At 57.5% G+C, this 453509-nt stretch carries 446 protein-coding genes, 3 tRNA genes, 4 pseudogenes and 2 riboswitches (2 of these 455 only partly in view); of the genes and pseudogenes, 210 read left to right on the top strand and 243 right to left on the bottom strand.

Annotation, left to right across the window (positions count from 1 at the left end; translation table 11 throughout):
- A protein-coding gene (locus ACR0B7_RS01910) for a LysM peptidoglycan-binding domain-containing protein (protein ID WP_170481111.1) crosses the window boundary here: on the bottom strand, positions 1-1063 show its 5' portion. It extends 284 nt beyond the left edge of the window; only the first 1063 of its 1347 coding nucleotides appear in the window; its start codon is at positions 1061-1063; its stop codon lies off the left edge, out of view.
- Between the two features lie 126 nt (positions 1064-1189).
- On the opposite strand from ACR0B7_RS01910, the gene ACR0B7_RS01915 reads away from it, so the two are divergent.
- Positions 1190-1753: a TIGR00730 family Rossman fold protein gene (locus ACR0B7_RS01915; protein WP_170481108.1), complete on the top strand. Its 564-nt coding sequence runs from the start codon at positions 1190-1192 to the stop codon at positions 1751-1753.
- Positions 1754-1788: 35 nt separating this feature from the next.
- Here the strand turns inward: ACR0B7_RS01915 and ACR0B7_RS01920 are convergent, their stop codons facing one another.
- From ACR0B7_RS01920 to ACR0B7_RS01930, 3 genes are all read right to left on the bottom strand, one after another.
- Positions 1789-2241 carry a host attachment family protein gene (locus tag ACR0B7_RS01920; protein ID WP_170382596.1) on the bottom strand — a complete coding sequence of 151 codons (453 nt, stop codon included), beginning with the start codon at positions 2239-2241 and terminating at the stop codon, positions 1789-1791.
- Positions 2242-2454: 213 nt separating this feature from the next.
- Positions 2455-3336 (bottom strand): metallophosphoesterase, encoded by an 882-nt coding sequence (locus tag ACR0B7_RS01925; RefSeq protein WP_170481105.1) that lies wholly within the window; start codon positions 3334-3336, stop codon positions 2455-2457.
- 4 nt (positions 3337-3340) lie between these two features.
- The gene (locus ACR0B7_RS01930) at positions 3341-3940 is read right to left on the bottom strand and encodes a superoxide dismutase (RefSeq protein ID WP_170481102.1); all 600 of its coding nucleotides are present in this window, start codon (positions 3938-3940) and stop codon (positions 3341-3343) included.
- A 99-nt stretch (positions 3941-4039) separates the two neighbouring features.
- Between ACR0B7_RS01930 and ACR0B7_RS01935 the strand changes: the two genes are divergently transcribed.
- Entirely contained in the window at positions 4040-4807 is a 768-nt protein-coding gene (locus ACR0B7_RS01935) for an FkbM family methyltransferase (RefSeq protein ID WP_170481099.1), read from the top strand.
- A 112-nt stretch (positions 4808-4919) separates the two neighbouring features.
- Here the strand turns inward: ACR0B7_RS01935 and ACR0B7_RS01940 are convergent, their stop codons facing one another.
- The 4 genes from ACR0B7_RS01940 to ACR0B7_RS01955 all read right to left on the bottom strand — a co-directional run bounded on the left by ACR0B7_RS01940 (position 4920) and on the right by ACR0B7_RS01955 (position 10186).
- Positions 4920-5486: a sarcosine oxidase subunit gamma family protein gene (locus ACR0B7_RS01940; RefSeq protein WP_170481096.1), complete on the bottom strand. Its 567-nt coding sequence runs from the start codon at positions 5484-5486 to the stop codon at positions 4920-4922.
- Positions 5479-8493: a sarcosine oxidase subunit alpha family protein gene (locus ACR0B7_RS01945; protein ID WP_480680808.1), complete on the bottom strand. Its 3015-nt coding sequence runs from the start codon at positions 8491-8493 to the stop codon at positions 5479-5481. The genes ACR0B7_RS01940 and ACR0B7_RS01945 overlap by 8 nt, the downstream gene beginning before the upstream one ends.
- 43 nt (positions 8494-8536) lie before the next feature.
- The gene (locus ACR0B7_RS01950) at positions 8537-8866 is read right to left on the bottom strand and encodes a sarcosine oxidase subunit delta (RefSeq protein WP_170481088.1); all 330 of its coding nucleotides are present in this window, start codon (positions 8864-8866) and stop codon (positions 8537-8539) included.
- Positions 8867-8941: 75 nt separating this feature from the next.
- Positions 8942-10186 (bottom strand): sarcosine oxidase subunit beta family protein, encoded by a 1245-nt coding sequence (locus tag ACR0B7_RS01955; RefSeq protein WP_170415405.1) that lies wholly within the window; start codon positions 10184-10186, stop codon positions 8942-8944.
- A gap of 196 nt (positions 10187-10382) precedes the next feature.
- Here ACR0B7_RS01955 and ccmI point away from each other — a divergent pair, with 196 nt between their 5' ends.
- From ccmI to ACR0B7_RS01970, 3 genes are read left to right on the top strand one after another with little or no spacing between them, the layout of a single operon-like run.
- Entirely contained in the window at positions 10383-11612 is a 1230-nt protein-coding gene (ccmI, locus tag ACR0B7_RS01960) for a c-type cytochrome biogenesis protein CcmI (protein ID WP_170481085.1), read from the top strand.
- Positions 11609-12073 (top strand): Holliday junction resolvase RuvX, encoded by a 465-nt coding sequence (gene ruvX, locus ACR0B7_RS01965; RefSeq protein ID WP_170382577.1) that lies wholly within the window; start codon positions 11609-11611, stop codon positions 12071-12073. Before ccmI ends, ruvX begins: the two co-directional genes overlap by 4 nt.
- Positions 12074-12088: 15 nt before the next feature.
- Positions 12089-12322: a DUF1289 domain-containing protein gene (locus ACR0B7_RS01970; RefSeq protein ID WP_170481082.1), complete on the top strand. Its 234-nt coding sequence runs from the start codon at positions 12089-12091 to the stop codon at positions 12320-12322.
- 199 nt (positions 12323-12521) lie between these two features.
- Here ACR0B7_RS01970 and ACR0B7_RS01975 read toward each other — a convergent pair whose 3' ends face one another.
- From ACR0B7_RS01975 to ACR0B7_RS01995, 5 genes are all read right to left on the bottom strand, one after another.
- Positions 12522-13250, bottom strand: a complete 729-nt coding sequence (locus ACR0B7_RS01975) for a SpoIIAA family protein (RefSeq protein ID WP_170576637.1) — start codon at positions 13248-13250, stop codon at positions 12522-12524.
- A 34-nt stretch (positions 13251-13284) separates the two neighbouring features.
- Positions 13285-14067, bottom strand: coding sequence for a hypothetical protein (locus ACR0B7_RS01980; RefSeq protein ID WP_170569687.1), 783 nt, complete (start codon positions 14065-14067; stop codon positions 13285-13287).
- On the bottom strand, positions 14064-14888 hold the full coding sequence (locus ACR0B7_RS01985; RefSeq protein ID WP_170481074.1) for a sulfite exporter TauE/SafE family protein: 825 nt from the start codon (positions 14886-14888) through the stop codon (positions 14064-14066). The genes ACR0B7_RS01980 and ACR0B7_RS01985 overlap by 4 nt, the downstream gene beginning before the upstream one ends.
- Positions 14889-14919: 31 nt before the next feature.
- Positions 14920-15954 (bottom strand): tRNA dihydrouridine(20/20a) synthase DusA, encoded by a 1035-nt coding sequence (gene dusA, locus ACR0B7_RS01990; RefSeq protein ID WP_170569690.1) that lies wholly within the window; start codon positions 15952-15954, stop codon positions 14920-14922.
- Positions 15955-16113: 159 nt separating this feature from the next.
- A complete protein-coding gene (locus ACR0B7_RS01995; protein ID WP_170481008.1) occupies positions 16114-16716 on the bottom strand; it encodes a TetR/AcrR family transcriptional regulator in 603 nt (200 codons plus the stop codon).
- 141 nt (positions 16717-16857) lie between these two features.
- Between ACR0B7_RS01995 and ACR0B7_RS02000 the strand changes: the two genes are divergently transcribed.
- The 7 genes from ACR0B7_RS02000 (at position 16858) to ACR0B7_RS02030 (ending at position 25672) form a co-directional block, all read left to right on the top strand.
- Positions 16858-17322, top strand: coding sequence for a (2Fe-2S)-binding protein (locus ACR0B7_RS02000; protein ID WP_170382563.1), 465 nt, complete (start codon positions 16858-16860; stop codon positions 17320-17322).
- Positions 17323-17325: 3 nt separating this feature from the next.
- Complete coding sequence (locus tag ACR0B7_RS02005; protein WP_170576638.1) at positions 17326-19512, top strand: xanthine dehydrogenase family protein molybdopterin-binding subunit; 2187 nt, start codon at positions 17326-17328, stop codon at positions 19510-19512.
- Between the two features lie 109 nt (positions 19513-19621).
- Entirely contained in the window at positions 19622-20941 is a 1320-nt protein-coding gene (locus tag ACR0B7_RS02010; protein WP_170481001.1) for a glutamine synthetase family protein, read from the top strand.
- Positions 20942-21000: 59 nt separating this feature from the next.
- The gene (locus ACR0B7_RS02015; RefSeq protein WP_170415421.1) at positions 21001-21681 is read left to right on the top strand and encodes a type 1 glutamine amidotransferase; all 681 of its coding nucleotides are present in this window, start codon (positions 21001-21003) and stop codon (positions 21679-21681) included.
- Complete coding sequence (locus tag ACR0B7_RS02020; protein WP_170382555.1) at positions 21681-23039, top strand: glutamine synthetase family protein; 1359 nt, start codon at positions 21681-21683, stop codon at positions 23037-23039. Before ACR0B7_RS02015 ends, ACR0B7_RS02020 begins: the two co-directional genes overlap by 1 nt.
- A 9-nt stretch (positions 23040-23048) precedes the next feature.
- Positions 23049-24353, top strand: coding sequence for an NAD(P)/FAD-dependent oxidoreductase (locus ACR0B7_RS02025; RefSeq protein ID WP_480680813.1), 1305 nt, complete (start codon positions 23049-23051; stop codon positions 24351-24353).
- Positions 24354-24457: 104 nt separating this feature from the next.
- Entirely contained in the window at positions 24458-25672 is a 1215-nt protein-coding gene (locus ACR0B7_RS02030; protein ID WP_170576639.1) for an aminotransferase class I/II-fold pyridoxal phosphate-dependent enzyme, read from the top strand.
- Positions 25673-25735: 63 nt separating this feature from the next.
- Here ACR0B7_RS02030 and phaR read toward each other — a convergent pair whose 3' ends face one another.
- The 3 genes from phaR to ACR0B7_RS02045 form a co-directional block, all read right to left on the bottom strand.
- Positions 25736-26290, bottom strand: a complete 555-nt coding sequence (phaR, locus tag ACR0B7_RS02035; protein ID WP_170569696.1) for a polyhydroxyalkanoate synthesis repressor PhaR — start codon at positions 26288-26290, stop codon at positions 25736-25738.
- A gap of 136 nt (positions 26291-26426) precedes the next feature.
- Positions 26427-26873: a phasin family protein gene (locus tag ACR0B7_RS02040; RefSeq protein ID WP_170382547.1), complete on the bottom strand. Its 447-nt coding sequence runs from the start codon at positions 26871-26873 to the stop codon at positions 26427-26429.
- 130 nt (positions 26874-27003) lie between these two features.
- Positions 27004-28806 carry a class I poly(R)-hydroxyalkanoic acid synthase gene (locus ACR0B7_RS02045; protein WP_170480986.1) on the bottom strand — a complete coding sequence of 601 codons (1803 nt, stop codon included), beginning with the start codon at positions 28804-28806 and terminating at the stop codon, positions 27004-27006.
- A 110-nt stretch (positions 28807-28916) separates the two neighbouring features.
- Here ACR0B7_RS02045 and phaZ point away from each other — a divergent pair, with 110 nt between their 5' ends.
- On the top strand, positions 28917-30188 hold the full coding sequence (gene phaZ / locus ACR0B7_RS02050) for a polyhydroxyalkanoate depolymerase (RefSeq protein WP_170383271.1): 1272 nt from the start codon (positions 28917-28919) through the stop codon (positions 30186-30188).
- A gap of 4 nt (positions 30189-30192) precedes the next feature.
- Entirely contained in the window at positions 30193-30777 is a 585-nt protein-coding gene (locus ACR0B7_RS02055) for a DUF6151 family protein (RefSeq protein ID WP_170480983.1), read from the top strand.
- Here ACR0B7_RS02055 and ACR0B7_RS02060 read toward each other — a convergent pair.
- The 4 genes from ACR0B7_RS02060 to ACR0B7_RS02075 form a co-directional block, all read right to left on the bottom strand.
- On the bottom strand, positions 30768-31484 hold the full coding sequence (locus ACR0B7_RS02060; RefSeq protein ID WP_170480980.1) for an alpha/beta fold hydrolase: 717 nt from the start codon (positions 31482-31484) through the stop codon (positions 30768-30770). The genes ACR0B7_RS02055 and ACR0B7_RS02060 overlap by 10 nt on opposite strands.
- An 81-nt stretch (positions 31485-31565) precedes the next feature.
- The gene (locus tag ACR0B7_RS02065) at positions 31566-32180 is read right to left on the bottom strand and encodes a hypothetical protein (protein ID WP_170569755.1); all 615 of its coding nucleotides are present in this window, start codon (positions 32178-32180) and stop codon (positions 31566-31568) included.
- Positions 32181-32213: 33 nt separating this feature from the next.
- Positions 32214-33194, bottom strand: coding sequence for an alpha/beta fold hydrolase (locus tag ACR0B7_RS02070; RefSeq protein WP_170576640.1), 981 nt, complete (start codon positions 33192-33194; stop codon positions 32214-32216).
- A complete protein-coding gene (locus ACR0B7_RS02075) occupies positions 33194-33943 on the bottom strand; it encodes an alpha/beta fold hydrolase (RefSeq protein ID WP_170576641.1) in 750 nt (249 codons plus the stop codon). The genes ACR0B7_RS02070 and ACR0B7_RS02075 overlap by 1 nt, the downstream gene beginning before the upstream one ends.
- Positions 33944-34381: 438 nt before the next feature.
- Between ACR0B7_RS02075 and ACR0B7_RS02080 the strand changes: the two genes are divergently transcribed.
- Both ACR0B7_RS02080 and ACR0B7_RS02085 read left to right on the top strand, forming a co-directional pair.
- Entirely contained in the window at positions 34382-35356 is a 975-nt protein-coding gene (locus tag ACR0B7_RS02080) for a tyrosine-type recombinase/integrase (RefSeq protein ID WP_170569702.1), read from the top strand.
- Positions 35357-36225: 869 nt separating this feature from the next.
- Entirely contained in the window at positions 36226-37017 is a 792-nt protein-coding gene (locus tag ACR0B7_RS02085; RefSeq protein ID WP_367647667.1) for an inositol monophosphatase family protein, read from the top strand.
- A gap of 6 nt (positions 37018-37023) precedes the next feature.
- Here the strand turns inward: ACR0B7_RS02085 and ACR0B7_RS02090 are convergent, their stop codons facing one another.
- The 9 genes from ACR0B7_RS02090 to ACR0B7_RS02130 form a co-directional block, all read right to left on the bottom strand.
- Entirely contained in the window at positions 37024-37590 is a 567-nt protein-coding gene (locus ACR0B7_RS02090) for a histidine phosphatase family protein (protein WP_117870096.1), read from the bottom strand.
- Positions 37591-37592: 2 nt separating this feature from the next.
- Positions 37593-38666, bottom strand: coding sequence for an ABC transporter ATP-binding protein (locus ACR0B7_RS02095; RefSeq protein WP_170385076.1), 1074 nt, complete (start codon positions 38664-38666; stop codon positions 37593-37595).
- The gene (locus ACR0B7_RS02100; protein ID WP_480680818.1) at positions 38663-40843 is read right to left on the bottom strand and encodes an ABC transporter permease; all 2181 of its coding nucleotides are present in this window, start codon (positions 40841-40843) and stop codon (positions 38663-38665) included. The genes ACR0B7_RS02095 and ACR0B7_RS02100 overlap by 4 nt, the downstream gene beginning before the upstream one ends.
- Positions 40844-40879: 36 nt before the next feature.
- Positions 40880-41905 carry an ABC transporter substrate-binding protein gene (locus tag ACR0B7_RS02105; RefSeq protein ID WP_117872863.1) on the bottom strand — a complete coding sequence of 342 codons (1026 nt, stop codon included), beginning with the start codon at positions 41903-41905 and terminating at the stop codon, positions 40880-40882.
- Positions 41906-42553: 648 nt separating this feature from the next.
- Positions 42554-43240, bottom strand: coding sequence for a branched-chain amino acid ABC transporter ATP-binding protein (locus ACR0B7_RS02110; protein ID WP_170480966.1), 687 nt, complete (start codon positions 43238-43240; stop codon positions 42554-42556).
- Positions 43237-43986 (bottom strand): ABC transporter ATP-binding protein, encoded by a 750-nt coding sequence (locus tag ACR0B7_RS02115; protein WP_170389848.1) that lies wholly within the window; start codon positions 43984-43986, stop codon positions 43237-43239. Before ACR0B7_RS02115 ends, ACR0B7_RS02110 begins: the two co-directional genes overlap by 4 nt.
- On the bottom strand, positions 43983-44960 hold the full coding sequence (locus ACR0B7_RS02120) for a branched-chain amino acid ABC transporter permease (RefSeq protein WP_170389850.1): 978 nt from the start codon (positions 44958-44960) through the stop codon (positions 43983-43985). The genes ACR0B7_RS02115 and ACR0B7_RS02120 overlap by 4 nt, the downstream gene beginning before the upstream one ends.
- Complete coding sequence (locus tag ACR0B7_RS02125) at positions 44957-45877, bottom strand: branched-chain amino acid ABC transporter permease (RefSeq protein ID WP_170389852.1); 921 nt, start codon at positions 45875-45877, stop codon at positions 44957-44959. Before ACR0B7_RS02125 ends, ACR0B7_RS02120 begins: the two co-directional genes overlap by 4 nt.
- 50 nt (positions 45878-45927) lie before the next feature.
- Entirely contained in the window at positions 45928-47061 is a 1134-nt protein-coding gene (locus tag ACR0B7_RS02130; RefSeq protein WP_170389854.1) for an ABC transporter substrate-binding protein, read from the bottom strand.
- Between the two features lie 645 nt (positions 47062-47706).
- Here ACR0B7_RS02130 and ACR0B7_RS02135 point away from each other — a divergent pair.
- Positions 47707-49293, top strand: a complete 1587-nt coding sequence (locus ACR0B7_RS02135; protein WP_480680821.1) for an alpha/beta hydrolase — start codon at positions 47707-47709, stop codon at positions 49291-49293.
- A gap of 222 nt (positions 49294-49515) precedes the next feature.
- On the opposite strand, the gene ACR0B7_RS02140 is transcribed toward ACR0B7_RS02135, so the two are convergent.
- Complete coding sequence (locus tag ACR0B7_RS02140) at positions 49516-50226, bottom strand: aspartate/glutamate racemase family protein (protein ID WP_170480963.1); 711 nt, start codon at positions 50224-50226, stop codon at positions 49516-49518.
- Entirely contained in the window at positions 50223-50927 is a 705-nt protein-coding gene (locus ACR0B7_RS02145; protein ID WP_170480959.1) for a GntR family transcriptional regulator, read from the bottom strand. Before ACR0B7_RS02145 ends, ACR0B7_RS02140 begins: the two co-directional genes overlap by 4 nt.
- A gap of 112 nt (positions 50928-51039) precedes the next feature.
- Between ACR0B7_RS02145 and ACR0B7_RS02150 the strand changes: the two genes are divergently transcribed.
- Entirely contained in the window at positions 51040-52734 is a 1695-nt protein-coding gene (locus ACR0B7_RS02150) for a thiamine pyrophosphate-binding protein (RefSeq protein ID WP_170480955.1), read from the top strand.
- Here ACR0B7_RS02150 and ACR0B7_RS02155 read toward each other — a convergent pair.
- Positions 52695-53615 carry a LysR family transcriptional regulator gene (locus ACR0B7_RS02155; protein WP_170480952.1) on the bottom strand — a complete coding sequence of 307 codons (921 nt, stop codon included), beginning with the start codon at positions 53613-53615 and terminating at the stop codon, positions 52695-52697. The two genes, ACR0B7_RS02150 and ACR0B7_RS02155, sit on opposite strands and share 40 nt — an antisense overlap.
- Positions 53616-53712: 97 nt before the next feature.
- Between ACR0B7_RS02155 and ACR0B7_RS02160 the strand changes: the two genes are divergently transcribed.
- The 6 genes from ACR0B7_RS02160 (at position 53713) to ACR0B7_RS02185 (ending at position 59981) form a co-directional block, all read left to right on the top strand.
- A complete protein-coding gene (locus tag ACR0B7_RS02160) occupies positions 53713-54846 on the top strand; it encodes an enolase C-terminal domain-like protein (protein WP_170480950.1) in 1134 nt (377 codons plus the stop codon).
- On the top strand, positions 54843-56093 hold the full coding sequence (locus ACR0B7_RS02165) for an NAD(P)/FAD-dependent oxidoreductase (RefSeq protein WP_170576642.1): 1251 nt from the start codon (positions 54843-54845) through the stop codon (positions 56091-56093). Before ACR0B7_RS02160 ends, ACR0B7_RS02165 begins: the two co-directional genes overlap by 4 nt.
- Before the next feature lie 52 nt (positions 56094-56145).
- Positions 56146-57123, top strand: a complete 978-nt coding sequence (locus ACR0B7_RS02170; protein ID WP_170389871.1) for a TRAP transporter substrate-binding protein — start codon at positions 56146-56148, stop codon at positions 57121-57123.
- A 69-nt stretch (positions 57124-57192) separates the two neighbouring features.
- A complete protein-coding gene (locus ACR0B7_RS02175) occupies positions 57193-57726 on the top strand; it encodes a TRAP transporter small permease (RefSeq protein ID WP_170389872.1) in 534 nt (177 codons plus the stop codon).
- 4 nt (positions 57727-57730) lie between these two features.
- Positions 57731-59044, top strand: a complete 1314-nt coding sequence (locus tag ACR0B7_RS02180) for a TRAP transporter large permease subunit (RefSeq protein WP_170389874.1) — start codon at positions 57731-57733, stop codon at positions 59042-59044.
- A gap of 100 nt (positions 59045-59144) precedes the next feature.
- A complete protein-coding gene (locus ACR0B7_RS02185) occupies positions 59145-59981 on the top strand; it encodes a hypothetical protein (RefSeq protein WP_480680825.1) in 837 nt (278 codons plus the stop codon).
- Between the two features lie 124 nt (positions 59982-60105).
- On the opposite strand, the gene ACR0B7_RS02190 is transcribed toward ACR0B7_RS02185, so the two are convergent.
- The 4 genes from ACR0B7_RS02190 to ACR0B7_RS02205 all read right to left on the bottom strand — a co-directional run bounded on the left by ACR0B7_RS02190 (position 60106) and on the right by ACR0B7_RS02205 (position 64499).
- Positions 60106-61815, bottom strand: a complete 1710-nt coding sequence (locus tag ACR0B7_RS02190) for an adenylate/guanylate cyclase domain-containing protein (protein WP_170414926.1) — start codon at positions 61813-61815, stop codon at positions 60106-60108.
- Between the two features lie 498 nt (positions 61816-62313).
- The gene (locus ACR0B7_RS02195; protein WP_170389882.1) at positions 62314-62778 is read right to left on the bottom strand and encodes a CoA-binding protein; all 465 of its coding nucleotides are present in this window, start codon (positions 62776-62778) and stop codon (positions 62314-62316) included.
- A 3-nt stretch (positions 62779-62781) separates the two neighbouring features.
- A complete protein-coding gene (locus tag ACR0B7_RS02200) occupies positions 62782-63147 on the bottom strand; it encodes a 2Fe-2S iron-sulfur cluster-binding protein (RefSeq protein WP_170412916.1) in 366 nt (121 codons plus the stop codon).
- On the bottom strand, positions 63144-64499 hold the full coding sequence (locus ACR0B7_RS02205) for a selenium-binding family protein (RefSeq protein WP_170412919.1): 1356 nt from the start codon (positions 64497-64499) through the stop codon (positions 63144-63146). Before ACR0B7_RS02205 ends, ACR0B7_RS02200 begins: the two co-directional genes overlap by 4 nt.
- Positions 64500-64569: 70 nt before the next feature.
- Here ACR0B7_RS02205 and ACR0B7_RS02210 point away from each other — a divergent pair, with 70 nt between their 5' ends.
- The 9 genes from ACR0B7_RS02210 to ACR0B7_RS02250 all read left to right on the top strand — a co-directional run bounded on the left by ACR0B7_RS02210 (position 64570) and on the right by ACR0B7_RS02250 (position 71918).
- On the top strand, positions 64570-65331 hold the full coding sequence (locus tag ACR0B7_RS02210; RefSeq protein ID WP_170389915.1) for an IclR family transcriptional regulator: 762 nt from the start codon (positions 64570-64572) through the stop codon (positions 65329-65331).
- A 96-nt stretch (positions 65332-65427) separates the two neighbouring features.
- Positions 65428-65781 carry a putative quinol monooxygenase gene (locus ACR0B7_RS02215; RefSeq protein WP_010437910.1) on the top strand — a complete coding sequence of 118 codons (354 nt, stop codon included), beginning with the start codon at positions 65428-65430 and terminating at the stop codon, positions 65779-65781.
- Positions 65782-66123: 342 nt separating this feature from the next.
- Entirely contained in the window at positions 66124-66519 is a 396-nt protein-coding gene (locus ACR0B7_RS02220; protein WP_170480938.1) for a hypothetical protein, read from the top strand.
- 212 nt (positions 66520-66731) lie between these two features.
- On the top strand, positions 66732-67070 hold the full coding sequence (locus ACR0B7_RS02225; protein ID WP_170576643.1) for a hypothetical protein: 339 nt from the start codon (positions 66732-66734) through the stop codon (positions 67068-67070).
- 164 nt (positions 67071-67234) lie between these two features.
- Complete coding sequence (gene thrS / locus ACR0B7_RS02230) at positions 67235-69193, top strand: threonine--tRNA ligase (RefSeq protein ID WP_170480932.1); 1959 nt, start codon at positions 67235-67237, stop codon at positions 69191-69193.
- 221 nt (positions 69194-69414) lie between these two features.
- The gene (locus ACR0B7_RS02235) at positions 69415-69717 is read left to right on the top strand and encodes a BufA1 family periplasmic bufferin-type metallophore (protein WP_170382535.1); all 303 of its coding nucleotides are present in this window, start codon (positions 69415-69417) and stop codon (positions 69715-69717) included.
- Between the two features lie 70 nt (positions 69718-69787).
- Entirely contained in the window at positions 69788-70645 is an 858-nt protein-coding gene (gene bufB, locus ACR0B7_RS02240) for an MNIO family bufferin maturase (RefSeq protein ID WP_170480930.1), read from the top strand.
- Positions 70642-71403, top strand: coding sequence for an HvfC/BufC N-terminal domain-containing protein (locus tag ACR0B7_RS02245; protein WP_170480928.1), 762 nt, complete (start codon positions 70642-70644; stop codon positions 71401-71403). Before bufB ends, ACR0B7_RS02245 begins: the two co-directional genes overlap by 4 nt.
- Positions 71400-71918, top strand: a complete 519-nt coding sequence (locus ACR0B7_RS02250) for a DoxX family membrane protein (RefSeq protein WP_170480926.1) — start codon at positions 71400-71402, stop codon at positions 71916-71918. Before ACR0B7_RS02245 ends, ACR0B7_RS02250 begins: the two co-directional genes overlap by 4 nt.
- Before the next feature lies 1 nt (position 71919).
- Here the strand turns inward: ACR0B7_RS02250 and ACR0B7_RS02255 are convergent, their stop codons facing one another.
- Complete coding sequence (locus tag ACR0B7_RS02255) at positions 71920-72288, bottom strand: hypothetical protein (RefSeq protein WP_170382527.1); 369 nt, start codon at positions 72286-72288, stop codon at positions 71920-71922.
- Positions 72289-72329: 41 nt separating this feature from the next.
- Positions 72330-72647, bottom strand: a complete 318-nt coding sequence (locus ACR0B7_RS02260; RefSeq protein ID WP_170480924.1) for an ArsC/Spx/MgsR family protein — start codon at positions 72645-72647, stop codon at positions 72330-72332.
- Between the two features lie 215 nt (positions 72648-72862).
- On the opposite strand from ACR0B7_RS02260, the gene ACR0B7_RS02265 reads away from it, so the two are divergent.
- Positions 72863-73069 (top strand): cold-shock protein, encoded by a 207-nt coding sequence (locus ACR0B7_RS02265; protein WP_170382500.1) that lies wholly within the window; start codon positions 72863-72865, stop codon positions 73067-73069.
- 80 nt (positions 73070-73149) lie between these two features.
- On the opposite strand, the gene ACR0B7_RS02270 is transcribed toward ACR0B7_RS02265, so the two are convergent.
- Positions 73150-73458, bottom strand: a complete 309-nt coding sequence (locus tag ACR0B7_RS02270; protein ID WP_170480922.1) for a hypothetical protein — start codon at positions 73456-73458, stop codon at positions 73150-73152.
- A 61-nt stretch (positions 73459-73519) separates the two neighbouring features.
- A complete protein-coding gene (gene thyX, locus ACR0B7_RS02275) occupies positions 73520-74431 on the bottom strand; it encodes an FAD-dependent thymidylate synthase (RefSeq protein WP_170382496.1) in 912 nt (303 codons plus the stop codon).
- 175 nt (positions 74432-74606) lie between these two features.
- On the opposite strand from thyX, the gene ACR0B7_RS02280 reads away from it, so the two are divergent.
- The 3 genes from ACR0B7_RS02280 to ACR0B7_RS02290 are packed head-to-tail and all read left to right on the top strand — an operon-like array spanning position 74607 to position 76455.
- On the top strand, positions 74607-75035 hold the full coding sequence (locus ACR0B7_RS02280; protein ID WP_170382494.1) for a VOC family protein: 429 nt from the start codon (positions 74607-74609) through the stop codon (positions 75033-75035).
- On the top strand, positions 75032-75736 hold the full coding sequence (locus ACR0B7_RS02285) for a DUF1194 domain-containing protein (RefSeq protein ID WP_480680831.1): 705 nt from the start codon (positions 75032-75034) through the stop codon (positions 75734-75736). The genes ACR0B7_RS02280 and ACR0B7_RS02285 overlap by 4 nt, the downstream gene beginning before the upstream one ends.
- Positions 75733-76455 (top strand): DUF1194 domain-containing protein, encoded by a 723-nt coding sequence (locus tag ACR0B7_RS02290; protein ID WP_170480920.1) that lies wholly within the window; start codon positions 75733-75735, stop codon positions 76453-76455. The genes ACR0B7_RS02285 and ACR0B7_RS02290 overlap by 4 nt, the downstream gene beginning before the upstream one ends.
- Here the strand turns inward: ACR0B7_RS02290 and ACR0B7_RS02295 are convergent, their stop codons facing one another.
- From ACR0B7_RS02295 to ACR0B7_RS02305, 3 genes are all read right to left on the bottom strand, one after another.
- Complete coding sequence (locus ACR0B7_RS02295; RefSeq protein WP_170480918.1) at positions 76456-76953, bottom strand: winged helix DNA-binding protein; 498 nt, start codon at positions 76951-76953, stop codon at positions 76456-76458.
- Between the two features lie 77 nt (positions 76954-77030).
- The gene (locus ACR0B7_RS02300) at positions 77031-77288 is read right to left on the bottom strand and encodes a succinate dehydrogenase assembly factor 2 (protein ID WP_170480916.1); all 258 of its coding nucleotides are present in this window, start codon (positions 77286-77288) and stop codon (positions 77031-77033) included.
- A complete protein-coding gene (locus ACR0B7_RS02305) occupies positions 77285-77677 on the bottom strand; it encodes a helix-turn-helix domain-containing protein (protein WP_170415450.1) in 393 nt (130 codons plus the stop codon). The genes ACR0B7_RS02300 and ACR0B7_RS02305 overlap by 4 nt, the downstream gene beginning before the upstream one ends.
- A 91-nt stretch (positions 77678-77768) precedes the next feature.
- On the opposite strand from ACR0B7_RS02305, the gene ACR0B7_RS02310 reads away from it, so the two are divergent.
- A complete protein-coding gene (locus ACR0B7_RS02310) occupies positions 77769-78971 on the top strand; it encodes a pyridoxal phosphate-dependent aminotransferase (RefSeq protein ID WP_170480913.1) in 1203 nt (400 codons plus the stop codon).
- 11 nt (positions 78972-78982) lie between these two features.
- Positions 78983-79384: a hypothetical protein gene (locus ACR0B7_RS02315; protein ID WP_170480910.1), complete on the top strand. Its 402-nt coding sequence runs from the start codon at positions 78983-78985 to the stop codon at positions 79382-79384.
- Here ACR0B7_RS02315 and ACR0B7_RS02320 read toward each other — a convergent pair whose 3' ends face one another.
- Positions 79385-80758 (bottom strand): MATE family efflux transporter, encoded by a 1374-nt coding sequence (locus ACR0B7_RS02320; RefSeq protein WP_170576644.1) that lies wholly within the window; start codon positions 80756-80758, stop codon positions 79385-79387.
- 105 nt (positions 80759-80863) lie between these two features.
- Complete coding sequence (ppk2, locus tag ACR0B7_RS02325; RefSeq protein ID WP_170480903.1) at positions 80864-81787, bottom strand: polyphosphate kinase 2; 924 nt, start codon at positions 81785-81787, stop codon at positions 80864-80866.
- Between the two features lie 125 nt (positions 81788-81912).
- Between ppk2 and ACR0B7_RS02330 the strand changes: the two genes are divergently transcribed.
- A complete protein-coding gene (locus tag ACR0B7_RS02330; RefSeq protein ID WP_170482032.1) occupies positions 81913-82788 on the top strand; it encodes an alpha/beta fold hydrolase in 876 nt (291 codons plus the stop codon).
- A gap of 4 nt (positions 82789-82792) precedes the next feature.
- Here the strand turns inward: ACR0B7_RS02330 and ACR0B7_RS02335 are convergent, their stop codons facing one another.
- A complete protein-coding gene (locus ACR0B7_RS02335) occupies positions 82793-83401 on the bottom strand; it encodes a peroxidase-related enzyme (protein WP_170382475.1) in 609 nt (202 codons plus the stop codon).
- Positions 83402-83583: 182 nt separating this feature from the next.
- Here ACR0B7_RS02335 and ACR0B7_RS02340 point away from each other — a divergent pair, with 182 nt between their 5' ends.
- From ACR0B7_RS02340 to ACR0B7_RS02355, 4 genes are all read left to right on the top strand, one after another.
- Positions 83584-84423, top strand: coding sequence for a class I SAM-dependent methyltransferase (locus tag ACR0B7_RS02340; RefSeq protein WP_170480900.1), 840 nt, complete (start codon positions 83584-83586; stop codon positions 84421-84423).
- A gap of 138 nt (positions 84424-84561) precedes the next feature.
- Positions 84562-86520, top strand: coding sequence for a DNA topoisomerase IV subunit B (parE, locus tag ACR0B7_RS02345; protein WP_170382471.1), 1959 nt, complete (start codon positions 84562-84564; stop codon positions 86518-86520).
- Positions 86521-86529: 9 nt separating this feature from the next.
- On the top strand, positions 86530-87357 hold the full coding sequence (locus tag ACR0B7_RS02350; RefSeq protein ID WP_170480897.1) for a hypothetical protein: 828 nt from the start codon (positions 86530-86532) through the stop codon (positions 87355-87357).
- 194 nt (positions 87358-87551) lie between these two features.
- Positions 87552-87737: a sugar transferase gene (locus ACR0B7_RS02355; protein WP_480680836.1), complete on the top strand. Its 186-nt coding sequence runs from the start codon at positions 87552-87554 to the stop codon at positions 87735-87737.
- Positions 87738-87867: 130 nt separating this feature from the next.
- Here the strand turns inward: ACR0B7_RS02355 and ACR0B7_RS02360 are convergent, their stop codons facing one another.
- Together ACR0B7_RS02360 and ACR0B7_RS02365 are read right to left on the bottom strand one after the other, a co-directional pair.
- The gene (locus ACR0B7_RS02360; protein ID WP_170480894.1) at positions 87868-88140 is read right to left on the bottom strand and encodes a glycosyltransferase; all 273 of its coding nucleotides are present in this window, start codon (positions 88138-88140) and stop codon (positions 87868-87870) included.
- Between the two features lie 194 nt (positions 88141-88334).
- Positions 88335-88871: pseudogene (locus ACR0B7_RS02365) on the bottom strand (sugar phosphate nucleotidyltransferase); the annotation flags it as partial.
- A 461-nt stretch (positions 88872-89332) separates the two neighbouring features.
- On the opposite strand from ACR0B7_RS02365, the pseudogene ACR0B7_RS02370 reads away from it, so the two are divergent.
- Positions 89333-89965, top strand: a pseudogene (locus tag ACR0B7_RS02370) (DDE-type integrase/transposase/recombinase); the annotation flags it as partial.
- 493 nt (positions 89966-90458) lie between these two features.
- Positions 90459-90740 carry a hypothetical protein gene (locus tag ACR0B7_RS02375; protein ID WP_170486402.1) on the top strand — a complete coding sequence of 94 codons (282 nt, stop codon included), beginning with the start codon at positions 90459-90461 and terminating at the stop codon, positions 90738-90740.
- Here ACR0B7_RS02375 and ACR0B7_RS02380 read toward each other — a convergent pair.
- The 8 genes from ACR0B7_RS02380 to ACR0B7_RS02415 form a co-directional block, all read right to left on the bottom strand.
- Entirely contained in the window at positions 90730-91509 is a 780-nt protein-coding gene (locus ACR0B7_RS02380; protein ID WP_170486401.1) for an alpha/beta fold hydrolase, read from the bottom strand. The two genes, ACR0B7_RS02375 and ACR0B7_RS02380, sit on opposite strands and share 11 nt — an antisense overlap.
- A 58-nt stretch (positions 91510-91567) precedes the next feature.
- The gene (locus ACR0B7_RS02385; RefSeq protein ID WP_170486400.1) at positions 91568-92713 is read right to left on the bottom strand and encodes an iron-containing alcohol dehydrogenase; all 1146 of its coding nucleotides are present in this window, start codon (positions 92711-92713) and stop codon (positions 91568-91570) included.
- Entirely contained in the window at positions 92710-94092 is a 1383-nt protein-coding gene (locus tag ACR0B7_RS02390) for an aldehyde dehydrogenase family protein (RefSeq protein ID WP_170486399.1), read from the bottom strand. Before ACR0B7_RS02390 ends, ACR0B7_RS02385 begins: the two co-directional genes overlap by 4 nt.
- Positions 94093-94188: 96 nt before the next feature.
- Positions 94189-95538 carry a glutamine synthetase family protein gene (locus ACR0B7_RS02395; protein ID WP_170486398.1) on the bottom strand — a complete coding sequence of 450 codons (1350 nt, stop codon included), beginning with the start codon at positions 95536-95538 and terminating at the stop codon, positions 94189-94191.
- A gap of 54 nt (positions 95539-95592) precedes the next feature.
- Positions 95593-96627, bottom strand: coding sequence for a TRAP transporter substrate-binding protein (locus ACR0B7_RS02400; protein WP_170382457.1), 1035 nt, complete (start codon positions 96625-96627; stop codon positions 95593-95595).
- Positions 96628-96678: 51 nt separating this feature from the next.
- The gene (locus ACR0B7_RS02405; RefSeq protein WP_170382455.1) at positions 96679-97998 is read right to left on the bottom strand and encodes a TRAP transporter large permease subunit; all 1320 of its coding nucleotides are present in this window, start codon (positions 97996-97998) and stop codon (positions 96679-96681) included.
- On the bottom strand, positions 97995-98567 hold the full coding sequence (locus tag ACR0B7_RS02410) for a TRAP transporter small permease subunit (protein WP_170486397.1): 573 nt from the start codon (positions 98565-98567) through the stop codon (positions 97995-97997). Before ACR0B7_RS02410 ends, ACR0B7_RS02405 begins: the two co-directional genes overlap by 4 nt.
- A gap of 8 nt (positions 98568-98575) precedes the next feature.
- Positions 98576-99352, bottom strand: a complete 777-nt coding sequence (locus tag ACR0B7_RS02415; protein ID WP_170486396.1) for an N-formylglutamate amidohydrolase — start codon at positions 99350-99352, stop codon at positions 98576-98578.
- A gap of 140 nt (positions 99353-99492) precedes the next feature.
- Between ACR0B7_RS02415 and ACR0B7_RS02420 the strand changes: the two genes are divergently transcribed.
- Positions 99493-100356, top strand: a complete 864-nt coding sequence (locus ACR0B7_RS02420) for a MurR/RpiR family transcriptional regulator (RefSeq protein WP_480680840.1) — start codon at positions 99493-99495, stop codon at positions 100354-100356.
- Positions 100357-101194: 838 nt separating this feature from the next.
- Here the strand turns inward: ACR0B7_RS02420 and ACR0B7_RS02425 are convergent.
- Positions 101195-101869, bottom strand: a complete 675-nt coding sequence (locus ACR0B7_RS02425) for a TIGR04283 family arsenosugar biosynthesis glycosyltransferase (protein ID WP_170486395.1) — start codon at positions 101867-101869, stop codon at positions 101195-101197.
- 72 nt (positions 101870-101941) lie between these two features.
- Here ACR0B7_RS02425 and ygfZ point away from each other — a divergent pair, with 72 nt between their 5' ends.
- Positions 101942-102679: a CAF17-like 4Fe-4S cluster assembly/insertion protein YgfZ gene (ygfZ, locus tag ACR0B7_RS02430; protein ID WP_170486394.1), complete on the top strand. Its 738-nt coding sequence runs from the start codon at positions 101942-101944 to the stop codon at positions 102677-102679.
- A 104-nt stretch (positions 102680-102783) separates the two neighbouring features.
- Positions 102784-103728 (top strand): ABC transporter transmembrane domain-containing protein, encoded by a 945-nt coding sequence (locus ACR0B7_RS02435; protein ID WP_170486393.1) that lies wholly within the window; start codon positions 102784-102786, stop codon positions 103726-103728.
- Positions 103729-103784: 56 nt separating this feature from the next.
- Here ACR0B7_RS02435 and efp read toward each other — a convergent pair whose 3' ends face one another.
- On the bottom strand, positions 103785-104348 hold the full coding sequence (gene efp, locus ACR0B7_RS02440; protein WP_170325421.1) for an elongation factor P: 564 nt from the start codon (positions 104346-104348) through the stop codon (positions 103785-103787).
- Between the two features lie 218 nt (positions 104349-104566).
- Here efp and ACR0B7_RS02445 point away from each other — a divergent pair, with 218 nt between their 5' ends.
- Together ACR0B7_RS02445 and ACR0B7_RS02450 are read left to right on the top strand one after the other, a co-directional pair.
- Entirely contained in the window at positions 104567-104887 is a 321-nt protein-coding gene (locus ACR0B7_RS02445; protein ID WP_037310273.1) for a DUF6280 family protein, read from the top strand.
- 182 nt (positions 104888-105069) lie between these two features.
- Entirely contained in the window at positions 105070-106527 is a 1458-nt protein-coding gene (locus ACR0B7_RS02450; protein ID WP_170486392.1) for a cobyric acid synthase, read from the top strand.
- A 3-nt stretch (positions 106528-106530) separates the two neighbouring features.
- Here ACR0B7_RS02450 and ACR0B7_RS02455 read toward each other — a convergent pair whose 3' ends face one another.
- The 3 genes from ACR0B7_RS02455 to ACR0B7_RS02465 all read right to left on the bottom strand — a co-directional run bounded on the left by ACR0B7_RS02455 (position 106531) and on the right by ACR0B7_RS02465 (position 109501).
- The gene (locus ACR0B7_RS02455; protein WP_170486391.1) at positions 106531-107259 is read right to left on the bottom strand and encodes a hypothetical protein; all 729 of its coding nucleotides are present in this window, start codon (positions 107257-107259) and stop codon (positions 106531-106533) included.
- A gap of 74 nt (positions 107260-107333) precedes the next feature.
- Positions 107334-108752 carry a TolC family outer membrane protein gene (locus ACR0B7_RS02460; RefSeq protein WP_170382435.1) on the bottom strand — a complete coding sequence of 473 codons (1419 nt, stop codon included), beginning with the start codon at positions 108750-108752 and terminating at the stop codon, positions 107334-107336.
- A gap of 95 nt (positions 108753-108847) precedes the next feature.
- Positions 108848-109501, bottom strand: coding sequence for a protein-L-isoaspartate O-methyltransferase family protein (locus tag ACR0B7_RS02465; RefSeq protein WP_170486390.1), 654 nt, complete (start codon positions 109499-109501; stop codon positions 108848-108850).
- 227 nt (positions 109502-109728) lie between these two features.
- On the opposite strand from ACR0B7_RS02465, the gene ACR0B7_RS02470 reads away from it, so the two are divergent.
- The 3 genes and pseudogenes from ACR0B7_RS02470 (at position 109729) to ACR0B7_RS02480 (ending at position 111530) form a co-directional block, all read left to right on the top strand.
- Positions 109729-109802: transfer RNA gene (locus tag ACR0B7_RS02470), tRNA-Cys, on the top strand.
- Between the two features lie 259 nt (positions 109803-110061).
- Positions 110062-110507, top strand: a pseudogene (locus ACR0B7_RS02475) (transposase); the annotation flags it as partial.
- A gap of 114 nt (positions 110508-110621) precedes the next feature.
- Positions 110622-111530 carry an amino acid ABC transporter substrate-binding protein gene (locus ACR0B7_RS02480; protein ID WP_170486372.1) on the top strand — a complete coding sequence of 303 codons (909 nt, stop codon included), beginning with the start codon at positions 110622-110624 and terminating at the stop codon, positions 111528-111530.
- Positions 111531-112128: 598 nt separating this feature from the next.
- On the opposite strand, the gene ACR0B7_RS02485 is transcribed toward ACR0B7_RS02480, so the two are convergent.
- The 7 genes from ACR0B7_RS02485 to ACR0B7_RS02515 form a co-directional block, all read right to left on the bottom strand.
- Entirely contained in the window at positions 112129-113001 is an 873-nt protein-coding gene (locus ACR0B7_RS02485; RefSeq protein ID WP_170486371.1) for an NAD(P)-dependent oxidoreductase, read from the bottom strand.
- A 14-nt stretch (positions 113002-113015) separates the two neighbouring features.
- Positions 113016-113978 (bottom strand): 2-hydroxyacid dehydrogenase, encoded by a 963-nt coding sequence (locus tag ACR0B7_RS02490; protein WP_170486370.1) that lies wholly within the window; start codon positions 113976-113978, stop codon positions 113016-113018.
- A 4-nt stretch (positions 113979-113982) separates the two neighbouring features.
- The gene (locus tag ACR0B7_RS02495; protein ID WP_170486369.1) at positions 113983-114177 is read right to left on the bottom strand and encodes a hypothetical protein; all 195 of its coding nucleotides are present in this window, start codon (positions 114175-114177) and stop codon (positions 113983-113985) included.
- Between the two features lie 5 nt (positions 114178-114182).
- Positions 114183-115538, bottom strand: a complete 1356-nt coding sequence (locus ACR0B7_RS02500; protein ID WP_170486368.1) for an amidase — start codon at positions 115536-115538, stop codon at positions 114183-114185.
- Entirely contained in the window at positions 115535-116899 is a 1365-nt protein-coding gene (locus ACR0B7_RS02505) for a TRAP transporter large permease (protein WP_170486367.1), read from the bottom strand. The genes ACR0B7_RS02500 and ACR0B7_RS02505 overlap by 4 nt, the downstream gene beginning before the upstream one ends.
- Positions 116892-117500, bottom strand: a complete 609-nt coding sequence (locus ACR0B7_RS02510; protein ID WP_170486366.1) for a TRAP transporter small permease subunit — start codon at positions 117498-117500, stop codon at positions 116892-116894. The genes ACR0B7_RS02505 and ACR0B7_RS02510 overlap by 8 nt, the downstream gene beginning before the upstream one ends.
- Before the next feature lie 81 nt (positions 117501-117581).
- Positions 117582-118676, bottom strand: a complete 1095-nt coding sequence (locus ACR0B7_RS02515; protein WP_170486365.1) for a TRAP transporter substrate-binding protein — start codon at positions 118674-118676, stop codon at positions 117582-117584.
- Between the two features lie 231 nt (positions 118677-118907).
- Here ACR0B7_RS02515 and ACR0B7_RS02520 point away from each other — a divergent pair, with 231 nt between their 5' ends.
- On the top strand, positions 118908-119741 hold the full coding sequence (locus ACR0B7_RS02520; RefSeq protein ID WP_170486364.1) for an IclR family transcriptional regulator: 834 nt from the start codon (positions 118908-118910) through the stop codon (positions 119739-119741).
- A gap of 118 nt (positions 119742-119859) precedes the next feature.
- Here ACR0B7_RS02520 and ACR0B7_RS02525 read toward each other — a convergent pair whose 3' ends face one another.
- Both ACR0B7_RS02525 and ACR0B7_RS02530 read right to left on the bottom strand, forming a co-directional pair.
- Complete coding sequence (locus ACR0B7_RS02525) at positions 119860-120660, bottom strand: glutathione S-transferase family protein (RefSeq protein WP_170571392.1); 801 nt, start codon at positions 120658-120660, stop codon at positions 119860-119862.
- A gap of 4 nt (positions 120661-120664) precedes the next feature.
- Positions 120665-121108, bottom strand: coding sequence for a cupin domain-containing protein (locus ACR0B7_RS02530; protein ID WP_170566140.1), 444 nt, complete (start codon positions 121106-121108; stop codon positions 120665-120667).
- 43 nt (positions 121109-121151) lie between these two features.
- Between ACR0B7_RS02530 and ACR0B7_RS02535 the strand changes: the two genes are divergently transcribed.
- The 5 genes from ACR0B7_RS02535 (at position 121152) to ACR0B7_RS02555 (ending at position 125236) form a co-directional block, all read left to right on the top strand.
- Positions 121152-122153, top strand: coding sequence for a LysR family transcriptional regulator (locus ACR0B7_RS02535; RefSeq protein ID WP_480680847.1), 1002 nt, complete (start codon positions 121152-121154; stop codon positions 122151-122153).
- Between the two features lie 198 nt (positions 122154-122351).
- Positions 122352-122978, top strand: coding sequence for an amino acid synthesis family protein (locus ACR0B7_RS02540; RefSeq protein ID WP_480680848.1), 627 nt, complete (start codon positions 122352-122354; stop codon positions 122976-122978).
- A 98-nt stretch (positions 122979-123076) separates the two neighbouring features.
- Positions 123077-123313, top strand: coding sequence for an ester cyclase (locus tag ACR0B7_RS02545; protein WP_480680850.1), 237 nt, complete (start codon positions 123077-123079; stop codon positions 123311-123313).
- A 35-nt stretch (positions 123314-123348) separates the two neighbouring features.
- Positions 123349-123576: a hypothetical protein gene (locus ACR0B7_RS02550; RefSeq protein WP_170486360.1), complete on the top strand. Its 228-nt coding sequence runs from the start codon at positions 123349-123351 to the stop codon at positions 123574-123576.
- A 43-nt stretch (positions 123577-123619) separates the two neighbouring features.
- Positions 123620-125236: an MFS transporter gene (locus ACR0B7_RS02555; protein ID WP_170486359.1), complete on the top strand. Its 1617-nt coding sequence runs from the start codon at positions 123620-123622 to the stop codon at positions 125234-125236.
- Here ACR0B7_RS02555 and ACR0B7_RS02560 read toward each other — a convergent pair whose 3' ends face one another.
- Both ACR0B7_RS02560 and ACR0B7_RS02565 read right to left on the bottom strand, forming a co-directional pair.
- On the bottom strand, positions 125237-126805 hold the full coding sequence (locus tag ACR0B7_RS02560; RefSeq protein WP_170486358.1) for a S1 family peptidase: 1569 nt from the start codon (positions 126803-126805) through the stop codon (positions 125237-125239).
- Between the two features lie 243 nt (positions 126806-127048).
- Entirely contained in the window at positions 127049-127633 is a 585-nt protein-coding gene (locus tag ACR0B7_RS02565; protein WP_170576664.1) for an Hsp20/alpha crystallin family protein, read from the bottom strand.
- Between the two features lie 197 nt (positions 127634-127830).
- Here ACR0B7_RS02565 and ACR0B7_RS02570 point away from each other — a divergent pair, with 197 nt between their 5' ends.
- Both ACR0B7_RS02570 and ACR0B7_RS02575 read left to right on the top strand, forming a co-directional pair.
- Positions 127831-129135 (top strand): ferredoxin reductase family protein, encoded by a 1305-nt coding sequence (locus ACR0B7_RS02570; RefSeq protein ID WP_170486356.1) that lies wholly within the window; start codon positions 127831-127833, stop codon positions 129133-129135.
- A gap of 336 nt (positions 129136-129471) precedes the next feature.
- A complete protein-coding gene (locus tag ACR0B7_RS02575) occupies positions 129472-130035 on the top strand; it encodes a flavodoxin domain-containing protein (RefSeq protein WP_170486355.1) in 564 nt (187 codons plus the stop codon).
- A 76-nt stretch (positions 130036-130111) separates the two neighbouring features.
- Here ACR0B7_RS02575 and ACR0B7_RS02580 read toward each other — a convergent pair whose 3' ends face one another.
- The 17 genes and pseudogenes from ACR0B7_RS02580 to ACR0B7_RS02660 all read right to left on the bottom strand — a co-directional run bounded on the left by ACR0B7_RS02580 (position 130112) and on the right by ACR0B7_RS02660 (position 147614).
- Positions 130112-130957, bottom strand: coding sequence for a universal stress protein (locus tag ACR0B7_RS02580; RefSeq protein WP_170576665.1), 846 nt, complete (start codon positions 130955-130957; stop codon positions 130112-130114).
- Between the two features lie 88 nt (positions 130958-131045).
- The gene (locus ACR0B7_RS02585) at positions 131046-131423 is read right to left on the bottom strand and encodes a nuclear transport factor 2 family protein (protein WP_170576666.1); all 378 of its coding nucleotides are present in this window, start codon (positions 131421-131423) and stop codon (positions 131046-131048) included.
- Positions 131424-131554: 131 nt separating this feature from the next.
- A pseudogene (locus ACR0B7_RS02590) lies at positions 131555-131732 on the bottom strand (IS6 family transposase); the annotation flags it as partial.
- A gap of 264 nt (positions 131733-131996) precedes the next feature.
- The gene (locus ACR0B7_RS02595) at positions 131997-133667 is read right to left on the bottom strand and encodes an amidohydrolase (RefSeq protein ID WP_170418123.1); all 1671 of its coding nucleotides are present in this window, start codon (positions 133665-133667) and stop codon (positions 131997-131999) included.
- Positions 133668-133696: 29 nt separating this feature from the next.
- A complete protein-coding gene (locus ACR0B7_RS02600; protein WP_170576667.1) occupies positions 133697-134917 on the bottom strand; it encodes a serine hydrolase domain-containing protein in 1221 nt (406 codons plus the stop codon).
- A 110-nt stretch (positions 134918-135027) separates the two neighbouring features.
- Positions 135028-136059, bottom strand: coding sequence for an extracellular solute-binding protein (locus tag ACR0B7_RS02605; protein WP_170486351.1), 1032 nt, complete (start codon positions 136057-136059; stop codon positions 135028-135030).
- Between the two features lie 50 nt (positions 136060-136109).
- On the bottom strand, positions 136110-136940 hold the full coding sequence (locus ACR0B7_RS02610; RefSeq protein WP_170486350.1) for an ABC transporter permease: 831 nt from the start codon (positions 136938-136940) through the stop codon (positions 136110-136112).
- The gene (locus tag ACR0B7_RS02615) at positions 136933-137889 is read right to left on the bottom strand and encodes an ABC transporter permease (RefSeq protein WP_170486349.1); all 957 of its coding nucleotides are present in this window, start codon (positions 137887-137889) and stop codon (positions 136933-136935) included. The genes ACR0B7_RS02610 and ACR0B7_RS02615 overlap by 8 nt, the downstream gene beginning before the upstream one ends.
- Entirely contained in the window at positions 137889-138950 is a 1062-nt protein-coding gene (locus tag ACR0B7_RS02620; RefSeq protein WP_170559361.1) for an ABC transporter ATP-binding protein, read from the bottom strand. The genes ACR0B7_RS02615 and ACR0B7_RS02620 overlap by 1 nt, the downstream gene beginning before the upstream one ends.
- 114 nt (positions 138951-139064) lie before the next feature.
- Positions 139065-139841, bottom strand: a complete 777-nt coding sequence (locus tag ACR0B7_RS02625; RefSeq protein ID WP_162896833.1) for a helix-turn-helix transcriptional regulator — start codon at positions 139839-139841, stop codon at positions 139065-139067.
- A gap of 638 nt (positions 139842-140479) precedes the next feature.
- Positions 140480-141874 (bottom strand): FGGY-family carbohydrate kinase, encoded by a 1395-nt coding sequence (locus tag ACR0B7_RS02630; protein ID WP_170576668.1) that lies wholly within the window; start codon positions 141872-141874, stop codon positions 140480-140482.
- The gene (gene rhaM / locus ACR0B7_RS02635) at positions 141871-142185 is read right to left on the bottom strand and encodes an L-rhamnose mutarotase (RefSeq protein WP_170576669.1); all 315 of its coding nucleotides are present in this window, start codon (positions 142183-142185) and stop codon (positions 141871-141873) included. The genes ACR0B7_RS02630 and rhaM overlap by 4 nt, the downstream gene beginning before the upstream one ends.
- Position 142186: 1 nt before the next feature.
- The gene (locus tag ACR0B7_RS02640) at positions 142187-143170 is read right to left on the bottom strand and encodes an ABC transporter permease (RefSeq protein WP_170486346.1); all 984 of its coding nucleotides are present in this window, start codon (positions 143168-143170) and stop codon (positions 142187-142189) included.
- Positions 143167-144147, bottom strand: coding sequence for an ABC transporter permease (locus tag ACR0B7_RS02645; protein ID WP_170486345.1), 981 nt, complete (start codon positions 144145-144147; stop codon positions 143167-143169). Before ACR0B7_RS02645 ends, ACR0B7_RS02640 begins: the two co-directional genes overlap by 4 nt.
- Positions 144144-145685 carry a sugar ABC transporter ATP-binding protein gene (locus ACR0B7_RS02650; protein WP_170570262.1) on the bottom strand — a complete coding sequence of 514 codons (1542 nt, stop codon included), beginning with the start codon at positions 145683-145685 and terminating at the stop codon, positions 144144-144146. Before ACR0B7_RS02650 ends, ACR0B7_RS02645 begins: the two co-directional genes overlap by 4 nt.
- 77 nt (positions 145686-145762) lie before the next feature.
- Positions 145763-146761, bottom strand: a complete 999-nt coding sequence (rhaS, locus tag ACR0B7_RS02655; protein ID WP_170486343.1) for a rhamnose ABC transporter substrate-binding protein — start codon at positions 146759-146761, stop codon at positions 145763-145765.
- 49 nt (positions 146762-146810) lie between these two features.
- Positions 146811-147614 (bottom strand): DeoR/GlpR family DNA-binding transcription regulator, encoded by an 804-nt coding sequence (locus tag ACR0B7_RS02660; protein WP_170486342.1) that lies wholly within the window; start codon positions 147612-147614, stop codon positions 146811-146813.
- A 146-nt stretch (positions 147615-147760) separates the two neighbouring features.
- Between ACR0B7_RS02660 and ACR0B7_RS02665 the strand changes: the two genes are divergently transcribed.
- From ACR0B7_RS02665 to ACR0B7_RS02680, 4 genes are all read left to right on the top strand, one after another.
- On the top strand, positions 147761-149902 hold the full coding sequence (locus ACR0B7_RS02665) for a bifunctional rhamnulose-1-phosphate aldolase/short-chain dehydrogenase (RefSeq protein ID WP_170576670.1): 2142 nt from the start codon (positions 147761-147763) through the stop codon (positions 149900-149902).
- Between the two features lie 11 nt (positions 149903-149913).
- Positions 149914-151143: an L-rhamnose isomerase gene (locus tag ACR0B7_RS02670; RefSeq protein ID WP_170486340.1), complete on the top strand. Its 1230-nt coding sequence runs from the start codon at positions 149914-149916 to the stop codon at positions 151141-151143.
- A 508-nt stretch (positions 151144-151651) separates the two neighbouring features.
- Positions 151652-152362, top strand: coding sequence for a M48 family metalloprotease (locus ACR0B7_RS02675; protein WP_170486339.1), 711 nt, complete (start codon positions 151652-151654; stop codon positions 152360-152362).
- A gap of 613 nt (positions 152363-152975) precedes the next feature.
- Positions 152976-153902 (top strand): sulfotransferase domain-containing protein, encoded by a 927-nt coding sequence (locus ACR0B7_RS02680; protein WP_170576671.1) that lies wholly within the window; start codon positions 152976-152978, stop codon positions 153900-153902.
- 139 nt (positions 153903-154041) lie between these two features.
- Here ACR0B7_RS02680 and ACR0B7_RS02685 read toward each other — a convergent pair whose 3' ends face one another.
- Complete coding sequence (locus ACR0B7_RS02685; protein WP_170484836.1) at positions 154042-154401, bottom strand: hypothetical protein; 360 nt, start codon at positions 154399-154401, stop codon at positions 154042-154044.
- Positions 154402-154624: 223 nt separating this feature from the next.
- Between ACR0B7_RS02685 and ACR0B7_RS02690 the strand changes: the two genes are divergently transcribed.
- Positions 154625-155704 (top strand): DUF2652 domain-containing protein, encoded by a 1080-nt coding sequence (locus ACR0B7_RS02690; RefSeq protein WP_170484834.1) that lies wholly within the window; start codon positions 154625-154627, stop codon positions 155702-155704.
- A gap of 214 nt (positions 155705-155918) precedes the next feature.
- Here ACR0B7_RS02690 and ACR0B7_RS02695 read toward each other — a convergent pair whose 3' ends face one another.
- Positions 155919-156281, bottom strand: a complete 363-nt coding sequence (locus tag ACR0B7_RS02695) for a nuclear transport factor 2 family protein (protein ID WP_170576672.1) — start codon at positions 156279-156281, stop codon at positions 155919-155921.
- Between the two features lie 507 nt (positions 156282-156788).
- Here ACR0B7_RS02695 and ACR0B7_RS02700 point away from each other — a divergent pair.
- Positions 156789-158348 (top strand): acetolactate synthase large subunit, encoded by a 1560-nt coding sequence (locus ACR0B7_RS02700; protein ID WP_170484831.1) that lies wholly within the window; start codon positions 156789-156791, stop codon positions 158346-158348.
- Positions 158349-158574: 226 nt separating this feature from the next.
- On the opposite strand, the gene ACR0B7_RS02705 is transcribed toward ACR0B7_RS02700, so the two are convergent.
- Genes ACR0B7_RS02705 through ACR0B7_RS02725 form a run of 5 tightly spaced genes read right to left on the bottom strand, consistent with a single transcriptional unit; the run spans position 158575 to position 162070 of the window.
- Positions 158575-159153, bottom strand: a complete 579-nt coding sequence (locus ACR0B7_RS02705) for a peroxidase-related enzyme (RefSeq protein WP_170417339.1) — start codon at positions 159151-159153, stop codon at positions 158575-158577.
- Positions 159150-160199, bottom strand: coding sequence for an aromatic ring-hydroxylating oxygenase subunit alpha (locus tag ACR0B7_RS02710; protein WP_170484830.1), 1050 nt, complete (start codon positions 160197-160199; stop codon positions 159150-159152). Before ACR0B7_RS02710 ends, ACR0B7_RS02705 begins: the two co-directional genes overlap by 4 nt.
- Positions 160196-160546, bottom strand: a complete 351-nt coding sequence (locus ACR0B7_RS02715) for a carboxymuconolactone decarboxylase family protein (RefSeq protein ID WP_170484829.1) — start codon at positions 160544-160546, stop codon at positions 160196-160198. The genes ACR0B7_RS02710 and ACR0B7_RS02715 overlap by 4 nt, the downstream gene beginning before the upstream one ends.
- 13 nt (positions 160547-160559) lie before the next feature.
- On the bottom strand, positions 160560-161321 hold the full coding sequence (locus tag ACR0B7_RS02720) for an amino acid ABC transporter permease (RefSeq protein ID WP_170484828.1): 762 nt from the start codon (positions 161319-161321) through the stop codon (positions 160560-160562).
- 8 nt (positions 161322-161329) lie between these two features.
- Positions 161330-162070, bottom strand: coding sequence for an amino acid ABC transporter ATP-binding protein (locus ACR0B7_RS02725; protein ID WP_170484827.1), 741 nt, complete (start codon positions 162068-162070; stop codon positions 161330-161332).
- 121 nt (positions 162071-162191) lie between these two features.
- Here ACR0B7_RS02725 and ACR0B7_RS02730 point away from each other — a divergent pair, with 121 nt between their 5' ends.
- Positions 162192-162962 carry a transporter substrate-binding domain-containing protein gene (locus ACR0B7_RS02730; RefSeq protein WP_170484826.1) on the top strand — a complete coding sequence of 257 codons (771 nt, stop codon included), beginning with the start codon at positions 162192-162194 and terminating at the stop codon, positions 162960-162962.
- A gap of 60 nt (positions 162963-163022) precedes the next feature.
- Entirely contained in the window at positions 163023-163772 is a 750-nt protein-coding gene (locus tag ACR0B7_RS02735) for a creatininase family protein (protein ID WP_170484825.1), read from the top strand.
- On the opposite strand, the gene ACR0B7_RS02740 is transcribed toward ACR0B7_RS02735, so the two are convergent.
- The 3 genes from ACR0B7_RS02740 to ACR0B7_RS02750 all read right to left on the bottom strand — a co-directional run bounded on the left by ACR0B7_RS02740 (position 163769) and on the right by ACR0B7_RS02750 (position 166257).
- On the bottom strand, positions 163769-164866 hold the full coding sequence (locus tag ACR0B7_RS02740) for a hypothetical protein (protein WP_170484824.1): 1098 nt from the start codon (positions 164864-164866) through the stop codon (positions 163769-163771). The genes ACR0B7_RS02735 and ACR0B7_RS02740 overlap by 4 nt on opposite strands.
- A gap of 363 nt (positions 164867-165229) precedes the next feature.
- Positions 165230-165871, bottom strand: coding sequence for a hypothetical protein (locus ACR0B7_RS02745; protein WP_170484821.1), 642 nt, complete (start codon positions 165869-165871; stop codon positions 165230-165232).
- Between the two features lie 194 nt (positions 165872-166065).
- A complete protein-coding gene (locus tag ACR0B7_RS02750) occupies positions 166066-166257 on the bottom strand; it encodes a helix-turn-helix domain-containing protein (RefSeq protein WP_170484820.1) in 192 nt (63 codons plus the stop codon).
- 693 nt (positions 166258-166950) lie between these two features.
- Here ACR0B7_RS02750 and ACR0B7_RS02755 point away from each other — a divergent pair.
- Positions 166951-168093: a site-specific integrase gene (locus ACR0B7_RS02755; RefSeq protein ID WP_170484819.1), complete on the top strand. Its 1143-nt coding sequence runs from the start codon at positions 166951-166953 to the stop codon at positions 168091-168093.
- Between the two features lie 259 nt (positions 168094-168352).
- Here ACR0B7_RS02755 and ACR0B7_RS02760 read toward each other — a convergent pair whose 3' ends face one another.
- A complete protein-coding gene (locus ACR0B7_RS02760) occupies positions 168353-169309 on the bottom strand; it encodes an NAD(P)-dependent oxidoreductase (RefSeq protein ID WP_170484818.1) in 957 nt (318 codons plus the stop codon).
- Between the two features lie 100 nt (positions 169310-169409).
- Between ACR0B7_RS02760 and ACR0B7_RS02765 the strand changes: the two genes are divergently transcribed.
- From ACR0B7_RS02765 to cobJ, 8 genes are all read left to right on the top strand, one after another.
- Positions 169410-170294: a LysR substrate-binding domain-containing protein gene (locus ACR0B7_RS02765; protein WP_170484817.1), complete on the top strand. Its 885-nt coding sequence runs from the start codon at positions 169410-169412 to the stop codon at positions 170292-170294.
- A 72-nt stretch (positions 170295-170366) separates the two neighbouring features.
- Positions 170367-170573: riboswitch (cobalamin riboswitch) on the top strand.
- Between the two features lie 94 nt (positions 170574-170667).
- Positions 170668-171048: a DUF1636 domain-containing protein gene (locus tag ACR0B7_RS02770; RefSeq protein ID WP_170382407.1), complete on the top strand. Its 381-nt coding sequence runs from the start codon at positions 170668-170670 to the stop codon at positions 171046-171048.
- A complete protein-coding gene (cobW, locus tag ACR0B7_RS02775; protein WP_170484816.1) occupies positions 171045-172100 on the top strand; it encodes a cobalamin biosynthesis protein CobW in 1056 nt (351 codons plus the stop codon). The genes ACR0B7_RS02770 and cobW overlap by 4 nt, the downstream gene beginning before the upstream one ends.
- Positions 172101-172114: 14 nt before the next feature.
- The gene (gene cobN, locus ACR0B7_RS02780) at positions 172115-175408 is read left to right on the top strand and encodes a cobaltochelatase subunit CobN (protein ID WP_170484815.1); all 3294 of its coding nucleotides are present in this window, start codon (positions 172115-172117) and stop codon (positions 175406-175408) included.
- The gene (gene cobG / locus ACR0B7_RS02785; RefSeq protein ID WP_170484813.1) at positions 175405-176526 is read left to right on the top strand and encodes a precorrin-3B synthase; all 1122 of its coding nucleotides are present in this window, start codon (positions 175405-175407) and stop codon (positions 176524-176526) included. The genes cobN and cobG overlap by 4 nt, the downstream gene beginning before the upstream one ends.
- Entirely contained in the window at positions 176526-177155 is a 630-nt protein-coding gene (locus ACR0B7_RS02790; RefSeq protein WP_170484811.1) for a precorrin-8X methylmutase, read from the top strand. Before cobG ends, ACR0B7_RS02790 begins: the two co-directional genes overlap by 1 nt.
- Positions 177152-177880, top strand: coding sequence for a precorrin-2 C(20)-methyltransferase (locus ACR0B7_RS02795; RefSeq protein ID WP_170484809.1), 729 nt, complete (start codon positions 177152-177154; stop codon positions 177878-177880). The genes ACR0B7_RS02790 and ACR0B7_RS02795 overlap by 4 nt, the downstream gene beginning before the upstream one ends.
- A complete protein-coding gene (gene cobJ, locus ACR0B7_RS02800; protein WP_170484807.1) occupies positions 177877-178653 on the top strand; it encodes a precorrin-3B C(17)-methyltransferase in 777 nt (258 codons plus the stop codon). Before ACR0B7_RS02795 ends, cobJ begins: the two co-directional genes overlap by 4 nt.
- Here cobJ and ACR0B7_RS02805 read toward each other — a convergent pair.
- Positions 178644-179375, bottom strand: a complete 732-nt coding sequence (locus ACR0B7_RS02805) for a cobalt-precorrin-6A reductase (protein ID WP_170484805.1) — start codon at positions 179373-179375, stop codon at positions 178644-178646. The two genes, cobJ and ACR0B7_RS02805, sit on opposite strands and share 10 nt — an antisense overlap.
- Between ACR0B7_RS02805 and cbiE the strand changes: the two genes are divergently transcribed.
- The 9 genes from cbiE (at position 179374) to ACR0B7_RS02850 (ending at position 186220) form a co-directional block, all read left to right on the top strand.
- Entirely contained in the window at positions 179374-180573 is a 1200-nt protein-coding gene (gene cbiE / locus ACR0B7_RS02810) for a precorrin-6y C5,15-methyltransferase (decarboxylating) subunit CbiE (protein WP_170484803.1), read from the top strand. The genes ACR0B7_RS02805 and cbiE overlap by 2 nt on opposite strands.
- The gene (locus ACR0B7_RS02815) at positions 180570-180938 is read left to right on the top strand and encodes a cobalamin biosynthesis protein (protein ID WP_170484801.1); all 369 of its coding nucleotides are present in this window, start codon (positions 180570-180572) and stop codon (positions 180936-180938) included. Before cbiE ends, ACR0B7_RS02815 begins: the two co-directional genes overlap by 4 nt.
- Positions 180935-181729 (top strand): precorrin-4 C(11)-methyltransferase, encoded by a 795-nt coding sequence (cobM, locus tag ACR0B7_RS02820; RefSeq protein WP_170484799.1) that lies wholly within the window; start codon positions 180935-180937, stop codon positions 181727-181729. The genes ACR0B7_RS02815 and cobM overlap by 4 nt, the downstream gene beginning before the upstream one ends.
- Positions 181722-183038 carry a cobyrinic acid a,c-diamide synthase CobB gene (locus ACR0B7_RS02825; protein WP_170484796.1) on the top strand — a complete coding sequence of 439 codons (1317 nt, stop codon included), beginning with the start codon at positions 181722-181724 and terminating at the stop codon, positions 183036-183038. The genes cobM and ACR0B7_RS02825 overlap by 8 nt, the downstream gene beginning before the upstream one ends.
- Positions 183035-183763, top strand: coding sequence for a uroporphyrinogen-III C-methyltransferase (gene cobA, locus ACR0B7_RS02830; RefSeq protein WP_170484794.1), 729 nt, complete (start codon positions 183035-183037; stop codon positions 183761-183763). The genes ACR0B7_RS02825 and cobA overlap by 4 nt, the downstream gene beginning before the upstream one ends.
- On the top strand, positions 183756-184499 hold the full coding sequence (cobF, locus tag ACR0B7_RS02835) for a precorrin-6A synthase (deacetylating) (RefSeq protein ID WP_170484792.1): 744 nt from the start codon (positions 183756-183758) through the stop codon (positions 184497-184499). The genes cobA and cobF overlap by 8 nt, the downstream gene beginning before the upstream one ends.
- Before the next feature lie 43 nt (positions 184500-184542).
- Positions 184543-184749: riboswitch (cobalamin riboswitch) on the top strand.
- Between the two features lie 36 nt (positions 184750-184785).
- Entirely contained in the window at positions 184786-184956 is a 171-nt protein-coding gene (locus ACR0B7_RS02840; protein WP_170382380.1) for a CbtB domain-containing protein, read from the top strand.
- Positions 184957-184960: 4 nt separating this feature from the next.
- Positions 184961-185659, top strand: coding sequence for a CbtA family protein (locus tag ACR0B7_RS02845; RefSeq protein ID WP_170484790.1), 699 nt, complete (start codon positions 184961-184963; stop codon positions 185657-185659).
- Between the two features lie 66 nt (positions 185660-185725).
- Positions 185726-186220, top strand: coding sequence for a hypothetical protein (locus ACR0B7_RS02850; protein ID WP_170484788.1), 495 nt, complete (start codon positions 185726-185728; stop codon positions 186218-186220).
- Here the strand turns inward: ACR0B7_RS02850 and ACR0B7_RS02855 are convergent.
- The gene (locus ACR0B7_RS02855; protein WP_170484786.1) at positions 186217-186561 is read right to left on the bottom strand and encodes a DUF1636 family protein; all 345 of its coding nucleotides are present in this window, start codon (positions 186559-186561) and stop codon (positions 186217-186219) included. The genes ACR0B7_RS02850 and ACR0B7_RS02855 overlap by 4 nt on opposite strands.
- Before the next feature lie 141 nt (positions 186562-186702).
- Between ACR0B7_RS02855 and ACR0B7_RS02860 the strand changes: the two genes are divergently transcribed.
- The 7 genes from ACR0B7_RS02860 (at position 186703) to mdoH (ending at position 196191) form a co-directional block, all read left to right on the top strand.
- Positions 186703-187161, top strand: a complete 459-nt coding sequence (locus ACR0B7_RS02860; protein ID WP_170484784.1) for a DUF302 domain-containing protein — start codon at positions 186703-186705, stop codon at positions 187159-187161.
- Between the two features lie 78 nt (positions 187162-187239).
- Positions 187240-188859, top strand: coding sequence for a thiamine pyrophosphate-binding protein (locus tag ACR0B7_RS02865; RefSeq protein ID WP_170576673.1), 1620 nt, complete (start codon positions 187240-187242; stop codon positions 188857-188859).
- A complete protein-coding gene (locus tag ACR0B7_RS02870) occupies positions 188846-190030 on the top strand; it encodes a CaiB/BaiF CoA transferase family protein (RefSeq protein WP_170484780.1) in 1185 nt (394 codons plus the stop codon). The genes ACR0B7_RS02865 and ACR0B7_RS02870 overlap by 14 nt, the downstream gene beginning before the upstream one ends.
- Before the next feature lie 182 nt (positions 190031-190212).
- Positions 190213-191583 (top strand): tetratricopeptide repeat protein, encoded by a 1371-nt coding sequence (locus tag ACR0B7_RS02875; protein WP_170484778.1) that lies wholly within the window; start codon positions 190213-190215, stop codon positions 191581-191583.
- Positions 191584-191612: 29 nt separating this feature from the next.
- The gene (locus ACR0B7_RS02880) at positions 191613-192830 is read left to right on the top strand and encodes an OpgC domain-containing protein (RefSeq protein WP_170576674.1); all 1218 of its coding nucleotides are present in this window, start codon (positions 191613-191615) and stop codon (positions 192828-192830) included.
- Positions 192827-194326: a glucan biosynthesis protein G gene (locus ACR0B7_RS02885; protein WP_170484774.1), complete on the top strand. Its 1500-nt coding sequence runs from the start codon at positions 192827-192829 to the stop codon at positions 194324-194326. The genes ACR0B7_RS02880 and ACR0B7_RS02885 overlap by 4 nt, the downstream gene beginning before the upstream one ends.
- The gene (gene mdoH, locus ACR0B7_RS02890; protein ID WP_170484772.1) at positions 194323-196191 is read left to right on the top strand and encodes a glucans biosynthesis glucosyltransferase MdoH; all 1869 of its coding nucleotides are present in this window, start codon (positions 194323-194325) and stop codon (positions 196189-196191) included. The genes ACR0B7_RS02885 and mdoH overlap by 4 nt, the downstream gene beginning before the upstream one ends.
- A 10-nt stretch (positions 196192-196201) precedes the next feature.
- Here mdoH and ACR0B7_RS02895 read toward each other — a convergent pair whose 3' ends face one another.
- A complete protein-coding gene (locus ACR0B7_RS02895) occupies positions 196202-197017 on the bottom strand; it encodes a PHB depolymerase family esterase (protein ID WP_170484770.1) in 816 nt (271 codons plus the stop codon).
- Entirely contained in the window at positions 197014-197475 is a 462-nt protein-coding gene (locus ACR0B7_RS02900; protein ID WP_170570312.1) for a rhodanese-like domain-containing protein, read from the bottom strand. Before ACR0B7_RS02900 ends, ACR0B7_RS02895 begins: the two co-directional genes overlap by 4 nt.
- Before the next feature lie 235 nt (positions 197476-197710).
- Here ACR0B7_RS02900 and ACR0B7_RS02905 point away from each other — a divergent pair, with 235 nt between their 5' ends.
- From ACR0B7_RS02905 to selD, 7 genes are read left to right on the top strand one after another with little or no spacing between them, the layout of a single operon-like run.
- Positions 197711-200581 carry a monovalent cation/H+ antiporter subunit A gene (locus tag ACR0B7_RS02905; protein ID WP_170576675.1) on the top strand — a complete coding sequence of 957 codons (2871 nt, stop codon included), beginning with the start codon at positions 197711-197713 and terminating at the stop codon, positions 200579-200581.
- Positions 200581-200940 (top strand): Na+/H+ antiporter subunit C, encoded by a 360-nt coding sequence (locus ACR0B7_RS02910; RefSeq protein ID WP_170382364.1) that lies wholly within the window; start codon positions 200581-200583, stop codon positions 200938-200940. Before ACR0B7_RS02905 ends, ACR0B7_RS02910 begins: the two co-directional genes overlap by 1 nt.
- Positions 200937-202481 carry a monovalent cation/H+ antiporter subunit D gene (locus ACR0B7_RS02915; protein WP_170484766.1) on the top strand — a complete coding sequence of 515 codons (1545 nt, stop codon included), beginning with the start codon at positions 200937-200939 and terminating at the stop codon, positions 202479-202481. The genes ACR0B7_RS02910 and ACR0B7_RS02915 overlap by 4 nt, the downstream gene beginning before the upstream one ends.
- Complete coding sequence (locus tag ACR0B7_RS02920; RefSeq protein ID WP_170383255.1) at positions 202481-202978, top strand: Na+/H+ antiporter subunit E; 498 nt, start codon at positions 202481-202483, stop codon at positions 202976-202978. The genes ACR0B7_RS02915 and ACR0B7_RS02920 overlap by 1 nt, the downstream gene beginning before the upstream one ends.
- Positions 202975-203244, top strand: a complete 270-nt coding sequence (locus tag ACR0B7_RS02925) for a K+/H+ antiporter subunit F (protein WP_170382360.1) — start codon at positions 202975-202977, stop codon at positions 203242-203244. The genes ACR0B7_RS02920 and ACR0B7_RS02925 overlap by 4 nt, the downstream gene beginning before the upstream one ends.
- A gap of 7 nt (positions 203245-203251) precedes the next feature.
- On the top strand, positions 203252-203638 hold the full coding sequence (locus ACR0B7_RS02930; protein ID WP_170382358.1) for a Na+/H+ antiporter subunit G: 387 nt from the start codon (positions 203252-203254) through the stop codon (positions 203636-203638).
- Positions 203639-203642: 4 nt separating this feature from the next.
- Positions 203643-205817, top strand: coding sequence for a selenide, water dikinase SelD (gene selD / locus ACR0B7_RS02935; protein WP_170484764.1), 2175 nt, complete (start codon positions 203643-203645; stop codon positions 205815-205817).
- On the opposite strand, the gene mnmH is transcribed toward selD, so the two are convergent.
- Entirely contained in the window at positions 205793-206845 is a 1053-nt protein-coding gene (gene mnmH, locus ACR0B7_RS02940) for a tRNA 2-selenouridine(34) synthase MnmH (protein WP_170484762.1), read from the bottom strand. The two genes, selD and mnmH, sit on opposite strands and share 25 nt — an antisense overlap.
- Positions 206846-206889: 44 nt before the next feature.
- Complete coding sequence (locus ACR0B7_RS02945) at positions 206890-207555, bottom strand: SOS response-associated peptidase (RefSeq protein WP_170484760.1); 666 nt, start codon at positions 207553-207555, stop codon at positions 206890-206892.
- Positions 207556-207609: 54 nt separating this feature from the next.
- On the opposite strand from ACR0B7_RS02945, the gene ACR0B7_RS02950 reads away from it, so the two are divergent.
- Positions 207610-209262 carry a tetratricopeptide repeat-containing sulfotransferase family protein gene (locus tag ACR0B7_RS02950; RefSeq protein WP_170484758.1) on the top strand — a complete coding sequence of 551 codons (1653 nt, stop codon included), beginning with the start codon at positions 207610-207612 and terminating at the stop codon, positions 209260-209262.
- Between the two features lie 64 nt (positions 209263-209326).
- On the opposite strand, the gene ACR0B7_RS02955 is transcribed toward ACR0B7_RS02950, so the two are convergent.
- Positions 209327-210904 carry a bifunctional metallophosphatase/5'-nucleotidase gene (locus ACR0B7_RS02955; protein WP_170382348.1) on the bottom strand — a complete coding sequence of 526 codons (1578 nt, stop codon included), beginning with the start codon at positions 210902-210904 and terminating at the stop codon, positions 209327-209329.
- Between the two features lie 108 nt (positions 210905-211012).
- Here ACR0B7_RS02955 and ACR0B7_RS02960 point away from each other — a divergent pair, with 108 nt between their 5' ends.
- Genes ACR0B7_RS02960 through arsC form a run of 4 tightly spaced genes read left to right on the top strand, consistent with a single transcriptional unit; the run spans position 211013 to position 213172 of the window.
- Entirely contained in the window at positions 211013-211351 is a 339-nt protein-coding gene (locus tag ACR0B7_RS02960; protein ID WP_170576676.1) for a DUF952 domain-containing protein, read from the top strand.
- On the top strand, positions 211348-211779 hold the full coding sequence (locus ACR0B7_RS02965; protein WP_170484754.1) for a DUF1330 domain-containing protein: 432 nt from the start codon (positions 211348-211350) through the stop codon (positions 211777-211779). The genes ACR0B7_RS02960 and ACR0B7_RS02965 overlap by 4 nt, the downstream gene beginning before the upstream one ends.
- Positions 211776-212834, top strand: a complete 1059-nt coding sequence (locus ACR0B7_RS02970) for a quinone-dependent dihydroorotate dehydrogenase (RefSeq protein ID WP_170576677.1) — start codon at positions 211776-211778, stop codon at positions 212832-212834. The genes ACR0B7_RS02965 and ACR0B7_RS02970 overlap by 4 nt, the downstream gene beginning before the upstream one ends.
- Positions 212831-213172 (top strand): arsenate reductase (glutaredoxin), encoded by a 342-nt coding sequence (gene arsC / locus ACR0B7_RS02975; protein ID WP_170484750.1) that lies wholly within the window; start codon positions 212831-212833, stop codon positions 213170-213172. The genes ACR0B7_RS02970 and arsC overlap by 4 nt, the downstream gene beginning before the upstream one ends.
- Here the strand turns inward: arsC and ACR0B7_RS02980 are convergent.
- The 3 genes from ACR0B7_RS02980 to ACR0B7_RS02990 are packed head-to-tail and all read right to left on the bottom strand — an operon-like array spanning position 213169 to position 215428.
- Positions 213169-214485, bottom strand: coding sequence for an MATE family efflux transporter (locus tag ACR0B7_RS02980; protein ID WP_170576678.1), 1317 nt, complete (start codon positions 214483-214485; stop codon positions 213169-213171). The genes arsC and ACR0B7_RS02980 overlap by 4 nt on opposite strands.
- 8 nt (positions 214486-214493) lie before the next feature.
- The gene (locus ACR0B7_RS02985) at positions 214494-215009 is read right to left on the bottom strand and encodes a PaaI family thioesterase (RefSeq protein ID WP_170484746.1); all 516 of its coding nucleotides are present in this window, start codon (positions 215007-215009) and stop codon (positions 214494-214496) included.
- On the bottom strand, positions 215009-215428 hold the full coding sequence (locus ACR0B7_RS02990) for a PaaI family thioesterase (protein ID WP_170382336.1): 420 nt from the start codon (positions 215426-215428) through the stop codon (positions 215009-215011). Before ACR0B7_RS02990 ends, ACR0B7_RS02985 begins: the two co-directional genes overlap by 1 nt.
- A gap of 113 nt (positions 215429-215541) precedes the next feature.
- Between ACR0B7_RS02990 and ACR0B7_RS02995 the strand changes: the two genes are divergently transcribed.
- The 8 genes from ACR0B7_RS02995 to ACR0B7_RS03030 all read left to right on the top strand — a co-directional run bounded on the left by ACR0B7_RS02995 (position 215542) and on the right by ACR0B7_RS03030 (position 223418).
- Complete coding sequence (locus ACR0B7_RS02995) at positions 215542-215910, top strand: MerR family transcriptional regulator (protein ID WP_170576679.1); 369 nt, start codon at positions 215542-215544, stop codon at positions 215908-215910.
- 313 nt (positions 215911-216223) lie between these two features.
- Positions 216224-216625: a MerR family transcriptional regulator gene (locus ACR0B7_RS03000; protein WP_170576680.1), complete on the top strand. Its 402-nt coding sequence runs from the start codon at positions 216224-216226 to the stop codon at positions 216623-216625.
- Between the two features lie 47 nt (positions 216626-216672).
- Entirely contained in the window at positions 216673-218454 is a 1782-nt protein-coding gene (locus ACR0B7_RS03005; RefSeq protein WP_170484742.1) for an acyl-CoA dehydrogenase C-terminal domain-containing protein, read from the top strand.
- 54 nt (positions 218455-218508) lie between these two features.
- Positions 218509-218721, top strand: coding sequence for a hypothetical protein (locus tag ACR0B7_RS03010; protein ID WP_170382328.1), 213 nt, complete (start codon positions 218509-218511; stop codon positions 218719-218721).
- A 151-nt stretch (positions 218722-218872) separates the two neighbouring features.
- Positions 218873-219511 (top strand): glutathione S-transferase family protein, encoded by a 639-nt coding sequence (locus tag ACR0B7_RS03015; protein WP_170576681.1) that lies wholly within the window; start codon positions 218873-218875, stop codon positions 219509-219511.
- A 12-nt stretch (positions 219512-219523) separates the two neighbouring features.
- The gene (locus ACR0B7_RS03020) at positions 219524-220735 is read left to right on the top strand and encodes an acetyl-CoA C-acetyltransferase (RefSeq protein WP_170484735.1); all 1212 of its coding nucleotides are present in this window, start codon (positions 219524-219526) and stop codon (positions 220733-220735) included.
- Positions 220735-221220, top strand: a complete 486-nt coding sequence (locus ACR0B7_RS03025; protein WP_170484733.1) for a cupin domain-containing protein — start codon at positions 220735-220737, stop codon at positions 221218-221220. The genes ACR0B7_RS03020 and ACR0B7_RS03025 overlap by 1 nt, the downstream gene beginning before the upstream one ends.
- A complete protein-coding gene (locus ACR0B7_RS03030) occupies positions 221217-223418 on the top strand; it encodes a 3-hydroxyacyl-CoA dehydrogenase NAD-binding domain-containing protein (RefSeq protein WP_170484730.1) in 2202 nt (733 codons plus the stop codon). The genes ACR0B7_RS03025 and ACR0B7_RS03030 overlap by 4 nt, the downstream gene beginning before the upstream one ends.
- Before the next feature lie 117 nt (positions 223419-223535).
- Here ACR0B7_RS03030 and ACR0B7_RS03035 read toward each other — a convergent pair whose 3' ends face one another.
- Both ACR0B7_RS03035 and ACR0B7_RS03040 read right to left on the bottom strand, forming a co-directional pair.
- A complete protein-coding gene (locus tag ACR0B7_RS03035; RefSeq protein ID WP_170484728.1) occupies positions 223536-224192 on the bottom strand; it encodes a sulfotransferase family 2 domain-containing protein in 657 nt (218 codons plus the stop codon).
- Positions 224189-225124, bottom strand: coding sequence for a DMT family transporter (locus tag ACR0B7_RS03040; RefSeq protein ID WP_170484726.1), 936 nt, complete (start codon positions 225122-225124; stop codon positions 224189-224191). The genes ACR0B7_RS03035 and ACR0B7_RS03040 overlap by 4 nt, the downstream gene beginning before the upstream one ends.
- Before the next feature lie 151 nt (positions 225125-225275).
- Between ACR0B7_RS03040 and ACR0B7_RS03045 the strand changes: the two genes are divergently transcribed.
- A complete protein-coding gene (locus ACR0B7_RS03045; protein ID WP_170484724.1) occupies positions 225276-226289 on the top strand; it encodes a hypothetical protein in 1014 nt (337 codons plus the stop codon).
- A 5-nt stretch (positions 226290-226294) separates the two neighbouring features.
- Here the strand turns inward: ACR0B7_RS03045 and upp are convergent, their stop codons facing one another.
- From upp to ACR0B7_RS03080, 7 genes are all read right to left on the bottom strand, one after another.
- Positions 226295-226927 carry a uracil phosphoribosyltransferase gene (gene upp / locus ACR0B7_RS03050; protein ID WP_170382313.1) on the bottom strand — a complete coding sequence of 211 codons (633 nt, stop codon included), beginning with the start codon at positions 226925-226927 and terminating at the stop codon, positions 226295-226297.
- A complete protein-coding gene (locus tag ACR0B7_RS03055) occupies positions 226924-227910 on the bottom strand; it encodes an adenosine deaminase (RefSeq protein WP_170484722.1) in 987 nt (328 codons plus the stop codon). Before ACR0B7_RS03055 ends, upp begins: the two co-directional genes overlap by 4 nt.
- Positions 227907-229118 (bottom strand): phosphopentomutase, encoded by a 1212-nt coding sequence (locus tag ACR0B7_RS03060; protein ID WP_170484720.1) that lies wholly within the window; start codon positions 229116-229118, stop codon positions 227907-227909. Before ACR0B7_RS03060 ends, ACR0B7_RS03055 begins: the two co-directional genes overlap by 4 nt.
- Entirely contained in the window at positions 229115-230422 is a 1308-nt protein-coding gene (locus ACR0B7_RS03065; protein ID WP_170484718.1) for a thymidine phosphorylase, read from the bottom strand. Before ACR0B7_RS03065 ends, ACR0B7_RS03060 begins: the two co-directional genes overlap by 4 nt.
- A gap of 4 nt (positions 230423-230426) precedes the next feature.
- Positions 230427-230819 carry a cytidine deaminase gene (locus tag ACR0B7_RS03070; RefSeq protein WP_170382307.1) on the bottom strand — a complete coding sequence of 131 codons (393 nt, stop codon included), beginning with the start codon at positions 230817-230819 and terminating at the stop codon, positions 230427-230429.
- Positions 230820-230921: 102 nt separating this feature from the next.
- Positions 230922-232019: a cupin domain-containing protein gene (locus ACR0B7_RS03075; RefSeq protein WP_480680876.1), complete on the bottom strand. Its 1098-nt coding sequence runs from the start codon at positions 232017-232019 to the stop codon at positions 230922-230924.
- Positions 231988-232686 carry a hypothetical protein gene (locus ACR0B7_RS03080; protein WP_170570225.1) on the bottom strand — a complete coding sequence of 233 codons (699 nt, stop codon included), beginning with the start codon at positions 232684-232686 and terminating at the stop codon, positions 231988-231990. The genes ACR0B7_RS03075 and ACR0B7_RS03080 overlap by 32 nt, the downstream gene beginning before the upstream one ends.
- A 187-nt stretch (positions 232687-232873) precedes the next feature.
- On the opposite strand from ACR0B7_RS03080, the gene ACR0B7_RS03085 reads away from it, so the two are divergent.
- The 3 genes from ACR0B7_RS03085 to ACR0B7_RS03095 all read left to right on the top strand — a co-directional run bounded on the left by ACR0B7_RS03085 (position 232874) and on the right by ACR0B7_RS03095 (position 238827).
- The gene (locus ACR0B7_RS03085; RefSeq protein ID WP_170484712.1) at positions 232874-235147 is read left to right on the top strand and encodes an NADP-dependent malic enzyme; all 2274 of its coding nucleotides are present in this window, start codon (positions 232874-232876) and stop codon (positions 235145-235147) included.
- Positions 235148-235402: 255 nt separating this feature from the next.
- On the top strand, positions 235403-237292 hold the full coding sequence (gene prpE / locus ACR0B7_RS03090; RefSeq protein WP_170417671.1) for a propionate-CoA ligase PrpE: 1890 nt from the start codon (positions 235403-235405) through the stop codon (positions 237290-237292).
- Between the two features lie 95 nt (positions 237293-237387).
- Positions 237388-238827, top strand: coding sequence for an amidase family protein (locus ACR0B7_RS03095; RefSeq protein WP_170570223.1), 1440 nt, complete (start codon positions 237388-237390; stop codon positions 238825-238827).
- Between the two features lie 259 nt (positions 238828-239086).
- On the opposite strand, the gene ACR0B7_RS03100 is transcribed toward ACR0B7_RS03095, so the two are convergent.
- Entirely contained in the window at positions 239087-239848 is a 762-nt protein-coding gene (locus ACR0B7_RS03100) for an NAD kinase (protein ID WP_170382295.1), read from the bottom strand.
- 167 nt (positions 239849-240015) lie between these two features.
- On the opposite strand from ACR0B7_RS03100, the gene glyA reads away from it, so the two are divergent.
- Positions 240016-241311 carry a serine hydroxymethyltransferase gene (gene glyA / locus ACR0B7_RS03105; RefSeq protein ID WP_170484708.1) on the top strand — a complete coding sequence of 432 codons (1296 nt, stop codon included), beginning with the start codon at positions 240016-240018 and terminating at the stop codon, positions 241309-241311.
- Positions 241312-241363: 52 nt separating this feature from the next.
- On the opposite strand, the gene ACR0B7_RS03110 is transcribed toward glyA, so the two are convergent.
- Positions 241364-241738, bottom strand: a complete 375-nt coding sequence (locus ACR0B7_RS03110; RefSeq protein WP_170484706.1) for a hypothetical protein — start codon at positions 241736-241738, stop codon at positions 241364-241366.
- Positions 241739-241787: 49 nt separating this feature from the next.
- Between ACR0B7_RS03110 and ACR0B7_RS03115 the strand changes: the two genes are divergently transcribed.
- Positions 241788-242588 carry an alpha/beta fold hydrolase gene (locus ACR0B7_RS03115; RefSeq protein ID WP_480680983.1) on the top strand — a complete coding sequence of 267 codons (801 nt, stop codon included), beginning with the start codon at positions 241788-241790 and terminating at the stop codon, positions 242586-242588.
- 27 nt (positions 242589-242615) lie between these two features.
- On the opposite strand, the gene ACR0B7_RS03120 is transcribed toward ACR0B7_RS03115, so the two are convergent.
- From ACR0B7_RS03120 to ACR0B7_RS03140, 5 genes are all read right to left on the bottom strand, one after another.
- Positions 242616-242993, bottom strand: a complete 378-nt coding sequence (locus ACR0B7_RS03120; RefSeq protein ID WP_480680880.1) for a rhodanese-like domain-containing protein — start codon at positions 242991-242993, stop codon at positions 242616-242618.
- 80 nt (positions 242994-243073) lie between these two features.
- Entirely contained in the window at positions 243074-244426 is a 1353-nt protein-coding gene (locus ACR0B7_RS03125; protein ID WP_170484702.1) for an HlyD family type I secretion periplasmic adaptor subunit, read from the bottom strand.
- Entirely contained in the window at positions 244423-246660 is a 2238-nt protein-coding gene (locus ACR0B7_RS03130) for a type I secretion system permease/ATPase (protein ID WP_170484700.1), read from the bottom strand. The genes ACR0B7_RS03125 and ACR0B7_RS03130 overlap by 4 nt, the downstream gene beginning before the upstream one ends.
- A 37-nt stretch (positions 246661-246697) precedes the next feature.
- Complete coding sequence (locus tag ACR0B7_RS03135) at positions 246698-248635, bottom strand: type I secretion protein (RefSeq protein ID WP_170484699.1); 1938 nt, start codon at positions 248633-248635, stop codon at positions 246698-246700.
- A 141-nt stretch (positions 248636-248776) separates the two neighbouring features.
- Positions 248777-251173: an MSCRAMM family protein gene (locus ACR0B7_RS03140; protein WP_170484697.1), complete on the bottom strand. Its 2397-nt coding sequence runs from the start codon at positions 251171-251173 to the stop codon at positions 248777-248779.
- A gap of 601 nt (positions 251174-251774) precedes the next feature.
- On the opposite strand from ACR0B7_RS03140, the gene ACR0B7_RS03145 reads away from it, so the two are divergent.
- Both ACR0B7_RS03145 and ACR0B7_RS03150 read left to right on the top strand, forming a co-directional pair.
- On the top strand, positions 251775-252527 hold the full coding sequence (locus ACR0B7_RS03145) for a response regulator transcription factor (protein ID WP_170484695.1): 753 nt from the start codon (positions 251775-251777) through the stop codon (positions 252525-252527).
- Positions 252520-253017 (top strand): hypothetical protein, encoded by a 498-nt coding sequence (locus tag ACR0B7_RS03150; RefSeq protein ID WP_170484693.1) that lies wholly within the window; start codon positions 252520-252522, stop codon positions 253015-253017. Before ACR0B7_RS03145 ends, ACR0B7_RS03150 begins: the two co-directional genes overlap by 8 nt.
- A 31-nt stretch (positions 253018-253048) precedes the next feature.
- On the opposite strand, the gene ACR0B7_RS03155 is transcribed toward ACR0B7_RS03150, so the two are convergent.
- The 4 genes from ACR0B7_RS03155 to ACR0B7_RS03170 form a co-directional block, all read right to left on the bottom strand.
- Complete coding sequence (locus ACR0B7_RS03155; RefSeq protein WP_170484690.1) at positions 253049-253222, bottom strand: hypothetical protein; 174 nt, start codon at positions 253220-253222, stop codon at positions 253049-253051.
- A 445-nt stretch (positions 253223-253667) separates the two neighbouring features.
- On the bottom strand, positions 253668-253970 hold the full coding sequence (locus tag ACR0B7_RS03160; RefSeq protein WP_480680884.1) for a hypothetical protein: 303 nt from the start codon (positions 253968-253970) through the stop codon (positions 253668-253670).
- 322 nt (positions 253971-254292) lie between these two features.
- A tRNA-Leu gene (locus ACR0B7_RS03165) sits at positions 254293-254377 on the bottom strand.
- Positions 254378-254568: 191 nt separating this feature from the next.
- A complete protein-coding gene (locus ACR0B7_RS03170; protein ID WP_480680886.1) occupies positions 254569-256509 on the bottom strand; it encodes a DUF3604 domain-containing protein in 1941 nt (646 codons plus the stop codon).
- Positions 256510-256817: 308 nt separating this feature from the next.
- On the opposite strand from ACR0B7_RS03170, the gene ACR0B7_RS03175 reads away from it, so the two are divergent.
- Complete coding sequence (locus ACR0B7_RS03175; RefSeq protein ID WP_170484688.1) at positions 256818-257087, top strand: HlyU family transcriptional regulator; 270 nt, start codon at positions 256818-256820, stop codon at positions 257085-257087.
- A 267-nt stretch (positions 257088-257354) separates the two neighbouring features.
- Here ACR0B7_RS03175 and ACR0B7_RS03180 read toward each other — a convergent pair whose 3' ends face one another.
- The 3 genes from ACR0B7_RS03180 to ACR0B7_RS03190 form a co-directional block, all read right to left on the bottom strand.
- Positions 257355-257528: a hypothetical protein gene (locus ACR0B7_RS03180; RefSeq protein ID WP_170570220.1), complete on the bottom strand. Its 174-nt coding sequence runs from the start codon at positions 257526-257528 to the stop codon at positions 257355-257357.
- Positions 257529-258085: 557 nt separating this feature from the next.
- Positions 258086-258988 carry a tyrosine-type recombinase/integrase gene (locus tag ACR0B7_RS03185; protein WP_170484683.1) on the bottom strand — a complete coding sequence of 301 codons (903 nt, stop codon included), beginning with the start codon at positions 258986-258988 and terminating at the stop codon, positions 258086-258088.
- A gap of 124 nt (positions 258989-259112) precedes the next feature.
- Entirely contained in the window at positions 259113-260126 is a 1014-nt protein-coding gene (locus ACR0B7_RS03190) for a hypothetical protein (RefSeq protein WP_170484681.1), read from the bottom strand.
- Between the two features lie 757 nt (positions 260127-260883).
- Between ACR0B7_RS03190 and ACR0B7_RS03195 the strand changes: the two genes are divergently transcribed.
- The 3 genes from ACR0B7_RS03195 to ACR0B7_RS03205 all read left to right on the top strand — a co-directional run bounded on the left by ACR0B7_RS03195 (position 260884) and on the right by ACR0B7_RS03205 (position 262515).
- On the top strand, positions 260884-261306 hold the full coding sequence (locus tag ACR0B7_RS03195; protein ID WP_480680888.1) for a thermonuclease family protein: 423 nt from the start codon (positions 260884-260886) through the stop codon (positions 261304-261306).
- 13 nt (positions 261307-261319) lie between these two features.
- Positions 261320-261697 (top strand): hypothetical protein, encoded by a 378-nt coding sequence (locus ACR0B7_RS03200; RefSeq protein ID WP_170484680.1) that lies wholly within the window; start codon positions 261320-261322, stop codon positions 261695-261697.
- 662 nt (positions 261698-262359) lie between these two features.
- Positions 262360-262515 (top strand): hypothetical protein, encoded by a 156-nt coding sequence (locus ACR0B7_RS03205; RefSeq protein WP_170484679.1) that lies wholly within the window; start codon positions 262360-262362, stop codon positions 262513-262515.
- Positions 262516-262593: 78 nt separating this feature from the next.
- Here ACR0B7_RS03205 and ACR0B7_RS03210 read toward each other — a convergent pair whose 3' ends face one another.
- Positions 262594-262779, bottom strand: a complete 186-nt coding sequence (locus ACR0B7_RS03210) for a hypothetical protein (RefSeq protein WP_170484678.1) — start codon at positions 262777-262779, stop codon at positions 262594-262596.
- A 387-nt stretch (positions 262780-263166) separates the two neighbouring features.
- Between ACR0B7_RS03210 and ACR0B7_RS03215 the strand changes: the two genes are divergently transcribed.
- The 5 genes from ACR0B7_RS03215 (at position 263167) to ACR0B7_RS03235 (ending at position 267791) form a co-directional block, all read left to right on the top strand.
- Positions 263167-264384 (top strand): tyrosine-type recombinase/integrase, encoded by a 1218-nt coding sequence (locus tag ACR0B7_RS03215; RefSeq protein ID WP_480680891.1) that lies wholly within the window; start codon positions 263167-263169, stop codon positions 264382-264384.
- A 10-nt stretch (positions 264385-264394) separates the two neighbouring features.
- Positions 264395-264694 carry a helix-turn-helix transcriptional regulator gene (locus ACR0B7_RS03220; protein ID WP_480680893.1) on the top strand — a complete coding sequence of 100 codons (300 nt, stop codon included), beginning with the start codon at positions 264395-264397 and terminating at the stop codon, positions 264692-264694.
- Between the two features lie 49 nt (positions 264695-264743).
- Positions 264744-265199, top strand: coding sequence for a hypothetical protein (locus ACR0B7_RS03225; protein WP_480680895.1), 456 nt, complete (start codon positions 264744-264746; stop codon positions 265197-265199).
- A 537-nt stretch (positions 265200-265736) separates the two neighbouring features.
- Positions 265737-266393: a recombinase family protein gene (locus ACR0B7_RS03230; protein WP_480680897.1), complete on the top strand. Its 657-nt coding sequence runs from the start codon at positions 265737-265739 to the stop codon at positions 266391-266393.
- Positions 266394-266441: 48 nt separating this feature from the next.
- Positions 266442-267791 carry a hypothetical protein gene (locus ACR0B7_RS03235; protein WP_480680899.1) on the top strand — a complete coding sequence of 450 codons (1350 nt, stop codon included), beginning with the start codon at positions 266442-266444 and terminating at the stop codon, positions 267789-267791.
- A gap of 90 nt (positions 267792-267881) precedes the next feature.
- Here the strand turns inward: ACR0B7_RS03235 and ACR0B7_RS03240 are convergent, their stop codons facing one another.
- The 4 genes from ACR0B7_RS03240 to ACR0B7_RS03255 form a co-directional block, all read right to left on the bottom strand.
- Positions 267882-268316, bottom strand: a complete 435-nt coding sequence (locus ACR0B7_RS03240; protein WP_480680901.1) for a very short patch repair endonuclease — start codon at positions 268314-268316, stop codon at positions 267882-267884.
- Position 268317: 1 nt separating this feature from the next.
- Positions 268318-269703: a DNA cytosine methyltransferase gene (locus ACR0B7_RS03245; protein ID WP_480680902.1), complete on the bottom strand. Its 1386-nt coding sequence runs from the start codon at positions 269701-269703 to the stop codon at positions 268318-268320.
- Positions 269704-269765: 62 nt separating this feature from the next.
- The gene (locus ACR0B7_RS03250; RefSeq protein ID WP_480680904.1) at positions 269766-270626 is read right to left on the bottom strand and encodes a hypothetical protein; all 861 of its coding nucleotides are present in this window, start codon (positions 270624-270626) and stop codon (positions 269766-269768) included.
- A 303-nt stretch (positions 270627-270929) separates the two neighbouring features.
- Positions 270930-271005: transfer RNA gene (locus ACR0B7_RS03255), tRNA-Thr, on the bottom strand.
- Positions 271006-271189: 184 nt separating this feature from the next.
- Between ACR0B7_RS03255 and ACR0B7_RS03260 the strand changes: the two genes are divergently transcribed.
- On the top strand, positions 271190-272065 hold the full coding sequence (locus ACR0B7_RS03260; protein ID WP_170576682.1) for a hypothetical protein: 876 nt from the start codon (positions 271190-271192) through the stop codon (positions 272063-272065).
- 151 nt (positions 272066-272216) lie between these two features.
- On the opposite strand, the gene ACR0B7_RS03265 is transcribed toward ACR0B7_RS03260, so the two are convergent.
- Positions 272217-272486, bottom strand: a complete 270-nt coding sequence (locus ACR0B7_RS03265; protein ID WP_170576683.1) for a DUF2312 domain-containing protein — start codon at positions 272484-272486, stop codon at positions 272217-272219.
- A 161-nt stretch (positions 272487-272647) separates the two neighbouring features.
- Here ACR0B7_RS03265 and ACR0B7_RS03270 point away from each other — a divergent pair, with 161 nt between their 5' ends.
- Complete coding sequence (locus ACR0B7_RS03270) at positions 272648-272866, top strand: hypothetical protein (RefSeq protein WP_170386591.1); 219 nt, start codon at positions 272648-272650, stop codon at positions 272864-272866.
- A gap of 9 nt (positions 272867-272875) precedes the next feature.
- Here the strand turns inward: ACR0B7_RS03270 and ACR0B7_RS03275 are convergent, their stop codons facing one another.
- Positions 272876-273091 carry a hypothetical protein gene (locus tag ACR0B7_RS03275; protein ID WP_170386586.1) on the bottom strand — a complete coding sequence of 72 codons (216 nt, stop codon included), beginning with the start codon at positions 273089-273091 and terminating at the stop codon, positions 272876-272878.
- Between the two features lie 246 nt (positions 273092-273337).
- Between ACR0B7_RS03275 and ACR0B7_RS03280 the strand changes: the two genes are divergently transcribed.
- From ACR0B7_RS03280 to ACR0B7_RS03295, 4 genes are read left to right on the top strand one after another with little or no spacing between them, the layout of a single operon-like run.
- Positions 273338-274201: an MBL fold metallo-hydrolase gene (locus ACR0B7_RS03280; RefSeq protein WP_170414527.1), complete on the top strand. Its 864-nt coding sequence runs from the start codon at positions 273338-273340 to the stop codon at positions 274199-274201.
- 31 nt (positions 274202-274232) lie between these two features.
- Entirely contained in the window at positions 274233-274655 is a 423-nt protein-coding gene (locus ACR0B7_RS03285) for a YeeE/YedE thiosulfate transporter family protein (RefSeq protein WP_170484675.1), read from the top strand.
- Positions 274655-275086 carry a DUF6691 family protein gene (locus ACR0B7_RS03290; protein WP_170484674.1) on the top strand — a complete coding sequence of 144 codons (432 nt, stop codon included), beginning with the start codon at positions 274655-274657 and terminating at the stop codon, positions 275084-275086. The genes ACR0B7_RS03285 and ACR0B7_RS03290 overlap by 1 nt, the downstream gene beginning before the upstream one ends.
- Positions 275087-275095: 9 nt before the next feature.
- The gene (locus ACR0B7_RS03295; protein WP_170386572.1) at positions 275096-275527 is read left to right on the top strand and encodes a TIGR01244 family sulfur transferase; all 432 of its coding nucleotides are present in this window, start codon (positions 275096-275098) and stop codon (positions 275525-275527) included.
- Positions 275528-275537: 10 nt separating this feature from the next.
- On the opposite strand, the gene ACR0B7_RS03300 is transcribed toward ACR0B7_RS03295, so the two are convergent.
- The 5 genes from ACR0B7_RS03300 to ACR0B7_RS03320 form a co-directional block, all read right to left on the bottom strand.
- On the bottom strand, positions 275538-276611 hold the full coding sequence (locus ACR0B7_RS03300; protein WP_170484672.1) for a FliM/FliN family flagellar motor C-terminal domain-containing protein: 1074 nt from the start codon (positions 276609-276611) through the stop codon (positions 275538-275540).
- Between the two features lie 77 nt (positions 276612-276688).
- On the bottom strand, positions 276689-279367 hold the full coding sequence (locus ACR0B7_RS03305) for a sensor histidine kinase (RefSeq protein WP_170484670.1): 2679 nt from the start codon (positions 279365-279367) through the stop codon (positions 276689-276691).
- The gene (locus ACR0B7_RS03310) at positions 279355-279666 is read right to left on the bottom strand and encodes a hypothetical protein (RefSeq protein WP_170484667.1); all 312 of its coding nucleotides are present in this window, start codon (positions 279664-279666) and stop codon (positions 279355-279357) included. The genes ACR0B7_RS03305 and ACR0B7_RS03310 overlap by 13 nt, the downstream gene beginning before the upstream one ends.
- Positions 279663-280043: a response regulator gene (locus ACR0B7_RS03315; RefSeq protein ID WP_170386560.1), complete on the bottom strand. Its 381-nt coding sequence runs from the start codon at positions 280041-280043 to the stop codon at positions 279663-279665. The genes ACR0B7_RS03310 and ACR0B7_RS03315 overlap by 4 nt, the downstream gene beginning before the upstream one ends.
- A 78-nt stretch (positions 280044-280121) precedes the next feature.
- Entirely contained in the window at positions 280122-281417 is a 1296-nt protein-coding gene (locus ACR0B7_RS03320; protein ID WP_170484665.1) for a helix-turn-helix transcriptional regulator, read from the bottom strand.
- 216 nt (positions 281418-281633) lie between these two features.
- Here ACR0B7_RS03320 and ACR0B7_RS03325 point away from each other — a divergent pair, with 216 nt between their 5' ends.
- The 4 genes from ACR0B7_RS03325 to aat all read left to right on the top strand — a co-directional run bounded on the left by ACR0B7_RS03325 (position 281634) and on the right by aat (position 284863).
- Positions 281634-282170, top strand: coding sequence for a LuxR C-terminal-related transcriptional regulator (locus tag ACR0B7_RS03325; RefSeq protein ID WP_170484663.1), 537 nt, complete (start codon positions 281634-281636; stop codon positions 282168-282170).
- A gap of 152 nt (positions 282171-282322) precedes the next feature.
- Positions 282323-282823: an acetyl-CoA carboxylase biotin carboxyl carrier protein gene (gene accB, locus ACR0B7_RS03330; RefSeq protein ID WP_170484661.1), complete on the top strand. Its 501-nt coding sequence runs from the start codon at positions 282323-282325 to the stop codon at positions 282821-282823.
- A 9-nt stretch (positions 282824-282832) separates the two neighbouring features.
- Positions 282833-284182: an acetyl-CoA carboxylase biotin carboxylase subunit gene (gene accC, locus ACR0B7_RS03335; protein ID WP_170386548.1), complete on the top strand. Its 1350-nt coding sequence runs from the start codon at positions 282833-282835 to the stop codon at positions 284180-284182.
- A 48-nt stretch (positions 284183-284230) separates the two neighbouring features.
- The gene (gene aat, locus ACR0B7_RS03340) at positions 284231-284863 is read left to right on the top strand and encodes a leucyl/phenylalanyl-tRNA--protein transferase (protein WP_170484659.1); all 633 of its coding nucleotides are present in this window, start codon (positions 284231-284233) and stop codon (positions 284861-284863) included.
- Here the strand turns inward: aat and ACR0B7_RS03345 are convergent.
- The 6 genes from ACR0B7_RS03345 to ACR0B7_RS03370 form a co-directional block, all read right to left on the bottom strand.
- Positions 284818-285186 carry a DUF2155 domain-containing protein gene (locus tag ACR0B7_RS03345; RefSeq protein WP_170386542.1) on the bottom strand — a complete coding sequence of 123 codons (369 nt, stop codon included), beginning with the start codon at positions 285184-285186 and terminating at the stop codon, positions 284818-284820. The genes aat and ACR0B7_RS03345 overlap by 46 nt on opposite strands.
- Positions 285183-285635, bottom strand: coding sequence for an outer membrane lipid asymmetry maintenance protein MlaD (mlaD, locus tag ACR0B7_RS03350; protein WP_170484657.1), 453 nt, complete (start codon positions 285633-285635; stop codon positions 285183-285185). The genes ACR0B7_RS03345 and mlaD overlap by 4 nt, the downstream gene beginning before the upstream one ends.
- Before the next feature lie 12 nt (positions 285636-285647).
- Positions 285648-286031, bottom strand: coding sequence for an NADH:ubiquinone oxidoreductase subunit NDUFA12 (locus ACR0B7_RS03355; protein WP_170484655.1), 384 nt, complete (start codon positions 286029-286031; stop codon positions 285648-285650).
- Between the two features lie 79 nt (positions 286032-286110).
- Complete coding sequence (locus ACR0B7_RS03360; protein WP_170414487.1) at positions 286111-286473, bottom strand: RidA family protein; 363 nt, start codon at positions 286471-286473, stop codon at positions 286111-286113.
- A gap of 61 nt (positions 286474-286534) precedes the next feature.
- On the bottom strand, positions 286535-287800 hold the full coding sequence (gene clpX, locus ACR0B7_RS03365) for an ATP-dependent Clp protease ATP-binding subunit ClpX (RefSeq protein ID WP_170386531.1): 1266 nt from the start codon (positions 287798-287800) through the stop codon (positions 286535-286537).
- A gap of 134 nt (positions 287801-287934) precedes the next feature.
- Positions 287935-288567 (bottom strand): ATP-dependent Clp protease proteolytic subunit, encoded by a 633-nt coding sequence (locus ACR0B7_RS03370; RefSeq protein WP_039970058.1) that lies wholly within the window; start codon positions 288565-288567, stop codon positions 287935-287937.
- Between the two features lie 345 nt (positions 288568-288912).
- On the opposite strand from ACR0B7_RS03370, the gene ACR0B7_RS03375 reads away from it, so the two are divergent.
- Positions 288913-289254 carry a metalloregulator ArsR/SmtB family transcription factor gene (locus tag ACR0B7_RS03375; protein ID WP_170386528.1) on the top strand — a complete coding sequence of 114 codons (342 nt, stop codon included), beginning with the start codon at positions 288913-288915 and terminating at the stop codon, positions 289252-289254.
- Between the two features lie 22 nt (positions 289255-289276).
- Here the strand turns inward: ACR0B7_RS03375 and ACR0B7_RS03380 are convergent, their stop codons facing one another.
- The gene (locus tag ACR0B7_RS03380) at positions 289277-290332 is read right to left on the bottom strand and encodes a metal ABC transporter solute-binding protein, Zn/Mn family (RefSeq protein WP_170484653.1); all 1056 of its coding nucleotides are present in this window, start codon (positions 290330-290332) and stop codon (positions 289277-289279) included.
- A 92-nt stretch (positions 290333-290424) separates the two neighbouring features.
- Here ACR0B7_RS03380 and ACR0B7_RS03385 point away from each other — a divergent pair, with 92 nt between their 5' ends.
- The 4 genes from ACR0B7_RS03385 (at position 290425) to ACR0B7_RS03400 (ending at position 292656) form a co-directional block, all read left to right on the top strand.
- On the top strand, positions 290425-290904 hold the full coding sequence (locus tag ACR0B7_RS03385; RefSeq protein ID WP_170386521.1) for a transcriptional repressor: 480 nt from the start codon (positions 290425-290427) through the stop codon (positions 290902-290904).
- A gap of 26 nt (positions 290905-290930) precedes the next feature.
- Positions 290931-291650, top strand: coding sequence for a metal ABC transporter ATP-binding protein (locus ACR0B7_RS03390; RefSeq protein WP_480680985.1), 720 nt, complete (start codon positions 290931-290933; stop codon positions 291648-291650).
- Positions 291650-292444, top strand: coding sequence for a metal ABC transporter permease (locus ACR0B7_RS03395; protein ID WP_170414471.1), 795 nt, complete (start codon positions 291650-291652; stop codon positions 292442-292444). Before ACR0B7_RS03390 ends, ACR0B7_RS03395 begins: the two co-directional genes overlap by 1 nt.
- Positions 292445-292518: 74 nt before the next feature.
- The gene (locus tag ACR0B7_RS03400; protein ID WP_170386514.1) at positions 292519-292656 is read left to right on the top strand and encodes an entericidin A/B family lipoprotein; all 138 of its coding nucleotides are present in this window, start codon (positions 292519-292521) and stop codon (positions 292654-292656) included.
- A 1028-nt stretch (positions 292657-293684) separates the two neighbouring features.
- On the opposite strand, the gene ACR0B7_RS03405 is transcribed toward ACR0B7_RS03400, so the two are convergent.
- From ACR0B7_RS03405 to ACR0B7_RS03415, 3 genes are all read right to left on the bottom strand, one after another.
- Positions 293685-294134, bottom strand: a complete 450-nt coding sequence (locus tag ACR0B7_RS03405; protein WP_170414468.1) for a hypothetical protein — start codon at positions 294132-294134, stop codon at positions 293685-293687.
- A 184-nt stretch (positions 294135-294318) separates the two neighbouring features.
- Positions 294319-294804: a hypothetical protein gene (locus ACR0B7_RS03410; RefSeq protein WP_170484647.1), complete on the bottom strand. Its 486-nt coding sequence runs from the start codon at positions 294802-294804 to the stop codon at positions 294319-294321.
- A 117-nt stretch (positions 294805-294921) separates the two neighbouring features.
- Positions 294922-295101, bottom strand: coding sequence for a CTP synthetase (locus ACR0B7_RS03415; RefSeq protein ID WP_170484645.1), 180 nt, complete (start codon positions 295099-295101; stop codon positions 294922-294924).
- A gap of 687 nt (positions 295102-295788) precedes the next feature.
- On the opposite strand from ACR0B7_RS03415, the gene ACR0B7_RS03420 reads away from it, so the two are divergent.
- Positions 295789-296328: a GNAT family N-acetyltransferase gene (locus ACR0B7_RS03420; protein ID WP_170484643.1), complete on the top strand. Its 540-nt coding sequence runs from the start codon at positions 295789-295791 to the stop codon at positions 296326-296328.
- A gap of 77 nt (positions 296329-296405) precedes the next feature.
- Here ACR0B7_RS03420 and lepA read toward each other — a convergent pair whose 3' ends face one another.
- Entirely contained in the window at positions 296406-298205 is a 1800-nt protein-coding gene (lepA, locus tag ACR0B7_RS03425; RefSeq protein WP_170386500.1) for a translation elongation factor 4, read from the bottom strand.
- Positions 298206-298460: 255 nt separating this feature from the next.
- Between lepA and ACR0B7_RS03430 the strand changes: the two genes are divergently transcribed.
- Together ACR0B7_RS03430 and ACR0B7_RS03435 are read left to right on the top strand one after the other, a co-directional pair.
- Complete coding sequence (locus ACR0B7_RS03430; protein WP_170484641.1) at positions 298461-298772, top strand: hypothetical protein; 312 nt, start codon at positions 298461-298463, stop codon at positions 298770-298772.
- A gap of 66 nt (positions 298773-298838) precedes the next feature.
- A complete protein-coding gene (locus ACR0B7_RS03435) occupies positions 298839-299780 on the top strand; it encodes a LysR family transcriptional regulator (RefSeq protein WP_170484639.1) in 942 nt (313 codons plus the stop codon).
- On the opposite strand, the gene ACR0B7_RS03440 is transcribed toward ACR0B7_RS03435, so the two are convergent.
- Entirely contained in the window at positions 299777-300220 is a 444-nt protein-coding gene (locus ACR0B7_RS03440; RefSeq protein ID WP_170484637.1) for a low molecular weight protein-tyrosine-phosphatase, read from the bottom strand. The two genes, ACR0B7_RS03435 and ACR0B7_RS03440, sit on opposite strands and share 4 nt — an antisense overlap.
- Positions 300221-300248: 28 nt before the next feature.
- On the opposite strand from ACR0B7_RS03440, the gene ACR0B7_RS03445 reads away from it, so the two are divergent.
- Both ACR0B7_RS03445 and ACR0B7_RS03450 read left to right on the top strand, forming a co-directional pair.
- Positions 300249-300944, top strand: a complete 696-nt coding sequence (locus tag ACR0B7_RS03445; RefSeq protein WP_170484869.1) for an NAD-dependent deacylase — start codon at positions 300249-300251, stop codon at positions 300942-300944.
- 64 nt (positions 300945-301008) lie between these two features.
- Entirely contained in the window at positions 301009-301617 is a 609-nt protein-coding gene (locus tag ACR0B7_RS03450) for a DUF308 domain-containing protein (RefSeq protein WP_170484635.1), read from the top strand.
- An 81-nt stretch (positions 301618-301698) separates the two neighbouring features.
- Here the strand turns inward: ACR0B7_RS03450 and ACR0B7_RS03455 are convergent, their stop codons facing one another.
- The 4 genes from ACR0B7_RS03455 to meaB all read right to left on the bottom strand — a co-directional run bounded on the left by ACR0B7_RS03455 (position 301699) and on the right by meaB (position 304394).
- The gene (locus ACR0B7_RS03455) at positions 301699-302166 is read right to left on the bottom strand and encodes a copper chaperone PCu(A)C (protein ID WP_170484633.1); all 468 of its coding nucleotides are present in this window, start codon (positions 302164-302166) and stop codon (positions 301699-301701) included.
- A gap of 44 nt (positions 302167-302210) precedes the next feature.
- The gene (locus ACR0B7_RS03460) at positions 302211-302606 is read right to left on the bottom strand and encodes a hypothetical protein (protein WP_480680914.1); all 396 of its coding nucleotides are present in this window, start codon (positions 302604-302606) and stop codon (positions 302211-302213) included.
- Positions 302607-302971: 365 nt separating this feature from the next.
- Entirely contained in the window at positions 302972-303259 is a 288-nt protein-coding gene (gene rpmB / locus ACR0B7_RS03465) for a 50S ribosomal protein L28 (RefSeq protein ID WP_039532366.1), read from the bottom strand.
- Positions 303260-303422: 163 nt separating this feature from the next.
- Positions 303423-304394, bottom strand: a complete 972-nt coding sequence (gene meaB / locus ACR0B7_RS03470) for a methylmalonyl Co-A mutase-associated GTPase MeaB (protein WP_170576685.1) — start codon at positions 304392-304394, stop codon at positions 303423-303425.
- A 228-nt stretch (positions 304395-304622) separates the two neighbouring features.
- On the opposite strand from meaB, the gene hrpB reads away from it, so the two are divergent.
- The 3 genes from hrpB (at position 304623) to ACR0B7_RS03485 (ending at position 309248) form a co-directional block, all read left to right on the top strand.
- Positions 304623-307055 (top strand): ATP-dependent helicase HrpB, encoded by a 2433-nt coding sequence (gene hrpB / locus ACR0B7_RS03475; RefSeq protein ID WP_170576686.1) that lies wholly within the window; start codon positions 304623-304625, stop codon positions 307053-307055.
- A gap of 163 nt (positions 307056-307218) precedes the next feature.
- Positions 307219-307677: an NUDIX hydrolase gene (locus ACR0B7_RS03480; protein ID WP_170484627.1), complete on the top strand. Its 459-nt coding sequence runs from the start codon at positions 307219-307221 to the stop codon at positions 307675-307677.
- A gap of 92 nt (positions 307678-307769) precedes the next feature.
- Entirely contained in the window at positions 307770-309248 is a 1479-nt protein-coding gene (locus ACR0B7_RS03485; RefSeq protein WP_170576687.1) for an inorganic phosphate transporter, read from the top strand.
- A gap of 4 nt (positions 309249-309252) precedes the next feature.
- Here the strand turns inward: ACR0B7_RS03485 and ACR0B7_RS03490 are convergent, their stop codons facing one another.
- From ACR0B7_RS03490 to ACR0B7_RS03500, 3 genes are all read right to left on the bottom strand, one after another.
- Positions 309253-310227: a 2-dehydropantoate 2-reductase gene (locus ACR0B7_RS03490; protein WP_170484625.1), complete on the bottom strand. Its 975-nt coding sequence runs from the start codon at positions 310225-310227 to the stop codon at positions 309253-309255.
- A gap of 65 nt (positions 310228-310292) precedes the next feature.
- Positions 310293-311255, bottom strand: coding sequence for a pirin family protein (locus ACR0B7_RS03495; protein ID WP_170570102.1), 963 nt, complete (start codon positions 311253-311255; stop codon positions 310293-310295).
- Between the two features lie 118 nt (positions 311256-311373).
- Positions 311374-312216 (bottom strand): phytanoyl-CoA dioxygenase family protein, encoded by an 843-nt coding sequence (locus ACR0B7_RS03500; protein WP_170570099.1) that lies wholly within the window; start codon positions 312214-312216, stop codon positions 311374-311376.
- A gap of 181 nt (positions 312217-312397) precedes the next feature.
- On the opposite strand from ACR0B7_RS03500, the gene ACR0B7_RS03505 reads away from it, so the two are divergent.
- Positions 312398-312877, top strand: a complete 480-nt coding sequence (locus ACR0B7_RS03505) for a peptidase associated/transthyretin-like domain-containing protein (protein ID WP_170484619.1) — start codon at positions 312398-312400, stop codon at positions 312875-312877.
- A gap of 5 nt (positions 312878-312882) precedes the next feature.
- The gene (locus ACR0B7_RS03510) at positions 312883-313482 is read left to right on the top strand and encodes a ferric reductase-like transmembrane domain-containing protein (protein ID WP_480680918.1); all 600 of its coding nucleotides are present in this window, start codon (positions 312883-312885) and stop codon (positions 313480-313482) included.
- Here ACR0B7_RS03510 and argF read toward each other — a convergent pair.
- Together argF and ACR0B7_RS03520 are read right to left on the bottom strand one after the other, a co-directional pair.
- On the bottom strand, positions 313479-314405 hold the full coding sequence (gene argF / locus ACR0B7_RS03515; RefSeq protein ID WP_170484616.1) for an ornithine carbamoyltransferase: 927 nt from the start codon (positions 314403-314405) through the stop codon (positions 313479-313481). The genes ACR0B7_RS03510 and argF overlap by 4 nt on opposite strands.
- A gap of 29 nt (positions 314406-314434) precedes the next feature.
- Positions 314435-315622, bottom strand: coding sequence for an aspartate aminotransferase family protein (locus ACR0B7_RS03520; protein WP_170570096.1), 1188 nt, complete (start codon positions 315620-315622; stop codon positions 314435-314437).
- Between the two features lie 293 nt (positions 315623-315915).
- Between ACR0B7_RS03520 and ACR0B7_RS03525 the strand changes: the two genes are divergently transcribed.
- On the top strand, positions 315916-316839 hold the full coding sequence (locus tag ACR0B7_RS03525) for a DMT family transporter (RefSeq protein ID WP_170484612.1): 924 nt from the start codon (positions 315916-315918) through the stop codon (positions 316837-316839).
- Between the two features lie 70 nt (positions 316840-316909).
- Complete coding sequence (locus ACR0B7_RS03530; RefSeq protein ID WP_170386449.1) at positions 316910-317485, top strand: GcrA family cell cycle regulator; 576 nt, start codon at positions 316910-316912, stop codon at positions 317483-317485.
- Positions 317486-317917: 432 nt separating this feature from the next.
- Here the strand turns inward: ACR0B7_RS03530 and ACR0B7_RS03535 are convergent, their stop codons facing one another.
- Together ACR0B7_RS03535 and ACR0B7_RS03540 are read right to left on the bottom strand one after the other, a co-directional pair.
- The gene (locus ACR0B7_RS03535) at positions 317918-318994 is read right to left on the bottom strand and encodes a T6SS phospholipase effector Tle1-like catalytic domain-containing protein (protein WP_170484610.1); all 1077 of its coding nucleotides are present in this window, start codon (positions 318992-318994) and stop codon (positions 317918-317920) included.
- Complete coding sequence (locus ACR0B7_RS03540) at positions 318972-321263, bottom strand: xanthine dehydrogenase family protein molybdopterin-binding subunit (protein ID WP_170576688.1); 2292 nt, start codon at positions 321261-321263, stop codon at positions 318972-318974. The genes ACR0B7_RS03535 and ACR0B7_RS03540 overlap by 23 nt, the downstream gene beginning before the upstream one ends.
- A gap of 140 nt (positions 321264-321403) precedes the next feature.
- On the opposite strand from ACR0B7_RS03540, the gene ACR0B7_RS03545 reads away from it, so the two are divergent.
- From ACR0B7_RS03545 to ACR0B7_RS03555, 3 genes are all read left to right on the top strand, one after another.
- Complete coding sequence (locus ACR0B7_RS03545) at positions 321404-324559, top strand: valine--tRNA ligase (RefSeq protein ID WP_170484863.1); 3156 nt, start codon at positions 321404-321406, stop codon at positions 324557-324559.
- A 123-nt stretch (positions 324560-324682) separates the two neighbouring features.
- Positions 324683-325846, top strand: coding sequence for a benzoate/H(+) symporter BenE family transporter (locus ACR0B7_RS03550; protein WP_170484607.1), 1164 nt, complete (start codon positions 324683-324685; stop codon positions 325844-325846).
- 32 nt (positions 325847-325878) lie between these two features.
- Entirely contained in the window at positions 325879-326211 is a 333-nt protein-coding gene (locus ACR0B7_RS03555) for a DnaJ family domain-containing protein (RefSeq protein WP_170484605.1), read from the top strand.
- Here the strand turns inward: ACR0B7_RS03555 and ACR0B7_RS03560 are convergent, their stop codons facing one another.
- Positions 326212-326994: a crotonase/enoyl-CoA hydratase family protein gene (locus tag ACR0B7_RS03560; RefSeq protein WP_170484603.1), complete on the bottom strand. Its 783-nt coding sequence runs from the start codon at positions 326992-326994 to the stop codon at positions 326212-326214.
- A 58-nt stretch (positions 326995-327052) separates the two neighbouring features.
- The gene (locus ACR0B7_RS03565; RefSeq protein WP_170570093.1) at positions 327053-328129 is read right to left on the bottom strand and encodes an SMP-30/gluconolactonase/LRE family protein; all 1077 of its coding nucleotides are present in this window, start codon (positions 328127-328129) and stop codon (positions 327053-327055) included.
- A 93-nt stretch (positions 328130-328222) separates the two neighbouring features.
- Between ACR0B7_RS03565 and ACR0B7_RS03570 the strand changes: the two genes are divergently transcribed.
- Complete coding sequence (locus ACR0B7_RS03570) at positions 328223-329332, top strand: pyridoxal phosphate-dependent aminotransferase (protein ID WP_170484599.1); 1110 nt, start codon at positions 328223-328225, stop codon at positions 329330-329332.
- Between the two features lie 115 nt (positions 329333-329447).
- On the opposite strand, the gene ACR0B7_RS03575 is transcribed toward ACR0B7_RS03570, so the two are convergent.
- The 6 genes from ACR0B7_RS03575 to ACR0B7_RS03600 all read right to left on the bottom strand — a co-directional run bounded on the left by ACR0B7_RS03575 (position 329448) and on the right by ACR0B7_RS03600 (position 338243).
- A complete protein-coding gene (locus ACR0B7_RS03575; protein WP_170484597.1) occupies positions 329448-330638 on the bottom strand; it encodes an aminotransferase class V-fold PLP-dependent enzyme in 1191 nt (396 codons plus the stop codon).
- 50 nt (positions 330639-330688) lie between these two features.
- A complete protein-coding gene (locus tag ACR0B7_RS03580; protein ID WP_170484595.1) occupies positions 330689-331321 on the bottom strand; it encodes a bifunctional 4-hydroxy-2-oxoglutarate aldolase/2-dehydro-3-deoxy-phosphogluconate aldolase in 633 nt (210 codons plus the stop codon).
- 3 nt (positions 331322-331324) lie between these two features.
- Positions 331325-333130: a phosphogluconate dehydratase gene (gene edd / locus ACR0B7_RS03585; RefSeq protein ID WP_480680923.1), complete on the bottom strand. Its 1806-nt coding sequence runs from the start codon at positions 333128-333130 to the stop codon at positions 331325-331327.
- 2 nt (positions 333131-333132) lie between these two features.
- Complete coding sequence (gene zwf / locus ACR0B7_RS03590; RefSeq protein WP_170484593.1) at positions 333133-334578, bottom strand: glucose-6-phosphate dehydrogenase; 1446 nt, start codon at positions 334576-334578, stop codon at positions 333133-333135.
- Positions 334579-334715: 137 nt separating this feature from the next.
- On the bottom strand, positions 334716-336959 hold the full coding sequence (gene ptsP, locus ACR0B7_RS03595) for a phosphoenolpyruvate--protein phosphotransferase (RefSeq protein WP_170570087.1): 2244 nt from the start codon (positions 336957-336959) through the stop codon (positions 334716-334718).
- Between the two features lie 45 nt (positions 336960-337004).
- Positions 337005-338243, bottom strand: a complete 1239-nt coding sequence (locus ACR0B7_RS03600) for an aspartate kinase (RefSeq protein WP_170386410.1) — start codon at positions 338241-338243, stop codon at positions 337005-337007.
- Between the two features lie 165 nt (positions 338244-338408).
- Here ACR0B7_RS03600 and ACR0B7_RS03605 point away from each other — a divergent pair, with 165 nt between their 5' ends.
- Positions 338409-338762 carry a hypothetical protein gene (locus ACR0B7_RS03605; RefSeq protein WP_170414376.1) on the top strand — a complete coding sequence of 118 codons (354 nt, stop codon included), beginning with the start codon at positions 338409-338411 and terminating at the stop codon, positions 338760-338762.
- On the opposite strand, the gene ACR0B7_RS03610 is transcribed toward ACR0B7_RS03605, so the two are convergent.
- The 4 genes from ACR0B7_RS03610 to ACR0B7_RS03625 form a co-directional block, all read right to left on the bottom strand.
- On the bottom strand, positions 338759-339397 hold the full coding sequence (locus ACR0B7_RS03610) for an SDR family NAD(P)-dependent oxidoreductase (protein WP_170484589.1): 639 nt from the start codon (positions 339395-339397) through the stop codon (positions 338759-338761). The two genes, ACR0B7_RS03605 and ACR0B7_RS03610, sit on opposite strands and share 4 nt — an antisense overlap.
- A gap of 2 nt (positions 339398-339399) precedes the next feature.
- On the bottom strand, positions 339400-339855 hold the full coding sequence (locus ACR0B7_RS03615) for a DUF1178 family protein (protein WP_170576690.1): 456 nt from the start codon (positions 339853-339855) through the stop codon (positions 339400-339402).
- A 266-nt stretch (positions 339856-340121) separates the two neighbouring features.
- Positions 340122-340865: an EcsC family protein gene (locus ACR0B7_RS03620; protein WP_170484585.1), complete on the bottom strand. Its 744-nt coding sequence runs from the start codon at positions 340863-340865 to the stop codon at positions 340122-340124.
- A gap of 53 nt (positions 340866-340918) precedes the next feature.
- Complete coding sequence (locus ACR0B7_RS03625; protein ID WP_170570081.1) at positions 340919-341413, bottom strand: GNAT family N-acetyltransferase; 495 nt, start codon at positions 341411-341413, stop codon at positions 340919-340921.
- A 72-nt stretch (positions 341414-341485) separates the two neighbouring features.
- Between ACR0B7_RS03625 and ACR0B7_RS03630 the strand changes: the two genes are divergently transcribed.
- Positions 341486-342091, top strand: a complete 606-nt coding sequence (locus ACR0B7_RS03630; protein ID WP_170484581.1) for a flavin reductase family protein — start codon at positions 341486-341488, stop codon at positions 342089-342091.
- 131 nt (positions 342092-342222) lie between these two features.
- On the opposite strand, the gene ACR0B7_RS03635 is transcribed toward ACR0B7_RS03630, so the two are convergent.
- Complete coding sequence (locus tag ACR0B7_RS03635) at positions 342223-343857, bottom strand: SulP family inorganic anion transporter (protein ID WP_170576691.1); 1635 nt, start codon at positions 343855-343857, stop codon at positions 342223-342225.
- Between the two features lie 280 nt (positions 343858-344137).
- Between ACR0B7_RS03635 and ACR0B7_RS03640 the strand changes: the two genes are divergently transcribed.
- Entirely contained in the window at positions 344138-345010 is an 873-nt protein-coding gene (locus tag ACR0B7_RS03640; protein ID WP_170386391.1) for an S-methyl-5'-thioadenosine phosphorylase, read from the top strand.
- Between the two features lie 139 nt (positions 345011-345149).
- Entirely contained in the window at positions 345150-345779 is a 630-nt protein-coding gene (locus ACR0B7_RS03645) for a LysE family translocator (protein ID WP_170484577.1), read from the top strand.
- Positions 345780-345783: 4 nt separating this feature from the next.
- On the opposite strand, the gene ACR0B7_RS03650 is transcribed toward ACR0B7_RS03645, so the two are convergent.
- Entirely contained in the window at positions 345784-345957 is a 174-nt protein-coding gene (locus ACR0B7_RS03650; RefSeq protein WP_170386384.1) for a hypothetical protein, read from the bottom strand.
- 321 nt (positions 345958-346278) lie between these two features.
- Between ACR0B7_RS03650 and ACR0B7_RS03655 the strand changes: the two genes are divergently transcribed.
- Positions 346279-346818, top strand: a complete 540-nt coding sequence (locus ACR0B7_RS03655) for an adenine phosphoribosyltransferase (protein WP_170386381.1) — start codon at positions 346279-346281, stop codon at positions 346816-346818.
- Between the two features lie 170 nt (positions 346819-346988).
- Positions 346989-347468: a fasciclin domain-containing protein gene (locus ACR0B7_RS03660; protein WP_170386378.1), complete on the top strand. Its 480-nt coding sequence runs from the start codon at positions 346989-346991 to the stop codon at positions 347466-347468.
- 38 nt (positions 347469-347506) lie between these two features.
- Here the strand turns inward: ACR0B7_RS03660 and ACR0B7_RS03665 are convergent, their stop codons facing one another.
- The 11 genes from ACR0B7_RS03665 to coxB form a co-directional block, all read right to left on the bottom strand.
- Positions 347507-348922 (bottom strand): FAD-binding oxidoreductase, encoded by a 1416-nt coding sequence (locus tag ACR0B7_RS03665; RefSeq protein ID WP_170576692.1) that lies wholly within the window; start codon positions 348920-348922, stop codon positions 347507-347509.
- A 38-nt stretch (positions 348923-348960) separates the two neighbouring features.
- Entirely contained in the window at positions 348961-349779 is an 819-nt protein-coding gene (locus ACR0B7_RS03670; protein WP_170576704.1) for an MBL fold metallo-hydrolase, read from the bottom strand.
- A 101-nt stretch (positions 349780-349880) separates the two neighbouring features.
- Complete coding sequence (locus tag ACR0B7_RS03675) at positions 349881-350465, bottom strand: GNAT family N-acetyltransferase (RefSeq protein WP_170484573.1); 585 nt, start codon at positions 350463-350465, stop codon at positions 349881-349883.
- On the bottom strand, positions 350465-351727 hold the full coding sequence (locus tag ACR0B7_RS03680) for a M16 family metallopeptidase (protein ID WP_170386368.1): 1263 nt from the start codon (positions 351725-351727) through the stop codon (positions 350465-350467). Before ACR0B7_RS03680 ends, ACR0B7_RS03675 begins: the two co-directional genes overlap by 1 nt.
- Positions 351724-353112, bottom strand: a complete 1389-nt coding sequence (thrC, locus tag ACR0B7_RS03685) for a threonine synthase (RefSeq protein WP_170484571.1) — start codon at positions 353110-353112, stop codon at positions 351724-351726. The genes ACR0B7_RS03680 and thrC overlap by 4 nt, the downstream gene beginning before the upstream one ends.
- Positions 353109-353786 carry an SURF1 family protein gene (locus ACR0B7_RS03690; protein ID WP_170484569.1) on the bottom strand — a complete coding sequence of 226 codons (678 nt, stop codon included), beginning with the start codon at positions 353784-353786 and terminating at the stop codon, positions 353109-353111. The genes thrC and ACR0B7_RS03690 overlap by 4 nt, the downstream gene beginning before the upstream one ends.
- A gap of 156 nt (positions 353787-353942) precedes the next feature.
- Positions 353943-354758, bottom strand: a complete 816-nt coding sequence (locus ACR0B7_RS03695) for a cytochrome c oxidase subunit 3 (RefSeq protein ID WP_170484566.1) — start codon at positions 354756-354758, stop codon at positions 353943-353945.
- 22 nt (positions 354759-354780) lie between these two features.
- On the bottom strand, positions 354781-355356 hold the full coding sequence (locus ACR0B7_RS03700) for a cytochrome c oxidase assembly protein (protein ID WP_170386356.1): 576 nt from the start codon (positions 355354-355356) through the stop codon (positions 354781-354783).
- Positions 355356-355517 (bottom strand): hypothetical protein, encoded by a 162-nt coding sequence (locus ACR0B7_RS03705; protein ID WP_162896804.1) that lies wholly within the window; start codon positions 355515-355517, stop codon positions 355356-355358. Before ACR0B7_RS03705 ends, ACR0B7_RS03700 begins: the two co-directional genes overlap by 1 nt.
- Positions 355514-356470, bottom strand: a complete 957-nt coding sequence (cyoE, locus tag ACR0B7_RS03710; protein ID WP_170484564.1) for a heme o synthase — start codon at positions 356468-356470, stop codon at positions 355514-355516. Before cyoE ends, ACR0B7_RS03705 begins: the two co-directional genes overlap by 4 nt.
- A 73-nt stretch (positions 356471-356543) precedes the next feature.
- A complete protein-coding gene (coxB, locus tag ACR0B7_RS03715) occupies positions 356544-357455 on the bottom strand; it encodes a cytochrome c oxidase subunit II (protein WP_170386350.1) in 912 nt (303 codons plus the stop codon).
- A 175-nt stretch (positions 357456-357630) separates the two neighbouring features.
- Between coxB and tldD the strand changes: the two genes are divergently transcribed.
- The 5 genes from tldD to ACR0B7_RS03740 all read left to right on the top strand — a co-directional run bounded on the left by tldD (position 357631) and on the right by ACR0B7_RS03740 (position 364639).
- Positions 357631-359052: a metalloprotease TldD gene (gene tldD / locus ACR0B7_RS03720; protein ID WP_170484562.1), complete on the top strand. Its 1422-nt coding sequence runs from the start codon at positions 357631-357633 to the stop codon at positions 359050-359052.
- A gap of 229 nt (positions 359053-359281) precedes the next feature.
- Positions 359282-360415 (top strand): DNA-processing protein DprA, encoded by a 1134-nt coding sequence (gene dprA / locus ACR0B7_RS03725; RefSeq protein WP_170576693.1) that lies wholly within the window; start codon positions 359282-359284, stop codon positions 360413-360415.
- A gap of 161 nt (positions 360416-360576) precedes the next feature.
- Positions 360577-363216 (top strand): type I DNA topoisomerase, encoded by a 2640-nt coding sequence (gene topA / locus ACR0B7_RS03730; RefSeq protein WP_170484558.1) that lies wholly within the window; start codon positions 360577-360579, stop codon positions 363214-363216.
- A 92-nt stretch (positions 363217-363308) separates the two neighbouring features.
- Positions 363309-364013, top strand: a complete 705-nt coding sequence (locus ACR0B7_RS03735; protein WP_170386337.1) for a CoA transferase subunit A — start codon at positions 363309-363311, stop codon at positions 364011-364013.
- Positions 364013-364639: a CoA transferase subunit B gene (locus tag ACR0B7_RS03740; protein ID WP_170484556.1), complete on the top strand. Its 627-nt coding sequence runs from the start codon at positions 364013-364015 to the stop codon at positions 364637-364639. The genes ACR0B7_RS03735 and ACR0B7_RS03740 overlap by 1 nt, the downstream gene beginning before the upstream one ends.
- Before the next feature lie 40 nt (positions 364640-364679).
- Here ACR0B7_RS03740 and ACR0B7_RS03745 read toward each other — a convergent pair whose 3' ends face one another.
- Entirely contained in the window at positions 364680-365540 is an 861-nt protein-coding gene (locus ACR0B7_RS03745; protein WP_170386331.1) for a lytic transglycosylase domain-containing protein, read from the bottom strand.
- A gap of 354 nt (positions 365541-365894) precedes the next feature.
- Here ACR0B7_RS03745 and ACR0B7_RS03750 point away from each other — a divergent pair, with 354 nt between their 5' ends.
- The 15 genes from ACR0B7_RS03750 to pdeM all read left to right on the top strand — a co-directional run bounded on the left by ACR0B7_RS03750 (position 365895) and on the right by pdeM (position 381147).
- Positions 365895-366101 carry a hypothetical protein gene (locus ACR0B7_RS03750; protein WP_170484554.1) on the top strand — a complete coding sequence of 69 codons (207 nt, stop codon included), beginning with the start codon at positions 365895-365897 and terminating at the stop codon, positions 366099-366101.
- Between the two features lie 80 nt (positions 366102-366181).
- The gene (locus ACR0B7_RS03755; protein ID WP_170484552.1) at positions 366182-366391 is read left to right on the top strand and encodes a hypothetical protein; all 210 of its coding nucleotides are present in this window, start codon (positions 366182-366184) and stop codon (positions 366389-366391) included.
- 156 nt (positions 366392-366547) lie between these two features.
- The gene (gene cpaB, locus ACR0B7_RS03760; protein ID WP_170484550.1) at positions 366548-367423 is read left to right on the top strand and encodes a Flp pilus assembly protein CpaB; all 876 of its coding nucleotides are present in this window, start codon (positions 366548-366550) and stop codon (positions 367421-367423) included.
- Between the two features lie 191 nt (positions 367424-367614).
- Positions 367615-369021: a type II and III secretion system protein family protein gene (locus tag ACR0B7_RS03765; protein WP_170484548.1), complete on the top strand. Its 1407-nt coding sequence runs from the start codon at positions 367615-367617 to the stop codon at positions 369019-369021.
- Positions 369022-369038: 17 nt separating this feature from the next.
- Complete coding sequence (locus ACR0B7_RS03770; RefSeq protein WP_170484546.1) at positions 369039-369662, top strand: OmpA family protein; 624 nt, start codon at positions 369039-369041, stop codon at positions 369660-369662.
- A gap of 197 nt (positions 369663-369859) precedes the next feature.
- A complete protein-coding gene (locus ACR0B7_RS03775; protein ID WP_170484544.1) occupies positions 369860-371095 on the top strand; it encodes an AAA family ATPase in 1236 nt (411 codons plus the stop codon).
- 25 nt (positions 371096-371120) lie between these two features.
- A complete protein-coding gene (locus ACR0B7_RS03780) occupies positions 371121-372566 on the top strand; it encodes a TadA family conjugal transfer-associated ATPase (RefSeq protein WP_170484542.1) in 1446 nt (481 codons plus the stop codon).
- A gap of 12 nt (positions 372567-372578) precedes the next feature.
- The gene (locus tag ACR0B7_RS03785) at positions 372579-373547 is read left to right on the top strand and encodes a type II secretion system F family protein (protein ID WP_170484540.1); all 969 of its coding nucleotides are present in this window, start codon (positions 372579-372581) and stop codon (positions 373545-373547) included.
- Between the two features lie 10 nt (positions 373548-373557).
- Positions 373558-374550 carry a type II secretion system F family protein gene (locus tag ACR0B7_RS03790; protein ID WP_170484538.1) on the top strand — a complete coding sequence of 331 codons (993 nt, stop codon included), beginning with the start codon at positions 373558-373560 and terminating at the stop codon, positions 374548-374550.
- Positions 374551-374554: 4 nt separating this feature from the next.
- Positions 374555-375136, top strand: a complete 582-nt coding sequence (locus tag ACR0B7_RS03795) for a tetratricopeptide repeat protein (RefSeq protein WP_480680932.1) — start codon at positions 374555-374557, stop codon at positions 375134-375136.
- A gap of 28 nt (positions 375137-375164) precedes the next feature.
- The gene (locus tag ACR0B7_RS03800) at positions 375165-376016 is read left to right on the top strand and encodes a tetratricopeptide repeat protein (RefSeq protein WP_170484536.1); all 852 of its coding nucleotides are present in this window, start codon (positions 375165-375167) and stop codon (positions 376014-376016) included.
- Between the two features lie 3 nt (positions 376017-376019).
- Complete coding sequence (locus ACR0B7_RS03805) at positions 376020-376565, top strand: prepilin peptidase (RefSeq protein WP_170484534.1); 546 nt, start codon at positions 376020-376022, stop codon at positions 376563-376565.
- Positions 376566-376683: 118 nt separating this feature from the next.
- Positions 376684-377991: an ATPase gene (locus ACR0B7_RS03810; protein ID WP_170484532.1), complete on the top strand. Its 1308-nt coding sequence runs from the start codon at positions 376684-376686 to the stop codon at positions 377989-377991.
- Positions 377992-378031: 40 nt separating this feature from the next.
- The gene (locus ACR0B7_RS03815) at positions 378032-380443 is read left to right on the top strand and encodes a ligase-associated DNA damage response DEXH box helicase (RefSeq protein ID WP_170484529.1); all 2412 of its coding nucleotides are present in this window, start codon (positions 378032-378034) and stop codon (positions 380441-380443) included.
- A 41-nt stretch (positions 380444-380484) separates the two neighbouring features.
- The gene (pdeM, locus tag ACR0B7_RS03820; RefSeq protein WP_170570060.1) at positions 380485-381147 is read left to right on the top strand and encodes a ligase-associated DNA damage response endonuclease PdeM; all 663 of its coding nucleotides are present in this window, start codon (positions 380485-380487) and stop codon (positions 381145-381147) included.
- 246 nt (positions 381148-381393) lie between these two features.
- Here the strand turns inward: pdeM and folD are convergent, their stop codons facing one another.
- The 17 genes from folD to ruvC all read right to left on the bottom strand — a co-directional run bounded on the left by folD (position 381394) and on the right by ruvC (position 396842).
- Complete coding sequence (gene folD / locus ACR0B7_RS03825) at positions 381394-382284, bottom strand: bifunctional methylenetetrahydrofolate dehydrogenase/methenyltetrahydrofolate cyclohydrolase FolD (protein ID WP_170386284.1); 891 nt, start codon at positions 382282-382284, stop codon at positions 381394-381396.
- A gap of 47 nt (positions 382285-382331) precedes the next feature.
- Positions 382332-382637, bottom strand: a complete 306-nt coding sequence (locus ACR0B7_RS03830; protein ID WP_170386281.1) for a chorismate mutase — start codon at positions 382635-382637, stop codon at positions 382332-382334.
- A gap of 58 nt (positions 382638-382695) precedes the next feature.
- Positions 382696-384372 carry a formate--tetrahydrofolate ligase gene (locus tag ACR0B7_RS03835; RefSeq protein WP_170386278.1) on the bottom strand — a complete coding sequence of 559 codons (1677 nt, stop codon included), beginning with the start codon at positions 384370-384372 and terminating at the stop codon, positions 382696-382698.
- Between the two features lie 165 nt (positions 384373-384537).
- Entirely contained in the window at positions 384538-385113 is a 576-nt protein-coding gene (locus ACR0B7_RS03840) for an MOSC domain-containing protein (protein WP_170484525.1), read from the bottom strand.
- 97 nt (positions 385114-385210) lie between these two features.
- Positions 385211-387127, bottom strand: a complete 1917-nt coding sequence (gene ftsH, locus ACR0B7_RS03845; protein WP_170576695.1) for an ATP-dependent zinc metalloprotease FtsH — start codon at positions 387125-387127, stop codon at positions 385211-385213.
- Between the two features lie 76 nt (positions 387128-387203).
- Complete coding sequence (gene tilS, locus ACR0B7_RS03850) at positions 387204-388457, bottom strand: tRNA lysidine(34) synthetase TilS (RefSeq protein ID WP_170484521.1); 1254 nt, start codon at positions 388455-388457, stop codon at positions 387204-387206.
- Positions 388454-389281 (bottom strand): tol-pal system protein YbgF, encoded by an 828-nt coding sequence (gene ybgF / locus ACR0B7_RS03855; RefSeq protein ID WP_170484518.1) that lies wholly within the window; start codon positions 389279-389281, stop codon positions 388454-388456. The genes tilS and ybgF overlap by 4 nt, the downstream gene beginning before the upstream one ends.
- Before the next feature lie 4 nt (positions 389282-389285).
- The gene (gene pal, locus ACR0B7_RS03860; protein WP_170386262.1) at positions 389286-389795 is read right to left on the bottom strand and encodes a peptidoglycan-associated lipoprotein Pal; all 510 of its coding nucleotides are present in this window, start codon (positions 389793-389795) and stop codon (positions 389286-389288) included.
- Between the two features lie 88 nt (positions 389796-389883).
- Positions 389884-391203 carry a Tol-Pal system beta propeller repeat protein TolB gene (gene tolB, locus ACR0B7_RS03865; protein ID WP_170570036.1) on the bottom strand — a complete coding sequence of 440 codons (1320 nt, stop codon included), beginning with the start codon at positions 391201-391203 and terminating at the stop codon, positions 389884-389886.
- On the bottom strand, positions 391200-392294 hold the full coding sequence (locus ACR0B7_RS03870; RefSeq protein ID WP_170484514.1) for an energy transducer TonB: 1095 nt from the start codon (positions 392292-392294) through the stop codon (positions 391200-391202). Before ACR0B7_RS03870 ends, tolB begins: the two co-directional genes overlap by 4 nt.
- Before the next feature lie 9 nt (positions 392295-392303).
- Complete coding sequence (gene tolR / locus ACR0B7_RS03875) at positions 392304-392780, bottom strand: protein TolR (protein WP_152457226.1); 477 nt, start codon at positions 392778-392780, stop codon at positions 392304-392306.
- A gap of 1 nt (position 392781) precedes the next feature.
- Positions 392782-393477, bottom strand: a complete 696-nt coding sequence (gene tolQ / locus ACR0B7_RS03880; protein WP_170484512.1) for a protein TolQ — start codon at positions 393475-393477, stop codon at positions 392782-392784.
- Positions 393478-393587: 110 nt separating this feature from the next.
- Complete coding sequence (gene ybgC / locus ACR0B7_RS03885) at positions 393588-393971, bottom strand: tol-pal system-associated acyl-CoA thioesterase (protein ID WP_170386250.1); 384 nt, start codon at positions 393969-393971, stop codon at positions 393588-393590.
- A complete protein-coding gene (locus ACR0B7_RS03890; RefSeq protein ID WP_170386247.1) occupies positions 393968-394591 on the bottom strand; it encodes a hypothetical protein in 624 nt (207 codons plus the stop codon). Before ACR0B7_RS03890 ends, ybgC begins: the two co-directional genes overlap by 4 nt.
- 61 nt (positions 394592-394652) lie before the next feature.
- Positions 394653-395672: a Holliday junction branch migration DNA helicase RuvB gene (gene ruvB / locus ACR0B7_RS03895; protein ID WP_170484510.1), complete on the bottom strand. Its 1020-nt coding sequence runs from the start codon at positions 395670-395672 to the stop codon at positions 394653-394655.
- A gap of 4 nt (positions 395673-395676) precedes the next feature.
- Positions 395677-396348 carry a Holliday junction branch migration protein RuvA gene (gene ruvA, locus ACR0B7_RS03900; RefSeq protein ID WP_170484508.1) on the bottom strand — a complete coding sequence of 224 codons (672 nt, stop codon included), beginning with the start codon at positions 396346-396348 and terminating at the stop codon, positions 395677-395679.
- A complete protein-coding gene (ruvC, locus tag ACR0B7_RS03905) occupies positions 396345-396842 on the bottom strand; it encodes a crossover junction endodeoxyribonuclease RuvC (protein ID WP_170386237.1) in 498 nt (165 codons plus the stop codon). The genes ruvA and ruvC overlap by 4 nt, the downstream gene beginning before the upstream one ends.
- 334 nt (positions 396843-397176) lie before the next feature.
- Between ruvC and ACR0B7_RS03910 the strand changes: the two genes are divergently transcribed.
- Positions 397177-397389: a DUF1127 domain-containing protein gene (locus ACR0B7_RS03910; RefSeq protein WP_170570030.1), complete on the top strand. Its 213-nt coding sequence runs from the start codon at positions 397177-397179 to the stop codon at positions 397387-397389.
- A gap of 109 nt (positions 397390-397498) precedes the next feature.
- On the opposite strand, the gene ACR0B7_RS03915 is transcribed toward ACR0B7_RS03910, so the two are convergent.
- The 4 genes from ACR0B7_RS03915 to ACR0B7_RS03930 form a co-directional block, all read right to left on the bottom strand.
- Entirely contained in the window at positions 397499-397843 is a 345-nt protein-coding gene (locus ACR0B7_RS03915) for a hypothetical protein (RefSeq protein WP_170484504.1), read from the bottom strand.
- 97 nt (positions 397844-397940) lie between these two features.
- Positions 397941-398819 carry a 50S ribosomal protein L11 methyltransferase gene (locus ACR0B7_RS03920; RefSeq protein WP_170484502.1) on the bottom strand — a complete coding sequence of 293 codons (879 nt, stop codon included), beginning with the start codon at positions 398817-398819 and terminating at the stop codon, positions 397941-397943.
- A 64-nt stretch (positions 398820-398883) separates the two neighbouring features.
- Positions 398884-400116 (bottom strand): MFS transporter, encoded by a 1233-nt coding sequence (locus ACR0B7_RS03925; protein WP_170386223.1) that lies wholly within the window; start codon positions 400114-400116, stop codon positions 398884-398886.
- Positions 400117-400196: 80 nt separating this feature from the next.
- Entirely contained in the window at positions 400197-402392 is a 2196-nt protein-coding gene (locus ACR0B7_RS03930) for a primosomal protein N' (RefSeq protein ID WP_170570028.1), read from the bottom strand.
- Positions 402393-402484: 92 nt separating this feature from the next.
- Between ACR0B7_RS03930 and fsa the strand changes: the two genes are divergently transcribed.
- The 4 genes from fsa (at position 402485) to ACR0B7_RS03950 (ending at position 405739) form a co-directional block, all read left to right on the top strand.
- Complete coding sequence (gene fsa, locus ACR0B7_RS03935) at positions 402485-403138, top strand: fructose-6-phosphate aldolase (RefSeq protein WP_170484499.1); 654 nt, start codon at positions 402485-402487, stop codon at positions 403136-403138.
- Between the two features lie 194 nt (positions 403139-403332).
- A complete protein-coding gene (locus ACR0B7_RS03940; protein ID WP_170386213.1) occupies positions 403333-404040 on the top strand; it encodes a DUF484 family protein in 708 nt (235 codons plus the stop codon).
- Complete coding sequence (locus ACR0B7_RS03945; RefSeq protein WP_170576696.1) at positions 404037-404957, top strand: tyrosine recombinase XerC; 921 nt, start codon at positions 404037-404039, stop codon at positions 404955-404957. Before ACR0B7_RS03940 ends, ACR0B7_RS03945 begins: the two co-directional genes overlap by 4 nt.
- Positions 404958-405025: 68 nt before the next feature.
- Entirely contained in the window at positions 405026-405739 is a 714-nt protein-coding gene (locus ACR0B7_RS03950; protein WP_170484497.1) for a CDP-alcohol phosphatidyltransferase family protein, read from the top strand.
- Here the strand turns inward: ACR0B7_RS03950 and ACR0B7_RS03955 are convergent.
- The 7 genes from ACR0B7_RS03955 to ACR0B7_RS03985 all read right to left on the bottom strand — a co-directional run bounded on the left by ACR0B7_RS03955 (position 405724) and on the right by ACR0B7_RS03985 (position 413592).
- Positions 405724-406191: a hypothetical protein gene (locus tag ACR0B7_RS03955; RefSeq protein ID WP_170570020.1), complete on the bottom strand. Its 468-nt coding sequence runs from the start codon at positions 406189-406191 to the stop codon at positions 405724-405726. The two genes, ACR0B7_RS03950 and ACR0B7_RS03955, sit on opposite strands and share 16 nt — an antisense overlap.
- A gap of 76 nt (positions 406192-406267) precedes the next feature.
- Positions 406268-406723 carry a methylated-DNA--[protein]-cysteine S-methyltransferase gene (locus tag ACR0B7_RS03960; protein WP_170484495.1) on the bottom strand — a complete coding sequence of 152 codons (456 nt, stop codon included), beginning with the start codon at positions 406721-406723 and terminating at the stop codon, positions 406268-406270.
- A 117-nt stretch (positions 406724-406840) separates the two neighbouring features.
- Positions 406841-409744, bottom strand: coding sequence for an isoleucine--tRNA ligase (ileS, locus tag ACR0B7_RS03965; RefSeq protein ID WP_170484494.1), 2904 nt, complete (start codon positions 409742-409744; stop codon positions 406841-406843).
- Positions 409745-409980: 236 nt separating this feature from the next.
- The gene (locus ACR0B7_RS03970) at positions 409981-410691 is read right to left on the bottom strand and encodes a VIT1/CCC1 transporter family protein (protein WP_170386195.1); all 711 of its coding nucleotides are present in this window, start codon (positions 410689-410691) and stop codon (positions 409981-409983) included.
- A gap of 54 nt (positions 410692-410745) precedes the next feature.
- On the bottom strand, positions 410746-411735 hold the full coding sequence (locus ACR0B7_RS03975) for a YcjF family protein (protein ID WP_170484493.1): 990 nt from the start codon (positions 411733-411735) through the stop codon (positions 410746-410748).
- A complete protein-coding gene (locus tag ACR0B7_RS03980; protein ID WP_170484491.1) occupies positions 411728-412183 on the bottom strand; it encodes a GNAT family N-acetyltransferase in 456 nt (151 codons plus the stop codon). Before ACR0B7_RS03980 ends, ACR0B7_RS03975 begins: the two co-directional genes overlap by 8 nt.
- Positions 412180-413592: a YcjX family GTP-binding protein gene (locus ACR0B7_RS03985; protein ID WP_170484489.1), complete on the bottom strand. Its 1413-nt coding sequence runs from the start codon at positions 413590-413592 to the stop codon at positions 412180-412182. Before ACR0B7_RS03985 ends, ACR0B7_RS03980 begins: the two co-directional genes overlap by 4 nt.
- A 107-nt stretch (positions 413593-413699) precedes the next feature.
- Here ACR0B7_RS03985 and truA point away from each other — a divergent pair, with 107 nt between their 5' ends.
- Entirely contained in the window at positions 413700-414476 is a 777-nt protein-coding gene (gene truA / locus ACR0B7_RS03990) for a tRNA pseudouridine(38-40) synthase TruA (RefSeq protein ID WP_170484487.1), read from the top strand.
- Here the strand turns inward: truA and ACR0B7_RS03995 are convergent.
- From ACR0B7_RS03995 to ACR0B7_RS04010, 4 genes are all read right to left on the bottom strand, one after another.
- On the bottom strand, positions 414469-415413 hold the full coding sequence (locus tag ACR0B7_RS03995; RefSeq protein ID WP_170570017.1) for a HoxN/HupN/NixA family nickel/cobalt transporter: 945 nt from the start codon (positions 415411-415413) through the stop codon (positions 414469-414471). The genes truA and ACR0B7_RS03995 overlap by 8 nt on opposite strands.
- The gene (locus tag ACR0B7_RS04000; protein ID WP_170576697.1) at positions 415398-416045 is read right to left on the bottom strand and encodes a DUF1007 family protein; all 648 of its coding nucleotides are present in this window, start codon (positions 416043-416045) and stop codon (positions 415398-415400) included. The genes ACR0B7_RS03995 and ACR0B7_RS04000 overlap by 16 nt, the downstream gene beginning before the upstream one ends.
- Positions 416046-416117: 72 nt before the next feature.
- A complete protein-coding gene (locus ACR0B7_RS04005) occupies positions 416118-416924 on the bottom strand; it encodes a thioesterase family protein (protein WP_170484480.1) in 807 nt (268 codons plus the stop codon).
- Positions 416925-416932: 8 nt separating this feature from the next.
- The gene (locus ACR0B7_RS04010) at positions 416933-418168 is read right to left on the bottom strand and encodes an acyl-CoA dehydrogenase family protein (RefSeq protein WP_170484478.1); all 1236 of its coding nucleotides are present in this window, start codon (positions 418166-418168) and stop codon (positions 416933-416935) included.
- A gap of 127 nt (positions 418169-418295) precedes the next feature.
- Here ACR0B7_RS04010 and ACR0B7_RS04015 point away from each other — a divergent pair, with 127 nt between their 5' ends.
- Positions 418296-419231 carry a 2-hydroxyacid dehydrogenase gene (locus tag ACR0B7_RS04015; protein WP_170484476.1) on the top strand — a complete coding sequence of 312 codons (936 nt, stop codon included), beginning with the start codon at positions 418296-418298 and terminating at the stop codon, positions 419229-419231.
- A 7-nt stretch (positions 419232-419238) separates the two neighbouring features.
- Here ACR0B7_RS04015 and ACR0B7_RS04020 read toward each other — a convergent pair whose 3' ends face one another.
- Positions 419239-419520 (bottom strand): hypothetical protein, encoded by a 282-nt coding sequence (locus ACR0B7_RS04020; protein ID WP_480680945.1) that lies wholly within the window; start codon positions 419518-419520, stop codon positions 419239-419241.
- 248 nt (positions 419521-419768) lie between these two features.
- Between ACR0B7_RS04020 and ACR0B7_RS04025 the strand changes: the two genes are divergently transcribed.
- The 3 genes from ACR0B7_RS04025 to ACR0B7_RS04035 all read left to right on the top strand — a co-directional run bounded on the left by ACR0B7_RS04025 (position 419769) and on the right by ACR0B7_RS04035 (position 422056).
- Complete coding sequence (locus ACR0B7_RS04025) at positions 419769-420602, top strand: bifunctional allantoicase/(S)-ureidoglycine aminohydrolase (RefSeq protein ID WP_170484472.1); 834 nt, start codon at positions 419769-419771, stop codon at positions 420600-420602.
- Positions 420603-420691: 89 nt separating this feature from the next.
- Positions 420692-421015 (top strand): hypothetical protein, encoded by a 324-nt coding sequence (locus ACR0B7_RS04030; RefSeq protein ID WP_170484470.1) that lies wholly within the window; start codon positions 420692-420694, stop codon positions 421013-421015.
- A 54-nt stretch (positions 421016-421069) separates the two neighbouring features.
- Positions 421070-422056, top strand: a complete 987-nt coding sequence (locus ACR0B7_RS04035) for a glyceraldehyde 3-phosphate dehydrogenase NAD-binding domain-containing protein (RefSeq protein ID WP_170484468.1) — start codon at positions 421070-421072, stop codon at positions 422054-422056.
- Positions 422057-422092: 36 nt separating this feature from the next.
- On the opposite strand, the gene ACR0B7_RS04040 is transcribed toward ACR0B7_RS04035, so the two are convergent.
- From ACR0B7_RS04040 to puuE, 3 genes are all read right to left on the bottom strand, one after another.
- The gene (locus ACR0B7_RS04040) at positions 422093-423520 is read right to left on the bottom strand and encodes a nucleobase:cation symporter-2 family protein (protein WP_170484466.1); all 1428 of its coding nucleotides are present in this window, start codon (positions 423518-423520) and stop codon (positions 422093-422095) included.
- 62 nt (positions 423521-423582) lie between these two features.
- Positions 423583-424065, bottom strand: coding sequence for an ureidoglycolate lyase (locus ACR0B7_RS04045; RefSeq protein WP_170576698.1), 483 nt, complete (start codon positions 424063-424065; stop codon positions 423583-423585).
- The gene (gene puuE, locus ACR0B7_RS04050) at positions 424062-425480 is read right to left on the bottom strand and encodes an allantoinase PuuE (RefSeq protein WP_170484462.1); all 1419 of its coding nucleotides are present in this window, start codon (positions 425478-425480) and stop codon (positions 424062-424064) included. Before puuE ends, ACR0B7_RS04045 begins: the two co-directional genes overlap by 4 nt.
- 209 nt (positions 425481-425689) lie before the next feature.
- Here puuE and uraH point away from each other — a divergent pair, with 209 nt between their 5' ends.
- Positions 425690-426046, top strand: a complete 357-nt coding sequence (gene uraH / locus ACR0B7_RS04055) for a hydroxyisourate hydrolase (RefSeq protein ID WP_170484460.1) — start codon at positions 425690-425692, stop codon at positions 426044-426046.
- 4 nt (positions 426047-426050) lie between these two features.
- Here uraH and ACR0B7_RS04060 read toward each other — a convergent pair whose 3' ends face one another.
- The gene (locus ACR0B7_RS04060; RefSeq protein WP_170414214.1) at positions 426051-426965 is read right to left on the bottom strand and encodes a LysR family transcriptional regulator; all 915 of its coding nucleotides are present in this window, start codon (positions 426963-426965) and stop codon (positions 426051-426053) included.
- A gap of 96 nt (positions 426966-427061) precedes the next feature.
- Between ACR0B7_RS04060 and ACR0B7_RS04065 the strand changes: the two genes are divergently transcribed.
- The 3 genes from ACR0B7_RS04065 to ACR0B7_RS04075 all read left to right on the top strand — a co-directional run bounded on the left by ACR0B7_RS04065 (position 427062) and on the right by ACR0B7_RS04075 (position 434326).
- Complete coding sequence (locus ACR0B7_RS04065; protein WP_170484457.1) at positions 427062-428285, top strand: urate hydroxylase PuuD; 1224 nt, start codon at positions 427062-427064, stop codon at positions 428283-428285.
- A gap of 159 nt (positions 428286-428444) precedes the next feature.
- Positions 428445-430250, top strand: coding sequence for a BamA/TamA family outer membrane protein (locus ACR0B7_RS04070; protein ID WP_170484455.1), 1806 nt, complete (start codon positions 428445-428447; stop codon positions 430248-430250).
- A complete protein-coding gene (locus ACR0B7_RS04075; protein ID WP_480680950.1) occupies positions 430247-434326 on the top strand; it encodes a translocation/assembly module TamB domain-containing protein in 4080 nt (1359 codons plus the stop codon). Before ACR0B7_RS04070 ends, ACR0B7_RS04075 begins: the two co-directional genes overlap by 4 nt.
- Here the strand turns inward: ACR0B7_RS04075 and ACR0B7_RS04080 are convergent.
- The 7 genes from ACR0B7_RS04080 to ychF all read right to left on the bottom strand — a co-directional run bounded on the left by ACR0B7_RS04080 (position 434323) and on the right by ychF (position 442937).
- A complete protein-coding gene (locus ACR0B7_RS04080; protein WP_170484453.1) occupies positions 434323-434835 on the bottom strand; it encodes a thioesterase family protein in 513 nt (170 codons plus the stop codon). The two genes, ACR0B7_RS04075 and ACR0B7_RS04080, sit on opposite strands and share 4 nt — an antisense overlap.
- Entirely contained in the window at positions 434828-435616 is a 789-nt protein-coding gene (locus tag ACR0B7_RS04085) for a cyclase family protein (protein ID WP_170484451.1), read from the bottom strand. Before ACR0B7_RS04085 ends, ACR0B7_RS04080 begins: the two co-directional genes overlap by 8 nt.
- A 95-nt stretch (positions 435617-435711) precedes the next feature.
- Entirely contained in the window at positions 435712-438495 is a 2784-nt protein-coding gene (gene fdhF / locus ACR0B7_RS04090; protein ID WP_170484449.1) for a formate dehydrogenase subunit alpha, read from the bottom strand.
- 14 nt (positions 438496-438509) lie between these two features.
- On the bottom strand, positions 438510-440213 hold the full coding sequence (locus ACR0B7_RS04095) for an NAD(P)H-dependent oxidoreductase subunit E (protein WP_170484447.1): 1704 nt from the start codon (positions 440211-440213) through the stop codon (positions 438510-438512).
- 85 nt (positions 440214-440298) lie between these two features.
- Positions 440299-441180, bottom strand: a complete 882-nt coding sequence (locus ACR0B7_RS04100) for a LysR family transcriptional regulator (RefSeq protein ID WP_170484445.1) — start codon at positions 441178-441180, stop codon at positions 440299-440301.
- 158 nt (positions 441181-441338) lie between these two features.
- A complete protein-coding gene (locus ACR0B7_RS04105; RefSeq protein WP_170484443.1) occupies positions 441339-441773 on the bottom strand; it encodes an ester cyclase in 435 nt (144 codons plus the stop codon).
- 66 nt (positions 441774-441839) lie between these two features.
- Complete coding sequence (gene ychF, locus ACR0B7_RS04110; RefSeq protein ID WP_170484441.1) at positions 441840-442937, bottom strand: redox-regulated ATPase YchF; 1098 nt, start codon at positions 442935-442937, stop codon at positions 441840-441842.
- Positions 442938-443132: 195 nt separating this feature from the next.
- On the opposite strand from ychF, the gene ACR0B7_RS04115 reads away from it, so the two are divergent.
- The 7 genes from ACR0B7_RS04115 to ACR0B7_RS04145 all read left to right on the top strand — a co-directional run bounded on the left by ACR0B7_RS04115 (position 443133) and on the right by ACR0B7_RS04145 (position 449172).
- The gene (locus ACR0B7_RS04115; RefSeq protein ID WP_170484438.1) at positions 443133-443618 is read left to right on the top strand and encodes an acyloxyacyl hydrolase; all 486 of its coding nucleotides are present in this window, start codon (positions 443133-443135) and stop codon (positions 443616-443618) included.
- Positions 443619-443696: 78 nt separating this feature from the next.
- Complete coding sequence (gene trpA / locus ACR0B7_RS04120; protein WP_170484436.1) at positions 443697-444488, top strand: tryptophan synthase subunit alpha; 792 nt, start codon at positions 443697-443699, stop codon at positions 444486-444488.
- 159 nt (positions 444489-444647) lie between these two features.
- On the top strand, positions 444648-445814 hold the full coding sequence (locus ACR0B7_RS04125; RefSeq protein WP_170414178.1) for an alpha-hydroxy acid oxidase: 1167 nt from the start codon (positions 444648-444650) through the stop codon (positions 445812-445814).
- Between the two features lie 248 nt (positions 445815-446062).
- Entirely contained in the window at positions 446063-446722 is a 660-nt protein-coding gene (locus ACR0B7_RS04130; RefSeq protein WP_170484434.1) for a 50S ribosomal protein L25/general stress protein Ctc, read from the top strand.
- Positions 446723-446861: 139 nt separating this feature from the next.
- The gene (gene pth / locus ACR0B7_RS04135) at positions 446862-447542 is read left to right on the top strand and encodes an aminoacyl-tRNA hydrolase (RefSeq protein WP_170484432.1); all 681 of its coding nucleotides are present in this window, start codon (positions 446862-446864) and stop codon (positions 447540-447542) included.
- Positions 447543-447624: 82 nt separating this feature from the next.
- Positions 447625-448788 carry a serine hydrolase domain-containing protein gene (locus tag ACR0B7_RS04140; protein WP_170484430.1) on the top strand — a complete coding sequence of 388 codons (1164 nt, stop codon included), beginning with the start codon at positions 447625-447627 and terminating at the stop codon, positions 448786-448788.
- Positions 448789-448797: 9 nt separating this feature from the next.
- Positions 448798-449172: a DUF2237 domain-containing protein gene (locus ACR0B7_RS04145; RefSeq protein ID WP_170389616.1), complete on the top strand. Its 375-nt coding sequence runs from the start codon at positions 448798-448800 to the stop codon at positions 449170-449172.
- 102 nt (positions 449173-449274) lie between these two features.
- Here ACR0B7_RS04145 and trpB read toward each other — a convergent pair whose 3' ends face one another.
- From trpB to rpsA, 5 genes are all read right to left on the bottom strand, one after another.
- Positions 449275-450522, bottom strand: coding sequence for a tryptophan synthase subunit beta (gene trpB, locus ACR0B7_RS04150; protein ID WP_170484427.1), 1248 nt, complete (start codon positions 450520-450522; stop codon positions 449275-449277).
- Between the two features lie 89 nt (positions 450523-450611).
- Positions 450612-451253 carry a phosphoribosylanthranilate isomerase gene (locus tag ACR0B7_RS04155; protein WP_170484425.1) on the bottom strand — a complete coding sequence of 214 codons (642 nt, stop codon included), beginning with the start codon at positions 451251-451253 and terminating at the stop codon, positions 450612-450614.
- A gap of 6 nt (positions 451254-451259) precedes the next feature.
- Positions 451260-451610, bottom strand: a complete 351-nt coding sequence (locus ACR0B7_RS04160) for a LapA family protein (RefSeq protein ID WP_170414577.1) — start codon at positions 451608-451610, stop codon at positions 451260-451262.
- A gap of 6 nt (positions 451611-451616) precedes the next feature.
- Entirely contained in the window at positions 451617-451901 is a 285-nt protein-coding gene (ihfB, locus tag ACR0B7_RS04165) for an integration host factor subunit beta (protein ID WP_037310872.1), read from the bottom strand.
- 270 nt (positions 451902-452171) lie between these two features.
- Positions 452172-453509, bottom strand: the 3' portion of a protein-coding gene (rpsA, locus tag ACR0B7_RS04170) for a 30S ribosomal protein S1 (RefSeq protein ID WP_170377709.1). The gene runs 339 nt beyond the window's last position; 1338 of the gene's 1677 nt are visible here — the last part of the coding sequence; its start codon lies beyond the right edge, outside the window — the gene reads right to left on this strand; it ends in the stop codon at positions 452172-452174.

A 453509-nucleotide genomic window follows, 5' to 3' on the forward strand; every position in this document is an offset into this window, starting at 1 on the left:
CGTCCAAGCGCAGCGTATAGACGCCGGGGTCCACGCCCTGAAGTTCGCTGCGCCATTTGCCATCATCCGCTGGCGGCAAATCCGCGACGAGGCGATTGTTGAGGTACACACGCACGACCGAACCGCCCGGCACCCGCCCGGTCAACTCAACGTGACCCTCATCCGAATACCCGATCGTATCCAGCGCAACCTGATCCCCGGCCGCGCCCTGTGTTGCACCTTGAACAAGTTCCACGCCGTCGTCGCCGGACCGGAGGATCGCAACCTGTTGGCCCTGAGCATTTTCGTCAGTGCCCGCTGTTTCGGCCTCGGCGGTCTGTTCCGCCTGTCCTTCGTTGGGCTGCGTATTTGCATCCGTGGTTTCCGTGGACGTACCGTTATCCGCTTGGGATGACTCCGACTGGGCAAGATCCGATTGCAGGTCCTCAGTTTCAGAGGTCTCGGCGGGCTGAGTTTCCACCTGCGGTTCAGGCAAGGCGGCAATAAGATAATCATCCGAGCGTACTGCGGCGCTCGCCCCATCCGCTTCTAGAGCTAGACCACGCGCGGCATTGGAAAACGGAATGGTCACAAATTCTGCAAACTGGCCGCTTGCGTCCACGGTAAAGCTGTGCACCTGCTCACCGTCCAGTAGAACGCGGACCTCGGCACCCGGCTCGGCATTGCCAGAGAGGACTGCGTTTCCGTCTGGCTCTACGAAAATCTGGTCCAGGGAAGGAGGTGCTGCTTCGACGTCTACCTCTGCTGTCTCGGTCGCATCGGTTGTCTCAGTCGCGTCGGCTGCCTCGGTCTGAGGCTCCGTCTCGGAACCTTGCGGCTGGTCGTCAGTGGGCACCTGCGTGGCTGACTCGGATGGTGAAACTTCAGCACTGCTTGCGGTTTCGCTTTCAGCGCTGCCTTCCGTTGGCTGAACCGCAACATCAGAGGTAGGTGCTGCCTCTTCTTGCTCGGGACCAAAAATGCCGGATGTGTACGCGCCCACTGCCCCGACCAGAACCAGAATTCCGGTGATCACCAGCCAAGTGTTCTTGCCCGAGCTTTCGTTTTCCGAATTCGCGTCCATAATTCCCCTTTCACTCCGCCGCGTAAATGGTTTTACAGCAACGCATTCTGCCTGACGGTTGAGCCAATCTATCAATCCCGCTATCAGGGGTCAAAACCCCATATACAACCCCGGAGAAGCCCTCTTATGTCCCAGAAATCCGTCTGTGTGTATTGCGGGTCACGAAATGGCGTAAATTCTGCCTATTCCGATGCCGCCCGCACGTTTGGACAGCTTCTTGCGAACGAAGGCTGGAGGTTGGTCTACGGAGCAGGCGATGTCGGCCTGATGGGAGAGGTCGCGCGCGCTGCGCAATCTGCCGGAGGCGACACGTTTGGCGTCATTCCAGTTCACCTACTAAAGCGTGAGGTAGGCAAAACCGACCTGACGCGTTTCGTGATCACTGAAACGATGCACGAACGCAAAAAGGTGATGATCATGAACGCTGATGCCGTTGTCGTTCTGCCGGGCGGTCCGGGGTCGCTGGATGAGCTGTTCGAGGCGCTGACATGGCGGCAACTGGGCCTGCATGACAAGCCGATTCTGGTCATGAATGTGGACGGATACTGGGATGCGCTGCACGAACTGCTGCAGCAGGTCATCGGTCAGGGTTTCGCGGATTCCTCGCTGGCCGATTTCATAACATGGGTTGATAGCCCGAATACGGCGATGTCTGCCTTGCGCCAAATGCTCTCTGCGTCCAGCGCGTAAACGGGCAGCCTAGCTGCCCGCTTTAGCAGACGCCCTTAAACTGCTGGCTTCAAACGGTTTACCAATACCTGCTCAACCTTGTGCAGCGGGTGATTGGTCAGGGTCTTGTCGACTTCGGCCACAACCTTGTTCAGAACTTCGCTGTGAAGGCGTCGGCGCAGCAGCCCCAGAACATGAGGGCTGGCTACAAGGACCAGACGCTTGTAGGCACCTTTAAGCCCCTTGCGATTCAATAGGTTCGCCACATCCTGCACGAACAAGGACTTGGCGTGGGTTTTCCATTTGGCTTCCTCAACGGCCGATTTCTGGTTTGGTCCGGTGTCAGGGCGACGCCCCGCACGATCAGTGGGACGGGCCGTAGGAGTGTCGTTTTCCTCGACCGAAACAACGACCAGATTGGGGTCGTCGGCATCCGTGATATTCTCCATGAACAGTGCCTTTTCCCCGTCGGCAATGACAACCCAAGTTCCCTGTGAAAGTGCGACCATCGTGATCTCCTGTTTTGGTTCCTGTGACCATCCCTCACTCATCAGGCATAGCTAACCACTGACGCGCCCAAAGTTTTTCGGCGCGCTGCCCAGCTGTTTTTGACTAGATTGGCGGTTCTCTCCCCCCGCTCACCTTACGTAAGCACTGTTGCCCGCCTTACAATCCCACACGCGGTCAAAAGCGGATCAGGGCGGCAGGATTCCACCCATCGGTCAGGCAGACAGGTCTATGACCGTGATTTCAGGGGTTACGCCGAACCGGACAGGCAGGATTGAACACCCGATCCCGCCCGACACGACCAGATCGCGACCGTTTTCACGTACATGCCCATAGGCAAAGCGATTGCCGAACCTCGACGGCACCAAAGGCGACCACCCGAACAGTCGCACTTGTCCGCCGTGCGTATGGCCTGACAAGGTCAATGCAACCCGATCCGGCATGTCAGGAAAGATGTCGGGCTCGTGCGCCATCATCACGATTGGATCATCATCGGTGACTTGCGCCAACGTTGCAGGCAAATCGTCCAGGCCGCGATACCGGCCAGGCCCGGTGACAATCGCCAACTGGTCCTCTACCCCGCCCAGCCAACAGCCCGCGGCCTCAAGCTTGAGAGCCTCATTGGACAAGACGCGAATGCCAACTTGCTGCAAAGCGTCGGCGTATAGGTTCGGCCCACCGCCCCGGCGCTGCGCAGACAGGTCATCCCACCAATCGTGGTTACCCAGCACGGCATAAACACCATGCTTCGCCTGAAGGTTGGCAAGTACCCGCGCCGTATCTGAAATGGCGACGGGCTGAGACACCATTCGATGCCCTGCCGCATAGTCCCCCAGCAGCAGGATCAAATCGGGGGACAGCGCGTTCGTGCGTCGAACAACCTGCTCTATTCGTTTCAACCCAACGTAGGGTTCTCCGGCATGCAGGTCCGCAAGAACTGCGATCCTCAAAGGCCGACCCGTCCAGTCGCCGCGCCTGATGCGCCAGCGTTTCACCCGCAGCCGCAGCGCCGGTTCAACGAAAAACCCGTAGGCGGCAACAAAAAGGCCCGCTAGCGTCACCGCCAGCAGGCCCTTGATAAACCCTCGTCGGTTCAACCGATCACATCCGCGACGCGACGTTTTCCCAGTTCACCAGATTTTCGAGGAAGTTCGACAGGTAAGCCGGACGCTTGTTGCGGAAATCGATGTAGTAGGAATGCTCCCACACGTCGCAACCCAGCAGCGCGGTCTGACCAAAGCACAGCGGGTTCACGCCGTTTTCGGTCTTGGTCACCGCCAACGAGCCGTCGGCATTCTTGACAAGCCATGCCCAGCCCGAGCCGAACTGTCCGGCACCAGCGGCGCTGAACTGCGACTTGAACTCATCTACCGAACCAAAGCTCTCGACCAGAGCCTTCTCCAGCTCACCGGGCATAGCATTGTCGCCGGGGCCCATCATCTCCCAGAACTGGTTGTGGTTCCACAGCTGGCTGATGTTGTTGAAGATGCCGTTTTGGGCAACAGCGTTCGCGTCATAAGTGCCAACGATGATCTCTTCCAGCGTCTTGCCGTCCCACTCGGTACCAGCGATCAGCTTGTTGCCGTTGTCGACATAGGCTTTGTGGTGCAGGTCGTGGTGATATTCCAGCGTTTCCGCGGACATACCCTTGGCTGCCAGCGCGTCATGTGCATAAGGAAGATCAGGAAGTTCAAAAGCCATCTCGGCCCCCTGTTAAATATAAGTTGCGGTTCCCAAGGTTAAATGCTTTGGCAAGTGCCGCAGGTCAAGGGCAGAGATCACAAAACCCGGAGGTCCGCGATGCTGACACAGGCGCGCAAGATGTTTTACCGCGCCCGCGGCTACTATGCAGGCAACCTGAACGGGGAATCCTTTCGCCTTGACCCATACCATTCCAAGTTCTGGCGCAAAGCTTCCGCAGGCAAATGGGAAACAGAAACCTTTGCAGTGCTGGACAAGTACCTGTCGCCGGAAAAAGATTACCTTGATATCGGCGCGTGGATCGGCCCCACTGTCCTCTACGCTGCGCGCCGCGCCCGCCATGTATGGTGTTTTGAACCGGACCCGGTGGCCTATCGCCACCTGGTCTGGAACCTCGAACTGAACGACATCCAAAATGTCTCGGCCTTCTCGATCGCCCTGTCGGACGGATTCGGCGTGACGCGCATGGCATCGGCCCATGGTGAGGCCGGGGACTCCACCTCTTCCCTGTTGCGCGACGGCAACCACGGGACAGACGCCCTGACGGTTGGCTGGAACCAGTTCGCTGAAACCGTCAACCTGTCGAACGTGTCGCTGGTGAAAATGGACATTGAGGGCGCCGAATTTTCGGTTCTTCCCTCATTGACGCCCTGGTTGCAAACCGCGCGACCAGCCATGCTTCTCTCGACCCACGCGCCGTACCTGGAGACACAAGACCAAGCGTCCGCCATGCAAAAGCTAGCCGAGGCTTTGGCATTTTATGACCACTGCCAGGACCCGCTTACAGGAGAATCCGGCCACTCCGTTCTCACCCAAGAACGCGCCATAACCCAATTCCCCACATTTCTGTTCAACTCGAACGCCTAAGTGCACACGCAGCCGATCCGCACTTCATCTGGCTCAAAATATCCTGGGGGTGAGGCCGCAGGCCGAGGGGGCAAAGCCCCCTCACCCACTTTTCCTCTGGCAACTTGTCGCCTTAGTAAACACCGACCTCGCTGCCAGGTTGCGCAGCGATTTTCAACAGCTTGAACACATAGTCTGCTGCTGACCGGAAACAGACGACGCGGAAGCTATCCGCATCGTCCATCCAGAATGCCCCCGCCACCTGCGCCAGACGCGAACGGCGGATCTGGCCCGGCTGGAACGCCTCGGCCGACAGTTCGACCGGGGCCAGTTTGCCCAGCACTTCGCGTGCACTTGCGCCCGAGATGCTGAACACCGCCCGTGCGTCAGAGACATTCACCGCCAGCGAATGGGTGTCGCCCAACGCTTCGGTCATCGCGGCCAGTCTGGTGTTCACCTCGGCATAGGGCACCAGAACCAGCAATTCGTCCGACGACATCCAGCAGACGCCAGTGTCCCCGTTGACGAACGCCTCGCGCTGACCGGGCACTTTCTGCCCGGTGGCGTCCTTGACGGCCTTGGCCAGCACCTTGTCGGACAGATCGCCGCGCAGGGTGATCATTCCCTGCAGGCCACATTCCTCGACCTTTGCGATGCCCTCATAGCTGGCGTGGTTCAGTGCGCTGATGGGTTCAGACATTCTGCTTCTCCCCGTCCTTGTCGAAGAAGATCGGATCAACGATCTTGGCTTTGTAGGTTTTGCCGTCGGTGCCCGGGAACTCGACTATCTCGCCCATCCGGTCGGGGCCGTGCTTGATCAGCCCCATGGCGATGCCTTTACCCAGATTGGCCGAGTAATAAGTCGAGGTTACGCGCCCGATCATGTTGCGCTGACCGTTGGCGTTGACGCCCTCGCCCACCGCATAGGCACCGTCGGGAATGACAGAACCATCCACAGTCTCGAGACCCACCAGTTTCCAGCGGTCCGGGTCTGCCATATGCGTGCGCGTGTGAGCGCGCTTGCCCAGGTAATCCTCTTTCTTTTTCGACAGCGCCCAGTGCAGCCCCAGATCCTGCGGGATCACGGTGCCGTCGGTCTCGTCGCCGATCATGATAAAGCCCTTCTCGGCCCGCAGGATATGCAGACATTCGGTGCCATAGGGCATCACGCCGAACTCTTTGCCTGCCTCCATCAGCGCGTCCCAGAACCCCTGACCCTGAGATGCGGGAACCGCGATCTCATAGGACAGCTCACCCGAGAACGAGATGCGGTAAGCGCGGCAATCGAAATCGCCAATCTTGCCGTCACGCCATTCCATGAAGGGCAGCGCCTCTTTGGACAGGTCCATGCCGCCCAGCTTCTCCAGCACCTTACGGGCGTTCGGGCCGACCACGGCGACCTGCGCGTATTGCTCGGTCACGTTAGCGATGTAGACTTTCCAGTCCCACCATTCGGTCTGCAGCCATTCTTCCATGTGAGCATGGATACGCTCGGCCCCGCCGGTGGTGGTGTGGCACAGCCACGTGTCCTCGTCGATCCGGGCCACAACACCGTCGTCGATCAGAAAGCCGTTTTCCGAGCACATCAGACCATAGCGGCATTTGCCGATCTTCAGCGTGGACATCATGTTGGTGTACAGCATGTCCAGGAATTTGCCCGCGTCTGGGCCTTTGACGATCAGCTTACCCAGCGTCGAGGCGTCCAGCAGACCGAGGTTTTCGCGGGTGTTCTTCACCTCACGGTTCACCGCGTCATGCACGGATTCACCGGGACGGACATAGGCATAGGTCCGGCGCCAATGGCCCACCGGCTCCCAATCGGCACCGTTCTTATTGTGCCAGTCGTGCATCGGAGTTTGACGGATGGGCTGGAACACCTCACCCCGCGCTTCGCCACCGATCGACGCCAGCGAGATGGGCGTATAGGGCGGGCGGAAGGTGGTGGTGCCAACCTTCGGAATTTCTGAATCCAGCGCGTCAGCAAGGATCGCCAACCCGTTGATGTTGCTCAGCTTACCTTGATCCGTTGCCATGCCCAGCGTGGTGTACCGCTTGGTATGCTCAACACTTTCATAGCCTTCTCGCGCGGCCAGTTGCACGTCGGATACTTTGACGTCGTTCTGGAAATCCAACCACGATTTCATGCGCAACTGGACATCGGCATTGGCAGGCATCAACCATACGGCAGCCATCGGCGCTTCGGCTGTGGTTTCACCAACCGGTGCTTTCGTCCGCTTTGGCTTACACCCGACTGCCTTGGCCGCTGCTTTGCCCGCCGCATCCGCGTCGGTCAGCACATCACCCAGCGCCAGCGGCCCGTTCGACGACCCTGCCGCCAGAACGAACCCTTCGCCATCGGCCCCCAGCGGAGGCCGCGACGGATCGGGGCGGAAATGCGCGTTGGCGTCATCCCAGATCAGCTTGCCGCCGCAATGCGACCACATATGCACGACCGGAGACCAGCCGCCCGACATGGCGACCGCATCGCATTCCACTTCTTCCCGCGCGCCGCCGATGCCGTCCTGATTGCACAGCGCAACTTTCTTGACGCGCTTGCCGCCTTTGACCTTGGCAATCGCCTTGCCGGGGTCAACGCGAATACCCAGTTGGCGGGCTTCCTCGGCCAGAGGTCCGGCGCTCGGGCGGGCGTCTACAACGCGCAAAACGTCCACACCGGCCTTCTTTAGAACAATGGCAGTGCGATAGGCGTCGTCGTTGTTGGTGGCGACGATCACACGCTCGCCCGGCGTCACGCCCCAGTTGACCACGTAGTCGCGCATGGCCGAGGCCAGCATGACACCCGGTACGTCGTTGCCTGCAAATGACAGCGGACGCTCGATCGCGCCGGTGGCGGTCACGACTTGTTTCGCGCGGATGCGCCACAGGCGGTGACGTGGACCTTGAGTGCCCGGTTTGTGGTCGGTCAGACGCTCGTAGCCCAGGACGTAGCCGTGGTCATAGACCCCCGCCCCCATGCAACGCGTGCGCATGGTGACATTGTCCATTGTTTCCAACTCAGAAACCAATTGTTCCACGAACTTATCCACAGGCGCATCATCAATGGTCCCGCCATCGACCGGCGCGCGACCACCCCAATGGGCGGTCTGCTCGATCAGCATGACCTTGGCACCGGATTGGGCGGCCACTTTCGCAGCTTGCAGACCCGCCACACCGCCACCGATCACCAGAACATCGGTGAAGGCATAGAAGTGTTCATAAGTGTCTGCATCACGGCTGTCCTTGTCAGGCGCTTTACCCAGACCGGCGGACTGACGGATGATCGGCTCGTAGACGTGTTTCCAGAACGGTTTCGGATGGATGAACGTTTTGTAGTAGAACCCGGCCGGCAAGAAACGCGACAGGTAAGTGTTCACTGCACCGATGTCGAACTCGAGATTCGGCCAGTGGTTCTGCGAGGTCGAGGTCAGGCCGTTGAACAGCTCGGTCGTGGTGGCGCGCTGGTTCGGCTCAAACCGGTTGCCCTGCCCCAGACCGACCAGAGCGTTCGGCTCTTCCGCGCCGCTGGCGACAACGCCGCGCGGACGGTGGTACTTGAACGACCGGCCCATCATCATCTGATCATTGGCCAGCAGAGCCGAGGCAAGCGTGTCGCCCTCGTACCCCTGCATCGAGGTGCCGTTGAAGGTGAATGTGACCTGTTTCGACCGGTCAATCAGCCGGCCTTGATTTGCGAGACGGGTGCTCATGTTGCGGACCTTTCGCAGGCGGAATTACGGGTGGCTGGGCGGATCATTCGTACTCTCTCCAAGTCCAGCCGGGGCGCTTGGCGGTGATCGCTTCGCGGATTTCTTTGGGCGGTTCGGTGGTTTGGGCCGAATAGGTGCCAAAAACCTCAAGCGTGCTTGTGCAGCGCGCGGCGTGGAACCACTTGCCGCAGCCATTCACATGACGCCAGCGTTCAAAGTGAACACCTTTGGGGTTTTCACGCATGAACAGATAGTCGTGGAAATCATCATCGGACGAGCCGGGGCCGAACCGCTTCAGATGCGCTTCGCCACCAGCGGCCAGTTCGGTTTCTTCGGCGTCGACGCCGCAATAGGGGCAATTCAGGATCAGCATGTGGTCATCCTTCTTTCGGTCGGTTGGCACGGGACCAACCAAATGTCTTTAATGAGGCACCCTCGGGCTTGGCCCTTAGTGCGCAACCCCGGCGGCGACACTTTCGTCGATGAACCGGCCCTCTTTGAAGCGGTCCAACGTGAAAGCCTCGGTCAGTGGCGAATGACCCGTGGCCATAAGCTGCGCCATACCCCAGCCCGAACCCGGAATGGCCTTGAAGCCTCCGGTTCCCCAGCCGCAGTTGATGAAGCAGTTGCCCAGAGGGGTCTTCGACAAGATGGGCGAACGGTCGCCGGTCATGTCCACGATGCCACCCCATTGGCGCAGCATCTTGAGACGCGAGATCATCGGGAAGGTCTCGACCAATGCGCGGACGGTTTCCTCGATATGGTGGAACGAGCCGCGCTGAGTGAAGTTGTTGAACCCGTCGGTCCCCCCGCCGATCACCATCTCACCCTTGTCGGATTGCGACATGTAGCCGTGGACGGTGTTGGCCATGACAACGACGTCCATGCAGGGCTTGATCGGCTCGGACACCAGCGCCTGCAACGCAATAGCCTCAAGCGGCAAACGGAAGCCTGCCATTTCCGCCAACTGCCCCGAATGACCCGCGACCACAATTCCCAGCTTGTCACAGTCGATCGCGCCTTTGGTCGTATCGATGCCAACGACGCGGCCGTTTTCAGAGCGGACGCCTTTGACCTCGCATTGCTGGATGATGTCCATGCCCATGGCCGAACACGCGCGGGCATAGCCCCATGCCACGGCGTCGTGGCGGGCAGTGCCTCCGCGCTCCTGCCACAATGCACCCAGAACCGGATAGCGCGGACCGTCTATGTTTATGATCGGCACCAGTTGCTTGACGCGCTCGGGACCGATCCATTCTGTCTGAACCCCCTGCAGGGCGTTGGCGTGCGCCGTGCGCTGATAACCGCGAATTTCGTGCTGAGTCTGAGCCAACATCATCACACCGCGCGGGCTGAACATGATGTTGTAGTTCAGATCCTGGCTGAGATCCTCATAAAGCCCGCGCGACTTTTCGTAGATCGCCGCCGACGGGTCCTGCAGATAGTTCGACCGGATGATGGTCGTGTTCCGGCCGGTGTTACCACCGCCCAGCCAGCCCTTTTCGATCACGGCGACATTCTGGATGCCGTAGTTCTTGCCCAGATAGTAAGCCGTGGCCAAACCATGACCCCCGGCACCGACAATAATGACGTCGTATTTCTTCTTGGGCTCGGGCGAACGCCATGCGCGCTCCCATCCGGTGTGATAGCGCAACGCTTCGCGCGCCACAGCAAAGGCTGAATAGTGTTTCATAGGCGAATCCATCCGGTTCGGTGATTGGACGAAGATATGCCGCGTAACGATTACATTCCCCTGCCACGCAACGCCGTAATATCGCACTATTGCGACATAGCCCCCATTATTGCGACATGAAGCACCCTCGCGGCCTTTTGTCCCTTTTTTCTGGCGGTCCGCAGGTCTAAGTCAGGGCAGTCATCTTGGAGATACCATGACTTTCTGGGCCCTCATCATACTGACCGCGCTGCTGGTCACAGTGTTTCTAGGTTATTCCATGACCCGGGGGCAAAAAACACGTGAACCTGCGGCGGCTTACGACCTGCGTGTTTACCGCGAACAACTGGCTGGCGTTGACCGTGATTTATCCCGTGGCGTGATAGCCGAAGCCGACGCCGAGCGTGTGCGTACCGAAATCTCGCGCCGCATTCTGGCGGCAGACGCGCAGATGCAGGCCAATGCAACTCAAGATGGCCCACCACGCTGGGCCACGATCACGGCTGTCGTTGCGGTGGCCGGAGTTCTGATCGGCGGCGGCGCGTGGATGTACCACCAGATGGGCGCGGCCGGTCTGCCGGATCAGCCCTTGTCGCTGCGGATTGCGATGGCCGAAACCCTGCGCGCCGAACGCCCCAGCCAGACCGAAGTCGAGGCGGAACTGACGCCTGCACAAAAACCGCAACTGGACGAGAGTTACGCCACCTTGCTGCAGCAATTGCGCGACACCGTCGCAGAGCGGCCTGATGACCTGCAAGGGCATACTTTGCTGGCGCAACACGAGGCCAACGCAGGCAATTTTTCGGCCGCTTACAAGGCGCAACAGCGCGTTATTGAACTGTCAGGAAATAATGCTCCTGCGGATGCCTACTCCCACCTTGCCGAAATGATGATTTTGGCGGCAAACGGCTATGTCTCGCCCGAGGCTGAAGACGCGTTGAGGCAAGCTCTGACACGCGACCCCCGGCATGGTCCGGCACAGTACTACCTTGGGCAGATGATGGTTCAGTTGGGACGACCGGACATCGGCTATCGGATATGGGTGGATACATTGCGCGAGGCACCGGCAGGAGCGCCCTGGGCTGACGCCATCCGTGCGCAACTGGATGATCTGGCATTCCGGGCAGGTGTGTTCAACGCGCCGGAAATCCCCTCTGCCGCGACAAGTTCCGGCCCCAGTCAAGAAGACATCGACGCCGCAGCCGACCTAACCCCTGAAGACCGACAAGAGATGATCCTTGGAATGATCAATCAGCTATCGGACCGACTGGCCACCGAGGGGGGCTCGCCCGCAGAATGGGCACAGTTGATCACGGCCCTTGGCGTGGTCGGAGACAGCGAACGCGCGGCGGGCATCTACGAGGAATCGAAATCTGTCTTCGCGGGGAACGCCTCTGCCCTACAAACGCTTGCAGCGGCAGCGCGTCAGGCCGGAGTTGCGCAATGATTCACGACGCGTTTGAAGATTTTGCCGCATCCCTTCCGCCAATGACCGCGCTTATGGGGCTCGATCTCGGGGAAAAGACCATAGGCGTCGCGGTGTCTGACCGAATGCGCGGTGTTGCCAGCCCTCTGGAAACCGTGCGACGAAAGAAATTCACCCTGGATTCAGCGCGGCTTTTGGAACTCATCGCAGACCGCGAGATCGGGGGGCTACTGCTGGGTCTGCCCAAGAACATGGACGGCACAGAAGGACCGCGCTGCCAATCCACCCGTGCATTTGCGCGAAACATGGCACGCCTGACGGATATTCCCATCGGTTTCTGGGATGAGCGGCTCAGCACTGTTGCGGCAGAAAAAGCACTGTTAGAGGCGGATACGACACGAAAACGTCGCGGACAGGTTATCGACCACGTTGCGGCAGGTTATATTTTGCAAGGTGCGCTGGACAGGCTGCGCTTTCTTTAGGATCGGAATACGCCAATGACGAATATGGTTTGGAAACGGAACGAGGTCGAAAGCCCTTGCGTCCAAATCTGCGTCGTCCACCCGACCGAGCGTATCTGCACCGGATGTTATCGCACCATCGACGAAATCTCGCGCTGGTCCAGAATGGACAGCACTGAGCGCGCCGAGATCATGGACGCTCTGCCGGCGCGCAAGCCTCAGCTTGCAAAGCGCCGTGGTGGGCGCACGGCTCGTCTGAACAAGTCCTGATCTCGCCGGATTTCCCTTGCTGAGCCTACGCCGCTGCAGGTTGGCCTGAACTTCGAGGGGGTCAGTTCAAAGACAAGTGATGCGTGCGCGGCAGCCCACGGCGGTGCGCTTCAGCACCGGTGTTTTTCCCGACGCCTCGATCAAGCAAAGCCCAGACACGACTGTTTTTACTTTACGCCCACCTACAGGTGAAATTCGGTCACCCGACAGCCAGCCAAGACTTGGCGTTCTCGTATTCCTCTGACGGGAAAAACTGCGTTCTCGCCCCTAAGACGTGACTGGCGACCCGTTGCGCAAGATGCTGCCAAGCCTTGTCGCCAACAATGGCGGCCCTGTCCAACATTCCAACATGTCCACTTGCCAGCCGAAAATGAGCAGCCAGCGCCGTCAGCCCTTGCCATCCATCAAATTCCCGAAGGTCGATCAGCAGGCGAAAACCTTCTTTGGTGGCCAGTAGCCCATCCAAATTGACCTCGGCATTTTTGTATTCGTCCGGGTCCAGCTTGCCCAGCAAGCTGATCTGGACACATGGGCCGCCCAAATCGGTCACATGTATAGACCCAAGCGATTCACGCATCCAGCGGCGGGCAGCTTCAATTTCGGAAAGTTCAAAGACCTGCACGGGACAGGGCATGATCGGAGCCGCAAACCGAGCGCTGGTCTGGACCCAGCCCTGATCGGCCACGACTGCGATCCTGTCAAACCCACGCCAATGGCTTAATCCCAGCTTTGTGTCAGACCAAGCGGCCCCGATATCGTAACCCGTGAATTCCGGCTGCACGACTGCCATCAGGCGGACTGTGTCATGCTCGGCCAGTGCCGCCTCGATAGCTGGAATAAGTGTGTCGTTGTAATCGCTGCTGGTGACTTCGCCCGACAATTCAACTTCGATCAAGGCACCGTCTGAATTCGTATGGATCGTCATCATCGAAAAACCTCCTAACCTGAACAATGTCGGGAGGTTACGGAGATTCTATCCACTCGGCTACTCCCCCGGTGAATTCAGGGCGAAAATAGGCAATCATCCGTCCATCCGGTCCAGCCGAGGCGCTGTCTGGCCATGGTGCCACGCCGTGCAGACAGTGACGGTGCAACAGATAAGCCTCACCCGGCTTGGCGGGCAGCTCGATGCGGCGGCAAGTCTCGAACACGTCTCGGCGGGCGGCCTGATAGATATCGGTGATATCAACTTCGTGCATCGTTTCTTTTGGCGCATCTTGCAGGGCTTTGGCAAAGGCCGGACCCAGAATTTTATGACTGCCCTCCCACAAGACCATGGGCGACGCGTTATCGCTGACCTCGGTCAGAGGAATGCCAAGAATCCACGCATGCGGCTCATCCACACGGCGTCGGCGATCCGGTCCTGTTGGACGCAACCCATCCACATGGGCTGCATCGCGGTTTAACCTGTACCGACCAGCCGCCTCGCTTTCGCCCCGCCGTGGACGCGGGTAGCCGGGATAAATGACCGAGACCTGCCCTTTGTGCAGTGGCAGGTCGCCGTAGTGCTCGCGGATGAAACTCATGGCCGCCCCGGACAGATCCCCGGACTGACCGACCCTGCCCCGTTCGTCATTGTCCAACGCATCCACACCGATGAACCACGTGCCTTCGCAATCCAACCACTCGGCATGGGTCGGGTCCGAAATCGAAGCGCGCGCGGCGGGAAGGGCATGTTTCACCCAACCCGCAAGGGCCGGATCAAAGGGGAATTTCACCCAACCCGATTGCCAAAAATCGCTCACAACCCCAGCGCTTTGCGCAACATATTCAGGGCGACAAGCGTCAGGAACAGCGCGAAGACACGTTTCAGAGGTTTCGGGTCCATCGCGTGCGCCAGTTTCACCCCCCAGGGGGCTGTGATCATCGTCATGGCGACAACGATTGCGAAGGCCACAAGATTGACCGCACCGATCGTCAACGGGGGCCGATGCTCGGGCGCGATATCGAGAAACAAGAAACCAAGAACAGACGGAACCGCAATGATCACACCAAACCCGGCTGCGGTTGCCACGGCACGGTGAATGGGCGTGTTGAACAGGCTCATCAGCGGAACGCCGAAACTGCCCCCGCCGATCCCCATCAACACAGACAGAAACCCGACGCTGGGCGACAGAATGGCCCGGCGGATACCTTTGGGCATGGCATCGCCCAACCGCCACTCAGATTTGCCAAGGCCCAGATAGGCCCCGATGACCATCCCCAGAACACCGAACAAAGCCTGAAGCGCTTCGGTCCGCAGCGCTGACGCCACCATCACGCCAATGACAGCACCCACGGCGATCCCCGGCCCCCAGCCACGCAGGATATCCCAGTCGACAGCACCTTTCTTGTTATGCGCCAGAACAGACCGGATCGAGGTCACGATGATCGTCGCCAGCGAGGTCGCCAGACACAACTGCATCAATTGCGGCCCACCATACCCGAGCGTTTGAAACGCATAGAAAAAGGCTGGAACCAGAACGATGCCGCCCCCCACGCCAAGCAATCCGGCCAGCACTCCGGCCAGCGCCCCGATCACAAGCAAAAGGCCCAACATCTGGGCCAGCAACATCGTCTCGGGCATTCTTCCCCCATACCGGCTTAATCGCCGTATCCTAGCTCACCACCGCCTCGGCCAGAGGCGCAACACGTTCGAGCGCCTGCAACATAACCTCGGGACCAGCCCCGTCATGCACCGCGCCTTCGGACAAGGTCCGCCGCCAGGCCCGCGCACCGGGGCGGCCCGCAAACAGACCCAGCATATGGCGCGTGATTTGGTGCAAACGGCCGCCCTCGGCAAGGTGCCGTTCAACATAGGGCACCATTTTTTGAACGACATCAACCGGGTCCGCAGCTTGCCCGGACCCAAAGATAAGATGATCAGCCCCGGCCAGAATGTCAGTGGGCTGGTGATACGCCGCCCGCCCGATCATGACCCCGTCCAACCCAGCATCCAGATGGGCCTGCGCCTGCTCCAACGAAGATATGCCGCCATTGATCGAGATGTGAAGCGCGCCAAATTCCGCCTTCATGCGGTGGACGAGATCATAGTCCAGCGGTGGAATATCCCTGTTTTCCTTGGGGCTAAGCCCTTGCAACCATGCCTTGCGCGCGTGGATTGTCACGCGATTGCACCCTGCATCACGTATGGCGTTCAGAAACTGAGGCAGAACCTCTTCCGGGTTTTGCTCGTCCACCCCGATACGGCATTTGACAGTGACTTCGACGTCGACCGCTTCTTGCATCGCGGCTACACAGTCCGCAACACGAACCGGGTCTTTCATCAGCACGGCACCGAACGTGCCCGATTGCACCCGATCCGAAGGGCAACCGCAATTCAGGTTGATTTCATCATACCCGGCCTCAGCGCCCAAACGCGCAGCCTGCGCCAACTCCTGCGGATCAGACCCACCGAGTTGCAGCGCAACCGGATGCTCTTGCGGGTTGTAATCCAGCAAATGCAACGCCCCACCGCGCACCAATGCCGGGGCGGTTACCATCTCGGTATACAGAAGGGTCTGCGCGCTAAGCATCCGATGCAGGTAACGGCAATGCCGATCGGTCCAGTCCATCATCGGCGCAACGGACAGGCGTGCAGCACGCCAAATTTCAGCGCGCGATGGCTTATTGATCTCAGGTGTGTCCGACATCTTTCCCGACTTTCTCCATGAACTTTAAGGAGACGATCCGTTTCCAAGGGTGCGGTCTACCACTCTTTTAGGATCAAGCGCCACATGGAATGGCAACAGCCCGGAAAATGCAACGATCGCGAGCTGTCGGCGGGTCCACCGTTTGAGACATCGAAACAGTCAAATACCGTAGCGGCTGAGGATCATGTCAACGCTGCTGTTGATGGTGGCTTCCATCTCGTTTTTGTTCAGAACATCACCAGAGAAAATGATTGGCCAAAACGCCTTGGCTTTGATGAGGCCGATGAACTCCTGCCCGGCGGCCTGAGGGTCTTCGATCCGCAATTGCCCATCGTCTGCGGCGTCTTTCAACATGGCAGCAAAGATCGCGGTCTTGTCCAGCTTACCCTGTGCCGCTGCCGCCAAATCCGGGTTGCGCAAGGTTTCGCTGATCACCATCCGCGACATGGCCATAACTTCGGGCAACATCAGGATGCGCCCTTCGGCCCAAGCCAGTTCAGTTAATTGCTCTCGGATATCGCGGCCTTTCTCATAGCGGATATCCTGCACCTCGGCGAACCTGCTCGACAGCTCTATCACTATGGAACGAAACAGGTTTTCCTTGCTTTCAAAGTACTTGTACAACGTGCGCTTAGAGACTTCGGCGCGCAGTGAAATACGATCCATGCTGGCCGCCGCGAATCCCTTGTCCTGGAACTCGGCAACCGCTGCTTCGATGATCTGAGCATGTTTCGCCGCATTCGGCGCACTGATGTCGTTCATATTTAATAGCTATAGTCCCATTGACAGATCGAGGTCAAACTCTAGGTAAACTCATGGGTTTACAGATTTGGAATTGTCACCTACGGTAAACCCGCCAGTTTACCGATTCAGGTAACCAGCCCAACATGGAGTATCCCCCTCATGTCACTGACCTTGAAATTGAACGGCCAAACCCACACGGTTGACGCCGAACCCGGCACGCCCCTGCTGTGGGTGATCCGGGATGAATTGAAGCTGACCGGAACCAAATTTGGCTGCGGCGTTGCATCCTGTGGCGCTTGCACTGTGCATTTGAATGGCGAACCCGTGCGCTCGTGCCAGACTTATATCGAAGACGTCGAGGACGCCGAGATCACCACGATTGAGGCCGTGGGCGACGACAAGATCGGCGCGGCCGTCCAGCAGGCTTGGGTCGAACTGGACGTCGTTCAGTGCGGCTATTGCCAGTCGGGTCAGGTGATGTCGGCTGTCGGTTTGCTGTCCGAGAACCCCAAACCCTCGGTCGAGGAAATCGACGACTATATGTCCGGCAACGCCTGCCGCTGCGCCACCTATCAACGCATTCGCGCCGGTATCCAGCGCGCGTCCGATATTCTGGAGGCTTGATCCATGACCATCAACACCTCTCGCCGTGGATTTTTGAAGGGTACCGCTGCTGCCGGTGCCGTGCTGCTGATCGGCGCGCGCCCTGATGGAGCGCTTGCTGCGGCCTCAACCGAGACGTCTCAGTTCAACCCGTTCGTCAAGATTGACGCAGATGGCACCGTGACTGCCATCGTCAAGCACTTTGAAAAGGGTCAGGGTCCGGCTACCGGCCTTCCGACGTTGATCGCCGAGGAAATCGGTCTGACCATGGACCAGATCGAATACGAGTTCGCACCTTCTGATCCGAACGTCTATAACAACCTGCTTTTCGGTCCGTTCCAGGGTACAGGCGGATCGACCGCGATGGCGAATTCCTGGCTGCAATACCGCCAGGCCGGTGCCGCCGCGCGCGAGATGCTGATCAACGCCGCCGCCCAAAGCTGGGGCGTGGACGCATCGGGCATTACAATCGAGGAGGGTATCGTCAAAGCTGGCGACAAGTCCGCCCCGATTGCGGAATTCGTGGCCGCGGCGTCGCAACTCGAAGCGCCAGCCGAGCCGCGTTTGAAAGACCCGTCCGAATTCCGTCTGATCGGCAACGAAGCCGTGCGCCGCAAGGACTCGGCCATCAAGGGTAACGGTCAGGCGATGTTTGCGATGGATGTGCATCTGCCCAACCAGATGGTCGCCATGATCAAGCGCCCCGAATCCAAGGGTGGCATTGCCAAGGGCTTTGACGACAGCGCGTCGAAAGAGGTCAAAGGCTATATCAGCGCCGCCGTTCTGCCCAATCAGGCAGGCGTTGCGGTGTATGCCGAAAACACCTGGGCCGCGATTCAGGCGCGTGACGCGCTTGAGGTCGACTGGGACATGTCTGGCGCGGAAACCCGCGACTCGGATCAGATCAGGTCCGAGATCATGGCCGCGCTGGACACCGAGCCAACGTATAACGTGAACAAAGCGGATGTTGCGGCGGTTTCGGCCGCCATCGACGGGGCGGATAAAGTGGTCGAAAAGACCTTCTACTTCCCGCTGCTGGCTCATGCGCCGATGGAGCCTTTGAACTGCACCATCGAACAGACTGCCGAGGGCGATATCGTTCTGCATGACGGCGCGCAGATGCCGACCGGCCCGCATATGGCCTACCAGCAAATCTTCCAACTGCCGCCTGAGAAGATCCACATCAAGACCATGCTGGCCGGAGGCTCGTTCGGCCGCCGCGCCACACCTGATGCGGATTATCAGGTCGAAGCCGCGCTTGCCTTTGTGGTCACCGATCGCTCGCGCCCGGTTAAACTGGTCTGGACGCGCGAGGACGACATCCGCAGTGGATATTACCGCCCCGCCTTTGGGCACAAGGTTCGGGTAGGTTTGGATGCCGGGGGCAATATCGTCGGCTGGCAACATCGTATCGCCGGACAGCCGGTAACCAAGGGCACCCCTTTTGAGGCTGTCACGGTGCATGACGGGGTCGATCACACCTCGGTCGAAGGTGTCTTGGGTACGCCCTACGCGATACCTGGCATGGCCGTCGGTCTGACCGATACACCCAAGGCGACCACGGTTCTGTGGTGGCGCTCGGTCGGGCATACCCACACCGCCTATGCGATGGAGACCATGATGGACTTGGCGGCCGAGGCCGCTGGTCGTGACCCGGTCGAGTTCCGTCTGGCCCATCTGTCCGACAGCACGAACCCGGATCAGCAGCGCAAGGCCGCTGTTTTGAAACTGGCGGCTGACAAAGCTGGCTGGGGCAATGTCCCGGAAGGTCGTTCGCAAGGGATCGCGGTGCACAAATCCTTTGGCTCTTATGCGGCTGAGGTCGTCGAAATCTCGGGCGACGCGGAAAGTGGTATCAAGATCGAAAAGATCACTTGCGCCGTGGATTGCGGTATTGCCGTCAATCCCGACGTCGTGCGCGCCCAGATGGAGGGCGGCATCGGTTATGGCATTGGCCACGTGATGCGCGATCAGATCACGCTGACCAGTGGTGCGGTGGATCAGTTCAACTTCCCCGACTACGAACCGCTGCGCATCGGCGACATCGCCGCTATCGACGTGCACATCGTGCCATCTGCCGAAGCGCCGACAGGTGTGGGGGAACCCGGAACACCACCGTCAGCCCCCGCTTTGGCGAATGCCATCCATGCGATGACGGGCACCCTTGTGGCCGCGCACCCGATGGCTGAGAACGGCGTCAACTTCGTTTGAGGCCAAGCCCCGCGCCTTCTCCTCTCGGCGCGGGGTAATTTGATCAAATTTCGTGACAAGACGCCTCGCGTCGACTAAACCTCGGGGAACCAGAGTGATGGAGACCCCGATGGACCTGAGCGCCCTGCACAGTTTTCGCGTTGCAGCCTGTGACCTTAACGGTCAGTTGCGGGGTAAACGCGTGCCACCCTCTTATGCCGACAAGCTGGACAAAGGATCGGTTCGGATGCCGTTTTCTGCGCTGAACGTGGACCTGTGGGGCGCGGATATTGACGGCAGCCCGCTGGTCTTTGAATCCGGTGATGCCGATGGCGTGCTGCTGCCGACCGAGCGCGGCCCCGTCCCGATGCCGTGGCTGGATGTGGACACCGCACTGGTGCCCATGTGTCTTTATGATGACCACGGCACCCCCTTTGCCGGAGACCCGCGTCACGCGCTGGCCGCTGTGCTGGACCGCTATGCCCAGCGCGGCTGGTCCGTGATCGCGGCAACGGAACTGGAGTTCACTCTGCTGGACTCGTCTGGCGCGCAACCGCAGCCGCCGCTGAACCCCATTACCGGACGCAGGCTGGTGGATGAGGCGGTGCTTTCCATGGCCGAGATGGACGCGTTTGATGCCTTTTTCACCGACCTCTACGATGGTTGCGCTGCGATGGGTATCCCCGCCCAGACCGCCATTTCCGAAAGCGGCATTGGCCAGTTCGAGATCAACCTGAACCATCAGGACGCTATGCGCTGCGCCGATGATACGTGCCTTTTCAAAGCCTTGACGCGCGGTCTGGCCCGCAAACACGGCTTTACCGCCACGTTCATGGCCAAGCCCTATGCGGAAGACGCAGGCAATGGGATGCATGTGCATTTCTCGGTTGTGGACGGTCAGGGTCGGAACATCTTTGACAATAGCGGCCCCGAGGGGACAGACACGCTGCGCCACGCTATCGCCGGGTGTCTGGCGGCGATGCCCGGTAGCACCCTGATCTTTGCGCCGCACGGCAATTCCTTCACTCGGCTTGTGCCCGGTGCCCACGCGCCCACGGGCGCAAGCTGGGCCTATGAAAACCGCACAGCCGCTCTGCGCATTCCCGGCGGCGCCCCCGCAGCGCGCCGGATCGAACACCGCGTGGCCGGTGGGGACATCAACCCCTATCTGATGCTGGCCGCCGTATTGGGCGCTGCAATGAACGGGATCGAAGACGCAACCGAGCCGCCCGCCCCGATCACCGGCAATGCCTATGACATCGACGGCCTTCCACAACTGGCCGCAGATTGGGCATCCGCCATTTCCGCGTTCGAGACCGACCCCTGCGTCGCGCGTATCTTTCCAGCCGCGCTGATACAGAACATGGCCATGACAAAGCGGCAGGAGATCCTCCGTTTTGCCGAACGCCAGCCAGATACGCATTGGCTAAGCTACGTCGAGGCCGTCTGACCCCCCTTGCCCACTCTGATGTGGTGGGCTAGAATAAATTTGATCAAATTTGGTGACCTATGAAAATCGGTATCCTTGTAACCGGCCACCCTCCGGACGAGTTGCACGACGAATTCGGCGAATATGACGGAATGTTCCGCGACCTGCTGGGCGGCAACGGGTTTGAATTCGAGACGTTCAATGTCGTCGACAACCAGTTCCCCGACAGCACCGGTGCCGCAGATGGCTGGGTCATCACCGGCTCGCGCCACGGTGCGTATGAGGATCATGCCTGGATACCGCCGCTTGAAGACTTGATCCGCGCGATCCGGGACAAGGGCCAGCCGCTGATCGGTGTCTGCTTCGGGCACCAGATCATTGCTCAGGCGTTGGGCGGCAAGGTTGAAAAGTTCAAAGGCGGCTGGGCCGTGGGCCGCACGGATTACGATCTGGATGGCCAGACGGTGACGCTGAACGCGTGGCATCAAGATCAGGTGGTTTCCCTGCCAGACGGCGCGCGCGTGACCGGCACCAACGACTTCTGCCAGAACGCCATGGTTGCTTATGGTGATACAATCTGGACCGTGCAGGCTCATCCTGAGTACGGAGATGGGTTTATCAAGGGCTTGATGGACACACGTGGCAAAGGTCTTGTACCCGATGAATTGATGCAGGCGGCCACCAACCGCCTGCCCGCCAATGACGACAACCCGAAGATCGGTCGGCTTATGGCGGAGTTTTTGAAGAAAGAGAGGGCCTGATGGCCGACTGGAAAGATCAACTGCCGCAGGCAGCACAGACCTATATCGAAGGTCAGCGTTTGGACGAAGTCGAATGCATCATCTCGGACCTGCCCGGAATTGCGCGGGGCAAGGCGGTGCCTGCCTCGAAATTCGCCAAGCAATCCTATTTCCACCTGCCGGACAGCATTTTCTATCAGACGATCACTGGCGACTGGGGCGAAGCTGCTGGTGACGATGGGTTTATCGAACGCGACATGATCCTAAAGCCCGACATGTCTACCGCATCAGCGGCCCCCTGGACCGGCGACTGGACATTGCAGGTTATTCACGACGCATATGATCGCGACGAGAATCCGATCCCCTTCAGCCCGCGCAACGTGCTGAAGCGCGTCGTGAAGCTGTATCACGACAAGGGCTGGAACCCGATTGTCGCGCCCGAGATGGAGTTCTTTCTGGTCGCCCCCAACGTCGATCCCGCTCAGGGGATCAAGCCCATGATGGGACGGTCGGGTCGACCGGCAGCGGCACGTCAGGCGTATTCGATGACGGCGGTGGACGAATTCGGCCCGGTAATCGACGACATTTATGATTTTGCCGAGCATCAGGGATTTGAAATCGACGGCATCACACAGGAAGGCGGCGCTGGCCAGCTAGAAATCAACCTCCGTCACGGCGATCCCGTCAAGCTGGCTGACGAAGTGTTTTATTTCAAACGACTGATCCGCGAGGCCGCGCTTCGTCACAATTGCTTTGCCACCTTCATGGCCAAACCGATTGTCGATGAGCCCGGATCGGCCATGCATATTCACCACTCGATCACCGACATTGAGACTGGCCAGAACATCTTCTCGGGTCCTCAGGGGGGTGAGACGGATGCGTTTTATAACTTCATTGCCGGGCTGCAAAACCACCTGCCCTCGGGGTTGGCGGTGATGGCGCCCTACGTGAATTCCTACCGCCGCTACGTGAAGGATCACGCCGCTCCGATCAATCTGGAATGGGCGCGCGACAACCGCACCACGGGCATTCGCGTGCCGCTATCCGGGCCAGAGGCGCGCCGGGTCGAAAACCGTATCGCCGGGATGGACTGCAACCCCTATCTGGGCATCGCGCTGTCGCTGGCCTGCGGTTATCTGGGCCTCACCCAGCAAGAACGCCCGCGCCGTCAGTTCTATGGCGACGCCTATGAAGGCGATGGCGACATCCCGCAAGTCATGGGCAACGCGCTTGATCTGTTCGACGAGGCGACCGAGTTGCACGACGTTCTCGGCCCCGAATTCGCCCGTGTTTATGGCATCGTCAAACGCGCCGAATATGAAGAGTTCCTGCAGGTCATCTCGCCGTGGGAACGGGAACATCTGCTGCTGAATGTTTGAGGCATGGCGATGAACCTGCTCTATTCCAACGACCGCAAGGCCGAGTATCCGGCCAGTTGGTACGCGGCCACGGCCAACCCGATCGACCGCTTTCCGGTGCTGTCGGGTGACGAGAAAGCCGATGTCTGCGTGGTCGGTGCTGGCTATACAGGTTTGTCCGCCGCGCTACATCTGGCCGAAGCCGGGTTCAGCGTGGTGCTGCTTGAGGCGCATCGCGCAGGCTTTGGCGCGTCAGGTCGCAATGGCGGTCAGTTGGGCAGCGCACAGCGGATGGATCAGGAAGACCTCGAACGGTTGGTGGGTGATGATGACGCCGCCAAGCTGTGGGATCTGGCCGAGGACGCAAAGGCTCTGGTCAAATCGTTGATCGCAAAGCACCAGATCGATTGCGATTTGAAACCGGGCATTGCCGCTCTGGGCCTGTCCAACGGTGAACAGAAAGAACTGCACGATCACGCCGCGCATTTGTCCGATCGCTATGGCTATGACCAGTTGGAGCTGTTGGACGAAGGCGCGGGCCACGGGTTGTGCCCCTCGCCCACCTATCGTGGTGGCTACTTGGATATGGGTGCAGCGCATCTGCATCCGCTGAACTATGCGCTGGGGCTGGCGCAGGCAGCGGCCAAGGCAGGCGTGCGGATATATGAGGGCACCGAGGTAACGCGGGTCGAGGAAACCGCCCCCGCCACTATCCACACCGCGCAAGGCAAAGTCACCGCCGATCACGTCATTCTGGCCTGCAACGGATACCTCGGTAGCCTGAACAGCAAGGTCGCCGCGCGGGTCATGCCTATCAACAATTTCATCGCCGCGACCGAGCCTTTGGGCACCGATGCCGCTCGTGTTCTGACCCGCGACGTAGCGGTGGCCGACACTAAATTCGTGGTGAACTATTTCCGCCTTAGCGCCGACAACCGGCTGCTGTTCGGCGGCGGTGAAAGCTATGGCTATCGCTTCCCAACCGACATCGCCGCCAAGGTCCGCAAACCGATGACCGAGATTTTCCCGCACCTTCGTGACGTGAAGATTGACTATGCCTGGGGCGGTACGCTGGCGATCACCATGCGGCGGATGCCCTATCTGACGCAGGTTGCACCTAATATCCTGTCCGCCTCGGGCTATTCCGGTCATGGGGTCGGCACCGCGACCCATGCGGGACAACTGATGGCACTGGCCATTCAGGGACAGGCCGAAGGGTTCGACACGATGGCCCGTGTCCCCGCCCTGCCCTTTCCCGGAGGCACCGCCCTGCGCAGCCCCCTACTGGTGCTGGCAATGACATGGTTTGCGCTGCGGGACCGGCTCGGCCTTTGATTTACGACAGATTGGTGAAATTTCGCCGTTAGGGTGAATGAAGGCTTGGATTGCGCCCTCATCAGCTTTATATTTCCCAAAGATAGAATTCGGGAAAACCAAATATGACGCTTCCTCCAAACGTCCATGACGCCGAACCCATCCCCGCAGCCGCCCGTGACGCCATCGACGCCTTGATGCAGTCGGGCGACCTGTTTCGCTATACCGCACCGCAAGACGCGCCGGTTGCGTTGCTTGAGGCTGAATTTGCCGAGTTGCTTGGAACCAAGTACGCGCTGGCGGTTTCGTCCTGCTCGGCCGCGTTGTTCCTGTCCCTCAAAGCCTTGGGTCTGCCGCGCGACGCACGTGTCCTGATCCCCGGCTTTACTTTTGCCGCCGTCCCGTCCTCGGTCGTTCACGCAGATTGCATTCCTGTGCTGTGCGAAGTTGCTGAGAATTACCGCATCGACATGGCGGACTTTGCCACCAAACTTGACGATGTTCAGGCCGTGATCATCAGCCATATGCGCGGACACACGTCTGACATGGACGCGATCATGGCGCTGTGCGATGCGCGCGACATTCCCGTAATTGAAGACGCAGCCCATTCTCTGGGCACCACCTGGAACGGGCGCAATATTGGCACGATCGGCAAGGTCGGTTGTTTCTCGTTCCAGTCCTACAAGATGATCAACGCTGGCGAAGGTGGCATCCTGATCACTGATGACGCCGATCTGGTGGCGCAGGCCGTGATCATGTCGGGCGCTTATGAGCACAACTGGAAAAAGCACAAAGGCCCGCACGGAGACAACTCGCCCGAGCTGGAGCAAGCCTTTGCCCGCTGGCAGAACAAGTTGCCGCTGTATAATCTGCGGATGAGCAACCTCAGCGCGGCCGTAATCCGCCCGCAAATTCCGGAATTGGCGCGTCGTGTGCGCGACGGTCTGTCTAATCACGACTATGTCGCGGATCGCCTGAACACGTCGCCGAATATCGACGTGCCCGCCCCACTGTCGTCCGAGCGTCGCGCCCCGGACTCGATCCAGTTCAACTTGGTCGGCCTCAGCGATGATGATATCCGCGCTTTTGCGGCCGCGTCCGAAGCGCGCGGAGTCAAAGTGCAGGTTTTCGGTCTGAGCAAAGACAATGCCCGCGCCTTTTGGAACTGGCAATTCCTGCCCGAGCAGGTCGAATTGCCGCAAACCCGCGCGATGTTGATGAAGGCTTGCGACGTGCGCCTGCCCGTTCGTCTAACCCGCGAAGAGCTGGACGTAATCGCCGATATTCTACTGGCATCCGTCGGTGAGGTCACCGCGCCGGCGATGGCTTTCGGCACCTGATCAACGCCCCATCACATAAAAAGGCCCGCCAATGGCGGGCTTTTTTCGTTCTGACGGGCTGGATCAATTTAGCTTGGACAGTTTCTGCTGCAATTCGGCAAGCTGCTTCTTGATGTCGTCCAGATCCTCCTTCGGCTCTGACTTACCCTCACCCTCTTTGTCCGGGCCAGACCAACCGCCGGACAAGCCACCGGTCATCGCCTTGAGAAACGCCTGTTGCTGCGCCTGCATCGCCTCGAACCCCGGCATCTGAGACATCGGGTTCATGGCGCTCATGTTTTCCATCATTTTTGACTGGCTTTCGCGCAGCATCTCGAACGAGCTTTGCAGGAACTGAGGCATCATCCCACCGCCCGGCAGCATGTAGCTGCGTACAAGATCATTCAGCACATTCACCGGCAGCACATTCTCGCCCCGGCTTTCATGTTCGGCAATGATTTGAAGCAGGTACTGCCGTGTCAGATCGTCCCCGGTTTTCAGGTCGATGATCTGAACTTCGCGGCCATCACGAATAAACGCTGCGATATCCTCGAGCGTGACGTAATCGCTGGTCTCGGTGTTATACAGCCGACGACTGGCATAACGTTTGATCAGCAACGGTTTTTCTTGGTCTGCCACCGTTTTCCCTCCCCAAGGATGATGCGTTGCAGCAGAGGTTATGCGACTGCAGCACAAAAAGAAAGGGCAGGTCTTTCGACCTGCCCTGCGCGATTGCACCGGTTGGGAGGAATGGGTGCGCCTCGCGGCATTCTCTTTACTTCGCAGCAGTTGCTTTCTTGGCAGCAGCTGTCACGTCGTTGGTGGCTTTTTTGACAGCAGCAGTTGCGTCTTCTGCAGCTTCTTTGCCAGCAGCCATCAGCAGCTCGACGGTTTCGGTCTGAACTTTCTTGGCGATTTCAGCGAAGGCCGCGAGATTTTCAGCAGCAACTTCAGCCGATGCGCTTGCGAAATCGGTCGCAGCTTTGGCGTAGTCAGCAGGTTCTGCTTTTGCTTTCGACATCTCGGTCAGTTTGGCCAGAGTGTCTTTGGTCCATTTGTTCGAGATCTCAGCCGACTTTTCAGCGGCTTCCAGTGCAACACCCGACAGCTTTTCGTTCAGGCTTGCGGTCGACTTGAAGGCACCTTCCAGAGCGGTGGTGTCAACAGGGAACGCGCCCATCATGTCTTTCAGGGTCGCGGTAAAGTCTTGAGTCTTTGCCATTTTCCTAATCCTTTTGCCGAACCGGGCCCACCCCGGCTTTCATCAGCTTGAGGACAATATGGTTGCTGCACCGCAGCATTGCAAGTTTTTTCTTGCTGCAGTGCAGAAAATCTCAAGAAATCACGGAAAATCAACTCGTTGACTTGACCAACACATACGTTCCAGGCGCAGGCGCCAGAGGTGGATGTTCCGAATCGCCGGGTTCTCGGGCTGGTACTTGTTTGCCAGAGCGTTTTTTCAGCCAGGCCTCCCACAGGGGCCACCAGGATCCTTGGTGATAGTCGGCCTCTTTCAACCAAGTTTCAGCGTCTGCTTTCATATCCGGGTTCGTGTAGTGACCATATTTCTTTTTGCTGGGCGGGTTCACGATCCCAGCGATATGGCCGGATTCCGAGACCACAAATGTCTTGGACCGAGACCCCATCTGCTGCACTCCGCGATAGCAGTCTTTCCAAGCGGCGATGTGGTCGGTCTCGCATGTGATGGCCATCACGGGGACATCAACGTCGCGCACATGTAGAGTGTTTCCCAGCAGCTCGAAGCCTTGGTTGACGAAGTCATTACTTTGGCACAAGCCCCGAAGGTATTCGACCGCCATGCGACCGGGCAGATTTGCGCCATCCCCGTTCCAGAACAGCAAATCAAAGGCGGGCGGTGTCTCGCCCATCATGTAGCTACGGATCGCAGGCCCATAGATCAGGTCATTCGACCTGAGGAACGACATCGTCCGTCCGATCACCCAAGCCTTGAGCACGCCGTCCTTTGCGACCTGCTCCTCGATCCCGTCCACAAAATCGTTCTGAAGGAACGGTGTGAATTCTCCTTGATCGCCAAAATCGGTCAGAGCAGTGAAAAGCGTTGCAGACTTGACCGACTTGTCGCCGCGCTGTTTCAGCAGCGACAGAGTCAGGCTGAGCGTGGTGCCGGCGATACAATACCCGACCGCATTGACCTGTTTGACCTTGCAGATCGACTTGACCTGTTCGATCGCCGTCAGGAATCCTTCTTCGACGTAGTCGGCCATGCCAATGTCCGCGTGCGATGCATCCGCATTCACCCAACTGACAACAAACAAGGTGTAGCCCTGTTCAGTCACCCATTTGATCAGGCTGTTCTGGGCCTTGAGATCGAGGATATAGAACTTGTTGATCCAAGGCGGGAACAGGATAATCGGCGTTTCGTGAACTGTCTCGGTCGCCGGCTTGTACTGAATCAACTCCATTAACCGGTTTCGATACACGACCTCACCCGGCGTCGTTGCAATATTGCCGCCGACTTCAAAGGCGGTTTCATCAGCCAGTTTTACAACCATCTCGCCGTCATTGGCTTCGAGATCCGCCACCAGGTTCTCAAGCCCCTGGATCAGCGACTGCCCTTCCGTCTCAACAGCTTTTTCCAGCGCATCGGGGTTGGTCGCGAGGAAATTTGTCGGAGACATCATGTCCACGATCTGTTGCGAGAAGAACCGCAGGCGGCGCTTGTCCGTGCCGTCCAAGTCCTCAACCGAAGCGACAGCCTGCGCGATAGCGTCCGCGTTTGTTTGGTACTGTTGACGGATAAAGCGGAAATAGGGGTTGCTTTCCCACATGGGGTTGGAAAAACGCTTGTCTCTTGGGCGGGTTTCGTCATCTTCGACCTCGCCCTTGGTAAGCGCTTGCTGCGCCTCGGCAAAGTTCATGACGGATTTGCCCCAGTATTCGATCTGGTGCTCAAGCAGCTTGGCGGGATTCTGCCACGCTTCGGTCAGATACGCCGTTGCTGCTTTTGCAAAAAGATCTTGATTCGGGCCGTCCAGCGCGGGGTTGTGCGCCTTTTTTCCGGCCATAACTTCGACCAGCCGCTTTGAGAGCGCTTCGACTTTATTCATATTTTCTTTAAGTCGTTCAAGGTGTTCTTCGGTCAGCTCTCGACTCTGGTCTTCACTTGTTGTCATTTTAACAATTCCCCCCTAACCTCGCTGCTATGCAGAATAACGTCGCAAATGCGTTGGGGCAAAGCGACGAATGGTCCGAACTTTCGGCTGACACTCAGGAGGCCCATTTTATGCGCTACATGCTGACCTACGACTTGATGGAAACCATGCGCAACACCAACCAGTGGATGGGCGCGACGGCCAGTGCGATGGCGTCCTACCCGTTGTTTTCGATGGTTCCCAACCCGGCGTTCAGCATGATGGCAGCCTGGGGCGAAGTGACCGAGCGCACCTTTCAGCGCATGATCGCCAAACCCGACTGGGGCATCCGCACCTATACCTGCGAAGATGGCAAAGACCACATTGTCGATATCGTCCCGGTGATGGAGCGGCCATTCGGCGACCTGATCCATGTGCGCGTGAACGGGCGCGAAGAACAACCGCGCAAAGTGCTGCTGGTCGCCCCGATGTCGGGACACTACGCGACCTTGTTGCGGTCCACAGTCAAAAGTCTGCTGGTCAACTGCGAGGTGTACGTTACCGACTGGCATAATGCGCGTGATATTCCCGTGTCCGAAGGCAAGTTCGATGTAGAAGACTATACTCTCTATCTTGTCGATTTCATGAAAGAATTGGGTCCGGACACGCATGTTGTTGCAGTTTGCCAACCTGCGCCTCTAACTTTGGCAGCCACCGCTTACCTGGCTGAAATTGAGCCTAAGGCACAACCCAGCACGCTGACGCTGATCGGCGGCCCCGTGGACCCGGACGCGACCCCGACCGACGTGACCGATTTTGGCCGCCGCGTCACGATGGGCCAGTTGGAAGAAACCATGATCCAGCGCGTCGGTTTCAAGTACAAGGGCGTGGGCCGCATGGTGTATCCAGGCCTGCTGCAACTGGCGTCCTTCATGTCAATGAACGCAGATCGCCACTCCAAGGCTTTCTCCGACCAAATTCAACGTGTTATGCGGGGTGAAGCGTCGGATCACGACGCCCATAACCGGTTCTATGATGAATATCTGGCCGTTATGGACATGACCGCCGAGTTTTACCTGTCGACGGTTGAGCGTGTCTTTAAAAACCGCGAAATCGCTCGCAACGAGTTTGTCGTCGCGGGCCACAAAGTGGATATCGGCAAGATCACCGATGTCGCGGTAAAGACAGTTGAAGGCGCCAATGACGACATCTCGGCCCCGGGTCAATGCATTGCGGCACTGAACCTGTGCACCGGCCTGCCGGAGTCCAAAAAGGCCAGCCACGTCGAACCCGGAGCCGGGCATTACGGCATCTTCGCGGGTCGTAGCTGGCGCGACAATATTCGTCCGCTGGTTATCGATTTCATGAACGCGAATACACGCAAACCACGTCGGCGCGCCGCCAACAAAAACAAGGTCGCCTGATGCAATGAACGGGGCTAAGGCGAAGGAATTTGCCTTCTTCTGCAGTTGCGGAGCGATTCAAGGCCGGATCACAGCGGCCGGTGCCAAATCAGCGACTCACGCGGTCTGTTTCTGCCGCGATTGCCGAGCCGCACACTTGTATTTCGGTCAACCCGACCCAGCCCCCGGCCCCATCGAAGTGCTGCTCATGCCGCCCGATGATATCAGGATCGACAAAGGGGCCGAGCATCTGGCGCTCATGCAGTTAAGCCCCAAGGGTATGCTGCGCTGCTACGCGAAATGTTGCAATGCGCCTCTGGCAACAATATCGCCCAAACCAAAGCTCCCTTTCGCGGCGTTCTTCGTTGATCGGATCGCCGACACACGCGGGCTGGCACCTATCACAATCCGAGGGTTTGTCCCTCGGCCGGGCGGCAAACAAACGCACGAAAAGGTCTGGCCTGCTGCCATCAGCTTGATTTTTCAGGTTTCTAAGTCACGCCTGACAGGGAGCTGGAGGAACACTCCGTTCTTCGACCCCGAAAGTGGCGCACCCGTATCAACGCCAGTGGTTCTCACCAAAACGGAACGAGCCGCACTTTATAGATAAGGCAACCGGGCCGGAATACTCAGCCAGGATTCGAGCGCTTCGTTCACAGCCGCAGGTGCTTCTAGTGTCGGCAGGTGGCCAGCTTCGTCTATGACTTTAAGCTCGGCGTTGGGGATCATTTCAGCCATGAAGGTATGTTTTCGCACAGGCGTTAGCTGATCATGCGCCCCGCACAAGACCAAAGTTGGCACTGCTATGTGCCTCAAAGCTCCTTGCTGATCCGGTCGACGCTGCAAAACCCGCATCTGGCGTTCAAACAAATCTGGTCCCAAATCCATTGCCATAGCCAAGACTTCATTCAGAACAGGAACGCGGCCCGGTCCAGGGGCCAGTGTTTCTGAACCGATTAGCCTGCTCATCACATCCTCAAGGCGGCCCGATTTCGCACCAACGATCAGCTCCTCTCGGTCCGCGGCAATCTGAGGGGTGTCAGCTTGGGCATCTGTCGACATCAGGCACAGACGCGATACACGCTGCGGCGCACGACGAATGATCTCAAGCGCGACCACTCCTCCCATGCTAAGCCCGCCCAGCGCAAACCGATGCGGCAACTGATCCAGCAAACCCGAAGCGATTTCTTCTATACGGTCACCCGCTGATACCGGGGCGACTGTCACTGCGCGGCGGTTCGACAAATACAATATTTGCGCCCCGAACAACCGTGCATCGCACATGAACCCGGGTAACAATACCAACGGTTCGACCACGCTGGGCCTCCTTGAGTTCGTCCACCTCGGCGTTTCTTCCCCGCAGGATGAGCGGTTTTTCTGATGCCGGCAAGAAAAAGTTCAGGGGTAGTTCAAGCCCCTGAAGCGCGGAAAATCCGCGTACCGCGCCTTCCGAGCCTCAAGGCATTCGGCAGGCTCGGCCCCGGCGCGCACTAAACAACCACGTGGGGAAATATAGCTGTCGATACGGCGATGGGGGATCGGTCGCCAGACCAGATTGAAGGCGCAGAGCTTGGGAAAAAACCAAATCTCGGAATAGTCCAGATGATCGTGCATCCACCACGCCAGATCGCGCCAGTCGCGCCCTTCTTGATAACGGTCCGCGAACCATGGAATCACGATCGAAGCGCCGGCGATCCGGTCATCCCCCTCCGCACGGTCCCAGATATGGCACTCAAGCGGATTGTCGTTGCGGGCGCAATTCAGACGGTTTTCATTTCCAAACCGGTTCAACGAAGGTGAGCGGTATCCGGACCGAACCCCAATCCGGCCAAAGGTTTCTTCCAGCGGGTCCAAAAGGGTCTCGCACAGCGCGCGCCCGGTTTGGATTGCCAAATCGGGATTCTCGGGAATGTTCTGTTTTTCGTGAAAATTCCCGATTTCCGAATATAGAAAATCACGCATGAAAAAATGCCGGGACAGGCGCACTCGGCCAAGCGTTTCAAGGCTCCACATGCTTCCCGGTCTACGCATATCCCTATCCTTGCGCTACTTGATCCCCAAAGTTTCAAGCCAAGCCAAAATGCCCTCAACGGTCGCTTCGGTTTGCCCCGGCGACATCAAACGACCCGCCACAACATGCGAAGAAGGGTCGTCGTCTGGCCCCATGGTCACCAGTTCTACGACGGCTGGCGCGCCCCAGACCTCGGCAACCTTGTGCGTCCGGTCCGGCCGAACCACCTGATCGTCGTCTGAAAACCAGAACAGCGCTGGCACCTTCGCGCCAGAAAAATCAAGCGCAAACACCGCGTCCACCAATACTGTCATCGGCACGACCGCTTCCCAAGGGTATATCGCCGACCAATACCTGTTCTTCTCTGGGTCCGGCCCAGAAACGTCGCGGTTCTCTCCCATCAGAACGGGCAGCCAGTCCCGCGCCCAAGGTAACCCGGGTATCCAGGCACCGGGCGTGTTCACACCGAAATTGGGTGAGATAAAGACGATGCCTGCCAGATCCCGGCTCAGGTCATCGTCCATCGCAGCCGCAGCCGCCGGCGTCCCTCCAGTCGACGTTGAAATCACAACGACCTGATCACCAACCGCACGCGCCGCAGCCAGTCCCTCGGCCACGTCCTGCATCCACCCCGAGGCTGTACCTTCGGCCATGGCCTCGCCGCGGCGCCCGTGCCCTTGCAAGCGCGTATAGACCAGATTGGCCCCTAGCGCGTCCGCAACCCTATCGGGGACCGGGCGAATTTCCTCGGACGTGGCAGAAAACCCGTGAAGATAGAGGATGGAAACCGGCGTTCTACGCTCCTTGAAACCGTCCTGCCAGATCACACGCTTCTCGACGCCGGGGACGATATCGTCAAAGGCTGACTCGACGCTTTCAAAATAGACCTGCACACCCTCCCCGAACTTTCGGGGCTCGAACCGAGGGTGAAGGTCCACGTCTTCGCGCGGACCAAACCAGTAAATCAGCGCCCCAACCGCAACAAGAGCCAGACACAGGCGACCAATCAGTCGCATTATGACACGTTCATAACATCTAGAACGGCTTGCTCGATCAAACCAAGGCAAGGACCGTCCGAAAACCGATGATCGGCGTCTTTGACAAGCAGCAGACTCATGTCGGGTCCGGACGCATGTTCAAGCAGCCTGACCGCAGTAGCTGTCGAAACAGCGGTGTCCTCGGTGCCCTGCAAAAAGCGCACCGGAAACGGCAGCTCCAACGGGTCACGCAGGACAAGCCGGGTACGGCCATCTTCTACCATCCGTTTTGTAATGATGTATGGCTCCATATAATCCGACGGCAGTTCTACATGCCCGACTTCCTCCAGTGCCCGCTTCTGAGCGTCCGTGAACGAGGCCCAATATCCGTCTTCGGTAAAGTCCGGCGCCGCCGCGATTGTGACCATCCCCGCAATCCGCTCCGGCATCGCCTTGGCCAGCAACAGGGCCTGCCACCCGCCCATCGAAGACCCCACGACAATCAACGGCCCCTCAATTAACTCGGAAACCGCGGCCACCGTATCCTCATGCCAATCACCAATGCACCCATCTTCAAAAGCGCCGTCGCTTTCACCGTGACCCGAATAATCGAACCGCAAAAACGCCTGCCCGCGCGCCTGCGCCCAAGCCTCAAGATGCACCGCCTTGGTGCCCTCCATATCCGACTTGAGGCCGCCCAGAAATACTAGGGTCGGCCCGGTGCCCTCGCTTTTGTGATACGCCAACCGCCGCCCCTGCGCGGTGTCCAGAAAATCCGTCGCTGCCATAAAACCCTCTCTGCTTTCCCTGCATCATGCACGTCCCGCCCCCAACCGCAATTCCCCGATCCGCCCTTCATCTGGCTAAAAATATCCCGGGGAGCGCGAGGGGCAGCGCCCCTCGCTCCAGCACTTGACACAATCCCCCCCACCTGCCAAAGCAGCCAAACGCAAATAACCCGCAACCGGGCGTTCTCATACCCTGCGCCAGCGAACCCCCTGCAAATTCATGGAAAAATACCTGAAAAACAGGCGTTTGCTTGTATCACCAAACCGTTTCACTGCCCCTGTCAGACCCACTCAACCCGCGTGGATATCATGCCACAACAGTGACGCATCAGTGACGAAGGACTGGTAACGGTGCGATGGCGTTGCTAAATCCAAGGTGTCGGGGGGTGCGCCAACACCCGCCCGACTGACACGACCGAACTGCATAAGGACACGGCCATGACAAAGAACACATCTGACTTTCTGACCTCAGTTGCAAGTCTCGTGGATCAGGACGACCGCGACCCCCGCGAGGTTGTTGCTGACCTGATGCAGGCTGCACTCGACACGGGCATCCGCAAGGAACTGCGCGCCAGTGTTGCGTTTGCCCTCGAACAGGCGAACGGAACCGCTGCCAAGGAATTGACTGATCTGGCCTGCCGCCGCCTGAAACCCGGTCGGCGTCTCTCGGACCCGCAATATGCGGGCCTTACGCTTGTAGCCACCACACGGAGCAAGCGTTGGATTTACCGCACCCAGAAAGGCAAGCGGCAGCGACAAATCACCCTCGGGCACTACCCCGCCATGAGCCTTGCCGAGGCACGAGAGGCGTGGGCGCAGCCCGTCACCAAGGTCGCCGACAAGCGGTCTGAAACGACGCTGGACGAACTGACCGAGGCTTACATCACAGCCATGCAGACGCGCGGCACAAAGTCGTGGCGGCGGTCGGAGAACATCCTCACCAAGAACGTTCTGCCCAACCATGGCGGCATGCGCCTCGGCGCGCTGGACGTGGAGACCCTGAACGCGACGTTTACCCACCTGATAGATGACAAGCCCGGTGCGGCGCACAACATCCGCATGGCGATGGCAAGCATGTTCAAGTGGGCCAGCGAGAAGAAAATGATGCCCGCAGGCGTACCGGTCCCGCAGTTGGATAAGACCCCGAAATCACAGATCAAGAACTACCGCCCGTCCATGTCCGAACTGCGCACGATGGTCCGGGGCCTTGACGAACTGCAAGACATCGACCGGGACATTATGCGCCTGCAACTGCTGACGGGCACCCGCATCAGCGAGGCGCTGGGCGCTGAGTGGTCGGAGATTGACCTTGTACATGGACGCTGGAACATTCCCGCCCAGCGCATGAAAGCCAAGAAAGAACATCTGGTCATGCTCTCGGCGCAGGCGGTCGAGTTGCTGCGCAACCAATGAGAATACGCGCGACGTGGCCTGCGTCACCCAACCCGCGAAACCCGAAACCAATGGCGATCGAGATACACAATGAGATCGACTTGGTACCAGCATGCGGTGAGGCTTCGTCGATCGAAAGGTAGGCTTCTGGGTGGGTTTTGTCAGGCTAGGCAAAATCCCGAATATACCCCCCCACCCCGATAAAAACACGGGGGCGAGTGGAGCTTGGCACCCTCACAGTCTGTCACCCCTCAGAAAAATTTTTTTCGATTTTTTTTTGAATAAACAACCTCAGACAGCGGCAGGCTGATCGCTCTCGCGCCTCCAAGAGCTGCCATTCATTTGAAATTCACTAGATTGACGTGTCGGCAAAGAAGCCACAACCGCACAATAATCCAAAATGAGGTCCAACTGACGCCAAATCCCTGTGATGACTTCACGATGCAGAGGTCAACTCTGCAACCTCCCTGTTGGACTGGCCGGCGCGTTTGAGCCGGTCTTTTTCTTCTCAGTCACGTGCCCTCAAAGTCGACGTATTTCTTAAGGTCACTTTGGGCTCGGAGCGGTCGTTCGCTACGCAGCGCATCAACAACTGCTGTGCGGACAAAGCAGTCGCTACATTTATGGTCGATCAAGGGTTTTATGGGCTTAAGTTGTACCGTCGGAAATTAATCGGCTTTGGGCTACAACGCGTTCAAAGCGGGCCTTCACGTAAGAGACATCAATTGCATAGGTCCGCTGTCCACCATTAGTTTGGGGCTTCATTTCGTTGTCGTAATATGTATCTGAAGAAATCGACGAAACGGGTTTTAATCTTGCTTGGTGGTGCTGACCCCCGGCACCGCCTATTGTTCATAATCAGAAACAGAATTTAACGGCAGGAGGATCGAGTGCAAAGCATCTCTGATCGAAGTTTGTTCGCCACCAAAGTGGCTGAAGAAGCAGGCGCGTTGGCTATAAAATATTTTGGCAATAGAGACACTCTGGTGGTGGATGCAAAGGGTGCTCAGGATTGGGTCAGCGAAGCCGACCGAAATGTCGAGACGTATGTTCGCGAAAAAATAACCGAGGCCTATCCCGATGATGGAATCTTCGGAGAGGAGCACGCTGCGAAATCAGGGTCCAGCGGGTTTGACTGGGTGATCGACCCAATCGACGGCACCACGAACTTCGTAAACGGCATTCCGGCGTGGACGATCGTCCTGGCGGTTGTTTCAGAGGGACAAACACAAATCGGTGTCATTCACGAGCCGAACGTGGCTGAGACCTATGCCGCCATGCGGGGGGCGGGAGCAACGCTCAACGGGCAGCCAATGCAGGTCGCATCAGGCGTCGATATGGCAAGCGGGACCGTCTCGGTCGGATATTCGAACCGCATCGAAGCGGCAAAGGTGATCCCAATCATTTCAGCCATCATCGAACGCGGGGCCATGTATCATCGCAATGCAAGCGGCGCGCTGTCGCTTGCCTATGTCGCGGCAGGCCGGTTGTTGGGGTACGTCGAAGAGCATATGAACGCGTGGGACTGTCTTGCCGGTCAGCTGTTGATCGCAGAGGCCGGTGGTGTCGTCGAAGAACAGGACGCCAATGAAATGATCCGCGATGGTGGCCGCGTCATTGCCGGTACGCCAAAGATCTTTGATGATCTCAAAGCAATTTGCGAGAAGGCATGGCACGACTGATTTGCGTCAGGCGATAGCCCGCCAGCCGAGGCTACAGCACAGCGTGTCCAAATCAGCGCTCCAGAAATGCCCCTGCCCAGGCTGGTCGTGCTGGCGATCAATCCGCACTCCTGAGAGATGACACCAGAGCAGCGTCCCAACCGCGCCGTGGGTTACGATGGCAAGATCACCACCATCGTGCGCGTCCATGATTGACGTGACTGCCCCGACAATCCGGGCCTGAGCATCTGTCGCGGTTTCCCAGCCGCGAAAGCTCACGTCGGGTGCAGCGAAGAATGCATCGGCGGCGGCTTCGAACTGGTGCGGTGGCAGGAAACCGGTGGCACTGCGGTCATTTTCGCCCAGCGCCGGGTTTACCTTCACCTCAAGGCCGTGCGGTTTGGCCAGGATCGCAGCTGTCTGTTCTGCCTTGCGTTCGGTGCTGGACCAGATGGCGCTGACCGAGGCCATGATCGGCGTATTTGCAAATGCTTCGGCCCGGGTGCGGCCCACCTCACTCAGTTCCCATTTGGTGATTGCGATCTCTGGGTTCACGACCACTTCCGGGTGCGAAATGATAACGAGTTTCGGCAATGTCAGCCCTTCGGCAGCAAAACCGGTCCCCGGTCTGCAAAGGCCATTTTGACGTCAGCGCCCGGTTGCAACGGGTCATCCACGTCGTCCTGCACGGCAAACACCTGTCCGAATGCGCCGGTCAGCGTGTATTCCATGCGCACGCCGACATAGGTAGCCTTGGAGACTTTTGCTGGGATGCCGGTTTCGTATCCGATCAGGATGCGGGACGGACGCACCGCCAGCGTTGCCGGACCTACAGGCAAATCGCGAGAAGGCAAACGGTGGCGGTGTCCTTCGATGTCGATTGTCGCTTGATCGCCATCGACTTCGACGATTTTGCACTCGATCAGGTTCGCTTCACCGATGAAGTCAGCCACGAAGCGGTCGATTGGTGCGTCATAGAGTTGCCGTGGTGTGCCGATCTGGGCAATGGCGGCGTTACGCATGACGACGATCTCGTCCGACACGGCAAGCGCTTCCTCCTGATCGTGGGTTACATAGACAACTGTCAGTCCGAGGTCCCGCTGAATGGAGCGAATGTCTTCGCGCACCTGTCGGCGCAGTTTGGCATCGAGGTTCGACAGGGGTTCGTCAAAGAGCAGCACCTGCGGTTCCAGCACCAGCGCGCGGGCGACTGCGACACGTTGTTGCTGGCCTCCTGACAGTTCGCTAGGCAAACGGTTGTCGAAGCCCTTGAGGCCCACCAGTTCCAACCCTTTGAGCGCGCGCGATCTGGCCTCGCTCTTATCAAAGCCGGAGAATGTCAAACCATACATCACGTTTTCTAGCACGCTCATATGTGGGAACAGGGCGTAAGACTGAAACACCATAGACACATCGCGATCGGTCGCGGGCAGCTTGGTCACGTCGCGATCGCCTATCACGATCCGGCCCGAGCTGGCCATCTCCAGACCGGCAATCATGCGCAGCGTCGTTGTTTTGCCGCAGCCCGATGGCCCCAGCAGCGTCACCAGTTTACCTGCTTCCACATGCAGGTCGATGTTGTCGACGGCCACGACATCTTTGCCAAATACTTTTGACACTCCTTCGAACCGAACCGGCGCGGCTTTACTAGCAATGTTGGTATCAGTCATGTCGTTCTTTCCGCTCCGATCTGGGTGCGCCGTCCGATCTGCACGCGGCCCACGAGGAATTGCAAAAGCCCTACAGATGCCAGCATCACGAAGATCAGCGTGGTGGAATAGGCGATGGCAAGGCCGTAGTCATTGTTCTCGACGCGCCCGATGATGTAGCTGGTCGCCATGTCGTATTCGGCCGATACCAGAAAAATGACTGCCGAGATCGCGGTCATCGCGCGGACAAAACTGTAGACGAGTGCCGCTAGGATGGCGGGCTTAAGCAGGGGCAGGATCACGCGTCGGAACGTCTGCCACGAGTTTGCACCCAGCGTCAGCGAGGATTCATCAAGCGACCTGTCCAGTTGCGACATGGATGCAATGCCCGCACGCACGCCGACGGGCATGTTGCGGAAAATGAAGCTGATCACGAGGATCACACCAGTGCCTGTGATTTCGATCGGGGGAACGTTGAAAGCCAAGATGTAGCTGACCCCGATGACGGTACCGGGAATGGCGAAGGACAGCATCGTTCCGAATTCGAAGGCGTTCTTTCCGGCGAAATTTTGGCGCGTGAGCAAGTAGGCGGTCACCAGTCCTACAGCTGCCGTCAGCGGAGCCGCTATGGCCGCAATGCTGATGGTGGTCCAGAAACTGTCCCATGCGGCACCCGTCCAGCGGATGCCTTCCTCTTCAAAGCGCACTGAGAAGGCGGTGACATAGTGTTTGAAGGTGAGCGTGTTGTTGACGCCCCAAAGCTCAACGACGCTGCCGTAAATGATCATGCCGTACACAACCGCTGTAAACAGTGCCCAGATGGTCGCGATGGCCAGCACGGGTATCGCCAGCCCATGGGGCATCAGCGGATGCACGCCAGCGTCCCCCTTGCCGGAAACGGTGGTGTAGCTTTTCTTACCGAGCCAGGCGCGCTGCGCGTAAAAGGCAGACAGCGTGAAGAAGAGCAGTACCATGGCCAGCACGGCAGCCCGACCCTGATCATATTGCGCGCCGACGATGGCAAAGAAAATCTCGGTCGACAGAACGTCAAAATTACCGCCTAGAACAAGCGGGTTGCCGAAGTCGGCCATGCTTTCGATGAAGCCGAGCAGAAAGGCATTCGCCAGACCGGGTCTCATCAGGGGCAGCGACACCGTTCGGAAGGTTTGCCACCTATTGGCGCGCAGCGTTTGGGCGGCTTCCTCCATCGACGGCGACACGCCTTCGACAACACCAATCAACACCAGAAATGCGATGGGGGTGAAGGCCAGCGTCTGGGCGATCAGGACACCCGGCATTCCATAGAGCCACCGCGACGGTTGCACGCCAAAAAGATCAGCGAAAAAGACTGTGACCGACCCGGATAAACCGAAGAGTAGGATCAAGGCCAGCCCGATTACGAAGGGGGGCGTGATGATTGGCAAAACCGTCAGCGCGCGCATCCCACGCTTGAACCGAAACCCTGACCTGGTGACCAAAAGTGCAAAACAAAGTCCCAGAACCGTGGTGATCAGGCCGACGAGAATGGCCAAAAAGAGGGAGTTCCACGCGGCGCCGCATTTAGCACCCCAAAAACACCCCAATCCCCAGAGACGGTCATCAAAAAATTTTGAGGCAAAAACAGATACCGAATAGGCGCCGTTTTCGGTCACAAAGGCCGAAAACAGCATGTTGGCAATTGGAAAGAACACGAAGGCAGTGACGATTGTAATGACGCCGCCGATGGCGCTGACGACAAACACATCGCCGTTGACTGCACCGCGCGCCGCTATGCCCTGCGTGAGCAGGAACAGGAAGGCCGACGCACAGAGCATCGCTCCATACCCCATGCCGAACTGTCGGATTTTCGGCTCACCAAAGAGGGCCTTGAGCCAGTCGAAGTTGAAGCCGCGAATGCCAATCCCGAAGCCTTGCGCAATCAGCCAGCCAAAGCCCAGTGCACCGGCAAGAATCAGGATCTTAGCGTAGATCGGATCAGATTTAGGTTTCCCCAGCACCAGAATTGGCAATGCCAGCGGGATCAGCAAGGGTGCAAGCCAGAGCTTTTCACCCCGCCCGATCAGAAATAGAGCGGGCGCAAAATCTTCGTCAAACGGATAGCCGTTAAAGAGCCATTCAAATGACCAAAGGCCATCCTCAACCATGTACCATGGCAGCAGGACGTAGCCGGCCCAACCGACAATGATCCAGAAGATCAATACCGGGTGGGTCCTGGTTTTCGCTTTCTCAGTCACTTACTGCGGCAGCACCGAAACGTCTTCGTCCCACTTTTGCAGCAGACGCTTACGCTCATCAGAGGAGCCGTACTTTTTGAAGTCGTAGTCGATCAGCTTGATCTGGCTCATATCCGGGGCGCTTTCAGATGTTTGCGCACCCTTGTTGGACGGGACCTGGAAGGCATTGACTTCAAGTGCGAGGTTCTGGGCTTCGGCACTCAGCGCCCAGTCGTAGAACTTTTTGGCTTCTTCTTCGTTGCGAGCGCCTTCAATGATCGACATCGAACCGATCTCGTAACCAGTGCCTTCGCACGGGGCGACAACCTTTACAGGGAAGCCTGACACCGCCTGCTTGACGGCGTCATGCATGAAGACAATGCCGATCGTGTTCTCGCCACGACCCGCAGCCTTGATGGGCGCCGAACCGGATTTGGTGTACTGATTTATGTTGGCGTGAAGGCCTTTCATGAACTCAAAGCCCTCGTCCTCGCCAAAGATCTGCACCATCGACGCCAGCGTCGTGTAGGCAGTTCCGGACGAATTCGGGTTCGCCATCTGAACGTGCCCTTTATATTCCGGCTTGAGCAGGTCCTTCCAGCAGGCGGGTTCAGGCAGGTTGTTGGCCGCCAGGAGGTCAGAGTTGTAGCCATAGCCCAACGCACCCGAATAGATACCGATGGTCTTGTTGCCAGCACTTTCGGCCTGTGAAATTGCCCAGTCATGCAACTGGTCACGCATGGGCGAGACATATTCCATAGTTAAACCTTCTTCGGCCGCTTGAAGGTGCGGGTCACCCGTGCCGCCCCACCAGACATCTCCTTTTGGGTTTGAACTTTCCGCACGTATTTGCGCAAAGGTCTCGCCAGAGGATTTGCGAGTCATGTTCACGTCAATGCCGGTGGCGTCCTCGAAGCTGCGCGCCATCAGCTGGCACCAGTCTTCCTGCGCCGAACAGTAGAATGTCAGCTTGTCGGCTTGCGCAGCACCCATGGAAGCGGCGAATGCGATCAGTGAGCCAGCAAGTGTGTTTGTCAATTTTTTCAAAGTCTTTCCTCCCATAACTGTCCAGCTTCCAGCTTTGAGCCGGGAACTGTCACGTCACCTGTGAGGGCGGCCACGCTTAATTGTGGCATCTTATGATTTCACCGGTCTCGGTACGGCTTTTCCTCTTTGTGACTATGTAAGTCTGACCACTCTAGCACTTGTTTCGCAAGGATTTTTGCAGAGTGACAAAATCAGTGCGATCCAAACGGAGCACCTTTGAAAGCACTATTCAAAGGAAGATCGCAAGCTTATCCATAGCCTTCGAATGCGCGGAGCTTGATACTTACGCCAATTGGCGAATTGTGTTCTGGGCAATCAGATTGTCTAACGTTAATACAGATTTTGCAGCGAATGTTGAAAGCTAGCTTCCGATTTTGACCACACTTGTGATGTGTGGGTTCACGCAGTGAGTGCGTTCTCATCGCCCTGCATGACCGAGGAAACTTACCTTGGGAACGTCAACAATGGGCTCGAAGTGGACATTCGCCGCGCCAGGCATGAATGACTGCTCTGCGGACAAAGCAGCCATCTCATCCCGACGAAAGCAATGCGGTTCGCTTATTGACAACTATTCTGATTTCGCGTCGAACCATCAAAAACGACTTGGTGGCCGAGTGGTAGCTGTCAAGGCTTGGGCATTTGTACCAACTAAACCCCGAGATGCCGCTGGCTGACTTCACTGTCCAGATCACCCATTGCGCCTGACCAGACAGATCTGCCTCGCTCAAGGATTGTCGCTCGATCACAGACCGCTCGCAATTCGCTAAGCGATTTGTCGATTACCAGAATTGAAAGACCAGTTTCACGTTTCAGTTGCTCCACGGTCACCCAGATTTCTCGCCTGATATTTGGCGCAAGCCCTTCCGTAGCCTCATCCAATATGAGCAAGCGTGGATTGGTAACTAACGCGCGCCCGATGACCAACATTTGCTGCTCCCCGCCTGACAATGAGCCCGCAAGCTGATCGGCGCGTTCGCTGAGACGCGGGAAAAGCGCAACGACCTTGTCTATATCCCAATGGCCAGGCCGGGACACAGCTACGAGGTTCTCACGCACCGTCAGATCGCGAAATGCGCGGCGGCCTTCGGGGACAAGGCCGATGCCCAACCTTGCCACCTGGTGGCTCGACAGTCTGCGAATGTCGGTGCCGGCAAAAACCATCGAGCCCTTGCTTCCGATCATTCTGCAAATAGCGCGAACGGTGGTTGTCTTGCCCATGCCATTGCGCCCCATAAGGGCGACGACTTGGCCCGCTTCGATTGTCAGATCAACGCCAAAGAGGGCTTGGCTTTTGCCATAGCTTGCGACTAGGTCCGAGATGTAAAGAAGGCTCATAGGTTCTCTCCCAGATAGGCGCGCTGAACTATTGGATTTTCACGAATATCTTCGACTGATCCGGTGGCAATCACACGCCCGTAATCAAGAACTGTTATTCGGTCAGCCAATTTGAAGACGACATCCATGTCGTGTTCCACAAGCAGGATCGGGGCCTGATTTCGCAAGTCGCTCAGCAGGTCCGTGAGTAGCTGCGTGCCTTCCGCGCTTAAACCGGCCATTGGCTCATCCAAAATGAACACCTTTGGTTCAATGGTCAGCGCAACTGCGACTTCCAGTTGGCGGCGCTGACCATGGCTGAGTTCGTTTACTCGCTTATCTACAAAGTCGATCAGGTCCACGCGACGCAATGCATTCTCTGCGTGATCTCGCAAGTTTTTGTTGCCAAGAACGGGTTGGAAGAATTGCCAGGGTCGTCCTTTAGCCCCAAGCGCGCCCAGCATGGCATTCTGCAAGACGGTGTCCTCTGACGCAAGAGCGGAAATCTGGAACGTGCGTCCGAGCCCTAGCCTTGCCCGGGTTTTCGTGGTCTCGTCGGTGATATCCTCGCCCAGAAGGCGAACCGAACCTGCGTCAGACTTCAGGCCGCCGCAGATCTGAGCGATGAGCGTTGATTTACCTGCCCCGTTTGGGCCGATCACGGCGTGAACTTCGCGAGGCCTAAGGTCCAATGTCACGTCCTCGTTTGCAATCAGGGCGCCAAAGCGTCGAGTGAGACCTTCAACTTGCAACACGGGCCGCATCATCGGTCAGACCTTCCCGTGATGACGCCGTAAAGGCCGCCGCGGGCGAAAAGGACGACCACCAACAAAAGCAAACCAAGAAAGAATAGGAAATATTCGCTAATGCCTCCAAGCGCATTCTCGAGTACGACGAACAGAGTCGCGCCTGCGACAGGCCCGAACGTCCGGCCCAGTCCTCCGAGGATTATGAAAACGATCAGTTCACCTGACATCTGCCAGCTGAACATCGTCGGACTGACGAAGCGATTAAGATCGGCAAAAAGCGCCCCCGCCAGCCCACAGATCATGCCGGAAATCACCAATGCGATCAGTCTCAGCCGAAACGGATCAAGCCCAACCGCCTCCACACGCTCGGGACTTTGCCGCGCCGCGTTTAACGCAAGTCCAAAGGGCGATTTTACGAGCCGCACGTTTAGCCAAAGGACTAAGCTTAGAATAGCAAAACAGATCCCGAAGAACTGTATGGGATCAAGCGTGTTCATCCCCGGGAACGAATTTCGAATGTAGATGGAAAGGCCGTCTTCTCCGCCATAAGCGGGCCAGCTGATTGCAAAGAAAAAAAACATCTGCCCGAAAGCCAGCGTGATCATGATGAAATATACGCCGGAAGTTCGAAGCGACAGAAGCCCGATTACAAAGGCGGCAACACCTGAAAACAGTATTGCCACCAACCAAATCACAGGCATGAGCTTGGTTCCAGAAATCGTGAACGGCCATTCCATCAATGGCGAATACGTCTGCGCGTGAAACGCCAGAATACCCATCGCATAGCCGCCAATCCCAAAGAAGACCGCGTGCCCGAGGCTCACAAGCCCTCCCAGCCCAAGCGCGACATTGAGACCAACCGCAGCCAGAGCGAAGATGACCGCGCGGGTAGCCAATGTAATTGTGAAAGGTTCATCCGAGAACCAAGCCCAAAGCGGTACACAAAGAAGAAGGCTCATGAGAATGGCGTTTAGTGCTTTTTCCGGGATCATGCGCGCGCCCCGAACAGCCCGGTGGGTCTCCAGATCAGCACGCCGGCCATAAGAACGTAAATTGACATCGAAGCCAATGCCGACCCAGTCGACGTCGCAACATCCGGCGCCACAAATAGTTTAAACAGTTCCGGCAGGAAGATGCCGCCCAGGGTATCGGTCAATCCAACCAGCAAACTGCCGATAAGCGCGCCCCGAATAGAGCCGATGCCCCCGATCACTATGACGACGAAAGCAAGGATCAGGATCGGCTCACCCATTCCGATTTGGACCGATTGGATGGCACCTACAAGTGCTCCCGCTAAACCGGCGAGCGCTGCTCCGAGCGCGAAGACAAACGTGTACAAGCTACCAATATCAACACCGAGTGCTGCAATCATTTCGCGGTCGTTTTCTCCGGCACGAATTTGAATGCCAATGCGGGTCCGTGAGATGAATAGCCACAACCCAACCGCCACCAAAAGCCCTACAAGGATGAGTACAAGGCGATATAGCGGATACTGAATCCCGCCCGGCAATGAAACGGGACCGGACAGATAGCTCGGAATTTCGAGAAACAGCGGGAATGAACCGAAGAGCCATCGCGTACCCTCGGAGAAAATCAGTATCAGCGCAAAAGTCGCAAGCACTTGCTCGAGATGATCGCGGGCATAGAGCCGACGAATGACTGCCAATTCGACGATGACCCCGGCCATAGCTGCGGCAGCAATGGCAGCCGCAACAGCCGCCAAGAAAGACCCCATCGCCGCAGCGGCCGCCGCAGCCGCAAAAGCGCCGACCATGTAGAGTGATCCGTGCGCAAGATTTATTAGGCCCATCACGCCGAAGATCAGCGTCAGGCCAGCTGCCATGAGAAAGAGCATGAAACCGAACTGTATTCCGTTCAGAATCTGCTCGGCGATAAGGATTAAAGTCACGGTTCGAGCGAAAACGGGCCGCCGCTCCGGAGTTGGGGGCGGCCCTTCGATTACATTTTACAGTCTGCCGCGTAGGCGTCCGAGTGGTTTTCCAACGCCACACCAATGATCCGGTTGGTGAATACATCTCCTTCCTGAATCACTTCGCGCGCATAGATAGTCTGAATTGGATGGTGGTTTGGACCAAACGCAAAGTCGCCACGTGTGCTGTCGAAGTCGGCCGCACGCAATGCATCTCTGAACGCGTCTTGATCCGAGACGTCAGCCGATCCTAGCGCCGAAACGATCAACTGTGCCGTGTCAAAGCCCTGGCTTGCGTAGAGAGACGGAAGCCGCCCGTACTCGGCCAAAAAGCTTTCAACGAACGCGGCATTTGTTGGGTTGTCGATATCCTTGTTCCATTGGCTAGTATTCACAACCCCAAGTGCTGCAGGCCCGACGGCTTGAAGGATGCCTTGATCGAACGAAAATGCCGGACCCACCACGGGCAGATCAACGCCGCTGTCCGCGTATTGCTTAAGAAACGAAATCCCCATTCCACCCGGAAGGAAGAAAAAGACACTGTCTGCGCCGGACGCACGGATTTGAGCAATCTCGGCCGCATAGTCCGTTTGACCAAGCTCGGTATAAATCTCACCGGCAAGATCGCCTTGGAAGAACCGCTTGTATCCAGTCAAAGCGTCCTTGCCCGCCGGATAGTTCGGGGCGAGAATGAAGCTATTGCTATGCCCTGCTGTGTTGGCATAGGCACCGGCTGCTTCGTGCAGGTTGTCGTTCTGCCAGGCGACGTTGAAATAATTTTCGTGACAGCCCTGACCGGCCAGCGCCGATGGTCCGGCGTTCGGCGACAAATAGAACTTACCTTGGGCCGTTGCCGCTGGAACAACCGCCATTGCGAGGTTCGACCAGATTATACCCGTCAGGATATCCACCTTCTCGGATTGGATCATCTTGTCAGCAAGCTGTACGGCGATGTCGGGTTTTCGCTGATCATCTTCGACGACGACTTCGATGTCATCCCGCCCGGATTGCTTGATACCCAGCATGAAACCGTCGCGCACATCGATCCCCAAGCCGGCTCCGCCACCAGACAGAGTAGTAATCATACCGACCTTGGTCTCAGCGAACACCCCTGTGGCCAGCAACCCGATGGATGCGGCAATGGCAATCGATTTATACGTCATAAGTTCCCCCATGTTGTTTTCTACTAACACCGGCTGCACTTGCCGGCCGTGTTTGAAGTTGCTGCAGCGAGGACCGCTTTCGCAAACAGCCTTTATTGAGATGCTTTCCTGTTCAGAAAGGCAATGTCCAGTGCAAGCTTTGAATCTCTTACGCTTAAATTGGTTATCAGTACGTAGATCCGCAGATTTTGGGGCTTTATTGCGAGGCGGCAGCTAAATTGGAGCCTATGATCCCTGATCGTAAGTTGCTGTTTACTAAATTTCCGCGTCGCCACACGGAGGCAACTTTTACAGTCAAATAGTATCCTGCCAGCTTGATACAGACGTTCCTTGAACGCCACAAAATGTCTGCATTGCGGACAAAACGGTGATTGCCTCATGAGTAGGTAATGACCGCGGTTAGCCCAAAGCAGACATGTCCGTTTCACGCATTGTGTGCCTCCTCAGGGAGAGGGACCGCAAAGGCTCCGGTGCTTTCGATACCCCGGAAATTGCACAAAAAACATGGCCCATCGCGCTGCGTTTCACTAAGCTGGCTGAGTTTTCCTAGTTCGTGGAGGAACGATTGTGCGGTGGATAAGACCACTGATTGCCGGAGTATCCCTCCCGTGCCTACTTTTGGGTCTTCTGTTTTTTGCGGCCTCGTTGACCCCCTCCCTCATTCCACGCGAGCCGATGGTTCAGGGATTATTAGGCGGGATCTTGGTGGCGCTTGGCTATCTTCTGGGGCGTATGCTCGAGCTGATTTGGCAGGCCGCTGATCTGCCGCGCATGCGCGGACGTCTAGCGCTTGCCGGCAACATTGTCTTTGCGGCTCTTGTTGCCGGATTTTCAATATGGACGCTGACCTTCAGCTTTGAATGGCAGAATGAGCTACGCGCAAAAATGGGGATGGAGCTTGCAGATGCAAAGCACCTGGCGCAGATCCTGTTGGCAGGGACCGGAACCTTTACGCTTTTTTTTCTGATCGGCGGGCTCGTGGCGGCTCTGTTCCGATGGGTCAGGGACCGCTTCTATCGCTTCATGCCGCCGCGCCGAGCCAATGTTCTGGGCTTCGTGACGGTCGCCCTGCTGCTCCTCGTCGTCACCCGCGACGGCATTTTCGACCGGGTAGTCACGGGCCTCGATGAAAGCTTCGAGGCTGCTCAGATGCTTTTTGATATCGCGCCTGACCTGCCCGAAAGCCCGGATCAGGCCGGTTCCGAAGCGTCTCTGATTGACTGGGCGGCGATGGGTCAACCCGGCCGAGATTTCGTATTGGATGGCCCGGACGCCGAAGCGATTTCCGCTTTCACAGGCAAACCCGCGCTGGACCCTATACGGGTCTATGTCGGCCGGGCAAACGGCGAATCACCGCAAGAGCGAGCCGAACTGGCACTTGCCGAGCTAAAACGGCTGAGGGCTTTTGATCGGGAAGTTCTGATCGTTACTAGCCCCACAGGAACCGGTTGGATGGACCCGGGTTCTCACGATCCGGTGGAATATATGCACAATGGCGACATCGCGACGGTTAGCGCCCAGTATTCCTACCTACAATCGCCTCTGGCACTGGTTCTAGAAACCCGGACCGGCCTCGATCAAGCGACCGCGCTTCTCGACGTGGTGCACTCCTATTGGCGGACGCTGCCAAGAGATCGCCGCCCAAGATTTTACGTGCACGGTCTGAGCCTTGGTGCCTGGTCGTCGATGTACGCCACAAACCTCTTCCGCCTTGCCGACGACCCGATCGATGGGGCTTTTTGGGCAGGTCCGCCGTTTCCGTCACGGTTCTGGCAGCAAGCGCAGAACGCGCGCGAACCTAGCAGTCCATGGGTGCTCCCTATCATTGGGAACGGATCGTTCGTTCGATTTGCTTCGCACTTCTCGGATGCCTCTCAAGCCATCGCGGATTGGGGGGAAATGCGGATCGTATTCCTGCAGTATTCCAGCGATCCGATCGTCTTCTACGATCCGAGTTCGCTTTGGCGGGCACCGCCCTGGATGAACGAACCTCCGGCTGAAGATGTTTCAAAGCATCTCGTATTCATCCCGGTAGTCACGCAGTTTCAGTTGGCCCTCGACATGGCGTTATCGTTTGGCACGCCACCAGGACATGGCCACGCCTATTTTGCGCAGGATTACATCTCACCCTGGGTCGAGGTCACGGCCCCTGCGGACTGGACTGCTACTGACACCAAACGGCTGAAAACGCATTGCGATATTGGGTACCAGCTTGGATGCCGGAACCGGTGAACCAGTGTTGACGTTCCTTAATATGTCTTGCGAACTCGGCATAGGCCGTCGCTAGAAGCTAAACGATTAATCCGCATTCGTGAGAAGCGGCGCGCAAGGCAAGCCGTGAAGATCAATGATGATCCGGGCGCCGCTGTCTAGCAGACCTTCGGCATCACCAGCCAGGATGGCTTATCCAGCGGGTTAAACTGAAATTAACTCATACCTCATCGAAGTTTGTGCTTAGTAAGTCGGTGGGACTAGACCGGCTTGAAACCATTTTATGAACGAGACGATCGAGAACACGGGCAACCCGGTGGCCTGCTGAATATCAGAAGCATAGGGGCACATATTCGTGCATTCCAGCACGATCGCACCCAAACCTGGGTTATCTGAAACCAAGGCTCGCGCGGCCTGCACATTGTCTTCACGCGCTTTCTGAACATCCAGCCTTAACTCGTTTCCAAGGATCGCGCGGGTAAACTCATGCCCGCCTTCGGTTGTTCCAATCGGAGTATCCAACGGCACGTTGGCCGACAGCAGATGGTCTTTGGTCAGGGTGGAGGCTGAAATGGTCAATACCCCGGCGCGCTTGCCCTCAGGCAGAATGCGATTCACCATCTCGACCTGCATCAGAGACGACGTAGCCACCGGGATAGGGACGGCTTGGGCCAATTCCTTCTGGAACAGGGACAGGAAACCACAATTGGTCGTTATTCCGTCAACACCATCCCGAACCAGTTCCTGGGCCGCGTCGATGAACACCTCCAGCATCCCCTCAGCGCGGTGCCGAACCACCCGATCCGGCGAGGCATCACGGACAATGCGGTAGTGAACCGGGAATGGCCAGGTCAGCGCATTTCCCATATCACCGGGGATTCTCGGGAATTGGGCATCCAGCATCAGAATACCGACGGATGCGCCGTAGATGGATTTCCCGCCCCCCGCGATCATCCCTCGACCTCCTCGATTATGCGAGCCGAGATATCTTCGGACCCATCCATGTAAATGCTGGAAATCCCATGACGCACAGCGTCCTGCACCTGATCCATTCGCCTGGCGATGTGCGCACCCAGAACATGCGCTGCCTCATTGGGATCACGATCCAACAAGGCCTGCATAACCCGCTTGTGTTCATCTTTTGAGCGGTGCACCCTGTCCAAGCTCATTGAAATCCAACGGATATAGCGGATCCGCTCGTTGATCCGCGTGAGGGTTTGCAACAGCTCCATGTTGCCCGACAGATTTGCAATCCCAAGGTGAAACGCCTCGTCTCGGCTGACGGCTTCCTCGACGGTGAGGCCTCTGATGTCGATGCCCGTTGAAAAAAGCTGATCCATCAGCAGATGCAGGTCCTCATCCGACGCTTTAGCGCAGGCCGCACGAACAGCAGCAGTTTCGATAATCTGGCGCAGTTCGAACAGGTCAAACACGCTTTGCACATCCAAGGGGCGGCAGAAGAAACCTTGCCCGGGACGGAAATCAAACAGGCGTTCAGCCACCAGACGGTTCAATGCCTCTCGCAAAGGGGTCCGACTGACGCCAAGATCCTTGGACAGGGCAACTTCGTTCAGACGATCCCCGGGCCGCAGGCGGAACGAGACCGCCATCGCCTTGACCTGTTCATAGATGTCGTCGACCCGTGGACCCGCCATTAACCTTGTCCTTCCTCTTGTTCGCCACAGGTGACACATGCTGGGCTTGAAATCAATATACAAAACTGTATACAGATCTGCGTGCAGATTTTAATCAAAGGACACGCTGATCATGACAGGGACGAATTATCTGACCGGGGCAGAGGCAATGGTCCGTTTGCTCGAGGCTCACGGCGTGAAGCACATGTTTGGTCTGTGCGGCGATACCACCTTGCCGTTCTATGACGCTCTGGCGCGCATGGATCACGGCATTCAGCACATACTGACCCGGGATGAACGGCACGCCGCCTACATGGCGGATGGCTATGCCCGCGTGACAGGAAAGCCTGGTGTCTGCGAGGGCCCCTCAGGCGGTGGCGCAACTTACATCCTGCCGGGCGTTGTTGAAGCCAATGAAAGTTCCGTTCCAATACTGGCGATCACCTCGGACGTCGCGACAACCAGCCGGGGCAAGTACCCGTTAACCGAGTTGGATCAACCCGCCCTTTTCAAACCTTTGGCCAAGTGGAATACCTCGTTGGATGATGCCGCGCGGCTTCCGGCCATGGTGCGGGCAGCCTTCCGGGCGATGACAACGGGAACGCCAGGCGCCACCCATCTGGCTTTGCCCTTCGATACGCAGAAAGCACAGGTCGACGAGGCCGAGATCTGGGCAGATGACCGACATCGCAGCTATCCTGCCGAGCGCGCCGCCCCGGACATGGATGCAATCGAAGCGGCGGCGGAAGTCTTGTCACGAGCCAAATCCGCTGTCGCTGTCTGTGGCGGCGGCCCTGTTCTTTCAGGCGCAACCGACGCGCTGCGACAGGTCGCCCGTCTACTGGACATGCCGGTTGCCACAACCGTATCCGGCCAGGGCGCCATCGCTGAAACTGACCCGCTGGCATTGGGCGTTGTCGGGTCGAACGGTGGTGTCCCCGCGACACGCGTCGTAGTCGATCAGGCAGATGTTGTCCTGTTCATCGGATGCCGCGCCGGTTCAGTTACAACCGAACGGTGGAGTAGCCCTGGGCGCGATGCCAAAATCATTCACATCGACAGCGATCCCATGGTGATTGGCGCAAACTACCAGACCGAAGTGGCGATCTGCGCAGATGCCCGTCTCGCGCTGGAGGCTCTGGCCCGCGCATTGCAGGATCGGCAGGATCTGAACATACAAGGTGGGGCGGACAAGGCCCGCGCCGCGTGGGATGCCAAACGGGCAGCATTTGCGCCCTTGGCCGCGAGCCGGGAATTGCCAATCCGGCCCGAAGCGGTCATGGCGGCGTTGATGGACATTCTGGATGACGATGCAATAGTTGTGGCTGATCCCGGCACCCCGTGCCCTTATTTCAGCGCGCATTACCGGTGGCGGACATCGGGACGGCAATTCATCACCAACCGAGCGCATGGCGCTCTGGGCTATTCTTTGGGTGCAGCGATGGGTGCACATGTCGGGCGACCTTCGGTCAAGACCCTGGCCGTTATGGGCGATGGCTCGTTCGGCTTCACATGTGGCGAGTTTGAAACGATGGTGCGGCACAAAATGCCCATCACATCGATTGTCTTCTCAAACTCGGTCTTCGGCTGGATCAAAGCGGGTCAGGATGCGGGCTTTGGTCAAAGATTCTACAACGTTGACTTTAACCGCACAGATCATGCAGCAGTGGCGTCAGCCTTTGGCGTTAAATCATGGACGGTCAAAGACCCCGAAGACCTTTCAAACGTCTTGAAGCAGGCCATCGTACATGACGGTCCCACGCTGGTCGATATCCATTCGCAACAACTTCACGATGCTGCCGCGCCGGTATCCGAGTGGGTTGCGTAAGAGGCGATTGACGGGATCAATTGGTCCAGAAATGCCTGAGCGATCCTGGACAAGGGGCGACCCTTGGCCGTGATGATTGCAAGCTCCAGTATGACCGCCGGTTTGAAGGGGCGGGTTTGGTATCCGCTCTCTTCATCGAAAGTAACGGTAAAGGGGTCGATCATCGCGACCCCCATGCCTTGCTTTACGAAACTAAGCAGGTTTTCAGATAAGTGTGTGTGAATCTGTGTGCGCCATGTACGCCCGGCACGCTGAAAGATGTCTCGGGTTTTTCGGTGCGTCTGATGTTCCGGCCCCATAACGACAAAAGGCTCATTCTCCAATGCTTCCGCTGTCAGAACGTCATACTCCGCCAACGGGCTGTCTTGGGGAAAGGTCGCAAGCGTTTCAAATTCAAACACCTGATAATTCAGCGTGTCATGAAGAATTGGCATCTCGACAATACCGATCTCAAACAGGCCAGACGTCACCCACTCCTGAATCTTCGACGAATATTGCGACTGAAAGCTGACGGACAGGTTCGGGCGGTTCTCGGCAAACCGCGCGATCTCTCGAGGCATGAACCCAAAAGACAACATGTGTGGCGCAGCAACCTGTAATTGACCGGGATGCTTGTTCTGCAGATCTGTCACCGCTTGGGCAACGTGATCCAAGCCGCGCACAACAGTGTCGACTTCGCGGTACAACAGCTCGGCTTCGGGTGTGGGCAACAGTCGCCCCTTATTGCGTTCGAACAGGGGCAAACGCGCCTCACGTTCCAGCTGCGCCAAGAGGTTACTGATCCCTGGCTGCGAGATCCCAAGAACCGATGCTGCCCCTGTCACGGTTCCGGTCTCCATGATGGCATGAAAGGCTTGAAGCTGGCGAAAGCGTAGCGACATCGGCTAGCACATCACTTTTTTTATGATCTCTCGAATATATTGTATTTGAAATGATAGCTCGGTCAAGGCAGGCTTCTGCTCATCCACAGGGGGCGGAATGAGCGATCTGTCACAGAAAATCACTGGCTATGACTTATGGCACCTCAAGCTACCAGTCACGTCCCGGCGAGATCACGGCATTGGATCTGTAGAAGGCGCCTGTGAGGTTGTCATATTGCGACTGACCTCCGAAGATGGCGCGCACGGATTTGGCGAAGCGTCACCGTGGTCGGTGTTCACCGGCACGCCAGAGGCGACGTTTGCAGCATTGGATCGGTATCTGCGTCCGGTTGTTTTGGGTGCAAAGGTCGGAGACAGATCCGCGATCATGGCGCGCGCCGCTTATGCTGTGGCGCATTGCACCGAAGCCAAAGCTGCACTGGAGACCGCGCTGCTGGATCTTGCGGGTCGTATCAGCAACGTTCCGGTCTGGTCTTTGTTGGGCGGGAAGTGCCGTGATGCGATACCTCTCAGTTGCTCCATCGCCAACCCGGACTTCGCGCAGGATATCGACCTGTTAGCACGGTTGCACGACGATGGTGTCCGGATTGTTAAACTCAAGACCGGGTTCAAAGATCACGCCTTTGACATCATGCGGCTGGAATACCTGGCTCAGAACTGCCCGGAGTTTTCGGTGCGCGTGGACTATAACCAAGGACTGAACATTGAAGACGCCCCGGCACAGGTGCGCGACGTGGCAAGGTTTGCTCCAGATTTTATCGAACAGCCCGTGCGCGCCCATCACTTCGGCATGATGGCCAAGTTGAGGCAAATGACTGATGTGCCGTTGCTGGCAGACGAGAGCGTGTTTGGCCCAGAAGATATGGAGCGCGCGGCACGCGATGGGATTTGCGACGGTGTTTCCATCAAAATCATGAAATCCGGCAGCCTGACTCGGGGTCAGACCGTTGCACGCATTGCTGCTGCACACGGCCTTACGGCCTATGGCGGCGATATGTTCGAGGCTGGTCTGGCCCATCTGGCAGGCACGCACATGATTGCCGCGACACCGGAAATCACTCTGGGCTGCGAGTTCTATCAGGCATCGTATTTCCTTAAAGAAGATATTCTGGAAGAACCGTTCAAGGTCAGGAATGGACAGGTCTGCGTTCCCGATGGCTCTGGACTAGGCGGCAAGCCCGACTTGGGAAAACTGGACAACTACGCAGTGTCAAAGACGGTGGCAGCGTGAGTGAGAAGAAAACCATAGCCATCATCGGATCCGGAATCGTCGGCGTGTCCGCGGCGCTCTGGCTACAGCGCGATGGTCATGACGTCACTCTGATCGACAGGGCCGGACCGGGCGAAGGAACGTCACATGGCAATGGCGGCGTGTTGGCGTCCTGTTCTATCATTCCAGTTACGGTTCCAGGGTTGCTCGGCAAAGCGCCCAAGATGCTTCTAAGTCCCGCCCAGCCATTGTTCTTGAAATGGGGATACTTGCCAAAATTGCTGCCTTGGCTCAGGCAGTACTTGAGCCACGCTAATGCTGCGGATGTTGAACGGATCGCTGCGGCCTTGACGCCCATCGTCGGCGACAGCCTGAACGATCACAAAGCGTTGGCCGCGGGGACCGTCGCTGAAAAATGGATCGTTCCCAGCGACTATCTTTTCCTTTATCAGAACCGCGCCCATTTCGAAAGCGATGCCTTTGGTTGGAGCATTCGGCGCAAGCATGGCTTTGCGTGGGACGAATTGGAAGGCAAGGCGTTCCACAACTACGACCCTGTGTTTAGTCCGGATATCGGATTTGCGGCCAAGCTGTCAGATCATGGCCATATCACCGATCCTGGACGATATGTGAAAGACCTGGCTGCCCACATTGAGGCCCAAGGAGGTCGGATCATTCGTGCAAATGTCGAGAATGTCACGCGCGAAAATGGCAGCGTCACAGGCGTGCGCGTGGGCGGTGAAACCATAAAATGCGACACGGCTATTGTAACGGCTGGAGTCTGGTCGGGGCCTCTGGCGAAGCGATTGGGTGTTTCTATTTCTCTTGAAAGCGAACGTGGCTATCATCTTGAATTGGTGGAACCTTCTGCCATGCCCCGCAGCCCGGTCATGGTGGCATCAGGCAAGTTTGTTGCCACGCCTATGGATGGGCGCATACGCTTAGCAGGTATTGTAGAGTTCGGAGGTTTGGATGCACCGCCCTCACGCGCCCCGTTTGAATTGATGCGCAAAAATGCCCAGGCGGCTTTCCCGGGCATAACATGGAAGGAGGAAGTGGAATGGATGGGGCACAGGCCCGCCCCGGCTGACTCTATCCCGATCATCGGCAGCGTGCCGGGTATCCAAGGGGCCTACATGGGCTTTGGGCACCACCACATTGGCCTGACAGGCGGGCCGAAAACCGGGCATCTTCTGGCGCAGATGATCGCGGGCAGGACCCCGAACACGGATGTGAGCGTCTACGCGCCGTCACGTTACACGACATAAGAACAGGTCGATGAAAAACATCGGCGTTGAGAAACTCAATAGGGAGAAAACGATGAAAAAACTGACAAACCTTCTGGCAGCGACTGCTCTGACTGTAGCTGCGACCGCGCCGGCTATGGCCGAAAAATGGGACATGCCGATGGCCTATTCGGCCTCGAACTTCCACTCGGCCACAGGTGCGGAGTTTGCAAAATGCGTGACCACCGGTACAGGTGGTGAGATCGAGATTGTCACGCACCCGTCCGGCTCGCTTTTCAAAGGTGCCGACATCAAACGTGCGATCCAGACCGGGCAAGCCCCGATTGGTGAGCGTCTTTTGTCTGGCCACCAGAACGAAAATGCGTTGTTCGGGTTTGACTCGATCCCCTTCCTCGCGACCTCGTTCGACGACAGCACCAAGCTTTGGGAGGCCGCGAAGCCATCTATCGAAAAAGTATTGGCCGAACAGAACCTGACATTGCTGTATGCTGTGCCATGGCCGCCGCAGGGGCTGTATTTCAAAAACGAAGTGAACTCCGTCGCCGACATGAAAGGAATCAAGTTCCGTTCTTATAACAACGCGACTTCGCGACTGGCCGAGCTTACAGGAATGTTGCCTGTGACAATCGAAGCGGCGGAAATCAGTCAAGCCTTTGCGACGGGTGTGGCGGATTCGATGGTGTCATCGGGATCGACCGGATATGACCGCAAGGTCTGGGAAAGCTTAAACTTTTTCTATGAAGTTGATGCCTGGTTGCCGCGCAACTACGTGATGGTGAACTCGGAAGTCTGGTCAGGTGTGTCGGATGCCAACAAGAATGTCATCAAGGCCTGCGCTGAACTGGCAGAATACGCAGGTAACTGGCGCGCCAAGGAATACACCGGATTCACCCTGCAGGGTTTGCGGGATGGCGGTATGACCGTTGGCCCGGCTTCTGAACAGATGACGAATGAGCTGAAAGAGATCGGCGTGACCATGACCAATGAATGGCTGGAAGCTGCCGGTGATGAAGGTAAAGCCATCGTCGACGCGTTCAACGCATCTCAGTGACCTTTCGATTTGGGCGGCGATTCATCAGGCCGCCCTTTTCGCATCCAATCAAAATACAGCGGGGACAGCATGGCGGTATTGCGAGGGTTTCGGTCCGTACTGGACTTTATATATCTGGCGGCAGGGGTACTTGCGGCTCTCAGCCTCATTGCGATCCTGCTATTGATCGTTGTTCAGATGCTGGCCCGCTGGACCGGTGAAGTGTTTCCCGGAGCGCCCGATTATGCAGGCTACGCCATGGCCGCAGCGTCTTTCCTGGCCTTTGCCAATGCGCTGAACCGGGGCAGCCATATTCGGGTTTCAATCCTTCTGAACGCAGTGCCGGACGGTATCCGGCGTATTCTGGAGATATGGTGTTTCGCGATAGGCACCGCTGTCATGTGGTATTTTTGCTGGTACGCCTACCGCTTTGTCTACTGGAGCTGGAAATTCAACGATGTCAGCCAGGGACAGGACAAAACCGCCCTTTGGATCCCGCAATCGGCAATGTTGATCGGCGCCGTCATCCTCGCCATCGCGCTGACCGACCACCTGGTCCACGTTCTTTTCAAGGGCGACCACCGCATTGTCCGCGATCTGGCCGACCAAAGCCACGGAGAGTAAGCCCATGGAAAACCTCTCTGTCATCATCCTTTTTCTGTTTGTTCTCTTTACCTTGCTGGGCACTGGCGTCTGGGTCGGGTTGGCCCTGATGGGTGTTGCCTGGGTCGGGATGGAGCTTTTCACAAGCCGTCCCGTTGGGGACGTTATGATCACCACTATTTGGTCGGCGTCGTCGTCGTGGACGCTGACCGCACTGCCCATGTTCATCTGGATGGGCGAAATCCTGTACCGAACGCGATTATCCGAAGACATGTTCAAGGGCCTGTCCCCGTGGATGGCCCCTTTGCCCGGTGGATTGGTACACACTAATATCGTTGGATGTACGGTTTTTGCAGCCGTCTCGGGCTCATCAGCAGCCACGCTGACAACGGTTGGCAAGATGTCGATTCCTGAACTGCGCAAGCGCAATTATCCCGAGCGGATGATCATCGGGACATTGACCGGGGCCGCCACACTTGGGCTGATGATCCCCCCCTCGCTGACCCTGATCGTGTACGGGGTGACAATCAATGAATCCATCACCAAGCTTTTCTTCGCAGGGATCCTTCCGGGCCTGGTTTTGGCGGCGATGTTCATGGGCTATGTGGCGATCTATTCAAAGCTCGGCAAGGATTGGAGCCCTAATTCCGAAAGCAAATTGAGCTTTTCCGAGAAAATCAGAAACTCGCGCTTTCTGTTGCCCGTAATATTGCTGATCATGGTCGTCATCGGGTCAATGTATCTGGGATACGCCACCGCAACCGAGGCCGCCGCCTTTGGGGTCATCGGCGGACTGTTGTTGGCGGCGGGTCAGGGATCGCTGACCTGGAAGACCTTTACTGAAAGCCTGATGGGCGCCACGCGCACCAGCGCGATGATTGCCCTCATCCTGGCGGGTGCGGCCTTCCTTTCGTTGTCGATGGGCTTTACCGGCCTGCCGCGTGGTCTGGCCGATCTGATCGCCGGTTGGGAGTTGACCCGGTTCGAACTGCTCATGGTGCTGCTAGTCTTCTACATCATTCTGGGCTGTTTTCTGGACGGTATTTCTTCGGTCGTGCTGACCATGGCCGTGGTCGAGCCCATGATCCGCGACGCGGGGATCGACCTGATCTGGTTCGGTATCTTCATCGTGGTCGTTGTTGAAATGGCGCAGATCACGCCACCGATCGGATTCAACCTGTTCGTCATGCAGGGCATGACCAACCACGAGATGAGCTATATCGCGCGGGCGGCCATTCCGATGTTCCTGATCATGGTTCTGATGGTCTTTATCCTGATCTGGTTCCCCGACCTTGCAACTTGGTTGCCCGAGAATTTGCGGCAAAGCCCGGGCGGATAGAGCTGTTTTGAACCCGCTCCACCTGGCGGCGCGCCATGGCCCTTATGTTTTGATCTGTGGGTTGGCGGCAGGTCTTCTGTTGCCAGCTCTCGCGGAACCGATGCGTGATTTGCTTCCTCCTTTGGTGGTGTTTTTACTGTTCGTGACCGTGCTGAGGGTGGACCCCAAGGCCATTCTGGGATCACTGAGTGACCTACACAAAGTCGCGCTAACGGTTGTCGGATTTCAGCTGGTTACGCCTATGATCATTTTTGCACTCGGATACGTGTGCGGATGGATCGGGACACCCGTGCTTTTATCCCTGCTGATCATGGCGGCGGCGCCGTCCATCTCGGGTAGTCCAAATATGTGCCTGATGATGGGCCACGCGCCAGAACATGCGATGCGATTGATGGTTGTGGGCACGGCTCTGTTACCTTTGACCGCCCTACCCATATTCCTCCTCATGCCGCAGTTGGGGGACATACAATCTGTTTTTTGGGCAGGTCTGCGACTGTTGCTCACGATCATATGCGCAACTGGCGCAGCCATATTCGTAAGACGCACGGTGTTGCGCAAGCCTTCACAGTTCATGCTGTTGAATCTTGAGGGGATGGGAACACTCACACTGGCTGTGTTTGTCATTGGTCTGATGCCGTCGGTCAGCGCAACGGCGCTGGAGGACCCGGCTTTGGCCGCATTCTGGATCGCCTTTGCCTGTCTGGCCAATTTCGGCGCGCAGATCGTCATGTTTCGCTTCACACAGGGCTGGCTACCTGCGGCGCGGGCTACTACGGTGTCATTGATTGCTGGTAACCGCAACATCGCGATCTTTTTTGTAGCTCTGCCTATAGAGGTCACGGCCCCGATAATGGCCTTCATCGGGGCCTATCAAATTCCGATGTACCTGACCCCGATGATTTTGCGCCGCCTCTACCAACAGGACGGGCCATCATGACCTTTGACTATGGATGGCCTGATCTGACTGGTCCGACTTGATTGTTAGTGCATGACCGGCCTCGGGTCCATCTGGACGATGGTTTCAGGAGCCGGTGGCCGATAGCCTGCTTGATTTTGTTTTCTCAGATTGGAAGGCCTGCTCTTAGCCATCCATCCCTCCATTGCTCCGAGCATTCGGGAACTCTGAAAATGGGGAGTCTCGTTTGTTCTTTAATGTCTAGATCCGGACGAAGCTCCTTCAGTTCAGATACCGCAGCCCTCGCTGACTCTAGGTCTCCGTTTTGAGCCAAGGATGCGATGAGCATGAGATGCGTAATCACGAATTTCGCCCTAATGGCCAAGGCGTTTCGATTGGCCTCAACGGCTTCAGCATAGCGGCCAAGTTGGAAAAATGCGGAGGCCTGCCCAACATAGGCTGCGTGCCGCATCGGATCTTTCGGACTGAGATTGATTGAGTGTGTCGCGTGTTCCAGGGCTTCTTCGGGTCTGTCGAGAAAACTCAGATTGATGCTAGCGAGCATGTGAACGGTCGCAGCGTTTGGATTTTCGGCCAATGCTTGTTTGAAAACTGCGCGAGCTCGCGGCAAGTCTTGTGCAAGCATAGAGATCGAGTGTGCGGCGTAGGCCAACGCAATTCCATCTGCGCGATCACTCAACAATACACGTTCTGCTGCAGCAACAGCTGCCTTCGGCCCTTCGTCAATCGGTTTCAGTCCCTGCACCATTCTTTGGATATGCAACCACGCAAGTAATCCAGCTGCCGACGAATAATCAGGATCGCGCTCCAACGCCAGACGCGTAAGGCGAATGGCCTCACGGTTGTCTTCGTCCGTCAGCAGGTGAAAATGTGACTGGGCCCGAAGATAAAGTTCATAAGCGTCGAGATTTTCTGTCGGTTTCGCCCGAGCGCGAACTGTCTCGGCATGGCGAACGGACGGTTCGATCGCCGTAACAACTTCCTGCGTGACCTGATCTTGAAGGTCAAAAACATCGTCCAGCATCCCATCGAAACGATCGGCCCAAAGATGACTGCCATTCTCTGCATCAATTAGCTGTCCTGTTATCCGAAGACGCTGGCCTGCGCGCCTTACCGAACCCTCAAGCACATACCTCACGCCGAGCGCCTGCCCAACTTCGCGAATGTCGGTGCTCTTACCTTTAAAAGTAAAAGATGAGTTTCGCGCTACGACCATCAACCAACGAAAACGAGACAACTCTGTTATGATGTCCTCGGTAATTCCATCAGCGAAAAACTCTTGTTCCGGGTCGCCTGACATATTGTCAAACGGCAGCACGGCAATACCGGGTTTCTCAGATTTGACAGTTGCACTTGTAGCCGTCGAACCGACAGGCCACTGCCACACGCCAACTGGGCGTGCAATGTTCTTCAACTCAGTCTTCCGACCGCCAGAGAACGAGGCGGCGGCTTTCCGGTCTAGGCTGTTGTGTGCTGCGTCTGAAAGCAATATCTGCCCCGGTTCCGCTAATGCCTCGAGACGGGCAGCTATGTTGATACCGTCACCGAATATGTCATCGCCTTCCGAAACTACTTCCCCTGTATGTATGCCGATGCGGACTTGAATCTCCTGTGGTCGGTCAGCCGTCTGAACAGCAATCGCGCATTCTGTCGCAGCCGATGCGGAGCGAAACTCAGCAATCCAGCCGTCACCCATGCTTTTGATCAATCGCCCTTCATGAATAGCCAAAGCGGGCATTAGATGATCCTCACGGAAAGCCTTAAGCGCTTTGAGTGTTCCGTCACTATCCTGATCCATCAACGCCGAGTATCCAGCGACATCAGCCGCCAGCACAGCCGCAAGCCTCTTTTCCATGTTTCTCTCCCCGCTTGTTGGAAGCTAGCCTGCAGAGAGAGCACTGTCAGCCCGGTATTTAGAGCAAAGTGGTCCCATCAAGAAAGCGCGATCGCTTTGGGCTCTCAACAGACACGTGAGCCCGTGCAGCATGTGTGATCACAAGGCGCCCTGCCCTTCGAGGACGACCAAAAGCGGCCGTTTGACCTTGACCTCTGTCGCCGCGGTGCGGCCCGTCAAAGGAGATACTCGTTGCATGAGTGAGGCTGGAAGAGGGACGGAGGTCCGAAGAGCGCACAAAGCTGCCGTTCGCCGCTGCGCGGCGCTGGGACGTAGCCTGAATATCCGGTTCGCGGACAAGGTGGCCGTTGGTTCTATATATAAAACGGCCATTCTTGGGTTTAGAGTACGCGGATTTCGTAAAGCGGGCAGGATTATGTGTCTTCTCTTCCGTAAGCACAATATCTCAATTGGCACCCTTATTGGATGCTGAGGAGGCCGCTACCAATCGAATTTCCATCATATCTTTAGGTCCAGGCGCGGCTTCCAAAAAGGGCGGAAGAGTTCAATCTTGGGGCATCGGTTCATCACGACTTTAAGGCCCGCCGCTTCGGCGAGTTGCGCAGCTTTGTCGTCGTACACACCGATTTGACCCCAAAGAACTTTTGCCCCGATTGCGATAGCCTTCTCGGCAAAGGCATACAACTCTTCCTTTGGACGAAAAACGTCTACCATATCAACACGTTTGTCGATCTCTTCCAGCGAGTGGTAGACCTTGAGCCCTCTAATTTCCGAAACATTCGGGTTAGGATTCACCGGTAGAATATCATAGCCGATTTCACTCAGCTGTCGCAGAACGCCATAGCTGAATTTCGTTTTGTCCGCGCTAGCCCCCACCATTGCAATGGTTTTAACCGACTGCAGGATGTCGGCGAGGTATTTGGGGTCGTAATCGTAGATGCGGTCGATATCTGCTTCGGGCATCGGTTAACCTTCCTTCGGCGTCGCAATGTCAGCCTTGAGTTCGTGGGGTTTTAGAGGGTCGAGAAACGGATTGCGGTACAGATTGTCATGGCTCTCGACCCCGATCTCAAGCGTGATGTCGGATGTCGGACGTGCCACGCAAAGGATCACATAGCCGTTCGCGATTTGCCGATTATTCAGCGCAACCTGTCGGCGTTGATCGATCGCACCACTCTGTAGTTTTGCCGCGCAGGTAATGCAGCCGCCATACTTGCACCCAAAAGGCAAGTCGACGCCCTGTTCTCTCAGCGTTTCCAGAAGTGGACGCCGCGCATCCACACAGTATTGCGCGCCATCTCTGTTCGCGATCGTCACGGTATACACAGTCATAGCCAGATGTCGCTTGTGCAATCACCGCCCGGATACCGGCTCTCGTGACAGCGCGATGGCCCATTCGGTTCTTTGCCAAAGTCCACAATGAAATCCTCGTTGATCTTCATGCCACCGTTTTCAGGGTCGCAATCGATCATCACCATAACCCCGCCCTTTTCGCGGATCTCGGGATAGAACTGGTTATCCCAAGTCGAGAACAGCGAAGTCGTGACATAAAGCCTTCGTCCGTCGAGAGAGAGCTGGAACATTTGCGGACCACCCGCGACCTCAACCCCATTAACTATCGGAGCTCTACCCAAAAGACCTCCCATAAACACTTGGCCGGTTAGCTTGGGATTATGCGGGTCGGTGATGTCATACTGGCGCATATCTCCATGCAGCCAATTGTTCAGGTACAAGTATTTGTCGTCCATCGAGATCAGGATCGCCGACATTACCCCCGGCAACGGGATCGGCCATTCGGGGTGCATCTCGTTTTCCACGTCGATGATCTTTTCCCACTGCCACTTTTTAGCATCGTCTTGCCACCAATGGATCACATTGGTCGAAAGAGCTGCGCCACAGAACCCATGCGTGCTGTCGGGGTCATGGTGGAACTTGACTTCCAGTGGCAACAGCCCGTCTTCACCCAAATAGAAACTTTCGACCGGTTCGCGCTTTTCGAAATTCCAAAAATGCAGCTCCCGCCCATATTTTAGATGGCCCACTTCTTCCAGATCGAAGCCCGGCATGAAGGTATTGGGCGCAGCCCATTCGGAACTGACCATCACGTTGTGGCGTGGTTGGTACCAGAAGTCATAGCCGAATTTGATATCGCCCATCGAGGTTTCCCAGCGACCGACGATGTTGAACTCTTTGTCGAGATGCAGATAGCCTCCAGGAGCCTCACCCTTGGCATTTCCAAGGAAGGAAATGATAATTTCCGAGCCCAAACAATGCACCGTATGCGGGCCCGATAAATCTGCCTTGGCCTTGATTTCGGCCCCGTCGATGACCTTATGCAACCGCGGCGCACGCGGGTCAGTGGCTGTATCAACGATGTGAAGGTTGTTAGAGCGTACGCCCGGCAGGATCAGGTATTTGCGGGACATCGAGCCGTCGTCGTGACAGGACGAACAGGCGTTCCACCCCATGTGGTGAAGCTCGTCCCCAATCCCCGGCATTTCCAGCCTATGGATTACCTGAGAATAGGTCGGGCTGTCAGGGTCGACATCCACTGTAGCAAGGTAATCAGGTTTCTGGATCCCTGTCCCGGTGTAGATGGCGATCGTGTAGAGTAGCTTTTCTCGGGGGGCTTTGATGGCTTCTTGCGGACTCTTGAAGCCCGGTCCACAGCATTGTCCATCCATCGTATGCTCCTCCCTTGATTCCCCAAATTGTATCGTATATCGAAAAATCAATTATCATAAAGTGAGAAGAATGCATCTCGAACGATTAGCGCTGGTTTTGGAAATCGTGGGTCAAAAAGGACGTGCGTCCGTAGCGGATATATGTGCTCAGTCCGATATACCTAAACCGACGGCCTACAGGCTGGTTCAAGACCTTGTTTCGTCCGGCCTCCTTGAATCACCAACCCGCGGAGAGTTCGCGATTGGGAATAGGCTAAAGCGTATCACGTTGAGCGATCACTCTGATCCCGCTCTTTTGCAAGTGATTGCTCCTGTCCTATCTGGCGCCGCGAATGACTATGGCGCTGCATTTTTCTTGTCTCGGCTACGGGGCCATTGGGTCGAGATTATTCATGTGGAGACACCGCAGACGGGCGTGTCTTTTCTTCATCCAGGTATGGGCAAACGACCAATGCACGCGTGCTCTTGCGCCAAGGCAATCGCCGCCGTTTCGCCTGAACTGCTGTCTCAAGACCGATTGGATGGGCAGCTTAAGCAGTACACAGATCGCACGATTACAGACCCCAAGGATCTGGCCGCGGAACTCGATGTCATTCGAGCCAAAGGGTATGCCGAATGTGTTGAAGAGCTCGAGCGCGGAATCAGTTCTGTCGCTACAACGCTGACCAAGACAGGTGTTGGTGCAACGCTTTCAATCGGCGCTACGGCGTCTCTTCGGGTGTTTACACCTTCCGAGCGAGAAAAGATTGGCCATACACTTACCACAATGTCACACGAACTTGCTCGCGCGCTAGGATGGGGTGAAGCAGATGAAGAAAGGATATCCGCTTAGGTTCATGGGTATCGCAGTGCTTTAGGTTTATACCATCCAGCAGGACAGGTGTGTTTTGCGACCTTCGCCGCTTTCAGGTCAATGAGGGAGACAAATATGGACGATGCGATGTTTGGTGGGTTCTTCGTGATCAACGTAAAACCTGAGTATCGGCAGCCCTTTTTGGACGCCAGCATCTTCCAAGCGCAAAATGTTGTCAGTGAAGAACCCGAAGTTTTCCAGTTTCATATTATGGTGGATGAAACAAACCCAAATCGTTTCTATTTCTACGAAGTGTTCCGGAACGAAGCCGCAGTCCAGGATCATTGGGAATCTGAAACTTTCAATAACTGGTTAAACACTGTCCGAAAGATGCTGGATGGAGAGATCGAACTTGTTGCTAGGATGCGCTCGCTTTTTCCGACGCCAAAAGGTTTCGAGGCGCAAAAAGCAAGCCTGCTACTATGGTAAAATTGACCGACGTTTGAAACTACCACCGGTACGAGAAAATTATGAGATTTGGTGCTTGTCCGCTTTGGGCTCAACGTGGTCATCCGACCGTTTTTGTCGGATGACGGCTAAACGCCGCGAAGCGGTCTTTCGGCAGCAGACAGTCGAACTTTCTGCATTTAGTGGTCGCTCAGCACGATAGCAGACGCTGACCGAAAATCCGCTGTGACCTTAGTTCGGGCATGACCACCGACCAGCCCCGCAGCAAAATGCACAAGTATTCGCAAATCAAGCCGAATTGTGATTATATGTTAGACACTTAGTTCTTTATGCCTTCACTTTCTGAGAACAGAGGAGTCCACTGTGCCAACACCTCTCTTCAAGCCCGGTCATTCTGGCAATCCCGGCGGGCGACCCAAGCTGGACCCCGAGACAAGAAAGTTGATCCAGTCGAACGGCGAGATCGCTGTGAAACGCATGAACGATCTGTTGTCGATGGACGAACTCTTCAATCGCCGAGATGATAATGGTGAATTTGTATCAGGAAAACTTTCGGGCAAAGAACAAATTGCCTTGCTGGCCCTAGCTCAGGACCGAGCATTCGGACGCGCTGATGGCGTTAGCATCACGCACACCCACAGCGGAACTGTCGGCATGAGCGTCAATCCAACACAGCGGCTCAAAGACATAAGCGACCGCCTTCCAGAGAGATTGGCTCAACAGAAGGTGATTGAGGCAAAACTGGATGACGACGAGTAGTCTCCAACCTTCATGTAGCGGCTGCCAGGCGAAGAGGTTTGGGTTTGTGCCTACAGGCCATGCGCCCGCGCACGCAAGCCGCCTCGAGTTGACGACCCTATATTGTATTTGATATCGAAGGCGCCCTTTTCCCAAAAATTAGGAGGACCTGCATATGTGGGTAGCATTCTCGACGCCCGAGGGTTCGGGCTTTTTCTTTGCCGTTGCAAAGGATGAGGACGGCAAGACCAGCGGGGCCGAACATCGGTTCTCGCGTCTGTCCGCGGTTCCGCCGCGCTCAGGACGCCGAACTTCTGCGCGATTATGGTATGGACGGCGAGGTGATCGAAACACCGAGCGGCGACTATCGTTTCCGGGCGTTCATTCCACGCAACCACCTCGTGACCGTGCTGATGAACTTGGGCGAACGAATGGCCTACCCCAATTTCAAGGACAGCATTCCCGAGGATGACATAGCACGCTGTAAACGCCTGTCACCAGGCATGGGCAGTGTTCGGCGACTTACAGGTGGGCGGGCCATACGGTGCGGGACAGTGATTGCACTGCCCTGACAATCGCTATATGAGGCGCCTCGTGGCTTTATTGTCGCCAAAAGCCACAAAACAGTGACGAGTGACGCCGAAACGTCCAAAAAAACTACTGTTTTCAAAACCTTAAATGGCGATACCCGCAACCGGGCGTTCAGTGGGCGCCAAACCGACGAGGAGAGCCAACCATGGCCCTGGATTCAAAATCCGTCTCTCTCACCTTTCCCGATGGCAATGCACGCAGCTATGACGCTGGCGTCACACCCGCGCAGGTGGCAGCCGATATTTCAACTTCGCTGGCGAAAAAAGCGATCTCGGCCACGGTAAACGGCCAGCACTGGGACCTTCAGTGGCCCATCGAAGACGACGCGCAAATCGCCATCCACACCATGAAGGATGAAGCGCAGGCCAATGAGCTGATCCGCCACGATCTGGCCCATGTCATGGCCCGCGCCGTGCAGGAAATCTGGCCCGCCACCAAAGTCACCATCGGCCCCGTGATCGACAACGGCTGGTATTACGACTTTGACCGCGAGGAACCCTTCACGCCCGAAGATCTCGGCCTCATCGAGAAAAAGATGAAAGAGATCATCAACAAGCGCGACCCCGTCACCACCGAGGTCTGGGACCGTGACCGCGCGATCGAGTTCTACAAGGCCAATAATGAGCCCTACAAGGTCGAACTGATCGAAGCCATTCCGGGGGATGAGCCGCTGCGCATGTATTGGCACGGCCACTGGCAGGACTTGTGCCGTGGTCCACACCTGCAGCACACCGGCCAACTGCCCGGCGACGCGTTCAAACTGATGTCCATCGCCGGTGCCTATTGGCGCGGCGACAGCGACCGCGCCATGCTTCAGCGTATCTATGGTGTGGCCTTCACCGGCAAGGAAAAGCTGAAAGCGCACCTGCACATGCTGGAAGAAGCCGCCAAGCGCGACCACCGCAAGCTGGGCCGCGAGATGGACCTGTTCCACATGCAGGAAGAAGCTCCGGGGCAGATCTTCTGGCACCCCAACGGCTGGACTATCTACACGACGCTTCAGGACTATATGCGCCGCGCTCAGCATCGCGGGGGGTATGTCGAAGTCAACACGCCGCAGGTCGTTGACCGTAAGCTGTGGGAGCGTTCGGGTCACTGGGACAAGTATCAGGAAAACATGTTCATCGTCGAAGTTGATGAGGAACATGCCCGTGAAAAGGCGGTCAATGCGCTAAAACCGATGAACTGCCCCTGCCACGTCGAGATTTTCAAGCAGGGCCTGAAATCCTATCGCGACCTGCCTCTGCGTATGGCCGAGTTCGGCTCGTGCGCGCGATACGAACCGTCGGGTGCCCTGCACGGGATCATGCGTGTGCGCGGGTTTGCCCAAGACGACGCACATATCTTCTCAACCGAGGATCAGATCGGTGACGAATGTGCGCGTTTCATCGGGTTTCTGACGGATGTCTACAAAGACCTCGGGTTTGAAAGCTTCAAGGTGAAGTTCTCGGACCGGCCCGAACAGCGTTCCGGCTCGGATGAGGTGTGGGACAAGGCAGAAGAGGCCCTGCTCACCGCGACCCGCGCAGCAGGTGTCGAGCCTGAGCTGAATCCCGGCGAAGGCGCGTTCTATGGGCCTAAGCTGGAATTCGTGCTGACCGATGCAATCGGGCGCGACTGGCAATGCGGAACCTTCCAGGTGGACTTCGTCCTGCCCGAGCGGTTGGACGCCACATATATCGGGGCCGACGGCGCGAAACACCGCCCCGTCATGCTGCACCGCGCCTGCCTTGGCTCGTTTGAACGCTTCATCGGCATCCTGATCGAAGAACACGCCGGTAAGCTTCCGTTCTGGCTGGCTCCGCGTCAGGTCGTTGTTGCGTCGATTACATCCGAAGCTGATGAGTATGTCCTGGAGGTTGTCGAAACCCTCAAGGCGGCTGGCGTTCGGGCCGAAGCCGATATTCGCAACGAAAAGATCAACTACAAGGTCCGCGAACATTCGGTCGGCAAAGTGCCCGTCATTCTGGCCGTTGGTCACCGCGAAGTTGACGAGCGCACGGTCAGCGTCCGTCGTCTTGGTGAAAAACAAACGCAGGTACAGTCACTTGAAACTGTAACAAATGAACTGTCCAAAGCTGCGACACCACCAGATCTGCTGTAACAAAACACGGCAAATCGACTGAAATCCGGCCCTCTCATCAGGGCCGGATTGAAACAATTTACATTTTCGATTTCAAAAACAATATGTTAACCTGCAAGGACGCATGACGATCTTTGACGGGGTTGTGAGACACGGGCTCGTGAATTCAACTAGGGCACCCAAGCCATTACCTTTGTCATTGTCAAAAGCAGACATACGCAGTCATCAAAAGGATTACCGAGATGTCGAACACCGCAAAATCCCTTGTAATCGCAAGCGCCGTTGCAGCCGCTGTATCGGGCATGGCCACCACAGCAAGCGCGCAGGCAAAAGAAAAGTGCTATGGCATTTCCAAAGCTGGCGAGAACGATTGCGCCGCAGGCCCGGGCACCACATGCGCCGGAACCTCGACCGTTGACTATCAGGGCAACGCCTGGACGTTGGTTGACGCCGGAAAATGCACCGAGATCGAACTGCCCAAGGCGGCTGACGGCTCGGATCGCAAGGGTTCGCTGAAACCGCTAGAGCGTGACCTGCCCGCATAAGCCTGAGCCAAGATGAATTCGAGGGGCGGGCCAAAACGCCCGCCTCTTTTTCGTGACCGGGGGAATTCACATGCTGGACAACGCAATCCGATCCAACAGGCTGCCTGCCGCGCCCGGCGTCGGCTACAAGCCCCAGCACTTTTCCCAGATTCTGGAAGATGCAAGCCCCGTCGCTTGGCTTGAGATTCACGCCGAAAATTACATGGGCGACGGTGGTCGCCCCCTTGCGCAGCTTCGCCACCTTTCGGAAAAATTCCCCATTTCAGTTCATGGTGTCGGTCTGTCGATCGGCGGCGAAGGGGCGTTGGACCCCGACCATCTCGCCCGCTTGAAGCATCTCGTCGGATGGCTCAACCCCGCAAGTTTTTCCGAGCATTTGGCGTGGTCTACTCATGACAGCCATTTTCTGAACGACCTTCTGCCCCTGCCATATACCGACGCGACATTGACCCGCGTGTGCGAACATATCGATCAGGTGCAGCATGTTGTCGGGCGCCAGATGTTGCTGGAAAACCCGTCAAGTTATCTGGCTTTCGAGGAAAGCACCTGGTCCGAGCCTGAATTTCTACGCGAAATTGCCCGCCGCACCGGGTGCGGTCTGTTGCTGGACGTGAACAACGTTTTCATCTCAGCGACCAATCTGGATTTTTCTCCGCAAGGTTATATCGACGCCTACCCTCTGGACAAAGTTGGAGAGGTTCACCTTGGCGGACATGATGAGGACGAGGATGATTTTGGCCATCCTCTGCTGATCGACAGCCACGGGCGCGAAGTTGTCGATCCGGTGTGGGCATTGCTCGACTACGTGCTAGAGCGATCCGGCCACAAACCCGTTTTGATCGAATGGGACACAGACGTACCTGACTGGCCCGTTCTCCGGGCCGAGGCAGTGCGGGCACAAGCGGCATTGGACCGCATACCGGCATGAGCGTCTCGCAGTCAGCATTTCGCGCGGCCCTTCTGGATCCGTCCGCGCCGGTCCCTGACGGGCTGATAGACGCGGCAGAACGCGCGGCGGGTCGCCGGTTCAGCGTCTATCGCAACAATGTCGCCGTTTCACTGACCGAAGCCATGCATCAGGCGTTTCCGGTGATCACCAGCCTGCTGGGACCTCAGAACATGGACGGTTTGTCGGGGCTGTTCCTGCGCAAGCACCCTCCTTCGACCCCGATGATGATGTTCTACGGCGAGGCGTTTCCTCAGTTCCTAGCCGAAATGGAGCAGTTGTCTCATCTTGGCTACCTTGCGGATGTCGCCCGGTTAGAGTTGGCGCTGCGCAGCTCATACCACGCGGCCGACAGCAATGCAGTCGACGCCGAGGCGCTGTCTGTTTCGCCTGAAGAAGTCATGCGGGCGAAACTGGACTTTGCGCCGTCGATGAAAGTTATTCGATCCGAATGGCCGATTTTCTCGATCTGGCGCTTTAACACGCAAGACAACGCCCCGAAACCTCAGGCCGTTGGCGAAGACGTTTTGGTCACACGGCCGGAATTCGATCCCGCACCACATTTATTACCCGTCGGCGGCGCGGATTGGATTGCAGATATGATGGCCGGTTTGACGATTGGTCAGGCGTTTGAAAACACCTCTGCAACCACCCCCGAGTTTGACCTCGGGACCACTCTGGCGCTGCTGCTGCAAGGTGGCGCTGTTACTTCCGTGACTATCGAAAGGCTGGCACAATGACTGCCCTGATCTCTTTTCACAACAACGTTCTGGGACGGCTGGACAGTTCAGCCAACTGGCTGACCCCGACGCTTGCCCGGTTGGTTTTTGTTGCTGTCTTGTTTGTCTACTACTGGAATTCGGCGACCCTGAAAATCGACGGGTCGATCTTTACGCCATCCGCCGGAGCCTTCGGCCAGATATTCCCCAAGGCGGCTGAAGCCGTGCTGTATGACGTCACCCAGATGACCTTTTTCCAGCGCATTGTGATCTTCCTGGGAACGGTTGCCGAGTTTGTTCTGCCCGTTCTGCTGCTGATAGGTCTGCTGACGCGGGTCGCCGCACTTGCCATGATCGGGTTTGTGTGGGTTCAAACCATTGTCGATGTGACAGGCCACGGCGTGAAACTGGGCGGATTGTTCGACAATGCCGTTACCCTTCTGGATCAGCGCGTCATGTGGACGTTTCTGTTTCTGGTGATCGTCATCAACGGCGCGGGTCCGATCTCGCTGGATCGTCTCCTGCGCCTGAAGTGATTTAGAAATGCGCCTTGGGCTCGTCCGGTTTACCCGCGGCCAGCCCAAGGAGGCCCGCAACTGCGGCAAACGCCACCGGGAACATGGTGAACGCATTGAACCCGAAGGCATAGTACATCCCAGCCGCTGAAATCAGCAGCAAAACCCCACCGAACAAGGCCCGCGCATGCGCCATGGCCCCGCCCGCGATCGCCAACAGGGGCGCAATAATGGACATGGCTTGGATAAGTTGAGCGTTGTCTACCTGCTCTGCCAGCCCCTCGACTTCGCCGAACCGGTCTATCAGTTCAACATACCCATAGCCGAAAAAGCCGACAATCATACCGATCAGCCCGGCAATCACACCCAAAATCATCGCTGCATTACGCATCTTTTGTCCTCATTCTTGCGTCAAAGCAGATAGGTACGCATTCAGGATACGCCAAGCCCCGACCTCGTTTCCGGCGTCCAGCCTAGAAAAAGCGCGCCCTCACTCTCGATCAGGGGGCGTTTCATAAGGGTCGGATGATCCTGTAACAGCTCTAACACGGGCCGCGCACGCTGTTCTTGGTCCAGACCACGCCAGGTTGTAGAGCGTGTATTGAGCAAAGCCTCGCCGAACTGATCCAGTGCCTTTTTTAGCACTGGCTCGGGCACACCCTCGGCGCGAACGTCAGAAAAATCGGCAGAAGGAAGCGATTTCAACGCCTTACGGCACGTATCGCACGTCTTTAGGCCAAATAGGCGCATTTACTGGCAACTCCTGTAATTGTGCTAATTTTTAGCATTTTTGCCTGCTTCTATCGGTATTTCTTGATTTTTTACTTCACCGTGCAATGTTGAAAAAGACGAAATGCGCAATTCGGGCCGTGGCGTGTGGGCGATACGGTGATGATTTGCGGTCGCGTCAATCACTACCCCCACCGATTTGTGGGACAACGTGTAAGTAGAAGGAGACACGGGAAATGCCAACTGGCACCGTGAAATGGTTTAATACCACTAAAGGCTACGGGTTTATTGCCCCTGATGAAGGTGGCAAGGACGTATTTGTTCATATCTCGGCCGTAGAACGGTCCGGTCTGACCGGGCTCGCTGACAATCAGAAAATCTCGTACGAGCTGCAAGACGGACGTGATGGCCGCCAAATGGCTGCTGATTTGAAGCCGCTTTGATTTCCCCGGTTATTGCGGGAACTAAAAAACAGGCCAACGGCTAATTTCCGGCCGTTGACCGCCCCTTAAGGTGTGTCACCTTACCCTCGGGCCGGTTTCTCGTCGGCACGAGAGTGCCAGTTTTGGCCCATTGCCACGATGCAGGACGTTCCGGTTGAATACGTGACAACCATCGTCCAATCGCCGGAATTGCTGGTCCAGACCTCCATCAACTGCTCTGGCCCGCGCAAGCCCGTCGCCTCGCGCGTTGCCCCGAATTGACCGGTCAACTTGTCGTACATTCTTTGCGTCGGCTCACAGATCACCTCAGCGATTGGTGATTTGGACTGAGCCGGAGTCGCCAGCAGAAACGCAACGCACGCATATCGAAAGCCGTTGGAAAACGTCATGACCCAAGTGTAGCAGGGTCAAGACAAAATGTATAGACAAACGATATGCCTTAACGGGGTATCACCCTTTCCGAATAACGCCTTCAAACTCGCGCCATTCCCGCGCAGTCATGCCTGAGTTTTCCTGCGTCACAGCCTCGCCCGACAGCATTCTGCGCAGGCAGTCAACCATCTGTGCGGACAGGTTTACAGCACCCAGACGGTAGTCTTCAAACGCACGATAGGCAAATGGCACCCAGTCGGCGACGATCTTGCACATGGTGTCGGCATATACACGGATTTCATACTGCGCATGCGGATCAGCACGCAGACGCAGAAAGTGGAACAGGTTGTGAAGATCAACCTTCCAGTACCATTGCGTGTAAATATTTGCAGGCAAGTTCATTCGCGCCAACTCGCGCGCCAACCCTTGCTGACCGTCTTGGTTGATCATCGCCTCGTAGTTGTCATAACAGCGCGCGCTATCCGCCTTTAGAATCTCCAGCACGCGCGCGGCCTCTTCACCCTGAAGCGCGTCACCCCTGCCCTGGTTGTTCACCTCAGATTGCGCGGCCACGTGGTCCGGTGCCGGGATATAGAACTCTCGGTCGAGGATCGAGTAACGCGCCGAGTATTCGTTCACGTTTGCCGTGCGATGACGGATCCACTGTCGCGCTACGAATACCGGCAATTTGACGTGCAGCTTGATCTCGCACATCTCAAACGGGGTCGAATGCCAATGGCGCATAAGATAGCGGATCAAACCCTCGTCGTTTTGAACCGACTTGGTACCCTTGCCATAAGATACGCGAGCGGCCTGACAGATTGCCGCGTCGTCTCCCATATAGTCGATCACGCGCACGAAACCGTGATCCAGCACCTGATGCGCCGTGTATAGATGATCCTCCATTCCGGCTGCCACAACGCGGCGTGTTGGATGCGATTGCGCCCGTTGCGCTTCGATCTCGGCCAGTTGGTCGGTGGACAGCGGCATGAATTTTCCTTTCCAGCAATGAGTCGCAGACAACTATATCTCGACAATCCGATGACCGGAACCGCGATATGTGCGCCTTGGCCCGCAAACTTAAAAATGTGCTCGCGCGACCTCTCGACACTCTTGGTCTGCGCGCTAAGCTGCTGACTATCACCGAAATAGAAAGGAAGCCGCAATGGGGCTTACATACCTCCACACCATGGTGCGTGTTAAAGACCTGGAAAAATCCATGGCATTCTATGAGTTGCTGGGGCTGAAGGAAACACGGCGCTACGACAGCGAGGCCGGACGTTTTTCCCTGATATTCATGGCTCCTCCCGGGCAGGAGGACCGACCGATTGAACTGACACACAACTGGGATGGTGATGATGAACTGCCCAGCGACAGCCGCCACTTTGGGCACCTCGCCTATGGCGTCGACAATATCTACGAGGTGTGTCAGCACCTGCAGGACAACGGAGTCGTCATCAACCGACCTCCGCGCGACGGAAGAATGGCGTTCATACGCTCGCCCGATAATATTTCGGTCGAGCTGCTTCAGAACGGCGAGGCTCTGGAACCTGCGGAACCTTGGGCCAGTATGGACAGCACTGGCCACTGGTGATCCGCTGGCTGACAACACTGGGCCTGGCCATCATGGCCAGCCCCCTGCGGGCCGAGACGTGTCGCCTCGCCCTGGCATTGGCAATGGACATTTCCACTTCGGTTGACGCCAACGAGGACGCGTTGCAGCGCCAAGGCTTGGCCGCAGCATTGATCGCGCCAGAGGTGACCCAAGCGTTCTTCTCATCACCAATGCCCGTCGCTTTGGCCGTCTACGAATGGAGCGGGCGCAGCACGCAGCATGTCATTCTCGATTGGACAATGATCCGCACACGCGCCGATCTGTTGTCTGCCGCGACGACGGTGCAACGGTCGGTGCGAACAGACAGCGGTTCTGCCACCGCGATGGGCTATGCGCTGGCGTTCGGGGCGACATTGATGCAGCAAGCTCCGGCTTGTCTGTTTCAAACGATTGACCTGTCAGGCGACGGCTCGAACAACGACGGGTACGGGCCGGACTCGGCATACAGGCATTTTCCGTTTGAAAATATCGTGGTCAACGGACTGGTCATCAATGCCGCGGACTTCGAGGGCGAGCTGTTCCTCATCCCGTTTTTCGAGAACAACGTCCTGCACGGACCGGGCGCGTTTCTTGAAGTCGCCCAAGGCTTTGAGGACTTTGAACGTGCAATGCGCCGGAAACTGGAGCGCGAGTTGGCTGGATTGCAAATCGGGGCGCTGCAAGGTGGAGGCCATGAATGATACGATTGCTGGCGGCCATTCTCATGCTGCTGGGCAATTCAGCCGCAGCCGAGTGCAGGCAGGCATTGGCGTTGGGGCTGGACGTATCCGGGTCGGTGGACAGCGGGGAATACCGGTTGCAGCTCGGAGGGTTGGCGGCTGCGTTGCAACGACCCGAAGTCAAGCAACTGATCCTGTCTGAAATATCAGCGCCAGTGCGCCTGGCGATATTTGAATGGAGCGAATCTCATCACCAACGCATCCTATTGCAGTGGACCGAGGTTCGCTCCGAACAGGATCTGCAACGGATCGGTTCCCTTTTGAACAACGTGAAACGCAGCAATGCGCCGCAAGGCACGGCGCTTGGCTCGGCAATGCAGTTTGGTGCCGAACTTCTGACCGAGCAGACCGAATGCTGGAAACGAACACTGGACCTATCCGGAGACGGAAAGCAAAACCTCGGCCCTCACCCCCGCGAGGTCAAGGGCGCGCTGGCCAATTCCGGCATTACGATCAACGGGTTGGTGATCGGGGTCGATGACCAGAGCCCTTCCGACAAGCGGTTCGTGCAAGTCGGCGAATTGTCTGCCTACTACACCGCCTGGGTAATTCTTGGCCCCGGCGCATTTGTCGAAGTCGCTTTGGGATTTGAAGACTACGAGGATGCCATGACCCGAAAGCTGATCCGCGAGCTTGAAGGACTGACCTTGTCAGAGGCCGTCGGCATCAAGCTGCCCTGATCAATAGATATAACGGATTTGGTCGGTCCAATAGCGTTCGACCCGACGCAACGAGCCGGTAATATCCTCGATTCCCTGAAATTCCAGAACGCCGCGCGATTGCAGACCTTGCGCGTGGCGCGAGAACAGTTCGGACACAATATCGCGGATTTCGCGCCCCTGCGGGGTCAGCCGCACCCGGACAGAGCGGCGGTCGATCTCACACCTTTGGTGGTGCATATACCCCATATCCACAAGTTTCTTCAGGTTATAGCTGACATTGCTGCCTTGGTAATATCCACGGCTTTTCAACTCACCAGCGGTGACTTCGTGATCCCCGATGTTGAACAACAACAATGCCTGAACCGCATTGATCTCAAGCACACCGACGCGTTCAAACTCATCCTTGATGACATCCAAAAGCAGTCGGTGCAGCCGTTCTACCAAGGCGAGCGCCTCAAGGTAGCTGGTCATGAAACCCTTGGCCCCGGCCGCAGAGACCTGCATTTCGATACTCATCCGATCCTCCGATTCAATCGCGCTGTTTCACGCAGCATGAATCGAAAAACCGAAAAATCAGTTAAGCTGCTTTTCCGTCATTTTTGAAAGGTTTGCGCGATATCGGATACCAGATCGGAAAATTGTGGGGGTGGGGCGACCTGCCCCGTGACCCATTGATACAGGTCCTGATCATTTTCGTGCAGCAGCGCGTCATATGTATCAAGGCCAGAGGAATCCATGTCCGCCAGATTTCGGTCTGCATAGGCGGCAAGGATCAAGTCCATCTCCTTGATCCCGCGCCGCATGGAGCGCATCTTTAACCGCTTGATCCTGACATCTCGCGTTTCGGTCACTTGCCTTGCTCCAACATCAAACGGACACGTTTTTCCAGCCGTGCAGCGCGCTCGGCGCTGGCACGCATCTCACCTCGGATCGAGCGCAGCTCGGCCACAACCTCGGCGAGCTCCGGTGCGCCTTCGTCGGGATCAACGGGGGCATCCATCCCCTCGCCTTCGCCAGTCAACAGCCACATGATCGAGACATTGACCATCCCGGCTATCATCGAAAGGCGGTTGGCCCTGGGTTCGGACAGGTCATTTTCCCAACCGGTGATCGTGGCCTTTTTCACCCCCAACCGGCGGGCCATTTGGGACTGGGTCATCCCAGCCGCCTCACGAGCGCCTGCCAGACGATCCCCGAATGTCGCGGCGTCCGGCCCGTACCAGTCGTTTTCGTCAGTCATCGGGTTCTCCAATTCCACAATTCATATCGCTTGATCGTCATTCGGGCGCACCCTATGACAGTCAGGTTGAACATACAAACCGAGGCCCCCCATGAGTTTCCTGTCTGCGACACTGTCACGCGTAAAACCATCACCTACTATCGCGATGACGGCCAAGGCAGCCGAACTCAAGGCGGCAGGGCGTGATGTAATTGGCCTGAGCGCGGGCGAGCCGGACTTCGACACCCCTCAGAACATCAAGGACGCGGCGGTTGCGGCCATCGCTGCAGGCAAGACCAAATACACAGCGCCCGACGGTATCCCCGAGCTGAAACAGGCCGCCTGCGCCAAGATGAAGCGCGACCACGGGCTGGACTACACGCCTGCTCAGATTTCCGTGGGCACTGGCGGCAAGCAGACGCTCTATAACGCGCTGATGGCCACGATGAACGAGGGTGATGAGGTGGTCATCCCCGCCCCCTATTGGGTCAGCTACCCCGATATGGTGTTGCTGGCGGGTGGTACTCCGGTGGTCGTGGAAACGACGCTTGAGAACAGCTTCAAGCTGACCGCAGAACAGCTTGAAGCCGCGATCACACCCAAGACCAAGTGGTTCATCTTCAACTCTCCGTCCAATCCGACCGGCGCTGGGTATAGCCGCGCCGAGTTGAAGGCGCTGACCGATGTGCTGATGCGTCACCCGCATGTGTGGATCATGTCGGACGATATGTATGAACACCTCGCCTATGACGGGTTCGAGTTCTGCACCCCGGCAGAGGTTGAACCGGGCCTGTACGAACGCACATTGACCTGCAATGGCGTGTCAAAAGCCTATGCCATGACCGGCTGGCGGATCGGTTATGCAGCCGGGCCAGTGGAATTGATCGCGGCAATGCGCAAGATTCAGTCTCAATCGACATCGAACCCCTGCTCGGTCAGCCAATGGGCGGCGGTCGAGGCGCTGAACGGCACTCAGGCGTTTCTGGCCCCGAACAATGTGACGTTCAAACGCCGCCGTGATTTGGTGGTGCGGATGCTGAATGAGATTGACGGCATCACCTGCCCAACGCCCGAGGGTGCATTCTATGTCTACCCATCCATCGCGGGGCTTATCGGCAAGACGTCACCCGCAGGTACCGTGATCGAAAACGACGAGGCGTTTGCAACAGCCCTTCTGCAAGAGGCGGATGTCGCCGTCGTGTTCGGCGCAGCCTTTGGTCTGTCGCCAAATTTCCGCGTCAGCTATGCGACCTCGGACGAGGCGCTAACCGAAGCCTGCACGCGCATTCAACGCTTTTGCGCGTCCCTGACCTGATCGGAGGTTCCATGACTGCCGAGCTTCCTGAATACTATTTCCGTGTGCGCGAGAATGGTGCTGCGGTTTTCAGAATTGACACTGAAAACCGACAGCGCCGGATCGAGATGGATCAGATTGCCGTCATCAACATCCGCAACGGTGAGGTCAAACCGCAAGGCCAACGGACGCTGTCCGAGGCTGATCGGGCTGAAATCGCCCGGTGGATGGACGCGCGCAAAGAGCTGTTGGCCCGCCGGGATATTGACGACATTCACCGTGCGGTCGATTACCTGAACCTGACCACGCAATGGGCGCAATCAAAGGCAACCGACGAACAGCTTGAAGACGTCACCGATCGGTTGCTGTTGGCGATGCACGACCTACGGTCGGTATTGGTGCGCAAAAAGGCGGATCGCTTGGATAAAGGCTGATCAGGCCGAATTGCTGGCAACCATCGGAACCTCGCGAACGGACCTAAGCCAGAACCGGGCCATCAGAAGAACGGCTGCGCAGGCCAGCCCCAACACGAGGCCGAGCCAAACGCCGATGCCGTCCATCCCACGGACAAAGCCAAAGTAATAAGACGCCGGAATCCCGATGACCCAATAGCTGAGCCCGGCCATCACCATCGGTATCTTGGCGTCCTGAAGCCCTCGCAACAGGCCCAGCGCGATAACCTGCGCTCCGTCCACCAGTTGGAACAGGGCCGCCATCGCCAGAAGCCCAGTTCCGATCAGCAGGATTTGCGAGCGCTGCGGGTCATCGGGCTCCATGAACAGCGAAATCAACGGCTCGGCGCAGGTCACGAACAGGATCACCGTCAGGATCGACATCACCAAGGACATCCCCGTCACCGCAATCGCACCCTTTTCAAGATGCGCCCGATCTTTGCGTCCCAATGCGTTGCCCGCGCGGATCGTGGCCGCATTGGACAGCCCCAGATGCACCATGAACGTGGCTGATGCGAGGTTCAGCGCGATCCCATGGGCCGCCAGCGGCACTTGCCCCAGCCAACCCATCATGATCGCGGACATTGCAAACAGGCTGACCTCGGCCAAGGTCGTCAGACCGATGGGCACGCCCAACCGCAGGACGCTGAAAAAGAACTCCCAATCCGGGCGCCAGAAGCGTTGAAACAGGCTGGGTTCGGGCAACACGCGCACGGCATAGATCACAACGAACACCAATGACACGATCTGCGTCACGATCGAGGCGACAGCCGCACCGATAACGCCAAGCTCTGGCGCGCCCCAGTTGCCGAAGATCAGCGCATAGTTGGTGAACCCGTTGACGACAGCGGCCGTGACGGTGATCCACAACACGATCTGAGTGCGCTCGAGCGCCGCCAGATAAGACTTCAGCACCATCACGATAAGCGCCGGGAACAGCCCCCAGCCCGCAACCCGTAGGTATTCAGACGCGGTCTTGGCCACCTCCGGTTCCTGATCCAAGGCAATCAGGATCGGGTAGGACCACCACAGAAGCGGCATCATCAACGCCGCATAAATCAACGACAGCCACAGCCCCATACGGGTCGAGCGGCGAATACTCGTTTTGTCCTCCTCTGCCGCAGCCGTGGCGACCATCGGCATAACCGCCCAGCCGAATCCAGCGCCAAACAGGAACAGCACAAAGTAATAGCTGCTGGCCAGCGTGACTGCGGCCAGCGCCTCGACCCCATACCAGCCCAGCATGATTGTATCGGTCAGACCGATAGCAAACTGCGCCAGATGCCCGCCGATCAACGGCAGGCCCAGCACTGCAATGGCCCGGAAGTGGCCACGATATGTCATCACCTTGTTCATTGCCCAAGCCTTATGCCCGGCCAGAGGCCGGGACAAGACTAGAACAGCGATATTTCACAATGAGACATCATTTCCGGGGCCGGACTTAAGCCCCGGACGCGCCCCCTACCGTGCGTCAGGGTGCAGCGAGTTGCCCAGAATATGCTCGGACCTGTGAATCACATGATGGGCCTGTCCGACGATCAGCGGATCGGGCTCACCCACAATGTCATGGTCCTTGTCCGGGTAATCCACCGTCGACAGGAAATGACGCATGCAATTCAGCCTCGCGCGTTTTTTGTCGTTTGACTTAACGATGGTCCACGGCGCATCGGCGGTGTCGGTGTAGAAAAACATCGCCTCTTTCGCCTCGGTATAGTCATCCCATTTGTCGAGACTGGCCTTATCGATAGGAGACAGCTTCCACTGCTTCAGCGGATCAGTCTCACGGCTTTTAAAACGGCGCTGCTGTTCGGATTGCGTGACCGAAAACCAGTACTTGTAGAGCTGAATGCCGGAACGAACCAACATACGCTCCAGTTCCGGCGTTTGGCGCATGAATTCAAGGTATTCGTTCGGCGAGCAGAAACCCATGACCCGCTCAACACCCGCGCGGTTGTACCAAGAGCGGTCGTAGAACACCATTTCCCCAACCGTTGGCAGTTCCTGAACATAGCGCTGGTAATACCACTGGCCTTTTTCTTCCCAGGTGGGCTTGTTCAACGCCACGACGCGGGCTTGCCGAGGGTTCAGGTGCTCCATGAACCGTTTGATCGTGCCGCCCTTACCCGCTGCGTCGCGGCCTTCAAACAGCAGGACAAAGCGCTGGCCTGTCTCCTGCGCCCATAGCTGGACTTTCAGCAGCTCTGCCTGCAACTGTGCCTTTTGCTCCTCATACGTCTTGCGCGCGAGTTTGCGGTCGTAGGGATATTTGCCGGTCTCAAAGGCGTGGCGTATCTTGTCCGGTGCGGGCTGGCATTCGGCCTCGCTGGAAGCTGGCACAACTTTGATGTGGGAATTTTCTTGTTCGATCTGAGCCGCTGTTTCCATTCAGTCTCTCCTTGCTACACTGTCCAAAGAGACGCCTAGCAGACGATCGAAAAATGCGCTTTGATTGGTGTCAAACCGCAGCACCTTTTGCTGTAATTCCGCTTAACCAACAAAGGGTTCCAATGATGGAAACCAGATACACGAACATAAACGACCAGCGCTTTTTTCTACGATGCTGGGGCAACCCCGAGCATCCCGCGATGCTGATGCTGCACGGGTTCCCCGAATACGGCGGCGCGTGGTGTGATCTGGCCCCGCATCTGGCCGAGCACTTCTATTGCATCGCCCCTGATCAACGGGGTTACGGCCAGAGTTGGAGCCCGGAAGGAACCGGAAAATATGCTCTGTCGCAACTTGTGTCCGACATGGCCGCACTTGTTGAAAGCCTTGGCGGGCCGGCCATTGTTCTGGGTCACGACTGGGGCGCGTCGGTGGCTTATGGGCTGGCCATGTTTCGCCCGGAACTGGTTGAAAGGTTGATTATCGCCAACGGTGTCCACCCGGTCCCGTTTCAGCGTGCTTTGGCAAAAGGCGGTGCGCAATCTGAAGCGTCGCAATATATCAACGACTTGCGTGCACCGGATGCGGCACAGCGTTTCGCTGCGGACAATTTCGCGCTGCTTGAGCGCTTTTTCCGCCACGGCATGGGCCTGAACTGGCTGTCGGATGAGCGGATGCAGGATTACCGTAATGAATGGGCGCGCCCTGGCAGGTTAGAGGCAATGTTGAACTGGTATCGGGCGTCCCCCCTGGTCGTGGCCGAACCGGGAGTACCCCGCACCGATCTGCCGCCGTTGCCATTGGATCGGCTGATGGTCCGATGCCCGCACCTGTTGCTATGGGGACCCGAGGACAAAGCTCTGCTGCCCGAGGCCACCTCTGGGCTGGAAGACTTTGCCCCTGATCTGACGCGGATCGATATTCCCGGCACTGATCACTGGCTGCACCACCAACGCCCCGAAGAAATAGCGCAGGCCATTCTGGACTGGATGCAGAACTAACGCATCACCGATGCCCCCAATCCGCAGGGTCGTCCGAGTTGTTGGGCGACAGTCCAAGAATATCTCCGTCCGTGGAACAACCGAGGCCCAAAACCGTTCTGTTGGCGTATGAGAAATAAGCACAGACCTGATTGATCTCGAGTATCTCACCATCATCCCAACCTGCGCGGCGCAGACTCTCGATATCAGCTTCGATCATTTCCGAGGGCGCTTCGGTCAGTTTGCGCGCATAGGTCATCGCCGCAATCTGAGCTGCATCCAGTGGGGCGGTCGCCGGTGTACCGGCCTCAATCGCGGCGCGGATCGCGTTGCCGCGATCAACATCGCCCAGCAAACGCTGCAAACCGCTGAAATGATGCTCGACACAATAGGCGCAGCGGTTCAGGGAACTGACCCACACACCGAGGACCTCAAGAAACCACTTGGGAATCGAATTGGCCGAATGGTGCAGGACGTTCTTGTACAGAGCCATGTGGCCTTCCATCGAATGGGGCCGCAAGGAATGTACCATCATGATGTTGTCGACGTTGTTTCCGGGTCCGGTGACCCGATCATAGAGTTTCTTTAACCTACCCGTCGCCTGCTCGAACGGAATGACCTTTATCCAGCTCATGTTGCCCCGCGCAAATTCTGTTTGTTTCAGGTTCACCGTAGAGGCGTTCCCTGCAATCTGCGAGGTGAAATACGAACCTTTCAGGCCCGTCTTCGCTTGCCATCCCTTACTGCAATCGTCCCCTCTATGCCGATACGCCACTCCAGAGTAAGGTTGCTGAACCCAACGGAGGACCAGAGCCGATGGACGACACAGAGAAAAGAGTCGCGCAGTGGTACGCAGACCACCCGATTTCTGCGCCGCATATCCTCACGAAACTCAAAAGCGCCGGAGGAACGCTGGACGACGTCGAACCGCAAGACCTCTATCCCTATGATCAGGACCACTACGACGGCTTGAAAGCCAACGCGCGGCTGGCGGACAATACCCAAATGCGATCCGGAGACCGGGTTCTGGATATTTGCGCTGGGTTGTGCGGCCCCGCGCGCTGGTACGCGAATGAGCGCGGCGTTGACGTAACCGGCGTGGATATCAGTCCAAACCGGGTAGACGGCGCCAAACAGTTGAACGCCCTTGTCGGTCTTGCAAATCAGGTCCACCCCGTTCTGGCAAGTGCGATGGACATCCCTTTTGAAGACGGGAGGTTTGACGCAGCAGTCAGCCAGGAATCGTTTCTTCACGTTCCCGACAAATCCAAAACTTTGCACGAAGCCTTTCGCGTTCTGCGCCCTGGTGCCCGTTTCTCCTTTACCGACTGGGTGATGCACACGCCGATGCCGCAAGAGGAGTTTGAAGAATACCGGCGGCGTTTTGCCTGCCAATCACTGCTAAGCATTCCGGAATACGAAGAGCTACTTAAGGACGCCGGTTTTGTCATAGTGTCTGCCAAAGACGTGACCGAGGCTTGGGGTGATATTCTGGCCAGGCGGCTGAGAATGTATCAAGACCTTGATGTCGAGGCAGAACGTGCAGGCAATCCCTCGAAAGGGGATGACTTTCTGATAATGTACGCAAAATTCGTGAGCGATGTTCAACAGCACCGGATCGGCGGAGTATGCCTGACCGCTGAAAAGCCGCGCTAGACTTGTTCAAAAAGGCGGCTCGATTGGTCCAAGCAGCGTATCTTTCCTGAGTTCGTCGCCACAACACCTCGCGGCCCTCTTCCCCCGGACCACATCACCTGCCATAATGGGCAAAACCCAAAAACAAGAGCAGCACCGATGCCCGACGATCTGTTGACGCCCAGCGCAACCGCCACCTATGACGCCTCATCGATTGAGGTGCTTGAAGGTCTGGAACCCGTTCGCAAACGCCCCGGCATGTATATCGGCGGCACCGATGAGCGCGCGCTGCATCACATGGTGGCGGAAATCCTCGACAACTCGATGGACGAGGCGGTGGCCGGTCACGCCAACCGGATCGAGGTCGAGCTGCACGCAGATTACGCCCTGACCGTGCGCGACAATGGGCGCGGGATTCCGATCGACCCCCACCCCAAATTCCCGGACAAATCCGCGCTGGAAGTCATCCTGTGTACCCTGCACGCGGGCGGTAAATTCTCGGGCAAGGCGTATCAGACCTCGGGCGGTCTGCACGGCGTTGGTGCTTCGGTGGTCAACGCGCTGTCGGATTCGATGGTCGTGCAGGTGGCGCGGGACAAGACACTTTTTGAACAACGCTTCTCGCGCGGCATCCCGTTGGGGCCGGTGGAAAAGGTCGGCGCGGCCCCCAATCGGCGCGGCACCACCGTGACCTTCCACGCGGACGCCGACATCTTTGGCCATCACAAGTTCAAACCGGCGCGTCTGTTTAAATCCATCAGGTCCAAAGCCTACCTGTTCTCGGGCGTCGAAATCCGCTGGAAATCCGCCATCGACGACGGCGAGACCCCGACCGAGGCGACGTTCCACTTCCCCGGCGGCTTGTCCGACTATCTGAAGGAAACGATGAACGGCTCATCCACCTATGCCGAGCAGCCCTTTGCAGGCACAGTGGACTTCACCGAGAAATTCGGCACCCCCGGCAAGGTCGAATGGGCGATCAACTGGACGCCCTCGCGCGACGGGTTCATCCAATCCTACTGTAACACCGTCCCCACCCCCGAAGGCGGCACCCACGTGGCGGGGTTCTGGGCCGCGATCCTCAAGGGGATCAAGGCGTATGGAGAACTGATCAACAACAAGAAAGCCGCGCAAATCACCCGCGATGACCTGATCACCGGCGGCTGTGCCCTGGTGTCGTGTTTCATCCGTGAGCCTGAGTTCGTCGGCCAGACCAAAGACCGCCTTGCCACGGTCGAGGCGCAGCGACTGGTCGAGAATTCGGTCCGCGACCATTTCGACAACTGGCTGGCCGCGGACACGAAATCCGCCGGCGCGATACTGGACTTCCTCGTATTGCGGGCCGAAGAACGCCTGCGCCGACGGGCCGAGAAGGAAACTCAGCGCAAGTCCGCCACTAAGAAACTTCGTCTTCCCGGCAAGCTGGTGGACTGTTCCAGTTCAACTCGCGACGGCACGGAACTGTTCATCGTCGAGGGCGACTCGGCGGGCGGCTCCGCAAAAATGGGGCGCGATCGCAAAACGCAGGCTCTTTTGCCCCTGCGCGGTAAGATCCTGAACGTGCTGGGCGCGGCCAGTTCCAAGCTGGGCACGAACGCCGAAATCAACGACCTGACGCAGGCACTGGGTGTGGGGCTTGGCACCAAGTTCAACGTGGACGACCTGCGCTATGACAAGATCATCATCATGACCGACGCGGATGTGGACGGGGCGCATATCGCCTCGCTGCTGATGACGTTCTTCTTTACTCAGATGCGGCCCATGATCGACGCGGGCCACCTGTACCTCGCCTGCCCGCCTCTGTACCGCCTGACCCAAGGCGCCAAGCGCGTCTACTGTCTGGACGAGGCCGAGCGGGACGAATGGCTTGAGAAAGGTCTTGGCGGCAAGGGCAAGATCGACGTCTCGCGCTTTAAGGGTCTGGGCGAGATGGACGCCAAGGACCTGAAAGAGACCACGATGGACCCGGCATCCCGCAAACTGATCCGCGTCACGATCGACGAGGACGAACCCGGCGAAACCGGCGATCTGGTCGAGCGTCTGATGGGGAAGAAGCCCGAACTGCGGTTCCAATACATTCAGGAAAACGCGCGGTTTGTGGAGGAGTTGGATGTTTGAGGGGAAGCGATGTTCTCTTCGCTAATTGTCCGTCTTTTTGGAGAAAAAAGGACAGTCGGCTGGTATCAATTTTTTTCCCGAAAGTCTCGAATGCACTTAGGTGCGTATAACTCCGCTAGGCTAGCACAAAACTTAAACAAACTGCGTCGTGTTCCTAGAATTGCGGTAGATACTCAACTCCTTCAACTCGCAAATTTTGAGAGGCCCACATGGTACACTGAGGAGTGGAAACTTGGTCCAGAAACTCATACACACAGTTTTCTCGGGCCATATATACCTGAATTTAGCCAAGATCTTATTCTTCAAGTTCCTTTCCTGTATTCCATCTTAGAGTTGGCGCGAAACGATCAAATCGAATTGGTTGTTTTGCCGACCGTAGCGGCTGAAAAGAAAAAAGCTCCCAACAAGTTCAATAGCGGCATGCTTTGTCGGCCTCTAGATCATGATGTAAAATACACTACTGTCGATTTTGGATGCAGTCGGTTGACCCATTCTCGAGGCTCAAGTTGGCCGATAGGTCCGGTCGTTGACAGGGACCGTGACGAATGTCGATTTGAATTGGGAAAGTACAACAGAATCTATCGCCATATTTCGGGAAAGTCCCAAAGAGGTGATGTATGGCATTTCACATTTTGCGATGCATACGGTTTGGACGTGTTCTTGACCGCAGACGAAAAGTTTTTAAAACCCTATCGGCAAATTCAGAAAAAACTACACGAGGACGGCGTTAGAGCGCGTGCGCTAAACCCTCGAGAGTTGTGCGGCGAATGCAATCTCTGGCCTACTAATCCCGCAGCACCCGACTACAAAACCTTTTTTCACGAAGATCAGCGTTAGGCCGGGCTTCAGCCCGGCACACCGCAAACCCCTCGCCTAACCCGTTGATCTCGTTCACACTTACTCTCAAACCGTCATTCAAGAACGACTTTTGAGGTTCTCGAGCGTCCAAGACCCAATAAGACCAATGGATTTTGAACGGGAGGACTAGCCTGGATAAGCTGCCGCAGATCTGGAATGTACTGAAGTGCGAGATGAGCTTTGTCGGCCCGCGCCCCATCAACACCAGGGAATTAGCCAAATACGGAAACAGCGTGTCTGCGTATCTGGTTCGGAAGCCCGGCATCACCGGTTTGCGGCAAATCTCAGTGCGCATCGACAGCAGTTATAACCAGCGGGTGACGCTGGATGTGGCCTATCTTTCCAACTGCAAGACCTGAAGATCATCCTCAAGACGGGCTCGGTAGTTCTCGGCAAAATTGGCCGTTGACTGGCACCGTTCAGTCAGCTTTGCGAATCCCTTTTCTCTTCACCCACTGGCGTGTATCGGGAGGCACGGGAATTGATGCACTAGCGGCCATGCGCCCGAATCTCTGCTTTTAAGCGCCGCAAAGCACCAAGATCAGAGAATCCAGGCTGACGCATCATCTCGCAGGAGCTTGTCGTTAGCCCTTTAATACCCTGTAAATCAGCTATTTCCTGTTCAAACGACGCTTCCGCCCGGTTTGGCGCATAGATGATATGGACGCGGTGATTGCGCCTCACGATCTGACGCGCGAGGTCGAGTATGTGCCGCCCAGTGCCTCCCCCAGAGGTCTCTGTGACTAAAAGAATGTCGTGCATACCGCCCTCTAATTTTCGGCCCGCGTGGCAGTCTCAGCGCCGTGGGATTGCGCTCAAATATCCGCCCGAAGCAAAGCAGGGACAGCAGATCAATCGCTTTAACAAGGAGCACCTCTATAGATGAAATTAAATTTCCTACAAGCGCCTCTCCGGGCTCTTTGCCAGCCGGAGAAGACAGGTAGAATAAGCTGTCGCAGCTTCACCTCATCGTTCACGGCCACCTTTGCGGTGCCTTTAACCACGATCCAATGCTCGGAGTGGCGGGCATGACTTTGCAGCGAAAGCGCTGCTCCGGGATGGACGAGCACCCGCTTGACCTGGACGCGGTCGCCCACCGCCAAGCTTTCGAACCAGCCCCAGGGGCGGTGGTCCTTGGGAAACTGGGTGGCCTGGGCGGAGCCCTTTGCCTTCAGCACTGCGACGGCCTTCTTCACGTCCTGGGAACGTGACTTATCGGCGACCAGAATGGCCTTTTCCATCACCGCATAGTCGATGGAAGTATCCTCTGCCTGTACCGGAGCCATCAATGTTGGCGCGTATGTCTTGAAGACAGAGAGGATATCGATTGCCCGGAACAGGAAGATGCCTGCATTCCTTTTGAAGTGTCCGGACAAACGCCGCGCCGATGCCTGAAACAAGGAATCTTCATCCACTAGCGGCACAAACTGCGTCGAATAGCTTTTGCGTGACAATGGCCACAGACGGGCACCGGAACCTCCGCAAAGGAGCATTGGCGTAATCAACATGGAGAAATACCCGATCAAAAGCTTGGTCGTAGTCAGGTCTTAATGAACGGGCAACTCACTGACAAGCCTGAGGGTGATTTAGTTGGCGAGATTTCACCTTCTGGTTTATCGGCCTGCTGCAAAATCTAGCGGCTAATAGGAAACGTGCTGAAGTTGCGTGCAGATGGAGGCACTAGGGTGAAAAGTAAGGTTCCAGCCTAGTTATCCACGGGCTGAGCTCCGTTGAGGGTGTTAGATTTGTGTTACGGGCTCCAATGAATTCCCTAATCAGCTGAAATAGAAAGAAAAATATTCAATTTGTGTGATAGTACGTCAGATGGTGTCTGGGCATTACCAAATTGATCGAGGTGTCGTTCTCGGATGTGTGACGTCAGCACCCACCGGACAGAATTAGGAGTTTGAGCAACGGAGAAATTCTGGTTCATCGAAGCCACTATGGAGCGAAGATGAAATCCGGAACATCGAAGGACGCCGCTAACAAGCATGTCCGAGGTATTAGGCGCAAGACGCGCAAGCATTGCTCTGCTGAAGAGAAGACCAGGGTCGTTTTGGCGGGGCTGCGTGGTGAAGAGAGTATCGTTGCGCTTTGCCACCGTGAGGGGATCGCCGAGAGCTTGTATTACTCGTGGTCGAAGGAGTTCCTTGAAGCAGGGAAGAACCGCCTGGCAGGTGATACCGCGCGCCAGGCGAAATCACCTGAAGTTAAAGAGCTGTGGTCGGAATATGCCGCCTTGAAGAAGGTTGTCGACTTTGCACTGGAGCACGAAGAGCTGGCGATCAAATACACCGATGAGAAGCTCCACTTCGCCTCGAAATCCTTAGTATATCGCATTCTCAGCGCCGAGAATCTGATCACCGCCCCGGTCACGTGGTAGTTCCGGGCGGCTGACGAGCTCCAGGACAAGACAACCCGGCCGAACGAGCTATGGCAGACCGACTTCACTTATCTCAAGGTTGTCGGTTGGGGCTAGTTCTATTTGTCCACGATCCTCGACGACTTCAGCCGCTGCATCATCGCCTGGAAGCTTTGCACAACGATGAAAGCTCAGGATGTGACCGATACGCTAGACTTGGCCCTGAACTAGGTTCAAAAGAAGATTTCGAGAGATACCCCAAATGCGAGTTGAACAAACAGAGGTCAAGTTTAAGACTGGTTCGCGCTTATGACGCTGGTTTCTTGATTTGGCAGCCTGCAGAAAACCTCCCCAGTTTACACTACACTCAAGTTCCAGCCTCAATTCGTCTAGAAAATAGTAAAAATCGATTCAAAGGGTTGGTTTGCGCTTCGTCTAACCTCTGCTTGCTAGCCGAAAATAGCATAGCTTAAGTACTGCTAAATTAGAGAGCACTCGCCCGCTCATGGGGGCAGAGTCGAGCGCGTGTATGATATCTTGTATCATGCATTGGGTTGATAGGGCAGAATACCCCCACAGCCCGCCAAACCGCAAACCCCTTGCCTAACCCGTTGATCTCGTTCACACTTACCCTCAAACCGTCATTCAAGAACGACTTTTGAGGTTCTCGAGCGTCCAAGACCCAATAAGACCAATGGATTTTGAACGGGAGGACGACATGAAAACACTAACCCTCGGGCTGGCGCTGGCATTGCTGGCCAGCCAAGCAACCGCACAGCAGACGCTCAGCACCGCATCGCCAATTCCGGATGGGGCCGAGACCCGGTTCTGCTATTACGGCGGCATGGCTTATTCGATGGACGCGTTCGTGGTGATTTTCGGCGACAACACCGTGACCGACACGATCAGCACGCGCGAGGAGCACCTGCTGCGCTGCGTCAAGAACGACGATGGCTCGCTCAGTTGGAAACCCCAGAGCAGCTTCCAGATCAGCCGGTGACACCCGGCATCTGATCCAGCCAGTCTGCGATCTGTCCGGCCGGGCCTTCCCAGCCGGGCTCCATGAACAGAAAATGCGCGTGGTTTTCCACGGGCAGAAAGGTCGCGCGGTCTCCGTACAGATTGGCCAGCGCGCGGCAGGTGTTGGGGTTCACGGCCCGGTCCTCGGTGCCCGAGACGATAAGCACGGGGCAGTCAACCTTGTCCCTGTCCACCTTCATCGCGTGGTGGTCGTCGAACATCCAAAAGAACATCTCGAACATCACCCGCCCGCTTTCGGGGCCGAGCTGGTCGAACACCGCGTGCTGCTGCGCCTCGGGCATCTTGTTGAGCGCAAAGGGGGCCATCAGATCAAAATCGACGCGCATGGGCTGTTTCCAGAACGCCCCACCCTCCATCAACGCGCGCGGCACGGCGCGTTCGTCGTCGGTTTCGGGCAACGTCCCCCAGGCCGCATTCGGGTTGATCAGGACTATCGCGCTGGCCAACCCCCTAGACGCCACCTGCTGCGCCACCACCCCTGCGATGGCGTGGCCCAGCAGCACCGGCTTGCTGTCCAGTCCCTGCACAAACGCGGCAATGTCATCGGCGTAATCCATGACGCTGGTGTCGGTCAGGCCCGGATCGGGCTCGGCCTTGGGGTCTCCGCCATGATAGCGCAGCGCGGGGGTGTGCACCGTCCAGCCGCGCACGCGGAAGAAGCCCGCGTAATCTTCCATACACCACGGCCCGGCAAATGCCCCGTGGATCAAAACAATCTCTTTGGTCATGAAAATCTCCCTCACCTGCGCGAAGTATGCGAGGTGAGGGAGCGGGTCTGCAAGCCTGTTACAGCGCGGCGTTGAACAGAGCGGTCAGGTTGTCCTCGGTCAGCTCGATCGGGTTGCCGCCGCAGGATGGATCGATGATCGCGCCTTTGACCAGCTCGGGGACCCGTGCCTCGGACACACCAAGTTCGGACAAGGTGCGGGGAATGCCCAGCATGTCGTTGAAGGATTGAACAAAGGACCGGAAACCGTCAAAGCCGCCGTCGATGCCCAGATAAGCCCCAGCCTGCTGGAACCGGTCGGCGATGGCGGGCGCGTTGAAGTCCAGTACAGCAGGCATACAGACTGCGTTGGTGGTGCCGTGATGGGTGTTGTAGACCGCGCCAATCGGGTGGCTCATCGCGTGGATCGCGCCGAGGCCTTTCTGGAACGCCGTTGCGCCCATCGCCGCCGCACTCATCATCTGGGCGCGGGCCTCGATATCGGTGCCGTCAGCATATGCGCGTGGCAGATAGTCTTTGACCAGCCGCATCCCCTCCAGCGCGATGCCTTGGGACATGGGGTGGTAATGCGGGCTGGAAAACGCCTCGACACAATGGGCAAACGCATCCAGACCAGTGCCGGCGGTGATGAATTGGGGCATCCCGACAGTCAGTTCCGGGTCGCAGATCACCACCGTGGGCAGAACTTTGGGGTGAAAGATGATCTTCTTGGCATGGGTTTCCGAATTGGTGATGACGCTGGCCCGCCCCACCTCGGACCCCGTCCCGGCGGTAGTCGGCACAGCAATAATCGGAGCGATGGCGTCGGCGTCGGCGCGGGTCCACCAGTCGCCGATATCCTCGAAATCCCACACGGGGCGCGTCTGGCCACACATGAAGGCAACCATCTTGCCCAGATCCAGCCCCGAGCCGCCGCCAAACGCGATCACCCCGTCATGGCCGCCCGCATTGTAGGCGGCCACTCCAGCCTCGAGGTTCTTTTCATTGGGGTTCGGGTCAACCTCGCTGAACAGGCCACGGCCCAGTCCTGCGGCCTCCATGATATCCAGCGTAGCCGTGGTGATCGGCAGATCGGCCAGCCCCTTGTCTGTCACCAACAGCGGACGCTTCATCCCAGCGGCTAAGCAAGCCTCGGGCAGTTCCTTGATCCGGCCAGGGCCGAACTTGATCGCGGTCGGGTAGGACCAGTTTCCAACAAGGCTCATGATGTCACCTTTTTCAGATGGTAGGATTTGGGACGCGTGAGGTTGTGATAACCGATGACCGACAATCCGCCCCCGCGCCCGGTATTTTTGCAGCCGGTCCAGCACAGGCCCGGGTCCAGATAGTCGGCCCTGTTCATGAACACGGTGCCGGTTTCGATCTGGTCCCCCACCCGCGCCGCACGATCCACATCGCGGGTCCAGAGGCTGGTGGTCAGGCCAAATTCGCTGTCATTCATCAGCGCGATGGCTTCCGCGTCCGAGGACACTTTCATGATGCCCACCACCGGGCCAAAGCTCTCATCCCGCATCACGCGCATATCATGGGTGACATTGGTCAGGATTTGCGGGGTCAGATAGGCCCCACCATCATCCTCGGGGAATGTCTCGATATGGGCAACAGCCCCCGCCGCGACCGCTTCGGCAATCTGCGCGCGCACCTCATCGGCAAAGCGCACATTCGCCATCGGACCAATCGTCGTCTCTGCATCCAGCGGATTGCCCAACTTATAGCCCTTCACCACCTCAACCGCCTTGGCAACGAACGCGTCATAGAGGCTCTCATGCACATAAATCCGCTCGATCCCACAGCAGCACTGGCCCGAGTTGAACATGGCCCCGTCGATCAGCGTATCAACCGCCGCATCCAGATCGGCGTCGTCCATCACATAGCCCGGATCCTTGCCACCCAACTCGGTGCCAACGCCGGTAAAGGTGCCTGCCGCCGCGCGTTCCATTGCTTGCCCACCACCGACCGAGCCAGTGAAGTTCACGAAATCAAACGCATTACCCGCGATCAGCTCATTGGTCACGTCATGGCTGAGGAACACATTCTGGAATACATCCTGCGGCACACCGGCCGAATGAAACGCCTGCGCCATCCGCTCACCCACCAGCAAGGTTTGCGTGGCGTGTTTCAACACCACCGTATTGCCCGCAATCAGCGCAGGGGCCACCGTGTTGATCGCGGTCATGTAAGGGTAGTTCCACGGCGCCACCACAAACACGACCCCATGCGGGATGCGCTTGATATAGCGTTTAAAGGTCTCATCCTCACCCACAGCGATATCGGCCAAAGACGCCTCGGCAATCTCAGCCATGTGGCTGGCGCGCTCGTTAAACCCACCAAACTCACCGCCATAGCGCACGGGACGCCCCATCATATGCGCAAGCTCCGGCACGATCTCATCGTTCATCGCGCCCACAGCGGCCACGCCCGCCATCACAAGGCGGGTCCGCTCCTGTAACGGCCGCGCCGCCCACGCCACCTGCGCCGCCCGCGCCCGCGCAGCAGCCTCAAATGCCGCCTCCGCCGACAGCACCTCACGCTCTGCATAGACCGATCCATCAATCGGTGAGACACATTTCAACATCTGCCCCATAGTCACTCCATTTCCGAAAGAAACAGGGTCCCCTGCTTCATCTGGCCCAAAATATCCCGGGGAGCGCGAGGGGCTGGCCCCTCGCTCTGACCCGCCTCAAGCCCGCTCAAACCCGCGGGCAATTTCCCAATCGGTCACCACACGCTCGAACTCTTCGATCTCGACCTCTGCCGCACGCGCATAGTGATCGACCACCTCATCCCCCATAGCCGCGCGCAACATGGCCGACCCGTGCAACGCATCCCGCGCCGCACGCAAATTGCCGGGGATCATCCCCGTTTCGCCCTGGTACACATCACCCTTTGTCGGAGGCTGCAGCTCCAGCCCTTCCTCAATCCCGGCAATCCCGGCGGCCAGCATCCCGGCCATCGCCAGATAGGGGTTCATGTCCGAGCCCGGAATACGGCACTCAACCCGCACCGCCTTGGTGCCATCTCCGCACAGACGGAAGCCCGCCGTGCGATTGTCTACCGACCAGATGATCCGCGTCGGCGCAAAGGTTCCCTTCATAAACCGCTTGTAGCTGTTGATGTAAGGGGCCATGAAATAGGTGTAGTCGGCCGCATATTTCAGCAGTCCGGCCATGTAGCTTTTCATCAAACCCGACATGCCCAGCGCATCCGATTTATCAAAAAACGCCGGTTGCCCATCCGCCCACAATGACTGGTGCACGTGGGACGAACTGCCCACCTTCTCATGATGCCATTTCGGAAGAAACGTCGCCGCGTGCCCGTGCTGCCAGGCGATTTCTTTCACCGCATTCTTGGCGATCGAGTGATATTCGGCCGTGTCCATCGCAGGCGCGTATTTGATGTTCAGCTCCTCCTGCCCGGTCTCGGCCTCGCCCTTCGAGTTCTCAACCGGAATCCCCGCATTCCACAGATGGTTGCGGATCGGGCGCATCACATGTTCTTCCTTGGTGGTCTGCAGGATGTGATAGTCTTCGTTATAGCCCGAGATCGGCTCAAGATCGCGGAAGCCTTCCTTGCGGATCTCGTCAAAGCTCTTTTCAAACAGAAAGAACTCCAGCTCAGTGGCGCACATGGCGTCATAGCCCATCGCCTTCAGCCGGTTCACCTGCTTTTTCAGAATGGACCGAGGCGCGTGGGGCACTTCCTCATGCGTATGGTGATCCAACACGTCACACATCACCATGGCGGTCCCCTCCAGCCACGGTACTGGGCGCAGAGTGCTGAGGTCGGGTTTCATGACATAGTCGCCATAGCCCCTCTCCCAACTGGTGGCGGCGTAGCCATCCGGCGTGCCCATCTCAAGATCCGTGGCCAGCAGATAGTTGCAGCAATGGGTTTCTTCCCACGCACCTGCCACAAAGTGACCGGCGTGGAACCGTTTGCCCATCAAGCGCCCCTGCATGTCGACCATGCAGACCAGCACGGTATCGATGTTTCCGGCAGAAACCTGCGCCTTCAGATCGTCGAGTTTCATATCAGCCTCATTCCCCGTTGGTCAGGGCAGGCGCTGCCGCCTGCCCTTTTGATTTTAGCCGTAGCGATAAGGCCGTCCGGCCTTGAGCATGTCGGCATTGTACTGCTTGAAGATTTCGACAACCTTCGCCTTGGTCTCGGATTCGGCTGCGATCTCATCCCAGAAGGCAACCGCCGCTTCTTCAACCGTCGCCCATTCTGCATCCGGGATCGAGGTCAGCTGCATCTTGTCACCATTGACGCGCAGGCTGGCTTCACCACCCCAATACCACCACTGACGATAGTAATGCGACTGATCACAGCAGACGCGGAACAGAGTCTGCAGGTCTTCAGGCAGTTCGTTCCAGCGGTCCATATTGGCAAAGAACGATCCAGCCCATGCGCCCGAGATGTTGTTGGTCAGGAAATAGTTGGTCACATCCGCCCAACCGACAGTGTAGTCCTCGGTGATGCCCGACCATGCGATGCCGTCCAGCTCACCGGTCTGCACCGCGACCTCGATGTCTTCCCAGGGCAGAGTAACCGGCACGACACCAAACTGGCTGAGGAAGCGGCCCGCTGTCGGGAAGGTGAAGACGCGCTTGCCCTGCAAGTCGGCCAAGCTGTTGATCGGGTCTTTGGTGGCAAAGTGGCACGGATCCCAAGCACCAGCGCTGATGTGCTTAACGCCGACCTTGGAATATTCCTCGTCCCAAATCTCGTTCAGGCCGTACTGGTTGAACAGCACCGGCACGTCCAGGGAATAGCGAGACGCAAACGGGAAATAGCCACCGAAAACGGTGACTTCGGTGGGCGACGCCATCGAGTCATCGTCGGACTGCACCGCATCAATCGTGCCCTTCTGCATGGCGCGGAACAGCTCTCCGGTCGGGACAAGCTGATCGGCGTAGAACAGCTCGATCTGCATCCGGTCACCGGCGATCTTGTTGAACATCTCGATCGCGGGGTCGATCACGTGGGCCGCCAGCGCAGGTCCGGCATAGGTCTGCATCCGCCAAGTGATCGTGCTTTGCGCCAGCGCGGGCGCGGCCAAAGGCGCAGCGGCAACACCGACCCCGGCGGTTTTCAGAAACTTACGTCTTGTTGTCATGTCATTTCCTCTCTGTTGCAGGTTCTCGTGCCGCTTCAACGGGCATTCTTGTTAATTTCCATAGACATATCCGGGCAGCCACAGGGCGATTTCCGGGAAAATCATGATGATCGTCAGCGCCAGCACCATCACCGCGACAAACGGAAAGATCGAGCTGTAGATGTCGCGCAACGTGATCTCGGGCGGGGCCATGGCGCGCATCAGAAACAGGTTATAGCCGAAAGGCGGCGTCATATAAGCGATCTGGGTGGTGATCGTATACAGCACCCCGTACCAGATCAGATCAAAGCCCAACGCACCCACCAGCGGCACGTACAGCGGGGCCACGATGACCAGCATCGCCGTGTCGTCCAGAAACGTGCCCATGACGATAAAGCTGAGCTGCATCAGGATCAGGATCATCCACGGCGACAAGCCCAGTTGATCGGTGAACAGGTTGTCGATGGCTTTCACCGCGCCCAACCCATCGAACACCGCGCCAAAGCCAAGGGCGGCCAGAATGATCCACATGAACATGCACGAGATTGCCAGCGTCTGCTTGGTGCAATCCTCGAAAATCTTCCACGTCATGCGACGTTTGACGACTGAAACGACCAAAGCCGTCAGCGCTCCGATGGCCGAGCTTTCAACCAGCGAAGTCCAGCCATTCACAAACGGCACCATCATCGCCGCAAAGATGATCAGCGGCAGTGCGCCCGCGCCCAAAAGCCGAATTTTCTCAGCCCGTGGCACCTCGTGCGCGTCTTCCATCGCGGGGCCAAGCTCGGGCTGAATGCGGCAGCGGATCCAGATATAGAGGATGAACAGGCTTGCCATCAGCAGGCCCGGAACGATCCCCGCCAGCCACAACTGCCCCACCGGTTGCCGCGCGATCATCGCATAGAGCACCAGCACCACAGAGGGCGGCACGAGGATGCCCAGACTGGACCCGGCCTGAATGACGCCCGTCACCATCGTCTTGTCATAGCCTCGCCGCAGAAGCTCCGGCAGCGCAATGGTCGCGCCAATGGCCATCCCCGCCACGCTGAGCCCGTTCATGGCCGAGACCAGAACCATCAGGCCAATCGTCCCAATCGCCAGCCCGCCATTCACCGGCCCCATCCAGACATGGAACATACGATAAAGGTCATCCGCCAGACGACTTTCCGAAAGCACATAGCCCATGAAGATGAACATCGGCAGGGTCAGCAGCGGATACCATTTCATCAGCTTCATCGCGGCCGAAAACGTGATGTCCTGCCCGCCCGTTCCCCACAGGGCCAGCGCAGCGACAGTAGCGACCGCGCCGATCGCACCAAAGACGCGCTGACCTGTGAACAGCATCAGCATCATCGACGCGAACATGAAAATGGCGATGTATTCCTGGCTCATGCCCGACGAACCCCGATTTCCCGCCCGTTGATCCGGGCTATGTCTTTGAAAAATTCCGATATCGCCTGTAGCAGCATCAGGAAGAAGCCGAACACCATGATCGCCTTGACGGGCCAGATGTAAGGTCGCCACGCGGTGGACGAGCGTTCAAGCCGCCCGATCTCTTCACTGCCGGTCAGAAGGCCAGTGAAGTATGAGATCGGCGCGTCGCCCCAATAGCCCAAACTATAGGCCGTTGATCCCAGCCCACCGTAAAACAGCACGCCCAGATACAAGATCAGCAACAGCACGGTGAAGGCGTCGAACCACGCTTTCTTTTTGTGGCTCCAGTTGTGATAGAACAGGTCCATCCGCACGTTCGACCCCAGTTGGATCGAGTATGGCCCACCCATGATGTAGTAGGTGACCATTGCGAACTGCGCCATTTCCAATGTCCACAGAGACGGCAGGAAAAAGGTTTTCGAGATCGAGGACCAGAGCAGAATGCCCATCATCACGAAAAGGCCCCACATCATGACCCGCCCGATCCGGTAGTTGATCGCATCGACAACGCGGACATATGAGCTCATGACCCGGATCACATCGCCACCTTCTTTTTGATGCCCGACAAGACACCTGCAATCCACGGCACCAGAGTGTCAGCCACAGCCGATTGCTGTTCAGGCGTTTCAATCAGGTCGTTGCGGATTTCGATCATCACGTTCAACAACCCGCGCGGCAAAGCCTGCGCGTCGAGAGTATGCGCAACTCCATCGGCGGCCGAGTAAGGCTCGTTCAGGCGGGTGACATAGGGGTTCTGGGCTGGCTGTTGAGCCATCATTGCGGCGGCAAACCGGTCATCCTCTCCGTGCAGAATGCCCAGTTCGACCTTGCGTTTTTCGCCAAGATAAACGGGTGTGAAACTGTGAACCGTGACCATCACCTCCAGCGAATCTCGGTATTGGTCCAACACATCCGACAGTGTTTTACGGAAAGGCTCGTAGACACACTCAATGCGCGCAGTACGCTCTTTTGGCGTCAGGTCCACATTGGCCGGAATGTCCCAGTCTTCACTGCGCACCGGCATGGCCCCGGCTGCCTCGGGCGGGCGGTTGCAGTCGTAAACCAGACGCGAAACGCCACCATAGACCAAGGGGGCCGACATGCGCGCAGCCATCAGTTTAGCCACGGCCAATGCGCCGGGATCCCACGCGATATGGCTTTGCAACGCGTCTTGCCCCAATCCCATATCGCCAAGACATGCTGGGATTCGATTGGACGCGTGCTCGCAGACCAGCACCACCGAAGGCGTGTCGCCTGCCAAATCCGTGTGAACGACTGTTCCGAAGTCCAATTTACCGCCCTGCGATTCCATGTGTGATCGTTGCGGAAAAATTTCCACACTCAGCAAACACCTGTCAATAATTTTCCTGTATAATTTTTCCCACGCTTGATCTTGATGAAAAATTATTCACATTATACCCCTAGCACATGCAGGAGGAACTTTTAGTGCGGGTGACAGACAGGCTGCTGGCGCATCGGGACAAGATGACCCCATCGGAACGGCAACTGGTCAGTGTTCTGCTGGACGACTACCCCATGGCCGGGCTTGGCAGTATCACCGAATTGGCCAGCACAGCTTCGGTTTCGACCACGACAGTTGCGCGGATGCTGCAGAAAACCGGGTTCGACGGCTATCCACAGTTTCAAGCCGCCCTGCGCGGCGAGGTGAAAGAGATGATTTCGGGGCCCGTCGCCAAGCGCGACGTCTGGCAGAATGACCTGCCCGAAGAACACATCCTGAATCGCTATTCTCAGCAATCCCTCGCCAACCAGAAGCGCACGATAGACGAAGTTGACCCCGAGGAATTCGATAGCTTTTGCAACTTGTTATCGGACCCGGACCGGCGAATTTTCATCACCGGGGGGCGCATCACGGGCACGTTGGCGCAGTACCTTTATCTGCACTTGCAAATGATCCGACCCGACGTCCGGCTGCTGCCGGTCGCGGCCTCTTGGACGCATGATCTGCTGGATGTACGCAAGAATGACGTTCTGGTTGCGCTGGACGTGCGCAGGTATGAGAACTCGACCATGCTGATCGGACAGTTGTGTCAGGAACGCGAGGCCGAGATCGTGCTGTTTACCGACCAGTGGCGCTCGCCCATTCACCGGTTCGCCAGACACACTTTTGCGGCCCGGATCGCGGTGCCCTCTGCCTGGGACTCGATGGCTTCGATCCTTGCGCTGATGGAATGCGCCATCGCTGAGGTGCAGGAACGGCTCTGGGACTCGGTCAAGGAACGCACCGACGAATTGGAGCAAGCCTTTGACCGCACCAAGCTGTTTCGGAAGTTCGGCCAAAGCTCTGGCTCGTGACGTCTGGTCCGACAAAGAGAACAACAGCCCGTGAGGAGTGTTGCCACGTCGTGAACGCACCGTCACTTTGTATGCATGACGTTTATTGCCGACAATCAACTGCCCCTGTTGATCCTGTTCTTTCTGATTGGATCGGTTGGAACCGGATTTCTGTTCCGTAAACCGGCAGGTCACCGCGCGTGGAAACTGGCTGATCTCGTTTGGGTCGTGCTTGGCGGGATCGGTGCCTTGGTCGCGGTTCTTGCGGGTTTGTACACGTCCGACAGTTCACGACTGGACCGGCAGATTGACGTGGCTTATGCCGCAACGCTGGCGTTTGACCGGGATGCCGCTCGGTTCCGGCTGCGCTTTTGCGACCCGGCCTATGACAAGGATATCGGGGTTCTATGCGAAAAGGTCGAGTTCCTGTCCGCGTCCACGGCCAGCAACGCAGAACTTCCTCTGTTCATCGCCGTTACCAACGAAGTTGCGCCGCTACAGGGTCTTCACTTCTTGTTTGGGCAAAGCGCACGGGACGAGCAGGACGACATACGTGCAATGGCCTCCAAGGTTGAATCCTTCGACATAGATCAGTTTCTGGTCTTCACATCGCTGGACGACAAAACTCAGGCCGCTATCGACAATATGCGCCGCAAAGTTCCGGCAATCGCCGGGGACTATGTTATTCTCGCCCAAAGCTATGACGATCTTGTTGCGCAAGTCGGAAAGCTAAAGGACGAATGGGAATACCTTCAGGCCAACGCGCATATTCTGGTTTTGCAGATCATCGCATTATGTCTGGTAAGCTTTGCTGCCCCGTTTCGGCTGGGTAAATCCATTGTCGAGCTGCGCACGACCTTCATCGCCGATACGACCGCGCCAGCCTCTCAGGGTCGGCCCCGAAAAAGTACCGAGTCAGAGTCCACAGGTTCCGCACACCCCGACGCATCCAACCCGACCTCTGATAGCGATCCGCGCTCGTGAATGCGTAGACAGGCAAGACTGTGACGCCTCTCAGACGCAAGGTAAGGGCCACGTCCTCCATCAAGGATTGGTCCGGGTAGCCGCCTGCTGCTGCATAAGCTCGTCTTGGGACCAAAAGCCCCTGATCGCCATACGGCAGTCGAAACAGACGACTGCGCATATTGGCCCAGCCCGCCACCCATGCAGGCGCAAACCCGGCAGCGCGGAAGGCCAATCGAAAGGTCGCCGGGTCGCCCGTGCGCAGATGATCGCCAACGGCTTTGCTCCAGCCTTCTTGCAAAACGGTATCCGCGTGCAGAACCAGTAGCCATTCGCCTGCCGCCATCTCGCACCCCCGCTGCAACTGCCCCCCGCGCGACGCAGCCCCGGTCACGATCTCGGCCCCGGCTTCGTCAGCGATTTCAAGGGTTTTGTCGGCCGAGCCGCCGTCTGAAACGATCAATTCCCGGATTAGACCGGCGTGCAACCCCTCCATCAGTGCCTGCAGCGCTTCAGGCAGAGTGTCCGCCGCGTTCAGCGTGGGAATGACGATGCTGATCGGCGCTGGCATGATTGAAACCCTCTGGTCTTGGCGGCGTGAACTCCTATATCACGAGGCCAAAGGAAAAGACGAGGACGTAACATGCCCAATCGCCGCATCCTGCGCTTTGGCGGCGCCGACACTGACAGTTTCCTGCAAGGGCTGGTGACAAATGACATAGCCGGGCTTGAGGCTGGGATCGTCTATGCCGCTTTGCTGACGCCGCAGGGCAAATATCTGGCGGATTTCTTTCTTGTGCGTGACGGTGACTCTGTGTTGCTGGACGTGGCCGAAGAACTGGCGGACGGGCTTACCAAGCGGTTGGGAATGTACAAGCTGAGGGCCGACGTCACGATTGAGGATAGCGGTCTGAACCTTCAACGCGGCACAGGTCCGGCCCCGCAAGGTGCCCTGCCCGACCCCCGTCATCCTGATATGGGCTGGAGAGCGTATTCCGCCGACCCCGAAGGCGACGACGGAACGGATTGGGACGCAATCCGCGTGCGGCACTGTATTCCCGAAACCGCGATCGAATTGACTCCCGACAGCTATATCCTTGAATCCGGCTTCGAGGCGTTAAACGGCGTCGACTTTAAAAAAGGCTGCTATGTCGGGCAGGAAGTCACCGCGCGGATGAAGCACAAGACCGAGTTGCGCAAGGGTCTGCGCAGAGTTCGAGTCGACGGCACTGCACCGGTCGGCGCGGAAATTCTGGCCGACGGGAAACCGGCAGGCACCCTGTTTACGCAGTCCAACGGAAAGGCGATCGCCTATCTGCGGCTGGACCGGGCCAAAGGCAATCTGCAAGCCCAAGGTGCCACGGTCACTCTGGACCCCTAGTTGTTGCCAATCCAGCACGTCCGCCGGATCAGTTGCCTTACCACGGTTTGATCAGCTTCAAGGCGCTGTCACACTGACTGCGGGCCTAAGAACCGGATGTGCATATGTTTCAACTGTATAGAGCGATCTGGCGTGCCAGTGCCGGACGCCAGATTATCCTCATTGTCCTATCCATTGCGATCGCAGGGCTGGCCGCTGTGCCGTTGGAATTTCAGCGCGACATCATCAACCATCTGACCGAAGACAACGTCGATACAGAACGCCTGATCTATCTTGGCAGCGGCATGATGTCCGTGATCCTTCTCAGCCTGGTGCTGAAGTGGGTGCTGGGCTATCGCGCCGGAACCCTGGGTGAGGACATGATCCGCATGATCCGCCAAAGACTGCTGTTGCGGTCCTCTGATCTGGGCGAAAATGGCGAAACTGTACGCAAGGGCACCATGACGACCGCCATTTCAGCCGAGGCCGAAGAGCTTGGCAAGTTCGCGGGCGGTGCGTTTTCGGATCCCGTGGTGCAAATCGGCACCCTGATCAGCGTGATCGGCTATATTTCATCAACGCAACCGGGCTTGGGGCTGATTGCCTTTTCGATGATCGTGCCGCAGATCGTCATCGTGTTGATATCACAGCGCAAAGTGAATGTTTTTGTGGCCGAGCGCGTCCGCATCCTGCGCAGCGCAACAGACAGGCTCACGACCGACGACATTGACGCGGTGGCCCGTGACGTCGAAGCGCAGTTCGATGAAATCTATAACACGCGTCGCCGGATGTTCATCTGGAAGCTGTCGGCCAAATTCCTGCTTAGCGTCATCAACGGTGCCGGCACCGTAGGTATTCTGATGCTGGGCGGGTACCTTGTTTTGCAGGGCAAGACTGATGTCGGCACGGTGGTTGCCGCGACCAGCGGGCTGGGCCGCATACAGGGGCCAACGGCCTTTCTGATTGCCTTCTACAGACAAGTCAGCGCCAACCGCATCAAGTATGAGTTGATGCTAGAACTGTTCGGCCCCAATCCCGAGAAATACCGGTATATAAAGGATCGCAAATAAAAAGACCGCACAGCGAATGCCGTTGCGGTCTTTATTACGTCCGGGCGCGCGGTCAGTTACGCGCGTTCGGAATATTCCATGGTTTCGGTGTTGACCACGATCATCTCGTCCTGGCCGATGAACGGCGGAACCATGACCTTGACACCATTGTCCAGAATGGCCGGCTTGAACGAATTCGCCGCGGTTTGGCCTTTGACGACCGGCTCTGTCTCGACGATTTTGCAGGTCACTTTCTGGGGCAGAGTCGCATTCAGCGCCTCGGATTCATAGAATTCGACCACAATTGTCATGCCGTCCTGCAGAAACGGGCGGCGTTCGCCCAGCAGTTCTGCGGGCAATTCGATCTGTTCGTAAGTCTCAGAGTCCATGAACACCAGCATGCCGTCGGATTCGTACAGGAACTGCTGATCTTTCTGCTCAAGACGCACGCGCTCAACTTTATCCGCCGAGCGGAACCGTTCGTTCAGCTTCGAGCCGTTGCGCAGATTTCGCAGCTCGACCTGGGCAAAAGCTCCGCCTTTACCGGGCTTTACGTGATCGACTTTTACGGCAGCCCACAGCCCGTCATTATGCTCAAGCACGTTGCCGGGGCGAATTTCGTTCCCATTTATCTTGGGCATAACATAAATCCTTCACAAAAGGTTGATGCGTCAGTTGTGGTCCCTATATCTGGCGTGGCTGCACCTGGCAAGACAACGAAACCTTGTGCTGCAGCTGCAGCAAGCCATGCGAATGACGCAACGCAACTATGCATATTAGGTGTATCCGAATCGCACTTAATCGGTCATAAGGACCGTCACGCCGAAAATGCAAGAGCAAGAACAACAAGGAAGACGAGATGAGAGATTTCGTTGACGGCACAGCCTTTAACAATGAGCAAGGCAACCGTGCTCGTAAACTATTCGCGGCCGTTGTGTTGGCTGCACTTGATGATGCCATCGCCGACGACAAAAAGTACGGCAATGGCCCCGAACAGATCGCTCGTTGGGCACGCTCACGCGATGGCCGCGAGGTATTGTCGTGCGCGGGCATTGACCCCAATGAACGCGTTGTCAGCGGACTGATGGAGTTCGTCGGACGCGGGGTACGCACCTCGGTCGCGCTGTCGCGCGAAGAGAGTGAGCGCCGCAACGCTGCGCAGCAGGCCGAAGCAGCCTGATCCAGACCTCTGTTCCAATGAAAAAGCGCGCTTCTGAAACAGTAGCGCGCTTTTCATTTGGCTGATCGTCTAGTGCGAACAGGCCGCGTCTTGGATCAAAAGATGCGCTTGACCGTTCTTCCGGGGCTTTTCCTCTGGTCACAAATCGGGTCATGTGCCCGACAGGTTGAAGGAGACTCGGCATGGTTCGCGCCATTATGATTCAGGGCACCGGCAGCAATGTCGGCAAGTCGGTTTTGGTGGCAGGGCTGGCGCGCGCCTATACGCGGCGCGGGCTGCGGGTGGCTCCTTTCAAACCGCAGAACATGTCGAACAACGCGGCTGTGACCGAAAACGGTGGTGAGATCGGACGGGCGCAGGCGCTACAGGCTCGGGCCGCCAAGCGCGCCCCGCATACAGACATGAACCCGATCCTGCTAAAACCTGAAACGGATACTGGCGCGCAGATAATCGTGCATGGAAAACGTGCGGGTACGATGAAGGCGGGGGACTACCGCAAAGACAAGTCCAAACTGCTGGGCGCGACGCTAGAGAGTTTTGACAGGTTGTGCGCGGATTCCGATCTTGTGTTGATCGAAGGCGCTGGCAGCCCGGCCGAGACCAACCTGCGAAACGGTGACATCGCCAATATGGGCTTTGCTTGCGCCGCAGGCGTTCCGGTCGTTCTGGTCGGGGATATACACCGTGGCGGAGTGATCGCTCAGATCGTTGGCACCCAAGCTGTGCTGGACGAAGGCGACCTAGCGATGATCCGGGGGTTTGCTGTCAATCGGTTCAAGGGGGATGTTTCCCTGTTCGACGACGGTCGCGATGATATCGCCACGCGAACGGGGTGGCCGTGCCTGGGCGTCGTTCCATGGTTCCACGATGCCTGGAAGTTACCCGCCGAGGACATGATGGACATCAGGTCGCACAGCGGAGGCACCTGCAAGGTCGTAGTGCCGCAACTGGAACGCATGGCCAACTTCGACGATCTAGACCCGCTATCGGCCGAGCCTGGCCTGACCGTGGAAATCGTGCCTGCCGGTCGCCCCCTGCCGGGAGACGCCGATCTCGTACTGCTGCCCGGCAGTAAATCTACAATCGGGGATTTGACCTTTTTCCGTGCGCAGGGATGGGACATTGACCTCTATGCTCATGTCCGGCGCGGTGGGCATGTGCTGGGCTTGTGCGGTGGCTATCAAATGCTTGGAAATACGATCGCTGACCCCAACGGCGTGGATGGTCGTCCCGGCACGGTTCCGGGCTTGGGTTTGCTGGATGTGGACACGGTCATGTCCGATGAAAAGCAGGTGACACTGCGTCAAGCGCAGGCGCTTCCAGGCCACGAGCCGGTCTCGGGCTATGAAATTCACATGGGGAAAACCCAAGGTGCCGATTGTACCCGCGCATGGCTTGAGATCGAAGGCCGCCCCGAAGGTGCCGCAGACAAAACTGGACGCATTCGAGGCAGCTATTTGCACGGGATATTTTCGTCGGACTCCTTCAGGGCCAGCTACCTGTCACAGCTCGGAGCGGTATCGAACCTGAGCTATGAAGACGGGGTAGAAGAAACGCTGGACGCGCTTGCGGACCATTTGGAACAACACATGGATCTGGATTGCCTGCTGGAACTGGCACGGACACCCACGCGCGCGTAAAGGTCAGTCCGGCTTATATTCCGCCAGCGCCCTGTAAATCTCACGGCGCACCATCTTGCGAACGTTGCGGGTAATACGCTCACCCAACACGCCCTGCAATTCCTCACGTACGACCTGCGCGATCAGTTCTCGCAGCGCAGCCTCGTCTTGCGCCGGAATTTCCGCAGGTGCTGCGACTGAGACTGCGGCGGCGGCAGCCGTCACTTCAGGGTCGCGAATAAAGGTTGCCTTGGACTCTAGGTCTTTGGGTTCTGGAGCGGTTGTGGCTTCGCTTTCGTCGGCAGAGGGTTCATCTTCAGCGTTCCACTTTAACGAGATTGTCCGCGTTCCCGAATAGTCGTCTTCGCTGTCACCGTCGGGCTCCCACTGATCTTCGGTCCGCGCGATTGCAGCCTCAAGCGCCTCAATCTTTGCGCTCAAACTATCAGCGGGATCTTTGCTGGTGGATTCCTCAGATGCTTGGTCTTCTTGATCGACAATGTCCGAGGCGCGCAGAAGCATAGGTTTAGCCGCAGCGTTGGCCGACCCCTTCGCCTCAGTCCCGGATTGAGATTGTTCTGGACCCTCGGGCGTTTCACTGACGCGCAAGGCGTCCGTCAGCACCAGTCGGCCGGGGCGTCGCGCTAACGAAGTCGGAACCAGATCAGGGATTTTCCGACCTTCTTCCCCGACTAGACGTTTGATAGAGGACAAAACGTCCTCTACGCTCCCGTTTGCGACTTTATCCGTCATTCCGCACTACCACTCTGTCCTCAGAATCGAGTGTAGCCAAACACTTCGGACCTCACAACAGTCAGAGTCGCCCCTTAGTCGCGACGCAACGCCTTGAGAACGCGATCCAAGTCCTTGCTCTGCTTGCTGACCTGCGCCGGTGCGCGCTTGACCAGATTGTAGTACAGCGTCGGGTCATAGATTTGCACAGCCAGACCCAGACGTTCGGCCGTCAGCAGACCCTGCGCCTGCAGCAAATCATAAGCCGCACGTGACCGCTCTGTGCGCGATCCAACCTCAGTCAACTGCGCGTTCAGCAAGTCCTGCTGAGCGTTCAGGACGTCCAGCGTTGTCCGTGCGCCCAATGTCGCTTCTTCCCGGATACCGTCAAACGCAACCTGCGAGGCCCGGACCTGCTCGGTCGATGCTCTCAGGCTAGCGGTCGCTGCTTGGAAACGCGCATAGGCGTCGGCAACGCCCTGCGTGATGTCTTTCTGCACGTTCAACAGGTTCGCGCGCGAGGCATCACGGGTCGCCATAGACCGCCGTACGTTCGCCGCCAGACGGCCGCCAGCATAGATCGGCTGGTTGAAGTTCAACGAGATGGACGCATCTTCAAGGTTATCGTCGTTGTCATAGCTTTCACGGATACCCGCGTCTGCGTTCAGGCTCACGTTCGGGCCAAGGTTTGCACGCTGCTGCTGAACCGCCAGGTCAAAAGCCCGGACTTCGTGCTGAGCGGACAGGATTGCGGGGTGGTTGCGCTGTGCCAGCGCAATCGCTTCCGACTCAGAAGCCGGCAGGTTGGGCAGGCTCGGCTGACCCGCCGTCGCCCCCGGCGATTTGCCGACAGCGTTCACATATTCCGCCTGAGCCCTGCTCAGGTTACCGCGTGCAATCGCGAGTTCCGCCTGAGCACTGGCAAGCTGCGCTTCGGACAGCGCCACGTCAGTGCGCGTCACCTCGCCCACGTCGAACCGGTCCTGAGACGCCCGAAGTTCTTCGGCAGACACATCGACGTCATTAAGCTGAATCTGAACTGTTTCTTCCTGAAGAACGACTTCCAAATAGGCGTTCACAGCGCGGAAAAGCACAAGTTGTTCAATATCAATCAGGTTCTGCCGGGTGGACAGAACGATTTCCTGTGCCGCTTGCTTGCCCAGAATTGCGAAGCCGCCATCGTAGATCAACTGACTCAGCGTAAGGCCGGTGAAAAAGGTCGAGGGCTCGTCCCTCACGACCACGTCATTCACATTCGAGCGCGTGTAATCCTGACTAACCTGCACGGTCCAGTTGATGATTGGCCGCAGCGCAGACAGGGCAATGGCCACATCTTCGTCCGCTGCACGCAACAGCGCTCGGTTCTGCTCAAGCAGCCCGCTTGTGTTGTACGCGCCAATGAAAGCATCGGTCAGGTTGTCGGCCCAAGCCGCCCGTCCCGGAACAACGCTGAGTGCGATACCAGCCGTCAACGCCAAAGCCTTGACCAGCTTACCTCCCGACTTAGAACTCATTACGAAATCCTCTCAAATCAAAATTACGCAGCCCTACGCGCAGTTTGCGCCTTTGTTTTCAACTAATCAAGGCGGCAGAATAATCTGTCTGCAAATTATAGCGAAAATGCACGTTCCGCGGAAAATGCCTGCAGTATCGGCGCGTTGGCGTTAAACGCATGGCGCCAAGTCACGCGACCACCGGATTTATGACCGATCCGAACAGTCCCCAGCTCGCCCTCCATGAAAAGGCAAGCGATGCGCCCATGCTCTTTAAGCTGGTCAATCAGTGCATCTGGCACTTGCTCTACACCGCCTTGGACCATGATCACGTCATAAGGGCCATGTTCGGTCGCGCCCTGCTCAAGAGGGCCGACATGCACGATTGCATTGTCCGCGTCCGCTTCCATAAGAAGCGTTTGGGATTCTGCAGCCAGGTCCTCATCCTCCTCGACAGCCACGACCAACTGAGCCATCCGCGCCGCTACGGCGGTCGAGTAGCCGATCGCCGACCCCACATCGAGAACAACTTCTTCGTTTGAAATATTAAGCGCGTCCAATATCTTAGCCAGAGTACGCGGCTCCAGCATGCTACGCCCGCCACCCAGGTCAATCAATCCCTCGACATATGCGGCCTCTCGCTGGGAGTCCGGCACAAAATTTTCCCTTTTCACGTTCAACATCGCGTCGATGATGGGGAACTTCGTTACATCGGAAGGCCGGATTTGCGTATCAACCATCGTGCGGCGCCGGGCTGCGAAATCTGTCATTGGATCGCTCTTACTATTCCCTTGGATTACCGGCTTTTGCCATATCGCGGCTGAACCGGCAACGGCCAGACGACGAAACTTTTGCCGCAGAACAGGAAATCTTTGCAATGAACCAAGGATGCTGTCGCTAAAGGCGTGGAATTTTGAGCGCAACCCTCTGGACGCCCCAGACGAAAGCTGTTAAAACGCCTGTCACACCACGGCAAGTATTTGATTTTACTTGAAAAGGCGAGTTGGCGGAGTGGTGACGCAGCGGATTGCAAATCCGTGTACACCGGTTCGATTCCGGTACTCGCCTCCAAACGAAATCAAATGCTTAAACCTCAGATAGGGACGAACCGGTACCTAAATTCGGGGAAACTTCGGGGCCGCAAACAAATCTGCGACGAAAAGGGGCGCATCGCCTCGTCTTGAAAAACGACACATTAGATCCTTGAGGCTATCGGGAACCATCAACCACATGAATAGAAGCCATGGGTAACAATTCCGAATTTAACAGCGGCATGGAATGCCTCTTCTGACTAGGTCCACCGTTATGTATAGGGATCGGAGGATAGAGAATGGCAAACAAGCGGCACAAGCCCGAGGAGATAGTTCAGAAGTTACGGCAGGTTGATGTGCTTGTCGGCCAGGGTATGCAGCGCGTGGATGCGATCCGCGAAGTGCGCATTACCGAGCAGACCTTCTACCGATGGCGCAAGCAGTATGGCGGTATGGGAACCAACCAACTTAAGGAACTCAAACGGCTCCAGAAAGAGAATGAGCGGCTTCGGAAAGCCGTGTCGGATCTGACCCTGGACAAACTAATCCTTAAGGAAGCAGGCTGGGGAAACTCCTGAGCCCCGCCCGTCGGCGTGCCTGCATCGACCTGATCCGAAGTAGGATGAAGGTTTCAGAACGCTGGATCTGCCGGGTGCTGGGGCAGCATCGATCGACGCAAAGGTACTCTCCCCGAGGCCGGGAAAACGAAGACCGGCTTGTCGCGGACATGATTGAACTGGCCCGGCCAAATAGACTGTGACTTCACCTATACTGAGTAGCTACCTAAGGTGCCAGGATGTGGTTTTCTTCCCTCGGCCAGCAACTCTTTTCATCAATAATCCGACTCCTTGGAACCTCAATGTTTATTAATCTCGACATAAGGTGTTTTGTACTTCCAGTGGGATGGAAACCAGATAAAGAAAGAAAACCCATGCGCTTGCTATCTGTACTTTTTGCGACGGCTTTTTTCGCAACCGGAGCGGTTGCTCAAACAATTGAAAGGATAACAAATAACAACGAAATCCGCTTTGGTTTTCGAACAGATGCTGCGCCACTATCTTATGTGAACGACCAAGGTCGGCCATTTGGCTTGTCACCTTTGATTTGCGATCAGATCGCGCAGAGTCTTGCGAAGAGACTGGAATTGAATGATTTAAACGTCCGGTTCATTCCGGTCGACTCTAAGGACCGTTTCGACAAAGTTGCCTCCGGAGAAGTCGATGTGCTTTGCGGGGCTGCGACCATAACACTTTCCCGTCGCGAAGTAGTTGATTTCTCAATTCCAGTTTATGTCGATGGCACGTCCATATTATTACCAATCGAGGCCGAGGGCACCTTGAGTGCGCTGGCGGGGAAGAAGGTTGGTATGAGAAGCAGCACAACAACAGAAGCATCCGTTCTCAATTCCTTTGAAGCGGAAGGTATCGATGCAAATATGGTGCGGTTCGGCTCGCACCCAGATGGCATCAAAGCGCTCAGGGACGGCGAAATCGATGCGTATTTCGCGGATCAGTCGATTTTGTTGGTCAACTACATTGCTGCCGGACTACAGGGTAAATTCAAGTTGTCCCAAGAAATACTGACGATCGAAAAGCAAGGATTGGCGATACCGAAAGGAGATTATGATTTTCGATTGCTAGTAGATCGCATTTTGTCTGAGATGTACGCTCAGGGCACAATGGAAGAGATTTTTCGCACTACTCTGCCTGGGATCGAACCCAGCGAAGCATTGAAAGCTCTGTACGTTATCGCCCCAACCAATCCTTGAGACGCATTGCATAAAACAGTTTTGTTGAGTGTCAATTTTCTTTTGCAATTTATGCTGGGGTATTCGCAAAGCGGTAGTTGGGACGAACCGCAGCGAACGGCCGCTCTGAGCCCGAAGCGGCCATTGCTGAGCCTCAGGCCAACGTCCGCTTGTCGGCAGAGGCAGAAGCCATTGCATAAGCTCTGCCTCGACTGATCACCTGCTGAATATCTTCGTCATGACATCCATCGATACCTTCACTGCCTTGGGTTTGTATTAGATGTCCACATGAGAGATTTCATCACACTCCCGTGCCTCAAGCTCATTCGTTAGCTTTTCGACACACTGAGCTGAGTATTGCGCTGTGGAGGCAATTGTGAAGTAGAAACGCTGATGTGAAGGCCCGCAAAGGCGCGTAGCCGCCAGGGTGTCAAGGCCAGCATTGTAAGCACAGTGCCATCCCGCGGATACATCAACCTGTGCTGCTTTGTTGGTGCTACTTCTGCATAAACCGTTGCCAGAGGCATTCCCGCCCTGAACAATGCCGAATTGTGAAACAAACATCGAAGTTTGGGAACCCGATTACCTCGACCCGCAGGGCGCTTCAAAATTTAGTGGTTTAGTCAAGCGCCCTAAGGCGTTTGAGAAGCGAAGAGGTGTCCCAGCGACCGCCCCCAAGTTTTTGGACATCCTTGTAGAATTGATCAACCAGCGCGGTCACAGGCAGACTTGCGCCGGTTTCGTTGGCTGTATCAAGACAAATACCCAAATCCTTGCGCATCCAGTCGACCGCAAATCCGTAGTCGAAATGGTCTTCGAGCATGGTTTCGTGTCTATTGTCCATCTGCCAACTACCAGCGGCGCCCTGGCTGATAACTTCCACAACGCAACGCCCCTCAAGGCCCGCTTTCTCGGCGAAGTGCAGTGCTTCGCTCAATCCCTGAACCAATCCTGCGATCGCGATTTGGTTGCTCATTTTTGTTAACTGCCCGGCGCCGCTCTCTCCGATACGCCGGCAGATTTTCGAATATACTTGCATGATAGGTTCGGCGGCGTCGTATACGGGCTGATCGCCTCCGCACATAATCGAAAGTACGCCGTTTTCTGCCCCTGCCTGACCGCCGGAGATTGGCGCGTCTAAAAAGCCGAGGCTTTGTTCTTTCGCGGCAGTGTAAAGTTCGCGCGTAACCTTGGCAGAGACAGTCGTGTGGTCAACAAGTATCGCGCTCTGCGACATGCCATTGAATGCGCCTTCTGACCCAATGCAAACGTTTCGGAGGTCATCGTCATTCCCGACGCAAGTCATGACGAACTCTGCACCTTCGGCGGCTTCACGGGGTGTCGCGCGCGCAGAGCCACCATGTTCCGCCACCCACGCATCGGCTTTGGCGGTCGTTCGATTGTAAACCGTAACGTCGTGCCCCGCGGCCTTCAGGTGACCGGCCATCGGATAACCCATTACGCCTAATCCGAGGAAAGCTAGTTTTGCCATTGAAGTGTCCTATTCTACAAAAGGTCTTGGGGTGTTTTGCCAGCGAAGAACGCATCTAAGTTGTCCAGCGCGCGAAAACCCATGGCGTCACGGGTTTTCCTCGTCGCGCTTCCAATATGCGGTAACATGAAGATGTTCTCGTAAGCGGCGAACTTTGGGTTACCACCCGGTTCTGTCTTAAAACAATCAAGGCCTGCCGCAGACAGCTTTCCGGTTTCGATCGCGTCCAACAGCGCGTCTTCGTCAACAAGGGCGCCGCGGGCCGAATTTACGAGTATTGCTCCGTCCGGCAGTTCGGCCAAACGTTTGGCGTTCATCAGGTCAAGAGTTTCCGGGGTAGCAGGGCAATGAAGTGACAGGAAATCGGCGACTGGAAGCAGAGTTTCGATGTTTTCATGGTAAATTGCTCCGTTTTCCTGATCGGACGACAGGCGGGTACGGTTGAAATAATGGATTTCCATATCAAACCCACGGGCTTTTTCTGCGAATGCCCGACCCACGCGCCCCATCCCGATGATGCCGAGGCGCGCACCTGTGACTTGCTTGCCAACCATGAAAGATGGGCTCCAACTGTCCCAGGTGCCCGACCGCATCAGGCGATCGCCTCGAACCGCGTGTCGTGCCGCTCCGAGCATGAGCAGCATGGCCAATTCTGCCGTTGCATCAGAAAGGACATCGGGTGTGTTTGTCACCGCAATTCCTTTTGCCGCCAAGGCCGGAAGATCGCAGTGATCAACGCCCACGGAATGGTTTGCAACAATCTTCAAGCGCGGGTCTAGCTGCGACACGACTTCGCTTGAGAAATGCTCCGAATGGCAGGGCATCATTGCGTCGACTTTCGCACTCATGGCTATGATTTCTTCCGCAGTGCCGGGTGTGTCGGCCTCGTTGAGGATTACGTCATAGTCCCGGCGCGCGCGATCGACGGTTGCGTTGGACAGCCGGCGTGGAAGCCAAAGGACTGGTTTATCGCTCATTGGATCAGTCCTTTTTGATTGCGTCTTCCCATAAGTTGTAAAGCGCTAATGCTATGACAAAGACTGCGATGCACAAGAACGGCAGACCACCCCAAAACCCGGCAAATCCTGTCGAGATACTGTGCGCGAGACCAAGAACGAAAACCATCATCAGGCCGGTGCCTACTATGCCCATGAAAATGTTTGTCAGACGTGACATACGTTTTACTCTCCCTTTTGTTCCTGAGCTCGTAAGCTGCGTTGAACCCAGGATGCCGTGCGTAAAAGCCGGCCATCCTCTTCGATAGCCCCAATAAGCTGAACGCCGATGGGCAGGTCGTTCTGCCCGACCAGCAAAGGCAGCGAGAGGCATGGCAAACCCGCAAGTGTCCAGGTCAGACAAAAAACGGAATCGCCGGTGTGCCCCACAGTCAGTGGAACAGCTTCTCCTGTTGCTGCCGGGGCCAAGATTGCATCGAATTCGTTGAAATACTCTGCAAAAAAGCCTTGAGCAGATGCCATGACGGACAAGGCATCTTCGTATTGGGCCTCGCTGATATTTGCACCGCGATTTATTGCGGAGTGCATCTCGGCGCTAATTTCCGACCAATGGGCATCTGAAACTTCCATCATATTCTGTCGAATTTCGTAGTCATAGATCGTTTTGTGTACGTTGATGAGATCAGCCAGTTGAGGGGATACCGAAAAGCGCTCGACCCGGCCGCCTAGGCTGTCAATCACTGCATTCAGACCATCAAGGGCATCTGCATCGAGGCGGTCGTTGAACGGAAAATCCAGCCAGGCAATGTTCGGCTCGACCGGAACGTCCGCCTTAGCGCCGGTCAACATTTCCGCGCGTGGCCGAGCAAAGCTGGCAGGATCGCTTTGGTCATATCCGGCCACCACATCTGCCAGCAAAGCGACATCCTCAAGCGAGTTGGCAAACCCCCCAACGTGATCCAAAGAAACCGACGTCCTGAAAACCCCGCTGCGCGAGATCATTCCACGGGTCGGCTTGAAGCCAAAAACGCCGCAGAACGAGGCCGGACGGATGACCGACCCGCCGGTCTGTGTCCCGATAGCCAAAGGTACGTGTCTGGCTGCTACGGCTGCGGCCGATCCGCTTGAAGACCCCCCAGGTGTTCTATTCTGGTCGAAGGGGTTGGTGGTGTCGGTCGGATGCATAAAGGCAAACTCGGTTGTCTTTGTCTTGCCCATGATGACAGCGCCAGATTCTCGAAGTAGTTCAACTAGCCTTGCATCTGTTTCAGGTCGTCGGCCCTCAAAGATCGGTGTCCCCCGCTGGGTGGGCATATCTTTTGTGTCGACAATGTCCTTCAGCGCTACGGGCACACCATGCAGCGGACCAGTTGCCCGGCCTGCCTTTCTGATGCGATCCAACTCGCGGGCCTGATCCAGCGCTAAGCCTGCGTCAAGGTAAGCCCACGCGCGCAAAACACTGTCGGTTTCCTCGATACGCTTCAGGCAGTCTTCAACTAGTGCTTCGGAAGAAAAACGTCCGTCCCGAATGCCCTCGGCGGATTGGACCGCCGAGAACAATGACAGATCATGCTTGGTCATGGCACCCAAACCCCAAATAGGTAGTCAGGCAACCAAAGCGCGATGCCCGGGAACTGGTACATGAGCACCATGCAAAGGATCACGATGGCCAGATAGGGCATCAAACCTTTGAAGATCTCCATCAGTTGGATCTGGTTCTTGAGAACCCCTTTTAGGTAGTACGCTGACATGGCCATCGGCGGCGTCAGAAACGAGGTCTGCAAGTTGAGAGCAACCAGCATCGCGAAGAAATACGGGTTGACCCCAAAGGTCTCCAGCATAGGCAGAAAGATCGGCACGAAGATGATGAGGATCTCGGACCATTCAAGCGGCCAGCCAAGCAGGAAGATGATCAACTGAGCTAGTACCAAGAACTGCCAAGGTTGCAGATTCATGCCAACGACCCAATGCTCGATAACGTCATGTCCACCGAGATACGAAAAGATCGACGCAAAGGTCCATGAACCCACGAACAACCAGCACACCATTGCGGTGGCCTTGGCAGTTAGGAAAACGCTTTGTTTAACCTTGTCCCATGTGAGCGACCTGTAAAGCATCGCTAGCACCAGTCCGCCCAATGCGCCCATTGCAGCTGCTTCAGCCGGGGTCGCCAAGCCTCCTAGAATTGAGCCAAGTACCAGCATGATCAAAACGGTTAAAGGTACAAATGATACCAACAGGTCCATATAGATCTGGCGTTTTGGAGGAATGTCGTCCTCTTGCGGCTTCGGTGCCAGCGATGGATTCAACCAAACGCGTACCATCACGTAGACGATGTACAAACCCGCCAGCAGCAATCCCGGAAAAACCGCCGCAGCATACAAACGCAATGGCGAAAGCTCAGCAATTGCGGCATAGACGATCAACATAATCGAAGGCGGGATCAGAATGCCCAAAGTACCGCCCGCGCAGATAACGCCAGAAGCGAAGCTACGTTGATACCCTGCATTTGCCATCGCTGGATAGGCCAGCAGGCCCATAAGGGTAACAACCGCGCCAACAATCCCGGACGCCGTTGAGAATACAGCACAGGTCAGAAGTGCGGCGATTGCCAGTGACCCGGGTAGGTTTCGGGCAGCCATATACAGTGAGAAGAACAGACGATCGACGATGTTCGCTCGCTCAACCACGTAACCCATAAATAAGAATAATGGGATTGCAACAAGCGTGTCGTTCTCCATCACCGAGTAGGTGTTTTGGTTGAGAAGATAGAAGATGTTGTTGTTGAAAATATCCGCGATGCTCTCTGGCGCGGACTGGTAATAGGCGTAGTACCCAAATCCAACACCCATAGCGAGCAGTGTGAATGCGATTGGAAAGCCCAGCAGCACCAAAACAATGAAGAGGCTGAGCATCAAGATGGCGACCTGAGGATCAGTCATCGTTGCGGCCTCCTTCTTCGGTGCCCGTAGTCCGAATTTTGTCGATAGTCTCTTCCATCAACATGTCCTCGGTCTCGCGCACGTCATCTAGCCGCTCAAGCCAGACACCATTTCGCATTGCCAGCCAGCATCGCGCCATTTCCGCAAGTCCTTGCAACATCAACAAGAAACCAGCAACTGGGATCAGAGTTTTGAAGAAGTAGATTTGGATTCGGGCGGGGCTGTTCCAGCTGACCTCTTCATAGCGCCAACTGTCTTTCGCTATCTCCCATCCGTACCAAAACAACGCGAACATGCCGGGGAAGAAGAAGAGGATGTAAAGAACGAAATCGACACGGGCCTGCCAGCGGACAGAGAACAATCGATACAGAACGTCGCCCCTGACATGAGCATCTTGAGCCAATGCATATGCCCCGGCCATTAGGAACAAAGCGCCGTACATTTGGACCATCATATCGAACGCCCAGACGGTTGGCTTGTTAAGCACATAACGGACGAACACTTCGTAGGACACGGAAAGTGTCAATATTAGGATGCACCATCCGAAGGCTTTGCCGACCCATTGGCTTAGCCCTTCGATGGCGTGGATTGTCTTGATCAAGGTCAGTTCCTCGCCTGTTCTGCCCGGAGTTTAGGAAGCCGCACAGCTGCGCGGCTTCCAATCTTCAGAGATCGTCAGACCTCAACCGAAATAGTGCTTGTAAGCCAGTTTGTAGTCCGGCTGGTTCAAGTTGAGGTAGTTCATCACTGTTTTTGCGTAGGCCTTCTGGCTATCGACAACTTTGGCAAAGAATGGATCTTCATTTGAGATCCGATCGACCACAACGTCCCAAGCCTCCAGTTGCGCCTGCATCACACTGTCGGGCGTGCGATACACGTTCACTCCTTGCTCTTCGGCCAGCGTTACCAAGTCATCTGCGTAACGCTTTGTGTTGTTCCAATAGAAGTTGGAGTTTTCGGCCTCTGAAGCATACTTAAGGATTGCTTGAAGCTCGGGCGCCAGAGCGTTGAACTTGTCTTTGTTGAAGGTAACTTCGAAGAACTCCTGACTTTGGTGGAAGGATGCCAGGTGATAATGCTTCGACACGTCCTGCATGCCAAAGTCGCGGTCGGATGTCGGGTTGTTGAACTCGGCCGCGTCGATAAGGCCAGATTTCATTGCGGGCTGGATTTCGCCGCCAGGAAGCTGCACTACCGACATACCCATCTCAAGCAAAACATCCGCCGCAAGTCCAACGGTACGATACTTCAAGCCGTTCATTTGATCAGAGCTTGTGATCTCTTCTTTGAACCAGCCCAACGGTTGTGCCGGCATTGGCGAGTTAAAGAAGGACACGACGTTCAATCCGAGGATTCCCATCAACTCGTCGAACAGTTCCTGCCCGCCGCCGTAGTTTACCCAACCCAGGACTTCTTGGCTTGACCATCCAAAGCACGGACCAGTCCCAAACAGCGACGCTGTCTTGGATTTAGAGTACCAGTAAGCCGGTACATAGTGCGCTGCATCCAGTACGCCGCGATGAACCGCGTCCTGCATTTGACTAGTTTTCACGACCGAGTTCACAGGCAGTAGCTCAATCGTCAGCTTGCCGCCGGACATTTCGTTGACGCGATTTACGTAAGACTGTGCATTTTCAAGAAAGATGCCGCCGCCCCAGGCAGCTTGCATCTTGAGGTTTGTTCCTTCCTGCGCATGGACCGCCGGGGCCGCGAGCGCACCAGCGCCCACAACAGCAGAGCCACGCAGAAAATTTCTGCGGTTCAAAGATTTTGTCATGTTTCCTCCCTTGACTGCGCCATCTCCGTTTTCTGCTTCGGTGCTGGCGCCAATCCGCTGTTAAGCGAATGAGGATAACGATAAATCAGATTCCAAAATTTTCAAAATATTTTGGAATAACCTTCTTTTTTCAGTTTAAACTGCTATTAAACTACTGAAATAAATTGATTAATATTTTTCATTTTTTTACTGTTACTGCCGAGCTAGAATCTTAAGCTAAGAAACAGCGCATTGGTTTCACTGATTATGAACGAACATAAAACTGCCAATCGTCGAGGACGTCCGCGACTGAAGTCGAATGAAGAGAACATCGGCGCACCACCTGTTGGGGCACTTGATCGCGGTATTCGTGTCTTGATCTACATAGCCGACACACGCTCTACTACGCTTGCTGAGATTTCAAAGGTTACACAGATACCGCCTGCAACGGCACACAGGCTTCTGACAACACTTCAGCAGCGTGGCATGGTTACTCATGATGTTGAGCAAGGCAAATGGCGTATAGGCCCGCAAGCTTATCGCATTGGCAGCACCTTTGAAGAAGGGTCAAACTTGCTGGAAGTTGCACCGCCAGTTATGAGGGTGCTGTCAGAAGAAACTGGAGAGACTGCAAATCTAGCAATCGAGGAAGGTGGGCAATTGCTCTACCTTACCCAAGTCGAATCCGACAATCCGATAAGGGCCTCTTTCAAGAACGGGACAGCGGCTTTTTTTCACACATCCGGTGTGGGTAAAGCCATCATGGCCTTTATGGACAAGGATGAGTTAGAGAGTATTTTGACGCCGCTAACACTGGTAAGTCAGACACCAAATTCAATTACTGACATAAAGGAGTTACAGGAAGAGCTCCGTAAATCCAGGCATCGGGGCTGGACGTTGGACGACGAAGAACGTTTCCCAGGCATGCGTTGTATTGCAGCACCTGTATTCGACTCTTTGGGAAAGGTTGTGGCTGGCGTTTCGATCTCGGGACCAATTACAAGATTTCCAGACAGTAAGCTCGAAACTCTGGCGGCATCGGTCGTCAAGGCAGCGACAGATATCTCAGAAAGACTGCAAAGCTAGTCTTTGGGAGATTAACTTCCCGCTAATGAGCATCCCTTTTTTAGGTGTCTGCATTGAGCCCATTTTATCCGATGCCGCGCGGCGCATGAATTTCCGGTACTGGGCATTTAATCGATGGTTAGGCGACAAGGCCCAGCTCTTTGTCGGTGGCTGTCGCTGCATACTTTTCCCTTGGGGGCATGGGTCTCGATTGCCAAGGCGGTTCGAAGGTGAAACTTGAAACGCTGCGACCGTCAGGTAGGGCGCCGTTTCCGGCCCCGAGCGCGTAGTCGTAGTAGAGTTTGACGATCTCTTCTTCAGTCACCTGCGATGTTTCTGGATGCGCCATGCATGCATCACGCCACACTCGTACCCGGTCATAGTCTTTGCCAACGGGTAATTTGAACCCTTCGTAGTAGTCAAGGAACCAAAACCGCTTGAACATCGGGGTAAAAACTGCCTCTGCCAAACCGAAGTCCTCGAACAGGAATGGGCCAGTCGGATTATGATGACGTAGGAAATCATCAAGGTCTCGATAGAGCGCGAGGAGTTTATTCAAATGCTCATCTCGGCGCGCCTGATCCTGATTCATGACAAAGAGATAGCCCGCCATTGTGAAGGGTCCTTCGCGGGCGATCAGCATCGACTCAATGGCATGTTCGGCAGGATCACTGCGGCGTAATGGTGCCCCCGGCAGAGCCTCGTCAAGATAGCGCAGGATCACGAGGCTTTCTTTCAATATACGACCGTCGCTGGTTTCCAGCACCGGCAAGGCTGTCGTCCCCCGGGTCTTGGCCAGCAATTCCGGATCGCGTGGCTTGGTGATGTCTACGACACGAAATTCTACGGCATCCGGCAGTCCCCGCAAAGCCAGTAGGATTTCGAGTCGCTGCGAGAAGGGACAGACGGGGATATGATAGACGATGTGTTTCTTAGTCATGTGTTCAATCCAACGGCGGGCCGGTGAAGGCCATGTTGTGCCGCTTGGCGCTCTCCTCAATGGCGGGCATGTCCTCTGGGATACGGCACTGACCGGCTGCCATGTCGAAAAAGAAACCTTCGAATCCGCCGGGCGTCAGGATCACGAGATGGCGGCAAGGTTCGTCGTCTGTCACCTTGAAGGTATGTTCCTTGCCACGTGGGATGAATACGCTTTCGCCGACCCCTGCGGAAAACTCCTCGCCTTCCAACCAGAACCTGCATGTGCCGGTGACGATTACGAAGGTTTCGTCTTCGTTTTGATGCACGTGGCGTGGAGGGCCGCTACCAGCAGGAGACCAGCTGTCCACAATAGACATAGTGCCACCCGTCTGTTCTGAGGCGAGGATGGTTTTGTATTTTACGCCGAGCCATTCGATGGCTCCGTCGATTTGGGCCAGGTCCTTCATCGTTTCTCTCCATTAGCATTGGATTGAAACGAAAGCGCTTCCGTTGACAGAAGCCTATCCGAAGGCCAACCTATCAGGCAAACCGCAATATCTAATAAAGGATATCGGCCAAGTGAATTTCGCTACACTGGACCTCAACCTTTTGCGCGTGTTGGACGCCCTCTTTAGCGAAGGCTCAACTGTGAAGGCGGCCGACAGGCTAGCGATGTCGCAATCCGCAGTCTCGGGTGCATTGTCGCGTCTTCGTCATGCTTTGGACGACCCCCTTTTTGTCCGGCAGGGAAACCGTTTGGTTGCTACCGATTATGCATCCAATATTGAATCCGGTTTGCGGGAAGAACTCGAACGTCTTGAGGCTTTGCTAGCTCCGCCAGCTACCTTTGATCCGCGAACCGCTGAAGGCACTTTCCGGATCGCTGCCAGCGATTTCTTCGCGGAACTCCTGATGCCACCTTTGGGTGATCGCCTGCAAAAGTCAGCGCCCAATCTACGAGCGCAGCTGGTTGATCTGGTTCCGAATGACTATGTGGCCAGTCTAGAACGACGTAACGCTGACATTGCGCTGATCCCGGATTTGCTCCTGCCGGACTGGGTCAATCGGGAGCCACTCTTCCATTCGCCGTTCCACGTGATAGCTCGCAAGGGAAATCCAAAGCTTGAGGGGCTTCAGGAAGAAACGCAGATGCACATGGATACGTTCTGCGCACTCCACCACGTCTTGTTTTCCCCAGAAGGGAACCTGGCTGCGATGGGTGATGCTGCCCTTAATCGCGTCGGAAAACAGCGACAGGTTGCTATGACAGTACCGGTCTTTAGTGGCGTTTGCCGTGCGGTGAGCGAAAGCGACCTCATCGCGCTTGTACCCGCTCAGCTTGCAAGGAAATTGGCCAAGACATTCGAACTGAACGTGTTCGAACCACCGATGCATATTGAACCAGCGTTGATCATCGGCATCTGGCACAAGCGTTCTGACAACGCCCCGATGGCGGCTTGGATGCGTAGCCAAGTCTTTGAATTAATGAAGGGTCTGGAGTTTGACAGTTAGTTAAACTTTTCCACGTAGAACCCGTCGGATAAATACAAGTTGATGTTTGAAAGACTAAATCGGATTACACGAAACAGCCAATGCAGACATTCGCTCAGCCGCAACGAACGACAGCTTTGTCCGCAAAGCAGTCGTACGAGCAACTAGCAGCGATTGGCCGCTTCGAGCCCAAAGCGGACTTCGTGAACCATCATCTGCATGACAATTGAGAAATTTGAAGTCGACGCGCAGCTGAATTGTCAGCACTATGCCTCAACAAGGCAAATGGGGGTATTCATGGTCGAAACGCGCAAGATTGTATTAGTGCGAGAGCACATAACGCGTGATTCCTTTGGCGAGCCATGCGAACAGGTTTGCCGCGTTGCGGCGGCTGCAGTTTTTCGAAACCCGATTGCAGGCCGTTTCGCAGCTGACCTTTCAGCGCTTTTTGAGATCGGGGCTGAACTTGGGCAACAACTCGCTGAACAAGCCGTTTCGCAGCTTAAAGGAGCGCCCGTATCTTATGGGAAGGCAGCGATTGTTGGGGTCTCCGGAGATATGGAGCACGGTGGCGCAGTCATACATCCCAAACTCGGCGTTCCGATGCGAGCCGCTGCCAATGGAGGCGACGCAGTCATTCCATCCAACGTAAAGATTGGAGCGGCTGGAACTTCAATCGATTTGCCGCTTGGCCACAAAGACAACCCCTGGTCCTTTGATCATTTCGATACAATGACGCTTTATGTACCGGATGGGCCGCGTCCCGAAGAAATAGTCATGTTTTTGGCATATGCCGATCGCGGTCGTCCTATCCCGAGATGCGGAAGTGGACCTGTTAAAACATAGAAGTTTCTTTTGCCATTTTCTTCCCATGAGTGGCCTTCGAATGGTCGGTGTAAGTGCGTGAGCACACTGCCCACACTTAAATGAGAGATATGAAAGCAATGCACCCCACGGAGAAAATAGTTCGGCAGTTTCACGAGTCATGGGATATGCGTGACCCCGACCGAGGCGCAGCTGTAATTGCTGAGGATTGCGACTTTGAGGACATCGCGCGTGGCGAAAAACTTCCCGGAAAGGAAGCATGCAAAGCAGACTACGACCGTTGGCGCGAGGCTTTCCCAGATGGGCTGTGCAAGGTTGAGAATGTCGTGGCCATCTTCCGAAGGTTCTGGCGATAATTCCTAAAGCAACGCAGACACCAGTAGTCGCTACTTTGCTGGTCGCGGCAATCATCGTTCTGTTGACTCAAACCGTACCGATTGGAGCTCTGGCAGAGCGCACATCCCAGATCGTTCTGGGCGTCTTTGTGCTCGTCGACATTTCGCTGATCCTGCTGAAGATGCAGCCGGACGAAGCCGCCAAGCACTTCCGCGTTCCTTTTATGGTACCGATCCTTGGGGTGATCACCAGTGCATTGCTTTTCGGATCTGGATTTCTCTAACTAATTACAACGACCCAAAAGCTTCCACGAGTTACCACGGCATATGACGACTGACCAAACTTCCATAGAATCAAAACTCTGGGCCTGGTGGGATAGAACATTTGTGGATATGGCTCAGCAGCTGCAATGGTCCTATCTGCCGCCATTGATGGTCTATTTTGCGGCCGGCGTGTCCGGCCTAACCTCGGTTGTCGGCGCCTTTTTTCTAAAAAATTACCTCGATTTATCCGCCTCTTTCGTTGCAGGACTCGCATTTTGGGCCGGTATCCCTTGGATCCTCAAAATGCCGCTTGGCCATGTCGTGGACCTGTTCTGGCGCTGGAAGTCCCTGCTGATCCTGTTCGGTGCTTCTCTGATCGCGTTGTCTTTGCTCATAATGTATGGGCTTGTGACCGCTCCCGTGCAGATGTCCAGTTTCATGCCGCTGGAAGACTGGTATGTTGTTGCCTTGCTCTTGGCGCCTTCGGGTTATGCAATTCAGGACGTTGTTGCCGACGCCATGACGGTTGAGGCGGTGCCAAAGGTTGACCAGAACGGCGCACCATTTTCGCCGGAAGAATCTCGTGCACAGCACACAACGATGCAGACCTTGGGCAGAATTTCGATCATTTCCGGGTTTGCGGCGGTTGCGGCTGTAAACATCTGGATTTTCTCTGGAACCGAAGAACTGCAAGAATCCGAACGCCTTGCGCTTTATGGCCAAGTATATCTGATAGCTCTGACCATTCCGGTGTTGTCCGTTAGCGGAGTCGTTCTTCACAGCTTTATCCAGCGTCAGCTTATTAAGCGCGGCCGCCCGCCACATACGCCGGATGAAGCCACCGAAGTCAAATGGTCCATACTGCTCGGCGGCCTTGCATTCGTTGTGCTCAGCATCGTGCTGGGAACCGCAGATTTCGCATTCGCACAAGAGACCGTTTTTGCGGTTTCCCTGACGGTGATCCTTTACCTCATGTCGCGTCTGCTGAAGGAGTTGGAACCAGCCCAAGCCAAAGCCTTGATCGGGACAGCGACAATCATTTTTGTATTTCGTGCCGTTCCGCTACCGGGACCAGGCCTGACATGGTTTGAAATCGATGAACTGGAGTTCGATGAGCAATTCCTGGCAATCCTGGCTTTGTTGACTTCGATGCTGGCCCTGCTCGGGTTAATCGTCCTTCGGCCATTCATGGCCAATCGCTCCATTGCGCATGTGGTGGTGTTGCTAACAATTGCGGCGGGTGTTCTCGCCCTGCCCAACCTTGCCCTATACTACGGTTTACATGAATGGACGGCGGCGCGTACCGGCGGAGTTGTCGACGCAAGATTCATAGCCATTCTTGATACAGCGGTTGAGTCGCCGCTTGGGCAGATCGCCATGGTCCCGATGTTGGCTTGGATCGCACGCAATGCCCCTGTTCAGTTGAAAGCCACCTTCTTCGCGGTGATGGCGTCGTTCACAAACATGGCTTTGTCTGCCAGCAGCCTCAGCACCAAGTATCTCAACCAAACATACGTCGTCACGCGCGCTGTCACCAACCCGGAAACCGGTGAAATCACGTCTACCGCGGACTACAGTCAACTTGGCTACTTGCTGATCTCCGTGGCCGTGATCTCGGTGATCGTTCCACTGGCCACAGTGTTCTTTATTCAAAACACGCGCTTTCGAACGAGCGAATGATCACTGGCTTTCGACCTCTCCTAGCAGAGCTCTGAGATGTGAGACCGTGACGCCGATGTTTGAGCCACCAAACTCAGGCAAGATCGCAGCATTGATGGCAACGACCTCGCCCCGCCGATTCAATGCTGGCCCTCCACTCCCACCGATCGTGGTTTCGGCGTCATAAACGATGGCGTTCCCACTTGTCCGTGCAACTATCCCTCTGCTTGCCAAAGGGTGTATCTTGCCTTGTGTAGAAAGCCGGGACGCGATCGACCAAAAGTTCAACGTTCCTTCTGCTTCCAGTTCCTCTAGAAAGCCCGGACCAGCCTGCGCAATCAAAGCCTTCAAACCCGTTGGATACCCCAACAGATACAGCTCTTCACCAACGCGCGAGGTGGCGTCCGCCAGAGGAATTCCGAGGTCCTGAACGCGGCTTGGCTCAACTGCCAAAATCGCCAAGTCTGCCGCTTCACTGAACCGGGCCAAACGCGCCTCTATTGGTTCCGTCTGATCAGGCAAATAGGCCAGCAGCCTCAACATTTCAGGCTCGAGACCAGCGTCTCTCAGCGCCTTCTCTCGATCCCCTGATGTCCACGGCAACGCAACATGGCGGTTGGTGGCCATCAACGGCACCCCAGCGATCAAAAAACCCGTTCCGGTGAATTGAAATTCTGCAGGTTCGCCTGTCCCGTCCGGTTTGATCCAAGGCTGGCCAAACGGGGTCTTCAGGTTTTCTCCGTTCGGTCCCAACACGTGCCGCAAAATCTTCCCGCTTTCCACGTGGCGCAGCCCATAAGCCCCTTGAATGAACGCGACGGATTGAATCGAGGCAGCGATTACGCGCGTGGGTGCTCCCGCCCGCTGTTCCAAGGTTCCAAGACGTTGTTCAGTCGACAAGACCTGGTTCTCAAAAGCGTCACGCAATGAAGCTAAGTCGTCAGGCGTAAGTGCGTCTTCTCGCGTCTGAGCGAGCATAACCGCGATCGCTTCGATCTTGCGGGACTCCTGTTCGATACTATCCGCCAAGCGCCGGTCGTTTTGGTAAAGCAGGTACCCAAACCCCGCGATCACAAGAAGCGTCGCAAGAACTGTGATCCTGAACAATATCGTGGTTTGAGAGGCAAGCCGCCGCCCACTGTCGCGCAGGGCACCAGACATCTTTTTAGCGAAAGGTCGACGGCTCGTTCGGGTGTAAGCATATGCATCACTGAGGATATCCTCGACTGTATGGTACGCGGGAAATGAGTGATCGCACAACCTATACCGAGACATAGGGCCCTTTTCGCCGAACTCGATCATGTCGCCATGGTAAAGAGACGCCGATGAGGCTTTTTGTCCGTTCACCCATACATTGCGCCCTGCTGACGCGGTTATCGTGTAACCGTCGTCAGCCCACTGTAAGGTGGCAATATCGTTGTCATGCGGAGGCAGGTCGTCTTTAGGTCGAAGGCTTAACACCCTGCCATCGTCAACAGAAACGGTCAGGGCTTTGTCGACCAGCCAGTTCACGTAGCCGCGCGATGGTCCGGTCAGGCTCTCCAGAAAGGCCCGCACCTCACCTTCACCAGCATGTCCTGAGGGTGTCATGCCACTCTCTTCTGGTTTTCGCATTGTGGCCCCCTACCCAAACGCGCGAGGGCATTCTACCACGCTTCAACGCCAAACCCATGGTCTGGTACGAATGTGCAAAAAACACATTTGTACAGATACTTGCGGCGCCTGCGCGGATTCAACCAAAGACACTTATCAGGACGCAACTCTTAGAAGGACGATCCACGATCGACCCTCTACTTTGGTCTTTTCAAGCACTGTATCGATCCACCAAACCGTCTATTTCGACGATACCTTGATCTTGCGGCTTGGATCCTGAGGCTCAGTCTTCGGCATTTCGATATGCAAAATGCCTTTGTCGAATGTTGCTGAAATCTTGTCGATTTCCACAGTGTCTGGCAGCGACATGGCTCTGGAAAAGCTGCCATAGCTTCTTTCGCTGACACGAAGATCGCCCGTTTCATCATGCGCAATCTTCTTCTGACCGCGCAGGATTAGCCTGCGATTCTTGATTTCAATTTCCACATCATCCTCTTCGAGCCCTGGCAATTCAGCCGTCAGGACAATCGTAGAATCCGTTTCTTGGACATCGATTGCCGGTGAAATCGCGCCCGTCATGTCAAGAGACGGAAAACCCGTGCGTTGCGCAGCCGTTTCCATCGGCAGTAAGGGTGATCCTTCCCCAAAAAAACGCGACATCAGGGTTTCCATTTCACGCCGAAAGTTGTCAGAGAGCAGATGCATTCCAGTGAAAAGTTGCGGGGACTTTTTGTCTTCTAGCATTTTGAGCCTCCTCCTTTGGCCTGATTTCACGCGCGCAACATTATGACAGGAAAAGTGGTAAGGGACCTTGATCTTGCGCAAGCATGCAACTTCAGCATCAGCCAGACCGAACGCAGCGGCTGAACGAACAGAAACGGGAAACGTTGTCCACTAAACCTGCCACGTCGTTGTGGAGTTAGCACCATTCTCAGTAGTCTTGATCGGAATCCCAGGTCAGCTTAGCGTTTATTTTGAATGAGCCCGAGTTGCCTACCTTTAGCGCAGTGGAGCAAAACCGTATGAAATGGCCCTATCTGGCGCTGATTTACGTTTTGCTGATCTTGGCTCCCTTGGGTTTTTCTTGGTCTCTGGGATGGCCAACACGATCATTTCATCAAGAGCTCGCGTCCGGGCTTGGAATGCTTGCTTTTTCAATAATCTTAGTCGAGTTCCTGCTGTCTGGGCGGTTCAGGTTCATCTCTTCCGGTCTGGGTATGGATGTAACCATGCGAGCGCATCAGTTGATGGCGCGTACAGCACTCGGCTTTGCGCTGATACACCCGCTGCTATATCAGGGCACGCCTTCGGGCGGACGCCGTCCGTGGGATGAAACAAACCAACTTACGATTTCGACCGACTTTTCTGTGCTGGTATCGGGCATCGGCGCATATTTATTGCTGTTCATTTTGGTCGCCTCAGCAATTGCCCGCAAATCCCTTGATTACAAATACGAAACATGGCGCCTCTTTCACGGGCTGGGAGCCTTGGTGATCGCATGCCTGCTGTTGCATCACACGGTATATGCTGGGCGCTACGGTGGGCATCCGCTACTAACCTATCTCTGGCTTGCCCTAACCAGTATTGCAGTTGGAACTTTGCTGTATGTCTATCTCGTTCGCCCTTTTCGTCAGAGGAAAAGACCGTGGCGCGTCACGTCTGTGTCTCGACTAACACCGAAGCAATGGGAGTTGCGCGTCGTGCCAGATGGTCACAACGGACTAAACTTCGAAGCAGGGCAATTTGCTTGGCTAAACGTCGGCCACAGTGTTTTTTCGCTGCATGAGAACCCTTTCTCGATTAGTTCGGCACCAGCCGAAGGCCCCGAAGTTTCATTCGTGATAAAGGAGCTTGGGGATTTCACATGCGGCCTCGGACAGATCGCTCCGCAAACCACGGCCTATCTAGATGCCCCGCATGGAAATCTGTCGATCAGCCACCGAACTGAGAAAGGCATTGTTCTGATCGCAGGTGGTGTCGGGATCGCGCCCATGTTGAGCATTGTGCGTCAGGTACGGTTGAGTGGAACACAGTACGATCTCAAGCTTATCTATGGCAACCGGGTGGAGGAGCAGATTGCTTTTCGCCAGGAGTTGTCCAAAGAAGAAACAGTATTTGTTCTATCCGAGCCGCCAGAGGATTGGTCCGGAGAGACAGGATTGATCGACGGTCATCTGTTGGACCGCAATTTGTCTTCTGATCAATTTGAAAGCTGGCTTTTTGTTCTCTGCGGCCCCCCTGCCATGATGGACACCGTCGAAGATCATCTGATTGAGCGGGGCACCGCGTCACACCGGATTTTGTCTGAAAGGTTTGACTATGATTAGACTGCTCAGAAACCTGCCCGCACGCCAACAAGTGAAACTCGCAGTGTGGTTGATCAGTATTTCAATCTTCGTCGCTGTCTTGGCCTTTTGCTTAAGGTAGAAAGCTAGACCGCCAGGGGTTGGCTCGCTTCAAGGCTGCCGGCCGAAACGGCAGGTTTTCTTGGAGATGGATGCCGTCACGAACTTCCTTAAAAACATGCTCCGCGTGGACAGCATGAGCATACCGCAACGATCCAGATATGCCGCTATGAAACGCCTTTGATAGAGATCAAGGGCAACGCACGTCACTTATTCATAATATGCAATCTATTCAGACCGATTATTGGGAGGATCGGAATGACCCTACTCATCGCCTTCGCCACGGTCGAAGGCCAAACAGCAAAGATTGCGCGCTTCATCACCGATCTCGCGAAGAATGCCGGTTTCGACGCAAAGCTGATCAATACCGATGAAATGCCCAGCCACGTTTCATTTGACGATGTGGTCAAGGTTATTCTTCTGGCCCCTGTCCACGAGCGCAAGCACCCCAAGTCATTCGAAGCATTTGTCGCTTCAAATAGAGATGCCTTAATGAAGCGAAAGTCCCTCGTGCTTTCCGTCGGTCTAAAAGCTGCTTTCGCGTCAGGTCGAGAAGAAGCACGCGACTATCTTGACGAAATGCTTCTTCGAACAGGTTTTGAACCAAATGCGACGGCTTTGATCGCAGGCGCGGTGAGGCCCGAAAACTACGGGTATTTTGAGAGGGAGATTCTTCAGCACGTCGTCTTGCTCGGTCGAAAAATCGATCCACTAGAAGGGGCAAGGGAGTTTACTGACTGGGATGAACTCACGTCAATTGTGACAGAGTTCCTTGGCGAAAACGGGCGGGCAAACACGCTTCAACCTCAAGCAAACTCTTAAAAAAGTCTCTCAAGTATTTACCGATGAACTTTAATTGCTATGGCTACCAGAAAGTCACAGTCTACGGTTCATTTCATCAGTGTCCGAAAAGCACTGGCAACCCTGTCTGCTCCAACATTGCTTGCGTCGTTCCCCCGAAAATTGACTCACGCAAATGGGAATGCCCATAAGCGCCCATAGCAACGAGGTCGGCCCCCAATTCTCTTGCGCTTTCTTGAATGCAGTGTTCGATCGAGTCCCCACCACACTGGAACTGCGACACGGTCGCCTTGCAACCGTGATGACTGAGCCATCCAGCAATGTCAGTTCCGGGCACTTCACCTTCTACGCCATCAGGCAACGACAAATCAAAACACCCGATCACAACTTCGTTGGCCGCCAGAAAAAAGGGTAAAGCTAAATGCGCGGCCCTAGACGCAGGCAGGCTATCATTCCATGCCAAAAAAATGCAGTCGCGTTGGGCAAACGGATCTCCATTGATCATCAGAGCAACCGGCGAATGAAACAATACTCCGCACGTGATCTTGTGAAATAAATCGGGGTCTTTTCGCAAATCAGCGTCTAGAAAAGCGATATCAGAGCATTTGGCTTGTTCTGCTACAAGTTGCTGTAACTCTGCTCCAAGTCCCATGAAGCCAGTTACATTTGCAGATACGCCCTGCCCAGCAAGAAGCGTTTCAACTTCAGTGGCGCGAGACTTCAGGGCGGCATTTTTCGCGTGAAGAACGTCCAACCAGTTTGAGGGCAGACCCGCCTCAACGAACCTGTTTGATCCATGCTTCAGGTAAGGCAGGTTAGGTAAGGCCGCGATCAATACGCAATTCAAGTGGTCGTTCTGGAAATGGGCAGTTTCAGCGCATTCCAAAATCGACGCGTCCTCAGTTTCAACTCCTACAAAATAAGCCACTGTTCTGTGTTGCATTCCCGACCTCCGCTCGGAGCTTCACTTCGTCCAAGAGCCGTACGCACTGACTAAACAAACAAATAGACAATGTTGTTAGTCGCTCATCTTACTTCGGCAGCATGAAGAACTCTTCCAGCACAATCTTTCCTTCTGCCACCGAGTACACTGCGATCTCGCGTAGGGTCATACGCTCACCCGTAGCCTTCTGAATCACTTCAGCCCTGAAGCGCACTCCAAAGCGGTTGGGTGGGTGGACGTAGGGGCCATCCACGTCTAGTTCTTGGATTTCATGCGATGCCAACCAATCCTCTCTTTTTCCCTTGATGGCTTCTCGCCCCTTGGAAACGCGGAATTGTCGAACCGGAGGCACGACTGCCTCTATCGACTGTGCGTTTTCGGCATACATTTCATCAACACTTGCAAGGCCCTTGCGCTCACGCATGGCCTGGACGAATGATCTTCCGATTTCAATCAACTCTTCCATGTGCCCCCCTGAATTACCATTGACAGTACCACTTCTTGCCCGCGCCAATCTTGACAAGGATCAATAAGCATATCGATGGATACTGTGAGGCCGGTTCGAACAAGTCTCAGCTAGGCCAACAGAGATGTCGCTTATAACGCGCCAAGTTCGCGCCACTCGGCAAGAGCGGCGGTGCCGTGACAACTTGAAGGTGTCTCGGCTGGGAAAGGATCGCCCCTGGTTGAAGTGATTGGATACGGAGGAGTGAACGGCGACGAGCTTCTGCAAACTTCGCATCCGCCTTAACCGCTGCATCGTATGTCGCGAACGGCTGTTTTGTCCGCTGAGCGGCCGTTGGCATCAGATGCAGCGAACGGCTGCTCTGAGCCCGGAGCTGTCGTTCAAGCCGATCGCGGCGAATGGCGGCATCGAGCCCAAAGGCGACTTCGGCAATGACCGCAGCATCCGTCGAAAAGGGCGGGAAGCGGTCATTCGCTGCGCTCGAGGCCAAGGTCTGCTTTGCTGCGCAATGCCGACAATCGTCGCGGCCTGAAAGAAGTTCTCTAAGCACTGATACAATCGATGCTTAGCATTTCAAGCTGTATGCGAAACGGCGCCTCCACAAACGGTCACAGCAATGCGCGCATTTGCTAATTGGTTTTCCTCAATCGAAAACAGGTCCTGTTCGAGAATGGCAATGTCGGCCAGATATCCCGACTTCAGACGGCCCTTTTGATCCTCGTTGAACTCCAGCCACGCATTGTCATGCGAATAAGCGGAAAGCGTGGCCATAAGGCTTTGACGGTTGTCCTGCCAGGGCGATGGCAGCTCATTGCAGTTTACTGCTCCGGCAATCGTCATCATTGTGTCGACGGGAACGACTGGCCAATCCGTCGAGAAGCAAATCTTGGCGCCACTCTCGCGTATTTTGTTCCACGCGAACGCAAAAGGGATTTGCTCGGTTGTCAGAATGTCTCCGGCCGAATAGGGAGAAAACAATCCTCCTGCGGGTGAATGCAATGGTTGAAGAGAGGCAACGACGTCGAGGGCTGCCAGACGGGGCAGATCCAAGGGGTCTATCACCTCGATATGCTCGATCCGGTGTCTGGAATCCCGTGCGCCGTTGGCACTGCGCGCTGCCTCGTAACCGTCCAGCGTGCGCCGAACGGCACCGTCGCCAATTGCGTGCGTGCTGAGTTGCAACCCCATTGCATCAGCGCGAATGCAGGCTTCGTTAAAGTGTTCGGCACTGAATACAGCATCGCCGAGGCTTTCCGGCTTGCCCGGATAAGGCGCGAGCATCAGTGCTGTATAGCTGTCCAGCACGCCATCCATGAACATCTTTACGCGCCCTGACCAAACCATATCCGACGCAAAGCGTCGGCGCATTTCATCGGCCTCTTCCAAACGATCCAGAGGGTCGGTGTTCTTGAGGTGCATGGGCACCTGAACACGGATCGGAAGGCGCCCCTCGGCCTCAAGTTCACTCAGCAGCTCAAGTTGATAGAAGTTGCCGTCCATATTATGCAACCCCGTGATCCCGTGGGAAGCGCAGTGCTTCAGACCACGCAGTATGACTTCCTTATCAAAGGCGCGTTCCTCTGGTGTTGCGGGTGGCACGGGGTCCGCTCCTGTAACATACCCCAGAAGATCGCGCCCTCCCAGTCGCGACAGGCGCAGGACAGGGCCAAAAGCACCGGTTTCGTTCAGTTGACCTTGTGCGGTACCATCCCCAGCCATCACGATTTCCGAACCGGGGGGAACGAGGCCGCCGTGAAGAATGCCCGCCTTTTCCAAGGCAATTGTGTTTGCCCAGACGGTGTGGTGGTCAGCCGACATTAACGCAACCGGGCGCTCGGACAGGATGCGATCCAGATCTTGCCGTGTCGTTGTGACGCCGGGGCCAAGAATTTCGTAGTCGGCGGCGACCCCCATAAGCAATGGTTCGTCGGGGTGCTCGGCCGCAAAGGCTCGCAATGCGTTTGTCAGAACATCCGAGCCCGTCGTTTCGCGCAGGTCCAACATGCCCAACTCGGCCGCTCCACCGAAAAGGTGGACATGGCTATCAATAAAGCCAGGCATGACGGTGCCGCCCGCAGCGTCGATGATTTTGGTTCCATTCCCAGCCAGAGTACGGATATCGTCGGTGTTTCCAACAGCCACAATTATGCCGCCCTGAATCGCCAGGGCCGAAGCCTTCGGCGTGGCGTCGTCAAAGGTCAGGAGAGAACCGTTGAGGATGATCAGATCAGGTTTTGGCGACATGCGGCCTCTTGTGTCTGTGATGGTTTGAACTATTCAAGTGCGCGAATGATTGCCTCGCAGGCACGCACGGCATCGTGGCTAAAGGACTGGATCAGATAGTCGGGCCAGCTGGAAAGCTTGACGATAACCACGTCCGCGGTCAGGTCAATGAAGATCAGTTGACCAAAAACTCCGCGCGCCATGAACACGCCGCGCCTCGGGTCATGAACCCACCAGAACCTTCGGTATGCCCCTTGAGGGGACAGCACGTCATACGGGTCACCGTGCTTTGAAGGGTCCGCTCCCGAACAAATCCCTGAAACCCAGCTTTTCGGCACTACTTGTTGGTCACCAACCTTGCCACCATCAGCCATCATGCGGCCAAAGCGGGCATAGTCCCGAAGTGTTGCGTTGAACCCGCCGTTAGCGAGTGCTGTCTTGGCGTCGTCTACGGTAAAAAAACCCGAATGCACGCAGCCAATCTTTTGCCAGATCCGGTTGGACAAGAGCGAAGCAAGGTCTTCGCCGCTCACACGTTCCAAGGCCCAGGCGATGACATCCGTCTCAATCGAGCGGTAAGAAAACGCCTGCCCATGGGGTCTTTCCCGGGGCAAAGTTAGAATAACATCCCGAATGGTAGGTTTGATTTCTCCCTTGCGAACCGGGCGCCAGCCCGACGCCACATCAACGCGTGTCATGTCACTATCTGGAAAGCCATAATCCTCGGTAAAGCGCACGCCGGATTGCATATCGAGCACCTGATCCACAGTGCATCCGGCATAGCCGGTCCCAGCAAGCTCCGGTACGATATTGTCAAGCGGCTCCGAGAGGTCCAACTTGCCTTCACCGTGAAGCACACCGGCCAGAGAGCCGATCAGGGATTTGGAGACAGATTGCCCCAAATGTGCGGTGTCCGGAGTAAAGTCGTTGGCATATATCTCGGTTAAAAGCCGGTTGCCTTTCAACACTAGGAAGCCATCCGTGTAGCTCTCAGTCAGCCAGTTCCCGACCGATAGTTGGCGGTCATCAAAGGTCTGAAACTCCGTATCTAGCAGGTCACGAGGCGCCTGTATCAGTTCTCGGGTATTTGGGCCCGGACGAACATCGACCGTGGGAAACAGACTACGCATGTTCTGGAATGTCCAGCGGTTGAAAGGGGCGAGGTCCCAGTTCTCGAGAGACGGGCGTTTCTCAGGCGGGGGCGGGAAACCCTGCATGATGCCGATCTCACGCGCTGTTTTGGGCCTGGTGCCGGATTTGCTGTTTTGCATTTTCCATGCTCCCGCAAGGCGACCCAAACAGGGGCCGCAGTCAGGTTAAAAAAAACTTTGGAAGGGGTCGGCCCGACCAGAGATGGGCCGACCACAGGTGACTTTTAAGTTTATTGCTTAAGGCGGGTCCAAACCTTGTTGTACAGGTCGACAACGTCTTGGTCGCAAGGCTTCACAAAGTCGGGTACCGGTGCCCCTGCGGGCATCACGATTTCAGGCGCGTCGAGCATCTCGGCATCCATGAATGCCTCGGAACCTTTGATCCCGTTGGCATAACGCGCAAAGTTCGAGGTCATTGCAGCGTTTTCCGGGTCCATCATGAAGTTCACGAAGAGCTTTGCGTTTTCCATGTTGGGCGCGTCGGCAAGAACCGCGACGTTATCCATCCATCCGGTGAACCCCTCCTTTGGATAGGCGTACTGCAATGTCGGGCGATCCGCCCGGGCGCGCATGGCCGCACCGTTCCAGCTTTGCGACAGGTCCACATCTTTCGACGTCAGCTTTTCGATCACCGCATAGTCCATGGTGCGCCAGTCACCCTTGGCATTTTCGAGCAGTGCCATCAGCTCTTTCATCTGATCGGGATTGGAGTTGCAGCGCGGATAGCCTAGGTAGCGCAGGCCGGCGTTGATCACATCATTCATGTCATTCAGCATGTTGATACGGCCCTTAAGCTCTTCGGGCGTATCGAAGATCAGGCCAAGCGTGTCTATGTCACCGCTGTAGACCGCGCTGTCGACCGTAAAGCTGGTCGTACCCCACTGATATGGGACCGAATACTTGCGACCCGGATCCCAGTATACATCGACCCAGTTCGGGTCCATGTTCTTGAAGTTGTCCATTTCGGAAGCGTTGATTTCGGCCAGTAAACCTTCGCCTACCATGATCGCGATCATGTAGTCGCCAGGAACAACAACATCATAGCCGGTGTTGCCCTCTTTGACCTTGGCCAGCATGGTTTCATTGCTGTCATAGCTGTCCAGCGTGACCTCAATATCGTATTGGGCTTCGAATTTCTCGATCATCTCTGGGTTGGTGTAGTTCCCCCAGTTAAAAATGTTCAGTTTGCCTTCGGCATGCGCTCCTGCCGCGCTGAACGCCAGGGCCGAGATGGCTGCGGATTTGAGAAGAGTGTATTTCATTTTGTCCTCCGTTGAGATTGATGGCGTCCCGCAGCAGCGCGGGCTTCTTGTTATTTTCGTTTGCGTTGCAGAAAGAAGGTCAGGGCGACCATGGCTATGGTCACTCCGATCAGGATGGTCGAAACGGCGTTGACCTCTGGCGTTACGCCGCGACGGATTTGGCCCAGAATATAGATGGGCAAGGTGGTTTCACCCGGTCCGGCCACCAGAAGCGTGATGATGACGTCGTCAAGAGAGACTACAAAGGCCAGCATCGCCCCCGCCATAACACCGGGCATCAAAAGAGGCAGCGTCACATAGCGGAATGTCTGCCAGGGCGTCGCGTACAAATCGGCGGCGGCTGCTTCGTAAGTCACGGACAAATTTGACAAACGTGCGCGGATCGGCATGTAAGCAAAGGGCACGCAGAAAACTGTGTGGGCGAGGATCAGCCAGCCGATCCCGGTAACACCCGTGAGCTGGCGCAGGATCGAAAAGAAGGCCAGCGTCGCAATCGCCGTGACGATCTCGGGGATCATCAGGGGCTGGTTTATGAGCGCAATAGCCGCAGAACGGCCGCGATAAATATCGCCACGCGTTGTCGCCAGTGCAGCCATTGTGGCAATGACGGTGGAAAACACGGTCGCGGTGAGAGCGACCTGTACCGAGATCATTGCCGACCGTCGGATGTCATCGTTTTCCAAGGCCGCCGCGTACCAGCGCAAGCTGAACTCGGTCCAGCGCACAACAGAACGGTTATCGTTGAACGAGAACACGACCAGGACGGCAATCGGTGCGTAGAGGAACAACAGAACCAGCCAGGACACGCCGGTGAACAGGGGTTGCCGGCGTAGTTCGCGCGCGTCTGTCGACGGCCGGAAGAGTGACGACAGTTTAGCCATGTCCACTCTCCTTCGAAGCACCTGCCCGCAAGCTGACAAGAAGTGCGATTAACACGACTGCCATCAGGATCAGTGCAGCAGCGGCACCAAAGGGCCAGTTGCGGCCCGAACCGAACTGCAGGGCAATCAGGTTGCCGATCATCAGTTTCTTACCACCGCCGAGCAGTTCCGGCGTGATGTAGGCCCCAAGCGCCGGGATCAGCACTAGAACGCAGCCAGCGACAATGCCCGGACGGGTAATCGGTATAATGATGTGGCGGAACACCTGCGTGCGTGTGGCATAGAGATCATGCCCTGCCTCAAGCAGTGAAAAGTCGAACTTCTCCAGCGAGGCATAGATCGGAAGGATCATGAAAGGCAGGTAGCTGTAGACCAGCCCGGCCAGTACCGCGCCATCAGTGTACAACATCTCTATCGGCTCGCTGATCAGGCCGATGTTCATCAGCGTCAGGTTCACAAAACCCTCGTCCCGTACGATCAGAAGCATTGAGTACGTACGGATCAACAGGTTTGTCCAAAACGGCAGAGTGATGGCGAACAGCCAAAAATTGCGTTGTTCCTGCGGACGGGCCGCAATAAAGTAAGCAACAGGAAACCCAAGGAGCAGGGTTCCAATCATAGTGGTGATGGCAAGACCAAAGGAACGCCCGAAGATCTGAAGATAGGCGCTGTTAAAGGTCAGCGTGTCATCAAAAATATCCCGCTCGAACAGGAACTGCACATAGGCGTCGTAAGAGAACGTCCATTCAACGCCGCCATAGGTCCCGGGTTCAAGGAACGAGTAAACTAGGGCGATAGAGAGCGGGAACAGTCCAAAGATACCGATAATCCCGAGCGCCGGGGCCAGCAGGAAAAGCCGCGTTCTGCGTCTTTGACGCGCGCGCTCGGCCTGCGCCGCAAGCAATCTCGACGCGGCGTCCAGCTGCGGGATATGTGCAACACCGGCCATCAGTCTTCCAGCACATGCAGCATGGAGGTGTCACATTCGAGCCCGACGCGCGATCCGATGGGGCGCGGAGTGAAAACCTGGACGTGAACACTGACACCATCTTCCAGCCGCACAAGCATTTGCGACCCGGCCCCGAAATAGGTGCTGTCCACGACCTCGCCACGTAAGAGCGCTGTTTCGGCACTCTCCTCGACCACACGGATCGTTTCGGGGCGCAGAGCGACATGTACGGGGCCCGGTTCGAGCAAGGTGCTGGCAGTGTGAATCGTGAGTGGTTTGCCTTCGCCAAACCGGATTTTTGCCGCGTCTCCGTCAAAGCCAAGCAACGTAGCGTTTACGATGTTGGTGTCCCCGATAAAATCCGCAACGAATCTGCTTTTTGGGGCTGTGTAAATCTCTTCCGGTGTGCCGACCTGACGTACCGAGCCTGCCGACATCACAGCGATCTGGTCCGACATCGCCAGTGCTTCCCCCTGGTCATGCGTGACAAAAACAAACGTAATGCCTGTCTCATGCTGCAGTCGCTTCAACTCGCTCTGCATTCCTTTGCGAAGTTTCAGGTCCAGAGCAGAAAGGGGTTCGTCCAGCAGCAGAACCTTTGGGCGCGGCGCCAGTGCGCGCGCCAAAGCCACGCGCTGCTGCTGCCCGCCTGACAATTGATCAACCCGGCGCGTTGCAAACTCGCCCAGCTGCACCAGGTCCAGCATCTCGGTGATGGTGCTGTCGATCTCGGCTTTCGGCCTTTTCAGCATCTCAAGGCCAAACCCGACATTGCGGGCCACACTCATGTGCGGAAACAGGGCGTAGTTCTGAAACACCGTGTTCACGGGCCGATTGTTGGGTGCCAGATGGCCAATCGACTCACCGTCCAGCGCTATTTCGCCTTCGCTTGGAAGCTCGAACCCGGCGATCAGCCGCAGTAGTGTCGTCTTGCCACAACCTGACGGGCCCAAAAGCGTGAAAAAGCTTCCTGCGGGAATGGTCAGCGACACGTCCTCCAGAGCCGTCACGGCCGCCTGACCTTCGCCAAAACGTTTTGTCACATTCTTTACGTCGATCATGGTCTGATCCGGACACCCGAACTTGTTGATATGTAGAATCAGCTTAGAGCCGGGAGACTTACCCTGTGAATACCTCCAAAGGGCGGTGTGATTTGTACCCCCAAAGGGGTACGACTAATCGTTTGCCGAATGCAGAAACATTGAAAACAGGGCAGACTGGGAAGATATGTGCAACTTTCTATAGATGTTCTTGCGATGCACTTTGATCGTCGCCGGGGAAACATCCAGCAAAAGCGCAATGGACCGCGTCGAGTGCCCGCGCAAAAGGAACTGCACGACCTCGATCTCCCGATGTGTCAAACCTTTGCAAACCTTGTCGATGACCCCGTCGAAATCGACCTCGCTCTCGTCGAGTCGGCCTGACGAGGGGTTGCGATGGAAGTGCTGCTCGCAAAGCGCCGATATGATCGGATGCAGGTCAGTCAATCGTTCGACATCCCGCCGCGTGAACCGAGTTTTTCCCTCGGAAGGACCGAGAGAAAGAAACAATGTGCCATTTGCTATTGCTACGAACACCCCGATCTCGTCCGTCAGAAACAGGGATTTGTAGTAGATCCGAAAGTAGTCGGAATTGGCAAACCTGTCCGGTGTAACGTCTCTTAATACCATCACTGGTTCGTGGCGTTCACCAATGAAACGAACAACAAATGGGTCCAGCAGCCAGGCGCGATCAAGCCATCGGTCGACAACAACCGAGCGACGTTCCGAACGCACATTGTCGTAGACATGTTCGGGCGCTTTTCCCGGGTTCAAAAGGCTGACAAACGCGCCCTTGAACGAAGCTGCCTCGCGCATGAGGTTCAACAACTCCGGCATAAAACTGGACGTGCCTACAGCCCTGATCGCCCCGGCGACGTCTTCCGCGTAAGTTGGCTTTTCGGACTTTCCCAAGTATCCCACCTGGCTAAAGGGCGTTTCCTGCCCAATGTGGCTAGCCGGATTTAACTTGGCAACCTTTTCGCGCAGCTATCAGCCGGGAGGGGCGTATTTTCGCATAGACTTTCTGAATCAAATCTCAAAACCTATTCCGATACAAGATTTCAAATGTTGGAGAAGCGGAAGAAAAATGACTTTAAACTATTTCTCTTTAAAGGCTTAACCTAATGATTAGCCGTCCTCTGGCCATCTTGCGCCAGTTCTGAGGAACTCTTGTTCGCCGCAAAGCATCGTGTTGCGGCTGAAACCAGTATGCTCGACGGAACCGTGAACTAAAATCCTAGTATGTCTAATCCGAGATTACCGACTGTGCCAGCATACCCGACCAGAGAGGCTTTTTCCTGTCGCTGGAGACGAACGCTCCACTATCAAAAGCTCACTTTGTGTTCGAAGCTGCCTTTCGCTGTCAATTGCACAAAAGACTGCTTTGGGCCGCTTGCTGCTTATGTCGCTCTCCGGCTAAGAGGCAGCTTCGTCCGCCTAACAGGCATTCATTGAATTCTACCGAACGGCTACTTGGAGCCCATTCCGTTCAGTTTCACGCTGGTCTCCAATGTCAGCTATCGGAGTTCCGCGCAGGTCGTTAGGGTATCCTAAGGGCGTGGTTCCAGGCCTGCTTTTGCGGCTCTGTGCCAACTGTTCGCGTAACGTTGGTAGCTCGCGTCGGTCTTGTGGAAATAGGTTTCGACGTCGAAGGCCGCGCGCTCGGGGAGTGCGCCTGTTGCCAAGAGGGCGGCCCCCTGGCTCGTCCCTGTTGCGGTGACGGTCGCGTCGACCCTGCAGTTTGTCGCCGCGGCGAGCATACTGGCGAAGCCTTTGTTCCTGGCAAATGGACCTTCGACGATAATGGGGCCCTTGTGTCCGGTCAGCGACAAGCATTCCGCGGTCATCAATCCGAGGTAAAAACTCACCGCCGCCGCGCGTTCCTGGGTTCCGGGCAAGGGCTCTGACCCCATCCAGCTTTGTTTTTGCCCCTGAAACGGTCCGCTGTCCGGGACCATTGCGGGCAAGAGCATGGGGCCGTCTTTCGCGACCAGGTCAAGGAATTGCTCTGCACATTGGGTGGTTTGACCGTTCATCGCCAACTCGAACTCGCGTCCCCCCATGAAACGGGCGGAGGGTACCGGGGCACCCAGTGCATTGACGTTAAGAAGCGTGTCACGCGAAGGTTCCAGAGTTACTTCTTCGCCGCCGATGGTCATGGCAATGACCCATGTCCCGGTCGAAACGACGGAAAACGGCCCGGTTCGGGTCAGTACATGAGGCAAAAGCGATGCGTTTGAATCGTGGATGCCGCAGTGCACCGGCGCGTCAAAGCGCAGGCCGGTTTGCAATGCGACCTGCGGCAACACGGGTCCGAGAACCTCCGCAGATTTGCGCGCGGGCGCCATTTTTTCAGATATGCCCAACCGTTCGACCAACGAAGAAAAGAGCGCCTTGGACGGATTCCACAGATCCGTGTGACAACCAAGGGACGACACGTCGCTGGCCGGCACTCCTGTCAGGCGATGCCCCCAGTACTGCGGATAGGTGACAATGGTGGCGGTACGTTCTCGAAGCGCGGGGTCCTGCTCAAATTGCCAATGCAACTGCGCGCCCAGGTTCAGACCCATCGGCAACCTTGGCGATCCGGTTTCCTCAAAGGGCGGGCGGATGGCGTCGTAGGCCGCGGCCAGATCATCAGGGCCTGTGTGCTCATAGTCGAGGATCGGGGCAGCAAGCGCGCCGTCTGGCGCGATCAGGGCGCAAGACGCCCCGTGGGTTGTGATGGAAATGGCATCTACGCCGTGCGCCTTCTGAAAGTGCTCCAACCCGTCCAGAAGGAAGCGCCAGATCGCCTCAACATCGAAGTGCGGATAGGGTGGAGCGGCGAGAACCACGTTAGGCCGGGTCAGCACCTCCACTTCGGACATGTCAGTCGCATCGACCAGCGCAAGCTTGGCGTTGGTCTTGCCGATGTCGATGACGGCGACGTGCCGGGGGGTCATGGCATGTGGAAGACGGGCGTCAGCGGCACCGCCACGGGTTCGTTGTCGGGCTTGGTTTCCATGATGTCCGCCATATGCGCCCACCATCGCTGCATGATCTCGTTGCGGGGCAAGGCATCCATTTTGTGGTCGTCGGTGCGCCAGAGGACGCCAAAAAGAATGTTCGTTTCTTCGTCCAGATGTATCGAATAGTCAGACACGCCCGCGTCTTTCAGCAGCGTGGCAAGCTCTGGCCAGATCTCATCGTGGCGCTTTTCGTATTCATCCCTGCAGTCCGGGTTGAGCTTCATCTTGAAGGCGTATTTTTCCATGTCAGCCCCTCCACATCGACCAGAGCCGGGGCAGCGCGATGACCGAGATCAGCAACGCACCGATAACAATCGACATCACGATACCGGGCACGTTCAGCAAGCCAAGTCCGAAAGTCACAAGCCCCATGACAAAGGCCGCGATCACTACGCCGGGGATGGAGCCAGAGCCGCCGAGGATGTTGACCCCGCCAAGGACGACCATGGTCACGATCTCAAGTTCCCACCCGAAGGCGATGGAGGGTCGAGTCGAGCCGAGGCGGGATGTTAGGCAGACGGCGGCGACCCCGGACATCAGGCCCGTCAGCAGGAACAGGGTGAACTTCACCCGGCCCACCCGAATGCCCGAAAACAGCGCCCCGGTGGCATTGTTTCCGATGGCATAGACCGCCCGGCCGAAATTGGTCATGTGCAGGATGACCGCGTAGATCACCGCAATGATGGCGAAGAGGACGAATTCGAAGGAAATCACCCACCAGACATAGCCCTGCCCGAAGAAGGCGAAATCGGCTGGATAGCCCTTGTAGACCTGATCGCCCAACACGATGAAACTGATCCCGCGGAAAAGGCTCATCGTGCCGATGGTGACGACGATGGATGGCAGGCCAAGGCTGGTGACGAGGAAACCGTTTACCGCCCCACAAGCAAGACCGACGGCCAGACCGATAAGGACCAGCCCCTCTGTTCCGACACCCGCCTGCACGGCGGCGCCCATGGCGGTCGAGGCCAGTGCGATGATCGCGGCGACGCTGAGGTCGATTTCGCCAGATATGATAAGCAGGGCCATGGCAAAGGCGATCATCGCCTTTTCGGTGAAGTTGAAGGTCGCGTCGGAGAGGTTCCAGGCATTCAGGAAATAGGGTGAGGCGAAACTGTTGGCGATGAAGATGCCGATTGCGACCAGCATCAGCAGGCTTTCCCAGCTTTTTAGGTTCCGCTCCAGCGGCGAGCGCAGGCGATCGGGGATCGAGCGTGTCGTCGTGGTCATGTCGCGTGCTCCGCGCGTTTTAGGATGACGCGGCCCTTCGTCCGGTTGGCCTGGGCGTTTAGAACAACCGCGATGATGATCGCACCGCCCGAGATGGCCATCTGCCAGAAGGGAGAGATGTTCACAACCGGCAGGGCATTGGCAATGATGCCGAGGAACAGCGCGCCCAGCAGCGCGCCAGGAACCGAACCGATGCCACCCATGATCGACACGCCGCCAATGACGCAGGCCGCCACGACGGTCAATTCAAACCCCCCAGCAACATCGACATAGGCAACCGCGAAGCGAGAGACCCAGAGGTAGCCTGTCAGACCGGCCAGAGCGCCAGAGATCGTGAAGGCCCAGAACTGGGTCCGGCCCACGTTGATCCCGGCATAGGTCGCCGCATGGGGGTTGCCCCCGGCAGCGTAGAAGGCGCGGCCCAAGGTGGTGCGGGTCATGACGATGGTGAAAAGGATCACCGCCGCGATGGCAAACCAGCTTAGCACCGGAAGGCCAAGAAGTTCGGTGCGCGGGAATGCCTTGAAAGTGTCACTCATCTCGTGGCTGTTGACCCATTTGCCCTCGGTCAGAAGGAAGATGGTTCCCCGGAAGATGGTCATGGTGCCAAGCGTCACCACGATTGGCGGGATGTCCAGTTTCCATACAAGGATACCGTTGAACATTCCAAGGCACGCCCCGAATCCGGTGGCCACGGCCAGCGTTACGATAATCGGCAGACCTGGTGCCGAGATATTGATCAGGGACACGACCATGCCGGTCAGCGCGAGGTTGGCGGCGACCGAGAGGTCGATGCACTTCGTCAAGATCACGATCATCTGGCCGATGGCCAGCAGGATCAGCGGCGAGGTGTCGTTGAAGACGGCAGCCAGGTTCGACAGCGTGATGAACGCCGGGAAACGGCTTGAGATGATGCCAAGCACCAATGCGATGGCGACCAGCAGCAAAAGTTCGCGGGAGGCGAGGATACGTTTCATTGCGCGGCCTCCCTGATCCCTGCGGCGTGGCTGACAAGCGTTTCGGGCGTGATCTGGTCGCGGGCCAGTTCCGCCACGATGCGCCCCTCACGCATGACGATCACTCGATCCGACATGCCCACAATCTCGGGGATTTCGGAACTGACCATGATGACGGCGAGCCCTTGCGCGGCAAGCTCCGCCATAAATTCATGCACGGCTGCCTTGGACCCGATGTCGATGCCCTTGGTGGGTTCGTCCAGGATGATGACCTTGGGCTGGGTGGCGAGCCACTTGGCGATCACGACCTTCTGCTGGTTGCCGCCCGACAGGTTGCCGACATCGGTGTCCAGCGAAGCGGCGCGCAAGTCGAGACGTTCGGTATACTCCCGTGCCAGCTTGAATTCCTCGGCCAGCCTGATGAACCCCTTGCGCGAGGTGCGAGCGAGTGACGGCAGCGTCACGTTCTGAAAAATCGGCAGCGCGCCTATTGTGCCTTGTTTGCCCCGGTCCTCCGGGACATAGACGATACCACTTGCGACCGCGTCGGCGGGCGATGCAATCGAAACCGGTGCCCCGTCGATCCTCACGGTTCCGCCCGAGAGGCGGGTGATCCCGAAAAGTGCCTGCATGAATTCGGACCGACCTGCGCCGACCAGCCCGTAGAACCCGAGGATTTCACCGCGCCTGAGCGTGAAACCGATGTCCGCGAATTCGGTCGGGTGGTCGTACCCCGCGACTTCGAGGATATCGTGGCCAACGTTGTGGTCGCGTTCGGGGAAAATCTGGCTGACGTCGCGGCCCACCATAAGCTTGACCAGTTCCGGCTCGCAGACATCTACAATCGCCCCTTCGCCGACCATCTGGCCGTCGCGATAGACGGTGTAGAAATCGGCGATGCGGAAGATCTCGTCAAACTTGTGGCTAATGAAGAGGATCGCCTTGCCTTGCGCCTTCAGGCTTTCGACGAGTTCGTAAAGCTCTTCGATTTCCTTCTGGCTGAGGGCTGCGGTCGGTTCGTCCATGATCACAACGCGCGCGTCAATGGACAGCGCCCGGGAAATGGCAACCAGGTGCTTGTTCGCGGTTCCAAGGTCCTTAAGCGTCGCGCCCGGATCAATCTTGGCCCCGATTCCATCTAGAATCTCGCGCGCGCGGGTCGCCATGGCGGTTTTGTCGATCAGGCCAAATCGCCCCTTTGGCGCATGGCCGAGAAAGATGTTTTCCGCCACCGTCAGTTCGTCGAAAAGGACGGTTTCCTGATGGATGGCGGTCACGCCAGCAGTTTCAGCAGATTGCGGGGTCGGGAAACTGAGAGCCTCGCCATCGATCTGGATGTCACCCTCGTCGGGTTGATAAATGCCCGTCAGAACCTTCACCACGGTGGACTTGCCAGCACCGTTTTCGCCCACCAATGCCGTGACCTTGCCCGGGTAGAGGTTCAGCGAAACATCTGAAAGGGCCCGCACGCCGGGAAATGTCTTGGTCACGCCGGACAGGCTCAGAAGCGGTGTAGGGGCGGCGGCGTTCGACACGTCTGGTCTCAATTCCAATTGCATGGACAGTGTTTCTGGATGTGGGAAGAGTAGGATGTCGGGGCGCGGGTCATCGCCCACGCCCTGACATATCGTTCAGATTAGAAGATCGACTTAAACTGTTCGATGTTCGAGCTGTCGTAGGTGAACGGATCAGCCATGGCTGCCGAGCCTGTGTCATCCAGCGTCACCGAGCCCATGCGGCCCATCGGGATTTCGGCACCGGCACCGGTTTCAGCACCGTTGGCGATTGCATGCGCCAGCATGGTGGCCGAGTAGCCAAGGTCAATCGGGTTCCAGATCGCGAAGCTTTTGGTTGCGCCGCTGTCAACACAGCCTGCCATCTCGGACGGGAGGCCCAGACCGGTCACGTTGATCTCACCGATCTTGCCCGCGTCGGTCACCGCCTGACAGGACGCCAGGATGCCAACGGTCGTTGGCGCGATGATCGCCTTGAGGTTAGGGTAGGATGCCATGAGGCCCTGTGCTTCACGGTAGGATTTGTCGCTGAGGTCGTCGCCATAGACGGTGGCCACCAGATCGACGCTGTCATAGTTCGGAAGAACCTCTTTCGCGGCCTCGATCCAGGCGTTCTGGTTGGTTGCCGTGGCCGACGCCGACAGGATCGCGACTTCACCACCATCCGGCATGTGATCCGCGGCAAGCTTGATGATCGTGTTGCCGATCAGCGGGGTCGAGGATGGGTTCAGGTGCATCTGGCGTCCGCCTTCGGCCACACCCGAGTCCCAGGAAATCACGGTGATCCCGCGGTCCATCGCGCGTTTCAGCGCCGGAACAAGTGCATCGGGGTCGTTTGCCGAAATCGCGATGGCGTCGACACCCTGCGCGATCAGGGAGTTGATGACCTCGATCTGACCTTCCGCAGTGGTGTCGGTCGGGCCGGTGTAGATGATCTCGACATTGCCAAGCTCTCCGGCAGCCTCTTCAGCGCCTTCGGCAGCCGCTTCAAAGAAGCCGATACCAAGCGCTTTTACGACCAGAGCGATGCGCATGTTGTCCTGCGCCATCGCCGTGGTGCCAAACATACCGGCGGCAAGGCTCATCCCTGCGACAAGTGATGTAAATGTACGACGCTTCATGATAGTTCCTCCCAGAAAGTCATGTTTGGGTCTCGGGTTTCGGAGGCAGTCAAGAGGCCACCTCGTTTTCTTGAACGCTGCCCGACTGGGCGACGATCAGATTCACATCGGCAGCCTCAAGCATGGCCGCCGCCTTGTCAGGAATTCCTTCGTCGGTGATCACGGTCGTGATCCGGTCCAACTGGCAAAGCACCAGGCTGGAGCGCTGCGCGAATTTCGAACTGTCGACCAGAACGACAAGCTCATCCGCCTGTCCGATCAGTTTCTGTTCTGCCTGGATCAGAAGCGGATCGGCCTCCATCAGACCGATGGGGCCCAGCCCCTGCGCCCCCATGAACATGCGCTTTGCATAGAAGTTACGGGTCACGTCGTTGTCAAAGGGCGACAGGATTATGTTCTGCTCCCGGTAGATCGCGCCGCCTGACAACATGATCGTGTTTTTCGAATGCTTCAGCAGGTGCTCGGCAATCGGGAACGAATTGGTAAAGACCTGCATCCTGCGGTTGGCCAGCGGATGCACCATCTGAAAGGTCGTTGTGCCCCCGTTGATGATGATGCTGTCACCTTCGCTACACATCTCAACCGCCGCGCGGGCAATCGCCTGCTTTGCTGCGATATTCATGGTTTCGTTGACGACGAACGGACGGCCCGCCAGCCCGGCGAACTGCGGTGGCGTTATGGCCTCAGCACCGCCTCTGACACGGCGTACCATCTGTTTCATGTGAAGTGTTGAAATGTCGCGTCGGATGGTGGCTTCGGACACGCCGGTCAATGTGCACAGGTCCCCAACCGTCACGACGGGGCGGTCCTGCACCGCTGAAATGATGATCCTATGGCGTTCTTTTTCGTGCAAAGCCACCTCCCATTCACTCCACGCTGCGCAGATTCGTCGCAGCTGTCAATCATTTTCGATCACTTTCAATCATTCTGCACTGCAGAATGACTGTTTGTGATTGTTTTTGATTGACATAACGATGCACACTACTAAGCCTAAACGCGATGGTGCAGTTCCGACCGCTGCATCGTGAGGAGGGCAGAACGTTGAAATCCATAGAAAATCAGCTTCTTGAGAACCGCTGGGATGACGCTGTGGCAGGTGGTATGTCCGAATCGGAACTGCTTCTCTATCGCTCCAACACGCTGGGATCGGATAAGCGCGTCACAAACTATGGCGGTGGCAATACCTCTGCGAAGGTCATGGAAACCGACCCACTGTCCGGCAAAGAGGTTGAGGTGCTCTGGGTCAAGGGTTCCGGCGGTGACATCGGGTCCATGAAGCTTGACGGCTTCTCGACGCTATACATGGACAAGCTGAACGCGCTGAAGGGGCTTTATCGCGGGGTCGAGTTTGAAGATGAAATGGTCGGCTATCTGTCCTACTGCACCTTCAAACTGAACCCGCGCGCGGCCTCAATTGACACGCCCTTGCACGCCTATGTGCCGCGCAAACATGTCGATCACGTCCACGCCGACGCGATTATTGCGATCGCAGCGTCGAATAATTCGAAGGAGCTGACCCAGGAAATTTTCGGTGACCGGATCGGTTGGCTACCGTGGAAACGGCCTGGGTATGAACTGGGCCTGTGGCTTGAAAAGTTCTGCCTGGAAAATCCGGATGCTGATGGCGTTGTCCTTGAAAGTCACGGATTGTTCACATGGGCTGACACGGCGAAAGACTGCTATTACTGCACCATCGACGTGATCAACGTCGCGACCAAGTGGTTGGCCGAAAAGACCGCCGATGTTCCGGCCTTTGGCGGAGCGGTGCACGAGAGCCTCGCCCGGGAAAGTAGGCGGGCCGTTGCCGCCCGGCTGATGCCCGCGATCCGTGGCTTTGTCAGTGGCAACCAGCACATGGTCGGGCATTTCAACGACAGCGACTCGGTGCTTGAGTTCGTGAATTCTAAGGACATGGAGGCGCTGGCGGCCCTTGGTACGTCCTGCCCTGACCATTTCCTGCGCACTAAGATCCGCCCTTTGGTCGTCGGCTTCGACCCGGCCCAGAACAACATCGACGCAGTGCTTGAAGGCCTGCCTGCGCAAGTCGAGGCCTATCGTGAGGACTACACGGCCTACTACAACCGTTGCAAACACGATAACTCGCCTGCGCTTAGGGACCCCAACGCGGTTGTCTACCTGATCCCCGGGGTCGGCATGATCACCTTTGCCAAGGACAAGGGCACGGCCCGTATTTCCGGCGAATTCTACGTCAACGCGATCAATGTTATGCGCGGGGCAAGTGTCGTCAGCGAATACTGCGGTCTGCCAGAGCAGGAAGCTTTTGACATTGAATACTGGCTGTTGGAAGAAGCCAAGTTGCAGCGCATGCCGAAACCAAAATCGCTGGCTGGTCGCGTCGCGCTGGTCACCGGCGGCGCCGGTGGCATAGGGTCGGCAACGGCAGAACGTTATCTGTCCGAGGGCGCCTGTGTCATGCTGGCCGACATCAATCCCGAAAGCCTCACCGCGACGGAAAGGGTTCTGACCCAGCAGTTCGGCAAGGACGTCGTGTGCACCGTCCTGATGGACGTCACGGATGAAAATGCCGTGGCCCACGCGTTGGCTGAAACATCCGTCGAATTTGGTGGCATCGACATCCTTGTCTCAAACGCCGGGATCGCATCCTCTGCCCCGGTTGAGGAAACGTCCCTCGACCTTTGGAACAAGAACATGGTCATCTTGTCCACGGGTTATTTCCTCGTCAGCCGGGAAACTTTCAAGATCATGCGGGTGCAGGACATGGGCGGATCTATCGTTTTCGTGGCCTCGAAAAACGGGCTTGCCGCCTCGCCCAATGCCTCGGCCTATTGCACGGCGAAGGCCTCGGAAATCCACTTGGCCCGTTGCCTTGCGCTGGAAGGTGCTGAGGCCGGGATCAGGGTCAACGTTGTGAACCCGGATGCGGTGTTGCGGGGCTCCAAGATCTGGGAAGGCGATTGGCTGGATCAGCGGGCTTCGACCTACGGCACGGACAAGGAAGGGCTGGAAGAGATGTACCGCAACCGATCCATGCTGAAACGCTCAGTCCTGCCGGAAGATATCGCCGAGGCCTGTTACTTCTTCGCCGCCGAGACGTCGGCCAAATCCACGGGCAACATTCTGAACGTTGATGCGGGCAACGTTCAGGCCTTCACGCGATAAGGAGACGATCCATGAGCTATGAGAGCGCCAAAGCACAATTCGCTGACTGGGGCGTCGACACTGACGCTGCGATCAAGGCTCTGAGGGACATCCCGATTTCCGTTCACTGTTGGCAAGGCGATGACGTGGTCGGTTTCGAAAACCAGACCGGCACCTCGGGCGGGGGCATTCAGGCAACCGGAAACCATCCGGGCCGGGCCCGCAACCCCGACGAACTGCGGGCGGATCTTGAGTTTGCCTATGCAAAAATCCCCGGGTCACATCGGTTGAACCTGCATGCGATGTATATGGACACAGACGATACCCCGGACCGGGATGAGATTGAGTACCGCCATTTCGCGCCATGGGTCGACTGGGCCAAGGGCATCGGCATCGGGCTGGATTTCAACCCGACCTTCTTTGCCCATAAAAAGGCCGACGACAACCTGACGTTGGCGCACCCCGACAAGGGCATCAGGGACTTTTGGATCGAACATGGGAAACGCACGCGGGACATCGCGGCGCAGATGGGAGCCGCGCTTGGTTCACCCTGCATCAACAACATCTGGGTTCCGGATGGGTTCAAGGACCTTCCTATCGACCGTATGGCGGCACGGGCCCGGCTTGAGGCCTCGCTCGACACCATGCTGGCCGAGGCGAAATCGGATATGCTGGATGCGGTCGAATCCAAGCTTTTCGGCATCGGGGTCGAGGCCTGCACGGTGGGCAGCCATGAGTTCTACATGGGCTATGCGATCCGCAACAAGACACTGCTGTGCCTCGACATGGGACACTTCCACCCGACCGAGAATATCGCCGACAAACTGAGCGCCGTGGCCCTGTCTCTGGATGAGCTTTTGCTGCACGTGTCGCGCCCCATGCGTTGGGACAGCGACCATGTGATCATGCTGAACGATGACATCCTGGCGATGGCACATGAACTGGTCAGCGGCGACCTGTTGGGCAAGACCCATATCGGGCTTGATTTCTTCGACGCCACGATCAGTCGCACGGCCGCTTGGGTAATCGGCACGCGCAACATGCAAAAGGCGCTTCTGCAGGCGCTTCTGAAGCCCTGGGATCGCTTGCGAGCAGCGGAGGACGCGCTGGATTTCACAAGCCGGTTTGTTGTGACAGAGGAACTCAAGGACCTGCCCTACGGAGCGGTGTGGTCTGAATTTTGCGCCAGAAACGGCGCGCCTACAGGTACTGAGCTGATCACTGAGCTTGACGCTTATCAGGCCACTGTAGCGGGTCGCTAAGGCACGGGCCAATTTTGTGGAAAGTCTCCGTCTGGACAATCTATGTTGGAAAGAAGGCCAAGATTGCATTCGAAAGAAAGCGGTCGTTGCGCCGGTTACCATTGAGCGGCCGCATTGTCCGCGTAGTAGACATTCAATGAATTCTGCCGAACGTCTGCTCCGAGCCCAAACCGGAAACGTTCGTTGAACTGCACGTGCACTCGCAGCATTCCCTTTGCCGCGAAGTAGATAGATTTAAGCTACCGTGCAGCGGATATAGCGGCCGCTGAGGCTGTGTTCGACGCGGATCAGGTCGTCAATGACGGGGTTGCAGGCTGACTGGCCGTTCGGGTCTACACCATTAGCGGTGCATGCCGGTTTGGCGGCAGCTGAATCGTGACGCGGCTACGCCCAATGTCCTCTGTTATTGAATATCAATTTACACAGGTCCTAAGGTTCGGGACTGGGTGCCGCGTTTTCGACGGCTACGAAATCTACTTTGGCTCCTAAATTGTAGAAAGGTGTATCTATGAAGCAGAGTGTCTTGGTATGGGCTGCTTTGTTGCTAGCGGGATGCGTATCAACCACGCCTCCGCCATCGGCACCTATCCCAAATCCCGTTCGCGCAAGTGCCCCAGCCAGTTCAAAGCAGGCACAAGCGAGATTTCGGCAGGTTGCCTCTCGAATTGAGCCCGTTGCAGAGAGAGAATGTCGCCGCCAAACTCGGGGAGTGAATTGCGACTTTGTGATCCGCATTGATCCAAACAAAAAAGCACCTTCAAACGCGTATCAGAGTTTAAGCAAGTCGGGACGTCCCGTCATAACAATAACCCAAGCGCTGGCACGAGATGTTAACAATACCGATGAACTTGCTTTTGTTATGGCGCATGAAGCCGCTCACCACATTCAAGGTCATTTAGCGCGACGTGCTCAAAACGCGGCCGCTGGTGCGGTTATTTTGGCGGGTCTGGCGACAATAGCCGGAACTGGAGCGAATGACATTGCCGTGGCACAAGACCTTGGAGCCTTTGTTGGTGGGCGGAGCTATTCGAAGGGCTTTGAATTGGAAGCTGATCGGCTAGGCACAGTGATAGCTTACAAAGCGGGCTATGATCCACTCAAGGGTGCACTGTACTTCGCACGAGTTCCGGATCCTGGTGATCGTTTTCTAGGGACGCACCCACCCAACGCTCAAAGATATTACGCGGTGAAAAACACGATGGCCCAGATCGTTCGTTGACCAATTTGAGCTTGTGTTTGGCAATTCGTGTCTCGGTTTTGCAAAGCGGAGCGATAAAAATTTGTTAAGGGCTGACTGCGGTCCTCTGGAGCAATACTGCGGATGTCTGCAAAGTCCGCCTAGCAGTCGTTGAGTGAAACTCACTTAACATCGGCACCAAGGCCGGAGCGTTCGTTGAAAAATGGAATTTAGCAATTTTCATCTCGATAGAAAGCCCCACCAAGTTTGACCAGCAATCAGCCGGGGACCAGCAAAATCGCTTAAACTTGTATGGGGCTGAGTGCTGGTGGTGCAACACCTGTTAACGAAGTAGGCCAAACTATTTAGAAGGCAAAACAACTGCTGCGAACTAGTTGACCACCATTGCACACCCGGACCTCCAAATGAGACATGCGATGTGAGTTAGCGAATGACCGCACCGAGCACGCTCCGGTACTTTCATTTTTAAAGCTGGTTGGCACGAAAAAAGTTGTTCGTCCCCCGTCTTGTTTGGGCCATCGCGCATGGATCTGAGTGGTCCTGGTGCACGGGATTTGGAAAAGTCCGCTCTTGCGGGGTAAGTTGGTGGTTTAGTCCTCTCGACCGAAGGGAGGCCAATGAGAGGTCAATCATAATGAACGACGTCCCAGAAGACGGCGCCCCACCTTCAGGGCCACCTTGGATAGCCCCGGAAATTCAACAAAAGATCGCTTGGAGGGACGGTGATGTAGTGATTTCTGTTCCAATTAAAAGCGGGACAACCTGGACAATGAACATCGTTCATCAGTTGTTGACGGGCGGGACTGATGATTTTCGAGACGTCTACGAAGAGGTGCCTTGGATTGAGTTTTTGGCCTTCCCAGGGCAGCCCCAAGAAGCCGTGGTTGAACGGGTAACAGCCATGCCAACCAACACGCGCCGCGCTTTCAAGACGCATTCGCCGCCACCTGCGGTGCCGTTTCAGAGCGTCGGGTCGGGCACCGACGTCAAATATGTCGTAATCATGCGAAATCCGGAGGAGGCCCTCGTTTCATTCAGGCCATTCCTGAACAAGCACTCGGACGCATGGTATGAACTCTGGGGCGTGCCAAGAGAAGCCCTTTGTCGACCCGACTTTCCAACCTTCTATTCTGATGTGATTGACGCCAACGGTATGCAAGGCGCGATCTTTGGCTTTCTCGCCGCGTGGTGGCCGCTCCGGAATGAACCAAACGTTTTGTTCCTGCACTTCTCTGACATGAAGAGTGACCACCAAGGATCAATCCGAAAGATTGCCGAATTCATCGGTGAAGAGCTGACCGAAGAACAATGGGCTAATGTGCTGGAGTTTACATCCTTCCCATGGATGAAAGCGAATGAGGGAAAGTTTGAAGGGCGTACGGCCTCAGAGATCCCAATCCTTAATTCCGGAGCCATGATCCGCAAGGGCGCCGTTGGCGAGGCAAGAATGGATGGAATGACGGAGGAGATTTCCCGACACCTGCGCGAAGTTGGTGGCCAGATTTGCCCTGAGCCCGCCGCCATCAAATGGGTTTACGAGGGAGGCACTTTACCCAATTAAGTCGCACATGTGCGGCGAAGCAAATACGGAAGAACTGGCAAAACTAAGGACCAATGGGCAGGTTTCTGACAGCCTGCTTTGTCCGCAAGTTTAACGTTAGGCTCTAGTGCTGAGAGTATCCTAAGTTTTTTAGGCCCTCTTATTTGGCGAGGTCTCCGACGATGCCAACTGCGTCTACGACCGTTGACAGGTCATCAGTAACTTCCAAAATCTCATCGTTGACGCGTATGTAACGATTGCCTTTTCCCGGAGGCTTTAATTTCCAGTCTGCAAGGTCTCCAATGTCCGTGTAGTCCAAGTCGCTGGGAAGCTTGGCGCCCCGTGTATATCTCTTTATTTGTCCTGGAGGCACAGCTTTCTGGCCCTTGCCTGGTTTGCCGTCCAGCTGAACTTTCTTGTCTTTTGAGTTTCCGCCTTTCTCTTTGGCGGATGCCAAATCAACGCCTCCAAATGTCAAGCTAAGAGCAAGTAACCAAACGAATACGGAATAGATCTTCACGCGATGTCCCTTCAATTTCACAGAGCTCTTACTAACAATGCACAAGCCACAATTGCTTTGAAAGAATCAAATTATGCAGCAGTGATCGATGGTGTTCCAAACCATTGCGCTTGTCGGTCTGACTTTGAAAACGCCTGGACAGTCTGGCCATGATTGATGTGTGCGTGTATTTTTTTGAGCGAGCGCACATATCCGTGCCGAATACTCTTTGGGGAGAGAGTATATGACGACAACACACACAGGTTATCTGCTTATTGCTGATATTACCGGCTACACACAATTTCTGACATCTTCGGAAATGGATCACGCCAATCCAATCCTGCAATCTCTCCTGGGAGTTTTGCTTGAGCAAGTTGGGGACCCGCTGCACTTTTGGAAAACCGAAGGCGACGCTGTTTTAGCGTATTCGACACGGCAGGATTTTCCAGCGGGTGAGACGTTTCTGACCATTTGCGAAAATCTCTATAACGCGTTTGCGCTACGACGGCAGGAAATAATCGCGAACACAACATGCAACTGTAATGCTTGCGCAAATGTCAGCACACTAGACCTCAAAATCATCGCCCACCATGGCCAATTCGACGAAATGCAAATGGGTCCTACCAAGGACATATCCGGTGCCGATGTCATTCTGGTCCACAGATTGACCAAGACAGATGTTGCAGAACGTACGGGCATTCGCAGCTATGCCCTCTTCAGCGAAGCAGCCGCAGATGCCATGGATATCAGTGAAATAATGGAGCCATTTTCGCAGGATATTGAACACTTTGGTGAAGTCTGCATGAAGGTCTATGATCTGGCTAAATCGTGGGAGCGCCTGCGCGCCAAACGCCAACGCCATTATCTCGCCGAAGAGGATGGCGTTTGGACTTTCCGACACCATTTCAACGCGCCTATCGGCGTGGTTTGGGAATTTCTGGTAGCTCCTGAGCTCAAACAGAACTGGATGGACCGCATCAAGACGGTCACGGTTGAAAATCCGCAAGGTCGTCTTGCCCCCGGATCTAACTATCATTGCGCTCATGAGCTGGCAGACTTTTATTATCGCGTCACTGATTGGGAGCCGTTTGAGTACTTTTCGACGCGAATCCAAGATCCCGCCCGTCCGCACATTAGCCTGCCGGAAACCTATCATCTGACGGAAAACAATGGTGGCACTGATTTGCGATACACATTCGGCGAAGCAACTGATTCAGCTGGAAACCGTTCAGAAATCTCTGAACAAGAGGCGGCGGCATTTCTGGCGGAATTTTGGGCTGCGTCCTTTATGGAAATGGACAAAAAACTCGGCCAGTCCAATTAATGGCATATGGTGTAATGCCCAAACTAAGGTCGAGTTACTGGTGGATGCTAGACCTGTCTTATCCGTTACGTGGACAATGGCGTCAAAAACCTGCGGCCAAGCCCTGATAGGTAATGGTCACGTTAAAGCGCTACGTAAGCCACTTTCAATGAGCGCGACCTGCCTACGGAAAGTAGTTAGATTAACCCTTGGCCTGTTCCAGACCCTCTGTGCGTCATGCGTCAAAGTTCCAGATGTCACGCTGAACCTTCCAGCCGTCGTTGCCTTTTCGGAAGTAAAGAATGTACTTCCCAGCAAGTGCTTGCCCGCCCATTGAGCCTGTCAAAGTCCCCATCGTAACTGCAAAGTCTCCGCTGACATGAGCTGCGGTTGGATTGGCCAAAACGTTCTCAAGGCCCCCATCAATTGCCGCCTGCCAATACTCTCGGATGGCCGCGTGGCCAGACATTGTAGGAGCACCAGGTGGCATGAGAACTCCATCTTCGGCGTAAGCGGCTGTCGCCATACTCGCATCCTTTGCATTGATCCCTTCAATGATGGACGCGTCGAGGGCCTTTACACTTTCAACATCAGACATCTTTTCCCCCTAAGTTTACCCGCTGGTGTCATCAGACTATCACAAAAGCCTGTCTCGATGCTCGTCTTTGTGCGTCACGTGAGAAATACTTAAATTTGGGAAAACGAATTGTCGCGGCTTGGGCCGTTTACTCTGCGCGTAAGGCGCATGATGCATAGCAGCTTTGTCCGCTTTGCGGACGCTGACGTACTGCGCAGCGAATGACTGCTTCGAGCCCAGAGCAGACTCAGTGATTTTTAGTCTTAACTTAATATCACTCATCCCTGAGGTGTGTACCAAATTGGTGATGCGTAGGCCCATCTCACCTCAAGTACGAATACTTTCGCTCCAAGTTCTGGCTCCGCCAAAAAGGTACGGTCGTAAATCCGGTAACTGCTCCACGTCGCGAGCGGCTTCGGTACCATGCGTCATATGTGATCGTGTCGGGAGGAAAATATGTTTAGAAAGAAGGCCTTTTCGTGCGAGCATTGTCATCAAATGATCGCTTGAAATCAGGCTAGGGATAAAATGAACGGCGCTCAATCACTCGTAAAAACCCTATTAAACAATGGTGTAAATACGGTCTTCGCAAATCCCGGCACCTCGGAAATGCACTTTGTCGCTGCCTTGGATGAACACCCGGAAATGAATTGCATTCTTTGCCTGTTTGAAGGCGGCACGACAGGTGCTGCAGACGGGTATTTTCGCATGAAGCGAGACGTCGCCGGCACGCTCCTGCATCTTGCACCCGGCTTTGGCAACGCCTTTGCCAATCTGCACAATGCCCGAAAAGCGGGGTCCGGAATCGTGAATGTAGTGGGCGATCACGCAACGCATCACCTCCGTTATGAAAGTCCTTTGAAGGGAGACATCCTCGGTATCAGCCAGGCGGTCAGTCATTGGACACGTGTGTCGTCCAATGCCACCGACGTAGCCACGGACGGAGCGGCAGCGGTTCAGGCGGCCCGCGCGCGCAACGGTCAGATCGCAACGCTGGTCCTGCCTGCCGACACAGCTTGGAACAAAGCGAACGCAGCGGTAAACCGATTAGACAACCAAGAAAGCCTTCATCGACCGTCAACAAGCGATATAGAGGCCGCGGCGGCCCGGCTTGTGACGCCGAACGCCGCGCTGATGATTGGCGGATCAGCTCTGTTTGGACCCCAGCGTGAACTGGCTGGCAAGATCGCTGCCACGACGGGGTGCCGTTTGTTGGCTGATACTCTGATACCGCGCATTTCCAAAGGCGCAGGAACAGCAAGGCTAGACCAACTGGTCTATCCGATATCGCCCAAGATCGCTCAGCTTGAAGAAACCTCTTCGGTCACTCTGCTTGGCGCAGATAGGCCAGTCGCCTTTTTTGCCTATCCCGGGAAACCGAGCGTGCCCGAACCTCCGCATTGCCCCATTACGGACTTGTGCAAGCCCACAGATGATATCGAGTGGACGCTGCAAGCGCTCGCCGACACGGTCGGGGTCACAAGCAAAACGGCGACAGAAACCCATCCGCTCGACCTGCCAGACATTCCCATCGGACAGTTGACCCTCGAAAAAGTTGGTTTGGCGTTGGCCGCGCTGATCCCGGAAAACGCGATCATCTGCAATGAATCCGTGACGTCCGGGTTTCATGTCATGCCACCGACAGCTACCGCCCACCCGCATGACCTACTCGCAGGCACCGGCGGCGCGATTGGGTTGTGTTTGCCTTGTGCGACGGGTGCGGCTATCGCCTGCCCCGACCGAAAAGTCATCGCCCTAACCGGCGACGGGTCCGCCATGTATACTCTTCAATCATTATGGACCATGGCCCGCGAAAATCTGGACGTGACAATCGTTGTGTTTGCGAACCGCGGTTATCAAATCCTGCGCGATGAACTCACAAACGTCGGCGTGGCGAGCTATGGTCAGAATGCTCAGGCTATGTTTGACGTGGTGAACCCGACGTTGGACTGGGTTTCGCTGGCGAAAGGCCATGGTGTTCCGGGGACACGCGCAGATGACATGGACAGCTTCGCAAAGGCGCTCTCCGCCGGTCTCTCCAGCGAAGGGCCATCGCTGATTGAAGTTGTGTGTCCACCGCCCGCATGAGTATTCTGACACGGAACCTGAAAAGCAGATGAGACTAGGGGGGCAAATTGAGGATCAATTTTATTTGATACTGTGAAATGACTTTGCGATGGACCAAACGGCGGCCAAATTACCGCTTTGTCCGCTAAGCAGTTGTTCTTACCAACTGCAGAGAACGGCTGCTGCCAGCTCAAAAACCGGCACGGTGGAGACGCTTTTGGCAAGCCAGGTGAGCGCTTTCCCTTATCTAATCACCCTTGTAGTAACCGATCTGATCACCTTCGGTCGTGCATCCCAAGCCGTTAAGCAGACGATTTGAGTAGTTAAAGTACGCACAGACCTGATTTACTTCCAGGATTTCGCCATCTTCACAGCCGGCGATCTTGAGCGCTTCAAAGTCCGAACGCACCATTTTGCCAACGTCGGTTGTCAGCTTTGCCGCATATCGCAGGAGAGCGAGTTCCTTGCCGTCGAATTCATCCTCCGGTCGCTGTGCCTTCAGTGCGACAAAGATGCGGTCACTGCGAGCCTGATCTCTGATCAGGTTGCGGACGTTCATGAAATGATGAGTCAACGAATAGGTGCAATCGTTCAGGATCGATGTGTAACTGGCGATCACCTCAAGAAACCAGAAAGGCAATTCGTTTTCGTCCGAATGCAGTACCGAACGGTACAGCGTGACATGGCCATTCATCGTCTCTGGCCGCAGAGAATGAACCCGCATGACCGTATCCACAGTGCCGTGTGGGGTTCTTGCGTGCTCTAGAAGCTCTTTCAGCCGGGGGCTTGCGTCTTCGTCGGAAATCATCTTGATCCAAGCGGTCATGTTTGTTCTCCCGAAATGGCTTTGGCGACTTTGTTGCGGAACCGCATGGCGCCTGCGTCAAGGGCCAGGTTCAGATAGCCGTTTTTGCGGTTTGCCATGCCTTTCTGGACGTGTTCCAGCACCTCTTGATCTTCCTTGAAAGCCATCTTGGCTCCCTCGAACATGCGTTCTGACAGTGCGCCATCGCTGGCGTGCATGTTACGGTGCTGGAACCAGAAATAGCGGGAGGTTGTCGCATCGATCGGCGTTATGAAATTGTAGGATATGTTGATGAAAGCGTGTGAAGACAGCGGCCTGTCAGATCCACCTTCTGAAGCTGGCGTGTACACCGACATGTTGATTGCCGTCGACGGCAGTCGGCATTCGTAATGCTGCTTACGATCACATGTCGGACCAAAGGGCAGCATGTCCCTGTAGTAGGGAGGCGGGGCCTCATCCAGCACCCAGCGAGAGACGACCACTCCGTTTTCCAGTTCTTCCACGTCCAAAGGGCGGTTGTCTGTACCGGCGCCCGCGAAAGACGTCAGATGCACCCAAGCAACGTGGCTGGGGTCCAGCAGGTTATCGATGATATAAAGGTAATGGCACTGCATCGACATACCGCCTTTGGGAGTCTTTCCCCAATCGGGATTGTCGAAATTCGGAATGTCGATGATGTCCCTAACATCTGCGCGCTCCGGTGCTCCCATCCAAAGCCACAAAAAGCCCCACCGGTCTGCTGCCGGGTAGGAACGCACGGCGGCGCGCCGAGGCGGGTTATCAAGCTGTGTTGGGGCGATCACGCATTCGCCGGTGCAATCGAAGGTCAGCCCATGGTAGCCGCAGACAACAGTGTCTCCCTCCAGCGTGCCCCGCGACAAAGGCAATTTGCGGTGCGGGCAGGCGTCTTCCAGTGCTGCGGGTTTACCGGCGGTATCGCGGAAAATGACGATGTCCTCGTCCAGCATGCGCAGTGGCGTCAAGCTGCGGTCAAAGTCTTCGGACAGACCGGCCACATACCAACAATCACGGATGTACCCGGTCGATCCTGGCAGGTCGGGTCTCATGCGTCTTTGGCCTCAGCGGCGTAAAGGTCGTAAGCCTTCAGCGCCTTGGCGCTAAAGGCATAGGACGGACCGCCGCCCATGTAAGTGGCCATGGCAAGCGCTTCGCAAAATTCCTCTCGTGTTGCATTTAGACGCACGAGCGACCGCACATGGAACCCGATGCAACTGTCACAGCGGGTTGCAATTGCGATACCCAAGGCAATAAATTCTTTGGTCTTTTCCGACAAGGCGCCATCTGCCTTTGCGGCTTGACCCATTATGCCGAACCCTTTGACGGTTTGCGGGATTTCGCGGTTCAGCTTGCCGATGTTGGCCTCGGTTTCGGACATGAAGTCGTGCCAGTCCATGATGATCCTTCCTTCAGAGACGTTCGTCTGCACCCATGCGGCGCTCAAGCCAGCGCACGCCTGCGCTGATCAGCAATACCAGCACAAGATATTCGACAATCAGCAACGAGTATATTTCAAGTGGGCGATATTCGGTTACCACCAGTTCATTGGCGCGTCGCGTCAGTTCCTGCATGCCGATGACCGAGGCAAAGGCACTCATCTTTACGATATAAATGAACTGGTTCGCCAAGGGCGGTAGAATGCGCCTTAGGGCTTGGGGCAGGATGACGTACCTCATTGTCTGAAAGTAGTTCAGACCGATGGTCTGCGCTGCCTCGCTTTGCCCACGCGCGATGGACTGGATGCCTGAGCGGTAGATTTCGGCTGTAAAAGCGCTATCGGAAATCGCCAGCGTGATGATGGCGCCCCAGAAGGGGTCGATGGGGATATTCAGTCCGATGGATTTGAACACGATGGGCAGCCCGTAAAACACCCAGAAGAGCATCGGCAGCAGCGGGATCGAACGGATGAATTCAACGTAGATTCGATTGAGCAGGCGCAGCCATCGGTTGCTGGATTGACTTGGCAGCGCAACGATCAAACCCAGCACGATGGAGATTGCAGCAGCGATCACGGAAATAAGGATCGTTGCACCCATGCCAGAGACCAAAAACTTAATATTGGTCCAGCCACCGGGTGTGCGCGGATCAATGACGTACCAGCCCCAGTTGCCGGAATCCGAACATCCCGCCAGCAAAAGTAAAAGCGACAGTGGAAGGATCAGTCTCTTCATGCCTACCCCTAGTGCTGCAATATCTGGCCGAGGAATTTCTGACAGCGTGCGGTCTGCGGATTACCAAAGAATTCACCAGGGCTGCCGTGCTCTACAATCTCACCCTGGTCCATGAAAACCATCTGATCCGCGACCTTTCGAGCAAATCCCATTTCGTGGGTGACCACGATCATTGTCATTCCTTCCAGCGCCAGTTCGACCATCACGTCCAGCACTTCCGCGATCATTTCGGGATCAAGCGCCGAGGTGGGCTCGTCGAACAGCAGCACCTTGGGCTCCATGCAAAGGGATCGCGCAATGGCCACCCGCTGTTGTTGACCACCCGACAACTGTTTGGGCAGTTTGTCCGCCTGATCAGGTATCCGCACCCGGGTCAGGTAGTGCCGGGCGCGGTCCTCTGCCTCTGCCCGACTGAGGCCGCGTGCCTTCATTGGCCCAAGGGTCAGGTTGTCGAGCACGCTGAGGTGGGGGAACAGGTTGAATTGCTGGAATACCATGCCAACGTCGCCTTGGATCGACGCAACGGACTTCGGATCGTTGGTCAGTTCCTTGCCGTATAGGTGAATTGTCCCGCGTTGATGCTCTTCCAGCTTGTTGATGCAGCGGACCACGGTGGACTTGCCCGAACCGGATGGTCCGCAAATCACCACTTTTTCGCCGGAACCCACTGTAAGGCTGATATCTTTGAGAACATGGAAGTCACCGTACCATTTGTTCACTGCAACCAGCTGAATGGCTGGATCGTCCATCAATGTTCCCCCTTTGGGCCGTGCTGGCGTGCAAGATCTCAGCCTATTTGATTTCTTTAACTTATCAAGCAAGTATGGCCTATCAATCCAAAAACCACACACCACCAGCGGGAGAGGTATCATGAAAAGACTATTCAAGACGGCAGCGATTGCCGCGATTGGCCTGACTTTGGCCGGAGCTGCGAACGCGCAATCGGCGTTGAACGAAATTCTGAACTCGGGTGTTTTGAAGGTCGGCACCACCGGCGACTGGAATCCGATGACCGTTAAGGACCCGGCCACGAATTCCTACAAGGGTTTCGACATCGACATCATGAATGAACTTGCCGCTGACCTCGGCGTCGAGGTCGAATTCGTCGCGACCGACTGGAAGACCCTCGTCAATGGCGTGGTCGCGGGCCAGTACCACATCACGGGCTCCGCCTCGATCTCACCCCCGCGCATGAAGGCAGCCGGGTTCTCGGAAAGCTATATCTCGGTCGAGATTTTTCCGTTCACCACCAAAGAAAAGGCGGGAAACTTCTCGGGATACGAATCCATCAACAAGCCAGAGGTCAAGGTCGCGACCACACTCGGCACAACCTTTGAAAAGCTAGTACGCGAATGGTTCCCCGATGCGGACATCAAGGTCGTCGAAGCTCCGGCGCGTGGTTACCAGGAAGTGCTGGCTGGACGGGCTGATGTTTTCATCACATCGAATATCGAAGGCTCTACATTGGAAGAAAAGTTTGACGTCGTGCGCGTGCCTGACACCGGCCCCCGGGCGCCTTCACCCATTGCGATGCTATTGCCCCAGGATGACCAGGTCTGGATCAACTACGTGAACAACTGGGTCAAACTGAAGAAGGCCAAGGGCTTCTTCGACGACAACAAGGCCAAGTGGGGCCTTTGACCTGACAACACTGTGCGGCGGGGTCGTACGGACCCGGCCGTCTTGTCTTTGGAGGGTGTTATGGAGCTGGGCTTGATGACATGGCCCGAAGTGGAAGCTCGATTGACCACAGGTGTCTGCGTGATGCTGCCCATCGGATCAACTGAACAGCACGGCCCGATGGGATTGATCGGCACCGATACAATCTGTGCCAACAGGGTTTCCGTGGCAGCAGCTCAGATATGCGATTGCGTCGTGGCGCCACCCATCGCTTACACTCCGGCGCCCTTCAACACAGGATTTCCCGGAACGGTCTCGATATCCTCCGAGTTGCTCGAGCAGACGATCTTGCAGGTCTGTCAGGGGCTTTTGGCGCAGGGTTTTCTGGGTGTCTTCATCGTGAACGGACATGGTGCGAACCTTGCTCCCGCACGGTCCGCGGCCTCCGTCTTACCTGAGGGCTCAGTCCATATCCAATGCTGGTGGGACCCCGAACCGGTCGCCAGGATGCGGGAGGAATTCTTTGGTAATTGGGAGGGCATGCATGCCACCCCATCCGAGGTTGCGATCACTCAGACGCTTCATGGTCGTAAACCTGCCGGTGTGGCTGTTGACCCGCCGAAGAAACTTTCACCTTCCTACATCGCCGCACACAGTGGTGACATTCATGGGCCACCTGACGAACATCGCCGCGACTTCCCCGATGGTAGGGTCGGGTCGCACTCAAACCTTGCGACGCCTGAGCTGGGTCGGGAATTGTTCACCGCTGCCTCAAAAGCCTTGGCGGACGACTTTGAGACGTTCAGCGCAGTAAGGCGAAAGGCGCTCTAACCGACATCCATCAATCCGACGTTGCGGTCCGGATTGGCAAAAACCTCTGCGGCGCAGGGGTACTCCGCCAGAATGTCTGGTCCACCTTCCAGCCGGTCAAGGTGAAACGTCCCGTCCTCCCAAACGCGCAAGCCATCAATCTCGATTGTCGGATCAAAAACGTTCCACGAAATCTCGCCTGGCGCGTAAGAACCACAGGTGTGAAAATGCAAAACCCGTGGATTGCCAAAAGCTGAGCCGCCCCACCGTTCGAAGTTCTTCCGGATGTCCCATGGAAAACCACATCCGGGATGGATGCCGGCATGCCATGAATGTACAAAATTGCGATCGACGCCCAGGCTGGACGATACCCGGTCATAGTGTTTGTTAGCAGCTGCAACATCTGCCCTGCCGCCTTCAAATCCAGCCAACTGACCAGCTTCGAGAATTGCGAATACGGCCCCCTCAAACTCTACCGTGTAGCGATCATAATAGGCGGATCCGGTCCCTGTTAGAAAGCCGCCCAGGGCGACACGTCCGGAAAACGCATCTGCTGGAACAGGAGAAAAGACGGACATTGGGAACCGCATCGAGGTTGTGTCTTTTGCTTCGGTTACCCCTTGCGGGACGCTACCCGTCACATGGGTGCCGGCCCGGCACGTCAGGCTAATCGTGCGGGACGTCAGAATACAATTGTCCACTGCGTCTTTCGCCCGACAAAATGCACGGTAGTCCGCAAACCCGAAGGACGAGTTCAACAGTTGGCTGTTGAGCGCAAAACACACGACAAATTTCGGGCCCGGCGGCATTTCGGAAAACCGCAACTGGTCACCCAGCCGTGACAGGAAAAGCACCACATCGAAGCGCGAGAAGTGAGCTTTCAGATCTTGCGGCAAGTCGGATTGAACGGCGTTGAAGCCAACATCTATTGTCGAAACGTCGAGGCCCATCGCGCGCGCGCCAGCCGCTATGTCGTGACGGATATCGAGATCAAAATAGCCGAAGTCTTCATGCTCAAAGGCTATTAACAGACGATCTCCTGCTTTCGCTTCGGCACAATTGACCAAGAGATTTCTAACACCTGTAAGAGCGTTCAATCGACTTGAAGTAGACATTCCAAAACCCTCAACACCTTCCAGTATGCCTGAGCGGTGTTTCCTCATACAAAGAACAAAGTGCGTGATTTTAATTGTCAACGCAAAGATGTCCAGCGGCCTCCTTGCTCGGCGATGGGTGACAGCAAATACTTAAGTTTCTTGGTGTTTGTATGATGGTTATGCAGTTGTGCGTGTTCCGTTATAAAGTCCGGTATCTTAAACACACCTGCCAGCTATGAGACCGGTGCCCCACTCTGAGATAGAGGCCGCGCATGTTCACTGCCGTCACCAAGCCGATCAGGATTTTCTCAGCCATGCGCCCGACCTGGCTCCGGAGCGCGTCATCTGTCATTTGGTCGATACGGAATACACGGTCACTCATTAGGCAGCATCCGTTTTCGGGTTTGACCAGCCCTCGTCGTAGAGCGCATTTTGTAGAGGCTCCGGATACGGTCCGAGACTTGGAACCCGGATCGATGTTCCGGGGTAAACCGGTTTAAATCCGCGCATCAGGCTGAAGGCTACGGAGGTCCAACCATCACTTCCTGCACCGTGCGCTTCTTTAAAATCTTTGGACTTTGATTGGACGTTGGGGATTTTCGCCCCGTTTTTTGGGGAATCTCGCCCCTTTTCGTGGGGAATTTCACCCCGTTTTACTTCTAAAATGGGGCAATATTCCTCATTTTCGTGTAAAACGGGGCAATTCTCCCCTATTTGGTCGAACTCTGACACCGGAATTGTGGAAATTTTCGACAGCAAATCGTGATTTATTTTCAAGCGGTTAGATTTGGTTCGACCCACTCGGACCTGTAGTTCGATTAGGTTGTGATCGCGCAAATATTGCAGGTAACTGCGCGCCGTTTTTCGGTCGCATCTGAATTTTACGGCAACGGAATTGACGGAAAGGCTAAACCACCCGCCGCGCGGTGGTTCTTTGTAGCAGATGTGCAGCATCACAGCCCAATGCTGCGCAAGCAGATACCCATCGATGTTGTAAGCAGATTTTAACGCAGCTTTGCTCATAGGGCGCACGCTTCCAATTTGGGAAAACCTGCGTTAATCTGCGTTCAGAAATGCACAGACCGCCGGATTTTCCGGGTTTGTTGTGTAAACGCATCGCCCCTGTAGCGGCGCGTTTTTCTTATTGGCAACGCCTCCCAAGTCGCCCAGAGACGTTGCCGCGCTCAATCAAGATCGCTTAATGTTCAACTTGGAATTCAGGCAACAGTTTCGTCCGAAAAATCGCCCTCCAAGGCACGGACGGAATTTTCACTGATCCGAAAAATCCGAGGACCAACCTTTCGGCCCTCCAGAACACCTTCCAAAATCCACCGACGGATTGTTGCGCGAGAAACCCCGAGGCGCTTTGCGGCCTCCTCACTGCGCAGTGTGCCTTTAATATCGCCCATCGATTCAAACCCCCTTTAGATTCGTTCGTTTAGTACTGTATAAAACGAACGCATCACACTTTTTGATTTGAGTAAAGAGTGCTCTGCGTCTATCTAATCCTTGCGCGCGCTATGTGCGCTAAAATTTTTGAAGGCAGTGAAAATGAAGAGATCAGACCCAATAGAACGCATTAGATCGACCGGCGAACACGACGCCCGCCGTCGGGCGTTGTTTTTCGTGCTGGGCGATGCTCCAGTCACGGACGACACAATAATCCTGATGCGCCACGCCCTTTCCGGCGTGGGCTTCCCCGAGATTGACGACGTTCCCACTCCTCGTCTTCGCCTTTGGTTGATGGCCTGTAGCGCCTTGCGCGGGCTATTCGCCCCAAATGAGGTCGGAGAGTACTGGCCAGAAACAGAACGAATTCAAGCTGTGGCTCCCAGCGTCGCCCAGAGCGGTGTCGTGGATGGTTGGCTGGTTCCGATGATCGACGCCAAAGGGAACTGGCAGTTCGTGTCGCCGCACCCACTGGGGCAAGTGCTAGCCGATGGATTGCATCAAGCTAGGTCGGGACTTCCCGTAAGAGACTGCGAATGGTGCGGCAACGTGTTTGCCCCGGATCGCAGAGACAATCGATTTTGCAAACCGGGCTGTCGGTCTGCTCACAATTCGCGAGTACGGCGGCAATCATCCAAAGAAAGGGCTCAGTCATGAGAGGCAGCGTTGAAAAACTCAGTAGCAAGACCAAGGGAGTCCGCTGGCGGGCGTCCCTGAAATACAAAGATCGTGGTGGCAAGTCACATCGACCGTCCAAGACGTTCAGCAGTAAAGCCGACGCAAACGCGTGGCTGGCCGTACAGGTCGTCTCTGCCGGGTATGGTGGCACCTTGGCAAAAGGCACCGTCGGGGTGTTCCTGCGCGACACACACGCCGACCGGGTAAAGAACAAAACCATCCGAACGAACACCGCCAAGGGCTACGCTCACAAAATACGGTCGTGCATCGATACCATCGGCCACGTCAAATTGCGCGACGTGCAGGCTGATGATGTAAATTTTTGGATCGGCAGGATGACCGAGGACGGTCTGTCCAAGTCAACCATCGTTCAGGCTCGGAACATCGTTCACAAACTGTTCAAAATCGCAGTGGAAACGAAAAAGCTACAATTCAATCCAGCCCACGGAGCGCAGATTCCGTCGATGAAAAGGCCACCCAAAAAGAAGCCGGACACGCGCGAAAACGCAATCCTGTTCCTGCGCGGGATGGACGAGACCAAATATGGCGTCATCTGCCGCCTCATGGCAATGACAGGCACTCGCCGGTCTGAGGCCGGGGCGCTAACTTGGGACAACGTCGACTTGGAACGTGGCACCATTCACATTGAGCAGATGCTTGAATTTGGCGACCCGGATGAAACTGGTAATCGCTGGCACTTCAATGAACCGAAGTCGGCCACGTCAAACCGGACAATCCCAATACCACCAGTTCTGGTGAGCCTCTTGCGCAAGCACCAGACTGCGCAGAAAGAGCAGCGTCTGAAAGCTGGTGAACTCTGGAACGGCGCGGATAATCTTGTGTTTTGTGACGAGATCGGTGAACGCCTGAATCTGAATGACATTACCAAGACAGCGCGCGAAAAACGCATTGCGCTAGGCTTACCCAAAGCGACGCAACCGATCCACGGTTTGCGGCACTTGTTTGGAACGACGCAGAATGCGATCAAGACCGAAGTGAAGACGATCTCGGCAATGATGGGTCACAGTCGGGCGTCTTCAACAATCGATCTTTACATTGAGGCCGACCAAGATCAGGCGCAGGAGGCGGCTGCAAAAATGGGCGATTTGTTTGGATGAAACGGAGCGTGAACACCTCAAAAAATCGTGGAAAGTTCGGGGCCACAGATTTGATCGTTGCGTTTTGCGTTCGCTTTATGAGCGTTAAAATGTGGCAAAAAGCTTTGTTTACAAATACTAATGCGCGTTGTTAGTCTTGATCGCGAACGCTGTGAGTCTCGTTGTACGGTTTGCAAATCCGTGTACACCGGTTCGATTCCGGTACTCGCCTCCATCTCCTCAATATGACCACGATATTCCCGCGCCGCGCCGAATTGCGTCATTCGGCCCCACGACCCGTCGGGACTACCTCATAGCCGGGCTCTTCCGGCTCATCGTCTTCCATTTCAACGGGAAACCCGGGAGCGGTGATGTCCAGACCTGTCGCGTCCTCAAGACGGCGAATAATGTTGGGAGAGAGCTCTCGGTCGCCGTAACGCGCTATTGCATCGTCAAAAATACGCATCATCAGCGGGTTCATTTCCAGCGGGACACCCGCGCGGTCTGCGACCTCTTGAAACAGGCCAATGTCCTTTTTCACAAGATCCATGGTGAACGAAATATCCCTTGAACCGTTCAGGATGACCTGACTTTCGGTCTCGTGAACGAATGAAGTCCCCGAGGAGATCTTGATCGCTTCGTATGTCGTATTCAGGTCCATCCCCGCAGCCTTGGCCGTCACCAACGCTTCGGCGCAGGTAATCAGATTCGCCGTTGCAAGGTAGTTTGTCAGGACTTTCAACACAGAAGCGGATCCCAGATCCCCGGTATGTAGAATACGCCTGCCCATTGTTGTCAGGAACGGCAATATGCGCTCGAAAGTCTGTCTGTCACATCCCGCGAAGATCGAGATATTGCCCGTTGCCGCGCGATGACACCCACCTGAGACCGGGCAATCAACGGCAGCCCCTCCGCGGTCCATGACCAGTGCGCCCAGACGCTTTACCTCGGCTTCGTCTGTCGTGGACATCTCCATCCATATCTTTCCTGGCCTAACCTCGGGCAACATGTCCTGCATCACAGCGTCCGACGCTGCAGGAGACGGCAGACACGTGATCACGGCATCGCAATCGCGCATCATTTGCGCTGGGTTTTCGGCGGCCTGCGCGCCTTTGGCGACAAATTCGGAAACCAGATCCGAGCTTAGGTCATGGACGACCAGATCAACGCCGTTTCGCAAAAGCGAGCCTGATAGCTTCGCGCCGACATTGCCCAATCCGATAAAGCCCACTTTCATAGCGATTCCTCCCGATAGATTCACCCCGACTATCCTTGTTGCGAAACACGAACTGAAACGAATAATAATCGGCTTTATGACATGAATTTTTTGGTGATAAATGGATCGTGTTCCCAACCTCGTATGGCTGCGCAGCTTTGAATCCGCGGCACGGCACTTGAATTTCACGACAACGGCGCGTGAACTTGGGCTGACCCAGACCGCCGTATCACTGCATATCCGGTCTCTGGAAGCTGAGCTGGGCCAGCAACTGTTCACCAGAAAAGCACGGCGGCTGGACCTGACCGAGTTGGGCCAGTCCTATTCTCTGACAGTCAGACGAGCGCTAGCCGATATCTCGCTGTCCACCAACAGCCTGTTCGGTCCAACATCGCGTCAGACATTGACGGTAAGGGCTGCGATCTCAACGGCGACATATTGGATCGCCGCCGAGTTGCCAGATTTCTGCGCACGGCATCCAGATACTCCAGTCCGCCTTGTGTCACATATCTGGAATGACAACCTCGCTCCTGATGACGTGGATGTCGAAATCAGGTTGGGATACGGGGACTGGCCGGGTGTGACGTCGGAAAAGCTGACCGAGGAAAGGCTGGTTCCCGTAAAACGCGCAGGCGGGGCGCTGTCAAAGCTGAAAGACCTGCAATCCGGCCCCCTGATCCACATCCTTGGATACGAGGACAACTGGGCACGTTATTTTGAAGCGACCGGGCTGGCGCATTCCAGCATGCCGCCGCTTTATTCTGCCGACACCTCTGTCGCTGCGCTGCAACTGGTGATGGCCGGAGCGGGTTATGCGACGATATTGGAGCGTTTTGCCAGAAACGCCATTGCCCAGGGCGCGCCCATTGAACTGGCCGGACCCGCGATTCCCTTTGCGCAATCGCACTACCTGATCTGCGGGCCAGAAGAACCTCATCCCTCGGCGGCGGTCTGGCTGTTTCGTGCCTGGCTGCGTGAAAGGGTGGCAGAACATGCCGCTGACTGACATTGGCTGGTCGCTTTTCCAACCTAGAGGATTTCAGACCGTCCGCCACGCTTGACAAGCCCCCCGCCCGTGCCGCATGTCCGATCCGTTGGTGTCCTCGATAGAGGATGAAAAGGGAATGTGTCAGCGGATCTTCCGTAAAACACAGCCGCCCCCGCGACCGTGACCGGAGAGGGTGCCCAAAGCCACTGGCCGAAAGGCCGGGAAGGCGGGACATCCGACAGAGGCCCGCCTCTGACATCCGCAAGCCGGGAGACCTGCCAGCACCCGAAGATGTAACCGGACGGGGTGTTCCGGTGTCGGGCCCATGTCGCAACACGTGGCCCGCATGAGACCCCGTCCCCCACAAAGAGGATTTGGGGGGATGAGAGACATGACCGAGACCGCTCCGGTCGAACTGCTGGTCTGCACCACCTGCCGCCGGGGTCTGCCTGTCGAGGATGACGCGCAGCGGCCTGGCGCTTTGCTGCACAAAGCTCTTGAGCAAGCCGAACTACCAGAGGGCGTGACCCTGAAAGCGGTGGAGTGCCTGTCGAATTGCGATCAGGGATGCTCGATCGTTTTGCGCGGCGGGCCGGATCGCTGGACGTTCGTATATGAGCACCTCAATGAAAGCGACCATGTCGAAACCATCGTCGAAGGCGCGACCAAGTACCTTGCGACCGAAGACGGCCTGGTCAAATGGCGCGAGCGCCCCGAACATTTCCGCAAAAACTGCGCAGCCCGCATTCCCCCGATTGGAGCCCTGAAATGAGCAATCTTGAGAAACTTCCTGTCACTGTGATCACCGGCTTTCTGGGCTCGGGCAAGACCACGCTGGTGCGCCACCTGATGCAGAACCCGCAGGGCAAACGTCTGGCCGTCGTGGTCAACGAATTCGGCGATGTGGGCGTGGATGGCGATATCCTGAAGTCCTGCGCCATTCCTGATTGTCCGGCGGAAAACATCATGGAACTGGCAAATGGCTGCATTTGCTGCACCGTGGCCGATGATTTCATCCCCACGATCGAGGCGCTGATGGCGCTTGAGCCGCGTCCGGATCACATCCTGATCGAAACATCCGGTTTGGCGCTGCCGAAACCGCTGCTGAAGGCGTTCGACTGGCCCGATATCCGGTCCAAAATCACCGTGGACGGCGTAATCGCTCTGGCCGATGCCGAGGCCGTCGCCGCCGGTCGCTTTGCCCCCAATGTCGAGGCGGTGGATGCCCAGCGCATGGCCGACGATTCCATCGACCACGAAACGCCTCTGTCCGAGGTGTTCGAGGATCAGATTTCCTGCGCCGATATCATCCTGCTGACCAAGCCCGATCTGGCCGGTCCCGAGGGCGTCGCCAAAGCCAAAGAGATCATCGCAGCCGAAGCCCCGCGCCCTCTGCCCGTGGTTGAGGTCGCCGAAGGCGTGGTAGACGTCCGCGTCGTGTTGGGCCTTGAGGCTGCCGCCGAGGATGACATGGACGCCCGCCCCAGCCATCATGACGGCCACCACGATCACGAGCATGACGATTTTGAAAGCATCATCGTCGAGCTGCCCGAGCAGACCGACCCCCTCGATCTGGTTGCCAAGATCGAACGACTGGCCAAGGAACTGAATATCCTGCGCGTCAAAGGCTATGCCGCCGTTCAGGGCAAACCGATGCGCCTGCTGGTTCAGGCCGTGGGTGCGCGCGTGCGTCATCAGTATGACCGCCCGTGGGAACCCGGCGAGGATCGCCGCTCGCGCCTGGTGGTGATCGCCGAGCATGACGATATCAAAGAGGCTGAAATCCGCGATATTCTCGTGGGGGTCACCGAGGCCGCCGAGTAAGCACAGGGTAAACTATGCACGTCGTCTTCCGCGAAAGCCACGGGCTCGAGGAAACCGAGACCCCGACCGATCTGGGCCAGAGCCCGGCGGATTTGGTGGTGCTGTCCTTCTCGGACAGCGACCTCGGCGCTTTCGCGGCGGGCTGGCATCGCGGTGGCGGGCCGGAAGGTCGGATGCCGACCCTGCGGCTGGCCAATCTGACGGCTCTGAAACACCCCCTCTCGGTGGATACTTATGTCGAGCAGACGCTTGATGGTGCAAAGGGCATCCTGATCCGTCTGATCGGCGGAGTGCCTTATTGGGCCTACGGGTTGCAACAGGTTCTGGCGCTGGCGCAGGCCAAGGGGATCGCTGTGGCCGTCCTGCCCGCTGACGGGCGCGAGGATACACGGCTGGACGACTATTCCACCCTGCCCGTTTCGACCCTGCGCCGGTTGGCGCATCTGTGCGATACGGGCGGCGAAGTTGCAGCTCAGGCTGCCTTGGCGCAAATGGCGCTGGCTGCGGGGCTTTATGCCGGGCCGGTAATGGGTGCCAAAACCCTGCCCGAATGTGGCGCATGGTGCCCGGATCGGGGCGTGATCCCGGTGGAAAAGGCGTTCACTGGTGATGCAAAACGTATCCCCGTCACGTTCTATCGCGCCTATCTGACCTCGGCCGATACCGCTCCGGTGGCCGCGCTGATCCGCAGCCTCCGTGCGCGGGGATTGGACGCCGTGGGCCTGTTCGCGCCCTCGCTGAAAGCCCCGGCCGCCGCTGACTGGCTGCGTGAAAACATCTCAGCGCTGAACCCGTCGGCTATCATCAACGCCACCTCATTCTCTGGCAAAGGCGCGTCGGGTACGTCCCCCTTGGACGCCGCGAATGTCCCGGTGTTTCAGGTCGCACTGGCCACCTCGCGCCGCAAAGCCTGGGCCGAGGCAGAGCGCGGCCTGTCCCCCGCCGACCTCGCCATGCATGTGGTCCTGCCCGAAGTGGACGGGCGGATCAACGCGGGTATTGCGTCCTTCAAGGAACCAGGCAAACGCGATCCCGATCTCGAATATTCCCGCTTCGCACACCGGGCCGAAAGTGAGCGGATCGAGGCGATCATCGACCGCGTCACCGGCTGGCTGAACCTGCAGGACAAGCCCAAGGCCGATCAGGTGCCTGCGCTGGTGCTGTCCACCTATCCCGGCAAGGACTGGCAGATGGCCCATGCGGTTGGTCTGGACGCACTCGCCTCGGCCGAGGCAATGCTGTCGGACCTGCAGACCGAGGGCTATGATACCGCCCCTGCCGAACCAATCTCCGAGGCGCTGTTGGACGCGCGTATTTCGTGGCCGCTGACCGAGTATCAAACCGCACTGGCGGACCTGCCCGAACAACTGCGCACTGACCTGCAAACGGTTTGGGGCACGCCCGAGGATGATCCCGCATTCGCCGATGGAGCCTTCCATTTCACCGCGCTGCGCCGGGGCAAGGCTCTGATCGCGCTGCAACCCGAACGCGGAACGCCCGAACTGCGCGATGACGACTACCACGACCTGTCGCGCACCCCGCGCCACAGCTATGTTGCCTTCTACCTGTGGCTGCGCAAAAGCCTGCGCGCCGATGCGCTGATCCATATCGGCGCGCACGGCACGCTGGAATGGCTGCCGGGCAAATCCGTCGCGCTGTCTGCCGATTGCTGGCCCGAGGCGCTGATCCGCGACCTGCCGGTGATCTACCCGTTCATCGTCAATGACCCCGGTGAGGCCGCACAGGCCAAGCGCCGGATCGGAGCCGTCACACTCGGCCACATCCCGCCCGCGCTCAAGGAAAGCGGCACGCCGGATCGGATGGTTCGACTGGAATCGCTGCTGGACGAATTCTCGAACGCCGATGGTCTGGACCCCAAGCGCCGTGACCGGCTGCAAGAGGATATCCGGGACGAAGCGCAGGCCATCGGGCTGGAAAGCGATCTGGGTCTGGATCAGGCCACCTGCACCGCCGAGGCGATCACCCGCATCGACCGCTTTGTCTGTGACATCAAGGAAAGCCAGTTTGGGGACGGCCTGCACATCTTTGGCCGCGTGCCCGACGTCACCGGCAATTTCGACCCCGCGCCCTCGGCCCAGTCCGAACGCAGCGCTTTGATCGACGCGCTGGCCGGGAAACGGATCGAGGCCGGGCCGTCCGGCTCGCCCTATCGCGGGCGCTCGGACGTGCTGCCGACGGGCCGGAACCTCTATACCACCGACCCGCGTTCGGTCCCGACCCGTGCGGCCTATACGCAAGGCGTGAAACTGGCCGAAGAACTGGTGCGGCGGCATTTGCAAGAGGAAGGCGATTACCCCAAAGGGCTGATCGTTGATCTGTGGGGCTCGGCCACCATGCGCACGGCAGGTGAGGAATTCGCCATGGCCCTGCACCTGCTGGGTGTCAAACCGGTCTGGGACAAGGGGTCGGAACGGGTATCGGGCATTGAGGTTTTGCCGATCACCGATCTCAGCCGCCCGCGTCTGGATGTGACACTGCGCGTCTCGGGCCTGTTCCGCGACGTGTTCCCGACGCTTTCGGCGCTCTATGGTCAGGCAGTGCGGGCGCTTTCGGCACGGGATGAAGCCACCGACTGGAACCCCTATGCCGGTCAGGAGCCCGCTGCCCGCGTCTATGGCCCTGCTCCGGGCAGCTACGGTCTGAACATGACTCACCTGTCCGAGACCTACACCGATGAGGCGCGTGCGCAGGCAGGCGAAGCGTGGCTGAACGCCAGCTCTTATGCGTTGGAAGGCGAGCATATCGCGCAGGACAAGGACGGGATCACGCAGCGCGTCGCCAGCGCCGACAGCTTCGTCCACCTGCAGGATCTGGCCGAGACCGACCTGCTGCTGGCCAATGACTATGCCACGCATGAGGCCGGGTTTGCCGCCGCCAAAAAGATCACCGGCGGCACGGCGCAGCTATACCATCTGGACAATACCAACCCCGACACACCCCGCGCGCGCACCCTGCCCGAAGAGATCAGCCGCGTGGTCCACGCCCGTGCCGCCAATCCCGGCTGGATCGCGGGGATGCAACGCCACGGGTTCCGGGGCGCGGCCGAGATCGCGGCGACGCTGGATCACATGGCCTCTTTTGCGCATCTGTCAGGTACGGTCGCGCCGCATCTGTTCGACCTCTACCACGATGCCACGCTGGGCGACGCTGACGTTGATGCCTTCCTGCAAGAGGCCAACCCGCAGGCGTATCAGGCCATGCAGGACCGATTCCGCGCTCTGCTGGAGGCAGGGCTTTGGAATACGCGGCGAAACTCGATCCGCGCCGATCTGGAGGGGCTGGGATGAGCGCCCCCATCGTTCAGGGCTGGTGCCCCGGTGCACATCGTCCGATGATGTCCGGCGACGGGCTGGTGGTGCGGGTGCGCCCTCGGCTGGCGCGACTGACAGCGGAACAGGCAGTGGGTCTGTGCGATCTGTCGGACCGCTTTGGCAACGGCACCATTGACCTGACCAACCGCGCCAACCTGCAGTTGCGGGGCGTGTCCGAGGCGGATCATCAGCCCCTGCTGGTCGAGCTTGCCGCGCTGAACCTGTTGGACGCCGAGCCGGGGATCGAGGTGCGGCGAAACATTCTGGTCTCGCCCCTCTATCGCGCCGGAGACCTGACCGCCCGACTGACGCAGGAATTGATCGACCGGCTGGCCGAACTGCCCGCCCTGCCCGCCAAGTTCGGTTTCGCCATCGATACAGGACCTGAGCGCCTTTTGGCGAGTGACTCAGCTGATATTCGGCTGGAGAGCAGCTCCGAGGGTCTGATCCTACGCGCAGACGGGGTCGAGACTGGCCGTCTGGTTGCGGACTCTGAGGCCATCGACCAAGTGATCGCGCTTGCGCGTTGGTTTGCCGATACATACACGCCCGAGACCCGCCGCATGGTGCGCGTGGCCTCGGCGCTGCCGCAAGAGTGGCAAGGGGCTGAACCGGGCCGCGTGGGGACGCCTCTGCAACCCGGCTCCTGTGATCAAGGCACGCTATATGGCGCGGCCTTTGGGCAACTGCCTGCGCGCGCACTGAAAGACCTGATCGCACAAAGCAGTGCGCACGCCCTGCGCGTCACTCCGTGGCGGCTGATCCTGCTGGAAGGCGGGGCGGCGATCCCTGCCCCGGGTTTTGTGACAGACGGCACCGACCCTCTGATGACCACCGACGCCTGCCCCGGCGCACCGTTCTGCCCGCAGGCACAGGTGGAAACCCGCGACATCGCGCGCGCTCTGGCTGCGCGTGTACCCGGCACGCTACATGTCTCAGGCTGCGCCAAGGGATGCGCGCGAATGGGACCGGCCGATTTCACATTGGTCGGCGATGCAGGGCGATTTGATCTTGTTAAAAAGGGCCGCGCAGGGGATGAGCCCTGCCAGCGCGGTCTGACCAAAGAAACACTGTTGAATATGGACTTCACCTGATGCCTTACACTTACGAAACCGATGGCGCGGCGATCTACAAGGAAAGCTTTGCCACCATCCGGTCCGAAGCCGATCTCGCACGGTTTGACAGCGATGAAGAACAGGTCGCCGTCCGCATGATCCACGCCGCGGGCATGGTTGGGTTGGAGGAGTTCGTACACTTCTCACCGGGATTTGTTTCGACCGCACGTGCTGCGCTGGAAGCTGGCGCGCCGATCCTGTGTGACGCGCGTATGGTCAGCGAAGGTGTGACCCGGTTCCGTCTGCCCGCCGACAACGAAGTGATCTGCACCCTGCATGACGAACGCGTGCGCCCTATGGCTGCTGAGATGAGCAACACGCGATCCGCCGCCGCGCTGGAACTGTGGCGCCCGCATCTAGAGGGCGCTCTGGTCGCCATTGGCAACGCGCCCACCGCGCTGTTCCACCTGCTGAATATGCTCGAAGACCCCGACTGCCCTCGTCCAGCCGCGATTATTGGCTGTCCCGTGGGGTTTGTCGGTGCGGTCGAATCCAAAGACGCCCTGTGGGAGGCGCAACCTGTCCCGTCGTGCATCGTCAAAGGTCGTCTGGGTGGCAGCGCGATCACTGTCGCCGCCGTTAACGCCATCGCGAGCCGCGCCGAATGACTGCGGGTAAAATATACGGTGTTGGCCTTGGCCCCGGCGACCCGGACCTGATGAGCGTTCGGGCCGATCGGCTGCTGCGCAGTGCCCGCCATGTGGCGTTCTTTCGCAAGCCCGGCCGTAGCGGGCAGGCCCGCAATATTGTCACCGGCATCATTCCGGGTGAAGCCATCGAGTTCCCTATGGAATACCCGGTGACGACCGAAATCCCGTTGACCGACCCGCGCTATAACGAGTTGCTGTCAGCCTTCTACGAAGACTGCGCCGCGCATCTGAAGGCATTGTCCGAGCAAGGTGAGGACGTTGTCGTCCTTTGCGAAGGAGATCCTTTCTTCTACGGCTCTTTCATGCACCTTTATAATCGCTTGCGCGACGAAGCTGATGTAGAGGTTGTGCCCGCAATTACCGGAATGTCCGGCGCATGGACCGCGACCGGGGACCCCATTACCTGGGGCGATGACGTGTTGACCGTTTTGGTCGGAACGCTGGCCGAGGACGATCTGGCGCGACGCATGGCACAGACCGACGCTTTGGTGGTCATGAAGATCGGTCGCAACATCGACAAGGTGAAGCGGGCGCTTAAAAGCGCTGACTTGTACGACCGGGCTTGGATCGTCGAGTTCGCGCAAATGCCCAACCAAAGGGTGATGAAACTGTCCGAGGCAAGCGACGACGTCACGCCCTATTTCTCGATCATCGTTGTACACGGTCAGGGGCGGCGACCATGAGCGGTTGGGTCAAGATAGCAGGTCTTGGGCCCGGGGATGAAAACCTGGTGACGCCCGAAGTTACTGCGGCGCTGGCCGAGGCAACGGATGTGGTCGGCTACATCCCCTACGTCGCGCGCGTGGCCGAACGCGCGGGGTTGACCCTGCACGCCAGCGACAACCGGGTCGAGATCGACCGCTCGCAGCATGCGTTGCAAATGGCGGCAGAAGGCAAGCGCGTGGTCGTGGTGTCCTCGGGCGATCCCGGCGTCTTCGCCATGGCAGCCGCTGTGTTTGAAGCGTTGGAGGACGGCCCGGAAGAATGGCGCAATCTCCAGATCGACGTTCTACCCGGGATTACGGCGATGCTTGCAGCCGCAGCACGTGCGGGTGCTCCGCTGGGTCACGATTTCTGCGCGATCAACCTGAGCGACAACCTAAAACCGTGGTGGCTGATAGAAAAACGCCTACGTCTGGCAGCGCAGGGTGATTTTTCCATGGCCTTCTACAATCCGCGCTCAAAGTCCCGGCCTGAGGGCTTTGAGAAAACCCTGAATATCCTGCGTGAAGAATGTGAACCCGGGCGCGTGATCCTGTTTGCCCGCGCGGTATCCCGCTCCGATGAAGCGATCCGAGTTTCGACTTTGGCCGAAGCAACGCCGGACATGGCGGACATGCAAACCGTCGTTCTGGTCGGTTCCTCGCGCACACGCCTGATCGAGCGGGACGGAACGCCCATCGTCTACACGCCGCGCTTTACCCCGGACGAGGATCGGGCCGAGGTTCAGGGATGATCCAACCAGTCCAGAACCTGAGCCACGCTCGTCAGTTCTGTTCTTTGCGGCAGGACCGGTCGGTCGATCATCAAAACTGGCACGCCCAAAGATCGGGCAGCGTCCAGTTTTGCTCGAGCCCCGGTTCCGCCTGCGTTCTTGGAGACGACCAACTCGGTCCCGTGCCTTTGCATCAGCGCGCGGTCGTCCGCTTCGGCGAAAGGTCCGCGATCCACAACAACCTCGCAGTGCGGCAGGGGCAGCGCGCCGGGCGCATCCACCAACCGCAGCAGGTAATGGTGCTGGGGTTGGGCTGCAAAGTCCTCAAGGTGCATACGTCCGACCGCAAGGAAAATACGGCGAGGGTCGCCAGACAAAGCCGCAACCGCCGCCGCGATATCGGGAACGTGGCGCCAATCGTCACCAGCCTGCGCAGTCCAGGCGGGCCGGGTCAGCGCAGCAAGTTTTGTTTGTGCAACCGCGCTGGCCTCAATCGCGTTTCGGCTCATCTGGGCGGCAAACGGGTGGGTTGCATCGACAATGTGGGTTATTTCGTTGTCATGAACGTAAGCAACCAGCCCGTCAACGCCACCAAAACCGCCAACCCGCACCGGCAGCGGTTGCGGGCGCGGCTTGTCCACGCGCCCGGCATAGGAATATATCGCAGGCATCCCCAGAACCGCCATGGCTTGGGCCAATGCATTCGCCTCGGTTGTACCACCAAGAATCAGGAGGTTGGGCATGGCTGATACTCCGTGGTTGACCGTTTTGGGCTTGGGAGAAGATGGACTGGATGGCCTTTCGCCTGCAACCCGTCAAGTGCTGGAACAGGCCGAAGTCATCATGGGCCCGCCGCGCCATCTTGCATTGATACCGCAAAGCAAGGCTGAACGGATCGAATGGCCGGTCCCGTTTTCCGACGGCCTGCCCATCCTGAACGGGCTGAGGGGGCGCAAGACTGTTGTTTTGGCCTCGGGCGATCCGTTTTGGTTCGGCGCAGGCTCGGTGATTGCCCGCAATTTTGACGCCAGTGAGTGGACCGCTCTGCCCGGGCAATCGACCTTTTCACTGGCCGCCGCGCGGTTGGGCTGGCCGCTGGAGGGGACTCAAACTTTCGGATTACACGCCGCGCCCCTGACGCGATTGCGGCCCTATTTGGCACCGGGCCTTCGTGCGATACTTCTGTTGCGCAACGGTGCGGCGGTCGCAGAGCTGGCGCAGTATCTGACCGAAACCGGCTTTGCCGATACCCGGCTTCACGTGATGGAGGCTTTGGGTGGCCCACGAGAACGATCGCGCAGCCTGACCCTGACCGAAGCCTTGCTGGGCGGGTTCGATCACCCCGTGTGCGTCGCGCTGGACGTGGCGGGGCACGGCAGCGCCTTTCCCAAAGCCTCTGGCAAGCCCGATGAGATATTTGAAACCGACGGCCAAATTACGAAACGCCCCATTCGGGCACTGACCCTGTCCGCGCTGGCTCCTCAGAGGGGCGAGCACCTGTGGGACATCGGAGGCGGCACAGGCTCGATCAGTATCGAGTGGCTCATGTGTGATCCGACGCTAAGCGCCACTACGATCGAACCGTGCAAAGACCGCGCCGACCGCATTCGGCGCAACGCGGTCGCGTTGGGGCAAGACCGGCTGGACGTGGTGCATGGCACTGCGCCTGACTCTCTGACCTCGCTGCCAAAACCCGACGCTGTCTTCATCGGCGGTGGCCTGAGCACCGCCCTTCTGGAGTGGATCAGTGAAACACTACCGGCGGGGACGCGATTGGTCGCAAACGCCGTGACGTTGGAAAGCGAAGCGCTGCTGGCTCAGTGGCATGAGAAACTGGGCGGTGAGCTGTTGCGGATTGAACTGGCGCAGGCATCGGCTTTGGGCCCCCGTCGCGGGTGGAAGTCATCCTACCCGGTCGTCCAGTGGAGCGTGACGCTATGATTGTTGCGGGCCTTGGTTTTTCGTCATCTGCGACGGTCGAAAGCCTGCGGGCAGCCTATGATGCAGCCGCCGCTGGTCACGATATTTCAGCCTTGGCGACGGCCAGCGACAAAGAAGGGCATCCGGCTCTGGCAGCCTTTGCAGACGCACTGGCCCTGCCCCTGCACTACGTGGCGGCCAGCGAACTGGCTGGACAACGTACCCTGACATGCTCGAACCGTAGCCGGGCCACGTATGGCACTGGCAGTGTATCCGAAGCATCCGCTCTTGCTGCTGCTGGGCCTCAGGCCCGGTTGCTTTCCCCCAGACACATATCGGACGACCGGCTGGCCACCTGCGCCTTAGCCATCGGAGGACAATCATGACCGTTCATTTCATTGGTGCCGGACCCGGTGCCGCCGACCTGCTGACCCTACGCGGGCGCGATATCATCGCGTCCTGCCCCGTATGCCTGTACGCAGGCTCGCTGGTGCCTGAGGAAATCCTTGGCCATTGCCCCGAAGGGGCGCGGATCATCAATACTGCCCCCATGGATCTGGACCAGATCATGGCCGAGATCGAAGCGGCGCACAAAGCGGGCCAAGACGTCGCGCGCCTGCATTCCGGCGACCTGTCGGTCTGGTCCGCAATGGGCGAACAAATTCGCAGGCTGAAAAAGATGGGAATCCCCGTCAGCGTCACGCCGGGCGTGCCCTCGTTCGCTGCTGCGGCGGCGGCGCTGGGGACCGAGCTGACGCTGCCCGGCCTTGCGCAATCCGTGGTTCTGACCCGGACGCCGGGCCGCGCATCCTCGATGCCCGAAGGTGAGACGTTGGAAAACTTTGCCCGCACAGGCGCAACGCTGGCCATCCACCTGTCGATCGGCAATCTGGACAAAGTGCTCGCAGACCTGATCCCGGCCTATGGAGCAGACTGCCCCGTCGCCGTTGTCTATCGCGCAAGCTGGCCGGATGAACGCATAATCCGCGCAACGCTAAACACGCTAAAGGATGCGCTGGACGAAAGTATCTCGCGCACGGCTCTGATCATGGTTGGTCCGGCTTTGGCAGGTGAAGGATTTGACGAAAGCTGTCTGTATTCCAAGGATTACGACCGCCGCTATCGTCCACAAAGCGCGGACAGCCCGTGGTCAAGCTGGAGCCACGGCGATGACTAACCCTCCGGGTCTGCTGATTTCCGCTCCGTCTTCGGGGACTGGAAAAACCACCGTCATGCTGGGGCTTCTAAGGGCACTGGCCCAAGATGGGCTGACCGTGCAACCGTTCAAAAGCGGACCGGATTATATCGACCCGGCCTTCCACAGGGCGGCTGCTGGTCGTGCCTCGTTCAACCTTGATAGCTGGGCGATGGGAGAGCCGCTTTTGTCTGCGATCTCGGCACAAGCCGAGGGCGCGGATATCGTTGTGGCCGAGGGATCGATGGGCCTGTTCGACGGCGTTACCAAACCCGGTGAGCTTGGGCACGGCTCTAGCGCGGAAACCGCACAACGGATGGGGTGGCCCGTCGTTTTGGTGCTGGATGTCGGGGGGCAGGCACAATCTGCGGCGGCAACAGCACTGGGTTTTCGGATGTACAATCCCGATCTTCCCTTTGCAGGCGTGATCCTGAACCGCTGTGCCAGTCCACGTCATGAGCGTTTAACACGGCTGGGCATGGAACGCGCCGGGTTGCCTGTTCTGGGCGTTTTGCCGCGCCGGGGCGACCTAACGCTTCCTGAGCGGCATCTCGGTCTGATTCAAGCTGTTGAGCACCCTGACCTTGAAAGCGCAATCGTTGGATATGCCGCGTTTCTTCGGGAACACGTGGATCTTGAGGCCATCAAGCGTGCGGCTTCCTCAGGCCCCAAGAGGCCATCGTCATCCGCGCTGCCGCGGCCTCCGGCGCAGCGGATCGCGCTGGCTCGGGACGCGGCGTTTTCCTTTACCTATCCGCACTTGTTGGAAGGGTGGCGCGCTGCTGGCGCAGAAATTCTGCCCTTTTCGCCGCTGGCGGATGAGCCACCCGCACCTGACGCGGATTTGGTCTGGTTGCCGGGCGGCTATCCCGAGCTTCACGCAGGCACACTCGCCGCTGCCACAACGTTCTTAACCGGCCTACGCAAACACGCAGAAACCAAGCCCGTTCACGGTGAGTGCGGAGGTTACATGACACTTGGACAAGCCCTTGTCGACAAGGAGGGCACCCAACATCAGATGGCAGGATTGCTGGGTCTTGTAACGTCCTATGAGAAGCGCAAGTTCAACCTTGGGTATCGCCGAGCCGAACTGCTGGCCCCGATGCCCGGATTTGACGTCAAGACACCGCTAAGGGGACACGAATTCCACTACTCCTCCATTCTCGAACAACCGGACGCACCATTGGCGCGCGTTTTCGACGCTGAAGGAGCTGAAGGACCGCAGACCGGGTCGGTACGCGGCAATGTGACCGGCACGTTCTTTCACTTGATCGCGGAGGCCACGGCATGAGCGGGTTTGTCTCATTCATAGGTTCCGGCCCCGGCGATCCTGAGTTGCTGACGTTGAAAGCAGTCGACCGGATGCAAAAGGCGGACGCCGTGCTGTTTGACGACCTCAGCAGCGGCCCGATCCTGTCCCACGCGCGGGACGATGCTGATCTGGTTGGCGTCGGCAAACGGGCCGGGCGGCCCTCGCCCAAGCAGGATCACGTTAGCCGACTATTGGTCGATTACGCCAATACCGGCGCACGTGTGGTGCGTTTGAAATCGGGCGATGGGGGCTTGTTCGGACGGCTCGAGGAAGAACTGGTCGCCCTGCGCGAAGCTGGCATCGAGTACGAGATCATTCCGGGCATTCCTTCGGCGGTCGCCGCCGCGGCCGCCGCCGGTATTCCCCTAACCCGTCGGCTGACCGCCCGGCGCGTGCAATTTGTCACAGGCCACGATGTCAGCGGCAAACTGCCCGACGATCTGAATCTGCCCGCTTTGGCCGACCCGGACGCAACGACCGTGGTTTTCATGGGCAAACGGACTTTCCCCCTTCTGGTCAGAGCGTTGCACGATCACGGCCTGCCGCTGGACACCCCGGCATTGATGGCCGAATCCGTGTCGACACCCGACCAGAAATTGCATCGCTCCTCGGTCGGTGAACTCTCCGAGAAGTTGGAGGCTGAGATCGGCACGGCCCCTGCCCTGATCCTTTACGGCCCATTGGCAGAGCTTGAAGATGTTTGATCTGACCCTTGTCGGCATCGGTACCGGCAATCCCGACCACGTCACCTTTCAAGGCGCAAAAGCCATTCGGTCGGCGGACCTGATCCTGATTCCCCGCAAGGGTGAAAACAAGGCCGATCTTGCAGGGCTGCGTGAGGAAATCATCCAAGCCGTGACTGATACGCCTCCTCAGATCGCCTATTTCGATATCCCCAAACGCCGCTCGGATGATGGATACCTCCGCGGCGTGGACGAATGGCACGATGCTATTGCCCTTCGTTGGCAACACGCCATATCGGCCCACCCAAAGGCGCAACATGTCGCCCTGCTGATCTGGGGCGATCCGTCGCTTTATGACAGCTCGCTGAGAATTGCGTCGCGCCTGAACCCCCAACCGGAAACCCGGGTGATTCCCGGTATTACTGCTTTGCAGGCGTTGACCGCCGCCCACGCGGTTCCGATCAACGAACTGGGCGCGCCGTATGTCGTGACAACCGGGCGCCGAATCCGAGAGGAAGGATGGCCGCGAAACGCCTCGAAAGTCGCTGTCATGCTGGACGGGGAATGTTCTTTCCAGAGCCTTGAGATGAAGGACTATGACATTTGGTGGGGCGCTTACGTGGGAATGAAAGAGGAAACTCTGATCCAAGGCCCACTGGCCGAAGTCTCTGGGCAGATTTTGAAAACCCGTGCGCAAGCCCGCGCAGACCACGGGTGGATCATGGATGTCTATTTGCTGAAAAAGCGCGGTATCTGACGCAAAAGGTCGCAAATGACGATTGCGCCCCTGCCCTCATAAGGGCTAAATGGAGGCGTCTGGTCCCGCCGGAGAAATCCGGATGCTAAGAGGGAATTTGGTGCGACTGCCAGTGCAGTCAAGTCCAGAGCCGCCCCCGCGACTGTAAGCGGAGAGCCCTTGTTCAACCAGCCACTCCTGATTTCAGGGGGAAGGCGAACAGGTGCATCGACCCGCAAGCCAGGAGACCTGCCAGGCGAAAAATTGAAACACCGGCCGTCGGGTGCGGCGGCAAAGGAGAAAAAAGATGGCAACACAAACAACAACGGCATCCGCATCGCGCGCTGGCTTCTTTCCGGTCATGTTCGCAGTGGTTCTGGGCCTGGGCGTTATCACGCTGACCGGGCATGTTCAGGCAGCCGCCCTGCACGACGCAGCGCACGACGTTCGTCACGCGACCGGCTTCCCCTGCCACTAAGACCATGTTTAGCCGTATTCTAACCAGCGCGTTGTTCGCTGGTGCTGCAGCGGGGCTGATTGCCGCCTTGCTGCAGTTGGTCTTTGTGCAACCTGTGCTTTTGCACGCCGAGCTGTATGAATCGGGCGAATTGGTCCATTTCGGCGGAGAATCCGTCAGCGCTCACCCTGAGCTGCCGGGCATGTTCTCGGACCTGTTCCGCGACGCCCTGAGCGTGATTTTTACCATGCTGACCTATACCGGCTACGCCTTGGTGATGGTGGCGCTGATGTCGGTGGCGGAAGGCAATGGGCACAAGATTGACGGTCGAACTGGCGTGCTTTGGGGTCTGGCCGGATTCGTCGCGTTCCACCTTGCGCCCGGCTTTACGCTGGCCCCTGAGGTGCCCGGAGTTGCTGCGGCCGACGTTTATGCGCGTCAGGTCTGGTGGTTTGCCACCGTTGCGGCTGCGGTAGTTGCCATGTGGCTTATCGCATTCGGCGGAAACCTGATCAGCTACGTGATCGCGGCTGCTCTGCTTCTTGCGCCTCATCTGATCGGAGCGCCGGAACCGGATGTATTCACCGGACCTGTCCCAACCGAGATCGGCGCGCTGTTTGCCGCTCGTGCTTTAGGTATCGGACTGGTGGCTTGGGTCCTTGTCGGTGCCTTCGCCGGGTATTTCTGGCAGCATGAAGGCCAACGTACCGAAGCAACGGCCTAATCGTCGAACAGACACGCGCGCCGGGTTCTACCCGGCGCGTTTTCTTTTTGTTTTCAAGGAACTGAAATGGCACGTTCACTTGCCCTTTTTGCAATCGGTCTTGTTTTCGGCGGGGGCGCTGGTTTCGTCGTCGCCGCCGCAAACGGGGTCACTTTCGACGGTCACGACCACGGAGATCCGTCACACCACTCAGGCACGGCCGCGGAATCGGTGGCGCATGACCACTCTGCCAGCGTGAACCTACCTTCAGGCGAAAACGCGCCTGACGTGTCTGTCGCGCTAACGAAAGATCCAATGGCGGGGTGGAACCTGCATGTCATGCCCGAGAACTTTCGGTTCTCACCTGAGAACGCCTCGACCGAGGACAAACCCGGAGAAGGCCACGCACATGTTTATGTCAACGGCGAAAAACTGGCGCGGCTCTATGGCAACTGGATGCATATCAGCGACCTGCCGAAAGGTGAGGTCGAGGTGGCTGTCTCGTTGAACTCGAACAGCCACAGCGCACTGACCGTTGACGGCGCACCCGTCAGCGCCACGGTCACGGTTCAGGTCGACTAAAGCGCGGGAATGCGCGCGCGCAAGCACATCCGAAGTCGCCCGCATGGTCGGGCGTCTTCGATCCACCCCTTTGGGCTGCTCAGGTAGGTCAGGCAAGTCGCGGCGATATCGTCCGCATCCCTCACCACATCGACCCCCGAAAACACGTAAGACGCCCGCCCCTGCCCTTGCAGCGCCAAGGCTGTGGGCTCAGCGCAACTGCTGAAACAGGCTTGGTCGCCCAATGTCACCTGATCCTGCAGGCCAGCTGTTTTCAGCGCTTGCTGCACTGCCTGCAACTCAGCCGCGTGGTCGCGGGAACCGGAACAACTCTTGCAGATCAATAAGCGTATCTGATCCAAAGCAGACCTCGTTTCCTGTCATCCGCCTGTTTCTGAGCCTTTATGATCCGCCGCGCAATCCTGAAAGCGCACAAGATTGTGACTGCGCGGCGCAGTTGTTTCTGGCAAGTTTCGCTTGGGCACGTCTCAGGAGATCGTCATATGAAAGCTCTCTGGTTTGCGTTGGCAATTTTACCGCTGTCTGCTTGGGCCGAAGGGCCGCTGACCGGTTGGGCCATCTATCCGACAGAGAAAACCTTTGCCGACTTGGTGACTGACACCAAAAACGCCATCAAGGAAAACGGGCTGATTGTTGTGACACAAGCTGGGCCAACCAAAGCAGCCGCTGCGCGCGGGATCACTATTCCGGGCAATCTGGTCATAGGTGTTTTCAACAACGACTACGCGGTAAAAGTTCTTGGGACATCCGTAAGCGCGATGATTGAAGCCCCGATCCGGTTCTATGTTACCGAAAACCCAGATGGCACCGCCACGTTGTCATACAAGACGCCCAGCTTTGTTTTCTCACCCTATTTGCCTGAAGGCGGTGACACGCTGAAAGACATAGCGTCAGACCTGGACACAAAGTTCCAAATAATAGCCGAAACCGCAGTCAATTAGTCACACTGGCGTGATCCGCCTTGCGTCCCGGGCTGTCCTCCGCAATCTGCTGTGAAACAGTTTATCGGAGCACGACTGATGCAGGACCTTTCGCCGCGCGCTGCTGACCTTCTGGCCGAACGTCTTTACGAGGCCGGGTGCCGCCACGCCTTTGGCATGCCGGGTGGTGAAGTTCTGACACTGGTGGACGCGCTGGAACAGGCCGGGATCACCTTTCACCTGACCAAACACGAGAACGCAGCAGGCTTCATGGCCGAAGCCGTGCATCACCGCGACGGCGCGCCGGCCATTCTGGTCGCGACGCTCGGCCCCGGCGCGATGAACGGGATCAACGTGGTCGCCAACGCCCTGCAGGACCGGGTGCCCATGATCGTGCTGACCGGATGCGTCGACGCGGATGAGGCGTTGACCTATACCCATCAGGTCATGGATCACGCGCAGGTCTACCGCTCGATCACCAAAGGGACCTTTACGCTTACTGCAAAAGGCGCGGATATCATTGCGGACAAAGCCGTTTCGCTGGCCAACCAACCCCGTCCGGGTCCGGTACATATTGATGTGCCCATCTCGGTCGCGGATACCCGCGTATCGGGCGTCAAACGTCGCAGGCTTACCAAACCCGGCGCAGTCGCGCCCGAGGGGAATTGCGTTGAGAAAGCCCGGCGCTGGGTCACCGAGGCTGAACGCCCCATCGCCATTGTCGGGCTTGATGTCCTTTACGATGACTCGCGCAACGTCGTGCAGGCGTTTCTGGAACACTTCAACATTCCATTCGTCACCACCTACAAAGCCAAGGGCGTTGTGCCCGAAGATCATCCCTTGTGCTTGGGCGGTGCGGGTCTGTCGCCGTTGGCAGATAAGCACTTGGTGCCGTTGGTCGAACAGGCGAATCTGGTGCTATGTCTGGGCTACGACCCGATCGAAATGCGCCCCGGCTGGCGCGAGATTTGGGACCCTGATGAGAAACGGGTCATTGATATCTCGGCCGTGGTCAATGACCACTACATGCATCAGGCCGGGTTGAATCTGGTGGCCGATACAGGTGCCACGCTTGAAGCGATTGCCAAGGGCAACCCCGCCCGCAAAACCTGGCCCGGCGATGAGCCTGCCAAGGTCAAATCCGCGTTGGCCCAGGCTTTTCCAACCGATGATGAGTGGGGACCGGCTGCCGTCATCGCTGAAACACGGGCTGTCCTGCCGCCGGAAACGCTGGCCACAGCTGACAGCGGGGCGCATCGCATCCTGCTTAGCCAGATGTGGGAATGTGCCGAGGAACGTGGGTTGATCCAGTCCTCGGCCCTTTGCACGATGGGCTGTGCCGTGCCGATGGCGATCGGCCTGAAATTGGCCGAGCCCGACCGCCCCGTGATCAGCTTTTCCGGGGACGCCGGGTTCCTGATGGTCGCCGGAGAGCTTTCGACCGCCGCCGAAATGGGCGGCAACCCGATATTTCTGGTCTTCGTGGACGCAAGCCTCGCCCTGATCGAATTGAAACAGCGGCAACGGCAGATGGGAAACAAGGGCGTAGACTTTGACCGCCACGATTTCGCGGCAATGGGCCGGGCTTTTGGCGGCAGCGGCCATACGGTCCGCAATCGTTCCGAGTTGCGCGCGGCGCTGGACGCTGCGATGAAGTCCAACACATTCACTGTGATCGCCGCAGAAATCGACCGAGGAGGCTATGATGGCCGGATCTGAAGGCCCGCTGAAGGGCGTAAAGGTATTGGACCTGTCTCGCATCCTTGCGGGGCCGACCTGCACTCAGCTTCTGGGAGATCTGGGTGCCAACGTGATCAAGATCGAAAACCCGGCGACCAAAGGCGACGACACGCGCCAATGGGGGCCGCCCTATGTGGCAGACGCCGACGGAAACCCCTCGGACCTGAGCGCGTATTTCATGTCGGCCAACCGCAACAAGAAATCGGTCGCCATCGACATCGCGACAGCCGAAGGTCAGGCCGAGATCAAAAGGCTGGCCTCGCACGCGGATATCCTGATCGAGAATTTCAAACCCGGAGGGTTGGCGAAATACGGTTTGGATTACAAGGCGTTGTCACAAGAGCTTCCCGGCCTCGTCTATTGTTCGATTTCAGGCTACGGGCAGACGGGGCCGAATTCGTCGAAACCTGGCTATGACCTGATGGCGCAGGGCTATGGCGGCATCATGTCCCTTACCGGCGACCCCGAGGGCGCTCCGATGAAGGTAGGCGTGGGCATCGCGGATGTGATGTGCGGGATGTACGCAACCGTTGGGATTCTGGCCGCGCTTCGCCATCGCGACCTGACCGGAGAGGGCCAGCAGATCGACCTTGCGCTTGTGGATGCTCAGATCGCATGGCTGATCAACGAAGGGGTCAACTACCTGACCTCTGGCGACGTTCCACAGCGGCGCGGAAACGGCCATCCGAATATCGTGCCTTATGATGTTTATGAAACATCGGACGGCCACGTCATTCTGGCGGTCGGGAATGACAGCCAGTTCGGGCGTTTCTGCGACTTTATCGGACGCACGGAATTGGCCGATGACACCCGTTTTGCCACCAACCCGGCCCGTCTTGAAAATCGGGACGCGTTGAACGCGATCCTTCGCCCCGCCGTTCGGTCTTTTGACACAGAAACCGTGATTACCGAGCTTGAAAACCGCAAAGTGCCCGTCGGCCCCGTGCAGACAATGGATCAGGTATTTGACACCGAACAGGTCGCGGCAAGGCAGATGCAGATTGCAATGCAGGCAGACCCGGCCGAGGTGAAACTGATCGGCAATCCGCTCAAATTCTCGCGCACGCCTGTCACATATCGTGCGGCACCGCCGGTCTTTGGGGCGGACACTCAGGATGTTCTGAACGCTGAAAATCCGTTCAAAGATTGAAACACAACGCCGAATTAGGCGGCATGTTGCTGAAACATGCCGTTGAATCGGCGGTTTTTTTCACGTTTTACACACACGGCCTTTCACCAATTCGAGAGGTTGGTCGATACTGATACGACGCCGCTAGAGTCTCTGATAAGTCGAATATTGTAAAAAATTCTCAACTGGATCGGACCACAAGCATGAAACAAGACGTTTTCGGACAGATGAACACTCTGAGCCACCCGGCAAGCGTCGATGCGTGGAACGGAGTGCTGCTTGGGTTCATGGCGCACGCTGCGATCACCCCGCAGCACTTGGGCACAGTGCTCGAGCTTGAGCCCGACTTTGCATTGGGTCATGCGGTCAAAGGGTTGTTCATGGTTCTCTTGGGCCGGCGTGAAATGATGCCCGTTGCGACTGACGCCCTGGCTGCCGCAAATGCCGCGATGGAGCGCCAGCCGGTCACAGACCGGGAACGTCTGTACGTTGATGCATTGGGCCTTTACCTGTCCGACCTGCCCTCGCACGCGATCCAGAAGTTCGAGGAAATCTTGCGCGCACATCCACAGGATACGCTTGCGATGAAGCTCAGCCACGCCACCCGGTTTGTGCTGGGGGACTCCGCTGGGATGCGCCGCTCGATCGAACGGGTGATGCCCGTGTATGAACCCGACCACGCAGGGCGCGGATATCTGCTGGGCTGCCACTCTTTCGCGTTGGAAGAAACAGGCGCCTACGAAAAGGCCGAGATTGCTGGTCGTCAGGCATTGTGGATGGTGTCCGACGATGCATGGGGTCTGCACGCCGTCGCCCATGTGCACGAAATGACAGGCAATGCTCAACTGGGTCTGGACTGGCTGGCCGGGCGTGAGGACGCCTGGACCCATTGCAACAACTTTCGCTATCACGTCTGGTGGCACAAGGCGCTGATGCATCTGGATCTGGGTCAGGTCGATCAGGTGATGGAGCTATACGACAACTACATCCGTCAGGACAAAACCGACGACTACCGCGATATCTCGAACGCGACCTCGCTGCTGTCCCGGCTGGAGCTTGAGGGCGTCAATGTCGGCAACCGCTGGGAAGAACTGGCGGACCTCAGCGCCGCGCGCACAGAGGACGGCTGTCTGATCTTTGCCGATCTGCACTATTTGTTGGCCCTCACAGGCGACAATCGCCCCGAGGCAACCGGAAAGATTCTGCAACGCATCCAGAAAGACGCCCAGCGCAATCACGGCGACACACCGATCCGCATGTCCGACCCGGGGATCGCTGCGGCCAAAGGGCTTGAAGCCTTTGGCGAAGGTCTTTATGGCGAGGCTTTCAACTTTTTGTCGAGCGCGCGCGACTGTATGCAACTGGTAGGGGGCAGCCATGCCCAACGTGATGTTTTTGAGCGAATAACGATTGACTCCGGCCTGCGCGCCGGGCGCTTGGATGATGTCGAGCGCATCCTGGACGACCGCCGATCCAAACGGGCCGGTGGAGAGGACAATTATGCCCTTGCGCGCCGCGCTCTGATTGACGCGGCCCGCGACAGCGGCGACGCACAAAGCGTCCCAGCTGAATAACAAAAAGACTAAAGAAGGACAGAAAACGTATGGCGACTGCATCGCCCGCTTCTGATTTTGCGCCGGTGGCGTCCTCGACGGCTGCCCCTGCCCGCACGCGCGACCCGCGCCTTGATTTCTATCGCGGCATCGCGATGTTCATCATCCTGATCGCCCATATCCCGAACGACCCTTGGGCCAAATGGATTCCCGCTCGGTTCGGGTTCTCGGACGCAACCGAGATTTTTGTGTTCTGCTCGGGCATGGCTTCGGCCATCGCGTTTGGCGGTGCCTTTTTGCGCAAAGGCTGGTGGATGGGCACAGCGCGCGTCGCCTATCGCATCTGGCAGGTATACTGGGCGCATATCTGTCTGTTCTTCTTTGTGGCAATGTCGATGGCCGCGCTGGATCAGACCGGGCTTTTCGAGAAACCCTATGTCTCGTCACTGAACCTACAGCATTTCTTCAACGACCCTGCCCCGCAAATGGTCGGGCTGTTCACGCTGACATACGTTCCGAACTACTTTGACATTCTGCCGATGTATCTGGTGGTTCTGGCGCTTATGCCCGTGTTCATGGGCCTGCACCGGATCGGATTCTGGGCCGTTGCCACCGCTTCCATTGCGATCTGGTTGGTCGCACAGACGGGTGCGCTGGCCTTGCCCGCCGAGCCGTGGTCAGAGCGGCAGTGGTTCTTCAACCCGTTTGGCTGGCAGTTGCTGTTCTTCACCGGCTTTGCCTTCATGCGCGGCTGGATTCCTGCCCCGCCAGTGTCAAAAACACTGATCTGGGCAGCGGCGCTTTTCCTGATCCTGTCGATGCCGTTCGGGTCTTGGAAAGTGTTCATGTGGATCAATGCGGCAGCCCCTGACCTTGCCGACGAAATCCGCAAGGTCTGGCCCGTGACCAAAGAATTCCGCGACAAGACCGAGTTTGGCTTGTTCCGCTATATTCACTTCCTGTCCTTGGCCTATCTGGGCTGGGTCGTCGCAGGTGAACATGGCCACCGCCTGATTGCCACCGGGCACGGGGCCGCCGCGCGGGTCTGGCAATTCCTGTTGACCGTCATCACCAAAGTTGGGCAGCAATCGCTGGCGGTCTTCGTTTTTTCCATGGCAGCAGCGCGACTTATCGGCGTCGGCCTGGACCTGAGTGGGCGGGATGTTGCCAGTGTATTTGCCGCCAACATGATTGGCTTTGCCATGATCATCGGCGTCGCATACATGGCCGCCTGGTTTAAGTCACAACCCTGGAAGTCGAAAAAATGAATTTCACACGTCGCGCATTTCTGGCCTCAACCTCGGCGCTTGCATTCGCCCCGGCGACCTTTGCGGTAGGTGGTGAAGTTCCTTTCCAGCGCGATGACGTGATCGCGCTTGCCCGTGATCTGGCCAGCCGGCCATTTGCGGAACGGGAAATGGTCCCGCAGGAATGGCAGGATCTGACCTATCAGCAATACCGCTCGATCCGGTTCCGTCTGGATCGCGCGCTGTGGTACGAGACCGAGACGCCATTTAACGTCGATTTCTTTACGCCCGGACTCTACTTTCCCCGCACTGTCAAAGTGTCCACGGTCGAGGGGGGCATGGCCACGCCAGTCGCTTTCGATCTGTCGATGTTCGACAAATCCGAAGACGTGCCGCAACTGCCCATCGACGATACGCTGGGCTTTTCAGGCCTGCGCCTGCGGACCGAGATGCACCGCCCCGGCGAGACAGACGAGTTCTGTGTTTGGCAAGGGGCCAGCTATTTTCGCGCTATCGGGCTGCACGAAGTCTACGGCCTGTCCGCGCGTGGCCTTGCCCTGAAGACCGGCGATCCGGACGGAGAGGAGTTCCCGGAATTCATCCGCTTTTGGCTGGAACGCCCTGAGCCCGGCCAACGCAACATGGTTGTACACGCCCTGATGGACAGCCCCAGCGTGACCGGTGCCTATAGGTTCAACCTCACCGCCGGTGCGGATTGCGTGATGGATGTCGAAGCCACGCTGTTCCCGCGAGAAGACCTGACACATGTGGGTATCGCGCCGGGCACCTCGATGTTCCTGTTCGATCAGACCAACCACAGCCGCTTTGACGATTTCCGCCCCGCCGTCCACGACAGCGACGGGCTGCTGATCCGCAACGGCGCCGGAGAAGTTCTGTGGCGGCCATTGGCCAACCCCACCCGCCTGCAGATTTCCTCTTTCGTCGACCTGAACCCGCGCGGTTTCGGCCTGATGCAGCGCAAGCGGGAATTCTCGGACTACGCCGATCTTGAGGCCAATTACCACAAACGTCCCAGCCTGTGGGTTGAACCGAACGGGGACTGGGGCAAGGGCACCGTAACGTTGGTGGAAATTCCGGCCGATCAAGAGATTTACGACAACATCGTCGCCTACTGGCGGCCGATGGAGCCATATGCGGCAGGCAGTCAGGTTGACCTGTCCTATCGCCTGATCTGGGGCGAAGAACCGCAGCGCACCCCAATGCCGCGCGTGATCAACACGGCGATGGGGGACAACACCTTTGGCGAAGGCCGTCTGGCTGTCATCGACTTTGAACCCAGCGATCTGTTCGATGATCCCGAGGCGATGACCATCTTCGTGGACTCGCCACACGCTGAGACCTCGGATGGCGTATTGCAACGAAACCCCGATACGGGTGGGTTGCGGCTGGCGTTCTCTTTCCAGCCGGGTGAGCGTAACCACGTCGAACTGCGCGCTCAGTTGATGAAAGACAAGCAACCGGCCTCTGAGGTCTGGCTGTACCGTTGGACCACATGAGCCACGACCTTCATATCATGCCGCCAGAAACCCCTTTGGCGATGCCAGCGCAGGATTTCCGCGCGGGGTTCCGCGATGCGCAGGTGCCGGGCGGCAAGCGCCCTTCGGCTGGTTTCTGGCGCGCGCTTGCGTTCTCGCCCGCGATGGCGGCGACGCTGGGCTTGCTGTGGGTCATGGCGGACTGGTTTGCGGCAGAAGGGATCAATCTGGTGGAAGGCATTCTTCTGACCCTGATCTCGTTCAATTTCTTCTGGATCGCCTTCACGGTCTGCACTGTTCTTCTGGGCATGATCTCGCTGTCCCGGCAAGAGCCGCCGCAACGACAGGATCGCGCACAGCCACTGCGCGTAGCCCTGCTCATGCCCGTCTACAACGAAGTGCCGTGGAATGTTCTGGGGAATGCCCGGACGATGCTGGAAGACCTGCGCGCGCAGGGGGGGCAGCACCACTATGCCATGTTCATCCTGTCCGACACTCGCGACCCCGAAATTGCGGCGCAGGAACAAGCCAGTATCGAAGCATTGCGCACCACGCTCGCCCCGGGGCTGGAGCTCTATTACCGTCGGCGCGAACAGAACACGGACCGCAAGGTCGGGAACATCGCCGATTGGGTCAGTCGCTGGGGCGCTGATTGGGACGCGATGCTGGTGCTGGATGCTGACAGCCTGATGACCGGCCAAGCGATCCTGCGCCTGACCGACTCTTTGGCGCGCGACCCCGGCGCGGGTCTGATCCAGAGCTATCCCCAACTGATCGGCGCGCAGTCGGTTTTTGCCCGCATGCAGCAGTTCGCCAACGGGGTTTATGGCATTGCCTTTGCCGAAGGTCTGGCCCGTTGGTGCGGGCAAGAGGGCAACTATTGGGGTCACAACGCCATTATCCGCACCAAGGCTTTTGCCAATTGCGCGGGTCTGCCAAAACTCCGGTCGCTGAGCGGCCAGGAAAAGCTGATCATGAGCCACGATTTCGTCGAGGCCGGGCTAATGCGCCGTGCCGGATGGGGCGTGCGGTTCCTGCCGCGCATCCGTGGGTCATACGAGGAAACACCACCGACGCTGATTGATCACGCATTGCGGGACAGGCGCTGGTGCCAGGGCAACCTGCAGCACCTGAAACTGTTGGACTCTGCCGGGTTTCGGGCCGTGTCGCGGTTCCACATGTTCCACGGTGCTGTTGGATACCTGATGTCACCGCTTTGGTTCGCCTTGCTGGTCATGTGGGCGCTTATCGGTCAGGGCCAGGACGCTTCGGTTCTGCACTATTTCAGCCCCGATAACCCTCTGTTCCCGCAGTGGCCGGAAATGTCGGAAACCCGCCACGTCCTGATCATTCTGGTCATGTATGCCATGCTTCTGGCCCCCAAAGTGCTTGGCGTTCTAGCCCTGCCCCTAAGCGGTAAGCGCTATTCCGAGTTCGGTGGAGGCTCCAAGTTTCTGACCTCATTTCTGGCCGAGGTGGTCCTGTCCGTCCTCTACGCTCCGATCCTTATGGTGCAGCAGATGATCGCCGTTTTCCGCACTGCGTTAGGCGTGCAAAAAGGCTGGTCCCCGCAGGCGCGGGACGGCGGCAGCTATGGGCTGCGCACCTTGATCCTGTGCCACGCGCTGGAAACGGTCAGCGGCATCGCCCTAAGTGTCGGCATTCTGTCGGGCCTCGTGTCGATCTGGCTGGCTCCGATTGCCATAAGCCTTGCGTTTGCCATCCCGCTGTCGGCGCTCAGCGGCGTATCATCTGCACCCGCGCGCCGAATGGTTGGAATGAAAGAGGACATTCAGGAACCTGCGATCACCAGATCGGCTCGCCGCCACCGGGACGAGTTGAAGCGCCTGATCGAGGGCAAGGGCGTTATGACACCTGCCGAGTAAGGGGCTTTGATCAGCCCCCCGGCAGACCCTCATACCAGTCAACCATCATATCGGCCCACCCCTTTGGCACGTTGTGCCCACCGGGAAACAGCGCGAATTCCAACGCGCTGCCATCGGCGCAGCCGCTCCAGTGGCGGCGCATGAATTGGCCCGTTGTGGAAAAGCCCGTGGGCTTGGTGTCTGCGCATTCATTGGCCACACGCCATATTTCCAACCCGGCGAAAATGTCGCCCTGATGGAAGCGGCCTCCACCAAGGATACGGCCTTCCAGCGGGACCACATTGTCCGTCCAGCCATGCGTGTGAAACATACGCACCGGTCCGTCGCAGCTTTGGGGATGAGGCCGCCAAAACCCGCCGGATACCGGCACATAGGCCGAAAATGTCTCGGGCGCAGCACAGGCCAGATAGTAGACCATGAAGGCACCGGCGGAGAATCCGCCCAACACCACGCGGTCGGCGTCAATACCGAACCGGTCCGAGGCGTCCTGCACCACTTCGGTCAGGAAGGCGGTCTCGTCCCTGCCCTCCCATCCGGGGAAAAAGTTCCAGCTTTGGCGTCCGTTTCGCTCGGACCCTTCCGGCGCCATAACCGCATAGCCACGGGCCAGCAGAGGATCGACCATACTGCGGTTTTTCAATGTCCCCGTCGCGGTGCCGCCATACCCGTGCAGAAAAACCACCAGCGGCGGATTTTCAGCCTGTGGCAGTTCGATGTGATACCCGCCCGAAGCCGTTTCGCACATCCCATCCTGATCGGCGCAGGCGGCAAGGCCGGTCTGTCCTGCAAGCGATAATCCAAGTGCCAGAGTTACCGTTCGGATCATAGAATTTCCTCGCTATATGCGCCCACAGGCAACCCCGCACGAAGCCATCCCGGTCCAGCGGCGGACCCGAGCATTCCTTCGGGAACGTCAATAATATTGGAGAACCCGGCTTCGCTCAGACGGTTACTCAACCGCGCAGATCGCACACCGCGCGCGCAGATCAAAGCGATTGCCGTGCTCCTGTCGCCTTCCGTCATTTGATCCAACACGTCGACGAAATCCTCCCGGCGCATGTCCAGCGGTGCCGCGCCTTCTGCGACGCCTGTGGCCTTCCACTCTCGCGGCGTGCGGATATCCAGCAACAAAATCTCACCGGAAACAGCCTGCTGATGCGCGTCCCTGACGCCAATCTGGTCCCCATCGTATGGAGGAGGGGTAAGCTGATATTCCCGAACAGCGAAGCCGGCAGCCAAGACAGCAGCGCCACCCAGCAATATCCATCTACGCGCTTTGTTCATTTTGTCCGACACGCCGCCTTCTCCTGAACCGACGCAACCGGTTTATCACAGCATAGGTTTGAATTCCGCGCCGAAATTTTGCGCAGTCATCAAGATCGCGTCATTTCATCGCGTCAAAAACATCGGTTTGCGACCGCACTAGATCAAAGCTCTAAACTTGCAATAGCTGGACAGTCGGAAAAATTTCCTTACAAAATCAGTACCACTTTTGACCGCCCAGACCGGAGTATCGCACTTGTCCCTATTCCTCATCGCGGCCCTTCCCTTTCTCGGCGCTGTGTTTCCAGCCCTACTTATCAGGGCGGGACGCAACGCAGCTGCATCAGCGGCGGGTTTGACCACTTTCCTGGCACTTATGGGGCTTTTGATCCACATCCCTTCGGTCATGCGCGGCGAGGTCGTAACGGCCAGATTCGACTGGATTCCAAGTCTTGGGCTGAACGCAAATTTCATGCTGGACGGGCTGGGGTTCCTGTTTGCTCTGCTGATCCTTGGGATCGGCCTGCTCATCATTCTGTACGCGCGATTTTACCTGTCGCGCGAAGACCCGATGGGGCAGTTCTATACCTACCTGCTGCTGTTTCAGGGCGCGATGGTGGGTATTGTTCTGTCTGATAACGTCCTTCTTCTGCTTATTTTCTGGGAACTTACGTCGCTGAGTTCATTCTTGCTGATCGGCTATTGGAAACACCTTCCCGAAGGCCGCCAAGGTGCGAGGATGGCGCTGGCTGTCACAGGCTCAGGTGGGCTTGCCATGATCGCGGGGATGCTGATCCTCGGCAATATCGTCGGCTCCTATGACCTGAGCGTCATTCTCCAGAACAAAGAGCTGATCCAGTCATCGCCATACTACCTACCGGCGCTGATCCTGATCCTGCTGGGGTGTTTCACCAAGTCGGCCCAATTCCCATTCCACTTCTGGTTACCCCACGCGATGGCTGCGCCAACGCCGGTTTCAGCCTATCTGCACTCTGCCACGATGGTGAAAGCAGGGCTTTTCCTGATGGCGCGGATGTGGCCGGTTCTGGCCGGAACCGACGCGTGGTTCTATATCGTTGCGACTACGGGTCTGGTCACGATGCTGATCGGCGCGTGCATCGCGCTGTTCAAGGATGACCTGAAGGCGCTGCTGGCATTTTCAACGGTGTCGCATCTGGGGTTGGTGACGATGCTGCTGGGCTTTGGCACCAAGTTCGCAGCCGTTGCTGCCGTTTTCCACATCATCAACCACGCGACGTTCAAGGCCGCCTTGTTCATGACGGCCGGTATTGTCGATCACGAGACCGGAACCCGTGACATCAAGCGGCTGGGCGGTCTGCGTCAGCTCATGCCGATAACATTCACCATCGGAATGATTGCTGCACTGTCGATGGCCGGGCTGCCGCCGTTGAACGGCTTTCTATCCAAGGAAATGATGCTTGAGGAAACTGTTCACACCACCTGGCTGAACTCGCACTATCTGGTGCCGGGGCTGGCTTTGCTGGCGGCGCTGTTCTCGGCCGCATATTCGTTCCGTTTCGTCAGCCACGTGTTTCTTGGCCCCCAGCGCAACGACTACCCATCGCATCCGCATGATCCCCCGGTCGGACTATGGCTGGCTCCGGCCTTTCTGGTTGTTTTGGTCGTTTTGATCGGTCTCTATTCTGCGGCCATCGTGGGACCTCTGGTCGCGGTCGTATCCAGCGCGGTGATTGGTGGAGAGAAGTTGCCCTATTACTCGCTGAAGCTGTGGCATGGCTTTACGCCCGCGCTTTACATGTCGATCGTTGCCACGCTGGGCGGTCTGTTCCTGCTGGCCCTCCACCGCCGGGGAGAGCAGTTGTGGACCACCATGCCCCGCCCCGAGGCCAAAGCGATCTTTGACAGGGTCATCGGCGCACTCACGATCCTGAGCCGGTGGATCACAGACGCGCTGCACAACGGCGTTATTAGCCGCTACGCCATTATCATGATCGCTTTCACGGTCGGGCTTGGGTACTACGCATACGCGACCGGGTCGATCGGCGCCGCAACACGCGAGCCGCTGCCCGCTCCGATCATCCCGATCATTGGCTGGATCTGCCTTGTAGGTGCAACGCTGGCGATCATGTGGTTCCACCGCAACCGGCTGTTGTCGTTGGTTCTGATCGGAGTCGTCGGCCTCATCGTTTCAATGGCGTTCAACTATCTGTCGGCACCTGACCTCGCCTTGACACAAATCTCGGTCGAGGTGGTGACCATGATCCTGCTGTTGCTGTCGCTGAACTTCCTGCCCACGGATACGCCGTGGGACAGCAGCGCGGCACGGCGGTGGCGGGACGCAGCGATCTCGGTTGTGGCAGGGATCGGATCGGGCGCTTTGATCTACGCGCTCATGCTGCGCGACTTTGCGTTCCCGACCATTTCCGAGTTCCACCTTGCCAACTCGTACAAGGGCGGAGGGGGCACTAACGTCGTCAATGTGATCCTGGTCGATTTCAGGGGCTTTGATACCTTTGGCGAGATCATTGTTCTGGGCATCGCGGCCCTGATTATCTTTGCCCTGACAGAATCCGTTCTGGGCACCAATGTGCGCAGCTACCTGCTGAACCGCAAACCACACTGGCCTCAGTCAGGAGACGCGCACCCCCTGATGATGGTGGTCGTGACTCGAATGATGATGCCTATTGCGCTGATGGTTGGCGCATACATCTTCTTCCGCGGCCACAACCAGCCCGGAGGCGGCTTTATCGCCGGTCTGATCGTCGCCATCGCCTACCTGATGCAATACATGGCCAGTGGGTACACCTGGGCCATCGAGCGGCAGCGGTTCTATTATCACGGGACGATTGGATGGGGTGTGTTGATCGCCGCCGCCACCGGACTGGGCGCGTGGTTCAATGAACGCCCGTTCCTGACCAGCGACTTCGGGTATCTCCATTGGCCCCCGCTGGAAGAATTTGAATGGGCGACTGCGATGCTGTTCGATACCGGCGTTTTCCTTGCGGTTCTGGGGGCTGTGATGCTTGCGCTCGACAGCCTGTCACGGTTCGCTTGGCAGCCGGGCATGGCGCAGGAGTTTCCAATGGACATCAACCCGCTTCGGGACGATCCGCCGGAAGAAGAACTAGAGAAGGAGCAATCCTGATGGAAGCGCTCGTAGCCTCAGCAGTAGGCATCATGACCGCCGCCGGGATTTTCCTGATCCTGCGCCGCCGGACGTTCCCCGTTATTCTCGGCCTTTCGCTGCTGACCTATGCGGTGAACGTGTTCCTGTTCGCAACGGGGCGGCTGGCGCTGAATGCACCGGCCGTTCTGAACAAGTACGAAGACGTGCCTTATACCGACCCGCTGCCACAGGCACTTGTGCTGACGGCGATTGTGATCTCGTTCGGGATGACGGCGGTGATCGTCATGATTGCACTCAGCGCGTATTTGTCCTCGAAGGACGACCATATTGACATGAAGGCACAGGACAGCACCGACGCTGCGGGAGAAGACGCATGAACCATTGGATCGTTGCGCCGATCGTCCTGCCCGCGATCCTGGCCCCATTCATCATCATGGTCCTGCGATACCATCTGGACCTGCAACGCATCTTCTCGGTCGCAGGTGTTGTGGCGCTTTTGGGCATTGCCCTGACCATCACTACTCAGGCTGCTGGCGGGGACATCCAGGTCTACGAACTTGGCGACTGGCCTGCGCCATTTGGCATTGTTCTGGTGCTCGACCGGCTGTCCGCCATGATGGTCCTGCTCACCGCGTTGCTGGCCGTGCCCATCGTGCTCTATGCGATTGCGTCAGGCTGGGATGACAGAGGCAAACACTTCCACGCCCTGTTCCACTTTCAACTGATGGGCGTATGCGGCGCGTTCCTGACTGGCGACGCCTTCAACCTTTTCGTGTTTTTCGAGGTTTTGCTGATCGCCTCTTACGGTCTGATGACGCATGGTGGCGGCGCGGTTCGTCTAAAGGCCGGCGTACAGTACGTGGCCTATAACTTGCTTGGCTCGACCCTGTTCCTGTTTGCGCTGGGGACACTGTATGCCGTGACCGGAACGCTGAACATGGCGGATATGGCAGTGCGCGTTGCGGAACTGCCCGCAGAGGATACCGCGCTGTTGCGGGTTGGCGCTGTGCTGCTGCTGCTGGTGTTCTGCATCAAGGCGGCCGTACTGCCACTACACTTCTGGCTACCTGCGAGCTATGCCAACGCGCCTTTGCCGGTGGCCGCGCTCTTTGCGATCATGACGAAAGTCGGAGCTTATTCCATCCTGCGAATGTACACGCTTGGCTTTGGCCCGGACGTCCAAGCGACACAGGGGCTGGTCGGTGCATGGCTGCAACCGGCAGCATTGGTGACACTGGCCGTTGGAACAATCGGCATCCTCGGCGCGCAGCATATCGCGCGAATGGTGGCCTTTTGCGTTATTGCCTCGATGGGTACTTTGCTGGTTGCAATCTCGCTGTTCACCGAAACCGCGACGGCCGCAGCGCTTTACTATATCTACCACTCGACCCTTGCGACGGCCCTTCTGTTTCTGGTGGCCGACCTTGTTGTGGAACGCCGGGGCGGAGCAATCGCCCCCACTGCGCCCATGCCGCAGGGCGGTCTGATCTCGGCCCTGTTCTTCGTTGGTGCGATCGCCTTGGCCGGTATGCCGCCGTTGTCGGGTTTTGTTGGCAAGCTGCTGGTGCTGGATGCTGCGCGGGATGCGCCAGATGCCACTGCGATCTGGGCGGTGGTCCTGTTCGGGTCGTTTGTCACAATCGTCGGGCTGGCCCGAGCTGGGTCACTGATCTTCTGGAAAAGCCACGACGCCCAGCACAACACGGAACAAGACCCGGAAAACGAGGACAAAGCTGAGCCCGCCCCGGCACCAGAACCTCAACCCGGCCTGGCGTTCACCGCCGTGTTCGCAGCCGCTCTGGGCCTTGTTGTGCTGACCTTGTTCGCGGGTCCGGCTTTGCAATACGCAAGCCGCACGGCCGAGCAGTTATTCACCCCAGAAGATTACATCGCAGCCGTTTTGGGAGACGAAGAATGATGAGACTCCTGCACCGGGTTTTTCCGCACCCTCACCTGACCTTTCTCTTGACGGTTGTGTGGGTTCTGCTGGCAAACAAGCCCTCTCTGAACTCGTTGGTGTTTGGCCTGCTTTTGGGGATTATCATCCCATTCATCACGCAACCCTACTGGCCAGACCGCCCCAAGCTGCGCAACTGGCCAATGGTGGTTGAATACATCCTGGTTGTGCTTTGGGACATCGTGATCGCCAATATTACGGTTGCCCGGATCATCCTGTTCAAACGGGACGCTGACCGCCAGCCGAACTGGATCAGCGTTCCGCTGGACCTGCGCACGCCCGAAGCGATTACGGTTCTGGCCGGAACCATAACAATGACCCCCGGCACCGTAAGCTGCGATCTGTCGGCGCAGGGGCATAATCTGCTGGTACATTGCCTTGATGCGCCCAACCCGGACGAGGTGCGCGATCAGATCAAGCAGCGATACGAGCGTCGGCTAAAGGAGATTTTTGAATGATCACCTATGCGATCTATTTTGCCTTTGCCTGTTTCGGAGCCGCCATCATGATGTGCCTGTGGCGGATTATCACCGCCGATGGCGTCGGCACCCGAGTCTTGGCGCTGGACACTATGGTCATAAACACAATTGCGCTGATGATCCTGTACGGGCTGTCGCTGGGGACCGAGATTTTCTTCGAGGCCGCCATGATCATCGCCATGCTCGGCTTTGTTTCAACCGTTGCTTACGCGCGCTTCATGCTGCGCGGCAACATTATCGAGTGAGGGCGTCATGACATTTTTCTTTGAACTGCTGATCGCCTTCTTTCTTGTGGTTTCAGGTATCTTTGGATTTGTGGGATCATATGGGATGATCAAACTCAAGGATCCGATGTCCCGACTGCACGCGCCCACCAAGGCGACGACCCTTGGGGTGGGCGGTGTGTTGCTGGCCTCGATTTTCCACTCTGTTCTTCTGGAACAGAAGCTGTCGCTGCACGAGCTGCTGATTACACTGTTCCTGTTCCTGACCGCCCCGATTACCGCTCTGTTCATTGCCAAATGGCATATTCACCGTCACGAAAAGCCTGATAGCCTGCCGGACGCGGGCGAAGACGAGCTTTGGGCAACTCATGCGGTTGAACAGGTCGAAGACGTTCCGGACCATACGGCGAATTAGTGATATGCACACACCTCCGCTGCCCCTGACCCGCGACCTGGTTCTGATTGGCGGAGGCCACACCCACGCATTGCTGCTGCGCAAATGGGGAATGGACCCGTTGCCGGGCGCACGGGTCACCGTGATCAACCCTGATCCAACGGCCCCCTATTCGGGAATGCTGCCGGGCTTTGTCGCCGGACATTATAAGCGGCACGATCTGAATATTGATCTGGTCCGACTGGCCCGGTTTGCCGACGCTCGGGTGGTTCTGGGGCCAGTTGAGGGCATAGATCTGGACAATCGCGTTGTTCACGTGCCCGAACGCCCTCCGGTCGCGTTTGACGTGGCATCTATCAATGTTGGCATAACCTCGGACATGCCGTCTCTGCACGGATTTGCCGACCATGCCATTCCAGCCAAACCATTGGGGGCTTTTGCGACAAAATGGGCCAACTACCTTGAAGCCCCGGGCCCTGCCTCAGTCGTTGTTATCGGCGGCGGCGTTGCGGGTGTCGAATTGGTCATGGCAATGGCCTATGCCTTGCGAAAAAAGGGCCGTCCGGCTCAGGTGGCGCTGGTTGACAATGCACAAGCTCTGACCGCGACCGGAGACAAAGCCGCGGCAACCATTCGTCACGCCATGAGCGACCTTGGCATTGACGTCATCGAAGGCGCTGAGATCATCGAAATAACCGGCGACCATGTCGCATTGAAAGACGGGCGGCAGATACCTGCGACCTTCGTGACCGGAGCAGCAGGTGCACGGCCTTATGAGTGGATAGCCCAGACGGGGCTGGACCTTCACGACGGCTTTGTTCGCGTCAACGGGCACCTTCAGTCGAGTGATCCCAACATCTTTGCGGCCGGAGACTGCGCGCACCTGTCCGAGAACCCTCGCCCCAAGGCGGGCGTCTACGCCGTCAGAGAAGCGCCGATATTGTTTCAAAACGTGCGGGCAGCACTGGGGGCCGGGACATTTCGCAGGTATGTCCCCCAGAATGACTATCTGAAACTCGTATCATTGGGCGCTAAATCCGCACTGGCCGAGCGTCTGGGCACCTCGTTCAAAGGGCCTTTGATGTGGAAATGGAAAAACCACATCGATCAGAAATTCATGGATAAGTTTCGCCACTTGCCGAAGATGCCTCAGCCAGCCCCACCCAAGCTGCACGCCAGCGGTGTTCACGAAGCAATGGGCGAGAAACCCCTGTGCGGCGGATGCGGGGCAAAGGTAGGGCGCGGCGCATTACAAAGCGTCCTGAGTGATCTGCCCAAACCGGCTCGTACGGATGTGGTTCCGCTTCCGGGCGACGATGCGGCCTTGCTGCAAACCGGGGGCGCACAGCAGGTCATGACCACGGATCACTTGCGCGGGTTTACCAACGACCCTGTGCTGATGGCGCGGATCGCCGCCGTTCACGCGCTCGGAGACATCTGGGCGATGGGGGCGCAGCCACAAGCGGCGACGGCAACGATAATCCTGCCGCGCATGGCCCCGGACCCTCAACACCGCACGATGGTTGAAATCATGACCGCTGCACGTGAAGTCATGGGGGCGGCGGGTGCTGAAATCGTCGGGGGCCACAGTTCGATGGGGGATGAGATGACCATCGGATTTACGCTGACCGGACTATGCAGCAGCGATCCGATCACCTTGGCAGGCGCACGCGCCGGGGATGCCCTTATCCTGACCAAGCCCTTGGGCAGCGGGGTTCTAATGGCTGCGGAAATGGCTGGTGAGGCCGCAGGAGAATGGGTCGCAAAGGCGTTTCAACACATGACCCAACCCCAAGGCGACGCGGCGCGCATCCTGAATGGCGCCCACGCGATGACCGATGTCACCGGATTTGGGCTGGCCGGTCACCTACAGGGCATTTGCGAGGCTTCAGCATGTGGGGCAACGCTTGATCTGGATGCCATTCCGATCATGGCGGGCGCGTTGGAACTAAGCGAACAGGGTGTCAGGTCTACCATCTTCAATGACAACCGCTCGGCCGCGCCAGAGCTTCCCTTGGGCGGCAAGGTGGATTTGCTATTTGACCCTCAAACAGCCGGTGGCCTCTTGGCCGCCATCCCCTGGGATGACGCGCTTGGGATATGCGATGACCTGCGCAAGGCCGGATACCCGGCGGTAGTTATCGGACATATGACCGACACGCCCGGTCTGAAACTTCAAAGCCGCTCCAGCACGCGCTGAACCTGGGTTGCAGCGTTCTCAAGCCCGGTCTCGTTCAGTTCGTACACAGTGATTTGCGCGACCACATTCACGTCACGCGCACGGCTGGCCTTTGCGTAGGCCGGATCGTAGTGCTGTTCCATCAATGCGCGGGTCAAGGCCTGTTTGTCCCCGGCATCGATCATTTCCAGCCACCCGTCCACAACGTCGTGACCGCGATGAAACCGTAGCGGAGACAGCCGATCCCGCAGCCGGTCGCTGTCCGAGAGTACGTCATCATAGGCCGATACCAGATAGCTCGAGCGAACTTCGATCGGCGCGCTGATCTGAATTCGCGGAGCAGCACGCAAAGCGGCCCAAACGGTCGGCGGCAGGATCAAAGACCCGATTTTTGACGATTCCGCCTCGACCAGAACCGGGCGAGCGGGGTCCAGGTGACACAGATGCGCTGCCAACGCGGACTCGAATGCCTTTTGACTTGGCTGTCCTCCGGGCATTTCACCCAGCAAGGACCCTCGATGATTGGCCAGCCCTTCCAGATCGAGCACCTGAACGCCGCGCGCGCCGAGCTTGGCCAGCAATTCGGTTTTTGCAGTACCCGTGTAACCGTCCAGCGCGATCAATCGGTGAGGCAACGGGTCGTGGTAAAGGTATCGGTTCACCAGCCTTCGATAGGTGCGATAGCCACCTTCAACGACCTCGGCACGCCAGCCGATTTGCTGCAACATCCAGGTGAACGAACCCGACCGCTGCCCGCCTCGCCAGCAATAGACCAGAGGCTTCCACCCCCCTTCATGGTGGGACAGGCTGCGTTCGATGTGGTTCGCCGCGTTCCGAAACACCAATGCCGCGCCCAGTTTACGCGCCAGAAAAGGGCTTTGCTGCACGTATATCGTCCCGACTCTCGCGCGTTCCTCATTATCCAGCACCGGCAGATTAATCGCGCCGGGCAAATGATCTTCGGCAAATTCCGCAGGGCTGCGCACGTCGATCACAGTGTCGAAACCATGCGCATACAGCTCGGGCAGGTTGGAAAATTTCAGAACCATGTCAACGGTCTAACCCGCCTTGAGTGGTTTGAAAAGAAGTGTGGTCACGCATCGACCGGCTCAATCAGGTCTGGTCCGGCCGCCCGGTTGGAATTTACAACCGGGTCCACCCGGTGAAAGCTCAGAACATCTTCGGCCCCGGGCTGCATCAACCGGGCGGCCCCCTTTCCAGCTTCGCCCAACCACAAAGGCCAGGCGTCCTGCTCAAGTATCAGGGGCATTCGGTGATGGATCGCGCTCAGGTGCTTGTTGGCAGGGGTTGTGACAATCGCGCATGTCCCCTGCCGCGCGCCCTCAGCCCCCCAGTTCTGCCAGACACCGGCGAACGCAATGGGTGCGCGATCATTGCGCTGAATATACCAAGGCAGCCGGTCACCTTGATCCGTCTTGGTCCATTCGTAAAACCCGGTGGCCACGATCAGGCACCGTCGCTCGCGGCAGGCTGCACGAAAGGCGGGCTTCTCGGCCAGCGTTTCGGCCCGCGCGTTGATCAGCAAGGGACCGGCGGTTTCCGTCTTGTACCAATGCGGCAGAAACCCCCATCGCAGCGGATCCAGCGTGCGGCCGTTTTCACCGGCCCGCACCACATGCACCTGATTTGTCGGGCAAACATTGAAATTGGGCACCGCAGGCAACGTATTGGCAGGCCGAGCCGCAAAAAGCTGCGCCATTGCGTCGTTGGGAAGAGTTATTGCAAACCGTCCGCACATGGGTAATGAACCATCAACAGTATTTCCTACAGGCACAAGTTCTCACGGGGTCACATGCAAAATCAAACGGCGAATTCCCTCAAAAGCAAGGCGCTGTCCGCCTTGGACGCGGGCAAGCTGCAGCAGGCACTGAAAAAAGCGCAACTGGGCCTAAAGAAATTCCCCAAGGACACGGACTTTCACGCCATCTCAGGCTTTGTCCTGACCGAGATGAAGCAGTACCGGAAATCGATACCGCATTTCATCGAAGCCTCGCGGATGAAGCCGGATGATCCGCAATTTGTTGAAAACCTTGCCAACGCATTAATGCAGACGGGCCAGATTCCGAAGGCCATGGAATTTGCTGAACAAAAGCTGGAAAAATTCCCGAACAACAAGGAACTGACCCGCGTCATCGACGAGATTCAACAAAAGGGCAGCAACTGGCGTCTTATCATCGACTATACCACCAGAAAGCTGGCCTCTGACCCGGACAACGCGGGTCTGTTGTGCGCACGGGCACGGGCTTATGGACGCATCGCATTTGTCGAGAACGGCACACGCGACATTACGCGGGCCTATGCGCTGGAACCTGAAAACAACAATATCGCGTTTCAAATGGCAGTTAACCTGCACCAGAGTGGCGACAAAGCGGGTTCAAAGGACATTATGCAAGGCATTGTGGCCAAAGACCCAGGCCACGTGGCGACGCTGTTTCAACTCTCTACAATGGCAAATGCCGAAACAGCGCCGGATCTGATGCAAGCGGTTGAGGCGGCCCGCCAAACTCATGAGCATGGCGTTTCCGAGCTTGAGTTCGCCAAGGCAGAGCTGATTTCAAAAACCGAAGGGCTGGGTGCCGCGCTTCCGCAATTCGCACGAGCCAACGCGATACAACACGAAGCAAACCCCTACGATTTCGCCGCCGAAGAAGAAAAGCTGGCTCAGATCACAGACCTTTTCCCCACGGCCTCTGCACCGGTTGTGACCGATCTTTCAGAGACCCCCAAACCGATTTTCGTGCTGGGCCAGCCGCGTTCAGGCACCACGCTGATGGAGATGATGCTAAGCACAGATCCCAAAATCGCCGGGTGCGGGGAACTGACGATCGGCAGCGATCTATCGCATGTTCATTTGAAAACGCGCAAACGATTTGGAGCTAAAGAAGCTGCGGAATTCGCGCGGGAGTTCCGCAGGCTAATGCCGCCAGTCCCTGAAGACTCGGTCGCATTCGTGGATAAGATGCCGCATAATTTCCAGCGCGCAGGGTTCCTGCTGTCGGCCTTTCCGAACGCAAAAGTCATCAACATGCTGCGCGACCCTCGGGATGTTGGTTTGTCCAAGTGGATCAGAAGGTTCCCCGCCGGCGGGATGCGCTATGCGTCGAACCTTGAGTCCATTGCTCATTCAGCGAACTTGTACCGCCGCTACATGGCGCATTGGATTGCCGTGTTTGGCGACAGAATCCTGACCGTCCCCTACGAAGAACTGGTTTCTGATCCAAAGACCTATAGCCAGAAAGTCGCGGAGTTCTGCGATATCGAGTGGTCCGAAGCCATGATGCACCCGGAACAGAACAAGCAACAGGTCAGAACTGCCAGCATTGACCAAGTGAGGAAAAAGATTTCGACCAAGTCAATCGGCGGTTGGCGCGACGTCTCGGAACATCTGCAGCCAATGCTGCAAGGGTTCGACCCCGAGCTTTGGCCGGAATATGATTTTAGCTGAGCAACCCGCAACCAGAAAAGGCCGCATCAAATGATGCGGCCTTTCTTGTTTTCTATAGGCGCGGTCACTTCTGTTTGATGCGGCCGTCCAGATAAGGGGTGTAGGGCGCGTTTTCGGCCAGATACTCGGCCGTCACATCCGCAAGGTCCGGCCCGAAGTCGTAGGCGTTTTTGTCGTCGCCCTCAAACATGCTGTAGCCATCCCCTCCATTGCGAACATAGTTGTTCGTCACGACCAGGTACGTGGCGCCTGGATCAATGGGCTGAAAGCCGTCACCACTTGCCACCATGACCTCGGACACGCGACCCTCGTTTGGCGCCACGGCTGGATCCCAAGTAAAGGTGAGCCCTGCCACCTGCGGAAAGCGCCCCTTGACCTCTTCCACCTGACTTACGCCATTTTCCAACGCGTCAATGACGCCCTGCCCGCTGATTTCAAAGGTCGATAGCGTGTTCTGGAACGGAAGAACCGTCAGCACTTCGCCCATTGTCACATCGCCCGGATCAATCGAGGCACGCAATCCGCCCGAGTTGGCAATCGCGATCTGAACGCCCTGATCCGCAACGCGCGCAAGCATCGCGTCGGCGACCAGATTGCCCATCTGACATTCCTGCACCCGACAGATCGAGCGGTCACCCTCAATCGCGTCGGCTGCACTGGCGACAACCTTGTTGCGGATTTCGTCCAACGGCACCGCCAGTTCCGCGATACGGTCCAGCGCAGCCTGATCTTCAGTGACGGTATTATCCATGATCAGCGGCTCACCCGCTGCCTCGACCACGTTGCCGTCATCGTCGAACGTCACGTTCAATTCGCCCAGAAACTTTCCGTATGCATAAGCCTGCACGATCTGAACGCCATTCACTACGGTCGGATAGGGACCAACCGCCCGGTCCGAAACGTTGGACAGGTAGGTATTCGAGTGACCACCCACGATCACGTCAACACCAGTTGTCTCCTGCGCGACCCGCTGGTCCACACCGTATCCCGAGTGACTAAGGACTATGATCTTGTTGACACCCTCTCCGGTCAGCTTGTCGACTTCGGCCTGAACAGCCGGGACAGGGTCCGAGAAGGTGACATTCGGGCCGGGTGAAGCCAGCTCATCGGTATCCTCGGGTGTCAGCCCGATCAGGCCGATCTTTTCGCCACCCACTTCGATCACCGTCGATTTCTTGATCTTGTCGGTCAGCAATTCTTCGTCGCGAATATCGGCGTTAGACATCAGAACAGGAAAATCAACAGAGTCGACGAACCCGCGCAGCACTTCCGGGCCGTCGTCGAATTCGTGGTTGCCCACGGTCATGGCATCATAGCCCAGCTTGTTCATGAACTCGGCCGCGACCTTGCCCTTGTAGTAGGTATAGAACAATGAACCCTGAAACTGGTCTCCGCCATCCACAAGGATCGAGTTTCCAGCCCTTCCGCGTGCCTCGTTCACCGCTGTGACCAGTCGGGCCGAGCCGCCAAAACACTTGCCTTCGGCGTTGTCTTCGTCGCTGCACCCACTGTCATACTTGTTGATCGGCTCAAAGCGCGCGTGGAAATCGTTAGTGTGTAGAATCGTTAGCTTGTACTCGGCTACGGCCATACCTGCGGTCAGGCCCAATACGGCAGCCGAAGCCAGGAAACGGGTCAACATATTGAAACTCCCTGTTGTTATTGCCGCCGATGGTGCGCCTAACGCGGCTAAGAGTCAAAGGGGGAAATCCGCCTTGATTCTACTCGTCTCGCGGGGCATCACGACCCCATGCTGATTTACAAGATATTTCGGGCCGACGAATGGGCCACGCTGCAGGCAAACGGAGAGTCAGACGGCGCGCCGATTGATGTTTCGGATGGCTATGTTCATTTTTCAACCGCTGCGCAGGCCGCTGAAACGGCGGCCAAGCACTTTGCCGGAGTCGAAGGTCTGTTTCTGCTTGCGTGCGACGCGGACGCAATGGGTGACGACCTGAAATGGGAGTTGTCGCGCGGTGGGGCGCTATTCCCGCATCTTTACCGCAAAATTCGCATGACCGATATCGCCTGGTCGCGTCCCCTGCCTTTTGATCGACAATCGCACCAGTTCCCCGAGGAAATGAAATGACCGGTTTCATCGACCCAGATCGCGCCCAGTTCGAGGCGTTCAAGGCGCTGGATCGCGACCAGCCGATCGAGATGCTCAACCTTGTGAAGTTTCGCCCCAAGGCCGAATATCCGGCCGGGCACGAACTGGCTGATGTGGAGCTGACCGGCGCACAAGCCTATCAGAACTACGGAGCCGAAACCGCCCCCATTGTGGCGCGGCTGGGCGCTTCCATCCTATGGCGGGGCGCATTTCAAACCACTCTGATCGGCCCGGATGACGAAACCTGGGACGCCATGTTCATCGCACGCTATCCCACAGCGCATGCGTTTCTAGAGATGGTTACCGACCCTGTTTATCAAAAGGCGGTTGTGCACCGTCAGGCGGCTGTCGCAACATCGCGCCTGATCCGTTGTGCCCCAACCCACGGTGGAGATTCCTTCGGATGAGACTGACTGAAAAACTTGGCCTTGCCGCCTTGCACCGGATGGACCCGGAAGCCGCTCATGGGCTTTCGATAAAAGCCCTGAAAGCTGGGCTGGCCCCGGCACCGGGTCCAATTACTTCGCCTCGTCTGCGCACGTCTGTTGCAGGGCTTGATCTGCCGAACCCAGTTGGTTTGGCCGCAGGTTTCGACAAGAACGGAGAGGTTCTGGCCCCGCTGTCTCGGGCAGGGTTCGGGTTCATCGAGGTCGGAGCCGTCACGCCGCGCCCCCAGCCCGGCAACCCGAAACCGCGCCTGTTTCGCCTGACCGAAGACAGGGCGGCCATCAACCGATTTGGCTTTAACAACGAAGGCATGGAAGTCATGGCACGCCGTCTGGCGCAGCGTCCCAAGGATGCCGTGATCGGCCTGAACCTCGGCGCGAACAAAGACAGCGACGACCGACCGGGCGATTTTGCCGAGGTGCTGGCCCATTGTGCCCCGCATCTGGATTTTGCCACGGTGAACGTGTCCTCTCCCAACACCGAAAAACTCAGGGATTTGCAGGGTAAAGCTGCGCTGAGTGCCCTGTTGAGCGGCGTGATTGAAACACGCGACGCGCTGGCGCGTCCTTTGCCGATTTTCCTGAAGATTGCCCCGGACCTGACCGAAGCCGAGCTTCAGGATATTGCGGACGTGGCCCGCGAAACTGGTGTCGACGCCGTAATCGCCACCAATACGACACTGTCGCGTGACGGGCTGAGCAGCCCTCACAAATCCGAGGCCGGTGGTCTTTCCGGCGCGCCGCTGTTTGAAAAATCCACCCGCGTTCTGGCGCAGTTGAGCCAGTTGACGAACGGGCAGGTTCCGTTGATCGGTGTTGGCGGCATCAGCTCGGCAGAGCAGGCTTATGCCAAGATTTGCGCCGGGGCGTCGGCCATTCAGTTCTATACGGCCATGGTCTTCGGCGGCATTTCCCTTGCCTCCGACATTGCGCTGGGGCTGGACAAGCTATTGGCGCGTGATGGGTTTGAAACTGTCGCACAGGCCGTTGGCAGCAAACGAGAGGATTGGCTGTGATCGAATATTGGCACAACCCGCGCTGTTCCAAGTCCAGGGCCGGACTTGCTCTGCTGGAGGAAAACGGCGCAAAGGTTGAAATCCGCAAGTATCTGGACGATGCACCTTCGGCAGAAGACATTCGCGCCGCCCAAAAGCGATTGGGCATACCTGCCATCGAAATGATGCGGACCGGCGAAAAGCGTTTTAAGGAACTGGGCCTGTCCAAGACAACGCCTGAGGATGCTTTGATTGCCGCCATGGCCGCCAATCCGATCCTGATCGAATGCCCTTTGGCGATATCAGGCGACAAGGCTGCTATTGGGCGGCCTCCGGAAAATCTGCTGGCCCTGCTTTAAGCGATCTGGGCTTCCAGTCTGGGGTATCGCCATCCCAAGGTGACGCCCCGGGCAATGTTCAGCACCATCAGCGCGGCCCATAACCCGTGATTGCCCAGCAATGGGACAAGGACAAACAGCGCCACGACATAGATTGCGACGGACTGGATCATCGCCTGCCGCATGGCTCGGGTCCACGTCGCGCCGATGTAGATACCGTCTAACATCCAGCTAGCCACCCCGATCACGGGCGCCAGTGCCGCCCAAACCAGATACTCTCGCGCCGCGACGCGCACATCCGGCGAGGTGGACATCACGTCGATCAGCGCAGGCCCAGCCAAGAAAAACGCAGCGCCCAGCACAAAGGCTCCGCCCACGCCCCATTGCGTTGCCATGACAGAGGCCCGCCGCACCTGATACCGGTCCTTTGCGCCAACGGCACCGCCGACAAGCGCCTCGGCCGAGAAAGCGAACCCGTCCAAGGCAAACGCCGTGATTTCAAGGAATTGCAGCAAGACCTGATTGGCGGCGAGGTTGACGTCGCCCAGATCTGAACCGACAAACAGAAAGGTCGTGAACGAACCGGTCAAAAGGACCGAACGGATCATGATATCCCTGTTCACCTGCATCATGCGGCGCAGACGAGTGGGATCGAAAATTCGCGGCCAGTCGCGCCATTGATTGCCGCCAAACGCGCTGCGGCACAGCCAGAGACCCAGCGCCAGCCCGGTCCATTCCGCGATCAATGTGGCAATCGCGACACCTTCGACACCCCAGCCAAGGCCCAGCACAAACCAAAGATCCAACGCGATGTTCAAGCCATTCATCCAGATCTGAAGGATGAACACCCCTCTTGTCCGCTCGATCGCGATCAACCAGCCGGTCACCGCATACAGGGCGATGGTCGCCGGTGCCCCCCAGATGCGAATCTCCAGATAATCGCGCGTCAACGCTTCGACTTCGGGGCTGGCTGGCGACAGGGCAAACGCCCCCCAGAACACCCAGATTTGCGTCAGGACAAAGAACAGTCCCGCCGCACCGCCCAAAAGCAGCCCCCGCATCAAAAGGGCACCGGTCTCGGCTGTGTCCCCTGCCCCGCGCGCCTGTGCTGCCAAACCAGTGGTTCCCATGCGCAGGAACCCAAAGATCCAATATATCGTGGACAGGATAACGGCGCCCATTCCGACAGCCCCAATCGGCGCGGCCTGACCCATTTGCCCGACAACACCGGTATCCACAGCCCCCAGAATGGGAACCGTGGCGTTTGACAGCACGATGGGTACCGCAATCTTCAGCACCCGCCTATGCGTTATGGGTGCCGAAGCATCCTGCACGGCCGCTACTATTTCTGGGCTGGCGGCTGAGGCATCAGGAAATGCCCTGTGGCCTGCGCATAGGGACGCGCGTGATTGTCCTGCCACGCCTCAACCCGAACAGAGGCATACCGTCGCCCCGAGCGGCTGACGAAAGCCCGTGCATACGCGTCTCGCGGCAGGCCAGAGCGCAAGTAGTCAACGGTGAAATCCACCGTTTTGGGAAAGCGCACGGAGTCATCCTTGAAGATGTCGCTCGCATCCAGTTCGCCGCTTTCGATCCGGGGAAAAAAGTATTCCCAACTCAAGGTGATCACGGCCGTCACTTCGAGAAAGGCCGCTGTGACGCCCCCGTGCAAAGCTGGCAGAAACGGGTTTCCGATCAGCTTGTCGTCAAAATTCAGAACGCCGGTCAGTTCATCCCCGCGCCGATCAAATCCGATATTGAGGAACCGGATATAGGGCACACCATCAACGATTGCGTTCAACGCAGCGTCGCGGCGTTGCTTGACGACTTGCATGGGCTCAGGACGGGTACGTGCCATTACAGCCCCTCCACGGTGAAAGACCCGGATGCCGTCGCCACTGGCAGATCCTGATCTTCGTCCATTGCAGTAGCTCGGACAAAAGCAACGTTGCGCGTGATGTGATAGCAGGTCGCATGTGTTGTGATGCTCTGCCCCGGCGTGGCGGCTCGCATATAGTCGATCCGCAGATCAATCGTGGCCGTCCCGCCGGGGGCCGAAGGGTGGCTCATGACCGCCGCGCCGCAACAGGTGTCCAACACGGCAAAGACCGCCCCCCCGTGGATCACCCCGGTGCGCGGATCACCCACAAGATCCTTGCTGTATGGCATCGTGATCCCGGCCTCGCCATTGCCGATTTTGGTCAGCGTCATGCCCAAGGCTCTGGCATGAGGAATCGCCTCGATGAACTGACGCGCGATAGCTGATTTGTCGACCATGTACTTGTGTCCTCTTGGTTTCTCCCTTTATGAGCGAGGGGCTAGTAAAAGAGCAAGCCTGCCTGTTGCGCTTGATGCCGGCACGCCATAGGCTAATTCAGAGGAGATCAGGAATGACTGACGACCGATTATCATTCAAAGAGATGTGCGCCGAGTTTGACGTAACTCCACGCACCCTGCGCTACTATGAATATATCGAACTTCTGCAGCCCGAAAGGGAAGGAAGATCGCGCTGTTATGGTCCTCGGGAATGTGCCCGGATGACATTAATCATGCGGGGCAGAAAATACGGATTTCCTCTGGAAGACATCCGCCAATGGCTTTTGATCTACGAAGATCAGGGAACTCAGGCCCAGATGAAAACATTCGTGGAAGTGGCCGACCAGCAGTTGATCGAGCTGGACAAGCAAAGAAAACAACTGGACGAAGCGATCGACGCGCTCAAGCAAATGCGTGAGCAAACTGCCAAGTCGCTAGAATGACTGAAGGGCAGCCACCGCTGCCCGATCCCTTGACCCTCTCCCCAAGAAATTTCCAAGGCCCGCACCCCGCATGCGCAAGAACTCCTGTACAGTTCTCGCTGCGGGATCAAGCCGGTGCACCGCGTTAGCGACACGATTTCGTGACGCTACGTTCGTAGAATTCCCGCCCTCAGAACCTTGACGCGAGTGGATGTTACGTCAACTTATTTGTGACGTAGCGTTTGCATTACGCGAACGTCATCTCCGTGTTGTAAGAGGCGCATCAACTGCGCAACTGACCTTGATAGACGCCAGTGACAAGAGTGCTGAAACCATGACCGAAGATCTGCTGACCATTCGTGAAATGTGCGAGACATACGATGTCACGCCCCGCACATTGCGATTTTACGAGGACAAGGAACTTTTGTTTCCCATCCGTGAAGGGCAGAAACGCCTGTTCACCAAGCGTGATCGGGCGCGATTGAAACTGATCCTTCGCGGGAAACGTTTCGGGTTCAGCCTGGAAGAGATCCGGCAACTGCTGGATCTGTATCATGTGGGTGATCAGCAGATGACACAGATGACCCGCACATTCGATATCGCCCGCGAACGTCTGGCGGATATGGAATCGCGCCGCGAGGAGCTGACACAGGCCATCGACGATCTAAAGGAACAGTTGCGTTGGGGCGAGAAAGTTATCGCCTCGATGAAAAATGACAAAAACGCCGCCGAGTGACTTGGCGGTCTCAATCTCCGGACATCTGAATTTAAAGGGAGCTTCAAATGCCCGTTTACAACGCGCCAACAAAAGACATGCAGTTCATCCTGCACGAAGTACTGAACGTTTCGGGATCGGATATTCCCGGATACGACGAACTCGAGGCCGAATTCACCGGCGCCGTGCTGGAAGAAGCCGGTAAAATCGCCTCGAACGTTCTGCACCCGCTGAACGTCGTGGGTGACACCGAAGGCTGCCGCCTTGAGAACGGCATCGTCTACACGCCGACCGGCTTCAAAGACGGTTTCGAGCAGATGAAAGAGGGCGGCTGGACCGGTCTGGACATGCCCGAAGAATTCGGCGGCCAGAATATGCCCTACGTCATTGGCAGCGCCGTTGGCGAATTCTTCCAATCTGCAAACCAGGCGTTCACCATGTATCAGGGTCTGACCCACGGTGCAGCCTCGGCGATCCTGGCGCACGGCACGGACGAGCAGAAGGCAAAATACCTGCCCAACATGGTCAGCTGTGAATGGACCGGCACCATGAACCTGACCGAACCGCATTGCGGCACCGATCTGGGCCTGATGCGCACCAAGGCTGAACCGCAGGACGATGGCAGCTATAAGGTGTCGGGTCAGAAGATCTTTATCTCGGCCGGTGATCACGACATGGCCGACAACATCATCCACCTGGTTCTGGCCAAAATCCCCGGCGGCCCCGAAGGTATCAAGGGCGTTTCGCTGTTCATCGTGCCCAAGTTCATGGTCAACGACGACGGCTCGCTGGGCGAGCGCAACGGCGTCTCGGTTGGCAAGATCGAAGAAAAGATGGGCATCCACGGCAACTCGACCTGTGTGATGAACTATGACGAGGCCACCGGCTTCTTGCTGGGTGACCTGCATAAAGGTATGCGCGCCATGTTCACCATGATGAACGAAGCGCGTCTGGGTGTGGGCATGCAGGGTCTGGCACAGGCCGAAGCCGCCTATCAGAACGCTGTGGAATACGCCAAAGACCGTCTGCAAGGCCGTGATGTGACAGGTGTGAAAAACCCCGATGGCCCGGCCGATCCGTTGATCGTGCATCCGGACATCCGTCGTAACCTGATGGATCAGAAAAGCTTTGCCGAAGGCGCGCGCGCGTTTGTTTTGTGGGGCGCTACGCTGATCGACCAGGCGCATCGCAAGGATGACAAGGACGCGGACGGCCTCATCTCGTTGCTGACTCCGGTCATCAAGGGCTTCCTGACCGATCAGGGTTATGACATGACCGTTCAGGCGCAGCAGGTTTACGGCGGTCACGGCTACATCGAAGAATGGGGCATGTCGCAATATACCCGCGACGCTCGGATCGCGATGATCTACGAAGGCGCGAACGGCGTTCAGGCTCTGGATCTCGTTGGTCGTAAACTGGCCACCGATGGCGGCAAGCACGTCATGGCCTTCTTCGAGATCGTCAAGAATTTCTGCAAGGAAAACGGCGGCCAGAATGAAGCCTTTGACAAGGCATTCATCGAACCGCTCAAGGCGGCATCCAAGGACCTGCAGGCGGCTGGCATGTACTTCATGCAGAACGGTGCGAAGAATCCGAACCACGCGCTGTCCGGCTCGAACGACTTCATGCACATGTTCGGCCATGTCTGCCTGGGTCTGATGTGGGCGCAGATGGCAAAAGCCGCTTACGCAGCCCTTGACGGTGGCACCTCGGATACCGAGTTCTACGAGACCAAGATTGCCACCGGCCAGTTCTACATGGCGCGTCGCCTGCCTGCCACGGGTCTGCACCTGTCGCGCATCCAGACCGGCGCTGACACAGTGATGGCGCTGGAGGCGGCAAGCTTCTGATCCTTATCTGGTTCCGGGGGAGACCTCGGAACCAGTTCCTCGGGAGGGAAAGATATGCCAAAACGATTTCGCCTGACCCGCCGGTTTCCGGTCGCCATGACCGAGGACGGGTACCGCAAGCTGAAGGGGTTTGCCCGCGAAGCTGGTCTGGACGAAGGCGAAGCGCTGTCATTCCTTTTTGAAAACTTCAACAGCGTCATAGATCAGGACAACCTGACTCACCGCCTGCGCGTTTTCAATTCCGAACTAGAGGCGCGCAAGCGCTGAATCACGAACAAAGTTTACCAGGGAACAAACGTAGTTTCAGCAAGAAGAAACATTCCGAAAAGACCGCAACGTCATTCCAGAGAAACACTTTCTTCTTGCTAAAGAGACGCATGATTCACAGTCGGCAACACGCCACGGGAGGGGCGCCGCAATGACCATAAAACTGTATTGTTTCGGCGAAAGCGGCAACTCTTACAAAGCTGCTCTGGCGCTAGAATTGTCCGGCCTGAATTGGGAACCGGTCAAAGTCGATTTCTTCAAGGGTGAGACTCGGTCTGCTGAATATCGTCAGAACGTCAATGAGATGGGCGAAGCGCCGGTCTTGATCGACGGCGATTTTCGCACAAGCCAATCTGGTGCGATCCAAGCCTATATCACCGAAAAAACCGGCAAGTTCGGCGGCACCTCCCATGAGGAGAAATACGAAGTTCTGCGCTGGGTGCTTTGGGACAACCACAAGCTAAGTTCGATGGCAGGAATGACCCGTTTCCTGATGAATTTTCTGCCTGAAGAACACCGCAATGCAGATGTCATTGCATTTAATCAGGGTCGCCTGAAGGCCGCCTACCAAGTTCTGAACGCGCATCTGGACGGCCGCGACTGGATCGTGGGCAACGCCCCGACCAACGCCGATTTCAGTTGCTGCGGCTATCTTTATTACCCCGAACCCTTTGGCTTTGACCGAGCCGAATGGCCCCACATCGACGCTTGGTTGACTCGGCTATCCGAACAACCCGGCTGGAAACACCCCTATGACCTGATGCCCGGCAATGCGCCGGATCGAGCTTAAGGAGAGCTACTCATGACCGAAGCTTATATCTATGACGCCCTGCGCACCCCGCGCGGCAAGGGCCGCAAGGATGGCAGCCTGCACGAGGTGACCTCGGTGCGCCTGTCGGCCGTTGCCCTGAACGCAATGAAAGAGCGGAACAACCTCGAAGGGCACGCCGTCGAGGACGTGATCTGGGGCAACGCCACGCAAGTAATGGAACAAGGCGGCTGTCTGGCCCGTACTTCGGTTCTGGCCTCGGACCTGGACGAGCGTATCCCCGGCCTGTCGATCAACCGTTTCTGCGCCTCGGGCATGGAGGCCGTAAACCTGGCCGCCAACCAGGTCAAAGGTGGTGCCGGTGACGGCTATATCGCTGGTGGCGTCGAGATGATGGGCCGCGTGGCAATGGGTTCGGACGGCGCTGCGATCGCTGTTGATCCTTCGGTGGCAATGGACACCTATTTCGTGCCGCAGGGGATTTCCTCGGACATTATCGCGACCGAATACGGCTTTACCCGTGATCAGGCCGACCAGCTGGCGATGGAATCGCAGCGTCGTGCAGCGCAGGCATGGGAAGAAAACCGGTTCGAGAAATCGGTCATCTCGGTCAAGGACCGCAACGGCCTGACCATTCTGGACCGCGACGAGTACATGCGCCCCGGCACCGACATGCAAAGCCTCGGCAGCCTGAACCCCGCCTTCCAGATGATGGGCGAACAGATGCCCGGTTTCGACAAGGTCGCACTGCTGAAATACCCGCACCTGGAAAAGATCAACCACATCCACCACGCGGGCAACAGCTCGGGCATCGTGGACGGGGCTGCGGCTGTTCTGATCGGCAACAAGGAATTTGGTGAAAAGCACGGCATCAAGCCGCGCGCACGCATCAAAGGCACCGCCAAGATCGGTCTGGACCCGACCATCATGCTGACCGGCCCCGTGCCCGTCACCGAGAAAATCCTGGCCGACACCGGCATGGCGATCTCTGACATGGATCTGTTTGAAGTCAACGAAGCCTTCGCCTCGGTGGTTCTGCGCTTCCAGCAGGCGTTTGATGTCGATCCCGAGCTGGTCAACGTCAATGGCGGCTCGATCGCGATGGGTCACCCGCTGGGCGCAACCGGTGCGATCATCATCGGCACCCTGCTGGACGAGCTGGAACGCCAAGACAAGGAAACCGGTCTGGCGACCCTGTGTGTGGCTTCCGGCATGGGTGCGGCCACGATCATCGAGCGGGCGTAATGCCCAAGCTGGATCTCACTCAGATCCCGTTTCAGGGCGGCTCGGCCTATCCCGGCAAGCTGGCCGAGGCGACCGCAGGTCGTTTCGTACAGCGCATCGGTGATGCGGGCGGGCTTACCCAATACGGGGTCAACATCGTGCGGTTGGAACCGGCGGGGCAATCCTCGTTGCGTCACTACCACATGGAGCAGGACGAGTTCGCCATTGTGCTAACCGGCACCTGCACCCTGATCGACGACGATGGTGAGCATGAGATGCAGCCCGGCGACTGCGCCGCTTTCCCGTCTGGTGAGCCTAACGGACACCAACTTGTGAATAATACCGATGCGCCCGCGACCTTTTTGGTGGTGGGCACGCGGACCCCGACCGAGACCGGCTATTACAGCGATATCGACATGATGGTGAAGGATGACGAGAACGGATTTTCCTTCACCCGTAAAGACGGCAGCCCCCTGACGGCTGACCAGATTGGAGACGACGGATGACCGAGTTTACGCTCAGCAAAGACGCAGATGGCGTCGCAACAATCACCTGGGATGTTCCCCGTAAATCAATGAACGTGATGTCCTATGACGGGCTGTCGCAATTGAACGACTGCATCGATCAGGCATTGGCCGATGACGAGATCAAGGGCGTCATCATCACAAGCGGCAAAGAAGGCTCTTTCGCCGGCGGAATGGACCTGAACCTGCTGGCCGTCATGAAAGAACAGGCCGGTGATGATCCAGCCAAGGGTCTGTTCGAGGGCACGATGAACATTCACGCCCTGCTGCGCAAAATCGAACTGGCAGGCATGGACCCCAAAACCAAAAAGGGCGGCAAGCCGATTGCGACCGTTCTGCCCGGCACTGCCGCAGGGATCGGCATGGAGCTGCCCCTGTCCACACACCGTATCTTTGCGGGCGAAAACCCCAAGGCCAAATACGGTCTGCCCGAAATTCTGATCGGTATCTTCCCCGGCGCGGGCGGTACAACCCGGATGGTCCGCAAGGTTGGCGCGATTGCTGCTGCACCTTTGCTGCTGGAAGGTAAGCTGCTGGACGTCAAGAAAGCCAAGGGTGCCGGCTATGTCGACGAGATCGCAGCCGATCCGATGGCCGCAGCCAAAGAGTGGGTTCTGAACGCGAAGGACGCCGACCTGGTCAAACCTTGGGATGCCAAGGGGTACAAGATGCCCGGTGGCGCTCCGTTCAGCCCGGCTGGTTTCCCGAACTTCGTCGGTGCCGCCGCGATGGTGCACGGCAAGACCCAAGGCGCCTTCCCTGCGGCCAAGGCTCTGCTAAGCGCGGTCTACGAAGGCGCGCTGGTTGACTTCGACACCGCCATTCGCATCGAAGCCCGCTGGTTCACAACCGTCCTGTTGAACCCGTCATCGGGCGCGATGATCCGCTCGTTGTTCCTTAACAAAGAAGCTCTGGAAAAAGGCGCTGTGCGTCCTGCGGGTATTCCGGATCAGTCGGTCAAGAAGATCGGCGTTCTGGGCGCAGGCATGATGGGTGCCGGTATCGCTCTGGTTTCGGCGCAGGCCGGGATGGAGGTTGTGCTGATCGACCGTGATCAGGCTGCCGCCGACAAGGGCAAAGCCTACACCGAAGCGTATCTGGACAAAGGTATGAAGCGTGGCAAGGTCACGGCCGAAAAGAAAGAAGCCATGCTGGGCCGCATCACCGCGACGCCCGAGCTTGAGCAACTGCAAGGCTGTGATCTGATCATCGAGGCCGTCTTCGAGGATCCGGGTGTCAAGGCCGAGATGACCAAGAAGGTCGAGGCGATCATCCCCGAGGATTGCATCTTTGCGTCGAACACGTCGACCCTGCCGATCACCGATCTGGCCAAGGCCAGCGTGCGGCCTGAGCAGTTCATCGGCATCCACTTCTTCTCGCCGGTCGAGAAGATGTTCCTTGTCGAGATCATCAAGGGCAAGGAAACCGGGGATCGCGCGGTCGCCAAGGCGCTGGACTATGTGCGCCAGATCCGCAAGACGCCGATCGTGGTCAATGACGCGCGGTTCTTCTACTGCAACCGCTGCATCATTCCTTACGTCAACGAAGGCGCGCGGATGATCACCGAAGGCGTCAGCGCCGTTCTGATCGACAACGCGGCCCGTCAACTGGGCTTCCCGGTGGGTCCGATCAACCTGACGGACGAGACCTCGATTGATCTGGGTGCCAAGATTGCCCGGGCGACCAAGGCCGCGATGGGTGATGCTTATCCCGAAAGCTCGGCAGATGACCTGATTTTCTGGATGGAAGAACAGGGCCGTCTGGGTCGCAAGGCCAACGCTGGTTTCTTCGACTATGACGAAAAGGGCAAGCGCCTGGGCTATTGGAAAGGTCTACAGGAGAAGTATCCGCTGGCCGACGAGCAGCCCGACCTGATCGAGGTTCAGGAACGTCTGATGTTCGCGCAGGTTCTGGAAGCCGTCCGCGCGCTGGAAGAAGGCGTGGTGGAAGACATCCGCGAAGCCGATGTGGGCGCGATCCTGGCCTGGGGCTTTGCGCCGTGGTCCGGTGGCCCGCTTAGCTGGGTTGACATCATCGGCACGCCTTACGCCGCCGAGCGCTGCGACCAGCTGGCCGCCAAATATGGCGAGCGTTTCGCTTGCCCGCCGCTGCTGCGTGAGATGGCCGAAAAAGGCCAGACCTTCTATGGCCGCTTCGACCCCGAAGCCAAAGCTGCCTAAACGAAAAAAGCTGGCGCATGACCCTATGCGCCAGCTTTCCAATTTCTGTGAAGCCCGCACCTATCTTGTTGCTGAGCTTCACCGCGCAACCCTCTCAAATATTGTTTGAATTCACGATCAGGACGACGGGTCGAACTGGTACCCAAACCGGTCGATATCTTCTGCGCATGCACGCGTAATAGCCGACGTGGTGCGGTCTGAGTAATATTGCCTGTACCCTTCGGAACGCAGAGACGGGTTCAGGCGCGGCAGATCGAACCGAAATCCAAGATGCGCAAATAGCGGTTCTGCATCCTGCTCAAAATGTTCCAGCCGAATGTAGGCCCGGCAACACTCCCGCCCCTGTGCCGTGGTCATATATTGGCGCGCTGGATGCTTTTGAAATGATCGCAATGTTGCGGGGTGCAAGACGAAGTCTTCAAAAGGCGGTGCCTTGGCCAGCGAGACCGCAGGATGGTCAAAATCCTGATCCTGCAACCAGTGGAAATAGCTGACCATTCGGTCCCAAGGATTGCGTACCAGCGTGAAGGTAAACATATCCTTCAACTCGTCGGCTGTGAGAACACCATCGATATCCGCGAGTGTCGAGTGTTTCCACAGCCGTCCTCGGGCACTAAGCGACTTGGCCCGCTTGCGACGCCTCTTGGCTTTGGGTGTGTCCCCCAACAAAATGTCATCTTTCATCGCACGCTGTTCCAGCGCCAGTGAAAGCGATGTCCCCCCCGTTTTGGGAATGTGGACGAAAACATAGCGCCGCCCCCGCGAAATAATCACGCTGACACCTTTCGCGCTGCTTCGCGCGAGGCGCGCCACCCCAACAATGCCCCAGCCGTGGCGATCAGACCAATTCCCACCGTCTGCAACATTCCGATTGTTTGGCCGAAGGCGACCCATGCAAAAAGCGGTCCAAAAACCATAACCGAGTATTCAAAGACCGCGACATATGACGGCTCGCCAATCTGGTATGACTTGATCAGCATAAAAACGGCAATCGTTGACCCTCCGGCCTGCAACAAAATCCAAGGGACAGCAGGCATCATATTGGATTCCCACCCGCGGGTCGCAAAGCCTTGCGCTCCGGCGGCAGACTCCAGCGGAAAAACGGACAGGACTACAAGCCCGATTGCCCCGGCCATCCCCAAGGTGATGACCATGGCCGCCAATAGCGAAACAGTACTTTCCTCAGAGCAATGGCTGCGCGTGATTATGGCGCTCAGGGCATAGAACAAGCCCCCTGCAACAGGCAGTAAGCTCAACGTGTCAAACTCATACGGATTCGGCTGCAAGACGCATAAGATACCGCAAAACCCAAGGATGACCGCAAAGATGCGCCACGGCCCGATGGTCTGTTTCAGCCACAGGGCCGAGATCAAAAGCACGAAGATCGGTGACGTGAACAATCCCGCCAGCGCCTGGGCAATCGGCATCAGCGCCAATGACGAAAAGTAGAACAACATGGCCAGGGTGATCAGAACACTGCGCAGAACAACCGGCCCCAGCCGTTTCGGGCGCAAGTTGCCCAGCCCCATCAGCGACAGCCCGGCAATCAGCGGCAACATCAGCAAAGAACGGCTTAGGTGGAACTGCCACAATCCGATCGTTTCGGCCAACAAAACAACCACATTATCGATCACCCCGATAATCGCCATGGCGCTGATCATCAGTATCGACGCGAGTATTGGTGATGTCTGCGCTTCTGACTGCATCTGCCGCCCTGACACTGATCCCGACCGCGAAGTTTTCCCCGCGCGTCGTGATATCCAGCACAATTCCCGATTGACGTGCAACAGGTTTGCGCCATTGGATTTTAGCGTGCTAAACTAAGTTCAAATAAAAAAACGAGCAGACCTCACCTTGATGACGGCATTGAAACAGTACCAACGGATCGAAGCCACCGGTCTGTGGCGTCCCTCGCCTGATGTGCAACGGCGCGAGGTCGTGGTTTCGATTGGCGAAGCAACCCTGACGATTTCGGATTTCAATGACCGCGCCCTGACACATTGGTCACTGGCCGCACTAGAGCGGCAGAATCCCGGCAGCTTTCCCGCGATATTCAACCCCGACGGTGACCCGGAAGAAACGCTGGAACTGGCGGAATCCGAAACCACGATGATCGAAGCCATCGACCGCCTGCAACGCGCAATCGACCGCGCGCGGCCACATCCGGGTCGGCTGCGCTGGCTGAGCGTTGCGGGCGTTGTCGGGGCAGTTCTTGCGCTTTTGCTGCTATGGGTGCCGGCGGCCTTGCAAAACCACGTTGTGTCTGTGGTGCCAGAGATCAAAAGGCAGGACATCGGCGACGCCATCCTGAGCCGGATCGAAAGGGTATCTGGGCAGGCTTGCACCTCAGCGGATGCACAGGACGCACTGGACCGATTGGCAGAGCGGACGGGGGTTCGCAGCGTTGTTATCCTGCCAGCGGGCGTGCAAAGCAGCCTCAGCCTGCCCGGAGGGATCATCCTTCTGAACCGGTCATTGGTCGAAGACCACGAAGACCCCTCGGTCGCGGCAGGCTATATCATCGCCGAGCGCGCGCAGGCCGCGGCGCAGGATCCACTGGACGATCTTCTGGACCGAACCGGAGCACGCTCTGCCTTTCGTCTGCTCACGACCGGAGAGCTGACACCCGAGATCGTCGATACCTATACCGAGCAAGTCTTGTCAGAGCCGCGCCCGACATTGCCCGACGACGACCTGCTTGAGCTTTTCGCGCAAGTCGCCCTTCCCTCGACCCCGTATGCCTATGCAATGGACGTGACAGGCGAGACTGTTCTTGGCTTGATCGAGGCCGACCCGATGGCGGGACGACCTTTGCAACAGGTGCTGCTGGACCGCGATTGGGTCCGGCTTCAGAACATCTGCGGAGAGTAGATCGCTTATTTGGTGCCGAACATCCGGTCCCCGGCGTCACCGAGACCCGGCATGATATAGCCTTTGGAGTTCAGTTCGCGATCCAGCGAGGCGGTCACGATATGAACATCGGGGTGCGCCTCTTTCATACGCGCAACACCTTCGGGGGCCGCCAACAAGCACAGGAACCGGATATCGGTGGCGCCCGCCTCTTTCAGCAGGTCGATCGCTGCGGCCGAGCTGTTGCCCGTGGCCAGCATCGGATCGACGGCGATGACAAGGCGGTCTTTCAATCCTTCGGGCGCTTTGAAGTAGTACTGAACAGGTTTCAGCGTTTCTTCATCCCTGTACAGCCCCACAAACCCCACGCGGGCCGAGGGGACCAGTTCCAGCACACCATCCAGCATCCCGTTGCCAGCCCGCAGAATGGACACCAGCGCCAGTTTCTTACCTGCCAGTATCGGGGCGTCCATCTCCTCCATCGGGGTTTCGATATGCCGGGTGGTCAGGGGCATCTCGCGCGTGATCTCATAGGCCAGCAGCAGCGTAATCTCGCGCAGTAGCTGACGGAAAACGGCGGTCGATGTGCCCTTGTCCCGCATGAGCGTCAGTTTGTGCTGAACCAGCGGGTGGTCGACGACGGTCAGGTGTTCGCTCATGATCTCTCCAGTCTTTTTTTTACCCGCGCGCGGGTCTCTTCATCGCAAAAGGCCGCTGTCAGGGCCGTTTCATTCAGGGCTGCAAAATCGTCGGCTGTCCAGCCGAAGGCTTTGGCCAGCATCTCATATTCCCGTCGCATTGTGGTATGGAAAAACGGGGGATCGTCGGTTGAAACCGTCACTTTAACACCAGCGTCCCGCAGATTTGCGATTGGGTGGGCCGAAAACTCGGGGAAAAGCCCCAGAACCACGTTCGAGCCGGGGCAGACCTCAAGCGTCACCTCGCGATCCACCAGTTCGTGGACAAGATCGGGGTCTTCGTGCGCGCGAACCCCATGGCCGACACGCTCTACGCCCAGTTCGCGAATGGCGTCCCTAACGCTTTCAGGGCCGCCGAATTCACCCGCATGAGTGGTCAGGCGCAACCCGGCTTCGCGCGCGCAGTCAAAGGCCCACTTGTAATCTCCCTGCGTTCCAACGGATTCGTTGCCGCCCATTCCAAAGCCGGTGATCCAGTGCCCCGCAGTTTCCGCAGCGCACCGGGCGCTGACCTTGGCCTGTTCCGCCCCGAAATGACGCACACAAGTGACGACACCGCGCAGAGTGATATCGTATTTCCGTTCGGCCTCATCAGCCGCGTCCTGAATGGCATTCAGGTAGTCGCGCCACGCGTGCAGATCACCGCCGCCACAGAAATCGGGGCTGAGGAAGGTTTCCGAATAGACCACACCGTTCGCCGCACTTTCTTCAAGGATCGCCAGCGTAAGCCGTCGAAAATCCTCGGGCGATTTCAGCACTTCGCAGGCGGCCTCATACACGCTGAGGAAATGAGCGAAATCGCGGAAATCATAGCTGCCGTCCGGCTTGAAAATCCCACTCAGGTCGATGCGTTTTTCATGGGCCAACTGGCGGATAAAGGCGGGTGGTGCCGCGCCTTCGTGATGCAGATGCAGTTCGATCTTAGGCAGGTCTGCTACGGTCATAGAAAACTCCGTCCCGGCCCTTGGGCCGGAATGTTCAAATGGGTCGCAATGCTTGCGGCGATATCAGCGAAATCGACGGCTCCGATTTCACCCGCGCCCAGTCCGGCGATCAACACCGGCACTTGTTCACGCGTGTGGTCCGTTCCGATCCAGCTTGGATCATTTCCGTGATCTGCGGTCAACAGCATCATATCTCCGGGACGCAGGCGCGAAAGAAGGGCGCCGATCTCACGATCAAACCATTCCAACGCACGGGCATAGCCGCTGATATCCCGGCGGTGACCATAAAGGCTGTCAAACTCGACGAAATTGGCAAAGGTCAGGCTGCCCTCTTCGGCTTCGTCCACCAGATCGGACAGGTGCCCCATCAGTTCCGCATCCGAGCCCTTGCGCAGCGTATCAATCCCCTGCATCGAGAAGATGTCGCCGATCTTGCCCACCGCGTGCACCCGCCGCCCCGCGTCCTGAACCCAGTTCGTCAGAACCGGCGCAGGCGGTAGGATGGCAAAGTCCTTGCGGTTGGTTGTGCGCGTAAAGCCCGTGTCCGGTGAGCCGATGAAAGGACGGGCGATCACCCGCCCAACCTTCATTTCGTGCAGCCGAGGGGCAAGCGCACGGCACATGTCCAAAAGACGCTCAAGACCAAAACTTTCTTCATGGGCGGCGATCTGAAAGACGCTGTCTGCCGACGTATAGCAGATGGGCCAACCCGTTCGCATATGCTCGGCCCCCAATTCCGCGATGATCGCTGTGCCCGAGGCATGGCAATCGCCCAAAATCCCTTCTGTTCCAGCCGCTTGTGCGGCAGCATGGCTCAGATCATCGGGAAAACTGGGGGTTGTATCGGGGAAATAGTGCCAGTCCCAAGGGACGGGCAGACCTGCCAATTCCCAGTGCCCTGACGGTGTGTCCTTGCCCCGCGAATGCTCGCGCGCGCAGCCCCAAAGACCGATTGGTTCGGCCTGCAACCCAGGCGTATCTGCGCCAGAGGCCAGCCGAGTGGCCGCCCCCAGCCCCAACGCATCTAAATTCGGCAAGCGCAGCGGCCCAGACCGCCCTTCTTCGGCCCGACCCTCGGCGCAGGCCTGCGCAATATGGGCCAGCGTGTTAGCCCCTATATCCGGCACGTCACCGTTAAAGAACCGATCCGCGTCCGGTGCGCCACCGATGCCAACCGAGTCCATGACGACCAGAAATGCACGGCTCATGCTGTGATCCTTTCGTGCACGATACCCGAAAGCGACGGGCTTTCAGGGCCAAGGCTGATGGCGTGCAAGACCGATAGTGCGGCCTGACGCGCCGCATCCTCACGGGCGGCGTGGATCACGGCCAGGGGCGCGCCCTTGTCAATCTTGTCGCCCAACCGGACGATATCGGAAATGCCAACGGCCGGGTCGATCACGTCATCCTCGACCTGTCGGCCACCGCCTAGCGCAACAACGGCAAGGCCCAGCGCCTCACCATCCATTGCGGTCACATATCCGCTGGAAGGTGCCGGAACCTCAAGAATAACGCTGGCTTCGGGCAAATACCGCGACCAGTTTTCGACAAAGTGCAACGGGCCGCCAACGGCAGCCATCATGCGCCCGAACCGTTCCGCGGCGCGGCCATTGCGGATGACCTCGGCGACCTTGTCGCGCCCTTCATCCAGCGTTGAGACCATTCCGGCATCGACCAGCAGAACACCGCCCAGTTCTGCCGATATCTCGGCCAGAGGTGCATTTTGCCCACCGGTCAGAACCTTCATGACCTCGCAGATTTCCAACGCGTTCCCCAGTGCCGGGGCCAAGGGCTGGTTCATATCGGTGATCACGGCCGATGTCCGGCACCCGGCAACATTGGCTGTCTCGGTCAATGCCTTCGCCAGATTGCGCGCGTCCTCATGCGTTTTCATGAACGCGCCGCTGCCAACCTTGACGTCCAGAACCAGAGCGTCCGGGCTGGCCGCCAGTTTCTTGGACAGGATCGAAGCGGTGATCAGATCAAGGCTTTCTACCGTCGCGGTAACATCCCGGATCGCGTAAAGCCGCTTGTCCGCCGGTGCGATCTGCCCCGTCGCGCCGACGATGGCCGCCCCCTCATCGCGCAATATCTGGGCCAGTCGGTCTTGCCCGATCTGCGTGGAAACACCGGGGATGGCTTCGAGCTTGTCCAGCGTTCCTCCGGTATGGCCCAGCCCACGGCCAGAGATCATGGGAACATAAGCGCCCAATTCTGCCAGCGCCGGGGCCAGCACCAGACTGACGCTGTCGCCCACGCCACCGGTCGAGTGTTTATCGATCACCGGGCCGTCAACGTCCCACGTCAGAACCTCACCGCTGTCGCGCATCGCGACGGTCAGATCGGCCCGTCCCTGCGCGCCTAGCCCACCCATGCAGACAGCCATTGCAAAGGCTCCGGCCTGCGCGTCACTGACCCCGCCATCCGCAAGTCCCTGCGCAAACCAGTTCAACTCGGCAGCCGTTGGAACCTCAGACCGGCGCAACTTTGCGATAATCGAACGGGCGTCCATGCGATCAGACATCCTCCATATGCGATGCGTCGAACGCGCCGGGCAAAAGGTCACCGATCGTTGTCACCAATTCCGCGCCGTCCACGCTGGCCAATGTCACCTTAACGTCTCGCTTACCGAACTCAGCCAGCTTTTGCCTGCATCCCCCGCAAGGCGGCACAGGCTGAGGGGACGAGGCCACCACATACACTTCGGTCAAGCCCTGCTCACCCGCGGCGACCATGGCAGCGATCGCTCCGGCTTCGGCACAGGTGCCTTCGGGGTAGGCCACGTTTTCGACATTGCACCCGGCATATACCTGACCCGAGGCCGACCGGATCGCCGCGCCGACCTTAAAGTTGGAATAGGGCGCGTATGCGTTTTCCCGAACCGAAAGTGCTGCGTCTTTCAATGTCATGGCGAATCCCCAATTTTTGATCATCTGGTCAGAAAGTAATACCCTAAAGGAATGCACTCGGGGAATTGAAGCCCCAAGCACAGATTTCCTGAACCAAATCGGTTAGTCCAGCACCGTGTTAAAGACACCCGGCAGCGTGACCTCCAACAGTTCGACGTCGTCCGACGGGTCGGCCAATCGGGTGCGCATGCCGGGCGGGATGACAAAAGCGTCCCCCTGCTCCAACCGGTACGGATCGCGCCCTTCGCCCTCAAGCGTCACTTCGCCGTTCATGACGAAGGTAAAGTGGATGTCGGTATCATGCGCTGCCCATGCCGGCTCACCCTGCCCTTTGCGCACCACCTGCACCCCGGCCACACCCTTGGTGTTTTCGGCAATCGTGGTATCCCGGCAAACATAACCGGGCAGCCGGAACGCCCCCCATTCTGCACCCTCGGCCCGGTTAAAGACGAACTTCTGGCCCTGCCATTCCCGGTCTGGTCGGTGGTGCGCGGTGGGGAGTGTCATGTCGTGGTCAATCTCGGTGACGTGCTCGGCTGGCACACCTATCTCGATCACTTGTACGTTGTCTGATGCTTCAAGCACGCGATGACGAATTTCCGGCGGCTGGATAAAGCAATCGCCGGCTGTCAGTCGCATCTTGTCGCCCTGATCCTCGTAAACCACGTCCACCCAGCCGAGGATGCAAAAGATCAACTGAAACCCGACCTTGTGGAAATGCACCATGTCCGGCACCGGTCCGCCATCCGGTATCCGGATATGGCTGGCGATGATCGACCCGCCCAAGCGGTCGGGCACCAGATCGCGGTAATGCATCCCGGCGCGCCCAACAATCCACGGCGCCTGATCCTTGAGCCGCCGCACCACAAACGAATGAACCGTATCCGGCATCACCATCGGAGGGTTGAGTTGTTCGATCTCGACCCGCGTACCATTCGGGGCGATCAATGAGCGCTGACCACCGGCAAACCCGTCAGGATCATCGGTCAGAATACGCAGTGTCCCCGGACTTTCCGGTGCATCCTTTTCAATCCGAAGTCGCAGCCCGTGCCCTGAAAACACTGCGACACGCGGATCATCAGCGGGATAGATCATATCCATCCGCATACCCAGAACCTTGGTAAAAAAGGGAATGTCGTCGCGCAGTTCCTGCGTCGGCAGTCGAAATTCAGCGCGGGTCTGGTTGGGGCTGTCCGTCATTCAATGTCCCATCGATTTCAGCTTTGGGCCATCCGATCAGAACGGAGGCCAAAATGCCAATCGAAAAGAACATCTCGAGCATTTCTTCAAGCACGAAAAAACGCACCATCATGATGCCGGAAAACACCTCACGGTAGAGGAAAGATACTTCCTCAAGCCCTTGGGCGACGACTGCACAGGTGCCCGCCAACACGAAAATCACAAGAAACGGCGCGCGACCCCTAGCAGCACGAAACGCGTTTGGTATGCCATGCCAGACCAACCCACCCAGAACGATCAAACCCAACGCTATTCTGACGGCGGTCATATCAAGCGCGGCATCCAGACCGGTCAGAACCTCAAACGGCATACTGCCTACGGGGTATATGTCGGCATCCAGTTCTCTTTCTGCCAATAGCAGGCAGACCAGCCCGATATACATCCGCTTGATACCGGGAAAGCGGTAGAACGCAGCAAGACCCGCAGAAAAAAGCGCCGCCGCGGACAAAGTCTCGATCAAGCCGCCTTCCTGATTGAGCGTAGAACTCTGGACGGGCCAAAGGGCGGCGACACCGAGCAAAACAGCGCCCAAAGCCAACGCAGCCCGAAACGCAATCCACCCGGAACCGAGGAACACTTTTTCCGTAGGAAAAACGTTCCCGGCCTGAAACTCGTCTTTATAGCTCATGGGTGTCCTTTGGTGCCAGACAGGATTGCGACGATTTCGCAGATGCCGGAACGTAACCACTTTGCGACGGATTTCAACCAAGCGGGCAATACAAGGTTTCAAAACTGTTGCAGATTGACGCAACGTAGCCAAGCCGGAAAAAATAGTTTAACCCTCAACCAAATTTCGGAAGGGAGATGAATCGCCGATGTCTGACACACCTAGCCTGCGGCAGGCCGCGCTTGATTATCATGCCCATCCGAAACCCGGAAAGCTAGAGATCAAAGCGACCAAACCTATGGCCAACGGCCGCGATCTGGCGCGTGCCTACTCGCCCGGCGTGGCCGAGGCCAGCCTTGAAATCAAGGCAGACGCGGAAAATGCCGAGCTCTATACGGCTCGTGGAAATCTTGTGGCGGTGGTATCCAATGGCACGGCCGTTCTAGGGCTGGGCGATATCGGGGCGTTGGCTTCCAAACCCGTGATGGAAGGCAAGGCCGTCCTGTTCAAGAAATTCGCGGGGATTGACTGTTTCGACATCGAGGTGGATCAGCCTGACCCTGAAAAGCTGGCCGATATCGTCTGCGCGCTGGAACCGACCTTTGGCGCGATCAATCTGGAAGACATCAAGGCACCGGACTGTTTCATTGTTGAAAAGCTGTGCCGGGAACGGATGAATATCCCTGTTTTCCACGACGACCAGCACGGTACTGCCATCGTTGTCGGGGCCGCCGCCAAGAACGCCCTGCACGTGGCTGACAAGAAATTCGAGGACATCAAGGTGGTCTCAACCGGCGGCGGAGCGGCGGGGATTGCCTGTCTCAGCATGTTGGTCAAGCTGGGCGTCAAGCGCGAGAATATCTGGCTGTGCGACATTCACGGGCTGGTCTACGAGGGCCGCTCCGAGGATATGAACCCGCACAAGGACCAGTTCGCGCAGAAATCCGACCTGCGCACGCTGGATGACGTGATTGGTGAAGCTGACCTGTTCCTGGGCCTCAGCGGACCAAACGTGCTGAAACCTGAAATGGTGGCAAAAATGGCCAGCCGTCCGATCATTTTCGCGCTGGCCAACCCCACGCCCGAGATTCTGCCCGATGCAGCCCGCGAGGTTGCCCCCGATGCAATCATTGCCACCGGCCGCAGCGATTTCCCCAATCAGGTCAACAACGTCCTGTGTTTCCCATTCATCTTCCGCGGCGCTCTGGACGTTGGTGCGACCGAGATCAACGATGAAATGCAGATCGCTTGTGTGGACGGAATTGCCGAGATGGCCCGCGCCACCACCAGCGCCGAAGCAGCCGCTGCGTACAAGGGTGAACAACTGACCTTCGGGCCAGATTATCTGATCCCCAAACCGTTTGATCCCCGACTGGTTGGCGTTGTGTCCTCGTCTGTCGCCAAGGCCGCGATGGAGAGTGGGGTCGCCAAGCGCCCCATCGAAGATATCGAGGTATATAAAGAGCGGCTGAACCAGACCGTCTTCAAGTCCGCCCTCATCATGCGACCCGTCTTTGAGGCCGCCGCCGCTGCGTCCCGCCGCATCGTATTTGCCGAGGGCGAGGATGAACGTGTCCTGCGTGCCGCTCAGGCCATCCTTGAGGAAACGACAGAGACTCCGATCCTGATCGGACGCCCTGACGTCATCGCCGCGCGATGCGAGCGTCTGGGCCTGACCGTGCGTCCTGGCGAGGACTTGCAGATCGTGAACCCAGAGAACGACCCTCGCTATTATGACTACTGGAATTCATACCACGATCTCATGCAGCGCCGGGGTGTGACGCCAGACCTTGCCAAGGCGATCATGCGGACAAACAGCACGGCGATTGGCGCGATCATGGTTCATCGGGGTGAAGCGGACAGCATGATCTGCGGCACGTTCGGCGAATACCGATGGCACCTGAACTATGTCGAACAAGTGCTGGGTGACGGCGATCTGAGACCGCACGGAGCTCTGTCGCTGATGATCCTTGAGGACGGCCCGTTGTTCATTGCCGATACGCATGTGCGGCAACTGCCCACACCAGAGGAATTGGCCGAAGCCACCCTTGGGGCAGCGCGCCATGTGCGGCGGTTTGGGATTGAACCTAAGATCGCGTTTTGCTCGCAATCTCAGTTCGGCAACCAGGCGGAAGGGTCGGGCAAGCGCCTGCGCGCTGCGTTGGACATTCTCGATTCGGAACCTCGCGACTTTACCTACGAAGGTGAGATGAATTTGGACGTGGCACTGGATCCCGAACTGCGTTCGCGGATCTTTCCGAACTCGCGCCTAGAGGGGGCGGCCAACGTACTGATTTTTGCCCATGCAGACGCAGCCAGCGGGGTCCGCAATATCCTCAAGATGAAGGCCGACGGGCTTGAGGTCGGTCCGATCCTTATGGGGATGGGCAATAAGGCGCATATCGTGACGCCCTCGATAACGGCGCGCGGGTTGCTGAACATGGCGGCCATCGCGGGCACTCCGGTCGCGCATTACGGGTAAGACAGCGCCGGGCATCCTTTTGGATGTCCGGCCTGATTCTGCCGTTGTTTGCACGCAGCTATTTGCAGATTTGCAAATGTGGCATCGCCACACCTTCAAATCCATCGAACACAGTGGATTTGCAAAAATTTGCAATCGAAAATGGTCCTGTCTGCAAATATTTTGCGGTAAAGTGACGCCCCGTCACAGCGGTCGCTTGTGCGGTGCTCTTTGCAGCCCTAACAACAGCGCAGGGAATTTTCGGAGGAGACCACAGTGGCATATCAGGACGTTTACGATAGCTGGAAATCCGATCCAGAGGCATTCTGGATGGAAGCCGCCAAAGGGATAGACTGGGTCCAGCCGCCAACCAAAGCTCTGTTTGACGACAAAGCCCCTCTGTATGAGTGGTTTTCCGACGCCAAGGTGAACACCTGCTGGAACGCGGTGGACCGGCATGTCGAAAATGGCCGGGGCGAGCAGACCGCGATCATCTACGACAGCCCGATCACTCACACCAAGCGCGAGATTTCCTATGTCGAGCTCCGCAATCGTGTGGCGACCCTTGCGGGCGCTTTGCGGGCCAAGGGCATCGAAAAAGGTGACCGGGTGATCATCTATATGCCGATGATCCCCGAAGCGCTGGAGGCAATGCTGGCCTGCGCCCGTCTGGGTGCCGTGCACTCCGTGGTGTTTGGCGGGTTTGCAAGCAATGAACTGGCTGTGCGGATCGATGACGCCAAGCCCAAGGCAATCATCGCGGCCTCTTGCGGGATCGAGCCGGGGCGCGTCGTGCATTACAAACCCCTTCTGGACGGCGCCATTGATCTGGCCAGCCACAAACCCGACTTCTGTGTGATTTTTCAACGCGAACAGGAAGTGGCGCAACTGATTGAGGGGCGAGATTTCAACTGGCACGGCTTTCAATACGGCGTCGAACCCGCGGAATGCGTCCCGGTAGAGGGCAATGATCCGGCATATATTCTGTACACATCGGGCACCACGGGTTTGCCCAAAGGTGTTGTGCGTCCGACGGCCGGTCATCTGGTCGCCCTGAACTGGACGATGAAGAATATCTACGACGTCGATCCCGGCGACGTGTTTTGGGCAGCGTCCGACGTCGGTTGGGTCGTGGGACATTCCTACATCTGCTACGCCCCGCTGATCCACGGCAACACGACCATCGTGTTCGAGGGCAAGCCAGTCGGCACCCCGGATGCGGGGACATTCTGGCGCGTGATAGCTGAGCACAAGGTCAAGAGCTTTTTCACCGCCCCAACCGCCATCCGTGCGGTCAAGCGCGAAGACCCCAAGGGTGAGCTGATCTCGAAATACGACTTGTCCAGCCTGCGCGCGCTGTTCCTTGCAGGTGAACGCGCGGACCCCGACACGATCGAATGGGCGCAGGACGCCCTGAAGGTTCCAGTCATCGACCACTGGTGGCAGACCGAGACCGGGTGGACCATCGCTGGCAACCCGATAGGGATCGAGGAACTACCGGTCAAGCTGGGCTCTCCGGCGAAACCAATGCCGGGCTACGATGTTCAAATTCTGGATGAAGGCGGTCACCCGATGAAACCCGGTGAGCTGGGCGCGATCGCGGTCAAGCTGCCCCTGCCCCCCGGCACTCTGCCGACGCTGTGGAATGCGCAGGACAGGTTCCAAAGCTCATACCTCAACCAATTCCCCGGCTACTATGAAACCGGTGATGCGGGCATGATTGATGAGGACGGATACCTCTACATCATGGCGCGCACCGATGACGTGATCAACGTCGCCGGTCACCGCCTGTCCACCGGCGGGATGGAGGAGGTTCTGGCCGCCCACCCCGATGTGGCCGAGTGCGCGGTCATTGGTGTCACCGATCAGCTGAAGGGGCAAATGCCCGTCGGGTTCCTGTGCCTGAATGCCGGGTGCGAACGCGACCATGCAGAGGTTGTACAGGACGTGGTCAAACTGGTCCGCGAAAAGATCGGCCCGGTTGCGGCGTTCAAACAGGCCGTGGTCGTGGATCGCCTGCCCAAGACACGTTCGGGCAAAATCCTGCGCGGAACGATGGTGTCGATCGCGGACAGCAAGGACTACAAGATGCCTGCAACAATCGACGATCCCGCCATTCTGGATGAGATTACGGACGCGCTGAAAACCATCGGTTACGCCCAGTAATCGGGCTGAGGGGCACGGCGCGTCACCCCCTACCCCGGCTTTTTCTTGCAACCCGTCACCGGGCCTCTACTGTCTGACCAAGACAGTGAGGCCCTATGACATCAAGTGACATCTGGCGTCTGAACGCCACCGATCTGACCGCCCTGACCCGCAATGGGGACATCAGCGCCGAAGACGCCGTGAAATCATCCCTTGACCGAATGCAACAGGTGAACCCGGACCTGAATGCCGTGGTTGAGGATCTGAGTGGCGAAGCCCTGACCCGTGCCAGAAATCTGGACAAGGCCGTGGCCAATGGTGCCGAGCCTGGGCCACTGCACGGCGTCCCCGTGACGATCAAGATCAACGTGGATCAAAAAGGGCACGCGACCTCGAACGGGGTTGTCGCGCTGAAGGATGTGATCGCTCCGGCTGATGCGCCGGTTGTCCGCAATCTTCAGAATGCAGGGGCCATCGTCATTGGGCGCACGAACACGCCAGAATTCTCATTCCGGGCGGATACGGACAACGAACTCCACGGTCGGACGAATAACCCGTGGGGCCGCCACATCTCGCCGGGAGGGTCATCTGGTGGCGCGGGGGCTGCGGTGATGGCTGGAATCGGTGCTCTGGCTCACGGCAATGACATCGGCGGCAGCCTGCGCTTTCCGGCTGCTGCAAACGGAGCCGTGACGGTGAAACCGGGGCTCGAGCGCGTGGCTGCATGGAATCCCAGCCAAAAGACCGAACGGGGATTGCTGGCGCAGTCGATGTCGGTGCAAGGTTTGATCACACGCTCGGCGGCAGATCTGCACCTTTCGATGCCCAGCCTGATCGCGCCCGACCCGCGTGATCCCTTCCATGTGCCGATGCCGTGGCGCGGCCCTGCCGACGACGGCCCGATCAAAGTCGCGTTCACAAAGGACACATTCGGATACGCGCTGCACCCCGAGGTTGACCGGGCCTTGGACACCGCCCGAGACGCGCTGGTAGACGCGGGGTATCACGTCGAGGAAATCGCACCCCCGGATGTATTTGAATGCGGCCGCGGCGGGTATCGCGCCTTGATGGGCGAAGTGCTGACCCTGTTGAAAAGCGATATCGAGGCGGCCGGATCGCAGACCATTCGCGATATCTTTGAGGTCTATTTTCAGGAATTCCCGCCAATCACCGGAACAGACCTGATCGAGATGCTGGGCAAACGTACCCACTACGCCCGTGAATGGTCGCTTTTCTTGCAGGACTACCCGCTGGTGCTCTCTCCGTTTCTGCCGCAGCCTTTCTTCAAACCCGACCGCGACACAGAAGGTGCGGAAGGCGTTCATGAGGTTCTGGGCTGTGCCGTCTATTCCTATGCGATGAATTTCCTTGGCCTGCCTGCGGCCAGTGTCCCCGCGCATCTGGCGAACCTTCCGCAAGGGCCGCAGCCGATCAACGTGCAGATCGCAGCCCGCCGCTGGCGCGAAGACATGGCGGTGGACGCGGCTGCCGCGATCGAAGCGCGCGTCGGCCAGATGTGCCTTCCGCTTTGGGACAAGATGAGCGCGTCAGCGTAAACAAGCGCTCAGAACGAAATAGACCCCGGGTTTTTGTGCCCGGGGTCCGCTTGCTAAAATATGCCCGGAGATCCGATAACGAGCGTAGCACCACCTACCCCCGCCAGCGCGAAAAATGCGCATTCATTTCGAAAACACCGTTGGCGGCCACTCACTCCCACCTTGATGTGTTCTTCGGGCAAGTTCAGATTAAACCAGCGTTAATCCAATTCCTGTGAACTGGTTCACACAAGCCTAAAAATTTTCGTTGGCCGCTGGGTTACGTGAACTGTTCGGAAATAAGACGCTCTTCGAGACCATGACCGGGATCGAACAGAATACGGTGTTGGATGGATGGTTCCGACCTGATCTCGACCCAGTCGATATCGGGGAAAGACACCGAGTCCGCATCCGCCATGACCGGCCGCTTGTCCGCATCCAGCACATCAAACCGGACCTTGGCGATTTTCGGCAGCAACGCTCCGCGCCACCGACGGGGCCGAAATGCTGCAATCGCTGTCAAAGCCAGAACGTCCGATCCGATTGGCAGAATCGGGCCGTGCGCCGAATAGTTATACGCAGTTGACCCCGCAGGCGTGGACAGCAACGCGCCGTCGCAGACCAACTCATCCATGCGAACGCGGCCGTCTACGCTGATCTTCAGCCGCGCGGCCTGAGGACCGGCCCGCAGCAGCGAGACCTCGTTGATCGCCAGCGCCTCGTGCATTTTGCCAGATTGGTCCATTGCACGCATGGCCAACGGGTTGATGACCTCTTCTTCGGCAGCAGCAAGGCGGTCCATCAAATCGGTTTCGTGAAACTCGTTCATCAAGAAACCGATGGTTCCACGATTCATACCGTAAACCGGCGTGTCGAGATGCTGCATATTGTGCAGAGTGTGCAGCATGAAGCCATCTCCGCCCAGCGCAACGACGACGTCAGCATCGCGCGGCGCGGCGTTTCCATAACGCTTGACCAGCTTGTCACGGGCGGATTGCGCCACTTTCACGTCGCTAGCGAGAAAGGCGATTCTCTGGATCATCTTTTGCGGTTTCCGGTCTTGCACATTTGGTTCCGAAACAAGCATACCTTTCCCCGATAGGCCAGACTTGACGCCGCAGCAGGCCAATTCGTCGCTTTAAGCCTTTTGCCCCTGATCGGTTTCCGATAGGAAATCCGCAAGAATTACCCCCAGCATGTGGAGCCCCCATGAACGCCAATCTTCGTGATACCGGATTTTTCACCCAGTCACTTGCGGACCGTGACCCAGAGCTGTTCAGCTCGATCACGTCCGAGCTGGGCCGTCAGCGCGACGAGATCGAGCTGATCGCATCTGAAAACATCGTCTCTGCCGCCGTGATGGAGGCGCAGGGCTCGGTGATGACCAACAAATACGCCGAAGGCTATCCGGGTCGTCGCTACTATGGCGGTTGCCAATTCGTCGACATCGCCGAGAATCTGGCCATTGACCGCGCCAAGCAGCTGTTCGGCTGTGAGTTCGCCAACGTCCAGCCTAACTCGGGGTCGCAGGCCAACCAAGGTGTGTTTCAGGCGCTGATCCAGCCCGGCGACACCATTCTGGGGATGAGCCTGGACGCAGGTGGTCACCTGACACACGGTGCAAAACCCAACCAATCGGGCAAATGGTTCAACGCCGTTCAGTACGGCGTGCGCCAGCAGGACAACATGCTGGACTACGATCAGGTCGAGTCGCTGGCGAAAGAGCACCAGCCCAAGCTGATCATCGCCGGTGGCTCGGCCATCCCGCGCCAGATCGACTTTGCCCGTATGCGTGAGATTGCCGATATGGTCGGCGCTTACCTGCACGTGGACATGGCGCATTTTGCCGGTCTGGTTGCGGCGGGTGAGCACCCCAGCCCCTTCCCACACGCGCACGTCGCGACCACCACCACGCACAAGACCCTGCGCGGTCCGCGCGGCGGCATGATCCTGACCAATGATGAGGCGATCGCCAAGAAGGTGAACTCGGCCATCTTCCCCGGCATTCAGGGTGGACCGCTGATGCATGTCATCGCTGGCAAAGCCGTTGCGTTCGGAGAGGCCCTGCGCCCCGAGTTCAAGACCTACATCCAGAACGTGGTCAACAACGCTCAGGCACTGTCGGATCAACTGATCAAGGGCGGTCTGGATACCGTGACCCACGGGACCGACACCCACGTCGTTCTGGTCGACCTGCGGCCAAAAGGTGTGAAGGGCAACGCGACAGAAAAGGCTCTGGGCCGGGCACATATCACCTGCAACAAGAACGGTGTGCCGTTTGACCCGGAAAAGCCGACTATCACCAGCGGTATCCGTCTGGGCTCGCCCGCCGGAACCACCCGCGGCATTGGCGAGACTGAATTCCGCCAGATCGCAGACTGGATCATCGAAGTGGTCGACGGTCTGGCCGCCAATGGCGAAGACGGAAACGGTGAAGTCGAAGCCAAGGTCAAGGCCGAAGTGGCCGAGCTTTGCGCCCGCTTCCCGATCTATCCGAACCTTTAAGTCTGTTCAAATTCAGACAGTTAAACGGCGCCCACAGGGCGCCGTTTTTTTGTCAGATCAGCCCCTGCCACCGCAGAAATACCAACATCAGAACAGTCAAAACCAGCAAGTTGAACGCCAGACTACTCAGCATCCCCAGAAACCACCCCATGCGCCGGTCAGCCAGATTGATCCCGCTTAGATGTTTTTGCACTTCTTCCGATGCCTGAGCCAGCTTTGGCGTGTCCAGAACCAGCCTGAGCTTGGGGTGGGCGGCCATCTGCTCGGCTCGGGCCAATAGCAACGCTTGTTTGTAGATGCCTCGGGGAAGCTGGCGCTTCGCCTTTCTGACCGACTCGGTCAGCGTCTTACCGCGCACACCCAACTTGTCACGCAACAGTTGCACGGTTTGCGCGATCTGAGTTTGAATGTCGGGGGTCTTCGGCATAAGGCGGTCTCCTGATGCGGCACTCTATCCCGGCTGCACAGATGCGACAATGGGGCTGGTCGTTTCAAATCGCGGCGGGTATCACACGGTCATGCTGAACACGATTGTACATGGCGAACCCACCGAAAACCCACCGCTTCTTATCGCGCATGGGCTTTACGGCTCGGCCCGGAACTGGGGCGTCATCGCCCGGCGTCTGTCCGATGAACGGCAGGTTGTTGCCGTCGACATGCGCAACCACGCGAACAGCTTTTGGACCGAACAGCACGACTATCCCCACATGGCAGATGATCTGGCCGAGGTAATCAGGCAATTCGGTGGACAGGCAGACGTCGTCGGACATTCGATGGGTGGCAAAGCAGCAATGACCCTGGCCCTGTTGCATGGTGAATTGGTGCGCAAGCTGGTGGTCGCGGATATTGCTCCTGTCACCTACACGCATAGCCAGATCCAATTCATCGAGGCAATGCGCGCGGTCGACCTGTCCAAGGTCGAACGCCGCTCGGACGCGGAACAGCAGTTGGCGGACCAAGGTGTTGAAAAAACACTGCAGAGTTTCTTTACACAATCCTTAGATATCAAGGGGCAGCGCTGGCTTCTTAATCTGGATGTCTTGGCGTCTGAAATACCAAAGATCATGAGTTTTCCCGAACTGAACGCATGCTGGACAGGGCAGACCTTGTTCTTGTCGGGTGGCAGTTCGGACTATGTGCTTCCGGAACACCGAGACAGAATTCGCACGCTGTTTCCAGCCGCGCGCTTTGCCAAAATACCCGGAGCAGGACACTGGCTGCACGCTGAAAAACCCCGCGAATTCGAGGCTGCGGTCAGAACTTTCCTAAATGCTTAGATCGCCCAACGAAGGACGGCTTTGCGCCTAACTTTCAGAGGTTTTGCCCCCGGCATTCACCCAGTCGGACAAGCCACCAAGGTTATACACCTGATCATAGCCCATGTCCTTTAGCAGCTTTCCCGCAAGGGCTGCGCGCCCGCCTGATGCGCAATACAGTACGATCGGGCGGTCCTTTTTCAGTTCGGGGTCATAAGACTGAAGCGCATCATCGGCGCGAAATTCAAGCATTCCGCGCGGAATATGATGTGCCCCGCTTGCGCGACCTGTATTCTGGACTTCCACCGCGTCTCGGACATCAAGCAACAGGCCGCCCTGCTCTAGCAGGTCTTGTGCCTTTAGCCTGTCGATACGTTCGACCACAGCATTTGCGGCTTGCATCATTTCCTTCACGGTTGCGGGCATGGTTAAGTCTCCTGCTGACAATGACAGGATGCTAACATGCAAAAACTGGAAGGTGTAGGTTGATCGCCCTTGGTAGGCAATCAATGTTCCCGGAAAGCGCGCGACATGCTGTCTGTCACTGGTTTCGCAATATAGGCCGCAAAAGTGCGTTCTTCGGTCTGGATCATGATCTCGGCCGGCATCCCCGGCGTGGGAATAAAGCCGCGCACCCTTTCGATTTCTTCCGGCTCAAGCGATATGCGCGCAAGATACACCTCTTGCGGGGAACCAGAGGAATCCTCGACCAGCGCATCGGCTGAAATATAGAAAACCTCACCACTCAACACCGGCGTCGTGCGCTGGTTGAGCGCAACAAGGCGCACCGTGGCATCCTGACCGGTGACGACGCTGTCAATCTCTGTGCGGGGGATTTGCGCCTCGATAATCAGCGGAGCGTCTGCTGGCAGGATTTCCGCGATGGGCTCACCTGTTTCGATCACACCGCCGGGCGTATGATAGTGCAGGCGAACAACCGTTCCCGTGACCGGAGCCCGCACAACGGCGCGATCCAGAACACTGCGGGCCTGACGCGCCTTTTCGCGGACACTTTCCAGATCGGCTTCGATCACACCCAATTCATCCAGCGCGGCCTCGCGATAGGCAGATCGCGTGCGGGTGATTTGCTCGTCATATTTCAGCAGCATCTGGTTGATCTCGGCCGTTTCTGCCGCCAGCCGCGCTTGTTGGCCATCGGCCTCGGCTTGTACCCTGCGGATCGTGTTCAAGTCACCCTTGCGCACCAGCCCCTTTTCAAACAGCGCCTGCTTGGTCTCATATTCTTCCTGAAGAATTTCCGAGCGCCGCTTCATGCTGGCAAGCTGAGCTTCAAAGCCGCTGGACCGAATTTTCAGGGCCTCCATATTACGTTCCAGAAGGGCGATGTCGTTCAGCAGAGTTTTGCGGGACACGTCAAAACTGATGCGTTGGCCATCTAGGATCGTCATCACCTCAACATCGTCCGTGGCAGCCAGCAATCCCTGCGAGAATTCAAGCCGGTCGCTTTCGTTGTATTCGGCCTGCAAACGCTCGGTCATGGCCTGCAGGCGGATTTTTCGGATGAACAACTCGCGCTCGTTGGCTTCGGCCGAGGTCTGATCAAGCGTCATCAGCACTTGACCCGCCTTCACGGACTGGCCCTCGATCACCTTGATGTCCTCGATAATGCCCCCTTCTAGGTGCTGCACGATCTTGTTGCGACCCGTCGCGACAAAGCTACCCTGCGCGATCACCGCAGCAGCCAGAGGCGCGCGGAAAGACCAGACGCCGAACCCGCCGAAACACAGGACCAACAAGACAAAACCAATCACGATCAGCCGGTTGATGGATCGCGGAACCTCGGCATACCAGACGGTTGGATCCTTGGGGTCGTTGTTGATTGCAACTAGATCGTTCATTGTCCGTCCCCCTTCTGTCCAGCGATGCCTTGCTGATTGCGCGGTCCGTTCAGTTGTTGCAGCACCTGTTCGCGCTGCCCAAACAGGGCCACGCGGCCATCGGTCAGCAGCATGATCTTGTCGACCGCGTTCAGCAGTGTCGGCTTTTGCGTGATGACGACAACGGTGATCTTGCTTTCCTTGGCTTGGGCAATCGCCCGCGCCAACGCCTGATCCCCGGCGACATCCAGATTCGAGTTCGGCTCATCCAGAACAACCATCCTTGGGTTGCCGAAAAAGGCCCGCGCCAGGGCGATGCGCTGTTTTTGACCTCCTGATAATGGCGATCCGTCCGCAGCGACGACGGTCTCATACCCTTGTGGCAGCGTGGCGATCATGTTGTGGACATCTGCAAGAACCGCCGCGTCGTGGATCTGGTCGTCCGTCGCGTCATCACGCATCCGTCCTATGTTATCCTTGATCGTGCCGGGGAACAGTTGAACGTCCTGCGGCAGATAGCCGATGCTTTCGCCAAACTGCCGTGGGTCCCAATTGCGAATGTCCATCAGGTCCAGCCGCACGCTCCCCGAGGTTGGCAGGATGGACCCGACCAGCGTTTTACCCAAGGTCGTCTTGCCCGCACCGGAATTACCAATGATGGCCAAGGTCTCACCGGGGCTAAGAGAGAAACTGATCCCGTTCAGAACAACCCGTTTGGTCCCGCCGGGTACGTAAAGCAAACGCTCGACATCCAGCCGCCCCTCGGGGCGCGGTAAGCGCAGCTTTTCAAACTGCAGCGCCGAATTGGACAGCAGATTGCTGATGCGACCATAAGCGCCGCGGGTCAACAGGAAGCCATTCCACCCCTCGATCGAGCCTTCAATCGGGGCAAAAGCACGCCCTGCGATGATCGAGGCCGCGATGACCATACCGCCCGTGATCTCACCCTGCAGGGCAAGAAACGCCCCCCACCCCAGAATTGCGATCTGGGTCAGCAAACGCACCGCCCGCGAGATTGCGGCGAAAATGACGTTGCGGTCCTGCGCGCGCACCTGCCACGTCAGCGATTGTGCCGTGTCCCGTCCCCAAATCCGCACGGCCTCGGGGATCATGGCCAGCGCATTGATGATCTGACTGTTGCGCGCCATCGAATCCAGATGCTGGTTTGCCATCGACTGCGCCTTGTTCGCCTCGGCAAACGGTTTGGCGGTCATGCGCTGGTTTATCAGGGCAATCACCATCAACAGCAGAGCCGTCGCGATAACGATCGTGCCCAACTGGGGATGTACGAGGAAAATCATCAGGATGAACAGCGGGGCGAACGGCACATCCAAAAAGGAAATCAGAGTTCCTGACACAAGAAACCCTCTTACCTGCTGCAAATCACCCAATGTCTGATATTCGCGCCCGGTCCCATGCAGCGATGCATGCGCCGCCGCACTCAGGATCGGTGCCCCAAGGCGTGCGTTGACCTCGACCGCCGTGCGCATCAGCATGAACCGACGCACAGCATCAAAGGCCGATTGAAAGATCACTGCCCCGGCGACTATCGCCGTCAGCATGATCAACGTATCCAACGAACGGCTGGTCAGCACGCGGTCACTGATCTGGAACAGGTAGATCGGGATGGCCAGGATCAGGATATTTGTCGCGCAGGTCAGTACCAGAACGAAAGCCAGGTTCCGCCAGATTGCGCGGAGTGACGTGCGGAGCGTGTTTTTGAAGTCCTCGGGCGGGGTACGCTTGTGAAAAGTCTGGGGTGGCCCATTTCCGCCGCCGCCACCTCCGTTTCGGAGCAGCAACGGCTGGTTTGCCTTGGCCTCGATTGTGGTACCTATGGCTTCACCGCCTAGCGAGCGCGACGAGGGGGGTGTTCGTGCGGTCGAGTCTCTGGCGGTCTCAGGATCGGGACCTTTGGCATCGGCCACCCCAGCGCCACGACCCTTCTTACATTCGTCTTGCTTGGGTTGTGGCTGAACGCGCCGGGGGGAAGGTGCGGCGCGCTCTGGAGGTTCCGTGTTCGCGCGGTGCCGCACAAAGCAAGCGGCTGTCGCGCTGATGTCGTCCTTTTCAACTGTTTTTGGTCTGGCTTCTTGGGTCTTCTTCAACCGCATCGCTTCGGTCAGACGCAAACCGGCCATCTTTGCCGGTTTGTGTACTGGCCCGTCGTGTGACGGCTTTTCTTGGCCAACCACGCCTTGACCAACCAACGAGTTGGCAAACGGGGTACGGCGCGACGAAAATAAAATCGACATACTCAAACTTTCGGGTCACTCGTAAATAAAAAGGGGCTTATGCTAGCATGCTCTGCATACCATCATCCAAACTGGCCGCCTCGGACGGCGTCAGTTTGTTTTGACCGGGTGCAAGATCGGAATTCCCCGGTCCGTTTGTTTCCTCCATAAGAAAAGCTATGGCTTCGTTGGCGATCTCTTCGGCCAGATCATCGTCGGGTGAGTCGATCAGGCTGGCCTGATGCAGCAGCACATCAGAGTACTCTCCCTCTGCCGCCATGACGACAGAGTCGACGCCGATCTTTGAAACGCTGGCCGCGTTCAGCAGTGCATTCCCACCGCCCAATGCAGATGCTTCGGCGCCTTTGACCCCTTTCTGATGAATGTCATCCTGATCCTGCAACAGCGTGACTTGTGCAATCACGTTTGCCTGAACCAGATCACCTTCGATCTTGAGAACACGGAGCTGCTCCATCCCGGCGTATTCAGGATCGTTCAGCAAAGCATCTTCAAGCGCTTCGGTATCCATTTCCTGCAGCGGCAGGACATCAGCCAAGTTCTGAGACAGCTCTTCGTGCGAGTCTTCGCCCGTCGTGTTCAGCGACACCTGGTTCATGACCAGATTGTCCTCTGCCTCGTCCGGGACACCTCCGGTGACGACGTCGTCATCCATCAGCACGATGGTTTGGTGCACCATGTCCACCGAAACCATGTTTCCACCAACCAGTATCAAATCGTAGAAATTGCCAAGCTGAACAATGTTGGTCACGTTGACCATATCGTTGTCTCCCAGCACGTACATGCTGGTCGATGCCGAAATCTCGGTCGAGATGTGGTCTATGTCGGTGGCGTCGATTACCTGCTTGACGAAATTGGTGACAAACAGATCACCGCTTATCCAGCTAATCACGACAAGAGGGTCTTGGCCCGCAGGCGCTACGTTGTCCTCAAGCCAGGGCGCTTCGTGGGCTTCCACGCCGATTTGCGACGATTGGTAAACCTTTGTCTCGCCCTGCGCGCCCGGCTCACCCTCGTCAACATCAGACACAACAGCAACCTGACTGACGACGGTCAGGTCATAGGACTTGCCACCAACGGCGATGACAGGCGCGTCGACCCAGCCTACGGTGATTGCGACTTGGTTGATCGCAAGGTTACCGCCAGCGATCACCGTGTGGCCGTCGCCGAATTCGTCATCGTCTGACCTGTCCCATTCGTCAGGAAACAGGTCAGGCTGGTCGCTGCCTTCGTCCTCTGCCGTCTGATGGTGTTCTGGCAGAAGGTCTTTCCATTCCGGCAGTTCCTCTATCCGCTCGCCATTGACGATGAGACCCAAGGCTTCGTCGCCGTGGAATTGATGAACCGTGGCCCCTTCGACCTCGACGACCTTCGCCGATTTCATCTGCTCGGCCAACGCCTCTAGCTTTTCAACCGACTGGTAATCCGCCATGTCCATTGACGGCACCGGCATCGCGTGCAGGGACTGGGCCACTTCCAGCATTTCGCGGCCTTGCTCCATCAGGACTTCGGCACCCCGAAAGTCGCCATGCCCAATCGTATCGTTGTCGCTGAGGTTCAGTGTTTGGAAAGTATAGGTTACCGCAGAACCGATCAGGTCGGGCACCAACTCGGGAACGAGGATGACCATCTCGAAGGAGGTTGAGAAAATCTGACCTTCTGGAATAGCGTCATCAGGGCCAGTCGGCGGCTCTTGGAAAATCGCTGGGTCAGATGCCGGAGCCCCGGGAACAATGGGAAGCGAACCCTCATTTGCAGGGGCTTGGAACTTGAAAGGAAGTGCGTCGTATTTTCCGGGATCCAGCTTGAGATCCGCCTTCACCTTGATAACTTTACCTTCTTCAAGCTCATCCAAATCCTGTTTGCGCCTTAGCGCTGCAAATTCCTCATACTGGTCACGCAATCTGGCCTGTTCACTGGTAAGCTCAAAGGTTCCGATAAAATGCGCAATCGTTTCACTAATACTGTCTAACGACATAACGTTTTCCTTTCCCCATCCGGCCAATAATTTCCGTTTTGGGATAAGCTGGGCCGAGGCCGCCTAAAGCGGCCTCGACGTTTTCTTTCAGCGGGTCAGGGTCATAATCTCTGGCACCCTGACCTTTGCCGTGTCAGCGAGTTACGCGTCGGTGTCGTCGCTGGAGTAGCTGGAGGTCATCGACCCGCCGACCATTGTCGTATCGACCGAGTTGCCAAGCACGTTGGCACCCATGACGATGGACTGGTTGAAGGCCGACGTATCAACAACGGCTGCGGCCGAAGCGTAGGACTCGCCGGTCACAATTCCGTCTCCGGCATTGTTCGAGCCCCACATTCCAGCGTTTCCGCCAGAACCGCCAGCGCCCGAGTTGGCACCAGATGCGTCGCCGCCGTTCACCATTGCGCCCGAAATCGCGCCGTTGGTGGCAGATCCCATGGCGTCACCGCTGGTTCCTCCGTTACCCGCGCCGGCACCACCGCCGCCGCCGATACCCGACATCGCCGAACCGGTCGCGCTGCCCGCGCCAGTCGAGGTGGCGTCATTGTCGGACATCGCATCGCCGCCGTATCCAGCAATGGCACTTGCCAGACTATCGGCTGTTCCGTCGGTATCAGACACCGAGAACAGACCGGAATCGCCGCCCGCGCCAGCAGTGTTCATGGCGTCAGCAGACCCGCCTCCGGTTCCGGTAGACGTTGCGTCCTGCTGGATCGCGCCTCCGCCACCACCGAAGCCGTCGGCGGTTGACGAACCGCTTCCCGACCCTTTGGCAGAACCGTTGGTGTTGTTGCCGCCACCTGCGCCGCCATCGCCGCTGGTGTTCTGAGGCGTGCTGGCCGTGCCATTCACGTCACCCGGAGATTGCGTGATGTTCGGACCAGTGGTCGCCTGATCACCAACACCCTGAGCACCGGACTGCGCGCCGGCCGTTCCGCCGGTTCCTGTTCCACCGGTGCCGTCACCGCCTGAACCGAAACCACCAGTTCCGTCGCCACCCGAGCCGAACGCGCCATTGCCGTCACCGCCCGAACCGAACGCGCCAGCACCTTCGCCACCCGTTGCAGGGTTGCCGCCGTTGGTGTCGCCGCCGCCATTACCGGCGCCCGCTTGACCCGCGTTCAGGCCAACCAGACCGTTCTGCTGGTTCAGCGCGGCCAGAGCAGCATCAACCTGACCAGAGGTTCCGCCGTTGGCTTCACCGCCAGTGCCTTCGCCGCCGGTGGCTTCACCGCCGGTGCCTTCGCCACCGGTGCCTTCAGCACCAGTACCTTCAGCGCCGTTACCCTGAGCACCGTCGCCGTTGCCGCCATCGGCGTCTGCGTCGCTGCCAGCCAAGCTACCAGCAAGGCCAAGCCCGACATTTCCTGCCGCAGCATCATTGGCCTCGGTGTCGCTGCTGCCGCCGTTTACCGCGATCGCGCCAGTGTCTGCGTCACCGCTGCCACCGTTGGCACCATTCGCGTCAGAGTCATTGCCAGCCAGCCCGGCACCAAGTGCGTTCGCGTCCGAGTCGTTGTTTCCGCCAGAGGACGAACCGTCATTGTCGGCATTCGACAGACCCAGACCCAGACCCAGACCAATAGAGCCCGCGTTTCCGCCTTCTCCTGCGGTGCTGGTGCCATCCGAATCTGCGCTTCCGTCATTGTCCGCGCTTGAATCGGCGTCGGCTTGGCCACCATCGCCTGCTGTGCTGCTACCGTTTGAGTCAGCACCAGACAGCCCGACACCCAGACCGAAATTGGTGGCGTCTCCGGTCGCGCCGCCGTTTCCGCCGCTGCCGGTACCGTCTGCATCACCGGTGTGGCCGCCAAATGCCAGTGCCGCACCACCATGAGTGTCGCCATCGGCCTGTCCACCATCAGCTGTACCGCCGTCACCAGAGTTGCCTCCGTCTGTGTGCGAACCGATACCTTCATCAGCAGTAGCCTTGCCGCCCCGAGCGTTTCCGCTTTGATCAAAGCGTCCGTCGTTGGACACTTCGGCAGTCTCCAGATAGTCGTCGTCGCTCAGATTGACGAGCTGATTGTTGATCGACGACATGTCATTGCCGGGACCATCCAAGCTGATATCCAGATTCAGATCGTCACCCGGGTCATAGTCCAGATCGTTGCCGACAGTGATGACATCACCGAATTCCGAGCCGTTCGCATCGATGTCCACGACATCGTCATCACGGGGAATCCACTCACCTCCGCCGAAATCAATATTGACGGAATTGGAGTTGTCGTTGTTACCGTTGACTTGCGCCTGACCTTGGCCCTGTTGCTGACCCTGTCCTTGGTCCTGGCCCTGGCCTTGATCCTGACCTTGCCCTTGATCCTGGCCCTGGCCGTTTTCAACTAACGTAGCCTGGGCCTGACCTTGATCCTGACCCTGACCCTGATCGTTATCCACGTCAGTGTCCTGTGCGTTCAAATCCGCATCGATATACGCTTCATCAACTTGAAGATCGGCGTCAATCGGTGCGTGTACGCTACCGACATTTACTTCTTCGATGTCGGTCACACTGTTATGCGTTTGATGACGTCTAGACATATCAAATTCCACTTTTTGAGCGCCCTGACCGTCATTCATCTACAAAACGGTTACTGGCGCGGTTAAATTTTGATCTGAGCACCCAAACGCGAAACGCGCTTGCGTGCGGTATGGATTTCTGATTTTTCCTCCCACCCTCCTTTCTCGGCCCAGCCGACACAGCACCTGCGATGGAAAATTGTGAAAATGCACGATTCGCAGGCACATCAGGAAAATTGACTTCAAAAATTGAAGCAAACTCATGATCGCAGGAGGAAAGCAGCCTGAATAGCTAGCCGTAAGCACTAGAACGAACAGTCGGCTGTTATTATTGCGATAAATTGCTTGACGGCAGAACAATGGGAAAGACGGCACAATATGGCCGGATAAAACTGCCAGTTTAGGAAACGCAGTAATTTCCTCTACTTATGCGGGAAAGACGGCAATTGACCTAGCTAAAAGTACTAGAACCTAAACCTTTGGAATCACGCAATGTTGATGAAACTTGCACTTTTCGCTATAGTCTCGCGCTTATACACGTTAATATTCTATTAATTCTGCTCTTCGCGTTTTGTTTACTGTTTGGCCGCTTTAGCGGCGTTGGTTTTTAAAGGGGGGAATAATGAGCATTCCGTTTGAGGATAGTGCTGTTCAAGACAATTTTCGCGCTGAAGAATTCTCTATCAATTTCGTCGGCAAAGAACTGTTCTACTCAAACCAGACCTTAAAGGAAGTAGAGAACGAATTCGGCGTCGCCACGCACCGAATTGAAACCATCGCTTCGCTTCCTATCTGGAATTTTCCCGATACAGGGACTGGCAGAGTAGTGATCGTTGATCAGATGATAATGGATGACTTGCTGTCCCGTCCAAAGACATACAGGGACTGCGCCGGACCCGGCAGCCTGGCTTTTGCTTATCGCAAAGAGGATGCCGCGCGCTTTCTGTTTGAAAACTGGGACCGCAACCGGCACGGCGACATCGGCTATTTACCGATGAATGTTGCGCCAGATGTATGGCGATCAATCCTGCGCCTTTTATTGCACGAAGAATTCTACATGCCGTGTTTCCTGGCAGACAGCCTGGCGGCGCAGGACAAATCGCCTACGCGGACGAGTCCAGCGTCCCCTCCGACCGAACCTGCGCCGCACCCGGTCTATTCCAAGCTCACTCCGCGGGAAAAGCAGGTGTTGCAGTTGGTTTCTCAGGGTCAAAGCAACAAAATCATTGCGTCCAACCTTGGCATTACCGAGCACACCGTAAAGCTCCATATACACAACGTGGTCGGCAAGATCGGCGTGAGCAACAGAACAGCGGCCGCCCAGTTCTTTTTTGAAGTCGCGCCCGGAGAAGCGCAGGAAATGGCCGTTGACTGATGATTTTGAAACCCGGTTTGACCGCCTGATCCTGCTGGTCGGTCGGTTAAACTATATGTGGACCAACACAGAGAGCTTGTTGATCCACCTGATCGCAGGGTTAAGCGGAACCAACAAGGACGTGGCGGTCATTATTTTTCTGACCCTGAATACGACACGCGCCCGGATCGACCTGGTGGAACGGTTGGCCAAAATGGAGGGCCGCTCCGCTGATATTCGCGATCCCATTCTTGAACACACGCAGCGGCTGGCCAAACTTTCAGGCGTTCGGAACAAATATAACCACTGCATCTATTCTTTTGACCCTGACAGCGGGAATCCCAAAACTATTTTGATGAGGATTTCCGACAGGAAAACCGATATTAAACTTGGTCGCGAAGACACCGTTGATGCCTCGGCAATGCAAGATATCGAGGGAATTGTCGATCAGCTCTCGGTTCTAAATCGGGACCTATGGCACCTGATCGGCAAGTTGGGATTTCCGATCTGAACTGTTGTGCGCGACTGTCGCTTGTTCCGCGCTAGTGAGGATGAGGGACGAGCACGCGACGCTCTGACCGCCCTCCGACAGCGACCACGCTGACCAGAACAACACTACAAAACGCCGATATGCCGAGCAGAACACCGCCCAAGGCCGTCATTCCCCCGATCAGCGCCATCACAAACAGCAGCAACAGAAACTGTCTTGCATTCATATCAGTTTCCCCTTTGTTGTTCATTCCTCACGACTGAGTAAATAGGTCATGCGCTTATCCAAGCCGTGTGGAAACGCGCCAAATTGTTGTGAATCCCAGTCATTTGGTTTTTGACAGAAACCCTGTGCGCAATCGCTGATGGGGAGAACCTTGCACTAGCGCAACAGCGCTCAAACGTGTTTTTCCGCGAAAGCAAGCCAACCCCGCCGAATAATGGCGCGTCGGCACACGCTTCTGGCATCAATTCGCAAGCGAAAACGCCGCGCGACAGTCATATGCGCCGCAGTCCCGTTGTATTGTTTGGTTGAATACCAATAGGGGAGACATGCAGCGGGAAAAGGGGGCGCGGCTCGCAGCTGACGTACCACGCACTCACAACAGTTGCGATGCCCCCCCGACGCGGTTGCCTACTTAGATTTTTGGTCGGGCTTGCCTAGGCTAAGGCTCAGTTATCCGACCGCGCGACTATCTTCAGAGTTTCTGAAAACGGATCGTACTTGCAGAAACCGGGCGCGATTTCAGATCCTCGTTGGTCCTGAAGGCCGATGCTCACGTAGTAGTCATCACCCTTCGACAGCCGTTGTGGTTTTCTTCCAAAGGGCACCCTGTATCCGGCGTCGTGCCAGAGGATTTTACATTGCGTTCCCCAAGCGGTCTGCGGATCGACAAAAATCCTTAGCGCCTGAACTCCAATGACAAAGGCGAACACCATAGCCACCGGCCAAAACCATCTTTGAAACCGATGCATTGAGCAGTTTCCTTTCCAGAACGAATGGTCTTTGGATTTAAAAGGGCTGAGAACGCGAGTGTTGACGGCAGCCTAGCACGGGCAGACCAGCAAAAGGCGATTTACTTATCGATACCGTTGGGATGGTACCAAATGGCCACTGCCCTTGATGAGACGCCGGACTGCAGCCCTGGCAGATTGGTCATTGGCCCACAAATAGTGCGTGCCCAACAGCGTCAGCGACGAACAAATAGCGAAGGCGGCACTCGCTTCATGAGTACCAACGAGTACCACAGCCAATTTGAAGAAGTCTGGAAAATCCGTTTTTCCTTGCAAAACAAGGTGGTGCGGATGGCGGGGATCGAACCCGCAAGCCCTAAGGCGAGGGATTTTAAGTCCCTTGCGTTTACCAGTTTCGCCACATCCGCAGGGTGCCGAGCTATACAGGCTGGCACCTTTCGGAACTCTTAATGCCATCTAAACTGATTGAAAAGTCGGTAAGTTGGTCACAGCCTTGCCGAAGCACCCAAAAGCGGCTGTGGCCCTAAAAAATTCGGGCCAACGACCATTTTTGCGACCACGTCGCCCTTGGGTTCTATGGGTGCCCCTTTTTCACCAGCTATTCAGGCGGCGTATACCAAATCGGGGATGTGTATGCCCTTTCCTGTGTAAAAGTCGGAACCTCCTGAGGGACTTTATCACCAAAGCGGACCGCATCGTAGACCGTCCACCTGGGGGTCGGAATTTCCAGCACGCGAGCATAGTAGAACGCGCGGACGGATGGATCGAATTCGGGGTCCGACCACACAGCGTATAGCTCGGGAGAGCCAATCGAGTTCGTAAAGGTCCCGGTTGTGGCATCTACGGTATTTCCGATTGCCGGCAATTTGCCATCTTCCCCAGGCGCTCGATCTCCGGACCAGACGACATCAAAAACCTTCTCCTCGGTTTCTCCGTTAGAGTTCAGCCATCCCTTAACAATCTGAATACGATCGAGATTCCCCGAATATGGGTCTTTCAATGCGGCGACAAGAAAGTTCGGCGCGCTTGCCCCATCCGGAGCGTCGGGAAAGTCGCCACCCATAGGCACGCCTTTTTCGTACCCGATATCAGCAGGCAGTCTGGAGCGGGCATCTTCCTCGTCAAAGTCCCAGCCCCCGAAAAATCGAACCGAGATCCGGCTTCCGGTCGTGCCGTAGACTTCTTTCCGCTCCATCGCATCAAAGATAGCCTCACGGGTGTTGTCCTCTGCCCATACTGCGGCATAGCCCGAAGCGGCCATTTCCCACCCAAGTATGGTTAGCGCATCAAATTCGCCAACGACATGCTGCCATCGCCCGGGCTCAGGTTCGACGCCCGAATGTTTACCGAAAAAGTTGTCCTCCTCGGCGGTCGCAAGAGCGGTGTGGCTATCGGTCGAACCCACCACCCCGAACTTATAGGGGTTTGTTCCAAGTTCCGCTTCCAGTTTCAGCCCGTTCTTCAACGCCTCGCGCGCATATTCGTACTGAAGCATCCATTCTTCTTTCGGCGTGGGGCCAAGGTTGGATTTATCCCACGTCTCGTAATCGGCAAATTCGTCGTTCGGGCTTAGGAAGGGGTGTGTTTCACCGTCGCCTTTGATCTGGGTAATTTCATACATGGGCTCCCATTTGGCGCGCCGCTCGGCATAGTCACCGGTCAGCGGCTCGCCAGTCTCAGGGTTGGTTTCCACCGGGAACATAAGACCGTTGGAAACATTCCCATTGTGGGCCAAGGCCAATACCCGGCCGCCGGTCTTCAACTCGTAGTCCTCCATCCAATCCCACAGGTCTTCTGGATTGAACGTTTCGGCTGTCGTGAAAGGCAGCATTTGCCGGGCACGGATCGCATCGTCCCGATAGATGACGTTTCGATGCAGATTGTTACCAGATTCAGTCGAGGTCCACTCGTAACCTATGAAGGCCGTAAACCTGCCCGGATCATCGAACGCATCGGCGGTTTGCGTAAACTCGTCCCAGACAGACTGTACAAAGCGCCGGTCCGAAACCGCCTCGGGCAAGGCTTCACCCGAAATTCCAGCAAAGGTTTCGATAACCTCCATCGTCGCACCCAAAGCAACATCACCGCCCTGATTTAGCCTATCGTTCCAATCCCGCAGAGTCGGATCGCGCATCAACGTCGCGTTTCCAGCGATAATCTCATTCATCGCGCCCATCGCATCGGAATGATCCGATACAACCAGCCAATCGAGCGGCCGCGATAGCTTTACACGCAGACCATGCGATGTCGTAACCTCGTCCCCTCGGGCAAACCGGTAGGCATCCGCCGGAGAGAGAACGACACCGAACCCGCGTGCATCAAGTGAATTGGACGTGTGCAGATGCGTGTCCCCCCAAAGCGGTCGGGTCGGAAAACCCCGCCCTGCATAGGGTGAGAAATCCGCCGGTTCAGGGTCGCGCATGTCCTCGGCGGATATTGTCATCTCACCGACCTGCCCCCCTTGAACGGCCTCCTGCGCAATCGCTGCCGTGGCAGTTGCGGTGAACGAAAGAATAATCGAAGCGGAAAAGAATTTCACATCGGCCTCCCATAGATGCCCAATCAAGCTTTATGCGAGCACTTCCAACTGCGATGTGTCAAGTGAAGCTTGCTGAGTGTCTGACGTCGGCACCAATGGGACAGTTTAGGCCAATTTGAAACGAGAGGTTTTCTGGCTCATCGTAGCCGCCAAGGAATGGGGACGAGACAGATACCCGGAACCCGTAAGAGCCACGCAAGGAACGTGCAATCGGATCATAGACCACTGTTCTGATAGCACGACATGCTTCACGCCTGCCCGAAGCGGCGCTAGTCTCTGGTCATAGCAGCACTGAAAGGAGCCGCCAAATGTCCCTCTTCTCTAAACTCTTCGGTGGCGGCGAAAAGTCAGAGCCAGAGCCGGTCTCATACAAAGGGTTCGACATCTTTCCGGACCTGATGCCCGAAGGTGGCAAATACCGCCTTTTGGCCCGCATAGAAAAGACCATCGATGGAGATCGCAAGACCCATACAGTGATCCGGGCGGATGTCTTTGAAACCCGGGATCAGGGCGAAAGCTTCAGCATCGCAAAGGCGAAACAGGTGATTGACGAGCAGGGCGAGCGCATTTTCGATTAGAACCGAAGCTGTCTGCGCGCCATTCGGGCGCGTCAGTTGAAGAGTATCCAAGTACAGATTGATTTCGAGGATCGGCAATTCGTCCACGTGAACATCTGCCCAGCGCGAAAAACGCAGCTTAAACGTAACGCGGTAATCCTTGGCGGTTTTCTCGACCATCGGAGCCTTGCCAGACGCCCGTTCGCGTGTGCGGTGTTCTGTGTATTGTTCCAGAGCCTCGGCAAACGTCGGGATGCCAAGAACCGCCGTCTGAGTTTCGCGCTCATCCTATGTGAGCACATTGCCTTCGTAGATGTCGAGTAGCGTCGCGCCCATCTGCTTCTTGGCCCAAGCACAGTGCGCGCCTTTGCTCGCCCGCTGCGCCAGCTTGACCGAGCGCGTCTTTTGTGCGCCAGAATCCCTCTTGGCTTCGTACCAAGTTTTGACGCCGCTCTTGGTCACGCAGAAGCGTAACCTTGCAGAACGGGTCTGAGAACCATGTTGTCTTGGTTGTGGACAGCGACTTGAGCGTCGAATCCGTGAACTTAATCTGGGGCATACCATGTCCTTGTAATGACCGTTTCGTTACAATGTTCATGATACGTTCCAACCACAATCAAACCCAACCGAAGATTAAGAATGCACCTCAAGTATTTGGGGAAACATCTTATTTTGCCGGCGTTCGACGGGTGTTTAAGTGGTGCCCCCACACGGACTCGAACCGCGGACCTACTGATTACAAATCGTGGAACAGTAGGTTGACCACCAGAACCCTTTGGTAATCCTCAGGATTTCTCCGAGAACCAATATGGTTCGAATACGACTGTTACTGTAACAGAATCCGGGTGGTCAACCCGTACATGCAAGGGTAAGTCAGATTGACTCAGTTTGGGGCGTTGAGTTGAACGTCGAGAGAGCAAAGGCAACCCAGACAACAACCTCACAGTGGCTTTGAGTTTCCTTTTGACCACTCTGGGGTCGCGGGAGGGCTTGTGGAAGGCCACTACCCATGTAGACCCTCAAATGACAGCGTACAGAACCCGGTAGCCCATCCTAAGCCGGTTGGCATAGACGCTAATCCCAATGTCGTCTTTGTTGGAATGGCCGACAGCTAAGTTCCTAGCTTCCCTTGCCACACCAGCGTTCACTAGAGCAGACACAGCAGTCCTTCTGAAAGAGTGCATGTCCCATTTAGAATGATCGCTCTCAAGGTTCTTTCTCGCCTTCTCCAAAGCTTTCCCGAGGTAATGGCTTGGTCGCTTGTCGTAGCCGCCTAGAGTGATCCGAGGGAACAACCGACCTTCATTCTCAGGGCAAGACGGATCGGCTATTGCCGCTTGCTTGATGGCTTCTCTGAGCAACTTACAATCCTCGTTGCCAACAATCATGACTGACCGCTTCCCTGCCTCTGTCTTAGCCTCAGATATATTGATGCAGATGTGGTCACCACGGTCTTCAATGTCAGAGAGGTAGCGCCCACAGATTTCATTAAGTCTGCATCCAGTGGCCCAGAGCAAACGCACAGTTACGAACATTTCAAACTGGTATTTGAGGGCATCGTTAGCAGCGATGTAGGTCAGAAGGCTTTCAGCCTCCTCTCTGGTCACTGGCCTCAGCTTCTTCTCTCTGGGGTCGACCTTCTTCTTCTGACCCGCTACGCGCCTCAAGAGCGACGAGAATGGATTGCGAACATCAGGATCGACCAAGCCCCAGTGATCCAAGACGCGCCAGTAAGAGGCTAGGCAGCATTGGTAGGATTGCAGGGAACGGGCAGAAAGAAGTTCTCCGGTCCTTTCGGAAGGTGTGCGCTTGAGGTGCTCCATGAACGCCAAAGCGAGTGATCGGTTGATCTGAGTGACCTCAACATTCCCTGTGTAGGCTTCAAGTGCCTCAAGGTGTTGCCTGTAAAGACTATCAACCACGTCAGAAAAGGACCGCCTACTTAAAACAGAGCGCGAGACGGTCAATACACAATTGGGGACAGTCGACGCATTCCCCAATTGGTTTATGACTCGCCGCTAAGAATAAGAGGTGCCTTTAGCTAGATCACTCAATAGCGTAGCTGGCAGCGTGGATAGCGATGTTGCCGGTCGCTTCTGCACGTTTCACCTCACCAGCCTTCTCAGTGTTGAGGAAAAAAACAATATTGTAGAGCGTGTGCTCACCAATATCAGTTTTTGTCGTGATTATTTGCGTTTCACTGTCATCCAAACGGCAAATTCCACGCAGTTCACGCTGACTTACACCTTCAACATGCGAGACCTTCTGCGATGAACTGGCAAAATCGCCTTCGCAAAAATCCGACATTAGCGCCAGATCCTGACTATCAGTTGCTCTTAAGTCTCCAGTCGGTCGATGCGCCGTTAGTGTGCCAGCCAGGATTCCAAGATCGTCAGACTGCCAGAACACCGAGGCCGCCCCAAAGCCCAAGTCTTCTATTTCTGCTTCGCTCAAATATTTAGCATCTGACACGTCAATCGAAGTGATCATATTGGTGGCCACTTGAAACAGCGCGGTTTTACTCAATCCTGCCTGTTGGACCGGTGCGTTCGGTTGGACTGGTGCGCTTGCGTAGTCATAGTAGCTAGCTGCACAGCTATACGTTCGCTCTAGCGCCACCTTTGTACCAGTGAGATCATAAATACCTGAAAATTGACGGCCGTCGATCTTCATAGTTCGACCCATCTGAATGTAGTGCATCGCCTGGTCAAAGTTCGGCATCGACAGCGTAACCATTGTCGGTGAAACAGGAATTGCCGTTGCATAAATTGGTTGCCTGCGATCCACGTAGATCGTAACGGGAATTTCTTGATTGATGTCAAAATTGAAATCGTCGTTTGCAACGCCGACTATCAAAGTTTTGTCCCTCGAAAAAGAAATTAGAAGGGTATCACCTGATTTGTATGGCGCAGAAACTACGCAATGCGAGAACTGACCGCTCTGGTCGTCGGTGTATGCTGCACCTTCCCAAAGCTTGTATCCATAGTCGCTGCCTCGAATGTACTCTGCAGATGCCGCGGTGGAGAGGAGACAAGCAGAGATTAATGATAGTATGCGCATAAGCTCAAAGCTCCTTTTTTCGGTCGTAGCCGCGCGGCCAAAACTGTGCGTTCGATATTGATTAACGCTGATTAATCAAGGTTATCAAGGAGGGCTGCGAAATACTTTGGTGCTGCCCTACGGAAGGCGTCATTTATGACACTGCAAAACTACGTTTGACGCAGGTGATATAGTCTTCGTCGACATTTGCCGAATGCGAACTTCGGTCAAATTGTTTTTAAATTTTGCCAAATTTTGGGAGAGCAAGGACCACAACTTTCCACCGCGGCTCGGCAATTGGACTGGAGCCGAGCGGCCGCAAAGCCATACATATCGCCTCTACATCATCATACACCGAAGGTCTGCTTTGGCTGCATTACGGTCGTTGTACAGTTTGCATTTTCGTCGGCCGCCAGTGAAAGATGACAGTCACTATAATACCGACAATTCTTGATATGGCAGAAAATCGAAAAAAGATGACCGACTAAAGCAAGCAACTTAGATGGTCAGTCACCAACTGAATACATGTAGTCGATTTGGTTTTGGAGAATGTTCACATGAAAAGCTTGTTCGCCGTATTCAGCACTGCGACCATGATCTTCGCCGTACCTGCTTATGCAAAACAGCCGATCCAGCCAACATTCTCTGTCACAAGAGATGTGGCCCACGGTGGCGGTTGCCGCAAAGATAGTCCGCAGGGTCAGTGCTGTCATGCTGGCAAAAAACCGTATCATTGCCATTAGTGTAAAACGCGGCTCTGAAGTGCAGGAAGTTTGAAGTGAAGAATTCGTTCTGGTTGATGGTTTCGGCTGCTCTGATGGTAGGCAACATGGCCACCGCTGGCCAAACAATCGAAGGCAAAGCCCGAGTTATCGACGGCGACACAATCGTGGTGTCAGGCGTTAAAGTCCGCTTGAACGGCGTTGACGCGATGGAACTAGGCACAGAGGCAGGCCAACAGGCCAAGGCTGCTATGTCCAAGATCGTAGACCGCCAGACTGTCACCTGCGAACTCAATGGTGAAAGGTCGTATGACCGAATGATCGGTGTCTGTTACGCCAACGGCAATGATGTGGCCGCAGTGCTGATTGCCAATGGCTATGCGCTTGATTGCGCGCGCTACTCAGGTGGCCGATATAAGAAATATGAAACCACTGCAGCACGTTCCCGCCTCCGGCAGGCGAAGTATTGCATTAAGTAGGGTGATTTTCACTATGATTAGAACTTTTATTGCGGCCCTAGGTTTCGCAACCCTTGCTACAACAGGCCACGCTAAGACTGTCGAGTTTCAATGTAATTTCGACAGTTACTCTGACCCGCAAAATGCAGCTCAGAAAACAGCGTTCAATTTTGAAATCAACTGGGACACTCTAACCGGTGATGCATTTATCAAGGGTAACAACGGTGTAAGCAAGCTTTTCGCGTATTCAGGGCCAGAAGCCGTTACATTCATGGAACCATTGCACGCTGGTGGCGTTCACGTCACCACGATCAAGTTTGATGGTGTTGCAGCTCATAGCCGAAACACAATAATCGGAGCAACTGAGTTTGCCCCGTCTCAGTACTATGGTCGTTGCGCCAACAATTCGTGAAAACAAATTCGGATCGTTCTTAAGAAAAGCAAAAGGCAAAGGAAGAACTTAGATGAGACGGCTGAAACTACAAAAAAACCCTGTGGTCCTTTTGACTTTAGTTGGGTTAGCTATTTCCGGCTTATTAAGCTCATGCGCACCGGCTGCTGTTTCATGGCCTTTGGCGGCAGTGGTAGATAGTACGGGTGAGCGCTTTTCTGGAGAGACATATTCTACGGCAACCGGTGGAACCATAACACTGTTTAACGGCCGTGGCGTCGAGTGCTCTGGACCGTACACACCGCGTGGAGCTTCATCGGCCGTAGGCAGCTTTACTTGCTCAGATGGCAGAACCGGCAGTTTCTCGGCAAGTGGGACAATAAATGGAGGTCAAGGTGCGGGGCAAATCGGCGGTAAGAACCTTCGGATCTACTACGGACAATTTGCTGTAAATCAACAGATTTAGAAGCTTTAGCAGGCCTTCAACCCAAATACTGTTCTGGCCAGGAAAAATCAGCTGGCCGTTGCCGGAGATTTGAAACTAACGCTGCTCGCTCAACGACACAGAAATCTTTACCGCTGGCGAGGATGCCAGCACAGGATTGGGCATCAACCCACAAGGGGTATGACCCACAATCCTTTAGCTGGCGTGGCTCCTCCGTTCACAACGAAGGAGACAAGAGATGAACAAGATACAAGAAGTTGAGATGTTCAGAACACCTGACAATTGGCAAGAGCTGCACGACTGGATCAACCGTCACAACTCAGAGGAACGGCCACACCTCATAGTGGCCGCTGTCATGGCGTGGAACCTAGCGTGCAGCTTGGTTAACGAATGAGCTGGGGGCTACGGCCCCCTTTTTGCTCAGAGGCGCACACAGCAGCCCTCAGCGCCTGTGGTGCGGGAAGATACATGGTTAGGCCAGCCAGCCCAGCTCACCCCTGGCGCACCTCGCCCAGCCCAGCTGAACAGGCGCAGGGTCAGAAATGAAATCCTGCAAACTCCCCAGTTTCCCCAGCTCTGCAAGCTCTGGCGGAAGGGACAAGGTATAGCCAGCAGCCAGCCAGCTCAGCACTGTCACAGCCTGCGCAGAACTGAGCAAACTATGCCTGCTTTGAATTGATCTTCTTTTTTCTTCCCAGTTTTTTGGCTCTGCCAGATTGCAGTAACCGGGTTTTCAATGCGCGCGCGGTTACTGCAATCTGGGTTTCGCATCATGCATTGGTAGCACGAGGGTAGCACAGGGCAGTGCGTGCTCAGTGTATATACAGGCTAACCCATTGGAATGATGGTGCCCCCACACGGACTCGAACCGCGGACCTACTGATTACAAATCTAGCGCCGTTGATCTACCTTCATTTACCAAAACACCGGAAGTACGTTGACTTATATACCAGAATTCCGTTTGATTTACCGATCTTGAACTACTGATTTACCGTAATTTACCAGTTTGGCGCGTCCTATATGCGTCCTAGGATTTTGAGTTGGTATGCCGATCAAAAGAAGGACACCACTAAGAAAACCTCCGCCGAAGGCTAAGCTGACCAAGTCTTTTGTAGAGAGTCTGCCCGCCCTTCCGTACGACTATCTGGTCGCAGACGTTGAAGTCCCTCGCCTGAAAGTCAAAGTTACCCCAGCAGGAAATCGCAGTTTCCTAATTAGGTACCGGAATTCTTTTGGGCGGGAAAAAAAGTTCAAGCTGGGTGATTTTCCGGACATGAGCGTAACGCTCGCACGCCACATGGCGGCACGCCACCTTAACAACATTGCTGCGGGCCTCGACCCAGCCGACGAGCGCGCAAAAAAACGTCATGGCCTAACTTTGAATGAATTGTTTCAGCGGTTTTTAGAAGAATATGGCCAGTTTCATCTCCGACCTTCGACGGTCAAAGGGTATAGACAATTGCATTGGGCAAACATCGCCAACTCTCTGGGCAAGCGACCAATCTCCTCAATAACCCGAAACGACCTACTCCAATTCCATCGGGATCATGCCAACACCCCATATACAGCCAACCGACTAATTGCCTTGATCCGAAGGCTCTACAACTGGGCTGAAAACATTGGCCTCTGCGATGACTACAATCCAGCAACAGGCGTTAAGCCCTATAGAGAACGAACCGTTGAGCGGCTAATCACAGAGGAAGAGACTCAAAGGCTAGCGCAAGCCTTAGACTACGTTCGTACCAACCATCCCGGCTCAGACGCTTCGCTAAACGCAATTATCTTCATGTTCTTTACAGGATGCAGACGCAGTGAGGCACTGCGCATGAGATGGGACGAATTAGACTTTGACCGAAAATCTATAGCGTTCATTGGCGCTAAATCAGGTGATCGCAAGCAACACATGTCCGAAGCACTCCATAGCTGGCTAGATGAACTCCACGAGCGCGCCACAAGCGAGTATTTGTTTCCGGGCGCGGTAGTCGGACAGCCTCTCAAAGACATAAAGCGAACTTGGCAAATGGTCCGAAAACGTGCAGGGCTACCAGAGTTGAGGCTACATGATATTCGGCACAATGTGCTCTCTGACATCGCTGCATCAAGCGATCTAGCGACAGCACAGTCCGTCGGTGGGCACAAAAGCATTAGGTCAACAATGCGCTATATTCACTCCAGATCATCGACGGCCCAGTCAGCAATCAATGAAACGGGTAAACGCGTTCGAAGCACCTTCTTGGACAGGGGTAAGATTGATGAAATTTAGAAGAATTAGAGTGCGTGACCCCAAAACTGGAGTGCATCGTCACAAGTTAGTTGCTGAAACCGCAGAAGAGCAGCAACAAAGGCGAAGACAACGTCAAGCCATTCACACGACAAATGACGAACTCAATGAGGTTGCTGCCGCAAGAATATTGCGGCTCAGCGTGCAGACTCTCCGCAACAGGCGTAGCATGGGAGAGCCGCCTAAATACTTCAAAATTGGCCGAAGTGTGTTCTACCGCCTTTCCGACATTTTGGATTTTGACGAAAGAAGAAGAAGGAAGGGAAACTACCTTCCAGATAAGAGAAGTTAATATTGGCGGGATAATTTAATGGATTCGAAAGTAATGGAGCTTAAATATAATGGACATTATAGCTGCACTATTTGCGCTAGCTTTGATAATTGGGCTTGGAAGAATTTCGACATCAATACACTCGAAGTTTTCCTCTAATAAAAGACCTCAACTAGGCACTCAAAAGCTGCCTATACCCCCCGATTCAAAAGCTTTAATTCTACCCAAGAAACTTGAAGACGAAATTGAAAAAAATGCAAAAATAAACAAAATAAAATTCACCTTTAGTTTAGTTTTCCTAGTTTCAGTTTTAGGGTTTGGGATCTATGGAACCTACTCTGCAGTTTCGTACGTAGCATCTATTCCGGAGCGGGTTTCGGCGGCAGCAGAAAGAAGCAGAAAAAATGGAGCTAAACCAGTTTGCAGGCATGGCAGATGGCTTGACAAAAACGGAAATTCTCGATGTGCAACGAAGGCTGAGGGCCGTTTAAGCCAGGATCTGTTAGATATGTACCTTGATAAGTAACTGCTTTCCCTATCAAACGTCACTGCTATCCAAGCGGTTCTGAATCCAACTGTACGTTAACTGGACAAAGCGTTTCGATTATTTTCGTGCCCGCATTGACTCAGGGCGCGTGTAGAATGTGGGCCCCTAATTTCAATATCAATATCCAGTATACCACCACCTTTTTTAATGTTGCGAAATACTGGACAGTAAATATCTAAGGACATAACAAATCTGTAGGTGCTAATTCCTACTACTTACGTCCCGAGCGGTTAGGGGTGAATTCTGCGTATCTTCGATTCATATCACAGATTGGCATAATACATTGATATAAAATGCATTCTCATAGGAACCTACGTCCATTACCATCTTAACGTATTTGCTCCTACAGTCAGACACCGCAAAAACTCAGTAACAGTGGGCAAACAACTCAGCTATTAGTGAAAATATTATCAATTTAAAAAAAAATCAAAAAACCTTGGGCAAAACCTACCAATTGGCGAGACAGGTGATCAGATCTGTACACAAGCAACCGACGTTACTTGTGCAGGAGACCACGTGGACCCGAAATTTATCTGTTACTACCGTGTTTCGACTAACCGGCAAGGCACAAGCGGACTGGGACTAGATGCCCAGCGCAAAGCCGCGACCGAATACGCTAACCAACTTGGCGGGCAAATCATCAGAGAATTTATTGAAGTGGAAAGTGGAAAGCGGAACAACCGACCAAAACTCTCTGAGGCGTTGGACAAATGTCGAAGCACGACTTCTATCCTTCTAATCGCAAAATTAGACCGCCTTGCCCGCAACGTACACTTTATTTCCGGGCTTCTGGAAAGCAATGTTCGTTTTGTAGCTGCAGATATGCCCAATGCAGACAAATTCATGTTGCACGTCTATGCCGCCATGGCTGAGGAGGAAGGTCGTAGAATAAGCGAGAGAACTAAAGCTGCACTTTCCAGAGCAAAGGAACGAGGGGTGAAGCTGGGTGAAGCTGCCAAACTAGTTGAAGACCGGAACGCCACGAGAGCAGATAAGTTTGCCGCCGAAATCGGCCCAAAGATAGCCCGCCTACGTTTTGATTTCGACTTGAGTTTTAAACAGATCGCCGAAGAGCTAAATAGCAAGGACATTCCTTCGTTCCGAGGAGGATCGTGGCACCAAACCACTGTTTTCAGAGTATATAACAGATTCAATGCTAATTGCTTGACCTAGCTCCTTTTGGCGTCCCCTCTGTAAAGACCGTAATTAGGGACATAACACATGACGCAGAGAGACAGATTTCTGCCAAACATTGGAGCTGGCTCACGCGTTTCAGCGGAAACGGCAATGATAGATCGTTTTCAGTTGAAAGTTGGCCGCTGGTACGTTCATGGAACTCGCGACGAAATCTCGGCTAAATGGTCGCTACTCTCTGCACATGAAGTAGAAACTTCGTCGGGAACCACAGTGCCATGGTTTCAAAGCCGAAACTATCGAAGCAACTATAGAAGGTTGCACTTGTCGTTTCGCAGCACAGGAAGAGGGCCTCAAAACATTGGCCCGCGCCCGCTACTTTCAGGAAACATCTTCGGCCAAATGCTCGGGACGGACATTCCGGGTTCTGGCCAGGAGGCGCGTTGTGCAATCGAAATAGACGCAACATGGAATTTGTCGCGTTTCCTGCAGGCGCACGAATTGTTCATTAGAACTGAAAATGGAAAACCTCGCTTCTCGACACATAACTTTCCGAATGCAATTGAGCCCAAGCCCGAGTGGTGGCGAAACGAACGGCCTCTTGTTGTCTGCGACAATCTGATTGTCGGCGATGAATTTCGATATAGGTTTGTAATGAATAGAACGCTGGAAACCCATCTATCGAATTATGTAGCGGGAACACTGGCGACATTCGTTCAAGCGTTGCAACAACACGAGTTGATCGAAAACGACAGCGCGAACGAGACAGATTTTTCTCCTGAAGACTACCAACTAGGTGACATAGAGTTCTATTGGGAGTTCAATCACGATACACCGATCACCTTTGTCGATACGCTGACTCACTTTTTACCTCGCGTCGCAAAAAGAATGCGTATCACACGCAGACGGATCGAGCCAACAGAACGCGAAATTTCACACCAATCTCAGAGCGCAACGATTTACCTCACTCGTGATCGCCGACTAAGAGTATATGCGAAAACGGATCGCCGAGTTCGCTTCGAGGTTACCTTTCCTGATGGGTATCGCAGTACCTTGCATCGGCGATCATCTTTCCACTCCATGGAAGATTTTTTACTAGCGGTCGAGAATCTCAAAGCCGAAGCAGCTCAAACTCTAAATGACGTCTTTGAGCACCTGTGGCATTGGGAAGAAAAACACGAGATGGACGCGACACCCGACCAACTCAGAGCGGCTATTGCTGCAGCGTCGGAAACCCCGTTTATCGCCACAACTATAATCCATAATCTGGCTAAGAACGGTCGTCTTGCGTTGGCTGCAGGTGATCCAATACGAGCGACTGTTCAAAGATTGGCCCAATCAAACCCACCTGTTCTTAAAACGCTAAAATCAGACAGACGAATATACATCGTAGAGCGTCGTTACGAATACGCGCGGAGAAACTTGGGTGTCGTTTGACACAAGGAACCTCAATGACACAGATTGCTCCTGCAGAGGCTAAAACCTTGTTGGGAGACCTCCACCTACAAGGGTCAGGCTTATCCATCCTTAGCCTAACTTGTTTTGTCGCCGCTCACCTATGAAATGCACCAATCGGTCGCGCAATGCTTCAAGATCTTGGGTTTGGCATTCCCAAACTGTAATTGCTTCCCATCCCATTTCCCTCAATTGCAGCTGGACGTCTTTATCTCGCTGGATATTTCGGTCCAGTTTGGCATTCCAAAAAGAGGTGTTTGAAGAAGGTCGCCGAACTATGTGGCAGTCCTTGGATGCGTGTTGATGCCAAAAGCAACCATGTACGAAAACTACTTTTCGGCGACCTACAAACACTAGGTCCGGTTTGCCGGGAATTCCCTTTTGGTGAACTCTGTACCTATATCCAAGCGAGTGAAGCAACCTTCGCACGATCATTTCTGGCTTGGTGTCCTTAGACTTCACACCGCGCATAATTCTCGAGCGCTTTTCCGGCGTGAAGATGTCCATATCAGTCGCTGGGAATACCAGCCTCCCTTAAAATCAGATCGAAATGAGCCGCCACAGCCTCAGCAAGACGCACGGGGACCGCGTTGCCAATCTGAGTATACTTGGGCACCTCTCGGTCGTGGAGTCCCTCACGAGGGTTTCCAGCGCGGCGTAAGCCGCCCGTCGTCCGTTTGCCTGCAAACTGATACCAGTCCGGGAAAGTCTGCAATCGCGCCCATTCGCGTACAGTTAAAGTTCTGGGCTGCCGGTAGTGTACATAGTCGTCAGGCATTGATGTTGCAGTGATCGAAGGGGGCTTATTTCCCCATCTCTGCGGCAGAACTTTTTGCGCAAACTTCTTAGTTTTAAATTCTTCGGGAATCTCGCCACCGTTCTCAATCATCTTTTGGAACTTTGTGACAATGCGAGACGCGTGCCTGCTATACTCCTGTTCAGTCAAAGCCGAACCTTTTCGTGCAAGCTTGCCCGGTCTCATTAGTTGTTGCACAGGAGTCTTTGCCTTAGACGCATATTTGAGTGTTTGAAATGGTTTAGAGAATTCCTGAGAAACCAAAGCTTCTCCAATCTCTTTGGCTTCAAGATCAGAAAGCAAATCTATCAAATCCGGTACGTTGTGCTGGCCATAGCGCGGCAAATAGTTGGCCTTGTAAGCGTCATGGTCGTCTTCATCGGTTCTTAAAAACCCAGATGCGGCCTCGACAATATCATTGCGAATACCGACAATCAAAACACGAGGTCGGTTCTGCGGAACTCCGTAGTCACTAGCCAGCACTAAACGCCAGCGAACGGAGTATCCGAATTCCTCACCCAGACGCCGAAAGCGCCCGTATACGTCGTCCCAAATTTCCCCTTTATTGCCATCAGAAGTCCAGCGGGAGAAAAGGAGTCCGCGAACATTTTCGAATAAGAATATACGCGGTTGGACATGTTCAATTACGAACGCCATCCGCTCATAAAGTTGGTTTGACGGAAGATCTGCTTTGTCTACCGAGTAAGACCGGCGATGCCCAATACCAGAATATCCCTGACACGGCGGTCCTCCTGCAAGCACATCGATAGTGCCATCAGGGCCGAAACGTAGGTCGTTATCCAGTTCTCTCAGCTTGCTCTCTAGGTCCCTGAGACGTTCTGTAGTCAAACTGTGAACGTCAGAGGACGCAAGCTCAGGGATCGAGTTGAATTCAAGACCTCCAATCAAGTGCTTGCGGTTCAGGAGATATGTTGCTCGAGCATCGTCATTTAGTTCATTAACGAAAACAGGAGTGAAACCGGCTTGCTCGAATCCAAGAGACAAGCCGCCACAACCTGCAAACAAGTCGATCATTGGGCGCACAACTGCCGTCGTCTCCGCTTTTTCGGTCGCTTGTTGCGCCTCCGAATCGAACATTCTCGTACCCCATGTAGATGTGTTCTACATTGGTAGCACTACATGCGGATTATGTCCAGGCTCTAGTGTGAACCAAATACACCTTTCTTTGCCGTAATGGCGTCCGCGATGCTTTGCTGAATAGGCTTGTCAAATGCGGACCTGTAGTTGCGAGAGAAAATCTCGTTGACGCTCCATGCGACTCCATTTGAGGTCTGCATGCCCCAATAGTTCCCCCCAGACAGACCTCTCACGCGACGAACTGGCATCAACGTTGAATGGAACCGTTTCTTTTGGGTTGGCACTGTAACGAAGGAGTAGGTGAATTTCTTCGCGTCATCTACAGAATGGCTGTTCTTCCCGATAGAAATATTGCCATCAGAAAAGCCCTTTGCACGATAAACCATGTCCCAGAGCATGGGGACTTGAGCGTTCTCGTTCCAATTGGTTTTGCACTGGATAACACCAATCTCGAATTCATGCAGTCTCGCCGCGATTAAGTCGGAAAGCTCTTGCATAGTTGCGCCCATTGCGGGGAAATTGAAGTTCTCTGGGAAAACGATGACGACCAAGTCAGACTCGCTGTTTGTCTGGTCGGACCCGTAGTTGATTGAGATTGCATCTTGAATACATTGGGGGATAAGGGCCGCCTTCTTCTTGATTGCGATTCCACGCGAACCAGAAAAAATTGTATTGAGATACCAAGCCACAAAAGCTTCCCACGCTTCGCCAGCACGGTTCACTGCACCTTGTGTTTTTGCGGTTTTTGTCAGGAAGAAAATGTCTCTAAGCTTCGCGCCCAGTTGGAAAACTTTGACCGGGTCACTTAACGTTGCTGTCTGGGCGTCAATGCTTGGCTTCCAGACTGACCACGCAGCACTAAATGAGTTATTTTGAAAAAGGTCATCTACAACAAGTTTTCTATATTCTTCAATGTCTTTCACGGTCATCTCCAGAGCAAAATTCCGCCTCGGAATCTCACAGTTTTTTGTCACCAACAACCTCGCTCGAAACATAGTTTCACACTCAACTTATTAGAGTGGCAAAATTCACTCACTCGCGTAGAGACGATGTCCTTGGAAACTCCTCGTTTTGCACAACCACCCACCCGGAGATGAAAGCTGACCCCGAATCTCCCAATGCATGATTGGAACAAAATCCACGTGCGCACGAAAAAACTGATGCGTCCTATAGACGTCCTAACAATCGATTGTAGCCGAGAAAAGTAGCGCAAGTCTTTGATTTTGTGGTGCCCCCACACGGACTCGAACCGCGGACCTACTGATTACAAATCAGTTGCTCTACCAGCTGAGCTATAGGGGCACTTGGTGTCGATTACTTCCTCTGGTTCAGGACTGCAACCCTGATTTTTTATCTTATCTTTAGGATTTTGGATTTTCATTGCCAGACCCCTCATTTCACTGGTTCTCGCTGGCGGGTTTGACTGCGCCGCAGGCAGCATGTAACTCGGCAGATGGGGCAAAATATGCAAGGGTAAGAACCGAATATGCAGGTTGCGATCCACGCAGGAGCCGCATTTACTGACGAAGGCAGGCTATCAAGGTCCTTACGGGCCAACAAGAATGTGCTTTCTGAACAAGGCGTTGCAACATTTGGGCCGCGCCGATACCGGCAGGTGTTCAAGCCTGCTTTTGCTGCGCCTCCTACGCGCCCGCTAAAGCCACAGGAAATCGATCAAGTTCAGGCAGCCTTGCCCTCTGACCCGCAAGTTCGTCGCACTGTATTTCTAAGCAACGACCTTATTGCCGATGGAAAATCTGCCATACAGCACGGACAGTTTTATCCACTGGCCGGGCAGCGGATGTCCCTGCTGGATCAGGCGTTGGGCAGCACACAGCTTGAACTTTTCTTTTCATTGCGAAATCCGGGCAGCTTTGTGCCGAAACTCCTGATGTCACTGCCGGATGCAGACCGCGAAAACATCACCCGAAGCACTGACCTGAGCTGCCTAAGTTGGACAGGAATGATCGACGACATCCGCGATCTGGCACCGGAGGTTAAAATTACGCTCTGGAGCAATGAGGAATCGCCGTTTCTGTGGGGAGACATTGTCCGATCAATCTCTGGCCTGCCTGAGGACACGCCCATTCAAGGCGAGCACGACCTGTTGCTCTCGCTTTTGACCGAGGCGGGGAAGGAGAAGGCACAGGAAATTGTCAGCGCAGGATCAGATCAGAATCAAGCCAGCACCCGGGACGCGCTAGCTGAGGTTCTGGAAGAACATGCGCGGCCCGATATGGTCGAAGAAGAACTGGAACTTCCCGGTTGGAACACCGAGATTATCGAAGCGTTTTCAGAGCTGTACGAACAAGACCTTGCAAGGCTGGAAACCATGCCGGGGGTTCGGCTTCTGAGACCTTGATTCACACGCCCCGGGGCAGGTTACAGTTCGCTGTATTCCCTTTGGTTTGGAAAGGCCCAGCTTTGACCGCAGCACGCTTCAGAGCGGACTGGTCGGAATATTTGAACTGCACGCGAAACGGCGCCCTTAACGGACCCTGGGCTGAGCGGTGTCAGCCCATGCCCAACGCTTCTTTGTACATTTCCAGCACCGCCTCTTCTTCGGCGATATCGTCCTTGTCACGTTTGCGCAGAGCGATCACCTTGCGCATGACCTTGGTATCGTAGCCGCGCGCCTTGGCTTCGGCCATGACCTCTTTCTGCCGCTCAGCGATGTCTTTTTTCTCGGCGTCCAGACGCTCAAACCGTTCGATAAACTGACGCAGCTCTCCCGCTGTTACGCGATAGTTGGCGGCGGCTTGATCTTCGGTCATATCTTCCATTTATTTTTCTCCCGGAGGCTGAGGTCTGTTACCGCAGAACGGCACTAAGCCGGATACATCGCTGCCGCGCGCGCCGCAAGCGGACAATCCGGCGCCGGGCTTGTGTGGCGCGGGGTGATCCGATAAGCGCAGTAGAAATTTGCAGGCCAATGTGGGGAACCATGTTTGAAATCATCACCTGGGGCGGAGCAGCCCTGTCCCTCGCCGGTCTTTTGGGGCTCGTCTGGTGTATTCTGCGTGTGATGAAAGCGCGCAAATCCGGCCTATCTGACGACGAATTGCGCGCTGTTGTTCAGGGTGTCCTGCCGTGGAACCTGGCCTCGCTATTTCTGTCCGTAATTGGACTGATGCTGGTTATTCTGGGAATATCGTTCAGCTAGCTTTGCGCGTTAAATCGGCAGATTGTCGAACTGAGCCTCCATCGCGTCTTCACACAGCGCGGCATCCAGTCGCCGCAATCGCGAAGGCACACGGACACCCTCTTGCCGCATCCGCTCAATAACCTTTGTCACACTTGGCTGAAGGGCCAAACGCGTTTCAAGGCAAGCTCCCTGCAGCTTCTGCTCAAGCTGTTCAGCCTCGGAATACAAGTTCAGTGTAGACATTTCCATCCTCCCAAATGGTGCCTTATTACCCTGATATAGGTAACCGTTTTAAGACTTGCTGATCTTAACCCGGGGACACGCGAAAACCCGCCTGCACCAAATGCTGTTTCGGCAGCGAACTGCGGAATGGTTAAATTCTAGGCCGTTCTGCTTTAACCTGCCTTGACAAACATCAAATCACGGACAGTTGATCCCGATACATTCCGTAATTAACATACGTATTGGGCAGCAATGACGGAGGGCGAGATGACACCCAAGGTGAAAGCGTTTTTTGATACAGACACGTTTACGGTGTCCTATCTGGTGCAGGAACCCGAGGGCACGGCCTGCGCGATCATCGATAGCGTACTGGATTTCGACCACGCATCGGGCCGAACGAACACCGGCTCCGCCGACAAGATTATTGAGTACGTCCGCGACAACAGCCTGAAAGTCGAGTGGATTCTGGAAAGCCATGTTCACGCGGATCATCTGTCGGCCGCGCCGTATCTGCAGCAGGAACTTGGCGGAAAGATCGGAATTGGGGACCAGATTGTCACCATTCAGGAAACCTTCGGCAAAATCTTCAACGAAGGGACCGAGTTTCAGCGTGACGGCAGTCAGTTCGATGCGTTGTTCCGCGAAGGCGACAGCTTTCACGTGGGCCAAATGCGCGGTGATGTTCTGCACACACCTGGCCATACTCCGGCTTGCCTGACCTATGTCATCGGTGATGCCGCTTTCGTCGGCGATACCCTGTTCATGCCAGACTTTGGCACCGCAAGGTGCGACTTTCCGGGCGGGTCCTCGGAAATGCTGTATGCCTCAATCCAAAAAATTCTCTCTTTGCCCGACGAAACCCGTATCTTCGTGGGCCACGACTACAAGGCTCCGGGCCGGGATGAATACGCCTGGGAAACAACGGTCGGAGAGCAAAAGGCGCTCAATGTCCACATAGGACAGGGCAGATCGGTCGAGGAATTTGTCGAGATGCGCGATGCTCGGGATGCGACACTTGGCATGCCCCGCCTGATCCTGCCCTCCCTGCAGGTCAACATGCGCGCAGGTCAGATGCCGCCAGCGGACGAACAAGGGGATGTTTTTCTGAAGATCCCGGTGAACAAACTGTGACCCTGCAAGGTGCAGAAGCAAGGAAATAACTATGCAGTCAGAATGGATATGGGGACTGGGCGGAGGCATCCTTATAGGACTGGGTGCCGCCGTCTATCTGCTTGGAAACGGACGAATTATGGGAGCAAGCGGCATACTGGGCGGGCTGGTTGACAACAGCGACCGCACGCTCGAGCGGCTGGTATTCGTAGCGGGCCTTATCGGGATGCCCCTACTGCTTCGCCCTTTGCTTTCCCCCGCACCGGAAACGCACCTGACCAGCAACTTTGCTGTGATCATCCTAGCAGGATTGTTGGTCGGCGTCGGCACCAGGGTCGCCAATGGCTGCACTTCGGGCCACGGGGTTTGCGGTATCTCGCGGTTTTCTTTGCGCGGTATTGTGGCCACTGTCGTCTATATCTTGGCCGGAGCGATCACCCTCGCGGTTTTGCGCCATATGTGGGGGGTGATCTGATGCGTTTGCTGATTTCATTGATCGCAGGGTCGCTGTTCGGAGCGGGTCTTCTGATCTCGGGTATGACCGACACGACCAAGGTTCAGGGATGGCTGGACGTGTTCGGGAACTGGGATCCAACCTTGGCTTTTGTAATGGGCGGAGCGATCCTACCGATGCTGCTCGCGTGGCGTCTGACGGAACGTCGCCACCCTTTGACCGGTGGAACCTTTCCCGCCATGTCTCCTCCAGAACTGGACCGCCGCCTGATCCTTGGTTCGGTTATGTTTGGCGCAGGATGGGGATTGGCCGGGCTTTGTCCGGGACCTGCAATCGCGTCTGTGACATACGGGGGTCTGGGCGGGCTAGTGTTTCTGGCGGCAATGATCGCAGGTATGTACGCTGCGCCAACCGTAGGGGCACAACTGGACAGATCCGCAAACGCAGCCTAAGCAATTGGCATGGAGATTCGACCCATTACCCCCCGCTACGCCGTCTCGCCGCAAATCACGGTTGACGATATTCCAGCCATTGTCGAAGCCGGTTTCGTCAAGGTCATTTGCAACCGCCCGAATACCGAAGTTCCAACGGGCATGCAGTCAGACGCGATCGGTCAGGCCGTCCGTGCTGCGGGACTTGAGTACGAAGTCCTGGAACTGACCCATCAGACGATGACGCCTGAAAACGTTGCCCTCCAACGCGAGCTGGCAGAAAGCTGCAGTGGACCGGTTCTGGCCTATTGTGCGTCTGGCACACGCTGTTCGGTCGTCTGGGCGCTGGGTCAATGCGATCGGATGAGCACCGACGAAATTCTGGATGCAACCACCAAGGCTGGTTACGCGCTGGAAAACCTTCGCCCTGCTCTCAATCAAATACGGAACTCGGGCGAGTAGTACCGCAGGATCAACTAAGCTGTCCTGCGTCATCACTCAGACCGGCCAGCTTTGAAATTTCCGCGGCAATCTGATCAGAATCGCCTAACTCCAGATCGTCCACTAGGCCGTTGGCTTCGTTCAGGACAATTTCGGCTGAATCTGCTGAAATGTCTGCCGCAGGCTGGCTGTGCGCCCGAGCTGCGAGAAATTCCTGCGTGTCCGCACCCAAGGGTGAAGGCAATGGAACCTGCTCATTCAGACGAACGGCACGCATCCCGCCACATTGCCCCAACCGCCCTACGGCTGCACGAGAACGGTCAATCGTCAATACTTCGGCTTGGTCAAGTCTTGCACCAGCCAGCGGCAGAATGTCCCCGGTCGCCAGCGCGGACAGAGAGGCCAGCGGCACCGACATTCGACATATCACTGTGTCCAGTTCAGCGCGAAGAACACCTGCCCCTTGCCCGAGTTTAAGTGCGGCATCTTCATCATGCTCCTCGGCATCTGAACCGCTTGAAAGCTCTGGCAAAAGGACAGAAACTTTCCCTTGCCGCAGACCATTCCCCAGCTCCACGGTCAGGTCATATGAGACATACGCGTCTTCGACCAAAGCAAGCGACAAGGTTCGCAAATCGGCCAGTCTATGACGGTACTGATATCCGGCCAGTCTTTCCTGATCGACTGCTTCCTCAACCAGATTTGCCGCGCGTCTGAAGACTTCTTCGACCCAAGGCGCAACCATTGCGGCGTCCGTGTCTGTAAATGCGCGTTCCACTGGGGGCGACGGCATCACTTCGCCGACCGTCTGAACCTGCACGATCGCCGACACGGTCCCCAAATCCATACATACAGCAGCTTGCAGGCCTTCGGCATCGGTGAATTGCAACAACAGCCAGTCATCACCAACCTGACCTCCCAGCGTATCCGGAATCCCTGCCACCTGCTTTGCCGCAATTACAGCCAGCGGCAGCCGCAGCCTGTCAGCAGCGGCGCGCGCCAAGGCCAAACGCAGCGCGCGCAGCACCGAATGAGGTCTATCGCCCCGCCCCTCCTGTCCTGCAGTTAGTTTTCGCGCCAAGGCTGCGCTGACCGGCTGTGTCATGCCCGAAACCGTCAATCCAAACTGTGTCTGGCATCAGGTCTACTCCAACGCAGGTTACGAATATCTTTACGTCGGAGCTATTGTGCGGCTTGTCTGTAAGCAAGCGGCACTCTGACACGGAAGGCTGCACCCCCCTGCCCGGGCAAATAGCTGATTTCCCCACCAAGACGCTGCATGATCTCACGGCAGATTGCCAAGCCCAGACCTGCTCCGCCTGCCTTGTCGCCCCCTACTCGGGCGAATTTTTCAAACACCATGGAACGGGCTTCGGGTGGAATTCCGCTTCCGTTATCCGCAAAATCAATCACGACTTGCCCGCCGACGTCGTGCGCCGAAATAGTCAAGACCGGCTCGTCAGCGTCACAGTATTTCTGCGCGTTGGAGATCAAATTGATGAACACCTGCCCTAAACGATCCAAATCTGTGTGCAGGGGGATGCGTTCAGAGGTTTTCGATCGGCGCACCGTCAGGGACTTGCTGGTACCGGCCAAGGCGCTGGATACAGCCCGATCCAACACCGAGCGCAGGGTATCCCCGCCCATATTCAGGTTGACCTGACCGCTTTCCAGAACACTCAGGTCGAGCAAATCGTCAAGCAATCGTGTCAGCCGTAGAGCCTCGTCATGGATGATCGCGGCATAACGTGTCTGCTCCTCAGGGCTAAGTCCGTCGGTGTCTCGCATGATCTCGGAAAAGGCGCGGATCGAGGTCATGGGCGTCCGCAATTCGTGACTGACTTGGCTGAGGAAGCTGTCTTTCTGCTCAGAAATCTGCGTTAGTTTGGTATTTGCCTCTCGCAATTGCAGTGCAGTGCGACTGAGCTCTGCGGATTTCACCTCTAGCTGGCTGGAATACTCAAGCAACTGAGCGGATTCGTCGGCCACCGCCAACAAATCCTCGACCGACACCGAAGACCCGCCGACAATCTGGCCGATCATGGCATGCGCCGTCGCCGCCCCGACCGAGCCGCTCAATTCACGCTCCAGACGCTCTAGAAAGGCGGGTGTTGGTTCGGGCAGGCTGGACCGTCCGCCTTGTTGTTCGGCTTCGGCCTGAAAGAACTCCTGCGCGGGACCAGCCCCCAGTATTCGCTGGGTCATGATCATCAGATCCTCGCTCTGCGCAACTGAGCCGGTCCACCCGCGCGGCGCGACAGAGTGGTCAAAGACGTTGACGAACTGTGCGCCCTGCAAGCGTTCCAGCGGGCTGGGAAAGCTCAGCAGCGACGCCACGCAGAAAGCGACGGTATTCAAGGATAGCGACCACATGACCGTATGGACCATCGGATCCATACCTTCGATCCCGAACAACGCCTGCGGCCGCAGCCAGCCGATCCCGAACGGACCGTTCTGCAGAACCGAGTCGGACATCAGCGCCCCACCCATCCCGGGCAGTAGCAGCGTGTAGATCCACAGAAGGAACCCCACGGTCAGCCCGACCAGCGCGCCTGTTCGCGTTGCCCCACGCCAGAACAAACCTCCGACCAGAGCGGGCAGAATCTGAGAAATCCCAGCAAAGGCCACAAGTCCGATTGAGGCAAGCGCCGCGCCGCCACCGGACAGCCGATAATAGAAATAGCCCAGCGCCATGATAGCCGCGATTGAGACACGGCGCGCGACCAATACAACGTGCCGAACGTCGCCGGATACGGACCCCGACCCCTCCTGAGTGCTTAACCAGATCGGCATCACCAGGTGGTTCGAGACCATGGTCGACAAGGCCATCGCCGTGACGATCACCATCGACGTGGCCGACGAGAAACCGCCAATGAAGGACAGCATGGCCAGCCAGTCATTGCCCTGCGATAGGGGTACAGTCAGAACAAACAGGTCCGGGTTTGATCCTTCCGGCAACAGGTCCAGACCCACCACGGCGATCGGCACCACAAAGAGGCTCATCAACAACAGGTACAACGGAAACGCCCACGCCGCTGTCCTCAGGTGTCCTTCATCTGCGTTTTCAACCACCATGACCTGAAACATGCGCGGCAGGCAGACAAAAGCCGCAGCAGACAAGAAGATGAACGTCGTCCAGCGCCCCGCGTCCACGTTCCATTGACCAATCTCCGAGGCGTCTATGCGATCCATCATCGGCCCAACGCCGCCTGCGACCCCCCAGACGACAAAGATGCCGACCGCCAGCAAAGCGAACAGTTTGACCACGGATTCCAACGCGATAGCGGTCACAACCCCGTGGTGACGCTCGTTCGCGTCCAGGTTTCGTGTCCCGAACAGGATGGCGAAAACCGCTAGCCCAGCGGCCACCCAAAACACGCTCGACCCTTCTCGGTAAAGGCCGGACGGATCGGCCTCGGCAAAGATCGAGAACGACAAGGTGATGGATTGCAGTTGCAGGGCGATATAGGGCGTACCACCAAGCACCGCCAGAATGGTCACGCAGATCGCCAGCGTATTCGACTTGCCATACCGGGACGAGATCAGGTCAGCGATCGAGGTCACCCTTTGGCTGCGCCCGACCCTGACCAGTTTCCTGAGCCCCCACCACCAACTGATCATGACCAGCGTGGGACCCAGATAAATCGTCACGAACTCCAGCCCTGACCGGGCAGCATTTCCGACCGCGCCGTAGAATGTCCATGCCGTGCAGTAGATCGACAGCGACAGCGTATAGATCAGCGGGGATCGCAGCCACGCGCCACGCCCAGCGGCTGCCATTCGGTCAGCGGCAAAGGCCACACCGAACAAAAGAACCACATAGCCCAGACACACAAGGATCAGAAGGTTCAGCGTTGCCATCGGTCCGCGTCCGGGTCGGTGTCATCCCGCGCCGCCGTGCGACGGGCGGCGAAGCCAAAGATCAGGCTAATCAGTATCAACAGCCCCCAGCAGGTAAAGATATAGAGGATGGCCGACGACAAAGTGACCGCCCCGGTTTCCCCCGGCTCGGGCCAAAGCAACGGAATTGCGATCAGCGCAGCCCCGAGAATCGGCAACAACCGGGCCGCATCCGTCAACCGACGACGACGATAGCTTTGGCGTTCCAGAAACAGCGAAGGCCGAACACCCTGAGGCTGCCGATCTTCGCCATTGCTCATGATTGTGTGGCCTGCGCGTGCAGATCCCGCACGGCGGTCAGGACCTCGGCATTGGAAAACGGCTTGGTCATAAAGCGGCTGACGCCCGCACTTTCGGCCATTTCGCGATCCCGAAGCTGGCCGCGTGCGGTTAGCATCAAGACCGGCAGACCCCGAAGGTCCTCCAACTCGCGCAGATCGCGCAGAATATCCATGCCGCTTTTGCCCGGCAGCATGACATCCAAAATAACAAGATCAGGATTTGCGCCCTGAATGACCTCGACAGCGTCCGATCCTTCGGCGTGCGTTTCGACCTGCCAACCCTCACGCGTCAGCAGAAACCGAATGGCCTCGGCGATGTTCGGCTCATCCTCAATCAGTAGAACCTTACGGCTCATATGTTTCATTCCTCCCCGTGACAGGATACCCATCCGCAGTCCTGTCTGTGCCAGCTTACGCCGTCTGTCAGGAAAGTGTCAAAAGCCTTCGCTCAGAATCGACGGCTCTCGGCGCGACTCGCAGTCAGCGTTCGGACATACCCTGCAACTTGGCCCGACCTTGGCAACCGGCTGGCCGCCCTGCCCGCCTTCTTCGACGGAACGGACCAGCATGACCGAGCGGTAGACAGGCGCGTCGTCATACCCGGAGATCGTTTGCGGCCACGCATAGGCAAAGCAATCGAACTCGGCGGCAGAACGGCCTAGCTGCACGATACGCTTGCGGATCGGCACCAAAGGTCGGTTCAACGCCTGAAACAAAGGCCACAAAGGACACGCTTCACCAAAGCGCGGCATCGCAAATCCCGGCACCGACTTGGTAAACAAGATACTTCCAGACGCGTCACAAACGACCAGCCCGGTCGGACGTGACAGAACCCCGTCGGGCAATGCTGCCAAGCGCCGCAGAACCGTCGCAATGTCCACTGAAAACTGTGCTGCCAGCCTGATTGGGTCAGGCTCGGCACCAGCCAGAGAATCTATTACTGCTTCCAATGGCATGGCCTTCGCGTCAGCCGCATAAATGTCCAAAAAGCCACGAGTCACAGTTTTCGCAGCCACAGAATCCATCTCGCTCAGGTCTATTGCAGCGATCTCTCCTCCGGCCTCAACCTCGGGAAAGTGGTGCCCGTGCTGTTCAAAAAATGCCTCAACCTCCTCAAGAGGAACGCCCCGGCGGTCATCGGCACTGTCAGAATCGTCCAGATAGGCAACCAAAGACTTGGAACTGTCGGCAAGGCGTTCGGCATCTTGGTGCAAGTTTCGATGAAAGCGGTCCTGCCATTCCGGTTCGATTTCCTGCGTCTCGGCCAGAATCGCTGCGGTCGAACGAATCGCAGCCGCCGTGGACAGAACCTCATGCATCGAGGCGGCCAGATGTGGATCATGGGTTAAGCGGTCGGACAGGGTTTCGACCGTCCGCTCAAGCGAGACAACGCGCCTGTGCATCTGGGCCAGCACAGCAGCCCACCCCGGAAAGCGCCCCGCGAACTCCTCCAGACTGTCGACTTCGGCCTGCTGCCCCACCGCATCCGCGGCAGCCTCGCGCAGCGCGGAAATAAGCGTCGCCTCCAGCCCCTGCGTCAGCAGCGAAGGTTCAACAGCCAGAGCCGAGGCGATATCGACCAGCAGCTTGCCGCCAATCCTGCGGCGATTGTGCTCGATCAGGTTCAAATACGAGGCCGAGATCCCGACCTGACGCGCCAGCTCTGCCTGACGCAGACCCGCGATTTGTCGCCTCTCTCGGATACGGCTGCCTGTCAGCGTGTCGCGCATGCTCTCGCTCCTCCCCAAGCGAAACCCATCTTCTCAAGCCTTCAGTCTTTTCTGAACTCTATATTGTTTTCTATCTTTTAGACCTGAGTTTTCAAACCCAATTTACACCTTTGACAGAGTGTTTGCACAATCATGAGGAGCGTCCTGACGCCCGTCAGCACCACAATCTGCGTGCTACCCCTTCTAATTCCAACCAATTCCCGGCACGATACCAGGATGAGTGATGCTGCCTTTGAATATGCTCCTATCGGATTGGTCGAGTTGGAAAACCGTATCATCCGTCGCTGCAATCTGCAGTTTGCTCGCACCTTCGGCGGGGACGAAGCCGAATATCGCAACATGCCCCTGCTGCATCTTTATCCCTCGGTCGCGGATTGGGAACGCATTGGTGCTCGCAGCCTTCAGGTCATGCGCGATACCGGATATTACACGGACGAACGCGTCATGCGGCGGCGAAATGGTGACTTGTTCTGGTGCCGCGCGCGCGGTCGCTCACTGACCCCGGACGATCCCTTCCGCCACGGCATCTGGAGCTTTTCCGACATCTCGGAAGAACGCCCATTGGTCGAATTGACCACGCGGGAACGCGAAGTCGCGATTTTGTCCTGCCGCGGCCTGTCTGCCAAGGAAATCGGCGTCGAACTTGGCTTGAGCTATCGCACCATCGAAGCATACCGCGCGCGCCTTCTCGAGAAATTCGGGGCGCGTAAACTGCCTGAACTCGTCGCGAAACTTTCCGGAATGCCTCTCTGACCCCTTTCGCCCCTCGCAATCTTCGTTAAAACCCCCATCTGACAGGCCGAGACTGCGCTTTTCATGACCGAGCGCATGGCTTATAACGCTGCGTAATCAGACCAAAGCCCGCAAGACACAGACGGGCCATAGGGGAACCGTCGAGGACACTCATGACAGAAACCAAACACGAAGCGGATGTGGCATTCATCAAGGCATTGGCCGAATTGCTGCGCGAGAACGACCTGACCGAGTTGCAGGTCAAACGCGAATATGGCGAGGAAGACAGCCTGAATGTACGCGTCAGCCGCTTGTCGCAAACCGCTGCCGTAGCCCCGGTTCAGGTGGCAGTTCCGACTGCGGCCCCCGCTGCACCTGCTGCTCCGGCCCCGGCTGCTGCTGCCGAAGCACCGGCCGCCGCTGAAGACCCAGCCAGCCATCCGGGTGCGGTAACCTCGCCGATGGTCGGCACCGTTTACATGCAGCCCGAACCCGGCGCGCCCGCATTCATCTCGGTCGGCGCATCCGTGTCCGAAGGCGACACGCTGCTGATCGTCGAAGCCATGAAAACCATGAACCACATCCACGCGCCCAAGTCGGGCACCATCAAGCGCATTCTCGTGGGCGACGGTGATGCCGTCGAATTCGGCACTCCTCTGGTCATCGTTGAGTAAGGCGGGCCCATGTTCGACAAGATCCTGATTGCCAACCGAGGCGAGATCGCCCTGCGCGTCATCCGCGCTGCGCGCGAGATGGGGATAAAGACGGTCGCCGTCCATTCCACCGCCGACAGCGACGCAATGCATGTGCGCATGGCGGACGAGTCGGTCTGCATCGGCCCTCCGCCCAGTCCGCAAAGCTATCTGTCCGTGCCCGCGATCATCTCGGCCTGTGAAATCACAGGCGCGCAGGCGATCCACCCCGGCTATGGCTTCCTGTCCGAGAACGCTGAATTCGTGCAGATCGTCGAGGACCACGACATCACTTTCATCGGCCCCACCGCCGAACATATCCGTGTGATGGGTGACAAGATCACCGCCAAGGACACGATGAAGGCGTTGGGCGTGCCGTGCGTTCCCGGCTCGGACGGTGGTGTTCCCACACTGGAAGACGCCAAGCGCATTGGTGAGGAATTCGGCTATCCCGTCATCATCAAGGCCACCGCCGGTGGCGGCGGACGTGGCATGAAAGTCGCGCAGACCGCCGATGAGATGGAAAGCGCCTTCATGACCGCGCGGGCCGAAGGCAAAGCGGCCTTTGGCAATGACGAGGTCTATATCGAGAAATACCTCACAACGCCGCGCCATATCGAGATTCAGGTCTTTGGCGACGGCAAAGGCAAAGCGGTTCACCTGGGCGAACGTGACTGCTCGCTACAGCGCCGCCACCAGAAAGTGTTTGAAGAGGCTCCCGGCCCCAGCATCACCCCCGAAGAACGCGCCAAGATTGGTAAAATCTGCGCCGACGCTGTGGCCAAGATCAACTATATCGGCGCAGGTACCATCGAGTTCCTGTATGAAAACGGCGAGTTCTATTTCATCGAAATGAACACTCGCCTGCAGGTGGAACACCCTGTAACCGAAGGCATTTTCGGCGTCGATTTGGTGCGCGAACAAATCCGCGTGGCCGCAGGCGAGGACATGTCCTTCGGTCAAGACGATCTGGAAATCAACGGCCACGCCATCGAGGTTCGGATCAACGCAGAAAAGCTGCCCAACTTCTCACCCTGCCCCGGCAAGATCAGCGCCTATCACGCGCCCGGCGGTCTGGGTGTGCGGATGGATTCAGCGCTTTACGACGGGTACTCGATCCCGCCCTACTACGACTCGCTGATCGCCAAGCTGATCGTGCAGGGCCGCGACCGGGCAGAGGCACTAGCGCGTCTGGAACGCGCCTTGGGTGAATTGATCGTGGACGGAATCGACACGACTGTGCCGCTATTCCATGCTCTGCTGCAAGAAGCCGACATCCACAGCGGCGACTACAACATTCACTGGCTGGAGCATTGGCTTGCGGAGAATATGGCCGAGTAACACAACCACTTCGAGGGGCTTTTGCCCCTCGAACGTCGGACTGTCTGCATGAGCCTTTCTCCCGAACTCCTGCTACATGGTTATTCCATCGGCATTTTCCCGATGGCCGAACACCGTGACGACCCGGACTTGTTCTGGGTCGACCCAAAGTTTCGGGGTGTAATCCCTCTGAACGGGTTCCACATATCGCGCAGCCTTGCGCGGCGAATCCGCAAATGCGGGTTCTCAGTTACGATCAATCAGGGCTTCGCTGGTGTTGTCGACGGCTGTGCCGACCGCGCCGACACCTGGATCAATGCAGAGCTTCGGGATCTGTATCAACGCCTTCACCAATCCGGCCATGCGCACTCATTAGAAGTCTGGGACGGCCCCGCGCTTATCGGAGGTGTCTACGGAGTTTCCCTGGGCGCTGCGTTCTTCGGTGAAAGCATGTTTTCGCGGCGAACGGATGCCTCGAAAATTGCGCTGGCCTATCTGGTCGATCGGCTAAGGCGCACCGGTTTTTTGTTGTTCGACACCCAATTTCTAACCGCGCACTTGGCTTCACTGGGCGCGATTGAAGTTCCGCGCTCTGAATACAGGCAGGCCTTGGAAGTGGCTATCAACGCCAGCGCAGACTTCACCGCAGAGCTGGATCAGTCGCCGGACGGCGTTATACAGCGGATCACCCAGACATCGTAACGTGAATGATCCAACGCATTCAGCGCCGGGGAAGTGGCGATCATCCATCCGTCAAACAGTTGATCTGTCTTGCCCTTTTCCCAAATCGTGAGATAGGCGAAAGCGTCCCCGGTCGGGTTTTCTGCCGGATAGCGGCAATCGCCCAAAGCAACATCCAAGCCGAATATCGCTTCGGTCTGACCGCTCTGCATCTCGACATCAACGGTCTGTCCGCTCACCTTATCCAAACCACGCAGCATCGCGCCCGGACCAGATTGGACCTTTTGCTGGGCTGCTGCGCCCGTGGACACAAGCAGCGCTGCAATCAGAAATAAACGCTTCATTCGCTGCCATCCCCGGCCACGAATTTGACCAGAAGCGAAATCAGGCTGACCGCACCCTGCGTATCCTCGACCTGATCACCGGGTTCAAAGAAGAAGGGCGATCCACCGGGCATTACCTCGACAAAGTTTCCGCCCAGCAAACCTTCGGACGAGATGACGATCGCGCTGTCATCCGGCACCAGTATCCCGTCAGAGATCGAAAAAGTTGTGTCCGCGCGATAAGTATCGGGGTTCAGTTCAACACCTGTCACGGTCCCGATCTTAACGCCGGCAAGTCGAACATCGGTGCCGACACCGACACCCTCAAGCGATCGGAAGGATGCACCCAATTCGTACCCCGGCCCGCTTTGCGACAGGCCGGTTGACTGGCTGGCATAAACGCCAAAAGCCACGGCACAGGCAAGAACGGCCCCGCCCACCAGGACTTCGGTTACATTATAGCTCGACATTGCTCGCCTCGCTTATTCTGGGGTCCATGCCTCATAGTCCGAACGCTCGACCGGGTCAGGTCGGCGCAACGAACCCGCAGGCGCATAGGCCAGGGCTGTACCTGTCAAATTTTCCTGATGCGGTTTTTCCCAGGACTTATGCTGCAACGGCTTGTCCGTTGGAGGCTCATCCCAGGTCCGGTGCAACCATCCATGCCAGTCAGGGTCAATCCGGCTGGCCTCAGCCTCACCATTGAAAATAACCCAGCGTTTGCTGTCGTCGGAATTGCGATAAAAAACATTGCCTTCGTTATCTTCGCCAACCTTCACTCCCTTACGCGCAGTGTAAATCTGCGTATTCAGAGTGGCCCCGTTCCACCAGGTTACGGCCCGCAAAAGACTGTTCAGGATTCCCATCGTCTGACTCCGGCATTTCTGTTCCTGCAGATATGGACCAAAGGCTCGCCAAGGTCCAGTGCCACACGGACCACAGCCGCTATTCCGGCAGATATGCGGTCACTTCGATTTCGATCCGGAACTTCGGATCGATCAATGCACATTCAATCATCGTTGTCGCCGGAGGGTTTTCCCCAAACGTTTCACGGAGGATCGGCCAGCAGGGTTCAAATTCGCTTTTGTCAGGCAGCATGTATGTCACGCGCACCACATCCGCAAAGCTGGCGCCGGCTTCTCTCAACGCCTTTTCGATCACCTCAAGTGCAGATCGGCACTGTTCAACAACACCGTCACCCTGCCCGACCGTACCAGAGACATGAACCCATCCGCCTGCCACAACAGCGCGGCAATAGCCGACCTTGGCCTCAAATTCTCCGCCTGACGAAATCCGTTTGATTGCCATACCGCCCTCATAAGAAAACGGCGCGGGTGAACCGCGCCGAATGTGCCTGAAATCTTTGGAATTATCCGGCCGAGGCAGACTCGGCCGCATCCGCGTAAATGATCAGCGGTTGCGAGTCGGAAGACACCGCTTCTTCGTTCACAACGACCTCGGTCACGTTTTTAAGACCTGGAAGCTCGAACATCGTATCCAAAAGGATGTCTTCCAGGATCGACCGCAGACCACGTGCACCGGTTTTCCGTTCAATCGCTTTCTTCGCGATCGCTTTCAGCGCGTCATCCGTGAAGGCAAGTTCAGCGTCCTCAAGCTCAAACAGACGCTGGTATTGTTTGACCAGAGCGTTCTTCGGCTTGGTCAGGATGGTCACCAGCGCGTCCTCGTCCAAGTCTTCCAGCGTTGCCAGAACCGGCAGACGACCGACGAATTCCGGGATCAGACCGAACTTCAGCAGGTCTTCGGGCTCAAGGTCTTTGAAGATTTCCCCGACGCCACGCTCATCATTGTCGCGCACGTCTGCACCAAAGCCCATCGCCGAGCCCTTGCCGCGCTGAGCGATGATCCTGTCCAGACCGGCAAACGCACCGCCGCAGATGAACAGGATATTCGTGGTGTCCACCTGCAGGAATTCCTGCTGAGGATGCTTGCGCCCACCTTGCGGCGGCACGCTGGCCACGGTGCCTTCCATCAGTTTCAGCAACGCCTGCTGTACACCTTCACCCGATACGTCGCGCGTGATCGAGGGGTTCTCGGACTTGCGCGTGATCTTGTCGACCTCGTCGATATAGACGATGCCGCGTTGCGCGCGTTCCACATTATACTCAGACGCTTGCAGCAGCTTGAGGATGATGTTCTCGACGTCCTCACCCACGTAGCCGGCTTCGGTCAGCGTGGTTGCATCCGCCATTGTGAACGGCACATCCAGAATCCGCGCCAGCGTTTGCGCCAGCAGCGTCTTCCCGCAACCGGTGGGACCGATCAGCAGAATGTTGGACTTGGCCAGCTCAATATCGCTGCCCGCTTTCTGCGCATGGTTCAGACGCTTGTAGTGGTTGTGAACCGCCACCGACAAAACCCGCTTGGCCGTAGCCTGACCGATCACATAGTCGTCCAGAACCTCGCAAATATCCTTGGGCGTCGGCACCCCATCTGAGGACTTCAGGCCGCTGGCTTTGGTTTCCTCGCGGATGATGTCCATGCACAGTTCGACGCATTCATCACAGATGAAAACTGTGGGTCCGGCAATCAGCTTGCGTACCTCATGCTGGCTCTTGCCGCAGAAGCTGCAGTAGAGCGTGTTCTTGCCGTCACCGCCTGAATTCGTCGCCATGTTCTACCTTTCGGACTTCGTCCCTGCGGCCCCCGCCTGAGCGTGTGTACCGCCTGTTGATGCAGCTTAGGCCACCACAAAGGCGGCTACAATCTCAAAAATGGCCCCCACGCCGTTGACGCGGGGACTTATCTTCAAGCCTCATCGCCATCCATTTTGGCGCGATTTTCGACGATTTCGTCGATGTGACCCCAGTCTTTCGCTTCTTCCGGGCTCATGAAGTTGTCCCGATCCAGCGCTTTTTCAACAGCCTTTTTGGTCTGCCCGGTGTGGCGCACGTATATATCATAAAGGCGATCTTTCAGTTTCTGCGTCTCGGCCGCATGAATCATGATGTCGCTCGCCTGGCCCTGGTAGCCGCCGCTGGGCTGATGAACCATGATACGGCTGTTTGGCAGAGAAAAGCGCATTCCCTTCTCGCCGCCGGCCAACAAAACCGACCCCATCGAGGCCGCCTGACCGATCACCAGAGTTGAACATTTCGGCTTGATGTACTGCATTGTGTCGTAGATCGACAATCCGCTGGTAACCACACCACCCGGAGAGTTGATATAGATCGAGATTTCCTTGTTCGGGTTCTCAGCCTCAAGATGCAGCAACTGCGCAACGACCAGATGGCTCATTCCGTCATGGATCGGACCGTTGATGAAAATGATCCGCTCTTTCAATAGGCGCGAGAAAATGTCGTACGCGCGTTCCCCACGGCTGGTCTGCTCAACAACCATCGGGACGAGCGTATTCATATAGGTATCAACGGGATCGAACATTAGGAACCTGCCTGCTTTGCTATGGATCGGGACATTACCCGAAGAAACGTTACCTGAGTCTTAGTGTCGCCACCCAAGGGCTGCAAGGGGGGCCGATTACTTCTGACCAAGACAGCGTGTTTTCGTCTGCATCAACGCCCCATGGTCGTTTCGTGCAAACACATCGTGACGCGAAACAAAGCAAGCGGCTGTTAAAGTTGGCAGGCGGACTTTTTCTCATCACGTCATTTTGATTCATGCATATGGAAATGCGTTGCCAAAATATATAAGTGGGCGGCGCGCGCAGGCGATCATCGAAGACACAGCAGACTCTCGTCCATGACCGGACCAACAGGGAATACACAAATGGCACTGCCCCAGATTTCACAGGAATCGTTTTCCGACAACATTGAACTTATTGCCGGAAGCGCCACGCGTGCGTCGAATTTCCTGAAGGCCATCAGCCATGAAGGTCGTCTTATGATCCTGTGCCACCTTGTATCTGGCGAGAAATCCGTGACCGAGTTGGAGGAGCTGCTTTCCGCTCGACAGGCCGCTGTATCGCAGCAACTGTCGCGATTGCGGCTCGAAGGATTGGTAACGCCTCGTCGGGAAGGCAAGGCGATCTTCTACCGGCTGGCCGATGACCGCCCCCGTCGTATGCTCGAAGTCGTTCACGAACTTTTCTGCACCGAGGAGGCGGCCTGACTCTGTCATAGGCTCTCAGACTTTACGACCCGTTGGCGCATCCCATGTATCCGCTGGCCATACCGCGCAGCAAATTGGCATAGTGTTTTGCACCGGGCTCGATAGATACTCCGATCGGGTCCAACTCAAAGATTGTCACGTCCGTCCCTTCGATCGCGGTTTTCACCAGCCGCGTATCGAACTGAGGTTCAACGAAGGCGCAATTGATCCCATCTTTGGCAACCTTGTCCTGCAGTGCCGCCAGCCGTGCGGGACCGGGATCGCTTGCATCCCCAAGGCTGACTGAGCCGGACGTCTCCAAACCAAACCGCTTCTCGAAATATTGATAGGCATCGTGAAAGGTAATGAAGCGACGGCTCTGCATTTCAGCCAAATCTGTTTCGATCTGTTCGCGTAGGTTGATCAACTCGGCATCAGCCGCCGCCGCATTTTCCCGGTACAACTGCGCATTGTCAGGGTCGGAAGATGCCAAGGTTTCAGCAATCACCTGAACCCAAACTCGAGCGTTCTCGGGATCAAGCCACGCATGCGGGTCTACCCCATCGTGATCGTGCCCGTGATGATCTCCTTCATGAGCAGCGTGGTCGTCGTGATCATCATGACTTTCGTGATCCGCGTGATCGTCGTGGTCAGCGTGATCGTCATGGTCAGCGTGATCATCGTGGTCCGCGTGATCGTCGTGGTCCGCATGATCGTCGTGGTCGTCATGATCTTCACCATGGTCACCAGCGACCACATCCCTGAAGTCAAAAAGAACAGTGCCGTCTAACTCCAGCAAGGCGATATGCTGCGCTTCTGCGGAAAGCGTGCCAAGTGGCTTTTCCATCCACGGCGTCAATTCATCTCCAACCCAGATCACAATGTCCGCCGATTGAAGCGCCCGCGCCTCAGACGGTCGCATCGCATGGTCGTGCGGCGAAGCGCCCGGCGGAATAATCAACGCGGGTTCACCCACACCGTCCATGACGCGCGCCACGAGGGAATGAACCGGCGCGATATCGACGGCAACTTTCGGGGGTTCAGCGGCAACCTGGCTAGCCAAAGCCGCACCAAGGACGCTTAGGGTTGATCGTAGCATATTCGCTCCAGAATGATATGTTATTACATTTCTCAATGGCTTGATATGCCCCACGTTATAACATATCAAGTCTAAAAAATGCGGAGCAGCGAATGAGCACCGTCGGATTCAGACAACATGATCACGCCCACTGCGTTCATACCGCCTTGGCGCAGGCCGAAGCAAAATGCAAAGCGCAGAGGCTGCAGTTCACCCCGGTCAGGCGCCGTGTATTAGAGATCCTTCTGGAAAAGCATAAAGCCATGGGCGCTTATGACATCCTTGGAATTCTGGCGGCCGAAGGGATGGGATCGCAGCCGCCTGTCGCCTACCGTGCGCTGGATTTTCTGGTTCAGCACGGCTTTGTGCACCGCATAGAACAGCTAAATGCCTACGCAGCCTGCGCACACCCGACCCATGACCACGTTCCCGCCTTTCTCATTTGCCGGTCTTGCAAAGCGGTCGCAGAAACTGAAACTGAACTGACTCAGGGGCGTTTAGGAGCCGCCGCAAACACATCAGGCTTTCTGATCGAACGAGTTGTTGTCGAGGCAGAGGGGCTTTGCCCCGAATGTATCGGGATGAAAGCGTGACCGACCCTCTGATAACACTTCAAGATATGACCATCCGCATTGACGGCAGGACGATACTCGAGCACGTAAATGCCTCGGTTTCCGCGCCAGAGATTGTGACGATCGTAGGTCCAAACGGGTCAGGAAAGTCTACCCTGTTGCGCGCGATGATCGGTGCCGTTCCACCAGCAGAAGGAGCAGTGGTTCGCAGACCGGGCCTTCGCATAGGGTATGTTCCGCAGAAATTGGCCTTGGACGCAGCCTTGCCCATGACAGTTCAACGCTTCCTGGGCCTCCCAAGACGAGTTTCTGCCAAAAAGGCGATAAACGCGCTTGAACTGGCCGGCGTTCCCGACCTTCGGAACAGGCAGATGACAAAGCTGTCCGGCGGTCAATTTCAACGAGTTCTGTTGGCGCGTGCTCTGTTGGAAAACCCGCAACTGCTGCTTCTGGACGAAGCCACGCAGGGGCTTGACCAACCAGGTGCAGCGGCGTTTTACCAAAGAATTGAGCAGGTTAGACATGACATTGGCTGCGCCATCGTCATGATCAGCCACGACCTTCACGTCGTTATGGCAGCATCCGACCGGGTTCTTTGCCTGAATGGGCACATATGCTGTGAAGGATCCCCGAGAACCGTTGCGGACGCTCCGGAATACCGCGCCCTATTTGGCAGCGGCACCAAGGGCACTATGGCGCTGTATCAACATCAGCACAGTCATTCCCACGACCACGATCACAATCACGCGCAGGACAAGGGCCACTGATGCTAGACGACTTCATGGTACGTGCGGCCCTCGCGGGTGTCGGCGTTGCAATAGCTGCCGCCCCGCTTGGGTGTTTCGTGGTCTGGCGGCGCATGGCGTATCTCGGTGAAGCCACCGCGCACGCCTCGATCCTTGGAGTTGCCTTGGCGCTGGCCTTTTCTCTGCCCTTGCTACCGGCGATTATCGCCGCGGCTCTGGCCATGGGGCTGGCAGTGACCCTGCTGAGGGGCAAGGGATTTGCGATGGACACATTGCTGGGTGTGATTGCGCACACGGCTCTGGCCGCAGGGTTGGTTACAGTGTCGTTGCTTGCTGACGTGCGTCTTGACCTCAGCGCGTTTCTGTTTGGCGACATTCTGGCGGTGACCAAAGGCGATCTGGCAACAATCTGGATCGGAGGCGCCGCCATTCTAGCCGTCATGATCCAGAGGTGGTCCGCCCTGCTGGTGGCCACTCTAAACCCAGACCTGGCATATGCCTCGGGCATTGATCCCAAGCGCGAGGAATTGTGGCTAACGCTGGCTATGGCACTGGCCGTTGCGGTGGCGATTAAAGTTGTCGGCATCCTATTGATCGCCGCGCTGCTGGTCATTCCGGCTGCGGGGGCTCGATCGCTTGTCAAAACACCGGAAACAATGGCTTTTTTCGCCGCAGGCATTGGCTCTTTGGCGGCATTGGTCGGGTTAGGAGGCGCATATCTGGCGGACACTCCTGCGGGTCCAAGCATAGTCTGCGCGGCCGCTTTGATCTTTGTCTCAACAGCCCTTTTGGGGCCAATAATCCGCAAGGATTAAGGCGAGAGCAAAACGCTGGCTACAGATTAAAAAAACTGTTAGGCACAACCGAAAGAACACCTATGGAGAACGCAATGATCCGCACAATTCTGATTGGATTGACCCTGTTGTCACTTACAGCCTGCGAAACGGCGAAAGGTGTTGGTCGAGACATTGAAAAAGCGGGTGATGCTATTTCCAACACTGCCAGCGATGTTCAGCAGGCAATCTGATCCTGACCATCATATTGCGGGACGGGCCCAACCAAGCCCAACATGTGGTTGATCCACACCTCCGGTCGCGGTAATGTACTGATACAGGTGCATAGACGCGGCATTGCATTTCTGACACGACCTCGGGGTTCTTGTGCACGCACAAGAACCCCGATCCCGTTCTAGAGGGGGTGGAGTGGCAGCCTGTATGAATCCAGAGTCCGGCAAAAGGAAAAGGCGTCAGGTGCGCAGACGCGGTCTTTGCACATGCCCTTGCGGACACTCCTGACGCCTTGCCGGGTCGACACGCCCGAGGGACGCTCCGATCCAGTTGTCCCGGCCCGGATCAGGGCCGAAACCGCCGCGCAGCGTCTGCGGACGCCTTGCAGCACGCACTGACCTTCTGTGAGGGTGATCAAGCGGCCGGGACCTGCGTCCAAGTCAATCAATCATCCACCGGTAAGCCTTTGTGAACAGACGCAAATCCTAAGACCCGCCACTTCCACACAGACCCCCTTGGCCTTTGCGTCCCGCCGCGGTTCCTAAGAACCTCTGCGGTGATTTGACTTTTGCATCCGGGTCAGAGTCCGACAAGAAAATAGCACTGCAGCATGGAAATTAGCCGTGGATAAAGTGTTGATATCCGCTGGGACCGTTTTGTGGACAACTCCAGAAACCGCGATCTTGTGCAGGTTTGATGAAGGAAAAGTTCAAACAGTGCGCACCCGGTCGAATTTTCATCATTTCTGCGGGTGCAAACGTCTTTTCAGGCGCACGGGTCAAGATTTCTACAACCTTCAGACGCACAGGGCTGCGAATCGTACTGACCAGGATTCGCGGAAACCGCTTGGGAGTCAGGCGGACCAAACAGAAAACCGAGGGCGAGCGGCACCCTCGCAAGCGCCAAGGGTGCCGCCCGCCCTGCCTCCTCCCTGTGGAGACACTGGTTCCGTAAACTGAGAAGCGTCCAGCCCGACCGGCAATACCTACTACGTGCCACGAGCAATCGCAGCCAGTACCCCCTACAGCCCAATCGGGCCGGAAACACTTCAGTTCACCTGACGCTCCAGAACGGTGCTGTAGGTCGTTCCGTTTCGCAGGCTACGGAAATCCGCAAATATCTTTCCGTCTTCATACCGGGCATCGATCAGCGCGTTTGCACCAATCACCATTGGCGAGGTCTCGACAATCCCGATCTTGCCGGACCCATCTAGGCTAATCGTCCCGGTGGCCTCATTCTCGTTCCATGCGGTGTCACCGTCCCGGCGCCAGAGGCTTGGCCCCCAAAAGACGTTGTCTTCCTGCACCTGCACATCCAACATCCACTCGGCCTGATTGAACCGGGGCTCGCTACCGCTCTGGGCATGTGTCGGCTGAACAGTCGTATAGGTTCCCACCCATGTGCCGCGCAGATCGGGCGTGGTATCGGCCATCGCAGCCGTACCGAGGGTGAGTGTCGTGGCCAAAGCGGCTGCTCCGGCAGTCATGTATCTGGTCATTGGCTCTCCTCCCTGAGGTTTGGGCCGTTACTGGCCTGCTGAACAGATTGGAAGGGAGAGGGTCGGATGCAACTAACCTTAGGGAAACTTCATGAAGGGTTTAGGTGGCGCTTACCTGCCGCTCAAAGCAAAGGGCGCTCTGGCCCGAGCGCCCTTTCTCTAAGTCACTCTTAAAAATAGAAATTCAGTTCAGCTCCAAGCTACCCGAAATCGTGTTGACGAATTTCTGCGTATCCGGATCAGTGAAGGACGAGAACGTGCCGCCCCCCGTGGCGCTGGCCCAACCGCCCGTACCGCCGGACACTGACCAGTCGCCGGTCAATGCGCCGTCCGCACCGATCCCCGTGGCGGTCCAGCTCATCACTGCCTTGTCACCGGAGGTTGTATCAAAGACGCAATTGCCCGCGCCCGACACCTCGGCCCCCTTGACCAGCATCGAACCAAAACACGACCCCGTCGCCCCTTCCAACGGGTGACCGGCAGAGACCTCGAAACTGTCATAGTCGGTCTGAGATTTGATCACCGCGTGCCCGTCCGAAATGCCAAAGACCTGGTTCGAGCTTACGCCCGACCCCTTACCGGCGGCGTCATAACTTTCGGCCATAGCAAAGGTGCTGGACAGGCCGATGGTCAGGGCTGTGATTGCGGTCGCTGTTAAGAACTTGTGCATAATAACCTCTCATTTCTGAGGGTCTTGCGTTGCAAGCATATAATCAAAAAGGCCGCCTGAACGCGGTCCCTCGGGGCCGAGGATAACACATTCCGATCTTTGCGTCTAAACCGCGCCTTAACCTTCCAGCTTGCGCGCCACCATGTATGAGGCAGGGAACGCCGCAACAAAGCCCGCAACCGCAGCGATCAACATGGCCGTCCACGAGGCAAAGCCCAAAACCAAAACCGCAATCACGGCGGACCCGGCAAGGGTAGAACCAAGGAAGATGTGAAGGATCAGCGTCAGCGGTGACATAGGGGCCTCGTGTGTTCTGAGTGTTTTGGTGGAGACTAGAACTGAGGCTGAGGGTGGTCCTTGATCTGGGTCAGGGTGTGCCGTGATCTAGAGCGCAATTTCGACAGTCGATCAGCAGAACTGAGGGCCGCGACCGACCCGAGGGGAGGCGCAAACGCGCCGCCCGATTTGCCGGAGGCAAACCTTCGATTTGGCGGGGGCGGGTCGGCGCGACACAACGGTGCCGCCGGGTGAGAGGATTGAATTTCTATTTCAGCCCTGGCATTTAGAACTCTAATCAGGCACGATGGCATCTGTTAGCTAAAATTTGAGCTTATTTTCGTCTCACGCGCGACAAAAAAACGCGGATGACGTTGGGATATTTCAATTCCGTGAATTGACAGAACTTATTTTTTACACAAAAAGGCCTACGTTCTATATAGATGTAGTGAAAGAACGAGGGTCGGACCACTACAGAATCAGATATTGATGCACTGCGACCCGGTGCTGAGTTAACTTAGAGACCGGTGAGACAAATGGTTTTTTCGCTTTGGGAATTTCTTCGCTTTAGCGCTAGTCCAGACAAAAAGAAGGCACTCTTCTCAAGCGATAAAGAGGCTTATGACTTCTGCCGCCAGTTGTACAAGAACACAGGTGGTGTTACGCCTGAACTTCGTCGAGCATTTGAGAATTATCAGAAGAACATAGATGACGAGTGCAGAGAAGATTTCAGACCATCCGCATCCAGAAGTCACGTTACTGCGCACTAGAGACTGCCTCCGCAGTTTTTCATGTGGAGAACGAGAAATAGATAAGTGGGCCAAGGATAAGGCCCACAAATTTCACGAAAGACGAAGGGCACGAGTTTTTTGCGCAAGGTCAACGACCGACGGGCCTGCAATAGGCTTTTATTGCTTATCACTGTCCACCGAACAGACCTCAAAAATTTCGGCCGAGCACCGTGACGCGTGGTCAAATGGCGCACCCTTGATTTACATTGACTACCTAGCTGTCTCAGCTCCACGGCAGTCTTCTGGAATCGGCACGCATTTATTGGTAGACGCGCTTCGAAAAGCCTATGAAGTATCTAAGTATGTAGCTCCTTACGGGGTTGCATTGCGCTCCCTCAATGAACGCACCACTAAGCTCTACGAAAAATTCGGTTTCGGAGTTGCCCCAGATGAAGCTGGCCCGTCCCCGTTGATGATACTTCCCATTTGGAGCGTCATTCAACTTTTTGAGGGATAAACCCGAAAGAAGCTCCTCAAGCTATGCTAGGGTCTCGCTAACCGCTTTCGCGAACAGTCGTTCATGATGGACAGCTCTCAACTATCCATCTTCAACGCCGAAATAAACGCCTCCTGAGGGATGTCTACCTTCCCGAATTGGCGCATCTTTTTCTTACCGGCCTTCTGCTTCTCTAGCAGTTTGCGTTTCCGCGTGGCGTCGCCGCCGTAACACTTCGCGGTCACGTCCTTGCGCAGGGCGCTCAGGGTCTCTCGGGCGATGACCTTGCCTCCGATCGCGGCCTGGATCGGGATTTTGAACATGTGGCGCGGGATCAGGTCCTTGAGCTTTTCGCACATCGCGCGGCCCCGCATCTCGGCCCGGTCGCGGTGAACCATGGTCGACAATGCGTCGACCGGTTCGTCATTCACAAGGATCGACATCTTGACCAGCGCGTCCTCGCGATACCCGGTCATCTGGTAGTCGAAGGACGCATAGCCCTTGGTCACCGATTTCAGGCGGTCGTAAAAGTCGAAGACGACCTCGTTCAGCGGCAGGTCATAGACGACCATGGCGCGGCTGCCCGCATAGGTCAGGTCCATCTGGATACCCCGGCGGTCCTGACACAGTTTCAGCACGTCACCGAGGTATTCATCGGGCACCAGAATGGTCGCCTTGATGCGCGGCTCCTCAAGGTGGTCGACTTTGCTGAGGTCCGGCATGTCGGCGGGGTTGTGCAGCTCGATCATCTCGCCGTCTTTCATGAAGACGTGATAGATCACCGACGGCGCGGTGGTGATCAGTTCGATATCATATTCGCGTTCGATCCGGTCGCGGATGACCTCAAGGTGCAAAAGGCCCAGGAAACCGCAGCGGAAGCCAAAGCCAAGCGCGGCCGAGGTTTCCATCTCAAAGCTGAACGAGGCGTCGTTCAGGGCCAGTTTCTCGATCGCGTCGCGCAGGTCTTCAAATTCGGCCGAGTCCACCGGGAACAGACCACAGAACACCACCGGCTGCGCGGGTTTAAAGCCCGGCAGGGCGTCCTCGGTGCCGTTGCGGTCATTGGTGATCGTGTCGCCGACGCGGGTGTCGCGGACCTGTTTGATGGATGCAGTCAGAAAGCCGATCTCACCGGGGCCGAGGCTGTCCACCATCTCCATCTCGGGGCGGAAGACACCGACGCGGTCCACATGGTGCAGTGTTCCGTTCGACATGAACTTGACCCGCATGCCCTTTTTCAGGGTGCCGTCCATGATGCGGACCAGAACGATCACGCCCAGATAGGCGTCGTACCACGAATCCACCAGCATCGCCTTAAGCGGCGCGTCCAGATTGCCCTGCGGTGCGGGCAAATGGGTGACGATAGCCTCAAGCGTCTCATGGATGCCCTGCCCTGTCTTGGCGCTGACCTGAATGGCGTCGGTCGCGTCGATGCCGATCACATCCTCGATCTGTTCGGCCACGCGGTCACAATCAGACGCGGGTAGGTCAATCTTGTTCAGCACCGGCACGATCTCATGATCGGCGTCGATGGCCTGATAGACGTTGGCCAGTGTCTGCGCCTCGACCCCTTGGGTGCTGTCCACAACCAACAAAGACCCCTCGACCGCGCGCATGGACCGGCTGACCTCATAGGCAAAGTCCACGTGGCCGGGGGTGTCGATCAGGTTCAGCACGTATTGCTCACCATTGTCGGCGGTATAGTCGATACGGACCGTGTTGGCCTTGATGGTGATGCCGCGTTCACGCTCGATATCCATGCTGTCGAGCAGCTGTTCCTTCATGTCGCGATCCTTGACCGTTCCGGTCTCTTGAATGAGCCGGTCAGCAAGGGTGGATTTGCCATGGTCGATATGCGCGACGATGGAGAAATTGCGGATATGAGCGAGGTCTGTCATAGCGTCGGGATATGGTTTGAAAACGGGCGCTGGTCAAGGTGGGACAAAGCGGTCTGCGATCCTTATTTCCTTGGCGCAAGCCGTTGGGCCACACGCAGCCGTGTTTAGCCCCATTTTAGCCATTCTTTTCGCCATAATAAAAGAAATCACATTTCTGCATCGTGAGATTGATCCCGAGTCCGGTTTGATTCATACTCACGCACAAGCCGAGAGAGGCGTCAGATCTCTCCGGTCAGGCAAAAACGAGGCTCGAGCATGAAACAGTTCATCTTGACAGCACTATGCGCCACGGCGGTTTCAATGGCGGTTCCAACCGAGGCAGACGCGGCTCAGATCAAAAAGGCGTGTCTGGCATCCGACCGGGACGCCGCGACCCGCGATCGGTGTAGCTGCATTCAACGCGTGGCAAATCAGGCCCTCACGCGCAGCGACCAGAAAACCGTCGCCAAGTGGTTCACCGACCCCCACCAAGCGCAGGAACTAAAAATGTCTCAAACAGAGCGCGATGATGCTCTGTGGGACAGATACCGGGCATTCGGTCAAATGGCGCAGGCTATTTGCAGCTAGCACGCCTGGAATCCTTGACCTAACCCGCCCTGCGCCCCAGAAATGGCGCAGCGAAAGGTGCGTTGCATGGTTATGAAAGGGCTTACCCTGCGCGGCCTCGAAGTATTCGAGGCATTGGCGCGGACAGGGTCGGTGGCTCAGGCAGCCGAGATCACAGGGCTCAGCCAGCCATCTGTCTCGCAACAATTGCGCAATCTCGAAAATGCCTTGGGCACTGAGTTAGTGGACCATGGACGCCGCCCGATGCGGCTGACGCAGGCCGGGCGCAGCTTCCTGACCCGGACCGAGGCGATTCTGGCCGAACTTCAGATGGCCCAGAGCGAACTGACGGTGATGGACCTTGGCCATCTGACCACGCTGTCCATTGGGCTGATCGACGATTTCGACAATGACCTGACTCCGCGGTTGGCCACGTTGCTGGCCGACAGCCTGACCCGGTCAAAATTCAAGCTGATCACGCTGCCCAGCCTTGATCTGTTCGCGGACCTCGAAGCCCAACGCCTGCACATGGCAGTATCCGCACATTCAGGCGAGGTGCTTGAGGGGGTTGTCGAATATCCGTTGGTTCAGGACCCATTCATTCTGGTAACGCCCAAAGGGGCAGCAAACGCGATGCAGGAGTTGCCCTTTTTGCGCTATGCGCGGGAACAGCTAATTAGCCGTCAGATCGAAACGCATCTGTCCCGACAACAGCTTGAGTTTGAGGAACGGTTTGAAATCGGATCCCACCTTGCACTGATGGCGATGGTCGCGCGTGGGCTGGGCTGGGCGATAACAACTCCGCTGGGGTACATGCGTGCAGCACGTTTCCACGACGGGCTCGAGGCGCACCCGGCACCGTTCGGCGATTACGCCCGCATGATCTCGCTGTTCACCCGCAACGACTGGTCCGATCAGGTTCCGCAAGAGGTCGCAGGCATGATGCGCCGTCTCATGCGCACTCAGATCGTCGATCCAACCCTAGAGCAACTTCCATGGCTCAGCGACCGGCTGAAGGTCATGGGTTAACGTCTCAGGTAGTCAGTCAGGCCGTCAACCGCGGCCTCAATCAAATCCAATGCGCCATCGAAATCGCGGGTGTAGTACGGGTCGGGCACATGATCGGCCCCCAGCTGGGGTGCGAAATCGGTTAGAAGACGCACGGGGGTTTCATTTCCCGCTGGGCGCAGGCCCTCGATATCCGAAATGTTATTCGCGTCCATACCGACAATCAGGTCGAACCTGTGGAAATCCTCGGCTGCAAACTGCCGGGCGCGCAGATCGCCTAGTGCAACCCCACGCGCATCGGCCGCCTCTTGCATTGGGCCATAAGGTGGATTGCCCACATGCCAACCAGCCGTCCCCGCACTGTCGCTGGCATGATGTGGCGCGCGCGCCCGGAAAACGCCTTCGGCGGCAGGGGAACGGCAGATATTGCCCAGGCAGACAAACAGGATACGGTGGGTCATGAGCCAAGGTGTAGCGCGAAGGGCAAAGATGGAAAAGATCGTCATTCTGACTGGGGCCGGGATTTCTGCAGAAAGTGGGTTGGGCACGTTCCGCGACGAAGGGGGCTTGTGGTCGCAGCACCGGATCGAAGATGTAGCGACGCCCGAAGGGTTTGCTCGCGATCCCGCTCTGGTGCAGGGGTTTTACAATGCCCGACGCGTGCAGGCGGCTAAGGCTGAACCCAACCTAGCCCACCGTGCGCTTGCACGCCTTCAGCAAGACTGGCCCGGCGAGGTTGTGATCGTAACCCAGAACGTCGACAGCCTGCACGAGGCGGGTGGAGCCCAAGATGTAATCCACATGCACGGTATACTTGCAGGCGCGCTCTGTGCTGCGTGCGGCCATCGCTGGACTGCGCCGCCAGAAATGTCAGTGGGCGAACCCTGCCCCGCCTGCGCTGCACCCACCGCACGGCCGGACGTGGTATGGTTCGGCGAAATGCCCTATCACATAGACACGATTTACGATCACTTGGCTGGGGCTTCTGTCTTTGCATCCATTGGCACATCGGGCCAGGTCTACCCCGCAGCCGCATTCGTACACGAAGCCGCCATGTCCGGTGCCCGCACCGTTGAGCTTAACCTTGAGCCCTCGACCGGCGCGTCCAGCTTCGATGATGTGATCCTTGGCCCGGCATCAGAAACCGTGCCCCGGTGGGTGGACGAACTGCTGGGGCGGCGATAACCGGCAGACAGAAGCCCGAATTATCGTTATCATTTAAGGTGTAACCATTCTCGAAGGGGCTCTCATGACCGATCCCAATACCCAACAAGGCGAAATTCTGGACGATCAGGGACCGGATGGCCGCGACGCGCTTGGCGATCAACTGGCAGACCTGTGGTGGACCTTCCTGCTGCGCGGCATTCTGGCCGGGGTGCTGGGTATCGCGGCGCTGTTCTGGCCGACGGGCAGCATCGCCCTTTTGCTCAGGCTGGTTGGGCTATTGCTGGTCTTCGACGGCGGCCTGACCTTGCTGGGCTTCGGGCGGCGCGGCCTGATCGGGGGCGTCGGGATTGGCGCCCTCCTGATCGGCCTCATTCTGCTGATCTGGCCCGAGGGAGTCGCCCGCCTGACCTTCTTCCTGCTGGGCGCATGGGCGTTGATCGTTGGAGTGGGCTCGCTGATGGCCTGGCGTCAGATGCCCGACCAGAACCCGGACGCTGCAACGGTGCGCAACTCGGGGATTGTGGCGCTGGTCATCGGGCTCGTGCTGCTGTTCTGGCCCGGCAGCGGGATGGTCGCGCTGGGTTGGGCGATCGCGTTTTCGGCGCTGGCCTTCTCGGTCGTTATGTTCTTTCTCGCCGCACGCTTCAAACGCGCCCATGATCGCATCGCAATGCGGGTTGTGAACCGCTGAGGCGCAACGCAAACAGGCCGGGGTTTACCCGGCCTGACGCATGGATGACGGCCGCATCGCGGCCCGAAGACAGGCGTAACTTTAGTTGTTGTGTGACCCGTGGTCGCCTTTGCGCTCTAGATCAACCGGGATATCGACCACGATCTCACCAGCCTTTTCAAAGATCAGCGTGACCGGCACGGTTGCGCCATGTTCAAACGGGGCGGAAATCCCCATGAACATGACGTGATCCCCGCCACGCTTCAGCATATGAGTTTCACCCGCCGGGATAACGAACCCTTCTTCGACATGGATCATCTTGGCCACCCCGTTGGCCTCAACCTGATGCGTGTGCAACTCGACCCGTGCCGCAACATCCGATTCAGCCGCGATCAACCGGTCGTCGGCCTCACCCGCGTTCTGAATCATCATGAATGCGGCTCCCGCCTTTGCAGATTTCCCCGAGGAGCGCGCATAGGCGTCCTCGACGGTGATGCTATCCTGTGCCCAGGCGGCGGTTGTCAGGGTTGCAGCGGCAACGGTGGCCAGCATTTTGAAAGTGAAGGACATAAAGCCTCTCCTGATTTGAGTTCTTGATTAGTTGGAAAACCGCATCAAGCCCAAAAAGGAGGCGCGCGAGCTGGTTGGGACGCAACCACCGGAATGGTGAGATCGCCCAAATCACGTTTCAACGTCGGCAGGGGTTGCTTCGGCGCGTCTGGAAGCGCCGCTTCTGCCAAAGAAACAGTACCCAGCACCGTCAAAGCGTAGTCGGGACAGAAATGCGGTGCCTGCGTCGGTTGCCCCTCGGCATCGACATACACAACCACTGGGCCGTTCCCGGTGCATAGCACCATGTGCCCGACCGCAACGTCCATTCCGCGAGAAGCCGCAAAACCCTGCCCCGTCAGAATAACGAGCAGCGCAAGAGCAAAGGGCAGAATTCTATTCAGAGCGGATTTCATTCTGCCCAAGGTATAGGCCAGAGACAATTCCGGCTTCAAGCGCATTCAGGCGCTTGAAGCCTTGGGGTCAGAGGAAAGTGTCAGCTGTCCAATTCCGGTCGTTTGACTGAACCTTTGGTCAGACTTGTATGCAGCCGGTTCACCTGACGTTGCATCCGAAAGCATGTCCCAAAGGTCTTGCCGAAAAATGCGGCCAACACTGAGAAAGAATCGAAAGATTTGAAAGACATGAGGGCAAACTCCGCCAGAAAAATATGCCTAAACATATTCCTCTCAGAGTCCGGTGTATGTGAACAAAGTTACGCTACACGGGTTGATTGCGCCAAAACCGCGAACATCCTTAGCCCACACAAAAGAAAAGACCCTGCACCACTTGGGTCCAGGGTCAAAAAATTCGCAGTCAAAAAGGATTAGGCCGAAGCTTGCGCCTTGGCGATTTCCTTTTTCACTTTCAGTGCGTTCGCGGACAGTTCTTCGTCCTTGGCTTTTGCCAGGAACGCGTCCAGACCACCGCGGTGGTCAACCGAGCGCAGAGCAGCAGCCGAAATGCGCAGCTTGACGCCACGGCCCAGAGTCTCGGACTGCAGGGTAACGTCGTTCAGGTTGGGCAGAAAACGACGACGAGTTCTGTTTTTGGCGTGGCTGACATTGTTGCCAGTCATCGGGCCTTTTCCGGTCAGTTCGCAACGGCGCGACATGGTTTCTTCCTTTGTTTCTGGAGGCCGGGCATACCGCCCTCGGCCAAATCACAAGGGGCGCAACCCGAAGTCGCGCCCGAAAACTGGTTGGATGCGTGTAGTGGGAATCGCCGGAAGGGTCAAGACGGGCCAGCAGAATTCTTTGACTTTACCTGTCACCCCTTCAGGTCAGGGTTATCAACATCTGTTCCGCCGCCGCCGCGGGGCTCATGCGGCCTTGCGAAACTTCGGCGCTCAGGCGCTCCATCTCGGCGCGCGCCTGCGTAGTTGACAGCCGCGACAGAAGCGCCGAGCGCACTTCCTGCTCGAACCAATACTGCGCCTGCACCGCCCTGTTCCTCTCCCAATGACCCGAGTCGCGACGCCATTGGGTCAGAGATTGAATTTCGGACCAAGCGTCCTCCAACCCATGCTCCTCAACCGCAGAAACCGTCATGGCCTTGGGAAACCCTTCTGGGTCCTGTGGGCGTTTGCGCAGCAGGCGTAAGGCACAGGCGTAGTCGGCACAGGTGCGGGTGGCCGTGGCTTTGAGGTCGCCATCCGCCTTGTTCACAAGGATCATATCCGCCATTTCCATGATACCGCGCTTGACGCCCTGCAACTCATCCCCACCCGCAGGCGCGAGCAGCAGCAGGAACAGGTCGGACAGTTCGGACACAACGGTTTCCGATTGCCCAACGCCCACGGTTTCGATCAGCACAACGTCAAACCCGGCCGCTTCGCACAATGCGATCGCCTCTCGTGTGCGGCGCGCAACACCACCTAGATGAGACTGACTGGGCGACGGGCGGATAAAGGCGGCGCGCTCGCGGCTCAGCCGTTCCATTCGGGTCTTGTCGCCCAGAATTGACCCGCCCGAGCGGGCAGAGCTGGGATCAACAGCCAGAACCGCCACGCGAAGCCCCTGGCTGATCAGCATCATGCCAAAGCTCTCGATAAAGGTGGATTTGCCCACCCCTGGTGTCCCTGACAGTCCGATCCGCAGCGCCTGCCGTTCTGACCCGGCCAACTGAGCCAGCAACTCTGTCGCCTGCGCCCGGTGATCGGCGCGACCACTTTCAACCAGCGTAATGGCACGGGCCAAAGCACGCCGGTCCCCGTTCAATATCCTGTCTGCCAGGCCGTCTATTTCCATTTTGACCCCGATCCTTTGCGGCAGGTCTACTTGCCGCCCCAATAGGGGGTTTGTCCAGACCGTAGAGCGTGCGAAATGTGCCCACCGCCTGCTATTCGCGCCGGGGTGTTGCCGCCGGTCCTCTGTTGGACGTCCGTAGGTAAGGCGTCAAACCTGCCGACGCGAAACTCCGACCATGTGCCGACAGGGGAACTGGACGTTGCCGGACCATTCGCGGATAAAGCCACCATGACACGCCTGCCCATCGACGACGCCATTCCCGATCTTATCGAGGCCTTGAAAGCCTCGGGTCGCGCCGTGTTGCAGGCGCCACCGGGTGCGGGCAAGACGACGCGAGTGCCGTTGGCGATACTGGATGCCGGGCTATGTGACGGTCGGATTGTTATGCTCGAGCCACGCAGACTGGCCGCACGCGCAGCCGCTGAACGCATGGCCGAAACGCTAGGCCAGCGCGCTGGCGAAACGGTCGGATACCGCGTGCGTGGCGAGACAAAAGTATCCAAGGCCACTCGGATCGAAGTTGTGACCGAAGGGATTCTGACACGCATGCTGCAATCCGAACCCGATCTTCCGGGTGTGGACGCGGTTATCTTCGATGAATTTCACGAAAGATCTTTGAACGCGGATTTCGGACTTGCCCTATGCCTTGAAGTCACGGGGGCGCTTAGGGATGACCTGATCCTTCTGGCAATGTCCGCGACATTGGATGCCGAACCGGTTGGACGCCTGATGGACGCCCCGTTGGTCACGTCCGAAGGCCGCAGCTTTCCGGTGGAAACGCGCTGGCTTGACCAGCCGATGGGGACACAGGCACGACGGCTGGACGCCTTGGTCGATCTGGTCACAAAAGCCGAGCGGGAAACCAAAGGGGGAATGTTGGTGTTCCTGCCCGGCGAAGGAGAAATCCGCCGCGCCGAGGCGGCGTTGACCCGGCGCTTGCCCAAAAACTGCGAGATAAGGCCGCTTTTTGGCTCAATGCCTTTCGCAGAGCAACGCAAGGCGATCGCTCCGACTGATAGCGGCCGCAAAGTGGTATTGGCCACGTCGATTGCCGAAACCTCGCTGACCATCCCCGATATTCGGGTGGTCGTGGATATGGGACAGGCGCGGCGGGCGAGGTTCGATCCGGGCTCGGGCATGTCCCGCCTTGTGACGGAACGCGTCACACGTGCCGAAGCGACGCAACGCGCTGGCCGCGCCGGGCGGGTGGCCGAAGGCGTTTGCTATCGACTGTGGTCCAAGGGGGAAGAAGGCGCGCTGGCCGCCTACCCCCCAGCCGAGATCGAAGCAGCCGACCTGACCGGGCTGGCCTTGGAATTGGCCCTGTGGGGGGCAGATCCCGGTGATCTGGCCTTTCTGACCCCTCCGCCAGACGGCACGATGACCGAGGCGCGCAACTTGCTGCAAATGCTGGGTGCGCTCGACGGCAAGGGCCGGATCACCGATCACGGACGGGCATTAGCGGCGCTGCCCTTGCATCCACGCCTTGGACACATGCTGGTGCAGGCCGGGCCCGACGCGGCAGTTCTGGCGGCGCTGATGGCCGAACGGGACCCGCTCAATGGGGCTCCGGCGGATATTCTGCTGCGGCTTGAGGCGTTGCGCGACACGCGGGCCTTTCAGCGCAATCGGGTCTGGCAGGTGAACACAGGCGCGGCAGACCGGATCAGGGCCGAGGCCAAGCGACTGCGCAACCGGGGCAGTCGTTCAGACCTAAGCCCGGCATCCATGGCCGCGCTTGCTTATCCCGACAGGATCGGACAGCGACGCAAGGGCGACGTGCCGCGCTATGTTCTGTCCGGTGGCAAAGGTGTTGTGCTGGACAGCGAGGATACGCTGGCAGCGGCCCCCTACCTTGTGGTCACCGACACCGATGGAAACCCGCGCGAAGCACGCGTGCGCATGGCCGCCCAGATTTCCGAGCGGGAAATCCGCGACTTGTTTGCGGATCAGATCGACTGGGTCGAAGCGTGTGAATGGTCGAAACGCGACCGGCGCGTCATCGCTCGGCGGCAAGAGCGGTTTGGCGCGATCACTCTGGATGACCGGATATGGAAAGACGTCCCAAGCGATGCCGTCGCCCAAGCCATGCTGGACGGCGTGCGAGACCTCGGGTTGGTCCTGAACGGGGCCGCCGCGCGTCTTGCAGCGCGTGTGGAACTGGTAAGGGCCGAAGGCGTCGATCTGCCGGACTTCTCCGCCCAGGGGCTGATGGACACGGTGGAAGACTGGCTGCTGCCCATGCTCGGGGGGGTGCGCAATGCTGAAGATTGGAAACGGTTCGACCTGCTGCCCGCGCTTCGCTCTCGTCTGGACTGGGGGCAGACGCAGGAACTGGATCGCCGCGCGCCCGGGTCTTTTGAAACACCACTCGGGCGCAAGGTTCCCATCGACTATGGCGGCGCGGTGCCCGAAATATCGGTACGCTTGCAAGAACTGTTTGGTGTCACGCGTCACCCGATTGTCGGTGGTGAGGCTTTGAAGATCACCTTGCTTTCGCCAGCCCGACGACCAATCCAAATCACCCGTGACTTGCCTGGGTTCTGGGCCGGATCCTATGCCGATGTTCGCAAGGATATGCGCGCGCAATACCCTAAGCACCCCTGGCCCGAAGATCCCACCCAGGCCGACCCAACCCTACGGGCCAAACGGCGCAGCTAGGGTGCGCGTTGCGATTCTTTAACTATTTCCATCGAATATCACCTTTTCCTGATGGCGGGTTGGCGCGTGGTTCCGCGCAACAAGGATAGGTGCATTGAAGATATTGCATTTCGTTGTTATGTCACACGCGTTTCCACGTTTGGCTCGTGTAAGTGACCCTGATTTGACAAAATGGCTGCGAAATATCTGGGAGGAGGTCGCCAGACCTTTATTCCTGCGCCCCCGCCGGGTGCAGTTTGCAGCTTTGTGCGTCCGGGATGCCTATGACGGGCCAGAGGTTTTGCTGATCACCAGCCGGGATACTGGTCGTTGGGTCATCCCTAAAGGTTGGCCGATAGATGGGCTGGACGGGCCTGAAACCGCACGGCAAGAAGCCTGGGAAGAGGCCGGGGTACACCCTCAAAGGCTTGGGAAAGACCCGATAGGCCAATACACTTACGACAAAATCCTCAAGGATGGGTCCGCTCAGCCGGTTTTGACCAATGTGTACCGGGTTGAGGTACGAGAGCTGGCAGACGACTTCCCCGAAGCAGGGCAGCGCCAACGGGAATGGGTTTCACCTTTGACGGCGGCCGAACGCGTCTGGGAACCCGAACTAAGCGAACTGCTGCGTCAAATGTAACAAAATCGCAGCTATTTGATGACAGACCGGTTGCTTGCAGAGGTAAAACCGTTTAGCGGCCTGCGTCGAACACAGAAACCCGATGAAACCCCATGTCAAACTCGAACACCAAAACCCGCTGGCAGGCACTGGACAGCGATCTGCACCGTATTTCACGTGTCGAAAGCGCAAATGTTCATGTTGCGCGCCCCTTGCTTGCTCCGGGTATCGCGCTGGCTTTTATTGCCCTGGCGGGCCTCTCGGCTGCAATTCTATTCGGGCGCGCTGATGGCGGTCTGATTGTTGTCGCGGCGGCGGCGTTCGGGGCGTATATGGCGATCAATATCGGCGCCAACGACGTTGCCAACAACATGGGTCCGGCCGTAGGTGCAAACGCGCTGACGATGGGCGGCGCGATCGTTATCGCAGCCATTGCCGAAAGCGCAGGCGCGTTGCTGGCAGGCGGAGATGTGGTCTCAACAATTTCCAAAGGGATCATCGACCCGGCATCGGTTGAGAACAGCAACGTGTTCATCTGGGCCATGATGGCAGCGCTGATTTCCCCTGCAATGTGGGTCAATCTGGCAACCTGGGTCGGCGCACCGGTATCCACCACCCATTCGGTCGTGGGCGGCGTGATGGGCGCTGGCATCGCAGCAGCCGGGCTGAGCGCGGTAAGTTGGGGCACGATGAGCGCCATCGCCGCAAGCTGGGTGATATCGCCGGTATTGGGCGGTGTCATTGCAGCCGGGTTTCTCGCGCTGATTAAGGCTAAAATCCAATATCAGGACGACAAGATCGCAGCCGCGCGGCGCTGGGTTCCCATTCTTGTTGCAGTGATGGCTGGCGCGTTTGCCACCTATCTGTCGGTCAAAGGGCTCAAAAGGATCGTTAAGATCGATCTGGAAATGGCCCTGCTGATTGGCTTGGCCGCCGGTCTTCTGGCGTGGTCCGTCACCGTTCCGTGGGTCCGCCGCAAATCCGAGGGGCTGGAGAACCGCACAAAATCTCTGAAAACGCTGTTCGGCCTGCCTCTTGTCATCTCTGCCACTTTCCTCAGCTTTGCCCACGGCGCGAACGACGTCGCCAATGCCGTGGGTCCGCTGGCAGCGATTGTGCACGCCGCTGAATTCGGCGATTTTGCCTCGAAGGTTGCGATCCCAACCTGGGTGATGGTGATTGGCGCATTTGGCATCTCTTTCGGCCTTTTCCTGTTCGGGCCCAAGCTGATCCGAATGGTGGGAAGCCAGATCACCAAGCTGAACCCGATGCGCGCCTTCTGCGTGGCATTGTCGGCCGCGATCACAGTGATTGTGGCAAGCTGGCTGGGTCTACCGGTCAGCTCAACTCATATCGCGGTAGGAGCGGTCTTTGGAGTTGGATTCTACCGCGAATGGCACTCGGACCGCCGGTGGAAAAACTCGAACCACAATCGTCCTCCCGAGCGGCGCTTGGCGCGTGAGGAACGCAAGCGGCGAAAACTGGTCCGCCGTTCGCACTTTATGACGATCGTGGCCGCCTGGGTTATCACCGTACCTGCAGCCGCGACCATGTCCGCGTTGATATTCTGGATACTGACAGCGTTTCTATAAGGCGCTAGCGTGTAATCTGTTCAGGGCACAGTGCGTCTGACTGGCCCTGTTCGATCAGCGTGCGCACCCGTTGGCAGATCGGTGTTTGAACGCCGCTTTTTTCGCCCAGCCGAATGATCTCACCCTGCAAACTGTCAATTTCAGTTTCGCGCCCCGCCTGAACATCATAGGCCATGGATGTACGTGCCGAAGGGTCGATCCGTATCATCCGCGCCGCAATCCTCGAAAACAGCGGTGTCGGCAAGCGCAGGATATGCGGGGTCATCCACGCGGGCAGAGGCGTGGTCGAGGCGACCGGATGCCCGGCGGCCTTCAGAACAGCCAGCGCCTCATCCATTTGATCCGCCATCAAGCGACGCCAGCTTCGGTCAAGGAGCTGCTGTTTCAATGTTAGCCCCGACAGAGCATTCAGCGCGTTATTGAGGTTGATGACCAGCTTGCCCCACTGGACGGAGTCTATGTCGTCACTCTCGACAACCGGCAGATCAGTACTGCTTAGCACGCGCCCCAGTTCACCCAGGCCGCTTTCGATAATGATCTCGCCCGATGTCGCACGGTGGAAACGACCGGGACCGGACGGCACGACGTTGAACGGAACCATGCCCGCACGGACATCGCGGTCTGGCAGGGCAGCGCGCAGGATGCGGACATTCTCCATCCCATTTTGCCAAGACAGGACCGGTGCCGATTTCGGTGCAAACTGCGCAATTTGGGCCGCCATTCCCGCCGTTGCCCCGGTTTTTACCGTCACAATCACCAGCTCTGCACAGCCCATCCTGCTGGCGTCCTGGGTCAGCTCCAAATCCGCTGCTGCTATAGTGCGCTGCATGCCCGAATAGTCAGTAACGGCAAGCCCCCCAGATCGGATCGGATCAAGAATACGCGCACGGCCCAGCAGTGTAACGTCATGCCCGGCATAGGCCAGCAACGCCCCGCAATAGCACCCAATGCTGCCAGCCCCAGCGATCACGATTTTCATGATGTCCTCCGTTGGCCGCAAGGATCGCTGGGAATTGCGACACGGGCAAGACCCCTAACGCTTGGTCAACGCGCAAGCCGGGGGCGGGTGCGATCCAACTCCTCAGAGATTGGAATGAACTCCTGATCGTCTCCGGGCGGCAGATGAAACGCCCCGTTTGCCCAGTCTGCGGCTTTCCATTCCCGGCTGGCCGCTTCGATCTTTTCCTTGGACGACGACACGAAATTCCACCAGATATAGCGATCCTCGTTCATCGTTGCCCCACCCAAGAGCATCAATCGCGCCCCCAGCGGCCCGGCCTTTGCCGACAGGTGATCGCCGGGGCGAAAGACCATCATTCGCCCTTCCTCGAACGTATCCCCCGCGATCTCGACAGTTCCCTGAGTGACATAGACGCCGCGATCCTCATGATCGTCGGGCAGCGGGAAAGATGCACCCGGGTCCAACTGAACATCCAGATAGAAGGTTTCCGACATCATCGTAACAGGGCTGGTTTCCCCATAGGCCGACCCAAGGATCAACCGCGCACTGACCCCATTGTCTTCGATATGAGGGAGAGCCCCCTGTTTGTGGTGTTCAAAATCCGGTGCCATATCCTCATGCGCTTCCGGCAGGGCGATCCAGGTCTGAATACCGAACAGGCTGTGTTTCTTGCCCCGCGTTTCCTCGCTGGTCCGTTCCGAATGAGTCACACCTCGGCCTGCCACCATCCAGTTGACCTCGCCGGGGTAGATCATCTGATGTGTGCCGAGACTGTCGCGGTGCTCGAACTCTCCCTGATACAGGTAGGTTACCGTACCCAAGCCGATATGCGGATGCGGACGGACATCAATACCACCATCGGTGATAAATTCGGCTGGACCCATTTGATCGAAAAAGATGAAAGGACCAACCAGTTGCCGCTTGACCGATGGCAGAGCGCGGCGCACCTCGAACCCGCCCAGATCTCGAGCGCGCGGGATTATCAATGTCTCAAGCGCTGGATTTTCGGATACACATTCGGGGCTGTGGGTGGGGTTCCAACTCATTCCTGCTTCTCCTGCGACCAAGGGTCTATCGTTCACAAATGCAAGATATAGAACGCAATTTACCAATGTAATCCGCGCAAGTGCACATGAAACGTGCGGAACATATCGTTATGTTATTTCATAACGTCTCACGCGGCCATAGTTGAGGGAAAAAAGCTCCGTCTATACTGTCGCCGTCGCGATAACCCGCTGCCTCGAACTGTGCGCGTTCACACTTGGCCCAATCCCCTCGATACCGTATCACGCCGTCTGGCGCGGTCATGCGGAGGGTGAAGCGACGAACGGTTTCGGTCGGCGTGACCGAGGACAGTCCGCCATGCAAAGTGCGCATATCAAAGAAGATACAGTCGCCCGGCTCCATATCCCATTGCAGCAGGTCATACGCATCCGGGTCCGCATTTACATCAGGAGGCGGGTGGTAAGTGCGACCGGCAACCTCGGTCGGCTCATAGCTTGGGTGCCCGTCGGCAAATCGGACGCGCATAAACAGCTTGTCCCACAGGTGCGAACCTTTGACGAAAGCTATTCCATTCGCCTTGTCTACCGGTTCCAGCGGCAGCCACAGCACGCACATCGTGCCTTCAAAATCGAAATAGGACAGATCTTGGTGAAAGGGAGGACGAGAGGTTGATCCCGCTTCACGCAGAAACCAATTGTCCATGACCAGATTGATCGAAGGCGCGCCTAGCAACTGCGCCGCCAGTGGAGCGCAAGGCGAGTTATGGACGAAGTCCGAGAATTGGGGAAATTTGCTCCAAGCCCAGTAGTCCTCGAAATAAGCCGGGGCGTCGGGATCTTTCGTGTGACGTGTGAAATTTCCAGTTGGATTGGCGAGGTCTGCGTCGATACCATCGCGCAAGGTATCCAGCCACCTAGTCGAAAACTTTGACCGCAACATCACTGCTCCGTCCCGCTGAAACGCGGCGATCTCATCGTCTGATACACGATCTGTCTGGGTCATACGGCACGTCTTTCAAGCAAAGATCGGACCCTGAAAAGATTGCACCCCAAGAGGCAGGCGGTCAAAGGAATTCACATTTCCCGTCTCAGCCTCGGAATATGCGGCAATCGTGCTATTCTTCTAGCCCAGACATGCCCGGCATAGCCCGGGCGGGTGACTAGTCTTTGAATACGAGGTTCGCATGACCGGTTTTTCAATTTCTCGACGTTCTCTGATTGCCGCTGGCGGAGCTGTCCTTGCGTCGGGCCTCCTCTTGCCTGCGCGGGCCAAAGGTCTTGCACCCACCCCATCGATGCGGGGAGGTGCCAACAATTATCGCCCCGGCGCGCCCATCGTAAAGCAGATCGGAGGCGGTGGTTTCTGGATGACCGGTACGGTGCGACGCGCCGGGGATGGTGCCCCCCTGCCCGGCCAGCGCATTCAAATCTGGGCTCACACGACCGAAGGGCACGAGCGCGATCCACAAAGTCACGGCGCGACCCTGACCGATGCGAATGGGGCATTCCGACTGGAAATGCCCCAGATTGTACCAGCTTTTGGGCAACCCCACGGTCATCTGGCCTATGACAGCGGTGACTTTGAGACAGTTTTTCTGCGCCCTGTCATGGCGAGCGCGAAAGACACGACCCTGACCGCTCATTTCGTGTTGCAACCCGTCTGAGACGCGTGTTTCGGACAATCGTGATCTGGGCGATACTGATCGCCGTCCTGCTGGTACCGCTCGTGGCTGCGGGGTTCAGCCCCTATCTGGCGTGGCGCGACCCTGTCTACATCGTTGCGGGTTTTGCCGGAATACTCGGCCTGTGCCTGCTGTTGCTTCAACCGTTGCTGGCGGGCCGCTGGCTTCCGGGCCTTTCACCATTGGATAGTAGGCGCTGGCACCGCAGAAGCGGCATCGCGTTGGTTGCCGCCGTTTCTGTGCATGTGGTCGCGCTTGGCATAACCAGTCCGCCGGACGTTGCGGACGCCTTGCTGTTTGTCTCTCCCACCCCGTTCTCGGCCTGGGGCGTCGTTGCAATGTGGGTGACACTTGCGGTCGCTCTGCTGGGCTTATTCCGACAACGCACGAAACTCCGTTTCCGTGTCTGGCGCCTCGGTCACACGGGGCTTGCCTGCGTTGCAGTTGTCGGCAGCGTAGTGCATGCATTGCTGATCGAAGGCACCATGGAGGTCATGTCAAAGACCCTGCTGTGCGTTCTGGTTGTGCTGGCAAGCGCCCGAACGCTTGCCCGCATGCGTGTATGGGACGTGCAGAGGCGCGACTAAACGCCGAGACACCAGCGCATCACCGCCTTTTGCGCATGAAGACGGTTTTCGGCCTCGTCAAAAATCACTGAATTCGGCCCATCCATCACTTCGGATGTCGCCTCCTCCTCGCGGTGGGCAGGCAGACAATGCATGAACAGCGCGTCGGGTTTGGCATGCGACATCAACTCCTCATTAACCTGATAGGGCCGCAGCAGATTGTGACGGCGTTCCTTGGCAGACTGAGAGTCGTGCATCGAGACCCAAGTATCCGCGACCACGAGGTCCGCGCCCTCGACCGCCTTGAAAGGGTCACGCTCTACCACGATCTTGGACCCTTTTTGGCGCGCAAAACCCATGAATTCTTCTTCGGGGTCGAACTGCGCGGGGCCGGTAAATGTAAGGTCGAAACCGAACTGGCCAGCCGCGTGCAGGAACGAGGCACAGACATTGTTACCATCGCCGGTCCAGACAACTTTTTTGCCAGCGATCGGACCACGGTGTTCCTCGAACGTCAGGACGTCCGCCATGATCTGGCAGGGATGCGTCCGGTCGGTCAGGCCATTGATCACCGGCACGTCTGAGTATTCCGCCATCTCGGTCAGGATCGTTTCGTCAAAGGTTCGGATCATGATCATGTCGACATAGCGCGACAGAACGCGCGCGGTATCGGCGATGGTTTCACCATGCCCAAGCTGCATGTCCTTGCCGGACAGGACCATCGTTTCACCACCCAACTGCCGGACCCCGACGTCAAAGGACACGCGTGTCCGGGTCGAGGGTTTTTCAAAGATCAGCGCGACCATACGACCCGCCAGCGGTTGCTCATCATCCAGGGCAGCTTTCGGGCGGCCAAGGCGGGCCTGCTTCATCGCGCTTGCCTGATCAATCATGCTCCGTAACTCGGCAGCATCGGTCTTGTGGATATCAAGGAAGTGGTTCATCTGATTTCGCTTTTCTATTCAATTACATCTCAGGCAGAGGCCATGTCGCTTTCGATCTGGGCGGCGGCCTTTTCAAGCCTGATGACTGCCTGCGCAATGTCGTCCTCGGTCAAGGTCAGAGGAGGCAGCAGGCGGATCACGTTGTCGGCGGCAGGAACGGTGATGACTTCGTTGTCATATCCTGCGTTTACTACGTCCGTGTTAAGCGGCTTGCACTTGACGCCCAGCATAAGACCGGTGCCACGCACCTCTTCAAAGACCTCCGGGTGATTGGCGATCAAACCTTCCAGTTTTTGCCGCAGCATCCCGGACTTTCGATTCACGCCCTCAAGAAACGCAGGCGTCGCAACCTGATCAATTACGGCACAGCCCACAGCACATCCCAGCGGGTTGCCGCCATAGGTCGAGCCATGAGTCCCCGCTGTCATGCCACTGGCCGCATCTTCTGTCGCCAGAACAGCGCCCAAGGGGAACCCTCCGCCAATGCCTTTGGCCACCATCATGATATCAGGTGTGATCCCCGCCCATTCATGAGCAAACAGCTTACCGGTGCGCCCCACCCCGCATTGCACTTCGTCCAGAATGAGCAACAGACCATTGTCGTCACAAATCTGGCGCAGGGTCTTCAGCTCGGCGTCGGGAACCGGACGGATGCCGCCTTCGCCCTGAATGGGTTCTATCAGGATGGCCGCCGTTTGATCGGTAATGGCATTGGTGACACCGTCGAGATCCCCGAACGCGACATGCACGAACCCGGGTAGCAGAGGGCCGAACCCCTTGGTCATCTTCTCTGACCCTGCAGCAGTGATTCCTGCGGACGAACGACCGTGGAACGAACCGTCAAATGTAATGATCTCAACCCGTTCAGGCTGACCTTTGTCATAGAAATACTTGCGGGCCATTTTCACGGCCAGCTCGCAGGATTCTGTACCGGAATTTGTGAAGAAAACCGTGTCGGCAAACGTATGCTCGACCAGCTTGTCGGCCAGCGCCTGCTGCTGCGGGATGTGGTAGAGGTTCGAGACATGCCACAGCGCATGCGCCTGTTCGGTCAGCGCGTTCACCAGCGCCGGATGCGCGTGGCCCAGCGCGTTGACCGCGATACCCGCGCCGAGATCCAGAAAACGTCGGCCGTCCGCCTCGGTCAGCCATGCGCCTTCGCCCTTTACGAATGTCAGGGGCGCGCGGTTATAGGTCGGCAGAACGGACGGGATCATCGGATCATCCTTTTCGATATGTTGAGCCCCGTGAGTGATACACTAGGCCCATGTTAGTCAACTGATTTGGTGGGAAGTGCGCGCTTTCTAAGCGCACGCAGGATCAAACTTGCCGGTTACGCAGCGATGCGTCGGCGTCGGAGGTGCAGGATATGTGCGCGTTTGATCATGGGCGGTCGTATAGCCGTACTCGACACATCTGAAAACCCCGATTTTTAAGGGCGGTCGTTTTTCACCCCGTGACTCTGCATTTGCCACTTGCCATTTGCCAGCCACTGACGCACCGGTTGCGCATGACGCCAACTCACCAAAACCCGCCGCTTGCGGCTCTGCTGATCCTTGCGGCAAGCTCTCTGCTCGCCGGGACGACGCTGTTGGCCAAGGCTTTGGGGACTGATGTGCTGGGCCCGGCATTACACCCGCTGCAGATCAGCCATGGTCGCTTTCTGTTTGCATTTCTGGTGATCGTCAGCGCGGTGGCCATTTTGCGCCCACGCCTTTCCCGCCCACATTGGGGGCTTCATGTGGGTAGAACCAGTTTCGGATGGCTGGGAATCACGTTGATGTTTGCCTCGGTCGCCTTCATCCCGATTGCCGACGCAACGGCGATTTCCTTTCTGAACCCGGTCTTTGCAATGGTGCTGGCCATCCCGTTGTTGAAAGAGGGCGTCGGCCCCTGGCGGTGGCTGGCCGCAGCCGTTGCCCTGGCTGGCGCGCTGGTTTTGCTACGACCAACACCACAGAGCTTTCAACCCGCCGCGCTGCTGGCTCTGACTGCCGCCGCCGTGATCGGGATGGAACTGATCTTCATCAAGAAACTCTCTGGCCGCGAAACCCCGATCCAGATCCTTTTGGTCAACAATGCGATGGGGCTGACCATCGCCTCGGTCGCCGTGAGCCTTGTGTATCAATGGCCAACGCCTCAGCAATGGGCGGCCTTGGCGGGCATCGGTGCACTGATGGCCTGCGCACAGGCCTGTTTTGTAAACGGGATGGCACGCGCTGATGCGTCATTTGTGGCGCCTATCAGCTATGCCACGCTGGTCTTCGCTGCATTTTACGACTTCGCCGTATTCGGCGTGATCCCGGATGGAATCAGCATGATCGGCTCTGCGATTATTCTGACCGGTGGGATAATCCTGGTCTGGCGCGAAGCACGACACCGCCGCTCAGCACCTGATTCGAGAACCGCTTGTAACTCGGCACACAGTGATTAAAATAGGGACCGAGACGAATTCCCAAGGCGGCCCGAATCCGGGGCCGCTTTCCGCTTTTGAAAGGCAAATGATGTCCTGGACTGACGAGCGTGTAGAGCTGCTGAAAAAGATGTGGGGCGAGGGCCAGTCGGCCAGCCAGATCGCCAAGGAACTGGGCGGTGTGACCCGCAACGCGGTGATCGGCAAGGTCCACCGTCTGGGCCTGTCGAACCGCGCAACCGGCGCGACCCCGGCCAAGGCTGAACCCAAGGAAAAACCGGCACCAGCGCCGAAGGCCGAGGCCAAGCCTAAACCCTCGCCCAAGACCGAGCCCGCGCGTCCTGCGCCTGCTCCGGCGGCCGAGGCGAAGCCTGCCGTGCCCGCCCGCCGTCAGATCATCCCGGCGGGCCAACCGCTGCCGCCGCAACCTTCGGCTAATGAGATCAGCCCCGAGGCGCTGGCCAAGGTCAACGAGGTCGAGAAGAAGGCCAAGAAGCTGACCCTGATGGAACTGACCGAGAAAACCTGCAAATGGCCCGTTGGCGACCCCGCGACCGAAGATTTCTGGTTCTGCGGCCTGCCGGTTGAAGCAGGCAAACCCTATTGCGAGGCGCATGTGGGCGTGGCGTTCCAGCCGATGAGCTCGCGCCGCGACCGGCGGCGGTAACTACAGTCGGATAGCACGCCAATATTCAGGCGTGCATCCTAGAGGCAACAAATTGGCTGGCCATTCGCCCTGAGGCGGCTGGCCGGTTCCATTGATCGAACTGTTGGCATCACACCCGGCTAAATCGGCAGATGTACTCCGATTTAGGCACAATGCATGTATCTAACGGCATGGCTCGTCCAACTGTGTTGCAAACCATGCGCCGAACTCGCCGGTTAAACCTCTGCATGAACTACGTGACTTTTCCTTTTGCGCAACGGTGACAAGTTACTAGTCCACGTACAAATGGTACTTTCACGGACTGCTGATTGTACACGCTGTGGACGGCCTGAACATCTACAACTGGCCCTCAAGAAGACAGAGGTTTGATCCGGTCGAGCGCCCTGGCTTGTTGATAGTACCTGCCAGCAATGCCTGCACGCCAACGTGACACTATTGCGCCGGGTGCGAAGGCAAATCAGGCATCGGCACCCAGCCCGGAAGATCGTCCGGCGATACCGAGACGTGCAGACGCTCGGAGCGGTCGCGACCCACTTTACGGTGTTTCCGCAGGAGGAAAATCTTGCCCCAGCCGCGCCACGTTCCGACAGATCGGGCAGAAGTATCGGTCGGGAAACGCTCGCGCCAACCTTCTGGCAGCGGCAGGCCATGAAGCTCGGCCTTGTCCAACATCCAGATGAGGGAGATGTTGCTGAGCGGGCGGGCTTCTTCAAACCCGTTCAACTGACCACCGACGTCCCCGTGCGTGCCCCGGAACCAGACCTGTTCAACATGACCTTTGAAGTCAGGGGTACATTGCCAAAGCACGGGTTCAAACACCTCGCGCGTCTCGTCCAGCGCCATGGCGTGATAGCCGTGGCGGGTGGCGGGGCCAAGCTGGTGGTTGTGGAAGGCGTGGCGTTCCTCGGCCCAGCGCCACAGCAGTGGCAGGCGCAGGCCCAGCGCCTTCACCGTGTCCCACACGCCGACCATCTCGATCGCTACATCCTCGTGACAGAACTTTTTGCGGAACACGCCAGCCGCAGAGCCGTTCGCGTTGCACTCATAGTGGCGGTATGCCTGTTTGATATTGCGCTCGGTCGCGTGCTCGGCCTTGAGCAAACCGATCATGTCGATCACTCCGGCAAGGCTGCGCACGCCGTATGCCCCGCGGGAATAGCCGATGAAATAGATACGGTCGCCGGGTTTGTAGCGCGACGCAAGATAGCCGTAGGCGCGCCTGATCTGGCGGTTGATCCCGCGCCCCATCATTACGTCCAGAGAGGATTTCCAGCTTTCCCACTGCACGCCGGATTCGTAGAAAACGGACACTTTGCTGCCCATCTCGCAGCAAAGTCGCAGCGTTTGGCCCGCATGGGTCTCGTACCCCGGCTCCAGCTTGGACATAGTGCCGTCAAGAATGATCACATGACTGATCGGCTCGCGATGTAGCGCTTCGGCAGAGTGCTCGGACTGTAAAGGCCGTCCGAGCCATCCCAGTACCTTTCTACTCAGCCGCGACAGATCCATGCGTCAGCAATTCCCATACTCTGTTGGGTGTGAAAGGCATGTCCGCCTGCCGCACCCCATGTTCCCAGAGCGCGTCCTGCACTGCGTTTGCAACAGCAGCCAGCGCGCCCACGGTCCCGGCCTCGCCGCACCCCTTCATCCCCATCGGGTTTGAAGTTGACGGAACCGGCGCCGAGGTAAACTTAATCATGGGTATCTCGGCGGCGCGCGGCAAGGCATAGTCCATCAACGAAGCCGTGAGCAGTTGCCCCTGCGCATCATGCACCACGCGCTCGGTTAGCGCCTGCCCAATTCCCTGGACGACGCCACCATGCACCTGCCCTTCGGCCAGCATCGGGTTGATAAGGTTACCAAAATCATCAACGGCTGTATAGCGGTCAACCCGGGTTTCTCCGGTGAAAGAATCAATAACGATTTCGGCAACATGCGCGCCATTGGGATAGCTGCGCGCATCAAGGTTGGCGCGTGCTTCATGCCGCAACAAATCTGTGCGGCCATCGGCACGGGCCATATCCGCAGCCTCGGTCAATGTCGGCGTCAGGTTCGACCCCGGTGCGCGGAATGTTTCGTGATCGAAACTCACATCGCTTTCCTCCACCCCCATCTTATCCGCCAGATAGGGCGTGAATGCGGCGATCATGACGTCGATTGTGGCCAGCGTCGCCGTGCTTTGCACCGTCACGGACCGCGACCCGCCGGTGCCGCCCCCATGTGGCAGTTGATCGCTGTCACCCTGAACAACATTGATCCGGTCCACCGGCACGCCCGTCTGGTCCGATAGGAACTGGGCATAGACCGTCTCATGCCCCTGCCCGTTGGATTGGGTCCCGACGTACAGGTTTACCGTCCCGTCCTCGCAGAACTCGACCTTCGCGTTCTCGGAAGGATCCCCAAGGATACTTTCGATGTAGTAGCAAAGGCCCTGACCACGGATCAGGCCGCGTTCAGCATCGGCGGCTTTGCGAGTGGCGAACCCTGCGGTCTGGCTGGCGGTGCGCGACAGGATCATGTCAAAATCGCCCACATCATAGGTCTCACCGGTCGCGGTTTTGTACGGAAACGCCCCGGGGCGGATGAAATTCTTACGGCGCAGCTCCCACGGGTCCACGCCCAACTCGCGCGCGGCGCGATCCATGACACGCTCAAGGACATAGATCGCCTCGGGTCGTCCGGCACCGCGATAGGCATCAACCTGCGTGGTGTTGGTGAAAAACCCCTCGACCCGCAGATAGGTTGTCTGGACGTCGTAAACCCCCATCAGCACTTTGCTGAACAGGTTCGTCTGGATCGCCTGCCCGAAATGGCTGTTATAGGCGCCCAGATTTACCTTGCTATGGACGCGATAGGCGGTGATCCGATGATCAGCGTCAAATGCCAGTTCCGCAAGCGAGGTCAGATCGCGGCCGTGGTGATCGGATAGCATTGCCTCGGACCGGTCGGACATCCAATGAACCGGTTTGCCCAGCTTCATCGCGGCTACGGCGGTACAGAAATACTCGGGGTAAGGCATCACCTTCATGCCGAACCCTCCACCCACATCCGGGGTGGTGACACGGATCGCCTCGGGTTCCAGCCGCAGCTTCTCGGCCAGTTGTGCACGCATCGCCCAAACGCCCTGCCCGCCATAGGCAAAATGCAGGCGGCCATCGACCCAGTTGGCCTGACAGCCGCGCGGCTCGATCGAGGTTATGATGACGCGGTTGTCGGCCACATTCAGAGAAACCCGATGCGCCGCTGCCTGAAATGCGGCCTCGGTCGCCACCTCATCACCCAGCCCCCAGTCAAAGGCACGATTGTCAGGGGCTTCCTGGTGCACAACTTCTCCGCCCGCGTCCACGTCCAGCTTTGCGGGCAATTCGTCGATTTCGGCCCAGATCATCTCGGCTGCGTCGCGGGCCTGTAACGCGGTATCGGCGATGACAACAGCGATCGGCTCGCCGACAAAGCGTACACGGTCACTGGCCAGCATGTGGCGGTCCGGCGCGGCGGCTTTCGATCCGTCCCGATTGTTTACGATTGCAGCGTTCATCACGGTGTCGATCCCTGCGGCCTTGAGATCGCCCAGTGTCATCACCAGACGCACTCCATCCGCTGACCGCGCATCTTCGAGATCCAGACCGGATATCACCCCATGCGCCACCTGCGAGCGTACAAAAGCAGCATGCAGTGCACCCTCTGGCACCACGTCATCCATGTAGTGCCCCTGCCCGGTCAGAAAACGCTGATCCTCGGTCCGTTTGACGGGCTGACTCTTGCCGAACTTTTCCATGGAACGCTCCTGCCGCTGCTCTACTGCGCGACACTAGCCTGCGGTTGGCCGATGTCCATAGGGGCGCTTGGCCCTTCCCCTTCTTGCAACCATTCGCTATTGCAGGCGCTGACCAAGGATTGATGACGCAGGACGCACCCATGGCGATGGAAAAGACATTCAACGCGGCCGAGGCCGAGGCCCGTATTTACAAAGCCTGGGAAGAGGCAGGAGCTTTCAAGGCAGGCGCGAACAAGTCGCGCGACGAGAGCTTTACCATTATGATCCCGCCGCCCAACGTAACCGGCGCGCTACACGTGGGGCATGCGTTCAACAACACGCTTCAGGACATTCTGATCCGCTGGCACAGGATGCGCGGGTTCGACACGCTGTGGCAGCCGGGCCAAGACCATGCAGGCATCGCCACACAGATGCAGGTGGAAAAGATGCTGGCCGCCACCCAGCAGCCCAGCCGGACCGAACTGGGACGCGACGCGTTCCTCGAAAAGGTGTGGGAGTGGAAAGGCGAATACGGCGGTACGATTATCGAGCAGCTAAAGCGTCTGGGTTCATCCTGCGACTGGTCGCGCAACGCATTTACAATGGCCGGTGCCGCTGGCGATCCGCGCACGGGGCACGAGAACTCGGCCAACTTCCATGACGCGGTGATCAAGGTCTTCGTCGATATGTACGAAAAAGGGTTGATCTACCGTGGTAAGCGGCTGGTCAACTGGGACCCGCATTTCGAGACTGCGATCTCGGACCTTGAGGTCGAGAATATCGAAGTGGCAGGCCATATGTGGCACTTCAAGTACCCGTTGGCTGGCGGTGCGACCTACACCTATGTCGAAAAGGACGAGGATGGGAACGTCATCCTTGAGGAAGAACGCGACTATATCTCGATCGCCACCACGCGCCCCGAAACCATGCTCGGCGACGGCGCAGTTGCGGTTCATCCATCGGATGAGCGTTATGCGTCAATTGTCGGCAAACTCTGCGAAATTCCGGTTGGCCCGAAAGAGCATCGCCGCCAGATCCCGATCATCACCGATGAATACCCCGACCCCGATTTCGGCTCGGGCGCGGTGAAGATCACCGGCGCGCATGATTTCAACGACTATCAGGTCGCCAAGCGCGGCAGCATCCCGCTGTATCGCCTAATGGACACGCGCGGCCATATGCGGACCGATGGCGTGCCCTACGCCGAAGAAGCGGGCAAGGCGCAGGAATACGCACGCGGACGGGCGTTTACGGAAAATGAGATCGACGCGATCAATCTGGTCCCCGACCACCTGCGTGGACTCGACCGGTTTGAGGCACGCGCGAAGGTGGTAGAGGAAATCACCAGCGAAGGTCTGGCGGTCATGACCCGCGCGGATGATCCGCGTTTGGGTACCAAACTGGGCCAGGATGACGATGCCTCCGCGCCGGTCCCGCTGATCGAGAGCAAGCCGATCATGCAGCCCTTCGGCGACCGCTCGAAAGTGGTGATCGAGCCGATGTTGACCGACCAGTGGTTCGTCGACGCCGAAAAGGTCGTTGGCCCTGCGCTGGATGCGGTCAAGGACGGTACGGTCAAGATCATCCCGGAATCGGGCGAAAAGACCTATTACCACTGGTTGGAAAACATCGAGCCGTGGTGCATCTCGCGCCAGCTTTGGTGGGGGCATCAGATTCCGGTTTGGTATGGGCTGGACTTGTCCGCCGAAGACTTTGTCGACGACGAGAATGACGGTGACCTCGATCTTGTCGAATTGGGTCGTCTGCTGAACGAAGGCGGCATGCTGCACCGTGGTAGTGTCATGGAATGTGCGGCCAGTTTTGAGGCCGTCACCGAAAAATTCCTTGACGACAACGCCAATATTCCCAGCCCACTGAGCCACGCGACCGTTATCGAAGTTGCTGACAAGCAGGAAGCCATCCATCGGTTCGCGGAAAGCCTCGCTCAATATGCCGTCGAACAAGACCCGACCAAGCTGGTCTATCCTGTCTGGCGCGATCCTGATGTCCTCGACACATGGTTCTCGTCCGGCCTCTGGCCCATCGGCACGCTTGGCTGGCCCGAGCAGACCGAAGAGTTGGAACGTTATTTTCCGACGGACGTTCTGATCACTGGCTTCGACATCCTGTTCTTCTGGGTCGCCCGGATGATGATGATGCAACTGGCCGTGGTCGATCAGATCCCCTTCCACACCGTCTACCTGCACCAGCTCGTCCGCGACGAGAAGGGCAAGAAGATGTCCAAGACCACCGGCAACGTGATTGATCCGCTAGAGATCGTGGACGAATTCGGCGCCGACGCGCTGCGCTTTACCAACGCGTCGATGGCGGCGATTGGCGGCGTGTTGAAACTGTCCCGCGAACGCATCACCGGCTATCGCAACTTCGGCACCAAGCTTTGGAATGCCGTCCGCTTTGCCGAGATGAACGAGGTTTTCACCGACGCCGTTCCGCAACTGGACGTGGCCGACCTGCAGCCCAAAGCCGCCGTAAACCGCTGGATCATCGGCGAAACAGCGCGCGTGCGCGAAGAAGTCGACGCTGCGCTGGAAAGCTATCGTTTCAACGATGCGGCCAACGGGCTGTACGCCTTTGTCTGGGGCAAGGTCTGCGACTGGTACGTCGAACTGTCCAAGCCCCTACTGCAAGGCGACGACGCCGAGGCTCAGGCCGAGACTCGCGCCACAATGCGTTGGGTTCTGGATCAGTGCATGGTCCTGCTGCACCCGATCATGCCATTTGTCACCGAGGAACTTTGGAGCCTGACCGGTGATCGCGCCAAGATGATCGTTCACGCCGACTGGCCCACCTATGCGGCCAGCGACCTGATAGACGCCGATGCGGATCGTGAAATGAACTGGGTGATTTCGGTCATTGAAAACACCCGCTCGGCACGGGCTCAGATGCGCGTTCCGGCGGGACTTTATGTTCCGATGCTGGTGACAGAGATCGACCCGCACGGACAGGCCGCTTGGGACCGCAACGAGGCGCTGATCAAGCGTCTGGCCCGGATCGACAGCCTGACCCAAGCCGATACACTGCCCAAAGGCACCATCTCGATCGCCGCCCCCGGAGCGACTTTCGGCCTTCCGCTGGCGGATATTATCGACATTGGCGCGGAAAAAGAGCGGCTGGAGAAAGCCAAGGGCAAGCTGGCCAAGGAACTGGGCGGTTTGCGAGGGCGTCTGAACAATCCGAAATTCGTGGCCTCGGCACCCGAGGAAGTTGTCGCCGAAGCCAAAGCCAATCTCGCCGCCCGCGAGGAGGAAGAAGCAAAACTGAACGAGGCGCTTGCCCGCCTGTCCGAACTTGCTTGATCGGAAACACATTTAAACACGACAACCCCGCCATTCGGCGGGGTTTTCATTTGAGAGCAAAGGACTTGTTCCCGGATACGATTGCTTGCTAGCAGTTGCGGTGAATAACCCTGCGAGGCTCTGATGACGCGCGCACTCCCTCCGATCCAGACGGCCTCAACAGGGCTGGTCGTGGCCGTTGTAGGCTTTTTCAGCTCCTTTCCGATTGTGCTGCAGGGGCTTTCCGCAATGGGGGCCACCCCAGACCAAGCCGCATCCGGCCTGATGATGGCCGCAATCGCGATGGGATTAACCGCCATCGGGTTGAGCCTGTGGTATCATCAGCCTATCAGCGTGGCATGGTCCACACCCGGCGCGGCCCTGCTTGCGGTGTCTTCACTTCCCGCCGCCGGGTTTTCGGACGCCGTGGGTGCATTCCTGTGTGCCGGAGCTTTGACCGTTGTGGCAGGTCTTTGGCGTCCCCTGGGTCGACTGGCGTCGGCGATACCGACGACTTTGGCACAAGCGATGCTGGGCGGGGTTCTTTTGCCCTTGTGCATCGTTCCCTTTCAGGCCGCCGTCGACCTACCTTGGCAAGCCCTGCCGGTGATACTGACTTGGTTCTTCGCAGGACGGATCAACCGGCTGCTTGCCGTTCCTGCCGCGGTGGTCGCGGCCGCACTGGTTGTCGTCCTGAACGCCGGAGACGCATCAGTCGTTCCAACGCAGATTTTGGCCGCACCGGTCTGGACGATCCCGACCTTCTCGGCTTCTTCTCTGATTGGCGTTGGCGTGCCCCTATTCGTTGTCACCATGGCAACGCAGAACGTACCCGGGATCGCGGTCATGCGCAGCTTTGGCTACGCTCCAGCGTCTGGCAGATTGTTCTCGGCTGTTGGCGGGGCAAGCGTTCTTTCGGCACCGTTCGGAGCACCGGCTACCTGTCTTGCGGCGATCACGGCTGCGATGTGCTCGAACTCTGACAGTCACCCGGACCCGGCCCAGCGCTATTGGTCGGCGGTCATGGCCGGAGCGTTCTATTGCCTGTTTGGGGTGTTCGCGGTCGCAATCACTGGCTTCGCGGTTCACGCCCACCCGCTGTTGATGGGAACGTTGACCGGAATAGCCCTGATCGGTGTGATGGCGAACGCCACCTCGGCGGCTTTAGAAGTGCCAGCCGAGCGCGAAGCAGCGATCCTGACCTTTGCCATCACTGCCTCTGGCGTCTCAGTCTTTGGGCTGGGCGCCGCCGTCTGGGGCTTGCTGGTCGGAGGGGCGGTATTTCTGGTGACAAACCGCACCCGCTAGCGGTTGCTTTCTGTGTAAGCTATGGTTGCGCTATGTTTGGATCGCTAGGAAGACTTATCGAGCGCCAGATCAAAAAGGCGCAGGCCGAAGGCCAGTTGCAGGGTCTTGAAGGCGAGGGCCGTCCCCTGCCCGACCGCTCGTCTGAGGCGCAAAGCGATGCGGCAATGGCCGCTGGGCACCGGATCATGGCTCAGGCCGGGGTTCTGCCAGAAGAGTTCAGCATCAAAAAGGAACTGGACGAGGCCAAGGCTTGTTACGCCGCCTTGACCGACCCCGAAGAACGCAAAGTCGTTATGGCCCGCATCGCCGATCTGGAAATGCGGTACAACATGGCACGCGACGCGCGCCGGGCCTTTTTGCGCTAGTTATTTGAACTGAGGCTTGCGGCCCTGCATCTGGGCGGCAATCACCTCAATCTGTTCGGGCTTTCCGATCAGGTCGACCTGCTCTGACGACTCGGCCAGCAAGACTTCGGCCCGTGACTGAGTTTCCGCCACTTCGATCAACCGTTTGGCCGCGCGAATGGCAGAGGGGCTTTGACCCGCAATATTTTCGGCCAATGCAATGGCCTCAGTCAGCGGATCGTCGGACAGCTTTGTCACAAGCCCCCATTCTGCGGCCTGTGCCGCGCCGATGGGCCGCGCAGTGTAGGTCAACAAGCGGATGACGTCCGATCGGACCAGCCCTGGCAAAAGCACCATGCCGCCCATATCGGGAATGATGCCCCATTTCATCTCCATCACAGCCAGTTTGGACTCGGGGTGCGCTATACGAATATCCGCGCCCAGCGCGATCTGAAGACCTCCGCCATAGGCAACGCCTTGAATGGCGCAAATCACCGGCACCGGAACGCGGCGCCAGATCATTGCCAGCTCTTGCATATCATTGGCATCTTCGTGGCTGCGGCTCATCAGCCATTCGGTCGGGTCTACATGGGCCATCGTCGCAAAACTGGCCATGTCCAATCCCGCGCAGAAACTCTTGCCCTCGCCAGAAAGAACCACGGCGCGAACGTCCGAGGCGGCGACCTCCTGCCCTGCTGACAAGATGGCCTTGATCATCGAGTCATCCAACGCATTCATCTTGTCGCCCCGCGTCAGCGTGACATGGGCAATATGATCTTTGTATTCGACGGATACGCGTGACATGCGGACCTCCCAGTTCCGGTTTCGACAACCATGCCCGGAAGGTCAGTCAAGTTCCAGATCAACGTTGGGGCAGATCTTCGACAGCCATTCGACCAAACCACGGCGAGTCCAGCGTCATGACGTAAAACTGGTCTCCCACGACCTTGCCTCCTGTCGTTATCCCAAGCCGCCCTTCTGGGTCTTGAAGGGTTTTCAATATGTTCCCGTCCCCATCGAACTGCACCATCATTCCACGGTGAATGGGCGCGGGTCGCACCATCGGCCCCAAGCGCCAGATCACTTTGCGCAAAAATGGATATGGCATCAGGGCTTCGGTTGGCACGCGCGGACTGGCAAATGCCATCCAATATGTGCCGTCGCCCTGCGCCTCGATATTGTCAGGATATCCGGGCAGGTTTTCCAACAAAATTTCGCGCTCGCCCGCTTTTGGGCCTTGAAGCCACAATTTGTGCACTCGCGCGCGCCCGGTTTCAGCGATAAGCAGGAACCGCTCATCCGGTGAAAGCGCAACTCCGTTGGTGTAGACGAAACCCTCGGCCACTTTCTCGGTGGTGCCGTCAGGATTGAATTTTGCGACATAGCCCGTGTCTGATTGTTCCCAGATGGTCAGCACCGATGTGGGCTTCGTTCCACCCATTGTTTCAGGGTCGAACCGATCAGATGAATTCGAGAAATAGACGGTTCCATCCTGCGCCACGTCCAACTGATTGGCGTAGACAACAGGCGAACCATCGACTTCTGAGGCCAGCAACTCCAACGAGCCGGGTCCGGTCCAGCGCATCAGGCCGCGAAAACTGTCGGCAAGATACAGCGCCCCATCCGGCCCTGCTTTCACGCCCAATGGTCGGCCACCCAGATCGTCAACCTTCACCGGAGTGTCGCCGTCTATCCGATAGAGCGCGCCGGACATGGCGGTTGTGTAAGCCGTTCCGTCGGGCATGACAGCAATGTCTTCCGGGCCTGTGTCGTCATCGGGCAAGGCGACAAGTTCAATCTGGCTCAATGCGTCATTCTCTGCGAAGTCCCCTGTGAAACCAGGGGCTTCCGGTGGCTCCCAGGCTACAGGCTCAACCTCGACCGGCCAAAAAATCAGATAGGCGAGACCGATCAGGGCCAGTCCGAAAAAAATGCGCATTATCTTCCTCCCAATGCTGTTGCGCGCAGGGTGAAAGGCAATCACACGCAACACAAGGTTGCCCGACAAGTGACCTTACGTTTATCTGCCAATATGACAGACCCACGCTACACCCCTCTTGCCACATCCCTGCCCGCAACCGTTCCGTTCGTTGGCCCTGAAACCCAGGAACGAGAGCGGGGTACGCCGTTTGTCGCGCGGCTTGGCGCAAATGAAAGCGTTTTTGGACCTTCGCCGCGCGCGATTGAGGCAATGGCGAATACCGAAATCTGGATGTACGGAGACCCCGAAAACCACGACCTGCGAAACGCTCTCGCCGAACACCACAACGTACGCGCCGAAAACATTGTCGTGGGTGAAGGGATCGATGGGCTGCTTGGGTATCTGGTGCGACTGCTGGTCGAGCCGGGAGATGCCGTCGTGACCTCGGACGGAGCTTACCCCACGTTCAACTACCACGTTGCAGGGTTCGGAGGGGTGCTGCACAAAGTCCCCTATCGCGACGACCATGAAGACCCGGCCGCGCTTTTCGCCAAAGCCGCCGAAGTGGACGCCAAGCTGGTTTATCTGGCCAACCCGGACAACCCTATGGGCAGTTGGCATTCGGGCGCGCATATTGTTGCAGCCATGAACTCCTTACCGGATGGATGTCTTCTGGTCCTGGACGAAGCCTATGTCGAATGCGCTCCTGAGGGCACTGCCGCCCCGGTCTCGGCGGATGACCCGCGCATTGTTCGGATGCGAACGTTTTCAAAGGTTTATGGCATGGCAGGCGCGCGCGTTGGGTATGCAATCGGAGCGCCCGGATTGATTTCAGCTTTCAACAAGGTGCGTAACCATTTCGGAATGAACCGTGCTGCGCAGGCCGGTGCGCTGGCGGCTCTGCAAGACACCGGATGGTTGGAAAGGGTCCAGCATAAGATTGCAGAGGCCCGTGGTCGGATCGAAATGATTGCACGTGAAAACGGGCTGGAGCCATTACCATCGGCCACGAATTTCGTTGCCGTAAATTGTGGTCGGGATGGGGTGTTTGCCAAAGCCGTTCTGGACAGCCTGGTGGCACAGGGTGTTTTTGTACGGATGCCTTTCGCCGCCCCACAGAACAGGTGTATTCGGATAAGCTGCGGAGAGGTTGCCGATCTGGATGCATTTGCGGCAGCTTTGCCAAAGGCACTGGCAGAGGCCGGTGCCCAAACAAAGTGACGTTTTGTTTTGTGGCAAGCGAAACGGGGGCTGTCTGCCCCCATCGCGCTGACGCGCGATTCCCCCGAGGATATTTTCAGCCAGATGAAGGGCGGATCCGCGCAGGGGAAAAGTGTCAGGTGGCCAAGGCAGCTGCGGCGGCTTCCAACGCCCCCTTGCCGCGCGGGATATCAAGCGCAGCCATAGCGGTTTCCATCCCGCCCAACATAGCCATAACCATCTGACCGTTGATGTGCCCCATATGGCCGAGCCGGAAACAGCTGTCCCAGTCCTCCATCCCAAGTCCGATGCCTAGCGTAAGGCCCAGTCGAGACTCGGTGTATTCGCGCAGCAAGGTCCCCTTCCCGCCGGTCAGACGCAAAGCGGTGACGGCATGGCTGCGATGATTGCGGTCTGCTACGTTAAGTTGCAGTGCGCCACCTTCGGCCCAGGTGTCGCAGGCCGCCCAGATTGCCGTTGCAAGACGTTCGTGGCGTGCCCAGACCTGCTCGATCCCTTCGGAGTGGATCATGTCGAGCGCCGTCCGCAAACCGTACAAATGGTGCGTCGGGGCCGTTCCGTTGAAATACTGGTAGAACAGGTCCGGATTTACGCGCGGTTGCCAGTCCCAATACTGCGAAACCCGTTGCATGTTGGCGCGTTTGGCCTGCGCCTTTTCGTTGAAGAAAACAAAACCAACTCCTGCAGGGGTCATCAATCCCTTCTGGCATGCCGTGACCATCACATCGACGCCCCAAGCGTCCATTTCAAATCTGTCGCATCCCAACGAGGCAATACAATCTGCCATCAGGAGGGCCGGGTGATCCAGATCGTCCAACAGTGCGCGAAGGGCCGGGATATCGTTTCGGATTGAGCTTGAGGTATCCACATGCACGGCGAGCACCGCCTTGATTTCTCGTGCTTTATCTGCGCGCAGTGCGTCAGAGATGCGATCAAAATCCCAGGCTGAGGATGTTCCGAAATCAACCAACTGGGTTCTGGCACCGATTCCTTCGGCCATCTCTGCCCAGCCATGTGTAAAGCGGCCCGAGGCCGGGGCCAGTACCAGTTCGCCCGGCGCGATAACGTTTGAGAGTGCGGCCTCCCATGTGCCGTGGCCGTTGGCGATATAGATGGCAACGTGATGGTCTGTCCGCGCCACGCGACGCAAATCTCGCGTCAGGGCGGGCATCATCTCGATCAGCTCGCCATCGTAGATATTGGGCGACGGGCGGTGCATCGCTTGCAAAACGGCGTCAGGTATTACCGACGGGCCGGGAATAGCCAAATACTCGCGGCCCTGCGCGAGAGAATTGAGATTTTTCATGGGATCAACCTGTTAGAATTGGCCTCACCCTAACGTGTGGCCGGGCAGCGTCAATCCATCAGCTTGGACGCCTCGCGTGCAAGGGTTTCGATGCCAGCCCAATCCTGATCCAAAACCATCTGCTTTGGCGCAACCCAGCTGCCACCAGCGCAGACGACGTTGGACAATGATAGGTAATCGCGGGCGTTCGCAGGCGATACGCCTCCGGTTGGGCAGAACGTGATCTGCGGTAGTGGAGCGCCAATCGCTTTGAGGGCGGGCGCACCGCCCGAAGCCTCGGCAGGAAAGAACTTGAGCATGTCATAGCCCTGCTCCAACAAGCGCATCGCCTCGCTTGCCGTGGCCGCGCCGGGCAACAGGGGCAGGTCTGCGGCTTCGCACGCTGCGATCAATGCGTCGGTCGCGCCCGGAGAAACGCCGAATTGCGCGCCGGCCTCTTTCGCAGCACGGACATCATCGGGGGTCACCAGTGTTCCGGCCCCGACGACACCACCGGGCACCTGAGACATTGCACGGATTGCGTCCAGCGCGGCAGGCGTCCGCAGCGTGACTTCCAGCGCGGGAAGCCCACCAGCGACAAGCGCTTCGGCCAGAGGGCGCGCATCTTTGGCATCGTCGATGACCAGCACCGGAACGATTGGGGCAAGCGCACAAATCTCGCGGGTGCGTTGGGTTTTGGACATGAGTTAAACTCCGAAAATACTGGCACCAGTGTCGGCGGACCCGACATTCTGGCGGAACGCACCAAAGAGGTCGCGGCCGACGCCGTGCTGGTTTGCCGAAAGGTCTGCGGTTGCCGGGGCGCGGTCAAGTACGCCCGGAGTCATGATCTCCAACTCTCCGCTGACCGCATCAACACGCAGGATGTCGCCATCCTGTAAACAGGCGATTGGGCCGCGATCGAGCGCCTCGGGCACGACATGGATCGCAGCGGGGACTTTGCCCGAAGCCCCGGACATCCGGCCATCGGTCACCAAAGCCACCTTTTGCCCCCTGCCCTGAAGGATCGAAAGCATTGGTGTTAGTGAGTGCAGTTCAGGCATCCCGTTGGCTTTCGGTCCCTGAAAGCGGACAACAACGATAACGTCATCCGTGAACTCTCCGGCCTTGAAAGCTGCCTTGACCTCCTCCTGATCGTGGAAGACACGTACCGGAGCTTCAACCACCTGATGCTCGGGCGCGACGGCGGACACCTTCATGACGGCGGTGCCCAGATTTCCGGTCAGGCGCGACAAGCCACCCGTGGGCTGGAACGGATCCTTGGCCGGGCGCACGATCTTTTCGTTCAGGCTGTGCCCGGCGCCTTCTTCCCAGACCAGTTCACCCTCTTTCAGCTTGGGTTCTTTGGTATAGTTGTGCAGCCCCTGACCAGCGACCGTCAGCGTATCGGGATGCAGCAGGCCATCTTCGAGCAACGTGCCGATGCAGTAGCCTAGGCCCCCCGCTGCGTGGAAATGGTTCACATCAGCCAGACCATTTGGATAGACCCGCGCGACCAGCGGGACCACGGCGGAGATGTCCGAGAAGTCCTCCCAATCCAAAACGATACCTCCGGCACGCGCCATGGCGATCAGGTGGATCAGCAGGTTCGTGGACCCTCCGGTCGCCATCAACCCGACAATGCCGTTCACAAAGGCGCGTTCGTCCAGAATTTGGCACACAGGCGTATAGTGATTCCCCAACGCGCTGAGCGACAGGGCGCGGCGTGCTCCTTCCTCGGTCAGTGCATCGCGCAAGGGCGTGTTCGGGTTGATAAAGCTAGAGCCAGGAAGGTGCAGGCCCATGAACTCCATCAACATCTGGTTCGTATTGGCGGTGCCATAGAAGGTACAGGTGCCCGGCCCGTGATAGGCGGCCATTTCCGCCTTCATCAATTCGTCGCGGCCGACTTCTCCGGCGGCAAACTGCTGACGAACCTTGGCTTTTTCGTCGTTCGGCAGGCCACTTGTCATGGGGCCGGCAGGCAGGAAGACCGCCGGCAGATGACCGAACGCCTGTGCGCCGATAACCAGCCCCGGCACGATCTTGTCGCACACCCCAAGAAACACGGCGGCGTCATACGTGTTGTGGCTCAGCGCGACACCGGTGGCCAACGCAATCACATCGCGCGAGAACAGCGACAGTTCCATCCCCGCTTCGCCCTGCGTGACGCCATCGCACATGGCGGGAACGCCGCCCGCAACCTGCGCCGTTCCACCCGCCGCGCGGATCGCATCACGGATCAGCGCCGGGTAGCGTTCAAACGGCTGATGCGCCGAAAGCATGTCATTATAGGCGGTGACGATGCCCAGATTGCCAGCCGTTCCAGTTGCCATGGGTTGCTGATCTTCACCTGCCCCGGCATAGGCATGAGCCTGACCGCTGCACGACAGGTGCCCACGGGCTGGCCCTTTGGATTTGGCCTGCTCCATCCGCTCAAGATGCGGGCCGCGCAGATCGGCGCTGCGGTCGACGATGCGCCGGGTGACGTCGGTGATGACGGAATGTACCATGATTACCCTCCGATCTGACGCCAGCGGCGTCCATCGCGATGCATCAGCATCAATGCTTCTTCGGGCCCGGAACTGCCCTGATCATATTTGGACGGACGGTCGCCCCGATCTTCCCACCCCTGAATGATAGGATCGACCCAAGCCCATGCAGCCTCGGCCTCATCCCCGCGCATGAACAGGGTTTGATCACCCCGGATCACGTCCATCACCAGCCTCTCATACGCGTCCTGAGCACGCGCGTCCGTGCCCAGCGCTTCGGCAAAGCTCATATCCAGCGACACATCTGACAGGCGGAACCCACCGGGACCGGGGTCTTTGATGGTGGTGCGCAACGTGATGCCTTCGTCCGGCTGCAACCGTATGACCAGCACGTTGCCACGCAAAGGGCCGACATTGGGGAAAATCGTATGCGGCGGATCACGGAAGAACACAGCGATTTCGGATTCGCGCGCACGCAGACGCTTACCGGTTCGCAGATAAAACGGCACTCCGGCCCAGCGCCAATTGCCAAGATGCACCTTCAGCGCGATATAGCTTTCGGTCCGGCTGGCCGGGTTGCCGACGTGATCCAGATAGCCGTCCCCTCCCTTGTCGGTGCGGTATTGGCCGCGCGCGATATCCGAGGGGTCCACGGGTTCCAACGCCTCGATAACCTTGACCTTTTCGTCTCGTACCGCATTGGGGGAAAACTTGGACGGAGGCTCCATCGCGGTCAGACACAACAACTGGACAAGGTGGTTCTGCACCATATCGCGCATCGCGCCGGACTGATCGTAATAGGCCCCGCGCCCCTCTACGCCGACGGTTTCTGCGACCGTGATCTGCACGTGGTCAACATGGGTCGAGTTCCAGAGCGGCTCGAACAGAGAATTGGCAAAGCGCAGAGCCATGAGGTTCTGGACCGTTTCCTTGCCCAGATAGTGGTCGATGCGATAAATCTGATGTTCTTCAAAACAGGCGCGCAACCCTTCGTTCAGCGCCTTGGCAGAATCCAGATCATGTCCGAACGGTTTTTCCACCACAATTCGGCTGTCTGGTGTTGCCAGTCCGTTATCATTCAACCGCTGCGCAATGCCGGAAAACAGGCTGGGCCCCACAGACAGATAGAACGCGCGCACCACGTCGGGGCGCAATGTGTCCGCAAGATCCACCCAACCTGAATCACCCAGCGCATCAACGGGGACATAGTCGACCCGGCTGAGGAACCGGTCCAATACGTCCGCTTTAAACTCGGGCGCATAATTCTTCATCGACGCGCGAATCTGCTCTCGGAAAGCATCACTGTCTATGTCCGACCGGGCTGTGCCGATGATACGGGCGTCTTCGGGCATTTGGCCTACTTCAAACCGGTGATAGAGGCCCGGCAAAATCTTACGCTGCGCCAGATCACCCGTTGCACCGAACAACACCAGGTCGAACGGATTTACCGGAATTACGCGTGAAACCATCTGCAGGCTCCTTCAAATCTGACCCGAACATCATAACATCGTCTACGCACAGCATGCATGATGCGGGTCATGTTATCGCTAACATTTGCGGTCTGAATAGGGAATGCAGACGCAGAAAGCAAGCCCGGATCAGACCATCACCCCTGATTTCGCAACCACTCCATGACCGATGGCCGAACGGATTGCTCTCCTCTGTGGCGTGCATCTGCAATGATCTTGCGCAACGATTGCAAATCCGCACGCAACAGAACCGTTTTGACCGGCCCGATTGACGCCGGACGCATAGATAGCGACCTGATACCCATTGCAGCAAGGCACAGCGCTTCGACCGGGCGTCCCGCATCCTCACCGCAAAAGCTAAGTGGTGTATTGGAAATGTTGCAGCGCTCGACAATACGTTCGATGAAACTGAGGAAACTGACGTTCAGAGTATCGTACCTACGGCGCACCAGTTCATTTTCTCGGTCAGCGGCAAAGAAGAACTGCTTTAAGTCGTTGCCCCCAATGGAAACGAAGTCCACTTCGTCAAAGAACTTCTGCGGAGCGAAAGCCAATGACGGAGTTTCAAGCATTGCGCCCACTTCGATCTTTTCGGGCAGGACATGCCCCAGACGCTTTTCGCGCTCGATCGTCTTGTTGACTTCCCACCGCGCTTCGCGGAACTCATCCGCCTGCGCCACAAACGGGAACATTAGCGTCAGGGGCCGACCGTTGGCCGCGCGCATCAGGGCTTGCAACTGCATCCGCATCACACCGCGCTTGTCCAGTCCCACCCGGATCGCACGCCACCCCAATGCAGGATTGGGCTCTTCCACGTGCTTCATGTAGGGCAGAACCTTGTCCGAGCCGATATCCAGCGTTCGGAACACCACACGCTTTTCCCCTGCTGCGTCCAGAACGCGTTGATATTGCGTAACAAGTTCCGACCGTTTGGGCATTTGGTTTCGGATCAGGAATTGCAACTCGGTTCGGAACAGGCCCACGCCCTCGGCCCCGGAATTTCCCAGCGAAGGCAAGTCCGCCATGAGGCCGGCATTCATCACAAGATTGATGCGTTCACCATCCCGCGTGACCGTCGGGGTATCCCGGATCGAGGCATATCGTTCCTGCGCCTTGGCCTGCATCGCGATCTTGTCACGAAATGCGCTGACGACCGTGTCTTCGGGCCGCAGATGAACGGCGCCCTGATCCCCGTCCACAAGAATATGATCGCCGTTCAGCGCCTCGGTCGTGATCCGACCGACATGCACCACCAGCGGAATCGCCAGTGCGCGAGCCACGATCGTCGCATGGCTGCCGACTGATCCTTCCTCCAGCACGATCCCCTTCAGAGATCGGCCATATTCCAACAGATCACCGGGGCCGATGTTACGCGCAATCAGGATCGGATCGGGTGGTAGGTCCGCCCCGTTTGTACTGCCCTGCCCGGTGAGAATACGCAGCAAGCGGTTGCTGAGGTCGTCCAGATCGGCCAGCCTCTCGCGCAGGTAAGGATCGGTGACCTGCCCCATCCGCGCACGCGCCTGCGACTGTTCCTTTTCAACTGCTGCTTCGGCACTCAGGCCGCGAGCGATGTCCTCCTCCATCCGGCGCATCCAACCTTTTGAGTTGGCGAACATCCGGTAGGCTTCCAAGACCTGTAGCTGTTCAGTGTCACCGTCCTTGGAAATCTCAAGCATCTTGTCGACGCCTACGCGCAGCTCATCCACCGCTTCGGTCAGGCGCTCGCGTTCCCGGTGGGGATCATCTGCGATCGGGTTCGTGACCACGACGCGCGGTTCATGCAGCCAGACATGCCCTTCGGCAGACCCTTCCTGCGCCGGGCCTCCCATAAGCTGCACAGATTGCTGGTGGCGCGGCGACAACGCGGCACCTTCACCCACGAACGCACCCAGCTCGGCCATTTCAGCCAGAACCATCGCGACAACTTCAAGTGCATAGACCTCGTCAGCAGAGTATTCCCGTGCATCACGGGACTGCACAACCAGAACACCCAGTTTTTCGCCCAGACGCTGGATCGGCACGCCCAGAAAAGACGAAAACCGCTCTTCGCCAGTTTCCGGCATGTACCGGAACCCCTTAGCCGAGGGCGCATCCGCTGTATTGACCACTTGACCCGACTTGGCCACACGACCGACCAGACCTTCGCCCATACGCATCCGAGTCTTGTGAACCGCTTCGGGCGACAAGCCCTCTGTGGCGCACAGTTCGAGCGTATCCTCATCGCGGAACAGGTAGATCGAGCACACCTCAGCCTGAATGCTATCAGCAATCAGGTGCGTTATCCGGTCAAGACGTTCCTGACCGGCGGCCTCGCTCGCCATTTCTTCGCGCAGCCGCCTCAGCAGCTTGCGGGATTCTGTTTCGGTGCCGTCCGCCATGGCCCACCCAGATTAGTGCGTCAGGCGAGACCTTGGCTGAAATGCTCAGGCCGCCTTGTCCAGTTCAAAGGCATCATGCAGTGCCTGAACCGCAAGTTCCATGTATTTCCTGTCCACAAGCACGGAAATTTTGATCTCAGAGGTTGTAATGACCTTAATGTTGATCCCCTCATCCGAGAGAATCTTGAACATTTTTGCCGCCACACCGGATTGCGACCGCATCCCGATCCCCACGACCGAGACCTTGCAGACGTCTTCATCCGCAACCAGTTCAGCGTAGTTCAGCTCACCAGCGTCCTTGATCGCCAACAAAGCCTTTTCCGCACGCGCCACCTGATCGGTTGGGCACGAGAACGTCATGTCCGTGCGCCCTTCGTCCGAGATGTTCTGAACGATCATGTCCACATTTACGCCCTCATCGCTGAGCGCGGTAAAGATGGTCGAGGCGATACCGGGACGGTCCGCCACGGATACGACGGTCATCTTCGCTTCGTCACGGGAATAGGCAACACCGGCCACAACATTGGATTCCATGATATCCTCCTCATCGACGACCAGTGTACCGGCCTCGTCGGATTGTTCTTCAAAACTTGAGAGAACGCGCAGTTTCACCTTATAGCGCATCGCCAGCTCGACCGAGCGGGTCTGCAGCACCTTGGCCCCCAGCGAGGCCAGTTCGAGCATTTCCTCGAACGAAATCCGGTCCAGCTTGCGCGCCTTTTCACAGATGCGCGGGTCGGTGGTATAGACGCCGTCCACATCGGTATAGATATCGCAGCGTTCGGCCCCAAACGCCGCAGCAAAGGCCACAGCGGTGGTGTCCGACCCACCCCGACCCAGCGTGGTGATACGCCCTTCGGGGCTGATTCCCTGGAACCCGGCGACGACGGCGACCTTCATACCCTCATCGAACTTCTGGGTCAGGTTCTCGGTCGGGATTTCCTCGATCCGGGCCTGACTGTGGGCGCTGGTTGTCATCAGCGGCACCTGCCAGCCCTGCCAACTGCGTGCAGGGATATCCATCTCTTGCAACGTCAGGGCCATCAGACCGGCGGTCACATTCTCACCCGAAGACACGACGGCATCATATTCGCGCGCATCGAACAGCGGAGACGTCTCATTCACCCAGCCAACCAATTCGTTGGTTTTGCCCGACATGGCCGACACGATGACAATCACATCATATCCCTTGGCCACTTCAACGCCGATGCGTTTCGCCGCGCGGCGGATACGGTCAAGGTTGGCGACCGAAGTGCCGCCGAATTTCATCACGAGTACGGGCATGGGGGCTGGTGTCTCCGCGCCTTGGAATTCAGGTTTCGTGCGTCTTATGTCAGGGGGACCCCAAGGGCAAGTGTCCAAAACCGTTTAGGTGCTTGCGTTGGATCGCTTTACATCGGATCACGGGGGTGTCAGCTTGCCTGCATCAGATTTCTCAAGAGGTTTCCCATGTCACGTTTCATCCTCGCTTTAGCTGTCCTTTCAACGCCCGCTCTGGCACAGGAAACCACGCTGGCCGGAACCGATGGCAAGAATTCGTTGGGCACCATCCCTTGCGCGACCGTTGCAGGCGACGCCCTGCGTAGCTGCAACGCCGAGCTCAGGCGGCGGGACGATGGCGGCGCAACGCTGGCCGTGGGCATGCAGAACGGTCAGGTGCGCAACATCTATTTTACGAACGGCATCCCGGATTCGACAAATTCCACCGCAAAGCTCAGCTATGAAACACGCGGCGACATCCTGGTCATCTTTGTTGAACCGGGCGAAGTCTACGAACTGCCCAAAGCTGCGTTGAGTGACTAATACGCGTGCGGCCGACCGTCATAGGTTTCAAAACAACCCGTCGTGTTCCGAGACAGGGCTGAAAAACGGTCAATCAAGCCATCTGCGGCCTCGTCCACGGAAATGGCGGCCGCCGCTCCGCCCATATCTGTCTGCACCCAACCCGGATGGTAGATTCCCACAGCGATCCCGTCGCCACGCAGGTCTGCGGCCAGATTCCGACCCAGATTAAGCGCAGCCGCCTTCGATGCGCGATAAATATAGCTACCCCCCGGCGCGTGCGTATGCGACGCCATTTGCGAGGAAATGATCGCTATTTTACCCTGCGACGCGCGTAGATTGGGCAACAGAGACTGAACGGTCAGGAAAACACCAGTCACATTGGCCGCAAAGGTCTGAGCCCACATCCCGGCGGGATAGCCCTCAATACCTTCCGCCTTGTCCAGATACACACCGGCATTGCAGATCAGAAGATCAACGGGCCGATCGCCCAGTTGCGTGGACATCGCCGCGTGGTGGTCAGTGTCGGTCACATCCAGAACGACATCGGCGCTGCCATCCCGCGCGGTACCCGTCACGTCGTGGCCCTGCGCCAGATACCGATCTGCGAGTGTTTTTCCGATCCCTCGATTGGCTCCGGTAATCACGATATGCATGATCAGTTCGTCTTCCGGCTAGGCAGGAAAGGTAACGGAGCGACAGGCACACCATCTTCGATCAGGGCTTTGGCTTCTTCCGGCTTTGCCTCGCCATAGATCGACCGCTCTGGTGCGTCCCCCAGATGCATTTTCCGAGCCTCGCTTGCAAAGTCCTTGCCGACATAGTCCGAATTTTCCTCAACCTTGCGCCGCAGCTCGCTCAAAACCTGCTCAACATCCGGGGTTGGGCTTGCCATATTCACGGCTTCTTCGGATGGCGCTGTGGTTTCGGTCCGCGCCTCAACACTGCGGGCAGAGCGAACGCGCGGGGTCATGATCGCCTTTTCGACCTGCGCATCGCCGCAAACAGCACAGGTCACCATACCAACAGCAGCCAGCTTGTCGTAAGCCGATGCCGACTGAAACCAGCTATCAAAGGTGTGCCCCTTGCTGCATTTCAAAGCGTATTGAATCATGGTCCGTCCAGAGTTCGATTGCCAAATAGATACTGACCCGCAAACCAATAGCAAGGCCCGTTGAACCCGCGACAGTGCGCAAAAAGCGATACTTTGCGTAAAAACTCGGCGAGATCAAGCGAATGAACCCGAGCAGCGGCCTGTTGCGGCGAAAGCCACGCGCGCCGGCGTTCATGACATTCAGGATAGAGTAACTTCGTCGAGCGGACCGAAAGTGGAAACAAGTCTGCCACATGAAGCGTTTTATTCCAAGAACTTAGAGAAATTCACATGCGGGCCGCCAGCTTTCGGACCAGATCATCATGCGGAATATCGGCATCCAATGCCAAACGCCGCAAGCCAAAATGGACGCGTGCGATCTGTTGGTAATACCGGGTGTAGACAAAATTTGTCCCTCCACCCGCAATCGCCCCCAGAACAGGGACAGACTGCGCAGCCAGTTTCTGCCCCAAGACAACGGATAGTTTCGGCGCAACGGCAGCGATCAACCGCTGCATCGCGGGGCCCGTCAGGGTCAACCGTACCGAGAAAAATCCAATATCCGCGCCATCGTCAAAAGACAACGGACGAGCAGCGGACAATACGCGGACACAGTCGAATTTCACTCCATCCTCAGAAGGGTTGAACCCCTCTTGCGCGGCAGCCCCCTGAATGGCGCGCAACAACATGGTTGTCGTGGCTGGCAACTCCATCAAAGCGGTTGAGACGCCGCCAATTCCTCCGGCCGCACCCATCGCCGTTGTCAGCGCAGTGTTGACCCAAGGCTGCTGATCCGGCACAGCCCGGCGAGAGCTTTCCGCCGCGTGCATTGCAATCCACAGCGCCTGCTCGGTTGCCCCTGTCAAACCTTGCCTGACCGATGCCGGCAATTGTTCCAACAGGGATTCAGCCGAACCCCCGAGACTGTTCAGCAGCTTGATACCCGGCCCTCCGGCAGACCTGTAGTAGCGGGCCAAGCGGTCAAGTTCGGCTTCGGCGTCCAGTTTTTCGACAAGAACCACGTCCTGCATACGTTCCCTCCTGCCCTAAAAACATTGGAACTTACTCTTGCGGATTCAATAGCTCACCGCGTCCAACGTGTAACTGGACCGATCACACCACGCCAAACACCCGGCTCCAGTTCCGCGCCCAGAACGCGGTCAGGGTTGGTAGGAGGAGGCATCTCCACCCCATTCAGACGCGAGAATCCAAAGCGCGCGTAATAGGGTGCATCTCCGACCAACATGACCCGCTGCCAGCCCATGTCGCGCCCGGCCTGCAACCCCTCGTGGATCAGGAAACCGCCTAGCCCCTCACCCTGATGGGTTGGGTGAACTGCGACCGGTCCCAACAGCAACGCGTCGTCACTTCCCACATGAACGGGCCAGAACCGGATCGCCCCCGCCAGAATACCCTGCGCGTCGCGTGCCACCAAAGACAACCCGGACACCGGCGGAACATCATCTCGCAGGCGATAAGACGACAGCGCCTCGCGGCCGGGCGCAAAACACAGGTCATAAAGCGCCTCAACCTCCCACCAATCGTCCGGCTCTTCCGGCCTGATCCCGAATTGCTGCACGCCTGCCCTCTTTTCCTTGCTGGAATTTGGCCTAACACTTCGTTACGCCTTGGGCAAATGCTTGGAGACCATATGTTCTATCGCCCCGAAGATGGCCACGGCCTGCCACACAACCCCTTCAATGCTATCATCACCCCCCGCCCCATCGGATGGATTTCTTCGCGTGATGTCGACGGGATAAACAACCTTGCGCCCTACTCGTTCTTTAATGGGGTCGCCTACACGCCCCCACAGGTCATGTTCGCAACGACAGGCACAAAGCACGATCAGGACAGCGGAAAAGATAGCGTCGCCAATATCGAGGCAACAGGGTTCTTCTGTGTCAATGTCGTTGCCCACGCGCACAAGGACGCAATGAACGCCAGTTCAGCAGGGCTCGCGAAACACGTTGACGAATTTGAGCACGCGGGTCTTGCCTCGATAGAATGCGAAACGATCCCCTGCGCCCGTGTTGCGGACGCACCTGCAGCGCTTGAATGCAAACTGACGCAAATCGTCACCCTCCCAGGAGCGTCCAACCGTGTTGTGTTCGGAGAAGTTACCGGCGTGCATCTCAGGGACGATTGCTTGAAAGACGGTAAGTTTGACATAACGACGTTCCAGCCGCTCGCCAGACTTGGATATCGGGACTATTCAGTCGTGACCGAGTTGTTTTCGCTGAATCGACCTGATGATTGATGGCGCAGGGGGCGCTGCCCCCGCCACCCTTCGGGTGACTCCCCCGGGATATTTTCAGCCAGATGAAGTACGGATCCCCAGCTTCATCTGGCCCCAAATATCCCGGAGCGCGAGGCAGAGCCTCGCAAAACTTAGTGACCGCCGAGAACACCGGTACGAACTGAGTAGTCGACGGCAAGCTCGTAATCTGGGTCATCGTCACTGTCGATCATGAGGTGACCGGCCTTATTCAGCAGCTTGTGGCAGTCGCGACTGAGGTGACGCAGCATGACGCGCTTGCCTGCCGCTTCATACTTAGCCGCAATATTTTCTATCGCTTGCAGCGCTGATTGATCCACGACACGGCTTTCGGCAAAGTCTACAATTACGGTTTCCGGATCGTTCGGAACGTCAAACAATTCGACGAACCCATCTGACGATCCAAAGAACAACGGTCCCTGGATTTCGTAGACTTTCGCACCCTTTTCTGTAGCGGATTCGCGGGTAATCGCATGGATGCGTTTGGCGTTGTTCCAAGCATAGGCCAGCGCCGAAACAATCACGCCCACGACAACAGCAACTGCCAAGTCCTCCATAACAGTTACAACTGTAACCAGGACAATGACAAAAGCGTCCATAAGGGGCACCTTGCACATGATATTGAACGAGTTCCACGCGAAGGTTCCTATAACGACCATAAACATCACGCCGACCAGTGCCGCCAGCGGGATTTGCTCGATCAGGGGCGAGGCGAACAGGATGAACACAAGCAGGAACAGCGCGGCCGCGATACCAGCGATGCGAGTCCGGCCTCCAGACTTAACGTTGATCATAGACTGCCCGATCATGGCGCAACCACCCATACCGCCAAAGAACCCCGTGGTCACATTCGCCACGCCCTGTGCGATACATTCTTGCGATGCTCCTCCCCGTTTGCCGGTAATTTCGCCAACCAGGTTCAAGGTCAACAAAGACTCGATCAAACCAATGGCCGCCAGAATGACGGCATAGGGCAGAATGATCTCAAAAGTTGCCCAATTCAGTGGCACCATGGGGATGTGGAATGCGGGAAGGCCGCCTTCGATCGAAGCCAGATCGCCCACACGCGGCACCTCCAAGCCAAGGCCGATGACAAGCGCGGCAACGACGACGATTCCAGCCAGCGGCGCCGGGACAACGCGCGTAACGCGCGGCATGATCCAGATCACGGCCATTGTCAGCGCGACTAGCCCAAGCATCGTATATAGCTGCATTCCTGACAGCCATTCACCGCCGTTCATTCCGTGGCCCGTATTTTCCATTGTGCCGGGCACTTTGAACTGGCCCAACTGAGCCAGAAAGATCACAATCGCCAAGCCGTTCACAAAGCCCAACATTACGGGATGGGGCACCAGCCGGATGAAACGCCCCCAGTGCATTGCCCCAGCTATCACCTGAAGGATGCCCATTAGTACAACGGTTGCGAACAGGTATTCCACGCCGTGCTCTGCCACCAGCGCCACCATCACAACGGCCAGCGCGCCAGTCGCGCCCGAGATCATACCGGGCCTGCCACCAATCAGCGCTGTGATCAGACCGACCATAAACGCCGCGTACAAACCGACCAGCGGGTGAACACCTGCGACAAACGCAAAAGCGACCGCTTCGGGGACCAGCGCCAAGGCGACTGTCAGACCCGACAGAAGCTCAATCCGCAGACGCGAGGCAGTAAGCCCTTCGTCCGGCACCCAACGCAGGTCGGGTTTCGCAATACGTGAGGCAAAGCTGGCCAGCATAGCTCGGGGCATGAGTGGGTCCTGTAGATTGGTCTGTTCGCGCGAAAGGGGTCTTCTACCTGTGATCCGGCCTCTGAGCCACCGCAGCAGGCGGGAGGCTGCCATGCAATCTGCGCATACCTTGGACTTTTCGTGCAATACCCCGAGTGTTATTTTGCGCGACAAACCGCCTTGGAGGGGACATCGCCGGGCACGCAACTTGTTGAACACCAACTTGCTGGCATTGTTACTTGCCAAATCTGGCGACCGAGCGCACAAATCCTTGAACACGCACCATAATCGGAGAAATTCAGTGAACCAAACCAAGATTGCCGTCATCGGCGGATCAGGCATCTACGACATCGACGGGTTGCAGAATGCGGAATGGGTCACGGTTGAAACGCCTTGGGGTGAACCGTCGGATCAAATCCTGACAGGATCACTGAACGGCGTTGAGATGGCATTCCTTCCACGCCACGGCAGAGGGCATGTGCATTCCCCGACCGAGGTGCCTTATCGCGCGAATATCGATGCATTGAAACGATTGGGCGTAACCGATGCGATCTCGGTTTCGGCCTGCGGGTCGTTTCGCGAACATATGGCACCGGGCGATTTTGTGATCGTTGATCAGTTCATCGACCGGACATTCGCACGGGACAAGAGCTTTTTTGGGACCGGATGCGTCGCCCATGTCAGCGTTGCCCATCCGACCTGCCCGCGCCTGTCGGATGCCTGCGAAACTGCCGGCAAAGCCGCAGGTATCACCGTTCACCGTGGAGGCACTTACCTGGCAATGGAAGGGCCGCAGTTCTCGACCCTTGCCGAATCCAAAATGTACCGCGAACAGTGGGGCTGCGATGTGATCGGAATGACCAATATGCCAGAAGCGAAGCTCGCTCGTGAGGCCGAGATTTGCTATGCGTCCATCGCCATGGTCACTGACTATGACAGTTGGCACCCCGACCACGGAGAGGTCGATGTGACAGCCATCATAGCCACGCTGACCGGCAATGCCGAGAAAGGCCGTGCGCTGGTCAAGCAGTTGCCCGACCTGCTAGGCACGGACCGGTCCCCGTGTCCGCATGGCTGCGATCGGGCGCTTGAATACGCGATCCTTACAGCACCGGAAAAACGGGATCCGGCGGTACTGGCCAAACTGGATGCGGTTGCCGGGCGGGTTCTCTGAAACCGCGAGGATCACACCGGGATGTGCTTTGCAAAGCAAGCGGTAAGCACGCTTTCTCCCGGGTCAGCTACCAAGAAGGTCTTGACCTTGCCCCGCGAGCCGGGGCTAGGTGCTGAAAACACAATGACGGATTTTTTCGATGCCCATTGACCTTTGGCTGGCTTTCGTCGCCGCATCAACTGCATTGCTACTGATCCCTGGCCCAACCGTTCTTCTGGTTCTCAGCTATGCTTTGTCGAAAGGCCGCAGCGTCGCTGTCGCATCGGCCACAGGTGTCGCGGTCGGCGATTTGATTGCGATGACAGCTTCGCTTTTGGGCTTGGGCGCACTGGTTCTGGCATCGGCCACTTTGTTCTCGGTATTGAAATGGGTGGGGGCTGCCTATTTGATCTGGCTTGGCATCAAACTCTTGCGTAGCGCTCCGTCAGGGGGATTGAAGGCGGTTGAAACCGGGCGCGATGTCACTGCGCGCAGTGTCTTTGGCCACGCCGCCGCCGTTACCGCGCTAAATCCCAAATCCATCGCCTTTTTCATCGCGTTCGTGCCGCAATTTCTGCGCCCCTCAGACCCGTTGGGACCACAGTTCGCTATCCTGATTGCTACATTTGTTGGGTTGGCCTGGCTAAATGCACTGGCCTACGCGCTGCTTGCCGATCGGTTGCGACTGATGATCGGGCGCGCCGAGGTCATCTCGGGAATGACCCGTTTCGGAGGCCTGACACTTGTCGGCATGGGTGTTGCAACAGCAGTCCTGCGGCGCCCGGCCTAACCCGTCAATCCTCTGCGTTTTCCTTCATGAAACTGCGAATGAACCGCCGTATTTCCCGTGCGGCCGAGGTGTCCAGTTCTTTGCACAATTCGACAAAAGCGTCACGCTCATCTTTGTCCAGACGCAAAACCAACTGACTGTTTTTCTTGGTAGACCCCTTACCGTCCTTCTTTCCCACGCGCCTTGTCCCCGTCCAACACTTGATTCCAAAAGCGATGCATTGTATATACATAGCATAGAGGTTGTAATTAACGAGCACCTAACAATAAAAAAGGATTATGGCAATGAACCTTCATACAGCCCAGGCGTTTCTGTTGCGGGATCAGCGTAATTGGCGGAAGCCTCATCTTTCTTGGCTACCTGCGGCGCTGTATCGCTATTATGGCCTGCCAAACGCCGTTTCAAAACGCCGGTAGAAAAGCATCGGCAATCTTTCCTTGCATGACTGACCCTGATGGGCCAAACAGCCCAGCGTGTTTTCACGCCAAAGGGGTTGATCATGTCCAGAAACAAGTCGGTCAAGGACTACATCCGAACCATTGTTGATTTCCCACACGAAGGGATCATGTTCCGGGATGTCACGACCCTTTTCGCAGACCCGCGCGGCTTTCGCATGGCGATCGACCAGATGTTGCACCCTTATGCAGGCGAACGGATCGACAAGGTCGTGGGACTTGAGGCGCGCGGTTTTATTCTTGGCGGAGCAATTGCACACCAGCTCAGCGTCGGCTTTGTTCCGATCCGTAAAAAAGGCAAGTTGCCCGGAACCACCATCAGTCAGGACTACAAGCTGGAATATGGCGAGGCGATTGTTGAAATTCACGACGATGCCATCCAGCCCGGCGAGAAAATTCTGGTCGTCGACGACCTACTGGCCACTGGCGGCACCGCAGCAGCCGGAATTAAGTTGATCGAACGGCTGGGCGGCGAGATCATTTCCTGCTCATTCATCATCGACCTGCCCGAGCTGGGAGGGCGCAAGGTGCTGGAAGACATGGACATGGATGTGCACGTCTTGTGTGAATTTGAAGGTTTGTAACAGCCTATCTTTCACAAAAACGTGAGTGGAATTCCCGAAACACACTGGCTTAGCGCATTCCAAAGACCATTCAACGCGAAAAAACCGACAATTGCGGTGATCTCGTTGAGCAGAAATGCCGTACCCCTTTTTGATGCCGATGAGGGCATTCCAACAAGGGAACTCTTGAAATGCTTCGCAAACTTGCAATTGCCGGTGTAGCCGGCGCTCTGGTCGCTTCAGCATCTTTCGCGGGCGGCAACAAGGACATCGTGGATACCGCCGTTGGCGCAGGCAGCTTTGAAACGCTCGTCGCTGCGGTTCAGGCCGCCGAACTGGTCGATACCCTGAAGGGCGAAGGCCCGTTCACCGTTTTTGCCCCAACGGATGAAGCGTTCGCAGCCTTGCCCGAGGGAACCGTTGAAACTCTGCTGAAGCCCGAAAACAAAGACCAGCTTATCGCAGTGCTGACCTACCATGTTGTGCCGGGCAAAGTGATGTCTGGTGACTTGTCAGACGATATGACAGCCGCGACAGTTCAGGGCGGAGAGGTCACAATCGATCTGGACAACGGCGTGATGGTAAATGACGCGTCTGTCGTTCAGGCGGACATTGAAACCTCGAATGGCGTGATCCACGTGATCGACAAGGTGATCCTGCCCGCTTCGTAAAATCTGATGGGCGGCCCGCGTATCCTCTCGGGCCGCTCCTAGCCTCTTAGTACAGCACCGGGGTTCATGATCCCCTTGGGGTCAAGAGCCGCCTTGATCGAGCGCATCGCGTCAAGTTTGACCGGATCGCCGTATCGCTCCAGATCGCCCGCCTTTAGACGCCCGACTCCGTGCTCAGCGCTGACAGAGCCACCGAATTCGTGCACAAGATCATGGACAGCGCGCTTGATATCACTCCGCACCGCGTCGGACTCAGATCGGCTCCGCCCGGATGGAGGGAATACGTTGTAGTGCAAGTTTCCGTCGCCCAGATGCCCAAAGCAGTTGATCCGAAACGAACCAAGCGCCTGAACAACGCGAGCCCCCTGCCGAACAAACTCTGGGATCTCGGAAATCGGGACAGAAATGTCATGGCTGGACACTGACCCAACCAACCTGTTCGCCTCGGGGATATGTTCCCGAACGGCCCATAATTCCTGGCGTTGAGCCTCGTTCTGTGCGATGACAGCGTCCGCAACCAGGTTCCGTTCTTCCGCCGTCTGAAAAAGCTGTTCCAGCGCAGCCGCTGACGACTGTCCAGCCGACAAACCGACCTCAACCAACACAGACCACTCCGGTTGCTCGGAAAATGGCTGTCGGACGCTGGGCAGAACTTCCGAAAGGAATTGCAAACCCTGCCGATGGATCAGCTCAAACGCGCTTACACTATCGCCGATCTGATCCCGCGCAATCGTCAGCAGCTCGATCGCTGCTTCGGGCGAATTCACCTGCATCAAAGCAGTGCCAACATCGGCCGGTTGCGCGTACAGCTTGAGCGAAGCCGCAGTAATGATCCCCAACGTCCCCTCGGACCCGATCAGCAAGTTCCGCAAGTCATAGCCCGTGTTATCTTTCCTCAACCGACTGAGGCCGCGCCAGATTTCCCCGCTGGGCAATACCGCTTCCAGCCCCAGACACAGATCCCGCGCATTGCCATAGCGCAGCACATTCACGCCACCCGCATTGGTGGCAAGGTTACCGCCAATCCTGCAAGATCCCTGCGCAGCCAAGGACAAAGGGAACAGGCGGTCGACTTTTTCCGCTGCCGTCTGGACGTCGGACAACACAGCACCAGCCTCAGCGATCAGGACGTTTTCTTCGGGGTAAACCGCGCGGATGGCCGACATACGCTCCAACGAAATCAGCAAAGGCGCGGGGCCGTCTGGCATCACCTGACCACCAACCAGCCCGGTCCCACCTCCATAAGGGACAACAGGCACACATGCTTCCGAGGCCAACCGCACCAGCTTTGAAACGTCTTCAACAGACTTGGGCAGAGCCAGCAATCCGACCTGACCGTCATATCGCCCACGGGGTTCCTCGACATACCGCTCGGACACAGGACGCAAAATATCGCCGCCCAAAGCAGCACGAACAGATCGTTCAAAGATGTCGTCGGCCGGGTTCAGTCTCATACGCTTTCATTGCCCAAGGCATGCCCCAGCCACAAGCCCTATTCCAGATCGATCAGGTATTGCGGCTCAAGAACAACAACCGTGGGCCGATCAGGAAGCGTACGCAACGACACAGTGATATCCGACACCCCATCCCGCCGCACGGGGAAGTCATCGCGAATATCCAAAAGAAACCGATCCAGTGAAAAACTGGAAAACCAATGCATCGGAATGATGACCGAGCTTTTCAGCCTTTTTAACACCTGGATCATCTCTGGCAGTGGCATAGTTGTGCCTCCGTCCACCGCGGCCATGACCACGTCAAGTCGCCCCAGCGCGGCGAACTGTTCGTCCGAAGGGACATGGTGCAAATGACCAAGGTGGCCAACGCACAACCCTTCCACCTCGAATACGAAAATCGAGTTGCCGCGTTCTTCAACCCCGCTATAGGCCGAGCGTATATCCGTCGAGACATTCCGCACCAGCATCTCGCCCAAGTCGAGATAATGTTCGATCCCCTGCCCGAACTCGCCCCAGCCCGGCAGAACATGTGGAATAGCCGGGTCGGGATGGGCCGTCCAATGCGTGCTATGCGCATGGTTCATGGTCACAACATCAGGAATAAGAGCGGCGCCGCCAATGAAACCGGTAAAGTCCGTGACGGCATTCAGCCCACCCTGTGTCTGGATAAGAAACGAAGCATGGGCGATATAGCTGATCCGAATGGAAAAATCCGGTACGGGCTCCTGCCAGGACGCCCTGTGCAGATACGCGATGCCGGGCGCGGCATCGGCAATAGCGATGCAATGGCTCGGCCGCCGCTCCTGCGCCGCCACCCCGCCTGAAATCACCATTAATACCGCAACAATCCAGCGCATGCCCTGATAGTAGCGCAAGCGCGCACCAAGTCATGCCCCTTGTTCATCTGGCTAAAAATATCCCGGGGGAGCCGCGGCCCGCCGCGGCGGGGGCAGAGCCCCTACCCCGCCTCAGTCTTTCCCCTGCGGTCCGATCTCAGGCTTGCGTACAGCACATGCGTCCGCCACCGTCCGTTGATCTGAAGGTAGGACTGCGCCACCCCCTCGTACTTGAACCCAGAGCTTTCCAACAACCCGCGAGAGGGCTTGTTCTCGGGAAGGCATGCAGCCTCGATCCGGCTCAGGTCCAGCCGGGTGAAAGCGTGGTGCACAACGGCTCCGATCGCTTCGCGCATATAACCGTTTCGGGCAAAAGCCTCACCTGTCCAATACCCCAGCGTTCCAGCCTGCGCCGGGCCGCGCCGAACATTATCCAGTGTGATCGCGCCGACCAGCACATCATCCGACCGGCGAAACAGAAACAACGGAATCGCGGTTCCACTGGCAACGGATCGCTGTGCCCAATAAACGCGGTTGGTAAATGACTTGCGGCTCAGGTGATCCTTGGCCCAGACCGGCTCCCACGGGGTAAGATACCCTTTGGACGCACGCCGCAGCGCGGCCCAGTCATTAAAGTCGGAATGGGTGGGCGGGCGCAGGCTTAGGCGCTCGGTCTCGAGTTTCAGCTTGCGTCGGCCCAACAGCATCACGCCGCACGCCTCTCCTGCAATTCTGCCAGCGTCGGCGCGCCTGACACCGGGCCATACAAGGCCAGCGCCGCCGGAGCGTTAATCGCAAGGCGTTCGGCAAAGGCACGCACGTCGCCCGTACTGACAGCGTCGATTTTGGCGATTGTTTCTTCCAGCGGCGGCACGTCGCCCCAAATTTGAACCAGCCGCGCCAATCGCTCGGCCCGGTTCGACGGGCTTTCCAGCCCCATCAACATCCCGGCCTTCATTTGGGCGCGGGCTCGGGCGACTTCCTCCGGGTTCATGTCATCGGCGGCCCGCTTCATCTCGTCGATGGTGATGGTCGCCAGCTCACCAACCTGATCCGCCGACGTTCCGGCATAAATCGTCGTGGTGCCAGTATCGGCATAGGCTCCGGTCTGCGCGAAAATCGTGTAGCACAGGCCGCGTGTCTCTCGGACTTCCTGAAACAGGCGCGAGGACATGCCACCACCCAGCGCAGTCGAATAAATCTGAGCCGTATAAATCGCATCATCCCGGTAACCGGGGCTTTCAAAGGCCAGCGCGAAATGGGCTTGCTCCAGATCCTTTTGCTGCCGGGCTTCCCCACCGGTGAACCGGGCGGCTTCGGGGATCAGCCCCTTGCGCGGTTGTAGATGGCCAAACATCTCTTGGGCCATTTTCATCAGCGCGTCGTGATCCACGGCACCAGCGGCCGACAGGATCATCTGCTCGGGGCCATAATGCTCGGATACGAAACCGGACAGATCCTCACGCGAAAACGCGCTGACCCGCTCGGACGGTCCCAGAATGGTGCGGCCCAAGGGTTGGTCGTGATAGCTCTGCTCTTGCAGCCAATCAAAGATCACATCGTCGGGCGTGTCATAGGCCTGACCGATTTCCTGCAGGATCACGCCGCGCTCAACCTCGATCTCGCGCGGATCAAAAACGGGGTTCAGAACAATGTCGCCGATCACGTCCATCGCCAGCGCCACGTCATCTTTCAAAACGCGCGCGTAATAGGCCGTCACCTCCCGCGAGGTATAGGCGTTGATATAGCCGCCCACATCCTCGATCGCTTCGGCGATTTGCAACGCAGACCGGCGCTCGGTTCCCTTGAACGCCATATGCTCAAGGAAATGCGCGATGCCGTTTTGTTCGATCCGCTCATGCCGCCCACCGGCGGTCACCCAGATGCCGATGGCCGCAGATTGCAGCCCCGGCATATGTTCACTGACGATCCGAAATCCGTTCTTCAGCTGGTCTTGTCTGACAGTCACTCGGCGATATGCCCTTTGATATGATCCTCGAGGGCACCCAGATCATTGGCAATCCGCGTCACCCGCTCCGGACGTTCATACAGATCAGACATGCGGGATGGAAGGGGCGGATGTTCCCCGCTTGCTTTCTCGACCGCCGCCGGGAATTTCGCTGGGTGCGCGGTGGCCAGAGTGATCATTGGTACATCCGCCGCGCGATGATCCTCACCGACCTTGATCCCGATGGCCGAGTGCGGGCAGACCAGTTCGGCACTATGGGCCAGCGTGTGCTTGATCGTCGCCAGCGTTTCATCCTCGGATACGCGACCCGAGTCAAAACTCTCACGCAGCGCTTCCATGGCGCCCTGGCTTACGTTGAACCCGCCGCTTTTCAGTTCATCCATCAACTGCGCGACCGCGCTGCCATCCTCGTCATAGGCATAATACAGCGCCCGCTCAAAGTTCGAGCTGACCTGAATATCCATCGACGGGCTGATCGAGGGGATGGTGTCGCCCTTGAAATATCCCTCACCCGAGAGGCAGCGGTGCAGGATATCGTTCTGGTTGGTTGCCACCACCAGACGGTCGATGGGCAGCCCCATACGCTTGGCCAGATAGCCTGCGAAGATATCGCCAAAGTTTCCGGTCGGCACGGTAAAGCTGACCTTGCGATGCGGTGCGCCAACACTGACAGCCGCCGAGAAATAATACACGATCTGCGCCAGCACCCGCGCAAAGTTGATCGAGTTCACCCCGGCCAGCTTCACCCCGTCGCGGAATTCGAAATCGTTGAACATATCCTTCAACGCGGCCTGACAATCGTCGAAGTCGCCATCCACTGCCAGCGCGTGCACATTGCTGTCCGCAGGAGTTGTCATCTGACGGCGCTGCACTTCGGAGACACGGCCGTGGGGGAACAGGATGAACACATCCACCGCGTCCAACCCCCGGAACGCCTCAATCGCGGCCGAGCCGGTATCTCCACTGGTCGCACCCACGATGGTCACACGGTCATTGCGCCGTTTCAGCGCCACCTGGAACAGTTGGCCGATCAACTGCATGGCAAAGTCCTTAAAAGCCAGCGTCGGCCCGTGGAACAGCTCCAGCAGGAAGTGGTTTTCGTTCAACTGCTTCAGCGGCGCGCGGGCGTCGTGGCCGAAGCCTTCGTAGGCGCGCCCGATGATGTCCTTGAACTCACCCTCTGTGAACGAGCCGCTGACATAGGGCCACATCACGCGGAACGCGATCTCTTCATAGGGCAACCCCGCCAATGCCGCGATTTCATCATGGCTCATCACCGGGATCTCGGCTGGCAGGTACAGGCCACCGTCGCGGGCCAGACCGGTCAGCATCGCCTCTTCAAAGGTCAGTTCGGGCGCTTGGCCACGGGTCGAGATGTATTTCATTGTTCTTCACTCTCAGAAGGGGCGCGATTGCGCCACAGGAAATAACCGGTCATCGCGGCCCAGACCAGAGCCAGACCAAACCATGTGATTGCATATTGCAGGTGATCGTTGGGGATGCCTGCGGTATCCACCGGCAATGGCGTAATCCCCGGATCGGTTTCGGATCGCGCGATCAGCAGGATCGGCTCAGCCCCAAGAGCTGCCGCCAGATTGGGCACGTCGCGTGCGAACCAGATATTGGCATCGATGTCAGGTTCGGGCGTATAGCTGTCAATCTCATCCGGCCAGTGCAGATTGCCGGTAACGGTCATTGGCCCATTCAAACGTTCAGTTTGCTTTGCGGTTGTTGGAACGAATCCACGGTCCACCAGAATGGTCCTGTCCTCGGTGCTGAAGGACTGGATAATCCGATACCCCGCTCCGACCTGCTTGACCGAGACCAGAATGTGGATCTCCCCCGGCTCCATATCGCCCGAGATCGTAACGGGCAGGTATTTGTCCTGTTCCGCAGAAACGGTCGCGGGCAGATCAACTGGATCAGCGGCAATGCGTGCGTCGATCTCGGCCAGAACATCCTTTTTCCACGCCAACCGCTGTACCTGCCAGACACCCAGCGAGATCAGTACGCCCAAACCGGCGACACCAAAAATCAGCAGGAACAAAATGCGGCGCATGGCGGGGTCGAGACCTTCTTTCAGAAACCGGCGTCTTGTTAAGGGCGGAGCGGCCAGAATTGCAACCACGCAATTGTATGGGGCGCAATCTTGCGCCCAAATAGAGAAAAAGCCGCCCCAAAGGGCGGCTTTTGCAATTGGATCACCCGACCGACGTCACATCAGCGGGGCCTGTCCCCAGATGTAGACGGCGAAGAACAGGAACAGCCAGACAACGTCAACGAAGTGCCAGTACCAGGCGGCAGCCTCGAAGCCCACATGCTTCTCGGGGGTGAAATCTCCGCGTAGGGCACGGATCAGACAAACCGTCAGGAAGATCGTCCCGATGATCACGTGCGCGCCATGGAAACCGGTTGCCATGAAGAAGTTCGAGTAGAACTGATCACCGCCAAATTCCCAGCCCTCATGGGCCAGCAGCTCGTAATATTCAAACGCCTGCAGGAAGGTAAACGCGATACCCAGTACAATGCCGATCGCCAAGCCATTGATCAAAGCCTTGCGGTCATTGTCATGCACCAGCGCGTGGTGCGCCCAAGTAATCGCGCAACCCGACAGCAGCAGGACCAGAGTGTTGATCAGCGGCAGGTGGAACGGGTCAACTGCGTGGATATCCGGCTGGATGTATTCGGTACCGGCATAGTCGTACATCGGGTACATGCGATGTTTGAAGAACGACCAGAACCACGCGAAGAAGAACATCACCTCGGACATCACGAACAGGATAAAGCCATAGCGCAGGCCGATGCGGACAACCGGCGTGTGATCACCAGAGCGGCTTTCGGCCACAACTTCGGACCACCACGCGAACATGGTGTAAAGAACGGCCACCAGACCAGCCCAGAACAGGAACGGCGTGATGCCGTGCATCCATAGGACGGCTCCGAACAGCATCACAAAGCCACCGACCGCGCCGATCAGCGGCCAGATCGACGGAGCCAGAATGTGATAATCATGGTTTTTAGCGTGTGCCATCAGCGTCCCTCACCTAAAGGCATTAGTTCGTTGTTGTATCAGCCTGCGTCTCAAGGGCGGCGTAGCCCTCGGGCAGGTCAATTTCGTAGAATGTATACGACAGCGTGATCGTATGCACATATTTGGCTTCGAGATCCTCAACCATTTCCGGATCGACGAAGAAAGTCACCGGCATCTGAACCCGCTCTCCGGGCTCAAGCACTTGTTCTTCAAAGCAGAAACAGGCGATTTTCTGGAAATACCCGCCCGCCGAATAGGGCGCGACATTGTAAGATGCCTGCCCCGCAATCGGACGGTCGGTCGGGTTGTAAGCTTCATAAAAGGCCAGACCGGTTTCGCCGATGCGCACTTCCATCTCGCGCTCGACAGGCTTGAACTCCCAAGCCATATCTTTGGCTTTGGATGCGTCAAAGCGGACAGTGACCGTGCGGTCCAGAATATCCTCGGGCGCGGTCTCGGCCACTCCGGTCGTGCCGCCAAACCCGGTGACACGGCAAAACCAGTCATAAAACGGCACCGCCGCCCACGCGAGGCTGCCCATCAGGATCACCACGCCCACGGTCTGCGCGACAGTCTTCTGAGGACCCGACAACGCCATCAGTTCTGCACCTCTTGCGTTGCCATGTTGAAATCGGTGCCCGAGACCTTGACGATGGTCAGGCCGAAAATGATCACGATGAACGCAGCCAGTGTCAGGCCAACCCCCAGATTGCGGCTGAACCGGCGTTGATGCAGTTCGTGGCTTTTGCGCAGGCTCATGACCAGCCCCCCAAACCATAAGGTTTCAGCAGCGCTTCGACCAGAATCGCGCCGAAATGCAGGAAGAGATACAGCAGAGACAGCTTGAAGAAACTCCGCTCAACCTTGAAGTTGTCAGCTTCCGAGTCATCCTCGGTCCGGCGCGAGATCTGCCACGCGCCACGCAGGAACAGAGCGTTCATCACAACGGCTACAGTCAGATAGATCGGGCCACCTATGCCCGAAAACGCAGTGCCAATGGCCAGGGTCGCAAGCAGCGCGGTGTAGATCAGAATATGCCAACGGGTTGCGCGGCGTCCATGAGTCACGGTCAGCATCGGAACGCCAGCATCGTCATAGTCCGAGCGCATGAACAGCGCCAAGGCCCAGAAGTGCGGGGGCGTCCACATGAAGGTCAGAGCGAACATCAGCCAAGGCTCGATCGACATCGACCCCGTAGCCGCGACCCAGCCGATCACCGGCGGAAATGCCCCTGCTGCGCCACCGATCACGATGTTCTGCGGCGTCGAGCGCTTGAGCCACATCGTATACACGACGACGTAAAAGAAGATGGTAAACGCAAGGAAAGCCCCGGCAAACCAGTTGGTCGCCAGCCCAAGCATGATGACCGACAGCCCCGACAACGCCAGCCCCAGCGACAGTGCCTCGCCTTCCTGCACTTTGCCCGCGGGGATCGGACGGCCCTTGGTGCGTTTCATCACCCGGTCGATATCCGCATCCCACCACATGTTCAGTGCGCCGGAGGCACCGCCACCGATGGCGATAAATAGAATCGCGCAGAAACCAACAAACGGGTGCACCGGAACGGGTGCCGCGAGCAAACCAACCAAAGCAGTAAACACGACCAGAGACATCACGCGCGGCTTCAGCAAGGCGAAATAGTCGCCAAAGCTGGCCTCATCCGCGTGCGCCGAGGCGGTCACTTGGCTGGCATTGATGCTTGCGTCGCTCATGTCTGGTCCTTTTGGGGCAAAAGCTGCGCGATCACCGCGCAGCCCGATTGTTTTAACCTAGGCCGCTTGCGGCTTAGTTCGAGGCAACCTGATACGAAGCAGGCTGGCCCGCATACTCTTCCAGAGCACCTTGCAGCCATTCCTCATAAGCTTCTTCGCTGACCACTTTGACGGTGATCGGCATATAGGCGTGATCCTTGCCGCACAGTTCCGAGCACTGGCCGAAATAGACGCCCTCTTTGTCGGCCTGGAACCAAAGCTCGGCCAGACGACCGGGAACACCGTCCTGCTTCACGCCAAAGGACGGGATGGTCCACGAATGGATCACGTCAGACGCAGTCACCTGCATCACGACGATCTTGCCAACCGGAACAACGACTGCGGTATCCGTGGCCAGCAGCCACTCATCTTCGCCGTAACCTGCGTCAGCGAGCTTGGCGCGCATCGCGTCATCCAGAACGAACGGCGTGACATCGGCGTCAGCCGGGCGCGCACCTTCGTCCAATGTGGCCGGATGGCCCAGCAGATAGCTGTCAAAGGCAAAGTCGTGGTCAACGTATTCGTAGGTCCAGTACCACTGGTTGCCGACGACCTTGATGACCACGTCACCCTCTGGAATTTCCTGCTGCTTGAACAGAACCGGCAGCGAAAAGGCACCGATGAAGACCAGAATCAGGATCGGGCCCAAGGTCCATGCGATCTCAACCGGGGTGTAGTGAGAGAATCGCGCTGGCGTCGGGTTTGCGCGGCCGTTGTAGCGCACGATGCAGTAGATCAGCAGGCCGGCAACAAACAGGCAGATGGCGGTGATGATCACCAAAATCATTCCGTCCAGCCGCTGAATCCCCTCGGCCAGACTTGTGGCTGCGGGTTGGAACCCCATACCGCCATCAACCGGCTTACCAATAATCTCAAGCTCCTGAGCCATGGCGGGCAGGCTGGAGAGGGCTGTCATTAGCCCCGAAAGCATCAAAGCATTCTTCATTTTCTGTCCTGATCGTTTGATCTTTGCGTCCCTGGCGAAAAGGCGTGAATCGGTCACACCTCTCCCGTTGTCTTTGGCAGCGTTAAAAACCATATTCCGGGTGGTAGATAAAGCAAAATGCTTGCGTCAAACAGACGCTATTTTTGATCTGGATCAAACTCGAAAGGTCCCATCCATGCCGAATGACCCATTTCGCCCCTTTGAAAGTGCTCTCCCCCAGGACGAAGCGCTTGCAGTTCTGCAATCCGCCACTGCCGGGGCCGAGGACGGAGAGTTGTTTGTCGAACGCCGAAAGTCCGAGTCCCTGGTCTTTGACGACGGACGTTTGCGCACGGCTTCATACGATGCCTCCGAAGGGTTCGGGCTGCGTGCCGTTCAGGGTGAGGTCGCGGGTTATGCCCACTCGACCGACGTTTCGATAGCCGCACTGAAGCGGGCGGCCGAAACAGCGCGGCTGGCCGTGGGCGACGGCGGAGGCATATTGGCTGAGGCGCCCCGGGCCACCAACACACGCCTTTACACCGACGAGGACCCGATTGAATCGGCCACGTTCCCCGTCAAGATCGAAACCCTGCGCGAGATTGATGCCTTCGCGCGCGATCTGGACCCGCGCGTCGTACAGGTCACCGCCGCCATCGCCGCTGCCGTGCAAGAGGTTGAAATACTGCGACCTGACGGGGTGATGGTGCGCGACGTGCGCCCGATGACCCGCTTGAATATATCGGTCATCGTCGAACAGAACGGCCGCCGGGAGAGCGGCTCGACCGGCGGAGGTGGGCGTGTGGGGCTGGACGGCCTGATTGACTCGGCAGACTGGCAGGACAAGGCGCGCGAGGCGTTGAGAATCGCGTTGGTCAACCTCGAAGCAATCCCTGCTCCGGCTGGTGTAATGGAGGTGGCGCTAGGACCCGGCTGGCCCGGCATCCTGCTGCACGAAGCCATCGGACACGGGTTGGAGGGTGACTTTAATCGCAAGGGAAGCTCGGCCTTTGCCGGACTGATGGGACAGCAAATCGCCTCAAAGGGTGTGACGGTTGTGGATGACGGCACCATACCAGACAGGCGCGGGTCAATATCTGTCGATGACGAAGGTACGCCCAGCGCGCGCACAGTGCTGATCGAGGACGGTATTCTTACCGGGTTCATGCAGGATCGTCAGAACGCGCGGTTGATGGGGGTCGCTCCTACCGGCAACGGACGACGCCAAAGCTATGCCCACAAGCCCATGCCGCGAATGACCAATACCGTCATGCTAGGAGGCGACGCGGACCCCGCGTCTCTGGTGGCGGACATCAAGGACGGCATCTGGGCCGTCGGCTTCGGCGGTGGTCAGGTAGACATTACCAACGGAAAGTTCGTGTTTTCATGCACCGAGGCGTACCGGGTCGAAAACGGGAAAATCGGCGCTCCGGTCAAAGGCGCAACGCTGATCGGCGACGGACCTTCCGCGCTCAGGCGAATCCGGGGGCTTGGCAACGATATGGCCTTGGACCCAGGGATGGGAACTTGTGGCAAGGATGGTCAATGGGTGCCCGTCGGGGTTGGCCAGCCAACCGTTCTGATGGACGGCCTGACCGTTGGCGGCTCGGCCACTTAAAGGGAATCAAACAGGGGTGCAGGGTTAACGCTGCGCTCCTGCCACCTTGATTCATGCGACCCAAGGGACTTGTTCCGCACATCGCTGGTAAGATTTTTACTTATATTTTTCAACGCATTAGATTTCCCTTGTCGCTAATCCAAGAAAATTATCCGGAAAATTTGACCGGATTCAGAAGCTGTCAACCCCTGCAGTCGTAAACCAGTTTTGCAATCAGGCGGAGCAACGGATGACCGAGGAGCAGCTTTCTTCCAATCACCCCACACTCCCACCCACCACGGAAGAGGATCGGTTTTCCTGGCTTCGTCTGTTGCGCTCGCGCAAGGTCGGTCCGGCGACGTTTCGTCGGCTGATGCGGGAACATGGCTCAGCGCAGAACGCGCTGGCCGCGCTGCCTGAAATGGCACGCGCTGCCGGTATAGAAGGGTATGAAATCTGCCCACCCGGTGTGATTGAGGCGGAACTCAAGGCAGCAAAGGCCGCCAACGCGCGGCTATTGTGCCTTGGGGCCGCCGATTTTCCGTCTGCACTGAACGATCTGAACGACGCGCCGCCGATACTTTGGGCGATGGGGGACACGTCTTTGCTGCACCGGCCGTCTATCACCATGGTTGGGGCGCGGAACTGTTCCTCGCTGGGTGCACGGATGGCGCGCGGTTTGGCTGCTGATCTGGGCCAGCAGGGATACACCATAGTGTCGGGGCTGGCGCGGGGAATCGACACCTCCGCCCATATCGCTGCGCTGGAAACTGGAACGATCGCGGTCTTGGCGGGGGGCGTTGACGTTATCTACCCAGCAGAAAACACCGATCTGGCCAAGAGTATTGAAAAGTCCGGCCTTCGCATTTCGGAACAGCCTATGGGGGTAACCCCGCAGGCCCGCCATTTTCCGCGGCGCAACAGAATCATCTCTGGGCTGGCGCAAGCCGTCGTAGTGGTCGAGGCCGCCGCCAAGTCCGGCAGCCTGATAACCGCTCGCGACGCTCTGGATCAAGGCCGAGAGGTGTTGGCGGTGCCCGGTCATCCTTTCGACGCTCGCACTGCTGGTTGTAATCTGCTGATCCGTGACGGCGCAACTCTGGTCCGGTCTGCCGAGGACGTGATCGAGGCGCTGCCGCAGCGCGATGAAGTCACGGTACACAACTCAGCCCCGTCGACCGCCGCAACCGAGAAACGCGCCATTCCTGTCGATGCTTTGCATCAACAGATTCTATCCCGTCTCGGACCTTCCCCGATTGCCGAAGATCAGTTGATTTGGGATATCGCGGCCACGGCAGAACAGATTGGACCGGCATTGCTGGATCTGGAACTGGACGGGCGCGTTCAACGGCAACCTGGCGGATTGCTGTCTTTGACCGCCTGAGGTGATCTGTCCAAGAGACTACGCAGGTTTCGCGGACGCATCTCTCTGAAATCACCCGCAAATTCACATGGCAAAAGGAACGCATTGACAATTCGCTCTTGCCCCACACATTTTGCCCATCATAGAAGGCGCCAATTCCGTCGAGCGAGGTTTTCCCCTAAATGCCTGTAGTTGTTGTAGAATCCCCTGCCAAGGCCAAGACAATCAATAAATACCTTGGCCCCGACTACACGGTTCTGGCGTCATATGGCCATGTCCGCGACCTGCCGCCAAAGGATGGATCGGTCGATCCCGAGCACGAATTTTCAATGAAGTGGGAGGTCGGCAACGACAGCCGCAAGCACGTCAAAGCGATCGCGGACGCGTTGAAGGAAGACAACGCCCTGATCCTCGCCACTGACCCCGATCGCGAGGGCGAGGCGATCAGTTGGCACCTTCAGGAGGCGCTGACCAAACGGCGCTCGATCAAGAAGGATACGCCGGTCAGCCGCGTGACCTTCAACGCGATCACCAAGGATGCCGTGACCGAGGCCATGCAGAACCCGCGTCAGGTCGACATGCCTCTGGTCGAGGCATATCTGGCCCGCCGCGCGCTGGACTATCTGGTGGGGTTCAACCTGTCGCCTGTGCTTTGGCGCAAACTGCCCGGCGCGAAATCCGCTGGTCGTGTGCAGTCGGTCTGTCTGCGCCTGATCGTCGAGCGCGAGATGGAGATCGAGGCGTTCAAACCGGTTGAATACTGGTCGGTGAAGGCATTGTTTGAAACCCCGCGCGGTCGGACCTACGAGGCGCGACTGGTCACGTTGGCCGGGAACAAGCTGGACAGGCATGATCTGAAAAACGCGACCCAAGCGGAACTGGCGGTTCAGGCGATCACGAGCCGTGCGCTGAGTGTGACCTCGGTCGAGGCAAAACCCGCCGCGCGCAATCCGTCGGCTCCGTTCATGACCTCGACCTTGCAGCAGGAAGCCAGCCGCAAGTTTGGCATGGGCGCTCGTCACGCGATGCAGGTTGCGCAACGGTTGTATGAAGCCGGCTACATTACCTATATGCGGACCGACGGCATTGACATGGCGCCCGAGGCCGTGGCCGCTGCTCGTGACGTGATCGCCGACCGCTATGGCGCAGAATACGTGCCGGACAGCCCGCGCATCTATAAAAACAAGGCCAAGAACGCGCAGGAAGCGCACGAGTGTATCCGCCCCACAGATATGGCGCGCGATGCAAGCGACTTGAAAGTCACGGATGAGGATCAGCGCAAGCTCTACGATCTGATCTGGAAGCGTACCATTGCCTGTCAGATGGCGGCTGCGCGGCTGGAGCGTACCACCGTTGAGATCGGCAGCGATGACGGCCAGGTCGGTCTGCGCGCCACCGGCCAAGTGGTCATGTTCGACGGGTTCATGCGCGTCTACGAGGAAGGTCGCGACGACGTGACCGACGAGGACGAAAAACGCCTGCCGCAAATCATGCAGGGTGATCCCGCTCGTTTTGCTAAGACCTCTCTGCGTGATCAATTCACCAAAGCGACCAGCGACAATGGCGACAAGGTCGCGAAAGAGGCCGTCCTTTCGGAAAACGAGTCCGTGCTGGCGTTGCAGCACCACACGCAGCCGCCACCCCGCTATACCGAGGCGACACTGGTCAAGCGGATGGAGGAGTTGGGGATCGGACGCCCGTCCACTTATGCCTCGATCGTGACCACGATTCAGGACCGCGAATATGTGCGTAAGGACAAAAACCGCCTGATCCCCGAGGAAAAAGGCCGGATCGTCACGATCTTTTTGCTGAACTTCTTCCGACAGTATGTGGGCTACGAGTTCACCGCCAATCTGGAAGGCGAGTTGGACGATGTCAGCGCGGGCGAGCGTGACTACAAAGACTTGCTGGGCAAGTTCTGGCACGATTTCTCAGCCGCGATTGGTGAGACATCGGAACTGCGAATTTCCGAAGTGCTGGACAAGCTGAACGAGGCTCTGGCCCCGCAATTGTACCCCCCGCGTGAGGATGGCTCTGACCCGCGTGTCTGCCCGAAGTGCGGCGTAGGGCAGCTGCATCTGAAAACCTCGCGCACTGGTGGGTTTGTGGGCTGCGGCAATTACCCCGAATGCACCTATACCCGCCCCATCGCGGGCGAAGGGGCCGAAGGCGACGAACGTCTGCTGGGTGAGGATGCGGGCGATGAGATCTGGCTGAAATCAGGCCGGTTCGGTCCCTATGTGCAGCGCGGCGAGCCGACGCCCGAGAATAAGAAGCCCCCGCGCGCGTCTCTGCCGCGTGGGTGGAGCAAGGATGACATGGATCTGGACAAGGCGCTGACCCTGCTGTCTCTGCCCCGTCAGATCGGAGAACACCCCGAGGGCGGCATGATCAGCTCGAACTTTGGTCGGTTCGGGCCTTACCTGATGCACCAACTGCCGGACGAAGCGAAACCGGTCTATGCCAACCTCAAGGACCCGAATGACGTGTTCGAGATCGGCATGAACCGCGCGGTCGAGATGTTGGCCGAAAAACGCGCCAATCCGGGGCGCGGACGTCGGGCGGCGGCAAAACCGCTCAAGGAACTGGGTGACCACCCCGATGGTGGCGCAATGCAGGTTCTGGACGGGCGCTATGGGCCATATGTGAAGTGGGAAAAGGTCAATGCAACCATTCCCAAGGACATCAAGCCCGAGGACGTGACGCAGGAAATGGCCATCGAACTGGTCAACGAACGCGCCGCTAAGAAAGGCACCAAAAAGAAAGCCGCGCCAAAGAAGAAGGCAGCGGCAAAAAAGACGACCAAAAAGGCGGCCACATAGGTAGAAATACCACCACCCCCTTGGATTCGTTGACTTCCCCGTGACGTGGCGGCACAACCTGCCCATCACCATGTCATTGGGGGAGTTTCTTCATGAAAAAAGTCTATGCCAATGCCACCGAAGCGCTTGATGGCGTGTTGTCGGACGGCATGCTGATTGCAGCGGGCGGGTTTGGTCTGTGCGGCATTCCCGAGCTGCTGCTCGAAGCGATCAAGGAATCCGGCGCTCAGGACCTGACATTTGCCTCGAATAATGCAGGCGTTGATGATTTCGGCATCGGCATCTTGCTGCAAACCAAGCAGGTCAAGAAGATGATCAGCTCTTACGTCGGCGAAAACGCGGAATTCATGCGTCAGTACCTGGCCGGAGAGCTGGAACTGGAGTTCAACCCGCAAGGCACTCTGGCCGAGCGGATGCGCGCCGGTGGTGCTGGTATCCCCGGCTTCTATACCAAGACAGGTGTGGGCACCGTGATCGCCGAAGGGAAGGAACACAAAGACTTCAACGGCGAGACCTACATCATGGAGGAAGGCATCTTCGCCGACCTCGCCATCGTCAAGGCATGGAAGGCCGACGATACCGGCAACCTGATCTTCCGCAAAACCGCGCGCAACTTTAACGTCCCCGCCGCGACTTGCGGCAAGGTCTGTGTGGCCGAAGTTGAGGAAATCGTTCCCCGTGGCTCGCTGGACCCCGACAGCATCCACCTGCCCGGCATCTATGTGCACCGTATCATTCAGGGCACCCACGAAAAGCGCATCGAACAGCGCACCACGCGCAAGAAGGAGGACGCATAATGCCCTGGGACCGTAATCAGATGGCCGCCCGCGCTGCGCAAGAGCTGGAAGACGGCATGTATGTAAACCTCGGCATCGGCATTCCGACGCTGGTGGCAAACTATGTCGGTGACAAGGACATCACGCTGCAATCCGAAAACGGCATGCTGGGCATGGGCCCCTTCCCGTTCGAGGGCGAGGAAGACCCCGACCTGATCAACGCGGGCAAGCAGACGATCACCGAACTGTCCCGCACGTCTTACTTCGACAGCGCGACCTCGTTCGCCATGATCCGGGGCGGCAAGATCGCCGCCGCCGTTCTGGGCGCGATGGAGGTCGATGAAGAAGGCGATCTGGCCAACTGGATGATCCCCGGCGTGCTGGTCAAAGGCATGGGCGGTGCGATGGACCTTGTGGCTGGCGTTGGCCGCGTGATCGTGGTGATGGATCACACCAACAAACACGGCAAGTCCAAGCTGCTGAAAAAGTGCACCCTGCCGCTGACCGGCAAGAAGGTGGTGAATCGGATTATCACCAATCTGGGCGTTCTGGACGTCGCGGAAGGCGGCCTGAAGATTGTCGAGATCGCTGAGGGCGTCACAGAAGACGAAATTCGGAGCGCAACCGAAGCCACCATCGTCAACTGATAGGCATCAAGGGAAAGGCCCACCAGAACGGTGGGCCTTTTTAGTTCTGCGTCTGGAACACGCACCCGTCCGAGATCAGCTGAGGCGGCGTGGAACACAAAGCCCGGGCTATTTGAAACGCGGCCAGCACCTTGGGAACGTAGTTGCGCGTCTCGGAATAAGGTGGAACACCACCGTGTTTCCGCACAGCCCCTTCGCCCGCGTTGTATCCGGCAAGAACGAGGATGGGATCATTCCCGAACTCCTCCATCAGCCAATTCAGGTATTTTACTCCGCCAGATATGTTTTGGCCCGGGTGGAAGCTGTCTTTCACGCCAAATCGCTTGGCCGTCGCAGGCATCAACTGCATCAGCCCCTGCGCGCCAGCGGAACTAACCGCATCCGAACGGCCCGCTGATTCCACTGAAATCACAGCCAGCACCAAAGCCGGCGAAACATTCGTGCCCACTGTAGAGCGAAGAATCTCAATCCCCTGTTGCTGCGCAATGTTCTGAAGTGTCTGCAATCGTGGCGAGGCAACATTGATCGCAGCCAGTGCATTTATCGCGTCATCCAGACGCCCGGCACCAGATCGGGCCAAGTCGGGCGAGATCTTTTCCCAGAACGCCTTGTAGGAGCCGGTGGGCTTTGCTGCCCCTCCCGGCAGGCTGGGGGGCGCGACGCGGGTTCGCGCGATAATCTCGGGAACTGCTATTTCTGTCCCGGTGCTTGGGGCAGAAGGAGCAGTGGCATGTTCTTCGGGCGAGATTTGAACCGTGATCTTGGGTCGCGTTCCCGGCTTTGGCGCTTTGACTCTCTTGTAAACGCCTCTTGGTTCTGCGGATTGCGCAGCAACGGGTGCAGGGCCGAAAAACAACGCAGCCACGACACCGACGCAGAGTATTGCGTCCCTAAGATTCATTTTGCCCGCCTCATGCTTTTATATTTTTGTTGATTTGAACCCCAGAACCGCTCGCAAAACCAGAAAAACCACAGGAAATGGGGCATTTTCGCCTCATTTGGCGCAATTTTGCATCGGGCAAATGGGTCGCCTCAACTAATTTTGAATTTTTTTCCATTTTATTTCAGGTAGTTAAAAGAAAAATTACCGGAAAGTTAATCTTCGGCGTAAAAAAAATGGTTTTGGCCCAATTCCTGCCACGCACGGCAGTCAAACATAATGCCATACCGAGACGGTCGGGAGCGGACTGAGAGACGAAGCTCTGAAATACGCCGCGGTTTAATTTACTTTTTGATCCTTTAGGAGGGACGTAACATGATCAAGTTCATCAAGAACTTCCGCAAAGACGAAGACGGCGCTGTAACGGTTGACTGGGTTGTTCTGACCGCAGCCGTAGTTGGCCTGGCAGCCGTTGCATACACTCAGGTTGGTAACGGTACCAACGAACTGGCAAACACTGTTGAGACTTCGCTGAGCAGCGTGACTGTTGCTACTCCGCAGACCGCAATTACTCCGAAGTAATTTAGCGTCTCGCAATTTTCTGAGGGGGCCGCACTCTTATGAGTTGTGGCCCTTTCTTTTTCGCAAAGTGGTGAAACGAAATGTCCAGCACGAATTGGTTTAAAAATTTCGCGGCGTGTGAATATGGCGCGGTCACTATTGACTGGGTAATGCTCACTGCTGGTCTGGTAGGGTTCGGAACCCTAGTGTTTGTGAATTTCTCAGCCGGGATTCAACACGTGGACACCCAAACCGGAAACGCATTGTCCGAGATAGAAGTTCAGGAGATCGTGTTTGACTACGGCGGCTAGTGCTGAAGTTCGAAAAGCGAGAAACAAAATACACGGACGGGGAAAAAAATTTAAGATTGTCCCCCTTTTCGACACAATTGACTTTTAATCAGTAGCTAGGCGACGTCGTATTCCCTACGGCGATCCAATAGAAAACTTGAATGCGAGGGAACGCGCATGCGTGCAGTATTTGGACTTGTCTTAATATTCGGGTTGGCTTTGGCCGGAGGTGCCGTTTACATGGCGCGTGACTACATATCCCAATATCAGGCCCAACTCGCGGCAGAGCGTTTGGCCGCGCAGGAAGCGTTGGCAAATGTCAGCACGGTTGCGACCGTTGGCGTAATTGTTTCCAACCGTTCGCTGAAATACGGTGAACGTCTGGCGCAGGATGACGTGCGCATCGTGCAATGGCCCGAGGATGCAATTCCTGAAGGCACCTATCTGGCAATGGCGGAATTGTTTCCAGAAGACGGAAAGGGTGACCGTTTTGTCCTGAGAACCATGGAAAAAGACGAGGCGTTGATGGACGTCAAGGTCACCAAGCCCGGCGAGTCCGCCGGCCTGACGTCACGCATTGAAAAAGGAAAGCGCGCATTTGCAATCAGCGTCGACGTCGCGTCGGGTGTATCAGGGTTCCTGCGTCCCGGTGACAATGTCGATGTTTACTGGACTGGATCTCTGAGCGGTGCGATCGCCGGAAACAGTGGTGAAATCACGCGCCTGATTCAAACAAACATCGAACTGATCGCGGTAGACCAAAAGGCAGGTTCGGACCTGACAGGCGCAACAATCGCCCGCACCGTGACCGTTGCCGCGACGCCGGAACAGATCGCGGCCCTGGCTCAGGCCCAAAACACCGGTCGCCTGTCGCTGGCCCTGGTCGGAGTTCAGGATGAAACGGTGGCAAGCGCGGTTGAAGTAGACCAGAGAAAACTGTTGGGCATCAAAGAATCGGCGCCAGCGCAGGTTAAGGTGGAAGAAGAAGTTTGCACCGTGAACACACGGCGTGGAGCTGAGATCGTAAAAACCGTGATTCCCTGCACAAACTGACGTTTTATCAGAGATTTACATGCACGAGCCGCGCAGATCGCGCGGCTCGTGTCGTTTTGGATGTTGCGCATTATCCACATAAGGAAAATTCCAGAAACCATTGATTATTGCAATAAATTCTCAAGTCGCGCAGTGTTAACAGGCATAAGGCACTAGACCTATAACGAGGCGTGATCGGAGAGGCAGGTCACATGAAAATACATTCCTGGATCAGCGCGACCCTTCTCGGGTTGGCGCTAGTAATGAGTTCTGTCGGCGACGCCGCCTGGGCTCAGAATTTGCGCGTGGTTAAGAAGGGTACGGCTGAAACGCTTGATGTCCCGATGAACCGCGCGATTGTCGTAGAGAGTGAGGAACCGTTCGCCGAACTCAGCATTGCCAACGCAGGTATTGCTGATATTTCGTCGCTGTCGGACCGCACTATTTATGTTTTGGGTAAAGCTCCCGGCTTGACCACTCTTACGCTGTTTGACGCGGCTGGCAACTTGCTCGCCAACGTTCGCGTGCGCGTTTCTCCGGATGTTTCGGAGTTTAAAGAGCGGTTGCGGCAGATTTTGCCAAGCGAAGTAATCGAAGTACGCACGGCGAATGACGGAATCGTGCTGTCAGGTACTGTTTCCAGCTCGGCAAAACTGGCCCGTGCTCTGGAACTGGCAGAACGTTACGCGCCTGAGCGTGTTTCAAACCTGATGTCGGTTGGCGGCGTTCAGCAGGTCATGCTGAAAGTTCGCTTTGCCGAGATGAGCCGTTCGATCGCGAAAAGCCTGACTGCATCGCTGGGCTTCGGCGGCAGTGATGTAACGGGTGGTTTCAACACTCTGAACAACGCCGCCTCGCTGGCTAACGCGTTGAACAACAACATTCCCATTCAGCAGACGAACACAGGTGCCATCCTGTTTGGCTTTGGCGCAGGTTCGACCCAAGTTCGCTTGCTGCTCGAAGCGCTTGAGGCCAAAGGGCTGGCGCGCAGTCTTGCGGAACCCAACCTGTCTGCCCTGTCCGGGCAAGAAGCTGAGTTCCTGGCTGGTGGCGAAGTTCCAATTCCGGTTCCGGCCGATGACGGTAACATCGCAATCGAGTATCGGGCATTTGGTGTTCAGGTCATCTTTACGCCGCGTGTCGTGGACGGAGATCTGATCAACCTTGAAATGGGTACATCTGTTTCGGCTATCGACGGTAACTCGGACTTTACGATTGCGGGCAACAACGTCCCTTCGTTCATCGCTCGTAGGACCAAGACAACGGTCGAACTGCGTGACGGCGAAAGCTTTGCCATCGCGGGTCTGATTCAAGACGACTTCGCGGACCTGAACAATCAGGTGCCATGGTTGGGTGACGTCCCCGTACTCGGCGCACTGTTCCGCAGTGCCGAATATCAGCGTCAGCAGACCGAACTGGTCGTCATCGTCACAGCACATCTGGTGTCGCCGACTCGTGGCGAAGCGCTTGCACTGCCAACTGATCGGGTCAAGCCGCCTAGCGAATTCGACCTGTTCATCAACGGCCGGACCGCAAGAACCGAACGTGTGGGTTCCGGTGGTGCGTCTGAAGTCGCCAAGCAAGACTTCGGTAGCTCATACGGCTACGTGCTGGAATGATTAGGAGGATAGGACCAATGCAGAAGTGGATCATCACACTGGGTCTTTCGGTCGCTGTCGCCGCATGTACGCGTGAGGCCGGATACGAAGTTGACCAAGGCGCGTTCGGGAACGCGACCCTGAACAATTCGCAAGTCATGACTGGCGAATTGACATATGCCCAGATCCTGGGCCGCAGGTTCGCAGCCGAAGTACCAACGCAGATCAACTTTGCCTTTGACAGTGCGCAGTTGGATGCAGGTGCACAGCGCGTCCTGCTGAGACAGGCCGACTGGATCAAACAGTTCCCCGAAGCGCGTTTCCGCGTTTACGGCCACACGGATGCCGTTGGATCTCAGGCTTATAACCAAAGCCTGGGCCAGCGTCGCGCTGACGCCGCGGTTGCCTTCCTGACACGTCAGGGAATCTCGCGGTCACGCCTGGAAGCTGTTGTTTCGTTTGGTAAAACTCGACCACTGATCAACACACCTGACCGAGATCGCCGTAACCGTCGTACGGTTACAGAGGTTTCGGGCTTTGTGGATCGCGCGCCTCAGCTGCTGGATGGCAAGTACGCAGAAGTCATCTATCGCGAGTATGTCGAGAGCGCGACCAACCTGAGCTACATCACCGATGTAGACGCGACAGACATCGCTGAATAATCTTTTGAATTGGGCGACATCGTCGCCCAATTCCCAACAATTGGTTCTTTTGCGCCTAATTCTTGCCTAAGTTCCAAGCCACATTTTCAACAATTGGGTGAACTGCGACCGGATAAGGTCGCAACAGGGCAACAGCAAGCCTGACCGGACCGACTCGGTTCGCAAGGTTGGCTGCCCTCTCGACGAGGATTGTGTTAATGACAAGCGCCGCAACGCAAGATGACAACACCGCCATTCTGGCCTGCACGATCAGCCGTGATGTCCAGAACTTCGATCTGTTGATCGAAGACATGGAAGCCGCTCTGGGCGAGCGTTGGGGCGATCTGGGTTTTGCCGAGGCGTTGGCGTTTTTTGGCCAACCCGAAGCTGACAATCTGGAATTCGTCGCGCTGGCCATCGATGGCGAGGACGAAGACAACCTCACTTTGATGAGCGAGATCATCACACAGGCCAAGGAAAAACTGATCAAGGTTGTTCTGATTGCCGAAGATGTCACGCCGGCCTCTTTGCATAAGCTTTTGCGGAAGGGCGCGGATGAGTTTGTCCCCTACCCTCTACCCGAAGGTGAATTGCAGGAAGCGATCGCACGGATGAACAAGCCGGACCCTGTCGTTGTCGCGCAGGAAGCCGCCGTGTCGCTTGCCACCGGCGAATCGAAAGAAGGGGCATTGTTCGTGGTCCACGGCCTGGCCGGTGGCGTCGGATCAACCACGATGGCGGTTAACCTGGCATGGGAGCTGGCCACCATATCGGAGAAAGAGGCGCCCTCTGTCTGTTTGATCGACCTGGATCTGCAATATGGCACCGTTTCGACTTATCTGGACATGCCGCGCCACGAAACCGTCTTTGAAATGCTGTCAGACACAGCGTCGATGGACGACGACGTATTCTCGCAAGCCCTTCAGACGTATGAAGACAAGCTGCAGGTTCTGACGGCTCCTTCCGACATGGTTCCACTGGACCTGATCACACCCGAAGACATTCAGCGCGTAATTGAAACGGCGCGCAAACACTTCGACTACGTGGTGGTCGACATGCCGACGACCGTCGTTCAGTGGTCGGAAACCGTTTTGCAAGCGGCGCACGTGTATTTTGCGCTGATCGAATTGGACATGCGGTCGGCCCAGAACGCTCTGCGCTTGAAGCGCGCTCTGCAAGCCGAGGAGTTGCCGTTCAACAAGCTGCGCTTCGCGCTGAACCGTGCGCCTAAGTTCACAGACCTAAACGGAAAAAGCCGGGTCAAGCGCATGGGCGAGAGCCTTGGAATCTCTATCGACCTGCTGTTGCCGGATGGTGGAAAACCCGTAATGCAAAGTGGCGACCACGGTCTGCCGCTGGCCAACTCTGCCGCCAAGAACCCGCTGCGTCGTGAAATTGCGAAGCTTGCGAAATCGCTACACAGCCTGGGCAGCAGCAACGCCGAGGCCGCGTAACATAGTCCCAAAAGGGGGAGCAGTCGTGTTTTCAAGATACAAAAAACAGCCCGAAGCGCAGCCGGTTCAAACAGCCGAAAAAGCGCCCGCCGCAGCACCCGCACCGGTTGCTGACACGGCATCTGCGGCCAATGCCGTCATCCGTCGGCCTTTGAAAAAGAAGGCTGCTGAACCTGCCGCCTCCGATCGGGAACGTAAACGCAAAGAGCGGCTCGGTGAAATCAAGATTGAACTGCACCGCGAGCTTCTGGAAAACCTGAACCTTGCGGCCTTGGAAAGCGCGGGCGAGGCAGAGCTACGCGCGGAAATCAGCGCGATCGCCAGCGAGGTTCTGGAAACCAAGAACATCGTTCTGAACCGCGAGGACAGATCGCAGCTTAACAAGGAACTGTACGACGAAGTCACAGGCCTCGGCCCCTTGGAGACATTGCTGCAGGACGATACGGTAAACGATATCCTGGTGAACGGACCTCAGCAGATATTTGTTGAACGCTCGGGCAAGCTGGAAATCAGCGACATCACATTCAAAGATGAAAAGCACCTGATGCGGATTATCGACAAGATCGTGTCCGCTGTGGGCCGTCGTGTTGATGAATCCAACCCGTATGTTGACGCTCGTCTGGCAGACGGTTCGCGTTTCAACGCAATGGTTCCTCCGATTGCCGTCGATGGCTCTCTGGTTTCCATTCGTAAGTTCAAAAAGGACAAGCTGGGGATTGACGATCTTGTCAATTTCGGCGCGTTCACAGAAGAAATGGCCGCCTATTTGCAGGCTGCTGTTTCAACCAGGCTGAATGTCATCGTCTCAGGCGGTACAGGTTCCGGTAAAACGACGACGCTGAACGCCCTGTCCAGCTTTATCGACGACGCCGAGCGCATCCTGACCATCGAGGATACGGCGGAACTTCAGCTGCAGCAGACCCATGTGGGCCGGATGGAAAGCCGCCCGCCGAACGTGGAAGGTAAAGGCGAGGTCAGCCCTCGTGATTGTCTGAAAAACGCTCTGCGTATGCGCCCCGACCGCATCATCGTGGGCGAGACACGTGGTGCCGAAGTGATCGACATGCTGCAGGCCATGAACACCGGCCACGACGGGTCGATGACCACGATCCACGCGAACTCGGCGCGGGACGGTATCTCGCGACTTGAAAACATGATCGCGATGGCCGGTATCGAAATGCCGATCAAAGCCGTTCGCAGTCAGATTTCATCCGCTGTGAACCTGATCGTCCAGGCAAGCCGTCTGCAGGACGGTTCGCGCCGGATGACCTCGATCACCGAAATAACCGGCATGGAAGGTGACGTCATCTCCATGCAGGAAATCTTTAAATTTCAACGTGTTGGATTGACTCCAGACAACAAGATCATCGGCCACTTCACCGCAACAGGCGTCCGTAGCCACTATTCGGAACGCTTCCGTTTGTGGGGTTTTGATCTGCCCCCGTCCATCTATGAACCCACGACGATGTAAGGAGACCCTGATATGCAACTGCCTGTAGAGGCTCTTATCTATGTCGTTATCTTCGTCGCCGTACTGGCGCTGGTCGAAGGTATCTACCTTGTGGCTTTTGGCAAGTCCATCAGCCTGAACAGCCGGGTCAACCGTCGTCTCGACATGCTGGACAAAGGCGTTGGGCGGGAACAGGTTCTTGAGCAGCTGCGTAAGGAAATGCAGCAGCACATGAAAACTCAGAGCATCCCGCTCTACTCGTTGTTGGCTGACAAAGCTCAGAAAGCCGCGATTGCGTTCTCGCCTCATCAGTTGATCATGGTGATGGTGCTTGTGTCTGCTTTCGCATTTGTGGGGCTAAGCATCGGCACCGCGACAGAGACGTATCTGCGTGTGGCTATCTCAATCGCCATTGGCGTCGGGGGTGTTTACGCCTGGATAAACCACAAGGCTTCCAAGCGCATGGCGCTGCTTGAAGAACAACTGCCTGATGCGGTGGAACTGATGGTGCGGTCCCTGCGCGTTGGCAATCCTTTTGTTTCGACGATCCAGATTGTCGCCAACGAAGTCCAAGATCCTCTGGCCACTGAGTTCGGCGTTATTGCTGACGAATGTGCCTACGGGCGCGACGTTGGTGAGGCGCTGAAGGATCTGGCCGAGCGTCTGGATATGCAAGACTTGCGCTTCTTGTCGGTCGCCGTGGGTATCCAGCAGCAATCCGGCGGGAACCTTGCCGAGATTCTGGCAGGTCTGGCTCAGGTGATCCGCGCTCGTTTCCGACTGTTCCGTCGCGTCAAGGCAATCACCGCCGAAGCGAAATGGTCAGGCAAATTCCTTTCGGGTTTTCCCGTGTTTTGCCTGCTTTTCATCCTGGTCAAGGATCCGGGGTACTATGACGAAGTTCTGGATCATCCGTGGTTCATTCCGGGGTGCTTCTTTGTTGGCATCATGCTGACGCTGAACCTGATCGTCATGCGCATTCTCACCAACATCAAGGTCTGAGGTAAGCATCATGGAATTCCTGACCCAAATCAACGACCTGCTGAAAGACAACCTGGGTGAATTCGGCCCATTGATCGTCGTCGGCGTGCTGGGGGTCTTTATGATCCTGGTTGCGGTGCCGCTGATGATCAATCAGCCAGAGGATCCTCTGAAAAAACTGCAGCGCTCGAACGCAGCTCCGAAAAAGAGCAAGAAGGAGAAACGCGACAAGCTGCGCACCGCCAGCCGCAACGAGCAGCTTGAAAAATTTGCCACTTTCCTTGAGCCGCAAAACCAAGAGGAGCTTTCGGCCATGCAGCTCAAGCTGCGCCAGGCCGGGTATCACTCAAAAGATGCAGTGCGGTTTTTCCACTTTGCGCAATTCGCACTGGGAATCGTCGGCATCCTGATCGGCGTCATGCTGGTCACCGTTTTCGCCGGAGATCAGGAGTTCACTTCATCGCAGATGGCGACTCGCGTCATTATTCCAGCTGCAGCGGCCTACTATCTGCCGCGATACTGGGTTACCCGGCGGGTTGCCGAACGAGAAGAAGCGATTATCGCCGGGTTCCCGGATACTCTGGACTTGATGTTGGTCTGTGTTGAGGCAGGGCAATCACTGGATCAGGCTATTGTTCGGGTCGCAGCAGAAATGAAAGCCTCGTACCCAGACATCGCGCAGGAATTCGAGGTTGTTGCGTATGAACTCAAGGCTGGTAAGGACAAGGATACGGTTCTCCGTGACTTTGGAACCCGCTGCGGCGCACAGGATGTCAATTCGTTCGTGACCGTGATGATCCAGTCTGCAACATTCGGGACGTCCATCGCCGAAGCTCTGCGGGTTTATGCCAGCGAAATGCGAGATAAACGCGTGATGCGCGCTGAGGAAGCCGCTAACAAGTTGCCAACGAAAATGACACTTGCCACAATGATGCTGACGGTGCCGCCGTTGCTGGTCATTCTGGTCGGACCTTCGGCAAAAGGCATCGCCGATTTCGCAGGTGGCAACGCAGGGGGCGTATAACCCTATGATACCAATAAGCAGGCGTGTCCGTATCGGGATTCGCCGCGCATTTCAGGCCGCTATGGTTTTCACCATGGTGGCCTCTTGCACGGAAACCAGCCTTTCGGATCAACTGGACCCTCCGGGAATCGACCCGAACGGGCAGGTCGAAGATCCCCTGGTTGTTGGAAACCGTCTGTTGGTGGCCGGAGAATACGACTTGGCGCTGGATTCATTTGCGCGCGCCGCACTGGATCAGGGCATGACACCGGAAATAATGGCGGGCATGGGCACCGCAAACCTTGGCCTTCGACAACTAGGACCAGCCGAAACCCTGCTTCGCCGGGCCGTCGCGGACCAACCTGAATGGCCTGTGGCCTGGAACAATCTAGGCGTTATCCTTGTTGAGAAAGGCGAATACCCAGAGGCCGCGCAAGTTTTCCGACGCGCCTTCGCCTTGGACAATGGCGAAAGTGACGCAATTCGCGACAATCTTCGCTTAGCCCTCGCAAAAATGGAAAATCCCGTTAATACTACACCAGAAGAACAAGAATACACGCTGGAGCAACAAGGCGACGGGCAATTCAAGCTGCGCAAGCTCCGGTAACATAGGCAAGAGCAGTAAGGGACGCAAAATGCGCCAACAATTCTTGATTCCGGCAATGGTTGTCTGCGGGCTGGCCCTGACTGCCTGCGCCAAAGAAACCGAGGAAGAAAAGGTCGAAAAGACGTTTCAAGAAGTGAACGTCATCGACGAAACAAACCTGAACGAAGTTCTGCTGACCGCGGCCGACCCGAATGAAGCCGTCACGTATTTCCAGGGCGCAGCGGCCAAGAACCCGGGCCGGATCGACCTTCAGCGGGGGCTGGCAATTTCCCTGTCTCGCGCCAAACGCACCACCGAAGCAGCCGCAGCATGGAAGAAAGTGACGACCATGAAGGGGGCTGGGAACGTCGACAAGATCGAGTATGCAGACGCCCTCGTGCGGTCCGGCGACTGGAATCAGGCAAAGGTCGTTCTGGACTCGATCCCTCCGACTTACGAAAGCTTCAAACGCTATCGCCTTGAGGCCGTCGTTGCCGATTCCAAAAAAGACTGGAAGCGCGCGGATCATTTCTATGAAACAGCGGTCGGTCTTACGACACGACCCGGCGGCGTCATGAACAACTGGGGTTACTCTAAGTTGTCCCGCGGCGAATACGAAGAAGCCGAGCGCCTGTTCACCGAAGCTATCCGCCAGGATAAGTCCCTGTTCACGGCGAAGAACAATCTGGTACTAGCGCGGGCTGCTCAAGGCAACTACAGCATGCCTGTCGTGCCCTTGACGCAGGTCGAACGCGCCATGCTTTTGAATACAATGGGCATTTCTGCGGTCAAGCAAGGTGATGTGACCACGGCCAAGAACCTGTTCCGCGAAGCGATCGCCACGCATCCTCAGCATTTTGAAGAAGCCGTGCGCTCGCTGCGTGCGCTTGAGGAAGCCTGATTCATGACCATTCCCGCTTTGGCAGCGGGCTGGTTTTTGCCGTTCGTTCTGCCGATCTGCTTTTACGTTGCCTATACGGATATGCGCGACATGCTGATCAAGAACCACGCGGTCATCGCACTGGCCTTGGTTTTTGTAGTCGTGGGTCTATTCGCACTCTCCCCTTGGTCAACAGATTGGACCATGGGGCGTGTTGGTCCATTCACCGTCTCGTTGCCCCCTTATCTTTGGCAATTGCTGCATATCGTCGTGGTGCTGGTCTTAGGCATTTTGCTGAATGCCGCTGGCGTCATGGGGGCCGGAGACGCCAAATTTCTGGCCGCCGCGTCAGCTTTTGTATGGGCGGGTGACTACATGGCGATGGCGATGATCCTGATGTCCACGACGCTTGCCGCATTTGTGACCCACAGGTTGGCCAAGAACACCGCCCTAAGAGCAATCGCACCGGATTGGGAAAGCTGGAACAGGCCCAAGCAATTCCCCATGGGCTTTTCGCTCGGCGGAAGTCTGGCCATCTACCTGATACTAGGAACTGTTTACGGGTCGTAAACTATCATCAGTCCGCCTTTTCCCTGCCTTGGTGATGACACAAAGCAGGACCAGATTTTTCGCAAGCGGCCCAACAATGGGCATGCGGCGTGAATACTGGATAAGACGGGCGACGCTCATGAATATGCAGACGACTTCGGTAATGGCCCCCCCCACCCCAAAGGGGTTGGGAGAGATGCAGCTACCCATCGTCATGATGCGGGACATTCTGCTGAAGACGATTTTTCGCAAGAACGTTGATACCGTGTCCGAGGTGGCAGAAGCCATTTGCCTGCCCGGATCGGTGACCCAGGAACTGATCGACATTGCGCGCGAACAGAAATTGCTTGAGGCTACCGGTACGCTGAACGCCAACAGCGGCAATGAAATGGGGTATCAGCTAACCGACGCGGGCAAGGCGCGTGCGCTGGACGCGCTCAGCCAGTCCGAGTATTTCGGGGCCATGCCTGTGCCGCTGGATGTCTATCGTGAGCAGGTCAAGCGCCAGTCCATCCGCAACATTCAAGTCACCCGTGACCAGCTCACCGGGGCGATGGGGCATCTGGTTTTGCCCGACAGCCTTCTGGACCATCTCGGCCCCGCCGTCAGCGCGGGCCGGTCCATCCTGATGTATGGTCCTCCGGGCAATGGTAAGTCTTCGATTTCAAACGGGATTCGGGATGCGCTTGGGGACAACGTCTACGTTCCCCGCGCCATCGAGTATGCCGGGCAGGTTATCACGGTTTATGACCCGATCGTTCACACCGCGATCGAACAGGAAGCGGACGACCCCAACAGCCTGCGCCGTCGCAAGCGGTTCGACACACGCTATGTCCAATGTGAACGCCCAACCGTGGTTACAGGGGGTGAGCTTTCGCTCAACATGCTGGACTTGGTTTATAACCCAACCGCGCGGACGTATCAGGCTCCGCTGCAGTTGAAATCGACCGGCGGCATCTTCATCGTGGATGACCTTGGCCGTCAGCAGGAACCGCCGCAGGCGTTGATCAACCGTTGGATTGTTCCGCTGGAGGAAAGCAAAGACATCCTCGGACTGCAGTCCGGTGAGAAATTCGAGGTTCCTTTCGACACGCTGGTCATCTTCTCGACCAACTTCCACCCGAACGAAATCTTCGACCAAGCGGCCCTGCGCCGGATCTTCTTCAAGATCAAGATTGACGGTCCAAACCAAGAGAACTTCCTGAAAATCTTCGCGATGGTCGCCCGCAAACGTGGCATGCCGTTGGACGAAGCCGCTCTGGTTCATTTGCTGAAGGTCAAGTACCCGACCATCAACAATATCTACGCGAACTATCAACCCATCTTCCTGATCGACCAGATGATCTCGATCTGCGAATTCGAGGGCATCCCCTATCAGATGAGCCCCGACCTGATCGATCGCGCCTGGGCCAACATGTTCGTCAAGGACGAACAGATCGTTAAATAACGCCGTGCCATTTCCGTGACGGGCCGGGTAGTCTGCGACTATGACGCAGATTCCCGCCCGGATCACCGACTGGTTTACCGCCAAAGGCTGGTTCATCCATCCACATCAGCAAGAGATGTTCGACCGCGCCCAAGACCCGGCTGCGTTGCTCATCGCGCCCACGGGTGGCGGTAAAACGATGGCCGGGTTCTTGCCCACCCTGTCCGATCTCGCCACTGGGGATCACACCGGGTTGCACACGATCTACGTCTCGCCACTCAAGGCATTGGCCGCAGACATTCGCCGCAACCTGCGCGGACCGGCTGATGAGATCGGCCTGCCTATCCGTATCGAGGACCGCACAGGCGACACATCGGCCACGCAGAAAAAGCGTCAACGCGTCGACCCTCCGCATATTCTGCTCACTACGCCTGAAAGCCTGGCCCTGCTGACATCCTATGAAGACGCGCCAAGGATGTTCCAAGGTGTTCAAAGGGTCATCGTCGACGAAATCCACGCACTGGCCGAAAGCAAACGCGGCGATCAACTGATGTTGGCCTTGGCGCATTTGCAAAGTATCTGCCCCGATCTGCGCCGTGTGGGTCTGTCTGCAACGGTCGAAGACCCAGAGGCTATTGCTCGCTTTCTGGCTCGCCACCCGGACCCCTGCCCTGTCGTTCAGGCCGACCCCGGGGCTGACCCCGATATCCGGATGCTTGAAACGCAAGAGATGCCTCCCTGGTCTGGCGGCGGCGCGGCCTATTCCATCCCGGCCGTGTTGGAGCAGATCAAACAACACAAGACGACGCTGATCTTTCACAACACGCGCGCACAGGCCGAGATTTTCTTTCACAACCTGTGGCTGGCCAACGAAGACGCCTTGCCGATTGGCATTCACCACGGCAGCCTTGATCGGCAACAGCGTGAACGGGTCGAGGCAGCAATGGTGCGCGGCGATCTGCGAGCGATTGTTTGCACCGGAAGCTTGGACTTGGGGATCGACTGGGGCGATGTCGATCTGGTGATCCAAATCGGAGCCCCCAAGAACGTCAAGCGGCTGGTGCAACGGATCGGGCGCGCCAATCACCGCTACAACGCCCCCTCCAAGGCTTTGCTTGTCCCGGCGAACAGGTTTGAGGTGGTGGAATGCGTCGCCGCTCTTGAAGCTGCCAAAGCGAATGATCTGGACGGTGAGCCGCGCGGAGCTGGCCCTCGGGACGTATTGTGTCAGCACATTCTGATTGCCGCAGCCTCTGGCCCGTTCGACGCCGATGCACTGTTCACCGAATTGGCCGCCGCCGGACCATACGCGCACCTTCGCCGCGCAGAATTCGACGCATGTCTAGAGTTCTGCGCCACGGGCGGCTACGCCTTGCGCGCCTATGACCGTTGGCAGCGGCTGCAGCAAAGACCCGACGGGCGCTGGCAGCTTCGCGACCCGCGTGCTGCCCAGCGTATTCGCATGAATCTGGGCACAATTCAGGATTCCGACACGCTGAAGGTGCGCCTCAAGCGTAACCGGGGCGGCAAACCGTTGGGGGAAGTAGAAGAAGCCTTTGCCGCCTCGCTAACACCCGGAGATACCTTCCTGATCGGTGGTCAGATCGTGCGGTATGAAGGGTTGCGCGAAATGACGGTCGAAGTGAGCCGCCGCGCGGACCGAAAACCAAAGATCGCCACGTTTTCCGGAACCAAGTTTGCCACGTCCACGCAGTTGAGCGACCGTATCCTGCGCATGTTTGCCCAAGACGAATGGCCGCAGCTCCCTTCTCATACGGCGGATTGGCTGGCCTTGCAGCGGCAAATCTCTCGGCTTCCACAACGCGACCGCCTGCTGATCGAGAGTTTTCCCAATGAAGGGCGTCAGCATCTTTGCGTCTATGGCTTTGCGGGTCGAAATGCACAGCAAACGTTGGGATTGCTGCTGACAAAACGGATGGAAGAAACCGGGCTTGCCCCTTTGGGCTTTGTAGCCACGGATTATGCGACCCTGATCTGGGGGCTGGACGCCGTTACCGACCCCCGCCCCTTGTTCCAACTGGACGCGCTGCGCGAAGGGTTGGACACTTGGCTGGCTGGCAATGCTGTAATGAAACGAACCTTCCGAGCGTCGGCCACGATTGCCGGTCTGATCGAACGCAATACCGGTGGTCAGCGCAAAAGCGGACGGCAGGCAACGTTCTCGTCGGACATATTGTACGACACGCTGCTGAAATACGATCCCGACCACCTTTTGATGCAGATCACACGAGAGGAGGCGATGCGCGGGCTGGTCGATTTCGGGCGGATCGAAGCGATGATCGAACGCATTGGCGATCGTATCGACCTTATACGGCTGGAACGGGTTTCGCCGCTTGCCGCACCACTGTTTCTTGAGGTTGGAAAAGTGCCCGTCAAAGGGGCTGCAGAGGAACGATTGCTGCAAGAAGAAAGTGACCGTCTGCTGCAGACCGCAGGCTTGGAGCCGATGTAATCCCTCTTGCGTTGCGAGTCGAAAACCGCAAAGAACGTTCCATGAACGAGTTGACGTTTTCCTTTGCCGGTCAAAACCTGTGCGCAATGGGATCGGGTGCGTTGTGGTGGCCAGAACAGCGCCTTCTCTGCGTTTCCGACCTGCATCTTGGTAAGTCCGAACGGATTGCGCGTCGTGGAGGCCCGTACCTGCCACCCTATGAAAGCCAGGACACCCTAGCCCGGTTGTCAGCGGATATTTCAAAGACCGGCGCAGAGACCGTTATCTGTCTGGGCGACAGTTTTGACGATTTGGATGCGCTGAGCGGTCTGGACGCAGCAGACACGATGCAAATCTCAACGCTTCAGGCCGGACGCCGATGGATATGGATCGAAGGGAACCATGACCCCGGCCCGGTCAACCTTGGCGGAGCGCATCTGTCCGATTACGTGCTTGGCTTGGTGACTTTCCGGCACATCGCCCAACCAGACTCACAGGCCGAAATCTCGGGCCACTACCATCCCAAGGCGCGGCTTCGGGTCAAAGGGCGATCAATAACGCGCCCGGCCTTTTTGTTCGACGGCAAGCGCCTCATCCTGCCCGCTTATGGAACCTATACAGGCGGCCTTTACAGTTCCGACGTGGTTTTGGATGAATTGATGGACAAAAATGCGATGGCTATTTTGACGGGCGATCACCCGCATATGGTCCCGATGCCGCGATAGCTATCCAAGACGCCATACCAACGGTTTGGAGACTGTGCCGTCCGCACCGCGTACCCCCTTCTGTATTAATCTCTGCCATCTTGCGTTTCAGTGCCGCAGACAGCGCCATCTACCACTGAAACCAGAGAGGAATACCCGATGTAACTGGCCGCGCCTACAGGTCTATCTCTTAGACGAAACAAACGGGCCGAAACGCAGTAGACGCTTCGGCCCGAAAACTCATCCAGCAACTGATAGATACGCGGCTCAGGCCGTCAAACCCTCTGGCTCTGGCAGACTATTGGCACGGCAGCAGGCAGTCAGCGTATTGGCCAGCAGGCACGCAATCGTCATCGGGCCAACACCACCCGGAACCGGAGTGATCGCGCCCGCACGCTCGGCGGCGCTGGCATAGTCCACGTCACCAACGAGCTTGTTCTTGCCGTCACGCTCAATCCGGTTGATGCCTACATCGATGACGGTCGCGCCTTCCTTGATCCAGTCGCCCGGCACCATCTCGGGGCGGCCCACGGCGGCAACAACGATGTCGGCGCGGCGAACGACGTCCGGCAAGTCCTTGGTGCGGCTATGCGCAATGGTCACGGTGCAGCTATCGCCAAGAAGCAGTTGCGCCATCGGTTTGCCCACGATGTTGGAACGGCCAATCACGACCGCATCCATGCCCGACAGCGAACCGTGATAGTCGCGCAGCATCATCAAGCAGCCCAGCGGCGTACAGGGCACCATGGATTTCTGACCCGTGCCCAGCAGACCCACGTTCGAGATATGGAACCCATCCACATCCTTGGCCGGGTCAATCGAATTGATCACAAGGTCTTCGTTCAGGTGCTTGGGCAGCGGAAGCTGGACCAGAATACCGTGGACGGCCGGATCATTGTTCAGCTTGTCAATCAGCGCCAGCAGGTCTTCTTCCGAGGTCTCAACGTCCAGCTTATGCTCATACGAGTTCATGCCGACCTCGACAGTCTGCTTACCTTTCGAGCGGACATAAACCTGGCTGGCTGGGTCTTCGCCCACCAGAACCACCGCCAGACCGGGCGTGATGCCGTTTTCCTCTTTCAGCTTTGCGACCTGATCGGCCACCTGCGCGCGGACCTTTGCCGCAAACGCCTTACCGTCAATAACCTGGGCTACCATCCTGTCATCCCTTCCTTGAAAACGGATCGGGCGCTTGAAACGCCCGGTCAGTCAGCGCCGAGAACACGTTCCTCACGTGCAATCGACCAATCTATCAATATGCGCCACATCTGCTCGGCCAGATCCGGGTCCATGCCCAGATCATCCGAGCTTGCACGCACACGCTGAACCACGTCTTCGACACGATCTGGAATGCGAGCGGGCAGTCCTTCGGCCGGTTTCAGTTGCGCAGCGCGATCGATATACCCCGCGCGCGTCACCAACATCTCGATCAGTTGGAAGTCCAGCTTGTCGATCTGAGTCCGCAGTTCCTGCATCGAATGACAGTCTTGCGGCGGTGTCAGAGTGGGCATGTTCGTCTCCTCATGGCCCGGGGATGTCCCCGGACCACGAGATGTCTCATTTGGGGGCTTAGAACAAGCCCTCGATCTCACCTGCGTCGTTAAGACAGATGGTTTCGGCGGCTGGTTTGCGGGGCAGACCGGGCATGGTCATGATCTCACCGCAGACAACCACGATAAAGCCGGCACCGGCGGACAGGCGGACCTCACGCACAGGGACCGAGTGGCCGTTGGGCGCGCCGCGCAGCGTCGGGTCGGTCGAGAACGAGTATTGCGTTTTCGCCATGCAGACCGGCAGGTTGCCGTAGCCTGCGTCTTCCCAATCGCGAAGCTGGTTGCGAATCTTGTTGTCGGCCAGAACCTCGTCCGCGCGATAGATGCGCTTGGCGATGGTTTCGATCTTCTCGAACAGAGGCATCTCATCAGGGTAGATCGGCGCAAAGTTTGCGGAACCACCTTCGACGATTTCAACAACTTTTTCGGCCAGTGGCGCGGAACCTTCCGAACCAAGCTCCCAGTGACGCGACAGGATCGCCTCGACACCATGCTCGCCGCAATAATCTTTCACGGCCTGAACCTCGGCATCCGTGTCGGTGACGAAATGGTTGATTGCGACGACGACTGGAACACCGAACGACTTAACGTTTTCGATGTGACGGCCTAGGTTGGCGCACCCGGACTGAACCGCGTCAACGTTTTCGGCACCCAGATCGGCCTTGGCCACGCCACCGTTCATCTTCATCGCGCGCACCGTGGCAACCAGCACCACTGCTGACGGCGCGATGCCTGCTTTGCGGCACTTGATGTTCATGAACTTCTCGGCACCCAGGTCAGCACCAAATCCGGCTTCGGTCACGACATAGTCGGCAACTTTCAGAGCGGTCTTGGTCGCAATGACCGAGTTACAGCCGTGTGCGATGTTTGCAAACGGACCGCCGTGAACAAAGGCCGGGTTGTTTTCCAGCGTCTGCACCAGGTTCGGCTGCATCGCGTCTTTCAGCAGAACGGTCATTGCGCCTTCGGCTTTGATGTCGCGGCAGTAGACCGGGGTCTTGTCGCGGCGATAGGCCACGATGATGTCGCCCAGACGCTGTTCCAGGTCTTTCAGGTCGTTGGCCAGACACAGGATCGCCATAACCTCAGAGGCCACGGTGATGTCAAATCCAGCCTCACGCGGGAAACCGTTCGACACGCCGCCCAAGCTGGCGGTGATCTGACGCAGCGCGCGATCGTTCATGTCAACAACGCGACGCCATGCAACGCGACGGATGTCGATGTCGCATTCGTTGCCCCAGTAGATGTGGTTGTCGATCATTGCCGACAACAGCGAGTGGGCCGAGGTGATGGCGTGGAAGTCGCCGGTGAAGTGCAGGTTCATTTCCTCCATCGGAACAACCTGAGCGTAACCACCACCCGCGGCACCCCCCTTCATGCCAAAGTTCGGGCCAAGCGAGGCTTCGCGGATACAGATCATCGCGTTCTTGCCGATTCGGTTTAGACCGTCGCCCAGACCAACGGTCGTAGTGGTTTTGCCTTCACCCGCAGGGGTCGGGTTGATCGCGGTGACAAGGATCAGCTTGCCATCCTCGCGGTCTTGGACCGAGTTGATGAAGTCCTGGCTGACCTTTGCCTTGTCGTGACCATAGGGCAGCAGATCGTCACTGGAGATGCCCAGCTTGGCGCCGATTTCCTGGATCGGCTTTTTGTTCGCTTCGCGAGCGATTTCGATGTCGGATTTATAGCTCATTGGGCAAGATCCCTGATTGAATGCCGTGCAAACCAGCACAAAAAGGCCGGTGCTGCTCAATCCATACCGTTGTGTACCAAGTAAATGGATATGGATTCCGACATAATCGCGCCGCGAAACGGCGTAGCGTCAACCTTACAGCGTTCAATCGGAAACGCCCGGCGTTTATGGTGCCCATGATCGCTGATCGGGAACAAACAGCTTCAACTTGTCGCCAAGGTTCAGTTTTCCCGGCCTTTCCACCCACGCGGTGACGCCGCGACGCCCTTCTGCGGCGGGTTTGAACGCGGCTCCAAGTCCCGGAAGATCAGATTCGATTTCGCGCCCCGGAATGACGCAGGGGCGATTCTCCATGTCCACAGTGATCGTTGCGCCGTCTGGCCCCTGCAGGCGCGAGGATGGAGGGATATGCGTGAAGTCCGGAATACCACGCAGCAAGATACTGACCCCAAGAAAACTCGGGTCCAGATTCTTCAACCCCATCTCTGCCGCCGTTGCGTCCATTTCTTCGGCAGAAAGCACTGAAAGCTGGCGCACATTGCGGATTTCGGTCCCCTGCGGGTAAAGGTTTTTGACCCGCACACACGAGGCCCGATTGACGCCTTCGTGCCGCGCACCCGCGTCACCGGAAAAATCCAGTTGCAAAGACCCAACCGCCTGAGCGCGGATCGAGTCACCGGCGGGGACGTGACCCAGCCAAACCACCTCTGCCGTGAAATTCGTTTCGCGCAGGACCGGCATGATCTCTCCTTCCACATCTCAGGTTTCCAAGTGGCAATAGAGTTCACGCAGCGTGGTTTGAAAAGAAAAAAGACCCGGAGGAACCCGGGTCTTTTCGTTATGCTGTCGGTTCCGGCTCCATCCCGCCATCGGGCGGAGATTTCTTGACCTTTGTTTTCGGGATGGCGGTAACGCTTGGCGCGTTGCCCTCATCAGGGCTGCCGCCTTCGTCGTCACCTTCAGTCGGTGAATCACCGTTCATGACACGTTTGATTTCGTCGCCCGTCAGAGTTTCATACTCCAGCAGACCCTGCGCCAGACGCTCCCATTCCTCGTTCTGATCCGTCAGAATTTGGTGGGCGCGCTCATAACCCTGCTGGATCAGGCGCTTTACCTCTTCTTCGATCAGTTCCTTGGTGTGGGCCGAGACCGAGAAACCAGCGGTGTTGCCCTGATACCCTTCGTGCGCTTCGGCATAGTCGATATTGCCGACCTTGTCCGACATGCCCCAGCGCATCACCATGGCGCGGGCCAACTGGCTAGCCTGCATGATGTCACCGGCCGGGCCGTTCGACACGTGATCCTCACCGTATTTGATCACCTCAGCAGCTTTACCTGCCATTGTCATGGCCAGCTTCTGCTCACACTCATCACGGTGATAGTTCAGGCGGTCCATTTCCGGCAGTGACACAACCATACCCAGCGCACCACCGCGCGGAATGATTGTCGCTTTGTAGACAGGATCACACAACGGAAGGGTCAGACCCACCACGGCGTGACCGGCCTCGTGATAGGCGGTCTTTTCCTTCTGGTCCTGAGTCAGCACCATCGAGCGGCGCTCGGCCCCCATCATCACCTTGTCCTTGGCGTTCTCAAAGTCTTCCATGGTGACGAAACGGCGACCAACACGCGCCGCCATCAGCGCGGCCTCGTTCACGAGGTTCGCCAGATCAGCACCCGAGAACCCCGGCGTCCCGCGCGCAATGATGCGCAGATCGACATCGGGACCCAAAGGCGTCTTGCGCGCGTGCACGCCCAGGATTTTCTCGCGCCCTTTGATGTCAGGGTTACCGACGGTTACGTTACGGTCAAACCGGCCCGGACGCAGCAGAGCTGGGTCCAGAACGTCCTTACGGTTGGTGGCCGCCAGAATGATGACGCCTTCATTGGCCTCGAACCCGTCCATCTCGACCAGCAACTGGTTGAGGGTCTGTTCACGTTCATCGTTGCCACCGCCATACCCGGCCCCACGGTGGCGACCTACGGCGTCGATCTCGTCGATAAAGACGATACAAGGCGCATTCTTCTTGGCTTGCTCGAACATGTCGCGCACACGTGATGCACCCACACCGACGAACATCTCAACAAAGTCCGAGCCCGAGATGGTAAAGAACGGCACACCCGCCTCACCCGCGATCGCACGCGCCAACAGCGTTTTACCCGTACCCGGAGGGCCAACCAGCAGCGCGCCTTTTGGAATCTTGCCACCCAGACGGCTGAATTTCTGCGGGTTGCGCAGGAATTCCACGATCTCTTCCAGTTCTTCCTTGGCCTCGTCGATGCCAGCCACATCGTCAAAGGTCACACGGCCATGCTTTTCAGTCAGCATCTTGGCCTTGGACTTGCCAAAGCCCATCGCGCCGCCTTTGCCGCCGCCTTGCATCCGGTTCATGAAATAAACCCAGACACCGATCAGCAGCAGGAAGGGCAGCAAGGTGATCAGGAACGATTGAAAACCGGACTGTTGCTGTTTTTCAGCGCGCACCGGAATGTTTTCGTCGATCAACAGCTTGGTGACTTCGGCGTCACCCGGTTTGATCGTCACATAATTTGCGCCGCTTTGAGTGGTATAGCGAATCTGCTCACCATCCAGCGTCACATTCTTGACCTCGCCTCCTTCAACAGCGGTCACGAAATCGGAATAGGTTCTTTCATTGCTCTGAAGCGTTCCGCCTGCTCCGCTGAACAAATTGAACAGTGCAAGGATCAGCAGAAACAGAACGACCCAGAAGGCGATGTTACGAGCGTTGCCCAAGAAAAATCTCCCAAAAGATTTCGGCAGGTGGGGGTCTACCGAGTTGCTCTTTAAAATAGAGATGATTCAAGCAGGTTCAATGCGATAAAAACGAACAGTGAAACTCGGACCTATTCTGCACCAAATTGGCCTGCCACCCATTGCCAAAGCCGGCCAAGGGCGCAGACAGCAATACATCGCCATCCCACACCGCCGGAGTGGACAGTAGCGCCGCGCGCGGCTTTCCCAGCGCTCTCCATCCTTCTACAGTGTTCAGGCCGACCTCTCCGAGCGGTCCAATACGCGCGTTGGATGCAGGGGGGCCGGACAAAATCCAGCGTTTATCCCACGCCTCTCCGATTGCGCACCATTCGTCGGCCACCGCGTTTAGTTCTCTGCAAATCCACGTATTATTGCCTTTTGGGATCAGCATACAGCCACCGATGGTGCTGGGTTCGCCCTCTAAAATCGCGGCGATTGCTTGATCTGTGGCCGCACGGCGCGGTGGATATCCCGCACCGGCGATCCATGCCAGACTGCCAACCAGCAGACGGCGCTGTATTTCACCCGGAAGAACCGAAAACTTCACCCTGTCGATACAGACATCGCCAGAATCCGCGATGAGGACTCGCCCTGCGGATTCCTGCGTATAGAGAGCCAAAGCCTCGTCCGCTTGGGCAAGATTTTCGGCGACACGGGTCAAAGATTGGGCAGAAATTCCAATATCGCTCAAAGTCTTCAACGCATCGCGGGCCTTGATCCGGTCAAATCGCCTGTCGTGATTCGAGGGGTCTTCGATCCAATCGGCGTCTATGTCCGCAAGGTACGCACGCAACTGCGCGCGCGTGACGCCCAGCATCGGTCGCAGCAAGTCTATGCCGCCCGTTTTACGCACTCTGGCCATCCCGGACAGGCCCGTCACGCCCGAAGCCCGCCCTAACCTTAAAAGCAACGTTTCGGCCTGATCGTCCGCAGTGTGACCCAGCGCAATCGAGCCAATTCCATTGCGATGCGCCCAGTCCGTCAGCAATTGATAACGGACCTGCCGCGCCTGATCCTGAAGGTTTCCGCGCCCATCCCACTGCTGCCAGATCAACGTTTCGTGCGGCACGCACAAAGACTTCGCACGATGGGCGACCCACTCGGCCTCGTCTGCGGATTCGTCGCGCAGCCTGTGGTCTACCGTCGCTGCGAAAAGCTCGATCTGTTCGGTTCTGGCGATATCGCTCAGCAGGTGCAGCAACGCGACCGAGTCACCACCACCCGATACGGCAACGCCCAAACGGGCTGGCAAGTCCCTTCCCAGCCGCGCCCTGATCTCGGATCGCAAGATGTCTGAAATTTCGGTCAAGAACAGCCCAGCGAAGCCATTTCCTGCGTCGCAGCCGAGGCCGCAGCCGAGCCCGGAAAGCGCACACCGACTTCGCTTAGAGTTATGCAGGCCTGATCAATTTGTTCCAGCCGCCCGAGTGCCGCCCCCAATTCAAACAGGGCTTCGGGCGCAAATGTGCCTTCGGAGTCGCCGGTAAAGCTGGCCAGAAACGCGCGCGCAGCCTCGCGGGTGTCGCCCAGGCCCTGCAACGCATGTCCACGCCTCAGGTGAGCCTCTGGTGCCAGAGGGCTTCCGGGATAGGATGTGTCAAACAACGCGAATTGTTCGGCCGCCGCCTGAAAGTTGCCGTCGGCCAGAGACTGTGCAGCGGCGTCAAAATCGGCACGCTCACCAACCGCGAGTTCGCCCTGCTCTGAGACCAGCGGAGTTTCTTGGGTCACGGACGGAGCCGCCGCAGTGATCTCTGTGTCGCCGCCCAAGGTCGTTGTTTCGCCTAGCGTACTCAGATCGCCGCCTTCAAGTTCAACCAGACGGAACTCAAGATCACCGATCCGGTTGGTGCCATCGGTGACGACATTCTGAACCCGCTGGTTCAACTGCTCGGTCTGGCGCGTCAGGCGCTGCAATTCAGCCTCGATCGCGTCCACACGTTCTAGAATTGAACTGCCGGACAGGTTTGGCGCTGGCGAACCCGTCGTTGAAAACTCGCGCTTGAGACGCTGAATTTCCACGTGCAGCACCGTCAGCTCCTGCCGGATATCGGCCAGAGTCTGCTGATCCTGCGCTTGTGCCACTCCAGCGGTCGCTACGACCGCGGCCAGAACCCATCCTGCAATTCTCATCGTCTTACCCCAAGGTTGAACCGGTCAGCACCGTCACCGCGCGGCGGTTCTTGGAATAGCAATCCTCGGTGCTGCAAATCTCGATCGGGCGCTCTTTGCCGTAGCTCACCGTTGTCAGGCGATTACCCGCAACACCGCGAGAGATCAGATACTCGCGGGCCGCATTTGCGCGACGTGCGCCGAGGGCGAGGTTGTATTCACGCGTGCCTTGTTCGTCTGCATGCCCCTCGATGGTCGCGGCAAAGTCGGGGTTGGCCAGAAGCCAGTCCGCTTGGCCCTGCAGGACCGTTTGCGCCTGCGGTGTCAGCGTTGACTGGTCAACAGTGAACAACACGCGATCGCCCACGGTTTGCTGGAAATATGCCGGTGACCGCGGATCGCTTGGCGAACCGGGCGCGATCGCACCGTTAGCGCCGCTGCCAAATCCACCGCCCAGCGCCGAAGGATCGTTGCTGGTACAGGCGGCCATCACACTCAGCGCGCCCAAAGCTAAAACTTTGCTCAATACGTTCATTTCAGGTGCCTCGTCATATTATCTGTTTATTGCCGTCTCTGTATCACAGTGCAGGTTTTTTGTGAACTTTTCCAAGCCCCTGCCCCGATCAATTCTGCAATGGACCCCATGACGGGTCACTTCCGCCATCCGGTGTCCGCACCGGGCGCAGGTTTCGTCCCGAAATATCCACCGAGTACAACGTCGCCCGACCACTTGCGCCCTGCGTTTCGCGCGTGAACATGATGACCCGACCGTTCGGCGACCATGTCGGCCCTTCGTCCAGGAAGGACGAGGTCAACAGGCGTTCTTCGCTGCCGTCCGTGCGCATCACGCCGATATGGAACCGGCCCTTGTTTTGCTTGGTAAAGGCAACCAAATCCCCACGCGGCGACCAGACAGGTGTGCCATAGCGCCCCTGACCAAAGCTGATCCGCGTCGCCTCGCCCCCATTGGCGGGCATGATATAGAGCTGCGGCGTGCCCGAGCGGTCGCTTTCAAAAACGATCTGCGACCCGTCCGGAGAATAGCTGGGCGCGGTCTCAATCGCAGGCGTATTCGTCAGACGCACGCTTTGCCCTGACGCCAGGTCCATCTTCCACAGGTCCGTGTTGCCGCCCTGAATCAGCGAATAAACGATCGAGCGGCCGTCGGGCGAGAACCGGGGGGAAAAGCTCATGGTGCCGTCTTGCGTTTTCAACTCGGTCCGGCGGACGCGGTCCACGTCCAACACATAGATGCGGGGCTGGCCGGTTTCATAGCTGGTATACAGAAGCCGGTCGCCGGTGGGCGAAAACCGCGGGGCCAGAACGATGGCCGCGCTGTCGGTCAGGTACTGCACATTCGCGCCGTCATAATCCATGATCGCCAGACGTTTCAGGCGCTGGTCCTTGGGTCCGCTCTCGGACACAAAGGCGACACGGCTATCAAAATAAGCACCTTCGCCTGTCACACGGCTGTAAACCTGATCGGCCACCTTGTGCGCCATCCGCCGCCAGCCATCGGTGGTGCCCGCAAACTGTAGCCCGTTGCCCAGTTCCTGACCCGAAAACACATCCCACACCCGGAACCGCACCGTCAGCTTGTTGCCCGAGACATTCACAGCGCCGGTCACCAGCGCCTCGGCGTTGATGGCCTTCCAGTCGGCAAACTGAACCGGAGCGTCAAAACTGCTGACCCGGCTGATAAACGCATCCGATGAAATCTCACGGAACAGCCCGGTTCCCGTTAGATCAGCGGCAACCACCCGCGATATGTCCTGCGCGAACTGGGCCGCAGCCGGGTTATCGGGGACAAAACTGGGCACGGCAAAGGGCAAGGGTTCGATGATCCCCTGATCCAATTCCAGACGCAGCGGTCCGTTCTGGGCATATGCAGGGGCCGTCAGCATCGTCAGGCCCAGCAACAGGCTGGTCAGAAATCTCATCATTTGATCCGCATCCTCTCGGGATTGAATGTAATCTCAATATCCTGCCATTGCGCGTATTTGTCAGCAGGCAGGTCGTATCCTTTTGCCCCACAGCGCAAAATTGCACGTCTGGCAGCCTCATATGCCTGACTCGCGGACCCGGCAGACCCACCAGAACTGTCGATCATGCGCAAACTGCCGCCAACCACCTTGCCGTCCGGCGTCAGCGAAAACGCCACGACAACAACAGTCTGCAGCGCATCCGTTGACAAAGACCCAACATTCCAGCACCGCGAAACGGCCAGTCGCATCGCGTCCTTCTCGCCACTGGTCAACGGAGGGCCAGAGGGTTCGCTGCCTTGGCCCAACGCCTCTGCCAGAGCGTCCTGAATGGCGCTTTCGTCGGCTGCCGGGGTCTCGGGCTCTGCGGTTTCAGCGACTTCGGGCTGGGCTGGCGGTGTTGGCCGGTTCGGACGGACCTGAGGGCGCGGAGACGATCGGGGGGCATATTCATCGACCTCTTCAGCCTCGGTCACAATCTCGTCTGTTGCCTCTACCGGGGCGGTCTGGTCTTGCTGCTCCTGCTGGATTTCTGCGCCTTCGTCCAGTGAGACGGCCGGTGTTTCGATATCATCCGGAGCCGCCTCGGGCGGGGGCGGAGCAACAGGCTCGGGCGCGACCTTGTCCGCTGGGCGCGGCTGCGCCTCGGGGCCGGGTGGAACGGGCAATGCGGCAATTTCAGTGTCGGGCGGAGGATCCAGTGCAGGGGGTTGTTCCACTTCGACAGGCTCGGGCGGCGGCTCGACCGCCTCTGGCTCGGGGTCCGGCTCTGGCACAACCGCCTCCGAAACTTCCGAGGATGGCTGTTCCTCCTCAACGGGTTCGGGGGTGGCCGTGTTTTCTTGCGGTTCTTCAGGCTGCTGCAAGGACGATGGCGTCGGCACCTCGGGCGCATCGCGCTGAGCGGTCATCGCCGCGAACTGCTCAGCCGAAATCACGGAAACATCCTGCACGGCCATAGGCAAAGGCTCGGACCGAAAGGTGCCGCCGAACAAGGCCCATCCGATCAGAGTCACATGGGCGATCGCCGAGATCTTGGTGCCGGTATCCACCGCGCGGCCTCACTCTCCACCTTCGTCCAGTGTCGGGCCGCCGGTATCCGTCACCAGCCCCACATTGGAAAAACCGCCCGCATTCAGCGCGCCCATGACCTGCATCACCTGCGCATAAGGGATCGCGCCATCTGCGCGCAGGAATACGCGATCACTGCTCCGTTCTGCCGCGATTGCGCGCAGTTTGCCAATCAACTCTTCGCGCAAAACATCCGTGGTCTGGATTTGTACCCGCCCGTCAGCCGTCAACGTCACGGTCAGCGGTTCTTCGTTGTCACCGGGCAATGCGCTGGCGGCAGTTTTGGGCAGATCAACCGGAACACCAACGGTCAGCAGAGGCGCGGCCACCATGAAGATGATCAGCAACACCAGCATGACATCGACAAAAGGCGTCACGTTGATCTCGGCCATCGGCTGGGCGCGACCCCGACGCCGTCCGCGCCGACGCCCATTCCCGCCCGAGGATTGCTGAACCGCAGCCCCCATGTCAGCTATCCAACTGGCGCGACAGGATGGTCGCGAATTCGTCGGCGAACGCCTCGTACCCGCCTACGATCCGGTCACTATCAGCGCTGAGTTTGTTATAGAAAATTACGGCCGGGATCGCGGCCAGCAGCCCCAGACCCGTGGCCAGCAACGCCTCGGCAATACCGGGGGCGACAACGGCGAGGTTGGTGTTCTGCTGCTCGGCAATCTCGATAAAGGCGTTCATGATGCCCCAGACCGTGCCGAACAAACCGATAAACGGCGCGGTCGAGCCAACCGTCGCGAGGATTGGCAGCCCCTTTTGCAGCGTTTCAGCCTCTTTCGCGATCGCCACATCCATCGACCGGTCAATCCGCGCTGTTGCCCCGGCAATCAGCCCTCCATCGGTGCGGTGGGACCTGCGCCATTCGATCATGCCAGCCGCGAAAATCTTTTCCGAGCTTCCGTCCGGCTGCGTGCCAATCTGTTCAAACAGTTCGTCCAGCGGATTGCCTGACCAGAAGGATTCATCAAAAACCTGCGCCTCGCGCCGCGCGGCCCGATAGTTGATGAGTTTCTGGATAATGATGCCCCATGACCAAATAGATGCGCCGATCAGCATCAGCATCACCAGTTTTACGACAAAGGTCGCGCGGGCATACAGCCCCCACATGGAGAAGTCGATCTCCTGCGCCAGCGCCAGCGTTTCAGCTTCCATGAACCTGCTCTTTGTTTTTGCCTGACGGCCGTTCTTTTGGCCTTGTTTTGCCAAACGCTAACGCAGTTGGGTATGAAAAGCCAACAGAACCACCCTTGACCCGCAAATTGTTACAACAATGCGCGAATCTCTGCCGGAAGACGCACCGGCTTGCCCTGCGCATTCATGCAAACGGCGGTCACTGTCGCGCGAAAGACCTCGGTCCCGTCGCGTGTTACGACCTGATCCATGGTCAACCGCACACCCGACACAGAAGCGACTTCGGTTTCCACGATCAGCTCGTCTTCAAACTTGGCCGGAGCCAGATAATCCGCCTCGATCCTGCGGACGACCCAGACAATACCAGCATCGCGCATTGCGTTCTGATCGTTGCCCAGTTTACGCACATAGTCGGATCGCGCACGCTCGATGAACTTCAGGTAGTTTGCGTGATACACGACACCGCCCATGTCTGTGTCTTCGTAGAAAACCTGAACGGGATACACATGTTTCATTGCGGCTGCTCCAACCTCGCAAACAATCGCAGAGCGTGCGATGGGTCCTGCGCGACGCCCGGCAGAACCGGATCGTAGGCCGCACGGATCAGTCCGGCAATGTCCGGCCTCAGTATCGTCGCGTCACCTGCAATCGCCAGCGGCGACGCGCTGCGAAAAGCAGCGTCAGACCACAGTAGGATCGTCTGCACCACCTGACTCAGCGCCAAGGTTTCAGCCGGAACTTTGGCCAGTTCCTTGTCCATCCGTAGGAACACGAACGCCGCCCGGATCGACCCGTCCTCTTCAAACCTGAAGATACGGTACTGATTGGCATCTGCCGCAACCAGCCGCTCGACCAAGGGGGCCAGATCTGGCACCAGACGATCCAGATCCGGAACCTCAAGCAATTCCTTCCAGTCGCGGAAGAAGAAGACCATGCAGTTTGCGCCCAGCTCCGGGTCGGTCTCGGCCATTTTGTGACCGGCAAGCGTGACGACGGCTTCAAACGCGCCTTTGACGGTCGCCAGCGTTTCGTCTTCCACACCAAAAACGATGGGCACGATGGGGCGACCCCAGCGTGCAAACAGGAACTCGCCGCTTTCGCGGGTGAACAACGCTTGGATGTCTTCGGGTGTCACGCGCAATCCTCGGTGGTCGCAAATGGGTTGCCCGAACCCTTAAAAGCTATGGCGTCCAGCTTCAACCAAACAGATCGCTTTGTCCTTTGGGCGCGGCCATTCCAAGATGAGCCCAAGCCTTCTGCGCCAGCATCCGACCGCGTGGCGTGCGTTGGATCAAACCCTGTTGCAACAAATAGGGCTCGATGACTTCCTCCAGCGAGTCGCGGCTTTCCGACAGCGCCGCCGAGAGCGTCTCGATGCCAACGGGTCCACCTGCGTAATTCTCGGCAATCAGCGTCAGGTACCGCCGATCCGCACCGTCTAGTCCAAGATTGTCGACCCCCAGCCGGGTCAACGCGCCATCGGCCAGATCGCGGGTAATGTGACCGTCACCTTCAACAATGGCAAAGTCCACCACGCGCCGCAGCAGCCGACCGGCAATACGCGGTGTCCCGCGTGACCTCCGGGCGATCTCACGCGCGCCGTCGTCGTCAGCGGGCGCACCCAGTTTGCGAGCGTTTCGGGTGACGATCTCGTGCAGCTCATCCACGGTATAGAACTGCAACCGCGTCGGGATGCCGAACCTGTCGCGCAACGGAGTGGTCAGCAGGCCCATTCGCGTCGTCGCCCCGACCAGAGTAAAGGGCTGCAGCTCGATCCGAACCGTGCGCGCCGCCGGGCCTTCACCGATCACCAGATCAAGCTCGAAATCCTCCATCGCGGGGTACAGAACTTCTTCGACGGCCGGGTTCAACCGGTGGATCTCATCGATGAACAGCACGTCGCGCGATTCAAGATTGGTCAGGATGGCCGCCAGATCACCCGCCTTGGCCAGCACAGGGCCAGAGGTCATGCGGAAATTCACCCCTAACTCACGCGCCATGATCTGCGCCAGCGTCGTCTTGCCCAACCCCGGAGGGCCGTGGAACAGCGTATGGTCCATCGCCTCGCCCCGTTGCCGGGCCGACTGGATGAACACGCGCAAGTTCGCGCGCGCCTCGGCCTGACCGATGAATTCATCCAGCCCCTGCGGACGCAGGGCGCGGTCATTATCCTCGGGCAGAGGGTCAGGGCGCAGGGTGGGATCAGCGTCTACCATTCACTCAGCCTTTCGGAGCCAGCAGCTTCAGCGCGGCGCGGATCAAATCAGCTTCGCCCGCTTCGGGCTGGCTGGCGGCGGCTTCAGCCACGGCGGATGCAGCGTCAGACGGGCCATACCCTAGATTCGACAAGGCCGACAACGCACCGGCAGAGGCCGCAGCGTTCCCCGACGCAGGTTTGACAACCCGTTTGGGCGCAGGTTCGGCCGCCTCAACAACCTCAAGATCAGGGCCGTCCATCGCTTCGGTCACCGTACCGCCCATCGCCATCACTCCCGGCGCTTTGTCCTTGAGGTCCAGAACGACGCGCTGTGCTGTCTTCGGGCCAACACCCTTGGCAGCCTTCACCGCGCCCCAATCGCCCAGCGCAATCGCTCGGCTTACGCCATCAGGTCCCAGCGTCGACAGGATAGCCAAGGATACCTTGGCCCCAACGCCCTGAACCGAACACAGCAGGCGATGCCATTCCTTCTCGACCAGCGACAAAAAGCCGTAAAGCTGCATCAGGTCCTCGCGCACGACCATGTCAGTGTAGATCGAGACCGCCTCGCCCACCCCCGGTAGGGCCGCCATTGTCCGATCCGAGCAATAGACGATATATCCCACCCCGCGCACGTCGATCAGAACGTGATCCGCCGCGCGGTAGTCCAGCCGCCCTGTCAGTTTCCCTATCATGCCCGAACCTCTTTCATTCGCGCCTGGGGCGCTGCACCGTAATATGAGTGACAGATCGCAATAGCCAGCGCATCTGCGGCATCCGCGCCTTTGGGCTGGCACCCCGGAAGCTGGAGCTTGACCATATGCAGGACTTGCTCTTTCTCGGCATGACCAACGCCCACCACCGTTTTCTTCACCCGGTTGGGCGCATATTCACCAATCCTCAGCCCGGCCTGCGCAAGCGTCAGCAACGCCACCCCGCGCGCCTGCCCCAGCTTTAGCGTGCCCGCACCATCCTTGTTCACAAAGGTCTGTTCGATTGCCGCCTGTTCGGGCTGGTATTCTGCAATGACCTCGACGATCTGATTGTGCAAAGACAGCAGCCGCTCGCCCAAATCATCACCATCTGACTTGCACAAACCGTTGGCGACATGGCTCAGGCGGCTGCCATGCGAATCGATGACGCCCCATCCCAGGGTTCTGAGACCCGGATCTATGCCCAGAATTCGCATTTTTTGCCTCGGCCTGCTCGGGTTCTTGTGATCTTTAAACCGAATTAGCACGAAGCATGAACATTTTCCAAGTGTATTGACCCGCAGTCCAAAAACGACATCCCTGTTCCGGGTCCGACAAACTGGTCAAATTGCGACAGCGAAAAGTCTGTTTTCGACACGTTTTCTTTCGGAAAAATGGCCATAAAATTAAGGGCTTTTCACGCCATATTAGCCTTGCAGAAAACGCATAGGACACATGCAATTTCTGCGCTTGTATAGCCAGATTTAGATCACTAGATGCCGCTCAGATCAAATGATCGAGACATGAACTTTAACCAGAAGGAAACAGGATATGGCTGCACTGGATACCACCCGCGCCACCACTGGCTCGTTCGGCCTTGCTGGCCGTATCGGCGCATTTATTGCGTCGGCTGTCACCGCCGTTATCGAATGGAACGACGCCCGCGTTACCCGAAACGTTCTGAATCGCCTGACGAACCGCGAACTCGAAGATATTGGTCTTTGCCGAGGCGACATTGATGTCGTCGCGGAAGGTCGTCGGTAGGGAATAGCACACCCCCACCACTCACTCGCCCCTTCCTCCTCCCTCGGGGGCGAAGTAGAACGCCGCGCATCTTTCAATGCGCGGCGTTTCTAGTCAGAGCGGACGAAACTCAGCGAAGGAACTTACCCAACTGAGCAGAGATATGTTCTGAGAGCGGATCAATTTGCATCACCCAGGCACCGGCTTTTTCAACCGACGTACCCTGAGCCAGACTATCGACCCGATACTGATAGGCAGACGAGCCGAGACTTGTCAGCAGAAACGTCTTGAAGGCAAACAGGCCAACGAGACACAGCAGCAGAACCTTGGCAGGCACGGCAGACTGCACACGCTGCGGCCGCATCACGACCAGACCATCCTTGCGCATCGTCGCGCGATAGCCGCGGCTTAGCTTGGCGTGCTTTTTGTTCAGACGACTAATGCGCCGATCAAATTCCAGTTGTTTTCCAGTCATGGCAGCCTCCAAAAACCGCCCCCGTTCACACGTTTAGACGGTAGATTGAGATTGCGACAAAAGCGTGGCGAGAATCCACAAAACTCCTGTAAATGGTCTAATTTCCGCCCTGTTTGCTTAAGATTAGCGTTGTCCACTCACCAATTTCGGAAAGATTGGACAGATTAAATCCGTTTTGAAGATAAACGGAAATGACGTCATCCGCCTGCTCGTTGAGGATTCCCGAAAGGATTGCATAACCACCGACCCTCAGATTCGCGGCGATTTCCGGCGACAAGGCGACCAATGGCCCCTTGAGGATATTCGCGAAAATCAGGTCGTATGGCGCATGGGATTTCAGATCCGGGTGATCAAAACCTGCCGCTTCGACACACTTTACCTGTCCGGCCATACCATTGGCCTTCAGGTTGGCTTCAGCGACATCAACAGCCACCTGATCAATATCGCTTGCGATGATGTCCCCGTCCCAGACCCGCGCAGCGGCCATAGCCAATACGGCGGTCCCGCAACCGATATCGGCGACCTTAGTGGCGGCAAAGCCTTCTTCCAGCAGCAAATCCAGCGCTTTCAGGCACCCCAATGTCGTACCGTGGTGCCCGGTCCCAAAGGCCATAGCTGCCTCAATCAGCAACGGGATGCGGCCTTCTGGCAGTTTATCCGCGTCATGACTGCCATAGACAAAGAACCGCCCGGCCTCGACCGGCGCCAGCTCGCGTCGAACATGGGCGACCCAATCGGTCTCAGGCAATTCGGAGACGACAAACGGCTTGGCCTCAAACGCGGCGGCCAGTACCGCCAAGGCGGTTTCGTCCGGGGTTTCGGTGAAATACCCCCCAACTTCCCAAAGGCCCGAGCCGTCTTCGACCTCGAATACACCAACACCTGTTGGTTCAGGCTCCAGACGCTCCATCGCCTCACCCAAGCCCTCGGCGGCCTTTTTGCCAGTCAAAGTGGTCAGCGCGGTGAAAGTGGGCATTTGGGCCTCCTGTGTCATCTGCCACAGCGCCTATGGCCCCGAACGGCCAAGGTCAAGCGCTGGCTTATTCCGCAGGTGCCGGAGCGTATTTCGACAGGATGGTTTCATTCCCAGGCTCAGGGTGGCGCGGGATCAGCAGAGACAGCGCCAGTGAGATCAGTGCCATTGCCGCAGCCAGCGCAAATACGGCACCAGGCGACACGACCCAAAGCAACCCCAAAAGCGCAGGCAGGAACACGGCAGCAATATGGTTGATCGTAAATGCCACCGCAGCCGTGGGCGCGATATCAGCAGGGTCCGCGATCTTCTGGAAATAGGTCTTCAAAGCCAACGCCAGTGCGAACAGGACGTGATCGATGACATAGAGGATTGCAGCCAGCACCACGCCCCAACCAAACCAATAGATCCCGCCATAGGCTGCAAACACGATAGCCAGACCTGCATATTCAAAGATCAGCGTGCGACGCTCGCCGAAGACCGACACCGCCTTGCCCAGCATCGGAGCGGCAGCAATGTTGATCATCAGGTTGATCAGGTAGAGGCCAGTCAGTTCGTGCACTTCAAACCCGAATTTTTCCACCATCATGAACCCGGCAAAGACAACGAAAATCTGCCGCCGGGCACCGGCCATGAATTGCAGCGCATAGTACAGCCAGTATCTGCGGCGCAGGATCAGTTTCTTGGTCTGCGGCGTGGGCGCGTCGAATTGCGGGTACGCGACCAGGCAAAACAGCGCCAGCAATGCAGTAACCCCTCCGGCGGCCATGAAGACCGTATTGTAGGAAAGGTCGAACCGGTCCCATGTCAGCACGATCAGCCCGTAAACCACCGCCGTTGCCGCCGAACCCATCGCCACAAGCCAGCCCAGCACCTGTGGTGCCCGGTCCTTGGGCAGCCACTGCAACTGCAACGACTGGTTCACGGTTTCGTAGTAGTGAAACCCGATCGAGCTAAAAAGGGTGACAAACAACAATCCACCAAGGCTTGGAAACCACGCAGTGACTGCTGTCGCGACGCCCAGCATGATCAGGGAAATCATGGCCAGCACCTGTTCACGAACGAATAGGATCACCGCAATTACGCCGACAGCCAGAAAGCCCGGAATTTCGCGGACCGTGTGCAGCAGCCCAATATCCGCCCCGTCGAAATTCGCGACTTCAATCACGAAATTATTCAACAGCGCGCTCCACGCGTTGAACGCGATGGGCATGGTCAATGCCATCACGAACAAGAGCGTAACGGGACGGCGCCAGAACGGAAGGCTCTGCGCCTCGGAAAGGGGCATTGGTTTCAGCATGGGACTCCCTCTACGCCTATTTTCGCGCTTTGGCGAGGGGGCAGCAGCCCGCGCACAGTCGATCTGCGTGGATGCAGAGTTCAGTAGAAACTTTGAGGGTCAATATCCACCGTCAGGCGTATATCCCCCTTCAATCGCAAGGGGGCAATCCACCGGGCAATCGCATCCTGAATGGGCGCGCCTTTCGGAGCCTTGACCAGCAGTCGCACCCTGTGCCGCCCCCGTATCCGGGCGATCGGCGCGGGCGCAGGACCGAATATCTGCGCGCCGATGTCACGCAAAGGTGCATCGTTGCGCGCCATCGCATTGCCTATGTCGAAAACCGGCCCAACCTCTGGCCCCGAGAGGACAATTCCAGCCATGCGCCCATAAGGAGGCACGCCCGCAGCCTGACGACCTGCTGCTTCGGCTTTCCAGAACCCTTCCTCATCCCCCGACAGAATAGCGCGGATCACAGGGTGTTCGGGCTGGAAGGTCTGCAAAAGCGCCTGCCCCGGCTTGTCCGAGCGCCCTGCCCGCCCTGCAACCTGCCGCATAAGCTGAAAAGTCCGCTCGGCCGCGCGCAGATCGGCGCCGTGCAAGCTGAGGTCCGCGTCTATCACACCCACCAGCGTCAGCTTGGGGAAGTTGTGCCCCTTGGCCACTAGCTGCGTCCCGATGATGAGATCCGCGTCGCCTTCGGCAATCTCTTCGATCTTGGCCTTCAGCGCGCGGGCCGAACCGAACAAATCGGAGCTGAGCATCGCGATCTTGGCCTCGGGAAAGGTGGCCTCGGCCTCTTCCGCCAGCCGTTCAATCCCCGGCCCGACCGGAGCCAGCTTGCCCTCGACCCCGCAAGAAGGGCAGGCCTCGGGCATCGGCTTCGTCTCACCGCATTGATGGCACATCAGACGTTTGAGGAACCGGTGTTCGACCATCCGCGCATCGCAATGATCGCAGGCAATCTGATCGCCGCAGGCACGACAAAGCGTCACCGGTGCGTAACCGCGCCGGTTGATGAACAGCAGCGACTGCTCGCCCCGCTCGATCCGCTGCCGCACCGCCTGCCGCAAGGACGGAGAAATCCACGTCCCCGGCTGCATCTGCTCGGCCCGCATGTCGATGGGTTTCATCTCGGGCAAAACCGCCGCGCCAAAGCGCGACGTCAGGTCGAGCCGCTCATATTTCCCGGCCTCGGCATTGGCCCAACTTTCCAGCGACGGGGTGGCACTGGCCAGAATCACCCGCCCTCCGCAAATTGAAGACCGCAGAACCGCCATGTCCCGCGCACTGTAATGCACGCCGTCTTCCTGTTTGTACGAGGTGTCGTGTTCTTCATCGACCACGACCAGCCCAAGATCCCTGAACGGCAGAAACAGCGCGGACCGAGCGCCCACGACCAGTTGCGCATCCCCCTGCCCGACCATCCGCCAGACGCGTCGACGTTCGGTCATGGTTGCACCCGAATGCCATTCAGCCGGGCGCGCGCCGAACCGCGCCTCGACCCGGGTCAGGAACTCGGCGGTCAGGGCGATCTCGGGCAGCAGCACCAGCGCCTGACGTCCCATGCGCAAGGTTTCGGCCACGGCCTCCAGGTAGACCTCGGTCTTTCCCGATCCCGTGACACCTTTCAACAACGTCGTGCCGTAGTCGCCGGTTCGTAGCCCGGCCTGCAACTTTTCGACCGCAGCCGCCTGATCACCCGAGAGGTTCTTCCCCGGCAAATCGGGGTCCAGTCGCGGATAGGGCAGATCGCGAGGGCTGTCTTCCTCGCGCACGGCCCCCAGTTTCACCAACCCCTTGACGACCGACGACGTGACCCCCGCCTGCTCTGCCAGTTCCTTCAGGGTGAAAGCCAAACCTCCAAAATCACGGAGCACCTCAAGAACACGAGTGCGTGCATCTGTCATCCGATCCGGCTCGGCAGTCCCTAGCCGATAGACCTTCCTCATCGACGGCGGATCGCCCAGCCCCGGCGCGCGGGTTGCCAGACGCAGCATTGCGGGCATCGGCGTCAGCGTGTAGTCGGCCACCTTGCCCAGAAACAGGCGCATCTCTTCGCGCATTGGCGCGACCTCAAGCACTCGGATCACCGAGCGCGCCTTGGCCAGATCAAAGCCCCCCTGCCCCGGCCCCCAGACCACGCCCAGAACCTTGCGCGGACCCAGAGGCACCTCGACAAACGCGCCCAGAAAACACCCGCCTTCGGGCGCCTTGTAATCCAAGGTCCGGTCCAGCGGCTGCGTTGTTAGCACCGCGACCAGTTCACCTTGATTGAAATACTCCGGGCTGCTCAAAACTGGTGCATCCTCAGCAGGGGGTTTCAGCGTGGGTCTCTTTGAGGTAAAGGCATCCGCGACCAAGGCCAACCCATCAAAGGACTGCCCTCATGAAATTCTTCGTAGACACAGCCGAGATCGACGCTATCGCCGAACTGAACGATCTGGGCATGGTGGACGGCGTGACCACCAACCCCTCGCTAATCCTGAAATCGGGCCGCGACATCCTGGACGTCACCAAAGAGATCTGTGATCTGGTCGACGGCCCGGTATCCGCCGAAGTCGTCGCGACTGAAGCCGACGACATGATCGCCGAAGGCCGCAAGCTGGCCAAGATTGCGCCTAACATTGCTGTGAAAGTTCCGCTGACCTGGGCCGGTCTGAAAACCTGCAAAACCCTCAGCGACGAAGGCCAGATGGTCAACGTGACGCTGTGTTTCTCGACCAATCAGGCGATTCTGGCGGCCAAAGCAGGCGCGACCTTCATCTCGCCCTTCATCGGTCGTCTGGACGATATCAACCTCGACGGCATGGACCTGATCGCTGACATCCGTCAGGTTTATGACAATTACGGGTTCGAGACTGAAATCCTCGCGGCTTCGATCCGCACCGTAAACCACGTGACCGACAGCGCCCGGATCGGTGCCGACGTGATCACCGCCCCACCCGCTGTCATCAAAAAGCTGGCTGATCACCCGCTGACCGACAAGGGGCTTGAAACTTTCCTTTCTGACTGGGCCAAAACCGGTCAGAAAATCCTCTGATTGTCCACACGACCGCGCGGTGTCGTCAGGCACCGCGCCCGGCCCAACTGCATGGGACCTGATCTCTGATCAGGCCCAGACAGGCGGGAGCTCTCCCTCAACACATCAAATCCGGTCACTTTGGCATTTTTCCCAAGGCAAATGCGCCAAGCCGTGTTATAACGCGGCAAAACATAAAAAAGACCGGACGGGACATGAGCAGTAATACCAAACTCAAGGACACTCTCCGCGAGGCGATTCTGGCCGAGCCTTACGCCGTGCTGGATGACAAGGACCTGATGCAGGCCCTCGTCACCGCCAATGAAGAAGCACGCGGAGACAACATCATCGACCTGCGCGGCATAGCCATGCAAAGGCTCGAAGCGCGGCTGGACAGGCTCGAGGACACCCACAAGTCCGTCATCGCCGCAGCCTATGAGAACCTCGCAGGCACCAATCAGGTCCATCGCGCGATCCTGCGCCTGCTTGAACCCGTTGATTTCGAGGGCTTCCTGAGCACGCTTGGCTCTGACGTTGCTGATATTTTGCGCGTTGACCGCATCACTCTGGTTCTGGAAACAGCCGTCGTGCAGGAAGACCCCGCGATCGAAAAGATGGGCGGTGTGCTCGCCGTGGTGGAGCCCGGCTTTGTAGATAACTACCTGACCTTTGATCGCAGCGGCCCGGCTCGAGAGGTCGTCCTGCGCGAGATCATTCATCCTACGCATCGGATATTTGGCAAAGACGCCGATCATTTGCGGTCCGAAGCATGTCTACGCCTGGACCTGGGTGAAGGCCGATTGCCCGGCATGATCATCATGAGCGCGAAGGACCCAAATCACTTTTCGCCGCAACTGGGCACCGATCTATTGACGTTCTTCTCGGGCGTCTTCGAGCGTTCGATGCGCAACTGGCTGTCGTGAGCCTGATCTCTCCGGCCTGCCGCGATGCTTTGCAACTTTGGCTGGACAGCCTGGGGGCGCTTTCTGGCAGGTCAGAGAACACGCAAACGGCCTATCGCGGGGACGTGACCGACTTCCTGTCCTTCATGACTCTGCATCATAACGAGCGTTCGGGTCTGGCGTCCCTGTCCCGGATCACCGTGTCAGACATGCGTGCATGGATGGCGGATCAGCGCGCATCTGGCGTTGGTGCGCGATCTCTGGCCCGCAAATTATCCGCCGTCAAAAGCTTTTATCGATGGCTGGCCGAACGCGAAGGGTTTGAACCCACTGCCGTTTTGTCTACCCGCGCCCCCAAGTTTACAAAGAAACTCCCTCGCCCAATCGCCGAAGACGCGGTTCGCGCAATGATCGAAACGGTCGAATTGCAATCCGACAATGACTGGGTTTCAGCGCGCGATGTCGCCGTTGTCACGCTTTTATACGGGTGCGGCCTGCGAATTTCCGAGGCTCTCTCGCTGACCGGTGCCGACGCCCCTCTTGCCAAGGCACTGCGTGTCGTCGGCAAAGGAAACAAGGAAAGAGTCGTTCCCGTTCTACCAGCCGCCCGCGCCGCGGTGGACCGGTATCTTGAACTCTGCCCCCACCCGCAATCCAAGAACAAGGCGCTGTTTCGCGGCGTGCGCGGCGGTCCGCTGAACCCCAAGGCCGTTCAAGGCGTCATGGCCCGGGCGCGGACCCAGCTTGGCCTGCCAGCGACTGCAACACCGCACGCATTGCGGCACAGTTTCGCAACCCACCTGCTGACCGCAGGAGGCGATCTGCGGGCCATTCAAGAGTTGCTCGGACACGCCTCATTGTCGACAACCCAAGCCTACACTGCGGTAGACACTGCACGATTGATGGAAGTCTATAATCGCGCCCACCCCAAAGCCTGACGCATGGCAACTCGCGTCAACCGGGCTTTTGGTTTGCATCTGGGCCAAGCATCGTTCAAGAGACACGCATGACACTCAGATTCAAAGCTCTTTCCGTCCACCTCTTCACTGCGACCGGCGCCGTATTTGCAATGCTGGCAATGTTGGCCGCCGTAGAAGAGAAATGGAGCCTCATGTACCTGTGGCTTGTGGTTTCCTTCGTTGTGGACGGTATCGACGGCCCTCTGGCCCGGCACTATCACGTCAAAAAGAACGCCCCCGAATTCGACGGAGTTCTTCTGGATCTGATCATCGACTATCTGACTTACGTGTTCATCCCGGCCTTTGCGCTGTTCAAATCCGGCCTGATGGACGGATGGACCGGCTGGTTCGCAATTATCGTGATCACCTTCGCCAGCGCCATGTACTTCGCAGACACACGAATGAAAACAAAGGATAATTCCTTCTCTGGCTTCCCCGGATGCTGGAACATGTTCGTCATCGTGGTCTTCGCGCTAGAGCCTAGTTTTTGGGTTATCCTGCTGCTTGTATCGTTGTTGTCGCTGGCGATGTTCCTGCCGCTCAAATTCGTGCACCCCGTGCGCACCGAACGCTGGCGCAGCCTGACCTTGCCGATGGCGCTTGCATGGACGTTCTTTGCAGGCTGGGCCGCATGGGTGGATTTCCACCCCGAGAGCTGGGCGCATTGGGGTCTGGTCGTTACCAGCTTGTATCTGGTTTCAGCAGGCGTCGCGCAGCAGGTGATCCCGCCGCGCAGAAGCCGGGATTACAAAACTTCCTGAACCTCGAATTCAGTCCCATTATGGGTAAACACGTCACCTTGCCGAAGCCCCGTCATGGCCAGATAGATCGGGCTTTGGGTCGATATACCCATGTAGGTCTTGCCATCGACATCGAACCGAGTGGTCGAGACACAGACCACGAAACGGCGATTGTTGAACTTGACCACAGCACCGGGCTGCACCGTGTCAGTCACGCTGAAATCGGTGTTTTCGATCACATCAATCTTGGCATGATGGGCGTGAACCGGCGCATCGAATGCTGCGGCAAGGTCCGCATTCTCTCGTGACGCCGCGATGTCATCCTTGTCGTGCCCTTCGCGATCATCCAACTGCGAGTCCTTCAGAAACGCATCATAATGCGCCTGCGCAGTCGCAAGCTCCTGCGCTTCCAACGACATCAGGCGGTCGATGATTGCCTTCTTGCGGGCAGCCGAGTCTGATTGAGCAGTCATACCATTCGGTCCTTTGAATTCTCTATCTGATACAAGTTGGGCCCCAAGCACCGGGATTGCAACAGAAATCCGCGACTCAGATCAGCAAACCGGCGGCCCCTTCATGACGCAGCAAAGCGACCTTGGTCTCAACCCCACCTTCGCCTGAGAAACCGCCCAACCCGTTCGCGGCCAACACGCGATGACAGGGGATGATCACCGGAATCGGATTCGCTCCGCAGGCTTGCCCAACTGGTTGCGGCGGTTGACCCAACTCTTTGGCGATCTCGCCATAGGTTCTAGTCTCACCCAAGGGTATGGCAAACATCAGATCGCAGACTTGCCGCTGGAACTCGGATCCCGCAACACGATAGGGCAGATCAAACCGCTCTAACCGCCCCTGATCATAAGCCTTCAGTTGCGCCGCGGCCTCCTTCAGAACCGGCGACGCCTCACCCGCGTTTCGCCCATTCCAGATCAGACGCGTGATCGCCCCGTCCGTCTCTTCGACCCCAAGGCATCCAAATCGCGTATCAACAGCAATCATCGGCATAGCCAAATGCTGACCGCGTTTTGACAAAGGGCGCAACCCCAAACAGGTCGCGCCCCATGCTTCTTCTGTTCAAAAATACTTCGGAGCGCGAGGCAGAGCCTCGCAAAATCCCGAAACTTATCCCAACGCCTCGTTGCAGCGCCCACACACGCCGTCATGCGCATGGCGCCCCACATCCGGCAGGATTTTCCAGCAGCGTTGGCATTTTTCGCCTTCGGCTTTTTCAAACACCACTGCAACACCTTCGATCTCTGGCACACGGAACGCCTCGGCCGGGGCCGGATCACCGGTGACGGTCAGGCCCGAGGTGATGCACAGATCATCCACGTCGAAGGTCGCCAGCAGATCCCGCACCTCGGTGTCTTCGACATGCACGATCGGTGCGGCCTCAAGACTTGAGCCGATGACTTTCTCCTGACGTTGAATCTCCAGTGCGGCAGTCACGGCGCGGCGGACGCGGCGGATTTTGGCCATGCTGGATTCAAGATCAGCATCGCGCCAGTCGGCAGGCGTATCCGGGAAATCCACCTGATGGACCGAGCTGTCATCGCCCGGGAAACGCTCCAGCCAGACCTCTTCCATGGTGAACACCAAAACCGGTGCCAGCCACGTGGTCAGACGGTGGAACAGGATGTCCAGAACCGTGCGCGCAGCGCGGCGGCGCAGGTTGTCACCATCGCAATACAGCGCATCCTTGCGCACATCGAAATAGAACGAGGACAGATCGACCGTGGCAAAGGTGAACACGGCGCTGAACACACCCTGGAAGTCAAACGCGGCATAGCCCTTGCGCACCTGTTCATCCAGCTCGGCCAGACGGCTCAGCACCCAACGTTCCAGTCGCGGCATATCTTCGGGTGCGACCCGATCTGCCTCGGTGAAATCTGCCAGTGAGCCCAGCATGAACCGCATGGTATTGCGCAGGCGGCGATAGCTGTCGGCGGTGCCTTTCAGAATCTCCGGCCCGATCCGCTGGTCGGCGGTATAATCGGTCTGAGCCACCCACAGGCGCAGGATATCCGCGCCATATTGCTTCACGACCTCCTCCGGTACGATGGTATTGCCCAGTGATTTGGACATCTTGTTGCCCTTGGCATCCAGAGTGAACCCGTGCGTCACCACATTGCGATAGGGTGCGCGGCCCTTAGTGCCGCAAGCCTGCAGCATCGACGAATGGAACCACCCGCGGTGCTGGTCCGTGCCTTCCATATAGACGTCGGCGATGCCGTCCTCGGTGCCATCCTCGCGGTCACGCAGAACGAAGGCGTGGGTCGAGCCTGAGTCGAACCACACATCCAGGACGTCGAACACCTGATCATAGTCATCGGGGTTGGCGATGCCGTCCAGCATCTGTTCCTTGAACCCGTCGGTGTACCAGATATCCGCGCCATCCTTCTCGAACGCCGCCTTGATGCGAGCGTTGAGATCGTCATTGCGCAGCAGGTAATCCGCGTCGGTGGGCAGAGCGCCCTTCTTGGTAAAGCAGGTCAGCGGCACGCCCCAGGCGCGCTGGCGCGACAGAACCCAATCCGGGCGGGCCTCGATCATGGAATACAGACGATTGCGACCGGTCTGCGGGGTCCATTTGACCAGCTCGTCGATGGACCGCAACGCGCGTTCACGGATGGTATCGCCCATCTCGCCCATGCCATCGTCCAGCTTGCGGTCCACGGATGCAAACCACTGCGGCGTATTGCGATAGATGATCGGAGCCTTGGAACGCCACGAATGCGGATAGCTGTGCTTGATCTTGCCACGCGCCAGCAACCCGCCAACCTCGACCAACTTGTCGATGACGGCCTTGTTCGCGTCACCCTCACCACCCTTGCGGGACAGGATGTATTTGCCGCCAAAGAACGGCAGATCGGCGCGGAAGCTTCCATCGTCCATCACGTTATAGGTGATGACCTGCTCGAGCATCCCCAAGTCGCGGTACAGCTCGAATTCTTCCATCCCGTGCGAGGGCGCGCAGTGGACGAAGCCCGTGCCTTCGGTATCGGTCACGAACTCGGCTGCGCGGAAGTCGCGGATGTCGTCCCATTCGCCATTGCCGCCCTCGGCCCCGGCCAGCGGGTGGGTCAGTTGGACCCCTTCCAGCTCATCAGTGGTCACGTCACGCAAGCGGGTCCACTGGTCGTCGTTCAGGCGCGCACGACCCAGAACGTCGGCGGCCAGATTATCGGCCAGCAGGAACTTGTCACCCACATTGGCCCAGCATTCGTCGGGCGCGCCTGTGACTTCGTAAAGGCCATACGAGATGTCCTTGCCGTAGACCACGGCCTTGTTTGACGGGATCGTCCACGGGGTCGTCGTCCAGATCACGACAAACGCATCATCCAGATCGCCCGCATTCACGACCTTGAACTTCACCCAGATGGTGAAGCTTTCCTTGTCGTGATACTCAACCTCGGCCTCGGCCAAGGCGGTTTTTTCGATGGGCGACCACATCACGGGCTTCGACCCCTGATAGAGCGTGCCGTTCATCAGGAACTTCATGAACTCGTCGGCGATCACGGCCTCGGCGTGATAGTCCATTGTGATGTAGGGATCGGCCCAGTTGCCGGTGATACCCAGACGTTTGAACTCTTCCCGCTGGATGTCGATCCAGCCCTCGGCGAATTTGCGGCATTCCTGACGGAAGTCCACGACGTTCACCTCATCCTTGTTCTTGCCCTTCTTGCGGTACTGTTCCTCGATCTTCCATTCGATGGGCAGGCCGTGGCAGTCCCAGCCGGGCACGTAACGCGCGTCATGGCCCATCATCTGATGGCTCCGCACGATCATGTCCTTGATGGTCTTATTCAGCGCGTGGCCGATATGCAGGTGACCGTTCGCGTACGGAGGGCCATCGTGCAGCGTAAAGGGCGTGCGGCCTTTTTTCTCGCGCAGACGGTCATAGACGCCGATTTTCTCCCAACGCTCCAGCCATGCGGGTTCACGCTTGGGCAGGCCAGCGCGCATGGGGAAATCGGTTTTGGGCAGGTTCAGCGTATCTTTGTAATCAGGTGTTTCGGCGCACATTGGGGGCGTCCTTTGGATGATCTGGTCGTCGTGTGGATCGAAGCGGTCGGTGCGAAGTCTCAAACACCTTTGCCCGGCGTCTCAGGATATCAGAGCGCCGGGGATATAATTCGGATAATGATGGCCATCCGGTCATACATGGCGGCGCTTATAGGACGCCCGCATCGGATGGTCCAGAGGTTCCGCCCCCTGCGGCGAATGGCGCGGGTTGCCTTGCCTGTCGATACACCAGCCCCCTATGGGTGGAACAACGACCCCACAAGATACGCGATCAACGCGGCCGCACCGCCAATCAGCAGCGTTTCGATCCCTGACCGCCACCAAGGGGCCAGCGACCAGCGACTTTTCAACGCGCCGATCGCAAAAAACACACCCATCGTCATCCAGACAGACACCGTGAAAGCGTTCTCGACGGATAGCAAAAACGGCAAGAGCGGAATCATCCCTGCAACCAGAAAGGCCATGAATGTCGCCATCGCAGCTTTGAAAGGGTTCGGATCAACAGAGCCGAGGCCATATTCGCCCTCGATCATAAGATTTATCCAGTTTTCATGGTTGGCTGTGATCGCATCGGTCGCCTCGTCCAGCACGCGCCCCGAAAGTCCCTTTTGCGCCAGAATTTCACGGACTTCTTGACGCTCACCGTCAGGGTAAAGGCTGATATGGCGTTCCTCGATCACACGGATGCGGCGGATGTTGTCCAACTCGGCCTTGGTGCCCGAATAATTTCCCGCAGCCATTGAGAAACCGTCTGCCAATACGTTGGCCAAGCCCAGCGCGACAATGACAAACGGAGATAAACCCGCTCCGGCCACGCCAGCCACGATTGCAAATGTAGTCACCGACCCATCAATGCCGCCGTAGACCACATCGCGCAGCACCCCCCGACCCGGAGGAGCATTGATCCGTTCCGCTATTTCCTGATGGCTGTGTCCGTGCTCGGTCATGGCTGGCTCCGGCGCTGTTATGCAGGCCAGCAGACAGGAATACCTTGCGTTAGGTCAAGTCTTGGAAAACAACCCCGTCAAAGCCCGTTGAACCATCGCTCGGGTCGATGGCTTGTGTTGATCCGAGAATGGCAACGGCCGGCAGACTTCCATCGCTGCGACGCCGACGCGGGCACTTAGTGCGCCGTTTACCAACCCCTCGCCAAAACGACGGGACAGTTTGCTAAGGACCGAGCCACCCAGAACCGGCTCTAGCAGATCGTCGCCGACTGCCACCGCGCCAGTGGCCACCAGATGCACGAACACAGCGCGCGTTAGCCGCCATCCCCCAAGAAAACCTGCCCGACCCCCGTAGATTTCAGCAATACGCCGGATCATCCGAAGCGACGCGGCCAACGCCGTTACAACATCCGCCAAAGCCAACGGAACCAGAGCCGTCACGGTCGCAACCTGACGCGCTGCGGCCTCGACCTCGCGGCTGGCAGCAGCATCCAGCGGGGCAAGCAGTTCGTCCTCGGCCAGTGTCAAAAGGCCCGACGCGTCGAATTGTTCGTTCATACGCTCGCTCAGGCGATCACGGCCCCATTTCGTTTCGTCACGGCCCTTGTAGAAATTGATCAGTTTCTCGGCAACGTCGCGGGACTTTTTCAAATCTTCGTCGGCCAGCGCTTCGTCAGCAGCCCGGCGCAGGCCATCAATGCGCGACAACCGGCCAATCGCGGCCAGCTCGCGAACGGCGATAAGCAGCGCGACGAAAACCAGCGCGCCAAACAGCCCCGTTACGACCCAACCCAGAACAGGTGAGCGCAGCAAAAGTGACGTGGCAAAATCCCAGGCGGCGATGGAAACGACAGCACCAACCGCTGCGATTGCCAAACCCCAGAACCACCGGGACAAGACCGAGGGCTTTCTGGCCGCCAATCTGACCGCCGTTTGCATGGCCTGCCCCTGCACTGGCGCGACATCCGGAACCGGCGGCGCAGTAGACACGTCAACCGAAGGCTCTTCGGCATCGAGATCAAAAACAACCGGACCTTTAGCCATCGACAGCCTCGCTTCTTTTCCAGACGTATTTGATGTCCGGCAGGTTTTCGTCGTTATCCGCCCCGTCGCTTCGGGCGACTTCGGCAAACCCGTTACGTTCATAAAACCGACACGCCCGCAGGTTTAGCTGAAACGCAAATAGGGACAGTTCGGCCCGCTTGGACTTGGCGTCGTCCAACAGACGTTGTCCGATCCCACGCCCCCGGGCCTTGGGTGCCAGATACAGGGAATGAACTTCGCATTGGTTCAACGCCAGAAAACCCACGATGCCCTCATCGGTTTCCGCAACGGTTACCCAGTCCTGATCAATCATACGACCGCAAAAGGCTATGGTCTCGGCGCGCGAATGCAATTCCGGCATCCAGTCATGCTCGAGCGCGAAACCATGCAGGATTTCACCGGTCGCACCGGCGTCCGTGCTGCGGGCTGGACGCAGGATCACGGTCATAGGCGATCTCCTATGAGGAACTGCGCGGCCCTATCCAAACGGATATGGGGCGGACCATCCCCCGGTCGCAAAGACAGTTGGGCTGGCTCAAATGCCATGAAACCATAGTCGGCGTCCAACCATGCACCTGCGCCGTCACGGGCCGGCCCCAACAGGCGGGCCGGGTCTTCGGGCAACTCACCGGGATAGAAGGCCGCGTGTTTTCCATCGGGCAACGTACCGCGCACACATGGAAGGTCTGCCCCCTGATGGGACCGGATTTCTTCCGTCGTCGCGCGTAGCGCAGCCAGTGACAAAGCCGCCGTTTGCGCACCGGCAAAACTCGCCCGATCGCGGGCGTCGCGTGTTAGCGCCTCCATGATATTGGTCAGGCGGGGGTGCTGTAGGTGATGCAGGTGATCGGCTTTGGTCGCGGCAAAAAGGATACGCTCGACCCGTTTCCCCAGAAGAAGCTGGCTCAGCCACGCATTGCGGCCAGGCCGGAAGGCCGACAGGATATCCGCCATCGCGCGGCGCATATCTTCAACCGCCTGCGGACCCTTGTGGATTGCGCCCAGCGCGTCCACCAAAACGACCTGACGATCAATTCGCGAGAAATGGTCGCGAAAAAACGGCTTTACGACCTGAGATTTATAGGCCGCGTACCGACGGGCCATCTCGTGGTGAAAGCTGCGCCGCTGGGCTTTGCCATCAACGGGCAACGGCGCAAAAGTCAGAACCGGAGACCCCGACAAATCGCCGGGCAACAGGAACCGCCCGGGCGTGCAGTCATAGTATCCTGCGTCGCGCGCCGCGTTCAGGTAATCCGAAAAGGCCTTGGCAAGCGACAGCGCGGTGGGTTCGTCATGCTCGGCCTCAGGCTCTGCGGCCTTGGCCAGCGCCAGAAACGCGTCGGCCTCGGCGCGACCCGCGATGCGGTTCAGCGTCTCGGTCGACCACTCCTCATAAGACTTGTCCAATAGGGCAAGGTCCAAAAGCCACTCGCCCGGATAATCCACGATATCCAGATGAACCGTTCGCGGCCCTTGTAGCCCAGACAGCAGACCGGCGGGGCGCACCTTGAACGACAGGCGCAGCTCCGACACCGCACGGGTGCTGTCCGGCCAATGTGGTTGCGGTCCGGTCAGGGCCGCCAGATGGGTTTCATAGTCGAACCGAGGCACTGTGTCGTCAGGTTGCGGCTGAAGATAGGCGGCGTTGATCCGACCCTCGCGCTGGGCCACCAGACCGGTCATGCGGCCCCGGTCCTGCAAATTGGCAACCAGCGAAGTGATGAACACCGTTTTGCCCGACCGCGCCAATCCGGTGACGCCCAGACGGATAACCGGCTCGAACAGGGCTTCGGACACGCTGTCGCCGACACTCTCAAGGCCGCGCACCAGACTGTCTGACAGGGAAGAGATGACCAAATTGTCGCCCCGCTTTTTTCGTTTCTCTCAAAATAGGTAGCACGGACCTGACATACCAGCGCTTTCCCGCTCTTGCCCGTTGCGGTGCGGCGCGTTACCAGCAGCCCATGCCAAGATACGCACTGAAAGTCGAATACCAAGGGGAGCCGTTCGCCGGATGGCAGCGGCAAAAAGAGCTGCCTTCCGTTCAGGGGGCAATCGAACAGGCGTTGTCGCGTATCCAGCCCGGTGCGCACACGATTGCCGCCGCCGGCCGGACGGATGCCGGGGTGCACGCGCTGGGTCAGGTTGCCCATTGCGACCTGACCAAGGAATGGGACCCGTTCCGCCTGTCAGAAGCGTTGAACTATCACCTGAAACCGCAGCCCGTAGCGATCATGAAAGCCGCACGGGTCGAGGATGACTGGCACGCCCGATTTTCCGCTGTGGAACGTCAGTATCTGTTTCGCATCCTGATGCGCCGCGCGCCCGCAACCCATGACGCCGGGCAGGTTTGGCAGATCAACCACAGGCTGGATGTGGATGCCATGCAAGCAGGCGCAGACATGCTGATCGGCCGCCATGACTTTACGACGTTCCGATCCTCGATCTGTCAGGCTGCCAGCCCGGTCAAAACTCTGGACGAATTGCGCGTTGAACAGGTTCAGGGCTTTTCCGGCCCCGAAATCCACTTTCACGTCCGCGCACGGTCTTTCCTGCACAATCAGGTGCGCAGCTTTGTCGGCACGCTGGAACGTGTTGGCGCGGGGGCATGGACACCCGAAGATGTGCGTGTCGCCCTGCAAGCGGCTGACCGCGCGGCTTGTGGTCCGGTATGCCCACCGCAGGGGCTCTATCTGGCGCGGGTCGGCTACCCTCAACCGGTTTTTAACGAGCTCACATAGCGCGCAACAACAATCCGCTGGCAATAACGGCAATCATCAGCCCCGCAACCAGTTCGATGGTCGGGGCCAGCACTTGCGCGAACCGTGTGGCCGAGGCCGAGGCCAGCAATCCACCGCGCAGACCCAGTGAGGTCCAGCCGACCAGAGTCGTGACCATCGCCGTTCCCAGTGCCATTGCAAACGCCCCTGCGATCCCCACCATCGCGATGCCCATCTGCCACGTCAGGATCAGCACAAACAAAGCGCCAGTGCAGGGCCGTGCCGCGATACCGGCGATCAGGATCAGCGCCTCGCGCAGGTTACCGACATTGGCCACCTCCTCGGCGGTGGGGCCGTGGCGATGGCCGCAATCCGAACAGACTTCGCCGTCATGGTGATGATGGGCGTGATGGTGGTCGCCGTGGTCGTGATGATGGTGACTGTGATGGGATGTCTGGGACTTGTGCCGCCTTGCAAAGCTCCGCAAGGCTCGGAATACCAGCCACAACCCGATTGCAGCGATGGCGCCATAGCTTATAGGCGCCATGACCTGCTCGGTCGTTCCCACAAGGCTTTCCCGTGACATCTGGAACACCAGAACACCTGCATAGACAAGAACGATGGCAGTCACGGCCTGCCCCAGACTCGACAACACGCTGATCGCCGACAAGCGCCAGAATGCGACGCGGCGACCCAGACCGTACCCTCCGATTAACACCTTGCCGTGCCCCGGACCGATGGCATGGAAAAACCCATAGGCGAAACAAACGGTCAGCAAGGTCGCGACAGCCTCGGGCTGTTCGGCACGGGCGGCCCTCAAAGAGCGGGCGATCTGGTTCTGGAAAGCGCGCTGCTCACCGGCCGCCCAAGCAGCAAGCTGGTCGAAGCCCCCGCTGCCCCAGAACCAAAGCAACAAACCAATGGCCAGAGCGACCGGTACAATCAGGTATTTGGACATGAAATACGGATCTCGGTCGCAAAGTTTTCGCCGACGAGCGGGATATCATTTTCTTCAAGGTCGTAGTCGGCGTCCAAGGTGCGCAGGAACGCCTGCATCTGAGCCAACTGCCCGTCAATATCCGGTTCGATCCGGTCAATCTGGCAGGACTGCGACCCGGACACGGTAACGGGACGCGTTACTTCGTAGGCGGTGTAATAGGTTTCATCAAAGGCTTTGGCCGTCAGGTTTGCCGCTGATACCGCTGCGCCCTCAACCGCCCTGAGATGGGTCGTGACGATACGGCCATCCTCGGTCGTGGCTGACGCCTCGGACGGGCCGGACAAGGCAACTTGTGTGCCATCTGCCCACACTATGAGATCGCCGTTATACCCCTCGACCCACTGCGCATCGAAACCCGCAAGAAAACTTTCCTCGGCAGGGGTCAGAACGCCGTCCGCATCCTGATCCAGCTTCATATCCTCAAGAACCAAAAGAGAATAAAACTCATCATAAGCCCAGGTGACGCGCACATGTGTCAGATTGCCGGTGTCATCCAAGATGAACTCCAGCCCCGTGTCGATAAAGACGTGAGGGTGGGTCAATGCCGGGATCGGCACCATACAAGCCAAAAGAGTTACAAACCAACGCATGAGCAGAAGATAGGATGCCCGCCCCCGTCGGGCAATGCGTTTCGCAACAAGCACGCGGATTCCGACCATCAATCAGGTGGGCGGAAACAGGATCAGCGTTTGCAACGCCGCGCCAATCGGACCTTCCGTGTCATACAGCACCGCCTGAGACATTCCGATTCCTGAAGGCTGCCAGTGGCAGACGGAATCAGAAGCAAGCCAATCCGACACAGGTTCACGATGAATCTGCACGGTCAGATCCGTATTCATAAACCCCATCTCAGTCGTCGGCGCGTTCCAAGAAATCCCGTTGGCGCAATCGGCCAAGGGGCAAAGCGCCTGAATCGGGGACTGAGCTTCCCCCGGCAGCAACGACGGGGTGCGCATCCAGATCGCCTTGGGGCCCGGCCCCGGGGTGCTGTTTTTCGGATAGAGAACCTCGGAATAGTGGGCGAAACCGGTCAGCTTGTGGCGCGTCTCGCCAATCGGGAAGAGGCCGGACACCGCCCCCTCCAGTTCAGGTGGGTCCATAGACACATTCGGAACCGCGCCCAAGTCCCGGCGAACCAGATGCATAGTTGTCGCCTTGGCACACAAGGTATCGTCCAGATCATGCACTGTGACACGTGTCGTTGCCATGGTCTTCGTGTGACGCTCGGTCTCTGCTGCCACGCGCAGCCCGGACAGCGGCATCGGGCGCAACATGTCAATCGTCAGCCGGGTCAGCATCTTGTCTGGCCCGACCTCAGTTTCTGCGGCGCGCGCAACAAGCCCGGTGACCGGCCCGGCGTGACAATGGTCAGCAGACCAAGGACCGCGCGCCGCTTCGTTGCCGACAAATACTCCGTCCGAGCGAAGTTGAAAAAACGCCTCTTGGCTCAGGTCGCGATCGCCGTCCATTCCTGTCTTCACACCTTTTCCTGAGTGTATTTTTTCAACTCGGTACGTGCGACCTGACGGCGGTGCACCGCGTCCGGCCCGTCTGCCAAACGCAGCGTCCGCACATGTGTCCAGGCCGAGGCAAGCGGAGTGTCCTGACTGACGCCCTGCCCGCCGAACATCTGCACGGCCTCGTCGATCACCTTCAACGCGACCCGAGGCGCCACGACCTTGATCTGGCTGATCCAGGGCGCTGCTGCGCGCGCGTCGCCCTGATCCATGTACCATGCGGCCTTCAGGCACAGAAGGCGCGCCATCTCAATTTCCATCCGGCATTCGGCGATGATGTCGAAATTTGCACCCAACTGCGCCAGCTTCTTGCCGAATGCCTCGCGCTGCAGCGCCCGCTTGCACATTTTCTCCAACGCGATTTCGGCTTGCCCGACTGCCCGCATACAGTGGTGTATACGACCCGGCCCGAGACGGCCCTGCGCGATCTCAAACCCGCGCCCTTCGCCCAGCAAGATATTCTCTGCCGGAACCCGTACGTTGGTAAACCGGATATGCATGTGCCCGTGTGGGGCGTCGTCGTGACCGTAAACCTCCATCGGGCGCAGGATTTCAATTCCAGGCGTGTTGGCGGGAACAACAATCATGGACTGACGCTGGTGAACCGGCAGTTCATCTCCGCCGGTTTTCACCATCACAATATAGACCTTGCAACGCGGATCCCCTGCGCCTGACGACCACCATTTTTCGCCATTCAGAACATAGCTGTCGCCATCCAACTTGCAGGACATGGCGATATTCGTCGCGTCCGAAGACGCCACCTCGGGTTCAGTCATCAGGTAGGCAGATCGGATTTCGCCTTCCAACAACGGCTTGAGCCATTCCTGTTTCATCGCGTCCGATCCGTAACGCTCGAACACTTCCATGTTGCCAGTGTCAGGGGCCGAGCAGTTGAACACCTCTGCGCCCAAAGGCGTCTTTCCCATTTCCTCGGCGAAATAAGCATATTCAACAGTGGACAGACCAAACCCCTTGTCGCTGTCTGTCAGCCAAAAATTCCACAGACCGGCAGCCTTGGCCTTTGCTTTCAAGCCTTCAAGGATTTCAGCCTGCCGCTCTGTGTACTGCCAACGGTCCCCCTTACCGATTTCCGCGTGATACTCCTCCTCCAGTGGCATGATCTCATCGCGGATCATGTCTTTGACACGCTGCAACAGCTCGTTGTTCTCATCCCGCAGGCCGAATGACATATTCATGGGTTTTCTTCCTCCGACCCGGTGTCCGGGCTTTACCTTTGAACCGAGAATGACTTAGCTGCCGTCACGATGTCCAGTTGGGTGACGATACGTCACCTGAAACAAATAGCTACAAATGGAGGGCCAAATGGCGTTGTTGATCGAAACAGGGCTGTCCGACTGGATAAGCGACAGCGACATTGCCCGCGAAATCCGGGAATTGCACCCCGGTCTGGACGTGAGGACTCGGGACTCAATCGGTGACGCCAGCGACATCACGATGATCGCCGTCGTCGGATTGAAAGATGATCAGCATCAACAACTTCCGAACCTGCAACTTGTTCAAAAACTGGGTGCCGGGGTGGAGACGATTGTTGGCAATCCGAACCTGCCCGACCACATTCGCGTCGCACGTCTGAAACCGGATGCTCCAGCGCAGGGCATTGCCGAGTGGTTTGTGACTTATATCCTGCACCAACAGCGACACGTCTCATTTCACGAGGCGTCCCAGCGCAACGCTGAATGGCTGCCCAAGGCACCGGTTTATACACCCGAGAAAACTGTCGGGGTTCTGGGCTTGGGACATATCGGTGCGCGTAGCGCTCTGATGCTGCGTGCGATCGGGTTTAACGTCATGGGCTGGAGCCGCTCACCCAAACAACTTGATGGAGTGACGTGCCTGCATGGAGATGCGGCCTTGCCCGAACTGTTGGGCCAATGCGACCATGTCTGTGCGATCTTGCCGTCGACCCCACAGACCATCGGATTGTTCGATGCCAAAATGTTGGCGACCATGAAGCCGGGCAGCCAACTGCTGAACGCTGGTCGGGGTGATCTGATTGACGAAACGGCGCTGATCTCGGCTTTGGACAAGGGCACGCCGGGACACGCGGTTCTCGACGTTACATGCACGGAGCCATTGCCAGCGGATAGCCCGCTATGGGCCCACCCGAACGTGATGATCACCCCGCATGTTTCGGGTTGGCATTTAGGAGAAGCACTAGGGGATGTGGCCGAGAATTTTCAACGTCTGACGGGCGGTAAACCCCTGCTGCATGAAGTGGACCGCATGCGCGGGTATTGATCTTTTGTCAGGGCGTCAGAATCCAGGCACCGCTTGCGTCCTGACACCTGCGGGTTCTGACCTCACGCGTCTGGTCCGTACCTTCGGGTTGGATGAAGTGTTGAAAGTGCACGCAATTGTCACGCACGTCGCGGACACGGATGGTTCCCTTTGACCCCGAGTCCTGATTGGACCAATTGCGTTCTGTGCCCACCGAAGGCGCACCATTTGCCAGCATCGAATCCGCTGTCGCATTCACCACATTGAAGTCTGCCGGGCTCAGCCCCATTTCCGCGATGATTCTCGACAATGGTTTCGCGTGAACGGCAGTTCCCGCACATACAATTGTTGCAAAGACCAATGCTGTGAACGCATGAGGTTTCATAAACACCTCGCCTTTCTGAAATGACTTCGCCAATCAGACTATACCGCCTGCAATGGGCGGCCAAGTCCCCTTGCGACCTTCAAATAATCCCGAACAAACCTATTGCGACTCTGCCGCTAGAGGCGAAAGTGCAATCCCACCATAGTGCCCGAAACACGAGTGAGAGGCACGAAATGGCACAGCCAACATATTATGCGCCAACCGGCGGTCATCCCGGTCAGGATCAGCTTTTGACCGACCGCGCCATGTTCACCGACGCATATGCCGTGATCCCGAAGGGCACGATGCGGGACATCGTAACCAGCTATTTGCCGTTCTGGGAAAACACCCGCCTTTGGGTTCTGTCCCGCCCCCTCAGCGGTTTTGCCGAGACGTTCTCTCAGTACATCATGGAGGTGCAGCCCGGCGGCGGCAGCGACCGGCCCGAAACAGACGCAAACGCACAGGGTGTTCTGTTCGTGGTCGAAGGGGCCGTTACATTGACCTTGAACGGGGCTGTCCACGTCCTTGAAACCGGCGGGTACGCCTATATTCCGGCCGGATCGGACTGGACCCTGCACAACCGCGCCGATGAAACCGCGCGATTCCATTGGGTTCGCAAGGCCTACGAAGCTGTCCCCGGCCTGCCGGCCCCAGACCCGATCATCACGAATGAGCGCGACGTTGCGCCGATCCCCATGCCCGGAACCGAAGGACGCTGGGCCACAACCCGGTTCGCGGACCCTCAGGACCTGCGCCACGACATGCACGTCAACATCGTGACGTTTGAGCCCGGCGGCGTCATCCCGTTTGCTGAAACACATGTCATGGAACATGGCTTGTATGTACTAGAGGGCAAAGCCGTCTACCGGTTGAATCAGGACTGGGTCGAGGTCGAGGCAGGCGATTACATGTGGCTACGCGCCTTCTGCCCTCAGGCCTGTTACGCCGGTGGACCGGGCAGATTCCGCTATCTGCTTTACAAGGACGTGAACCGGCACATGCCGCTGTCTTTAACCAAACGTTGATGGCAAATCGGCTTTTTCCCGCGCGGGGCTTCACAGAAGCGCTTGAATCTGGTGAAATAACACCTGTTTTTAGCACTGGAGATTGTTCAATGGTACTGCGCGGATCAATGCTGGCACTGGCGGCAACAGTTGGCCTGACTGCTTTTCAGGCAACCCCTGTTGTCGCCAAGGAAGAAACCAAACAGGTTTTCGTCATGAGCCGCACCTGGGCGGTGACGCAGATATCGGATACGCCGGTCGTGTATCGCGCGACGCGGGATAACAACAATCTGAACCCCTTTGGCCCGCCACCGCGCCTGCGTACGCTTCAGGCCGCTGCCGCGATTCAGCAGGCCACGGGATGCAGACCGATTATCGGCAGCATGTATCAGAACATCTCGGGGCAGTTCTTCTCGCAAGTCAGCTGCAACTGACCCCGGGATCAAACGGGCATTGAGGTCGGCGCAACGCGCTGCCATAGCTTGCGCATGAAACTCGCGATTAACGGATTCGGTCGGATCGGCCGCACGATCCTGCGGCAGCTTCTGGCAAAGCCGCAGGACAACGACGTTGAGCTGGTGCTGATCAACGATATCGCACCGCTTGAGACCTGCGCCTATCTGTTCAAATACGACAGCACGTTTGGCCCCTACCCCGGCACGGTTACGCAAGGTGATGCAGAACTGGTGGTAGACGGGCGCGCGATCACGGTCACGCACAGTTCGGACTTGTCACAGGTGGACTTGACCGGCGTAGATGTCCTGATGGACTGTACCGGAGTTGCCAGAACCTCGGACGTGGCAAGTCAGGGTCTAACTGCAGGGGCAAGCAAGGTGCTGATCTCTGGCCCTTCCCCCGCAACTGAGGTCACGATTGTTCTGGGCGCGAACGAAGATCAACTGGGCACGGCTCGGATCGTATCGAACGCGTCCTGCACGACCAACGGGCTTGCGCCCTTGGTCAAGGTTCTGGATCAGATCGGGGGCGTGGCCTCGGCGCATATGACCACGATCCATTGCTATACCAACAGCCAGCCGATGGTTGACGCGCCGCGCGGCGATCTGGCCCGGTCTCGCGCGGGGGCATTGTCAATGGTGCCGACCACCACAAGCGCCACGCATCTGATTGACGAGGTGTTGCCCCACCTTGCAGGTCGCATTTCCGGTGCTGCGGTTCGGGTTCCGACGGCCAGTGTTTCGGCGGTTGATCTGGTTGTGACTCTGGCACGGGGCATGACACCCAAGGCGTTCGATGCAGAATTGCGCGCGGCGGTGTCATCCTCGCCAGTCTTAGGCTGGACGGACGAGCCGCTGGTCTCGTCCGACCTGCGCACGCGCCCCGAGTCTCTGGTCATCGCTGGCCCCGAAACACGTCAGATCGGCGAAAACCAAGTCCGTGTTTTCGGGTGGTATGACAACGAATGGGGCTTTTCAGCCCGGATGCTGGACGTGGCGCACTTAATGGCCCGAGGATGAGCGGACCGCAGAACGCTGCGATCCGCTTTCTTTTGACTATTCGCCCGGCAAACTGCCCGACCCATGCCCGGACATCCCGCCCGAGACTTCCTCGGTCGCCTCATCCGCCAGTTCGTGCGGCAGGATCAGGTTCAGGACGATAGCGATCAGCGCCGCAGGCAGTAGGCCGCTTTTCATCAGGATGCCCAGCGTGTCAGGCAGGTGCTGAACCGCGTTGGGCTCAAGCTGCAAGCCAAATCCGATCGACAGTGAGATCGCAAAGATCACCATGTTGCGCCGGTTCCAGTCCACGTCAGACAGCATCGAAACACCGGCAGCGACGACCATCCCGAACATGACAATCACGCCACCGCCCAGCACTTCGATGGGGACGGTACGGATGATCGCCCCAACCTTGGGCACAAGACCGCACAGGATCAGGAACAGCGCGCCAATCGTGACGACGCTGCGGCTCATGACACCGGTCATGGCGATCAGCCCGACATTCTGGCTGAAGGAGGTATTCGGCAGACCGCCAAACACGCCAGCCAAGGCTGATCCGAAACCGTCCGCATAGGTGGCCCCGGCGATTTCCTTGTCTGTGGCTTCGCGCCCTGCCCCACCCTTGGTGACACCAGACACATCGCCCACCGTTTCAATCGCCGACACAAAGGCCATCAGGCAGAAACCGATGATCGCCGCGAACGAGAACTCGAACCCATATTTGAATGGCACCGGCAACGCGAAGGAGGCCGCGCGATCCCAACTTGTGCCGATCGCCTCGAACGTGACCATCCCGACCATCAGGGCGTATGCGTAGCCAGCAACGAGGCCAATCAGGACGGCCGACACAGACAGCATCCCACGCGTGAAGAACTTCAGCGCCAGCGTCACGATGATCACGACCAGAGCCGCCGACCAATTCAGGGCCGACCCATATTCTGGCGTCCCAATGGCCGGAACACCTCCGGCTGCGTACTGGATACCGACTTTGACCAGCGCCAGACCGATCATTGTCACCACCAACCCGGTGACTAATGGCGGCAGCGCAAAGCGGATTTTGCCAATCACCGTGCCCAGCAAAGCGTGGAACAAACCGCCCACGATCACCCCGCCGAACAAAGCCGCCAGACCATCGACACCTTTGCCCGCGACCAGCGGGATCATGATGGGAAGAAAGGCAAAACTGGTGCCCTGCACGATCGGAAGCGCGGCACCGACTGGCCCCAGCGTGACTGTCTGCAACAGCGTCGCGACACCGGCAAACAGCATCGACATTTGGATGAGGTACAGCAATTCAGGAAAGTCCGGCGAGTTGGACCCAAAGCCGAAACCCGCCGCCCCAGCAACGATGATCGCGGGGGTAACGTTGGATACGAACATCGCCAAGACGTGCTGGATGCCCAGCGGAACCGCCTTGTGCAAAGCTGGGGTATAGTTCGGGTCCCGAAGCTGTTCGAGGGTCCCTATTGAAGTGTCAGCCATGAGTTACTGTCCTCTCTGTCAGGTTCACGGGGGTCCTGCCGCTTATCCTGCGGCTTCAACGGTCACGACACGACTTCGTAGGGCGTGTCGAACCAAAATTCCTCAAGGTTGGCGCCAGTGCCGATCCGATCGACAACCGCGAACAGGCCGGGGCCGTGCAGTGGTGTCAGAACGCCGTGCCACGTGCCCTTGCAATAGTTCACGGCCTGCCCCGGAGAGGTAATGAACGCCACCGGTTCGCCCGGCTTGCCGTTCTCGTCCGGGGCAACGATGACCAGAAAAGGCTGATGAGTCATGGGGATGAAGGCCTGACTGCCATCGGGATGCCGCTCTACCAGATCCAACTGATATGGCAGGGCGCGCGGGTTGGCGTTGAACAGGCTGATCCCAGCACGGCCGTCCGAAAAATCCAGCGCGGCGCGATCATGGAACCGGCCGCACTGACCCTGATTAATGATCTTGTCCGGGTCGCCTGCGACCTCGATCACATCCCCAAAAGGCGCGAATGCAGCGGGTGTCAAAGGGGTTGCCGTAATCCGCTTCATGAAGGCAGAACGTCCTGCAACCGGAACTCGGCGATACGTTCGACCTGACGACAGGCTTCGGCGAATTCCGTGTCTCGATCCTGTTCGATCCGGCGCTGGAACGCATCCAGAATCGAAGCCTTGTTGTGGTCGCGCACCGCAATGATGAAGGGAAATCCGAATTTCTGCGTATAGCGCGTGTTCAGATCCGTGAAAGCGTCGCGTTCGGCATCCGTCAGCGCGTCCAATCCGGCCGATGCCTGCTCGGATGTACTTTCCTGCGTCAACCGCTTGGCCTGTGCCAGTTTGCCCGCAAGGTCCGGGTGCGCCGTCAAGACGCCCAGCCGCTCTGGTTCCGAGGCGGATCGGAACATGCGAGCCAGAGCATTGTGCAAGCCACCCGCCGTATCGTGGGCCGGCCCCAGTTCCAACTCGTAGGCACGTTCAGCGATCCAGGCAGAGTGCTCGAAAATCCCGCCATAGGCTGCAACAAAAGCGTCCCGGTCCATCTCAGACGGTTTGGCCCGCGAAACAGGAGGATGCTGCTCCGCCCAATGCTCGGCGATTTGCTGGCGGGTCGCGAACCAAACATCCGAATGCCCCTGCGCATAATCCAAGAACCGCTTCAGGGCCATGACCCGACCCGGACGACCGATCAAACGGCAATGCAGCCCGATCGACAGCATCTTGGGTGCACCCGCTTCGCCTTCGGCATAAAGCGCATCGAAACTGTCCTTGAGATACGCATAGAATTGATCGCCCGAGTTGAACCCCTGCGGCGTGGCAAAACGCATATCATTGCAATCCAGCGTGTAAGGTACGATCAACTGGTCCCGCCCACCGGTATTCATCCAGTACGGCAGATCGTCAGCATAGGTGTCAGCCACGTAGGAAAAGCCGCCTTCTTCGGCGGCCAGCCGCACGGTGTTTTCGGAACAGCGCCCTGTATACCACCCCACCGGGCGTTCACCGACAACCTCGGTGTGCAGACGGATCGCCTCGGCTATCTGGGCGCGCTCTTCGTCCTCGGGCATGTCTTTATGTTCAACCCATTTGAGGCCGTGGCTTGCGATTTCCCAGCCTGCGGATTTCATCGCGGCCACCTGATCCGGCGACCGGGCCAAGGCCGTTGCGACACCGTAAACGGTGATCGGCAAGTCCTTCATCAGCCGGTGCAAGCGCCAGAACCCGGCACGCGATCCGTATTCATAGATCGACTCCATGTTCCAATGGCGCTGTCCCGGCCACTGGGCGGCTCCGACGATCTCGGACAGGAACGCCTCGGACGCGGCGTCTCCGTGCAACACACAGTTCTCGCCGCCTTCTTCGTAGTTCAGCACGATCTGAACCGCCAGTTTCGCCCCACCCGGCCATTTGGCGTCTGGTGGGTTGGCTCCGTATCCGATCATGTCGCGGGGATAACGAGGGGGCTGCATGATGTCTTCCGTCTTGTCTTTGTCACATTACCTACGCTTTACCGCAGAAACGTAGAGATGATTATCAAATCAATCCGAACGCTGTTTCCATTTCTTTCGGCATTCCCAAAGTTTCGGAATTCAAACCAGACTGTGTCAAACAAAACATGTGCGCTATGTGTGATAAGCAACAGCAAACCAATGAGACGATTAGAAATTAGGAGATTCCCGTGACAGGTTATCTGACCACCCATGTTCTGGACACCGCGCGCGGCTGCCCGGCAGAAGGGCTGAAAATTGCGCTGTACGAAATCACGGGAGGGAACCGAAGCAAACTGACCGAGACCGAAACCAACGAGGACGGGCGCACAAACAGCCCGATCCTGCCGAAAGAAGACTTCAAGACCGGCACATATGAACTGGTTTTCTTCGCCGGTGACTATCTACGTGCAACCGGCCAGTCCGCAGAAGAACCGCTGTTTCTGGACGAAGTTCCCATTCGGTTCGGTATGTCCGATGCCGAAGCGCACTACCACGTGCCGCTGTTGCTGTCGCCCTACGGGTATTCAACCTATCGCGGCAGTTGAGGGATCAAACCTCTGAATTGCGGACAACGTCCCCGATCCGGGCAATCATGAAGTCCATGAACAACCGCGCCTTTGGGTCCTGATGCCTGCGGTGCGTATAAAGACACGCCATCTGGACCGAAACCGGCGGCGTGTCTGTGGCAACGGGTACAAGACGCCCGGCCTTCAGGTGATCCGCGACCTCAAAGACGGGCTTCATTGCAATACCCTGCCCTGACAGCGCCCAATCCGTCAGAACGTCCCCGTCGTCACATTCAAACCGACCTGTTACAGCAAAGCGCTTTGGGCCTTCGGGCGTATCCAGCAGCCATTGAAACTCTGTAGCTCCCGGAAACCGTAGTTTCAGACATTCGTGCTTTTCCGAAATCAGGTCGGCTCCGGCTTTTGGCATACCGCGGCTTTTTACATAGTCCGGGGCTGCGCAAAGCACCCGCTGACAATCCGCGATCTTTCGGATGCGGAGGGTGCTGTCTTCCGGTTGACCTATGAAAAACGCAAGATCTAGCCCTTCGGTCGTCAGGTCAACGGATCGGTCTGTCAGGCGCAACCGAACGTCGATCTCGGGGTATTCCTCAAGGAAGTCAGGTACATGCGGTGCAAGCAGCCTGCGCCCGACACCCAGCGGCGCCGCGACGAACAGCGATCCGCGCGGCGCTTCGGTCAGGTGAACCACCTGCGCCTCGGCCTCGTCAACCGCATCCAGAACCGCCACCGCGCCGGGATAAAACGCCCGCCCCTGCTCGGTCGGGCTGAGGTTGCGCGTCGTGCGCTGGAACAGCCGGACACCCAGATGATCCTCAAGCTGGGAAATCCGCGCCGACGTCACCGCAGGCGAAATGCGCAGGTCCCGACCAGCGGCAGACATGCTGCCCAGATCATAGACCCTGACGAAGGTTCGGATATTGTCGAGATAGGACATCTTTTCGTTTTTTTTGATACAGTTTGACAATATACGGGAATACCGAAGAAAAGCCTGTTTGCCTAGTGTGGCGGCAATCAATCGGAGAGACCTTTCATGTACGACTTCGCCGTGTTCTGGGACTGGATGGCATTTGCCGTGCGATGGCTGCACGTTATCACCGCAATCGCCTGGATCGGATCATCCTTTTATTTCATTGCGTTGGACCTTGGTCTGAACCGCAACATCCCCGGACCAGCGGATGGTGAGGAATGGCAGGTCCACGGCGGCGGTTTCTACCACATCCAGAAATATCTGGTCGCGCCCGAGCGGATGCCCGATCACCTGACCTGGTTCAAATGGGAAAGCTACGCGACCTGGCTCAGCGGTGCGGCCCTTTTGATGATCGTCTATTGGGTCGGCGGAGAGCTTTATCTGGTGGACGCGGAAAAGGCTGATCTTGCCTTGTGGCAGGGCATTTTGATCTCGGCCGCATCGCTGACTGTCGGCTGGCTGATCTACGATTTTCTCTGCAAATCGGGTCTGGGTGAACGGCCAACCCTGCTGATGGTTCTGCTTTTCGTACTGCTGGTGGCCATGGGCTGGGGCTACAACCAGATTTTCACAGGCCGTGCGATGATGCTGCACCTGGGCGCATTCACGGCGACGATCATGACCGCGAACGTGTTCTTCATCATCATGCCGAACCAGCGCATCGTTGTGGACGACCTGAAAAACGGCCGCACTCCGGACCCGAAATACGGCAAAATTGCCAAGCTGCGTTCGACCCACAACAACTATCTGACGCTGCCGGTCGTGTTCCTGATGCTGTCGAACCACTATCCGCTGGCCTTTGCGACGGAATACAACTGGATCATCGCTGCTTTGGTCTTTCTGATGGGCGTCACGATCCGCCACTACTTCAACACGCGCCATGCCCGCGCTGGTGATCCCACGTGGACCTGGCTGGTCACTGCCTTGCTGTTCATCGCGATTATGTGGCTGTCCACCGCACCGATGTACAAACCACTGGAGGAGGCCGAGACACAGCCCCTTACGCCGTATGAGCAGAAGTTTGCGGCTGCAGATGGATTTGAAGAAGCTCATGACATCGTTTTGGGCCGATGCTCGATGTGTCATGCCCGTGAGCCGGTGTGGGAGGGTATCCTTTGGGCACCCAAAGGCGTTTTGCTGGAAACCGAAGGTGACATCGCCCGCAACGCAAAGCAAATTTACCTGCAGGCGGGTGTCAGCCACGCCATGCCACCTGCAAATGTCACGTATATGGAGCCAGAGGACCGCGAAGCCATCATCCGGTGGTTCCGCAACGTGGATTCCTAAAGCCGGGACTGGTCGAACACACAAACTGCTAATTCTACGGCTTTTCCAAATAAACTTCTTCCCTGCGCGAATTTTGATGCTCTAACGTAGAGTTAACGGGCCGTCGCTTTGCACAAGACGGCGACATTGATTTCGACTTGAGGCAGTTGGAGCCATAAGATGCAGGGAACCGGGCGGCGCACCGTTGTGAGGAATTGCCTTATTGGTACGCTGGCCACCTTGCTGCCAACCTCTCTTGCCGCGCTTGAAACAACTTTGACCGCACCCGGCGCGCCTGCTGAGCTGGTCGAACGGATCGAACAAACGTCTTCCGTTGCAACAGCAGAGTCTCGCGGGTTGGACACTCCGCTGGAAATCCTGTCGGCAGCCTTGTCGGATTACCGCACGATTGTTCAGATTCTTTACGACGAAGGGTATTTCAGCCCGGTCGTCAGCATAAAACTTGACGGAGCGGAAGCAGCCGAGATCAGCTCGCTCAGCGTTCCGGCTCAGATCAATCGAGCGGTCATTACGGTCAACACCGGCCCCAGCTTTAAGTTTGGCGAGGCGGTCGTTGATCCGCTGGCCCCTGAAACCGAGCTGCCCGAGGATTTTGCAACGGGGCAGTTGGCGACAACTGGCGCCATCCAGCGCGCCGCGTCTGCTGGTGTGCAGGGTTGGCGCGACGCGGGTCACGCCAAGGCAGGGGTTGAGGACCAGCAAGTCATTGCGCGACACGCGCAGGCTAGGCTGGATGCGCGCGTTGATCTGGCACCGGGGCCGCGCCTGACCTTCGGCAAAATGTTCATCAAGGGCGACTCGGACGTGCGCCATGAATCCATCGAGAAAATTGCCGGCTTCCCCTCGGGCGAGGTTTACTCACCCGAACAGGTTCAAAAGGTCGGAACCCGCTTGCGCAGGACCGGCACCTTCAATGTGGTTTCCATCGAAGAAAGAGAAGCTCCAAACCCGGACGGAACGCTGGACTTTGACGCCCATTTTGAAGACCTGCCCAAACGCCGCCTGACTTTCGGGTTCGAGGTCGCCTCGCGCGATGGGATCGACGTGACCGCGACATGGACGCACCGCAACGTGTTCCGGCGTGCGGAAAGACTGCGCTTTGAAGCCGCGCTGCGCAATATTGGCGGGGCCGAGGATTTGGACGGGCGCATCGGTCTTCGTCTGGATCAACCCGACAGGCTGGGTCCAGACGACAACACATTCTGGAGCGCCCTGATCGAGCGTCGAAACACCGAAAACTACAACGTGACGGTCACGTCTCTGGCCTACGGTGCGCGTCGCACCTTCTCTGACCGCCTCTATGCCGAAGCCTCGGCCGGGTTCTTGTGGTCCAACGCCGATGACGCCTTTGGAGACGGTCGCAAGTTCCAGTATTTCATCATCCCCGCACGGTCAGAGTGGGACCAGCGCGACAGCAAGGTCAGCGCCACACGCGGGTTTTATCTGGATTCCAATGTCATGCCCTTCGTCGGGCTATCGGGAACAGAAACCGGTATTCGGTTTTTCTTTGACGGACGCAGCTATACCAGCCTCAACACCGAAGGCCGCATCGTTCTGGCCGGCCGGGTCCAGATCGGATCGGTTATCGGCCCTCCGCTGGACGGTGTAACTCCGAGTTTTCTGTTCTTCTCGGGCGGCGCAGGTACCGTGCGCGGGCAACCATATGAAAGCCTTGGCGTCCCGGTCGGGAATGAAGTTGCCGGGGGTAAGTCGTTCCTTGGTTTGTCCGGTGAGATACGCGGAAAGGTGACCGAAGCAATATCGCTGGTAGGTTTTTACGACTATGGTGTCGTGGACTCCTCGTCTTTCGTGACCAGCGCCGCGGCATCTCATTCCGGTGCGGGGCTGGGTGTCAGGTATGACCTTGGTGGATTTGGCCCGCTGCGCCTTGATCTCGCCGTCCCTGTACAGGGCGATACGGGGGATGGCCTGCAGTTTTATATCGGGATCGGACAGGCATTTTGATACGGCGATACTCATATCCTGTTCTGACCGCGACGCTTATTCTGACCGCGCCGCCCGTGATCGCGCAGGAAGATGGCGGCGGCAGCATGCTGGAGAACTTTCTCCAGGACACGCTGTCGGGCGACAATCAGAATGTGACCGTGACCGGCCTTCAGGGTGCACTGAGCGCGCGTGCGACGATCGAGGAAATTACCATAGCGGACAACGAAGGCGTCTGGCTGACCATCAAGGACGCGCAGCTTGACTGGAACCGTCTGGCCCTGATCCGTGGTCGGTTTTCGGTCAATTCACTAACGGCGCAGGAAATCGACATCACCCGCGCACCCGGCGCAACCACCACGGAGGAACCGGCAGCTTCGGTCGAAACGCAGCCCTTCCAACTGCCGGAGCTGCCCGTCGCGATTGAAATCGGAGAAATCAGGATTGACGAGCTGTCTCTGGGCGAACCTCTGATCGGGGTCGCTGCGGACCTCTCGGTCAACGGCAACCTGTCTCTGGCGGACGGAACGCTAGACACCTTGCTGGACATAACCCGGCTGGACCGCGCAGGGGATGAGGTCAAGCTGACAGCAGGATTTGAAAACGCCACAAGCGAGATCAATCTGGACCTGCAAGTGACCGAGGCCGCAGGCGGGTTGATTTCGACCGCCCTGAAAATCCCGGACAGCCCCCCGATTGGCCTGACGGCCAAGGGATCGGGACCGGTTACCGATTTCACAGCCGATATCGGGTTAAGCAGCGACAACCAACAACGCGTGACGGGTCAGGTGCGCTTACGCGCAGCCGATGGTGGCGCGCAGCAAGGGATCGCCTTTACGACCGATCTGAGCGGCGACCTGACGCCGTTTCTGACCCCCGAGATTGACCCATTCTTTGGAACAGACACGCGCTTGTTCGTGGACGGACAAACCAAACCCGAAGGCGCGCTTGAGGTGTCGGATCTTGAACTGACCACACAGGCGCTGAACCTAAAGGGTGAGTTGCAACTGGCCGAAGGCGGCTCGCTCCAATTGGCTGCCCTTCAGGGCCGTATCACACCGCCCGTCGGTGAAGCCGTGGTGCTGCCGGTCGCAGGCGGTGAGACATCTATTGAGGCGGCGCAGATTTCCGCTCTGTACGACCAGAAGAACGGAAACCTCTGGGATCTGAGCCTGACAGCAAACGCATTCAAGTCGCCTCAGGCCAATCTGCAAAACGCGCGCATCAGTGCGCAGGGCGTGCTGGACCAAGGCGAGGCTCTGGCCGTTAGCGGGGATGTTCAGGCCAGTGTCACTGGTATCGACCTGACCGATCCGGCCCTGAACACAGCTGTCGGCCAGCGCGTCACGCTGGACGGGCAATTCGATTATGGCAGCGATCAGTCCCTGAACCTGTCAGGGTTTGAACTGATCGGCGCTGACTATGCGCTGGCGCTGGATGCGCTAATTGACGGTTTAACAAGCGGATTGACCGTGGATGGAACGGCGACGCTTGAGGCAACCGATCTGGCACGGTTTTCGGAGATCGCCAATCTTGACCTCAAAGGGCAGGTGTCGGCGCGGGTCGAAGGGAAAGGATCGCCGCTTGAGGGCAGTTTCGACGGGACGCTATTTGTAGACGGCAGCGATCTGGCCACCGGGCGCGACGATATTGATCCGGTGATCACCGGGGAAACCACGATCTCTCTGGACGGCAAACGCGGGTCTGACGGCATTACGATCCGGTCCTTTGAACTGAACAGCGCAGCGGCACAGGCGCAGGCAAACGGGGTGGTCACGACGCCAAATGGAAACCTGACGATCGACGGACAAGCGCGGGTCAATGCGCCGGATTTGTCTGTTTTCTCGGGTCTGGCGCAGCGCGATCTTGGTGGCTCAGTACGGGCTGAGGTCGACGGCACCGGCACCGTGCAAACGCTGGAGTTTGACGGCACCGCAAGTGTGGTCGGCAGGAACCTTCGGACTGGCATAGCTGACATCGATCCGCTTTTGGCAGGGCAAACCACGATTCAATGGGACGGCGCGCGTTCGGCCAATCAGATCGAGATTCGCAACGCGACTGTGAATGGCAAAGCCCTGAGCGCGCAGGTACAGGCCACCGTGACTGACCCGACCGGAGAGCCATCCGGCGAAGGCGAGGCGCGCATTGATGTGCCAGACCTATCCCTATTCTCGGGGCTGGCTGGCCAAGACCTGACTGGTTCCGTGACCGCCAATTTTCAAGGCAGCGGAGACCTGGCGTCCCGCGCCTTTGATATTCAGGGCAATCTGGACGCCGATGACATTCAGGTCGGCATGGACTTTGTCGACAAGCTTGTGAAAGGCCGCACGACTCTGACTGTGGACGCCCAAAATGGGGAACAGGGTCTGGAGGTCCGTAATTTCCGCCTGCAAGGTCCGGCCATTTCTGCCAATGCGTCTGGCAAGATCGCGCGTGAGGCGGGCGGGCTGGACTATATTGTTCAACTGGACGATGTCGCGCGGATCACACAGACTCTGACCGGCCCCCTGACACTGGAGGGGAATGTTGCGCCCACAACGTCCGGCCTGGAGGGGACGGCAAATCTGCGCGGCCCGGACAGTTCCTACGCGTCACTGGAAGGGTCCGTGGATTCAGACGGAACGGCTGATCTGGACTTTGACGCCAAGCTAAACCGGATTGAGCGGTTCGCCCCGGACTTCCCCGGCACGATCGCCGCCACCGGCACAGCGAAACGCAACAACGGCGTCTGGACAATCGACGCCACCGCCGAAGGTCCGGCAGAGATCAACAGTCAGGTGTCCGGTACGTTTGACGAGACATCAGGCGAAGCCGACCTGAAAGCCGTGGGTGGAGTCAACATCGGCATTGCCAACCTGTTCATCTCGCCCAACAAGATCGAAGGCACGGCCCGGTTTGATCTGGCCGTGAAAGGAAAACCGGCACTTGAAGCCGTCAGTGGATCAATCACCACGTCGGGCACGTCACTGGCGATTCCTAGTGTCGGGCAAACGATTACGGGAATAAGCGGCTCAGTTGAGTTGGCCCAAAGCCGCGCCACGATTTCACTGAGCGGCGGCCCAAGGGCTGGCGGCAATTTCACGGTTGCGGGACCGGTGGACCTTACCCCGCCTTTCAACGCAAATATTACAACGACGCTCAACAGTCTCGTGTTGACCGACCAATTATTGTACGACACCACCCTCAATGGCCAAATCGCAATGTCGGGCGCATTGGCTGGCAACAGCTCGATCGCCGGGCAAATCACCTTTGATGAGACAAACATCAATCTGGCCGCAGCATCCGGGGCCGTTGGTGCGGCTCCGATCCCGGACATCCAACACATAGGTGAAAGCCAGGCCAGCTTAGTGACCCGAGAACATGCCGGACTGGTCGCCAAGGAAAAGACAACTCAGAACGATTCCCGCATTGCGCTTGATATTTCGCTTATTGCGCCCAAGGCGGTGTTTGTGCGCGGACGAGGGGTGAACGCCGAGCTTGGCGGACGGCTGTTCATTGGCGGCACCACGTCCTCGGTCGTTCCATCCGGGCAGATAGAACTGATCCGGGGCCATTTTGACATTCTCGGGCGCAGGCTGGCGCTGACCAAAGGCATAGTGACCCTGCAAGGCGATCTGACGCCTTATATCGAGTTTGAATCCTCGGCCAGCACCTCGGACGGAACAGCGACCATTGAAATTGCCGGTCCACTGGATGCGCCAGAGGTAGATGTCTTTTCTGACCCCGAACGCCCGGCCGAAGAAGCGCTGGCCATGCTTCTGTTCGGCAACCGTTTTTCCGAATTGTCGCCCTTTGTCATTGCACAAATGGCCGCGTCTCTGGCGCAGCTCAGTGGCGCGGGCGGAGATGCAACAAAGGGTGTACGGGATTCAACCGGAGTTGACACAATCGACATCGGCGCAACCGAAGGCGGCGCGGGTCGATTGGGCGCGGGGGCTTATCTGAGTGACAATCTATACACCGATTTCACCGTGAACACCGAAGGCGATACCGAGGTGAACCTGAACCTCGACGTGACCGACAATTTCACCGTTCGCGGAACAGTAGACGGGCGCGGGGAAACAGGCGTCGGGGTATTTTTTGAACGCGACTACTAAGCGCGCCGTATCCCTATCGCTTGCCCGACCTGCGGTGCTGCGTCCAACCCCGCGTGATCCCGCACCATTCTGGCAAGCCGTTCTGCCGCCCAGTCCGGGTAGGCGACCGAACGCCCGGTCTGATGGCTGACATTCATGAACAACGCCTCTTGGGTGGCGCAAACTTCTCCGTCGTTTTCTGACAGCATCTGCGCAAAATAATGGCCCCGCTTGTGGTCCGCATCCAGTAAGCGAATCCGAAAAAAGAAAGGTTCGTCCTCCTGCACCTCGCGTAGGAAAGTCATATGAGATTGCAGGACGTATGGTCCCTGCCCCAAAGCCGCCACTTGCACTTCGCCAAGGCCCAGATGCTCGACCATCAGTTTTTCCAGCGCAAGATCAAAGGCCACACCGTAGTAACCCACATTCATGTGGCCGTTATAATCGATCCATTCCGGCAGCACCCTGAAACCCCGAATTTCAACCGGCGCGTCATAGGGGCCGTCATGCCCGCTTAGGGGTTCAGTCATCTGGGTCCTCCTCAAAGATCGCAACGGCCCGAACAAATCCTGCCGACGCGCCCTTGATCTTGAAAGGAAAGCACGAGATTTCAAACCCCGTCGGCGGTAGGTTTTCCAGGTTGGTCAGCTTTTCCATGTGGCAATACCCGATCTCCATCGAGGCGCGATGCCCCTCCCAGATGACCGAGGCATCCTGCGTCTCAGCGTATTCCTGCGCTGTCAGGGCAAAAGGCGCGTCCCAGCTCCAGGCATCCGTGCCGGTCACGCGCACACCGCGTTCCGTCAGGTACAGCGTCGCCTCACGGCCCATACCGCAGCCTTTCATCAGATAGTCCGGCTGACCATAGTGCGTTCCCGCTGACGTATTGACGATCACAATGTCCAGTGGTTGCAGATCATGGCCTATGCGCTTCAGCTCGGCCTCGACATCGGCGGCTGTCGCAACATAACCGTCATCGAAATGCCGGAAATCCAGCTTCACGCCCGGCTTCATGCACCATTCCAGTGGCACCTCGTCGATGGTTATCGCGCGTTCGCCGTTATTCATCGTCGAGTGGTGGTGATACGGCGCATCCAGATGGGTGCCGTTATGGGTCGCGATCTGAAGGCGCTCGATGGCCCAGCCTTCACCCCCCGGCAGATCATCCTTCCTCAGGCCGGGAAAGAAAGACATGACCTGTTCTGCGGTCTGGTCGTGGGTCAGGTATTCGATCGCTGGCAGCATGATCGGCGGGTCGGATACGATCCCGGTTTCCAGCGGAACGGACAAATCGACAAAACGGCGCGGCATTTGAACCTCTATCACCCAAAGCGGTGACAGGTTTGGCCGCATCTAACCCGCTGTCAAGGAAAGAAAAAGGCGGTCACTATGACCGCCTTTTCCGATTATTCCGCCGCGATCGCGTCTTCGATCTTTTCGACGCGAATGGCCGAGAACTTGAACTCGGGGATTTTGCCATAGGGGTCGATGGCCGAGTTGGTCAGGATGTTCGCCGCCGCCTCGACATAGGCGAACGGGATGAACACCATATCCTCGGCAATCGCGCGGTCTGCCCGAACCATGATGTCGATAGACCCACGACGAGTGGTCAGACGGATCGTCTCGCCCGGCTCGATCCCCATCAGTTTCAGCGTCCGGGGATTCATCGAGCAGTTCGCCTCGGGCTCAACCGCGTCCAGCACGTTGGACCGTCGGGTCATTGATCCGGTGTGCCAATGTTCAAGCTGACGGCCTGTGGTGGCGATCATTGGATACTCGTCATCCGGGGCTTCGTCCGGCGGGATGACACTGGCCGGAGTGAACTTCGCCCTACCGTCTGCACGCGGGAAACCATCGCCAAATACAATCGCCTGCCCTGGGTCTGTTTCGCTGAGCGATGGGTAGGTGATTGTCTCGGTCTCGAGCCGTTCCCACGTGATGTTGTCCAGCGACTCCATCGTCAGTTTCATCTCGGCAAAGACCTGCGACACATCTGTGTAATCCCAATTCAGCCCGATGCGCTGCGCCAGTTCGACCGTGATTTTCCAATCCTCGCGCGCCTCACCCGGAGGGGTCACGGCAGGGCGCACACGCTGCACTTGACGGTTGGTGTTCGACACGGTGCCGTTCTTTTCATAGAGCGCCGAGGCGGGCAGGATGATGTCAGCATAGTTCGCCGTCTCGGTCAGGAAGATGTCCTGCACGATCATCAGGTCCAGCTTGGCCAGCGCGTCGCGGGCATGGTTCACATCCGGATCGGACATGGCTGGGTTTTCACCCATGATGTACATACCCTTGATGTTGCCGGCATAGGCTTGGTCGATGATCTCGGTGACCGTCAAACCTTTCTCGTTCGAGAAGTCGTCCGAGTTCCAGACGTTGTTGAACTTGGCGCGTATGCCATCGTCGGTCACGGTCTGATAGTCCGGCAGGAACATCGGGATCAGACCCGCATCAGACGCCCCCTGCACGTTGTTCTGACCGCGCAGCGGATGCAGACCCGCGCCGGGTTTTCCAACGTTGCCGGTCATCAGAGCCAGCGAGATCAGGCAGCGCGAATTATCCGTGCCGTGGATGTGCTGGCTGACGCCCATCCCCCAAAAGATCAGACCGGCTTTGGCCTGCGCAAAGGTGCGCGCGACGCGGCGCAGTTGATCGGGTTCGATGCCACAGATGGGCGACATCGCCTCGGGTGTGAATTGGCGCAGATGCTCTTTCTCGGCCTCCCAGTTCTCGGTCCAGCGGTGGATGTACTGGCTGTCATACAGCTCCTCCTCGACGATCACATTCATGATCGCGTTGAGCATCGAGACATCCGCTCCCGGACGGAACTGCAGCATTTCATCCGCAAACTTGCGCATCCCGACACCGCGCGGATCCATCACGATCAACTTGCCACCACGCTTGGCGAACTGCTTGAAATAGGTCGCTGCAACAGGGTGGTTCTCGATCGGGTTCGACCCGATGATGATCGCCACATCCGCGTTTTCGATCTCGTTAAAGGTCGCGGTCACTGCGCCGGACCCGACGTTCTCGATCAGAGCAGCAACGGACGATGCGTGGCACAGACGAGTGCAGTGGTCGACGTTGTTGTGCTTGAACCCCTGACGGATGAACTTCTGGAACAGATAGGCTTCTTCGTTGGTGCATTTGGCCGAACCAAAGCCTGCAACGCTGCGCGGATCTTCATCGCGCAAGCCCTTCAGCTTGGCGGCAGCCAAATCCATCGCCTCGTCCCATGTCGCCTCGCGGAAGTGGGTCGACAGGTCGGACGGATCGACATTCAGACCCTTGGCCGGCGCATCCTCGCGCCGGATCAGCGGCTTGGTCAGGCGGTGCGGGTGGTGGATATAGTCGAACCCGAACCGGCCTTTGACGCACAGTCGGCCTTCGTTGGCGGGGCCATTGATGCCCTCGACATACTTGACCTTACCGTCCTTGACCTTCAGCGAGACCTTACAGCCCACGCCACAGAACGGGCAGACGCTTTCGGTTTCACTATCGTAATCCTTGCTATCGCCCTTCTGCTGGTCGTCCAGCACGGTGGCGGGCATCAGCGCACCGGTCGGGCACGCCTGAACACATTCACCACAGGCCACACAGGTCGAATCCCCCATCGGGTCGTTCTGATCAAACACCACCTGCGCCGTATGACCGCGACCGGCCATGCCGATCACGTCGTTCACCTGCACTTCTCGGCAGGCGCGAACGCAGAGGTTGCAGTTGATGCAGGCGTCCAGATTAACGCGCATCGCAACATGGCTATCATCCAGCAGCGGGATTTTCTCGGCCTCTTTCGCTGGGAAACGGCTGTCACTGACATCGTTCAGCTTGGCCATGTCCCAGAAATGGCTTGAGGTGTCGTGGGCTTCCTCGGGCTGGTCAGCTACCAGCAGCTCCATGACCATGGCGCGCGATTTCTCGGCACGGTCGCTGTCGGTTGTCACCACCATCCCGTCCGCCGCAGGACGGATGCACGAGGCGACCAGAGTGCGCTCGCCTTCCACCTCAACCATACAGGCGCGGCAGTTCCCGTCCGGGCGATAGCCAGGCTGCGGTTTGTGGCACAGGTGCGGAATGGTGAACCCCTGCCCCTTGGCGGCTTCCCAGATGGTCCAGCCCTCGGGCACGGTGACATCTTCGCCGTTCAGGTTGAAGGTGACGGTCTTGTTTGGGCTTGCGTCAAGCATGGCTCTGTCTCCCTTCAGATTTCGTCAGCGAAATGTTTGATGACAAGGCGGATCGGGTTCGGAGCCGCCTGCCCCAGACCGCAGATCGAGGCATCGCCCATGACCTGACACAGATCCTCCAGCAGATCGGTGTCCCATGTGTCGGCTTGCATCAACTTGACCGCCTTTTCGCAACCCGCACGGCATGGCGTACACTGGCCGCAGCTTTCATCCTCGAAGAACCGCAGCATGTTCAGCGCCGCATCGCGGGCGGTGTCCTGATCGGACAGAACCACCACCGCTGCAGAGCCAATGAACGTGCCATGCGGTTGCAGCGTGTCAAAATCCAGCGGAATGTCATCCATCGACGCAGGCAGCAGACCCGAGGACGGACCACCCGGCTGGTACGCCTTGAAGGTCTGACCCGCAGCCATGCCACCAGCGGCCTCAATCACATCCAGAATGGTCGATCCTGCGGGCAGCAGATACACGCCCGGCTGCGCCACGCGACCCGAGACCGAATAGCTGCGCAGACCCTTACGGCCGTTCTTTTCGGTGCTGTTGAGGCATTCCGGCCCCTCGCGGCAGACTTTCGTGACCCAATACAGCGTCTCGACGTTGTGCACCAAGGTCGGGCGGTTAAACACGCCAACCTGCGCCACGAACGGAGGACGGTGTCGCGGCAGGCCCTTTTTGCCCTCAATCGATTCAATCATCGCGGATTCTTCACCGCAGATATACGCGCCGGCCCCCCTGCGCAGGTCGATATAACCAGGCGCGACAATCCCGGCGGCTTCCAGCGCGACGATCTCGCGGCGCAGAATCTCCAGCACCGCCGGATATTCGTCGCGCATGTAGATAAAGCAAGTCTCGGCCTCGACTGCCCATGCCGCGATCAGCATCCCTTCGAGGAAGACATGCGGCGTCCGCTCCAGATAGTAGCGATCCTTGAACGTGCCCGGCTCGCCCTCATCGCCGTTTACGGCCAGATAGCGCGGCCCCTCGTTCATGCGAACAAAGCCCCACTTCTTGCCCGACGGGAAGCCAGCACCACCCAGACCGCGCAGGCCCGAGGACAAGATATCGTCCTGTACCTGTTCCCAATCGCCACGATCGCGCAGCTCTTTCAGTTTGGCGTAGCCGCCATCGGCCTCATAGGTGGCAAAGGTTTCGTAGTCGGGCAGATGGGTGTGCGTATCGTCGGCAGCAATCGCCGCCTGCACCTTTTCGGGGGTCGCGTGGTCGATATGGTTGTGCCCGATCTCAAGCACCGGAGCAGTATCACAACGGCCCATGCAGGGCGCGCGGACAACGCGCACCTCAGCCGGGTCCAAACCGTCCTCAAGCGCCTTCTGCAACTGCTGGGCACCAGCCATTTCGCAGGACAGAGAATCACAGACACGGATCGTCAGCGCGGGCGGCGGCACCTCATCTTCTTTCACCACATCGAAATGAGCATAGAAGGTCGCGGTTTCATAGATTTCGGCCTGACCGATGCGCATCTCAACCGCCAATGCAGCGATGTGGTCGGCGCTGATATGGCCGTGCGCGTCCTGAATCAAATGCAGGAATTCGATCAACAGATCACGACGGCGTGGGCGATCCCCCAACAGGCGATGAATCTCAGCCTGCGCTTCGTCCGTGAACTGACGGCCTTTGGGCGTGTGCCGCCCTTTGCCTTTACCTGACTTCCAGACGCCCTTGGGTGCGCCTGATGGCTTGGTGTCTAATGGTGCCATGATGCCCTCCGATTGAGGCCCCGTGTCTCATCAGATCAGCATATCGTCAAATCGCATATTCCAATCGCACGATAACGACACCTTATCACCGCAATGAGGCCACCACCGCACGCAGCGCCTCGACGGTGGGTAATTCCGGTTCGCGGGTCAGAGTCGCCAGACAGATCGGTTTGCTGACAACAGGGTCAACCAAGGGCAATACTTTCGTCCCTTTCAGATCGCCCAGCGCCCGCACAAGTACGCGCGGCACAACCGTGGCTGCCAAACCCTCGCGCGCCATGACCATCGAGGCGGTGAAACCGCTGGTTTCGGCCACCACATGCGGGTGCAGCCCTTGTTCGGCAAAAATCCGGTCCAGAATGCGCCGGTTCTGCATCTGCGGCTCTAGAAGACTGATCGGAAATTCAGCCACCTGCGCCCAGGGAATTGACCCGGTTTCCTCGGTCATATGGGACGGCACCAACAAGACATAGGTTTCCTCGTACAAGGGCTGGACCTGTCGCAAATCGGTTCCGATGCTGTCGCCATAGGTGATGCCCGCGTCCAGACTGCCCTCATCCAGCCGATGCTGAATCGCTGTTGCGGACATGGTTTCAATGCGGGTGACGATGCGCGGATGCGCCTGCTGCAGGCGTTTGACAAGCCGGCCCGTAAAGGCAATCGCCGTAGGAATGACGCCTAAGATCAAAGTGCCTGTGATCTCGCCGCGCGCGGCCAGAACTTGCTGTTCCAGAGCTTTGGTATCGTCCAGAATGCGCCGCGCCCGACGTACCATCATCTCACCTTCTTCGGTCAGACCTTGAAACCTGTTGGCGCGGCGAACGATCGAAACCCCTAACCGATCCTCCAGATTCCGTATCCGCATCGAGAACGCAGGCTGCGAAATACCACATTCCTCGGCTGCCTTTGCAAAGTGCTGATGCCGCGCAAGGGCGAGAAGGAGTTGGAGGTCGCGGATTTCGATCATTCGGGGTTTTCTCGGGTCTCTGGTCGGCCTGATATTACAGAACGATTTGCAGGAATAAGTGCAAGCTTTCAACTTCTGACTACTGAATTGACGGGCCAACGGACACGCGGAGACTAAAGTTCAAACGCTGACGTCTGCGATTGAGGGCTGCCCTGTATCTAACTGTTCAGATTGCCTGCCAACTGCTGCCTGAGTGACCTTTCGTCCTGCAGCCCCCAGAATTCAGAAAGTTTCTCGTCCTTGATTTTATAGATGCTGATAATCTTGAACTCGACCTCGCGCCCGGTCGCTGGAACACCCAACCATTCGTCGGAATGTGTTCCCCTCAGCGTCTTGTAGGCGACAACCTTGTCGCCCTCAGCGATCAGCGCTTCGACGGTTGCATGCAAATCAGGAAAAGCCCTGAGGAAACTTGCATACCCTTGCTTCAAGCCCTCGATGCCACCCACAAAGGCTCCGCCACCACTCGCCGTGTGGTCAACGAAATCCTCAGCGAAAACATCGGAAATGGCATCAAGCGAATGGCCGTTCTGAATGTCGTCTATGTATCTTTGGACAACGGCTTTATTGGCTTCGACTCTCTCGTTATCCATCCGAATACAACCAAGTTTGGAAAACTCGGTTTCAGATAGCACATTTATCGAAGTGATTGCACTGCGTTACATATTGAACAAAAAGTGCATCACATCGCCGTCCTTGACGATATAGCCCTTGCCTTCGGCCCGCATCTTGCCTGCCTCTTTCGCGCCCTGCTCGCCGTTGGCGGCGATGTAGTCGTCATAAGCGATGGTCTCGGCGCGGATGAAGCCTTTTTCAAAGTCACCGTGGATTACTCCAGCGGCCTGAGGCGCGGCGGTGCCGGTGCGGATGGTCCAGGCGCGGGCCTCTTTCGGGCCGACGGTGAAATAGGTCTCCAGGTGCAGCAGGTCGTAACCGGCGCGGATCAGACGGTCGAGGCCGGGTTCTTCCAGACCCATTTCCTCAAGGAACATCTGCGCTTCGTCATCTTCCAGCAGGCTGATCTCTTCTTCAATCTTGGCGCTGATGATGACGTGGGAATTGCCCTGTGCCGCGGCCATTTCAGCAACCTTGGCGGAATATTCGTTGCCCTCGGCGGCTTCTTCCTCGGACACGTTGCAAACGTACAGCACCGGCTTGGTGGTCAGCAGTTGCAGCATCTTCCACGCCTTGGCGTCCTCGTCCGAAACCTCGACCAGACGCGCGGGCTTGCCGTTTTCCAGCATCTCTTGCGCCTCGGCCAGCAGGCGGTCCTGCTGCGCGGCTTCTTTATCGTTGCCCTTCAGCTTGCGCACCAGATTGGCGCGGCGCTTTTCGATGCTTTCCAGATCGGCCAGCATCAGCTCGGTCTCGATCGTGTCGGCATCCGCCACCGGGTCCACGCGGCCGTCCACATGGGTCACGTCGCCATCCTCGAAACAGCGCAGCACATGAGCGATTGCGTCAGTCTCGCGGATGTTGGCCAGAAACTGGTTCCCCAGCCCCTCACCCTTCGAGGCACCTTTGACCAGACCGGCAATGTCCACGAATGTCATGCGCGTCGGGATGATCTGCTTCGAGGACGCAATAGCCGCCAGTTTGTCCAGCCGGTCATCAGGAACGGCCACATCGCCCACATTGGGTTCAATGGTACAGAACGGGAAATTCGCCGCCTGCGCAGCAGCCGTCTTGGTCAGTGCGTTGAACAAGGTCGACTTACCGACATTCGGCAGACCCACGATTCCCATTTTAAAGCCCATGTCGGCCTCCTGAAGCGATACGACGGCGTCTTCTATTCAGGTAAGCTCGAATGCGCAACCCAAGGCCCGACATGATCCGAGTCTGAATTGCAACATCGCAGATCCGTTAGACCTTTTGTTCAGGGGCTACTTGATTTTCTTTACCAAAGGTAACCATTCTGGACCCTATCGCGAACAGATTGATGAAGATTCCCTATGAAATCCCTTTTTGCTACTGCCGCCTTATTGCTTGCGACAACTTCAGTTCATGCGCAGTCAGTTGTATTTGGTGCCGGGTATGCAGATTACTCTGGCTACGGCTCTGACAACAATGCCGTATTTTCCCTGGAATATCAGCACCCTGCCTTCCACCAAGCAACGCGCTTCGGTGCCACTTGGGGTGCTGCCCTGACCGTAGACACAGATGGCGACACTCACCTAGGCGCGGGTCTGATCGGCGTCTATTCAATCTCGGACCGTTGGTTCGGGGAACTTAGCGTAATGCCCGGATACTATAATGCCTCAAACAGCGACAACGATCTGGGAGGAGATTTTCAGATCCGCAGTCTGCTAGGAGTTGGCTACACATTGGACGGTGGCAACAAAATCTCGCTTGCGCTGACGCATATTTCCAACGCGAGCACAAACAGTTTCAATCCAGGCGTAAACTCTCTGTTCCTTCGATATCACCACGGGTTCTGACTCAAACTGGCCCGTCGGGATTGATTTCCGGGCAAAGTTTCTGCACATCAGGTTCAAACCTGTTTGCAAGGACTGCTGATGACCCGTATCGACGCCAAGTTTGCCGCCCTGAAGGCTGAGAACAAGAAAGCCTTTGTCGCCTATATCATGGCCGGAGACCCAGATTTCGACACCTCGCTTGAGATCGTGAAAGGGCTACCAAGTGCTGGTGTCGATGTGATTGAGCTTGGCTTGCCATTCACCGATCCCATGGCAGACGGCCCCACCATTCAGGCAGCCGGGCAGCGCGCGCTGGACGGAGGCATGACCCTGCAACGGACTCTGGATCTGGCAACCGCGTTCCGCGAAACCGACGACACGACACCGATTGTCCTTATGGGTTATTACAACCCAATCTACAGCCGCGGGGTCGACACGTTTCTTGCCGACGCCAAGGCCGCTGGCATTGACGGGTTGATCGTAGTTGACCTGCCCCCCGAAGAAGACGAGGAACTGTGCTTGCCCGCGCAGGCGGCAGGTCTGAATTTTATCCGCCTTGCCACTCCGACGACCGACGAGAAGCGACTGCCCCGTGTTCTGCAAAACACGTCGGGCTTTGTATACTACGTCTCGATCACCGGCATCACTGGTTCCGCCGAAGCACAGGCGACCAATGTCGGCCCCGAGGTTGCCCGGATCAAGGCAGCGACCGACTTGCCTGTCATTGTCGGTTTCGGAATCAACACGCCCGAAAAGTCACGCGGCATAGCCTCGGTTGCGGATGGTGCCGTCGTCGGCTCTGCGATCGTTAGCCAAATCGCCAGCGGAAAACCTCTGTCCGAGATTCTGGATTTCGTGGCAGGGTTGGCTGAGGGCGCACATTCCACCTGATCGATTTTCGGTTTTCTCGACTATTTGACCGCGGCTGAACCGGATCAGCCGCGGTTTTTTATGTTTTGGCGACGCGTCAACGGACCGCATATTCTTTACGTTGCGGCACTTTGGAAAAATTGGTAAACAAAAAGAACCAATTTCAAAGGCCACAGCTCAATGCCAGTCATCACCAACATAGAAGACCTTAAACGGATCTACGAAAGACGCGTTCCGCGCATGTTCTTTGACTATGCCGAAAGCGGAAGCTGGACAGAACAGACATTCCGCGACAATAGCTCGGATTTCGAGGATATTCGCCTCCGTCAGAGAGTTGCCGTAGATATGGCCGGGCGGTCGACCGCCTCGCAAATGATCGGACAGGACGTGGCAATGCCGGTCGCGCTGGCACCCGTCGGCCTGACAGGTATGCAGCACGCCGACGGCGAAATGAAAGCAGCCAAAGCCGCCGAGGACTTCGGTGTACCCTTCACGCTGTCAACCATGTCCATAAATTCCATCGAGGATGTAGCCGAGCATACAAGCAAACCGTTCTGGTTCCAGCTATACACCATGAAGGATCAGGACTACGTCGGACGATTGATTCAGCGCGCGAAAGACGCGAATTGCTCGGCACTGGTCATCACGCTGGACCTGCAGATCCTCGGTCAGAGGCACAAAGACTTGAAAAACGGTCTGTCCGCCCCGCCGAAACTTACCGCGAAAACCATCGCCAACTTGATGACGAAATGGGCATGGGGAATCGAGATGCTCCGCGCCAAGCGCCGCGAATTCGGAAACATCGTCGGTCATGCAGAAGGTGTGTCAGACGCCTCGTCGCTTGGGTCATGGACGGCCGAGCAGTTCGATCCAAGCCTTGACTGGAAAAAAGTCGAGAAGCTGATGGAACAGTGGGGCGGCAAGGTCATCCTCAAGGGTATTCTGGATGCAGAAGACGCGAAAATGGCAGCCAAACTAGGTGCGGACGCGATTGTTGTCTCCAATCATGGCGGCCGCCAGCTGGATGGAGCCCTCAGCTCGATCCGCGTTTTGCCTGAGATCATGGAAGCCGTCGGCAATGATGTCGAAGTTCATTTGGACAGCGGTATTCGCTCGGGCCAAGATGTCCTGAAAGCGTTGGCGATGGGGGCAAAGGGGACCTATATCGGCCGCGCGTTTGTCTATGGGCTGGGTGCCATGGGGCAAAGTGGCGTGACAACAGCACTAGAGGTCATCCACAAGGAATTGGACACCACGATGGCCCTGTGCGGAGAACGAAACGTCAGTGACCTAGGGCGCCATAATCTGCTAGTACCCGAAGATTTCGGAGGACGGTGGCAAGACTGAAGCCCTGTGCCCCGGGGGCTCTGCCCCCGCCACCCTGCGGGTGACTCCCCCGGGATATTTTCAGCCAGATGAAGTACGGATCCCCTGCTTCATCTGGCCCCAAATATCCCGGAGCGCGAGGCAGAGCCTCGCAAAAAGCCTGTCGCCGCAAAAAGCCCTTTCCAATTCCATTGAATCAAGCTAAGGACGCGGCTTCACGCGGGCATACAGCCTTGGAGGATGCCCGCCCTAACATTGGAGAATATATCATGGCTGGTGAGATTCCTGATCTCGTAGCTCTGGAACGGACGGGGACAGGCAAGGGCGCCGCTCGTCAAGCACGTCGCGATGGCATGGTTCCGGGCATTGTATTTGGTGGTGACAAAGAGCCGCTGCCGATCCAGATTCCGTTCAACGAGCTGTTCAAGCGTCTGAAAGCGGGCCGCTTTAAGTCGACTCTGTGGAACCTGAAGGTTGATGGTCACGAAGACGTCCGCGTCATTTGCCGCGACGTTCAGCGTGACGTCGTCAAAGACCTGCCCACACACTTGGACCTGATGCGCCTGCGTCGGACCACCAAGATCGCGCTGTACATTCCCGTTGAGTTCGTCAACGAAGAAGCAGCGCCCGGCATCAAGAAGGGCGGCGTTCTGACCGTTGTCCGTCCTGAGGTCGAACTGATGTGCACCGCCGGAGAAATCCCTGAAAAGATCACCGTTGATCTGACCGGACTGAACATCAACGACGTTGTGACTATCTCGTCGGTGGATCTGCCCAGCGGCACCAAGCCGACCATCGATCGTGACTTCGTGATCGCCAATATTTCCGCACCGACCGGCCTGTCGTCCAGCGACGATGAAGACGGTGAAGAGGGCGAAGTTGCAGCAGACGAAGTTGAAGTCGTCGGCAAGGAAGAAGCTGAAGAATAAGTCCCGGCGCAAGCTTTGGGATCATGAGACGGGGCCTTCTGGGTCCCGTTTTTTCTTTTGAGTGGACCGGGCTGGAAAACTGCCCCTATTCCGTGCCATCAACCGACTGTAGGCCAGCGCGCTAGGTAAGGACGAAAATATGAAGCTGTTTGTCGGCTTAGGGAATCCAGGATCGAAATATGCCCGAAACCGGCACAATATCGGCTTCATGGCCGTCGACAGGATCGCTGATGATCATGGATTCGGGCCGTGGAAATCCAAGTTCCAGGCCGATATTGCCGAAGGACGACTGGGCGGTGAAAAAGTCCTGCTGATCAAACCTCAGACCTTCATGAACCGGTCGGGCCAGTCGGTTGGCGAGGCGATGCGGTTCTACAAGCTCGACTCGACCGACGTGACCGTTTTTCATGACGAATTGGACCTTGCACCGGGTAAAGTTCGGGTCAAGGCGGGTGGCGGGCATGCTGGCCATAACGGGCTGCGCTCGATCCATGAACATATCAGCCCGGCCTATGACCGGGTGCGGCTGGGGATCGGTCATCCGGGGCGCAAGGAAATGGTCTCACCCTATGTTTTGGGTGATTTTGCCAAGTCTGACAGCGATTGGCTGGACGACGTCCTTCGCGGGGTATCCGACGGTGCCGGACATCTGGCCGACGGAGAGGGTGGCAAGTTCATGAACGCCGTCGCCCTCAGAACAGCGCCTCCGCGATCATCCAAAACTCCGCAGGCGCCACGGAAACCTGCTGCCGAAGCCGTCCCCTTGCCGGAAACGGACAATCGCTCGGCCATGCAAAAGCTGCTGGACAAGTTCAAATAGAACCGCCCGCGTTGCCGCAACGTATCAATTGCAGATCGGTTGCAACCGCGCTCCAATACCTAGCGACTACGGGAGGAAACGGATGAGAACTTTTTTGAAGTGGGCGCTGCGCATCGTGCTGATGCTGGTGCTGGCCGGGGTTGTTGTAGGCTTATGGAAGCGCGAAGAAATTCAGCGGCTATTGGCCGTAAACTCTTTGTTTGCCGAGGACAAGATTGTTCACAACTTCTCGCATATGGATGACGCCTTTCTGACGGTGAACCTGCCGCGCGGCGACGCGCCCACATGGGAACTGCCCTACGGGGCCGGTTTTGATCTGCCTGAGGGGACTGATCTTTGGCTTGAAGAACGCGCCGTGACGTCATTGCTTGTGATGCAGGACGGTCAGATCAGGTTCGAGGAATACTACCTGGACACCGCGCCGGAAGATCGGCGTATCTCGTGGTCAGTTGCCAAGAGCTATCTGTCTTCGCTTTTTGGCATCCTCCTGAACGAAGGCGCGATAGCGTCTCTGGACGATCCGGTCGTCAAATATGCGCCCGAACTTGAGGGGTCGGCTTATGACGGCGCTACGATCCGAAATGTCCTGAATATGGCCAGCGGCGTGACGTTCGATGAAGATTACCTTGACTACAATTCGGACATCAATCGTATGGGCCGGGTTGTCGCGCTGGGTGGTGAACTGGACGATTTCGCGGCCTCGCTGCAGGACAGCTTCGCCGCTCCTGGGGAGACATGGCAATACGTATCGATTGATACGCATGTCATCGGCATGGTGATCCGTGGCGCAACCGGCCGCAGCGTGGCAGAATTGCTGACGGAACGGATCGTGCACCCGCTGGGGCTGGAGCAGAACGGCTACTATGTGACTGACGGGGCCGGAGTTGCTTTTGTCCTGGGCGGCCTGAACTTCACCACCCGCGATTTTGCCCGATTTGGACAGGTGATCCTGCAAAATGGAGAGCATCAAGGTGAGCAATTGATCCCGGCGGAATGGATTGCAGAATCCGTCCTCCCCACCGCTCCGACAGCGGCTGGGGAAACGGGATATGGCTATCAGTGGTGGATACCGGTTGGCGCGCACGAAGGTGAATTTCTGGCGCGGGGTGTCTATGGTCAGTATATTTACTTCGACCAGCCGCGCGGTGTTCTGATTGTATCTACCGGGGCGGATCGCAAGTTCCGCGATCCGGGCGTGAACGAGCAGAATATCGAAATGTTCCGCAAAATCGCCCAAAGCCTGTAAGATGGCGTCATGCAGAAGCAGGACAGCATAAATGTGTTGGGGGGTGTTCTGGCCCCCTGCTCTCGCGATCCGCTGACGGGTTTTTTCAGAGACGGGGCATGCAACACTTGCCCCGAAGATCAGGGCAGCCACACCGTTTGTGCGGTCATGACAGCCGAGTTCCTGGCGTATTCTAAATATGTCGGAAATGACCTCAGCACGCCGCGCCCCGAATTCAATTTCGCCGGCCTAAAGCCGGGAGACAGTTGGTGCCTGTGCGCCGGGCGGTTTCTTCAGGCGCATGACGAAGGCTGTGCGCCGTTGGTGCATCTTGAAGCAACGCATCAACGGGCCTTGGACGTGGTGCCACTGCGCGTCTTACAGGAACACGCGGCACCGGAATAAGGGGTAAGCCCCTGATCTGCCTGACCATTTTAACGAATTCCAGACGCAAAAAACGGCGCTGCCAGATGGCGCGCCGTTCTTTATCTAAGTCCGAACAAAAGGTCAGTCGGCGCTGCGCCCTTCGGTATCAGACATGTCGAAGTTCAGATATTTCGCCACGGTCTGCACGTCTTTGTCGCCACGTCCGCACATGTTCATGCAGATCAGGTGATCTTTGGGCAGTTCCGGCGCGATCTTCATCACATGGGCCAGCGCATGGCTGGGTTCGAGCGCCGGGATGATGCCTTCGGTCGCGCAGCACAGTTGGAACGCTTCCAGCGCCTCTTTATCGGTGATCGAGACATAGTTGGCGCGGCCGATGTCGTGCAGCCACGAATGTTCGGGGCCGATGCCGGGATAGTCCAGACCGGCCGAAATCGAATAACCTTCCAAAATCTGCCCGTCATCATCCTGCAGCAGATAGGTGCGGTTGCCGTGCAGCACGCCGGGGCGACCGCCGGTCAGCGAGGCGCAATGTTCCATCTTTTCATTCACGCCTTTACCACCGGCCTCAACACCAATGATGTTGACGGAATTGTCGTCGAGGAATGGGTAGAACAGGCCCATCGCGTTCGATCCGCCGCCAATGGCCGCGATGATCGTGTCGGGCAGACGGCCTTCGGCCTTCATCATCTGCTCTTTCGCTTCCTTACCGATGATCGACTGGAAATCACGCACCATCGCCGGATAGGGGTGCGGGCCAGCCACGGTGCCGATGCAGTAGAACGTGTCGCGCACATTGGTCACCCAGTCGCGCAGCGCGTCGTTCATCGCGTCTTTCAGGGTGCCGCGGCCCGAGGTCACCGGTATCACCTCAGCCCCGAGCAGGCGCATACGGAACACGTTCGGGGCCTGACGCTGCACGTCGTGGGCACCCATATAAACCACGCATTTCAGTCCGAACTTAGCGCAGACAGTGGCGGTGGCCACACCGTGCTGCCCTGCCCCGGTCTCAGCGATGATCCGGGTCTTGCCCATGCGACGCGCTAGAATGATCTGGCCCAGCACGTTGTTGATCTTGTGTGCGCCAGTGTGGTTCAGCTCATCACGTTTCAGATAGATTTTCGCACCACCCAGATGCTCGGTCAGACGCTCCGCATAGTATAGCGGCGAAGGGCGGCCCACATAGTTTTCCCACAGATCGTCCATCTCGGCCCAGAAGGTCGGATCGTCCTTGGCCTTTTCATACTCCTCCTCCAGAGACAGGATCAAAGGCATCAAGGTTTCGCTGACAAACCGTCCACCGAAGATGCCGAAACGACCCTGTTCATCGGGTCCGGACATGAAGGAATTGAAAAGATCGTTGGCCATGGGGGTCTCCATCGTCGTACCCGTTGTTCATAGGAGAGAGCGGCGGGATTTGCCATGCCAAAACGTACCGAGCGGCGCGCAGAGTGGTGCTATTGAGCGGCCTTGATGAACGCACTGATCAAGGCAGGGTCCTTGACGCCGGGTGCGCTTTCTACGCCAGAGGCCACATCGACCTGACGCGCGCCCGTCATGCGGATCGCTTCGGCCACGTTGTCCGGGTTCAGGCCGCCTGCCAACATCCACGGTTTGCGCCAATACTTGCGCCCAGCCAACAGCCGCCAGTCAAAGGCCAGCCCATTCCCGCCGGGCAAGACCGCATTCTTGGGCGGCTTGGCATCGATCAAAAGCTGATCGGCAACCTCGCTAAATTCGTCGATTGCGGTCAAATCTTCAGCGTCCGCCACCCCGATCACCTTGATCACAGGCAAACCATAACGCGATTTGATTTCACGCACACAATCAACGCTTTCGGACCCGTGCAACTGCAACATATCGAATGGGGCAGCCTCGGTGATACTGTCTAGTTCCTCATCCGAAGCGTTCACCACCAAGGCAACCTTAGCCACGCCAACAGGCACAAGCGCGGTCAATTCTGCCGCCTGTTTCGGAGAGACATATCGCGGCGATTTCAGAAAAAAATTGAACCCAAGATACCGCGCCCCAGCGTCCGCAGCAGCTCGCACGTGATCAGGAGCGGTCAGGCCGCAGATTTTAACCGAAACGTCGGGCATCGCGCCTTAGCTGGCCTCATCCAGCAAAGCCAGAACTTCGTCTTTACCTTCGTTCTGCTTTTTCTTGAGTTTCTTTACTTCGCGCTCAAGCTTGCGAACTTCGCTAGTCTTGACGGTCGCGTCACGGCGGTGCTTGTGCTCGCGCAGCCACTCCCAAAGAAAACCAATCACCAAACCGGCAACCACACCGCCCAACACCACAATAAACAACGGCAGAGCAATGCTGAAGTTAAAGCCAACCAGATCGGCGAATGCCTGCGGCATAAGCGTCAATTCCACGGCTTCGCGATTAGCAAGAGAAACCGAAACTAAAACGATCCCGAGGATCGCAAGAAAAGCATATCGAAGGTAGCGCATCATGGCTTAGGCTTTACCGTTCAAACGATCCCTAAGCAACTTACCTGTCTTGAAAAATGGAACACATTTTTCCTCGACCTGCACGGTCTCGCCGGTTCTGGGGTTACGGCCCACTCGGGCATCACGCTGTTTTACCGAGAACGCGCCAAAACCGCGCAGCTCGACACGGTCGCCTCGTGCCATTGCATCCGTAACTTCTTCAAACACGGTATTCACGATACGCTCAACATCACGCTGATAAAGGTGCGGGTTCTCGTCGGCGATTTTCTGAATAAGTTCTGAACGGATCATGTGCGTTACCCTCCCAGGCGACCTGATAAACATGTCTATTATTCTGAACAGTATAGAAAAAAACTCAGTTCGGGGGAACGTTGACTCTGTACGCAAAGCCAGCATTTTACCTCAAACACACGCGATTTTTCACCTGTTCGCCGTAAATGCCCTACAAAGAATGAACAGCGGGTGAATAAGACCTACGATTCAGAACACATTGATTCGCAACAAAAACGGCCCCGCGCGTTCGCACGGGGCCGTAAATTCGTACTGCAGTGAGGTCAGGGATTAGTCGCCCGACTTCAGCGCTGCACCAAGGATATCGCCCAGCGATGCGCCCGAGTCGGATGAACCGTACTGTTCCACGGCCTCTTTCTCTTCGGCGATCTCGCGTGCCTTGATCGACAGGCCCAGACGACGGGTCTTGCTGTCGACATTGGTGACGCGGACGTCGACCTTGTCGCCGGTGTTGAAGCGCTCAGGACGCTGCTCGGCGCGGTCACGCGACAGGTCCGAACGGCGGATGAAGGATTTCATGCCTTCGTATTCCACCTCGATACCGCCATCTTCGATCGCGGTGACCTCGACAGTGATGACCGAACCACGCTTCACGCCGCCCACGGCTTCGGCGAACTTGTCACCGCCCAGGGCTTTGATCGACAGCGAGATACGCTCTTTCTCGACGTCCACTTCTGAGACAACGGCCGAAACCATGTCGCCTTTGCGGTAGTTCTGGATCGCATCCTCGCCACGCTCGTCCCAGGACAGGTCCGACAGGTGGACCATGCCGTCGATGTCGCCTTCGAGACCAATGAACAGACCGAATTCGGTGATGTTCTTGACTTCGCCTTCGACCTCGGTGCCCTCGGGGTGTGTTTCTGCAAACACTTCCCACGGGTTGCGCTGTGTCTGCTTCAGGCCCAGAGACACGCGACGCTTGGCGCCGTCGATTTCCAGAACCATGACGTCGACTTCCTGGCTGGTCGAAACGATCTTGCCGGGGTGGACGTTTTTCTTGGTCCAGGACATCTCGGAGACGTGCACCAGACCTTCGACACCGGCTTCCAGCTCGACGAACGCGCCGTAGTCGGTGATGTTGGTAACGCGACCCTGATGGACCGAGCCCAGCGGGTATTTCGCAGCAACCAGATCCCACGGATCTTCCTGCAGCTGCTTCATGCCCAGGCTGATGCGGTGAGTCTCTTTGTTGATCTTGATGACCTGAACCTTGATGGTTTCGCCGATCGTCAGGATCTCGGACGGGTGGTTCACACGACGCCATGCCATGTCGGTGACGTGCAGCAGGCCGTCAACGCCGCCCAGGTCAACAAATGCACCGTATTCGGTGATGTTCTTGACGACACCCTCGACGGTCTGACCTTCGGACAGGTTGCCGATGACTTCGGCACGCTGTTCGGCACGCGATTCTTCCAGGATCGCGCGGCGCGACACAACGATGTTGCCACGGCGACGGTCCATTTTCAGAATCTGGAACGGCTGCTTCAGACCCATCAGCGGGCCAGCGTCGCGCACGGGGCGAACGTCAACCTGCGAACCGGGCAGGAACGCGACTGCGCCACCCAGATCGACGGTGAAGCCACCTTTGACGCGACCAAAGATTGCACC

The sequence above is a fragment of the Ruegeria sp. BB6 genome (genome assembly GCF_056539385.1).

What these genes read in the sequence shown, in the direction of transcription:
- ACR0B7_RS01915 (WP_170481108.1), top strand. Translation starts at nt 1,190, where the DNA reads ATGTCCCAGAAATCCGTCTGTGTGTATTGCGGGTCACGAAATGGCGTA.
- ACR0B7_RS01920 (WP_170382596.1), bottom strand. Translation starts at nt 2,241, where the DNA reads ATGGTCGCACTTTCACAGGGAACTTGGGTTGTCATTGCCGACGGGGAA.
- ACR0B7_RS01930 (WP_170481102.1), bottom strand. Translation starts at nt 3,940, where the DNA reads ATGGCTTTTGAACTTCCTGATCTTCCTTATGCACATGACGCGCTGGCA.
- ACR0B7_RS01935 (WP_170481099.1), top strand. Translation starts at nt 4,040, where the DNA reads ATGCTGACACAGGCGCGCAAGATGTTTTACCGCGCCCGCGGCTACTAT.
- ACR0B7_RS01940 (WP_170481096.1), bottom strand. Translation starts at nt 5,486, where the DNA reads ATGTCTGAACCCATCAGCGCACTGAACCACGCCAGCTATGAGGGCATC.
- ACR0B7_RS01945 (WP_480680808.1), bottom strand. Translation starts at nt 8,493, where the DNA reads ATGAGCACCCGTCTCGCAAATCAAGGCCGGCTGATTGACCGGTCGAAA.
- ACR0B7_RS01950 (WP_170481088.1), bottom strand. Translation starts at nt 8,866, where the DNA reads ATGCTGATCCTGAATTGCCCCTATTGCGGCGTCGACGCCGAAGAAACC.
- ACR0B7_RS01955 (WP_170415405.1), bottom strand. Translation starts at nt 10,186, where the DNA reads ATGAAACACTATTCAGCCTTTGCTGTGGCGCGCGAAGCGTTGCGCTAT.
- ccmI (WP_170481085.1), top strand. Translation starts at nt 10,383, where the DNA reads ATGACTTTCTGGGCCCTCATCATACTGACCGCGCTGCTGGTCACAGTG.
- ruvX (WP_170382577.1), top strand. Translation starts at nt 11,609, where the DNA reads ATGATTCACGACGCGTTTGAAGATTTTGCCGCATCCCTTCCGCCAATG.
- ACR0B7_RS01970 (WP_170481082.1), top strand. Translation starts at nt 12,089, where the DNA reads ATGACGAATATGGTTTGGAAACGGAACGAGGTCGAAAGCCCTTGCGTC.
- ACR0B7_RS01975 (WP_170576637.1), bottom strand. Translation starts at nt 13,250, where the DNA reads ATGATGACGATCCATACGAATTCAGACGGTGCCTTGATCGAAGTTGAA.
- ACR0B7_RS01985 (WP_170481074.1), bottom strand. Translation starts at nt 14,888, where the DNA reads ATGCCCGAGACGATGTTGCTGGCCCAGATGTTGGGCCTTTTGCTTGTG.
- dusA (WP_170569690.1), bottom strand. Translation starts at nt 15,954, where the DNA reads ATGTCGGACACACCTGAGATCAATAAGCCATCGCGCGCTGAAATTTGG.
- ACR0B7_RS01995 (WP_170481008.1), bottom strand. Translation starts at nt 16,716, where the DNA reads ATGAACGACATCAGTGCGCCGAATGCGGCGAAACATGCTCAGATCATC.
- ACR0B7_RS02000 (WP_170382563.1), top strand. Translation starts at nt 16,858, where the DNA reads ATGTCACTGACCTTGAAATTGAACGGCCAAACCCACACGGTTGACGCC.
- ACR0B7_RS02005 (WP_170576638.1), top strand. Translation starts at nt 17,326, where the DNA reads ATGACCATCAACACCTCTCGCCGTGGATTTTTGAAGGGTACCGCTGCT.
- ACR0B7_RS02010 (WP_170481001.1), top strand. Translation starts at nt 19,622, where the DNA reads ATGGACCTGAGCGCCCTGCACAGTTTTCGCGTTGCAGCCTGTGACCTT.
- ACR0B7_RS02015 (WP_170415421.1), top strand. Translation starts at nt 21,001, where the DNA reads ATGAAAATCGGTATCCTTGTAACCGGCCACCCTCCGGACGAGTTGCAC.
- ACR0B7_RS02020 (WP_170382555.1), top strand. Translation starts at nt 21,681, where the DNA reads ATGGCCGACTGGAAAGATCAACTGCCGCAGGCAGCACAGACCTATATC.
- ACR0B7_RS02025 (WP_480680813.1), top strand. Translation starts at nt 23,049, where the DNA reads ATGAACCTGCTCTATTCCAACGACCGCAAGGCCGAGTATCCGGCCAGT.
- ACR0B7_RS02030 (WP_170576639.1), top strand. Translation starts at nt 24,458, where the DNA reads ATGACGCTTCCTCCAAACGTCCATGACGCCGAACCCATCCCCGCAGCC.
- ACR0B7_RS02040 (WP_170382547.1), bottom strand. Translation starts at nt 26,873, where the DNA reads ATGGCAAAGACTCAAGACTTTACCGCGACCCTGAAAGACATGATGGGC.
- ACR0B7_RS02045 (WP_170480986.1), bottom strand. Translation starts at nt 28,806, where the DNA reads ATGACAACAAGTGAAGACCAGAGTCGAGAGCTGACCGAAGAACACCTT.
- phaZ (WP_170383271.1), top strand. Translation starts at nt 28,917, where the DNA reads ATGCGCTACATGCTGACCTACGACTTGATGGAAACCATGCGCAACACC.
- ACR0B7_RS02055 (WP_170480983.1), top strand. Translation starts at nt 30,193, where the DNA reads ATGAACGGGGCTAAGGCGAAGGAATTTGCCTTCTTCTGCAGTTGCGGA.
- ACR0B7_RS02065 (WP_170569755.1), bottom strand. Translation starts at nt 32,180, where the DNA reads ATGTGGAGCCTTGAAACGCTTGGCCGAGTGCGCCTGTCCCGGCATTTT.
- ACR0B7_RS02070 (WP_170576640.1), bottom strand. Translation starts at nt 33,194, where the DNA reads ATGCGACTGATTGGTCGCCTGTGTCTGGCTCTTGTTGCGGTTGGGGCG.
- ACR0B7_RS02075 (WP_170576641.1), bottom strand. Translation starts at nt 33,943, where the DNA reads ATGGCAGCGACGGATTTTCTGGACACCGCGCAGGGGCGGCGGTTGGCG.
- ACR0B7_RS02080 (WP_170569702.1), top strand. Translation starts at nt 34,382, where the DNA reads ATGACAAAGAACACATCTGACTTTCTGACCTCAGTTGCAAGTCTCGTG.
- ACR0B7_RS02095 (WP_170385076.1), bottom strand. Translation starts at nt 38,666, where the DNA reads ATGACTGATACCAACATTGCTAGTAAAGCCGCGCCGGTTCGGTTCGAA.
- ACR0B7_RS02110 (WP_170480966.1), bottom strand. Translation starts at nt 43,240, where the DNA reads ATGAGCCTTCTTTACATCTCGGACCTAGTCGCAAGCTATGGCAAAAGC.
- ACR0B7_RS02115 (WP_170389848.1), bottom strand. Translation starts at nt 43,986, where the DNA reads ATGATGCGGCCCGTGTTGCAAGTTGAAGGTCTCACTCGACGCTTTGGC.
- ACR0B7_RS02120 (WP_170389850.1), bottom strand. Translation starts at nt 44,960, where the DNA reads ATGATCCCGGAAAAAGCACTAAACGCCATTCTCATGAGCCTTCTTCTT.
- ACR0B7_RS02130 (WP_170389854.1), bottom strand. Translation starts at nt 47,061, where the DNA reads ATGACGTATAAATCGATTGCCATTGCCGCATCCATCGGGTTGCTGGCC.
- ACR0B7_RS02140 (WP_170480963.1), bottom strand. Translation starts at nt 50,226, where the DNA reads ATGATCGCGGGGGGCGGGAAATCCATCTACGGCGCATCCGTCGGTATT.
- ACR0B7_RS02145 (WP_170480959.1), bottom strand. Translation starts at nt 50,927, where the DNA reads ATGGCGGGTCCACGGGTCGACGACATCTATGAACAGGTCAAGGCGATG.
- ACR0B7_RS02150 (WP_170480955.1), top strand. Translation starts at nt 51,040, where the DNA reads ATGACAGGGACGAATTATCTGACCGGGGCAGAGGCAATGGTCCGTTTG.
- ACR0B7_RS02155 (WP_170480952.1), bottom strand. Translation starts at nt 53,615, where the DNA reads ATGTCGCTACGCTTTCGCCAGCTTCAAGCCTTTCATGCCATCATGGAG.
- ACR0B7_RS02160 (WP_170480950.1), top strand. Translation starts at nt 53,713, where the DNA reads ATGAGCGATCTGTCACAGAAAATCACTGGCTATGACTTATGGCACCTC.
- ACR0B7_RS02170 (WP_170389871.1), top strand. Translation starts at nt 56,146, where the DNA reads ATGAAAAAACTGACAAACCTTCTGGCAGCGACTGCTCTGACTGTAGCT.
- ACR0B7_RS02175 (WP_170389872.1), top strand. Translation starts at nt 57,193, where the DNA reads ATGGCGGTATTGCGAGGGTTTCGGTCCGTACTGGACTTTATATATCTG.
- ACR0B7_RS02180 (WP_170389874.1), top strand. Translation starts at nt 57,731, where the DNA reads ATGGAAAACCTCTCTGTCATCATCCTTTTTCTGTTTGTTCTCTTTACC.
- ACR0B7_RS02185 (WP_480680825.1), top strand. Translation starts at nt 59,145, where the DNA reads ATGCGTGATTTGCTTCCTCCTTTGGTGGTGTTTTTACTGTTCGTGACC.
- ACR0B7_RS02190 (WP_170414926.1), bottom strand. Translation starts at nt 61,815, where the DNA reads ATGGAAAAGAGGCTTGCGGCTGTGCTGGCGGCTGATGTCGCTGGATAC.
- ACR0B7_RS02195 (WP_170389882.1), bottom strand. Translation starts at nt 62,778, where the DNA reads ATGCCCGAAGCAGATATCGACCGCATCTACGATTACGACCCCAAATAC.
- ACR0B7_RS02200 (WP_170412916.1), bottom strand. Translation starts at nt 63,147, where the DNA reads ATGACTGTGTATACCGTGACGATCGCGAACAGAGATGGCGCGCAATAC.
- ACR0B7_RS02205 (WP_170412919.1), bottom strand. Translation starts at nt 64,499, where the DNA reads ATGGATGGACAATGCTGTGGACCGGGCTTCAAGAGTCCGCAAGAAGCC.
- ACR0B7_RS02210 (WP_170389915.1), top strand. Translation starts at nt 64,570, where the DNA reads ATGCATCTCGAACGATTAGCGCTGGTTTTGGAAATCGTGGGTCAAAAA.
- ACR0B7_RS02215 (WP_010437910.1), top strand. Translation starts at nt 65,428, where the DNA reads ATGGACGATGCGATGTTTGGTGGGTTCTTCGTGATCAACGTAAAACCT.
- ACR0B7_RS02225 (WP_170576643.1), top strand. Translation starts at nt 66,732, where the DNA reads ATGAGGACGGCAAGACCAGCGGGGCCGAACATCGGTTCTCGCGTCTGT.
- thrS (WP_170480932.1), top strand. Translation starts at nt 67,235, where the DNA reads ATGGCCCTGGATTCAAAATCCGTCTCTCTCACCTTTCCCGATGGCAAT.
- ACR0B7_RS02235 (WP_170382535.1), top strand. Translation starts at nt 69,415, where the DNA reads ATGTCGAACACCGCAAAATCCCTTGTAATCGCAAGCGCCGTTGCAGCC.
- bufB (WP_170480930.1), top strand. Translation starts at nt 69,788, where the DNA reads ATGCTGGACAACGCAATCCGATCCAACAGGCTGCCTGCCGCGCCCGGC.
- ACR0B7_RS02245 (WP_170480928.1), top strand. Translation starts at nt 70,642, where the DNA reads ATGAGCGTCTCGCAGTCAGCATTTCGCGCGGCCCTTCTGGATCCGTCC.
- ACR0B7_RS02250 (WP_170480926.1), top strand. Translation starts at nt 71,400, where the DNA reads ATGACTGCCCTGATCTCTTTTCACAACAACGTTCTGGGACGGCTGGAC.
- ACR0B7_RS02255 (WP_170382527.1), bottom strand. Translation starts at nt 72,288, where the DNA reads ATGCGTAATGCAGCGATGATTTTGGGTGTGATTGCCGGGCTGATCGGT.
- ACR0B7_RS02260 (WP_170480924.1), bottom strand. Translation starts at nt 72,647, where the DNA reads ATGCGCCTATTTGGCCTAAAGACGTGCGATACGTGCCGTAAGGCGTTG.
- ACR0B7_RS02265 (WP_170382500.1), top strand. Translation starts at nt 72,863, where the DNA reads ATGCCAACTGGCACCGTGAAATGGTTTAATACCACTAAAGGCTACGGG.
- ACR0B7_RS02270 (WP_170480922.1), bottom strand. Translation starts at nt 73,458, where the DNA reads ATGACGTTTTCCAACGGCTTTCGATATGCGTGCGTTGCGTTTCTGCTG.
- thyX (WP_170382496.1), bottom strand. Translation starts at nt 74,431, where the DNA reads ATGCCGCTGTCCACCGACCAACTGGCCGAGATCGAAGCGCAACGGGCG.
- ACR0B7_RS02280 (WP_170382494.1), top strand. Translation starts at nt 74,607, where the DNA reads ATGGGGCTTACATACCTCCACACCATGGTGCGTGTTAAAGACCTGGAA.
- ACR0B7_RS02290 (WP_170480920.1), top strand. Translation starts at nt 75,733, where the DNA reads ATGATACGATTGCTGGCGGCCATTCTCATGCTGCTGGGCAATTCAGCC.
- ACR0B7_RS02295 (WP_170480918.1), bottom strand. Translation starts at nt 76,953, where the DNA reads ATGAGTATCGAAATGCAGGTCTCTGCGGCCGGGGCCAAGGGTTTCATG.
- ACR0B7_RS02305 (WP_170415450.1), bottom strand. Translation starts at nt 77,677, where the DNA reads ATGACTGACGAAAACGACTGGTACGGGCCGGACGCCGCGACATTCGGG.
- ACR0B7_RS02310 (WP_170480913.1), top strand. Translation starts at nt 77,769, where the DNA reads ATGAGTTTCCTGTCTGCGACACTGTCACGCGTAAAACCATCACCTACT.
- ACR0B7_RS02315 (WP_170480910.1), top strand. Translation starts at nt 78,983, where the DNA reads ATGACTGCCGAGCTTCCTGAATACTATTTCCGTGTGCGCGAGAATGGT.
- ACR0B7_RS02320 (WP_170576644.1), bottom strand. Translation starts at nt 80,758, where the DNA reads ATGAACAAGGTGATGACATATCGTGGCCACTTCCGGGCCATTGCAGTG.
- ppk2 (WP_170480903.1), bottom strand. Translation starts at nt 81,787, where the DNA reads ATGGAAACAGCGGCTCAGATCGAACAAGAAAATTCCCACATCAAAGTT.
- ACR0B7_RS02330 (WP_170482032.1), top strand. Translation starts at nt 81,913, where the DNA reads ATGGAAACCAGATACACGAACATAAACGACCAGCGCTTTTTTCTACGA.
- ACR0B7_RS02335 (WP_170382475.1), bottom strand. Translation starts at nt 83,401, where the DNA reads ATGAGCTGGATAAAGGTCATTCCGTTCGAGCAGGCGACGGGTAGGTTA.
- ACR0B7_RS02340 (WP_170480900.1), top strand. Translation starts at nt 83,584, where the DNA reads ATGGACGACACAGAGAAAAGAGTCGCGCAGTGGTACGCAGACCACCCG.
- parE (WP_170382471.1), top strand. Translation starts at nt 84,562, where the DNA reads ATGCCCGACGATCTGTTGACGCCCAGCGCAACCGCCACCTATGACGCC.
- ACR0B7_RS02350 (WP_170480897.1), top strand. Translation starts at nt 86,530, where the DNA reads ATGTTCTCTTCGCTAATTGTCCGTCTTTTTGGAGAAAAAAGGACAGTC.
- ACR0B7_RS02355 (WP_480680836.1), top strand. Translation starts at nt 87,552, where the DNA reads ATGAGCTTTGTCGGCCCGCGCCCCATCAACACCAGGGAATTAGCCAAA.
- ACR0B7_RS02360 (WP_170480894.1), bottom strand. Translation starts at nt 88,140, where the DNA reads ATGCACGACATTCTTTTAGTCACAGAGACCTCTGGGGGAGGCACTGGG.
- ACR0B7_RS02375 (WP_170486402.1), top strand. Translation starts at nt 90,459, where the DNA reads ATGAAAACACTAACCCTCGGGCTGGCGCTGGCATTGCTGGCCAGCCAA.
- ACR0B7_RS02380 (WP_170486401.1), bottom strand. Translation starts at nt 91,509, where the DNA reads ATGACCAAAGAGATTGTTTTGATCCACGGGGCATTTGCCGGGCCGTGG.
- ACR0B7_RS02385 (WP_170486400.1), bottom strand. Translation starts at nt 92,713, where the DNA reads ATGAGCCTTGTTGGAAACTGGTCCTACCCGACCGCGATCAAGTTCGGC.
- ACR0B7_RS02390 (WP_170486399.1), bottom strand. Translation starts at nt 94,092, where the DNA reads ATGGGGCAGATGTTGAAATGTGTCTCACCGATTGATGGATCGGTCTAT.
- ACR0B7_RS02395 (WP_170486398.1), bottom strand. Translation starts at nt 95,538, where the DNA reads ATGAAACTCGACGATCTGAAGGCGCAGGTTTCTGCCGGAAACATCGAT.
- ACR0B7_RS02400 (WP_170382457.1), bottom strand. Translation starts at nt 96,627, where the DNA reads ATGACAACAAGACGTAAGTTTCTGAAAACCGCCGGGGTCGGTGTTGCC.
- ACR0B7_RS02405 (WP_170382455.1), bottom strand. Translation starts at nt 97,998, where the DNA reads ATGAGCCAGGAATACATCGCCATTTTCATGTTCGCGTCGATGATGCTG.
- ACR0B7_RS02410 (WP_170486397.1), bottom strand. Translation starts at nt 98,567, where the DNA reads ATGAGCTCATATGTCCGCGTTGTCGATGCGATCAACTACCGGATCGGG.
- ACR0B7_RS02415 (WP_170486396.1), bottom strand. Translation starts at nt 99,352, where the DNA reads ATGGAATCGCAGGGCGGTAAATTGGACTTCGGAACAGTCGTTCACACG.
- ACR0B7_RS02425 (WP_170486395.1), bottom strand. Translation starts at nt 101,869, where the DNA reads ATGCCAGCGCCGATCAGCATCGTCATTCCCACGCTGAACGCGGCGGAC.
- ygfZ (WP_170486394.1), top strand. Translation starts at nt 101,942, where the DNA reads ATGCCCAATCGCCGCATCCTGCGCTTTGGCGGCGCCGACACTGACAGT.
- ACR0B7_RS02435 (WP_170486393.1), top strand. Translation starts at nt 102,784, where the DNA reads ATGTTTCAACTGTATAGAGCGATCTGGCGTGCCAGTGCCGGACGCCAG.
- efp (WP_170325421.1), bottom strand. Translation starts at nt 104,348, where the DNA reads ATGCCCAAGATAAATGGGAACGAAATTCGCCCCGGCAACGTGCTTGAG.
- ACR0B7_RS02445 (WP_037310273.1), top strand. Translation starts at nt 104,567, where the DNA reads ATGAGAGATTTCGTTGACGGCACAGCCTTTAACAATGAGCAAGGCAAC.
- ACR0B7_RS02450 (WP_170486392.1), top strand. Translation starts at nt 105,070, where the DNA reads ATGGTTCGCGCCATTATGATTCAGGGCACCGGCAGCAATGTCGGCAAG.
- ACR0B7_RS02455 (WP_170486391.1), bottom strand. Translation starts at nt 107,259, where the DNA reads ATGACGGATAAAGTCGCAAACGGGAGCGTAGAGGACGTTTTGTCCTCT.
- ACR0B7_RS02460 (WP_170382435.1), bottom strand. Translation starts at nt 108,752, where the DNA reads ATGAGTTCTAAGTCGGGAGGTAAGCTGGTCAAGGCTTTGGCGTTGACG.
- ACR0B7_RS02465 (WP_170486390.1), bottom strand. Translation starts at nt 109,501, where the DNA reads ATGACAGATTTCGCAGCCCGGCGCCGCACGATGGTTGATACGCAAATC.
- ACR0B7_RS02480 (WP_170486372.1), top strand. Translation starts at nt 110,622, where the DNA reads ATGTTTATTAATCTCGACATAAGGTGTTTTGTACTTCCAGTGGGATGG.
- ACR0B7_RS02485 (WP_170486371.1), bottom strand. Translation starts at nt 113,001, where the DNA reads ATGGCAAAACTAGCTTTCCTCGGATTAGGCGTAATGGGTTATCCGATG.
- ACR0B7_RS02490 (WP_170486370.1), bottom strand. Translation starts at nt 113,978, where the DNA reads ATGAGCGATAAACCAGTCCTTTGGCTTCCACGCCGGCTGTCCAACGCA.
- ACR0B7_RS02495 (WP_170486369.1), bottom strand. Translation starts at nt 114,177, where the DNA reads ATGTCACGTCTGACAAACATTTTCATGGGCATAGTAGGCACCGGCCTG.
- ACR0B7_RS02500 (WP_170486368.1), bottom strand. Translation starts at nt 115,538, where the DNA reads ATGACCAAGCATGATCTGTCATTGTTCTCGGCGGTCCAATCCGCCGAG.
- ACR0B7_RS02505 (WP_170486367.1), bottom strand. Translation starts at nt 116,899, where the DNA reads ATGACTGATCCTCAGGTCGCCATCTTGATGCTCAGCCTCTTCATTGTT.
- ACR0B7_RS02515 (WP_170486365.1), bottom strand. Translation starts at nt 118,676, where the DNA reads ATGACAAAATCTTTGAACCGCAGAAATTTTCTGCGTGGCTCTGCTGTT.
- ACR0B7_RS02525 (WP_170571392.1), bottom strand. Translation starts at nt 120,660, where the DNA reads ATGACTAAGAAACACATCGTCTATCATATCCCCGTCTGTCCCTTCTCG.
- ACR0B7_RS02530 (WP_170566140.1), bottom strand. Translation starts at nt 121,108, where the DNA reads ATGAAGGACCTGGCCCAAATCGACGGAGCCATCGAATGGCTCGGCGTA.
- ACR0B7_RS02540 (WP_480680848.1), top strand. Translation starts at nt 122,352, where the DNA reads ATGACAATTGAGAAATTTGAAGTCGACGCGCAGCTGAATTGTCAGCAC.
- ACR0B7_RS02545 (WP_480680850.1), top strand. Translation starts at nt 123,077, where the DNA reads ATGCACCCCACGGAGAAAATAGTTCGGCAGTTTCACGAGTCATGGGAT.
- ACR0B7_RS02555 (WP_170486359.1), top strand. Translation starts at nt 123,620, where the DNA reads ATGACGACTGACCAAACTTCCATAGAATCAAAACTCTGGGCCTGGTGG.
- ACR0B7_RS02560 (WP_170486358.1), bottom strand. Translation starts at nt 126,805, where the DNA reads ATGACACCCTCAGGACATGCTGGTGAAGGTGAGGTGCGGGCCTTTCTG.
- ACR0B7_RS02570 (WP_170486356.1), top strand. Translation starts at nt 127,831, where the DNA reads ATGAAATGGCCCTATCTGGCGCTGATTTACGTTTTGCTGATCTTGGCT.
- ACR0B7_RS02575 (WP_170486355.1), top strand. Translation starts at nt 129,472, where the DNA reads ATGACCCTACTCATCGCCTTCGCCACGGTCGAAGGCCAAACAGCAAAG.
- ACR0B7_RS02580 (WP_170576665.1), bottom strand. Translation starts at nt 130,957, where the DNA reads ATGCAACACAGAACAGTGGCTTATTTTGTAGGAGTTGAAACTGAGGAC.
- ACR0B7_RS02585 (WP_170576666.1), bottom strand. Translation starts at nt 131,423, where the DNA reads ATGGAAGAGTTGATTGAAATCGGAAGATCATTCGTCCAGGCCATGCGT.
- ACR0B7_RS02595 (WP_170418123.1), bottom strand. Translation starts at nt 133,667, where the DNA reads ATGTCGCCAAAACCTGATCTGATCATCCTCAACGGTTCTCTCCTGACC.
- ACR0B7_RS02600 (WP_170576667.1), bottom strand. Translation starts at nt 134,917, where the DNA reads ATGCAAAACAGCAAATCCGGCACCAGGCCCAAAACAGCGCGTGAGATC.
- ACR0B7_RS02605 (WP_170486351.1), bottom strand. Translation starts at nt 136,059, where the DNA reads ATGAAATACACTCTTCTCAAATCCGCAGCCATCTCGGCCCTGGCGTTC.
- ACR0B7_RS02610 (WP_170486350.1), bottom strand. Translation starts at nt 136,940, where the DNA reads ATGGCTAAACTGTCGTCACTCTTCCGGCCGTCGACAGACGCGCGCGAA.
- ACR0B7_RS02615 (WP_170486349.1), bottom strand. Translation starts at nt 137,889, where the DNA reads ATGGCCGGTGTTGCACATATCCCGCAGCTGGACGCCGCGTCGAGATTG.
- ACR0B7_RS02620 (WP_170559361.1), bottom strand. Translation starts at nt 138,950, where the DNA reads ATGATCGACGTAAAGAATGTGACAAAACGTTTTGGCGAAGGTCAGGCG.
- ACR0B7_RS02630 (WP_170576668.1), bottom strand. Translation starts at nt 141,874, where the DNA reads ATGACCCCCCGGCACGTCGCCGTCATCGACATCGGCAAGACCAACGCC.
- rhaM (WP_170576669.1), bottom strand. Translation starts at nt 142,185, where the DNA reads ATGGAAAAATACGCCTTCAAGATGAAGCTCAACCCGGACTGCAGGGAT.
- ACR0B7_RS02640 (WP_170486346.1), bottom strand. Translation starts at nt 143,170, where the DNA reads ATGACCACGACGACACGCTCGATCCCCGATCGCCTGCGCTCGCCGCTG.
- ACR0B7_RS02645 (WP_170486345.1), bottom strand. Translation starts at nt 144,147, where the DNA reads ATGAAACGTATCCTCGCCTCCCGCGAACTTTTGCTGCTGGTCGCCATC.
- ACR0B7_RS02650 (WP_170570262.1), bottom strand. Translation starts at nt 145,685, where the DNA reads ATGCAATTGGAATTGAGACCAGACGTGTCGAACGCCGCCGCCCCTACA.
- rhaS (WP_170486343.1), bottom strand. Translation starts at nt 146,761, where the DNA reads ATGAAGCGTCGTACATTTACATCACTTGTCGCAGGGATGAGCCTTGCC.
- ACR0B7_RS02665 (WP_170576670.1), top strand. Translation starts at nt 147,761, where the DNA reads ATGGTGCAGTTCCGACCGCTGCATCGTGAGGAGGGCAGAACGTTGAAA.
- ACR0B7_RS02670 (WP_170486340.1), top strand. Translation starts at nt 149,914, where the DNA reads ATGAGCTATGAGAGCGCCAAAGCACAATTCGCTGACTGGGGCGTCGAC.
- ACR0B7_RS02675 (WP_170486339.1), top strand. Translation starts at nt 151,652, where the DNA reads ATGAAGCAGAGTGTCTTGGTATGGGCTGCTTTGTTGCTAGCGGGATGC.
- ACR0B7_RS02680 (WP_170576671.1), top strand. Translation starts at nt 152,976, where the DNA reads ATGAACGACGTCCCAGAAGACGGCGCCCCACCTTCAGGGCCACCTTGG.
- ACR0B7_RS02690 (WP_170484834.1), top strand. Translation starts at nt 154,625, where the DNA reads ATGACGACAACACACACAGGTTATCTGCTTATTGCTGATATTACCGGC.
- ACR0B7_RS02695 (WP_170576672.1), bottom strand. Translation starts at nt 156,281, where the DNA reads ATGTCTGATGTTGAAAGTGTAAAGGCCCTCGACGCGTCCATCATTGAA.
- ACR0B7_RS02700 (WP_170484831.1), top strand. Translation starts at nt 156,789, where the DNA reads ATGAACGGCGCTCAATCACTCGTAAAAACCCTATTAAACAATGGTGTA.
- ACR0B7_RS02705 (WP_170417339.1), bottom strand. Translation starts at nt 159,153, where the DNA reads ATGACCGCTTGGATCAAGATGATTTCCGACGAAGACGCAAGCCCCCGG.
- ACR0B7_RS02710 (WP_170484830.1), bottom strand. Translation starts at nt 160,199, where the DNA reads ATGAGACCCGACCTGCCAGGATCGACCGGGTACATCCGTGATTGTTGG.
- ACR0B7_RS02715 (WP_170484829.1), bottom strand. Translation starts at nt 160,546, where the DNA reads ATGGACTGGCACGACTTCATGTCCGAAACCGAGGCCAACATCGGCAAG.
- ACR0B7_RS02720 (WP_170484828.1), bottom strand. Translation starts at nt 161,321, where the DNA reads ATGAAGAGACTGATCCTTCCACTGTCGCTTTTACTTTTGCTGGCGGGA.
- ACR0B7_RS02725 (WP_170484827.1), bottom strand. Translation starts at nt 162,070, where the DNA reads ATGGACGATCCAGCCATTCAGCTGGTTGCAGTGAACAAATGGTACGGT.
- ACR0B7_RS02730 (WP_170484826.1), top strand. Translation starts at nt 162,192, where the DNA reads ATGAAAAGACTATTCAAGACGGCAGCGATTGCCGCGATTGGCCTGACT.
- ACR0B7_RS02735 (WP_170484825.1), top strand. Translation starts at nt 163,023, where the DNA reads ATGGAGCTGGGCTTGATGACATGGCCCGAAGTGGAAGCTCGATTGACC.
- ACR0B7_RS02740 (WP_170484824.1), bottom strand. Translation starts at nt 164,866, where the DNA reads ATGTCTACTTCAAGTCGATTGAACGCTCTTACAGGTGTTAGAAATCTC.
- ACR0B7_RS02745 (WP_170484821.1), bottom strand. Translation starts at nt 165,871, where the DNA reads ATGAGCAAAGCTGCGTTAAAATCTGCTTACAACATCGATGGGTATCTG.
- ACR0B7_RS02750 (WP_170484820.1), bottom strand. Translation starts at nt 166,257, where the DNA reads ATGGGCGATATTAAAGGCACACTGCGCAGTGAGGAGGCCGCAAAGCGC.
- ACR0B7_RS02755 (WP_170484819.1), top strand. Translation starts at nt 166,951, where the DNA reads ATGAGAGGCAGCGTTGAAAAACTCAGTAGCAAGACCAAGGGAGTCCGC.
- ACR0B7_RS02760 (WP_170484818.1), bottom strand. Translation starts at nt 169,309, where the DNA reads ATGAAAGTGGGCTTTATCGGATTGGGCAATGTCGGCGCGAAGCTATCA.
- ACR0B7_RS02765 (WP_170484817.1), top strand. Translation starts at nt 169,410, where the DNA reads ATGGATCGTGTTCCCAACCTCGTATGGCTGCGCAGCTTTGAATCCGCG.
- ACR0B7_RS02770 (WP_170382407.1), top strand. Translation starts at nt 170,668, where the DNA reads ATGACCGAGACCGCTCCGGTCGAACTGCTGGTCTGCACCACCTGCCGC.
- cobW (WP_170484816.1), top strand. Translation starts at nt 171,045, where the DNA reads ATGAGCAATCTTGAGAAACTTCCTGTCACTGTGATCACCGGCTTTCTG.
- cobN (WP_170484815.1), top strand. Translation starts at nt 172,115, where the DNA reads ATGCACGTCGTCTTCCGCGAAAGCCACGGGCTCGAGGAAACCGAGACC.
- cobG (WP_170484813.1), top strand. Translation starts at nt 175,405, where the DNA reads ATGAGCGCCCCCATCGTTCAGGGCTGGTGCCCCGGTGCACATCGTCCG.
- ACR0B7_RS02790 (WP_170484811.1), top strand. Translation starts at nt 176,526, where the DNA reads ATGCCTTACACTTACGAAACCGATGGCGCGGCGATCTACAAGGAAAGC.
- ACR0B7_RS02795 (WP_170484809.1), top strand. Translation starts at nt 177,152, where the DNA reads ATGACTGCGGGTAAAATATACGGTGTTGGCCTTGGCCCCGGCGACCCG.
- cobJ (WP_170484807.1), top strand. Translation starts at nt 177,877, where the DNA reads ATGAGCGGTTGGGTCAAGATAGCAGGTCTTGGGCCCGGGGATGAAAAC.
- cbiE (WP_170484803.1), top strand. Translation starts at nt 179,374, where the DNA reads ATGGCTGATACTCCGTGGTTGACCGTTTTGGGCTTGGGAGAAGATGGA.
- ACR0B7_RS02805 (WP_170484805.1), bottom strand. Translation starts at nt 179,375, where the DNA reads ATGCCCAACCTCCTGATTCTTGGTGGTACAACCGAGGCGAATGCATTG.
- ACR0B7_RS02815 (WP_170484801.1), top strand. Translation starts at nt 180,570, where the DNA reads ATGATTGTTGCGGGCCTTGGTTTTTCGTCATCTGCGACGGTCGAAAGC.
- cobM (WP_170484799.1), top strand. Translation starts at nt 180,935, where the DNA reads ATGACCGTTCATTTCATTGGTGCCGGACCCGGTGCCGCCGACCTGCTG.
- ACR0B7_RS02825 (WP_170484796.1), top strand. Translation starts at nt 181,722, where the DNA reads ATGACTAACCCTCCGGGTCTGCTGATTTCCGCTCCGTCTTCGGGGACT.
- cobA (WP_170484794.1), top strand. Translation starts at nt 183,035, where the DNA reads ATGAGCGGGTTTGTCTCATTCATAGGTTCCGGCCCCGGCGATCCTGAG.
- cobF (WP_170484792.1), top strand. Translation starts at nt 183,756, where the DNA reads ATGTTTGATCTGACCCTTGTCGGCATCGGTACCGGCAATCCCGACCAC.
- ACR0B7_RS02840 (WP_170382380.1), top strand. Translation starts at nt 184,786, where the DNA reads ATGGCAACACAAACAACAACGGCATCCGCATCGCGCGCTGGCTTCTTT.
- ACR0B7_RS02845 (WP_170484790.1), top strand. Translation starts at nt 184,961, where the DNA reads ATGTTTAGCCGTATTCTAACCAGCGCGTTGTTCGCTGGTGCTGCAGCG.
- ACR0B7_RS02850 (WP_170484788.1), top strand. Translation starts at nt 185,726, where the DNA reads ATGGCACGTTCACTTGCCCTTTTTGCAATCGGTCTTGTTTTCGGCGGG.
- ACR0B7_RS02860 (WP_170484784.1), top strand. Translation starts at nt 186,703, where the DNA reads ATGAAAGCTCTCTGGTTTGCGTTGGCAATTTTACCGCTGTCTGCTTGG.
- ACR0B7_RS02865 (WP_170576673.1), top strand. Translation starts at nt 187,240, where the DNA reads ATGCAGGACCTTTCGCCGCGCGCTGCTGACCTTCTGGCCGAACGTCTT.
- ACR0B7_RS02870 (WP_170484780.1), top strand. Translation starts at nt 188,846, where the DNA reads ATGGCCGGATCTGAAGGCCCGCTGAAGGGCGTAAAGGTATTGGACCTG.
- ACR0B7_RS02875 (WP_170484778.1), top strand. Translation starts at nt 190,213, where the DNA reads ATGAAACAAGACGTTTTCGGACAGATGAACACTCTGAGCCACCCGGCA.
- ACR0B7_RS02880 (WP_170576674.1), top strand. Translation starts at nt 191,613, where the DNA reads ATGGCGACTGCATCGCCCGCTTCTGATTTTGCGCCGGTGGCGTCCTCG.
- ACR0B7_RS02885 (WP_170484774.1), top strand. Translation starts at nt 192,827, where the DNA reads ATGAATTTCACACGTCGCGCATTTCTGGCCTCAACCTCGGCGCTTGCA.
- mdoH (WP_170484772.1), top strand. Translation starts at nt 194,323, where the DNA reads ATGAGCCACGACCTTCATATCATGCCGCCAGAAACCCCTTTGGCGATG.
- ACR0B7_RS02895 (WP_170484770.1), bottom strand. Translation starts at nt 197,017, where the DNA reads ATGATCCGAACGGTAACTCTGGCACTTGGATTATCGCTTGCAGGACAG.
- ACR0B7_RS02900 (WP_170570312.1), bottom strand. Translation starts at nt 197,475, where the DNA reads ATGAACAAAGCGCGTAGATGGATATTGCTGGGTGGCGCTGCTGTCTTG.
- ACR0B7_RS02910 (WP_170382364.1), top strand. Translation starts at nt 200,581, where the DNA reads ATGGAAGCGCTCGTAGCCTCAGCAGTAGGCATCATGACCGCCGCCGGG.
- ACR0B7_RS02915 (WP_170484766.1), top strand. Translation starts at nt 200,937, where the DNA reads ATGAACCATTGGATCGTTGCGCCGATCGTCCTGCCCGCGATCCTGGCC.
- ACR0B7_RS02920 (WP_170383255.1), top strand. Translation starts at nt 202,481, where the DNA reads ATGAGACTCCTGCACCGGGTTTTTCCGCACCCTCACCTGACCTTTCTC.
- ACR0B7_RS02925 (WP_170382360.1), top strand. Translation starts at nt 202,975, where the DNA reads ATGATCACCTATGCGATCTATTTTGCCTTTGCCTGTTTCGGAGCCGCC.
- ACR0B7_RS02930 (WP_170382358.1), top strand. Translation starts at nt 203,252, where the DNA reads ATGACATTTTTCTTTGAACTGCTGATCGCCTTCTTTCTTGTGGTTTCA.
- selD (WP_170484764.1), top strand. Translation starts at nt 203,643, where the DNA reads ATGCACACACCTCCGCTGCCCCTGACCCGCGACCTGGTTCTGATTGGC.
- mnmH (WP_170484762.1), bottom strand. Translation starts at nt 206,845, where the DNA reads ATGGTTCTGAAATTTTCCAACCTGCCCGAGCTGTATGCGCATGGTTTC.
- ACR0B7_RS02945 (WP_170484760.1), bottom strand. Translation starts at nt 207,555, where the DNA reads ATGTGCGGACGGTTTGCAATAACTCTTCCCAACGACGCAATGGCGCAG.
- ACR0B7_RS02950 (WP_170484758.1), top strand. Translation starts at nt 207,610, where the DNA reads ATGCAAAATCAAACGGCGAATTCCCTCAAAAGCAAGGCGCTGTCCGCC.
- ACR0B7_RS02955 (WP_170382348.1), bottom strand. Translation starts at nt 210,904, where the DNA reads ATGTTGACCCGTTTCCTGGCTTCGGCTGCCGTATTGGGCCTGACCGCA.
- ACR0B7_RS02960 (WP_170576676.1), top strand. Translation starts at nt 211,013, where the DNA reads ATGCTGATTTACAAGATATTTCGGGCCGACGAATGGGCCACGCTGCAG.
- ACR0B7_RS02965 (WP_170484754.1), top strand. Translation starts at nt 211,348, where the DNA reads ATGACCGGTTTCATCGACCCAGATCGCGCCCAGTTCGAGGCGTTCAAG.
- ACR0B7_RS02970 (WP_170576677.1), top strand. Translation starts at nt 211,776, where the DNA reads ATGAGACTGACTGAAAAACTTGGCCTTGCCGCCTTGCACCGGATGGAC.
- ACR0B7_RS02985 (WP_170484746.1), bottom strand. Translation starts at nt 215,009, where the DNA reads ATGGCACGTACCCGTCCTGAGCCCATGCAAGTCGTCAAGCAACGCCGC.
- ACR0B7_RS02990 (WP_170382336.1), bottom strand. Translation starts at nt 215,428, where the DNA reads ATGGTCGACAAATCAGCTATCGCGCGTCAGTTCATCGAGGCGATTCCT.
- ACR0B7_RS02995 (WP_170576679.1), top strand. Translation starts at nt 215,542, where the DNA reads ATGACTGACGACCGATTATCATTCAAAGAGATGTGCGCCGAGTTTGAC.
- ACR0B7_RS03000 (WP_170576680.1), top strand. Translation starts at nt 216,224, where the DNA reads ATGACCGAAGATCTGCTGACCATTCGTGAAATGTGCGAGACATACGAT.
- ACR0B7_RS03005 (WP_170484742.1), top strand. Translation starts at nt 216,673, where the DNA reads ATGCCCGTTTACAACGCGCCAACAAAAGACATGCAGTTCATCCTGCAC.
- ACR0B7_RS03010 (WP_170382328.1), top strand. Translation starts at nt 218,509, where the DNA reads ATGCCAAAACGATTTCGCCTGACCCGCCGGTTTCCGGTCGCCATGACC.
- ACR0B7_RS03015 (WP_170576681.1), top strand. Translation starts at nt 218,873, where the DNA reads ATGACCATAAAACTGTATTGTTTCGGCGAAAGCGGCAACTCTTACAAA.
- ACR0B7_RS03020 (WP_170484735.1), top strand. Translation starts at nt 219,524, where the DNA reads ATGACCGAAGCTTATATCTATGACGCCCTGCGCACCCCGCGCGGCAAG.
- ACR0B7_RS03025 (WP_170484733.1), top strand. Translation starts at nt 220,735, where the DNA reads ATGCCCAAGCTGGATCTCACTCAGATCCCGTTTCAGGGCGGCTCGGCC.
- ACR0B7_RS03030 (WP_170484730.1), top strand. Translation starts at nt 221,217, where the DNA reads ATGACCGAGTTTACGCTCAGCAAAGACGCAGATGGCGTCGCAACAATC.
- ACR0B7_RS03040 (WP_170484726.1), bottom strand. Translation starts at nt 225,124, where the DNA reads ATGCAGTCAGAAGCGCAGACATCACCAATACTCGCGTCGATACTGATG.
- ACR0B7_RS03045 (WP_170484724.1), top strand. Translation starts at nt 225,276, where the DNA reads ATGACGGCATTGAAACAGTACCAACGGATCGAAGCCACCGGTCTGTGG.
- upp (WP_170382313.1), bottom strand. Translation starts at nt 226,927, where the DNA reads ATGAGCGAACACCTGACCGTCGTCGACCACCCGCTGGTTCAGCACAAA.
- ACR0B7_RS03055 (WP_170484722.1), bottom strand. Translation starts at nt 227,910, where the DNA reads ATGACCGTAGCAGACCTGCCTAAGATCGAACTGCATCTGCATCACGAA.
- ACR0B7_RS03060 (WP_170484720.1), bottom strand. Translation starts at nt 229,118, where the DNA reads ATGAGCCGTGCATTTCTGGTCGTCATGGACTCGGTTGGCATCGGTGGC.
- ACR0B7_RS03065 (WP_170484718.1), bottom strand. Translation starts at nt 230,422, where the DNA reads ATGGACGCCCGTTCGATTATCGCAAAGTTGCGCCGGTCTGAGGTTCCA.
- ACR0B7_RS03070 (WP_170382307.1), bottom strand. Translation starts at nt 230,819, where the DNA reads ATGACATTGAAAGACGCAGCACTTTCGGTTCGGGAAAACGCATACGCG.
- ACR0B7_RS03075 (WP_480680876.1), bottom strand. Translation starts at nt 232,019, where the DNA reads ATGACGGACAGCCCCAACCAGACCCGCGCTGAATTTCGACTGCCGACG.
- ACR0B7_RS03080 (WP_170570225.1), bottom strand. Translation starts at nt 232,686, where the DNA reads ATGAGCTATAAAGACGAGTTTCAGGCCGGGAACGTTTTTCCTACGGAA.
- ACR0B7_RS03085 (WP_170484712.1), top strand. Translation starts at nt 232,874, where the DNA reads ATGTCTGACACACCTAGCCTGCGGCAGGCCGCGCTTGATTATCATGCC.
- ACR0B7_RS03095 (WP_170570223.1), top strand. Translation starts at nt 237,388, where the DNA reads ATGACATCAAGTGACATCTGGCGTCTGAACGCCACCGATCTGACCGCC.
- ACR0B7_RS03100 (WP_170382295.1), bottom strand. Translation starts at nt 239,848, where the DNA reads ATGATCCAGAGAATCGCCTTTCTCGCTAGCGACGTGAAAGTGGCGCAA.
- glyA (WP_170484708.1), top strand. Translation starts at nt 240,016, where the DNA reads ATGAACGCCAATCTTCGTGATACCGGATTTTTCACCCAGTCACTTGCG.
- ACR0B7_RS03110 (WP_170484706.1), bottom strand. Translation starts at nt 241,738, where the DNA reads ATGCCGAAGACCCCCGACATTCAAACTCAGATCGCGCAAACCGTGCAA.
- ACR0B7_RS03115 (WP_480680983.1), top strand. Translation starts at nt 241,788, where the DNA reads ATGGGGCTGGTCGTTTCAAATCGCGGCGGGTATCACACGGTCATGCTG.
- ACR0B7_RS03120 (WP_480680880.1), bottom strand. Translation starts at nt 242,993, where the DNA reads ATGCCCGCAACCGTGAAGGAAATGATGCAAGCCGCAAATGCTGTGGTC.
- ACR0B7_RS03125 (WP_170484702.1), bottom strand. Translation starts at nt 244,426, where the DNA reads ATGAACGATCTAGTTGCAATCAACAACGACCCCAAGGATCCAACCGTC.
- ACR0B7_RS03130 (WP_170484700.1), bottom strand. Translation starts at nt 246,660, where the DNA reads ATGTCGATTTTATTTTCGTCGCGCCGTACCCCGTTTGCCAACTCGTTG.
- ACR0B7_RS03135 (WP_170484699.1), bottom strand. Translation starts at nt 248,635, where the DNA reads ATGTCGTTAGACAGTATTAGTGAAACGATTGCGCATTTTATCGGAACC.
- ACR0B7_RS03140 (WP_170484697.1), bottom strand. Translation starts at nt 251,173, where the DNA reads ATGTCTAGACGTCATCAAACGCATAACAGTGTGACCGACATCGAAGAA.
- ACR0B7_RS03145 (WP_170484695.1), top strand. Translation starts at nt 251,775, where the DNA reads ATGAGCATTCCGTTTGAGGATAGTGCTGTTCAAGACAATTTTCGCGCT.
- ACR0B7_RS03155 (WP_170484690.1), bottom strand. Translation starts at nt 253,222, where the DNA reads ATGAATGCAAGACAGTTTCTGTTGCTGCTGTTTGTGATGGCGCTGATC.
- ACR0B7_RS03160 (WP_480680884.1), bottom strand. Translation starts at nt 253,970, where the DNA reads ATGCATCGGTTTCAAAGATGGTTTTGGCCGGTGGCTATGGTGTTCGCC.
- ACR0B7_RS03175 (WP_170484688.1), top strand. Translation starts at nt 256,818, where the DNA reads ATGTCCCTCTTCTCTAAACTCTTCGGTGGCGGCGAAAAGTCAGAGCCA.
- ACR0B7_RS03190 (WP_170484681.1), bottom strand. Translation starts at nt 260,126, where the DNA reads ATGCGCATACTATCATTAATCTCTGCTTGTCTCCTCTCCACCGCGGCA.
- ACR0B7_RS03200 (WP_170484680.1), top strand. Translation starts at nt 261,320, where the DNA reads ATGATTAGAACTTTTATTGCGGCCCTAGGTTTCGCAACCCTTGCTACA.
- ACR0B7_RS03205 (WP_170484679.1), top strand. Translation starts at nt 262,360, where the DNA reads ATGAACAAGATACAAGAAGTTGAGATGTTCAGAACACCTGACAATTGG.
- ACR0B7_RS03215 (WP_480680891.1), top strand. Translation starts at nt 263,167, where the DNA reads ATGCCGATCAAAAGAAGGACACCACTAAGAAAACCTCCGCCGAAGGCT.
- ACR0B7_RS03225 (WP_480680895.1), top strand. Translation starts at nt 264,744, where the DNA reads ATGGACATTATAGCTGCACTATTTGCGCTAGCTTTGATAATTGGGCTT.
- ACR0B7_RS03235 (WP_480680899.1), top strand. Translation starts at nt 266,442, where the DNA reads ATGACGCAGAGAGACAGATTTCTGCCAAACATTGGAGCTGGCTCACGC.
- ACR0B7_RS03240 (WP_480680901.1), bottom strand. Translation starts at nt 268,316, where the DNA reads ATGGACATCTTCACGCCGGAAAAGCGCTCGAGAATTATGCGCGGTGTG.
- ACR0B7_RS03245 (WP_480680902.1), bottom strand. Translation starts at nt 269,703, where the DNA reads ATGTTCGATTCGGAGGCGCAACAAGCGACCGAAAAAGCGGAGACGACG.
- ACR0B7_RS03260 (WP_170576682.1), top strand. Translation starts at nt 271,190, where the DNA reads ATGCAGGTTGCGATCCACGCAGGAGCCGCATTTACTGACGAAGGCAGG.
- ACR0B7_RS03265 (WP_170576683.1), bottom strand. Translation starts at nt 272,486, where the DNA reads ATGGAAGATATGACCGAAGATCAAGCCGCCGCCAACTATCGCGTAACA.
- ACR0B7_RS03270 (WP_170386591.1), top strand. Translation starts at nt 272,648, where the DNA reads ATGTTTGAAATCATCACCTGGGGCGGAGCAGCCCTGTCCCTCGCCGGT.
- ACR0B7_RS03275 (WP_170386586.1), bottom strand. Translation starts at nt 273,091, where the DNA reads ATGTCTACACTGAACTTGTATTCCGAGGCTGAACAGCTTGAGCAGAAG.
- ACR0B7_RS03280 (WP_170414527.1), top strand. Translation starts at nt 273,338, where the DNA reads ATGACACCCAAGGTGAAAGCGTTTTTTGATACAGACACGTTTACGGTG.
- ACR0B7_RS03285 (WP_170484675.1), top strand. Translation starts at nt 274,233, where the DNA reads ATGCAGTCAGAATGGATATGGGGACTGGGCGGAGGCATCCTTATAGGA.
- ACR0B7_RS03290 (WP_170484674.1), top strand. Translation starts at nt 274,655, where the DNA reads ATGCGTTTGCTGATTTCATTGATCGCAGGGTCGCTGTTCGGAGCGGGT.
- ACR0B7_RS03295 (WP_170386572.1), top strand. Translation starts at nt 275,096, where the DNA reads ATGGAGATTCGACCCATTACCCCCCGCTACGCCGTCTCGCCGCAAATC.
- ACR0B7_RS03300 (WP_170484672.1), bottom strand. Translation starts at nt 276,611, where the DNA reads ATGACACAGCCGGTCAGCGCAGCCTTGGCGCGAAAACTAACTGCAGGA.
- ACR0B7_RS03305 (WP_170484670.1), bottom strand. Translation starts at nt 279,367, where the DNA reads ATGGCAACGCTGAACCTTCTGATCCTTGTGTGTCTGGGCTATGTGGTT.
- ACR0B7_RS03310 (WP_170484667.1), bottom strand. Translation starts at nt 279,666, where the DNA reads ATGAGCAATGGCGAAGATCGGCAGCCTCAGGGTGTTCGGCCTTCGCTG.
- ACR0B7_RS03315 (WP_170386560.1), bottom strand. Translation starts at nt 280,043, where the DNA reads ATGAGCCGTAAGGTTCTACTGATTGAGGATGAGCCGAACATCGCCGAG.
- ACR0B7_RS03320 (WP_170484665.1), bottom strand. Translation starts at nt 281,417, where the DNA reads ATGCGCGACACGCTGACAGGCAGCCGTATCCGAGAGAGGCGACAAATC.
- ACR0B7_RS03325 (WP_170484663.1), top strand. Translation starts at nt 281,634, where the DNA reads ATGAGTGATGCTGCCTTTGAATATGCTCCTATCGGATTGGTCGAGTTG.
- accB (WP_170484661.1), top strand. Translation starts at nt 282,323, where the DNA reads ATGACAGAAACCAAACACGAAGCGGATGTGGCATTCATCAAGGCATTG.
- accC (WP_170386548.1), top strand. Translation starts at nt 282,833, where the DNA reads ATGTTCGACAAGATCCTGATTGCCAACCGAGGCGAGATCGCCCTGCGC.
- aat (WP_170484659.1), top strand. Translation starts at nt 284,231, where the DNA reads ATGAGCCTTTCTCCCGAACTCCTGCTACATGGTTATTCCATCGGCATT.
- ACR0B7_RS03345 (WP_170386542.1), bottom strand. Translation starts at nt 285,186, where the DNA reads ATGAAGCGTTTATTTCTGATTGCAGCGCTGCTTGTGTCCACGGGCGCA.
- mlaD (WP_170484657.1), bottom strand. Translation starts at nt 285,635, where the DNA reads ATGTCGAGCTATAATGTAACCGAAGTCCTGGTGGGCGGGGCCGTTCTT.
- ACR0B7_RS03355 (WP_170484655.1), bottom strand. Translation starts at nt 286,031, where the DNA reads ATGGGAATCCTGAACAGTCTTTTGCGGGCCGTAACCTGGTGGAACGGG.
- ACR0B7_RS03360 (WP_170414487.1), bottom strand. Translation starts at nt 286,473, where the DNA reads ATGGCAATCAAACGGATTTCGTCAGGCGGAGAATTTGAGGCCAAGGTC.
- clpX (WP_170386531.1), bottom strand. Translation starts at nt 287,800, where the DNA reads ATGGCGACGAATTCAGGCGGTGACGGCAAGAACACGCTCTACTGCAGC.
- ACR0B7_RS03370 (WP_039970058.1), bottom strand. Translation starts at nt 288,567, where the DNA reads ATGTTCGATCCCGTTGATACCTATATGAATACGCTCGTCCCGATGGTT.
- ACR0B7_RS03375 (WP_170386528.1), top strand. Translation starts at nt 288,913, where the DNA reads ATGGCACTGCCCCAGATTTCACAGGAATCGTTTTCCGACAACATTGAA.
- ACR0B7_RS03380 (WP_170484653.1), bottom strand. Translation starts at nt 290,332, where the DNA reads ATGCTACGATCAACCCTAAGCGTCCTTGGTGCGGCTTTGGCTAGCCAG.
- ACR0B7_RS03385 (WP_170386521.1), top strand. Translation starts at nt 290,425, where the DNA reads ATGAGCACCGTCGGATTCAGACAACATGATCACGCCCACTGCGTTCAT.
- ACR0B7_RS03390 (WP_480680985.1), top strand. Translation starts at nt 290,931, where the DNA reads ATGACCATCCGCATTGACGGCAGGACGATACTCGAGCACGTAAATGCC.
- ACR0B7_RS03395 (WP_170414471.1), top strand. Translation starts at nt 291,650, where the DNA reads ATGCTAGACGACTTCATGGTACGTGCGGCCCTCGCGGGTGTCGGCGTT.
- ACR0B7_RS03400 (WP_170386514.1), top strand. Translation starts at nt 292,519, where the DNA reads ATGATCCGCACAATTCTGATTGGATTGACCCTGTTGTCACTTACAGCC.
- ACR0B7_RS03405 (WP_170414468.1), bottom strand. Translation starts at nt 294,134, where the DNA reads ATGACCAGATACATGACTGCCGGAGCAGCCGCTTTGGCCACGACACTC.
- ACR0B7_RS03410 (WP_170484647.1), bottom strand. Translation starts at nt 294,804, where the DNA reads ATGCACAAGTTCTTAACAGCGACCGCAATCACAGCCCTGACCATCGGC.
- ACR0B7_RS03415 (WP_170484645.1), bottom strand. Translation starts at nt 295,101, where the DNA reads ATGTCACCGCTGACGCTGATCCTTCACATCTTCCTTGGTTCTACCCTT.
- ACR0B7_RS03420 (WP_170484643.1), top strand. Translation starts at nt 295,789, where the DNA reads ATGACGAGTGCAGAGAAGATTTCAGACCATCCGCATCCAGAAGTCACG.
- lepA (WP_170386500.1), bottom strand. Translation starts at nt 298,205, where the DNA reads ATGACAGACCTCGCTCATATCCGCAATTTCTCCATCGTCGCGCATATC.
- ACR0B7_RS03430 (WP_170484641.1), top strand. Translation starts at nt 298,461, where the DNA reads ATGAAACAGTTCATCTTGACAGCACTATGCGCCACGGCGGTTTCAATG.
- ACR0B7_RS03435 (WP_170484639.1), top strand. Translation starts at nt 298,839, where the DNA reads ATGGTTATGAAAGGGCTTACCCTGCGCGGCCTCGAAGTATTCGAGGCA.
- ACR0B7_RS03440 (WP_170484637.1), bottom strand. Translation starts at nt 300,220, where the DNA reads ATGACCCACCGTATCCTGTTTGTCTGCCTGGGCAATATCTGCCGTTCC.
- ACR0B7_RS03445 (WP_170484869.1), top strand. Translation starts at nt 300,249, where the DNA reads ATGGAAAAGATCGTCATTCTGACTGGGGCCGGGATTTCTGCAGAAAGT.
- ACR0B7_RS03450 (WP_170484635.1), top strand. Translation starts at nt 301,009, where the DNA reads ATGACCGATCCCAATACCCAACAAGGCGAAATTCTGGACGATCAGGGA.
- ACR0B7_RS03455 (WP_170484633.1), bottom strand. Translation starts at nt 302,166, where the DNA reads ATGTCCTTCACTTTCAAAATGCTGGCCACCGTTGCCGCTGCAACCCTG.
- ACR0B7_RS03460 (WP_480680914.1), bottom strand. Translation starts at nt 302,606, where the DNA reads ATGCGCTTGAAGCCGGAATTGTCTCTGGCCTATACCTTGGGCAGAATG.
- rpmB (WP_039532366.1), bottom strand. Translation starts at nt 303,259, where the DNA reads ATGTCGCGCCGTTGCGAACTGACCGGAAAAGGCCCGATGACTGGCAAC.
- meaB (WP_170576685.1), bottom strand. Translation starts at nt 304,394, where the DNA reads ATGGAAATAGACGGCCTGGCAGACAGGATATTGAACGGGGACCGGCGT.
- hrpB (WP_170576686.1), top strand. Translation starts at nt 304,623, where the DNA reads ATGACACGCCTGCCCATCGACGACGCCATTCCCGATCTTATCGAGGCC.
- ACR0B7_RS03485 (WP_170576687.1), top strand. Translation starts at nt 307,770, where the DNA reads ATGTCAAACTCGAACACCAAAACCCGCTGGCAGGCACTGGACAGCGAT.
- ACR0B7_RS03490 (WP_170484625.1), bottom strand. Translation starts at nt 310,227, where the DNA reads ATGAAAATCGTGATCGCTGGGGCTGGCAGCATTGGGTGCTATTGCGGG.
- ACR0B7_RS03495 (WP_170570102.1), bottom strand. Translation starts at nt 311,255, where the DNA reads ATGAGTTGGAACCCCACCCACAGCCCCGAATGTGTATCCGAAAATCCA.
- ACR0B7_RS03500 (WP_170570099.1), bottom strand. Translation starts at nt 312,216, where the DNA reads ATGACCCAGACAGATCGTGTATCAGACGATGAGATCGCCGCGTTTCAG.
- ACR0B7_RS03505 (WP_170484619.1), top strand. Translation starts at nt 312,398, where the DNA reads ATGACCGGTTTTTCAATTTCTCGACGTTCTCTGATTGCCGCTGGCGGA.
- argF (WP_170484616.1), bottom strand. Translation starts at nt 314,405, where the DNA reads ATGAACCACTTCCTTGATATCCACAAGACCGATGCTGCCGAGTTACGG.
- ACR0B7_RS03520 (WP_170570096.1), bottom strand. Translation starts at nt 315,622, where the DNA reads ATGATCCCGTCCGTTCTGCCGACCTATAACCGCGCGCCCCTGACATTC.
- ACR0B7_RS03525 (WP_170484612.1), top strand. Translation starts at nt 315,916, where the DNA reads ATGACGCCAACTCACCAAAACCCGCCGCTTGCGGCTCTGCTGATCCTT.
- ACR0B7_RS03530 (WP_170386449.1), top strand. Translation starts at nt 316,910, where the DNA reads ATGTCCTGGACTGACGAGCGTGTAGAGCTGCTGAAAAAGATGTGGGGC.
- ACR0B7_RS03535 (WP_170484610.1), bottom strand. Translation starts at nt 318,994, where the DNA reads ATGGATCTGTCGCGGCTGAGTAGAAAGGTACTGGGATGGCTCGGACGG.
- ACR0B7_RS03540 (WP_170576688.1), bottom strand. Translation starts at nt 321,263, where the DNA reads ATGGAAAAGTTCGGCAAGAGTCAGCCCGTCAAACGGACCGAGGATCAG.
- ACR0B7_RS03545 (WP_170484863.1), top strand. Translation starts at nt 321,404, where the DNA reads ATGGCGATGGAAAAGACATTCAACGCGGCCGAGGCCGAGGCCCGTATT.
- ACR0B7_RS03550 (WP_170484607.1), top strand. Translation starts at nt 324,683, where the DNA reads ATGACGCGCGCACTCCCTCCGATCCAGACGGCCTCAACAGGGCTGGTC.
- ACR0B7_RS03555 (WP_170484605.1), top strand. Translation starts at nt 325,879, where the DNA reads ATGTTTGGATCGCTAGGAAGACTTATCGAGCGCCAGATCAAAAAGGCG.
- ACR0B7_RS03560 (WP_170484603.1), bottom strand. Translation starts at nt 326,994, where the DNA reads ATGTCACGCGTATCCGTCGAATACAAAGATCATATTGCCCATGTCACG.
- ACR0B7_RS03565 (WP_170570093.1), bottom strand. Translation starts at nt 328,129, where the DNA reads ATGCGCATTTTTTTCGGACTGGCCCTGATCGGTCTCGCCTATCTGATT.
- ACR0B7_RS03570 (WP_170484599.1), top strand. Translation starts at nt 328,223, where the DNA reads ATGACAGACCCACGCTACACCCCTCTTGCCACATCCCTGCCCGCAACC.
- ACR0B7_RS03575 (WP_170484597.1), bottom strand. Translation starts at nt 330,638, where the DNA reads ATGAAAAATCTCAATTCTCTCGCGCAGGGCCGCGAGTATTTGGCTATT.
- ACR0B7_RS03580 (WP_170484595.1), bottom strand. Translation starts at nt 331,321, where the DNA reads ATGTCCAAAACCCAACGCACCCGCGAGATTTGTGCGCTTGCCCCAATC.
- edd (WP_480680923.1), bottom strand. Translation starts at nt 333,130, where the DNA reads ATGGTACATTCCGTCATCACCGACGTCACCCGGCGCATCGTCGACCGC.
- zwf (WP_170484593.1), bottom strand. Translation starts at nt 334,578, where the DNA reads ATGGTTTCACGCGTAATTCCGGTAAATCCGTTCGACCTGGTGTTGTTC.
- ptsP (WP_170570087.1), bottom strand. Translation starts at nt 336,959, where the DNA reads ATGGCGGACGGCACCGAAACAGAATCCCGCAAGCTGCTGAGGCGGCTG.
- ACR0B7_RS03600 (WP_170386410.1), bottom strand. Translation starts at nt 338,243, where the DNA reads ATGCCCGTACTCGTGATGAAATTCGGCGGCACTTCGGTCGCCAACCTT.
- ACR0B7_RS03605 (WP_170414376.1), top strand. Translation starts at nt 338,409, where the DNA reads ATGTCACGTTTCATCCTCGCTTTAGCTGTCCTTTCAACGCCCGCTCTG.
- ACR0B7_RS03610 (WP_170484589.1), bottom strand. Translation starts at nt 339,397, where the DNA reads ATGCATATCGTGATTACCGGAGCCAATCGAGGGATCGGAAAAACACTC.
- ACR0B7_RS03615 (WP_170576690.1), bottom strand. Translation starts at nt 339,855, where the DNA reads ATGATTCAATACGCTTTGAAATGCAGCAAGGGGCACACCTTTGATAGC.
- ACR0B7_RS03620 (WP_170484585.1), bottom strand. Translation starts at nt 340,865, where the DNA reads ATGCAGGACGTGGTTCTTGTCGAAAAACTGGACGCCGAAGCCGAACTT.
- ACR0B7_RS03630 (WP_170484581.1), top strand. Translation starts at nt 341,486, where the DNA reads ATGTTCTATCGCCCCGAAGATGGCCACGGCCTGCCACACAACCCCTTC.
- ACR0B7_RS03635 (WP_170576691.1), bottom strand. Translation starts at nt 343,857, where the DNA reads ATGCCCCGAGCTATGCTGGCCAGCTTTGCCTCACGTATTGCGAAACCC.
- ACR0B7_RS03645 (WP_170484577.1), top strand. Translation starts at nt 345,150, where the DNA reads ATGCCCATTGACCTTTGGCTGGCTTTCGTCGCCGCATCAACTGCATTG.
- ACR0B7_RS03655 (WP_170386381.1), top strand. Translation starts at nt 346,279, where the DNA reads ATGTCCAGAAACAAGTCGGTCAAGGACTACATCCGAACCATTGTTGAT.
- ACR0B7_RS03660 (WP_170386378.1), top strand. Translation starts at nt 346,989, where the DNA reads ATGCTTCGCAAACTTGCAATTGCCGGTGTAGCCGGCGCTCTGGTCGCT.
- ACR0B7_RS03665 (WP_170576692.1), bottom strand. Translation starts at nt 348,922, where the DNA reads ATGAGACTGAACCCGGCCGACGACATCTTTGAACGATCTGTTCGTGCT.
- ACR0B7_RS03670 (WP_170576704.1), bottom strand. Translation starts at nt 349,779, where the DNA reads ATGCGCTGGATTGTTGCGGTATTAATGGTGATTTCAGGCGGGGTGGCG.
- ACR0B7_RS03675 (WP_170484573.1), bottom strand. Translation starts at nt 350,465, where the DNA reads ATGCTGTTGGGCCGACGCAAGCTGAAACTCGAGACCGAGCGCCTAAGC.
- thrC (WP_170484571.1), bottom strand. Translation starts at nt 353,112, where the DNA reads ATGAAATACATCTCGACCCGTGGCCAAGCGCCCGAACTGACCTTTGAA.
- ACR0B7_RS03690 (WP_170484569.1), bottom strand. Translation starts at nt 353,786, where the DNA reads ATGCGCCGCATTTTGTTCCTGCTGATTTTTGGTGTCGCCGGTTTGGGC.
- ACR0B7_RS03695 (WP_170484566.1), bottom strand. Translation starts at nt 354,758, where the DNA reads ATGGCACACGCTAAAAACCATGATTATCACATTCTGGCTCCGTCGATC.
- ACR0B7_RS03700 (WP_170386356.1), bottom strand. Translation starts at nt 355,356, where the DNA reads ATGGCGTTGTCGGGTCCTCAGAAGACTGTCGCGCAGACCGTGGGCGTG.
- ACR0B7_RS03705 (WP_162896804.1), bottom strand. Translation starts at nt 355,517, where the DNA reads ATGAGCCTGCGCAAAAGCCACGAACTGCATCAACGCCGGTTCAGCCGC.
- cyoE (WP_170484564.1), bottom strand. Translation starts at nt 356,470, where the DNA reads ATGAGCGACGCAAGCATCAATGCCAGCCAAGTGACCGCCTCGGCGCAC.
- coxB (WP_170386350.1), bottom strand. Translation starts at nt 357,455, where the DNA reads ATGAAGAATGCTTTGATGCTTTCGGGGCTAATGACAGCCCTCTCCAGC.
- tldD (WP_170484562.1), top strand. Translation starts at nt 357,631, where the DNA reads ATGCCGAATGACCCATTTCGCCCCTTTGAAAGTGCTCTCCCCCAGGAC.
- dprA (WP_170576693.1), top strand. Translation starts at nt 359,282, where the DNA reads ATGACCGAGGAGCAGCTTTCTTCCAATCACCCCACACTCCCACCCACC.
- topA (WP_170484558.1), top strand. Translation starts at nt 360,577, where the DNA reads ATGCCTGTAGTTGTTGTAGAATCCCCTGCCAAGGCCAAGACAATCAAT.
- ACR0B7_RS03735 (WP_170386337.1), top strand. Translation starts at nt 363,309, where the DNA reads ATGAAAAAAGTCTATGCCAATGCCACCGAAGCGCTTGATGGCGTGTTG.
- ACR0B7_RS03740 (WP_170484556.1), top strand. Translation starts at nt 364,013, where the DNA reads ATGCCCTGGGACCGTAATCAGATGGCCGCCCGCGCTGCGCAAGAGCTG.
- ACR0B7_RS03745 (WP_170386331.1), bottom strand. Translation starts at nt 365,540, where the DNA reads ATGAATCTTAGGGACGCAATACTCTGCGTCGGTGTCGTGGCTGCGTTG.
- ACR0B7_RS03750 (WP_170484554.1), top strand. Translation starts at nt 365,895, where the DNA reads ATGATCAAGTTCATCAAGAACTTCCGCAAAGACGAAGACGGCGCTGTA.
- ACR0B7_RS03755 (WP_170484552.1), top strand. Translation starts at nt 366,182, where the DNA reads ATGTCCAGCACGAATTGGTTTAAAAATTTCGCGGCGTGTGAATATGGC.
- cpaB (WP_170484550.1), top strand. Translation starts at nt 366,548, where the DNA reads ATGCGTGCAGTATTTGGACTTGTCTTAATATTCGGGTTGGCTTTGGCC.
- ACR0B7_RS03765 (WP_170484548.1), top strand. Translation starts at nt 367,615, where the DNA reads ATGAAAATACATTCCTGGATCAGCGCGACCCTTCTCGGGTTGGCGCTA.
- ACR0B7_RS03770 (WP_170484546.1), top strand. Translation starts at nt 369,039, where the DNA reads ATGCAGAAGTGGATCATCACACTGGGTCTTTCGGTCGCTGTCGCCGCA.
- ACR0B7_RS03775 (WP_170484544.1), top strand. Translation starts at nt 369,860, where the DNA reads ATGACAAGCGCCGCAACGCAAGATGACAACACCGCCATTCTGGCCTGC.
- ACR0B7_RS03785 (WP_170484540.1), top strand. Translation starts at nt 372,579, where the DNA reads ATGCAACTGCCTGTAGAGGCTCTTATCTATGTCGTTATCTTCGTCGCC.
- ACR0B7_RS03790 (WP_170484538.1), top strand. Translation starts at nt 373,558, where the DNA reads ATGGAATTCCTGACCCAAATCAACGACCTGCTGAAAGACAACCTGGGT.
- ACR0B7_RS03795 (WP_480680932.1), top strand. Translation starts at nt 374,555, where the DNA reads ATGATACCAATAAGCAGGCGTGTCCGTATCGGGATTCGCCGCGCATTT.
- ACR0B7_RS03800 (WP_170484536.1), top strand. Translation starts at nt 375,165, where the DNA reads ATGCGCCAACAATTCTTGATTCCGGCAATGGTTGTCTGCGGGCTGGCC.
- ACR0B7_RS03805 (WP_170484534.1), top strand. Translation starts at nt 376,020, where the DNA reads ATGACCATTCCCGCTTTGGCAGCGGGCTGGTTTTTGCCGTTCGTTCTG.
- ACR0B7_RS03810 (WP_170484532.1), top strand. Translation starts at nt 376,684, where the DNA reads ATGAATATGCAGACGACTTCGGTAATGGCCCCCCCCACCCCAAAGGGG.
- ACR0B7_RS03815 (WP_170484529.1), top strand. Translation starts at nt 378,032, where the DNA reads ATGACGCAGATTCCCGCCCGGATCACCGACTGGTTTACCGCCAAAGGC.
- pdeM (WP_170570060.1), top strand. Translation starts at nt 380,485, where the DNA reads ATGAACGAGTTGACGTTTTCCTTTGCCGGTCAAAACCTGTGCGCAATG.
- folD (WP_170386284.1), bottom strand. Translation starts at nt 382,284, where the DNA reads ATGGTAGCCCAGGTTATTGACGGTAAGGCGTTTGCGGCAAAGGTCCGC.
- ACR0B7_RS03830 (WP_170386281.1), bottom strand. Translation starts at nt 382,637, where the DNA reads ATGCCCACTCTGACACCGCCGCAAGACTGTCATTCGATGCAGGAACTG.
- ACR0B7_RS03835 (WP_170386278.1), bottom strand. Translation starts at nt 384,372, where the DNA reads ATGAGCTATAAATCCGACATCGAAATCGCTCGCGAAGCGAACAAAAAG.
- ACR0B7_RS03840 (WP_170484525.1), bottom strand. Translation starts at nt 385,113, where the DNA reads ATGCCGGTCCTGCGCGAAACGAATTTCACGGCAGAGGTGGTTTGGCTG.
- ybgF (WP_170484518.1), bottom strand. Translation starts at nt 389,281, where the DNA reads ATGAGAATTGCAGGATGGGTTCTGGCCGCGGTCGTAGCGACCGCTGGA.
- pal (WP_170386262.1), bottom strand. Translation starts at nt 389,795, where the DNA reads ATGAACGTATTGAGCAAAGTTTTAGCTTTGGGCGCGCTGAGTGTGATG.
- tolB (WP_170570036.1), bottom strand. Translation starts at nt 391,203, where the DNA reads ATGATGAGATTTCTGACCAGCCTGTTGCTGGGCCTGACGATGCTGACG.
- tolR (WP_152457226.1), bottom strand. Translation starts at nt 392,780, where the DNA reads ATGGGGGCTGCGGTTCAGCAATCCTCGGGCGGGAATGGGCGTCGGCGC.
- tolQ (WP_170484512.1), bottom strand. Translation starts at nt 393,477, where the DNA reads ATGGAAGCTGAAACGCTGGCGCTGGCGCAGGAGATCGACTTCTCCATG.
- ybgC (WP_170386250.1), bottom strand. Translation starts at nt 393,971, where the DNA reads ATGAAACATGTGTATCCCGTTCAGGTTTTCTACGAAGACACAGACATG.
- ruvB (WP_170484510.1), bottom strand. Translation starts at nt 395,672, where the DNA reads ATGGTAGACGCTGATCCCACCCTGCGCCCTGACCCTCTGCCCGAGGAT.
- ruvA (WP_170484508.1), bottom strand. Translation starts at nt 396,348, where the DNA reads ATGATAGGGAAACTGACAGGGCGGCTGGACTACCGCGCGGCGGATCAC.
- ruvC (WP_170386237.1), bottom strand. Translation starts at nt 396,842, where the DNA reads ATGCGAATTCTGGGCATAGATCCGGGTCTCAGAACCCTGGGATGGGGC.
- ACR0B7_RS03910 (WP_170570030.1), top strand. Translation starts at nt 397,177, where the DNA reads ATGGCTGCACTGGATACCACCCGCGCCACCACTGGCTCGTTCGGCCTT.
- ACR0B7_RS03915 (WP_170484504.1), bottom strand. Translation starts at nt 397,843, where the DNA reads ATGACTGGAAAACAACTGGAATTTGATCGGCGCATTAGTCGTCTGAAC.
- ACR0B7_RS03920 (WP_170484502.1), bottom strand. Translation starts at nt 398,819, where the DNA reads ATGCCCACTTTCACCGCGCTGACCACTTTGACTGGCAAAAAGGCCGCC.
- ACR0B7_RS03925 (WP_170386223.1), bottom strand. Translation starts at nt 400,116, where the DNA reads ATGCTGAAACCAATGCCCCTTTCCGAGGCGCAGAGCCTTCCGTTCTGG.
- fsa (WP_170484499.1), top strand. Translation starts at nt 402,485, where the DNA reads ATGAAATTCTTCGTAGACACAGCCGAGATCGACGCTATCGCCGAACTG.
- ACR0B7_RS03940 (WP_170386213.1), top strand. Translation starts at nt 403,333, where the DNA reads ATGAGCAGTAATACCAAACTCAAGGACACTCTCCGCGAGGCGATTCTG.
- ACR0B7_RS03950 (WP_170484497.1), top strand. Translation starts at nt 405,026, where the DNA reads ATGACACTCAGATTCAAAGCTCTTTCCGTCCACCTCTTCACTGCGACC.
- ACR0B7_RS03955 (WP_170570020.1), bottom strand. Translation starts at nt 406,191, where the DNA reads ATGACTGCTCAATCAGACTCGGCTGCCCGCAAGAAGGCAATCATCGAC.
- ACR0B7_RS03960 (WP_170484495.1), bottom strand. Translation starts at nt 406,723, where the DNA reads ATGCCGATGATTGCTGTTGATACGCGATTTGGATGCCTTGGGGTCGAA.
- ileS (WP_170484494.1), bottom strand. Translation starts at nt 409,744, where the DNA reads ATGTGCGCCGAAACACCTGATTACAAAGATACGCTGAACCTGCCCAAA.
- ACR0B7_RS03970 (WP_170386195.1), bottom strand. Translation starts at nt 410,691, where the DNA reads ATGACCGAGCACGGACACAGCCATCAGGAAATAGCGGAACGGATCAAT.
- ACR0B7_RS03975 (WP_170484493.1), bottom strand. Translation starts at nt 411,735, where the DNA reads ATGGCTAAAGGTCCGGTTGTTTTTGATCTCGATGCCGAAGAGCCTTCG.
- ACR0B7_RS03980 (WP_170484491.1), bottom strand. Translation starts at nt 412,183, where the DNA reads ATGACCGTGATCCTGCGTCCAGCCCGCAGCACGGACGCCGGTGCGACC.
- truA (WP_170484487.1), top strand. Translation starts at nt 413,700, where the DNA reads ATGCCAAGATACGCACTGAAAGTCGAATACCAAGGGGAGCCGTTCGCC.
- ACR0B7_RS03995 (WP_170570017.1), bottom strand. Translation starts at nt 415,413, where the DNA reads ATGTCCAAATACCTGATTGTACCGGTCGCTCTGGCCATTGGTTTGTTG.
- ACR0B7_RS04000 (WP_170576697.1), bottom strand. Translation starts at nt 416,045, where the DNA reads ATGCGTTGGTTTGTAACTCTTTTGGCTTGTATGGTGCCGATCCCGGCA.
- ACR0B7_RS04005 (WP_170484480.1), bottom strand. Translation starts at nt 416,924, where the DNA reads ATGGACGGCGATCGCGACCTGAGCCAAGAGGCGTTTTTTCAACTTCGC.
- ACR0B7_RS04010 (WP_170484478.1), bottom strand. Translation starts at nt 418,168, where the DNA reads ATGAATATGTCATTCGGCCTGCGGGATGAGAACAACGAGCTGTTGCAG.
- ACR0B7_RS04015 (WP_170484476.1), top strand. Translation starts at nt 418,296, where the DNA reads ATGGCGTTGTTGATCGAAACAGGGCTGTCCGACTGGATAAGCGACAGC.
- ACR0B7_RS04025 (WP_170484472.1), top strand. Translation starts at nt 419,769, where the DNA reads ATGGCACAGCCAACATATTATGCGCCAACCGGCGGTCATCCCGGTCAG.
- ACR0B7_RS04030 (WP_170484470.1), top strand. Translation starts at nt 420,692, where the DNA reads ATGGTACTGCGCGGATCAATGCTGGCACTGGCGGCAACAGTTGGCCTG.
- ACR0B7_RS04035 (WP_170484468.1), top strand. Translation starts at nt 421,070, where the DNA reads ATGAAACTCGCGATTAACGGATTCGGTCGGATCGGCCGCACGATCCTG.
- ACR0B7_RS04040 (WP_170484466.1), bottom strand. Translation starts at nt 423,520, where the DNA reads ATGGCTGACACTTCAATAGGGACCCTCGAACAGCTTCGGGACCCGAAC.
- ACR0B7_RS04045 (WP_170576698.1), bottom strand. Translation starts at nt 424,065, where the DNA reads ATGAAGCGGATTACGGCAACCCCTTTGACACCCGCTGCATTCGCGCCT.
- puuE (WP_170484462.1), bottom strand. Translation starts at nt 425,480, where the DNA reads ATGCAGCCCCCTCGTTATCCCCGCGACATGATCGGATACGGAGCCAAC.
- ACR0B7_RS04060 (WP_170414214.1), bottom strand. Translation starts at nt 426,965, where the DNA reads ATGTCCTATCTCGACAATATCCGAACCTTCGTCAGGGTCTATGATCTG.
- ACR0B7_RS04065 (WP_170484457.1), top strand. Translation starts at nt 427,062, where the DNA reads ATGTACGACTTCGCCGTGTTCTGGGACTGGATGGCATTTGCCGTGCGA.
- ACR0B7_RS04070 (WP_170484455.1), top strand. Translation starts at nt 428,445, where the DNA reads ATGCAGGGAACCGGGCGGCGCACCGTTGTGAGGAATTGCCTTATTGGT.
- ACR0B7_RS04080 (WP_170484453.1), bottom strand. Translation starts at nt 434,835, where the DNA reads ATGACTGAACCCCTAAGCGGGCATGACGGCCCCTATGACGCGCCGGTT.
- ACR0B7_RS04085 (WP_170484451.1), bottom strand. Translation starts at nt 435,616, where the DNA reads ATGCCGCGCCGTTTTGTCGATTTGTCCGTTCCGCTGGAAACCGGGATC.
- fdhF (WP_170484449.1), bottom strand. Translation starts at nt 438,495, where the DNA reads ATGCTTGACGCAAGCCCAAACAAGACCGTCACCTTCAACCTGAACGGC.
- ACR0B7_RS04095 (WP_170484447.1), bottom strand. Translation starts at nt 440,213, where the DNA reads ATGGCACCATTAGACACCAAGCCATCAGGCGCACCCAAGGGCGTCTGG.
- ACR0B7_RS04100 (WP_170484445.1), bottom strand. Translation starts at nt 441,180, where the DNA reads ATGATCGAAATCCGCGACCTCCAACTCCTTCTCGCCCTTGCGCGGCAT.
- ACR0B7_RS04105 (WP_170484443.1), bottom strand. Translation starts at nt 441,773, where the DNA reads ATGGATAACGAGAGAGTCGAAGCCAATAAAGCCGTTGTCCAAAGATAC.
- ychF (WP_170484441.1), bottom strand. Translation starts at nt 442,937, where the DNA reads ATGGGCTTTAAAATGGGAATCGTGGGTCTGCCGAATGTCGGTAAGTCG.
- ACR0B7_RS04115 (WP_170484438.1), top strand. Translation starts at nt 443,133, where the DNA reads ATGAAATCCCTTTTTGCTACTGCCGCCTTATTGCTTGCGACAACTTCA.
- trpA (WP_170484436.1), top strand. Translation starts at nt 443,697, where the DNA reads ATGACCCGTATCGACGCCAAGTTTGCCGCCCTGAAGGCTGAGAACAAG.
- ACR0B7_RS04125 (WP_170414178.1), top strand. Translation starts at nt 444,648, where the DNA reads ATGCCAGTCATCACCAACATAGAAGACCTTAAACGGATCTACGAAAGA.
- ACR0B7_RS04130 (WP_170484434.1), top strand. Translation starts at nt 446,063, where the DNA reads ATGGCTGGTGAGATTCCTGATCTCGTAGCTCTGGAACGGACGGGGACA.
- pth (WP_170484432.1), top strand. Translation starts at nt 446,862, where the DNA reads ATGAAGCTGTTTGTCGGCTTAGGGAATCCAGGATCGAAATATGCCCGA.
- ACR0B7_RS04140 (WP_170484430.1), top strand. Translation starts at nt 447,625, where the DNA reads ATGAGAACTTTTTTGAAGTGGGCGCTGCGCATCGTGCTGATGCTGGTG.
- ACR0B7_RS04145 (WP_170389616.1), top strand. Translation starts at nt 448,798, where the DNA reads ATGCAGAAGCAGGACAGCATAAATGTGTTGGGGGGTGTTCTGGCCCCC.
- trpB (WP_170484427.1), bottom strand. Translation starts at nt 450,522, where the DNA reads ATGGCCAACGATCTTTTCAATTCCTTCATGTCCGGACCCGATGAACAG.
- ACR0B7_RS04155 (WP_170484425.1), bottom strand. Translation starts at nt 451,253, where the DNA reads ATGCCCGACGTTTCGGTTAAAATCTGCGGCCTGACCGCTCCTGATCAC.
- ACR0B7_RS04160 (WP_170414577.1), bottom strand. Translation starts at nt 451,610, where the DNA reads ATGCGCTACCTTCGATATGCTTTTCTTGCGATCCTCGGGATCGTTTTA.
- ihfB (WP_037310872.1), bottom strand. Translation starts at nt 451,901, where the DNA reads ATGATCCGTTCAGAACTTATTCAGAAAATCGCCGACGAGAACCCGCAC.